At 35.1% G+C, this 461373-nt stretch carries 310 protein-coding genes and 2 pseudogenes (2 of these 312 only partly in view); 103 read left to right on the top strand and 209 right to left on the bottom strand.

Going from position 1 to position 461373, the window contains the following annotated elements; genetic code table 11:
* The 4 genes from P2W65_RS18990 to P2W65_RS19005 form a co-directional block, all read left to right on the top strand.
* Window positions 1-1350: the 3' portion of a M1 family metallopeptidase gene (locus tag P2W65_RS18990; protein ID WP_289660034.1), read on the top strand. It extends 321 nt beyond the left edge of the window; 1350 of the gene's 1671 nt are visible here — the last part of the coding sequence; its start codon lies off the left edge, out of view; it ends in the stop codon at window positions 1348-1350.
* A gap of 25 nt (window positions 1351-1375) precedes the next feature.
* Window positions 1376-3526: a S9 family peptidase gene (locus P2W65_RS18995; protein ID WP_289660036.1), complete on the top strand. Its 2151-nt coding sequence runs from the start codon at window positions 1376-1378 to the stop codon at window positions 3524-3526.
* A gap of 30 nt (window positions 3527-3556) precedes the next feature.
* Entirely contained in the window at window positions 3557-4945 is a 1389-nt protein-coding gene (locus P2W65_RS19000) for an aminopeptidase P family protein (RefSeq protein WP_289660037.1), read from the top strand.
* Between the two features lie 230 nt (window positions 4946-5175).
* The gene (locus tag P2W65_RS19005; RefSeq protein ID WP_289660039.1) at window positions 5176-7788 is read left to right on the top strand and encodes a T9SS type A sorting domain-containing protein; all 2613 of its coding nucleotides are present in this window, start codon (window positions 5176-5178) and stop codon (window positions 7786-7788) included.
* A gap of 431 nt (window positions 7789-8219) precedes the next feature.
* Here P2W65_RS19005 and P2W65_RS19010 read toward each other — a convergent pair whose 3' ends face one another.
* From P2W65_RS19010 to P2W65_RS19035, 6 genes are all read right to left on the bottom strand, one after another.
* Window positions 8220-9515 carry a DUF6055 domain-containing protein gene (locus P2W65_RS19010; protein WP_289660041.1) on the bottom strand — a complete coding sequence of 432 codons (1296 nt, stop codon included), beginning with the start codon at window positions 9513-9515 and terminating at the stop codon, window positions 8220-8222.
* Window positions 9516-9521: 6 nt separating this feature from the next.
* On the bottom strand, window positions 9522-11480 hold the full coding sequence (locus tag P2W65_RS19015) for a glycoside hydrolase family 97 protein (protein ID WP_289660042.1): 1959 nt from the start codon (window positions 11478-11480) through the stop codon (window positions 9522-9524).
* Between the two features lie 19 nt (window positions 11481-11499).
* Window positions 11500-13668 (bottom strand): family 43 glycosylhydrolase, encoded by a 2169-nt coding sequence (locus P2W65_RS19020; protein ID WP_289660044.1) that lies wholly within the window; start codon window positions 13666-13668, stop codon window positions 11500-11502.
* A gap of 37 nt (window positions 13669-13705) precedes the next feature.
* The gene (locus P2W65_RS19025; RefSeq protein WP_289660046.1) at window positions 13706-15808 is read right to left on the bottom strand and encodes a beta-galactosidase; all 2103 of its coding nucleotides are present in this window, start codon (window positions 15806-15808) and stop codon (window positions 13706-13708) included.
* 5 nt (window positions 15809-15813) lie between these two features.
* Complete coding sequence (locus tag P2W65_RS19030) at window positions 15814-18501, bottom strand: DUF5695 domain-containing protein (protein WP_289660048.1); 2688 nt, start codon at window positions 18499-18501, stop codon at window positions 15814-15816.
* A gap of 61 nt (window positions 18502-18562) precedes the next feature.
* The gene (locus tag P2W65_RS19035; protein ID WP_289660049.1) at window positions 18563-21616 is read right to left on the bottom strand and encodes a beta-L-arabinofuranosidase domain-containing protein; all 3054 of its coding nucleotides are present in this window, start codon (window positions 21614-21616) and stop codon (window positions 18563-18565) included.
* Window positions 21617-22087: 471 nt separating this feature from the next.
* Between P2W65_RS19035 and P2W65_RS19040 the strand changes: the two genes are divergently transcribed.
* On the top strand, window positions 22088-22546 hold the full coding sequence (locus tag P2W65_RS19040; RefSeq protein WP_179006082.1) for an RNA methyltransferase: 459 nt from the start codon (window positions 22088-22090) through the stop codon (window positions 22544-22546).
* A gap of 149 nt (window positions 22547-22695) precedes the next feature.
* Here the strand turns inward: P2W65_RS19040 and P2W65_RS19045 are convergent, their stop codons facing one another.
* Window positions 22696-23553, bottom strand: a complete 858-nt coding sequence (locus P2W65_RS19045) for an alpha/beta fold hydrolase (RefSeq protein WP_289660051.1) — start codon at window positions 23551-23553, stop codon at window positions 22696-22698.
* 409 nt (window positions 23554-23962) lie between these two features.
* On the opposite strand from P2W65_RS19045, the gene P2W65_RS19050 reads away from it, so the two are divergent.
* The 3 genes from P2W65_RS19050 to P2W65_RS19060 all read left to right on the top strand — a co-directional run bounded on the left by P2W65_RS19050 (window position 23963) and on the right by P2W65_RS19060 (window position 25956).
* Window positions 23963-24742 carry an alpha/beta hydrolase gene (locus P2W65_RS19050; protein ID WP_289660052.1) on the top strand — a complete coding sequence of 260 codons (780 nt, stop codon included), beginning with the start codon at window positions 23963-23965 and terminating at the stop codon, window positions 24740-24742.
* A 27-nt stretch (window positions 24743-24769) separates the two neighbouring features.
* Entirely contained in the window at window positions 24770-25459 is a 690-nt protein-coding gene (locus tag P2W65_RS19055) for a hydrolase (RefSeq protein ID WP_289660053.1), read from the top strand.
* A 77-nt stretch (window positions 25460-25536) separates the two neighbouring features.
* Entirely contained in the window at window positions 25537-25956 is a 420-nt protein-coding gene (locus tag P2W65_RS19060) for a DoxX family protein (protein ID WP_289660056.1), read from the top strand.
* Window positions 25957-26034: 78 nt separating this feature from the next.
* Here the strand turns inward: P2W65_RS19060 and P2W65_RS19065 are convergent, their stop codons facing one another.
* Window positions 26035-27987, bottom strand: coding sequence for a sigma 54-interacting transcriptional regulator (locus P2W65_RS19065; protein ID WP_289660059.1), 1953 nt, complete (start codon window positions 27985-27987; stop codon window positions 26035-26037).
* A gap of 297 nt (window positions 27988-28284) precedes the next feature.
* Between P2W65_RS19065 and P2W65_RS19070 the strand changes: the two genes are divergently transcribed.
* Window positions 28285-30732, top strand: coding sequence for a tetratricopeptide repeat-containing sensor histidine kinase (locus tag P2W65_RS19070; RefSeq protein ID WP_289660062.1), 2448 nt, complete (start codon window positions 28285-28287; stop codon window positions 30730-30732).
* A 22-nt stretch (window positions 30733-30754) separates the two neighbouring features.
* On the opposite strand, the gene P2W65_RS19075 is transcribed toward P2W65_RS19070, so the two are convergent.
* The 13 genes from P2W65_RS19075 to P2W65_RS19135 all read right to left on the bottom strand — a co-directional run bounded on the left by P2W65_RS19075 (window position 30755) and on the right by P2W65_RS19135 (window position 47433).
* Window positions 30755-31369, bottom strand: coding sequence for a pyridoxamine 5'-phosphate oxidase family protein (locus P2W65_RS19075; protein ID WP_289660065.1), 615 nt, complete (start codon window positions 31367-31369; stop codon window positions 30755-30757).
* 12 nt (window positions 31370-31381) lie between these two features.
* The gene (locus tag P2W65_RS19080; RefSeq protein ID WP_289660067.1) at window positions 31382-32140 is read right to left on the bottom strand and encodes a sulfite exporter TauE/SafE family protein; all 759 of its coding nucleotides are present in this window, start codon (window positions 32138-32140) and stop codon (window positions 31382-31384) included.
* A gap of 6 nt (window positions 32141-32146) precedes the next feature.
* Window positions 32147-33028 (bottom strand): alpha/beta fold hydrolase, encoded by an 882-nt coding sequence (locus tag P2W65_RS19085; protein WP_289660070.1) that lies wholly within the window; start codon window positions 33026-33028, stop codon window positions 32147-32149.
* A 37-nt stretch (window positions 33029-33065) separates the two neighbouring features.
* Window positions 33066-33479, bottom strand: coding sequence for a nuclear transport factor 2 family protein (locus P2W65_RS19090; RefSeq protein WP_289660073.1), 414 nt, complete (start codon window positions 33477-33479; stop codon window positions 33066-33068).
* A 30-nt stretch (window positions 33480-33509) separates the two neighbouring features.
* Window positions 33510-34376, bottom strand: a complete 867-nt coding sequence (locus tag P2W65_RS19095; protein ID WP_289660075.1) for an alpha/beta fold hydrolase — start codon at window positions 34374-34376, stop codon at window positions 33510-33512.
* Between the two features lie 147 nt (window positions 34377-34523).
* Window positions 34524-35321, bottom strand: a complete 798-nt coding sequence (locus tag P2W65_RS19100; RefSeq protein WP_289660077.1) for an AraC family transcriptional regulator — start codon at window positions 35319-35321, stop codon at window positions 34524-34526.
* A gap of 330 nt (window positions 35322-35651) precedes the next feature.
* Entirely contained in the window at window positions 35652-36656 is a 1005-nt protein-coding gene (locus P2W65_RS19105) for a glycoside hydrolase family 43 protein (RefSeq protein WP_289660079.1), read from the bottom strand.
* A gap of 40 nt (window positions 36657-36696) precedes the next feature.
* On the bottom strand, window positions 36697-38055 hold the full coding sequence (locus P2W65_RS19110; RefSeq protein ID WP_289660082.1) for a serine hydrolase: 1359 nt from the start codon (window positions 38053-38055) through the stop codon (window positions 36697-36699).
* A 63-nt stretch (window positions 38056-38118) separates the two neighbouring features.
* Window positions 38119-40131 (bottom strand): DUF2264 domain-containing protein, encoded by a 2013-nt coding sequence (locus P2W65_RS19115; protein WP_289660085.1) that lies wholly within the window; start codon window positions 40129-40131, stop codon window positions 38119-38121.
* A gap of 61 nt (window positions 40132-40192) precedes the next feature.
* Complete coding sequence (locus P2W65_RS19120; protein WP_289660088.1) at window positions 40193-41218, bottom strand: glycoside hydrolase family 43 protein; 1026 nt, start codon at window positions 41216-41218, stop codon at window positions 40193-40195.
* Window positions 41219-41256: 38 nt separating this feature from the next.
* Window positions 41257-42384 carry a glycoside hydrolase family 43 protein gene (locus P2W65_RS19125; protein ID WP_289660091.1) on the bottom strand — a complete coding sequence of 376 codons (1128 nt, stop codon included), beginning with the start codon at window positions 42382-42384 and terminating at the stop codon, window positions 41257-41259.
* 6 nt (window positions 42385-42390) lie between these two features.
* Window positions 42391-43242, bottom strand: a complete 852-nt coding sequence (locus tag P2W65_RS19130; protein WP_289660094.1) for a glycoside hydrolase family 16 protein — start codon at window positions 43240-43242, stop codon at window positions 42391-42393.
* Window positions 43243-43551: 309 nt separating this feature from the next.
* Window positions 43552-47433 (bottom strand): glycosyl hydrolase, encoded by a 3882-nt coding sequence (locus P2W65_RS19135; RefSeq protein ID WP_289660096.1) that lies wholly within the window; start codon window positions 47431-47433, stop codon window positions 43552-43554.
* 42 nt (window positions 47434-47475) lie between these two features.
* Here P2W65_RS19135 and P2W65_RS19140 point away from each other — a divergent pair, with 42 nt between their 5' ends.
* On the top strand, window positions 47476-47640 hold the full coding sequence (locus P2W65_RS19140; protein WP_289660098.1) for a hypothetical protein: 165 nt from the start codon (window positions 47476-47478) through the stop codon (window positions 47638-47640).
* A gap of 219 nt (window positions 47641-47859) precedes the next feature.
* Here the strand turns inward: P2W65_RS19140 and P2W65_RS19145 are convergent, their stop codons facing one another.
* The 6 genes from P2W65_RS19145 to P2W65_RS19170 all read right to left on the bottom strand — a co-directional run bounded on the left by P2W65_RS19145 (window position 47860) and on the right by P2W65_RS19170 (window position 64344).
* Entirely contained in the window at window positions 47860-49842 is a 1983-nt protein-coding gene (locus P2W65_RS19145; RefSeq protein ID WP_289660100.1) for a RagB/SusD family nutrient uptake outer membrane protein, read from the bottom strand.
* 13 nt (window positions 49843-49855) lie between these two features.
* Entirely contained in the window at window positions 49856-53188 is a 3333-nt protein-coding gene (locus P2W65_RS19150) for a SusC/RagA family TonB-linked outer membrane protein (RefSeq protein ID WP_289660102.1), read from the bottom strand.
* A gap of 713 nt (window positions 53189-53901) precedes the next feature.
* Complete coding sequence (locus P2W65_RS19155; RefSeq protein ID WP_289660104.1) at window positions 53902-55056, bottom strand: glycoside hydrolase family 88/105 protein; 1155 nt, start codon at window positions 55054-55056, stop codon at window positions 53902-53904.
* Window positions 55057-55357: 301 nt separating this feature from the next.
* The gene (locus P2W65_RS19160; RefSeq protein ID WP_289660106.1) at window positions 55358-59455 is read right to left on the bottom strand and encodes a hybrid sensor histidine kinase/response regulator transcription factor; all 4098 of its coding nucleotides are present in this window, start codon (window positions 59453-59455) and stop codon (window positions 55358-55360) included.
* A 185-nt stretch (window positions 59456-59640) separates the two neighbouring features.
* Window positions 59641-62754 carry a beta-galactosidase, LacZ type gene (lacZ, locus tag P2W65_RS19165; RefSeq protein ID WP_289660108.1) on the bottom strand — a complete coding sequence of 1038 codons (3114 nt, stop codon included), beginning with the start codon at window positions 62752-62754 and terminating at the stop codon, window positions 59641-59643.
* A gap of 255 nt (window positions 62755-63009) precedes the next feature.
* Window positions 63010-64344 (bottom strand): BNR repeat-containing protein, encoded by a 1335-nt coding sequence (locus tag P2W65_RS19170; RefSeq protein WP_289660111.1) that lies wholly within the window; start codon window positions 64342-64344, stop codon window positions 63010-63012.
* A gap of 763 nt (window positions 64345-65107) precedes the next feature.
* Between P2W65_RS19170 and P2W65_RS19175 the strand changes: the two genes are divergently transcribed.
* Window positions 65108-65935, top strand: a complete 828-nt coding sequence (locus P2W65_RS19175) for a DUF8693 domain-containing protein (protein WP_289660114.1) — start codon at window positions 65108-65110, stop codon at window positions 65933-65935.
* 160 nt (window positions 65936-66095) lie between these two features.
* Here the strand turns inward: P2W65_RS19175 and P2W65_RS19180 are convergent, their stop codons facing one another.
* The 6 genes from P2W65_RS19180 to P2W65_RS19205 form a co-directional block, all read right to left on the bottom strand.
* A complete protein-coding gene (locus P2W65_RS19180; RefSeq protein ID WP_434783344.1) occupies window positions 66096-68474 on the bottom strand; it encodes a DUF4982 domain-containing protein in 2379 nt (792 codons plus the stop codon).
* Window positions 68475-68826: 352 nt separating this feature from the next.
* On the bottom strand, window positions 68827-69858 hold the full coding sequence (locus tag P2W65_RS19185) for a glycoside hydrolase family 53 protein (RefSeq protein WP_289660117.1): 1032 nt from the start codon (window positions 69856-69858) through the stop codon (window positions 68827-68829).
* Window positions 69859-69861: 3 nt separating this feature from the next.
* The gene (locus tag P2W65_RS19190) at window positions 69862-70959 is read right to left on the bottom strand and encodes a glycoside hydrolase family 53 protein (protein WP_289660122.1); all 1098 of its coding nucleotides are present in this window, start codon (window positions 70957-70959) and stop codon (window positions 69862-69864) included.
* 101 nt (window positions 70960-71060) lie between these two features.
* Window positions 71061-72128, bottom strand: coding sequence for a SusE domain-containing protein (locus P2W65_RS19195; RefSeq protein WP_289660125.1), 1068 nt, complete (start codon window positions 72126-72128; stop codon window positions 71061-71063).
* Between the two features lie 28 nt (window positions 72129-72156).
* Entirely contained in the window at window positions 72157-73764 is a 1608-nt protein-coding gene (locus tag P2W65_RS19200) for a RagB/SusD family nutrient uptake outer membrane protein (RefSeq protein ID WP_289660129.1), read from the bottom strand.
* A gap of 10 nt (window positions 73765-73774) precedes the next feature.
* Window positions 73775-76717, bottom strand: coding sequence for a SusC/RagA family TonB-linked outer membrane protein (locus tag P2W65_RS19205; RefSeq protein WP_289660131.1), 2943 nt, complete (start codon window positions 76715-76717; stop codon window positions 73775-73777).
* 744 nt (window positions 76718-77461) lie between these two features.
* Here P2W65_RS19205 and P2W65_RS19210 point away from each other — a divergent pair.
* A complete protein-coding gene (locus P2W65_RS19210) occupies window positions 77462-81532 on the top strand; it encodes a hybrid sensor histidine kinase/response regulator transcription factor (protein ID WP_289660134.1) in 4071 nt (1356 codons plus the stop codon).
* 52 nt (window positions 81533-81584) lie between these two features.
* Here the strand turns inward: P2W65_RS19210 and P2W65_RS19215 are convergent, their stop codons facing one another.
* From P2W65_RS19215 to P2W65_RS19235, 5 genes are all read right to left on the bottom strand, one after another.
* A complete protein-coding gene (locus tag P2W65_RS19215) occupies window positions 81585-83171 on the bottom strand; it encodes a family 43 glycosylhydrolase (protein WP_289660136.1) in 1587 nt (528 codons plus the stop codon).
* Window positions 83172-83187: 16 nt separating this feature from the next.
* Window positions 83188-84558, bottom strand: a complete 1371-nt coding sequence (locus P2W65_RS19220) for a glycoside hydrolase family 28 protein (protein WP_289660138.1) — start codon at window positions 84556-84558, stop codon at window positions 83188-83190.
* A 56-nt stretch (window positions 84559-84614) separates the two neighbouring features.
* Complete coding sequence (locus tag P2W65_RS19225) at window positions 84615-86402, bottom strand: rhamnogalacturonan lyase (RefSeq protein ID WP_434783345.1); 1788 nt, start codon at window positions 86400-86402, stop codon at window positions 84615-84617.
* A gap of 232 nt (window positions 86403-86634) precedes the next feature.
* Entirely contained in the window at window positions 86635-88758 is a 2124-nt protein-coding gene (locus P2W65_RS19230) for a hypothetical protein (protein ID WP_289660142.1), read from the bottom strand.
* A gap of 203 nt (window positions 88759-88961) precedes the next feature.
* Entirely contained in the window at window positions 88962-92579 is a 3618-nt protein-coding gene (locus P2W65_RS19235; RefSeq protein ID WP_289660144.1) for a DUF4450 domain-containing protein, read from the bottom strand.
* 345 nt (window positions 92580-92924) lie between these two features.
* Here P2W65_RS19235 and P2W65_RS19240 point away from each other — a divergent pair, with 345 nt between their 5' ends.
* From P2W65_RS19240 to P2W65_RS19250, 3 genes are all read left to right on the top strand, one after another.
* On the top strand, window positions 92925-94193 hold the full coding sequence (locus P2W65_RS19240; protein ID WP_289660147.1) for a rhamnogalacturonan acetylesterase: 1269 nt from the start codon (window positions 92925-92927) through the stop codon (window positions 94191-94193).
* Between the two features lie 17 nt (window positions 94194-94210).
* Window positions 94211-97078 (top strand): glycoside hydrolase family 2 protein, encoded by a 2868-nt coding sequence (locus P2W65_RS19245; RefSeq protein ID WP_289660149.1) that lies wholly within the window; start codon window positions 94211-94213, stop codon window positions 97076-97078.
* Window positions 97079-97241: 163 nt separating this feature from the next.
* Window positions 97242-98750 carry a rhamnogalacturonan acetylesterase gene (locus P2W65_RS19250; protein ID WP_289660151.1) on the top strand — a complete coding sequence of 503 codons (1509 nt, stop codon included), beginning with the start codon at window positions 97242-97244 and terminating at the stop codon, window positions 98748-98750.
* A 177-nt stretch (window positions 98751-98927) separates the two neighbouring features.
* Here the strand turns inward: P2W65_RS19250 and P2W65_RS19255 are convergent, their stop codons facing one another.
* The 10 genes from P2W65_RS19255 to P2W65_RS19300 form a co-directional block, all read right to left on the bottom strand.
* The gene (locus P2W65_RS19255; RefSeq protein ID WP_289660153.1) at window positions 98928-101372 is read right to left on the bottom strand and encodes a glycosyl hydrolase 115 family protein; all 2445 of its coding nucleotides are present in this window, start codon (window positions 101370-101372) and stop codon (window positions 98928-98930) included.
* Between the two features lie 240 nt (window positions 101373-101612).
* On the bottom strand, window positions 101613-102941 hold the full coding sequence (locus tag P2W65_RS19260) for a rhamnogalacturonidase (RefSeq protein WP_289660156.1): 1329 nt from the start codon (window positions 102939-102941) through the stop codon (window positions 101613-101615).
* Between the two features lie 27 nt (window positions 102942-102968).
* Window positions 102969-104372: a family 43 glycosylhydrolase gene (locus P2W65_RS19265; RefSeq protein WP_289660159.1), complete on the bottom strand. Its 1404-nt coding sequence runs from the start codon at window positions 104370-104372 to the stop codon at window positions 102969-102971.
* A gap of 47 nt (window positions 104373-104419) precedes the next feature.
* The gene (locus P2W65_RS19270; protein WP_289660161.1) at window positions 104420-105760 is read right to left on the bottom strand and encodes a hypothetical protein; all 1341 of its coding nucleotides are present in this window, start codon (window positions 105758-105760) and stop codon (window positions 104420-104422) included.
* A 114-nt stretch (window positions 105761-105874) separates the two neighbouring features.
* Window positions 105875-107209, bottom strand: a complete 1335-nt coding sequence (locus tag P2W65_RS19275) for a glycoside hydrolase family 88/105 protein (RefSeq protein ID WP_289660164.1) — start codon at window positions 107207-107209, stop codon at window positions 105875-105877.
* A 108-nt stretch (window positions 107210-107317) separates the two neighbouring features.
* Window positions 107318-107647 carry an L-rhamnose mutarotase gene (gene rhaM, locus P2W65_RS19280; RefSeq protein WP_289660167.1) on the bottom strand — a complete coding sequence of 110 codons (330 nt, stop codon included), beginning with the start codon at window positions 107645-107647 and terminating at the stop codon, window positions 107318-107320.
* Between the two features lie 3 nt (window positions 107648-107650).
* On the bottom strand, window positions 107651-108670 hold the full coding sequence (locus P2W65_RS19285) for a family 43 glycosylhydrolase (protein ID WP_289660170.1): 1020 nt from the start codon (window positions 108668-108670) through the stop codon (window positions 107651-107653).
* Between the two features lie 48 nt (window positions 108671-108718).
* Window positions 108719-110257, bottom strand: a complete 1539-nt coding sequence (locus tag P2W65_RS19290; protein WP_289660172.1) for a sialate O-acetylesterase — start codon at window positions 110255-110257, stop codon at window positions 108719-108721.
* A gap of 180 nt (window positions 110258-110437) precedes the next feature.
* Entirely contained in the window at window positions 110438-112540 is a 2103-nt protein-coding gene (locus P2W65_RS19295) for a RagB/SusD family nutrient uptake outer membrane protein (RefSeq protein ID WP_289660175.1), read from the bottom strand.
* Window positions 112541-112581: 41 nt separating this feature from the next.
* A complete protein-coding gene (locus P2W65_RS19300) occupies window positions 112582-115737 on the bottom strand; it encodes a SusC/RagA family TonB-linked outer membrane protein (RefSeq protein WP_289660177.1) in 3156 nt (1051 codons plus the stop codon).
* A gap of 442 nt (window positions 115738-116179) precedes the next feature.
* Here P2W65_RS19300 and P2W65_RS19305 point away from each other — a divergent pair, with 442 nt between their 5' ends.
* Genes P2W65_RS19305 through P2W65_RS19325 form a run of 5 tightly spaced genes read left to right on the top strand, consistent with a single transcriptional unit; the run spans window position 116180 to window position 125967 of the window.
* A complete protein-coding gene (locus tag P2W65_RS19305) occupies window positions 116180-118978 on the top strand; it encodes a glycosyl hydrolase (RefSeq protein ID WP_289660180.1) in 2799 nt (932 codons plus the stop codon).
* Window positions 118979-118989: 11 nt separating this feature from the next.
* The gene (locus tag P2W65_RS19310; protein WP_289660183.1) at window positions 118990-120105 is read left to right on the top strand and encodes a glycoside hydrolase family 88/105 protein; all 1116 of its coding nucleotides are present in this window, start codon (window positions 118990-118992) and stop codon (window positions 120103-120105) included.
* Window positions 120105-123071 (top strand): glycoside hydrolase family 2 protein, encoded by a 2967-nt coding sequence (locus P2W65_RS19315; RefSeq protein WP_289660185.1) that lies wholly within the window; start codon window positions 120105-120107, stop codon window positions 123069-123071. Before P2W65_RS19310 ends, P2W65_RS19315 begins: the two co-directional genes overlap by 1 nt.
* On the top strand, window positions 123055-124875 hold the full coding sequence (locus P2W65_RS19320) for an alpha/beta hydrolase fold domain-containing protein (RefSeq protein WP_289660187.1): 1821 nt from the start codon (window positions 123055-123057) through the stop codon (window positions 124873-124875). Before P2W65_RS19315 ends, P2W65_RS19320 begins: the two co-directional genes overlap by 17 nt.
* Window positions 124876-124914: 39 nt before the next feature.
* On the top strand, window positions 124915-125967 hold the full coding sequence (locus P2W65_RS19325) for a GntR family transcriptional regulator (RefSeq protein WP_289660189.1): 1053 nt from the start codon (window positions 124915-124917) through the stop codon (window positions 125965-125967).
* Between the two features lie 112 nt (window positions 125968-126079).
* Here the strand turns inward: P2W65_RS19325 and P2W65_RS19330 are convergent, their stop codons facing one another.
* Both P2W65_RS19330 and P2W65_RS19335 read right to left on the bottom strand, forming a co-directional pair.
* A complete protein-coding gene (locus P2W65_RS19330; protein ID WP_289660191.1) occupies window positions 126080-127189 on the bottom strand; it encodes a PepSY-associated TM helix domain-containing protein in 1110 nt (369 codons plus the stop codon).
* Between the two features lie 63 nt (window positions 127190-127252).
* On the bottom strand, window positions 127253-129568 hold the full coding sequence (locus tag P2W65_RS19335; protein ID WP_289660193.1) for a TonB-dependent receptor: 2316 nt from the start codon (window positions 129566-129568) through the stop codon (window positions 127253-127255).
* A gap of 323 nt (window positions 129569-129891) precedes the next feature.
* On the opposite strand from P2W65_RS19335, the gene P2W65_RS19340 reads away from it, so the two are divergent.
* From P2W65_RS19340 to P2W65_RS19350, 3 genes are all read left to right on the top strand, one after another.
* Window positions 129892-132261, top strand: a complete 2370-nt coding sequence (locus P2W65_RS19340; RefSeq protein WP_289660196.1) for a TonB-dependent receptor — start codon at window positions 129892-129894, stop codon at window positions 132259-132261.
* 21 nt (window positions 132262-132282) lie between these two features.
* Window positions 132283-133497: a DUF4374 domain-containing protein gene (locus P2W65_RS19345; protein WP_289660198.1), complete on the top strand. Its 1215-nt coding sequence runs from the start codon at window positions 132283-132285 to the stop codon at window positions 133495-133497.
* Window positions 133498-134063: 566 nt separating this feature from the next.
* The gene (locus tag P2W65_RS19350) at window positions 134064-138452 is read left to right on the top strand and encodes a hybrid sensor histidine kinase/response regulator transcription factor (protein ID WP_289660201.1); all 4389 of its coding nucleotides are present in this window, start codon (window positions 134064-134066) and stop codon (window positions 138450-138452) included.
* A gap of 285 nt (window positions 138453-138737) precedes the next feature.
* Here P2W65_RS19350 and P2W65_RS19355 read toward each other — a convergent pair whose 3' ends face one another.
* The 12 genes from P2W65_RS19355 to P2W65_RS19410 form a co-directional block, all read right to left on the bottom strand.
* Window positions 138738-140375, bottom strand: coding sequence for a glycoside hydrolase family 43 protein (locus P2W65_RS19355; RefSeq protein WP_289660204.1), 1638 nt, complete (start codon window positions 140373-140375; stop codon window positions 138738-138740).
* 27 nt (window positions 140376-140402) lie between these two features.
* Window positions 140403-141638 carry a glycoside hydrolase family 88/105 protein gene (locus tag P2W65_RS19360; protein WP_289660206.1) on the bottom strand — a complete coding sequence of 412 codons (1236 nt, stop codon included), beginning with the start codon at window positions 141636-141638 and terminating at the stop codon, window positions 140403-140405.
* A gap of 214 nt (window positions 141639-141852) precedes the next feature.
* Window positions 141853-144321 carry a glycoside hydrolase family 95 protein gene (locus P2W65_RS19365; protein WP_289660208.1) on the bottom strand — a complete coding sequence of 823 codons (2469 nt, stop codon included), beginning with the start codon at window positions 144319-144321 and terminating at the stop codon, window positions 141853-141855.
* Window positions 144322-144437: 116 nt separating this feature from the next.
* Window positions 144438-145937 carry a pectate lyase gene (locus P2W65_RS19370; RefSeq protein WP_289660210.1) on the bottom strand — a complete coding sequence of 500 codons (1500 nt, stop codon included), beginning with the start codon at window positions 145935-145937 and terminating at the stop codon, window positions 144438-144440.
* Window positions 145938-146133: 196 nt separating this feature from the next.
* Window positions 146134-147723 (bottom strand): hypothetical protein, encoded by a 1590-nt coding sequence (locus tag P2W65_RS19375; RefSeq protein WP_289660212.1) that lies wholly within the window; start codon window positions 147721-147723, stop codon window positions 146134-146136.
* A gap of 25 nt (window positions 147724-147748) precedes the next feature.
* On the bottom strand, window positions 147749-149770 hold the full coding sequence (locus P2W65_RS19380) for a RagB/SusD family nutrient uptake outer membrane protein (RefSeq protein WP_289660214.1): 2022 nt from the start codon (window positions 149768-149770) through the stop codon (window positions 147749-147751).
* A 12-nt stretch (window positions 149771-149782) separates the two neighbouring features.
* On the bottom strand, window positions 149783-153151 hold the full coding sequence (locus P2W65_RS19385; protein ID WP_289660216.1) for a SusC/RagA family TonB-linked outer membrane protein: 3369 nt from the start codon (window positions 153149-153151) through the stop codon (window positions 149783-149785).
* 411 nt (window positions 153152-153562) lie between these two features.
* Window positions 153563-156109, bottom strand: coding sequence for a glycoside hydrolase family 95 protein (locus P2W65_RS19390; RefSeq protein WP_289660218.1), 2547 nt, complete (start codon window positions 156107-156109; stop codon window positions 153563-153565).
* Window positions 156110-156115: 6 nt separating this feature from the next.
* Window positions 156116-157165: a pectinesterase family protein gene (locus P2W65_RS19395; protein ID WP_289660220.1), complete on the bottom strand. Its 1050-nt coding sequence runs from the start codon at window positions 157163-157165 to the stop codon at window positions 156116-156118.
* Between the two features lie 63 nt (window positions 157166-157228).
* Window positions 157229-158149 (bottom strand): alpha/beta hydrolase, encoded by a 921-nt coding sequence (locus P2W65_RS19400; RefSeq protein ID WP_289660223.1) that lies wholly within the window; start codon window positions 158147-158149, stop codon window positions 157229-157231.
* A gap of 2 nt (window positions 158150-158151) precedes the next feature.
* Window positions 158152-159657, bottom strand: coding sequence for a glycoside hydrolase family 28 protein (locus P2W65_RS19405; RefSeq protein ID WP_289660226.1), 1506 nt, complete (start codon window positions 159655-159657; stop codon window positions 158152-158154).
* Between the two features lie 103 nt (window positions 159658-159760).
* On the bottom strand, window positions 159761-160732 hold the full coding sequence (locus tag P2W65_RS19410) for a pectinesterase family protein (RefSeq protein ID WP_289660228.1): 972 nt from the start codon (window positions 160730-160732) through the stop codon (window positions 159761-159763).
* A 380-nt stretch (window positions 160733-161112) separates the two neighbouring features.
* Here P2W65_RS19410 and P2W65_RS19415 point away from each other — a divergent pair, with 380 nt between their 5' ends.
* Complete coding sequence (locus P2W65_RS19415) at window positions 161113-161445, top strand: hypothetical protein (RefSeq protein WP_289660230.1); 333 nt, start codon at window positions 161113-161115, stop codon at window positions 161443-161445.
* 56 nt (window positions 161446-161501) lie between these two features.
* On the opposite strand, the gene P2W65_RS19420 is transcribed toward P2W65_RS19415, so the two are convergent.
* From P2W65_RS19420 to P2W65_RS19450, 7 genes are all read right to left on the bottom strand, one after another.
* Window positions 161502-162932 (bottom strand): AcvB/VirJ family lysyl-phosphatidylglycerol hydrolase, encoded by a 1431-nt coding sequence (locus P2W65_RS19420; protein ID WP_289660233.1) that lies wholly within the window; start codon window positions 162930-162932, stop codon window positions 161502-161504.
* A 26-nt stretch (window positions 162933-162958) separates the two neighbouring features.
* Window positions 162959-163612, bottom strand: a complete 654-nt coding sequence (locus P2W65_RS19425) for a DUF998 domain-containing protein (RefSeq protein ID WP_289660235.1) — start codon at window positions 163610-163612, stop codon at window positions 162959-162961.
* 17 nt (window positions 163613-163629) lie between these two features.
* Window positions 163630-166257, bottom strand: a complete 2628-nt coding sequence (gene mprF / locus P2W65_RS19430) for a bifunctional lysylphosphatidylglycerol flippase/synthetase MprF (protein WP_289660237.1) — start codon at window positions 166255-166257, stop codon at window positions 163630-163632.
* Window positions 166258-166411: 154 nt separating this feature from the next.
* A complete protein-coding gene (locus tag P2W65_RS19435) occupies window positions 166412-169528 on the bottom strand; it encodes an efflux RND transporter permease subunit (protein ID WP_289660240.1) in 3117 nt (1038 codons plus the stop codon).
* A gap of 4 nt (window positions 169529-169532) precedes the next feature.
* Window positions 169533-169832, bottom strand: coding sequence for a DUF190 domain-containing protein (locus tag P2W65_RS19440; RefSeq protein ID WP_179003728.1), 300 nt, complete (start codon window positions 169830-169832; stop codon window positions 169533-169535).
* 67 nt (window positions 169833-169899) lie between these two features.
* On the bottom strand, window positions 169900-170910 hold the full coding sequence (locus P2W65_RS19445) for an efflux RND transporter periplasmic adaptor subunit (protein WP_289660243.1): 1011 nt from the start codon (window positions 170908-170910) through the stop codon (window positions 169900-169902).
* A gap of 49 nt (window positions 170911-170959) precedes the next feature.
* Window positions 170960-172213 (bottom strand): TolC family protein, encoded by a 1254-nt coding sequence (locus P2W65_RS19450; RefSeq protein ID WP_289660245.1) that lies wholly within the window; start codon window positions 172211-172213, stop codon window positions 170960-170962.
* A gap of 349 nt (window positions 172214-172562) precedes the next feature.
* On the opposite strand from P2W65_RS19450, the gene P2W65_RS19455 reads away from it, so the two are divergent.
* The gene (locus P2W65_RS19455; RefSeq protein WP_289660247.1) at window positions 172563-173081 is read left to right on the top strand and encodes a hypothetical protein; all 519 of its coding nucleotides are present in this window, start codon (window positions 172563-172565) and stop codon (window positions 173079-173081) included.
* 125 nt (window positions 173082-173206) lie between these two features.
* On the opposite strand, the gene P2W65_RS19460 is transcribed toward P2W65_RS19455, so the two are convergent.
* Window positions 173207-174025 (bottom strand): formate/nitrite transporter family protein, encoded by an 819-nt coding sequence (locus tag P2W65_RS19460; protein ID WP_289660249.1) that lies wholly within the window; start codon window positions 174023-174025, stop codon window positions 173207-173209.
* 988 nt (window positions 174026-175013) lie between these two features.
* On the opposite strand from P2W65_RS19460, the gene P2W65_RS19465 reads away from it, so the two are divergent.
* The 4 genes from P2W65_RS19465 to P2W65_RS19480 all read left to right on the top strand — a co-directional run bounded on the left by P2W65_RS19465 (window position 175014) and on the right by P2W65_RS19480 (window position 177780).
* Window positions 175014-175214, top strand: a complete 201-nt coding sequence (locus tag P2W65_RS19465) for a hypothetical protein (RefSeq protein ID WP_289660251.1) — start codon at window positions 175014-175016, stop codon at window positions 175212-175214.
* A 673-nt stretch (window positions 175215-175887) separates the two neighbouring features.
* Window positions 175888-176592, top strand: coding sequence for an SDR family oxidoreductase (locus tag P2W65_RS19470; protein ID WP_289660252.1), 705 nt, complete (start codon window positions 175888-175890; stop codon window positions 176590-176592).
* Window positions 176593-176797: 205 nt separating this feature from the next.
* Window positions 176798-177082 carry a hypothetical protein gene (locus P2W65_RS19475; protein ID WP_289660253.1) on the top strand — a complete coding sequence of 95 codons (285 nt, stop codon included), beginning with the start codon at window positions 176798-176800 and terminating at the stop codon, window positions 177080-177082.
* A gap of 404 nt (window positions 177083-177486) precedes the next feature.
* Window positions 177487-177780, top strand: coding sequence for a DUF6965 family protein (locus P2W65_RS19480; protein WP_289660255.1), 294 nt, complete (start codon window positions 177487-177489; stop codon window positions 177778-177780).
* A gap of 9 nt (window positions 177781-177789) precedes the next feature.
* Here P2W65_RS19480 and P2W65_RS19485 read toward each other — a convergent pair whose 3' ends face one another.
* The 14 genes from P2W65_RS19485 to P2W65_RS19550 form a co-directional block, all read right to left on the bottom strand.
* Window positions 177790-178035: a hypothetical protein gene (locus P2W65_RS19485; RefSeq protein ID WP_289660257.1), complete on the bottom strand. Its 246-nt coding sequence runs from the start codon at window positions 178033-178035 to the stop codon at window positions 177790-177792.
* Window positions 178036-178492: 457 nt separating this feature from the next.
* Complete coding sequence (locus tag P2W65_RS19490) at window positions 178493-180154, bottom strand: trypsin-like peptidase domain-containing protein (RefSeq protein WP_289660259.1); 1662 nt, start codon at window positions 180152-180154, stop codon at window positions 178493-178495.
* A complete protein-coding gene (locus tag P2W65_RS19495) occupies window positions 180144-181331 on the bottom strand; it encodes a TlpA family protein disulfide reductase (RefSeq protein WP_289660262.1) in 1188 nt (395 codons plus the stop codon). The genes P2W65_RS19490 and P2W65_RS19495 overlap by 11 nt, the downstream gene beginning before the upstream one ends.
* Before the next feature lie 6 nt (window positions 181332-181337).
* Window positions 181338-182492 (bottom strand): peroxiredoxin family protein, encoded by a 1155-nt coding sequence (locus P2W65_RS19500; RefSeq protein ID WP_179003302.1) that lies wholly within the window; start codon window positions 182490-182492, stop codon window positions 181338-181340.
* Window positions 182493-182573: 81 nt separating this feature from the next.
* A complete protein-coding gene (locus tag P2W65_RS19505) occupies window positions 182574-184139 on the bottom strand; it encodes a PKD-like family lipoprotein (RefSeq protein ID WP_289660267.1) in 1566 nt (521 codons plus the stop codon).
* Between the two features lie 32 nt (window positions 184140-184171).
* Window positions 184172-184927 carry a DUF4843 domain-containing protein gene (locus P2W65_RS19510; RefSeq protein WP_289660269.1) on the bottom strand — a complete coding sequence of 252 codons (756 nt, stop codon included), beginning with the start codon at window positions 184925-184927 and terminating at the stop codon, window positions 184172-184174.
* A 22-nt stretch (window positions 184928-184949) separates the two neighbouring features.
* On the bottom strand, window positions 184950-186389 hold the full coding sequence (locus P2W65_RS19515; RefSeq protein WP_289660272.1) for a RagB/SusD family nutrient uptake outer membrane protein: 1440 nt from the start codon (window positions 186387-186389) through the stop codon (window positions 184950-184952).
* Between the two features lie 33 nt (window positions 186390-186422).
* The gene (locus P2W65_RS19520) at window positions 186423-189695 is read right to left on the bottom strand and encodes a SusC/RagA family TonB-linked outer membrane protein (protein ID WP_289660274.1); all 3273 of its coding nucleotides are present in this window, start codon (window positions 189693-189695) and stop codon (window positions 186423-186425) included.
* Window positions 189696-189903: 208 nt separating this feature from the next.
* A complete protein-coding gene (locus P2W65_RS19525) occupies window positions 189904-191052 on the bottom strand; it encodes a FecR family protein (protein WP_289660277.1) in 1149 nt (382 codons plus the stop codon).
* Between the two features lie 131 nt (window positions 191053-191183).
* The gene (locus P2W65_RS19530) at window positions 191184-191726 is read right to left on the bottom strand and encodes an RNA polymerase sigma-70 factor (protein ID WP_289660280.1); all 543 of its coding nucleotides are present in this window, start codon (window positions 191724-191726) and stop codon (window positions 191184-191186) included.
* 633 nt (window positions 191727-192359) lie between these two features.
* Window positions 192360-193190: an alpha/beta hydrolase family protein gene (locus tag P2W65_RS19535; protein ID WP_289660285.1), complete on the bottom strand. Its 831-nt coding sequence runs from the start codon at window positions 193188-193190 to the stop codon at window positions 192360-192362.
* A 39-nt stretch (window positions 193191-193229) separates the two neighbouring features.
* Window positions 193230-193895, bottom strand: coding sequence for an IS6 family transposase (locus P2W65_RS19540; protein WP_278021729.1), 666 nt, complete (start codon window positions 193893-193895; stop codon window positions 193230-193232).
* A 206-nt stretch (window positions 193896-194101) separates the two neighbouring features.
* Complete coding sequence (locus P2W65_RS19545; RefSeq protein WP_289660290.1) at window positions 194102-195514, bottom strand: SDR family oxidoreductase; 1413 nt, start codon at window positions 195512-195514, stop codon at window positions 194102-194104.
* A gap of 12 nt (window positions 195515-195526) precedes the next feature.
* Entirely contained in the window at window positions 195527-196210 is a 684-nt protein-coding gene (locus tag P2W65_RS19550; RefSeq protein WP_111291226.1) for an SDR family NAD(P)-dependent oxidoreductase, read from the bottom strand.
* A gap of 267 nt (window positions 196211-196477) precedes the next feature.
* Here P2W65_RS19550 and P2W65_RS19555 point away from each other — a divergent pair, with 267 nt between their 5' ends.
* A complete protein-coding gene (locus tag P2W65_RS19555) occupies window positions 196478-196768 on the top strand; it encodes a TIGR03643 family protein (protein ID WP_109193311.1) in 291 nt (96 codons plus the stop codon).
* A gap of 124 nt (window positions 196769-196892) precedes the next feature.
* Window positions 196893-198401: a sensor histidine kinase gene (locus tag P2W65_RS19560; RefSeq protein WP_289660297.1), complete on the top strand. Its 1509-nt coding sequence runs from the start codon at window positions 196893-196895 to the stop codon at window positions 198399-198401.
* 101 nt (window positions 198402-198502) lie between these two features.
* Here the strand turns inward: P2W65_RS19560 and P2W65_RS19565 are convergent, their stop codons facing one another.
* On the bottom strand, window positions 198503-198931 hold the full coding sequence (locus tag P2W65_RS19565; protein ID WP_289660299.1) for a hypothetical protein: 429 nt from the start codon (window positions 198929-198931) through the stop codon (window positions 198503-198505).
* Window positions 198932-199183: 252 nt separating this feature from the next.
* On the opposite strand from P2W65_RS19565, the gene P2W65_RS19570 reads away from it, so the two are divergent.
* The 7 genes from P2W65_RS19570 (at window position 199184) to P2W65_RS19600 (ending at window position 203753) form a co-directional block, all read left to right on the top strand.
* On the top strand, window positions 199184-199603 hold the full coding sequence (locus tag P2W65_RS19570) for a hypothetical protein (protein WP_240622578.1): 420 nt from the start codon (window positions 199184-199186) through the stop codon (window positions 199601-199603).
* The gene (locus P2W65_RS19575; protein ID WP_289660304.1) at window positions 199593-200282 is read left to right on the top strand and encodes a VIT1/CCC1 transporter family protein; all 690 of its coding nucleotides are present in this window, start codon (window positions 199593-199595) and stop codon (window positions 200280-200282) included. Before P2W65_RS19570 ends, P2W65_RS19575 begins: the two co-directional genes overlap by 11 nt.
* A gap of 110 nt (window positions 200283-200392) precedes the next feature.
* Window positions 200393-200827 carry a thioredoxin family protein gene (locus P2W65_RS19580; RefSeq protein WP_109193307.1) on the top strand — a complete coding sequence of 145 codons (435 nt, stop codon included), beginning with the start codon at window positions 200393-200395 and terminating at the stop codon, window positions 200825-200827.
* A 40-nt stretch (window positions 200828-200867) separates the two neighbouring features.
* Window positions 200868-201761 carry an FAD:protein FMN transferase gene (locus tag P2W65_RS19585; protein WP_317047875.1) on the top strand — a complete coding sequence of 298 codons (894 nt, stop codon included), beginning with the start codon at window positions 200868-200870 and terminating at the stop codon, window positions 201759-201761.
* A complete protein-coding gene (locus tag P2W65_RS19590) occupies window positions 201758-201991 on the top strand; it encodes a DUF4266 domain-containing protein (RefSeq protein WP_109193305.1) in 234 nt (77 codons plus the stop codon). The genes P2W65_RS19585 and P2W65_RS19590 overlap by 4 nt, the downstream gene beginning before the upstream one ends.
* Before the next feature lie 18 nt (window positions 201992-202009).
* Window positions 202010-203194 (top strand): DUF3570 domain-containing protein, encoded by a 1185-nt coding sequence (locus tag P2W65_RS19595; RefSeq protein ID WP_109193304.1) that lies wholly within the window; start codon window positions 202010-202012, stop codon window positions 203192-203194.
* Between the two features lie 88 nt (window positions 203195-203282).
* A complete protein-coding gene (locus P2W65_RS19600; RefSeq protein ID WP_289660310.1) occupies window positions 203283-203753 on the top strand; it encodes a hypothetical protein in 471 nt (156 codons plus the stop codon).
* A 456-nt stretch (window positions 203754-204209) separates the two neighbouring features.
* Here P2W65_RS19600 and P2W65_RS19605 read toward each other — a convergent pair whose 3' ends face one another.
* The gene (locus P2W65_RS19605; protein ID WP_111290896.1) at window positions 204210-204440 is read right to left on the bottom strand and encodes a hypothetical protein; all 231 of its coding nucleotides are present in this window, start codon (window positions 204438-204440) and stop codon (window positions 204210-204212) included.
* A 446-nt stretch (window positions 204441-204886) separates the two neighbouring features.
* On the opposite strand from P2W65_RS19605, the gene P2W65_RS19610 reads away from it, so the two are divergent.
* The 3 genes from P2W65_RS19610 to P2W65_RS19620 are packed head-to-tail and all read left to right on the top strand — an operon-like array spanning window position 204887 to window position 208286.
* Window positions 204887-206557, top strand: coding sequence for a PAS domain-containing sensor histidine kinase (locus P2W65_RS19610; RefSeq protein ID WP_289660313.1), 1671 nt, complete (start codon window positions 204887-204889; stop codon window positions 206555-206557).
* Window positions 206558-206569: 12 nt separating this feature from the next.
* Window positions 206570-207010, top strand: coding sequence for a response regulator (locus P2W65_RS19615; protein WP_109194853.1), 441 nt, complete (start codon window positions 206570-206572; stop codon window positions 207008-207010).
* Between the two features lie 40 nt (window positions 207011-207050).
* Complete coding sequence (locus tag P2W65_RS19620; protein WP_289660317.1) at window positions 207051-208286, top strand: sensor histidine kinase; 1236 nt, start codon at window positions 207051-207053, stop codon at window positions 208284-208286.
* 170 nt (window positions 208287-208456) lie between these two features.
* On the opposite strand, the gene P2W65_RS19625 is transcribed toward P2W65_RS19620, so the two are convergent.
* The 3 genes from P2W65_RS19625 to P2W65_RS19635 form a co-directional block, all read right to left on the bottom strand.
* Window positions 208457-209563 (bottom strand): PepSY-associated TM helix domain-containing protein, encoded by a 1107-nt coding sequence (locus P2W65_RS19625; protein ID WP_111290890.1) that lies wholly within the window; start codon window positions 209561-209563, stop codon window positions 208457-208459.
* A gap of 21 nt (window positions 209564-209584) precedes the next feature.
* A complete protein-coding gene (locus P2W65_RS19630) occupies window positions 209585-211717 on the bottom strand; it encodes a TonB-dependent siderophore receptor (RefSeq protein ID WP_278021739.1) in 2133 nt (710 codons plus the stop codon).
* Between the two features lie 106 nt (window positions 211718-211823).
* Window positions 211824-212201, bottom strand: coding sequence for a hypothetical protein (locus P2W65_RS19635; protein ID WP_236673041.1), 378 nt, complete (start codon window positions 212199-212201; stop codon window positions 211824-211826).
* Between the two features lie 665 nt (window positions 212202-212866).
* Here P2W65_RS19635 and P2W65_RS19640 point away from each other — a divergent pair.
* On the top strand, window positions 212867-213397 hold the full coding sequence (locus P2W65_RS19640; RefSeq protein ID WP_109193296.1) for an RNA polymerase sigma factor: 531 nt from the start codon (window positions 212867-212869) through the stop codon (window positions 213395-213397).
* Window positions 213397-214185: an anti-sigma factor gene (locus tag P2W65_RS19645; RefSeq protein WP_289660324.1), complete on the top strand. Its 789-nt coding sequence runs from the start codon at window positions 213397-213399 to the stop codon at window positions 214183-214185. The genes P2W65_RS19640 and P2W65_RS19645 overlap by 1 nt, the downstream gene beginning before the upstream one ends.
* Window positions 214186-214849: 664 nt before the next feature.
* On the opposite strand, the gene hemA is transcribed toward P2W65_RS19645, so the two are convergent.
* The 5 genes from hemA to P2W65_RS19670 all read right to left on the bottom strand — a co-directional run bounded on the left by hemA (window position 214850) and on the right by P2W65_RS19670 (window position 218842).
* Window positions 214850-216154, bottom strand: coding sequence for a glutamyl-tRNA reductase (gene hemA, locus P2W65_RS19650; protein ID WP_289660326.1), 1305 nt, complete (start codon window positions 216152-216154; stop codon window positions 214850-214852).
* Between the two features lie 255 nt (window positions 216155-216409).
* Entirely contained in the window at window positions 216410-217000 is a 591-nt protein-coding gene (locus tag P2W65_RS19655) for a globin family protein (protein WP_281865497.1), read from the bottom strand.
* A 20-nt stretch (window positions 217001-217020) separates the two neighbouring features.
* Window positions 217021-217455 carry a hypothetical protein gene (locus tag P2W65_RS19660; RefSeq protein ID WP_109193293.1) on the bottom strand — a complete coding sequence of 145 codons (435 nt, stop codon included), beginning with the start codon at window positions 217453-217455 and terminating at the stop codon, window positions 217021-217023.
* A gap of 130 nt (window positions 217456-217585) precedes the next feature.
* A complete protein-coding gene (locus P2W65_RS19665; RefSeq protein ID WP_281865496.1) occupies window positions 217586-218425 on the bottom strand; it encodes a DUF5777 family beta-barrel protein in 840 nt (279 codons plus the stop codon).
* Window positions 218426-218452: 27 nt separating this feature from the next.
* Window positions 218453-218842: an OB-fold protein gene (locus tag P2W65_RS19670; protein ID WP_202002382.1), complete on the bottom strand. Its 390-nt coding sequence runs from the start codon at window positions 218840-218842 to the stop codon at window positions 218453-218455.
* Between the two features lie 168 nt (window positions 218843-219010).
* Here P2W65_RS19670 and P2W65_RS19675 point away from each other — a divergent pair, with 168 nt between their 5' ends.
* The 6 genes from P2W65_RS19675 to P2W65_RS19700 all read left to right on the top strand — a co-directional run bounded on the left by P2W65_RS19675 (window position 219011) and on the right by P2W65_RS19700 (window position 223282).
* Window positions 219011-219379, top strand: coding sequence for a hypothetical protein (locus P2W65_RS19675; RefSeq protein WP_289660335.1), 369 nt, complete (start codon window positions 219011-219013; stop codon window positions 219377-219379).
* A 14-nt stretch (window positions 219380-219393) separates the two neighbouring features.
* Complete coding sequence (locus tag P2W65_RS19680) at window positions 219394-219933, top strand: YceI family protein (RefSeq protein ID WP_281865493.1); 540 nt, start codon at window positions 219394-219396, stop codon at window positions 219931-219933.
* Between the two features lie 48 nt (window positions 219934-219981).
* A complete protein-coding gene (locus P2W65_RS19685) occupies window positions 219982-220533 on the top strand; it encodes a YceI family protein (RefSeq protein ID WP_289660337.1) in 552 nt (183 codons plus the stop codon).
* Window positions 220534-220581: 48 nt separating this feature from the next.
* Window positions 220582-221472, top strand: coding sequence for a helix-turn-helix transcriptional regulator (locus P2W65_RS19690; RefSeq protein WP_202002370.1), 891 nt, complete (start codon window positions 220582-220584; stop codon window positions 221470-221472).
* Window positions 221473-221563: 91 nt separating this feature from the next.
* Complete coding sequence (hemH, locus tag P2W65_RS19695) at window positions 221564-222577, top strand: ferrochelatase (RefSeq protein ID WP_289660341.1); 1014 nt, start codon at window positions 221564-221566, stop codon at window positions 222575-222577.
* 150 nt (window positions 222578-222727) lie between these two features.
* Window positions 222728-223282, top strand: coding sequence for a fasciclin domain-containing protein (locus P2W65_RS19700; protein WP_289660343.1), 555 nt, complete (start codon window positions 222728-222730; stop codon window positions 223280-223282).
* Between the two features lie 678 nt (window positions 223283-223960).
* On the opposite strand, the gene P2W65_RS19705 is transcribed toward P2W65_RS19700, so the two are convergent.
* The 7 genes from P2W65_RS19705 to P2W65_RS19735 form a co-directional block, all read right to left on the bottom strand.
* A complete protein-coding gene (locus P2W65_RS19705; protein ID WP_289666208.1) occupies window positions 223961-224797 on the bottom strand; it encodes an IS3 family transposase in 837 nt (278 codons plus the stop codon).
* Window positions 224794-225312 (bottom strand): helix-turn-helix domain-containing protein, encoded by a 519-nt coding sequence (locus P2W65_RS19710; protein ID WP_289660345.1) that lies wholly within the window; start codon window positions 225310-225312, stop codon window positions 224794-224796. The genes P2W65_RS19705 and P2W65_RS19710 overlap by 4 nt, the downstream gene beginning before the upstream one ends.
* 99 nt (window positions 225313-225411) lie before the next feature.
* Window positions 225412-228462, bottom strand: a complete 3051-nt coding sequence (locus P2W65_RS19715; RefSeq protein ID WP_281233742.1) for an efflux RND transporter permease subunit — start codon at window positions 228460-228462, stop codon at window positions 225412-225414.
* A gap of 8 nt (window positions 228463-228470) precedes the next feature.
* Complete coding sequence (locus tag P2W65_RS19720) at window positions 228471-229556, bottom strand: efflux RND transporter periplasmic adaptor subunit (RefSeq protein ID WP_289660348.1); 1086 nt, start codon at window positions 229554-229556, stop codon at window positions 228471-228473.
* Window positions 229557-229567: 11 nt separating this feature from the next.
* The gene (locus P2W65_RS19725; protein ID WP_289660351.1) at window positions 229568-230899 is read right to left on the bottom strand and encodes a TolC family protein; all 1332 of its coding nucleotides are present in this window, start codon (window positions 230897-230899) and stop codon (window positions 229568-229570) included.
* Between the two features lie 56 nt (window positions 230900-230955).
* Window positions 230956-231573 (bottom strand): TetR/AcrR family transcriptional regulator, encoded by a 618-nt coding sequence (locus P2W65_RS19730; RefSeq protein ID WP_229350995.1) that lies wholly within the window; start codon window positions 231571-231573, stop codon window positions 230956-230958.
* Between the two features lie 83 nt (window positions 231574-231656).
* Window positions 231657-232424: an SDR family oxidoreductase gene (locus P2W65_RS19735; protein WP_281233745.1), complete on the bottom strand. Its 768-nt coding sequence runs from the start codon at window positions 232422-232424 to the stop codon at window positions 231657-231659.
* Between the two features lie 102 nt (window positions 232425-232526).
* Between P2W65_RS19735 and P2W65_RS19740 the strand changes: the two genes are divergently transcribed.
* Window positions 232527-232940, top strand: a complete 414-nt coding sequence (locus P2W65_RS19740) for a winged helix-turn-helix transcriptional regulator (protein ID WP_281233746.1) — start codon at window positions 232527-232529, stop codon at window positions 232938-232940.
* 609 nt (window positions 232941-233549) lie between these two features.
* Here P2W65_RS19740 and P2W65_RS19745 read toward each other — a convergent pair.
* From P2W65_RS19745 to P2W65_RS19755, 3 genes are all read right to left on the bottom strand, one after another.
* A complete protein-coding gene (locus P2W65_RS19745; RefSeq protein WP_289660360.1) occupies window positions 233550-234704 on the bottom strand; it encodes a cation:proton antiporter in 1155 nt (384 codons plus the stop codon).
* Between the two features lie 67 nt (window positions 234705-234771).
* Window positions 234772-235224 carry an Hsp20/alpha crystallin family protein gene (locus tag P2W65_RS19750; RefSeq protein ID WP_281233748.1) on the bottom strand — a complete coding sequence of 151 codons (453 nt, stop codon included), beginning with the start codon at window positions 235222-235224 and terminating at the stop codon, window positions 234772-234774.
* Between the two features lie 592 nt (window positions 235225-235816).
* The gene (locus P2W65_RS19755) at window positions 235817-236320 is read right to left on the bottom strand and encodes a response regulator (RefSeq protein ID WP_281233749.1); all 504 of its coding nucleotides are present in this window, start codon (window positions 236318-236320) and stop codon (window positions 235817-235819) included.
* A gap of 865 nt (window positions 236321-237185) precedes the next feature.
* Here P2W65_RS19755 and P2W65_RS19760 point away from each other — a divergent pair.
* Window positions 237186-238181: an SDR family NAD(P)-dependent oxidoreductase gene (locus P2W65_RS19760; RefSeq protein WP_281233750.1), complete on the top strand. Its 996-nt coding sequence runs from the start codon at window positions 237186-237188 to the stop codon at window positions 238179-238181.
* Between the two features lie 30 nt (window positions 238182-238211).
* On the top strand, window positions 238212-239033 hold the full coding sequence (locus tag P2W65_RS19765) for a helix-turn-helix domain-containing protein (RefSeq protein ID WP_289660365.1): 822 nt from the start codon (window positions 238212-238214) through the stop codon (window positions 239031-239033).
* A 319-nt stretch (window positions 239034-239352) separates the two neighbouring features.
* Here the strand turns inward: P2W65_RS19765 and P2W65_RS19770 are convergent, their stop codons facing one another.
* Window positions 239353-239793, bottom strand: coding sequence for a nuclear transport factor 2 family protein (locus P2W65_RS19770; protein WP_289660368.1), 441 nt, complete (start codon window positions 239791-239793; stop codon window positions 239353-239355).
* 29 nt (window positions 239794-239822) lie between these two features.
* Window positions 239823-240827, bottom strand: coding sequence for a saccharopine dehydrogenase NADP-binding domain-containing protein (locus P2W65_RS19775; RefSeq protein WP_289660371.1), 1005 nt, complete (start codon window positions 240825-240827; stop codon window positions 239823-239825).
* Between the two features lie 108 nt (window positions 240828-240935).
* On the opposite strand from P2W65_RS19775, the gene P2W65_RS19780 reads away from it, so the two are divergent.
* A complete protein-coding gene (locus P2W65_RS19780; RefSeq protein ID WP_289660373.1) occupies window positions 240936-241502 on the top strand; it encodes a TetR/AcrR family transcriptional regulator in 567 nt (188 codons plus the stop codon).
* Window positions 241503-242076: 574 nt separating this feature from the next.
* Here the strand turns inward: P2W65_RS19780 and P2W65_RS19785 are convergent.
* The 3 genes from P2W65_RS19785 to P2W65_RS19795 all read right to left on the bottom strand — a co-directional run bounded on the left by P2W65_RS19785 (window position 242077) and on the right by P2W65_RS19795 (window position 244352).
* A complete protein-coding gene (locus tag P2W65_RS19785) occupies window positions 242077-242988 on the bottom strand; it encodes a helix-turn-helix domain-containing protein (protein WP_289660374.1) in 912 nt (303 codons plus the stop codon).
* A 97-nt stretch (window positions 242989-243085) separates the two neighbouring features.
* Window positions 243086-243520, bottom strand: a complete 435-nt coding sequence (locus P2W65_RS19790) for an ester cyclase (RefSeq protein WP_289660377.1) — start codon at window positions 243518-243520, stop codon at window positions 243086-243088.
* A gap of 67 nt (window positions 243521-243587) precedes the next feature.
* Window positions 243588-244352: an SDR family NAD(P)-dependent oxidoreductase gene (locus tag P2W65_RS19795; protein ID WP_289660379.1), complete on the bottom strand. Its 765-nt coding sequence runs from the start codon at window positions 244350-244352 to the stop codon at window positions 243588-243590.
* Between the two features lie 95 nt (window positions 244353-244447).
* Here P2W65_RS19795 and P2W65_RS19800 point away from each other — a divergent pair, with 95 nt between their 5' ends.
* A complete protein-coding gene (locus tag P2W65_RS19800) occupies window positions 244448-244582 on the top strand; it encodes a hypothetical protein (RefSeq protein WP_289660381.1) in 135 nt (44 codons plus the stop codon).
* Window positions 244583-245082: 500 nt separating this feature from the next.
* Window positions 245083-246279, top strand: a complete 1197-nt coding sequence (locus P2W65_RS19805; protein ID WP_289660383.1) for a hypothetical protein — start codon at window positions 245083-245085, stop codon at window positions 246277-246279.
* Between the two features lie 97 nt (window positions 246280-246376).
* On the opposite strand, the gene rpiA is transcribed toward P2W65_RS19805, so the two are convergent.
* Complete coding sequence (gene rpiA, locus P2W65_RS19810; protein ID WP_289660385.1) at window positions 246377-247048, bottom strand: ribose-5-phosphate isomerase RpiA; 672 nt, start codon at window positions 247046-247048, stop codon at window positions 246377-246379.
* Between the two features lie 293 nt (window positions 247049-247341).
* Between rpiA and P2W65_RS19815 the strand changes: the two genes are divergently transcribed.
* From P2W65_RS19815 to P2W65_RS19880, 14 genes are all read left to right on the top strand, one after another.
* A complete protein-coding gene (locus P2W65_RS19815; protein WP_035644102.1) occupies window positions 247342-247815 on the top strand; it encodes a Dps family protein in 474 nt (157 codons plus the stop codon).
* 46 nt (window positions 247816-247861) lie between these two features.
* On the top strand, window positions 247862-248557 hold the full coding sequence (locus P2W65_RS19820) for a LytR/AlgR family response regulator transcription factor (protein ID WP_289660389.1): 696 nt from the start codon (window positions 247862-247864) through the stop codon (window positions 248555-248557).
* 84 nt (window positions 248558-248641) lie between these two features.
* Window positions 248642-250849, top strand: a complete 2208-nt coding sequence (locus P2W65_RS19825; protein ID WP_289660391.1) for an ATP-binding protein — start codon at window positions 248642-248644, stop codon at window positions 250847-250849.
* Window positions 250850-251179: 330 nt separating this feature from the next.
* Window positions 251180-251737, top strand: coding sequence for a hypothetical protein (locus P2W65_RS19830; RefSeq protein WP_289660394.1), 558 nt, complete (start codon window positions 251180-251182; stop codon window positions 251735-251737).
* A gap of 52 nt (window positions 251738-251789) precedes the next feature.
* Window positions 251790-252221, top strand: a complete 432-nt coding sequence (locus P2W65_RS19835) for a lipocalin-like domain-containing protein (protein ID WP_289660396.1) — start codon at window positions 251790-251792, stop codon at window positions 252219-252221.
* An 11-nt stretch (window positions 252222-252232) separates the two neighbouring features.
* Window positions 252233-253201 (top strand): NAD(P)H-quinone oxidoreductase, encoded by a 969-nt coding sequence (locus P2W65_RS19840; protein ID WP_289660398.1) that lies wholly within the window; start codon window positions 252233-252235, stop codon window positions 253199-253201.
* A gap of 35 nt (window positions 253202-253236) precedes the next feature.
* Window positions 253237-253788 (top strand): putative antibiotic biosynthesis monooxygenase, encoded by a 552-nt coding sequence (locus tag P2W65_RS19845; protein ID WP_289660400.1) that lies wholly within the window; start codon window positions 253237-253239, stop codon window positions 253786-253788.
* Window positions 253789-254033: 245 nt separating this feature from the next.
* The gene (locus P2W65_RS19850) at window positions 254034-255074 is read left to right on the top strand and encodes a cupin domain-containing protein (protein ID WP_289660401.1); all 1041 of its coding nucleotides are present in this window, start codon (window positions 254034-254036) and stop codon (window positions 255072-255074) included.
* 11 nt (window positions 255075-255085) lie between these two features.
* Window positions 255086-255805: a YoaK family protein gene (locus P2W65_RS19855; protein ID WP_289660402.1), complete on the top strand. Its 720-nt coding sequence runs from the start codon at window positions 255086-255088 to the stop codon at window positions 255803-255805.
* Window positions 255789-256241, top strand: a complete 453-nt coding sequence (locus tag P2W65_RS19860) for a redoxin domain-containing protein (protein ID WP_289660403.1) — start codon at window positions 255789-255791, stop codon at window positions 256239-256241. Before P2W65_RS19855 ends, P2W65_RS19860 begins: the two co-directional genes overlap by 17 nt.
* Window positions 256242-256253: 12 nt before the next feature.
* Window positions 256254-256769 (top strand): DsbA family protein, encoded by a 516-nt coding sequence (locus P2W65_RS19865; RefSeq protein ID WP_289660405.1) that lies wholly within the window; start codon window positions 256254-256256, stop codon window positions 256767-256769.
* Window positions 256770-256884: 115 nt separating this feature from the next.
* A complete protein-coding gene (fdhD, locus tag P2W65_RS19870) occupies window positions 256885-257757 on the top strand; it encodes a formate dehydrogenase accessory sulfurtransferase FdhD (RefSeq protein WP_289660406.1) in 873 nt (290 codons plus the stop codon).
* 18 nt (window positions 257758-257775) lie between these two features.
* Entirely contained in the window at window positions 257776-260142 is a 2367-nt protein-coding gene (locus tag P2W65_RS19875; RefSeq protein WP_289660407.1) for an FdhF/YdeP family oxidoreductase, read from the top strand.
* Between the two features lie 224 nt (window positions 260143-260366).
* Window positions 260367-261185 carry an alpha/beta fold hydrolase gene (locus P2W65_RS19880; protein WP_289660408.1) on the top strand — a complete coding sequence of 273 codons (819 nt, stop codon included), beginning with the start codon at window positions 260367-260369 and terminating at the stop codon, window positions 261183-261185.
* 579 nt (window positions 261186-261764) lie between these two features.
* Here the strand turns inward: P2W65_RS19880 and P2W65_RS19885 are convergent.
* From P2W65_RS19885 to P2W65_RS19905, 5 genes are all read right to left on the bottom strand, one after another.
* Window positions 261765-262532, bottom strand: coding sequence for an SDR family NAD(P)-dependent oxidoreductase (locus tag P2W65_RS19885; protein WP_289660409.1), 768 nt, complete (start codon window positions 262530-262532; stop codon window positions 261765-261767).
* An 83-nt stretch (window positions 262533-262615) separates the two neighbouring features.
* Entirely contained in the window at window positions 262616-263512 is an 897-nt protein-coding gene (locus P2W65_RS19890; protein ID WP_289660410.1) for a helix-turn-helix domain-containing protein, read from the bottom strand.
* A 58-nt stretch (window positions 263513-263570) separates the two neighbouring features.
* Complete coding sequence (locus tag P2W65_RS19895; RefSeq protein WP_289660412.1) at window positions 263571-264389, bottom strand: SDR family NAD(P)-dependent oxidoreductase; 819 nt, start codon at window positions 264387-264389, stop codon at window positions 263571-263573.
* A 197-nt stretch (window positions 264390-264586) separates the two neighbouring features.
* The gene (locus P2W65_RS19900) at window positions 264587-265342 is read right to left on the bottom strand and encodes an NADPH-dependent F420 reductase (protein WP_289660414.1); all 756 of its coding nucleotides are present in this window, start codon (window positions 265340-265342) and stop codon (window positions 264587-264589) included.
* A gap of 33 nt (window positions 265343-265375) precedes the next feature.
* Window positions 265376-266701, bottom strand: a complete 1326-nt coding sequence (locus P2W65_RS19905; protein WP_289660416.1) for an NtaA/DmoA family FMN-dependent monooxygenase — start codon at window positions 266699-266701, stop codon at window positions 265376-265378.
* Between the two features lie 97 nt (window positions 266702-266798).
* On the opposite strand from P2W65_RS19905, the gene P2W65_RS19910 reads away from it, so the two are divergent.
* Window positions 266799-267149, top strand: a complete 351-nt coding sequence (locus P2W65_RS19910; protein ID WP_089051453.1) for a winged helix-turn-helix transcriptional regulator — start codon at window positions 266799-266801, stop codon at window positions 267147-267149.
* 475 nt (window positions 267150-267624) lie between these two features.
* Here the strand turns inward: P2W65_RS19910 and P2W65_RS19915 are convergent, their stop codons facing one another.
* A complete protein-coding gene (locus P2W65_RS19915; RefSeq protein WP_353511559.1) occupies window positions 267625-268329 on the bottom strand; it encodes a DUF1214 domain-containing protein in 705 nt (234 codons plus the stop codon).
* A 150-nt stretch (window positions 268330-268479) separates the two neighbouring features.
* Window positions 268480-269042: pseudogene (locus P2W65_RS19920) on the bottom strand (DUF1254 domain-containing protein); the annotation flags it as partial.
* Between the two features lie 1619 nt (window positions 269043-270661).
* Here P2W65_RS19920 and P2W65_RS19925 point away from each other — a divergent pair.
* Window positions 270662-270913 carry a DUF6965 family protein gene (locus P2W65_RS19925; RefSeq protein WP_289660420.1) on the top strand — a complete coding sequence of 84 codons (252 nt, stop codon included), beginning with the start codon at window positions 270662-270664 and terminating at the stop codon, window positions 270911-270913.
* A 340-nt stretch (window positions 270914-271253) separates the two neighbouring features.
* Window positions 271254-271472, top strand: coding sequence for a hypothetical protein (locus tag P2W65_RS19930; RefSeq protein ID WP_289660421.1), 219 nt, complete (start codon window positions 271254-271256; stop codon window positions 271470-271472).
* Between the two features lie 15 nt (window positions 271473-271487).
* Here P2W65_RS19930 and P2W65_RS19935 read toward each other — a convergent pair whose 3' ends face one another.
* From P2W65_RS19935 to P2W65_RS19955, 5 genes are all read right to left on the bottom strand, one after another.
* Window positions 271488-272000, bottom strand: a complete 513-nt coding sequence (locus tag P2W65_RS19935; protein WP_289660422.1) for a response regulator — start codon at window positions 271998-272000, stop codon at window positions 271488-271490.
* Between the two features lie 238 nt (window positions 272001-272238).
* Window positions 272239-272484 (bottom strand): hypothetical protein, encoded by a 246-nt coding sequence (locus tag P2W65_RS19940; protein ID WP_289660423.1) that lies wholly within the window; start codon window positions 272482-272484, stop codon window positions 272239-272241.
* Window positions 272485-272586: 102 nt separating this feature from the next.
* Window positions 272587-274095 (bottom strand): PAS domain-containing sensor histidine kinase, encoded by a 1509-nt coding sequence (locus P2W65_RS19945; RefSeq protein WP_289660424.1) that lies wholly within the window; start codon window positions 274093-274095, stop codon window positions 272587-272589.
* A gap of 287 nt (window positions 274096-274382) precedes the next feature.
* A complete protein-coding gene (locus P2W65_RS19950; RefSeq protein WP_289660425.1) occupies window positions 274383-274808 on the bottom strand; it encodes a response regulator in 426 nt (141 codons plus the stop codon).
* Window positions 274809-275059: 251 nt separating this feature from the next.
* The gene (locus P2W65_RS19955; RefSeq protein WP_289660426.1) at window positions 275060-275422 is read right to left on the bottom strand and encodes a helix-turn-helix transcriptional regulator; all 363 of its coding nucleotides are present in this window, start codon (window positions 275420-275422) and stop codon (window positions 275060-275062) included.
* 575 nt (window positions 275423-275997) lie between these two features.
* Here P2W65_RS19955 and P2W65_RS19960 point away from each other — a divergent pair.
* Window positions 275998-276189 (top strand): cold-shock protein, encoded by a 192-nt coding sequence (locus P2W65_RS19960; RefSeq protein WP_281865516.1) that lies wholly within the window; start codon window positions 275998-276000, stop codon window positions 276187-276189.
* A gap of 88 nt (window positions 276190-276277) precedes the next feature.
* Here P2W65_RS19960 and P2W65_RS19965 read toward each other — a convergent pair.
* A pseudogene (locus P2W65_RS19965) lies at window positions 276278-276598 on the bottom strand (DUF2867 domain-containing protein); the annotation flags it as partial.
* Window positions 276599-276856: 258 nt separating this feature from the next.
* Between P2W65_RS19965 and P2W65_RS19970 the strand changes: the two are divergent.
* Together P2W65_RS19970 and P2W65_RS19975 are read left to right on the top strand one after the other, a co-directional pair.
* Window positions 276857-277120 carry a hypothetical protein gene (locus tag P2W65_RS19970; RefSeq protein WP_289660427.1) on the top strand — a complete coding sequence of 88 codons (264 nt, stop codon included), beginning with the start codon at window positions 276857-276859 and terminating at the stop codon, window positions 277118-277120.
* 267 nt (window positions 277121-277387) lie between these two features.
* Window positions 277388-278053: an IS6 family transposase gene (locus P2W65_RS19975; RefSeq protein WP_289660428.1), complete on the top strand. Its 666-nt coding sequence runs from the start codon at window positions 277388-277390 to the stop codon at window positions 278051-278053.
* A gap of 557 nt (window positions 278054-278610) precedes the next feature.
* On the opposite strand, the gene P2W65_RS19980 is transcribed toward P2W65_RS19975, so the two are convergent.
* From P2W65_RS19980 to P2W65_RS20000, 5 genes are all read right to left on the bottom strand, one after another.
* On the bottom strand, window positions 278611-279522 hold the full coding sequence (locus tag P2W65_RS19980) for an AraC family transcriptional regulator (RefSeq protein ID WP_289660429.1): 912 nt from the start codon (window positions 279520-279522) through the stop codon (window positions 278611-278613).
* A 77-nt stretch (window positions 279523-279599) separates the two neighbouring features.
* Entirely contained in the window at window positions 279600-280607 is a 1008-nt protein-coding gene (locus tag P2W65_RS19985; protein ID WP_289660430.1) for an NADP-dependent oxidoreductase, read from the bottom strand.
* Between the two features lies 1 nt (window position 280608).
* On the bottom strand, window positions 280609-281376 hold the full coding sequence (locus P2W65_RS19990; RefSeq protein WP_289660431.1) for an SDR family oxidoreductase: 768 nt from the start codon (window positions 281374-281376) through the stop codon (window positions 280609-280611).
* Window positions 281377-281382: 6 nt separating this feature from the next.
* Window positions 281383-282075, bottom strand: coding sequence for an SDR family oxidoreductase (locus P2W65_RS19995; protein WP_289660432.1), 693 nt, complete (start codon window positions 282073-282075; stop codon window positions 281383-281385).
* A gap of 118 nt (window positions 282076-282193) precedes the next feature.
* The gene (locus tag P2W65_RS20000) at window positions 282194-282784 is read right to left on the bottom strand and encodes a TetR/AcrR family transcriptional regulator (RefSeq protein ID WP_289660433.1); all 591 of its coding nucleotides are present in this window, start codon (window positions 282782-282784) and stop codon (window positions 282194-282196) included.
* A gap of 290 nt (window positions 282785-283074) precedes the next feature.
* On the opposite strand from P2W65_RS20000, the gene P2W65_RS20005 reads away from it, so the two are divergent.
* Window positions 283075-284322 (top strand): cystathionine gamma-synthase family protein, encoded by a 1248-nt coding sequence (locus tag P2W65_RS20005; RefSeq protein WP_289660434.1) that lies wholly within the window; start codon window positions 283075-283077, stop codon window positions 284320-284322.
* Between the two features lie 144 nt (window positions 284323-284466).
* Here the strand turns inward: P2W65_RS20005 and P2W65_RS20010 are convergent, their stop codons facing one another.
* The 5 genes from P2W65_RS20010 to P2W65_RS20030 form a co-directional block, all read right to left on the bottom strand.
* A complete protein-coding gene (locus tag P2W65_RS20010) occupies window positions 284467-284808 on the bottom strand; it encodes a winged helix-turn-helix transcriptional regulator (RefSeq protein ID WP_289660435.1) in 342 nt (113 codons plus the stop codon).
* Between the two features lie 879 nt (window positions 284809-285687).
* The gene (locus P2W65_RS20015) at window positions 285688-285975 is read right to left on the bottom strand and encodes a hypothetical protein (protein WP_289660436.1); all 288 of its coding nucleotides are present in this window, start codon (window positions 285973-285975) and stop codon (window positions 285688-285690) included.
* A gap of 12 nt (window positions 285976-285987) precedes the next feature.
* On the bottom strand, window positions 285988-286290 hold the full coding sequence (locus P2W65_RS20020; protein ID WP_289660437.1) for a hypothetical protein: 303 nt from the start codon (window positions 286288-286290) through the stop codon (window positions 285988-285990).
* A gap of 441 nt (window positions 286291-286731) precedes the next feature.
* Complete coding sequence (locus P2W65_RS20025) at window positions 286732-288453, bottom strand: FAD/NAD(P)-binding protein (protein ID WP_289660438.1); 1722 nt, start codon at window positions 288451-288453, stop codon at window positions 286732-286734.
* 550 nt (window positions 288454-289003) lie between these two features.
* Complete coding sequence (locus tag P2W65_RS20030) at window positions 289004-289270, bottom strand: hypothetical protein (protein ID WP_289660439.1); 267 nt, start codon at window positions 289268-289270, stop codon at window positions 289004-289006.
* A 134-nt stretch (window positions 289271-289404) separates the two neighbouring features.
* Between P2W65_RS20030 and P2W65_RS20035 the strand changes: the two genes are divergently transcribed.
* From P2W65_RS20035 to P2W65_RS20060, 6 genes are all read left to right on the top strand, one after another.
* Complete coding sequence (locus tag P2W65_RS20035) at window positions 289405-292653, top strand: CheR family methyltransferase (RefSeq protein ID WP_289660441.1); 3249 nt, start codon at window positions 289405-289407, stop codon at window positions 292651-292653.
* A gap of 216 nt (window positions 292654-292869) precedes the next feature.
* A complete protein-coding gene (locus P2W65_RS20040; protein WP_289660443.1) occupies window positions 292870-295014 on the top strand; it encodes a catalase in 2145 nt (714 codons plus the stop codon).
* A gap of 17 nt (window positions 295015-295031) precedes the next feature.
* Complete coding sequence (locus P2W65_RS20045; protein WP_289660444.1) at window positions 295032-295628, top strand: YciE/YciF ferroxidase family protein; 597 nt, start codon at window positions 295032-295034, stop codon at window positions 295626-295628.
* A gap of 179 nt (window positions 295629-295807) precedes the next feature.
* Window positions 295808-295948: a hypothetical protein gene (locus P2W65_RS20050; protein ID WP_289660445.1), complete on the top strand. Its 141-nt coding sequence runs from the start codon at window positions 295808-295810 to the stop codon at window positions 295946-295948.
* Between the two features lie 17 nt (window positions 295949-295965).
* Window positions 295966-296316, top strand: coding sequence for a hypothetical protein (locus P2W65_RS20055; protein WP_289660446.1), 351 nt, complete (start codon window positions 295966-295968; stop codon window positions 296314-296316).
* A 476-nt stretch (window positions 296317-296792) separates the two neighbouring features.
* Complete coding sequence (locus P2W65_RS20060; RefSeq protein ID WP_289660447.1) at window positions 296793-296993, top strand: hypothetical protein; 201 nt, start codon at window positions 296793-296795, stop codon at window positions 296991-296993.
* 272 nt (window positions 296994-297265) lie between these two features.
* Here P2W65_RS20060 and P2W65_RS20065 read toward each other — a convergent pair whose 3' ends face one another.
* Window positions 297266-298834, bottom strand: a complete 1569-nt coding sequence (locus tag P2W65_RS20065) for a recombinase family protein (protein WP_289660448.1) — start codon at window positions 298832-298834, stop codon at window positions 297266-297268.
* A 598-nt stretch (window positions 298835-299432) separates the two neighbouring features.
* Between P2W65_RS20065 and P2W65_RS20070 the strand changes: the two genes are divergently transcribed.
* Window positions 299433-299660: a hypothetical protein gene (locus P2W65_RS20070; protein WP_289660449.1), complete on the top strand. Its 228-nt coding sequence runs from the start codon at window positions 299433-299435 to the stop codon at window positions 299658-299660.
* Window positions 299661-299813: 153 nt separating this feature from the next.
* Here the strand turns inward: P2W65_RS20070 and P2W65_RS20075 are convergent, their stop codons facing one another.
* From P2W65_RS20075 to mnmE, 3 genes are all read right to left on the bottom strand, one after another.
* Window positions 299814-300956 (bottom strand): site-specific integrase, encoded by a 1143-nt coding sequence (locus tag P2W65_RS20075; protein ID WP_289660450.1) that lies wholly within the window; start codon window positions 300954-300956, stop codon window positions 299814-299816.
* The gene (locus tag P2W65_RS20080; RefSeq protein WP_289660451.1) at window positions 300949-301518 is read right to left on the bottom strand and encodes a helix-turn-helix domain-containing protein; all 570 of its coding nucleotides are present in this window, start codon (window positions 301516-301518) and stop codon (window positions 300949-300951) included. Before P2W65_RS20080 ends, P2W65_RS20075 begins: the two co-directional genes overlap by 8 nt.
* Window positions 301519-301904: 386 nt before the next feature.
* Complete coding sequence (gene mnmE / locus P2W65_RS20085; protein ID WP_289660452.1) at window positions 301905-303305, bottom strand: tRNA uridine-5-carboxymethylaminomethyl(34) synthesis GTPase MnmE; 1401 nt, start codon at window positions 303303-303305, stop codon at window positions 301905-301907.
* 182 nt (window positions 303306-303487) lie between these two features.
* Here mnmE and P2W65_RS20090 point away from each other — a divergent pair, with 182 nt between their 5' ends.
* Together P2W65_RS20090 and P2W65_RS20095 are read left to right on the top strand one after the other, a co-directional pair.
* Window positions 303488-304321: a universal stress protein gene (locus P2W65_RS20090; RefSeq protein ID WP_289660453.1), complete on the top strand. Its 834-nt coding sequence runs from the start codon at window positions 303488-303490 to the stop codon at window positions 304319-304321.
* A 62-nt stretch (window positions 304322-304383) separates the two neighbouring features.
* The gene (locus P2W65_RS20095; protein WP_289660455.1) at window positions 304384-306156 is read left to right on the top strand and encodes a MutS-related protein; all 1773 of its coding nucleotides are present in this window, start codon (window positions 304384-304386) and stop codon (window positions 306154-306156) included.
* A gap of 175 nt (window positions 306157-306331) precedes the next feature.
* On the opposite strand, the gene P2W65_RS20100 is transcribed toward P2W65_RS20095, so the two are convergent.
* Window positions 306332-306748 carry a winged helix-turn-helix transcriptional regulator gene (locus tag P2W65_RS20100; protein ID WP_289660457.1) on the bottom strand — a complete coding sequence of 139 codons (417 nt, stop codon included), beginning with the start codon at window positions 306746-306748 and terminating at the stop codon, window positions 306332-306334.
* Window positions 306749-306872: 124 nt separating this feature from the next.
* Between P2W65_RS20100 and P2W65_RS20105 the strand changes: the two genes are divergently transcribed.
* Window positions 306873-307640, top strand: coding sequence for an SDR family oxidoreductase (locus P2W65_RS20105; protein ID WP_289660459.1), 768 nt, complete (start codon window positions 306873-306875; stop codon window positions 307638-307640).
* 12 nt (window positions 307641-307652) lie between these two features.
* Window positions 307653-308096, top strand: a complete 444-nt coding sequence (locus tag P2W65_RS20110; protein ID WP_289660460.1) for a PaaI family thioesterase — start codon at window positions 307653-307655, stop codon at window positions 308094-308096.
* Between the two features lie 88 nt (window positions 308097-308184).
* On the opposite strand, the gene P2W65_RS20115 is transcribed toward P2W65_RS20110, so the two are convergent.
* Window positions 308185-309786 (bottom strand): Na+/H+ antiporter, encoded by a 1602-nt coding sequence (locus P2W65_RS20115; protein ID WP_289660462.1) that lies wholly within the window; start codon window positions 309784-309786, stop codon window positions 308185-308187.
* 187 nt (window positions 309787-309973) lie between these two features.
* On the opposite strand from P2W65_RS20115, the gene ribB reads away from it, so the two are divergent.
* The 3 genes from ribB to P2W65_RS20130 all read left to right on the top strand — a co-directional run bounded on the left by ribB (window position 309974) and on the right by P2W65_RS20130 (window position 312352).
* The gene (ribB, locus tag P2W65_RS20120) at window positions 309974-310636 is read left to right on the top strand and encodes a 3,4-dihydroxy-2-butanone-4-phosphate synthase (protein ID WP_289666209.1); all 663 of its coding nucleotides are present in this window, start codon (window positions 309974-309976) and stop codon (window positions 310634-310636) included.
* A gap of 1 nt (window position 310637) precedes the next feature.
* Window positions 310638-311210: a Crp/Fnr family transcriptional regulator gene (locus P2W65_RS20125; RefSeq protein ID WP_289660465.1), complete on the top strand. Its 573-nt coding sequence runs from the start codon at window positions 310638-310640 to the stop codon at window positions 311208-311210.
* Window positions 311211-311497: 287 nt separating this feature from the next.
* Complete coding sequence (locus tag P2W65_RS20130) at window positions 311498-312352, top strand: fatty acid desaturase family protein (protein WP_289660467.1); 855 nt, start codon at window positions 311498-311500, stop codon at window positions 312350-312352.
* Window positions 312353-312474: 122 nt separating this feature from the next.
* Here the strand turns inward: P2W65_RS20130 and P2W65_RS20135 are convergent, their stop codons facing one another.
* The gene (locus P2W65_RS20135; protein ID WP_289660470.1) at window positions 312475-314169 is read right to left on the bottom strand and encodes a ribonucleoside-diphosphate reductase subunit alpha; all 1695 of its coding nucleotides are present in this window, start codon (window positions 314167-314169) and stop codon (window positions 312475-312477) included.
* 18 nt (window positions 314170-314187) lie between these two features.
* Window positions 314188-315162, bottom strand: a complete 975-nt coding sequence (locus P2W65_RS20140) for a ribonucleotide-diphosphate reductase subunit beta (protein WP_289660473.1) — start codon at window positions 315160-315162, stop codon at window positions 314188-314190.
* Window positions 315163-316525: 1363 nt separating this feature from the next.
* Between P2W65_RS20140 and P2W65_RS20145 the strand changes: the two genes are divergently transcribed.
* The 7 genes from P2W65_RS20145 (at window position 316526) to P2W65_RS20175 (ending at window position 328020) form a co-directional block, all read left to right on the top strand.
* A complete protein-coding gene (locus P2W65_RS20145) occupies window positions 316526-318238 on the top strand; it encodes a tetratricopeptide repeat protein (RefSeq protein ID WP_289660475.1) in 1713 nt (570 codons plus the stop codon).
* A 247-nt stretch (window positions 318239-318485) separates the two neighbouring features.
* Window positions 318486-319982: an ankyrin repeat domain-containing protein gene (locus tag P2W65_RS20150; protein ID WP_289660477.1), complete on the top strand. Its 1497-nt coding sequence runs from the start codon at window positions 318486-318488 to the stop codon at window positions 319980-319982.
* Window positions 319983-320082: 100 nt separating this feature from the next.
* Window positions 320083-320565 (top strand): DUF2271 domain-containing protein, encoded by a 483-nt coding sequence (locus P2W65_RS20155; RefSeq protein ID WP_289660479.1) that lies wholly within the window; start codon window positions 320083-320085, stop codon window positions 320563-320565.
* Window positions 320566-320702: 137 nt separating this feature from the next.
* Entirely contained in the window at window positions 320703-322886 is a 2184-nt protein-coding gene (locus P2W65_RS20160; protein ID WP_289660481.1) for a PepSY domain-containing protein, read from the top strand.
* Between the two features lie 99 nt (window positions 322887-322985).
* Window positions 322986-323978: an FAD:protein FMN transferase gene (locus tag P2W65_RS20165; RefSeq protein ID WP_289660484.1), complete on the top strand. Its 993-nt coding sequence runs from the start codon at window positions 322986-322988 to the stop codon at window positions 323976-323978.
* A gap of 282 nt (window positions 323979-324260) precedes the next feature.
* Window positions 324261-326654: a TonB-dependent receptor gene (locus tag P2W65_RS20170; RefSeq protein ID WP_289660486.1), complete on the top strand. Its 2394-nt coding sequence runs from the start codon at window positions 324261-324263 to the stop codon at window positions 326652-326654.
* Window positions 326655-326691: 37 nt separating this feature from the next.
* Window positions 326692-328020 (top strand): DUF4374 domain-containing protein, encoded by a 1329-nt coding sequence (locus P2W65_RS20175; RefSeq protein WP_289660488.1) that lies wholly within the window; start codon window positions 326692-326694, stop codon window positions 328018-328020.
* A gap of 100 nt (window positions 328021-328120) precedes the next feature.
* On the opposite strand, the gene P2W65_RS20180 is transcribed toward P2W65_RS20175, so the two are convergent.
* Window positions 328121-328996: an NmrA family NAD(P)-binding protein gene (locus P2W65_RS20180; protein WP_289660491.1), complete on the bottom strand. Its 876-nt coding sequence runs from the start codon at window positions 328994-328996 to the stop codon at window positions 328121-328123.
* Window positions 328997-329077: 81 nt separating this feature from the next.
* Here P2W65_RS20180 and P2W65_RS20185 point away from each other — a divergent pair, with 81 nt between their 5' ends.
* Window positions 329078-329443, top strand: coding sequence for a winged helix-turn-helix transcriptional regulator (locus P2W65_RS20185; RefSeq protein ID WP_289660493.1), 366 nt, complete (start codon window positions 329078-329080; stop codon window positions 329441-329443).
* Window positions 329444-329507: 64 nt separating this feature from the next.
* Here the strand turns inward: P2W65_RS20185 and P2W65_RS20190 are convergent, their stop codons facing one another.
* The 16 genes from P2W65_RS20190 to P2W65_RS20265 form a co-directional block, all read right to left on the bottom strand.
* A complete protein-coding gene (locus tag P2W65_RS20190) occupies window positions 329508-330476 on the bottom strand; it encodes a M20/M25/M40 family metallo-hydrolase (RefSeq protein ID WP_289660495.1) in 969 nt (322 codons plus the stop codon).
* A gap of 11 nt (window positions 330477-330487) precedes the next feature.
* Window positions 330488-331537: a sialidase family protein gene (locus P2W65_RS20195; RefSeq protein ID WP_289660497.1), complete on the bottom strand. Its 1050-nt coding sequence runs from the start codon at window positions 331535-331537 to the stop codon at window positions 330488-330490.
* Between the two features lie 74 nt (window positions 331538-331611).
* Complete coding sequence (locus P2W65_RS20200) at window positions 331612-332949, bottom strand: sugar MFS transporter (protein ID WP_289660499.1); 1338 nt, start codon at window positions 332947-332949, stop codon at window positions 331612-331614.
* A gap of 165 nt (window positions 332950-333114) precedes the next feature.
* On the bottom strand, window positions 333115-334719 hold the full coding sequence (locus P2W65_RS20205) for a SusD/RagB family nutrient-binding outer membrane lipoprotein (protein ID WP_289660502.1): 1605 nt from the start codon (window positions 334717-334719) through the stop codon (window positions 333115-333117).
* A gap of 16 nt (window positions 334720-334735) precedes the next feature.
* Window positions 334736-337828 (bottom strand): SusC/RagA family TonB-linked outer membrane protein, encoded by a 3093-nt coding sequence (locus P2W65_RS20210; protein WP_289660505.1) that lies wholly within the window; start codon window positions 337826-337828, stop codon window positions 334736-334738.
* A gap of 262 nt (window positions 337829-338090) precedes the next feature.
* Complete coding sequence (locus P2W65_RS20215) at window positions 338091-340751, bottom strand: glycoside hydrolase family 3 protein (protein WP_289660508.1); 2661 nt, start codon at window positions 340749-340751, stop codon at window positions 338091-338093.
* A 12-nt stretch (window positions 340752-340763) separates the two neighbouring features.
* Window positions 340764-342983 (bottom strand): GH92 family glycosyl hydrolase, encoded by a 2220-nt coding sequence (locus tag P2W65_RS20220; RefSeq protein WP_434783346.1) that lies wholly within the window; start codon window positions 342981-342983, stop codon window positions 340764-340766.
* A 35-nt stretch (window positions 342984-343018) separates the two neighbouring features.
* Entirely contained in the window at window positions 343019-344503 is a 1485-nt protein-coding gene (locus P2W65_RS20225; protein ID WP_289660513.1) for an alpha-L-fucosidase, read from the bottom strand.
* Window positions 344504-344539: 36 nt separating this feature from the next.
* Window positions 344540-346393, bottom strand: a complete 1854-nt coding sequence (locus tag P2W65_RS20230; protein WP_289660515.1) for a glycoside hydrolase family 35 protein — start codon at window positions 346391-346393, stop codon at window positions 344540-344542.
* Window positions 346394-346669: 276 nt separating this feature from the next.
* On the bottom strand, window positions 346670-348982 hold the full coding sequence (locus P2W65_RS20235; RefSeq protein ID WP_289660518.1) for a glycoside hydrolase family 20 protein: 2313 nt from the start codon (window positions 348980-348982) through the stop codon (window positions 346670-346672).
* Window positions 348983-349297: 315 nt separating this feature from the next.
* Window positions 349298-350323: an isoaspartyl peptidase/L-asparaginase family protein gene (locus P2W65_RS20240; RefSeq protein WP_289660520.1), complete on the bottom strand. Its 1026-nt coding sequence runs from the start codon at window positions 350321-350323 to the stop codon at window positions 349298-349300.
* Between the two features lie 90 nt (window positions 350324-350413).
* Window positions 350414-351532 (bottom strand): putative glycoside hydrolase, encoded by a 1119-nt coding sequence (locus tag P2W65_RS20245; protein ID WP_289660522.1) that lies wholly within the window; start codon window positions 351530-351532, stop codon window positions 350414-350416.
* A complete protein-coding gene (locus tag P2W65_RS20250; RefSeq protein WP_289666210.1) occupies window positions 351507-352580 on the bottom strand; it encodes a carbohydrate-binding family 9-like protein in 1074 nt (357 codons plus the stop codon). The genes P2W65_RS20245 and P2W65_RS20250 overlap by 26 nt, the downstream gene beginning before the upstream one ends.
* Before the next feature lie 7 nt (window positions 352581-352587).
* Window positions 352588-353553, bottom strand: coding sequence for a glycoside hydrolase family 130 protein (locus tag P2W65_RS20255; protein WP_289660525.1), 966 nt, complete (start codon window positions 353551-353553; stop codon window positions 352588-352590).
* 290 nt (window positions 353554-353843) lie between these two features.
* The gene (locus tag P2W65_RS20260) at window positions 353844-355721 is read right to left on the bottom strand and encodes a sodium:solute symporter family protein (protein WP_289660527.1); all 1878 of its coding nucleotides are present in this window, start codon (window positions 355719-355721) and stop codon (window positions 353844-353846) included.
* A gap of 22 nt (window positions 355722-355743) precedes the next feature.
* On the bottom strand, window positions 355744-357981 hold the full coding sequence (locus P2W65_RS20265) for a GH92 family glycosyl hydrolase (RefSeq protein WP_289660529.1): 2238 nt from the start codon (window positions 357979-357981) through the stop codon (window positions 355744-355746).
* A gap of 130 nt (window positions 357982-358111) precedes the next feature.
* Here P2W65_RS20265 and P2W65_RS20270 point away from each other — a divergent pair, with 130 nt between their 5' ends.
* Entirely contained in the window at window positions 358112-359170 is a 1059-nt protein-coding gene (locus tag P2W65_RS20270; protein ID WP_289660531.1) for a sensor histidine kinase, read from the top strand.
* Window positions 359171-359241: 71 nt separating this feature from the next.
* Window positions 359242-359958 carry a LytR/AlgR family response regulator transcription factor gene (locus P2W65_RS20275; RefSeq protein WP_289660533.1) on the top strand — a complete coding sequence of 239 codons (717 nt, stop codon included), beginning with the start codon at window positions 359242-359244 and terminating at the stop codon, window positions 359956-359958.
* A gap of 290 nt (window positions 359959-360248) precedes the next feature.
* Here P2W65_RS20275 and nagB read toward each other — a convergent pair whose 3' ends face one another.
* From nagB to P2W65_RS20290, 3 genes are all read right to left on the bottom strand, one after another.
* A complete protein-coding gene (gene nagB, locus P2W65_RS20280) occupies window positions 360249-362162 on the bottom strand; it encodes a glucosamine-6-phosphate deaminase (RefSeq protein WP_289660535.1) in 1914 nt (637 codons plus the stop codon).
* A gap of 344 nt (window positions 362163-362506) precedes the next feature.
* The gene (locus P2W65_RS20285) at window positions 362507-364600 is read right to left on the bottom strand and encodes an alpha-L-fucosidase (RefSeq protein ID WP_289660538.1); all 2094 of its coding nucleotides are present in this window, start codon (window positions 364598-364600) and stop codon (window positions 362507-362509) included.
* 402 nt (window positions 364601-365002) lie between these two features.
* Window positions 365003-366409: a glycine-rich domain-containing protein gene (locus tag P2W65_RS20290; RefSeq protein WP_289660541.1), complete on the bottom strand. Its 1407-nt coding sequence runs from the start codon at window positions 366407-366409 to the stop codon at window positions 365003-365005.
* A gap of 194 nt (window positions 366410-366603) precedes the next feature.
* On the opposite strand from P2W65_RS20290, the gene P2W65_RS20295 reads away from it, so the two are divergent.
* Window positions 366604-367530, top strand: coding sequence for a hypothetical protein (locus P2W65_RS20295; protein ID WP_289660543.1), 927 nt, complete (start codon window positions 366604-366606; stop codon window positions 367528-367530).
* Between the two features lie 111 nt (window positions 367531-367641).
* On the opposite strand, the gene P2W65_RS20300 is transcribed toward P2W65_RS20295, so the two are convergent.
* The 46 genes from P2W65_RS20300 to P2W65_RS20525 all read right to left on the bottom strand — a co-directional run bounded on the left by P2W65_RS20300 (window position 367642) and on the right by P2W65_RS20525 (window position 456877).
* On the bottom strand, window positions 367642-370464 hold the full coding sequence (locus P2W65_RS20300) for a M16 family metallopeptidase (protein WP_289660547.1): 2823 nt from the start codon (window positions 370462-370464) through the stop codon (window positions 367642-367644).
* A 248-nt stretch (window positions 370465-370712) separates the two neighbouring features.
* Window positions 370713-372782 (bottom strand): protein-disulfide reductase DsbD family protein, encoded by a 2070-nt coding sequence (locus P2W65_RS20305; protein WP_289660549.1) that lies wholly within the window; start codon window positions 372780-372782, stop codon window positions 370713-370715.
* A gap of 268 nt (window positions 372783-373050) precedes the next feature.
* Window positions 373051-374442 (bottom strand): alpha/beta hydrolase family protein, encoded by a 1392-nt coding sequence (locus tag P2W65_RS20310; RefSeq protein ID WP_289660552.1) that lies wholly within the window; start codon window positions 374440-374442, stop codon window positions 373051-373053.
* 17 nt (window positions 374443-374459) lie between these two features.
* Window positions 374460-376451, bottom strand: coding sequence for a redoxin domain-containing protein (locus P2W65_RS20315; protein WP_289660556.1), 1992 nt, complete (start codon window positions 376449-376451; stop codon window positions 374460-374462).
* Between the two features lie 64 nt (window positions 376452-376515).
* Complete coding sequence (locus P2W65_RS20320) at window positions 376516-377913, bottom strand: RagB/SusD family nutrient uptake outer membrane protein (RefSeq protein WP_289660559.1); 1398 nt, start codon at window positions 377911-377913, stop codon at window positions 376516-376518.
* Window positions 377914-377923: 10 nt separating this feature from the next.
* A complete protein-coding gene (locus tag P2W65_RS20325; RefSeq protein WP_289660562.1) occupies window positions 377924-381514 on the bottom strand; it encodes a SusC/RagA family TonB-linked outer membrane protein in 3591 nt (1196 codons plus the stop codon).
* A gap of 100 nt (window positions 381515-381614) precedes the next feature.
* The gene (locus P2W65_RS20330; protein WP_289660565.1) at window positions 381615-382817 is read right to left on the bottom strand and encodes a FecR family protein; all 1203 of its coding nucleotides are present in this window, start codon (window positions 382815-382817) and stop codon (window positions 381615-381617) included.
* Between the two features lie 100 nt (window positions 382818-382917).
* Window positions 382918-383484 (bottom strand): RNA polymerase sigma-70 factor, encoded by a 567-nt coding sequence (locus P2W65_RS20335; protein WP_289660568.1) that lies wholly within the window; start codon window positions 383482-383484, stop codon window positions 382918-382920.
* 214 nt (window positions 383485-383698) lie between these two features.
* Window positions 383699-384346, bottom strand: coding sequence for a Pr6Pr family membrane protein (locus P2W65_RS20340; protein ID WP_289660571.1), 648 nt, complete (start codon window positions 384344-384346; stop codon window positions 383699-383701).
* A gap of 48 nt (window positions 384347-384394) precedes the next feature.
* On the bottom strand, window positions 384395-384952 hold the full coding sequence (locus tag P2W65_RS20345; RefSeq protein ID WP_289660573.1) for a YdeI/OmpD-associated family protein: 558 nt from the start codon (window positions 384950-384952) through the stop codon (window positions 384395-384397).
* 28 nt (window positions 384953-384980) lie between these two features.
* Complete coding sequence (locus tag P2W65_RS20350; protein WP_289660574.1) at window positions 384981-385298, bottom strand: nucleoside triphosphate pyrophosphohydrolase family protein; 318 nt, start codon at window positions 385296-385298, stop codon at window positions 384981-384983.
* 3 nt (window positions 385299-385301) lie between these two features.
* Entirely contained in the window at window positions 385302-386216 is a 915-nt protein-coding gene (locus P2W65_RS20355) for a helix-turn-helix domain-containing protein (RefSeq protein ID WP_289660576.1), read from the bottom strand.
* Window positions 386217-386255: 39 nt separating this feature from the next.
* Window positions 386256-386561, bottom strand: a complete 306-nt coding sequence (locus tag P2W65_RS20360; protein WP_289660578.1) for a hypothetical protein — start codon at window positions 386559-386561, stop codon at window positions 386256-386258.
* 12 nt (window positions 386562-386573) lie between these two features.
* Window positions 386574-387380, bottom strand: coding sequence for an SDR family oxidoreductase (locus P2W65_RS20365; protein WP_289660580.1), 807 nt, complete (start codon window positions 387378-387380; stop codon window positions 386574-386576).
* A gap of 104 nt (window positions 387381-387484) precedes the next feature.
* Window positions 387485-388267, bottom strand: a complete 783-nt coding sequence (locus P2W65_RS20370; protein WP_289660582.1) for a hypothetical protein — start codon at window positions 388265-388267, stop codon at window positions 387485-387487.
* 116 nt (window positions 388268-388383) lie between these two features.
* Window positions 388384-390804: a glycoside hydrolase family 2 TIM barrel-domain containing protein gene (locus P2W65_RS20375; protein WP_289660585.1), complete on the bottom strand. Its 2421-nt coding sequence runs from the start codon at window positions 390802-390804 to the stop codon at window positions 388384-388386.
* A gap of 191 nt (window positions 390805-390995) precedes the next feature.
* Window positions 390996-394397 (bottom strand): malectin domain-containing carbohydrate-binding protein, encoded by a 3402-nt coding sequence (locus P2W65_RS20380; protein WP_289660588.1) that lies wholly within the window; start codon window positions 394395-394397, stop codon window positions 390996-390998.
* Between the two features lie 445 nt (window positions 394398-394842).
* The gene (locus P2W65_RS20385; protein WP_289660591.1) at window positions 394843-397572 is read right to left on the bottom strand and encodes an alpha-d-galacturonidase; all 2730 of its coding nucleotides are present in this window, start codon (window positions 397570-397572) and stop codon (window positions 394843-394845) included.
* A 118-nt stretch (window positions 397573-397690) separates the two neighbouring features.
* Window positions 397691-398575, bottom strand: a complete 885-nt coding sequence (locus P2W65_RS20390; protein WP_289660594.1) for a sugar phosphate isomerase/epimerase family protein — start codon at window positions 398573-398575, stop codon at window positions 397691-397693.
* A gap of 231 nt (window positions 398576-398806) precedes the next feature.
* Window positions 398807-399952: a sialidase family protein gene (locus P2W65_RS20395; RefSeq protein WP_289660597.1), complete on the bottom strand. Its 1146-nt coding sequence runs from the start codon at window positions 399950-399952 to the stop codon at window positions 398807-398809.
* A 143-nt stretch (window positions 399953-400095) separates the two neighbouring features.
* The gene (locus P2W65_RS20400; protein WP_289660600.1) at window positions 400096-402846 is read right to left on the bottom strand and encodes a glycoside hydrolase family 78 protein; all 2751 of its coding nucleotides are present in this window, start codon (window positions 402844-402846) and stop codon (window positions 400096-400098) included.
* Between the two features lie 149 nt (window positions 402847-402995).
* The gene (locus tag P2W65_RS20405; protein WP_289660603.1) at window positions 402996-404084 is read right to left on the bottom strand and encodes a HEAT repeat domain-containing protein; all 1089 of its coding nucleotides are present in this window, start codon (window positions 404082-404084) and stop codon (window positions 402996-402998) included.
* Window positions 404085-404122: 38 nt separating this feature from the next.
* Window positions 404123-405691: an MGH1-like glycoside hydrolase domain-containing protein gene (locus tag P2W65_RS20410; protein ID WP_289660606.1), complete on the bottom strand. Its 1569-nt coding sequence runs from the start codon at window positions 405689-405691 to the stop codon at window positions 404123-404125.
* 289 nt (window positions 405692-405980) lie between these two features.
* Window positions 405981-408437, bottom strand: coding sequence for a glycoside hydrolase family 95 protein (locus P2W65_RS20415; protein WP_289660609.1), 2457 nt, complete (start codon window positions 408435-408437; stop codon window positions 405981-405983).
* 451 nt (window positions 408438-408888) lie between these two features.
* The gene (locus P2W65_RS20420; protein WP_289660612.1) at window positions 408889-410307 is read right to left on the bottom strand and encodes an acetylxylan esterase; all 1419 of its coding nucleotides are present in this window, start codon (window positions 410305-410307) and stop codon (window positions 408889-408891) included.
* Window positions 410308-410610: 303 nt separating this feature from the next.
* Entirely contained in the window at window positions 410611-413322 is a 2712-nt protein-coding gene (locus tag P2W65_RS20425; RefSeq protein WP_289660615.1) for a glycoside hydrolase family 78 protein, read from the bottom strand.
* Window positions 413323-413547: 225 nt separating this feature from the next.
* Complete coding sequence (locus tag P2W65_RS20430; protein ID WP_289660618.1) at window positions 413548-415410, bottom strand: sialidase/neuraminidase family protein; 1863 nt, start codon at window positions 415408-415410, stop codon at window positions 413548-413550.
* A 203-nt stretch (window positions 415411-415613) separates the two neighbouring features.
* Window positions 415614-416531, bottom strand: coding sequence for a glycoside hydrolase family 43 protein (locus P2W65_RS20435; protein ID WP_289660622.1), 918 nt, complete (start codon window positions 416529-416531; stop codon window positions 415614-415616).
* Between the two features lie 274 nt (window positions 416532-416805).
* A complete protein-coding gene (locus P2W65_RS20440; RefSeq protein ID WP_289660625.1) occupies window positions 416806-418374 on the bottom strand; it encodes a glycoside hydrolase family 28 protein in 1569 nt (522 codons plus the stop codon).
* Between the two features lie 280 nt (window positions 418375-418654).
* On the bottom strand, window positions 418655-420058 hold the full coding sequence (locus P2W65_RS20445; protein WP_289660627.1) for a glycoside hydrolase family 140 protein: 1404 nt from the start codon (window positions 420056-420058) through the stop codon (window positions 418655-418657).
* A 164-nt stretch (window positions 420059-420222) separates the two neighbouring features.
* On the bottom strand, window positions 420223-423375 hold the full coding sequence (locus P2W65_RS20450; protein ID WP_289660630.1) for a DUF6298 domain-containing protein: 3153 nt from the start codon (window positions 423373-423375) through the stop codon (window positions 420223-420225).
* Between the two features lie 121 nt (window positions 423376-423496).
* A complete protein-coding gene (locus P2W65_RS20455; protein ID WP_434783347.1) occupies window positions 423497-425161 on the bottom strand; it encodes a polysaccharide lyase in 1665 nt (554 codons plus the stop codon).
* A 90-nt stretch (window positions 425162-425251) separates the two neighbouring features.
* On the bottom strand, window positions 425252-425941 hold the full coding sequence (locus P2W65_RS20460; protein ID WP_289660636.1) for a DUF3826 domain-containing protein: 690 nt from the start codon (window positions 425939-425941) through the stop codon (window positions 425252-425254).
* A gap of 232 nt (window positions 425942-426173) precedes the next feature.
* Window positions 426174-427886, bottom strand: coding sequence for a polysaccharide lyase (locus P2W65_RS20465; protein ID WP_289660639.1), 1713 nt, complete (start codon window positions 427884-427886; stop codon window positions 426174-426176).
* Between the two features lie 99 nt (window positions 427887-427985).
* Window positions 427986-429962, bottom strand: coding sequence for a RagB/SusD family nutrient uptake outer membrane protein (locus tag P2W65_RS20470; protein WP_289660642.1), 1977 nt, complete (start codon window positions 429960-429962; stop codon window positions 427986-427988).
* 19 nt (window positions 429963-429981) lie between these two features.
* Window positions 429982-433383, bottom strand: coding sequence for a SusC/RagA family TonB-linked outer membrane protein (locus P2W65_RS20475; protein ID WP_289660644.1), 3402 nt, complete (start codon window positions 433381-433383; stop codon window positions 429982-429984).
* 676 nt (window positions 433384-434059) lie between these two features.
* Window positions 434060-435046 (bottom strand): pectinesterase family protein, encoded by a 987-nt coding sequence (locus P2W65_RS20480; protein ID WP_289660647.1) that lies wholly within the window; start codon window positions 435044-435046, stop codon window positions 434060-434062.
* Window positions 435047-435328: 282 nt separating this feature from the next.
* Window positions 435329-437347, bottom strand: a complete 2019-nt coding sequence (locus P2W65_RS20485; protein WP_289660650.1) for an aceric acid hydrolase — start codon at window positions 437345-437347, stop codon at window positions 435329-435331.
* Window positions 437348-437584: 237 nt separating this feature from the next.
* Complete coding sequence (locus P2W65_RS20490; protein WP_289660653.1) at window positions 437585-440044, bottom strand: pectate lyase family protein; 2460 nt, start codon at window positions 440042-440044, stop codon at window positions 437585-437587.
* A 6-nt stretch (window positions 440045-440050) separates the two neighbouring features.
* Complete coding sequence (locus P2W65_RS20495; protein ID WP_289660656.1) at window positions 440051-442381, bottom strand: DUF5703 domain-containing protein; 2331 nt, start codon at window positions 442379-442381, stop codon at window positions 440051-440053.
* Between the two features lie 267 nt (window positions 442382-442648).
* A complete protein-coding gene (locus P2W65_RS20500; RefSeq protein ID WP_289660659.1) occupies window positions 442649-444073 on the bottom strand; it encodes a sialate O-acetylesterase in 1425 nt (474 codons plus the stop codon).
* Between the two features lie 272 nt (window positions 444074-444345).
* On the bottom strand, window positions 444346-447732 hold the full coding sequence (locus tag P2W65_RS20505; protein ID WP_289660662.1) for a glycosyl hydrolase: 3387 nt from the start codon (window positions 447730-447732) through the stop codon (window positions 444346-444348).
* Window positions 447733-448015: 283 nt separating this feature from the next.
* Window positions 448016-451360, bottom strand: a complete 3345-nt coding sequence (locus tag P2W65_RS20510) for a glycoside hydrolase family 2 TIM barrel-domain containing protein (RefSeq protein WP_289660665.1) — start codon at window positions 451358-451360, stop codon at window positions 448016-448018.
* Between the two features lie 131 nt (window positions 451361-451491).
* Window positions 451492-452616 (bottom strand): glycoside hydrolase family protein, encoded by a 1125-nt coding sequence (locus tag P2W65_RS20515; RefSeq protein WP_289660668.1) that lies wholly within the window; start codon window positions 452614-452616, stop codon window positions 451492-451494.
* Between the two features lie 143 nt (window positions 452617-452759).
* Window positions 452760-454439, bottom strand: coding sequence for a glycoside hydrolase family protein (locus tag P2W65_RS20520; protein ID WP_289660671.1), 1680 nt, complete (start codon window positions 454437-454439; stop codon window positions 452760-452762).
* Window positions 454440-454690: 251 nt separating this feature from the next.
* Window positions 454691-456877: an alpha-L-rhamnosidase-related protein gene (locus tag P2W65_RS20525; protein WP_289660679.1), complete on the bottom strand. Its 2187-nt coding sequence runs from the start codon at window positions 456875-456877 to the stop codon at window positions 454691-454693.
* Window positions 456878-457263: 386 nt separating this feature from the next.
* On the opposite strand from P2W65_RS20525, the gene P2W65_RS20530 reads away from it, so the two are divergent.
* Window positions 457264-458238, top strand: coding sequence for an integrase core domain-containing protein (locus tag P2W65_RS20530; RefSeq protein ID WP_289660681.1), 975 nt, complete (start codon window positions 457264-457266; stop codon window positions 458236-458238).
* Window positions 458239-458362: 124 nt separating this feature from the next.
* Here the strand turns inward: P2W65_RS20530 and P2W65_RS20535 are convergent, their stop codons facing one another.
* Complete coding sequence (locus tag P2W65_RS20535) at window positions 458363-459181, bottom strand: AraC family transcriptional regulator (RefSeq protein WP_289660683.1); 819 nt, start codon at window positions 459179-459181, stop codon at window positions 458363-458365.
* A 101-nt stretch (window positions 459182-459282) separates the two neighbouring features.
* Here P2W65_RS20535 and P2W65_RS20540 point away from each other — a divergent pair, with 101 nt between their 5' ends.
* Window positions 459283-460494: an MFS transporter gene (locus P2W65_RS20540; RefSeq protein WP_289660685.1), complete on the top strand. Its 1212-nt coding sequence runs from the start codon at window positions 459283-459285 to the stop codon at window positions 460492-460494.
* Between the two features lie 334 nt (window positions 460495-460828).
* On the opposite strand, the gene P2W65_RS20545 is transcribed toward P2W65_RS20540, so the two are convergent.
* Window positions 460829-461373, bottom strand: the end of a protein-coding gene (locus tag P2W65_RS20545; RefSeq protein ID WP_289660687.1) for a sodium:solute symporter. 1036 nt of this gene lie beyond the right edge of the window; 545 of the gene's 1581 nt are visible here — the last part of the coding sequence; its start codon lies off the right edge, out of view — the gene reads right to left on this strand; the stop codon is at window positions 460829-460831.

The raw sequence follows: 461373 nt of genomic DNA on the forward strand, positions 1-461373 counted from the left end.
TGGTATATTAAAACGCCTAAATCTAAAATTAAATCCACCAGCAAAGTGGCTATTTTCTTTAGCGGAAAAGTTCACGAAGCCATAAAAGCGCCTTGGGATGGCGGATGGATCTGGACAAAAGATTCCTTAGGCCGTCCGTGGATGACGGTTGCCTGTCAAGGTCTTGGTGCCTCTGTATGGTATCCGTGCAAAGATCATCAAAGTGACGAACCGAATAATGGTGCAAGTTTAACGATGATTGTTCCTGATTCTTTAACCGCAATTGCCAACGGAAGACTAGAGTTTAAGAGAAGTAATAATGACGGAACAACTTCTTATAAATGGGCTGTAGTAAATCCGATTAGTAATTATTGCATCATTCCGTACATTGGAAAATATGTCAATTTTAAAGAAACTTATAAAGGCGAAAAAGGCAATTTAGATTTGAATTATTGGGTTTTGGATTATAATTTAGAAAAAGCTCAAAAATATATGCCGAAAGAGGTTCACAATATGTTAGATGCATTTGAGTATTGGATGGGCCCTTATCCATTTTATGAAGATGGTTATCAGTTAATCGAAACCTCACATACCGGAATGGAACATCAAAGTGCCGTTTCTTATGGTAATCATTATAAACCTGGCTATCGTGGCAACGATGGCTCCGGAACGGGCTGGGGAATGAAATGGGATTTTATTATTATTCATGAAAGCGGACACGAATGGTTTGGAAACAACATTACCACAAATGATCTGGCTGATATGTGGGTACATGAAGGATTTACCAATTACAGCGAAACCCTCTTTGTCGATTATATTTTTGGAAAACAAGCCGGAGATGAATACAACGCCGGAACTCGCAAAGGAATACGAAACGATCGTCCTATTATTCCCGATTATAATGTAAATGCACAAGGAAGCGGCGATATGTATCCAAAAGCAGGAAATATGCTTCACGCCATTCGTCATGGAGTCGATAACGATGCCTTGTTTCGAGAAGTTATTCGAGGATTAGGAAAAGAATTTTATCATCAGACGGTAGATTCGAAACAGATTGAAAATTATATTTCGAAAAAGCTTAATTTTGATTACAGTAAAGTTTATGAGCAATATCTTACCACAACACAGATTCCAAACTTTGAATTTTATTTTAATGAAGATAAGACCAAGGTTTTCTATCGTTACAGCAATTGTGTAAACGGTTTTAATTTACCGCTGACCTTAAAAAATGATACGGATAAAATCAAAATAATACCATCAGATCAATGGCAGAGTATTGCCTTAGCAAAAAATCAAAAGTCTTTATTTGACGTAGCGTCTATTACTAAAATGTATTATGTAAATCCTGTTTTGGAAACCAATATAAAATAAAAAATCAATCATTAATCAAAATACGATGAAGAAAACAATCTCTCTTTTTTTCTGTTTTATCCTGTCACTTTTTTTCCTGACTGCAAATGCTCAAAAACCAAAATGGGCCAATAATAACAGTAGTTATTATACCACAGAAAAAGGAGAAATAATACAGTACGAATTACCAAACTTTACCAGAAACCTAATTGTTGATGCCAAACAGCTTACACCAAAAGGAAGCGCAAAAGCTTTAGAAGTTAAAGATTTTGAATTCAGTAAAAATGAAAAATTAGTTTTGATTTATACCAATTCAAAAAAGGTGTGGAGGCTGGAAACGCGTGGCGATTACTGGCTTTTTAATAAAGAAACAAATGAATTGCGACAGATTGGAAAAAACAGGCCAGAATCTTCTTTGATGTTTGCCAAACTAGCTCCGGACAACAATTCAATTGCTTATGTAAGCAAGCATAATTTATATGTTGAAGACCTTAATTCCGGAAAAGAAACAGCTTTAACAACTGATGGAACAGATCGTTTAATTAATGGAACTTTTGACTGGGCTTATGAAGAAGAGTTCAATTGCAGAGACGGCTTCCGTTGGAGTCCAGACGGAAAAAGTATTGCTTTTTGGCAGATTGATGCTACCAAAATCAAAAACTTCTTAATGATTAATAACACCGATTCGATATATTCTTATACGGTTCCGGTTGAATATCCAAAAGTTGGACAAGATCCTTCGGCATGCAAAATTGGAGTTGTCAATATTGCTTCACAACAAACAACATGGATGAAAGTTCCAGGGGATTCAAAACAACATTATATTCCGTTAATGCAATGGATTCCTGATGGTTCTTCGATATTAGTTGAACAACTAAATCGCAAACAAAATGAAGCCAAACTCTTTTTATGTGACCCTAAAAGTGGCGATGCAAGTCCAATTTATTCTGAAAAGAATACTTCGTGGATCGATATATTACCAACTGAAAATGAAGGCTTGAAATGGATTAACAACGGAAAAGAATTTCTTTGGTTAACGGAAAAAGATGGCTGGAAGCATTTATATAAAATCACCAAAAACGGAAAAACAGAAACATTGATTACCAATGGAAAATATGATGTGATCGATATTAAAGCCGTAGACGAAAAAAATGGTTTTGTTTACTTTTTAGCTTCGCCAGACAATGCAACACAGCAATATTTATATAAAACAGCATTAAACGGAAAAGGCAAACTAATAAAAGTATCTCCTGCTAACGAAATCGGTACGCACACTTATCGTTTATCTCCTGATGCAAAATATGCTGAACATCGTTTTTCGAATCATAAAAACCAAAAGATCTCAGAATGGGTTAATCTTTCTACTCAAAAGACCATCAAAGAAACCGATCGTAATATGACTGCCAGCGGTAATGTAGAAATGATTCAGATTACAACAGCAGACAATATTACCCTTGACGGCTGGATGATCAAACCAACTCCGTTTGATCCTGCTAAAAAATATCCTGTTTTATTTTATGTTTATACAGAACCTGCTGGTGCAACTGTAAAAGATGCTGCGGGTTATGCCAGTACTTTTTTATACGATGGAGATATTGCTGCCGATGGATATATTCAAATTAGCTTAGATGGTAGAGGAACTCCAGTTCCAAAAGGTGCTGAATGGCGCAAATCGATTTACCAAAACATAGGGATTCTGAACACCCGAGATCAGGCAATGGCTGCTAAAGAAATACTAAAATGGCCTTTTGTAGACAAAGACCGAATCGCAGTCTGGGGATGGAGCGGTGGCGGTTCCACTACACTGAATCTTTTATTTCAATATCCTGAAATTTATAAAACAGGAATCGCTATTGCCGCTGTACCCAACCAATTGTTGTATGATAATATTTATCAGGAACGTTATATGGGATTGCCTCAGGAAAATAAAGAACCTTTTATAAAAGGCTCTCCTATTACTTATGCCAATAAACTTGAAGGAAATCTATTGCTTATTCACGGCACTGGCGATGATAATGTGCATTATCAGGGAGCAGAAATGCTGGTAAACGAATTAGTAAAAAACGGCAAGCAATTCCAAATGATGAGTTATCCAAATCGTACGCACAGCATCAATGAAGGCGAAGGAACTACGGAACATTTATCGAAATTATTCACACAATACTTAAAAGAACACTGCCCAGGCGGAGGCAGATAATATCATTTTTAATACCATTTTGAAAAAAATATGTTTAGCAGAGAAACTTATATAAACAGAAGGCAAGTCTTAAAAAAAGCAATGGGTTCAGGCCTTATTATTCTTCCTGGAAATGAAGAAGTCGGAATGAACTACCGGGATAATATTTATCATTTTAGACAAGACAGTAGTTTTTTATATTATGCTGGAATAGATCGTCCTTCTTTATTTTTAATAATAGATATTGATGCTGATCTGGAAATTCTATTCGGTGATAACCTGACAATCGAACAAACTGTTTGGGTTGGCCCACAAGATTCATTAAATAGTGATGCAGAAAAAACAGGAATCACAACTGTACAGCCTTTCTCGTTTGTAGAAGCTGTTCTTAAAAATGCTGTACAACAGAAACGTGCGATTCACTTTCTGTCTCCTTATCGCGCGGCTATTACTTTAAAATTAAGTTCATGGCTGGATATTCATCCTAATGAAATAGCTAAAAAATCATCCATTCCATTATCTAAAGCAATAATTGCACAACGTTCCTATAAAACCAATGAAGAACTGATTGAAATTGAAAAAGCGGTAGATATAACGGCAGCAATGCACTTAAAAGCAATACAAAGCGCAAGACCTGGAATGACCGAATATGAAATTGCAGGACAAGTCGAAGGCACAGCAATCAGTCTTGGCGGTCATCTTGCTTTTCCGACAATACTAACAGTCAACGGACAATACCTGCACAATCATGCTGGCAGTAATGTCTTAAAGGAAGGGCAATTGGTTTTATGTGACTGTGGAGCCGAAAACAATATGCGTTATGCCGGAGATATGACCAGAACTTTTCCCGTTTCGAAAACCTTTACAACACAGCAGAAAGAAATTTATAATATTGTTTTAAAAGCTGAAGAAGCCGCTATAGCCACTCTTAAACCCGGAACTTTCTTCAAAGATTCACATCTTACGGCGTGTAAGGAGATTTTAACGGGGTTGAAATCTCTTGGTTTAGTAAAAGGCGATTTAGATGAAGCCGTAGCAGCAGGCGCTCATACCTTATTCTTTCAATGCGGTTTAGGTCACATGATGGGAATGGACGTTCATGACATGGAAAATATAGGCGAAGAATATGTTGGCTACACAGAAACCCTAAAGAAGAGCACCGAATTTGGATTAAAATCACTGCGTCTGGCCAAAGAACTTGAAGAAGGTTTTGTTTTAACTGTTGAACCTGGAATCTATTTTATTCCAGAATTAATTGATCAATGGCAGGCAGAAAATAAATACAGTGAATTTATTAATTATGATAAAGTTCAGGCGTACAGAAATTTTGGAGGTATCCGTATAGAAGAAGATTTTCTAATTACCAAAGAGTCTTATAAATTGTTAGGGAAACCTCTTGCCAAAACAGCTGAGGATATTGAAGCACTTCGAAACTATTAAATTTGTAAAATAGTTTTTCCTGGCTGATTACCTAAAAATCAATGAAGCCGTCTCAGATTATGAGACGGCTTTTTTTATCGAAAGTAAATACTGATTAACTTTTACTAATTATCAGATAATTAAGTACATATATTTTCATAAGGACTAGTTTAACTTAGTATATAAGGAATAAGATTACATTTTAACCATTCAAACTTATTTTAAAACAATTAACAACCAAAACAAACCTTATGAAAGAAAAAAAACTACCCCGATTTTTATCTTTTCTTCTTCTTACGCTTTTTGTGTTAGCAGCTGAAAATTTAAATGCTCAAACGAATTTAGCCAGGCTGAGTTCCACAAAAGTCAGTACTTCTCATGTATCTCCGTGGGAAAGTTTAGCGGCTGTAAACGATGGTTTTACGCCTATTAGTTCTGATGACAGAACAAATCCTGTTTATGGAAACTGGGATGGCGATGCCAATTACAATACCTATAACTGGATACAATATGACTGGGATTTTGCTCATCAAATCAATTCTGTGGCACTTTACTGGTTTACCGATTTTGGAGGAATCTCTCAACCTACGGATGCCTATGTCAGTTACTGGGATGGACTTGAATGGATTAATGGTGGTTCTGTAGGATTGGCTTTAAACCAATTTAATACTCTTGGAAATTTAAATTTTAAGACCAAAAAACTGAGGGTTTATTTTAAAAGTAATACCGCAACCGGCGTGGTTGAATTTCAGGCTTTTGGTACAGAAACCACTCAATGTGATCCTACCGCATTAACAGCTTCTCTTAAAGTGAATAACGGAACCGAAAAAAGCCTTAATTATGCCGTTGTTTCTCCAACAGATAATGTACAGTTTTTAGTTTCTATTGCCAATAATCCGACTGGCGGTAAAATGAAATGGACTGGCCCAAATAACTTTACATCGACTAGTCAAAACATTACACTTTCAAATCTACAAGTGGAGAATTCCGGAACGTATCGTTTTTTATACATTAATGAATGCGGGACAGAAAGTGCTTTATCTTTTTACTTAACCGTAAAAGAAAGCAACAGCGATTTCACGACTTGGCCGGGTTATGGCACAACACTTCATTATGATTTTAAAAGCGACTATCCCAATTTTCCAAAACCAACAAAAAACTTAGAAGAAGATTATCCCAATTACAACGGTTGCAATGGCGTTAAATCGACTAATGTGGGTTCATGGACTTTTGTACAAGGGCCAAATGCGAACTCTTTAGTAACAGATGCCGCTGTCGACTTAATGTTAAAACGTTTAGACAGTGATTTTACTTTTTTAAGAGATAATATGGGCTGGCCGCCAGATAAATTATACAGAGCAGGTTATCGCAGTTCAGTATATTTATTTGGTTCTGGTTTGTGTACCGATACCGCTTCAAATACCGATTTAGGAGGATGGCAGAGCGGTGTTGGAACTCCCGATGGAGAAAGCTGGCCAATGGTTCTTCTGTCCTATTATCCGGTTGCAAGTTTTGATCCAAATACCACTTTTCCAGATGCACAGTATCAAACTGGAGCCTGTGTTCATGAAGGTATTCATGCCATTTATGCTTCTTTGCCGGGTTGTAGAAAATCGGCTTGGTTTCATGAAGGTTCAAATGTTTGGTTGCAGACTGTCTTAGACATCAAAAAAACAGGAAGTACAGACTATACCAATGTCGATTTAGGATGGTTGAGTGCGGGTTCTGTCATTGCACCTTTTATTCCGATAGAATGTTACAGTGGCTGGCTTCAAGATGGCACATTTGGAGGGCCTTCTGCCGAAGGCGTAGATTCTGGAGTAAAAAATTCTGAAGGAGTTACGTTGAGATTAACCAGAGATATTATTGGAGGTGTTCAGTACAGCTCTGTATTTCCAACCTTTTTAGGCGAAGTTGTAGGCGAAAAAAGTTTGCCTTGGGTATGGAATTATTGTGAAGGACGTGTATTAGAAGGTATTGCAAATGGTAATGGCACTGTTAATGGTTTAGGAGAAGACAAAACACGAAAAATGGTTCAGGAATACCGAGCCAGATTAGCTTTATCTGATTTCGGAAAATTTGAACAGCCTATTTTAAATTTGTATCGTAATAATATGGGACGCGAATTAGGGCCTGAACAACCTGCTCTTATCAATGTAGAAAAATGGAAAGCAACACCTTATGCCACAACGACTGAAGATGAAAACGGCTATTTGATTCCGCAGGAAAAAACACTTCCTGGCTGGTCTGGAGCTAATTTTATTCCGATTCATGTACAGGGAAATCAGGCTACCGTGTTTTTTGAGCCTTTAGGAGAAAATATGTCGATTCAATTGTGTTATCGTACCAAAGAAGGAAAAACGGTTTATACACAACCTGTTTATGCAGGCGACTGTACTATTTCTTTTTCTCAGGGCGTTCCTGCCAATGGTGTGATATTCGCCGTAATTTGTAATTCTGACTATGTTTTTGAAAATAATGACACTCGCAAAAAGAAGTTTAACTATAAAATTAAACTGGAAGATGGAGCCGTTAGAACTGCCAGCGTAGATAAAAATTGGTGGGACTGGAAAGCCACAATAAGCGATCATCTTTCTGTAGCCGATTTCTCCAATTCATCTTCTCACTTTTTGATTTATCCAAATCCTACCGATAATGCCTCTATGGTTAACATTAAAGTTTCAAATGAAAATGCTGGAACTTATAATTTAAAAATAACCAACAGTACCGGGCAATTAGTTTTTGAAAATAAAAACCACAATCTGGAAGAACAATATTATACTGGTAATCTATCAAAAGGAATCTATTTTGTAACGATTCAATCAAAGAATTTCAAACAGACTAAAAAGATTATTATAAAATAATACCATTTCATTACTAATTACAGACTACATCTTTCGTTTGGAAGATGTAGTTTTTTTTTGCCACTGATTGCACAGATTAAAAAAGATTAAATACTTTGTTTATAAATTTTACCACAAATTTCACAAATTGCTTTTTTTAAACTCAATGATTTGTGAAAATTGGTGTAATTCGTGGCGGAAAAAAAATAAACCATTGACGCTAAGGTCTGCCACCAATTACACGAATTTTTAATTTTTTAAATGCAACGATTTGTATTTATTCGTGAATTCGTGGCGGAAAAAATAATTCGTTGCCACTAAGGTTTGCCACAAATTCCACGAATTTCCACAAATTGTTTTTTTTAAAGCTCAATGATTTGTGAAAATTGGTGTGATTCGTGGCAACAAAAAAGGCATTTACTCTAATAAAAGATTATGAGTAAAAAATATAATTAAAGTGGTTTTGTGTTTTTGAATTGTACTTTATATGGAAAACTTCTGTAAGTTTCTTTCTCATTTTCCCAAGAATGCTTTTCATGCACTTTTGGAGCAGCGCTTACAACCAACCATAAATACTCCGTGTTGGTTGGAATTTTAAATTCGATTTCTTTTTCATTGTCTTTAAAAGCATTGCTGTACACTCTGTCGCCATCTTTTAACGATGCAACAAATCCGTAGCGCCAGCCTGCGTTTTCCTTAAAATCGGCTAAACCTTTAAATTTTAATTTAACTTTTGTTCCAGCTTGCGGGACGTTTAATTTAATTCCGTTATAACCATAATCCTGAAGACAATTTGTTGAATCTATTTGATACCAGCCTCCTTCTATTGCATTCAATTTTGAAAAATGTAAATTTCGATAAGGTTTTGCTGCTTCTTCAACCCTTTTTAAATCCCAGGTTATAAACTTTCGGCTTGCATCAAATATTTCGTCATTAAACTGTTCTTGAGAAATAGTATTAATTCTTTTATAAGTCATTACAACATCTTCGCCTTCTTTAGTTGATCTGCTGAGTCTTCCCCAAAAATCAATACCATGTTTCTCAGACCAATATTCCAAGACATAAGGAGAATGATACATATTGGCAGGATGAAGAAAAGCGTAATGCGTTCCTTTTAAAAAATCTTTAAGATGATAGTTTTCAAAAGTCATCCATTCCGGATAAACCTGCCAGAGCATATATTGAGCAGACATTTCCATTACAGGTCCAGATGGCCCAGTCTTGCTATCGGCATGACTCATGTATTGGAATGAATGGCCAATTTCGTGCGCCAATGCTCCGTAGGGAACTGCATTTATTCGGACAGCTGGAGTCCATAAAATGCCCACTTTATCCTCTTCTCCACCTCCAAAAGCTGTGTTTTCACTTCCTCCAAAAACAAATATTAGTAATTTGTATTGATCACTTACGGAATGTCCCTTTTGCACCAATTTCAAATCATTTACATAAAACTGATAAAATCGTTCACATTCTTCGATTGCTTTTTTGGGATCGAAACGTTTTTTAAGATCTGCATTTAATGTTGGATCATTTCCATATTCTTTATGCCAGAACATCACAATATTATCCGATTCTATCATTCGGCTGTAACTGTAATCACTATCAAGAAAATCATAATTATTATGTTCTGGAACCATCCAAATTTTCGCAGGAATATATCTTTCCTTAGCCAAAACTTTTTCTTGCGCATTCATTATACCAACAAATGATAAAAAGAGAAAAGCAGGAATTTTGATTGCCTTATTCATTGGTTATTACTTTTTTGTAATAATTGCCGACCAGCCTCCTCCGGAAGCCATTTTAGCTGTTACTTTAGTATTCTTATTAACCGCTATAATTTCTTTTTTATAATCTTGAGCGAATGCTTCAGCATTGATTCCATCTGAAAAAACTTCCATCGAAAAATTTCCTTCTCCCAGGAAAGAAAGATCTATTGGCAATGCTCTGGCATCTGCATCCGTCATTCCGCCTATAAACCATTTATCCCCTTTTTTTCTTGCCACCACAATATAATTCCCAACAGAACCATGAAGTACAACTGTTTTATCCCAAACTGTTGGAATTTGAGTGATAAAATCAACTGTTTCTTGTTCTTTGTAATACGTTGATGGCGATTCGCACATCATCTGCAAAGGCGCTTCATAAACCACATACATCGCTACCTGATGCGCACGAGTTCCCATCGTCATTGGATTATTAAAACTAATGGCAAAATTCTTAGGCTGTTTATTAATCATCGAACCCGGTGTAAAATCCATTGGGCCTGCTGCCATTCTGATAAACGGAATCGTTACTGTATGTTCTGGTGTGATATCTTCGCTCCATTTATTGTTTTCGTTCCCTCTTACTCCTTCATAATTTAAAACATTTGGATACATTCGGTGTAAACCTGCGGGTTTAAATGCTCCGTGAAAATCTACTAACAATTCTAGTTTGGCACATTCTCTGGCAATCTGCTCATACGAATTGACCATATATTGGTCGTTACGCTGCATATAATCAATTTTAATTCCTTTTGCTCCCCAGCTTTTATACGTTTCCAAAATTTGTAATAAATTTTGGTCTAATGGTTTCCAAAGTACCCAAAGAATAATCCCTACTTCTTTTTCTTTTCCATATCGAATCAACTCTTTAATATCCATTGCAGGATTAAAATCAAGAATGTTGGTAGTCGATTTTGTCCAGCCTTCATCAAGAATTACATATTCTACTTTATTCGCTGCAGCGAAATCTATAAAATATTTATAAGTTTCGGTATTTAAACCCGCTTTGAAATCAACACCGTAAATATTATTATCGTTGTACCAATCCCAAGCTACTTTTCCCGGTTTGATCCAATCAGTATTTTTAAGTACATTTGGTGCGGCAAGCTGGTAAGACAAATTGCTTGATACCAAAGTACGATCATCATCACTTATAATAAATACACGCCAGGGAAAAGCTCTGTTTCCGTTTGTTTTGGCAATATAATCAGCTTCTTTTGTAATGGTCTGCACACGATCGGATTTTCCATCCTTATCCACTGCTTCTAAAACGTATTTTGGAAAAATAGCATTTAAAGTGGTGTTTCCATTTCCTTTTAAAAATAATCCCGGATAATCATGAAGTGCCGTTTCCGTAAACAAAACCTTGGCTTTTGGAGTCGTAAACAAAACAGGAAGACTGCAAAAATCCTTTGACGCAATCTCATTTAAAGATTTATCCAAATACAAACGTTCGTTATGAGAATACATCGATTCTTCTTGCGGAAATAAAGAACGTGAACCGTTAGGAAATGATAACGAAACTTTCTCTGAAACTACATTTCGTTTTTCTTTGGCCTCATCTACAAACTGATAAGCCACTCCGTCATTATAGGCACGGAAATTAAGTTTATAATTTCCCTGATAAGTAATCGAAAGTTCTGTGTATTCATCTTTAATTTCAGACTCTTTAATTGGCACTATGGCATGTATGTTTTGAGATACACTTTTAACCGTTTGCTTTTTAACCTTCGGATTTAATCCAAAATTGGTTTTAGACGAAAAATCCATTCCTGCTTCAGCATTCTCAATAATTAAATTTCCATTTAATGATGCCGACCAGGAAATTTTATTAGAATTGTTCACTTTTATCTGAATACGTCCATCAGGAGATTTAACCTCATAAGTTTGAGCAGAAACTTGGTAAGCGGATAGTAACAAACCGCATAAAATCAGTAATCCATTTTTCATTTTGAGTGGTATTTTTTAACTATTTATTTGAAGGGCCTTTTGTTGCTTTAGGAGTAGTTTGTTTCATTAGATTTAGTATTTCATCTTTAGTCAAACCATAATCATACATTTTTAAAGAAGCCATAAAACCGGAGTAATTCTCTCCAATATCTGAAGCGCCAATTATAATTTTAGCCTTTTTGATAGCCGATGATAACATCATATTTTGAGAGTTATCAAGTACACCGTCGACATAAATTTTCTCTACCACACCATCAAAAGTCAAAACAATATGATGCCATTTATTTTGTTCTGGAACTTTGTTGTATTTCATATCAAAATGACCGTCTAAATGTGGCGCCGCACCATAATGTCCGCTATTGTAAGCCAATGCATTAAACGAATTTGCCAGATTATATTCAGAACGATCACACCATGAGGCCAGGACTTCTCCCTCTTTGGCTACTTCGGGATTTTTCACCCAGACTGTCACAGAATACGAACCATTCCAAGCCAAAGTTTTAGGAACGGGTTTATCTAATATTAAAGCGCCGTTTACAAAATCAAGTGCCTTAATTTTATCTTTTTTATCCCAAGAAATCTTTACGTCTCCTGTTTTTGTAAACACACCTCCTAAAGAACCTTTATTGGGCAGACTTTTAAATGAACTGCCATATTTTTCATTAGTTACATCAATATCGATCAACATTTTGTGTGAACTTACAGCTGCTGGTTCTGTGTTTGATTTTTTATTTTCTAATAATAAAGGGAGCTCAAACAATTCGCTGTACACTTTTACATTCCAAACTGCCGCATAAAGTCCTGTTTTTTCTGTACCTAAAACTTTTAGTTTTAAGAAACGTGCTGTAACATTTTGATCATCAATCATTGGACTTCCAGAAGTACGGTTTTTTGATTTATCAGCATACAACTGCCAATTTTTTCCATCTGTCGAATATTCTAAAGTGTATTGATAATAATAACTGGCAAACTCAAATTGGGTCATAACCCTTTTTATTGGTTTTACACTTCCTAAATCTACAGTTAAATCCTGTGGAAGTGCATTACTTCCAGCTTTCCACATAGTCGCATTATTATCATCTGTAGCAAAATCAGGCCTATATTCGTAATCGTGTTCTAATGATTGCAAATGATAATAAGATGATGCTGTAGCGCGAGCGTTTAAAGCTATATTCTCGGGTACATTTGATTTGACAATTTCTCTAATACCTTTTGAAGTCGGAATTACTTTTTTGATTGTAGAATCATTTTCGAAAATCATTTTATCGATACAGACTTGTCTTGCCAAACCACCACGTGTCATTGGATAATCATGTTTATGATACACAATATAATAATCGTTTCCGTCTTCTAACACAGAATGATGTCCCGGGCCATGAGTCGTTTTATCTTCGTTAGTACTCAAAATCGGATTATTAAGTCCTTCTTTAAAAGGCCCATAAGGAGAATCTGAATAAGAGTAACGTACATTATAAGTTTCATCATGACAAGAAGCTCCGGAATACATCAAAATATATTTATTTCCTTTTTTCATCATGTAAGCCGCTTCGAAAGGTTCAGGTGTTTGGCTTAACGGAATATTTTTAGAATTCATCATATTCTTCATCGTAGCACTATTCAATTCTCCAACGGCATATCCGCCATTATAATGCACCCACGTTCCCCAATAACTGTATATTTTACCGTCGGTATCTCTAAAAAATTGTGCGTCAAGGGAAGGAAAACCTTCTCTTGGATATCCATTTGAAATAACGGGTTCGTCATTTTTATTGAGTTTTTTCCAAGGCCCGACTGGCGTATCCGAAACATAACCATAAATATTACAACCAATTTCACAGTTTCCGAAATACAAATAATACTTACCATCATTTCCAACCACAATATCCGGCGCCCAAAAATTCGTAATGGGTTTTGCCGTAAAAGACGGAATTTCCATGGTATAATTGTACCAGTTTTTTAAATCTTTACTGTACCAAACCGTTGGAGCTCCAGAAGCCAGCATTTCATTATCGGTCGTGGCATAGATATAATAAATGTCTCCAAATTTTTTAATAGTTGGATCTGCGTAATATCCAGGTAATATTGGATTTCCAGTTGATAAATTACTCGCTTCAACTTTTTTTTGAGCAATGACTTGTAAGGTAAAAACGAGTAGTATAAGGTTGTAAAATATATTTTTGTTTGACATTGCTAATAAAATTAAGTTGAAGCGTTTTTAAATGATATTAATATTTCCAAACTAATACATCAGAAGTTTTTACAGCGTTGTTTCCGAAAATTGCCTTGGCATTTTTTGGTAAATTGATTTCGTAGATTTTATCAGAATAATTGACTGCAATGCCAAAACCGTCACGATATTCTACCATTACACCTTCAGGATAATCTTCTATTGCTACATTCTGCTTTTGATATAGTTTTCGCAATACTTGTTTTTCTAGTTCTCCATTTTTAGAATCTACGCCAATGTAAGTTACCGTTCCTTTACCTAAACTTCTAGAAATAACAGCTGGTTTTCCAGCATAAAACTCACTTCCATAAGTTGCCCAAACCTCCGTTTCTTTATTCGGTTTTAATAAATCGCCCCAGCTAGTCCATGCAAATTCCTGATTATTGAACTTTATTACTCCCGGAGATTGTGGCATTAATAAATCATACGATTCTATTTCAGAACCTATTAAGCTCCACATCGGTTCGTAAAACTTAGCTTCCCAAAGATGTCCCAAACGATTTTGTATTCCAGATCGGCAGCTCAACACCAAGTTTCCACCATTTTTAGCGTACAAAGTCAATTTGTCAATCATTTTTTGGTCAATCATCTGATAAGCAGGAACAATCAAGAAAGGATACTTAGAAAAATCCGTCAAATCCCTCACAAAATCAACGGGTGCACCAAAAGATTTAGTGGCTTTATAATATTTCAGAAAATGTCCAATGGTGTTCCATTCCTTGGTTTGTTTGTTTAAGTCGATTCCCATCACATTATCCCCATTAAACAAAATTCCCGTTTTGCGTTTCAAATAATAATCTGGCAATGCTGCTTTAGCATCATACATTTTGCGCAGCGTATTTATCTCTTTAATAAATTGATTGAACTCTAAACCACCAGGAGTTGGTGTTACTCCGTCTGTACCAACAATCCCGTAATGATATTGCTCATAACCGTACAATGGCGCGCGAAAACGATACGTACAGGCAAATTTACTGCCACCTGCAAAAACATGCCACAGCCACATACGTACAGTTCCCGGCATTGGCTGCGGATTTATACTTCCCCAGTTGACTTGTCCCGGCTGTAATTCCATACAACCGTACATTCCTTTTAAAGGACGAAAAAAATCATTTGACATTCCGATACTGGAATAATCTCCCAAACGATACCCTTGCGAACCGATTCCTAAACTTCCCCCGTAAACCAAATAACGCGTGTAACAATCAAAATCCAGCTCTTTACTCATTCCTACAAAACTTTCATTGTAATTGGATCTGTAGTTAGAAGTGATCCATTGGTCTTTGCTTACATATTTTCGAATTGTAATGGCCTGCGAATCCAGAAAAGTGGCTGTTTCTTCATCTGCAAATCGATAATGATCCAATTGCGAATGTAAATTCATTCCCCATTCTTTATGAAGCGGAATGTTAATTTGTTCAAAATCAGTGTAAGTGCCACTCCAAAAATTATTTCCCCAAGCAACATTTAAGGCGTCAATCGATTTGTATTTGTTTTTTAGCCAATTTCGATAACGATGCTGTGCATCGGCTCCATAATCCAGAAAACGGGCAGGTTCATTATCGACCTGCCAGCCCATAATATTTTTATTATTTCCATATCTTTTTGCCAATTCTTCAATCATTTTTAAAGAATAGCTTCTGTAATAATTACTTGAAAATGAAGCATGTTGTCTCGAACCATGATCTGTTTTAGTGCCATCTTCATAAGTTGCCAATATATCCGGATGTTTTCTAACCAGCCACACAGGCGGTGTAGCGGTCGAGGTGCACATTACAATTTTGAGTTTATATTTAGCTGCAATTTCTACCGCTTTATCCAACCATTTAAAATCATAAACGCCTTCCTGAGGTTCTAACTGCGCCCAGGCAAATTCTCCAAAATGAGTAAATTCAAAACCCATTTCTGAAATCTTTTTCAAATCACGATCCCATTGGCTTTGATCCCAATGTTCAGGATAATAATAGACTCCAACAGTGGTTAAATCTTTCTTTGGGAAAAATTTGTCAAATTTCTGAGCTGCAACATTTAAACTGATCCCTATTCCAAATAGTCCCAGTAAAAATCCTTTGAGAAAGTGTTTTTTTGATTTTAAATGCATTTATATTATAATTTAATTTTAGTCGCTTTATTGGTCAACGGTATTTCATACGCCCCTCTCACTTTTGGATAAGAAAGCTTTATATCTTTATCGATTCTTAAATAAGCATTTGGAGTGAATTCGTTTTTACTGCTCAAAGTAATTTCAACTTCCTCTGTTTTTGTATTATAAGTAATGGTATCAAAAGTTCCTGCATCTAATGTTAACCACAATTGTTTTGGTGCAAAGAATACTTTAGATTTTGCAGCTGTAGTTAATTTTACGCTTACTAAATCGCCTTTTACAGTAACATTACCACCAAAAGCCAGCCAGCCTAAATCAGCATCTTTTGTAATGTAAGTTGCTGTATTTACTGCATAACCATAAAAACCGGAACCGTAATCTCCTGACAAATAATCAATTCTTAACTCTGTTGGATAAGAGTGAAAAGCGGCAGAACCAAATCCGTCTTCGGTAATATTTGAAATTCCGCCTAGAAGACCGCCGTAACCTACTTTCAATAAATACAAATCATCCGATTTTTTTCTGTATTGTCTCAAAACTGGAATTGCATTTAAAGAAGATCCATAATGATGAATCTGGCGTTCTACTCTAGATAATTTTCCTCCGTATAAGAAATCCCAATATCTACGTGCATTACCATTATACGCCCAGTGAGGCATTGTTGGCATGTAAGCTAAAATTGCGTTTAAAGTTACATCAGCTTTTTCATCATAACCAAAATAATCCGACCAGATATATACTTCTTCCTGACCAGTAGAATCCCAAGGCATTTCGCTTCCAAAAGGATAATCCAATGCTTTCCAATGATTGGCTCTTTCTTTCATTTTTGCTTCCAAATCAGTGGCCATTTCGGTCATATTTTCATTTTTCAAGTCTTCCAAAATCAACAGGAATACAGAACCTTCCATTTGACCAAACTGAGCATAATAAGGTGCCAGTTGTGTCATTGCAATTGAAGTATGGTAAGCTTGTTTTAAATACCAATCCCAAGTTCTGGTTTCCACCAAATCTTTATTGTATCTCGCTAATCGATACAATGTCCAATAAGCAGCCGCGACGTGAGGATAGTTATAAGATCTTCCCGGATCGTTTGCCTCTTTATGTTTCCAGGCCGCCCAAGTTTTATAATCTACATCTGAGCTATAAGTACCTTTTGGTAGAGAGTCTGGTTCATAATAAAAAACACTTTTTTTAACCCCATATTTATTTTTTCCTTCGCTATACTGAATATTGCCCCAAAGTGTTTTATCAACAAATTGCTCTAATTTTTTGATTTCTTCTTTATCAGGCTGAATATGCTGTTTCATAATTGCTGCAAGCCATCCTCCTGCTCCGCCTTCGTCACTTAAACCAGCCACCCAAGCCCTGCTGTCTTGAGTCAGTTGTTTTTTGGTTTCATAATCGTAACTAATTACCGAAGGATTTCTTTTGAAAATTGGATCCGGCTGATCGAACCATTGTTCTGTGGTTAAGAAATGACCGAAATCTTTAATCACTTCATTTTCAGGTTTGATAATTTTATAATTGATGGTTTGTTTTATACCATTTTTATAATTGATTGTCAATACGGCGCGTCCCCATTTTACACCATGAACACTATATTTTTTTAAACCTTTTGACGTTTTTCCTTCTTCTTTGATTTGCAATGCTCCTTTAGGTTCAATTTCAAATGAGCTTACCTCGCTTTTATAATTCAAAAACAATTGTGATTTAATATCCTGAGGCAATACATATCCCGGAATACTGGTTGCAACAGGAAGTTCTTCTTTTACAAGCGTATTTTGGATGTCTTCTATTCCTTCAGAAAGTACGAGTTTTAGAGAGAAGTTTTTAGACTCTTTCGGTTTCAATACTAATGAAGTCGGTGTATTCCATTGCTGTGCATTTTTCCACTCATTTTCTGCGTAAGCTTTACTGTAGACCATCCATTCGTGAAAACCTTCAAAAACAATACTTCTCGGCGTCGGATCATCCAATAACGGACGATACGCTTCAAAAGGCATATTTTCTTTTGGAAGCACTACTAATGCAGGCCCTTCTCCGCTTAATCTTTTTACTTCCAAATACCCAGCATCTCTTCCGATATAGGGATCAAAAAATACATTTTGAGCGTGGGTTTCATTCAGTGATTTTCCTTCTAAAATATTATTAAAAACCATTGGAATACCCAATGCGCCAATCTCAATAGGATTATCTGATTTATTTGTAATCTCAAATCGCATTACCAATTGATTACCATCAAGTTCATAAAAACGTTTGATTGTTACCGGAATATTAGCCGGTAAAGTATTTGCTAAATCGGCCGCCGCTAAGATTTTTGATGAAGTTTCCAAAGGAGTAACCGCTGCTCGTTTTGCTGCTGTAGAATAACTCTGCCAATCGCCGTTGCCTTCTTTAATTCTTAAATTAATATCTCCAAGATGATACAATCCATCTTTATCTCTAATTTCAAGTCGGTCACTAGGCGTAAAATCAAAGTTTAAGTTTTTAATGGGTCTTAAACCTGCAACTGTCTGCGATGCTTTTACCAGTTTTAATTGAAAAGCAGGTGTATTTATTTTTTGATAAACTTCTGCAATACCCAAAGAAGGTGTTTTTTGTTCAATTCTACTCCAATAATCCTGAGCCTGAATACTTAGTGTACAGCCCAAAAATAATAATAAACCAAGTCTGTATTTTTTGTTTCCCATCTTTGTTTATGCTTGTTTAGTTTGTTTTTTGTTTGGTTTTGGTCTTGTTTTTTATTTCAATCTATTTTAAAGTAACATCCAGATAAACCGAATGACGTCCGTATGTATTGTAAAATGGTTTAAATTGAATTCCGTCAACAACAAATTCTAATTTCTCCGGATCCCCTTTTATTGATTTACTTAAATCTTTGGCATCTAAAGTTATTTTTCGCCATTCTTTAAGCGGTTCTGTTTCCTGAGCCGCCAATAAAACCGGCCCATAAAATAAACTGGCAATATTCTGCTGATCCATTACAGGATCTAAATGAAATTGAAAAGGCATACGTAATTCAATTTTATCTCCGTCTTTCCACTTACGGTTTAAAGTAAGATAGCTTCCAGGAACCGCTTTTACTTTGACCTCTTTTCCATTTATTTTTACAAAAAATCCTTTCGTTGCCCAATGTGGTACACGTACATTTAAATCAAATTTTCCTTCTCCTTTTATCGTTAATTGTGTATGATCTTCATTTGGAAAAGAAGTCGTCTGTTCTATCGTTACATTTTTTTCTTTCCATTTTACTGTTGATGGAACATATAAATTAACATATAACGACTGATTGTCAATGCTTTTAAAATAAATTGAATTCTGCAATTTGGTGCTGCTTTCCAAAGCTGTTCCGTTACAACACGTAAAACCATCCATTTTTGGATTGCCAAATTGTTTTATTGAACCTGGTCGCAAAGGAACATGGTAAGTATTGGCAGGTGTATTCTCTGCTACCGAAGCCAAAATATGATTGTATAAGCCTCTTTCATAATAATCCATATACTCCGCACGCTGATCGTAAAGGAATAAACCGCTGGTCAATTTCAGCATATTGTAAGTCGCACAAGTTTCGTTTTGTCCGCCTGCAGAAAATCCGTTCTCGTAAATTGTTGACGGCTGACTGATAAAACATTCTGCATTGGCAGGATTACTAGCTCCAGCAACTCCTCCAATACTGTACATATAATCGTTTGTAGTTTTATACCAAAAATTGTCAGCAATGTGATAATATTCAGGTGTTTTAGAATCGTGATACATTTCAAGCGCACCCACAATCTGTGGAATATGCTGATTGGCATGCAACCCACGGAAAGTATCTACATTTTTAGCCAATCCGTTTGAGTGTTTTGCATCGCCGTAAAATACTTTGATGTTGTCAAATAGCTGCGCTACTTCCAAATATTGTTTCTCATTGGTGATTCGGTAAAGGCGTGCCATCACTTCATTCATTCCTCCAAATTCTCCAGCAATATATCTGTTCCACATGCTGATTAGCGTTTCATTAGGTAATTTTTTCATTCTAGCATACACCCAATCCCCCATTCCTTTGGATATTTCGAGCGCTTTCTCATTACCGCTTACTTCGTAAACATCTAATAAACCAGCCAAAATTTTGTGCAAAGTATAATAGGGAGCCCAAATCTGCGTTTTCTGTCCTCCGTAATTAGCGCCTTTTTCCAACATTATAAATTGATCTGGTGGATAAGCGCTGATAAAACCTTTTCCCCAATTCCAATAATCGGTGCGAATTCCTTCGGTACTTAAATCAGAATCATAGGCTGTTTTACCTGGGCCGAAAGGAACCGCTGTAGGATCTGATACTGAAACTCCTCCAGCTGTTTGAGGTTTTCCAGATAGTTGAGCCAAATCATAAAGCGTATCGACCAGATAATTCATTTTTTTTGCGAAATCTTCGTGTAACGCATTGTCATATCCTGTACTTGCATACGCCTGCGCAATTGCCGTCAAATAATGTCCTGTTGCATGACCTCGCAGTTTGGTATCCTGTGTATCCCAAACGCCTAAAGCTTCTGCATTTTCGGGTTGTTTTTGTCCGAAAGCATTGCGAAACATATACAAGAACGAATCTGGATTTGTTACTGCAAGTGTTTTGATGAACTTCTCTCTATTCTCAATAAATTTTGTATCATGTCCATGAGAATCTGAGCTTAATGTTACTTCATCTAATTCAAAAGCTTTTAGCTTAAGTTCTGGTGGTGCAGCTGCTTTTGTCGCTTGTACTTTGACAACTGCTTTAGGTTTTAAATCTGTTCCCGAAACTATTCCAGTGACAGTATATTGTCCTGCTTTTAACACAGAAATATTATCCGTCGGTTCAGGCCAAATTACTTTAACTTCAGGGCCTTCAATTCCGTTAGCATATATTCCTTTTAAAGTTCCGGGTAATCTAGGAAGATCACCAACTACAGTCTGTACTTTGATATCTGAAATACCGGTTAAATATTGATTATACAATTGAGGTGTTCCCGTTGGATATTTTGGCAGATCGCCTGTCGGCTGTTCTGGTTCCTCTTCTTCAGCTTCACTTTTTAAAGAATTATGGTAAATTTTTCCAATCTGTTTTTCTGTTAACGGAACTCTATAGATTCTAAAATCATGTAATTTTGCTTTTAAATACGGATCTTCAGGCGAAATTGATTTACCAATATTTAACACATTATTTTTTGCTGTATTAGAATCAAATAATTGATCTAGTTTTAATTTTGCAATTTTAGTTGTTCTCGTTAAAACACCATTTACATAAGTATTCAAAGACTTTGATGGAATATCAATTACAACTACCAAGTGAACCCATTTATTAGTTTCTAAAACGGGGCCATCAGTCTTATACTTTTCTCCTATTGTCGTAATTTCTGTTTGCAGATTAGATTTTTCTTTACTTCCAGTTGGAGCAACAAAAAAATGGGTTTTAGTATTCTTTCCAAAATCAAAAAAATGCTGATTTCGCTGATCAGAAAGCAAATAAATCCATCCTGAAATACTTAACGATTCTTCATTTGCAAATACACTTCCTGGAATCGTAACATAAGCATTACTGCCTGCTGTCAAAGAAAGTACTTTTCCAAATTGAGCATCATTCTCAAATTTCACTTTTGACTCTACTGTTGTACCATGCAGATTATTTCGAGACCAATCCTTTACATCGCCATCAAACACATAACGAGCAATCAATCCTGTTTCGCCAATGCCATCCAGAATCTGATCTCCACCTTGTGCCCACAAAGCAGTTGTTGGTATGGAGCCAAAACTCAACAATGTAAATAGTAATAGTCTAGATAATTTCATATTCAAAAAAATTTAATATTTGGTTTTACTTTAAGCCAGAAGAGTTTAAAACATATCTAATTGTGTAAAATTCACATTTATCAAAAATAGCCAATAATTCTTAGCTTATTGAATGTTTTAACAATTGTAAAATTAGAAGCAATTAGCAAAATAATCCAACCATATTTTATCCTAAGCCAATACTATATTATCTTAAATTAAACATTTTAACAGTTTTATAGAATAATTCAGATATTTATTTAACTAAAAAAATCACTGTAGACCATTCACATTTTTATTGGAAATAACATATTTATATAAATAATCTTTTTTTGATACAATTTATTCTAATTGTAAAACCTTCATTATAAAATGGTTATTTCACTATTCTTTTGAACTTTAGCATTTCTTAGATTATAAAATAAAAAAACACGGCCTCTTCCTCTTGATAAAATATTGATTTATGTAATTGCAGTTTGTACTTTTGCCTCTATGAATGATAATTTTATAAATGAATATTTCGGCATAGGAATACAAAATGGAAAAACGCCTGAGAATTTAGGCGTTTTATGGCGATCAGCTCAAAACTTAGGCGCTACTTTTATATTTACCATAGGAAATCGATATGCAAAACAAGCTTGTGATACTCATGATGCCGTGAAAGCAATTCCTTATTTCCATTATGATACTTTTGAAGCTTTTTTCGAAAATTTACCTAAAGGAGCACGATTGGTTGGTGTTGAGTTAACGGATAAAGCTGTTGACTTAGAAACATTCGAACATCCAAGGCGATGTGTTTATCTACTTGGAGCTGAGGATCATGGTTTATCTAAAAAATCAATGGAAAAATGCCATCATCTGGTAAAATTTAAATCTGAAAAAAGTTTAAATGTCGCTGTGGCAGGGACGATCATCATGTACGATAGAAATTTACCTAAGCCAAGATCTTAAAAATAAGAAAGAGCTGAAACGTTGCTTATGTTTCAGCTCTTTTATGCATTATTACATTCTTTACTTTCCAATACTGAAACCAACAAGGATTAAACAATGTTAAAATCGAATTTTGGTATTTAAAAATCTGATTTCATTAGTACAAAACATTATTTGTTATAGAAATCTTTAATCAAGTCAGCCATCTTTAAATGGTATTCTTCCAGTAAAAAATGACCGCCATCTAATTGATGAATTTCAGCATTTGGTAAATTATTTCGATATGCCCATCCACCAGCTTCTATAAACATCTTGTCATTTTTCCCCCATATAATTAACATCTTAGGCTGCATTTTTTTAAAGTAATCCTGCCATTCCTTATATAAAGCGATATTAGTTCCATAATTTTTAAACAAAGCCAGCTGGATCAAATCATTTCCCAGCCGATTTAAGTAATATTGGTCTAAAGAATAACTGTCCGGACTGATTTTTTCGGGTTCAGAAGCACCGTCTAAATACGTCCATCTGGTAGCTTCAAATTCAAGGAACTTTCTAGCGCCTCGTTCTGCTTCGTCCGTATCATTTTCAATATAAGCTGCAAGCGGAGCAAGTGCTTCTCCTAAGCCTTCTATATAAGCATTTGCATTCTGTACAATAAAAGACTGAACCAGTTCCGGTCTGCGTGAGGCAATTCTATATCCTATTGGACCTCCATAATCCTGCACATAAAAATTGATATTCTTAAGCTTAAGCGCATCAATAAAAGCTTCAATTACAATTGATAAATTATCAAATGTGTATTGAAATTCTTTTACATCTGGAGCATCACTCTGTCCAAATCCTGGATAATCAGGTGCTATTAAATAAAATGAATCAGAAAGCTCATTCATGAGATCTCTGAACATGTGTGATGATGAAGGAAAACCGTGCAATAATAACAATACTGGTTTTTCTGGATTTCCTACCTGACGGTAAAAAATAGTAACTCCGTTAATTTCTACATTCTTGTAATAAACTTGATTTTTCATACTAAATATGGCTTTATCAGTACTAAACTGCTGTGTCTAATAGTTAATCAAACACATTGTACTGAAATTAAACTTTCAAATTTCTCCTTTCTAAAAATGCATTTAGTAGTCATATTTTCCCTAATAGATAGCAATTTTTCCTTTTAAACATTCTTCTAAGAATTCGACGAAAGAAGTACACAAATCTCATAATCAAACCATTGTAAAGAACAGGATTGCGATTTACGTTATATCGGCGAAATCTTTCTATAAGTCTTTCTATTTCGTCAAAAAAAAAACCTCAGAAAACTAGCGAACCTACAGTTTACAGTAGTTGACAACAAAAGGATCAAAAATTGGCTATTGAATCCTGAGTATCTGTAATGATATTCTTAACATAACTGAAATAATAATTCAAAAACTTAAATTCATGAAAGATGTCGTACAATTAAAAAAGAGCTTAGGAATAATACTGTTTATTCTTTTACTATCACTATCAGTAAATACTGTATCTGCTCAAAAGCAGGTGAAAAATATTGTATTGGTACACGGTGCATTTGCTGACGGTTCTGGCTGGGAAGAAGTCTATAAAATCTTAAAAAAGAAAGGTTTTAATGTCAGCATTACGGCTAATCCTAATACTTCATTTACTGAAGATGTGGCCGCCGCAAAACGATCCATTGACCGTATAGAAGGACAAATTATACTTGTTGGCCATTCTTATGGCGGTGCTATTATTACAGAAGCTGGAGACTCTGATAAAGTTGCGGGTCTGGTTTACATTGCTGCTTTTGTACCAGACGCAGGGGAAACATTATTACAACTGGTGAAAAGTGGTCCTCCAACACCAAACTCTGGAATTGAAGCGCCAACCGCTGACGGTTTTATATGGTATGGAAAAGCAAAATTTCATTCTGGATTCTGTGCTGATTTAAGTAAAGAAAAAGCTGATTTTCTCTATGATTCACAAGTTCCAATCGCTGCGTCAGCATTTGTAGCGCCCATCACCAAAGCTTCCTGGAAAAATAAACCTTCTTGGTATATCGTTGCAACAGATGATCAAACCGTTCCTATTGAAGGAGCACGATTCATGGCAAAAAGAGCCCATTCTAAAGTGACTGAAATAAAAGCAAGTCACGCTGTTTATGTTTCACAAGCTAAAGCCGTAGCTGATGTTATAGTGCGTGCAGCCAATGAAAGTTTAAAATAATCGTAACTAATTATAATAAATTAAATCATGAAAAAAATTCTATCAACAGTACTTTTAGTAGTAGGAACAACGGCTCTATTAGCACAAAAACCTAGTCCAAGTTTATTAAACCCAACCAATCATGCCTTGATTCTAATTGACTATCAAAGTCAAATGGCGTTTGCAACAAAAAATATAGATTCTGAATTATTAAGAAACAATGCGGCATTAGTAGCAGGTACATCAAAAATATTTAATATTCCAACTGTAGTTACTACAGTAGCCGAAACAACTTTCAGCGGACCTGTATTTCCAGAGATACAAGAATTCTATCCTAAAGCCTCCTCAAATTATATCGACCGTACAACTATGAATTGCTGGGAAGATGTCAACGCTCAAAAAGCGGCGACAAGCAAAGGTAAAAAGACATTAGTTATGGGAGGTTTATGGACCAGTGTCTGCATTGTTGGTCCAGTATTGTCTGCCATTAACGAAGGCTACACTGTTTATGTTATCACAGATGCCAGCGGAGATGTCTCAAAAGAAGCACACGAAATGGCCGTTACAAGAATGGTACAAGCGGGTGCCCGACCAATTACTTCATTGCAATATATTTTGGAATTACAGCGTGACTGGGCTAGAAGTGAAACTTACAAACCAGTAACCGATTTAATCGTGAAATATGGAGGTGCGTATGGAATTGGAATTCAGTATGCCCGTACAGTTATAAAACACTAAAATCTAAATTACAATAGTCAGAGACTGATTAAATCGTCTCTGACTTTAATTTTAATTACAACTGATATCCAAAAACTATGAAAAAAAGATTTTTCGCATTTATGTGCAAAAATGGCGTTTTGAGCCATTTTGGTTTACTTTTCTTTAGAGTAGCCATAGCTTTAGAACTATTAATAGCGCACGGTTTAAAAAAAATCGGCATAGGTGTGACAATGGCTGAAATAGTGCCGAATCCCTTAGGATTGCCAGATTTCTTCAATCAGGCTTTTGCTATTGTCGCTAATGTCATTATGCCTTTATTTATCGCTGTAGGATTATTTACAAAAGTGGCCACACTCCCTATTTTAGCAATAACTTTAAGCGGGTATTTTATGGTTCATTTCAACGATCCAATAGCCGTGAAAGATGTTCCTTTTATTTATAGCATCTGTTTCTTGTTTATAACAATTGTAGGGCCAGGGAAATATTCTCTTGATTACTATTTTTTAAACAAATAGAGTTTCACTTACTTTATCATTAAACCAATTTTTGTCTGCTTTTCTGAATTCCCTTTAGTGGAAAAAAAATTCCCCTTTTTATTGATTCAAGCTGTTTACACCTAATTTTTTCATTTTAGAGTATAAAGTCGAAGCTGGAATATTCAAGATCTCAGCTGCACCGCCTTTTCCTGAAATTTTCCCTTTGCATCTTTTTAAAATATACGTGATATAATCCCGTTCATTGTCATGAATGCTTTGAACTAAGAATTCCTGTGTCTTTTCTTCACTTGAACTTTTAGAAGCATTTGGCAGCGGAATTTCTTTAATTACTGAATCAGCATTTAGTAAAATAGCACGCTGCACAATATGTTCCAACTCTCTTATATTTCCAGGCCAGTCATAAGTTATCAACTGCTGTAAAGCCTGATCTGTAATCTGAGGTATTTTTATGGCTGAAGATTTACTAAATGAATCCATAAAATGGGATACCAATGCTGGAATATCATCCCTTCTTTCTCTAAGTGCAGGAACAGTAATAGGGAAAACATGAAGTCTGTAATACAAATCAAGTCTGAAACGGCCTGCTGCTATTTCCTCTTCCAAATTACGGTTGGTTGCTGCGATAATCCTAACATTAACTTTAATAGGCAGATTGCTTCCTACTCTCTCAATTTCTTTTTCCTGCAGTACTCTCAGGAGTTTTATCTGCATCAGCATTGGCATTTCTCCAATTTCATCTAGAAATATGGTACCGCCTTCTGCTGCTTCAAATTTTCCAATTCTTCTTTCCAGTGCTCCAGTAAAAGCTCCTTTTTCATGACCAAAAAAAAGTGATTCTGCCAAGTTATCAGGAACCGCTCCACAATTTATCACAACAAACGGTTTATTTTTCCTAGGCGATAACTGATGAATACTTTGCGCTACTTTTTCTTTTCCTGTACCACTTTCTCCCAGTATTAAAACCGAAGTATCAGAATGTGCTACTTTTTGAATGTGGTCAAAAACAGTAAGTATTTTTTCACTGCTCCCAATCATAGAACAAAATTCAGGAGAATTTATTTCTGTCTTAACTGGTATTTTTTTCTTTATAGTGCTAACAGGTTTGTCACTTTTTAAATCATTCCTTTTAACCACAAACTTCGCTAATATGGTTTCCAATTTGGTTAAAATTGACAAATGATCATTGGTATAAACAGCTGGATTTCTGCTAAAAAAGAAAAAGTTAAAAACACCTCTATTTTCGATACGTACGGGAAGAGCTAGAAATGATTTAAGTCCAAAGGATTGTATAACCATCCTCTTAATTGGAGAATTTTGAAATACATGATTAAAAACATCTCCTTCGTAAATTTTCGGGAATTCAAGCTTAGGAGAATTTTCTTTTAGATCCAATAATTCCTGTTTGCTTTTACCTGTTATCTTAGAGAATTTTTCATGATCAATAACTTCATAATTATCAAAATTCTTTCGCATCAAACCTAGAGGATTTGGATCATCTTTCACATAACCAGCTCGAATGTAATCGAATGGTACATAAGTCTGCAGCTCCTTAGCAAGCTCCACTAATGCATGTTCCCATTTTAAAGTGGAACAAGTAATGGTTTCAATACTTTCTTTCAAGATATTTTCCTGCTGTGATTGGGATTCGATCGAATGTCTATGACGATAGGAAGCTATTTCTAAAGTAATCAAGACATCTTTAGGCCTAAAAGGTTTCACTATAAAACCGTAAGGATGTGTCTTTTTTGCTTCCTCCAATATTGATTTATTAGAATTTGCAGATAAATATATAAAACCTATATGGTTCTTATTTAGTTCTCTAGCCAGATCAATACCTGTTTCCTTTCCTCTCAAACGGATGTCTAAGAAAACCAGATCTGGCCTTTCCTGTTCGATCAATTCTAAAGCTTGAGATACTGATTTAGCAACACCTATCACTTGGTAATCTGCTTTCTGAAGTATATATCGTAAATCATTTGCCTCAATAAACTGATCTTCAACAATAAGTATTTTCATCTGATCATTTGCAGCATTTTTTTGAAATTCCATACGCTATATTTTAGGGGGAACAGAGGCACTTTCCATTAATGAATTAAGGAAATAAAGATAATAAGCATTTTATTAATAAAATAGAAAACGAGTAAAAAAAGGTTCTTTTATTGTAATGCTAAATTATTCCTTGAATTTTATCAAAATAATAAAAATCAAACTGACAATCAATAATTTACAAAAACAAAACTCTTATAAATAAATTTTATTTAATCTTAAAGCCATACTTTTGATTGTGCCCTTTTTAGTTTAATTTTAACAGTTCCTTAAAACAAGAATTAATCCTCTTTTATAAACATGAAGGCATTCCATTTTTTGATTTTTTTTATAGTTATCTCTTTTCAAGGTCAGAGTCAGGGTAAATTAAATAAAGTCTCTTACAATATCGACAAACAGAGACTTCTTATAAAATCAACTGCCATGTATTTGTCTTCGGTAAGTCAGGGAACTATTGATATTGACAGCGCCATGGTCTTAGCGTGTACTGCAAACAAACTTCCTGTTTCATTTTCATTTGATGAAAATTATAATGATGATGAAGGAGAATCGCAGCGCGCTATCAAAATGGTGGATCAAAATAATATACCTGCTGCCCTTAAACTACTTCCTAAATTAGAAAAAACAGAACAAATAAAGCTGTTTTTGCATTTGGGAAGTTACTATCTTTTTATGCCGGGCGAAAAAAAGCACGATCTTAAAATATCACTTTCTTACATCAAACAAGCTATTGATTTGAGTAACAGCCTTGGTATTTTAAAATGGAAACTTCAAAGCAATACATTATTAGCGAAATATTATACTCAGGCAGATAATGCGTCTGAAAGTAAAAGACTCTTTTCTAAAGTTGTAAACGAAAATAGAATATTAAAAGATCCAAAATCTTTAGCAGATATTTTAAATAATCAAGGAACTTATCTTGCAATAAATGATCCCGATAAAGAAAAAATCTTGACAGAAGCAATGTCTATTTATAAATCTTTACATCAGAAAGAATTAGAGATTGAAGTGCTCATGAAGATTCTTACCATTCATTTTTGGGCAGGTAATATCGATCTTGCTGAAAAAGAGCTTTTAAAAGCCTTGGAACTCCAAAAACAAATAGGATTTCTACATACACATTATACCACAGCTCCACTAGCCTATATATACACCATCAAAAATGATTTGAAAAAAGCACTTGTTTATGCCATTGAAGGCACAAAAACAATGGAAGGGACTAATGACCTGATTTGCGCCGACAATTTTTATCTTCGTTTGGGAAGCGTCTATAGTGCATTAGAGCATAATGAAGAAGCTATAAATTTATTTAAAAAAAGTTTTAATAAACGTACAAAAGGAATCAACAGTGGCAGCTGGTATAAAAGTTTATATCTAATAATTCAAACACTCTGTCTGGAAAAAAAATACAAAGAAGCCCTTCATTATATTGCTTTAACAGATAATTATCCTCCAACCAATACTTTAGATTCTTATTATCTTTCTTATGCTAAAGCAACTTCATATGAAGAAATGAAAAATTATGCAAAAGCAGAGAAATTCTATATCGAAATGGATAAATATGCCCAAATGATAATTACACCTAAAACAGTAATTTCTATATTATTTGGTTATACAAAAATGTCTTTGTTTTATGCTAAAAAAGGAAATGCTCTCAAAGCAGCAATCTACGCTGATAAAGTCGCCAGTTTAGCAGAAAAAATGAATCATACCGTAAAGTTTCAAGAACTAGAACTTGCCTTATTCAAAATAGACTCAATAAATGGAAATTATGCTTCTTCAATGAAACATTACCAGAATTTTACCAAAATTCATGATTCTCTCTATGATATAGCAAAGAACCGAAAAATTGAAGAGCTTAAAATTCAATACGAAACTTTGAAAAAGGAAGAAAGCATTAATACTTTAGAAGTTAAAAGTAAATTACAGGAAACCGAATTAGATAAATCAAAACTGCTGATTAACTTTTCTATTGGAATCATTTTACTGCTTTTCATTATAATTGGTTTGTTTTATAACCATTATCAATTGAAACAAAAAAACAATAAAAAATTAGAGCTTAAAGAAAAGGAAATCAGTCTTAAGAATAAAAGTCTTCAAAATTTAGTACTGGAAAAAGAATGGCTAATAAAAGAAATTCATCATCGAGTAAAAAACAATCTTCAGACCGTAATGAGTCTTCTCAATTCTCAGACCGAATTTATTGAAGACGACCTTGCACTTTCTACCATTAAGAGCAGTCAGCTTAGAATTCATGCGATGTCACTAATTCATCAAAAGCTTTATATGTCTGAAAATATCGCTTCTATCAATATGCCGATTTACATCAATGAATTAGTAGAATATTTAAGAGATTCTTTTCATTCTAATCAGCACATTCGTTTTGTGATTGATATAGAGGAACTGGAACTTGAAGTAACACAAGCTATTCCAGTGGGTTTAATTATAAACGAAGCGGTAACGAACGCCCTAAAATATGCTTTTCCCGACAACCGTGACGGAATCATTTCACTTTCATTAATTTCAACCGAGTCTGATCAGTATACTTTAACCGTAAAAGACAATGGAATAGGAATTCCGATAAATGACAATAAGGTAAAAACTTCTTTTGGCATGAGCCTTATAAAGGGTTTATGCGAAGATCTAGATGCTGTTTTTTCTATTGAAAATAATAATGGAACGGTAATTCAATTGACTTTTGAAAAAAATATTTTAGATGTGCAGGAAATAAGCTCTGACGAATTATAATAATCCAGAAAACATTAGAATATTATTTTTTAGAAAGAAGCGCTTCCAAATCTTTAATCTGCTGTTCAAGATCTGTAATATGTTTTTTCTGAAGATCAAATACTTCTTTAATTTCTGCAACAGTATAACGTTGTGTAATATGTTGTGGACAGTTCCAGTCGTAAGCTTTGATTTTAAAAATCATTATTTGTTCCGGACGAAACTTATAATCTTCTGGTTTTAGTTTTTCGAATAAATCCGGATTATCTTCAACGGATAAAATTTGTGCTTCTGCATACATCTTTAAACGGGCTCTGTGCGGATACGAAACCATAATAATAGCTACTTTTGGATTTTTGGAAATATTTCCGGCAGAAATATACTGTCTGTTGCCAACAAAATCAATAATTCCGATTGTATCAGCATCGATTACTTTTACAAATCCCTGCGGACCTCCTCGGTGCTGTATGTACGGATATTCATTTTCTCCATAAGAAGCCATATAAAAACTATCCTGACTTTCTATAAATGCCTTTTCAGAATCTGTCAATCCATCAGTATAAGACATCTTTTGCATTCGGTCGTAACTGCTTCTGCTTCCCTTTTTTTCCTGAATTTCTTTTATGGCATCGCTAAACGCTAATTCTTGATAATTCATAATGTTTTAAATTTAAACTAAAAAATAAAGTGTAACTGTTGCTCCAATTATTACTGCATTTCTTTTGATTAGTAGAATATTGACTTTTCCTTTACATGCGTTTCCTATAAAACCTCCTAAAATTGAACCCGCTATCATTACAAGAGCAAAAGGCCAGAAAATTAATCCTGATAAAACAAAAATAAGAATTGCAATTCCGTTATTAGCTCCAACTAATACCAATGCCAATCTTTCTAAAGTGTCGTTATTTTTGATTCCATAAAAACGATATAAAAGAAAAATAATCATTCCCATTCCTGCACCAAAATAACCACCGTAAACACCTAATATAAAAAGGGCTAACAATTTATAATTAGAATAATTGAACTCTTTCTGAACTGCAAAATTCTTATCAAAATACTCTTGTATGCGATTATAAAATGTAAAAAGAATCCAAGAACACAGCAACAAAAAAGGTGCTATAGTTTCAAAGACTTTATGCGAAAATGCGATTAAAAGAAAAGCTCCAGTTAAACCTCCAACTGTACAGGCAAAAAGCATATAACGAAAATGCTTGTTAGAGATTTCTGCTGTTTTCTTTGTTGGTTTTGCCGAAGCTAAAAAACCAGACCAAAGAATAATTGTCGTTGTTGCAGTCCCTGTAACCGGCTGAATTCCTCTAAAAATTAAGCTTGGAAAAATAATAAACCAGCCACCTCCAATAGAAACATTCACTGCTCCTCCAATAACGGCCATTAAAAATAAAAAGAAAAGTTCAGTATAGAGATTCATAACGACTTAAAATTTTAAATACCAGTACTTTATTATTTCATCTGCAATATCTTCTGCAAATTCTTCAAGTGCAAAATGGCCTGTTGGATAGAATACCAACTTGGAATAAATTAGATCTTCATGAAGCATTTGTGCTCCCTCTTTTTTGAATACCTCATCATTTTCTCCCCACACAATCAATGTTCTCGGCTGAAGCAGTTTTAAAAAATCCTGCCAGATGTCATAAAGAGCAACATTGGTTTTATAATCGCCTTTCAATTCCATTTGAATCGCTTTCACTCCTTCCCGATCCATTAAAAACTGATCCAAATTATAAGCCTCTGGAGAAATATTAGAAACATCCTGAACTCCGTTTAGATATTCCCATTTTGTATAATCATATTCAAAGAATCTTTTTAGTTTGATGAAACTTTCAAAATTAACTTCTCTATACAATCTGCTGACTTCTTTTAAAACATCTCCGACACCTTCATTGTAAATATTTCCATTCTGAAAAATAAGCATCTCAATCATTTCGGGACGCTTCATGAATACCCGCATTAAGATAGGAGCTCCATAATCGAAAAGATAAAAACTGGCTTTGTTTATCTTTAACTTTTCCAGAAAACGAGAAACAAGATTAGAATAGTTTTCAAAACTATATTTGAATACTTCCGGATTTGGAATATCGCTAAAACCAAACGCAGGCAAATCAGGAGCTATTACATAAAAATGTTTTGACAGCAACGGTATTACATTGCGAAACATGTGCGAAGAAGAAGGAAATCCGTGTAATAACAGCAAAACAGGATTTCCAATTTCTCCAGCTTCACGATAGGCAATTTTTATCGAGTCAATGCTGCTAGTTTTATGACTGACTTTAGTAGACTGCATACTATCTGAATTCATCACAGTATTAAATTTGGTTTATAAAAACTATACGAAGTTATTGAAACTCTCTATCCTCTTCTTTGATTTCCAGATCATTTATGCTCGCAAATCGTCTCTGCATTAAACCATTTTCATCAAATTCCCAATTTTCATTACCATACGCTCTAAACCATTTACCTTGTTCGTTTTGATATTCATAAACAAAACGAACTGCAATTCGGTTATCGGTATGTGCCCAATATTCTTTTTTGAGTTTGTAGTTTAACTCTTTCTGCCATTTTCCAGTTAGAAACGCTACAATCTCATCTCGTCCGTTAATGAATTGCGATCTGTTGCGCCATTCACTATTTATGGTATATGCTTTAGAAACACGCTCTGGATCTTGACTATTCCAAGCGTCTTCTGCTAATTGTATTTTTTCCAGAGCCGTTTCTAAAGTAAATGGCGGTAACGGATATTTCTTTTCCATTTTAGCTGTTTTTAATTAAAAACGATATTCTTATTTAGAAACTTTTCTGTCCAAGAAATCTTCAATTAATGCTCCTATTTCTTCTCCAAAACTTTCCAAAGCAAAATGTCCTGTAGCAAAAAGATGAAACTCAAGATTTTTCAAATCCTTTTTAAATGCTTCTGCTCCTACACCCGGGAAAATGTAATCGTCCTTTCCGTATACAATAAGTGTTTCGGGCTGGTATTTTCTGAAATATTCCTGAAACTGTGGATATAATTTTACGTTCGTTTGATAGTCATAAAACATGGCTAATTGAATTTCATTATTTTCTGGTCGTTCCAAGTGTCTTAAATCTATTTCCCAGTTATCAGGAGAAATTACACTTGGATCTGGCACATGGTGCGTGTACTGCCATTTTAACCCATCTGGTTTGTGAAAGCCACTCAAAGTATTCTCTGCTTCTTTGTTGTTGATGTCCTTCCAATATACTTTAAAAGGATCCCAAAACGTTTCTAAACCTTCTTCGTAAGCACATCCGTTTTGGATAATTAAGCTGTCAATTTTCTCAGGATTAGCAGTTGCAATCCTAAAACCAATTGGTGCACCATAATCCATTAAATACAGACTGTATTTTTGAATATCTAATTCTTTTAAAAGTGAAGTTACGATAGAAGCGATATTTTCAAAAGTGTATTTAAAATCAGCTATTGGAGGTTGTTCGCTTCTTCCGTAACCTGGATAATCAGGCGCTATTAAATGATATTTATCTGATAAGTCATTTATCAAATTCCTAAACATGTGAGAAGAAGTTGGGTAACCATGCAATAATACTAAAGTTGGATTTTTTTTGTCTCCTGCTTCTCTGTAAAAAATTTCAACTCCGTTGATTTTTTTTGTGTGGTAAGTTGTTTTCATAGGGTTAATTTTGATTGTTAATCTAAAAGTGTAAATGTTACATTACAAAGATGCACTACCTGAAAAACAATCTATTAAACTAATTTTCCCGATGAATTAACTATTTTTCCCTGATGTAATTTTAGCATCTAAAGGTCTAAAAAAATACTAACTTGACGATAGTCTTGTTCTTTCCCTGTACTGCATTGGAGATAACCCTTCTTTATTTTTAAAAAACCTGCTGAAGGTTTGAATGTCTTCATAACCCAAATCGTAGGCAATCTCTTTAATCGATTTTGTTGTATAAAAAATCTGTTTGCGCGCGTGAACCATAATCCTTTCGTGAATGATATCTATTGGAGTACGATCTGATAAGGAAGAAAACAAATTGGATAATGTTTTGGGAGATTTGTTCAGTTTTGAAGCATAAAAAGCCACATCGTGATGTTTTACAAAATAATTTTCGACCAAAAATCGAAACTCTCTCAAAATATCGGCTTCCGGCTGAGTCTTTATAAAAATCTTTTCTTTTTTTAATTTCCTAGCACATAGAATTATAAGCTGCTTTAAAATAGACTGCAGCATATCGTATTGCAGATTGTCTTTAGATTTCATCTCTTTGCAAAAAACATCCCAGTAATTTTCGAAAGCATGAAGTTCGCTCTCTTCAATGGATAATATTGGTACACTCGTTACATTAAAAAACAATGTCCCTTTTAAACTGTTTTCAACTTCACTGCCAATATCATTTATAAAAGGAAGATTGAATTTTATTAACCTAGCCGATTCAAAACCTATGTTTTCAATCTGATGATGGCTGGTTAGGATAATAATATCGTTTTCCAGTAGCTCGTAAACGATCTGATTCACCATAATTGTCATTGATAAGCCCCTATTCCAAACAAAAGTCAGATCCGTCGAAGTGGTATCAAAAGAAACTTGGCCAGTTACTTTTCTAATCTCCATGATTTTTAATAACTCGAGAGTATTGTTTTCATAAACCATAATTTACGCTATTTTGGAGGTGGTATTTTTAATTGGGTATGAGAAAAAAAAATTGTCCGCTAACCTTGTTACTATATAAAAGCCAAAACACATACCAAAAAAGAAAACAACATCATAATCAACGTTTTAAGCTATAAACAGCCTTTTCAGCTCTCGAAATAAGAGAAATGAAAATAATGGCGTCGAAATATCGAGACCTTACTTTTTTAGAAAATAAACCATTAAAAAAACGCCTCATTTTTTAATTGAGGCGTTTTTTTTTAGAGTTCTTTATCAAGCAACTATAAAATATTAATCTTTTTTGTTTTGCATAAAATCAGGAAAACCGCTTTCTGTCCATTCTACAGCACGGGCTCGGGTTGCACGATTTACATCCGACAATTCATCTCCTTGAATTTCCTTGTAATCTCTTGCATGGTAAATCATTATAGTCGCTTTTCCATCTTCAGAAGTTGTAAATGAATTGTGGCCTGGACCATATCGCTTTAAATCTGGATTCGTATAAAAAACAGGAGCTGGAGATTTATTCCAATTAGCCGCATTTAGCAAATCGGTATTTTCATTAATCCAAAGTAATCCCATGCAATAATTATGATTTGTAGCACTAGCAGAATAACTAACAAATATTTTTCCGTTTTTTTGAATGACTGCTGGTCCTTCATTTACATTATATTTTTCTCTTTCCCAGCCAAATTCAGGTTCTGTAATAACGATTTCTGGACCTGTAAGCGTTGTCGGATTTTTCATTTCTGATAAAACCAAAGCTGTTCCATGCTTTCCTCCCCTTACATTCTGCGCCCAGATTAAATATCTCTTACCATTGTGTACAAATGTTGTAGCATCTAAAGAAAAGGAATCTATCTTAGTTTTAATCTGGCCTTCTTCTGTCCATTTGCCTTGCATTGGATCGGCTGATGAATTGGATAATACCCAAATTCTTATATTCCATTTATTTTCAGCCTCTCCAGCTGCAAAATAAATATACCACTTGCCATCAATCCAGTGCAACTCAGGAGCCCATATATGATTTGCCATCACTCCTGTTTTATGTTTATGCCAGATTTCTTTTTCTTTAGCTTCTTTTAGTCCGTTAATACTATTCGCTTTTCTTAGTACAATGCGATCGTATTCGGGAACTGTAGCTATCAAGTAGTATTCACCCGAAGCTGTTTTATGCACCCAAGGATCTGCACGTTTTTCTGCTATTGGATTATTGAATTCCATTGATTGTGAATAGCTTTGGGATGAATACATTGTTGCCATTATGGCTAAAATAGATACTCTAATAAATTTCATTTTAGGCTTTTAATTTTATCTTTTGTTAATATATAGGTTTCTATTGATTTTTTTTCCATTCAAAATTCCCGTTCTGACTTATGTTAAGTTTTGTCACCTTTCCATTTTCCTTCACAAACTCACATTCTGCGCCCAGAACATTCTTAAACTGGAATTTTGTATCCGATTGAAAAATTAATGGAATTGTTCCCTGTCCAGAAATCTTAGCCCATAATTGTCCATTTTCATTTGTGATTGTGATTGTTCTTTTTGTGTCTGTTGATAAGGTATAAATACCAGTATATTCATTTAATAAAGCATTATCCATTTTTATTTCCTGCTGAAATGTTTTCCCTAATACAAGACTGGCAATATCAACCGATAATTCATCTTTTGGAGCACATTCACAATTAAATAATGCAGCAACAAATACTTTTTCTTCGGGATAATAAATTTCATTAGTTAAAAATCCTGTAATAGCTCCACCATGTTCAATTGATTTTATCCCATTTACATTTTTTAATATCCAGCCGTAACCATATTCTACAACGCTTCCATCTTTTAATTTAAAGGGCACAAATGCTTTTTCTAAAGTTTCTTTTTTTAGAATTTTATACGAATATAATCCTTCGTTCCATTTTAATAAATCTTCCGTATTTGAAATCAATTCACCTGCAGCATACGCAATAGTCATACTCCAATAATCAGTATTTTTAAATACTTTACCGTCTTTTCGATATCCATTTACTCGGTTAGGAATAATGTTGTTGGAATTGTCAAAATACGTGTGATTTAAAGCCAAAGGTTTCAGAATGTTTTCCTGCAAATAAGCACTATAACTTTTACCGCTTACTTTTTCGATAATATATCCCAACAAATAATAGCCTGAATTACTGTATTTATATTTAGTGCCCGGGTCAAATTCTAATGGAACGTTTTTAAAAAGGTCAATAAGTTCCTTTGGTTTAAAGTCTCTTCTTTCTAAATAAGGTTCCTGATAATCAATCTGCATATAATCCTTTATTCCTGAAGTATGAGTCAATAGATTCTCAATAGTTATGTTTTGAGAATAGGATGGATAATCAGGTATAAATTTTTGCAGATTATCTTTTAGAGAGATTTTACCTTGCTCTACTAATTGCAAAATCGCCACAGCTGTAAATTGTTTCGTTATAGAACCCAGCTTAAAAACCATATCAGGTTTAATAGGTACATTTAATTCTAGATTTGCACTACCAAAAGCTTTATTATAAACGATTTCTCCTTTTTTTGCCACCAAAACTTCAATGCCAGGTTCCGATAGACTAAATTTAGAAGAAAGCAGTTCATCCAGCTTTTTTTCTAATTGTTTGTCTTGTTTAGATTGTCCATAAGTACAAGCTAACCATAAAAGACAAAAAAGAAAATATAATTTATTCATCTTTAAATTAATTAGATATTACTAAACTATCATATAGAATGCAATTGTAAAAAATATCAAAAACTATTTATCCTTAAAATCGACCAACTTTTTTGTTCCATTATTAAATTCTACGCTAATAGTCCCATTTTTCTGCTCTTGAATTTTTAGAGGAATAAACTCTTTATTCTTCCATTTTTCGCCTGACTTTTTCCAAAGCATTAAAGTTGCATAAATGGATGTTTTTTGGGATTTGGAATCACTACTAACATTAACCACGGTACTTTCTTTGTTTTCTGGATGTAATCCATTTGCATTGACAACTTCTGATTTATCCCATCCTGAAAGCGCAACCATTGCTAATTGATATTTTCCGTTATCGATAATGGTAACCTCATGTCCTTCTACGATTTTTTTAGTCGCAATTATTTCTTTATTCAATTTTGGTAAAGCATAATGACCTAAACGCATCGAAATTGGCTTATCACTATTATTTTTATCGACTCTTAAAATTCCATTAACCAAAGGAATATCTGCTAAATTGAACTGAATTTTTTCATCAGTTTCCAAAACTACATCTCTATAATAGATACCATTTTCAAATTTTTTAAAGGTGTACAATCTAAAAGGTTCCCACTGATTATTTTTATTTTTAATTACGTAATTCATGGCAACTTCGCCATTTTCGCCATCAGCCTGCCAAAGGAAAGCACTATTATAAGAAAGTCGGTTATAATTTTCTGTCGATCTGAATCCCTGCCAGTCGTCTTTCTTTTTCTCATGACACCATGCTCTAATTTCTGATGCTCCAATATTCGGATAATCTGTAATTAAAATCTTGGAACCGTTTAAAAAATTACTGTAAACATTCTCTTTTTTGAATTTAGTTTCCCAGTCTCCATCATTTTCTTTTGCAGTCCAAAACGGATTATCATCTGGCAGTAAAAGTCCCATGAAAGCTTTTCCCATCCAATACACGCTTCCTCTACAGCTATACACTTGAACGGCGGGTTCAAATGCACCATAAAATCCAAGTGTTGGCACATTGTCTTTCATAAAATCAGGATTTTCTAAAAACTGTTTTAAAACTCCTGACGAAATTCTACGCAACCATCCATTATTAGCAGCTGGATCATTTTCTAATCCCATAAACGGAAAAGCGGCAATTGATGCAATTCTATAACTAATGCTTCGTCCAAACATAATCATTTCCCCATTTTGGCTGAACATTGCAGGATAATTAGAATTTAGATCTCTAAAATTACTTTTGAACTTGGCAGCATATTCAGGATAATATTTGTTTCCAAAATATTCAGACCAAAGCGCTCCGTACAATTGAAATCCCCACATACTGTAGTAATCGTAAGCCGGACTGTCGTTGTACCAGCCATCGCCTCTATAATCATTTAAACATTTCTGTAGATATTCTTCCAGCAGTTTTTCATTCACAGCATAACCTTGTTCTTTGAAAAAGCTTAATACAAAAATGTTGAAAAATTTCCAGTTTGAAGATACCGTTGGCCCATCGCCATAACTAAGCATTGATTTTGCTAATGCATCTTTTTGATCTTGTGGCAGCGGTTTCCAAAGCACTTCAGGATTGGTAAGTAAAGACATAGCAATTGCTCCATACTCAACCAAATTCTGGCTTGGCCCACCATTTTTAGATCTTGGCGTAATATAAGAAGGGCTCTTTGGATCGACTAACTTGCTAAACTGATGTCTGTAATAATCGGCAACTTTGATGTTATTGATGACTAAATTCGGATTTTCTTTAAGAAGCGGAGAAGCGATAAACAGCGTTCTACTCAATCCTTCCAATTTCTCTGTTGGCACTCTGCCTTCATCCTGCGGATAACTTTTTCCAGGTTGCTTTGGAAACTTCATCGGATCATCGAGATTATGAATGTAACTAAAAGCGCCTTCCAATAAATAAAGTCCAGCGTCTTTCCAATGTTGTTTTGTCATTCCTGTATAAGGACTCAGCTTATAATCTGGATTAACAATTTTAAAAACGTTATCCGTATTTTGTTTTTGCTGTGAATATAAAGAGAGACTAAACATTGTGGCTAAAAACCACATTTTCAAATTATTCATGCTTATTTTTTTTCTAATTTTTAATTCCAATCTATTTATCCGCTTACTCCAAAAAATAGTTCTAAGGGATATAAGGTTTTACTACCACTAATTGATCTCCAGACAAATCGACTTCAAATAATTTTGGAATTCGAACTGTTTTACCTTCAACTTTTTTATGGCTATGAACTGACATCAACCATTTGCCTTCAAAAGTTTGGAATAACATGCCGTGACCAAAATTTGGAGGTGTAATAGGATCTTTCTCTTGAATCCATGGTCCGTCTAAAGTGCCACTTTTAGAATAGGCAACTCCCTGCGTATAAACATCATAAATCCAGCTCGTCCAAATCATTCCCAAACGTCCAGTCCCTGTCTTAAACAAATAAGGACCGTCTGTAACTTTGTTGGGTTTGTCATTTCCATTCGCATCTTTTTCCCTGCTCCAAGGAGAATCACTTGCTTTAAAAAGTAATTTTCCCTCTCCTACCGATCCGCTTAAATCTGGTTTAAGTTCTATTTTTTCGATTGTTCCATTGCCATTTTGGAGCCATTCGTAACAATAAATCATATACGGTTTTCCATCTTTGTCAATCCAAAATGTACCATCTAACGTTGGTTTATTGGCTGGTAAATAGGTATCGTCTTTCATTGGCACATAAGGTCCTTCCGCTTTATCACTGACCAAAACATGGCTTGCACGGCGTTCAATACTAATATCGTCAACTTTATCTATTATTTTGTCTCTATTGGTAAAAGTCGCAAAATCGTAATATTTATTTTTATAAAAATGAAGTTCTGCAGCCCAAATCATAGGGTTTGGTCCCATCCATGAATTGGGATTAGTTTTGACAACTTCATACGGACCACTCCATGATTTTAAATCTTTGCTTTTCCAAAGTAATCCTCCTGTACCCGTCATGTAATACATCTTGGTTTTCTTATCAGCTAAAATAGCTGGATCACTCAATCTAATGGAATCTAAAGGAATTGCTTCTTTTATTGCTCTTTTTTTTTGAGCCTGCATCATCGAAAAAAATAAAAAACATAGAAGCACAGAAAAAACAAAATGTAATTTCTGTCTACAATAATTTTGGTGTGTTTTCATTTTCATAATTTATAAATTTACAGATTTACAATTGTTTTTTATTGATTTTCTGTAAAAGCATTTAAATTCCATTTCTCCAACCATTTCAAAATTGGTTTTCCGTTTTCAAATTGTATCGGAAGCCAAACATAAGTGCCATCAATTGGATTTTTAGGATTCCATCGATCAGCCATAAAAATAAACTGATCTTTTTTTCCTTCTACAGGAAGAATATAAGTGCTTTGCGAATGAAAAGTCAATTCAGCATCTTTACCCACACATGGATTTCCTAAAGTTTCCCAAGGCCCCCAAATGGATTTTGATTTAAAAGATCTTGCTGCATTTGGATCCCAACCCGTACAACCTGATGTTATCATATAATAAATTCCGTCTTTTTTTAAAACAGCTGGAGCTTCATTATGTCCTGCCGGTGCTACTCTTGACCATTTATCTGTAAAATCTAAATAATCGTCTGTAAGTTCTGAAATATGAAGCGTCAGATTTTCTTCTGAAGAATGAATTAAATACGCCTTTTCATTATCATCCACATAAACGGTCATATCTCTTGACATTTGTCCTTTTTCAAAATCCCTGCGAACCAGCATTCCGTTTTTTATTGCTGTCAGCCATTCGGGACTCCAAGATTTTAAAGAAGCTTCATTATTGGACGCTACTTTAAACTCCTCTTTAAAATCAATTGGCCAAACTCCTTTATTCGGACGATATGATTTTTTGAATTGAAAAGGCCCTTTTGGAGAATCGCTTATCGCAACAGCGGCTTTGGCAGCATCATAGCCCTGCCCTTTCAGTTCCAAATGAAACCACATTACATATTTCCCTGTTTTTTTATTAAAAATAACTTTTGGACGCTCCATAACACATCCTTTTGTAATTTCAGATTTAGGATTTTGTTCGACTCGCAGCACAATGCCTTCGTTATGCCAATTGTATAAATCTTTTGAGGAATAACAGCTGATTCCTTCTAATGAGGTGTTTCCTGAACGGCCAGAAGTTTTATATTCGCCGTACCAATAATAGGTGTCATCAACAAAAACAATTCCGCCGCCATGGGCATTAATATGCACTCCATCTGTATCTTTCCACTGTTTTCCCGGAACAAAATAATTGTTTTGCGAAAAAACAAAAGAACACACAAAACTGATAATCATCGAAAATTTTAATTTCATTTTTACTTATTTTTTTTGATAAACCCTTATATAATCTATACTGTATTTCGAAGGAAGATCTGCTTTCGAAAATGCTCCACCATTTATTCCTCCAACGGCAAGGTTCACTAACAAATAGTGAGGCTGTTGAAATGGACTTATTTTTTGATCTCCGGATGGTATTGTTGCATCAACATTAATTTCATTTAATAATTGGTCATCAACATATAATTTAATTGAATACGCATCCCAATCCATTTTCCAAATGTGAAATTTGTCTGCCCATGATTTGTCTTTAAAATCACTCAGTTTAAATGTTTCACTATCCCAAGCTGTATTCGGCTCGTTTGATTTCCATGCGGCATTCGCCAGTATTTTTCCGGTGTAATATTCCATAATGTCAATTTCGCCGTTTGCTGGCCAGTTTCCTTTTATTCCTAAACTCCAAAAGGCCGGCCACATTCCTTTACCAACTGGAATTTTAGCGCGCATTTCAAAGCGTCCGTATTGCCAGGAATGTTTTCCTCGGGTAATTAAACACGAAGAAGTCACTTTTATGGAATCTCTATTTTTAGCAAAATCTTTATGCGTTTTAGATACAAAATCTGGATTGACTTTGTTTTCGTTTCTAGCTTCGATAATCAAATAACCATCTTTGCAAAATGCATTTTCTTTTTGATACCATTGGTTTTCTTGATTTCTCACAAAACCTGTTTCGTAACTCCAATTCTTTTCATCTGGACGGCCATCTGTATTAAACTCATCTGCCCAGACCAGCTTATAATCTTCAGAAATTAAAACTTTTTCTTTGTACCTGACGAAACTAAAAAGCAGCATCAGGGAAATTCCCAACGCCAAAAACCTACCGATAAATCTCATTTTATATCTATTTTTTAATCCTAAATAATCTCTGTTAATTCTGAGATCTTTCTATTATAACAAGGGATCCCGAAAGATCCCTCGTCAACTCTGCATTAATTAAAACCAAACTTTACTTAACTCTTAAATTAAACACATAGAAACATAGTTGTTCTTTATCTAAAAAAGAAAACAGAAAGAAACCAGTTTCTAACACATAGGTAGCTATGTGTATTGATGCTAATGAAATGCCTTTACGCAGTTGCTAAAACTATGTTCCTATGTGTTTAAAAATAATTTCACTACGCTTTACTTATTTACTCTCATATCTTATTTTTTAATAATTCGGACTGTAGCATCAGGATGTGACGGAATCTTAACCAAATAAATTCCCGAAGGCTGATTTTCTATATTCAAATGAATTGCACCATTTATATTTCCATAATGTGCTGTTGAAATTAATTTGCCATCCAGCGTATAAATTGCAACTGTGGTATTGTCCTCATTTGATGGCAAGAAAAGATCAAACTGCCCCGTTGTTGGATTTGGAGACGCGCTGATTATTCTAACGCCTTCTCCTAGTGTATTTATGTCTGCTATATTTGCGTTTTTAGCACTCAAAGAACCAGACGTTGTTAATGTTTTCACTTGTATAGCAGCAGAATATTGGCTTTCTCCTCCCGCATTTTCTGATGCAATCTTGTAGAAATAATCTTTGTTGGCTTCTAAATTGATGTTGGCAAAAATGCTGTCTTTTACGTAAGCGTTTATAATATCATAAGTGCCATTAAGTGTTGTCGCTCTTTTGATTTTATACGATTCCGCTCCTGTTACAAGAGACCATTTCAAATTGATTGCTGATGATGAGACTGCTTCTCCTGTAAAATTGGTTGGAATTGCCGGAATCGCAGGCTGATCGTAAACCAATATCGCCGAATAAGCCGACTCCACATTGTCTTTACCAACCACTTTAATTCTGTATTCGGCATGAGTGTGAACCTGATCTATTTTTGAAATAACATTATAATCTGTTGATTCATAGAAAACAGAAAATGCATTTTCGCCTGTTAGTTTTCTTTCCAGAACATATTTGTTTACTAACTCCTGATTGGTTCCTATCCATTTTATGGTAATATTTTTATAATCAGATGAAAGTGTGTAACTCAGCGTTTCGACTTTTGTTTTCCATAATGGAATATATTCTCTAGTTGAGCTATAGGCTTTCGCCGATGCATTTTTAGCATAATATTGACCCGCAGGAGTTAAAACTGTATAATCGGTCGCTGTACTAGAAATTACTGGTGCATTCTGAAGCCAAACATAATTTTGCCAATTTGGATTTCTAGTTTTAAAAGCGTCGTTAATCGTCACATACATTGCTCGCGCATCTTGCACCCAATTGTATATGGAATAACGTTCTACATAATCGGCACTTTCTAAAACAGCCAAAATCGATGCTAAATCATTTTTGTGTTTTGTTGCATTGGCATCTGTAAGCGTATTCACATCATCAGGGAAATTGTTGGCCGTCCAGTTTGCCCCAATATTCCATTCTGTAATCCAGATTGGTCTTTTGTATTTGTCATAAATGTATTGTAAATCACTTTTCCATTGTGCAGCGGTTTTATACCAATAACAGTGTAATGCAACGTAATCTACGCGGTAATTATTAGCCTCAGCCTGAGTCATGAAATTTGCCATCCAAGGATTATAAGGATCTGAAGTCGCTGGAGAACCTACTCGTAATCCTGATTTCAAAAGAGCTGGCCAATTGCTTATGGCTGCTTCAACAGTCATATTGGCTTGATCTGGACGATCTGGTTCGTTAAATCCTAACAAATGAGTATATCCTTCTTTAGTATAAGCTGGCGTAAAGGAAGGCCACCATTGGGTTTGACGAATTGGAACATATTCTACATTTGGCGTAGTATCCATTCCTGTGTTCCAATTGTAATACCAAGTAATATTGGTTGAATTAATAGCTTCTGTACTGCCGCCTGCAAGTCCTTTTTTGTTAACCTGATGCCATCTCATGGTTCGGACAAACGAAATGGTTCCTTTTAAATTAATAGGTAAAACAGGCACTTCCAAATCTTCATTTTCTGCAATGTAAACTCGGCTGTAGCCTGATCCATCTGCACTGGTAGCGAAAGTCGCCATGTACCCTTTCTTTAATTTGAATGATTTAATAGCATTGTCAAAAGCTCCTAAATTATCAAATGGAGTTACGGTAACATACTGCTGTGATGATCCTGCAAAATTTTCTTCTGTAAAAACTTGTAACGGCTGATAGTCTGCAACGTATGGCGAAACAACTGTTCCTCCGCCATAATTGGTAACATTTACATTTGTACCATTGACTGCCAAAACACCGTTTACCGAAACATATTGCAACTGTGAACTAATTACGTCACTCGGTTTGACATTTTCAAAATATAAACTGTTATCTGTTGATGTTAAGTTGACTGTCGAATTAATTAATGGATTGTTTCCATTTTTAAGATACAAAGAAGCTGTTCCGCTTAAAACTACTTTTGATTTTGCAAAAGCTCCTGTAGTCGTATTGCTTGAAATATTTATGGTTTGCAGTGACGGGCTAATTACTTTATCAGGAGCATAAGCTACATTTTCAAATGTAACCGAAGTAATCGCCATATCTACAGCACCAGTAGCATAATTTTTACCAATTACAATATTGGCGGTCTCTTGTCCCTGAACTTTTAAATCTCCAATTCCGAAAAATGCTTTGGCTCCAGTTATATTGATATAATAAGTTCCTGCACTTTGCGATTGAAATGCCAAATCTCCTTTTCTTAGTTTATTAACAGCTCCTGTTGTAAAGTTTTTAGTTGCCAAAACTGTTCCTCCTCCATTTGCAGCTGTAGAAACCGAAACCGTCATTTGAGAACCTGGACTTAAATTCGAAATGTATTCGTATAGCCACGAAAACTGATAGCCTTTTGAGGCTTCTAATTGTACTGGAAATGAATAAACGGAGTTTTCAAGTGCAGTACTGTCCCATCTGATGTACATTAATCTGCCACTGTAAACTGAATTATCGGATTCAAAAGTATGCCCAGAAGTTACATCCATAAAACGTGCTCCGCTTGTACTGTTGGCTGTATTAAAGATAGATGGAGAAGCAACATTCGTCCATCCATAAGCAGCGGGAGTTCCGGCATTATCATTGTAATAACCATCCCAAGTATTAATTAAATTGGAAGATTTCAATTTTAAGTCGGCAATAGCAAAAAGTGCGTAATCTCCTGTGATGGTTAGGTAATAATTCCCATCAACATTCGAAACAAAAGATAAATCTCCCTTTCGTAATTTATTGGCACTTCCTGTTGTAAATGTTTTAGAAGCAATAACTCCAGATCCGTCAGCACCTGATGATATTGCCACGTTTAATTTGACACCTGCCGTCGCATTGGAAATATATTCATAAAGCCATGAAAATTCATACCTCAAACCTTGCTCCAGCTTGACAGGATAGCTATAGGTCGCAGCCGAATAACTGGCATTGTCCCAACGAATGTACATGATTCTGCCACTGTAAACTGAATTATCGGATTCAAATGTATGCCCAGAAGTTACATCCAAGTATCGAACACCGGAGGTTGAATTAGCAGTATTCCAAGGTAAACTTGTTGAAGTACTTGCCCAGCCGTAATCATTAGGTTTTCCGGAATTACTTCCTGTAATACCTGCCCATCTTCCTAATAAATTATCAGCACCATAGGCAATTGTTGATCCTGAAGTATTATTTAAAAAATCTAATGTTTTAGAAGTTAAATAATGTCCGTCTTGATAAATATTGGCAACACCGTCTTTTATGGCATATCGATACGTTTGTTCCTGAGCATTGTCTACAGAAGTGCTTAAATTTTCGGGCGTTGATAAGATTGTAGTACTATTAAAAGTGGTTTTATCCAAAGAAGTTCTAAATCCAAGGCCGATTATGTTTTTAACTTCAACATCAAATCCTCTTCCAACAGCCGAATTGACTTTGGCTTTTACTTCTAAAGTAAATTCGCTTTGATTGGATAAGGGAAATGATAGAATATCTGGAGCTGTAGCATTTGTAAAAGTCTTAGAACCATTTAATGTTGTCGCTAAATTTGCCTTTACAGGTAAATTAGGAGCTTGTGCCTGTATATTGAATACAAAAACCGATAACCAGAATAATATAAATATGTATAGTTTTTTCATAATGAAATATTTGTTTAAAAATTATTTTAAAATTTTTGTTGAATGCTTTCATTGGTAACCGATAAAATTATTGGTGCAAGAAATTCCCAAACCAGTAATTTTAAAACTAAAAACTGGGCAAGAAAATTCCTTCCGCTTTTATTAACGGGCAAAATTGTACTGAAATTTATTGTGGTATTTTATATTGCTAAACACATGATCTTTTGAATCATACTGCACAATATAGTATTCATGCGGCTTATAATGACTGTCTGTATTATCCTCTTTTATAATCGAGGATAATACTTAAACAGTCCGTAATCATAAAAATTAGTATTAAAAAAATGGATATTTAAAATACTCAAAGTATGTATCTTAAACTGCAGCAAAATAATAACCATCCCAATTAAACTACTGCAGTTCAGATACTTTTTATCATAAAGCTAATTAAAGCTGGCTTTCATCTGCGACAGCATCCTCCCATTTATCCCACACCTTAACGCTCGGATCATAACCATCATAACCAAAGTTCTGACTTAATTTTCCTTTGATATTAGCCGTTATAGCACTATTTGGAATTGGCCAGTAATTGTTACGTTTGTCCATGGTGTAGAACTTAGTTCCGTTAGGAACCACAATTCCACTAGGGTATTTGTTGTAAAGGGTATAATGTACAATACGTTGGTACCAATAACTGCCACCTGCGTTATCTGTTCCAGACTGTTTGTCCCAGTTGGTCTTACTGTAGGTTTGTCCCCATTCATCAGCCTGTCCGCTGAGTGCGAGACAATGCGAAATACGTTTTAACTCCACATTTCTCCATTCTTCCAGATAAAGTTCTCTTCCTCTTTCAGCACAAATATCACCGATAGTTACTGTTCCATACATTTGCGATGCACCAGCTCTCGCTCTGACAACATTTACATCCTGAGCTGCACCACCAACATTGCCTTGATAAAAACGGGCTTCTGCTCTCAACAAATAAGTTTCAGCCAAACGATATAAGTACCAATGTGCTTTACTTCCTGTACTAGCTCCTTGAAAATCATTTGCATTTGGATTCGTTTCATTTACAACATCATGCAGATAGATTTTATACAAAGGAAAATCAAACCATTCACGAAGCGTATCTTTTGCCAACAAAGTAGTACCATTTTTTAATCTGAAGTTTTGTCCATAATACGCCGAAGTCTTGTCGCTATACTTAAGATTTTCCATGTTAACCCAATTACCAACAGTACTGTTATGTCTAAGATCTTGTTTGTCTTCCACACCATTAACCACCCACATAGGATGCTGTGAATAATACGAAGCGCTGATCGTAGCAATACCACGTCCTAAAGCTCTTGCATAATCATAGTTAGCCTGATAATTGGCATTGTTTGAAGCAAAACGATTTGCTGCTTGCTTCCCATCAGGAGTAGTAACTGTACCAGAATTCCAGTTTGGGCCAAAAATTCTCATAGAAGCAAATGGCAAAAAGGATTGTACACCACCATTTGGCATTACCAAAATAGCTTCTCTGTTAGCAGCAATAACCTTATTTTCAGGTCGATGTAAATCCCAAATTACATTTCTAGTAATGGTCCATGTTGCTGGATTTCCTCCTGTATCAAAAGTTCCGAATGAACCCTGCATTAAAGAGTAACCAGAAGAATTAATCAATAAATCGGCCTGATTTTCGGCATCTTTAAATCTTCCAGATGCCAAGTAACATTTAATCAATAATTGACGACATGCCCCTTTGTTTACTACGCCTAGATAAGGTAGTTTTGATTGTTCTGGCACCCATTCTACAGCCTTTTCCATATCTGCTGTAATCATTTCGATAATGGCTTCTTTTTTAGTTGAATAATAACTTTGCTTAGGAACTTCCAAAATCTTTGTAATCAACGGAATATCTCCAAATTGATAAACTAAGTTAAGATAACGATATGCTCTGTGAAAATAAGCCTGACCAATATATTTACGTTTTACTTCTTCTGTTAAACTTGTTACCTTATCAATATAAGTTAAAACAGTATTGGCATGTTTAATTCCAGTATAAGCTTCTGTCCAGTAAAATCCGAAATAAAAATCATCATTTGTTGCCGTTTTATAACTCATGGTAGGCACCATAGTATTAGCAAAATCAGAAATGGTACTGGTATTATCTGTTTTTCCATATTTTGACATATCAGAGAAAACATATTCAGTACCAATAGGTACACTATTACCCGCATTATTGTAATGAATATAGTTATTACGAAGCTGTTTATCTGCACTTGCCAAAACAGCCTGTAATCCAGTTTCTGTAGTAAATGTAGCTTCTGGTTCGTAAAACGAAAGCGGATCTGGCTCCAGAAAATCTTCTGAACAGGAAACAAAAAGAGCAGCAACCGCAACTAGAGGCACTATTCTTGAAATTTTATTTTGTATATATCTTTTCATTATTGACTAATTTTTAAAGTGAAACGTTAAATCCTAAATTAAACATACGGGTTGCAAGTCCGCCTGTCTCCGGATCACCATAATATTTCCATTGTTTAGAAGCCGACCAAGTTGCCACATTCTGAACAGAAGTATAGATTTTAAAATTTCTCACATGTAAACGGTTTATAAGATCTTTAGGAAGTGAGTACGCCAGAGAAATATTGTCTAAACGAATAAAACTGCGATCGTATAATTTTGCTGTTCCAGCTCCTGCAGGTCCTCTAGCATCAAGACGCGCCCAATCATTTGTTGGATTGTCAATTGTCCAATACGGATTTACAAACGGATTGTAGTTATTCGTGTATAAACTACCATCATTATACGTATTCATATAACGTCCATCCATTGATTTGTGTCCCATGTATGAATACATATTGATCGCCAAATTCCAATTTTTATAAAATGTAAATTCATTACGCAGCGACCAGTTAATTGGCGGTGTTGTCTGTCCTAAAAATTGTCTGTCTTTTTCGTTATAAGTTGGTTTTCCGTTAACATCATCAGCAGTATAGCTATTTTCTACTTTTGGATCACCTGGACGCTGTCCGTATTTTGCAGCTTCAACGGCTTCATCTTTCTGCCAAATTCCGATTACTTTATAATCCCAAATTTGAGAAATAGGTTTTCCAATAAACCATCCATTGGTTTTATCATCTGCTTCTTTTCTTCCAATAACATTTCCATTGGCATCTTTAATATCTTCCATATTGCCATACAATTTGTTAATGGTATTCTTGTTGTATGAAAAAGCGACCATAGTCGTCCATTCAAAGTTTGGCTTTTTCATATTCAAAGAAGTAAGACTGATCTCAATACCTTTGTTTTCAACTTCTCCAAGATTGGTTGCAATAGATGAGAATCCAGTAAACTCAGGTAAACGCTGGCTCATGATCATATCATTAGTAACAGATCTGTAAACATCAATTGTAGTTGTAATTCTATCATTTAAGAACCCAAGATCAAGACCAATATTCGTTGCTGTTGTTTTTTCCCACTGCAAATTTGGATTTGCCATACGATCTATTCCAAGATATTTCATATCCACGATGTTTCCTGAAGCATCAATATATCCCATAGTTGCTCCTGTACCTGAACTTAAATTGGCTAAAGCCAAATAGGGATCAGCAAGCGATCTGTTTCCATTTTTACCCCACGATAAACGTAATTTACCTGTGCTTAAAGGCTGCCATTTAAACCAACTTTCTTTATTAAAGTTCCATCCCAATGCTACAGAAGGGAAAGTGGCATAAGGATAAGAAGCTCCAAATGCTGAATATCCATCACGACGTACTGTCCCTGTAATCATATAACGATCGTCAAACGAATAGAAAAGTCTTGCCATTAAGGCATCACCTGTCTGATGTGTGTCTGTTGCTGTAAAAGTACTATTGGCAAGTGTCGCATTGGCAATATTGTGGTATCCTAAAGCATCCGAAGGCTGAATATTACGTGCATAAACAACATCTGACCATGTTTTAAGATCTTCAGCTTCCTGAACAAAAGTGGCTATAATATGGTGTTTTTCATTAAATGTATGATCCCATGTTATGGTGTTGTTTATATTCCATGTAAATTTTTTACCATTACCTCTATCCACTCCTATGTTAACTGGATTCCAGTTTTTATTACCTGCTGACTGGAAATAACGATTGTAAAAGAATTCATATCGAGGTGCAGCATTAAACGAGTATGTAATACCTAAAGGTAAAGTTACTTTTGTATTAAATATTGTATTCAATACTGTATATCCTTTATCTAGATCCATATATTGGCGATCATAGTAGTAGTTATATCCTCCAATTGTTGGTCCCATTGGCTGTCTTGCGTAATCGCCATTTGTTTCTTTAAAGTTAGCAAACGGGCTGTTTCTTAACATATTGGCATCCCAATAATTCGTTCCTGTTCCTACAGATATATCTCCATCTGAACGATCTTGAAAATTAACGTTTGCTCCAAATTCAAGCCAATCTGTAATTTTAGCATCAACCTTCATATTCGCACGAACGGCAGTATAATCATTACCCTGAATAGCTCCTTCAGATGTTAAGTATCCCATAGACATATAATAATTTACTTTATCACTTGCTCCAGAAACACTTAAATTATTGTCGCGATTGATTCCTGTTCTAAAAGTACTATTGTACCAATCGTGTGTTTTTCCTTCTGTAAAATTCTTCAAAAGCGTTGCGTCAGTAATTCCCAAACGCAGTCCCCAAACTTCATTTAAACTTTTTCCTTGTATTTGTGAAGCTGGCTGATAGGCTAACCACTGCGCCTCAGTAATACCGTACTGGCTTAATTGGCTTGGACTTGAATAATAACCTGGTTTACCTGCTGCTGTTCCTGTTACCCATGCTTCGTAATTTCCAGTTGGAGTATTGGTGCCATACGTTTTAGCAGTTTCCCAATCTTGACGGTATTTTATATATCCATCCGCAGAATATACATTTCTGTAAGCACTTTCATTGACAATCGTCATGTTGCTAGTAACATTAATAATAGGCTTACCTGTTTTTCCTTTTTTTGTCGAAATAACAATAACCCCAGCTGCCGCTTTAGAACCATATACCGCTGTCGCAGATGCATCTTTTAAGATATCAATCTGGCCAACATCATCAGGGTTAATTTCTGAAAGTTCTCCGTAGAACTGCATCCCATCCAAAATAATAAGTGGTGAATTATGATTGGCTCCATCGGGATTGTAAACAGAAGTCTGCCCTCGAATCTGCAAAGATCCTCCTCCTTTTGCAGAAGGGTCATATCCCACTTTTAGACCTGGAACACCTCTTAATAAATCCTGAACAGTCTGCGGGTTTTGATTGGCTAAAGCTTCGGCTTTAACCTGAACAATTGATCCGGTTAAATCTTTTTTCTTCATTTTACCATATCCCACTACTACTACTTCATCCAAAGAAGCAGCATTTTCTTCTAGTTTTATATTAATATTAGTTCTGCCGTTTACTGCTACTTCCTGAGTTACAAAACCAACAAACGAAACTACTAATACAGAATTCCCATCACCTGCGATAGTGAATTTTCCGTCAAAATCTGTTATCGTACCATTTTTTGTTCCTTTAATTAAAACTGATGCTCCTGGAAGCGGAACACCTTTACTGTCTTTTACTTGTCCACTAATACTGTTTTGTGGCTGTACTTTTTCTGCTCCTATTTTACTACTCGGTTCAGTAGAAAATGCATGTACTTGAGACAATGAAACTAATACACAAAGCAGTGTGAGTTTCTTTTTCAAATCAAATCCAGATCCATAATCAGGAGCCTTAATCTTCCTAATAAAGTTTGTCATTTTTGGTTGTCGTTTTGGTTAAAAGTTTAGTTAATAAGTCTGCAAAATATAGAAAGCAACATTGATAAGTGTGTTTTTTACAATTTTCTTTTTCAAAATTTTTTAAGTAAACATTATCATGTAATTATCAATAGTTTGCATTACAAATCTATAGCAAGAAGCGTGAGTGAAAGGGGGTAATTACAACATTAAAAAAGGGGCAAATCCGTATATTTAAGTAGAAAATGCTGGTTTTTTAAATGAATGGCAAAAAAAGCATATTCAAAATGAACTATACATAATTATTTAAAAACTAGAAATAAACAAGCAAGCATTATAATCTCTTAGTATTTATCTTAAATAACTCTAGAAAAACGAAAAGAGGCGAAGCAACATACAGCATTAATTGTAAAAAAATATAATTATAAAATTAACAGACAACTCATTCAATAAAGCACATTGAGTGAACGCAGATAAAACGGATTTACTTCGTAAAGACGCGGATTTAAACAGATTACTGTTTTTTTTTTTAGAAAGATTAATAAAAAATCCGTTTTAATCCGCGTCTTCGCGGTAGCGAATCTGTATAATCCGCGTCTAATGGGACTAATTATCACTAATAGCTATATTAAAAACCTTTACATCTGCGATATATCTTATTTGACATAAGTAAACCATAACAAAAAAAGCTGTCTTTTTGAGACAGCCTTCTTCAAATAATAAAATGTAATCAATTATTTCACATAACGATAAACCTCTGATGCTGCTAACAAAAAGGCTCCTACTCCAAAATCAGCAGTTGAATTTTTATCGACTACTTGTCCCGGAATTGCTTTTTCGCCAATAGGCTGGACATATCCCAAAGTCCCATCTGGCTGAAGTGCAAAAGTGGTTAAGTAATTCCATGATTTTTGCACTATTGGCAGATATTCTTTTTTATCCAAAAAGCCGTTGTTAATTCCCCACATAAAACCATAAGTAAAAAAGGCTGTACCGCTGGTTTCTGGCCCAGGTGCATGTTCAGCATCTAGAATACTTCTTGTCCAATAGCCGTCTTTTTGCTGTGTGGCAGCAAGAGCTTTGGCCATATCTTTAAAACGGCTGATATACTCCTCTCTATGTTTAACTGATTTTGGTAAATCCTGAATAATTTTGGCATAACCTGCAAAGATCCAACCATCTCCTCTAGCCCAAAAATCTTTTTTTCCATTAGCACTTTTGTGTTTTGGATACACATATTTAGCATCACGGAAATATAGCTTTGCTTCTTCATCATACATAATGCTGTCCGCATATTGTAAATAAGAATGGAGTTTTTCTAAATACATTTCATTTCCTGTAACGTTGTACAGCTTTGTCATTACCGGCATTACCATATACAAGCCGTCAACCCACCACCAATAATCGTTTTGTGGCGTACTCATTTCATATTCCATCACTTCTTTTGCTCTTGCAATTTTTTGAGGATCTTTTTTTCCTGTGAAATTGTACAAATCGATATAGGTTTGAAAACAAATCTGCCAGTCTCCAAACAATACATATTGATCTGTTTCGCCATAATTGTATTTCCATTCTGATTTATCAGTTGATTTCGCACCCATCCATTGATTCTTCTCCGCCCAAGCCATCGAATAATCTAAATATTTTTTGTTTTGGGTTACTTTGTAAGCTTCCATATTTCCGGTATGGTAAGCGGAAACATGCCAAAAAGCATTTCCTGGTTCCGGATGTGTTACCTGCCAATGGTTATTTACTTTGTCGATAATAGCGATTACCTCTTTTTTAGATTCTTTTATCCCGTTTTCCTGTTTTACATTTCCTGTTTTACAGCCAATTGCCCCAAATGAAAGAGAAGCTATTGCCATAAAAATTGATTTTCTAAACTTCATTATTATATTTTTTTAGTTAAATGTTTAATAGTAGTTCTGCTCAAATTTGTTCAAATCTGCAGAAATCTGCGTGAAATTAATCGTAGCGCTCTTTTTGTGCTTATTGAGTTTAAAAATTTTGCGATGCCGCATTTTTTTTCGCCACAAATTCCACAAATTTTCACCAATACATACAGGTAAATTGTTAGTGCAATTAATTTCACTAATTAAATTTCGTGTTAATTCGTGCAATTCGTGTTTTATTTTAAATTGTGTCCATTTTAATGTCTTATTAATTGTTTTTTCAAATCTATTTTAACTATCAAGCTGATTTCCAAAAGCTTTCATTCAGTATATATTTATTATCCTTCACATTTTGATACTTCTTCTTAAACTCGGAAGGATTTATATTATAAAACTGCTGAAAGTGTTTTCTGAAATACTTAATATCTCCAAAACCAGCTATCGAAGCGGCCTGACTAATCTGTAAATCGGTTGTAATTAATAAGGTCGCTACTTTTCGCAAACGCACATTTCTAGTAAATTCTGAAACCGATTTACCAGTAATCTTTTTAATTTTTTTATATACCAAAGAATAACTCATTCCTAAATGAAACGCCAGATCATGTACATTGAAATTCTCTACATCTAAATTGGCGTCAATTATCTCCACAATCCTTTCGATCAGTTTTTTATCTTCATCTGATAATTTTAGATTGGCTTCTTTTTTGGTCACTGAATTAAGTAAATAATGCTGTTCGCTGTCACGTCTCGCTAATATGCCACTGATTCTAGCCAGTAAATAATCATTATCAAAAGGTTTTGTAATATAATCATCGGCACCGACTTCGGCTCCTTTAAGTTTCACTTCTTCCGAAGTTCCTCCGGTAAGCAATATTACAGGAATATGTTTTAACTCTTCGTCTGATTTGATGTGTTTACAAAAAGCAACTCCATTCATTTCTCCCATTACAACATCAGAAATAATTAAATCGGGTTGTACTTTTCTAATTAGAGTTAAAGCCATTTCAGCATTTTCGGCTAGTGTAATATGGTATTTTGAGGATAATATTCGTTTCAAATAATTTCTTATTTGGGCATTATCATCTACAACCAAAATACTTTTGGCGTCTTTAATCAAATCACTGACTGTTTCAGGTTCTTCAATAGTCTGCAATACATTTTCCTGTATCACGGTATCTTCCATAGCTTCCTCTAAAAATAAGGTTCTGTCACTTAAATCTTCCCTGATTTCAATATCTCCAAAATGTTCTTTTCCAAGTGGTAACTTGATTTCAAAAATAGATCCGCCATTTTCATTATCATAACAACTAACAGCACCATGATGCTGATTCACAAATTGTTTCACCAAATAAAGTCCGATTCCAAATCCCTTGCGGTTGTTTTTTATGTTATTATTGGATTGATAAAATAAATTAAATATTTTCTCTTTATCAGCATCTGAAACTCCTTCGCCATTATCAATCACTTTTATAATAACTTCATTATCTGTACAGCGCAAATTAACCGCAACACTTCCGTTCTCCTTTTCTGTAAATTTTAATGCATTCGAAATCAAATTAAACAGAGCCATTTCAATCTTTTCCCGGTCTACATAGACCAATACCCTTTCTTCAGAAATACTAAAACTGTAATCTATTTTTTTGACTTTGGCGTGATGCACAAAACAGCTGAAAACCTCTTTGGCCAATTCAACAATATCAATTTGACCAATTTTAAGTTTTCCTGTTTCTGTTTCTGTTTTTCTAAACAAAAGAAGCTGATCGACCAAACTCAACAATCGTCTTGAATTGCTGTAAACCATTTCAATAGCACCGGGATCAATCTGTTGGTCGGTTCCATAAATGATATCTTTTAAAGGATTAATAATCATGGTTAAAGGTGACCTGAATTCATGAGAAATATTGGTGAAAAAGGTTATTTTTTTCTCATTCAGTTCTTTTTCCTGTTTTGCCAAATCCTGCGAAAGTTTTACTTCGTATTTAAGTTTGGCCTGCTGACGCTGATATTTGTCAACTACATAAATACCTAGGCAAACAATCAGGAAATAGATAAAATAGGCAAAACCGCTTCTGTACCACGGAGGCAATATGGTAATTGGAAGTGAAATAGTGCTTTTACTCCAAATTCCTTCAGCATTAGTAGATTTGATTTTCAACACATAATCTCCTTCTGTGATTTTGGAATAATTGGCACTTCGAATATTATCGACATAATGCCATTGCGAATCCCATCCTTCTAAAAAATAAGCATAAGAAATTTTTTCAGGAAGACTGTATTCTAAAGCCGCAAAATCAATATTAAGCATTGATTCATCATAAGGCAATTTCAGTTTATCAATTCCAAAAGAAGTTAAATTGGATTGATCATAAACCTTATTGTTTACTTTTATTGTAGTGATAACCAGCTTTGGAAAATCATGAATCTGGGTATTGATTTTTGTGTTTATGATATTAAAACCTTTGATTCCGCCAAAAAGGATTTCGCCTGTTGAAAGTTTAACCGCCGCGTTATAATTAAACTGATTGCTCTGAAGACCATCAGCATCATGATAACTTGTAATATGTCCCGTTTGAGCATTGTAAACAAATATTCCATTATAAGTACTACACCAATAATCTCCTTCATTATCCTTTACAATATTTAGTACCGAATTATTTGGAATTCCATCTTTTTGGGTTAGGAATTTCTTTTGCAGCGTCTGCGGATTAAAAATCAAAAGCCCTCCTCCTTCTGTTCCCACAAGCATTTTTTCAGGCGAAACAGCAATAACAGATCGTACGGGATATTTAAGATCGATCACTTTGCGTTGCATTGTTTTTGGATTAAATTCTACTAAATCCGTAAAATTTCCTATCCAAAGATTGGCATTATGATCTTCTGCAATAGAAATAATTCCTCTAATTTTTGCATCAACAAAATCAAATTTATCCTGTGTTTCATTATAACGATACAAGCCTTCGTCATCTGGAGAAGCCGCCCACAGAACATTATTCTTAGCACGAAAGAGCACCCAGAAATTCTTTTGATTTGCTCCCACTTTTGGATTAAAAAAGGTGTACTTTTTGAAATTATGCGTCTGTGAATTAAACAAACAGACACCTCCGCCATAAGTCGCAAACCAAGTTCCTCTGCTGTCAGTTACGATTGAAGAAACAAAATTATTAGATATCGAATTGGTATTATTGGAACTGTGAGAATAATTTGTAAACGTATTAGTCTTTCTATTCCATAAACTTGCGCCCGCTCCATCTGTTCCTATCCATAAATGTTCACTATCTTGTTCTGACAAGGAAAGAATAAAATCACTTGAAATCGTATTTTTTATCTTTTCATTTTTAGAAATGGTCGTAAAAGGACTTTTTCTTTCCTCAATTTTATTAACGCCTCCTCTTAAAGTTCCAACCCAAACTCTATTTTCATTGTCCGAAAAAAGCGAGGAAATAGCGTTACTATTCAATTTTTCCTCATCTGAATTGGCATTAAACAAAGAAAAACTATCCGATGCATAACTGTATTTTACTATTCCATTCCCATTGGTCGCAATCCAAAGTTCTTTTTTGTCTGGTTTGCACATCAAATCGGAAATAGGATTTTGCAATTCCTGATTTGCATAAATGCGATGTGTTTTATTTAGGGAATTGTACTTTAATAAACCACCATCAACTCCTACCCAAATATTGGAAGATTTGTCACACAACACACAATTTCCTTGTTGATAATCGGACAAAACCACAACCAGTTTTTTTGCTGTTGCATCCATAGTCACAAGTCCAACTCCCTGAACAAAACACCAAAACTTACCCGATTTATCAAAATCCATTCCCTGAACATGATAATCCCATTGCAGTTTTCCGTTTACATAAAGCGGAATCTGAATAATTCTTTTTTGTTTGGCTCCACAATAAAGCAGTCCTCGACCAGCAGTGCCAATATACATCACCGATTTATAATCCATGATCTTATTGACCACAAAATCTATAGGCTCTGTCTTAGATGTTTTTGCATTTAAATAATATTTACGGCTAAAGTGATTGTTGAGATAATTGTAAACACTGATACCGCCTTTTGTACCAATCCAGATTTCATCTTTGGTTCCGCAAATGCTTACAACTCTATTATTATTTAATGAACTATAATCGTTTGGTTCATTTCTAAAATTTAAAAAATTATAACCATCATATCGGCTGATTCCATCATAAGTACCAAACCACATCAGGCCTCTTTTGTCCTTATAAACCGAAGTAACAGCGTTATTGGCCAGTCCGTTTTTTATCCCGATGTAGCCAATAGTATATTTTTCCTGTCCAAATTTAGAAGCAGATAATTCCCCAGCTGACTGTGGTTGAGCCGGACAGCAAACTAAAAGAATTAAAAATAATAGAATTCTATTTTTCAAAATGTGCGGTGGTTAGGTTAGTTTAAGTTTTTGATGAATCTATAAATAGATGTCTGTTATTTTAAAAAAGCATATGTTGTAAAATTTTATTCCTAAAAAAGGTAATTATTCTTAAATATTTTAAAATCAGAAAAACCTATGATGTTTACTCATAGGTTTTTCTTTCCAAAAAGACGAACTACTAACTAATTAATCAATGATATGGTATAGGAATAGCTGTATTTTTTGCCCAACAAACGATATTGCTCATGTGGCAGACTTCCCCAGCTGTCATCGCCTCCAAGACCTCTTTGTTTGTAATCTAAATGCAGGTAAACTGCTTCTTTAGAATCTAAGTTTAAATCAGTCGGATGACGCTGTTCCTTATTTTTTCCTGGATCCAAATCTTCTGTCGAAATATTCAGTGCGCTAAAACCAATTGGCTGTGCGCCATCAATTCTTAAACCTTGTCCAGCATTGTTTTTTAAAGTCAGCCAACGGACATCTGTTTTATATCCCGATTCCTGCGGACGAATAAAATTTCTTGCATATTGATTGCTCACCTTATCTGAATATTCTCCGATAAACGCGGCCGAATTTCTATCTGAATAGTTTTCCCAAGGGCCTCTTCCGTAATAACTTAAATTATCAAATGATCCGTTTAGTTTCATACGCATTCCAAAACGAGGCATTTCAGGTAAATCTTTTCCTGTCATGTCAATTGAAGACGTGATTTTAATTTCACCATTATTCTGAATCAAATAATCTACTGTATATGGAACATCAGCTTGCGCTAATTTATAAGCTACTTTTATTCCTAATCCTGCTGTATTTTTTTCGTCTAAAACAACACTTACAACTGTCGGATTTTTTGAGGCTTCTTTCCAGATTCCTAATTTATTTGGCATCCCGCTTCCAAAATCATTATCTGTTGGAGCGCGCCAGAAATAAGGTGTTGGAAAATTCGTAATCACATTTTTTCCGTTTTTCGATTCGTATTTTGAGATTTCTCCTTTTTTCAAGTCAAATTCTCCTTTACTATTTTCTGTTTCAAAAGAAAGAATAGTATTTGCTTTTGAATATTTTAATTTAGAAGCGCTATTTGTTTTCGTATTAGCCGCAAAATAATTTCCTTTTGCTATTTCAAATTGTGCTCTAGCAAATTCAAATCCTTTTGCTACTAAAGGATCATCGTATTTTGAAAGGGCAAAAACATTTAAAAAATATTCTGAATTTTCATCGATATCGCCTAAATAGATCGCTACTTTTTTACTTTGTTCTGGTTCTAAGTCTAAACTAAATTCGCCAGTTTTTACTTTTGCTCCGTTTTTAATCAGTTCATATTTAAAGTTATAATTGGACAGATTAGTATAATTAAAATGATTTCTGATTATTAATTCGGTTCTGCTGTTTAAAAGAATTTCAATGTTTTGATATACTTTTTTTACTTCTTCTAAAGCTGGTTTTGGAGTTCTGTTAGAAAAGATAAGGCCATCGGCACAACCATTTTCGTCATTTTGCAAAGCAGCGCCTCCCAAATCTCCTCCGTAAGCCCAGAAAATTTGTCCTTTATCATTTTTAGTTTTGATTCCCTGATCTACCCAATCCCAGATAAAACCGCCCTGCATACGTTTGCTATTATTGATAATGTCCCAATATTCCTGAAAATTACCACTGCTTTGTCCCATTGCATGTGCATATTCACACATAATATACGGACGTGTTTTATCAGAATTCGCATAATTTTTCATGCTTTTAATGCTTGGATACATTGGCGCTACGATATCTGTATTTCTATTTTCTCCCGCCTGTTCAAACTGAACCGGACGTGTTGTATCGACTTTTTTTAACCAATCGTAAGCATCATAAAAAACAGGGCCGTTACCGCATTCATTTCCTAAAGACCAGATAATAATCGAAGGATGATTTTTGTCGATCGCAAACATTCTTTCGATACGATCTAAATGTGCCGGCGCCCATTCCGGTAGATAAGCTGGATGTTTTTTCTGATCAAACCAATTCTGCCATTCTGCTCCCATTGCATGACTTTCAATATTGGCTTCGTCCACTACATAAAAACCATATTGATCGCACAATTCATAAATATGAGGATCATGCGGATAATGACTCATTCTGATAACGTTAATGTTGTGTTCCCTCATTAACTGAAGATCTTTCAGTGTTAGTTTTTCATTCGGAACGTGACCGTTTACATCATCATGTTCATGGATATTAACTCCTTTTACCATAATGACTTTACCATTTACCAATAAACGAGCGTTCTTAATTTCTACTTTTCTAAAACCTGTTTTTTTAGAAATAATTTCTAAAGTTTTTCCTTTATCATCTAATAATGTAATGGTGTATCGATATAAATTTGGCGTTTCGTTACTCCATAGTTTTACATTTTCAATTGTTTTTTCGAAGCTTATATTTTGCGCTTTATCATTTACTTTTTTGCTTTCAGAATAAATCACTTTGTTCTGATCGTCAAACAATTCAACCTTTACAGATGGATTTTTTACTTTACTTTTTTCAAAATATTTTAGTGTTACATCCAGATTGAAAAGTCCGTTTTTGTATGGATTGTCTAAGTCACTTTTTACAAAATAATCCCAAATCGTTGTTTTAGGCATTGCCTGCAGGTAAACGTCTCTTTCGATACCGCTTAATCTCCAAAAATCCTGATCTTCTAAGTAACTTCCATCGTGCCAACGGAATACCTGAACAGCAAGCAGATTTTCTCCTTTCTTTAAAAAAGAAGTAATATTAAATTCAGCCGGAGTTTTGGATGCTTTGGTCATACCCACTTCTTTTCCGTTCAGGAATACTCTCGCATAGCCTGAAATAGAAGCAAAATGAAGAATGATTTCTTTGTCTTTCCATGATTCAGAAACCTGGAAAGTACGTCTGTAACTTCCAACCGGATTATAATCTTCCGCTATAAAAGGCGGATTTTTTGGAAACGGATACGTAATATTGGTATAAATAGGAATATCAAAACCTTGCAGTTCCCAGTTAGATGGCACTTGAATGTTTTTCCAATTGGCATCATTCAATGTCGTGGTGTAAAAATCCAAAGGTCGTTCGGATGGTTTTTTAACAATATTGAACTTCCAATTTCCATTCAAACTTTGATACAACTCTGATTTTTGAGGATTGTTTCCTTTCAGTTCCGTTTCATTACTGAATAACAAGAAAGAGCTTCTGCCTTTTTCTTTTCCTCTGTCCAGAATCTGAGGATTCTCCCATTCATTATTCTGGGCAAAATTATTTTGCAGACTCCAAAACAAAGCAAGTGCTAATACAATTTTTTTCATTTAACTACACAATGGTTTTTAATTTAATACTTCAAAATTTATTTCAAACCAGCCTGTCAATGCTTGATTCCGAAATAAAAATCAACTTCACAAATTTAGATAACGACCTATAAGATAAGAGGGACGTTACAGTAAATTAGAAGGGGTATATTAGCATAAACGGCCAAAAAACGAGTAATTGAGACGATATTTCACATTATTCATAATTATTGAATTAAAAAATATTGAAAGGAAAAATTGTATTATATCAAAAAATTAAGGCTTTAGAACAGGAAGTTGTTTTACCTCTAAAATTTGTACAGGTTCCGGGTTTACTTTTACCAATCCTTCTCCATCGGCCTGACTTACGTTTTGAGAAAAAATATGCAATTGCTTTTTGTTTTTCCAAAGTTCTTTATCCAAATTCGGTTCCCATTGTCCTACCCTAAAACGGCTTAGATCTGTTAACTCCCATTTTTTATTTTCTAAATTGGCATAAGCCAATGTTATTTTATTATCACGTTCTTCATCTCTAAAAAGCAGATACAACATCGATTTATTAACCAAAATTTCAGGACGAGAAATCGGAATTCTTTTCGTACCGCCTCCGCCTAAATTAAATGGTTTGGTATGAAAATCGGTATTGATTAAATTCCATTTTCTGTTAGAAAAATATACCACTTTGTATTGCGGAATACCATTATTGTCCCAATACGTAGTAATGTATGGATTTCCTTTTTCGTCAACAGTCATTGCGGTTTGGTTAATTAAACTGCTGTTTTGTGGTACTTCCCAGGCATGTTCAGCCGTGGCTTTTGTAATTGGTAAACTGTATTTTTCTCCTGTGGATTTTTGCCATGTTTTACCACCATCAGCTGAAAAAGCATAACAAATATCATGGTTTGTGGAAACATCCCAACTTTCTCTCCAAACCCATGAAATGTAAATTCCTTTTTCGCCTATACACATTTGCCAATAGGCACTGCGCTGGTTTTCGCCATCAATTAAATTATTTTGTAAGGATGTCCATTGCTGTTTTTTAACATCATAAGATTTAATAACCAAATTTCCTCTTCCCGAAGCTCCAGAACGGTAACAAAACAACAAATTTCCATTAGGAAGATTATGAAATTCAGGGTACGTTACTTTATTCTCGTCCACACCAGTCATAGCTATTTCTTCGCCTAATTCTAAAGTAAACGGCTTTTTACTTCTGGCATAACGCAAACGCGTATCATGATGATCCCAGCTCACATGAAGATAACCATCGCTGTCTATTGCAATGCTGATATCGTTGTGAGCATCTTTTACATTGCCGCTGTAAGGTGTAATTACTTTATCCCAATTGTTTGAATTTAGTTTTCGTTTTGCCAAAACCATTCTGCCTTCCGGATCGTAGTAAGCTGTATATTGATTTCCTTTAAACGATGTCAGTGCACTATTTCTAAAAATAACCGTATTAACAGAATTGTTACTCCAGCCTAAGCCTACTTCACTTTCTGTAGTTTTCAACTGAGCATTTACGCTGAATGATGAAAATAGCAGCGCTAAAAATAAACTTGTGCCAGTAAATGTTTTAGTATTCAATTGATTTTTTAAATCGGTTTTCATTTTCTTTTTATAAAAAAATTAATTCTATGCAGTAAAGATTTTTTTAATGTAATTCAGGGCTGAATCCCATTAAACGCAGAAGAGTTTCGCAAAAGTTATTGCATATCACTTTATTCTGCTTACACATTGTTTTTATCTTAATAAGTGTAATCGCAACACTTCAAATATAGTAAACTTTTTTAAATTATATAATTTCAATTAAAAAACACAAAAAAATATATTTTATAAAAAATTACAACAATTATATTACGATAAAATAAAAATTAATACCAAAAATAGAAGATTCTAATCTATGAAGTTTTTTTCTCATTCCTAACTTTATAGTTTTTCTCTTTACTTCTATCGAAACAACTAAAAAACACTCTTTGAAGAGCATACTATAAAGCTTTTAAGACTTAAATATAACAATAAGGTAAATATATTCCCAATAAGACTATTTTTAGCAGTAGAGCAGTCTCCTTCCCTTTTTCCTCTGCATTTAGATTTGTAATTTAACATCTTATTTCATCGATAAAAAGCAAAAAACATCGATGTAATACATTATAAAATAAAAGAAAGCCTTAAAATCTTACATTAAAAATCAAATGACTTTTACCTTAGAAAAACTGGAAAGCATCAGTTTAAAAATAAGTCCATAGAAAAAACGCCAGTCATTTTATAATTTCCGTATCATCATATTACTGTCTTTTCTTTTAATCACTCCTAAATCCAAAAAAGTCCAAAAACGGCACAATATTATTTATAAATTTTAAATCAGCTAAACATGAAAAAACTTTACTTATCCTCTCTTTTATTCTCTACAATGCAGTCCTTGTTTTTACTGCACCCAATCGCAACTCACTGCGGTACTCTTCCCGTTGAAAGCAATAAAAAATTATTCATGAGTAAATATGAAGATACACAAGTTCAGAACAGACATCGTGTATGGCTAAATCTAACGAGCAAAGAAGGAATTTTTAAACAGCTTTTAATTGGATATACCGCAGGAGCCACCAATGGCTGGGATTATGCATATGATGCTGTTTCAATGGACGCTTATAAACCTGCAGATTTTTACAGCATCAATGAAGGAAAAAAACTGACTATTCAAGGACGTGCACTACCTTTTGAGCTCTCAGACATTATTCAACTGGGATACCGTTCGGCAGTTACGGGCGATCTTACCATCTCCATTGATCATGCTGACGGCGATTTGACTAATCAGGCTATTTATCTTCTAGACAAACAGACTGGAAAAATGCACAACCTTAGAAACGGCGGTTATACATTCTCCACTGTGATAGGAATTTTTAACAATCGTTTTGAAATCCGATATACTGAAGAAACCCAGAAATTAGGAACTCCAGAATTTACTTCTCTATCTCCTGAGCTTACAGTGGCTTCAAAAAATAAAATCATCAGCTTGAAATCTCAAAACCAACAATTGAAGGAAGTATCCATTTTTGATATCACGGGAAAAATGCTTTATAGCAATCATCCAACAGGAACATCTGATTTGGAAATCAATACAATTCAAGGCAGTGTACAAATCTTACTCGTCAAAACAATATTGGAGAATGGCAATACCATAACCAAAAAAGTGTTTTTCTAGCCTTTTTTTAAATAAAAAAACTACGCTAGTACACAAGGAAGATATTGAAGAATATGGCAAAGCCTTACTGTTATACATACTAAAATTACCAGTAAAAATAGCAACTAATTAATTGTATTTAAAAAATCCTCAATCAACAGGTTTGATTGAGGATTTTGTTTTATTTTATTGTTTTAATATTAATTCTTGCCTTTTCAAGATTATCCCCTTTAACTTCAAGCTGCATAGTACCACTTTGTTTAGTTGATTTTACAAGTACAACCAGTTTACCGCTAAAAAGCTTCATTTTATTATCATGAAATATTTCCAATGATGTAGCATCTCCGTTACAGGCTGCTCTATAAGTTCCAGCTCCGGTAACTTTAAACTCCAGTTCATTGACTGCTGTAGGACATGGAATGCCATTTTTATCTACGACCGAAACTGTTACAAAAGAAATATCATCTCCATCAGCTTTGATCGTTTTGCGATCTGCTTCAAGCACAATTTTATAAGGATCTCCAGCCGTTTTAATTTCATTTTCTGCCACCACTTTTCCATTAGAATCAAATGCTACGACTTTTACCGTTCCTGGTTCGTATTTAACATCATTCCACATCAATCTATAACGGGTCTGTGGCGTTGAATTGTTCTTTTTCTGAACGCCCATACTTTTTCCATTTACAAAAAGCTCGGCGCTGTCGTAATTGGTGTAAACGAAAACAGGAGTAACTTCGCTTTCTCTTCCTTTCCAGTTCCAATGTGGCAGAATATGAAGCGTTTTATCTTTTGTATTCCATCTGCTTCTGTAAAGATAAAAACGGTCTTTAGGAAGTCCCGCCAAATCTGAAATCCCAAAATATGAACTTCTTGACGGCCATTTTTCATCATAAGGTGTTGGCTCTCCTAAATAATCAAAACCTGTCCAGACAAATTCTCCAATAACCCACGGTTTGTCATCCTGAAGCACAAAATCTTCATCAGGGACATTGGACCAGCTGCAAGCTTCTAAATCATACGAAGAACTTTGAAAATCATCATATTCTTTATTCTTTGCCTGCGCAACAGGAAACTTATAAATTCCTCTTGAACTCACTGTCGAAGCTGTTTCTGAACCTAAAATAAGTCCTTGCGGAAATGTTTTATATGCTTCTTCGTAAAGATGCACTCTATAATTTAATCCCGGAATATCGAGCAAAGCTCCAAAGCCAGATTCCATAGTTGCTTTTACCTGATCCATACCAACAGTAACGGGTCTTGTAGGATCTTCACGGTGAAAAATGTCCTGCAGCCATTTGGCACGTTTTACCCCTTCAGCGCCCCATTGATCGGGAACCTCATTTCCAGAACTCCACATTACAATGCAAGGATGATTACGTGTAGCTCTCACTAAATTGACAATATCTTTTTCTGCATATTGGTCAAAAAAGCGATGATAACCGTTTTGTACTTTGGGTTTTGCCCATTCATCAAAACTTTCTGCCAGAAACATAAATCCCATTTCGTCAGCCAGTTCCAACTGCTCAAACGAAGGCATATTATGAGAACTTCTAATTGCGTTGCATCCCATATCTTTTAGAATCGTCAATTGTCTTCGAAGTGCGGCTTTATTTATAGCCGCACCAAGAGGCCCTAAATCGTGATGAAGACAAACCCCTTTAAATTTCATCACTTTACCATTAAGGCTGAATCCTTTATTAGCTTCATATTTAATAAATCGGATACCGAATTTTATATTTTGCTCGTCTTTTAATGTTCCGTCTGCAGCATATAATTTGGTTACTGCAGTATACAAATAAGGTGTCTCAGGACTCCATAAATGAGGCTTGGCCACTTCAATTATTTGATGGAATTTTCCATCTTTTATTTCTGAAGCTTTTTGCGTTGCCACTACTTTATTAGCTGCATCTTTTATCTCTGTAACCATTGACATAGTACTGCCATGAACTTCTGCTTTAATATCAACAACTGCATTATCGTCTTTCATTTCAGGCGTCGTAATAAAAGTCCCCCACTGTTCAAAACTTTCTTCTTCTTTTATTACAATACTAACATTTCTGTAAAGTCCGGCACCAGGATACCATCTTGAAGAAAATGGCATATTAGTCAATTTAACAGCCAATAGATTTTCTGAACCTACTTTTAGATCTTTACTAATGTCAATATAAAAATAGCTGTAGCCATAACCCCATTCCCCTATCTTTTTTCCATTTAAGTAAACTTGAGGTTCACTCATTGCGCCTTCAAAAATAAGAAGTGCTTTTTTTCCTTTTTTAAACTGCGGAATAGAGAATGAATTACGGTACCAGCCCGTTCCAATATGTGGTAATGATCCTGTACGACCCGTTTTTTCTGTTGGAATTTTTTCGCCGTTTTGCTCAATTGCCGAAACCTGTTTGTCCCATTCTTTATCAAAAGGTCCATAAATAGCCCAATCGTGCGGGACACTTACTTTTTCCCATTTAGAAGTATTGAAATTTACAGAAAAGGCATCTTCTTTTACATCTTTAGAAAAACGCCAGTTATCTTTTAAAATAATTGTGGTAGATTGTGATATCATTTTTACAGATGAAAAAAACAGCAAACTGGAGAATAATATTGACCTGATAATTAATTTCATTTTCTTTTTTATTTTTTTATCATAAAGATATTAATACAACTCGTTGCGCATAATTATTTTAACACATAGAAATATAGTCCCGATAGCTATTGGAATGAACTCAAAAAAGGCGTTTCACTTGCATCAACAAACATAGCTATGTGTGAGAAACGAGTTTCTTTCTAATTTACTTTTCCAAGAACATAAAATCTATGTTTCTATGTGTTTAATATTTTTTTCATTACACTCAACTGGTTAAGTTCATTTAGTTTTATGAAACTTAATTTCTGAATGGTAAATTTTAATTGTTTTTTTAATTCTTGAAAGCATCCAATGCAGGCGAAGGTTTTCCGTCAGGAAGCCAAGCATTAAGCTGATAACCGCTCCAGCTTTTTTCACCTTGCGGCTCCCAATAGATAACACCTAGACCTTTATTATTTGGTACACTTTTTACGGCTTTAATGGTGGCTTCGAGCATTTCTTTGGTATTTTGTACTGCTTCAAAATCGCCGCCAACTTCCACAACCATAACTTCTTTTTTGTAACGCGAAGCCATATCTTTTAGATTATTTTCTAAATCTAAAATAGTGCTTTGATAATCGGTTTTGATCCAATATGGATAATACGATAAACCAATTACGTCATATTTTACTTTGTTTTCAGTTGCTTTATCGAAAAACCATCTAAATTTTTCACTCTTATTTCCTTCATCCAAATGAACAATTACTTTAATTTTTGGATCAATCGCTTTTGTGGCTTCATATCCTTTATCAAGTAATTGTGCCAATTGCTTAAAATTATCTGTACTGCCTTCCGGCCAAAGCATACCGCCTGGAATTTCATTTCCTACCTGAACCCATTCTGGAGTTACTCCGGCTTTTTTCAACAGTTTTAAAACGTCATAAGTATGCTGATACACATCGGTTAACAATTCTGGAAAAGAATGTTTCGCCCACGCTGCCGGTTTGTTTTGTTTGCCCGGATCTGCCCACGAATCACTGTAATGGAAATTGATCATAATACGCACTCCCATTTTTTGTGCACGAACCGCCATCACAACGGTTTCTTCGGGACTACAATGTCCGCTGGCTTTATCATCATTCGGATTTACCCAAACGCGCAATCTGATGGTATTGATACCACGGTCTTTTAATAATTGCAGACAGTCTTTTTGAGAACCGTCTGCATCATAGAATTTATAGCCCGTTGCTTCCATCTGCGGTAACCAGCCTATATCTGCTCCTTTAGAAAAGGAATTCTTTTCGCTAATCATTTTTGGTTTACACGAAGTAAAGGCAATACCAATTAGCATTAAAAAAGAGATCGTTTTTAGCGTTTTTTTCATGATTTAGTCTTTACTGAAAGCTTGCATTACGGATAAGGCATTGTTATCAAAACTATATAAAGCTTGATTTTCGAATGTAGAACCAGTTGTTGATTGTGGCCCTTTAAAAGCAACCCATTCACCTCCCCAATAGGCAAAACCTTGTCCATACTGCGATGTTTTTACTATGTTTTTTATATCCATAACAAAAGTTCTTTGTCCAGCAGGAGTTGCAGGATATCCAGGTACCAGCTGATCACTTGTTCCTACGATATTATTAGTCTGGTCATTGTGTAATAAGGTAAAAGGATAAGCAGTTTCTGCAATCAAGACTTTTTTACTGAATTTCTTTCCTAAAGCATCAATAGTATTTTTTACTTCATTTAAATCCTTACCGTGCCAAACAGGATAATAAGATAATCCGATATAGTCATAATCAATACTTTTCATTTTAGTAAAAAACCAATCTGTACCGCCTCCGCTAACACCAGCATAATGAATCATTATTTTGGTGTTGGGTGCTTTGCTGCGAACTACTGCACTTGCTGCACTCAATATTTCAATACATTGTTTTTCGTTACTGATTAAGTTTCCTTGCGGCCATAATAACCCGCTGTTGATTTCATTTCCAATCTGAATAATATCTGGGTTGATTTCTGAAATTATTGTTGACGTGTAAGAAGTAACAGCCGATTTCAAATCAGCAAAATTTAGATTTTTCCATTCTTCTGGAGTGGTTTGAACTCCTGGATCTGCCCAATCATCAGAATAATGAACCGTAAGCCATACTCTTAAACCCGCTTGTCTTGCTTTTTGAGCCAATTGTTTTACTTCACTTAAACCTGAGCGTCCATTTACAGGTTTTTTCCATAAACGAATTCGGACAGTATTACAACCTGCATTTCTTAGCGTTGTAAACATTCCTTCGGCTTTTCCATTGCTATAGAATTTAGTTCCCAGAGATTCCATTTGCGGAAGAAAAGAAACATCTGAAGCTCTGATAAAAGTATCACTTACATCTGGCGGATTAACCGGTTCTGTGTCTGCATTATCATTACTTGAGCACGAAAATTGAATTGCAGTTATAGCAATTACCCCAAGAATCTTTATATATTTTTTCATGATAGAAGTTATAAGTAGTGAAATTTTGAATTTAAAATAAGCTCTTTTACTGTAAAGATGAAGCCTCAGCTTATTGAGGCTTCTCTTATTTTTTGATTCAGTTATGGCGTTGGTATAAACATATAACGACCATCTAAGTCATTAAACCAGATTTCGTATTTCCCTGCCTCGACAAGTATATCTCCACCATTATCTCCCCAACTTACGGTCCAGCTGTTATCAGCTCTGAATTTCATTTTTCCTGCTTTTAAGGTTTGGGTAACTTTCCAGATATGACCGTCAAATGCCGATTTTACTAAAGGAACATCTTGAGCCCAACCTGTATCATCACCTGTTAATACAGATCCAGTCATACTAATAGTTGCATACGTTGTCATTGGTCCTGTATAAGGTGTAATTTTGTATGTTAAATCTTCAAGATTAAGTTCAAAACTATAATAACCTGAAGCTGTCGTTGGGAAAACACTTGGGTCAGTATCTGCTTCTGTTGCTCTGTATTGTACTTTAGCACCATTTGTTCCATAAGCTGGTGCCCAGAATCCAATTTGTTCTATTAATTTAAAACCATCTTTATTAAAGTAACCTGTATAATAATGTTTTGCATTTTCTTTTGGATCTCTATAAATCGGCATATTATTGCTCGTTACACTCCAACCTGCAGCAGTACCAGGTCCCACTAAAAACAAATCTTTTTTAGGCAATTCTCCTCTGTAAGGAGTTACATTGATTGTAATTGGCGTAGAAAGTTTTGGTTCTGAAAGTGTAGTTCCAACAGTAGATTTAATTCTAACATCAATTGTACCTTGCTCATCAGGAACCAATCCAAGTTCCAGCGCTTTTGCATTAAGTTCTGCGACTGTGATAGAAGCGTGTGTAGAAGTTGAAGAGGTAATATCTACCGGTGCTGCAAACTCCGTATTACTTGCTGCAAACTGTACCGTATAAGTAATAATTGTAGGTGTTCCGTAACTTACTTTTTCCCAAGTAAAGGTAATAGCAGTATTATTTGGAGTTGCTTTATTTAGAATTGTAGAAGAACCGCCTTCCGGAGTTATGATAGCAAAAGCAGCTTCCTGAGGCTCTAAAATCATTAAATTTTCTTCGTTTTCACAAGACCAAAATCCTGTAAGTACAACAACAGCTATAAAAATTTTATATATAAGTTTCATTTTGTATATCGTTTAAGTTAAAAAAGTTTTAGTAACCTGTGTTTTGAGTTAAATTTCTATTGGCTCCCAACGAACCTTCTGGAATAGGAAAAACACTCATATAAGAAGGGATAGCAATTCCTTTAGAGGAATTTCCTTTCCATGCCCAATTGTAAGAACCACCAGTATATTTTCCAAAACGAATTAAATCTTGTCTTCTGTGCGCTTCCCAATGCAATTCTCGAGCTCTTTCATCAATAAGAAAATCAAGCGTCAACTCACTTAAAGTAATATTTCCAACTGTTGAATTATTATTAGCTCTTTGTCTTAAAGCATTCACATAATTTAATGCTTGAGTAGTTGTTCCGTTTCCACCTCTCAAAGTAGCTTCAGCATACATTAAATACACATCGGCCAATCTGAATAATGGAAAATCGGTATCCGCATAAGTAGAACTGATTCCGTTAACTCCAGTAGACGTTTTATTGGAAAACTTTGATAAAATGTAACCTTGTGTTTTTACGCCAATATCATCAATATCAATCGATCTTTGTTTTGCTGGATCACCTTGCACACCTTTTCCGATTGTGTTTCTAGTATCCTGGCTAAATTTAACACCATCAAATTTTTGAGCAAACTCTTTTCTGATTCTCAGCGCTCCTGTCCAGCCTCCAATTCCAAAATCGGCACCATTGTTTTCCCAAGCGCCAATTTGTCCATTTGTCAATACAGTTGTTGCTCCCCAGTTTTGTGAAACTGCTCCGTCTGACTGGATTCCGAATATGATTTCTTCAGAAGTATTATTATCAGCTTTGAAATTGTCTAAATATTTCGGTTTCAAAGTATAACCACCAGCAATGATATCGTTACACATTGCAACACAGTCATTAAAACGATTTTCTTGAATATATACTTGAGCATTCAAATACATTTTAGCCAAAATCATGCGCGCCATAGATTGGTCTACTCTTCCGTATTCATTTGTTCTTGCTGCTTTTAAATCTGGTAAAACCGTTTTTAATTCAGTTTCGACATATTCAAACAATTGTTTTCTGTTTACCTCAGGCCCCGTAAAATTTACAGGATCATTTTCAGTATACATTGGCGCTTTCCCAAATAAATCCATCATAGTATAATAAGCATACGCTCTTAAAACACGAACCTCTTGACGGTAAAGTGCTATATCAGCCACTGTTGTCGCATTTGTAATACCTCTTGAACTTAATTTTTCTGGAGTACTCTGGCGTAAAAACTCATTTGCATAAGCCACAGAAACCATAGTTCTACTAAACATTCCTAAAATTACAGGATTTGCAGGTGTCCAAATGTTACGTTGTAATTCTGCCGTTCCACCATCATTTTCATAACTCCAAACCAATTCATCTGTAGTTAATTCCTGCATGTATAATAAACATCTTGTAAACTGGCTCGTTCCCGCATCTACACCTTCAAGCGAAGAGTTGTCAGGCCCCAAAACACCTGTTAAAGTTAAATTTCCATATACTCCTGCGAATGCTTTTTTGTATCCGTCAGGCGTAGAAAATAATACATCAGAAGAAAGAACATCGTCATCTTTTGAGACAACATTTAAATCATCTGTACAGGACTGAAACATCAGAGTCAATGCAGCTATTGTTATTACTATATATTTTTTCATGTTTGCTGTATTAAAATTTAAGATTAAGACCAAATAGTACTGATCGCTGTCTTGGATAAATCGTTTTGTCTACACCATTATTTGTGATTTCAGGATCCAAACCACTGTATTTGGTAAGTACAAAAACGTTCTGAACTCCCGTTGATACTCTTAACGAAGCTTTGCTGTTTAGCCAGTTCGATAAAGTATAGCCCAACGTAATGTTATCTAATTTTAAAAATGAAGCATTTTCAATATAAAGATCTGATAATACTACATTTGAAGTAGTCTGAAAATTGGTTTCCAATACCTGAGATGGAATATTACTTAAAACACCCCCATTTTCCATAGCATCATATTGTGCTCTGCTGGCATCAACCGCATTAAAAATTCGGTTCCCAATACTTGCACGTAAATTGAATGAAAAGTCAAACTTTTTGTAATTCATATTCGATGCAAATCCTAATGTGAAATCTGGATCTGGATTATTGTAAATGTATTTATCTGAATCATTTTTGATATTATCGCCATTTAAATCAGCAAATGCACCATCAATTGGTTTTCCTTCGTTGTTGTATAATTGTTTGTATACATAGAAAGAATATGGCGTGTAGCCTTCTCTAAAAATTTGCCCTGGAGTTCCTGTTCCTGCAATATTGTCTCCTAAAAAGATATCGGTTCCATTAACTAGATTTTTGATTCTTCTTTCGAATTTGGCAATATTAAAGTTCATATTCCAGTTAAAATTTTCTGTTCTAACTGCATTCGCGTTAAGCGTAAACTCTACTCCTTTTGTGGTAAAACTTCCAACATTTTGATAAACACGGTTAGAAAAGTTACTACCATCCGATATTGCTGCGTTTACTAATAAATCTTTAGATTCTTTATAATAAACATCAAGTCCAGCAGCCAAGCGATTGTCTAAAAATCCAAAATCAAGACCTGCGTTGTATGAAGTGGTTTCTTCCCATTTCAAATTGTTTGTTCTTTTTGAAGGAAGTGCAACAGCTACAGGACTTGCTCCAAAATAATATTCGGAATTTCCACTTCCAACTTGGTATTTCTGCAAGTATCCATTTGGTTCAGGAATATCCTGCTGTCCTGTAATACCATAACTTAATCTTAATTTTAAGTCAGATAACACGGTGCTTTCTTTAAAGAAATCTTCTTTAATTTTCCATGCAAAAGCTACAGAAGGGAAATTTCCCCAACGGTTTGCTTCTTCAAATCTTGAAGAACCATCTCTTCTGTAAGACAGCGTTAATAAATATTTATCTCTAAAATTCAAGTTTGTTCTGGCAAAAAATCCTAACAAAACAACATCTGTATCCAAAGTAGTTTCAGGAAATGTCGATGGCAAATCGGGATTTAAGATATTACCTGTTTCAAATTTTGAGCTTTGAAATTTTTGATACGAATAACCACCCGTCATTTCAAAATTCAATGATTTAAACGTTTTGTTATAAACCAAATAAGTGTCTAATAATTTATTTCTTCTAGTTTGTTCCGTATATTCATTTGTACCATACGGAATATTGTTGTTGGATGGAGCAGAACCTGCATCAGCTCCTACTAATCTTCTTCTGTCTCCATTCGATTCATCAAAACCAACATTTACAACCGCTCTTAAAGCAGGCAAAAAGTGGAATTTATAATCGATTTCAAAATTTCCAAAAATTCTGTCGTTCGTTCCTCTATCATTTGTATTCAACAATTGCGCAACAGGATTTCTTGCTGCAGTTGAAACTAGCGGATAATTACCGTTTGAATCTACTCCTGTCGTATATTCAAAATAACCTCCGTAAGGCGCTCCTTCCACTTTTATTGGCTGTGTTGGGTCAAAACCGATAGCAGCTCCTTCAACAGCATCCGTAAATCGGTTAATCTCGTTTGTGTAATTAGCCGAAAGCCTCATTTTTAAATGATTGTCCAAGAACGTTGGGTTCATTACTAAACCAACGGTGTTTCTTTTAAAATTATTCGTCAAGCGTAATCCTTGCTGATCTGTATTTCCAAGTGTTAAACTGGTTGGAATAATATTGAACAAGCTTCCTCTAACGGCTAAACTTTGATCTACTGTTCCAGTATTTCTATAAATTGCTTTTTGCCAGTCTGTATTTGCTGTTCCTAGTTTATCCAAATCATCGCTTCTTCTGTCTGCAATTACACTTCTAAATTCGTCAGCACTGAAAACATCAACGGTTTTAGTCAGCGAACCTGCAGCATATTGCACATTGTAATCTACAGACAATGTTTTACTTCCTTTTTTAGTCGTAATAATAATTACACCATTTGAAGCACGAGAACCATAAATTGCCGAAGCCGATGCGTCTTTTAAAACTGTGATCGATTCAACCGTTGCTGGGTTCAATGAGGCTAAAAACGAAGAAGAACCTGTATTGGTCGCATTATCAAGAGGCAATCCGTCAATTACAATAAGTGGGTCATTACTAGCAAAAAGCGAACTTCCTCCTCGAATTCTAATTTGAGAGCTGGAACCTGGAGCACCAGTTGAATTTACTGTTAGACCTGCCACTCTTCCGTTAAGCAGATTTTCTGTTGTAATATTATTTCCTTTGTTAAAGTCTTTTGTAGTAAGTGCTGTAACAGATCCTGTAGCGTCTTTCTTTTTAACGCTTCCATATCCTACCTGTACAACCACTTCTTTCAGCTGATTTGTATCTTCTTCAAGATATACGGTTACATTTTTCTGCCCGCCAACTGCAATAGTTTGATTGACATAACCAGTAAAGGAAACGGCAATTTGACTATCTGATTTTACTCCAGATAATTGAAATTTCCCATCAAAGTCAGTAGAGGTGCTGCTATTGACACCTAATACTTTTATGTTCGCTCCCGGTATGGGCTGTTTGGAACCCTTTTCCAAGACGACACCGCTGATTGTGTTCTGAGCGAAAACACAAAAAGGAAGCAAGAGTAATAAAAGTAAAAATTTAGTTTTAATCCTTTTCATACTTTTTTTAATTGGTTTGGTTTAAGTTAGTTTTTGTTCATTCAGTTTAAGTCGAAAAAAGATAGCAGGAAATAAACCTAAAGAAATAATGTTTAGTTTTTATACTAATTATTTCTTTGAATTATAAACTGTTTTCTTTTTAAAATAAGCGTAATCTTTTCTTTAGAATGAGGATAGGTTTCCTCTGTAAAGTTTAATTGGAGTGCTGGTCATTTTTAAATTGTTTTTGGTTAAGATAATTAGTTAGATGTTTTGTTGACTTGCTTTAAACAAAAAATAAAACACAATTATTCAATCGTTATAGCTTGTCAACTCACATTGCAAATTAAGGATACAGCGCGTTTTAAATACAGGGAAAAATTCATTTATAAAAGGGGACAATTTCGTAAAAGGATAAATAGAATGCCTTATAAAAACAGATTCTTCATTTTTTTGGTCTAAAAAAAATAACAAAGCAAAAAATTAATCATTAAAAAAACATATTTAATAATACATTAGATTGTCGTTTTAGAACTTTATTATTTCAGAAAAAAGTTGGCTCTTAGGCTGAAAAAAGAACCTAGAAATTTCCGCCAATAATTAATCTAAAAAACAAATGTTACTTTTACACCTTATGCAATAAATTATTATTTTCGCAAAGCATACCGATTTAAGCTATATTCATCTAAAAAGTTGATTCTGCTTTCAGATCACATTCCTTCTATTTTTCGTATATATAAAGAGCAGTAAGCTTAAAAAAAATCTATGAATAAGTTAGTTTTTCTTGTTATCAGTTTTCTTTCAATAAATGCTTTTGGACAGAATTACCCAATAAGACATCTTGACATTTCATCAGGACTTTCAAACAATTCTGTTGCCACCATATATCAAGATCAAAATGGATACATGTGGTTTGGAACTTTTGACGGACTTAACAGATATGATGGAAACGATTTTAAAATTTACCGCCATATCCATACTGATCCTAATTCTATTCAAGGAAATGCAATAAGCTGTATCGAAGGCGATTATCAAAATAATTTGTGGATAGGAACAACAGCTGGGCCTGTTATTTTTAATGCAGAACGCTCTTCGTTTAGTCCATTGAAATATATTGGAATTGATAAAAAAGTCAAACCTTTACAAATTACTGCTTACGAAATCATTGCCGTACATTCTGAAAATATCATTCTTGTTGCAACAAAGGAAGCAATTGTACTTTATAAAGAAGACCAGAAAACTGGAACAGCAATACCCTTTAACGGAAAATTAAATTATATAGCCCGTTCTATAGCTTACAATGCCAAGAAAAAAATCTTCTTTGTTTTTATAACTGGAAAAGGTCTTTGCCAATATGATATTAAATCAAAAAGACTAACACTTCTAAACAATAGCATTACAGGTGCAAATTGTATCAAACTGACAAATGAAGGACTTTGGATTGGCTCAGATGAAGGTGCCTATTTGTATAATGCAAGTCTCAATAGCTATTCTAAAAACTACTTTCAGGAAAAAACAGTAGTTCGTGATTTTTTCCAGCAGGACAACAGACTTTGGATTGCTACCGACGGTGCGGGACTGTATACCATTACAAAAAATCAATCTACTCCTATTTCATATCAGGCAAATGGCCCTATTTCCTTATTGAAAAGTAAATCGCTGTATGATATTTTTGAAAGCAAAAACGGAGAAATGTGGTTTGGAACACTGCGTGGCGGTGTTAGCATGATGGGAAAAAAGCCACTCTATTTTAATCATTACAAAAGCAAAAATCCTCAAACGAATAAAGAAGACGAAGATCCCGCAGCAAACTTCATGCTTTCTTTTTGTGAAGATGAAAAGAAAAACATTTGGATTGGTACAGATGGTGCAGGAATGCGATACTGGAACAGAAAACAAAACACCTATGATGTTTACTCTACCACATCATCAGCTGGGAGAAAACTTCAAAGTAATTTTGTTACCAGTATCGTTAAAGATTCTGATAATGCTATTTGGGTAGCTATGTGGAAAGGCGGTGTATGTCGTATCGATCCAAAATCAAAAGCAATTCAGAATTATTCCATTTATAATCAATACACTAAAAAAGCGGAACAAGAATCATGGCTGCTTTTTTTAGATTCAAAAAAAATACTTTGGCTTGCCGTAACTAATGCAGGCGCATTTTATCAATTTGACAGAAAACAGAATAAATTTATCTGTTATAGTAATACTTTACGCGATGTAACTTGTCTTTACGAAACCAAAGACGGCAAAATATGGGGCGGAACATTCAATTCTTTTTTTGAGATAGATGCCAAAACAAAAAAAATTAAAAACTACCATTCTGATTATAACATTAGATGTATAACTGAGGATCAAAATAACAATCTTTGGATTGGCACCGTAGAAGGCGGTCTGCTTTTATTCGATAGAAAAACAGGAAAGACTAAAAAATACACCACTCAAAACGGCCTTCCTAGTAATACCATATTACGCCTTTTAGAAGACAATGAAGGGAATTTATGGATGAGTACGTACCATGGAATCTCAAGATTTAATCCAAAGAATAATACTTTCAGAAATTTTGGAACCACTGATGGACTGCAGGGCAATCAATTTAGTTGGAATGCAGGAACAAAACTTTCTACGGGAGAATTCATTTTTGGAGGTATAAATGGATTTAATGTTTTTCATCCGGACAGCATAAAAGATAAAAAAAATACAGGCCGATTTTTATTAAATGATTTGCTGGTAAACAATGAATCTTTACCATTGAACAGTCCTTATATAACTGAAAAAAATCTGGAAATGATCAGCAGTGTCGAGCTTCCTTATGAAAAATCGGCGTTAAGTTTTGATTTTGTTTATCTAGATTATGTTAATTCTGAAAAAATCAATACCGCTTATTTTCTCGACGGCTGGGATAAAACCTGGAATTATACTTCAAAAAATAACCGAGCAAATTATTCCCGACTAACTGAAGGAACTTATGTTTTTAAAGTGAAAACAACCGATGTTTTTGGAAATTGGACAAATGAAGTAATATTGGCAACGGTAACAATTCTTCCGCCTTGGTACAGAACTTGGTGGGCTTATACCTTTTATTTAATTGGTATAATTGGCGCTATCTACGCTTACGTTGGTTATCACAAAAACAAGGAAAGACTTCGTTATGAAATAAAACTGGCTCGAATGGAGCATAAAAAAGACAAGGAACATGCAGAGAAACAGTTTTCTATGTTTACTTATATGGCTCATGAATTGCGAACTCCGTTGTCTTTAATTATAAATCCGCTTAAAAGTGCAATGGAAAGAAAAAACCGCACTGAAGATGATTTAGATTTAAATCTTGCTTATAAAAATGCGAAGCGATTATTGAGTCTTACAGATCAATTGCTGCTGTTTAGAAAAGCAGAAACCGATCTTGACGAACTCAAAATTTCCAAGATTAATCTGAATCTGCTTTGTAAAGAAATTTACGAGAGCTTTACACAAATGGCGGCGGTTAAAAATCTAAACTACCAATTTATTGAAAATGAAACAGCAGTTGAAATATATGGAGATTATGAAAAAATAGAAATTACGCTGTTCAATTTAATCTCTAATGCTTTTAAATTTACTCCTAATAAAGGATCAATTACTATTGAAGTAATCGAGAATAGTGCTGATGTTTCTATAATTATATCAGATACTGGAAGTGGTATTCACGAAAATGACATTGACACTATTTTTGAAAAATTCAAGCAAATTCAGTCTAAATCTACCAATGGTTTTGGAATCGGACTTTATATTGCTAAATATTTTGTAAACAAACATCATGGCGAAATCATTTGCAAAAGTAAACTTGGAGAAGGCACATCATTCCTAATTACGCTTCCAAAAGGAAACAGCCATTTCGCGGCAATGAACATCAACGAAAATCATCCGCACATGTCACTGCTTGTGGGAGAACTTCTTGAAGGAATGCCTGTCGCTCATCAAAATACATACGAAAAAACAATCGAGTCCTCCTATCCAGAAAATCTTCAGTCAGCAATAATCAGCACTAAAAAAACACTGCTGATTGTGGAAGACAATCCTGAAATGAATCATTATCTGGTACAGCTTTTCTCTAAAAACTATGTTGTTTATGCTGCCGCTAATGGAATTGAGGGATTAAAACTGGTAGAAAAACATACGCCGGATATTGTACTGAGCGACATTTCTATGGAAGGCATGAACGGATTAGATTTGTGCAAAAAAATCAAGCAAAATGACGATTTTGGCCATATTCCTGTAATACTTCTTACAGCTACAACGAGTAACGATATTCATTTGCAGAGTATTACAGAAGGCGCTGATGACTATGTTACTAAACCATTTGACAGTGACATCCTTCTGGCAAGAGTAGATTCGGTTCTTCGAAACAGAGGGCAATTGCGCAAATACTTCTTAGACAGCATTACACTTCGTGAAAACGGAAATAAAGTTCCAACTGAATACAAAGAATTCCTGGATAAATGTATCGAAATTGTTGAAGCCAATCTTGAAAACAGCGAATTCAATTTAAAGAGTTTCTCTACCGAAATGGGAATGAGCCATTCCAGTCTTTATAAGAAGATTAAAGCAATTTCGGGACAAACCGTAAATGTTTTTATCCGATCTATCAGAATACGCAGAGCCGCTGTAATTATGCTTACTGAAAATATTAATATAGCTCAAGTTGGCCCTCAGGTTGGTATCGAAGACCAACGTTATTTCCGTCAGCAGTTCATAAAATTGTTTGGAATGAAACCTTCAGAGTATATCAAAAAATACCGAAATTCTTTTAACAAAGATTTAAACATCATTCAGAAAAGAGATACAGACAATTAGTAAAAAACATCATTTTACCTCTGTTAAAAATCAGATAATTAAGTTTATAATACTAATTCATAAAAGATAAATCATCTACATAACAAAAAGCTCCAGCTTTTCCGTCAGCAAAAAAACCAATCTCCACCTTTCCTCCTTTTACAACGATGTTTGAAATGGTAATGGTTTTCCACGCTGCATTTTGTTCTTTAATAACATAGGAAAATCTCTTGTTACCGCTGACTGCATACATTTCTAAATTCTTAAAATCGGCGCTGTTTTTTATTTTGGCAGAAAGCGTATAAACACCATCTTTTAGTTTAACGAATGGCGAAGAAGCAATAGTTTGAAAAGTCTTTCTTTTGAAATCTATTTTATCACTGATTTCAAGACTTTTCTCTCCAATTACCGTTTTTCGTTCTTCTTCGGTATTAAAGTGATTTAAAACAGGAGAAATTGAATCCAACGAAATCTTATTTCCCTGAATAACTTCAGAAAACCAGCCCGTCAGCTGAATCTGGACAGGTTTTACAGGACTCGGAATGTGTCTGCGGTCGGCTTCAAAACTAGCATTTTTAATATAATTATTATCTTTTGCTACTTCCCATTTTCCTGTTTTTTCTTCCAGATTCCATGAGTTTAAAGAATTAAAATAAGGTGTTGTACCTTCAAACGAAATGGGACACCATTGGTTATATCCCAATCCGTTTCCAGCAAAATTGGCCCAGCGGTCTCCGCAATAGACTATGGTTTCTTGTTTGCTTCCTTTTACAGAAAAGAAAAATCCAGTTTGTGAGATGTGTGCAAAATCATCTTCAGTGCCTTTCATTATCTGCATGTCATTTACAGGGAGATAAGGCCCGCGAATATTGTCTGACACCAAATAATAAGCAAAAGAAGCATCCCAGCCATAAATATTGGACGCAAACATATAATACTTATTCTTGTATTTAAACATACAGTTTCCTTCACGGCTTTCGCCTTTAAAAACCTCCGTACAATCCAAAAGATTTATTTTTTCGTCTTTGATACCAATTTCAGAAACATAAATTTTATTTCGTCCTCTTCCGTAAGAATAGATTAAATAAGATTTTCCGGTATCTTCATCTGTAAAAACAGTCTGGTCGCCAGTGTTGCTCGTTCCAATCATTTTTTCCATATTGATTTTCTGATGCCATTCAAACTGACTTGTCGGCGAGTCCGAAAGTGTAATCAATACTTCTGAGTCGTGCTGTACGAACATCGCATATTTTTTCCATTCCTTGATATAAGCAACTCCCAAACGTCCAACCCATGTTTTGCCGTTTTTATTTACTTTTTCTTTGGTCAAAACATCCCCTTCAAAAGTCCAGTTGACCAAATCTGTAGAGCTGTAACAGGTAACCGACTTGAAAGTTGATGTTGGCAGTGTAACCGCAGGATTATAGCGATAAACATCTGCTTCTTCATATTGTACGCCATACCAATAATATTTCTGGACACCGCTCATCGGGTCTGTAAATTTAAAAATACCGCCTCCCTGACTGTAAATAGGTTTTTCATCTTTGGTTTTCCAAAAAGAATCATTTTTAATATTCAATAATTGCGCTTCAACAACAGAACCGTTAAAACAGCATATAAAAACTAAAAGTATTTTGAACAGAAGGGTATTGATATTCATCTTTCTAAAATTTAAATCAGTTTTGAATACTAAAGTTTTTTACATTTTCATGAATGGATTTTTCTCCCTGAACATTCTGAGCCGTTACATTTTTAAGAAAAATATTTTCGACTGGAAGTTCTTTCTGCGCCAAAATTCTTGAAATAAATTTGACGTTTGTAGCTTTTATATTTTCAAGATACACGTTCTGAATCGGTGTAAGTCTTTTTTCGATTGTTGGAACTAAATTTCGCCATTGGTACAAAACATCGGTTTCAATTCCGAGAATCCCCTCGTCAATTTTTCCTGAAGTTATGTTGGTCATGTGAATGTTCTTTACATAACCGCCTCTTCGTTCATTGGTTTTAATAAATAAAAGATGATTAAGTTTGGCTCCATCTACCACCGTACAATTATCAATAAAAACATTTTCGATACCTCCTGATAGTTCACTTCCAATAGCAACTAATTGATGACCGTTTTTGACAGTACAGTTTCGCATTACAATATTTTTTGAAGGCGTATTCAATCTCCAAGCATCCTGATTACTTCCAGATTTAATCGCAATCGCATCGTCTCCCTGGTCAAAAACACAATTTTCTATCAAAACATTCTGACTCATTTCAGGATCTACACCATCGTTATTATGTCCGTGAGCGTAAACATTCAAATTTCGAAGCACCACATCTTTAGACAAAAAAGGATGAATCGTCCAAAACGGACTGTTCGTAATTTTCACACCTTCCATCAAAATATTTTCGCATCTATTAAACTGAATAAACTGTGGACGGAAATTGGCAGTATCATTTACCATCTGTCTTTCTTTCATGGGTTTATTATAAGAAGCCAGATAATATAATCTCTTCAGGCTTTCCATGTGCGCTTTGGGTCTTGCAAACCATTGTTTCCAAACATCCATTTTTGCTTTTAATTCGCCTTCTCCTGTAATAGCTATATTTTTACATTGATACGCATAAATCAAAGGCGAATAATTATAACATTCATAGCCTTCCCAAGTAGAGCGTACCGCTGGCAGGTAATCTTTTGGATTTTCTGAAAAAAGCAAAACCGCGCCTTTTTTCAAATGCAGATTTACATTGCTTTTAAAATGAATTTTCTTTGTTAACCATTCTCCTTCTGGAATAACTACTGTTCCACCTCCCAATTTGCTGGCCTTAGCAATAGCTTTACTGATGGCATCAGAAGTTTTATTCAAATCTCCTGCAACAGCACCAAAATCTGTAATCGAAAATTCTTTACAGTTGCTGAAATCAGGAATTTTTATCGCTGGCATTTCAAAAGGAGCTTTTACAGTCACTTCCTTTAAGGTTACTCCTGAATCATTTTTCTTGAACGATACAAAAACAAACGAAATCACTAAAGCCGTACAAAATATTATTTTTTTCATGATGAAATTGATTTTAATCTTATGAATTTCTATTCTTTCTAAAATTAACTTTCAAATTATTTTTTTGCCGATACCAGCACAATATTTGGCTTTGGAGCAGGTTTCATGTCTGTCCCCATATAAAAACTAGTATGTGGAGGCTGATTATAACCAACATTCTGCCATGCAATACTCAATCTGTATTGCGGATCGTGCATGAGCGTATACTGTCTGATTTGGGTCGGAATAGTGCTAGAATAAATTCGGAGTTCTTTATTGTCTTCCGACCTCAAAATTAATTCCTCACGCCAGTCGCCTAAAATATCTGCCGAAAGTGCCGGTGTCGATTTTGTACCATTATTAGAAACCGCACCATTTGCAGTAAACAAACGGCCTTTTTCATATTTATCGATATAATTCGAATTGAGAATTTCACGCGATGTATCTCCATCCCAATAAATTAAGAAATTAACTGAACTTGGTGCTTTCCCAACAACGTTGCCTTTCATATCATACAAATTTGGAGAACCTGACCACCAGAATTGTGCGCCTTTTCGGGTTGGATCAATATTATCTGCAACACCTCTGCCGACATCTTCATTTAGAGAATCCGTAAATAAAACTTTTCCATCGGCAGCGGCAAAAATAGTAACCCCAGGCCCTCTTGTACCATTTTCAATTTCATGAATTCCAAAAACTTCTAGACCTGGACGATCAGGATCTAAATCTGAAACATGAATGGCATCTCCATGTCTAAAACCCGTTGTGTACAAACCTTTTCCGTTGTCATCAACACACATCGAACCGTAAATAATTTCATCTTTGCCATCATTATCCACATCAGTAACGGTAAGATTATGATTTCCCATTCCCGAATAAGGATTTTCAGAATCTTTACTATCAAAAACCCATCTTGAAGTTAGTTTTTGATCTTTAAAATCCCATGCTGCCAAAACTGTCCTTCCATAATAACCACGACACATTACAACGCTTGGATGAATTCCGTCAAGATAAGCAACACAAGCCAAAAAACGATCCATACGGTTCCCTTTAGTATCATTTCCACCGCTTCCGCCATGTCCTCCCCAGCCCGCCAAATCGCCTCTTTCAGCAATATAATCGACTGTTGTAATTAATTTTCCTGTTTTTCCGTTAAAGACAGAAAGATATTCAGGGCCTTTTAAAATTTTTCCAAAAGTTGCTGAATTTGGATCTCGATCAACCCAGTCTTTCGATGCATCTCCTACCACATTATTTTGACTGTCTCTAGTGCCATCTGCTGTTTTACAAACAAACTCTGAAATTCCGTCGCCATCCAAATCGTACACCATAAACTGCGTGTAATGTGCGCCTTCGCGAATGTTCTTTCCTAAATTGATTTCCCATAAAAATTTACCTTCCAAAGTATAGGCCTGAAAAATAGGAGGATCTGTAATTCCTGTATGTGAATTGTCATGACCTTTTCCTGTCATGTGCACCACAAGATCATACTTTCCGTCTCCGTCTAAATCGCCAACCGAAAGATCATTTGCTGTATAACCTTCAATTGGTTTTAATACAATTGATAAATAATCTTTATCAGGACTTGAAGCCAGAATCGTAAAACTTCCTTTTGCATCAGATTCTTTTCCTTTTAAAACCGTTTTTACAAACCAGGTATTTTCTTCTTGCACATTCGCTTTTGTATCTACATAGTTTGTTGCGCCAGTAATGGGTTTATCATTTAATTTGACTGCTTTTTTAGTACCGCTTTTACGATATAAATTAAAAGCCAGATCATCTGGATCAGTTCCTAAAACACGCCATCCAATAAAAAACTGACCCTTGTTTTTTACAGCAATAACGCCTCGATCGAGGTTTTCCATTTGCCTTTGCGCAAAAACATTTAGACCCAAAAAAAGCATTATTATTATAAAGTATCTACTATTTTTCATACTGTATTAAATATGTGAGTTTGTTGTTTTTAATCTCGCAAAGTCGCAAAGACGCAAAGAAAATTAAAAGCTAAACTTAGCGTCTTTGCGACTTTGCGAGATTATCTACTTTTTAACTTAAAAAAAAACTTAGAGTCTAAGAATCTCAGCCACTCAGAATCTCTCAAAAAAACTTCTTAAATCCTTCGCTTTTTACTTTCCATGTTCCATCTTTAGGGAAACCCGGATTTTCTTCATTTGTTCCGTCCCAGCCTGCGCACATCATGGCTACTGCTGTCAGTAATCCGCCATTTCCTGGAAGATAAAGTGTTAAGCGTTCTGCTTGATAATTATGTCCATTTTTTAAATAGGTATTCGTAGTCACATTCATAAACAAGGCATCAATTGCTTTTTCCGGCATCTGCAGACGTGCAGCAGACATAGCCGTCATTGGGAAATCCCAACCCCAGGTTTTATCCCATGACCAAGTATTCCAAACCAAATCAAAAGTATTTTTCATGATTTTCTTATCCAACAAAGAAGTTTCTGGAAGCATTCCGAAAGTTCCCAAAACCGAAGGATGATCGGTTTTAAATTCTGGATTGGTATAAGAATCTGTTGCACTTTCTGTCGCCAGATAAACCTGATCTGAAATTGGCAATGGAGACAATTTAGCTAAAACCGTTTCCCATTTCTCAGGTACTTTTTGGTTCAATTTTTTCTTCCATGCAATAGCTGTTTTCAAAGCCCAATTCCAATACGCCAACTCATAAGTTGGATTAAACGTTTCCATAGCTTTAAAACGTTCCTGCGCTGGAATAACGCCCGGCCCTAAAACATAACGGTCTTTTTTAGCATCATAATTAGCAAACGAAGCCATAAAATCTGCGGTTGCAAAAACTCTTTCGCTGTATAAATCTAAAGTTGCTTTTTCAGGTTTATTGCGATATATTAATTCAGCATAGGTAATAAAATGAGGTTGCTGCCAAATCAGAAACGAACCTACAGATGACGGACTTTCGTTACCATCAGGATCGGTCATTTTTTGCCATCTTGCTCCTTCAAAACCTTGTCTTTTGGCAATATTTTTTGCTTTATCAAAAACTTTCTGATACCACGGAAGACTTTTTTCTAATAAATCTGCCCTGTTCCAAAGCGCAAAATGAACTCCGTGCCACCAATGCATTTCTAAATGCGGTTTTCCATACCAACTGTTATACGTTAAACCCGTTTCTTGCGGAGGCACTTTTCCTGTACATTGCACTTTGGTTAGATACTGCGACAAAATTACTCTGCGTTCCAATTCCTTGGCACGCGGATCTGTGCTTCCAGAAAAATCAACTGCGGCACCACTTTTCCAAAACTGTTCCCAGCCTTTGATACTGCTATTTTCGATAACCAAAAAAGAAGAATTTGAAACTGGTTTTTCCGCTAAAGCGAAAAGACAGCTTAATTCTAATACATCTGTATTTGAGGGTTCTAAAACAAAATAATGTTCTCCTGTTTTCTTAATCTGCGCGTTTCCTTTCCAGTTTAAACTCACATTATACGAAATGCTGTCCATCACATGTTTTACAACAGCCTGTGTTTTAGATTTTTCTGTCAGAGTGGTTTTATAATCCTGTCTTCCTTCCCATTTTGTTCCCATATCAGCCCAATCTCCTGTTGGAAAAGGAATTCTTAAACTGATTTTCAGTCGTTTTTCTTTCAATAAAGCGGACTTAACTTTTACACCAATTTCATCTTTGTCTTGATGCGAAGCAGTATAAACGGTCACCGGAGTTCCTTCAACTTCAAAATAACTTTCAATTTCGCCCGTCCATAAATTCAATTTCTGAGAAATCGCCTTAAGATCAGTTGGCTTCACAAGACTTCCATCTTTTTTAGTGATTTCAAAACCTAAATTTCCTAATTGCAATAAATGCGGATTCTGCCTGAACCAGTTTACCGCCTCAACTCTTCTCGGTGGTTCCTTAATTTGAACAGTATATGAAATGTCTCTTCCATACTGTTTGTAATCTCTTAAAGTCTCTGAAAACTTATAACTGTTCACATTTTTATAACTGTCCCAACCCCATTCTGACTGTGTTCCTAACGGAATTCCGTTTTGATACGTTTTTGGAAAAGTCTGAAGTCCTGTTGCATCCACCGTAAAGGCAAAAGCGCCATTCCCGACTGTTAAAGAAGCCAGCGTATCGATTGCCGTAATTTGAACATTATGTCGTGTTACCAAGGCTTTTCGGTCTATTTTTTGAGCAAAAAGCGATGCCGAAAATAGGATGGCAATAATTGAAAATTGTTTTTTCATTAGGTTATTTTTTTGGTTTCTGATTGAAATGAAATTTTTACCGCAAAGCACGCAAGTTTTTTTTACTAAGCACTACGTTGTAAAACGCAAAGTTCGCAAAGCTTTATCTACACAAAGCTTTGAGAACTTTGCGTTTTTTTAGAATTCCAAAAGCAAAAAAAACTTGCGTGCTTTGCGGTTAAATCTCAAGCTGTTTCATATTATTATCTAATTAAAGTCAAACTCATCAAACCAATCACCACATCATTAGCAATGGTTTTCAAAGTCAAACTTTTTAATGTTTTATTTTTATCCAATGGCAAATCCAGAATCGTTCCCGCACCGCCTTCGACTCCATAATTGGTAAGTCCTTTTATGGGTTTAAAATCTTTAAAATCTCTCGAAATTTTTCCTGATTTCAGATAAACTCTTGGTGGTTTTGGAGCATCGGTGGTAAATGCTAATCCGTCAATAAAATAATCCTGCTCAATCGGCCACCAGTTTTCTGGATTTTTAAGTGCTAAAACTTCCGAAGTTCCATCTGTGTAATTTACTGTGATTTCGCCATTTGTCATTCGGCTCTGCATTGGATTTGTTGTTCCTGCTACCATAAAATAAACATGTGAAGCTTTTCCAGATAACGGAATCGTAACACTTTCCGGATAATTATCCCACATGGAAGTGAAAACAATATTTTTTTTGTCTGCTGATGAAGGTGTTTTAAATACAATTCCTTCAGGAGAAGTAATTTGTTCTTTGTTCTTGGCTCTTTCACGAAGTCCACTGTCGTCAATTATAACTTCTAAATTGGGATAACACCAATTCCCGATTCCCTGTTTCGGAAGCTGTAATGTCGTAGTTTTAGGTCTTGGCGAAAGATATTCATTGGTAAAAACATCGGTAACTTTAGCATTAAAATAAGACGAAAGAGCAATCGATTCCTGTTTATGGGAAGCCGAAAACGGAATATCCCAATTGATTATTTCCATGTTTTGAATGGATGAATTGCCATTCTTAATCTCAATTTTGTTAGTTCCTGGCATTAAATCTTGAATCGGAATTTGAACTGTTTTCTGTTCTAATACATTAAAATTAATTGGCTGACTCGCTTTTTCATTTGTATTTAAAACCAAAGAACCTTCCATCTTTTTTACAGTATTGTTTTTAATGGAAACTTCTAAAGTATTGGCTTCTGTAAGTTTTGCTGCAGCTTCTAATTTTGGTTTAAAATTAACTTCAACAGGATGCCACCAAGACAATTCGCCTTGTTTCAGTTTTATAAAAAACACACTGTTTCCTTCCCCATTAAACTTGGCATGAAGCTCATTTTGAGTTTTCGAAATAGCACTTAAAACCGATTGCGGATCGTAAACCGAAAGAATTTCAGCTTTAAAAGTCATTATATGTAAATCTTGACCACTGGTGTAAAATGGGGTCTGCTTTTTTGTTTCTAATGGAAAACCTTTCCAGTTTACAACAACATCATAAACAGCATTGTAAGGCACTTCAATACAAATTTTCGGTTTTCCGATACTTTCCGAAATTGCTTTATATGAAGCAATTTTACCGTTTATCATAATGTTTTGAATTTTATCAAAAGGTGCATCCAATAAAAGTTTTAAACTCATTTTGGACTGAAAACGATTTTCGATTTTGTAACTGTCTTTTTTATCTTCTCTTTTAAAAGAAAATGAAATATCTGGAATTTCGATTGAAGCTTCATTCCATTGAGAAGGAAAACCCGGACTGATAGTCAAAGTTCCTGCTAAAGCATCGGGTTGAATTCCGTAAAGACCTTCAACCAAAGTCCTTGAAGCCATTCCGATTGGGTCGGCAAAATCACGATATAACTCCCCACGCATTGCATCTTGGTACAAAAGCTGTTCAAAAGCACCCGGCGATGCTCCTAGATACATACTTTCTATCAAAGCGCTTTCCCATAAATGATACGCTTTTTCGGCTTGTCCACCCTGCCAAAAGGCCAAAGCGGTGTGTAATTGTTCTGCTAATGCCACATTATTAACCGACCAAGTATAAGGCTGCCAATTGGTGGTACTAATGGTAAATAAATCAGTTCTATCTAATCCTTCCGCTTTAATTGGTATGCGAGGAATCTGTTTATCCACATAATGCAGCATTTGAAAACTCTCAAACGGAGTAGCCATTTCTGAATCAATCGTATGGTAAATGCTCCAAACTCCAGGAGTTTCATGCAATAATCTATTTCCTAAAGCGTCTTTATATTCTGCAAAAATTCCTTTTTTAGGAAGCCATAAAATCTGATTGGAAGCTTTTAAAATTTTATCAGCTTCTTTTGAAAACGGAAGCGCATCCACCTTTAATTCTTGAGCTACAGCTGCAATGGTTTTATTGGCATAATAATTATAAGCCGAAGAATGAATTACACCGCCTCCGCTGTATTGAAGCGCATCGCTCGCCCAAATTGAGGCATAAGCATCATATAGACCATCGCGGTCTGAATCGAAATTTCGTTTTTCCCAGTCAATATGTCTTTGAAGTACAGGCCACATTTCCTTCATAAAATCGGTATTTCCAGTCCATTTAAAATGACGCAGCATTTGGTCGATAAAAACCAGATTCATATCATAATGATGAGCAACAGTATTCTTGTTCGGATTTCTGCTGATGTAGCCGCTGCTGAACATTGATGTTCCCATTTCTTCTTTCTGTCTCGCAAGATTTTTTTCAGCATCAAACACAACTGGGCCACTCTCAGGAGTTGTAACTTGTGAGTTGCTATAACTCTTAAAATGAGATTTTGCACGGTCATGCCAGCCTAAAGGGTCGGCTGTGTATGCACCACGCCACGCATTGAGGTACATTCTCCATGCCACCGCGCCATGCAAGTAAGCTGGGCTTTCCCATATTCCGTCAGAAGCAATTGCAAGTGCTCCACCCAATGTATTGATATAAGGGTCTGGCGTAACTACCTTTACTCTATTCGCCAAAACCGCTGTTTGCTGAACAGCTTCTTTATACATTGACTCAATATTTTTCTGTGTAAGATTTTGCACTTTTTCAGGAGTCAGAAACCAATAATTTTCATTTTGAAAGTTCTTGACTTTTCCCGCAACCACCATTAGTGATTCTGAATTGGAATTGTATAATTCTAAAGGGGAGTTTTGTTTTTCGGCATTAGCCAAATGAACAGCTGAATCCGGAAAATAACCTGTTAACCTCTTATTGTTTCCGTCTTTTTGTTTGTTGCTTTCTGAACCATATTCCAACAGAAAAGACTGTTTTTCTAAAGTATACTTATTATTGATGCAATATTCAGGTTTCAAATAAAAGACCGATTCGGGGTCGGCTCCGATATCTCCGTCACGACTGAACTTTTTCCCTGTCGCACCACCGTAAACCCAAACAAGACTACAATCTTTTGGCACATTGCTACCTGATACTTTAATAATAAAACCTTCTTTTTCTCTTAAAGCGACTACATCAACAATCAGTCTTCCACTTCCCAAAATAGCATCTTGAATTTCGTAATGCATGGTTCCTTGAACATAACTGGTATGAATTTTTGATGCTTCGGTAATCCATTTGCTGTTTTTACCACTTATTAAAGCCAATTTAAAATTGCCTCCCATTCCTGGCATATAGAGCGCAAATTCTGGTAAATCTCCCGCCTCTACCCTAAATCCGGTATTGGAACCATAAAGTGCTCTATTAAATTTTCGGTTGCCATTTTTAAGTACAAAATTATTTCCTTCAGGTATATAATGAATCTTACGGGTTGTTTTTTCCTGTCCGTTTATTACTAACGAGCTCAAGAAAAAAATGCCAATAAATACTGCAATAAGGGATGTTTTAGATTTCATAAAATGGCAAAAAAATTATGTTTTTAAAATAAATACATAACGAAATTATTTAGTGATTTTTTTATTAATTCAATATTATTTTTATGCAATTTCTTTGTTTTTTCATTACATCGTATCCTGTACATACCTGACTTATAAGATTATTTTTTATTGAAACTTTATTTTTTTAATCGTTTTTTAACATCATAGTACAGGATACTATATAAAATCATAAGGATTAGATTTGAAAAACAAATAAATTAAAATCTCAAAAATTTGACTATTTTTTTTAAATATTCGTATTTATTCTTGCTTTCTGTTTTGATCTCGTTTTCAGCATTTTCAAATAATTCCACGAAAAATGTATTGGACAACAAAACAGTTTCTGAAGACAGTTTAAAAAAGACAATGCTCTTTCAGTTTGGCACTGATTTAAAAATCAAAAAAGGGATTTCGGTAACAAAATCTTTAGAATACAAATCTGATTTAGGATATGGATTTGACTTTAATACCGAATCCAACCTAAAATTAAACTCCAATTCTTTTTCTATTGAAAAGCCTGTCTACTTTTCTGTAAAACTTCCTGAAGGAAATTATCAAGTTGAAGTAGTTTTAGGAAGTCCTCAAAAAGACCTTAAAACAACCATAAAAGCAGAATCTCGCCGATTAATGGTTAATGAGTTTATTGTAGCAAAAGGAAAATCAGCTGTACAGATTTTTAATATAAATGTTCGAAATCCTAGAATTGATGATAATTTGAATGTTACTCTTAAAGACCGTGAAAAAGACATCTTAGATTGGGATGATAAATTGACCCTTGAATTTCTAGGCGAAACAGCCGTTCAGAGTATTAAAATCACAAAAAAAGACAATTTAACGGTTCTCTATCTAGCCGGAGATTCTACTGTTACCGACCAAGATGTAGAGCCTTGGGCATCGTGGGGACAATTTATCACTGCTTATTTTAATGAAAATGTTGTTGTAGCAAATTATGCGTATTCGGGTTCTTCATTGAGTTCTTTTAAAGCCAGCAACCGCTTGAAAAAAATACTTTCCCAAATCAAAAAAGGAGATTACCTTTTTGTGGAATTTGGTCATAATGACGAAAAAATCAAAGGTGCCGGCAATGGCCCGTGGGAATCGTATTCAGATTTATTGGCAGAATTTACTCAGGCAGCTAAAGATAAAGGCGCAATTCCGATTTTAGTTACCCCAACACAACGCCGTTTTTTTAATGAAAACGGCACTCTAAAAGATACGCATGGCGATTTTCCTCCAGCGATGCGTGCCGTGGCTCAAAAAAACAATACAGCTCTTATTGATATTACAAAAATGACAACCGAGCTTTACGAAACCTGGGGCGATGAAGTATCCAGAAAAGCTTTTGTACAATATCCTGCCAACACCTTTCCCGGTCAGGAAAAAGCATTGGACGACAATACGCATTTTAATAGCTTTGGGGCTAACGAAATTGCACTTTGTGTAATTAGAGGAATTCGTCAGCTTGACGTTCCTTTGAAAAAACAAATCAAAAAAGATATTCCGGAATATAATCCGAACAAACCTAACTATATTTCAAGCTGGACGCTGCCTATGAGCGCCCGATTTGAAATTTCAAAACCAGATGGAAACTAACCAAAGAACCAACTTTTATGCAACTAAAAAAACTTAAAATTCAGTGGATTACAGCCCTGACCATTTTTATTTCACTAAACAGTACAGCGCAGCAGACTGACAAAATTTATCTTTCAGGAAAAGATTTTGAACATCCTGTACAATGGGATTTTTACTGCACCGATGGCAATAACAGCAAAAAATGGTCAAAAATAAATGTTCCTTCTCAGTGGGAATTAGAAGGTTTTGGGGAATATACCTACGGTCGCTGGTATAAAGAACTAAATCAAAAAGAACCAAGCAAAGAAGAAGGTTTATACAAATACGAATTTGAAGTTCCAGCGTCTTATAAGGACAAGGAAGTGAAGATTGTTTTTGGCGGTGCAATGACTGACACTGAGGTAAAAGTAAACGGAAAGCTAGCAGGCGCTATTCATCAAGGCGGTTTTTATGAGTTTAAATATGATATTTCATCGTTAGTAACTTATGGTGCTAAAAATATTCTGGAAGTCCATGTCTGGAAACACTCTGCTAACAAATCGGTTAATGCAGCTGAAAGAAGAGCCGACTGGTGGTTGTTTGGAGGTATTTATCGTCCCGTTTGGCTGGAAGTTTCTCCAAAAACAAATATTCAGCATATAGCCGTAAATCCAAAAATGGATGGGAGTATCACAGTTGATTTGGATTTAAAAAATATTGCAAAAAATACCACTTTAGAAGTCTCGCTAAAAGGTTTAAACGGAGAAAGTCTGGAAGCTTTTTCTTTTCCGCTTAAAGCGAAAACTACTAAAGAAAGGATTTCGGCACAATGGAAAAATATCAAACCTTGGAATCCAGAAAGTCCTAATTTGTACGAGTTGCAATTGGTTTTAAAACAAAACGGAAATAGTATTCATGAATACAATAAAAAAATAGGCTTCAGAACTCTGGAGTTTAAAAAACAGGACGGGATTTATGTAAACGGAACTAAAATTGTCATGAAGGGAATTAACCGTCATTCTTTTTGGCCAGAAGGAGGACGAAGCACCAGCAAAAGAATCAGCGAACTGGACGGAAAAATAATCAAAGACATGAACATGAATGCTGTACGAGGGCATTATCCTCCAGACGAACACTTTCTGGAAGTTTGTGATTCTCTTGGAATTTTTGTTTTAAATGAACTGGCAGGCTGGCAAAACTCATACGATACTGAAACGGGAACGAAATTGGTCGGCGAAATGGTAACACGTGACGTCAATCATCCATCTGTAATTATCTGGGACAATGGAAATGAAGGAGGATGGAATTATGAAGTTGATAAGGTTTTTGCTGAAAAAGACCCGCAGAAACGAATTGTGATTCATCCCTGGGCTGATTTTAATGGCTGGGATACGCATCATTATCCAACTTACTTAACCGGAATGCATCGTTTTAATGCGGGCGAAAATGTGTTTTTCCCAACCGAATTCATGCACGGAACTTATGATAACGGTCACGGCGCCGCATTGGAAGATTTCTGGAACCGCTATAAAGAAAGTCCGCTTTTTGCTGGAGGCTTTATGTGGGCAATGCTAGACGAAGCCGTAAAACGCTCAGATTGGACTGGAGATGTAAAATTTGATTCGAAAGGTTCTTTAGCTGCCGATGGAATTTTAGGGCCTCATCGCGAAAAAGAAGGTAGTTATTATACTGTAAAGGAAGTTTGGGCACCCATCCAGTTTCAGCCAAAACAAGTTACTCCGAACTTTGACGGGTCTTTTCTGATTACAAATGATTATTTATTCAGTAATCTGAACTCGTGCAGAATGGAATTTAAAGTACTAAAATCTGATGCAGACGTTTTATACAGCAACAAAAATGCACAAGTAATAAGTTCTGGCAAAATTCAAATTCCAAAAATAAATCCGGGAGAAACACGTAAAATTCAGTTTGCGGTTCCAAACAATTTTGCTGAGGGAGATGTACTTTCTATTACCGCTTATGACCAGTTCAATAAAGAAATTTACACTTGGACATGGCCAATTCATAAAGCACTTTTTTATGCAAATAAGTTTTTAGCCGTTCAAAATACAAAAGCAAAAGCATCGGCAATTAAAACGGCAACCGAAGTTACTTTAAAAGGAAATAATGTTACCGTTGTTCTCAATGCTGCTAATGGAGAAATTACTTCTGTTAAAAATGGAATTTCAACTATTCCATTAACAAATGGCCCGCGTCCTATCGGAATGAAAGCGAAACTAAAAGACATTCAAGTTTCACAAGAGGGCGATAAAGCAGTTTGTTTGGTTTCCTATGTTGGTGGAATTTCAAGTATAAAATGGACAATGGAAGCTGACGGAAGATTTAAAATGGAAATGATTGTCCTAAAAAACGAAAAAGCACCAAGCGGTTTTGATGGTTTTGACGGAGCGTTTTTTGAAGATAAAATCAATTCTTTCGGAATCACTTTCAGTTTTCCTGAAAAGGATGTCACGGGTATGAAATGGTTTGGAAGGGGGCCATACCGTGTTTGGAAAAATAGAATAAAAGGCACTGCCTACGGAATTTGGGAGAAAGATTATAATACTACAATAACAGGAGAAAGTTTTGAAAATCTGGTATATCCTGAATTTAAGGGCTATCATGCTAATGTTATTGGAGCAAATTTAAAAGCGGGAACTTCTTCTTTTAAAGTTTTCAGTGAATCTGATAATCTATTTCTGAGATTATTTACTCCAGATTTGCCTAAAAATGGTTTCCCTGGCAGTTATCCGCAGCCGGCTTTTCCGGAAGGAGATATTTCGTTTATGTATGAAATTCCAGCCATGAGAGATTTTAAACCTCTTGAACAGCAAGGGCCTCAAAGTCAGCCTACCAATATCCGCATCAAAAGCGGAGACGAAGGAATCAAAATGAACCTATGGTTTGATTTTAGAGATAAAATATAGTTTTAAGTTTAAATACTAAAATCTTTTAACCGCAAAGAACGCTAAGATTTTTGTCTGTTTATATTGAAAGAAAATAAGTTCGCAAAGCTTTGCGCGTAAACCCTTGCGAACTTTGCGGTTAAGTAAATATGCATAACATTATTCAAAATTTATAATTCAAAACATGAAATTATTTAAAATACTTACTGCATTACTTTTGGCTGTATTATTTTTCAATTTTACATCAAAACAAGACAACAGACCTACTCTTTTTATGGTTGGAGATTCGACTGTAAAAAATGGAAAAGGAGATGGAGCCGGAGGTCTTTGGGGTTGGGGAGATTTCATTGGGCAATATCTCGATACGACAAAAATCAAGATTGAAAACCATGCTTTGGGAGGCACCAGCAGCCGTACGTTTCAGGATAAAGGATTGTGGACAGCGGTTTTAAATAAACTAAAAAAAGGAGATTATGTTCTGATTCAGTTTGGACACAATGACAATGGCCCTGTAAATGACAGTCTCCGCGCAAGAGGCACCATTAAAGGAATTGGTTCTGAAACCCAAGAAATCGACAATATCTTAACCAAAAAACACGAAATTGTACATACTTACGGCTGGTATATTCAGAAGGTAGTTCGTGAAGCGAAATCAAAAGGTGCCATTCCGATTATTTGCTCTCCAATTCCGCGCAATGACTGGCAGAATGGAAAAGTACCTCGAAATGACACATCATACGGATTATGGGCCAAACAGATTGCGGAAAAGGAAAAGGTAACTTTTATCAACCTGAACGAAAAAATGGCTCTTGAAATGGAAAAATTTGGCGAAACAAAAGTTACCGGCACTTATTTCTATAAAAAAGACCATACACATACCTCGGCAAAAGGAGCTGTGTTTTCGGCTTCTGTTATTATTGATGAATTGAAAAACAGTAAAAATTCTCTAAAAAAATACATTTTAGACCATCCAAAAATTGTACTTCCTGCCAAGAAAAAAGTCTTTCTGATAGGCGATTCTACTATGGCAAATAACAACAATAATCCTGATGCCGTTGGCTGGGGAGTTCCATTTCCTCAATATTGCGATACGACCAGAATTGAAGTTATCAACAAAGCACGTGGCGGCAGAAGCACCAGAACTTTTGATTATGAAGGTTTATGGAATGAAGTCAAAAACCAGCTGAAATCTGGAAATTTCATCCTGATTCAGTTTGGACATAATGATGCTGGCGATATTGATAAAGAAAAATTCAGAGGTTCTTTGAAAGGAAACGGCGAAGAAACACAGGAAGTTACCCGTCCAGACGGAACTAAAGAGATTGTTCATACTTTTGGCTGGTATATGGAGAAATTCATTCGCGAAGCCAAAGAAAAAGGTGCAATTCCGATAGTCTTGAGCCAGACTCCACGTAATGAATGGCCAAATGATAAAGTAGAGCGAAGAACTGATACTTATGGCAATTGGTCGAAAATTGCGGCAGAAAAACAAGATGTTCTTTATATTGATTTAAATGAAATTGTGGCGCAAAAATATGAGTTACTCGGAAAAGAAAAAGTAAAAGCTTTTTTCCCAAAAGACCATACGCATACCGGTTTGGAAGGTGCACAGTTTAATGCACTTACTGTGGCTGAAAGCATTCAAAAATTAAAAAACTGTAATTTGAGGGATTATATTGAAATTACTAAATAAAGCAGTTATGGACTTGAATACTCAAGATTAGAAAACTTATTTTTAGCCACAAATTGCACAAATTTCCGCAAATTAATTTGCGAAAATTTGTGTAATTTGTGGTTATATTTTTTTTTATAAGCTAAAGCGAAACATAAAAAACAAGTAGTTTCAAACTACTTTTTAGGCCAATCAATTTTATCTCAACGGAATTTCATAAGTTCCTCCTTCGGCAGCTAAGTAAACTGCTAATTGGTCGAGTACAATTCCAGTTTGATTGACTTCAATCATAACGATATGCTTTCCTTTTGAAAGATTTGAGGCTGGAATTTTTACAATTGCACTGTTTCTAAGCACATTTTCTTTCCAGGTTTTATCCCGGTCTTTGGTATTTATTTTAAAGAATTCCGTGCCTTTTCCGTCTACTTGAATTCCGATTTCATGGTCAAAATTATTGGAATGTGTTGGAAGCAGACGTACTTCAATTTCATAATCGCCTGATTTTCCAATTTCAAATTCATAAGAAACAGACGGTTTTTCATTTTTAAAATAACGCTGCGTAAACGGAAATAAAGTCACTGCATTATTACTATATCCTAAACCTTGAATTGTTTTCCATTGATAATTTTCTGTGTCATTTTTAGAAATAAATTGATTTGCTTGAATGTAAATTCTATCTGTTGTTTTTACTGACTTTTCCATAGGATTTTCAGTCTTTTTAACTGCTTCAAAAACGGGCAGTTTTCTTGGTTGCATTGACATCATATAATTCCACTTACCATTGCTTACTTTTTCATTATAAAAACTGGTCAATTCCTGAATTTTCTCAAAAGCCTGAGTGGCCAAAGTATTATACTTTTCTTTTTGAGTTACATCTGAAACCGTAGCTGCTAAATTCCAATACAAAAATTTGTAATTCATATAAGCAGCACCTTTAACAGGATAAACCATCAATTGAAACCATGCGTCTTTTCTTTCTTCGGGAATAAGCTTTTCCAGTTCGTCTATTTTTTGGACTAGATTTTCATAAGCTTTTATTCGGTTTAAGGATTCTTCTTCAGAAAAATCAGAAAATTTAACAGGAGTTGTTGGCTCCGTCTGGCTCCATCCCATATATTCAGGCTTTCTGAGCATTGCCAAACGGTAATATTCTTTCATAATCAATGCCGACTCTTGACTTACTGCAGCAGAAAATTCTCTTGCCGTCCAGTTTTTCAGATATTCATCAATTCCATCCGATTTGATGCTATTGATATTCCATGCCAAATCTAGAAAAAATTCGGTATCGTATTCTGCTGGCTTGATGTCTCCAACATTGACTATCCACATTTTTTTTGCTCCATTTTGATAGGCTTTTGTCATTTCGTACCAAATCAAACCCGGCTGTGTGGTGCTCAGCCAAAGATAATCATGAGGACGTCCCCAATAACTAATGTGATAATACACGCCACTTCCTCCTGTTCGCTTTTGTTCTTCTAGACTGCTCAAACGACGAATGTAACCATAATTATCATCGGGCCAAACAAGCGTTATATCGTCTGGAACTTTGAGTCCGTTATCATATAATTCCAGTACTTCCTTATATGGAACAAAAGCCTGTGGAATGGCTGAAAGCGGTTTTTTAAAAGTGTTTGAAAGCATCTCACGCTGGTTTAAAATAATCTTTTCCACCATTGCAATCGATTCCTTTAAATCTTTTGCGCCTTCCATTTTACTGTCATGAACACCACGCATTCCTAAGGTCATAATTGTTTCATTTTGAGCCGATTTTAATTCATCCAATCGCTCCTGCCAATATTTATCGACCTGAGATTTATTCGTAAAATAGTTGTAATCGCCATAAATTTTCGGTTTCCATTCGTCAACATTGTTTCTCAGCATCGGTTCGGCATGAGAAGAACCAATCACAATTCGATATTGCTGTGCCATTTCCTTATTCCCTGAAAGGGTAAAAAAACCTCTTGTAGACGGATGCATAGCAGGCCAAATTGTATTCGCTTTTAGACGCAGGAGTAACTGAAAAATTTTCTCATAGGTTTTAGGGCCGATATCTCCTGTTTCTGGCTCAAAAGTTTTAGCTGCCCAAGGTTGTAATCCCCAGTCTTCGTCATTTAGAAAAATACCTCGATATTGTACAGATGGAGCTTCAACAATTCCTTTTGATGGAAGATACAACGAAAGATTTTCTTTTTTTAACGGATGAACATCTGCCCACCATTTCCACGGAGAAATTCCGAGACGTTCGGCAATTTCAAAAACTGCATAAACAGTTCCTCTAACATCTGAACCAACAATCAGAAGATTATCTTTTTCTTTTTTAATTGAAAATTTTTCCCACTGATTTCCTAATTCTTTTTGATTGTTTTTGGATTGAAATAATTTCGAAGAAACCTGACCAACATAAATTCCTTTTTTTGAAATAGCATTTACAGTAACAATTTCGGGACGTTTTCCTGTTATTTCCTTAATATCATCTGCCAGTTCATTAACTGCCCAAACAATTAGTGAATCGGTATTTTTATCAATGAAAATATTTATCGCATGATTGGAATTTGCAATTAAAAACTCAGTCGCATTTTTATTTTGAGAAAAGACATTTATAGATAAAATTGAGAAAATTAATAGCAGTATTTTTTTCATCATTATTGTTGTTGTTTTTGCCACGAAGGTACTAAGGCGCAAAGTTATTTTTTAGGAAACTCATTATTTGGCTAAAGCCATTCTGGCATTGCATGTTCAATACCTCCAGCTAAAGCTGGAGGCAACTCAATTTAATTTTTAAAGATTTAGGTTTAAATCTTGTAAAATCGAACCTTATCTCTCACACTTTAGATTTCTTCAATTTTAAACCTTAGTATCTTAGAGGCTTAGCATCTTAAAACCTTAATTCACAAGTTCCTTATTCAAATAAACATTTTTGAAAGTCACACCATTTATCAAACTCTTATCAATATTTGTTTTTACTGATTCTATATTCAGATTTTCGAAAGTAAAATTAGACAAGCGAACATTTGGATCATTTTCTACTCCGTAAAAAGTATCGCATTTCAATTCGATGTTTTTCATAGTTACATTATCGCCGTACGAAAGCGGAATATCTGGGCGTCCTTTCAAATCAAAGAATTGTTTCCAGGCAAAAACTGCCAATCCCGTTTTTGCTTCTCCTTTAATATCTTCAACTCTGATATATTCGTAACGTTGCGGTGTGTCAGGTCTCATTTTCAGCCACAATAATCTTGAAGCGCCGTCAATTTTACAATTTCGCATAACTATATTTCTATTGTGTATCGCTTCACTTCCGTTGGTCAAAGCGGAATGGCAGAAACCGAAATTACAGTCTTCAATAATAATATTCTTGTTTGCTCCATTGTTTGGATCTTGGTCTGCATAAGGGCCTTTTCCGCCTTTAAGCGCAACAGCATCATCATTAACCGACATATAACAACCTTTTACTAAAACATTGGTGCAGATATCTACATCAATTGCATCGGTACTTGGTGCCTTGTCTTTAAGATGCGGAGAAAAAATATACAAATCGAGCAGTTTAACACTATTACATTTGTAAAAGTGATTCGTCCAAAAACCAGAATTAATTAATTTCACATCCTGAAACTGCACATTATTTGAATTCCATACAAATACTAATCTAGGTCTCGAAACTTCCAGATTGGTGCATTTTGGATTTTCTTTACGACGCGCCCAAAAAGCATCCCAGTATTTTTTGCCATTTCCGTTAATCGTTCCTTTTCCAGAAATTGAAAAATTATCTACTCCGTAAGCATTGACTACAGCCGGGAAATAATCTAGATTCTGTCCTTCCATTCTGGAAGCCATAATCGGAAAATCAGCTATATTATCAGAGCCTTTCAATACACCGCCTTCGCTAACATACAGCTTAGTTTTAGGTTTAAAAAACAAAGCGCCACTCAAGAAAACACCTTTTGGAATTACAATTACACCACCACCGTTTGCTGCTGCTTTGTCAATTACCTTCTGAATGGCAACTGTTTGTATTTTAGTGCTGTCAGTTCCCACTCCATGGTCTGTAATTTTATATTGCTTACCTAGACTTTTAAGCTCCAGTTTGGTATAATCCTTAAACCATGGCGTGATTTCGCTTCCATCGGGAAATTTATCATTGCTGTATTTTTGTGAAGATGCATTTTGAACAATCCCTAAAATGCAAAAAACTAAAGTGAAAAACTTTTTCATTATGCTTTATTTTATTTTTTTGTTTTATTATCTAATGGCAATTTGTGTTACAGAAATATAATTTCCTGTACTACCGTAATTTGATTTTCTTTTGTCTGACCAATTTGGTCTTTCTCCAGTTCCATAAACAGTTAAGACATAATTGCCTTTTTTTAAGACTGGAGATTTGTAAACTGTTGTTTCAATTGCACTTTTGCTATACATATCAACAATTGCGCTAGTAACGTTTTTTCCTTCTTTATCTGTCAAAACAACTTTGGCATAACCATTTTCACTGCCAACAAAACTCGAAAAGCCAATTTGCTGTCCTTTAAATTGTATTGAAAATGAAGCATTTTTATCATCTGATTTGCTTTCTGAAATCCTATTCTCTTTAACAGCATGATTCCAATTGCCAGAAAATTTAATTTTTAAATCTGTGTTTTTTAAGATTTTGTCTGCATTTTTGGGTACAGACACAATTCCAGTCTGTAAATCAATCTGCCAACTTTCCTGATACTCTGGAATTTTTAAAGAAGTTCCAGAAATAGTAAGCGGCTGCCAAACATAAGTTGCCGAAGAGGCTTGTTTTGGAAAAGACCAGCGGTCTCCCATAAATATATAACTTGTTGTTTTTGTTCCCTTAACAGGCAAAACAAAAGTTGATTGGGAATTCCATGTCAATGTTCCTTCGGGAGCAATTAAACCACGAGATTCCCATGGGCCTTTAATTGAATTTGAAGTGTAATAATAATTGTCATTTCGTTCCCAGCTGGTTAGATGCGAGCCAATAAAATAATACAGATTGTCTTTTTTAAGCATGGTTGGCGATTCAAAACCTGTTGTTATGTTTTCGTTTACTTTTTCTGTAACCGACTTATAATCATCACTCAATTTGTAAATTTCGCCTCCATGAATTAAAACATATCCCGAACCATCATCGTCCTGAAAAGTTCCCATATCCCATTTTTTGATCGGTTTTCCTTCAAACAAAAGTGATCCTTTAAATGTATACGGTCCTTCTATATTTTTTGAAACTGCGTAACCTACAAACTGATCTTTATAGGTTAAAGAATCGGCATGCATATACATTACATACTCAGCTGTCTTCGGACATTTCATCACTTTTACTCTTTCTCCGACACGATTAGGACCTAATTTTCCTTCTTTCTGCAACGGCAAAGCCACACTTTCAAACTTCCAATTATAAAGATCTTTAGACGAATAACAATTAAATCCTGCAAATGCATTACTGTCATCAGAATGAGCTTCTCCAAAAAGATAAAACGTCTCTTTTTCTTTTACAATACAAGCGCCGTGTGCACTAACGATATTTCCGTTTTGATCAAACCATGGTACTCCAGAATAAACAGCATCCATTCTCTCCAACTTTTGAGCAGAAGAAATAATGATGTTGCTAAAGAAAATAATCCAGAATACTGTTTTTTTCATTGTTTATATATTTTGAGTTGGATTTAAAATTTGGAATTTTTATAAGTTTATTTCCTCTTCAGCCATTCTTTAGGCACATTTACGATACAGATATTCAAAGTTCTGTTATCCTCAGAAAGCATAGCCGACTGGATTTGAATTTTAGTTCCATCTCTGTTAAAAGTCGGATGCACATGATCTGCAGCAGTTTGTTTATGACCTGTCGTCAGCATTATCATTTCGTTGGTTTTACGATCAATCAGATATAAACTTCTCGAGAAATCATCTCCAACAGCCCATCTTCCGTCAGCAGAACCGTGTACATGCCATAACCCGCTGCCACTTTTGGTTTGTCCAGCAATAATCATTTCTCGGGTTCTCAAATTTACAATCGCTAGACCTGTTGGTTTTTCTCGAGTTCCCGAATTTCCCCAATTGCTTTCCTGTCCGGGATTCTCGGGATTTCTGATTTCCGAACTTTCAGTAACTTCAACTGGAGTTTCTTTTTGAATATCAATTTTTCGGTGTCCCATAATGGCCATTGCCACCTCATCTTTAGAAATTACCGCTTCGTGAGTTACCCATTCATAATCTGATTCAGGATACAAAGGCCTTAAGCCTGTTCCATCTGCCATAACCGTCCAAGTGCGCTGAGGCGATTTACCGCCAGTTTCCCAGCAGAAAACAAGTTCTCCCGGATTCCAGATATTCGATTGAATATGCCCCACCTGAAACGGCACCGAAACTACATGTTTCAACTCTCCCGTTTTTATATTCATACTGCCAATACCTCCAGGACCGGCACCCATATTTCTAGGACCGTAGTTTTTTTCAAGTTTAACATTCGGATCTAAATGTTTAGCTGCTTCTTCTCTTCCAATTCTAAAATACACACGATCTTCATCAGCATCCAAAGCCATATCGCCAGAAGCACCCATTTCTGAAGGTGTTATCCCGCAGATACGTTCATAAGCCTCAACAGCTTTCATTTTTCCTGTTTGACTATCCTTAAAAACGTTTTCCAGATTTACTTCTACAATTTGCATTGTATTTTCTTCGCCTTTGCGCATATAATACAATTTCATCGATTTTTGCGCCATACACAAAGTACCGCTGTAACCGCCTTCTGTAACCTGAACCATCACACCTGACTTTTCGTTTACTGCAACTGCATCGCCATTAGCCCTTTTTGTTCTAAAAATAAGCCATTCGCCATCTGCTGTCCATTGTGGATGAGTTGGATATGTTTTCGAATCACCTGCCGATTTCGTAGTTAAAAAGATTAAATCAACACCCGTTACAGGATCTTTGATTATCTTTCTCTCAGATGGGAAGCGTTTTCCAATCTGACTAAAAGCTGTCATCGAGAAAAAAAGTAAAAATATAATTGAGATTGATTTGAATTTCATCCGTTTGCTTTTGATTAACTTTCCCATAATTGAAACTATAGTTATGTTTTAAAAATCAGAACGATAAACTGCGAAAGACATACCGCATAACCTTTAACTATAACTTATAACTCTCTATCCCTTAATTTTCAACTGAATAGAACTGTCATTCATTTCAAATTGATTATTTTTTAAAAGTGTTATTATTTCGGCTCCAGCCAATAAAATCGGCCCATAACCGTGTGCCGCAAATAAGTTTATAGGACGATAATAATAAAAAGCGGGATCAAATGCCATTCCAGTTCCTACGCAGGTTCCTTCTACCTGACCTTTTTCATTTACTTTGGAAGCTACAGCATTCCATGCTAATAAAACTGCAGGTGCATAGGCCAATTTATCTACATATCCTCGGTTGATTGCTCTTGCAATAGAATACGTATAAATGGCAGTTGCCGAAGTTTCAAGATAAGAATCGTTTCGATCCAGCAATTGATGCCAGAAACCTGTTCCGTCTTGATACTGCATAAGTCCGGCAATATGCTTTTGAAGCTGCGCTAGAACCTGAGGATATCCAGGATGATTTTTTGGAAGTACTTCCAATAATTCTACCATGGTCATCACTGCCCATCCATTTGCTCTCGCCCAATGAAACTCGGGGTGTGTTTGCATTGACTCTACCCAGCCGTGCATATAAATTCCCTTCTGGCTATTAAACATTCTTTCTGAAAACTGATTGACTTGTTTTACAGCATCATCAAAATATTTTTTTTCTCCTGTATAACTCCCCATTTGTGCTAAAGCTGGAACACTCATAAACATATCGTCCAGCCAAAGTGTATTATTTTGCGGTCTGTTTCTAGCCAGAGTTCCATCTTTTAGACGATATTCTTTTTCGCTTATGTATTTAATGAAGTTATTTATTACCGGATCAACATTTGCATTTAGTCCTGCTTTTTTTGCTTTGATGAAAGCAGCACAAAGCGCTCCAGCATCGTCTAATGCATGTGGCTTTAAAACGGTTCGAATTGGCGAATCTTGTACATTTTCGCTTTTAAAATTTTCAACAAGATCTGCTATTAATTTAATTCTCTTATTGGCATAATCTGCATATTCTTTTTTTCCTGTTGCTTCAGCTGCCAAAAGCATTCCGGCATAAGTAACGCCCCATTCGTAACTTGTAAGCCTGAAAGAGCCTGGAGAAAAAACAAGTTTTCCTTTTGCTTTTTTGAAATCTTTTACTTCTGAATTATCACTTGCATTGAGAACTTTTGAAGCGGTATTTTCTTCAAGGAAATTATATACCCCATTTAAAACCGCCTCAATATTATTTTTTTCTGGAACAACATAAGGCGTTACATAATCCGGCTGCATGGCATGCAAAGGTGTGGTTACATCATTTGTCTGCGCATTCGCGGAAGCAAAAAAACCAAATGCGATTAAGGCAAGTATTTTTACAGATGAATGGTTCATAGTTAGTATTTTTTGGTTAATAAGATTCAATTTAACGCTGCAATAACAATTTTGGTTTCCCAAAGTGGTCTATTGTCATTGAAAGCGAAGAAGTTATAAAATTATTTTTTAATCTAAATGAAAAACTTCTTTTAACGGAATGGCAATCGGAGAATTATCTGGATTGGTATCCATTATATCAGCCATATAAGCCCACCATTTTTTTACTAATGGATGGTTCGGCAGATGCTTTTCATCAAAATCGGGACTGATTTTTTGAACTGCAAATAAAATCAGTGTTTCTTCATCTAAAAAAATACTGTAATCCTGTATTCCCGTTTCAGACAATAAAATCTGTAATTCTGGCCAGATTTCGTCATGTCTTTTTTTATATTCTGCTTCAAAACCTGGTTTTAATTTCATTTTGAAAGCATTCCGAATGGTACTTTTATTTTCCATTTTCTAATGTTTTAAATTGATTTGAACTGATTTGTCACGATTACAGTTGATTTCTCCGTTATGATATTCAAGCTCTGCCACTTGTATAGAGCTTCTTTTGGTTTCATAGTTGTCAACTCCTTTGTTTTCGGGAGTTCTTCCTGGATGAGTGAAATAAAAAACATACGCTTTTCCATCATTTACCACAACATCTGCATGCCCTCCAATTACTTTATCATCTTGGCCACTTCCAGGAAGCTGCAGTATATTTTTATCCTGACGGTTCCAGTTTAAAAAATCTTCTGAAGAATACACATTCAGTCCTCTCCAAGAATCAGAAATCATCCAGTTTTTTCCCTTCCATACAAAAACTTTTGGCCCTTCGCCACGGTCTTTTATAATTTTTGTACCGCTGTCTTTCCAATTGTACAAATCATTACTGTCTGCATAATAAATTGATTTTCCATCATTTTCATTATTATAGAACATTCTCCATGTTCCGTTTGGCAATCTAAAAACTGAAGCATCAATGCATCGGTCAGAAGCCAGTTTTAGTTCTGATTCAAATTTCCAATCCATCAAATTACTGCTAGTAAGATGAATTATTGAACGTGGATGATACCAATCATTAAATATTCCTGGAACAATCGTTAAATACATATGGTATTTATTTTTGTATTCAATTACATCTGGAGCCCAGTACGTTATATCTTTAAGTTTATAATTGATGCTGCAAGTGTCTTTGTAGCTCCATTTTGCACCATCTTTTGATACTGCAATTCCAATTTTAGTGCCATGAACCCATGTTATTCCCTTAGCTGCAGCATCATTTGCTCTTCTGTTGGTATAAAACATAAACCAAAGTTTTTCTTTTTTGTTCCAGATAATAGTAGGATCGGCAGCACCGTCAAAAATGGGATCTCGGTAAAGTGGTTTTGGCGCAATATGTTTCAAATCTTTTTTTGCTTCTTCTTGCGCATTCAATGTCATGCTGAAAAATACAACAACAAGGTTTAAGAAAAGATATTTTGAGTTTAATTTCATTCCATTTTGTTTAAAAATTTCTCTCGCAGATTCCGCAGATTTTGCAGATTATTTACTTTGATTATTGTTTAGTTTACTTTTCCAATCATCAGTCCTAAAAGGAGATGCTGGAAGATTTTCGGCATTAAATAAATTTGGATTCGGAACAGCTTTCCATGCAAAACGTACCGCTTCCGGATTTTTTACTTTTGATGAAGAAACGATAATGGTCTTGCCTTCAATTTTTGCATCAGCGGGATAAAAAATCTGATCACTTCCTGCAACTTCAAATTCTCTTAAATCATCTGTCTTTTTAAATCCGTTTTCCACCTCATCAAAAAACAACTGAATTTTCTGTTTTTTGATTTTCATATGATTGTAAACTGGTCCCGAATAAACCAATTTCTTTTCATTATATGTTTTAGATCTTGCCAGTAAAGCCAAACGATAACCAACGGTTTGCTTGTCAATAGGATGAATGTTGTTTTCATCTCCGACATCTGTAGTCACAACCATTCCGGTATTTGCTACCGATTTTGAAACCAATAATTGTGCTTCTCTTATATCAGGATTCTGACCTTTGTGTGGCGCGATCTGAACAAAATAAAATGGAAAATCTCCCTGATTCCAATCGCTTCTCCAGTTTTTTATCATAGCTGGAAAAAGACTTCTGTACAAAAATGCTTTTTCAGCATTACTTTCGCCCTGATACCAGATTACCCCTTTTATCGTATAATTTATTAAAGGATGCAGCATGGCATTGTACAATACATAAGAAGTTTTGTTCTCCTCTTTTTTCGGTTTTTTTAGCTCCGTCTTGGTTAAATCGTTATTGGTTGAAATTCTTTCCGTTTTTAAATCTGCGTAATACTTTTCTAGTTTCTCTTGAAATGATTTTTCGTTTTTAGCATCATTTTCTAATATTCCCAAAAATTCTGGATTTTCTTCCAAAACCTTTTGCGAAGTCCAAGATTCAGCTTTTGTTCCTCCCCATGAAGAAGAAATTAATCCTATTGGGACTTTCAAATTTTGGTACAAATCACGTCCAAAAAAATAAGCCACAGCAGAAAATGTTTTGATTGATAGAGGAGAACATTCTTTCCAGTTTGCGCTAACATCATCTAAAGGTTTTTGAGAAGCTTTGGTTGGAACAGTAAATAATCTAATGGATGGAAAATTGGCCTTTTGAACTTCTTCTTCATAGTTTTTGACACCTGTTTTCCAAGTGCCTTCTTCTTTTCCAACAGGAAAGTACATATTTGATTGTCCTGAACAAACCCAGACTTCTCCAATCAATATGTTTTTTAAAGTGATTTTATTTGAAGCTTCAATTGTGATTTCATAACTTTTTTCACTTCCCTGAGGCGTTTCAACAGCTGCTTTCCATCTGCCATCAGCATTAGTTGTAACTTCTATTGCATTCTGCTGCCACCCTAGGGTAATATTTATTTTTTCGTTTGGAGAAGCCCATCCCCATAAATTAACTTTTGAATTTTGCTGTAAGACCATATTATCCCCTACCAAATCTGGCAGTTTCACTTGTGCTCTCAAAGTAACTCCCAGTCCAAAAAAAATAAATAATAGAAAATTTTTTACCGAATAAATCATTAGTTATATAATTTTAATCCTAAAATAATAAAAATATGACATCAAATTGTCATTAGCATCCTGTAGTGCCCTGTGTGATAAATGTGCTTAAATAATGCTATTTACTTACCACAAAAAATTCAAAAAAAATCGTCTCAAATGAGACGATTTCTTTCTTCAAAAACAAAAAGTAAAAAGGTATTAATATCCTGGGTTCTGCCACGCTGCTTTTTGTGCACTCGACAGGTTTGAACCATCGTCATTTAACAATCCATCAATAAACGTTTGAGGAATTGGACGAAGTTCATGTTTGTTAACTGTAATATTAGGTGCAGCCTCAGCATTAAATGCTTTCGCACGTTTGATCAACATTCCTGTACGAGAAAGGGTTTCCCAACGCTGCCATTCTCCTAAAAGCTCACGAGTAGACTCATTAAGAATAAAGTTTATAGCGCGTTCTTTATCAGTTGCAGCTCCTACTTTAACCATAACTGCCTCGTCTTCAGCCGGCAAATTACCCGGAAATGATGTTAATCTTAGATCTGAAGCGGCAGTTGTAACCGCAAGTGTTGGATTAGATAAATAGTACGTATTCATATCCAAATTCGAAGCAGTAAAGTTTGTAGCTGAACTTCCCGTATTTAAAGGATTTACTTTAAATGCTTGAGAACCGTCATTATAATAAGATCTATTTTCTCCTGCTTTCCATTGGGCTCTCACTCTCACTACGTTGATATCCTGCATCGCATTTCCATACTGGCCAAGACGGGCATAACATTCTGCACGTACTAAATAAGTTTCTGCAAGACGAGCCATAATTACATCACGGTGTGAATCACCTCTTTCAGCAGTACGAGATCCACATTCTGTTTTATTAATACCTGCAAAGAAGTTACAAATTGGCTGGTTTTTAAATGTAGGTGCTACATAAACTCCATTTTGGTATAATACTGAAGAGTTAGGTACAAATTGTCCCTTTTTAACTGCTAAAGTCCCAGAAGTAGCAGTTTGTCTCGCCCCAGTATTCCATTCTGGAAGACGACCATTAACATCTGTCCAAGTTGGCGCTTGTACACTAGCACCAAATTTAGCACTATTATAAGTATTGTCATTTTTAGTATTCAAGATCATTACAATACCAGGATCTCCAACTTTTACTCCTGATGGATTAGGAGCCACTACAGTATTAGCACCATACACAGTTCTAAAAGTTTTCCACATGCGCGCATCATTTACGTGATCAAAAATTCCGTATGTATATTCTGTTGGACGACAACGCTGAAAGTCCATGCTTCCAATCCAAACACCACGTCTCACCCATCCTCCAGAAAAACTTGAAAATTGAGGAGCAAAATAGCTATAAGTACGGTTTCCGAAACGGCCAACTGTTGCCGCATCTCCATTGTGACCTGCGGCCATCAGAATTTCATTTAACTGCTCATTCGGACAGTCAATTCCCGTCCAGTTTGCATATAAATCACTATAATTAGGCGTTAGTGGTCCACGTGCTGTAATTGCATAAGAACAAGCATCGATTGCTTCTTTAAGATCGGCATCTTTGTAAGCACCATTCCAAAGATCGTTACGTTCAGACGAACGGAACAGCAAAGCTTTTGCAAGGAAATGTGCAGCAGTTGCTTTTGTCCATGTAATCCCCTTTCCATAAGTAAAAACTTCACCTTCAAAAAGAGTGTAAGCATTACGAAAATCAGAAATTACCTGTTCCCAGCATTTCTCTTCTGTAGCACGCTCGTAGTTACGGACAACTCCTTCAATAGGTTTTGTCTGTAGTACAACACCTCCATATTGCGCAACAAGTCTGTAATAATTATATCCTCTTAAAAAATAAGCATGAGCTAAGCAGCGGTTTCTGATTTTTAAGTCCGAAATTACAGTTTCTGCTTTAGCTATGATTGTATTACAAGATGCAATACCATAATACATTTCATCCCAAAGTGCATTTGGATTCGTCGCATTTCCATTGGCTGCTCCCGTTGCAGTTGATGCTCCTACTGGTCCAAAACGATTATCATAGGTATTCCACATTTCGTTGGTAAGGTCATTTGCATTGGTAAACTCATCAGTACCGTACAATGTATTTCCATAAGACCATTCAAAACCAAAATGCCAGCGAATATTTCCATAAAGCGACACCGTTAACGCTTGAAGACCTTCAGGTGTATCAAAATAAGCTGTTGAATATGCATTTGTTTGTTCTTCGTCAAGAAAGTCTTCCGAACAAGAAGCAAAAAACATCCCTGTCATTAATAAAAGACCGATTCCTATATTTTTTAAATTATTCATTTTTTCACATTTAATGTTATACTTCAATTTGCCACAATTCATTAAAACCCAACTTCAACGCCCATAACAAAACTGCGATTGAAATACGTTCTATTAGTGTCAAAATCATACCAATCTAATGACTGGTAAATACTTCCTGGATTAACTGCCTGAACATAAAACTTCATATTTGCCAACCCAATTTTATTTGCAAAATCTTTAGATAGATTATAACCCAAAGAAATATTACGAATTTTTACGAATGCTGCTTTTTGAAAACCAAGAAGTCCAGAAAAAGCATCTGCAGAACCTGAAGTTGCCTGACCCAAAATTGGTTTTTGAAATTCAGCATTTGGATTATCAGGAGTCCAGTAATCGGTTTCACGTTGATTAGCATGAGCAGTTAAAGCTTCACCTCCTAAAGAAGCTGTGTATCCCATACGTCCATAAAGATTTATTCCTAAATCAAATCCTTTATAAGTAAAGTTATTATTCCATCCCATTGTCCAGTTAGGATTACTGTTCCCTACAACTACGCGGTCAGTACCATCCATTTTATAATCACCATTCTGATCTTTAGGTCTTACGTTTCCTGGCGTAAATTTGTAACCATTAGCATTCCATTTCGCCATTTCAGCTAGGTCTTCGGGCGTATTCTGCCAGATTCCTTGATTATCATATCCATAACGAACCGCAATAGACTGACCAATAAACCATGAGTTGCTTACCATGTCTTGTGCGCCATTTGCCAAACTAACAATTTGGTCTTTTTGCCACGCACCGTTTAAATTCGTTTCCCATGTAAATCCGCTTGCCGTTTGTACTGGGATAAGATTAAGCGTTACTTCAACTCCATGATTTTTTGTCTGACCAATATTAGAAACAATGTATGGATAACCTGATACTGGCGGGATATCAACTTGTAACAATAAATCTTTAGTATCCGATTTATAAACATCAACAGTTCCGCTGATTCTGTTTTTTAAGAAGCTAAAATCAAGACCAAGATTGTACTGTGTTGTTTTTTCCCAACCTAGGTTTTTATTAGGCATTCCTGTTTGAGTAGAAGTATAATAAGGTTCATTTGTTGTAAAACCTATTGCATTGCTCTGACCATTAAAAGGAAGGAATATTTGACTGATGTTTCCTAAAGTTCCATAAGGATCAACAGAAGAGTTACCAGAAGTACCAACACCTAAACGAAGTTTTAGGTTTTCAATCCATGCCACATCTTTTAAGAATTTTTCATTATTGATACGCCATGCTAATGCAGCTGAAGGGAAAAAATCCCATTTATGTCCTTCAGATAACTGCGTAACACCATCCCAACGTCCCGAAACTGTCAATAAATAGCGATTATCGTAACCATAATTGGTACGAATCATATAAGAGCTAATACCACGTTCAGTAAGTCCTGAACTCATACGAGCATTGTTAGCTGCATTTGTAGCATCTACTGATCCCATTGCATTCCATAAAAATGAAGGTTTAGGAATATTATTAGCACTCATTGAAGAGTTTTCTATATTCCAAGATGATGCTGTTTGTAATAAAGTTAGACCAACTTTATGTTTAGCGGCAAATGTGCGGTCATAGTTAATGATATTGTCTACTGTCCATGATAAATCACGACGGTTTTGAAGGCGGGCATAATTAACACCAGCGCTACCATTTGAATTCACTTTTAATGATGATGTGCCGTCAATGTAAGCTCCTTCTCTCCAGTGACGAAAATCAGGCCCAAAATTTATTTTATAAGTAAGTCCCTCTAACGATTTTGTCATTTTACCGAAGTCTAAACTAGCAGAAAAATTAGCCAAAATACGCATAGTCTGAGATTGCTGTGTGCTTTTATTCCACTCATCCATAACAGTATAAACTCCTGATTCTCCACCTGGGTTAATGATCAAATTACCATTTGCATCATAAGGAACAGCAATATTGTAAATTTGTTTCGCTGCACCATAAATGGCATCTGGAGCAGTACCGCTTCTTGCGCTTAAAGTTGACATTCCATAATCCTGTTCACTCCACGAAACGTTAAAAGAAGCATTCATTTTAAACCAATCCACTGGAGTAATATTTGAGGTCAGTTTCGCAGTATAACGTTTGTACCATTGCCCTTTTTGAGTACCTTGATTATCTAAATAACCAACAGAACCATAAGTATTAACTTTTTCAGAACCACCACTGGCACTAATAACATGCTCTGTGCTAACTCCTCCCTGAGTTACATAATCTGTCCAGTCTGTATTGGTTACTTTTGAAGCATCCCAAGAACCGCTTGCCCATCCTTTTAGTACATTATCTCTAGAGGTTTGACCATCTAATGCACTGTCAAAAATTAGTTTATCATTATCATAAGTAGGCGTTGCTGGATTAGCATATTTAGTTGGATCAAGATTGTATGCAGCCCAACGTCTGAAAGTAATAAAGTCAGACGCACTCATTGATGGCGACCTGTCAACAATTTCAGAAGTGGTTACTGTACCAGCATAATTTAAAGTAAACCTGCCTGCTTTTCCTTGTTTAGTAGTTACAATGATAACTCCATTTGCACCACGAGATCCATAAATAGCAGTTGCCGAAGCATCTTTAAGAATGTCCATCGATTCAATATCTCTTGGATTTAAAGTTTCAATGGCAGAGGCAGACATTAATGGCACACCATCAACAACGTACAAAGGATCGTTACTTGCAGTTAAAGATCGAGTACCACGAATACGAACGGTACCAAGACTACCTGGGCGCTCATTTGTTGTAATATCAACCCCAGCAATCTTCCCTTGTAAAGCTTCAGTCGCATTTGAAACAGGTCGATTCATTAATTGTTCTGCATTTATAGTGGAAACAGATCCTGTGACATCAGATTTCTTCTGAGTTCCATATCCAACGACAACAATCTCACTAAGTTGAGATATTTCGTCAGTAAGTAACACATTAATTTCTGAATTAGTTCCTACAGTTTTTTCAACTGTTTTTGAACCTGTAGAAGAAAAAACTAAAACCTGCCCCGCAGAAGCACTAATCGAATATTTCCCGTCAAAGTCAGTGCTAGTTCCCTGCTTTGTTCCTTTGATAATAACGTTGGCTCCCGGAATAGGCAGCCCAGATACGTCGGTAATTGTACCTTTGACCGTTTTGTTCTGTGCGTAACCCAATGTATGCATAAATATACACATACAGAAGACCACAAATAGACTCCATTTGTTTTTCATAAAAAGTTAAATTTGGTTAGTAATTAGTTAAATCAAATTTATCTAGAAGCATCCTGCACCGTATCCTGTAGTATCCTGCTAACTCTCAATACATTATACTATTTTTGTGTTTTTTTTAATAAGATAAATGGCGTCAAGGCACTGATTTCCAAGCAAAGGACCAATTCCAGAAGCAAAATTTCCATATTCAAAATTTATTAAAAATATTTTTGAAATATTATTTATACATAGAACTAAAATAAATATATTCTATAAAAATAATAAGCTATAATTGTAAATAATACATTTATTAAATTCTCAAAAAACAGGATGCTACAGGATAGCATTTTAATTCACAAAAAATATTTTTACTTTATTGTTACAGGTAGTTAGAACGGATCAAAACGTTTTAAAGAGCTAAAAACAAACATCAACCCACTATAACCGACCAACCACAAAAAAAATGAGAATACCAAAATCATATATCGTATTTTTCCTCTTTATAACTCTAATTTCTTTTAGCCAGAAAAATGATAAATCTCCTTGGCCTCAATCTTCCAACATAAACCAGCCATGGACAAGATGGTGGTGGATGGGAAGCGCAGTGGACAAACCTAATTTAAAGAGAAGCTTAATCGATTTTCATAAAGCGGGAATTGGGGGCGTTGAAATTACTCCGATTTATGGAGTTAAAGGAGAGGAAAAAAACTTCATCGATTATCTTTCTCCAAAATGGCTGGATATGCTCGATTATACCATTCACGTTGCAGACAGTCTTCATATGCAGGTCGATATGGTACTTGGTACAGGATGGCCATATGGTGGCTCTCATGTTACACCTGAATATGCAGCCACAAAACTTATCGTCGAAAAATATCCTCTAAAAAAGAACGAAACAATCGACAGGATTATCAAACTAGAAAACAGTAAAGAAAAAAATCCAGCTACGCTTTTATATGTTGTAGCTTATGGAAGTGACGGATCTTATATTAATCTCACAGATCAGCTTGCTGGAAGTAAATCAAAATCAAAAGATAAAGGCTTAGACGGCAGTTCAGTTTCGCTTCCAAATCCCGAACCTAATAAACTAAAATGGACTGCAAAAAAAACAGATTATACGTTATATGCTGTTTTTACAGGTAAAACAGGACAGCAGGTAAAAAGAGCCGCTCCGGGTGGAGCTGGTTTTACTTTAGACCATTATTCCGAAGAAGCGCTGAATGCTTATGTTGTTCCATTTAATAATGCTTTTAAAGGCCGAGAAGGCAAAATCAGGGCTATATTTAATGACAGTTATGAAGTATATGGCACTGATTTCACTCCTGCTTTTTTTGATGAATTCTTAAAACTCAGAGGTTATGATCTTAAAAAACAACTTCCTTTGCTTCTTAATGAAACCGACGATGAAATAAGCAACAGAATTCGAAGCGATTACCGACAGACTATTGGTGATTTATTACTGAATAAATTTGACAAACCTTGGACTAAATGGGCCAATTCTAAAAATTTTAAAACCAAACTGCAGGCACATGGTTCTCCTGGAAATTTAATTGATTTGTATGCTTCTGCTGATATTCCAGAATGCGAAACTTTTGGTTCGATGCCTTTTGATATTCCAGGCTTTAGACGTGAAAAAGAAGATATTCGTCCCGGAGATGCAGATCCTGTAATGTTGAAATTTTCTTCATCGGCTGCTCATATCTCGGGAAAAAATCTCGTTTCTTCTGAAACATTTACTTGGCTTCGCGAGCATTTTAAAGCGGCATTGTCACAATGCAAACCAGAAGCTGAAGATTTGATGCTGAACGGAATCAATCATATTTTCCTGCACGGTTCTACTTACTCTCCGGATAGAGCAGCTTGGCCGGGCTGGCAGTTTTATGCTTCTGTAAATTTTAATGCCAATAACAGCATTTGGGAGGATGCTCCTGCCCTATTCTCCTATATCTCCAATTGCCAATCATTGCTGCAACAGGGAAAATCAGACAATGAAATCTTATTGTATTTTCCAATTTTTGATACTTGGAACGAATACAAAAAAGGTACTTTGTTTTTTGAATTCAAAATTCATTCTCTTTCAGAATGGCTGCACGGAACCTCATTTTACGATATGACCAGCAAGCTGATGAAAAAAGGGTATGGCGTTGATTTTATTTCAGATAATTTCATAGCTGATGCCAAAGTGATTGATGGAAAAATTGTCCTGCCGGGAGGAACTTTTAAATCTTTAATTATTCCTTCTTGCAAGAAAATGCCTTTGGCAACACTTCAAAAATTAATCGAATTGAAAAAAGCGGGTGCTGCTATTATTTTTGAAAATCTGCCAGAATCTGTTCCTGGATTTTATGATTATAAAAAACAAGAAGAAAAATTACAATCGCTTTTAGCTGAAAACAACGAAATAAAACCTGTTTCGGATATTTTTACAGCATTGGAAAGTATACAGATTTATCCAGAAACACTCGTAAATACAGGTTTAAAATATACTCGAAGAACTATTGATGGAGAAAAAATATACTATTTGGTCAATCATACCACCAAAACAATTGATGATTTTATTCCGCTGCAAATCAGCAATAAAGAAGTTATTATTCTTGATCCTTTAAATAGGGAATTTGGCAATGCCATCGTCAAAAAAACAGGTGATAAAACATTTGTCAAAATCAGAATAGAACCGGGCAAATCTTATTTTCTAAAAACAGAAAACACAGCGTCACAAAAAAAATGGAGTTATTTTGAACCGACTGCCGAAGCTGTTCCTCTAAATGGAAAATGGAAAATTACTTTTGATAAAGGAGGCCCTAAACTGCCAAGCCCAGCCACAATTTCAAATTTGGAATCATGGACAAAATTAAGTCCTGAAGCCGAAGCCTTTTCAGGCTCTGCAACCTATACTTTGGAATTTGATAACCCGAATGCCAAAACAGAATCTTGGAATCTAAATCTGGGCGATGCCCGCGAAAGCGCACAAATCTGGCTGAATGATCAATACATTGGCACAGCTTGGTCTGTTCCATATCAATTAAATATTGGAAAATTAAAATCAGGCAAAAACATTCTTAAGATTCAAGTTACCAATCTTTCTGCCAACAGAATTCGTGACAAAGAATTAAAAGGGGAAGAATGGAAGATTTTTTATGAAATCAATATGGTCGATAAAGATTATAAAAAATTTGACGCAACAAAATGGAGCCCAATGCCTTCTGGATTATTAGGCCCCGTAACCATCACGCCTTTAACATCTAAACTAACTATTAAATAATACTATCTAAAATGAGAAAATTACTTTTAATCTTCGCTATTGGAGCTTTCTATACCGCCACCGCACAGCAGTTTGATAAAAAAATAGTACTCAAACAAATGATTTTGGCTAACGATTATTTTATGCAGAAATGGCCTGAAACAGGAAAAACAATTATTACGAATAAAGAGCGCCCAAGTAATATTTGGACAAGGGGAGTTTATTATGAAGGATTAATGGCACTGCATGAAATTTTCCCAAAAGAGGCTTATTACGATTATGCTATGTCGTGGTCTGAATTTCACAAATGGGGATTCAACGGCGGCAACACTACGCGAAATGCAGATAATTACTGCGCAGCCCAAACGTATATTGATTTGTACAATCTGGAACCGGATCCTAAAAAACTAAAAAATACAAAAGCTAATCTGAACATGCTTTTAAACACGCCTCAGCTTGATGATTGGTCGTGGATTGATGCTATCCAGATGGGAATGCCTGTTTTTGCGAAAATGGGGGTTTTAGAAAAAGACAATCGTTATTTCGAAAAAATGTATCAAATGTATATGTATTCGAGAAACAAACACGGCGACCACGGGCTTTTTAATCCAAAAGACGGTTTGTGGTGGCGTGATGCCGATTTTGACCCTCCGTACAAAGAACCAAACGGAGAAGACTGTTATTGGAGCCGTGGTAATGGCTGGGTAATTGCGGCTTTAGCAAAAGTATTGACCATTATTCCTCAAAACGCGCCACACAGAGAGCAATATGTGAAAGATTTGAAAGCAATGGCAACAGCGCTTGTTCCTATTCAAAGACCTGACGGTTTCTGGAATGTAAGTTTGCACGACCCAACTAATTTTGGAGGAAAAGAAGCTTCTGGAACTGCATTATTTGTTTATGGAATGGCTTACGGCGTAAACAAAGGCATTTTGAAAAAAGAAACATATCTTCCTGTAATTGAAAAAGCTTGGAATGCCCTTACAAAAGAAAGTCTTCACGAAAACGGATTTTTAGGTTTTTTACAGTCAACTGGAAAAGAGCCTAAAGACGGACAGCCATTATCTTATGACAAAATTCCTGATTTTGAAGATTACGGATTGGGATGTTTTTTACTGGCTGGTTCAGAAATTTATAAAATGAAATAATGAAAAAAGCTCTCTTATATACTGCGTTAATTCTATTCAATACCGCTTTATTTTCTCAGGAATTTAAGAGAGAAAAATACAATTTCAATTCTGATTGGAAACTGAAAGCAGGTGATTCTAAAAATGCAGAATTACCTGCTTTTAATGATAACTCTTGGAAAAATATCACGCTTCCCCATGCCTACAACCAGGAAGAAGCATTTGAAAAAGATATTGAACATCTTACTACAGGAATTGTCTGGTACCGCAAAAAATTTAAACTTCCAAAGGGAATTAAAAACAATAAAGTTTTTATAGAATTTGAAGGCATTCGTCAGGCAGGCGTGATTTATATAAACGGACAAAAAATCGGGCTTCATGAAAATGGCGTAATGGCATTTGGATTTGATATTTCAAACCTGCTTAAACCTTACCCACAGGAAAACTGCATCGCGCTCCGAATTGATAATGACTGGAAATACAAAGAACAAGCTACCGGAGCACCTTATCAATGGAATAATATCAATTTTAATGCAAACTATGGCGGAATTCCTAAAAACGTATTTCTTCATATTACTGGAAAACTATATCAGACATTACCGCTTTATTCTCATCTAAAAACAACTGGAGTATATATTTATCCTTCTCAAATAAACACACAAGCCGAAAGTGCCGTCGTAAACGTTGAATCCCAAATTAAAAATGAATTTGATACTCCTAAAACAGCAACATTTGAAGTTGTAATAGAAGATTTAGAAGGACATCAAAAAGCGTTATTTTCAGGAGACAAAATCCTTATTCAACCTAATGAAACCCAAACAATCAAAGTGCATCAGTTAGTTGATAAACTAAATTTCTGGAGCTGGGGATATGGCTATTTATATAATGTAAAAACGATTTTAAAAATTGACGGGAAAACGGCTGATGAAGTAGTGACCAGAACAGGTTTCAGAAAAACTGATTTTAAAGACGGTCAATTTTGGCTAAACGATCGTGTATTGCAGTTAAAAGGTTATGCACAAAGAACAAGCAATGAATGGCCTGCAATCGGAATGTCTGTTCCGGCGTGGGTCAGTGATTTCAGTAATAAAATGATTGTGGAAGGAAACGGAAATTTGGTTCGATGGATGCATGTAACACCTTGGAAACAAGATATCGAATCCTGTGACAGAGTTGGGCTCTTGCAAGCAATGCCGGCAGGAGATGCAGAAAAAGACGCCCAAGGTGATACTTGGAAACAAAGAGTAAACCTGATGCGGGATGCTATCATTTACAACAGAAATAATCCGAGTATTATTTTTTATGAAAGCGGTAACGAAGCCATCAGCGAAGCCCATATGCACGAAATGAAAAGCCTTCGCAATACCCATGACCCTTTTGGAGGACGCGCCATTGGTTCCCGCGAAATGCTTGATAGCCGTGAAGCAGAATATGGAGGCGAAATGCTCTACATAAACAAAAGTTCAGGAAAGCCTCTTTGGGCAACCGAATATTCAAGAGACGAAGGACTTCGTAAATATTGGGATGAGTTTTCTCCTCCCTATCATAAAGAAGGCGATGGGCCTTTATACCGCGGTAATCCTGCCGAAGCTTACAATCATAATCAGGACAAACATGCCATTGAAAATATTGTGCGATGGTACGATTATTATCGAGAAAGACCGGGAACTGGAAAGAGAGTCAGTTCAGGTGGCGTCAATATTATTTTCTCCGATTCCAATACCCATCATCGCGGTGAGGTAAATTACAGAACCAGCGGTGAAGTCGATGCCATGCGGATTCCGAAAGACGGTTTCTGGGCACATCAAGTAATGTGGGACGGCTGGGTGGATATTGAAAAACACCGCACCCATATTATGGGACACTGGAATTATTCTGATTCCGTAACCAAAACTATTTATGTAGTTTCAACTGCTTCCAAAGTTGAGCTATTTTTAAATGGTTCTTCACTGGGTTTTGGAAATAGAAGCAGTGAATTCCTATTTACTTTTGAAAATATAAAATGGAAATCAGGAACCTTAAAGGCGATCGGTTATGATGAAAACGGAACAATTCTGAGTGAGGATTCTAAAAGTACTTCTGGCGAGCCTTACGCCATTAAATTAAAACTAAACACCAATCCCAATGGCTTAACTGCCGACGGTGCTGACACAGCATTGATTGATGTTGAAACAGTTGATAAAGAAGGTAATCGCTGTCCAATCAGCAGCAATATTATTTCTTTTAGTTTGGAAGGACCTGCCAAATGGCTTGGAGGTATTGCTCTTGGCCCTAAAAATTATATTCTTTCTAAAGATATTCCAGTTGAAAATGGTATCAATAGAGTTATGATTCAATCGATGATACAATCAGGCAAAATTAAGATTAAAGCCGTTTCTGAAGGATTACAGCCTGATGAATTGATTTTTAAAAGTAAGCCAGCAGAAACTTCAAACGGACTTTCAAAACAGCTTCCGGGAACTGATATTCCTTTGTATTTAGAGCGCGGTCCAACTCCCAAAACATCCTCTTATACTATAAAAAGAAAAAACGTTGATATCTTAAATGCTGTCTCTCCTTCAAACAATAATGATACTTATAAAAGTTATGATGACAATGAGCTGACAGAATGGAGAAACGATGGAAACATCAATACCGGAACTATTACTTATACTTTGGCAAAAGCCTACATTGTAAACGAAATAGTCGTAAAACTTACAGGCTGGAGATCTAAAATTTACCCAATCAGGATTTTGGCAGATGGAAAGGAAGTTTTTAAAGGAAATACAACTCAAAGTTTGGGTTATATCACAATTCCGTTAAAACCTATCTTAGCTGAAAAAATTACAATTGAATTGATTGGCATTAACACCGTAAAAGACAATTTCTCAAAGATTACTGAAGTAGATCCTACAAAAGAACTTGATTTATTTAAAGATAAAACGTCCGTTGATGCGTCGGGACAGTTACGCATTGTAGAAATAGAATTTTATGAAAAAATCGATTAACATCCAAAAACTAAAAGCAACCGCATTTTTAGCTTCTTTTTTGATCAGTTTTGCTGCTTCGGCACAAAAGAAAGAAATACCATTATGGGATAAAATTCCTGATGAAATTCAGTCAAAAGAATACATAGAAAAAGTTGATTATAATAAAGACGGAATTGCCGAAGGAGTGAGAAAAGTAAGTGTACCTACTTTAACTCCTTATTTTGCAGACCCCGAAAAATCAAATGGAAGTGCCGTTATTATCTGTCCGGGCGGAGCTTACGGAATGCTAGCTATTAACAAAGAAGGTTTTAAAGTTGCGGAATGGCTTAACAGTATCGGAATCCATGCTTTTGTGCTAAAATACCGTCTCCCAAGTGATTTGATAATGAAAAACAAAACTGTCGGTCCATTGCAGGACGCACAGGAAGCGTTACGCATGGTAAGACGCAATGCCATAAAATGGAAAATCAATCCGAATAAAATTGGTATTATGGGATTTTCTGCAGGAGGACATTTGGCCTCTACTTTAAGCACTCATTATAACGACAAAGTATATATTCCGTCTGATACAATCAGCGCAAAACCTAATTTTTCTATTCTGATTTATCCTGTTATTTCAACTCAGGAAGGTATTACGCATCAGGGATCAAAAGATAATCTGCTGGGAAAAAATCCTGATCCTGCGCTAGTTGACTTCTATTCTAATGAAAAACAGGTAAATGCTGCAACACCAAAAGCTTTTTTGGTACATGCAACAGATGATAAAGCTGTTCTTGTAGAAAACAGTATTAATTATTATTTGGCTTTAAAAAAGGAAAAAGTTTCAGCCGAAATGCATTTGTATGAAAACGGCGGTCACGGTTTTGGTTTAGGTGTAAAAGGAACTAACACTTTCTGGCCAAAAACTTGCGAAAAATGGCTTACTGCGAATAATTATACTCTTCAGCCCGATGCTTATGTATTTACTTATTTTAAAGGAAACGGCGAAGACGGACTGCATCTGGCATACAGCGAAGATGGTTATAAATGGAATAGTCTTAAAAATGACACTTCCTTCTTGACTCCTGAAGTTGGAAAAGATAAATTAATGCGTGATCCTTGCGTAATTAAAGGCGGAGACGGATTATACCACATGGTTTGGACGGTAAGCTGGACAGACAAAGGTATTGGATATGCTTCGTCCAAAGATTTAATTCATTGGTCGAAACAGGAGTTTATTCCGGTTATGATACATGAAGAAAAAAACCGCAATACTTGGGCTCCAGAAATTACTTATGACGAAAAAAGCAAAGATTATATGATTTACTGGGCTTCTACTATTGATGGAAAATTTCCTGAGACAAAATCAGAAGAAGAAAAAGGCTATAATCATCGAATTTATTATACTACAACTAAAGATTTTAAAAAATTCAGCAAAACCAAATTGCTTTATGATCCTGGTTTTAATGTAATTGATGCTTCCATTGTAAAACAAGATGGACAATATGTAATGTATCTAAAAGATGAAACCCGAAATCCCGTACAGAAGAATCTTAAAGTTGCTTACAGTAAAAATCTTACGGGGCCTTACAGTAAAGCCAGTGAACCCATAACAGGAAAGTATTGGGCAGAAGGACCAACTGCTGTAAAAATAGACAACAGCTGGATTGTTTATTTTGATAAATATACGGAGAAGAAATATGGCGCGGTTAAAGAAACTGCAAAAGGCTGGGAAGATATTTCGGAACAGATCAGCTTTCCGACTGGAACACGCCATGGTACTGTTATTAAGGTTTCTGCGGCAGAATTAAATGCTTTGAAAAAAGAATCTGGCAGTAACTAACCAATTAATGCGGTACCTATAATTAAAACCATACCAATCATGATACCACCGACAGAACATTCAGAAATAAAAATAGAATCCAATTCCAGTATTCCTAAATATATTCAGGTTGCCAATGGTCTTGCTGACGAAATTTTGTCTGGAAAAATAGAAAAAGGACATAGACTTCCGTCTATTAATGAACTCAGCAAGGCAAAATCTATTTCACGTGATACTGCTGAAAAAGCTTATAAGGAATTAAGAGACCGAAATCTGGCTTTTTCTGTAATGGGCGTTGGCAATTTCGTCATTATGGATGATGAAAAATCCAAAAATATTCTGTTTTTAATCAACAAGCCCTGCACCTACAAGATGGAAGTTTATGATTCCTTTGTGACTACAATGGGAAATGATGTTCATGTTGATATGCATCTTTATTATAATGATGAACAGCTTTTTATTGAGTTCATGAAAAAAAACATTCATAATTACAACTATTTTGTCATTATGCCTCATTTTCGAAATGCCCAAGAAGGTCATGTGAATTATACTCCGAATGTCATCAATTTTATTGAAAATATTCCGAAAGAAAAACTGGTGATATTAGACAATTCCTGTGAAGAGATCACTGGTGATTTTACAGCCGTTTATCAGGATTTTAAATCGGATATATTTAATGCATTGAAGGAAGGAATTAAAAAATTAAAGAAATACAAAAAAATAATTTTCGTTCATCCCGAAAAAGCGGCTTTTCCAGCTCCTGGATCTTTGGTTGATGGTTTTTTAGAATTCTGCAACTCTTATAACTTTGAATACGAAATTACCGAAAAAGTCTATGACGGATTAGAGTTTAAAACTAAAGAGGCTTATATTACAATTGAAGATCATGACTTGGTTAACCTAATTCAGCAGATTAAAGAGAAAAAACTTAAAATAGGAAAAGATGTAGGCGTTATTTCATACAATGAAACACCGCTAAAAGCACTTCTGGATATTACCGTTATGAGTACCGATTTTAAAGCAATGGGACAAAAAGCAGGAAATTTGATCCTTAGCAGAAAGCAGGAAATTTCAAAAAACCCATTTCGTTATATTGAACGCTCTTCGCTTTAATGCAGAATTTATAAATAGAAAACAGTTAAAAAAACACTTAAAATACGCGGGTTTCAAACTTAAAGTTCAAATCCCGCGTACAGTATAAATAATTTTAACTTCCTAAAGAAGATTACTTTTTCTTTTTTTTCCTTCCAAGCCATATTAAAAGCCCTGTAATTGGAAGCGTAACTGCAAAAACACAAACCAAAAATGCCAATATTTTTGTTGGATATCCATAAATGCTTCCTGTATGGATTGGGTATATCAAACGTCTTACTTTATCACCATTACTAAATGATTCAAAAGGTTTTGTCTGTACAATTTCGCCCGTATATTTATCAAAATAAGCTAAACTAGCAATATTCGGTATTTCTTTTTCAAGATTCATTTTGATAACCATTATACTATTTATAGTGTCGGATGGTATTCTGATTTGAGTATCTCCTTTATATTTATAAATACTATCTGTTTTTGAAAATATATTTTGATAGAAAAACGTTTTATCTCCATCAAGATCAATTTTAGTTGGGTTTTCAACTTTAGCTGACGGTTTTTTGGTAGTTCCATCAGCCAACAAATAAATGCCGCTTTCAAACCAATCATACGACCAAGTCAAACCTGTAAGCGAAATAATCAGCAACACTAAAAAAGTATAAAAACCAAAAGTTGAATGAAAATCCCAGTTCACTCTTTTAAATGAGGCGCCCCATTTTACCGTTAATCTTTGCTTGAGGTTTTTAATTTTATTTGGCCACCATAAAACAAGTCCAGACAAAAGCATAAACACAAAGATGAGACAGCTAATTCCTGTAACAGCTTGTCCAAAATCACCCAAAACCAAATGACGGTGTAAATCAAGTACAACCGAAAAGAAACGTTTTTTAGCAGGTACCGATCCTAAAACTTTACCACTGTAAGTATCAACAGAAAAAATCATTTTTTTCTTGTCTGAATCAGTTCCTGTAATTATTAAGCTTCTTTCTGGATCAGCAAAAGAGTGAATACGATCAATTTTTTTGAGGTGAAATTCTTTTTGCACTTCAGAAATAATAACATCCACTGGAAGCTTTTCCTTCCCTATACTGGCTACTTTATAAAATTCAGGATTAAAGAACTCATCCATTTCCTCTTCAAATACTAATATACTTCCTGTAAGGGCAACTATAAAAACAATTAACCCGGAAGCAAGTCCGAGCCAAAGGTGCAATAAGCCAATATTTTTTTTAAGTGTTTTATTCATTTACTATATCGTTCCTAAGTAGTTTTCAAATATAACCAAAGCGTGCAAAAAATGATTTATTTTTTAAAATTTATAACGCAGATTTAAACTAGTTGTCATACCGCTGCCCATCACATAATCTGCATTTACAGCACGATACTGGCTTAAAGTTGAATAATAACTGTTGTTTAATAAATTCTCAACTCCTAAGTTTAGTGACCAGTTTTTATTAAAGGCATAACTTCCTGCAAAATTAATTAGGTTCACTGTCGAAATTGGTCCTTCACTATTATTATATCTTCCATTCGTATTAGGTTCAAAACGATTACGACAACCAGTATTAACCCAAGATAATTGCAAAAACCAGTCAGATGTAGGTTTGTAATTAATGAATCCAGTTGCTTTAGGAGGAGCAATACGTGATCCATTTAAATAAACAGTACTTCCATCATCAAATTCAGCTTTTCCATCAACATACGAATAACTTCCGCCTAGATTTAATTTATTAGAAACTCTATAATCTAAAGTTATTTCATATCCTTTAATTTTTTCAGGCTCACGCTGTGCAACCAAACGACCATCAACTTCGATTAAATTAGCTCCTAATTTTGATGTACTGATATAATACGCTGCTGTTACATTAAAATTGTAAAACTTACTAGAAAAACCAGCTTCATAATTATTGGTAATAATTGGGTCAGTTGCTAAACTCGCTATAGTACTTTCTTCTGCACTTCTCAAAATTCTTCCTAATTCATTTATAGCAAACGCCTGAGAAAAACTCACAAATGGATTAAAGATTTCATATTTGTTAAAACGAAGACCAGCATTGAACATCGTTGCATTATATGGAATTTTACCTCCTTCTACAAAAATACTTCCTTGATTTCCTGGCCCTGAAGCAATTGTATTATAATCATCAACACGCACTGTAGCATTCTCATAACGTAATCCTCCTTTAAAAATTAAGTTTTCTAAAACATCTACTTTTAATTGTGCGTAAGGAGCAATATTCAACATGTCCATTTTAGGAATGTAAACACGTCCATCAACTAAATCCTGAAAAGTAACATCATTTAAGACATCAATACCATACGTAATTTCAGAAGCAACTGAACCAATTTTAAAAGGCGTATTCAAGTTAATACGTGTTCCGTTTTTATTAGAATTAATCATTGTCTGTCCAGGCCCGTACCAAGCTGTTGCAGACGCGACATAACGATTCATTGATTGAAAAGAATTCAAGTAAGCCGAAATATCCAGTTGTGTCGTATTAAATAAATTGTTTTTCGAAAAGGTAAACATAAAATTATGGTTGAACGGCGTTCCTGCATTTTTACCAGGTTCTGTGCCTCTCACACCAATTGTAGGAGTCTGACCATATATTCCTGCTTGGCTAATATATTTAGCATTCTGAGTACTACTATAAAAATTGTAGACCACATTAAAACTAGTATGCTCGTCCATATCATATCCTAATTTCACAAAAGCATTTGATTGAGAAGAATTAGAAAGCCCATCTGTCTGTCCTAGAGGTTTGCCATCGGCATCTCTTTGAAGTCCAGTGTAGTCAAAAGCTCCACCAATCACATAACTAAATCTGTTTTTTCTTCCGTTAAAAAACTGTGAAACACGATAACCAAAAGTTTCTTTACTATGCAGCGGATTAAAAGTAGTCCCAACGGTAGTTATTCCCTGAAAACTATCAACCAACGGACTTTTTTTAGTAATATAATTGATAATTCCACCTCCAGAACCGTTTCCATAAATAGAAGTAGCTCCCTTAATCACCTCAATACGCTCAATTGCATTGGCATCGACCACACGAATATCACGAGCCCCATTCATTAAAGGTGTTGACTGCGGAATTCCATCAATCAAAACTAAAACCTGACGTCCTCTTAAAGTCTGTCCTGAGTTAGTGGCTTTATTTGTCGATGTGCCAAGCCCTGGAATAACATTTCCTAAAATAGATGATAAATTAGTATTGATACTGCTTTGAACTTGTATTTCTTTTTGGCTCATTATGGTTATCGAAGAAGGAACTGTAGCAATATTTTCTTGCTTTCTACCGGCCGTAATTACAACTTCCTGCAATTTATTCTCGCTGATTAAAACAATTGAAACTATATTTTTTTCTTGCAGATTCGAAAAAACATGCGCAAATGGCTCATATTCCGAAGCTGTAATTGAAACAGTATTGTTTTGTATTTCACTGCTTAAAACTGAAACTTCACCTGACTTATTTGTTGTACCAATAATTTTATTGCCAGAAGAAACTGAAGCATTTGAAATAGGGTTTTTCGATTCATTTTCAACCTTTAAGCGAAGTGATTGTGCATTTAAACTAACGGTTAAAAAAAGTAGAATAATTAGAAAAATAGGGCGTTTAAAATTCATTTTTAAGGTATTCAAAAAAAACATTACTACGTTATTTTTATTTAGATTGATTCTTTGCAAAAGTAGGCATTCTAAATTATTCCACAAATAGTCAAGATTTTTAAGTGATCATCTTACGACTTAAGCAACTATCATTAATAGTTCTTTTTGGTACAAACTGATCAATTTAAAGGGCTATTTTTTTCAAATAAGATGTAGAAATATATTACCATTTATGGAAAATATTTTCATATACCCTTAGTATATTATTAATAAATAATTTCATACTTTTGAACTCTTTTTATTCATTCTAAATAAAAACAAATACATTCTAACCTTATTTCATGAAACTCAAAATAGTACTGCTCTTAATTTTTTCGTCGACATTTTTAATAGCGCAAAATACCTTATCAGGTAAAATAAGTAATGAATCTGGAAGTCCTTTGGCAGGAGTTAGTATCCAGCTTTTAGGTACAGCAATTAGTGTAAAAACAAATACTAGCGGATTTTATCTGATAGAAAATCTGGCAAATGGCCAATACACAATCGAAGTAAATTCAGATGGATATATTTCAAAAAAGCATCCCATTATTTTAGAAAATTCTCAAAATATTTCCGTTGACATTATTTTAGAAAAGACAGCTCAAACATCGAGCGATGCAGAGAAATTAAATGATGTCGTAGTAAAGAGTATATCTGAAAAGAGAAAAAAAGAAGAAACGGCACAAGCCGTTTCTGTAATAGAAATGAGGGAAGTGAAGTTTAAAACTACAGACTTAGGCGAAGTACTTTCACAAACACAGGGTATAAATGTTAGACGTACCGGTGGTTTAGGTTCAAGAACAAACTTTTCAATGAATGGATTAACAGGCAATCAAATCCGTTTCTTCTTAGACGGCATTCCATTGGAATATCATGGTTATACTTTCGGGATTTCGACAGTTCCTGTTAATTTGATTGATCGTGTAGAAGTGTATAAGGGAGTAGTTCCAATTGAATTTGGAGCGGATGCTCTTGGTGGTGCTGTCAATTTAATCACCCCAAAAATCAAATCTGGTTTTAGTGGTTCTTTTTCAGCTCAGGCAGGATCTTTTGGAACCTACCGAACCTCTTTAATACTTAATAATTACAATGAAAAGACTGGATTTTTTATAAAGGGAAGCGGCTTTTATGATACCTCCAAAAACAATTATAAAGTAGATGTTGATGTTGCTGATGATGCCGGTAAGATAAAAAAGGTAACTGTACCAAGATTTCATGATGCATACGATGGCTTTGGAGTACAATTAATAACGGGTATCAAAGACAGAAACTGGGCAAAGCAATTGAGCATAGAAGGATTTTACACCGATTATACAAAAGAAATCCAGCACAATCAATTAATGGTTGGAGTTCCTTACGGAGAGGTAATGACTTATCGAAAATCGGCGGGAACCGTCCTCACCTACCGCAATGACTTTAGTGAAAGTTTTGCGTTAGATTTTATCTCAGGATATAATTATAGAGAACGACAGTTTACAGATGTATCCGACTATGTCTACAATTGGTATGGTGAACGCATTGAAGGCTCTGCAGGAAATGTCAGCGGAGAGATTTCAGAATCTACTGGCCCAAGTGATACTTATACTTGGAATAATGATGTTTTTTCACGTCTAAAAGCTTCATGGAAAATCAATAACCAATATGCCTTAAGTTTTACTTCTGCTCCCACCTATTCTAAACAAACCGGAGACGACAGACTTATTACGGGCTATGATCCTGCCACTGCCGTAAGAGAATTGCTCACATGGGTTAATGGTGCTGACTTTAAAATAAATGCATTTCATGAAAAATTAGAGAATCTATTGTTTATTAAAAATTACCTGCAAAAAGTAAATTCTGAAGAGAAAATACCGTCTAACAACTCCATAATCAAAGAAAACAGAAGTGTGAACTATTTTGGTTTTGGAAATGGATTTCGATTTAAATTTAATGAACAATTTTCTACCAGACTAACGTATGAATATGCCACCCGTCTGCCTCAAACAGATGAATTGTTTGGAGATGGACAATTTATACAAGGTAATATGAACTTAAAACCGGAGCGCAGTCATAATGTCAATTTTGAGCTTTTTTTCAAATCTAAAACTAATTATGAAGCAAGCAACTGGCAGGTTCAGACTAATCTCTTTTTGAGAAAGATAGACAATCAAATCTTATTTGTGCCCAGCTTAGACCGTAACAATACTTTTCAGAATGTATTTGCAGCAACCTCTAAGGGAATTGAAGTTTCAGGAAGCTGGACTTCTAAAAATGATAAACTTTCATTTCACGCTAATAGTACATACCAGCACTTTTACAATGATTCAAATGAAGGAATATTTGCCGCTTACAAAGGAGATAGAGTACCTAATCAACCCTACTTTTTTGCTAACGGAGGGGCTAATTATTCTTTTCACAACATAATAGGCAAATCAGATAAATTATCATTTTTTCTTGATGCCAGATACGTGTATGAATTTTTTAGAAGCTGGGAAAGCGCTTCTGTAAATCCATTTGTTATTCCGAGTCAGCAGACTTTTGATTTGGGTACTACTTATCATAACAGCCTTGGTGGTGTTAAATATGCCATAACTGCAGAGATTCAAAACTTAACCAATGAAAAAAATTATGACTTTTTTGGTGTACAAAAGCCGGGAAGATCATTTAACATCAAATTAGTAACTCAATTTTAATTAATTATACAACCAATAAGTATGAAAACAAATCGATTTTTTACAAAGTATACCGTTGCGGCAATAATGTGTTCGGTATTCGCTTTAACATCATGTAGTTCAGATGATAACAAAACCGATGAAGGCCAGGGTGATAATCCAGCTGTTATTGCATCAGTTCGTGTAAATACTCCTTCAGGCAGAGTTTTTTATTTAGGAGCATACGATAAATTTCCTTCGACCCTTGATTATAAAACAATGACAGAGATTGGTCCAGGCGCAACAATATATTCTTATGGCGAACACCCTTATGTTTGGAATGGTACAGCATCAACCTTGACCAAATACAATGTAAGCAACGATATGAAAATTTCGAGTGCAGATGCTTTAAGCCTTACTGGTACAGGTGTAAGCGGTACTTTTGGTCCTCCTGCTTTTGTATCTGAAACAGAAGCTTATTTTTTCGCTTTAAATGATGGAAAAATTATTAAGTTCAATCCAGCGACTATGTCTATAACAGAAACTATAACTGTTACCCCATTACCATTAAGCAACGACGCGGCTATTAAAACATCTACTTATATGAGTTATGTTACTTCGGCAAAAAAAATCATTTTACCTGTAGCAGCAACGCCAACTGATTTTAATAAATTTCCGCAATATGCTCAAATTGCTGTTTTTGATATTGCGTCAAAAGTGGTTACTTATGTTAAAGATACTCGCATGTCAATGGGCTATGATACGTTTGCAAAAGGAAACGATGGCACTTTATACTACAGACCTTCACGTGCTACATCTCTGTCATTAGATTATAGCACAGTAACGGGCGCACCTCCTGCTGGCGGACTATTAAAAGTAAATCCTAACGGAACATTTGATCCTAACTTTTTCGTAGACTTAAAAGCGCCGTTAAATGCGCATTCAGTAAATGTCGTAGCATATGTTCATGGAGATAAAGCTCTTGCTCAATATCTTGACAATACCTTTACGCCACCAGCAAAACCAGCTGATTGGTATAATGCACCTACAAAATTTGCTCTTGTAGATTTAAAAACGCTAAAAGTTGAACCTTTTACTTCTTTTGAAAAATACGGTACTGTTTATACAGTTGGTACGATTGATGGCGTAGAATATTATGGAAATATCACTGCTCCTGATGGAAAATTCAGTCTTTTGAAACAAAAAGGAGCTGCTGAATTCGAAGCTGTTTCTGAAGCTATCGGCGGTAGTTTAATATTTGTTGGAAGATTAAGATAACACATATATTGAATAGCATAAACTTAAAAGAATCTGTCTAAAAGGGCAGATTCTTTTTTATATACCATCTGTCTTTCCTTGTGCCTCTACTTCCCAGATACAGAAATTAAATTCTACAAGCATTGAGTAATACAAGCTACAAACTTTATACCTAAAAAATATAATAAAATCATCTCCAACAATATAAAAGCTCTTTTTTAGTGATAAAAAGAGTCTAATACAAAAACTATAAAGTCTATTCATTAGAAATATACCTGATTATTTAATCGCTCTGTTAAAAGCCTGTTTAGGAGTTTTTTTTAGCATCGAAAATTCTAAAAGCAAAGCAAATGATTCTTAAAACACAAATATTGTTATTTATCCCCTTAATATTTGTGAAATGCCTACTAATTAAAACTCTCAGAAAAGATAAGTTTGCTAATTATAAAATAAATTATTCTTTATAATTCCAGTAATTTATAAACGAATTTTTATTATTTCGCTTCAATGATTTTAGGTCATAATTATGACAAACAATTTCCTATTTTAGTGCATTTTATCTTAAAAACAGTATCCGTTGAATTTCTATGAGATTTTTAAAAAAAAAATACCATTATGCTTTAGTGCTTTTATTGCTTTGCAGGTCAATCTGTTATTGCCAAGAAAGCTACACTTTTAACCATTATCTGGTAGAGGATGGACTACCGCACAATATTATCAATAATATTATTCAGGATAAAAAAGGATTTATGTGGTTTGCCACCACTAACGGCTTAAGCAAGTACAATGGATATAGATTCAAAAACTACAAAACAGAAGCTACGGATAAAGTTTTGATGAAAAACAACCGTATCGATTGGATTACCGAAGATGCTTTCGGAAAAATATGGATGCGTACATTGTCCAACAAAAATAAAGTCTATTGCTTTGATCCTACGATAAATGAATTCTGGGGAGCCGAATTAATACCGGAAGTAGTAAAAAACAATATAGAAATTACTCAGATACTTCCTCAAAAATCAGGTTTAGTATGGCTTATCACAAAAAATAACGGCTGTATTGCCATTACAAACAACAGCTATTCTTATCAAATTTTCAGTAAAGATAATGGACGCTTAAATAGCAATAAAGTCATAACCATTTTTGAAGATCATTCTAAAAACAGCTGGATTTTAACGGAGCGCGGCATTATGCTACTAAAAGCAAATCAACTTCAGACCAATCCAAAATCACTATTAGGAGTAAATGAACAATCTAAAACATTTTACAGCGCACTGGAACTTGAAGATGAAATCTGGTTTGGAGGCGCTGACAGCAATTTACTTCAATATACGAAAGGAACACAAAACTACAGGACTCATCAATTAGGTTTAAATGGTGAGATAATTATTCTAAAAAAAGTAGACAGTTCGACAGTTATCGCTATAACCGAGCAGGCTGATTTTTGTCTACTAAACATTCATACTGGACAAACAAGTAAGTTTAAAACTTCTGATATAACAAATCTCGAACAAAAGAAAATAAACGTTATAAGGCTGACACAAGATCTATTATGGTTTACCAATAATGATGAAGCCGGCATTTATGCTGTGAATATAAAAACTAAAAAAGTAAGTTATTTTCCAGCTGGCGCTGATGAAACTGGACTAACTCAGTTTTCTGTAAAAGCGACTGTATTGACTAATACAAAAGGAGAAATCTGGGTGCAACCCAATAATGGCAGTTTTTCAAAATACGATGCTACTACCAACCGTTTAATTCCTTTTGAAACTACAGCTTATTTTCCGAAAGGAAACTTCAGCAATAAATTTCATATTGCTTACTTTGACCGACAAGGCAATTTATGGTACAATACACAGACCGCAGGAATTATAAAAGTTACTTTCAGTCAAAATAATTTTAAAGCTTTAAAGATTGAAAATCCTCAAATAAAATTAGGCATTAAAGATGTTCGTGCCGTATTTCAGGATAAAAACGAAAACATTTGGGTGGCGAATAAACAAAATCAGCTCATTCTTTTTGATAAAAACTTTAAAAAACTTGGATGTATTTCGCCTGACGGACAATTAGTTCCTCAGGCTGTCTGGAAAAAACCAATTTATAGCATTATTCAAGACAAAGAATCTGTAATATGGATTGGCACACGTGGAGACGGACTCTTTAAATTTAATCAAAAAGATCAAAACTACAGCTATCAGGTTCAACGCTTTAAGAATATAGAAAATAATCCGAACAGCTTAAGCAATGATAATATTTACACTATTTTTGAAGATCAGTCTAAACGTTTATGGGTTGGTACTTTAACTGGATTAAACTTAATTCGAAAACGAGGAAATACTTTAGATTTCATTAATCAGAATGGACGATTAAAGAATACGCTGCTTGAGAAGCATTTGCATATTCGCTGTATCAAACAGGACAAACAAGGCATATTATATATCGGATCTACAACTGGACTATTGGTAGTAGATGGCAAAAAAAGATTTCCAGAGCTGGTTTCTTCGATTAAAGTTTATGAAAAAACACAGCAAGAAACAGCTTGTCCAAAGAGTAACGATATTATTGATTTCTGTATGACTAAAAGCGGTCAGGCATTTATCGCAACGGCTGATGGCGGTATTAGTAAAGTCACAACCAGAGATGCATCAGGATATCCGAAAGAATTCAAACATTATACGCAAAAAGAGGGACTTCCATCCAATAATATTTTATCATTATTGGAGGACAATGATCAAAATTTATGGATCACAACCGATTATATCTTGACGCGCTTTAATCCTAGAGCAGAGCTCTTCGAAGTATATTCGGAAGTAAAACCAATTATGACCTTTAATAATTTTACCGAAGCGACAAGGATTAAATTACAAAGCGGCGAATTGCTATTTGGTTATGCCGAAGGATTACTGCATTTTTTTCCAAACCAGATAAAATCAAATAATACTATTCCAACATTAGCCTTAACAGATTTTCAGGTTTACAATCAAAATAGTAATAATGCCCCTTTTAATTTATCATACTCGATAGACAGTAACCCCGTAATAGAATTAAAACACAATCAGAATTTTTTTAATATAGAATTTGCTGCATTAGATTATATCAATCCTGAAAATATCAAATATGCTTATAAATTGGAAGGTTTTGATGAAAATTGGAATTATACCAATGATCAGCATGCTGCGTTTTATACCAATGTTCCAAAAGGAAATTATATTTTCAAGGTAAAATCGACCAACAGTCAAGGAAACTGGGTAACCAATGAACGTCAGATCAACATCACGGTACAGCCAGCGATTTGGAATACCTGGATTGCCTACATTATTTACAGCATGCTTGTACTGGGGATTATTTGGGGAATCAATCATGTAGTTTTGACCATGTATAGACTCAAAACCAATACGCAAATGGAGAAAGATATGTTTGAAATGAAACATAAATTTTTCATTGATATTTCACACGAACTACGAACTCCTCTTACTTTAATTACAGGCCCTGTTGATTATCTAATTAATGATTCTGGTACTTCGGAAGTCGTAAAAAAACAATTGACCTATGTATCTCAAAATACCAATCGATTGCAACGCTTGGTAAATCAGATCCTGGATTTTAGAAAAATACAGGATCAAAAACTACAGATTTCAGAAATCAATCTGACGGTGTTTGCCAACGATATATTCAATAATTTTTTAGAGACTGCACAAGAACGAAATATAACCTATTTGTTTGAAGTTGAAGGAGAAGATTTTCGTTTATGGGCTGATAAAAATGCCTTAGAAAAGATTTTAATGAATTTGTTGTCCAATGCTTTTAAATATACACCAAACGGAAAGTCGATTACATTAAAAATTACAAAAACGTCAAACCAATTGCAATTGCAGGTTATCGATTCGGGATTAGGCATACAAGAGGATTTTCAGAGCCGAATTTTCAATCGATTTTCATCTTATAATACCAATGCCAATAATCCGAGTACTGGAATCGGACTTTCAATGGTTAAGGAATTGGTGGAACAGCACCATGCAGAAATTACTTTCAGCAGTAAAACCAATGAAGGAAGCACTTTTACTTTACACTTTAAAATTGGCTATGATCATTTTAATGATGATGTAGAAATTCTTAATGAAGAACCTACAGCAATAATTGAGATTGCAAAAGAAGAAAATACGATACAAAAGACAAATGAAAAAGTCAAAGTATTAGTTGTTGAAGATGATTTGAATTTACGCACTTTTATAAAAAATGTATTGGAAGAAGATTATGAAGTAATCGAAGCCGAAGATGGCGAAGATGGATACCAAAAAATAGTCGAAAACACTCCAGATTTTGTAATTAGTGATATCATGATGCCGAAACTTAACGGAGTAGATTTGTTGAAGAAAATTAGAAATAACATAGAAACCAGTCACGTCCCTGTTGTGTTATTAACAGCAAAAACAACAATAGAAAGTCAGTTGGAAGGAATGAACTATGGTGCCGACGATTATATTACCAAACCTTTCAGTGTAAGTTATTTACGAGCCCGTATTGTGAATTTACTAGAACAGCGCAAACGCTTACAAAGTATTTTTGAAAACTATGATAAGAATACATTAAAAAGCGAACCTAATCCTAAAGAAGATTATGAACCAAAACCTCATTTAGTAAGCGACAAGGACGAAGAAATGATGCGAAAAATCATGGATTGCATCGAAGAAAATATTGACAATAATGAATTTTCAGTTGAAATTTTAGGAAGTACTGTTGGCTTAAACCGAACGACTTTATATTATAAAATAAAAAGTTTAACAGGTTATTCTCCTGTTGAATTTATCCGTGATATTAGAATAAAACGTGCTGCTCAATTATTATCTGACAGTCAGTTATTGATCAAAGAGATTGCAGATATGACTGGTTTTTCGGATATGAAGTATTTTACAAAATCCTTTAAAAACAAATACGGAGATACTCCAACTGAATACCGACATAAGCATAAAGCGTAAAAGTTAAAAAGATTACGTAATCAGTAAAAATCTAAAAATAGGATTCTAAATTTTAATTCAACCACAAATTGCGCAAATTCACACAAATTAATTTGCGAAAATTTGTGCAATTTGTGGTTATATAAAAAAAAAAACAGAATCCTTTACGCATAAAAAAAGAAGTCAGAAGACTTCTTTTATCCTAGTGCCAGTGAAAGTAACTAATTACAATTAACCACAAAAATACTTAATGACTTAAACCATAACCACCAGATCGAAAAAAAAATTAAACTTAAACTTAAAACCTTATTTTTCAATTTTAGAGACTCTAAACCAGTCCACATCGGCATAACCAGCATTATTTATTGTTCCTTCTCTTAGAGCTACAAAACCAACTTTTGAACCTATCCAAGTTCCTTCTGAAGCAATAAATTCAGAACCCGCTTTTATATACTTTTTATCATCTAAACTGTAATAAAACTGGCACTTGCCTCCTTTTTGAACCGTCACTCTGAAATAAAAAGTATTATTAGAAAGTGCTGCAATTTCAGTTGCAGTTTCTACAGCTCCTTTATCGGCTTTAGAGGCAGATAACTGCATTAATTTTAATTGACCATTAATTTGTTTAACGGTTAAACTGCTATAACTTCTTCCCATCACAACCAATCCAAATTGTTCATTGTCAAAATTGGGCGTAAATGTTATTTTAGAAGTTGCCATAAACTCTTCAGCAGGAAATTTTTGCGCCAATATGTTAGGCACCTGCCACAAACTTTTAAAATCCGCTGGCTTTGGAATACAATTCAAACGGAAATAGCCCATACCAGCTGAAGGATAACCCCAAACCAACTGTTTATTTGCATGCCACTGCCACTGAAATCCTTGCACAGGTTCATTAAATTCATCTGAATCTGGAGGTGTTGCTAAAGGATATTGTCCATTTACGTTAGGTTTTTTAAAAGTCAATACAGGTTCTCCAATACCATTTTTATCATTATCTACTCCCATAACCGGCCAGTCATTTTTCCAAGACATTGGATTTAAATGTACCACACGGCCATAAGCACCCTGATCCTGGAAATGTATAAACCAGTCTTCTCCTGTTACTGTATCAACCCAGGCTCCCTGATGCGGACCATTTACAACTGTTTTTCCTTGCTCCAAAACAACCTTTTCTTCATAAGGCCCATATATAGATTTTGATCTCAGGATTAACTGCCAGCCTGTTGCCACACCACCTGCCGGAGCAAAAACATAATAATAACCATTGCGTTTATAAAACTTAGGTCCTTCAACAGTCGTATGATTTTTATGACCATCAAACAAAAGCACCTCATCATCATTAGCCATACAGCTTAAAGGATCTATGGTACAAAGCATTAAAACACTTTTAGTTCCAGCACGGCTTCCCGCCAACGCATATCCTAGATAAGCCTTCCCATCTTCATCCCAAAAAGGAGCGGGATCTATAATACCTTTCGCTGCTTTAATCAAAACAGGTTCTGACCATTTACCATAGGGATTTTTGGTTTTCGTCATATAGATTCCGAAATCTGGATCTGGATAAAAAATATAATATTCCTCCTTATGAAAACGAATGCAAGGCGCCCAGACCCCATTTCCATGCTGTATTTTATCATAGGTTTCTACAGGAGGCTGTTTTGACAACGCATAATTCACTAATTTCCAATTGACCAAATCATTAGAATGCAGAATTGGAAGTCCTGGAATACAATTAAATGACGAAGCTGTCATAAAATAATCTTTTCCAACACGGCAAACATCGGGATCGGAATAATCGGCGTAGATAATTGGATTTTTATAATTTCCGTTTCCTAAGTCGGATACCCAAACCTTAGAAAGCGTTTCTGTATTTTTTTGTGCATAAACACTACCCATTTTTGTTAGGACTAAACAAGCAAATGCCACATATTTTATTTTCATTTGAATATATTTAAATTCGATTTAAGATTAAAGAATCGCCCATTGAGGATGCTTTTCCAGTATTAAACAAGCCATTATAAAAGGACCAATCGCCTTACCGTCATTAGATCTAACCGCTTCATGAATATAATAATCATAAGTCCCGTTTCGAACCAGATTGTCTGCCGGACCTAAACCAGCTCCCGCGCAGCACGAGGTAATTTCTATTTGCTTATTGGCATCTATTTTAATGAACTCTTTCCTAAAACCGGAATAGGCTTTTTTCAGTTGTTTAAGGTATTTTTTATTTAAGACTTCTAATTGAATTCCTTTGGCTAAGCCATAAACAAACATGGCTGACGCTGTCGCTTCTCGATAATTCCCTTCTCGTTTTGGATAATTAAGCACTTGAAACCATACGCCTGTAACAGGATCTTGAACTTTTAACAGAGAATCGGTCAGATCTTGAAACATGATTTGTAATGCTTTACGATCTTTATGCTTGGCTGGAAGATATTCTAAAACATCTATCAATGCCATATATAGCCATCCTACGCCACGTCCCCAATAGTTTTGGGATAGTCCGGTTTTAGGATCAGCCCAGTAAACTGTTTTACTGGCATCCCATCCGTGATAATACAATCCTGTTTTGGAATCTTTTAAATGCTTTTGTACAGTTAACAATTGCTTCGTAATATCATCGAAAGCCTGAGCGTCTCCAAATGTTACAGCATATTCTGCATAAAACGGAAGTCCCATATATAAACCGTCTAACCAAACCTGATTGGTATAAATTTTCTTATGCCAAAATGCTCCTTGATCGATTCTGGGCTGTTTTTTTAATTGTTCATGAAGTGCTTCAATTGCTATGCGATAGCGTTCGTCTTTTGTTTTTTCATATAAAGAAAATAATATCTTACCCGAATTAACATCGTCGAGTTTAAAAGACTCTAAACGATAACCGTCAATAATTCCTTTCTTGTTAATCAATACATCAGCATACGTGTTTTTAGCATAGTCAAAAAATTTTGGTTCGTTTTTTTCTTTGCTTACTTCTTGTAATGAAAGAGCAACTAAACCTTGTACATAACCCCATGAAGGCTTTTTCTGAAAATCGGTCATCCAAGCATCTGGATTATTATATAGTACAGATTCGGCTAGCTGTATTGAAAACGGCTTTTTTTGATTCTGTGCAAAAACGATTACGGAACTGCACAAAAGAGCCAAAATACTCACTCGCCTCAACATTTGTCTTTTTAATTTTTCTTTTTTAAACTTAAACATAACAATCTTAAATTAATCAAATAGTATTCATTCATGACCGATATTCTGGAAAGAATGATTTAAAAATTTATAATCACAAAACTACTTGCTGGCAAGGAACAAAGAGAGGTCAATATGCAAAATGTAAGGGGTCATTTGACAAAAAATTGCCTTCTCAGCAATATCAAGTTAAAAAACGAAGTAAATCATTATAAAAAGATGTCCTCTTTTTAAATTATTCTTCGGCATAAAAAGCATAACTACCTCCTTTTTCTGTTTTGATATCATATTCAAAAACTTTCGGACTTTTTATACCAATTAGTTTCGCTTTCGCCGAAATAATTGGATTCTGTATGTCTGGAATTTTGAAAAAGGAATTAGGATTTTCTCCTTTAGCAATTATCAAACCATTACCTTTTAGTTTTGAGTGGCTTCTCAAACGAAGATTTCCTCCAAGATTTGATTTTATGGTTACTACTGTAATTTTTCCTTTATCCCATTTCATTTCTACAATTTCAAAACCTCCCTGAGCTTTCAATCCTGTAACATTTCCTTTTTCCCATTCATCGGGTAAAGCTGGTAATAAATGAACTACGCCATCATAACTTTGTAAGAGCATTTCGGATATACCAGCGGTACAGCCAAAATTACCATCAATCTGAAATGGAGGATGTGCATCAAAAAGATTCGGATAGGTTCCGCCCGATTCACCTTTACTTTCCATTGGCGCAGGACGAAGCTGATCTTTAATCAATTTGAAAGCTTTATTACCATCTAATAATCGAGCCCACCAATTTACTTTCCAGCCCATTGACCAGCCAGTAGAAACATCTCCTCTGGATATTAATGTATTCTTTGCTGCTTCAACCAGTTCGGGCGTTCTTAAAGGAGATAACTGACCTGAAGGAAACAATCCGTACAAATGCGAAATATGTCTGTGTTTATCATTTGGTTTATCCCAATCGTGCAGCCATTCCTGCAATTGCGAATATTGTCCTATCTGCATAGGCGGTAATCGTTTTAAAGCTACAGCAACAGAATCAGCAAAATTCTTATCCGTTTCCAGCACTTTAGAAGCATTGATTATATTATTAAAAACATCAAAAACCAATTGATTATCCATCGTAGTTCCTGCTGAAACCCCAACACCGCCTTGATACGTATTTTCAGGAGAAATGGATGGAGATACTACTAACCATTTTTTCTCTGATTCTTCCTGAAGTACATCAAGGTAAAACTGCGCCGCTCCTTTCATAACTGGGTAATACTCTTTTAAAAATGCTGTATCGCCTGTATAAAGATAATGCTGCCATAAATGCTGGGTCAACCAAGCACCTCCCATTGGCCACATTCCATAAAAGCCACCGTCTACTATACCTGTTATACGCCACAAATCGGTATTATGATGCAGGTTCCAGCCTCTCGCATGATACATTTCTTTTGCACTTTCCTGTCCCGTTACTGCTAAATCTTTCAACATACTGAAAAGTGGCTGATGCATCTCACTCAGATTTGTGGTTTCTGCCGGCCAATAATTCATTTCAGTATTAATATTTACGGTGTACTTGCTATCCCAAGGCGGACTCAATTTATGATTCCAAATTCCCTGCAAATTTGCTGGCTGGTTTCCCGGCTGCGAACTGGAAATGAGCAGATATCTTCCAAACTGAAAATAAAGAGCCACCAGCTGCGGATCATAACTTGTATTGAATTCTTTTATTCTTATATCAGTTGTATTTTTTGACTGAGGAGAATCGCCAAGATTCAACGAAACTCTATTAAAATATTTCTGATAAGCCGAAATATGATTTTGATAAGCAGTCTCATAGTTTTTCTGAGAAGCTTTTTCTAAAATAGTTTTAGATTTCTGAAACGGATTTTCTGAAAGTTCTTTATAATTTTTAAAGTTTGTTGCTAAAGAAATTCGGACTATAACCTCATCTGCTTTATCAATCCAAAGTTTGTTTTCTTTTGAAGTTAAAGTTCCTCCTTTTAAAGTACAGCTGACTTGACCAACATAGTTTATTTTTCCAACTTTATTATCAACACTACCAGAAGTACCTTCGAAAATTAATCTGTTTTCTTCTGTTGTAGCCGAATTCAATACTTGTGGGCTTGTAGAAGTTATAGAAAAACTAATACTCTTTTTCTTGTCTGCGGTTAATTTTACAATAACGACATCATCCGAAAAAGAAGCCAAAATTTCTCTTTTGTATGATATGCCGTTTACTTTATAACTAACGGAAGTCACTGCTTTTTCAATATCCAAATCTCGTTTGTAATTGGAAAACTTTTCGTGTTCAGGAAAATCCAACCATAAACTTCCTGCAGTTTGATAAGGCATTCCATAATTTAAATCTTTTGGTGCTTGTCTTGGGAAGGTTTCATTAGAAAGGTCTTGAGCTTCCTTATATTTTTTATCGAAAATCAGCTTTCGGATAGCTTCAATACTAGTGTAGGTATTTTTAGGAACATTATTTCCCGGTTCGCCTGCCCAAATGGTTTCTTCATTCAGCTGTAATTCTTCTTTTTGCGGATTTCCAAAAATCATGGCTCCTAAACGACCATTTCCAATAGGAAGCGCTTCGTTCCAATTGGATGCAGGTTTGTCGTATTGCAACACTAACTTCTGAGCATTTAACTGTACTGTAACCAGCATGAAACAAAGGAATCCGACTATTCTTTGATATTTTACTATTTTCATTTTGTACTAAAGATAAAACACTTCTGCAATAGTCGGCTTACCTGCAAAAAACAAACTGTTCTCTGCAGGGGGAGCTGACTAAAAAACAAAAACGAATTGAATAATTCTAAAAAGGATTATAATTTTAACTGCTCTTCGGTCTGTTTAGCGACTATGCTATTCATGTAGACCTCGATATTATCGTAAGCTGTGCTGAGATTGTGACCATTTGCATCATATTTTACAGGATCAAGACCATTCTTTTTTTCCCATTCATCAGGTATTCCGTCGTTATCAGTATCCTTTAAAGGAATAGCTGAGGCTAAATTTGGCCATCCCCCTACAGCATTCTGACTGTCTATGATGCCATTTTTACTGCCATTTCCTCCATCTTTAATCGTTACTTTACCACTTTTGACATCATTAATAATGCGAATATCAACGGCATCACGAATCAACGATGCTCCTGCATATTGTAGTACTAAATCATGCCCTTTTTGAGCGGTGTGTGTCGTAACAGGCAAAGCGTTATGAGGTGTATTTTGTTTGATTGCCTTTTTATCAGCATCGGAAACTACACCGTAGCCCGGAGAAAACTGATTGAAAACGCCATAAGTCCAATTGTCTTTTGTGGCTTGTGGAGACCCTTCGATTACATTTCCATTGATATAATATTTTCCCCAAATATTGTATACTGGATTAGGAGAAATGTTCTCTTTAGTATTTTTATCAATAGAAATAATGCGATCCATTTTTACAGTTGCTGGCCCTGGTTGGTAATAACAGTTTACAATATTGACATTCATGGCTTCTCCTCCGTAACAGCTATTGCCTCCCCAATTGTAAATGACGTTATTTCGCAGATCCACTAAATCGGTAAGCGCAAAAGCATGATTGGCATATTCGCCCAAACGAGGGTTACGACTGTCATTACTGGCTACTAAATTATGATGGAAAGTGGCATTTTTACCGCCCCAAATTCCGCCATATCCATGAGATCCTTTAGCATGAAAAGAGTTTTTTAAAGCTTCAGAAATTATACACCATTGCAGTGTAAAATTTTCATTCTGATAAAAAGAAACACATTCATCTGTGGACCAGCTTACGGAACAATGATCGATAATAACATTCTTTTGAAAACGTCCGCCAAGTGCATCGGCTTCGATTTTGTTTACATCTCCCATTCGGAAACGAAGGTATCGCAATATTACATTATCAGCGCTGACACTTACATCGTAGTGCGCCACACAAATACCGTCCCCAGGTGCCGTCTGACCTGCGATTGTAATATCCTTGTTTCTAATATGCAGTGGTGACTTTAAATAAATCGTCCCGCTGATATCAAAAACAACAATCCTTGGCCCTTTTTGATTGATGGCATTTCGCAAAGTACCCGGTGTATCAGTATCTTCTAAAGAAGTTACTTTGATTACTTTTCCGCCTCTTCCTCCTGATGCTTTAGAACCTCCGCCTTCTGCTCCAGGAAAAGCAAAAGCTTCCTCTATTATAGGCTCTTTATTTATGATTTTATCTTTTAAAGCATCTGAAGTATGACTCCATTTTTCAGCGGGTATAAAAGATAATATACTGTAAGTACAAAATATTCCTAATACAGTACCAGTTAGTTTTTTATGCATAATAAGTATAGTTATTTAGTCTCTGTTTGCAGTCTCGGTCTCAGTTTGCTGTCTCAGTTTGCTGTCTCAGTTTTCAGTTTTAGTCTCCAGTTTAAAAAACTTTGCATCTTTGTAACTTTGTAACTAATTGATAATTTCAATGACAACAAAGGGAATATGATTGTCATAACTCCCTTTGTTTAAAATTAGTTAAAAATCAAAACCATCTTTTATCTCCTGCTACGCCTGTACCAGCGAAACCTGTTCCTTCTTTTATATGGAAATCGCCAAGAGCAGGATTTACAAATAAACCGTAGATATCTAACGGAACTGCTGTAATTCCTGTAAATGGTCTTGCATCCACAATTAAATCTTTGGTCATATAACTTCCTGTGTATGAAATTGGAATACTTGCATAAGTACCATTGGTACTATTGATTTTAGCTCCTCCGTTTGGCCCTCCAATAATCATATTCTGAATCGTAAGCTGTACTGGTTTTGCATTATCAAAAAGCCATAAATGTCCCATTGCAGTAGTAATATTGACGCAGGTAATGTTTGAAAAATTAATTTTTGTTGCCACACGAACATCCGCAAAACGAGTACTGATTTCTGTTAAAGTACAATTTTGAGCCGTAATCGAATTGATAACCTGTCCAGCTGCTACGTTAAAGACACCATAACCTCCTGTTCTGGAAATCTTGCTATTTACGACATTCACATCATTTACTACAGAAGTACCGCTTAAACGTACTATAGAGTTAATGTTATCTATTTCACAGCCGTCAATATTAATGTTGTGTACATTTTTGGTTCCCAAATCAATAAAAAATGCGGCAGCAGAAGTGGTGTTTAGATATTGAATAATTAAATCATTAATCTGTGTTTGTACTCTAAAACGTGCATTTAGTAATTTAGGCAATACACCATTAGAATCGGCAACACCCACAAAAGCAATATCATTAACTCCTGTCGGAATAGTGATATCTCCACCAATGTTATAAGTTGTATTTTTATCGAAAACAATGGTAAAGTTTTTAGAACCTGCAGCTACTAGGTCGCTAATAGCGGTTGCAATTGTAGTTGCATTATCAGTAGGAAGTACATTGTAAATCGTACTGTCGAATATACCTGTAGTTCTCACATTCAACGAACCTCTTACATTTGAATCATTAAGAATTTTTACTGTATAACTAGTTCCAATAGCCAAATTATCTATAACCAAAGTCCCTGTTATTTTCTGCTGTTCTGTTAGAGCGATTTCTTTAATACTTACTCCAGCTTGGTCATATAAAACCACTTTAGTAACCCTTGGAGAAATAGTCCAGTCAATAGTTAAACTATTTGCCGCTGGAGTATAACTTTTAAATAACTGCTCGGCAGGTGTTCTGAAAAAGATTTGGCTTAGTTTAGATTCAAGCCCGGTAGCTTCACTTACACTTTTCATACGAACCGAATAACCAGAATCACCATCCAGCTCACTAAATAGTTCACGGTATTCTACTTTGGTCTGATTGGTAGAAGTTGCAAAAGGAATCAAACTAGCACTTGATAATTCAACCGTTTTTACAATTTGATTGAATTGCAAACTGTCTTTACTAAACTCAAATATATATTTAGTAGCGTCAATGGATTTTGTAAATTTTAATTCTACCTGAGTAGATTCAACTTTAGAGACTTCAAAAATCAAAGATTTAAAAAGGCGTTCGTGCCCCTCTTCTACATCCCAATCGTTATAATCTTTTTCACAGCTTACAAATACTAAAGCAAGCAGAGAAAATAATCCGAATATTATATTTTTTTTCATTTCTTCCAATTTTACAGGTTAAGGTTTAATATCCGAAGGAGTTTGTTAAATTACCTTTAGACTCAAATAAATCTTCATAATAAATACAGAAATAATGTCTGTAATTACAGCTTTTATTTCCCATAGTGTATTGTACCAAATTGGATTGAATTTCTCCTCCATTAGTCATAGAACTTAAGAAGCTAGAATAATCATACGATTTATTAATACCTGTAGCTGCCAATAAAACACGTACTGGCCAATCGATATAATTTTTATTGGTTCCGCTGGTTGGTTTCTGCGCATTTTTCGTAAACCAAGATGCTGATAAATATTCTGGTCCAGGGCTGGCTCCTAAATTTCTATAATAATTAATCGAACTCTTATCGATATATTCTGCATTCTTGAACTTGTAATAAATTGTCTGTGGAAAGTCAGATACTTGATACGTTTTGTCAAAAATGGTAACCGCTTGTTTATTGTCCAGCATTAAACACAATGTTTTTTTCATGGTTTCAATTTTATCGTATAAAAGTCCCCATCTTACCAAATCATGTTTACGGATAGCTTCACAGCCAAATTCCCATGCACGCTCATTTACAATGGCATTGAAGAAATCAGCATCATATTGTTTTACTTTTGATGAATTGCTTCCAAAAGCACGGGCTCTAACGGTTTCTAATGCCTGACGCGGTGACATTTTTGCTATAGCATTAACATTATCTGGATTAGACAACTGGCTTTCTGCTTCGGCAAACATCAAATAAATATCAGAATAGCGCATTAAAATCCAGTTTACTCCAGTGGCAATTCGGGAATTCGCTGTTTTATGCAAAGTCAAATAAGACGGATTCATCCAGTCAAGACGCCATTTTGCAAAACTAACACTAAGAGCGTCTGTTTTCATTGTCTCTTTGTTTTCGCTTCCATAGCTCGTCCAAGACAAGGTAGTATCCCTGCGCAAATCATCTGGGTCAAAAGAATAAAAATAATAGGCCTGTGAACTCACATAACTTCCTCCAAAACCTCTTGAACCATATTTGGTATTAGAAGCTACTTCATAGCCCATTAATGAACCAATATCTCCATTATTCCCCAGACCAAAAGCCACTTCAAATAAATTTTCATTTGAAGCATTCTGTCCTAGATTACAAACTGTTTTCCAGATATTCTCGTAATTAGGATCTAAAGAATGCTGATGTTCTGAACTTCCTAAAATTTCTGCAGTTTGCTGTGCAGCGATCTGATAATAATCACGCCAGTTTTTAACACGTCCCACATAATATCCATTTTCAGCCTGCATTGTTGGATGATGCTCTACATTTTCATCTGAAAAAAGATTACCATCATGCAGTGACCATCCTCCTGCAAATAATGCTACTCTCGCTAACAATCCTTTGGCGAAAGCCTTAGAAATACGTTCTGCTGTAGTATATTCTGGTGCCGTTTTAAGATATGGCAGATATCCTACAGCTTCAGTCAAATCTTTTACCAGTTCTGCATAAACGACATCTCTATCTGTTTTTCCGATATAGACATTAGAAAGATCCGATTTTGATGGTTCGCCTTTATAAGGGATATCACCCCAAAATCTAACCAATTCAAAATAAGCAAGAGCTTTAAGGGTTAAAGCTTCACCTAAAAGCGGTTTCATTTCGTTTGCTTTGGATTCGTAAATAGGAGAATTGCGAATACCGTCTACGGCAGTGGAAGCCAATTCAGCAAACTGAAACAAACTCTCCCATTTGGTTGTAGTGTTATAAGGATCGTCATAAAAATTACCTGCTCCAGAATCAGAACTTGTCGAGTTGTATCCTGTTGTTGTAAATCCTGAATTGGTTTCAATATCACTGACTCCCTGCCAGTTTACAGACAATTTCTGTCCATAAATGTAGGTATCTGTCATTTTTCCATACACTCCCATCACGGCAGCTTTAGCCATTGAAGTCGTATTAAAAACCGTTTGTGAACTTAATTTTGAAGGCGAAGTGGTTTCTAAAAAGTCCTCATTGCAGGAAACGGTTCCTAAAGCAATGAGTATAAATGTAGTATAAATATATTTTTTCATGATAATAGACAATTAAAAAGTTATGTTGGCTCCAAATAATAGGGTTCTGGCTTTTGGATAAGCCGACCAGTCAAGTCCAGGTGTTAAAGGAGAGCTATTGGTGCTTACCTCTGGATCTTGTCCTGAGTAACGAGTCCAAACTTTTAGGTTATTACCCGACACATAACATCTTACTTTTTGAATAAATTTTCCTTTGGCAATAGTTTCAGGAAGTGTATAACCAATAGTAAGATTTCCTAAACGCAGAAATGAACCGTCCTCAATAGCCCAATCTGTAATAATAGTAGAGTTAGACAATGGATGCCAGATGCTAGCGCCTTGGTTTATTTCCTGCAATAATTGCGGATTGGCATCGTTACCAAACATGATGTTATTTCCAGTAACTGGATCGATGGTTGTAAAACGATTATCCAGACTCATCAATGCATTAGCGTTATTGTAACGTTTAGAACCACTGAAAGTTGAGTTATCTATTTTATTGGCATTATAAATATCATTCCCATAAGACCAGTTGAAAAGTGCTGAAAAATCTAAACCTTTAAAAGCACCGCTAAGAGCAAAACCTCCCGTATGTTTAGGCTGTGCGCGTCCAATAACTTTTCGGTCTTCATCAGGATTAATTACGTTGCCTGTACCGCTTAGTTTTTTTAGTTTCATGTGCCCTGGTCCAAAATAATTACCAGAAGTCGTAATTACTTTTGATGCATCGGCAACACCTTCTTTTAGAATCCATTTTTTCTGTACAGTATCGAAATTAAAATCATCGAATGTGTACATTCCGTCAGATACATAACCATACATCAAACCAACTGGCTGTCCTACACGAACTCTATAATCGTCACGTCCAACATTAGGCGCCCAGTTCGATGCTGCTATCATTTCGTTAGAACCGTCTAAACTTTTTACAACATTTTTGTTAAAGGCAATATTAAAGTTAGCGGATAATCTAAATTGAGAAGTTTCAACAATATTTCCGTTTACTGTAAATTCAATTCCTTTATTAGAAGTGCTTCCGATATTTTGGTATTGTGAAACATAACCTGAGTTGGAAGGCAATGCTACCGCTAATATTAAGTCATTAGTGTCAATTTTATAAGCATCAATATTAATGGTCAGTCTTTGATTAAAGAATCCTAGATCCAATCCTAAGTTGGTAGAGACTGTAGTTTCCCAAGTAAGATTTTCGTTCTTTAAAGTGTTCGAAGGTTTTAAAGAACTCTGTCCCACTTCACTTACATAAATAAGACGATTCGCTGCTGTTTCAAAACTATAATCCTGTCGCCAGTAGGAACCTACACGAGCATTTCCTACTTCTCCGTAGCTTAAACGAAATTTAGCATCGGATAACCAACTCTTGGTCTTTTCCATAAATTTCTCATCCGACATACGCCAAGCGAATGCTGCTCCTGGAAAATAACCCCAGCGGTTGTCTGGAGCAAAAACGTTTTTACCATCAAAACGGGAAGTAAAACTAAAAATGTATTTATCACGAAGCGTATAATTAATACGTCCGAAATAAGAAGAAGTTCTCGTTGGTTCTCCAATTGTAGTATAAGTAGGCAGAGGTGTACCATAATTCCACATTGCCAAAACATCATTGGCACCAAAATCTGAAGGGAAAAATTTAGATTGTATCAATGTTTCATTAACCTGAGAGCTTCTTGCTTCCTGTCCTAACAAAACATTGAACCTGTGTACTGTTTTGTTAAATGATCTATCATAACTTAAAGTATTTTGGATAGACCAATCTGCTCCTTTCACATCCTGACGTTTTGCTACTGGCTGACCTCCATTTGCACTCGCTTCTCCTGTATTTCGAAGCCAGATATTATCTGTATAATTTCTATTTACTCCATAACTCCCCTGAGTAACTATAGAAAGTCCTTTTATGGGTTTCCAAGTCAAACCTCCATTCATCGTCAGATTAAGATTGTTCTGCTCTTTATATTCGTTGGTAATATTGTAAATAGGATCATTTAAGCTACTCAAAGCTTCAGCTGAACTTATATTGTCCGTACCTCCTAAAGCCAATGCAGGATCCAGATAAGTCAAACTTCTTACAGGAGCATATTTAATACCATCTTTCAGTTTTCCTCCGTTGGAAACACTTGGCCCTGTAATTATGGTATTAGAAAAACGAGAGTTGAAATCAAAACGGAATTTAGAACTCAATTCTTTGTTCAGTTTAAAACTTACATAATCTCTTTTATAAGCAGAATTAACCATGATAAAATCTTCCTGATCATGTGTATAATTTACTTTGTACTGCAGTTTTGCATCTCCACCTGTTAACCCCATATCAGTATGCGTCTGCACGCCTGTGTTTCCGTAAAGCTGTTCCTGCCAGTCAAAACCTTTTTTAGATTTGTAAATATCCCTGTCTTCCCATAAACCATAGGCCGAATAAAAACTAGTACCCGCTACATTAGATCCCGGATCAAGTTCTTTCTGAAAGTATACATACTCATAAGGAGATAAAACATCGGTAAGATTGTAGGTCTTTTTTAAACCAGTATAGGCATTTACCGTAATTTCGGTCTTTCCTTTTTTCCCTGATTTTGTCGTAATCAACACTACTCCATTTGCTCCTTGAGAACCATAAATCGCTGTCGATGAAGCATCTTTTAATACATCAATAGTCTCAATATCGCCAGGCGGAATATCATTAATAGAATTGACCTGAAAACCGTCTACAATATAAAGCGGTGAATTGTCCTGAGTAATAGAACTTCCTCCACGTACTCTTACGTTAATCTGTGCATCAGGAGAACCTTCTGTAATTGTTACATTTACACCCGCTAAACGTCCGGCGATAGCCTGTAAAGCTGAGGTTGCCGGAATATCTTTTAAATCCTTCATATTTACAGAAGCGACAGAACCTGTTAAATCTTTACGTTTAGCAGTTCCATATCCAATTACGACTACTTCATCAAGGTTGGTCGAGGAATCTTTCATTGTAACATTAAAACTGCTTCTCCCTCCAACAGCAATATGCTGGGTTTCCATACCTATAAAAGAGAAAGTCAGTGTACCTTCTGATGGAACTTTTTCAAAAACAAAACTTCCGTCAATATCGGTCATTGTTGCTTTTTTAGTGCCTTTTAATACAATTGACACACCTGGAATTCCCAGTCCTTTTTCATCTACAACTTTCCCTTTTACCGTTATTTCATTTTGAAAAGATGGCAATAAATCAAAGGAAAAATGGTTATGGTTCTTACTGTTTCGGGAAAAATCGAAACGGGTTAGTGTGCTTGAATTTGAGTTCGTATTGGCATTGGCAGAAAAATCGAAGAGTAAAACTACTGCTGAAAGCAAAGCGGCTTTATTCCTAACTTTCTTTACCATGCCAAAGTGATTCTTTGACAAATTCTTTTTCATACAATAATGGTTTAAATTGGTTAGTTAGTATAGTTAAATAGTGAAATATTTATTCTAAAAATGATCTCGTCTTAGACCTAGTTTTGAAGCCGAATTGAGACCTTATTTAAACAATGCTTAAATAAGCGGTATTAAAAAAACACATTCCGAAAAAACGGATTTGTTTTTATGATTTATTGTTAAAACAAAACTAGATTTTAATCCTAATTTGAAGGAGGTCTAAACACAATATGATAGGGGGCATTTCACAGAATCCCTTTATTTTCAAGACTTTCAGGAATTACATCAGAAAAAACATCTGTTTTTTATCATTACAATTCCTAAAAAAACATCCAATGCTACCGTATAAAAAAAGAGCTGTGATTTTAAGAATATCACAGCTGCTTTTTATCTTTAGGAAACAATCAAAAATTAATTGGCATACTGAAAAGTATAACTTTTTCCTTTTTCTGTTTTAACATCAAATTCGAATGTTTTTGCTACTGCTGTTCCTTTAAATTCGGCACTGGAAGAAACCACTGGTTTTTCGACCGGCTGGTATTTATAAAAAGTGTTCGGATTAATTCCTTTGGCTGTACTTAATCCTGAACCTTTTAATGGAACATAGCTTCTCATACGAAGATTTCCGCCCAGATTCGATTTAATTGTTACAGAAACTAATTTGCCGTTTTTCCACTCCATATTTTCGATTTCAAAACCACCTCGAGCTTTTAATCCTTTAATTGAACCATTCTGCCAAACATCTGGTAAAGCTGGTAATAAACTCAGAGCGCCGTCATGACTTTGCAGTAACATTTCGGCTATACCAGCCGTACAACCAAAATTTCCGTCTATTTGAAATGGAGGATGGGCGTCAAACATATTGGTATAGGTACCGCCATCCGGATCTTTAATAGTGGCGTTGGCAGGTTTCAAATTAAGCTGATTCGTAATCAGTTTATAAGCATGATTTCCATCTAAATATCTGGCCCACAAACACACTTTCCATCCCATTGACCAGCCACGGCTTGCATCTCCTTTTCCAATAAGCGAGTTTCTGGAAGCTTCAAAAAGTTCGGGAGTTTTAAAAGGTGAAACTTCTCGTCCCGGAAACACTCCCCATAAATGAGATACATGTCGATGTGCATCATTTTTACGATCCCAATCTTCCAGCCATTCCTGCAATTGTGTGTATTTCCCGATATGCATTGGCGGTAGTTGCTGACGGATTTTTTTCAATTCAGTAATCCATTGCTGATCTACTTTCAAAATTTCAGCTGCATCAATAGTATTCGAAAGCAAATCAAATACCATCTGATTATCCATCGTAACGCCAGCAAAAACAATACAACGTTCTGTACCTATACTTCCATCGGGTTTTGTATATTCATACGATTGCAAGCCAGGAGTATGTTCTGGAGAAATAGATGGAGAAACTACCAGATATCCTGTTTTCTTATCTTTAATTAAAAAATCCTGATAAAATTCGGATGCACTTTTAAGTATTGGATACACTTCTTTTAAATACGATTGGTCTCCAGAAAAAAGAAATTTTTCCCATAAATGTGAAGCAAACCAAGCATTACAAGTCGGCCAGATTCCTGCCGTCGCATCAACAGCACCAGTAGAACGCCATAAATCGGTATTATGATGCAGCGTCCAGCCTCGGGCGTCATACATTTCTGAGGCCGATTGTTTTCCTGTTTCACTAACTTCTTTAATTAATTGGATAAAAGGTTCATGACATTCTGAAAGATTAGTTACTTCGGCAGGCCAATAATTCATTTCAACATTTATATTGGTTGTATATTTGCTGTCCCACGCTGGATACTGTCCGGCATTTGGATTCCAAATTCCTTGTAAATTAGCTGGCTGAGTTCCAGGCTGAGAAGAAGCAATAAGCAAATAACGTCCAAACTGGAAATAGGTAGAAACCAAATCGGGATCATCTGTTTTTGAAAATGCAGCAATACGTTGGTCTGTAGGTTTATTTATCTGTGGAGAACTGCCTAAATCCAACTGAACTCTATTGAATTGTTTTTGATAAAAGGCAATATGATCTTCTTTCGCTTTTTGATACGATTTAGAAAAAGCTTTCAGATACTCTTTCGCTCGTTTCTCGGCATCGACAGTAATATCTTTATAATTCTTAAAATTGGTCGCTACTGATATATAAATAAAAGCTTCATCTGCATTTTTTACATTGATGGATTCTCCTTCTTTGGATTGAGTTCCACCTTTTGCTTCAACTTTTATCTGTGTATTAAAATGCAGTAAGTTGGTTATATTTTCTTCCTTCTCACGAGCACATTGACCATTGACCACAAGCAATTGATTCTGATTGGCAGGTACTGAAGCTGTCACTTTTACCATATTGGTTTTAAGAGGGCCTGCAAACGAAGCATTAAAATTAACAGCGCCTTTTTTATCCGCAGAAAGGCGAATAATAATTAGCTGGTCTGCAAAAGAAGTAAAAACTTCGCGCTGAAAGTTTACACCGTCTATAGTATATTTAGTCGTTGCAATAGCCGTTTTTAAATCCAGATCTCTGTAAAAATTAGTATACTTTTCATGGTTTGGAACTGATAAAACCAAATTTCCAATAGATTGATACACTTGCCCATGCGAAGTTGTTTTACGATCTGCAATAATATCACCTAAAGCCAGTTTCTGCGCTTCGATAAAATTTTCATCCTGAAGATAATTCTGAATCTGCTTCAGACTTTTTTTAGCATTTGGATTGATGTTCTGATAAGGACTTCCCGACCAAAAAGTATCTTCATTAATTTGAATTGTATCTGACTGAGGCACTCCGTAAACCATGGCACCCAATCTACCGTTGCCAAGAGGAACTGCATCTGTCCATGCTTTTGAAGGCTTATCGTACCATAAGACCAATTTTTTCTGAGCAAAAGAATTGAACAAAAAAGAGAAAAAAAAGAAAAACGATAAAACCGATTTATTTAAAAGAATTTTCATACACTATTATTTTACGGAAGGCTTCCAATTATCAGATCCGTTTAATACATTTTCCATCGAATACAATTTGGCTTCAGCAGCAGAAATTGCTTTTAAACCTTCCCATTTCGCACGACCCGTCATATTCGCGCCTTCTCCTTTATTGTTGTATTCATATAGATGTAAATCAGCACTCGTGGAAGCATAATCCATACGCCAAGTTGTAGGCCATCCCAGCGGATTTAGTTCTTTTGACATTTCACAATTCAGCCATGCTACCTTTGGATAATTATGCCAAGGTCGACCAAGACTGAAAGGCTGATTGTCATCTTTATCACGAGGGCTGTTTCCGACAAAAGTTAATTTGCATTTGTTGAACACAAAACCATATTTTTGATCTTTTGGCGTACTTGGAGCCGTTATCCATCCACCGCCATAACTTCTGATTTCACAACTGTCAAAATAACCTATTCCGCCGCCGTAGATATAGTCAGTTCTGCCTAAAATCATACAGTTTTTAAAGTAGCTTCGAGTGCCATCTTTTCCAAGAAGCATGGTATCCTGATAGCCTAAAAAATTACAATTGATAAAAGTATTTTTATCTGAGGTTATAAAAACAGCTAAAGCCTGTCCAACAGGGCCAGCGGTATTTTGAAAAGTTATATTCTCTGCTCTAAACTCATCTCCCTGTATTGTTACCGAAGCTGAAGTTCTAATATTCTGACCTTCCCATTTCGCTGCATCTTCGGCTGGACATTTATTGTTTAAACCGCCAGTACAGTCAAAAATATGATAACTCAGTATTGTTTTTTCGCGGTTTTCTCCTTTAAAAGTGATTCTCTTTTTATCAGCAGGAACAATGATTTTTTCGGTATTGTATAATCCGTTTTTTATAAAAATCATCGTGCGTGCTGCTTTCTCGGCTGAAACTGCATTAACTGCCTCCTGAATTTTTACATAATCACCGCTTCCATCTAGGGCTACTGTGATTTTATCTTTAGTCTGGGCTGATAAATAGTTAGGTACAATTATCATACAGGCTATAAAAACAGCCCATTGGTAAAAGGAATTTTTCATAATTTAAGTCTTGGAAAGTTATTAATTTGGTTTTGTAAGCCAATTGCTTACGGATAGTTAGTTTTATTTCTGTGGTTTAGCAAGGAAGCCCATTTCGGTTAACCAAGCTTCGCATAAAGCCGGCCACAATTGTGTAGACCCTGGATTATTGCGAAGGGCGATGTTATGATCTCCCTGCGGGAAAATATGTAAAGCCGCTTTCACATTGGCTTTTAAAAGTGCTTGATAATATTGAATGCTATTGAGTGGATTTACCACGTGATCGTCGGCTGCACAAATAACAAATGCAGGTGGTGTAGCGGTAGTAACATTTAATTCACCCGAAAAAAGCTGTTCGTTTTTGGGATCTGGATTTGTTCCCAATAAAGCTTCATAACTTCCTTTATGCGCATTCTGCTTCATGCTGATAGCTCCAGAAATAAGAATTTGAAAATTCGGCTGTATGCTTACCGAATCCAAATCGTCTTTAATCTGAGCATAATCAGTAGTAATGGTGGCAAGATTGGATGTTAAACCTCCACCTGCAGAAGCTCCCATCACTCCAATTCTAGAAGGATCTATTCCCCATTGAGAAGCTCGGCTTCGGATCATTTTAATAGCTCGCTGACCATCTATAATTGGCCCAAAAGCAGGATTTACCAAATCAGGCGAAGTTGGAAGCCGATACATGACTACAAAGGCATTCACTCCAAAAGTATTGAACCATTTAGCCAATTGAAATCCTGCAATATTATAAGTCAGTTTTTTATAACCACCGGGAGGAAAAATTAAAACTGCTGCTCCAGTGTTTTCTTCTTTCGAAGTAAAAAAAGCATATATCGACGGATTATCAACCTGAGTTATGCGTTCACGATCTTCTATTCTTTTTAATTTCATTCCTTTGGAATTAGGCATCTTTCCCTTTTCCCAAAGTGGCATAATTTCTTGTCCTAAAGCTGTATTTATAGAAATAATGGATAAAAAAAGCAATACAATATTTTTCATTTTTATTTGTCTTTTTTAATGAAAGGTGTTTTTACAAGAGATAAGAAATTATTACCCTGAATTACATCTGAATTAACGGCTTCAACAAAAATGGAAGCAGGTACTTTCTGGAAACAGTTGTTGACCAATATCGTTTTACAGTTTTCTAATTTAATTATTGGCTGATCTGCAGTCGGTTTTTTAGATTTCACATCATTAAACAGTAATTTTTCACAATTTGTAAACTCGAAAGCAGCTCCCTTTTCTGTTGTTATATCAACATTAGAAAAGGTTAGATTGGTTGCCAAATTTCCTGTAAAACCTTCTTTGGCTTCCATATTAATATTCGTAAAAGTAAGTTCATCAATAGGCATTTCTTCGATTCCATAAATCACTCCCACTTTATTGATACTTCTGCCCGTTACGTTGCTGATGGCTATATTTCTAAAGATTGGAGTACGCTCAGAAACAGGTTCTACTTTGGATGATCTATCATAAAAGAGATCAAACGTAAAGGCGTTACGGCCTATATTTCGCATCACAATATTGGAGATCATAATATTTTCCACTACACCACCACGGCCTCTGGAAGCTTTCATTCGGATTCCTGCATCTGTACCGTCAAAAACACAATTTGTAATGACTACATTTTTTACGCCACCAGACATTTCACTTCCAATTACAACACCTCCGTGACCTGCCAGCATCACACAATTGGTAATGGTAATGTTTTCGCATGCTTTTCCATATTCGCGTCCGTGAAAGTCTCTACCTGATTTTATAGTAATACAATCATCTCCTACACTGATAAAACAATCGGATATTCTAACATTGGAACAAGAAGAAGGATTAATACCATCTGTATTTGGGCCGTGTGGTTCTTTATCCGGATTCAGGATTGTTACTCCATGTATTCGTACATCATTGCAACCTACTGGATTAATAGTCCAAAATGGAGAATTCAAAATGCGAATCCCTTCGATATTGATTTTATTACATTCCAAAAACTGAATAAAAGGAGGTCTAAAAAACTGTGTTTTTAATGTATTTTCATAATACGGTTCTACTTTTAATTCTTTGTTCTGTTCTGCCCAAAGTTTTTGTAATTCAGTTGGTTCTTTAAGTGTACCATTCGATTTTAATGCTGCATTGATTCGTTTGGTTTCTTCCCACCAAGCAAAACCATTTCCGTCTATAGTGCCTTCTCCTTTAATGGTAATATTTTCAGCATTTTGAGCATTAAACAAAGGAGCAAATGTTTTCATAAACACACCTTCATAACGTACTTTTTGAAAAGGCAAATAATCTTTAAAATCAGATGAAAATTTTAAAGTGGCACCAGCTTCTAAATAGATGGTAATATTGCTTTTTAAAGTGATAGCGCCTGTTAGATAATTACCAGCTGGAAAATACAAAGTCCCTCCTCCGTCTTTTGAAGCCAGATCAATGGTTTTATGAATGAGCGCTGTACAGGATTTTTTACCCGAATTATCTGCTCCTAATGCCTTAAGATCAAAGCTTTTTGCCAAAACGCTTAGGGAATTTAGAAAAAAGATAAAACAAAATAGTTTGTAATAAAATTTATGGTTCATGGTTTAGTGAGTATGATAGTAAATAAGAATAGTAAAGATTTTATGGTGTAGCCGAACTGAGATTCCATTGGTTCTCTACTTTGAAAATAACATCAAAAGTGAGCTTACGATTTTGTTCAACAGATAGTAGATGCGACCATTTGACTCGCTTATTTGTCAAAGCTCCCGGACCGTAATTTTTAAACTCAGCATAATAAGCCGTTTTTTCACTTTCAGGTTTTCCCCAATTATGCCAACCTTCTGGATTGATATGGGAATCCATAAAACAACTGGAAAAAATTACATTCGCATATTCACGCCACGGACGTCCCAGATACACTTTACGAACATTTGGCGCTGATAAAAGTTTGCAGTTCAAAAAGACAAAACCATATTTGCTGTTTTTAGAAGTATTTGCCGCTGTGATATACGAATTGGCTTTACTATACAAAGTACAATTATCAAAAACAGCAGTAGCCGAACCAAAAATATAATCAGTAGTGCCTTCTATGTAACAATTATTAAAATAGTGCCGTCTATTTTCTCCTGCTGTATATAAAGTATCCTGATTGCCTAAAAACTTACAATTGGATGCTTTAAAATAATCTCCTTCGACATGCAGCGCCACAGCCTGTCCCACAGCACCTGCCGTATTTTCTATTGTTATATTTTGAAGACTAATATTGTCGGCTAGTATTTTTAAAGTATAACTTGTAAAAGTGCCAATATCAGGCTGGCCATTATAATTATTAAATGAAATTATGGTCTGATCTTTATTTTCTCCAATAAGGGAGATATTACTGTTAAAAGAATCGATTATGATTTTTTCCTTATAAATCCCTTTTTTAATAAAAATAGTTTTCGGGTTAGATGGAAAAGCGCCACAAGCGGTAATAGCTTCCTGAATCGAAATAAAATCGGCTGAACCATCTAATGAAACTGTAATAGTATCTTGAACAATTGCACTCCATCCTTTTGGGAAAACAGTAAAAAATAGAAAAAAGCAGAATAGTAAAGTGATATTTTTTTTCATAATAGTATCTAGTGCAGTTTAAATTTCAAACTGCCAACAGATGCAAACATAGAGTGTTTCCTATTAAAGAATATGGGACATTTTACAATTACTATAGGGGGAAATCACAAAAAAGACTATAAAATATGTAAAACAATTATCCTCAAAACCAAACTAAAAAATTACGATCATTTACTACCCTGTTTTTTAATGCAGTATTCGAAAATTTGAAATGTGATCTAAAAGCGTGGAATCACGGTTTTGTACGATTTTCTTTTACTGCGATTAAAATAATCACAAATTAAAATACCTGTTATAACACAAGTTCCAACCGCGTCATATTATATATAAAAGCGAAAATATATACTAAATTTCACCACCTGCAAATACCATTAAAATCAATGAATTTAAAAGATAGTCATAATAGGAGTTTAGGAACTTTCTTTTTTAGAGAAATTAAGCGAATTCCTGATTTTAAAATAAACAAACTCAAATGCCTGAAAAAATTCGTTAGAACTTCTGAGTTCTATGATAAAAAAGAAAAGCTGCATGATCGTGATATTGCCGCTTTGTTTAATCAGTTCTCTGCCTTTCTGGTTCGTAAAACGAAAAAAAAACAGAATATATTCAAGTACAGGGCGGTTTTGAAATTGAATAAAGTTTCTATTAGCAAAGAAAAAGAATCCAAAAATTTTTCTTCGGGAGATTCAAATCCAATGCTGATAATAATTTAAAATCAATAGATTAGATACAGTATAATCTATCTGTCTGCATGAGTTTTTTTTAAAAATTATTTAATTTCTTTAAGGATACTCTCTGTTATCTTATTATAATCATTATTAAAATGATGCGAACCCGGTATTTCAATAGTTTTAATACCGGACTCTGAAAATCTATTACGGATTTGTGAATCTTCTTCACTGCCAAAAAAACAAACCGGATTATAAGATTTGATTTTTTTTATTTCTGAAATTACATCATAATTATCACTGGAACTTTCTAAGCTCAGCATATCAGCAATATGAATTTCAAAATCAGCTTTTACATCAGGAGACAAGGCATAAACGCCTTTTAATTTTTCTTTTAATGATTCCGGAAAATTAGCAGCAGCAAAAGGAACAATCGAAGCTCCAAATGAATAACCAACAAGTACAAATGTTTTTTTATTCCACTGCTGCATATAATGTTCTGTTGCTTTTGCCATTGCATTGGCGGTTTCTAATGGCGTTTTGGCGTTCCAAAAATATTTTTGTGCATCGAGCGCTATTACAGGAATTCCCTTTTCTGCCAGAGCTTCCCCAAAAGACTGATCAAAGCTTGTCCATCCTCCGTCTCCTGAAATCAAAAACGCTACAGGCAAATCTTCATTCTTGTTTTTAGTCGGAATTAAAGTTAAAGGCATTTCAAATGGAAGTGGTGTAAGATGCTGTTCTTTTAATAAAGAATTTTGTTCTGATTGTTGTTTAGCATAATTAGGCGTACTTAAAACTTCCTTGTAAGCTTCAATGAACTGAGGCAGCCAATTTTTGGTAACTGAGAATCCATGTCCCACTTTGGATAAGGATATAAGTTTTCCTTGTTTTAGTCCATCCATATATTTTTTTGTATCTGCATAATTACAAACTTGGTCTGTAGTTCCCTGCAATACAATAAAAGGAGCTGTTAATTTATCTGTTTTCTCCAAATAATAGGCCTTCCCTTCTTTTAAAACATGAGAAGTTAATCCAGTTCCATCACACAATGTTTTGTCGGTTTCTATATCCGGACAAAATCCTAAAGCAATAGCTCCGCTGAAAGTGTTTGCGGGAGCCTGAGCCAGCATTCCGTATACCAGAGTTGCGCCTGAAGAATAACCGACCAATATAGGTTTTAAATACTGGTTCATTTTTAGCTTCTTCTGCAAAATCATACTCAGCTCTTCAAAATCTCCAGCTGGATAATAACATTTGACTTTTTGTTTTTTGATGGCCTTAAAATAATGCTGAATATCAATTCCTGCTACTAATGCACCCTGATCGACAATATTTTTTGCCATGTCTACAACGCCGCTGTTCCAGCCTCCGTCACCCGAAACAAACAATACAACAGCATTAGGAGCAGTCTTAGGTTTATAGATAGCAACTTTACCAAATGCTCCAACTGTGATAGTATCGGCTGCTGATGCAAATGCCTCGAAACAACAAATAAAAATAGAAAGCGTGAGAATTACAATTTTATTCATCTTAATTACTTTTTAGCATTATGAAATTAAACTATACTTTTCTTATGATACATTATTATGGAAATTACAATAAAATAAACATAGAGATTCAACAGAAACAAGCGCTGCCACAATCCTTTATAGTGTATGATAACATTGGTTTCACCTGAAGAAAAACGAATAGTAAACAACAGCATGGTTATGATTCCTGTAATAAAAACAATCCATGACAATCTATAAAAAAACGGATTCTCTTTCTTTAAAATCACTTTGTGCATAAACAAGGGCAGTAACAATGCAGCTAAAAGACCAATTCCGCCAGCTATATCATGCATTATAAAGGAACTGGTCATTTTACCTCGTATTCTATCGGCTTTAAAAACACCAGAGCCTATTCCTTCACCTAATCCGTACAATATAATTAACCCTGAAGCAATTTTTACATTTTTAGCATTACTGTCAAAGGCTTTTCTAAACTGAAATCCGAAAAAAACAAATACAATTCCAATACCTATCCACCATGTAGAAAGCATAGCTGATACAGGACTTGCAGAAGCTCCCAAAGAACTCATTGTATTTCTTAAATGACTGTATCCTGGATAGTAATTTCCTAATATAAACAATACGATAAAATCAGCAATGCAAACTATAATACAAAGTAAAGCTGCTATTTTAAACCAATTTGACTGCTTTGTATTCATATCTCTGTAGTTTGTAATTATGGTTTAACTAATTTATTTAAAACTAATGGAGCCTGAAGCAGATCATAATCATGAGAATACACTAGATATTTATTGTACCATACTGGAGAAAATTTTTCCTTAAAATCGCGAAGGCCTTTATAACGTGAAAAGAATTTAATTCGTTCGTAAGCAAACTTCATTGATTTCTCTGGAAAAGTTTCTGCCTCTTCTAATCCGCTCATCGCCGCCAGTCCTAAATTTACTGAGGTACAGCCCTGAGATTTCAAATACGTAAAAAGTTCTAAAAGAATAAAATCCATAATACCATTGGGCGCATCATTTGTTTTTCTGATCAAATCGTAAGTTCCTTCACCATTGGCATAATCCGGAATTACATTTATAAAAGCGACAATCTTTTCTTCGGCACTTTCGACTGTGATAATGGTCTGCTGTTTGAGTTCTTCCCAATCAAATCTTCCCTGCGAAAAAATGATTTCACTTCTTCCTGTACTAACAAGCCATTCATCGCTTACTGCTTTTATTTTCTGCAGCAATCCATCCTTAACAGGCGCATTATGAATTGTCGCTGTAAATCCTTTTTCTTTTACTTTGCTTATGGCATTACGAAGTGATTTTTTAGCTCCGCCTTCTAAACTAAATGTATTAAGGTCTACTACTCCTTCCTGACCTATAAATAAACTCTTTTTATGCAGTGAATGAAACAAAGGCAGACTTTCTTCCGGAACTCGATAATAGATGCTTCTTAATCCGTTTTCGTAACAATAAACATCAAATTCTATGATGCATTGTTTCATCTCAGCATCAGATACAGCGACAGGATTCTCTAAAACAACAGCAAAATTATCGGTTACGCGATAGGCCAAAAAAGATTTCTTATCTGCAGTAATAAAAATGACTTTATCATCATAGGTTTTAAAATAGTCCAAAGCAGAATTACCATGCTTTTTTACAAGTTCATCAGCCGTTACAAAATCATCTTCTACCACTTGTTTTTTGACTGTATAAGGTCGTATTAAAGCAAAAATCAGAAATCCTAATGACAGAAATCCGCAGATATTTATAGAAAGTAAAAAGCGTCTCGCAAAACGATCTAAAGGCACTAAATCAGAACTTCCGATTAAAAAATAATTCTGCAGTCCGTATCGAATCGATTCAAGCCAGTTAAAATCGATATTAAAATGTTTTTTATCCAGAAAGTAAAACCCTAAAATACTGTATACCAACACCGCCGCAATGCTGATTAAAACCGTTTTTAAGCCAATATTCTGCAAATGTGAATTACTCTTTATGTAATATTCTTTTCGTGTAAAAATCAAAGTAAGAAGAACTAACAAGGCAATTGAAGCTTCTTCATAATCAATTGCTTTAGTAAGATTTCCAATAATAGAAATTCCAGTCAAGAAAACTGCAAACCACCACGCAGTACGCAATCCTTTGAGCATAAAAGCGGCATTTACGAGCATAAATAAACCAGCGGTTATCACAAAATAATTTGACACTTTAATAGCAGAAATAGGAATAACATTTTCTAAGACATGCAGACGTTCTGAAATTGCCGGAGTTAAAACCGACACTATATTGATTAATCCTAAAATGAAAAGCAGAAAAGAAGGCACAACACGCATCAATAGTTTGTTTGCACTGAATAGAAAAAGTGATGCCCCTGCCAATAACGGAATCCAAAACTCAAAAAAACGATACAAAAAAGTAATCGCTATAGCGTTGACATTTTCGAATCCATATTGAATAAGTATAAAACTCATTGAAATTTCGATGGCTCCAAGTCCTCGAAGAAAAGGAGAAACAATCAAAAATATAACTGAAATAATATATCCCATTGCTGCTGCCGCTAATGAAGGAGTAAATCCCAGTGCAATCATTGCCACATATAAATGCGCAATTCCAACAAACTCAATAAGCACAGAATAAAAAACAACCTGTAAGAACTTCCTTTTAATTATTTTGTTGTTTCTGAAATCATCAATAAATATTTCTGTTGAAGGAGAAAACTTTAATATCAAACGATAAATAGCTCCTTTCTTGATAATCGAATTGTAAATAAAAAAAACAAGAATGCTTAATCCCACAACTGCTGCAAAAGCGTACCATTCTCCAGATCCAACAGTTCCCTGAAATAAAGAATAAATCAAAGCCGGTATGGCTACAATAATCACCGAAAGAATCCCTACAAAACCATATATCAGAGAAGCAAAATGAATTTGAGTAGGTTTAACACCGCTCTTTTCAATAGGTTTGGTAAAAAATGCTAAAGAAGAAATGCCGCCTGCGGGCAGAAAAACACTAACGAAATTTCGCTTAAGAAACAGAATAACGGCCTGTTTAAAGGAAATTTCGCTCTGAACTGCTTTAAAAGAAGCAAAATACATTAATGCCTGAAGCACAATATAAAAGGCTGCAAGTGCAATACCGCATACAACCCAGAAACTTTTGGCATCTGCCAATACATTATTTACCTCTTTTAATTCTGAATTTTCATGTTTGATAAACCAGATTCCAACTCCTATAAAAAAAATGGTAAGTATAAATTGTCTGATAATTTTATCATTTTCACGTAAAAAAGAAATTCCTTTTTTTTCTTTAAAAGAACTCAAAAACCTTTTGGAAACGGCTACTATTTTCATACTTATGCTACAGATAGAATAATTTATTTATGAAAAAAAACACAATAGAACTTATATAAATGTACAACAACTTTGCAAAATGGATTGCCTTAGAGTATTATCCGAAAAATAATTTTGAAGAAGTTTCATTTTTTTCATATTAGATTTATAACACTCATTTTAATTTCCTCTCATTCAGCCAAAAATATAAAGGCGGAATTAGTATTGGAGCGAAAAGTAAGGTGCTCGTTAATCCGCCTATGATTACTGTTGCCAACGGACGCTGTACATCTGAACCAATTCCCGAAGATGTGGCAGCCGGAATAAGTCCCACGATTGCCACAACTAGAATCGATAATAAGGCTCTTAACTGCTCCTTTGAAGCTGTTAATACGTTTTCCTGCAAATTATCCTTCTTAAACAATGTTTTTCTGTTTAGAGCCGATACAAGAAGTACACCCGACATTACCGAAATTCCAAAAATGCTGACAAATCCAACACCTGCAGAAACATTAAAATAATAACCTCTAAGAAGTAAAGCCATAATACCGCCTCCTAAAGCAAACAAAATACAGCTCATGGTAATCATGGTGTGCTGAAAATTTTTATAAAGCATAAACAGAAATAAGAAAACCATAATAATGGTTAGCGGAATAGTGAATGCCAATTGTTTTCCTGCTCGCTCCAAATTTTCGTATTGACCTCCATAAATGATACTATATCCTTTAGGCACAGTTACGTTTTTCCCAACTTTTGCTTGTAATTCTTTCACAAAACTTCCCTGATCTCTTCCCCTAATATTCGTTCTAACCGTAATCATTCGTTTACTTCCATAACGATAAATATTCGTCTGTCCTTCAACAAAATGTATATCTGCCAATTGATTCATTGGTATTAAAGCACCATTAGAAGAAGGTACTAAAATTTCTTTTATTGCATCAATAGAATTTCTGTATTCTGGTAAAAAACGAACCACAATATCATAACGTTTTGCTCCATCATATAAAGTCGAAACTGTTTTGCCGCCAATTGCCACTTCGATCATATTTTGAATATCGGCCACATTAATTCCGAATCTCGCCGCTTGTTCTCTATTAATATCAATTGCCAATTGCTCTTGCTCTCCTTCCTGTTCAATATTAACATTCTCAGCACCTGGAGTATTTTTAGCAATTTGTGCAATGGTTTCTGCCTTTTTTCTCATCATTTCCAAATCGTCGCCTACGACGGAAACTGCAAGATCTGCAGCACTTCCATTTACAATTTCCATAACCTGATCAATAATAGGCTGTCCTGAAGAAAATTGTACTGATGGAATTTGCTGTTGCAGATCTTTTTTAATTATTTCGACCAAATCTTTTTTAGCAATAGTATCGCTCCAGAGTTTGTAATCTTTTAATCCCACTAAAATTTCATTTCTATTAGCAGGAAACGGGTCTGTACCATCATCATTACGTCCGGTCTGAGTTATTACGTAAGATATTTGAGGATACTTAGCGATAATTTTTCTGATTTTAGGAGCATACTTTGCATTTTCCTGTATTGAAATTCCGGCTGGAAAATTTCCTCTTAAAAAGATCGATCCTTCATCTAATGTTGGTAAAAATTCAGTTCCTAATTTTAAACCACATAAAATGAATATTGCCACAATCGAGAAACCAATTATTGTCGTTTTTTTATAACTATTTAAAAATCGGGATAATGTCTTTTCGTATGATTTAGTCAAATAATCCAACACCACATTTTTGTGTTCTTTTATGGGTTTATCTACATCGAGCATTGCCTTTCTGTAAACAAACGAAATTAACACAGGAATAAAGGTAAGCGCTCCCAGCATTGAACCAATAACGGCAAAAGCCAAAGTTAAAGCCATCGGAGAAAACAATTTACCTTCTACTCTAGTCATTAAAAGTATTGGCATATAAGCCAATATAATAATAGTTACAGAGAAGAAAATCTCTCTTCCAACTTCCTGAGCAGCCTGAAGGGTAATTTGAACAATACCCTCTTGTCTTTCTTCTGGTGTCGCTGTTCTGTATTTCCTTATAAGATGTTCTGCCATTAAACAAGCACCATCTACAATAATTCCGAAATCTATCGCACCAAGCGAAAGCAGATTGGCAGGAATACCCGTAAGTCTCATTAAAATAAAGGCAAATAGTAATGCAAATGGAATAGTCAAAGCTACTACTAATGCACTTCTGAAACTTCCAAGAAACAGAATCAACAGTATAATTACGATAGAAATTCCTTCAAATAAGGTATGCGCAACAGTTTCAAGCGAATGATCAATTAAGAACGTTCTGTCATACATAGGACGCAGTTTTACGCCTTGAGGCAGATCATTTTCTTGTAGCTCGGCCATTCTTTCTTTTAACAATTTTAAAACCTCGCTTGGATTTTCATATCGCCTTAAAAGAATAATACCTTCAACACCGCTGCTTACATCTTTTTTGTCTTGGGTAACCGTATATCCCATAACTCCACTTGGCGGTGGAGGCGTGATCTCGACAGTTGCTACATCACGAACAAAAACCGGCACTCCGTTTTCAGACTTAAGAACAATGTTTTCAATATCCTGCTCTGTTTTAATCGCACCTAAACCACGCACTGCAAAACCTTGTCCGCCTCTTTCAATTATATTTCCCCCTGTGTTTAGATTATTTGCATCTACTGCATCCATTACATTTTGCAGTGTAAGATTGTATTTTCTTAACTTTTCCGGCGAAGTAATAATATGAAACTGCTTTAATGGCCCTCCAAAAGTAGTTACATCAGCAATTCCTGGAACTTGAAGCAAAGCAGGTTTTATAACCCAGTCCTGCAAATCTCTAAGCTCGGCCTGACTATAGTTTGAAGGCGCTTCTACAACATATCTGAAAATCTCGCCAACAGCAGTAGAAAGCGGTGCTAATGAAGGCGCAACACCATCTGGTAATTCAGCCTCTGAAAGTCGTTCTGTTACTTGTTGACGTGCAAAATAATCATCGGTACCATCTTTAAAAGTAAGCTGGACTACTGACAAACCAAAAATAGTTCTGCTTCGGCGGTCTAAAACATTTGGCGTATTCTGCAAAGCTCTTTCAATGGGAATGGTAACCTGCTGTTCTACTTCTTCTGCAGCTCTCCCATCATATTGTGCTACTATAATGACATTGGTGTCTGCAATATCCGGATAAGCTTCTATTTTTAAATTGGTAAAACACCAAAAACCTATTGCCATTAAAACAACACTGATTGCAATTATAACCCAGCGGTTACGAAGACTGAATATGAGTAAATTTTTAATCATCTGTTTACCATTTTTCTACTTGATTCGTAACTATAAAACCTCCTTTATATACTTTTCGCAAAGCTGTTAAAACAGATTTTACTTTTTCATCTTCATCTATAAAATTGATCAGTAAAGGTATTTTATCAAAACTGAACAAATCATGAGGCCTGTTAAGATACCGACTGGCTCCATATCCTAATTTACCATGAAATACAGTTGCTCCCATAATTTTGTGTTCAATCAAAAACCTTAAAATATATTCATACAAAGGCTGGGTTCCTTTTAATTCATCTTTATCGATATATACTTGTGCTTGTGTCATTGTTTTTTCTTTAAAGTGTTAGTAAATACTGTTTTTCACTCTCATCTTTTAAACAGAATCTTTGTTTTCAATATCCAAAACTGAGTCCTTTCAGCTGCATGACACCTTTAACGGCTATAGCATCACCACTCATTAAACCATTATACACAACGACTCTATCTCCTATCTGATTTCCGATCGTCACTTCTGTGCGTTCAAATTCTTTACTGCCTTTTTTTACAAAAACATAGTTTTTTGCCTGAACCGTAACCAATGAATTTTTATCAATACTGATATTGTCCCCTTCGCTTACGCCAAAAGAAACTGTCGCAAACATACCAGCCTTAAATTTTCCGCTTGCATTATTCAGGCTTATTCGCAGTTTCACCATTCTGGTTGACTGATCAATCATATCGGCAATGTCATCAATTTTTCCAGAGAATTTTTCGTTAGGAAAAGCTGTAAACTGTACGATACAATTATCACCGTTTTTTATTCTGCTGATCTGATTTTCCGGAATATCGCAAATAATAAATGATGTGCCTGCTCTTGCTTTTTTGAGTGCTTGAGGTTCAAAACCGCCAGCTTTCAGGTCTGTTTCGTATTCAATCAAAGCCGCTTTCTCATTGGCCAAATTGGTCTGTTCTACAGATAATGCTGTCTGCGCTTCCAGTAAGTCTTTGCCTGTTGCCGCGCCATGAGCCAGCAAGTCCTTAGCACGATCTACTTCTATTTGTTTTTGTTTTATGTTTTTATTCTGAATTTGATTAACATTAGCCAAGTGCTGAATAAGCTGGGTATAACTGGCTGCCAAATCTGGATTCTCAAATAAAATAATATTCTGCGATGCACCTTCTTGAGATTTCATAACTGTTGCAGAAACTTTTGCAGGTGCCATAATTTGATTATTAAGAACCGAATTTCCTATGGATTCTGTTTCGAAGAAAACAGCACTGCTGTCAGTAGGAAATACAATGGTTTTTCCATTATTTGTTACCTGTGGTAAGTTGTTTACTACCTGAACTGGTTTCTTTTCTTTTCCGCTACAGGCGTAAAGAAATAGAACTATAATACTGCTATACTTTATTAAATGTTTCATATGTAGATAGTATTTATTTTGTATGGATTCTGATGGTTGACACCAATCATTATTGCGCGATTTGATTAATAAATCCCGAAGCGTAAAGTAATGTGATATAACTTCTTCTGTATTCCTGCATAGAATCGTAATACTGCTGCTGTATGTCGAGCCAGCTGCGCTGTGCTTCCAGAAAATCAATAATGGTAGTACCGCCTCTTAAATAAGAATATTTTACACTCTTTAAAATATTTTCTGATCTTGTCAATAGTCCGCTAAAATTCTCCAGATTACTTTTTTGAATTTGATAAGAATTATAGGCATTTGTTATTTCTGTTCGAATTACCCCTTGTGTTGCTACCAGATTTTGCTCTGCCTGTTCTTTTAGATAATTTGATTTTTTTATTTCACCCTGATTTCTTGAAAAAAAAGGAAGTTCAATTGTACCATATAAACCGATATAAGGAATCATGTTTTGCGGATTGTAAATTAATCCCATCTCAGGCTGGGGATAAGCTAATGATTTTTGGAGATTAATATTTGTATTGGCAACATCTAAAATTGATTTAGAAGCCAAAACATCAGTTCGTTTATCTAAAGCTTCGTTCAACAAATCTTCTAAATTAGAAGGAAGTACAAATACAAAATCATCAGCCGAATCAATATTAATTTCTTCCTGAACACCTAGTAAGTATTTAAGGCTGAGTAATTCGTTTTTTAAGTTTTGTTCCGATTTTTTTATTTCTAATGCATATTGATTCGCCAGCAACGAGGTACGATTAAAATCTGTCTCGGTTATTACCTCATTTTTTAAACGTACTTTATTTATAATAACCAGACTATCTAAGTTACTGCTGGCTTTTTTAACTATCTCTAATTGTTTTTGTGCTGCCCAGACATCAACCCATTTCAAACCTACATCCTGAAAAAGATTGCGTTCTATTTCATTATAGTTTTTTTGTGTTAAAACAGAGTTTTGATTGGCAAAATCAATTTTATTCTTACGTGTTCCGGCCAACTGAAAGACTTTGCCTAGTTGTAAATTCGTCTGCGTATTAGCGTTATTAAAAAAACCGGTATTGGACGCATAATTTTTTTCTGAGGCAATCCCAATATAATTAAAACCAAAAATTAAATTTGGTCTTAATTTCGCCGTCACAATATCACTTTGAGCAATATCTACATCGTAATACTGACCTTTTAGAACGGGATTATTTTTTTTTGCTGTTTGAAGGGATTTTTGAAGGCTGTAGTTGGTTTGTGAAATACCATTGACTAAAGGTAAAGTCAACAAAACAAATAAAAGAAAGTAATGTTTTCGCATAGTTTATTCTTTATTTATTATATTATAAATATACGAAAAAGCTTAATTATTAAATAATTATATATTAAAAAAGCAAGAAAAGAGAAAACACATAACTAACCAATATCACTGGTCTGAAAAAATAAAAGTTAAGATTGATTAAATGTGCACTCAAATTTTTAGCTCCCATACTCAGGATTCATCGAAGGTTGCCCATTAGAGTGCGTTTAAAATGTTACTTTGTATAATGATTCTATAATTGCGATTTATACAGTTTTATAAGAACTTTATAATGCATAACTTAGTATATAAATCGTTTTTAAATGCACGAATAATTTTATATTGTCTAATCCATAAAATCACATATAAAATGAAGTTAACTATTTGTCTGGCTGCATTTCTATTTCTAACATTGAGTGCATGCAAATCATCAGATGCGGCCGATTTTAAGAAGTCGCTCGATCGGTCGGAACGAAGAGCTTTTGAGATTGTCATTGGAAAAGAAGGTCCAGGTGAAAAAAAGCTGCAATCTCTAGAGAAAGAAGATTATAAAGGCGCTTTAACGGCTGTGAAACAGCAGACCTTAGAGTTTGATATGCTCATTTCTGATATCAAAAAGCTTTCTGCTGACGGAATTCCGAAAGGGGAATCGCTTAAAACCGCCTACCTTGAATATTACGAGTCCCTTAAAGAACTTCATGCATTCGACAGCAAAGAAATAGAGCAGCAGGCGGTTCTGCGAACATTAAAAGACAACGAACTGAAAAATGGACATCATGCCCTTATTGCTCTGGCGCGGGAGAAAAAAAAACTCTATGCCGCGGTGTATGAAAAGGAAGCCCTTCTTCATACTGCCGTCGAAAGCTTCAAAACTTCAAATGGTTTTTGATGCAGCTTTTCCTCCGCGTTTGATCCGGCTTTTGGCTCCCAGCCTGCTGATGAAATTGATACAGAAAAGCTAAAAAAGATAAAGCATTTTATGCTGGTAAACCTGAAATTCATTAAAAAATCAAATCACAGTTTATCGTCGGTAACCGTTTTTGTCTTATCTACATGCGTATAATAAACAGCCATACCTGTAAAAAGCAGTCCGCCTATTATATTGCCGGCAGTAACGATGAACTGGTTGTACAGCCACCAGTCAGAAATGCTAACTTTAGCTCCAAACATCATGCCTGCAGGAATCACAAACATATTGACAACCGCATGTTCGTAACCCAATGCAAAAAAAATAAAAATAGGAATGCCCGCTGCCAGTATTTTCCCTAATGTTGACTTTGAAGTCATTGACATAATTACCCCCATGCAGACCATCCAATTGCAGAGAACAGCCTTCACGAAAGCAGAAAACAATCCCGGCATTCCATGGCCGGCATAGCCAATAGTTTTTTTCTCACTGATTTTTATTATCGCCTGTTCAATTAAACCCAAATCTTTTATCTGCCCGGTCTCTGTACTTGCCGCCCAGAATAAAACTGCAAACAGCAGGCTCCCAAGCAAATTACCTATAAATACCCAGCTCAGATTTTTAATCATTCTAAAACCTGAAATTTTACCCTCAAGCCAGGCTAATGGTACTAGTGAAAAACTCCCTGTTACTAATTCAAGCCCAAGGATAACAATTATTACAAATCCCACAGGAAATACAAAAGCTCCTATGAGACTTAATGAAGTCTGGGCGGTTGCCATCAGGGCAAGAGCCACTGAAATTGCCAGCAGAGCTCCCGACAGAGCTCCTCTTATCAGTAAATCTTTTATACTCAATTGGGATTTGCTCACTGCAGCGGCCATCATGTTTTCTGCAACCTCATGGGGTCTGATATAGTCCATCATAATTTAAAGATTTAGATTAGATTAATGCTTTCAAAAAATACATATACGTACAAATATAAGTATAAATACTTAACAGATACGTATTTTTTAAATTATTTTAAAATAGAGAGCACAAAAATGCAATGGATCGTATTTAAGTTGTAGTGAGGAACTATCTCAAATTAAAATACAATACTAGATTATTAGGACTTTGAATGGGATCTCTGTCGTAAAAAACTATGACAGAATAGATGACCAATCCACTTCAAGGTGTAGTCTGCTCATTCAAATAATAGCTGCTGAAAAGAAAAGATAAAACAATAAGCTTCCTATCTACCCGAAACTTTTGCTGGATAATTTTAACATGACTCTTACCAGTCAAAATAATTTAACAACGAATAATATTAAATCTTAATGAAAAAAGATATTGAATAATTCTCCCATTCAAATTAACTCTCACTCCAGCCAAAATCTCCTTTCACTGGCCAAAACCACAATTAAAAAATCTGGAACAATTAAAACCAATCTAAACAAAAACTAACTAAATAAATAACTGGCATTCAAATAAACAAAACACTCCTATGATCTCTCCTCCACCAGCCATTAAAAAACTAATAAATCTAGAAAAGACCTGTCTTTGTATTACTACATAAAGATTTTTAAATCTGGTTTTCCGTATTTTCTAAAAAAATACCTTTGATTTCCAGACTTTGTCTTTTCCTTACTTTATCATGTTTCGAATATCACAAGCACATGTGTAACGCCTATTCTGTTCATGTAAGGTCTGACTCCATGAACTTCCCCTTAATAATTAACTTATTCATAAAGGCAGATTTTTAGATTTAAAAATTAATCTTTTTTATAAAGAAAATAAAATGATAAAACACGCATAATTTTATAAGCAACCGCTGTAATTCTATAACAATAATTATTATAAAAGTTCTTAATTTTCCAAAAGTCAAGAAATTAAGTAACTCTATTATTAACATGCTCTATAAATATAAAAAAAATGGAAACTTTAGGAATAAAACAAAGCAAAAGTTACTGTGAAATATCTCACACGATAATTTACTCAGGCGAGAATGACGAACTAATATGCAGAAAAGTATATAGGGGAGACTGGGGCGACTGGGATGAGAAACCTCAGAACATCCCTTCCTGCAGTCCAGAGATTGAAACTAAATACAATTTATTTGATTCCGAAGCATAAATTTCAGAATTATGTTAATGATACAGTCAGGCTTTTAATCTTATAATATCCCTGAACAATCTTTAATTAATTTAGAAGCATAAAAAAATGCAATTATTGTTTATATCCTAATATAGTTAATATTGGTTTTCATAGGCGCAACAACAATAATAACGTGGTTCAGCTATACAATGTCAGAAAGTTTCAAGGAATTATATAAAAAACCTGTTCTTCTGGCTTATGTTATAAAAAAAATGAAAATAAAGCTGGCTGCGCCTGTTCAAATGACCTGGGGATAGCTGCTTCACTGTATTATAGGTCTCCCCTTTGTTTTGTAATCGTGTACTATTGTGCATGGACAAACATTCCTATATCAATACTTGGAACTTTCGCATTTAGGAATTATCAGCGGTATAATCGGCGCAATCAGCTAGATTATTATTTTCAGAATAACACGCCATAAGCCGCGGCGCGAATATAAAAAATAAAACCTATTTAATCCTTAGAGAACCGCCTGCTGCCACACTGAACCCGCTCCGCCAGATACAGAAAAAGGGATATCCTATGCCGGCAGATTATGCCGTGCATTACTGGAATTTTATTCGTATTTTTAGAACCCTGTTACTTAAAAACAAATGATGACCAAAACTTCGTGCTCATCAGAAAATACAAAACTTAAACAAATCTTACAAAAATGCAGCACATAGAAAACAAAACGGCTTATATAACCGGCGCCTCAAAAGGTATCGGTCTGGGCATTGCAGAAGCTTTAGTAAAAAATGGAGTAAAAGTAGCCATCTCCGCAAGAAATCCACAGGCTCTTGAAAAAGCAAAGCAGGCATTAGGAAAATACAATGTGCTTGTCCTGCAGTCTGATGTCAGAAATTTTGATGACGAGCTTAAAGCTGTTGAAAAGATTATTTCTGAATTCGGAAAGCTCGATATTGTCATTGCCAATGCAGGGGTCGGTAAATTTGCATCCATAGATGAAATGTCCTTGGAAGACTGGAACTCCATGATTGATACTAATCTAACGGGAGCTTTCCATACCCTTAAAGCGACCTGCGAACAGCTGAAACAGAACAAAGGCTACTACATTTCGATCGCATCTCTGGCGGGTGCGAACTTCTTTGCCAAAGGTTCGGCTTACAATGCCTCAAAATTCGGGCTTGTGGGCTTTACTCAGGCTGCCATGCTGGATCTTCGCGAATATGACGTAAAGTGCACCACCATCATGCCCGGCTCGGTCAGCACAAACTTTAACGGCCATACGCCAGGTGAAAATGATCAGTGGAAAATCCAGCCTTCCGATATCGGGCAGATGGTCGTAGATCTGTTAAAAATGAACCCTAATGTGCTGCCTAGCAAAATAGAAGTGCGTCCGGCAAAAACTAAGTAACCGCAAATTTATTTTTATTTAAAAAAAACACAAAGCAGCCTTGAAGGCTGCTTTACTGTATAAAGCATACCTTATAAAAGACATTCATCCTGCCGGCCATAACCATGACTGGAATAATCTGCCTGAAGAGTATCAGAAAGAAAGAACAGCTAAACAAAAACTACAGGTTGACATTTCCCGTATATAAAGCAAAGTCTTTATAATCATGGAAACCTCGCCCATCACGCTAAAAATTCTTGAGATTCTTTCTGCCAGATATGGCATGAGCTGTCCTCTGGAAGAGCTCTCGGAGTTAATCGGCCCGGCCACCAACAGTTCCAGTGCGTCCCAAAGCAGTACAGCATCCGAAAAGGAAAAGCAGGCGGTTGTATTAGAAAATCTCCTACTGCTTCATGACCAGGGTTTTATCTTTTTAGATTCCGGTACAGACACAAGTGTTATCACAATTAAAGGACTGCTAAAAATGCATAACAGAATTTTATGCAATTAATTTCAGCGAACGGCAATTTCCCATGCTAAAATGAATCGGTAATCCCTTCATTTTCTCTCCACCAGATGCTTCAGCACCGGGTCATTAAGCAGCTGTCTATCTCAACATGGATAATCTCCTGAACATCAAGAGCGTTCTAACTGCTCCATGGCATCGTTAAGATAAGCAAGGAATTAAACGGAATTTACATGCCCTGAATCTTAATCTGAAAAAGGCACGGAACAATTAGTGAAGAGCACAGAAAGCACCGGCAAGACGGACTTAAAAAAAAGTACTTCGCTGCCTTTGCGCAAGCATCTGAGTGTCAAAACAGTGATGCAACCTAAGATAAAAACCAGCCACAAATACACCTCATTACCTTTCCCAACCTTGCCTTATATCCTCTTTTGAATTATTTTTGCGGCATGAATCATGAAGAAATAAAACGCTATTTTGAAAACAGTCCCCCGCCCAGGGAAGTAAGATTGACTGAATGGGCAAACATTACCGATACACAGGTTTTCCTGAGAAGCTGCTACAGCACCATCAAAAACTTTAATGGACCGACAGACCGATGCCCTGCCTGGTGGCACCTGAGGGATTTCTATCTCCTTATAAAACGCACAGCTCCCCAGGAGAACGCTCCGTCTGAACAGTCTATTGAAGGTGAAGAAGCTGTTTCAACAGAAGATACTGCTCAAAAAGAAATAAAGACCTAGAACAATACTTCACTTGATAGTAATAGTATCGAAAAGATTTTCCTGATTTATAAAAGCGGTAATATAGTCCTGCACTTCGTTTCGCTTGTCGGAAGAAGTTTCAAAAGTATTGATGTGAAACTCCTCATCCTGGTCGAGGATATGTATAATCTCGGTATATCCTTTTGAAATCAGGCTTCCTTTAAGTTTTATAACAGTGAGCTGCTGGCGTGGGTCCAAATCTTTTCTCACTCTAAGTTGTATTGCTTTATCCATTGCGAAAGATTTGTTTAGGATGGTATGAAAATTTAAAATCAAATATAATAATTTTGGACTAAACCCGCCTTTCCTAAAATGTTAAAAACATATTATTTAAAGTTAATGGTTCATTTAGAAACAATAGACTAACCATTATATATTTAACTTATAATCAAACAAAAACACCTCCTTAAATGAGGTGTTTTTTACTTTTAAATTCTAAAAATAAAAAGGCATGATTTATTTACAGCAGAGAAATTCTGCTGGTGGGATACCTTTTCTTCTGAACCAATTCATTTATTTTAATTTTACAGTTGACGATTTTCCAGCTAACCTTTTGATTATTTACTATCATAAATTACGTCATTCATTTAATAAATAGAAATTCACTCCGGGATAGAAATATAATTTATACCTGCAATCTAAGTCATATCATTCTTTTGAAATTGATAGAGCCTTTATTTTTAATGAAAAATTAAGTTTTGTTACTTAAAGAAGATTCAACAAAATTAAAAATTACATCAGCGGGCACCGCCAGAGAGCAAGTACGGCTGAACCGGGCTATATTAATTCCCATAAAAGTTCCGTTGTCTTTAAAAACAGGACCTCCACACTGGAAAGGCAGTAATTTTGCATCATGAGCAAAAACAGACTCAAAATTATCAAACCGTTCACTCCTTCCTCCTTTAAATTTATTGGAAGGATGATCGCTTAAGGGAAATTTTTCCAGCACTGCGGAACAAATAAACTCTTCTCCGTTTCTTAATCCCTTTATCGAAATAGTATCGCCGACCATATACTGCATTAATTCTTTGCCATAATCTTCGGGTTTTACAACAGCAATGCCATTAATAAATTTCACCTGATCCTTTACCTGCAGACCTGCTTTTACAGCTGGACTATCGGGGCCTAAACTGGTAATCGTTATATTACCGCTAATAAAATTGGCGCCTGCACCTAGATAGCCTTTAGCTGGTCTAGCAGTAAATTTAAAAACATTCGATCCTAAAGAACTTAATTCACTTTTATTATCACTTAAAAAACTGACAAGGGGCGTTCCAAGATTATCAAATGAGTCAGCAGCTTTAGTTTTAGAAATAGCTTCTTTATCAATTTTATTGATTTTTAGAAGTGCTAAATCATTTGGCCGACTAGTGACAAAAACTTTTGCATCATATAATTTACCATCAATTTTAACTAAAAAATCGTTTGTCAGTAGACTGCTTTTAGTAACAATCCATGTAGAATTTCTTAATTTATTCTCGGGTTTAATAAGTGTGCCAAAAGCTATTACTTTTGCCTTATCGGCCTTACTTACTATTTCAACAATTCCTTTTGCCACTAAATTATGCGGTGTAACGTTTGGATTACTGATAATTTTATCCTTTAAAGTGTCAGATGTAAACTGTTGTTTATCTGAAGGTAATTCTGCATAATTTATTGGTTGCAGCAAATTTTCCCAATATTCTCTAAAAAGGTTGATTGGTGACTCGTAATTAACATCTTCATCTATAGCAATACGGCTATGAATTGCAATAACCCTTCCCAAGTTATCAAAAAGCGGACCTCCAGAATCTCCCGGTTCCATTTTGCAAGTTGAAACCATAAATCCCCATGGATCCTGCACTGTTGCTATTTTGCCTACACGTATTGTTGGAACATCTTGATCGAGTGTTGTTGGATAAGCTATACTGACACACAAATTATCAGTGCTCATACTGTCAGACCAGCCCATTTCTGCAAAAGGATAAGTTCCCGGATCTATTATCCTAAGCATTCCTATATCTGGTCTTCCCTGCATAGATTTAATTCCCATTCTTCCCATAGCTTTAGCTCTCGCTGTTTTTCCATCAGGAAATTGCAACTTATAAAAGTTACCTGGGTGAATTGCATGCGCTGCGGTTAAAATAATTCCTTCTTGTTTCACAACAACACCTGAAAACTGCGGGCTGTTTTGTTTTGCACTTAGACTATCAATACCCCACAGCTTTACAGCTGCAGGATACGATTTTTCTAAAACTTTTTTGACGATTTTATCCTGACTTTCTGTATTCTGTGCTGTTAAAACGCTGTGAGTTAACAGCAGCAATACAAATATTTTTTTCAGTAGAAAAAATGCTGTTTTTTTACTTTTCACTTTCAATTGCTTTAGCTAACTGGTCTTTTAAGGATTCGCTGAAACCAGTAAATTTCTGAATTATTTTACCTTCTCTGTCAATTAAAAATAAGGTTGGTATGCCCACAATCATAAATTCTTTTAGTGTCTTTTCTTTATCAGGACTTAACACCTGTGGCCAAGGCATATTTTCTTGTGCCATAGCTTTGCGCCATGCTTCTTCATTAGAATCCACAGAAACACTCAACACGTCAAATCCTTTGTCTTTATATTTAGCGTAAAGTTCTTTTACTGCAGGAATGGCTTTTCTGCAGGGACCGCACCAGCTTGCCCAAAAGTCAATGAGGACATATTTACCTTTAAAAGACTCTATGCCGATTACATCTCCATTAGGAGAAGGATAAGCAAATGCAGGTATCTGGCTTTTATTTTTTAATGAATTTCTAATATTCTTTTTGGTTTGGTACTCCTTATCCAGATATTTAAGATTTTCGGACTGCGGATATTTTTTAAGTGCCTGCTGTATGTTTGATTCTAAAAACGCACTGTCACTATCAGTAGGGTACAAACTCAGTAAATAAGCGATGGCTGGACTATCGGAGTTAACTTCAATAAATTTCTCCAAACGAAGTCTATTAAATTCCCCTGATTTTTTGATAAACCCATCACTCTTTATGTATTTTCTCCAAGTTGAATCTTGCTGTGCAGTACGATTTGCTACAAGCCATTCATCATTCAAAATTTTCATTTCTTCAGAAGCAAGATATTGATTGTAATCCGCTGTATTAATAATCTTAGTTGCTTTAGAACCACTTTGCAGCTCAACAAAACCGGAATTTTTCATTTTAAATTTAGACGTATCATAACCACGAGCCGAAACTTTTACATCTGCATCGGCCCAAAAAGATGCGGTCTGCCATTTTAAAATATCTAAGGAATACAACGTTTGTTTTTTATTCGTTTTTAGTTTGAAATCTCCCTGCTCATTTATTTCTGTTGAATCGATAAGTTTTCTTTGATTTCCAATTCCTTCATATAACCAGATCTTATTGTATTTTTTAAAAATCTCCGGGTTTAGATTTTGAACGTGTCCATGAATAAGAATTGATTTCTCTGATTGTGCTTGTAAGAAAAATGATGCAAAAAAGAAAAAAATGAAACTTAGACAAAAAGGGGATAATTTTTTTAATTGTATCATAATAACTTATTGTTTAAATATTTCTTTTAATGTTTGATCTAGTTCTTCGTGTCCTGCGCCTTTCCAACGTTTAACTAATCGTCCTTCTTTATCTAATAAAATTTGTGTAGGATATGCTTCTATACTATACATTTCAACAACATCCTGTTTTAGATTAATTTCGTTGTTAATAACATTTGTCCAGGTTAAGCCATCTTTTTCAATAGCTCCTTTCCAATTTTTTTCAGCTATAGTCTGACTTTGAACTTTTTCACTTGCAACACCTAAAATTTCAAAACCTAACGATTTGTATTTAGCATACAATTCTTTTAAATGAGGATTAGCGGCACGACACGGGCCACACCAGCTGCCCCAAAAATCTAACAGTACATATTTTCCTTTAAAATCGGAAAGTTTAACCAGCTTACCATTTACATCAGGTTTGGTAAAATCAGGCATCGCACCACCATCGCTTATTATTTTATTGGCCTCAATTTTAGATTTTATCCCCAGACCATATCTGGTATTTTTGTATGTTGGAGACAAGGCATTGAATGCCTGTTCCAACTCGCTTTCAGAATAACTTTTGGATGTTTGATTTAAGTAATAAATGCTGGCAAGTAAATCGGGATTTTCTTTAATAAAAGCATTTTTACCATCTTCAATAGCCTTTCGGTTGGCCATCATCTTTTTTACATGCTTCTCGGTCTCTTCTTTAATACCCATCATGCGTATTTCCGTGAATTGTTGTTGAAGCGCCATCATTTCTTTTATGTTTTTGGCTTGTATTTTTCTTAGTTTTGTAAAACCGTCATTATGGATATCGCCTGTTACTTCAGCCAGATGCAGTTCCTCTACATTACCATTGACAGTAATATTTGCTCCTTTACTAAGGACAATTTCTAAACCTGGAGCTGGCATATACATCCCTGTTTTACCTCCACCTAAATAGATGTTGCGATCGTAACTTGTTCTTAATTGAGTAACGATAGGCTCATCTGTGGCTTTACCGCTCAATTCAAATACATCATTTTTTGCTTGTACTTTAATATCTCCTTCAGGCCCAGGAACAATTATTTGCTCGTTACCTTGTCCTTTAATTTTTCCTTTAATGGTAAAATCTTGTGCACTAACTGCAATTGCAGCAGAACACATTATCACTGAAATTATAAACTTTTTCATTTATTTAGTTTTATTGTTTTTTGTTATTAATTACTTATTATTTTATCCCGATACATTTGTGGCGTATCGGGATAAAATCGATTACCTGACAATAAATGGTTTCCATGCCATGGCTTTAATTTTACCAAACCCTGTGTACTTTTTTTCTGTACCAGTTATTATTGCCCCATTGGTTTCATTCACCCCCATTTGATAAACCGATCCTATTTTTGTACTTTCATTATAAGTGGCTATGTATAAAATTTTACAAAAATTCTTAGGATCGTATATAACACCAGTAGCTCTATTCTGATTGTAATATTTTTGCAAAGAAATTGTAGTTATGGTTTCGCCAGCTGGCGGAGTCCAAAGTTTATCTGTAGTACCAGGCGTGTATTTAAATTGATATAAATTATTAGGAGAACTATAGTAAAACACTTCGCCATATGCCCCTGCGGTAATAGCATTAACACTAGCAATTTCGGGGCACAAACTCATGTTATATTTACCTCGTCCAATTGTAGTGGTCTCTCCGCCAATAAAATTTGCGGTTAGTAAAAAATAACTGCCACCTGCATCTTTCATAAGCATATGTTCGAAATTGCTGAATCCTAAATCAGAATCGATTAATTCTAAACCGACATTATTGACATCAAATGCTGCCGTTGCAACCTGTGCAGTTGCAATAGGAATAATTTCTGCGCCTCTGGAAACCACTTTTACAAACTTCTTTTTGGTTTGGTCATATAAAATTGCATCAAAAGCTGCACTCGTCGCAGTTGCCATCCAAGGTGCTAATTTTCCATAGCTGCCTGCTAATGCATCATTAAATGCTCTGTCTCCAGGTGCAATAATGGTATAATCAACCACATGCAACTGATTGTTATTTATTAGAAATTCCTTTCTGGCTATAGTTGCATTGACAAATTCAGGAGTTTTTACTGCTGGAGGCGTCCAAAATAATTTATCATTAAAAACAGCAGTACTTCTAAATGTTGTGGGATCAACGCGAACGGCATCATTAGTGCTTTGTATATATAAAGCATGAGCTCCGGTTAAGTTAGCAAGTGAATAAATCAGTGAACCTGGTTTACCCGATATCGGAGCTCCATTAGCATTTGCATATAAGTCATAATACACCCGTTCATTAGTAGCGGTTTTAGAAATTTCATTATTAGTTATCAAACCAACATCTGTATTGCCATCTTTTTCGTAGAGCACCATCCAGCCTTCGGCTAAAGAAGGAGTGACAGCCACAGGAAATTTTGCAAATGTTTTTACTCCTGTATTTGTATTCGTTACTGTAAACAGTACTTCCCAAACTAATTCATTGGCCGTAATCTCTTTATGAAGGTGTAAAGTAGTTGCTAAATCGTGTCTTTCCTGGACATCTCTATTGATCTGGGCGGGATACATTTCCCAACTGAAACTTAACTCTTTAAATTGAGGGTTTTCCGGATTTACTTGTGTACCCTTATAGATTACTTTAGGTTTTAACGTTAAGGTATCATAACGCAAAATAGAATAAGAGGTTTCCATTTCAGAAACATCAATAGTTACTTCATCTAACTTTTGATACTCATAATTCCCTTTATCATCATAACAGGAAACCATGGTAATCATAAGAAACAAGAAGCTGTACAACTTAAATATATTTGCTTTTCTCATTTTTATTTTTTTTAATTAGTCCTATCCAAAGATTATGGAAAAACAACTAATACATTATTTTCATCTCTCAAAGGCTGACTGTGCTCTTGATTGTACTTTATCAATTCGCTTTTGCAGCGATTTTGATAATACTGGGCACGCGTATAACTAATTTCATTAGGAGGAACCGGTGTGCCTGTGTAACGAACTTTGAATACTGGCGCTTCACCGATTATGGTTGTAATAAATTGAAATTTAACATCCGAGTAAACACCAAAAAAGGTAGACAACCTGTAATAAGGAAGCGGGTCTACATCCCAATGAGCCGGTTTACTAAATTTGTCCTTGAAAACAATTTTTAGATCAGAACGTTCTGTAATTCCCTTTTTAAAGTTTTCATTTTCTTTAAGTCCAAAAACAATCTTAGCAGACTTATTCTTAAAATCAGAAGAACGGTAGATATAAACAGGAAAAACATCTTGATAGGTATTTGCTTTCAATACATAGTCCTTTAACTTATAATGAACTCCTTCTAAAATTGCAGTGGTATCTCCAGCTATTGGCTTTAACCTGAAAGTTCTGTCTTGAGCATTAGAAAATCCAGTTAATCTAACAGAAAACATTATGCTGTCGACACTATTAAGTGATTTAAAAGCATAGTTGTACTCCAAACTATCTGGTTTTGTAGTGTTAGTGCCTAACCATAAATTCAGTCCGCTGAAATCTTCAGGAAATACTGATTTGGGTTCCTCTTCACATCCTATAAATAGCAAGGAGCAGATTAGTATTGCAAATGTTATATTTTTCATAGTGATGAAATGTGTTTTTTAATTATTGATTATCTACTCTGCCAGGTGCGTTATTAAGCTCACTTATTGGAATTGGTAATTTGTAACCTTTTACCGCTATTATATCATTAATTGGCGAACGAGGAATACGGCTTGAGTTTAATCTTTTATGAAAAAAGAACAGTTGTCCTTCGCCTACAACATCCTTTCTAAATTCTTGTAATAAAACAGCATCAAATACAGCACGATCAATATTCATTGTGGTTAACCCTCTATGTATTCGTACTTCATTAATCATTGCTGAAGCTTTTGTAATATCTGTGTCTTTGAGAGCTTCCGCAGCAATAAAGTACATTTCAGACAATTTGATAATTGGCATTTTATTTCTATAAGCAGTCGGCCAGCTTGTACTTTCTAACTGCTCGTACTTTCTTAAAAAATAATTCCCTTCATTGTTTGCTCTGTACCAGTATAGATATCTGTAATCATCTGAATTACTATCGTAATATTCGGTTCTGGTTGCAGGAAACATATAAAAAACATTACTACCACCTGTTGTGGTAAACGAGTTTTGATATATAGTATTCATTCGAACAATATTTAAAGCAAATAAATGTTCCGTAGAAAATATAAGGTTTGCATTATTTGCATCTACCAAACTATTTTGAGTAATCCAAGGGAATTTCGCTGAATTTATTACCTCCATAGCATTCGAGACTGCTTGAGCGTGATCATGTTTATAGAGATAAGCTCTTGCCAAGAGTCCTTTGACCGCATAATAATTTAAATGCACCTGACGATTCATTAAATATCCATTATCATCTGCAATAGTAATTTGCTGGCCTGTTACTATAGGATCGTTTTTCAATAACTCTGCTGCTTGGTTCAAATCATTAATAACATTAGTAATTACGGCATCTACTGAAAGCTGCGGTGCAATTTCCTTACTCGCTTTTGTGAAATACGGAATAGACAATTTGTTTGGGTTTTCCTTATAGCTTGCCCCAAATACACGAAGAAGGTCAAAATGAATCCATGCTCTTAATGCTAAAGCCTCTCCTTTTATAATGTTAAAATTATTATCTATAAAGGCTCCTTTTTTAGCATCAATTTCTTCTAATAATTTATTATCATTAGCTATTGCGTTATACATCTGATTCCAAATAGCATCAATTCTGTTTAAGGAAGTAGTGCTGTTTTTATAATCATAGGTTTTATCAAAGTCATAAGAAATACTTTGAAAATCCCACTCAGCCCCTAAAACTCCCATTAATCCGAAGGTCATTTCTCTTCCATATAATGGTTCGTAGGCCAAAGTCGTGTAAACGCCTGCCAATGCCTCTTTGAAGCCACTTTCGGATGAAAATAAATTACTATCGCGAACTTGGGACTTGGGTTCAACATCGAGCCAGTCTGTACAAGAACTCAAAACTAACGATAGAGTTAAGACAATTATTTGGGGAAATATTTTATATACTTTCATGATTTAAAACTTTATACGTTAATATTGCATCACTTAAAATGATGCTTGGACAGAAAAAGAAAACGTTCTTGCAAAAGGAAAATCTAATCCTCTTTCGGCTCTAATAGTTGAGATTCTTGCTAAATCATTACCGAATAGTGTCAATCTTAATCTGCTTAAATGCGATTTTTCTAAAAAGTTCTTATTTCTAAAATCATAAGAAACATTCACAGAATTCAATAGTAATTCATCAAGATCTTGAACAAATCGGGAACTTGGGTTGGTTCGGGTTGGAGTACGGCCAATTGCTTTAAAGAAGACATTATCTCCTGGATTTTTCCATGTATCAGTAAATACACGTTCATCGACATTATATTGAATATCCACATTTTCTACTCTATCCACTAAAGTTTGATTGTAATATTGGGCTCCTAGACGATACGAAAATGCGCAGTTGATACCAAAACCTTTGTACTGTGCATTAAATCCAAAACTTCCTCGCACTTTAGGAGTAGATTCTCCTACAGCTACCTGATCATTTGGATCCCAGACATAAGTTAGCTCTCCGTTCTTTTTTACAAAAATTTCACTCCCTGTAGCAGGATCAATTCCCATAGATCGAACAGCCCAGATAGCAGTAGTCGATTTTCCTTCCTGATATCTTACAAAGGGTTTTGTAGATGTGCCTCTATCTGCTTCTAATTCATCATTAACTGAGTTCAGTGCATCCGAAATTTTAACTAATTTGTTTTTATTAGATCCAACGTTTAAAAATAAATTAACAAAACTATTGCTGGAAGGATTACTCCATACTTTATAGTTTAAAGTGGCATCGACACCATTATTTCTTATTTCGCCTAAATTTTCTGAAATAGTGCTAAACCCTACTGATCCGGGCATTGAAACAGGTGTAAGCAGGTTATTAGTGAGACTTATGTAATAATCAAATCGTAAAGATAATTTGCTCCATAACCCTAAATCTAGACCAAAGTTATAATCTTGCGTCTGCTGCCACTTCAACTGATCATTTGCCAAACCTATTAATTTTGCTCCCACTATATTATCATAATAACTATCTGTAAAATAGTTGTAAGTAGCCATGGCCTGATAAGGATTAAAATTCTGGCTTCCTGTATATCCTGTCGAAGTGCGTAATTTTAACTGCGTTATCCAATCTTGTTTGAAGAATTTTTCTTTGTGAATATTCCATCCTAAACCAACCGACCAGAAATTCCCCCAGCGGTTATCGGCACCAAATATGCTGGATCCTTGCAAACGATAGGTAAGATCTGCTAAATAGCGGTCATCATATGAATAGTTTAATGCAGAAAGTAATCCCGTTTCACGAGTAAGAGCATCAGAACCTGATGGTCGTCCATCTTGAGCATATTGTCTTGCAAAATTTATATAATCAACTCTGTCATTTAAAAATCCTTGAGCATGTACACCATGGCTTTCGCTTCCCACTTCATATAAATTCCATCCGGCATTTAGATAAAAAAGGTGTTTATTGATCGTTTTGGAATAATTTAGCGTAAGATCTGTTTTAATAGAATGGCTTATACCATCGGTTATGGTATAATCCCCTCTTCTATAGAAATCTTCTTCCGAATATTCAGCATAGCGGGTATGATTGGCAGGATAAAAATCTTCTCTGGTTTCATGAATCTGCGTATAGCCGATACGACCAACAATTTTAAGTGCCTTGGAAACAGTCCACTCTGCTTGAAAATTATTGGTAATATCAATGTAATCACTAAAATTTTTAGTTCCTAACGTGGCATTAAATAATGGATTATAATAGTTTACAGGAGTTCCAGATCCGGAATTAAACTGTCCTAATAATTTTTTAATATTGCCATTATCATCATATGGTGTCCAATACGGATTTAATCTTGTGTATTCCGAAAATGAACCATAAGGAGAATCGTAAGCATGATTGCCGGTAACCGTCAAAATATTTCTAAAAATGAAATCACTCACACGATACGATAAAAATATATTGCCCGAAGTCGTTCTGCGCCCTGATTCTTTCATAACTCCTGGTATGGAGTTATATGTTAAATCTGCTCCGTAAGTAAAATTATCATCTCCTCCTTCTAAAGACAATGTACTTTTATGCCCCACAGCTGTTGTTAAGGGCTGCGAAAGCCAATAGGTATTAACTCCTCTTGCTACCTCAGCATAGGTTCGATTATATTGCTCTTTGAGTAATTGTTCACTATAATAAAAATTAGAACTGTACCTCCCAGCATTTAATTCTACCTGAAGTTTTTGCTCCGCATTGGTTAAATGATAACTGCTCAAATCCGGAGCGGTTACATTTAGATCTCCCGTGTAGCTTACTCTCAGTTTCCCTTTTTGAGGTCTTTTAGTTTCAACTACAACAACTCCGTTTGCCGCTCTGGAACCATAAATAGCTTTTGCCGCGGCATCTTTAAGGATGGTTACAGCAGCTACCCTGTTCATATCCAGGTCGTAGATTTTCTGCAGAGTAGTCTCAAACCCATCCAAGATAAACAATGGGGAATTGGGGTTATTTGCATATTCGCCACTTAAACCTGGTAAGCTGTTAGCTCCTCTGATTTGTACATCTGGTAAAATATTAGGATTCGATCCTGCAGCTATATTATCAATCTGAACAAATGAGGGGTCTAGTACTTTTAAACTTTGAATTAAGTTCTGATTTCCTATAGTTCTCAACTCAGCGGCTGTGAATGTAGATGCCGCGCCGGTAAAACTTTCCTTATTTCTGGTATAGATTCCAGTAGATACAATTTTTACTGCCTGAAGTTCTGTAACGTCTTCTTCTAAAACTACTTTAATCTGCCTACTATTACTAATTGGAACTTCTTTAGTTTTATAACCTATATATGAAAATTGAAGAATATCATTTTCAGCAACTTGTATAGTAAATTGTCCATTCAAGTCTGTAACTTCAGTATTTTTTGTCTTTTTTGAAGTTACACTTACTCCCGGTATAGCTAAACCCTTAGCATCTGTTACAATACCAGATATCTGAATTTCTATTTGCTGATTAGAATTACGCGGAATTGCTACAAGAGAAGGTTTGATTACAATAGTGTTATTTCCAGCTAATGAAAACTCAAGCTTATTAGCTGTAACACACTTTTCAAGTAAATCTGAAATTTTAACTGTTCCCTTTTTTAAATTTACCTTGGGTGCATTTAAAAACAAATCTTGAGAATAGATAAAATTGTAATTGGTTTGCTGGATAATTAAGTCAAATATTTCATTAACACTAATTGTCACGTCTTTCTTTATCACAATTTTTTCATTCTGAGAAAAAGCTATTGTTGGCGACATACTAAAAGCAGTGAGGCAGCTAAATAACAATATGGTTCGAATCATAAAAATAAAATATCGATCCCGATAAGAGGGACGAAAAATGGTTTGGTTAATTTTCATAAATTTGTAATGGTGATTGGTTATTAAAAATAATTGGTCATTGGGAATCAAAAAGGGGGATTGTTATACACCGGCCAAAGTTTATATGCTTTCCCTCTTTTTATATTTATCTAAAAATCACAGTCTTTTCTTTTATTTCATAGGATTTAATTTGGTTAGTAGTTTTAATTAATTCTAGTATCACTTCAAGGTTTTGGTTTTTGCTAAATTGTCCTTTAAACTTCTCATTTTTAATCGTTTCATCTTTGATAATAAATTCCACATCATACCATCGGGATAAAACTTTTACAATATCCTTTAAAGTCAAATTATCAAAAACAAATTGACCATTCAACCAGGATAATTCCCTATCTAGATTGGCAGGAGTTATTCTTAAAGAAGAAGTGGCAGAATGTAAAACAGATTGCTCTCCGGGACTTAATTCTTCTTTTTTAGCAGCGTAATCAATAACAACCTTCCCCTCTTTTAAGGTGGTTATTAGATTTTCTTCGTCTTTATAGGCTTTGATATTGAATTGGGTACCGAGTACTTCAACATTTTGTCCTTTGGTTTTTACGTTGAAGTGTGCCCCTTTGTGAGCTGTACTTGGAGATACTTCAAAATAGGCTTCACCATATACCAGCTCTACAAAACGAGGTTTACCGTCGATAAAACGATTAGGAAATTTTAGCTGAGTTTCAGAGTTAAGTCTAACCTTTGTTCCATCGGCTAATAATAAAGAGAATTGTCCTGCACGCGGAATGGTTAGATAATTGAACTCTATAGCGACATTATTATCTGAATAGGTTACTGATTTATCATTTGTAGTTACTCCTTTGCCTTTGTAACTATTTCCGTTTCCTAAAACGATAGTCTTTCCATTTCCTAAAACTAAGATCGCTTTATCTGTACCGGGTGCAATAGCTGGTTTATCGGATGCAAGGGAAGTTTCAATTTTGTTTATAGAATCGTGTTGGGTAAAATAGAAAAGAGTTCCTAATACAATCACTGCAGCGGCAGCATATTTCCATAAATATGATTTACTATCTGCGCCAATGGTTTTTTCTATATTTTTCCAAGCTCTTTTTTTATTTATTTGTTGTGCTAATAACTGTCGCTGTCTTCTTTTTTCAGGACTGTTTACGTTTTCAAAAATGTAGTCTTTATATTTTTGCTCAAAAAGATCCGTCTCTTTTAATTCTTTTGGGTCTTCTTCTTTGACCAGCGATAGAGCAATCTGTCTTGAAAGTTTATAAAGTTTGTTTAAAGTCGTCATTTTAGTTTCTTTTTTATACTAAGACGACTGAAAAGATAAAGTGGGTATAGAAAAAAATATTTTTTTTAATGTTTTTTGAAAAACACCTAAATATCTACAACAAAATTAAGAAAATACCGCATAATATGTAGCTAATTTTTTAATTCGGCCATAATAGCGAATAAAAAGAAATAATCTTTTAATAAAGGACGTAAACGCTTGTAGGCAATCTTTTTTTGCAGTTTAATGGTATTTATAGAAATTTGAAGTTCCTCAGCAATTTCTGGATTACTCATCCCTTTCATACTCAATCTTATAATTTGAGCACATTTTTCAGGTAACGATGTTATCGCTTTTTCTAATATATGAATTGTGTCAGAGATAACCACTTCACTATGAAAAAACTGATCCGTCTCCCATTTGGATATATCTTCTGCATCTAAAGAGTGAGTTGTTCTTACATAAGCACTCTTCAAATAATCGAGAGACTGATTTTTAACAGCTATATATAAATATGATTTAATAGCTTGCTCATTCTTAAAGGCAATTTTTTCTTCCCATATCTTGATAAAAACATCTTGGACTAAATCTTGCGAGGTTTCAAGATTTTCAACATACTTATTGGCAAAAAGGCATAAACTAGTATACAAACTGTCAAATGTATACTTATATTCTTTCAATGTTAATGTTTTCATTTCGGCTGCTGAAAAATATTAAAAATTCAAAATAGTTAAAAATACCAAATGTAAGATTATACTGCTTATTAGCAGGTCAAGATAAACATTTAAAAATTAATTAAAAATTCTAAATTCAAAGCACGTAAATATATATAAATTCTATAAAGTTACTAGATTTTAATATCTTAGTTATTCTCATTTTTTTATCAAAGAGACATAAATATAATTTAAATACCTAATTTAGAATAGCTTACAAAACTTAAAATATTATAATAACATTTTGATTCCAATCTGTATGTCTCAGAAATTTCTTAATATGAAAATGGAACAGCCTCAGTTTTTGCTACAGAAAGCTAAATCGACTTTGCGAAAGAGAAGTGAACTGTTTGTTTAAGGAATCTTTGAAGCTTACCTTCTAATTTGTCATAGAAACTTAAGAAGATTTTATAAAATATTGAAAAACGTTTTTAAATTAATAATTGTCTAAGTCATTGCATTTAAGACTGTTTCTATCTCCCCCTTTTTTTAATCCATAATTATACTTCACTTATTTATAAAAACAGGTGTTCATTTCTTGAACACCTATTCTCTAATTTACAGTCTTTATTTATCGATTCAAAAATGAAAAATACATAGAGCATTTTGCCTGTATTATTGCTTTTGATTAAATCGTTCAAAGAATTCATAAGTTCTTAAAAGCTGATCAATCCTCTGGCGGTTATCCCCGCTTCTGGTAATTTCATGGCTTGCTCCCGGCTGTCTGACATATTCTACGGGTTTTCCTAAAACTTTTAAGGTCTTGTATAACATCTGGCTCTGCGTAACACCTGTTCTATAGTCATTATCTCCATGAATAATCAAAAATGGCGTATTAATATTTTCTGCATAATTCAATGGCGATTCTCGTTCTAAAATCGCTTTTGTTTCTTCTTCCCAGGGATAACCGCCCCAATATCTTGGAACCATCCTCCAAACATTACCTTCTCCGAAAAAAGTACTCAGATCATAAACCCCTCGCTGGCTGGAAGCAGCCCTAAAACGCTGGTCATGACTGATAATCCAGGTCGTCAAATACCCTGCATAAGAACCTCCTGTAATAAATAATCTGCTGGTATCGACCCAGCCTTGTGCGATGCTTTTGTCCAAAGCTGTTAAGACATCGCTTGATGGTCCTGGTCCCCAGTCTTTAATATTTGATCTCAGGAATTTTTCGCCATATCCCGAAGACCCTCTTGGATTACTGTATAAAACACCATACCCCTGCGCTGCAAAAAACTGGTACTCCAGCCACATGCTCGCATCACCGGGTCCAAACATTGAAGCAGGCCCACCGTGGATTTCTGTTAATAATGGGTATTTTTTACCCTGCTCGAAACGAGCCGGTTTTATAAACCAATATTCAACTTCCAATCCTTTATCGTTTATAAAAGTCCCTTTTTCAGGAAAACTTATCTCTTTATTCTGAAGCCGGTTCTGTCGCATCTGTCAGAATCAAATATAAAAATTGAAGTAATTTAAAAGTTAGCCCGCCAATTTACAGAATGATTTAAACATAGTTATCCCTGGTCTAACCATTTGATTCTTTCTCAGCATATGCACAACTTCAATTCCGCTCAATGTTCGTCTTGCCGATTCAAAACTTTTAAAGCCTAACCCATTTTGTATCCTCCATTTTATAAATCGATGGTCCTGTTCGACAATATTGTTGAGATATTTACACTGCCGGATTTTAATCTTTGTGAATGAACGTTTGTTATAGACTTTGATAGCGGCAGTATTAGAACCGCTTTTATCAATGTTTACTACTCTTGGTCTGTAGTTATTACTAATTGCTTTAATTAGAAATGACTGCGCACTCATTCTTTGTCTTTTTCTGGTCAAAAGAAAATCAACCGTATTGCCTAATTTATCTACTGCCCTATATAAATAACACCAAATACCTTTTACTTTGATGTAGGTCTCATCCAATCTCCAACTCTCCCCCACTCTGCCTTTTCTCTTCTTCATTTCTGCCTCAAGCAAAGGTGCAAACTTGTAAACCCAACGCTGAATCGTCGCATGATCCACAATGACTCCTCTAATCTTCATTAGTTCTTCAACATCACGGTAACTAAGTGTAAATCTTAGCTTGAAATATACTGCCTGAAGAATTATGTATTTTGGATAACAATGACCTTTAGTATTCATCTTTTGATCGGTTTAAAATTCTAAAGATAAAAGTTATTCCCAGATGCGACAGAACCAATGAAATTATGGCGTACAAAATTAATGCTCACAGGATCTCATTTTACAAACCTTTTTAAACTGCAAGATATTGAAAACAGCATTATATCAGTACAATACCCCCAGCTGTAAAATAGTCCGCAGGCCAAGCTCACATTATCCACAAACCCTTAAATGAGTTTTTTAAGCATGCCGTCAAATATAAAACCATGAAACGGCAGCACGGCATACCAGTATAGTCTTCCCATAAGACCGTGGGGTTTAAAAGTGGCCGCCTGATATAAGGTATTGTTGATTATTTTAAATTCCAGCCAGGCTTCGCCCGGAAGTTTCATCTCGGCATACAAAACCAGTTTGCCCTTCTTCTTATCGGCATATACAACCCTCCAGAAATCCAGTGCATCCCCTGCATGTATCTGCGTTTTATGCGTCCTTCCCCTTCTGGTGCCCACACCGCCAAAAACCTTATCGATGAATCCGCGCAGCTCCCAGAGCCAGTCGGCGTAATACCACCCGGTCTCTCCTCCTATGGACCAGATCCGAGCAATTGTATATTCCCTGTTTATGACTGCTCTTTTTCTTCTGTCAATGTAACAGCCCTTTTTTGGGACCTTCAGGTATTGGGAAACATTTCCTTTGAACTGTCCGCTGACACGGGAGTCTTTCCAGCTCGAGATGATATCATCATCACTGATTTTTTTCAAAGCCCTCTCTAATGCCTGCCGGTAAGTAATAGGTGTAACGCCCAGCAGGCTGTTAATCCTGTTATCTCGGCAGATGACTTCCACTTTCATGCTGCTGACCAGCGCCGAGGCCAGCTTAAAGGAAGTTGAAGTCACAAAATACAGCCAGTAGGACGATAATTTCGGGGTCATCACCGGTACGGTGTAAATGTATCTCCGTAGTTTTTTTGCTCTGGCAAACTCCAGCAGCATTTCCTTGTAGGTCAAAATATCAGGTCCCCCGATATCAAAACTTTCACCATAAACTGCCGGATTTAACAGCGAGCGGATTAAAAACTCCAAAACATCGCTGATGGCAATCGGCTGGCATTTGGTATTGAGCCATTTTGGGGTAATCATAAGGGGCAGTTTATCCACCAGATCACGTATTATTTCAAAAGAGGCGCTTCCCGATCCTACTATTATTCCGGCCCGAAGCACCGTTAAGGGCAATGCTGCAGTCTTTAAAATATCTTCCACCGCCTTCCTTGATGACAAATGTTTGGATAATGACTTATCATTTACAATTCCGCTGAGGTAAATAATCTGTTTTGCATTTGTCTGGTTTATTTTTTCTATAAAATAATGTGCCGAAATGCTTTCCAGCTGATCATAATTGGAAGCGCCGGACATGGAATGGATCAGGTAATAGGCCGCGTCTATATCATCGGGAATACTCTTCAGGCTTTCCGGATCCAGAAAATCAGCTTCAATGACCTGTATTTTATTTTCAAATTGTTCAGGAAAGTAAAACCTGTTTTTATCCCGAACGCAGCAGATTACTTCATTTCCGTGATCCAGCAGCAAGGGCAGCAGCCTCTTGCCGATATAACCTGTAGCGCCTGTTAAAAGAATTTTCATCTCTGAGCTGTTTTACAATTTAAAGCTTACCAAACCATAATCCATCGCGAAAACCTGGCCTGAAATTGATGCTGCATCTTCAGAGATAAGATAGCCAGCCATACGTCCAACCTCCTCGGGTTTTAGATAATTTTTCAAGGGGTGTCGTTCCTTCATATTTTCCTTCATCCTGTCGTTTCTTAAAATAGATGCTGATAAAGAAGTCTCTGTAATAGTCGGGGCAATAGCATTGATACGGATTAACGGGGCAAGCTCGGCGCCGAGCGATTTAACCAGACCCTCTACTGCTGCTTTCGAGGCCGCAATACTGGCATGAAAAGGCATTCCGAGTTTTGCCGCAACACTGCTGAATAAAACAATAGAAGGTTTTTCCCCTTTCTTTAACGCAGGCAGATAATGCTGAATCACTTTGACTGCTCCCACCACATTAATTTCAAAATCATTTCTGAAATCATCCAGGCTTAAGCCCAGAATGGGTTTCAGGTTTATAGATCCCGGACAATAAACCAGGGCATCCATACTTTCAAATTCAGGCAAAGGATCCCCGAGCACATCGATTGCAAAATGAATTAAATTCGGATGGGTAATATCAGGAGCTGTCCTGCTGATATTGATAATCCGGCAGTTTTCCAGATTCTGCATTACAACAGCATTCCCTATTCCTTTACTGCCGCCAACAATTACAATAGTTTTCATTTTTTTAAGATTAAATTTAAGAGCTGGGAGGACTGTTTGTGCTATGATTTTCAATAAAATAAGATATTCTTTATTAATAAAATAAGATATTCTTTATTAATTATCAAAAAAGCTAAACTGTGTTTTAGCATAAAGTTATCTTAGTATCTTAAAGATAACAATTGTTTGACAATTTTAAATAAATATTAAACAAAATAAAAATTATTTTATCTAAATTAGCTATGCTCTTCTCAATTCTTCAAGGAGAATCCCTCAAAAAATACAATCATGAAAAAATTAAAACAGCAGTTTGCTGATCGTGACCTGGACCGCATTATTGAAATGGCATGGGAAGACAGAACCCCTTTTGAGGCTATTGAACACCAGTTTGCGCTTAAGGAAGCTGATGTAAAAACTTTAATGAAGAAGGAACTCAAAACCGGCAGTTATATACTTTGGCGTAAAAGGGTAGAAAATTGTAAAACAAAGCATCTGCAGAAACGCTGTGAGCAGATCAGCCGCTTTAAGTGCAGAGAGCAGCGGGGCATTTCCAATAACAAAATAGCAAAGAAGAAATAATAAAAATGATTACCTGCCAATTATTGGAATTATGATAAAAAATATGGAATCCCTGTAACAGGAAACTTTTTAAAAACCAGTATATTCGCCATTAAAGACCAAAACACCAATCAAACCTAACGCTATGTACCGAAATCCAGGGCTTCTACAAAATATAATTGATGCTATCCCTCTTCCCGTCGGGGTGTATGTGGGAGATAATTTAGAAATTGCACTGGCCAATGATGCCATGATCAAAACATGGGGCAAAGGAAATGATGTGCTTGGAAAAACCTATCTCAGCGTGGTTCCTGAAATTGAAAACCAGCAGATTCTCGATGAGGCCCTTGGCGTTCTTAAAACCGGAACTGCCTTTCATGCTGTGGGCAGAAAAGTAGATCTGGTCATGCAGGGAATTATGACCGAATATTACTTTAATTATAGTTTTATTCCGCTTTTTGACGAGCATGGAAAAGTCTATGGCGTGCTTAATACCGGCGCTGATATCACAGATCTGCACAAAGCAAAAGAAGAAACCCTGAAAGCAAATGAAAAATTAACCATAGCCATAGAAAGTTCCGGGATAGGAAGCTACGAAATAGACCTTGAGACCAAAAAAATCAAGACTTCAGCAAATTTCAATACGATCTGCTCGATTGGAAGCGAAACAACAAATGACGATTTAATTGCAAAGCTGCACCCAGAGGACCTTCATGCGCGCGAAAAAGCGCACCAGCAGTCCGAGGAAACGGGAAAAATATGCTATGAAGCGCGGATTTTAAATGATGACGGCGCCTACCGCTGGGCTAAAATCAATGGAAAGATTATCAAGGACAAGGACGGGTCTGCAAAGACCATCATTGGTATTGTTCAGGATATACACGAGCATAAGGAATTTCAGGAGGAATTAAAAAAACAGGTGGCTGCCCGCACAAATGAACTCACGCGTTCCAATCGTGATCTGATGCATTTTGCCAGCGTAGTGAGCCACGATCTTCGAGAGCCGCTGCGAAAAATTAAAATTTTCAATACCCTTTTACGAAATGACATAGAAGAAAATGTTAATGAAAAATCTAAAAAATACCTTCATAAAGTAAGCCAGTCCGCCCAGAGAATGGAAAATATCATAGAGGGAATTTTGACCTATTCCACCCTTGACAAAACTTCACAGGTTATAGAAACAATTAATCTTAATAAGGTTATTGAAGACATAAAAATAGACCTTGAGCTCATAATAAGGGAAAAAGGTGCTATTTTAGTTACTTCTGATCTTCCACAGATTCAGGGAGCCCCGATTTTAATTAACCAGCTTTTCTATAACCTCCTGCAAAATGCCTTAAAATTTTCCAAAGCGGACCAGCCTCCAAGGATTATCATAACAAGCAGCATCATCAATAGTGACGGCCAGGATTTTGTACAGATAAAAATAAAGGATAATGGTATTGGAATTGAGGCTGAATTTGCAGAAAAGATTTTTACGGCATTTGAAAGACTGCATTCCAAAGACCAGTACGAGGGAAATGGCCTTGGGCTTGCCCTGTGCAGAAAGATTGCCGAAAGGCATAATGGTAAAATAACTGCAGCCGGGGAAAAGGACAACGGCGCTGAATTTACGGTGACCCTTCCTTTACAACAAAAAGCCGATACGCTGTAGAAATTGAAATTTACAACTTCCCGCCGTTAGAGCAATTTTACAAATAACAGCAATCTGTCTGATAAAATAATATTAGACAGCTTCATAAACACATATTTTTTTTATTTTGCATTCCTGTAAATTTCAATCTTGCCAATCACATCAAAATCCAATGTGTAATGGGCAGCAGGCTGATAATTTTCATCGGTGAGGACAATTTTCATGACCTGATGAATTGAAGGATGAGTGTCTGTATCTGCATTTTTTGAAAGAACAGGGTAAAATGACAATATTCCCTGCGGAACATTACCGTTTATAAAAAAAACAAATTCTTCTATTTTAGTGGGCTCCACAAAAGACTGACCTGGAAAGTTAAGTGGATTTTGCCTTATAAAAGCCTGAAACTGCTCAAGCTCAGTACTATTAAAGCACAGTGCGTTTAAACTGCAACTATCGGCCTTGTCAAGTCTGAACCATTTGAGATTTAGAATTAACCTTTTAGAATTAAAACTGCAGTTAAAATATGCCAGCTGTGTATTTATGGTATACATGAAGACTTTCCTTTGTTAAATTTAATTCTCCTATTCAATTTTAAAAAGTTACCCTGATTTCATTATGTTTCATTACTGATTCCATGACCAGGAGCCGCATCATTTTAAAAAGCCGATACTGTTATTGTACTGCTAACTTACTGCAATTTAATCCTGCAATAAAAGCCTGAATAAAATTTAGAATCATTCTAACGGCAGCAGCCTGATAACCAAAGGTATTTTGAAGTAATTTTATTTGGAAATTATAGACCTATGAAAATGGATGTTATGGATAGAGAGATTCTCTCGGACACTCTTAAAAACATAGATAAAAAAATTGAAGGGTTAAATAATCAAAAAATTAAAGCCTTCTTTGAGTCTCTGGGACTGGAGCAAAGAGATGACATTGCTAAAGATTATCTGAACTGGGAAAACATACTTATTGTGGTTCCCAGCCGCAGTACTTTAAATGAACTGAAGAAATATAAGTATTCCATATCCCGAATCTCTTTTATTGCAAATCCTAATGCAGAGCAGATTCATATTTACGATTTTAATGAATGGAAAAACAGCACCCGGAACAAGACACAATTTCAGATCAGGGAACTGCTGAAAACCAATTTTGGAGGCAGTCCAAAAATATCTGAAAATCGGGACTGGGTTAAATTAATGCAAAAAAATCATGGAAGCTGAAAATCATTACATCACCAGAAGCGGGTGGCTGAGGGCAGCAGTTCTGGGCGCCAATGACGGAATTTTATCCACCACCAGCCTGGCTATTGGCGTGGCAGCTGCAAGCGTGAGCAGAGAACCTATTCTGCTGGCGGCAACAGCCGGTTTAGTGGCAGGTGCATTGTCCATGGCCGCAGGCGAATACGTATCGGTAAGCTCTCAGGCTGATGTTGAAACTGCTGATCTTACCCGCGAGAAAGAGGAACTTAAAAATATGCCTGAATCAGAGCTTGAGGAACTGACCCATATTTATATGAAGCGCGGGCTGAACAGTGAACTGGCAAAACAGGTTGCAGTCGAATTGACAGCCCATAATGCACTTCAAACACATGCGAGAGATGAGCTCGGAATCAATGAAATTACCCAGGCTAATCCCTTAATGGCCGCTTTCGCATCAGCTGTATCTTTTGTCATAGGGGGCTTGCTGCCGCTGCTGGTGGCTATTTTAGCTCCCATAAAAGAAATGGTATTGTACCAGTATGGTTTTTCAATACTCTTTTTGGCATTATCGGGAATGCTGGCCGCTAAGGCCGGGGGATCCCATACGCTGAAAGCTGTAATGCGTATCTGCATCTGGGGAACTTTTGCAATGGCAGCCTCAGCCTTGGTCGGTTATATTTTCGGGGTTCATACGGCTTAAGAAAAACAGTCCTGAAGCCGGAGTAAAAATTAATTGAATCTTAAGCAATTAAAAAAAATAAGAATCGCAGCAATGCGTTATTTCGTATATACCTAAAAACAGACTGCAAAATGAAACTAATTACATTATTGCTTTTAATGACCGTGCTTCCCATTAACTGGGAACCTGATTTTAATAATGCAAAAAAAACAGCAAAAGAAAAACATGAATTAATACTGCTCAACTTCTCGGGTTCAGACTGGTGCGGACCCTGCATTGTGACGCGCAGAGATTATCTTGAAAGCCAGGTATTCTCAGAGATGGCAAATGAAAATCTGGTACTTGTTAATGCTGATTTTCCAAGGAAAAAGAAAAATATCGGAACACCGCAGCAGGTTAAACGAAATGAAGATTTAGCCGAAATATACAACAAGGAAGGAAATTTTCCCCTGACGCTTCTTTTGGATGCCGATGGAAAAGTGCTTAAAACCTGGCATGGAAAACCCGAATCTACTCCTGAACAGTGGACTGCCGAAATAAAAGCGATCTGTGAGAGCCGAAAATAACATGCTTAAAAACCAAAAATATTCCGAGTCCCTAAAACTCATGGGGAACAGCTTTACCATAACAGTTGTTGCTGAAAATGAAAAAACAGGAAATGAGAATATTGCACTTGCCACCCAGGAAATCAAACGGATTGAAAAACTTTTGACTACCTATAAACAGGACAGCCAGACCAATCTGATCAATGATAACGCAGGAATAGCACCCGTTAAAGTAGATTTGGAGGTTTTTAATCTTATTGAAAGATCTATCGGAATTTCGAGAATCACACAAGGTGCATTTGATATTTCTTATGGAAGTATCGACAAAAGTCTGTGGAATTTTGACAAATCCATGACCAGTCTTCCTGATGCCCAGACCGCTCTCAAAATGGTACACCTTATTGATTACCGAAATATTATACTTGACAGGGAAAATACAACAGTATTTCTAAAAGAAAAAGGAATGCGGATTGGTTTTGGAGGTATCGGAAAAGGATATGCTGCCGAGATGGCAAAACAAATTCTTATAAAACATAATGTACAGAGCGGCATAATTAATGCCAGCGGAGATCTTTCGGCATGGGGACTGCAGCCCAACGGCAAAAAATGGACCATCGGTGTGGCTGATCCTGACTCGCCAAATGCGGCATTCTCCTATATGGAAATCTCAAATAAGGCGGTGGCAACCTCGGGCAATTATGAAAAATTCGTGACCATTAACGGAAAAAAATATTCGCATACCATTGACCCAAAAACAGGACTTCCGATATCGGGAATAAAAAGCGTGACCATTATCGCCTCAAATGCAGAATTTGCAGATGCTATGGCAACTCCTATAGCGGTAATGGGGATTAAAGCAGGCTTGTTTTTAATAGATCAGATACCGGATCTATTTTGTATTATAATTGACGACAACAACAAAATTTACACTTCTAAAAACATTAACCTGAAATGAAAAAGCCAAGGCAAAAAAATCTCGTGCTTTTATGCAGTATTGCTTTAACAGGCATTCTTCTCACATCCTGCACCTCTGTAAAGGAATACCAGAAAGGAAAAATCAACGATTCTGAAATGGTACTTTCCAACAGGAAAATAGAAAAGACAGAACTTAGTTTTCAATCCTACCGTGAGGGAGCTTCCGGGGCCAATTCAGGAAAAAGCGGCGGCGGCTGCGGCTGTAACTAATTTTCATACGATCAAAAAATGAAAAGAATATTCATTACAGGATTTGCATTATTGGCATTATTTCAGGCAAGGGCGCAGAATGTCCCGGCCGATTCTACCAGTTATAAAAGCAATAAATTAAAATTGGAAGAAGTTAATCTGGTTTCGAGCTATTATAAACAAGACGGAAACAATTCAGCCGTTACGGGTGGAATCGGTTCTGAGCATCTAACTGATATTGCCAATACCATTGATGTTAAGCTGGTAAAATACGGCCAGACCGGAATCAAGCATACCTTTGATATTGAAGCCGGTATTGACCATTATACCTCTGCTTCATCAGATATGATTGACCTGAGCGCTAATTCATCTGCATCGTCTTCAGACAACCGCTTCTACCCTTCTTTGACCTACCTTAGGGAAAATGAAGAAAAAGGAAGAACGCTTGGAATCGGCGTTTCATCATCAACGGAATTTGATTACCAGTCTTTTGGAGGAAATATTGCCTTCTCGCAGAAAACAAAAGACAGAAACGGGGAATTCACGGCCAAATTCCAGACCTTTATAGATCAGCTCAAATTAATTGAGCCCGTTGAACTTCGTGCTCCGGGAAGTGAAGGTTATGAAAGTGCTAACAGAAATACTTTTGCAGGGACTTTGAGCTACTCCCAGGTTGTAAACAAAAACCTGCAGCTAATGCTTGTAGGGGACGTCATCAGCCAGAATGGCTATTTAAGTCTTCCTTTTCACAGGGTTTATTTTGCTGACGGCTCTGTCCATCAGGAAAAAATGCCCGATACAAGACTTAAAATCCCATTGGGAATAAGGGCCAGTTATTTCTTGGGAGATAACGTAATTATTCGCGCTTATTACAGATATTATACCGATGACTGGAGCCTGAAAGCACATACGGCTGACCTTGAAATTCCTGTAAAATTAACACAGGCGTTTTCTGTGAGTCCGTTCTACAGGTATTATACACAGACAGGAACGAAATATTTTAAACCGTACGGCGAACACACCGCTTCTGATGAATATTATACCAGCAACTATGATTTGTCTAAGTTTGACAGCAGTTTCTTTGGGATGGGAATGAAATTCACACCTCTTAATGGAATTTTTGGGCTCAAGCATTGGAATACGCTGGAGATTCGTTATGGGCATTATACCAGAACTACCAATATGACTTCTGATATTATCAGCATCAACATAAAATATAAATAACACATAATCAAACAAGTGTAATGGATATGAATTTACGGCATGTTTATTGTTTTTATCCAAATATAATAATGAATTTAAAAGTAAAATCATGAAAACTTTAAAATATTTTTTGATCGGGGTATTATTCCTTTCATTTGGTTACGCTCAGGCTCAGGTATCAGTAAATGTAAACATAGGAACACCTCCTGCCTGGGGACCTGCCGCTTATGCGGATGCCCGTTATTATTATCTGCCGGATCTTGAAACCTATTACGATGTAAGCACGTCCAATTATGTTTATCTCAGTAACGGAAAATGGGTGCGAACCAGATCACTTCCCTCTGCCTATCGAAACTATGATCTTTATAATGAATATAAAGTAGTACTGACTGATTACAGAGGAGACAGGCCTTACGACAGCTTTAAATCCCATAAAGTAAAATATGCAAAGGGCTATAAAGGAAAACCTCAAAAAACAATAGGACAAAAGCCAGGAAAAGGAAACAATAAAGATAAAAGCCACCATGATAATGGAAACCATAATGGAAATGGCAAGGGAAAAGGAAATGGTAAACATTAATTTAAAAGAGGCTTTGGGGAGCCTCTTTTTTTATCTTCAAAGAGCAGCCAATACCTCATATTTTAAAATATAATCCATAAAAGCTATTCAATCAGTCTATTTTACAGATCAGTTTTAAAACGGCTGCAATGATTTAGATTCATAAAAAAAGGGTTCATGACTTAATTTAAGTACAATGAACCCTTTCCATGAAACAGATGTTAATTTACAAATAAATCAGAAAGGAATTGATATTTATAACTGACTTTTATTCAAAAATAATAAGCACTATTACAATAGAATTAAGGTCCTTTGTAACTAACTTAAATTTACACGTATTTTATACAATTTTTATGGACAGCTCGAATTTAATTTGTTAGATCTAAACTTGCGAAAGTACCATTGATTTCTTTCATTACTTCAGTGAAAGCTGAGTGAACTTAATTCTGTCTTTAAAATTAAAAATAGTTGAAACACTTATGCTTTCATTGATTTTATTGTGCTTAAGGAAAGATAAAAGTCATTTTTTTTTACAGTATTCTTAGGGCCAACAAATGAAAATTTAAGTTTCTGTTGCACATCTGGATCTTTAGAAATTTCCCTCATTTCATCATCCATCCCTGAAGTTAAAGGCACTATGCCAGTTTTGCCATTCACCATATTTTTAATCATCAGGATCGGTGAGAACAGCAAGAGTTCAGCTTCCATACTTTTCGAAAAGAAAAATCCAAATCAAATGACTTTGCACATTACTATTATATGTTCATCAATGTTTAGAAAGCATTTTACATCAATCCCCAATAGTCTTAATGTAGCTTTATTAAAGATTTAATCTAAGCTGATCTATGATTCGAAGTCACTCTAAGTTTATAGGTATTTTTCTCTCTTGATTTATGGTAATTTTTTGACATTAATTCCAGTTCAGATTTATAGCTGTAATTACCATTAATCTAATTATAATAAATATCTAAATTATATGCATTATAGCCGCTGCCTAAGATATTAACTTGTATAACCATTTTATTTACCTATATTCGCTTAGTATAAAAATTACCTCATTTACCATCAAGGTATACGTTCTAAATAATTATTAAAATATAGGTGCTTTTCCAGCAAATTACTGCCGTTATTTTTCAAATAAAACATCGCTTACTATGAGCATTAAAGAAAAAAATGGTATTAAGGAAGTAGTGCTTTCTGATGAAAATAATTCAGAGAATAAGGTACATCCCACAGGAGAAAAGTTACCACTTCAGAAAATCAAAATATCAAAAAAAGCAGTTCAGCCTTTTAGCAACAGCATTAAAGCCGAATTTCACAATAAGCAAATAGAACCTGAAATTTTAGCACTTAAAGAACAACTTGATGCAAATGAACAGTATTTGTTAAATCTAACAAATGCTATAAACACCACAAACGCATCTGTTGAGTTCGATATGGATGGCAATATTTTAAATGCCAATAAAAATTTCCTCAAAATTATGGGCTACACTGCAAAAGATTTGCTGGGAAAGCATCATAGTCTTTTAGTTGATCCCTCCTATTCAAAATCAAATGCGTATCAGTTTTTTTGGAACAGCCTGAAAAAAGGTATTCATCAAAGGGACGAATTTATCCTGACGGAGAAAAACGGCAAATTAATATGGTTTTCGGGCAGTTATAATCCTATTTTCAATACTCAAGGGAAACCTTATAAGGTCTTAAAAATAGCAACAGACATAACACTTTCCAAAACACAATTTTTACAGCTGGCTGTCCAAGCTCAGGAAAAGGAAAAAAGATCATCTGAGTTAGTTATTGCAAATAAAGAACTTGCTTTTCAAAATAAGGAAAAGGAAGACCGTGCTGCAGAATTAATCATTGCAAATAAAGAATTAAAATTTCAGAATGAACAAAAAGAAAAACGAGCAGAAGAATTAATTAACGCCAATAAAGAACTGGCTATTCAGAGTATTGAAAAAGAAAAACGTGCTGCTGAACTTATAATAGCCAACAAAAAACTTGCTTCAGAAAAGATTTTGAAAGAGAAAAGAAAAGTGGAAAAGCTAAAAAGGGCTGCAGAATTAATAGTTAAAAACAGAGAACTTGCCTATCAGGAAAAGCGAAGCAGTGAACTGACCCTGGCTAATGATGAACTAAAAAAAGCGCAGGAAGAACTGGGATCATTTTCTTACTCAGTTTCACATGATCTGCGTGCACCTATTCGGGCGATTAACGGTTATACACAAATACTGATAGAGGATCATGCAGATTCAATAGATGATGATGGAAAAAAAATCATCCAAGCCATAGTCAACAACTCCAATAAAATGGGAATATTGATCGATGACCTGCTTGCTTTCAGCAAATTAGGACGCAAAGAGGTCTCATCTAGCAATATAAATATGACCTCACTAGTAAATGGAGTCATAAATGATATAACATTTGAAAAAGGTGAAAATACACCCATTTTTGAAATTGAAGAACTTGCCCCAGCAAATGGAGATTCCTCACTGATCAAACAGGTTTGGATCAATCTAATCTCTAATGCTATAAAATATTCAAAATACAAGCCAGAGATAAAAATCAAAATAGCATCAACGTTGCAAGACCACAAAATCATCTACAGTATAAAAGATTGGGGTGCAGGATTCGATATGGCTTATTATGATAAATTGTTTGGCGTTTTCCAGCGTCTGCACTCGCAGGAAGAATTTACAGGAACAGGCATTGGACTGGCGATTGTGCAAAAAATTGTCAGCCGGCATTCGGGAGCAGTTTGGGCAGAATCAAAACTAGATGAAGGTGCTGAATTTTACTTCAGCCTGCCGAATATTAAACATTAAAAAAACAAAAAAATGGATTACGAAGATATTGAAATTTTATTTGCCGAAGACAGCATGGAAGATGCTATGCTGACCGTGCGCGCTCTTAATAAAAGCGGCTTTACAAACAAACTCCTGCATGTCAAGGATGGCGCCGAAGCGCTTGATTTTCTGTACTGCAGGGGAATCTATTCAAAGAGAAATCCAAAATTACATCCCAAACTTCTTCTCTTGGATTTAAAAATGCCCAAGATGTCAGGAATGCAGGTATTGGAAAAAGTCAAAAGCGATGATGCGCTTAAATCTATTCCAATAGTCATTCTTACCTCTTCCCAGGAAGATCCGGACATTGCAGAATGTTATAGTCTTGGTGCTAACAGTTACATTGTAAAACCTGTAGACAGCAACAACTTTTTTAATGCAATAAAAGAACTTGGGATGTATTGGATGATCCTGAGCCAGCCTGCTAATTAAGGATTTAACTTATATTCCTAAAACTATGATTCTATAGTAAATGAAAAAAGATATTAGAGCATTGATATTAGAAGACAATACTTCTGATGCAGATTTATTAATCCGTCACTTGAGAAAATCAGGGGTGTCGTTTGTAACAAAAATAGTCGATTCAAGAAATGTTTTTGAAGAATCTCTTGATACATTTTTGCCCGATATTATCCTATCAGATTATACGCTGCCTTCATTTGATGCTGTTTCTGCGTTTAAAATAGTAAAAGACAGGAGCCTTAATATACCCTTTGTCATAATTTCAGGTACTATTGGGGAAGAAAATGCTGTCATGCTTATAAAAGAAGGTGTTACGGATTATGTTTCCAAAAATAATTTCTCATCCCTGATCCAAAAAATAAATCGTGCCCTGAAAGAAGCAGAAGAATTAGTTCAGAAAGAAGAGCTTATTGAAAAACTAAAAATACAGACTGCAGCACTGCTTAAGGCAAATCAGGAACTCGAACTCCAAAATGCGGAGAAGGAAAAAAGAGCAATTGAGCTATTGAATGCAAATAAAGAACTGCTTGCTTTTAATTTTATCTCAAGCCATGACCTGCAGGAACCGCTGCGAAAAATTCAGACTTTCATTTCCATTATAATGGAAAAAGAGATCAACACGATGACTGAGGCGGGAAAAAACAATTTGAAACGCATACATGTCTCGGCAACAAGAATGAGACAGCTTATTGAAGATTTACTGGAATTTTCAAAAGTGAGTGTACTGGAACATCCCTATGAAGTGAGTGATTTGAGTGCTGTAATCGAAGATATTAAATCAGAATTTTCAGATGCAATTGATCAAAAAAAAGCTGTTTTTAAAATAAACGGATTAGTGCCTGCCTATATAAGGCCATTCCAATTTCGCCAGCTTATCTATAACCTGATATCAAACTCCTTAAAGTTCTCTATACCTGATATTGAACTTCATATTACCATACAATCTACTATACTTAAGTACAGTGAATTCAAGCTGCTTAATCTGCCAGGTAGTACGCAGGTTTGTGACTATTGGAATCTTACTTTTAAAGATAATGGAATTGGCTTTGAAGCTCAATACAACGAGACTGTCTTTATCATATTTCAAAGACTCCATCACATTGAGGAATATCCCGGAACGGGAATTGGTCTGGCTATTGTAAAGAAAATTGTAGAAAATCATAATGGAATTATAACCGCTGATGGTAATTTAAACAAGGGCGTTTTATTCAACATTTATATCCCAGTAATTAAACAAAAATTTTAAATTTATATTTAATTTTAGCCTTAGAAATCTATTAGATAATAAGGAAAATGGCATTGCACGCTATTTGTTCAATTATCGTATTAGTGCATGTAAGAGCATTAAAAACATTTTTAAACTCATAGCAGGAGCCCCATTTAAACGAGTTTTAAAATCACAAAACAGGCATTTTATTATTTGTGTTTTTTAGATATTTCTTTTCTGCCTTTTCTTTTCCAAAGAATAAATCCCGTAATAGAAAGTATTGCAGGACTGAATCCGGCAATTACATACAAAATTTTTATCCAAAAACTGTCATAATCCCCCCTGTGAAGCTGTTTCATGATCCAATAAAACCGGTCGGAAAATGATTTTTCTTCAATGCGTATGGTTTTGATCCAAGTTCCGTTATCACTGTCATAATAAACGTCGCTGCCTTTACCAAAATACAGCGGGTTTTGTGTATCAGAAAACTCACCGCTTACTATAATATCCGTTTTTTTATCAGCAGCTATTTTTACGGCAATTGGATTGAAATTTGGAATTTCCCGGGCATGTTTTATCACCTGGTCAATATTTGCCCTTGTCCGATAATTCTGTTCTTTCTTAGAAATTAATTCCCATTCAGAAGGTAAAAAAAGACTTTTATTCATCCAGAAACCTGTAAAAAAAAGAATAAAATTAAGCAACAGGGTCCAGACACCAATAATCCTGTGCAGCGAAGAATAAAGGGTTCTGGAAGATTTACGATTTAACTTCTCTTTAAAAACAAGTACAGCAAATATCTTTTTGCGATAAATGATCACACCTGTAATTAAGTTTAAAATTAATGCAATGGCCGCAATGGCCGTTATAAGCCTGCCTGGTTTATCAATTAAAAGGGAATAATGCGCAGCATACAGCCAGCGGAAAAAAGGCGATTGTAAAGAGCTAAAACTGCCTTCTGCTACAATTTTTCCAGAATAAGGGTCTACCATACAGCAATAGAGATAATTATCGCTGACATTATCCTGATAATTAAAAATCATAAATTCATAGGTGTCGCAGCTATTTCTGGGAAAAGTCTGCAGCATGATCTGCCGCGCCTGGGGATACCTCTCAGAGACTTTATGATACATCTGGTTTAATGAAATGGTTTTACTGCCCTTTACACAGCAATGCATTGGCGGATTATTGAAATACTCAATCTCTTTTTTAAAAACCAATAAAGCGCCCGAAATTCCAAAAAACAGATACAGTACCCCGAAAAACAATCCGAGGCAGCTGTGCAGTTTAAATGAGGTCTTTGTAATTTTTTTCAATGGAAGTTCTGAATTACAGCATTACAATTTTAATTTCAAAGATAAAATCACCTGGCGAAGGGTTCCCGGAGTAACCATACCACGGCCGCCATACCAATAATGTTCGTTGAGCAGGTTATTGGCAGAAAGTGAAAATACATAACGGGTTTTCTCAAAACTCAGCACCGAGTTGATTACCGTATAAGGATTCGTATAAAAAGAGCCATTGATATTATTGATCATCAGATCTTTACCATAATGACTGCCGCCTATACCTAATGAAAAGCCATTTAAAGCTTTTGACTGCGGAGCGTAATTCACGTACCAGGTTCCGGAAAGTTTGGGACCGGCATCTACAGGCCTTAGCCCTTGAGTAAGTGCATCGGAAACAATAAGTTTACTGTCATTATAAGCAAAACCAGCATGCAAAAACAGTCCTTTCATCGGATTTGATTCTAAATCTGCTTCAAAACCTTTACTGCGCTGCTCGCCATCCTGCAGATAGGAAGCCGTATCATTTGGATTTTGTCTTACCGCATTGGTTAGATCAATATTATAATAGCTCAAAACGGCATCCAACAGGTTCTTTTTCAGGGAAACTTTAACTCCCGATTCCCACTGGTTTCCATAAACGGGCTGGAAATTGGTCATCTGCCCGTTTACCGACTGCGGTGCCTGCGGCTGAAAACCATTCATATAATTAGCAAATAATGCTATTCTTTCAGGGATAATCTGGTAATTGATTCCCAATTTCGGAGAAACAGCCGTTTGTGTGTAATCCCCGGTAGTTGTCGCTGTTAATAAATCCTCAGTCCCTTTGTTATTGATGTAATTGATTCGGGCACTAAGCATTACACTTAAATTCTCCAAAGGGTTGATAACGTCTGAAATATATAGGGAATAATGATCCTGAATTGCCTTATAATTCTCTCCATAGGGTTTTAAGGCCAATTGACCGGAAATGTATTCATTATTAAAATTAGCATTCTCAGGATCTGTCCCAGCAGCTGAAACTTTAGTAAAATTCATAGATTTACTGGCAATCCCATAGAGATAATGATAGTATTCAACCCCCGCAATCAGCCGGTTTTTCACACTGCCAATTTTGAAATTCCCCACAAAATCCTGCTGGATCTGCTGGCTGGTAATGTTTTCCGGATACATTCTGTACACTCTTCGCGTCACATTCTGGCTGTTATCATCTAATCTTAATCGGATGTAATCGCCCGGAGTTTTATTATTGACTGAAATTAAATTGGTTTCCGATTTCCAATTCTCTGAAAGCCTGTAAATGACTTTTCCGTAAATATTTACTGCCTTATTATTGAGTGTAAGTGAGTTGTCATTGAAAGAACGGTAATAATCCAAATGGAGTTCATCTGCTGATTTAGCAGTCCCCAAAGCCACCTGGTAAAGCGGATTGTTGGTAGCGGTTTTGTTTAAAATTTCGGCATCAAGCTGAATATTTAAATCATCGCTGATTTTATAAGAAATACTTGGAGCTAAAAAAAATGTTTTTGAAAAACCCTGGTCCTGAAAAGTATCATTGTAGTTATAAGCGCCGGTTAAACGGGCAAGAACCTTTCCATCTTTGTCAAGAGGTGTATTGATATCAAGAGTTGCACGTTGCAGATTGTAAGATCCGCCCATTACAGTAATGTCAGCAAAAGTGGTCTGTTGTGGTTTTAGGGTAACCCGATTAATTAGTCCTCCAAAAGTAATCATAGTTGCGCCGCCTCCGCCAAAAATTACAGCGCTTGGTCCTTTAATTACTTCTAACTGGGCGATGTTTGCCGGATCCATATCAGAGGCCACATAACCGTTTACGCCATTTCTGAAGCTTGATCGGGTACGAAATCCCCGGATGGAATAATAAGGTGAAATTCCTGCCCAGCTGGGCGCAACACCTGTGGCATTTTTGAGCATTTCGCCTTGAGTGAAAAAATTTCTGTTTTTAATAAGCTGCGGTGAGACCGAAGCGGTCACCTGAGGATTTTCCAGGTTCTTGAGTGGCAATTTAGAAGCCAGTTCACTGGAAACATCTTTGGACTTTCTGACTCCTTCAATAATCACCTCGTCCATTAAGGTATATTTGCCCGATATGCTGTCTTTTTTTTGCGCATAGATTTGTAGTGAAGCCGTCAAAGCTGCCGCAAAAAATAGTACTTTTTTCATTTTGTAATTTTTATATAATTTTAATTTTATTAAAGTGCAAGCAATCTTTCATTGTTATACAACAATGAAAAATTATTCCAATAGGAATTGCAATGGAAATTATAATTTATATAAAAAGAGAAGGGGGACGGAAAGTCTCTGTTAAAACAGAAACAGGCTTATTGTCGAATCTAGCCGAAAAGCCAGCTTTGATTTCAATAGGTTCTAATAATTTGAAAGTCTTATTTGAAGTGTTTAAAATGTAAACCAACTCTGTTTTTTCTTTAAGGTTGTTCTGCATTTTCTTTTCGTTGTCGTCGTATTTCTTTAGACTTTTTTGAAGTTCACAGCGTCCGTTACAGGTATTAAAAACCATTTTTCGCTGTACGCAGATTGTTTTTACAATTTCTTGCTGCTCTAGTTTAAAAGATACATAAACAAAAACACTGCCAAATGATGGCACTAAAATAATGCAGCCAAGCAATACGATTAGATACTTTTTCAAAGTTATTGTTTTGTTTATGGAGCGCAAAAGTACTCTTTTTTGTTTTTATCTTAAATAAAGTTCTTGTTTTCTTTACCAAAAAACACCACTTTGTCTATTTATAATACTTGGGATTAAAACGGTTCTCTCATACCTGTTTTTTTTAACATAATTCAAGGTGTTAACATTAAAAAGTTAATCTAATAAAGAACAATTGCATAACCATAATAATGCGACCGTCAAGACATAATTGAAGATCAATTGTCGTGGCAATGTCACGACAATCTTACCCAATAAATAGGTTGTTTTTTTCATTTTACATCAATCCTTAACAGGATAACTAAACCAAATTTGTAAAGCCACTGAATTTCCCGCTCTCGTTTTTTCAAATATAACTGTTGCTTCACTAAAGCAAAAAATTGGTTTGTTTCCGAATTGTCTTTTTAACTTTTTAGCCCCGATAGCAGTGGAAATCCTTTTTCGGCGGGGTTCGGCGCAAAAGATTGGAACGTATAGCGGGAAGAGCTCCTAAAAATTCTTCAGTATAACCCCACGAAAATTGGCATTTTGAAAGTGATATCCTTTATTTCTGCTTTTGGGCCAGTTACGTAAAAAATAAATTACCTTTATCCGGCATTACCACTTTCTAAGAAATCAAAATTTATTTAAGCTTTAAATCCAATCCTATGAGCCAAGAAGAATTATTGGTATTAATCCGCAAAAAAGATGAAAGGGCTTTCACCCATCTCTATGATATGTATTCAAAAAGCTTGTTTTCGGTCATAAATGTTCTGGTAAAAAACCGCGAAGAAGCCGAAGATGTCCTGCAGGAAGTCTTTGTAAAAATCTGGAAAAACATCGATAGCTACAGCGAAAGCAAGGGCCGGTTCTACACTTGGATCCTTAATATTGCAAGGAATACATCTATTGACAAGCTGCGATCCAAAAATTTCAACAACACCCAAAAAAACCTTTCTTCGGATAATTTCGTAAATCTGTTAGATGACAGTAATAAATTAGCTAATAAACTAGATGCAATTGGCATTCAGGAGTTCGTTAAAAAACTGAAACCAAAATGTATCGAGATTATTGATCTGCTATTCTTTAAGGGATATACCCAGCAGGAAGCTTCAGAAGAATTAGCTATACCTTTGGGAACTGTAAAGACACAAAACAGAAACTGTATCAACGATTTAAGAAATTATTTAAAGATATAATGGAAGATAAGCAATATATTGAATCAGGCATTTTAGAACTTTACGTTTACGGCCTGCTGACAGAAAAAGAGAACCTGGAAATTGCCGAACTGGCCAGAGAAAACCCTGAGATTGAAAGTGAAATCATTTCTATAGAAAAAGCTGTTTCAGCCTTATCATCAAGCTTCTCACCTTTCCATTCGGCTGCCAATTTCGAGAAAACAAAAGCGCGTTTAGAGCTTAAACATACTAAAGTTGTCGATATAAAACCAGCATCAAAACGTCCGCAGTACCTGGGCTGGGCGGCTGCAGTATTATTATTGTTAGGTTTTGGATATCAGACTTTAGAACTGGCAAAATCCAAACAGGCAGTCTCTGAGGCTGGAGGGGAAAAAAATAAAATTGAAAGAGAATATGCTATTTTAGACCAGCAGAATAAACAGACTGAGAAAAATCTGAGCATTGTGAGAGACATTAAAAATACAAGCGTTACTCTGGGCGGACAATCAGTATCTCCGGCATCATTTGCAAAAGTGTACTGGAACAAAGAAACAAAAACGACTTATATCGACGCGGCAGGTCTGCCAAACCCTCCAAAAGGAATGGTTTACCAGGTTTGGTCTTTAAAACTAAGTCCGGTGCTTACCCCGACAAGTATTGGTCTGCTGGATAATTTTGAAGAAAACTCTCAAAAAATCTTCGCTGTAAGCCAAACCGATTCAGCTGAAGCTTTTGGCATCACGCTGGAACCTGCAGGGGGAAGCCTCACACCTACAATGGAACAGCTTTATACTTTAGGAAAAGTCTAATTCCATAAAAAGACCTAAATAAAAAGCGCATATTGATCCTGTTCAATATGCGCTTTTTGGGATTCAATACTGCACTCTGGCGGAACTTTACACAACCCCCTTAGCCATAGTAAAAAAGCTAAAATCATCTTCCAAATTCACTTTAAAAATAAGATAAACTGAAGCGCAGGCTAAGTTAAAAGCCAACAGGATTCGAACACCAAAAATGGAATAGCCCCATACTCCTTTTATTTAGATTTCTATTTAATTGAAATAATGAAAATCCATTATAAATGGTTAACTATTTATAATTTATTGAATTTTCCGCTCTCACTCTCCGATTATCAATTATTGCTCAGCTGAGACAAAAAATTAGTTTTCTCCTCAAGCGTTTGGTGCGACGGCCCGCCTCTTTTATAACATGAATCAATGATGTGTAGTAATTTATAGTAGAAAAGCTAATTATAAAATTAATTAATAATTATGTAATTATCACCAAATCAATTAGTCTAACTTTACAAAATGAGGAATTGATTACTCCCATGCAGAATTAAGTAAACATTTTTTGGAAGATTATGTTTATGGACAAGCCCGTCGCAGCGTGCACCGCAGCTGACGGGTTCTATTTTTGTATCACTTGCTTCAGAACTTTGCTGTAAGTTTGAAACTGAAGCTGATTAAGCATTTATGACAGATTGATTTTGTATTTTTCTTCTATTGGCGAAGAAGCCTTATTCGGTGCAAGCTGTCCTATCTGGAATACTTTTTCAATAAATTCAATGCTTTGATCCACTGAAGTGTTTTCATTTTTTAAATGGCTGGCAAAATGGTTTGTTAATTTTTGAATAATTCTTGAACTGATTAAATCCATCTGTGCATCATCAAAATGGGTTGTTTTCTTTTTTTGAAAAGCAAATTCTGCTGATACAATATCATTTAGCTTGGATTTTAAGGCATGGATAGTCGGAGCACATTTTCGGCCGTTCACCCAGGTATTCAGTTCTAATTTCAGATCATCAATAATGGCTTCCGCCGCAGGAATATGCTGTTTTCTTTTTTCCAGCGTGTCATCCGTAATTTGAGACAGATCATCCAGATGTATTAAAGTTACACCGGGGATTTCTTCTACATTGGCATCTACATTGCGCGGGATGGATAAATCCAGAATCAATAAGGGTTTCTGTACAGCAAGCGATGTTTTGTCAATAGTGGGATTTTGTGCTCCTGTAGCTACAACCAGCACATCGGCCTGCTGCAGTTCCTGTTTTAAATCAGCATAATCTTTTACAATAACATTCAGCTTGCCAGCCAGTAATTCGGCTTTGTTTTTTGTTCTGTTTATAAGGGCAATATGGCTGTTTTTAGTATGTTTTACTAAGTTTTCGCACGTATTTCTTCCTATTTTCCCCGTTCCGAATAACAAAATATTTTTATTCCCAATATCCGCCACATTTCGGATAATATACTGCACTGATGCAAAAGAAACGGATGTTGCACCAGAAGAAATTTTAGTCTCTGTTTTAACTTTTTTGCTCGCTTGAATAACCATATTTACTAAACGGTCCAGAAAAGTATTTACCAAACCTTCCCGTTTACTATGATTAAAAGCGATTTTAATTTGGCTGATGATTTCAAAATCGCCCAGAATCTGACTGTCTAAACCTGTTCCTACCCGGAATATATGGCTGACAGCTTCTTCATTCTTATATATATAAGCAGCCTGCTGAAATTCTTCTACAGAACCATTGCTGTTTTCGCAAAGCAACTTGATGAGTTCATAAGGATGATGGGCAAATCCATAAATTTCAGTTCTGTTACAAGTAGAAGTAACAATCAATGATTCTATACCTTCTGCTTTGGCCTGCATCAATAAATCAGATTGTGCTTTAGTATCTAAACTAAATTTTCCTCTTATAACTGCATCTGCTTTCTTATAGCTTAACCCTAATGCGTAAAAAGTGGTAGATCTGGACATATTAAAATTTTCCATATTTATGCTTTCCTTAAAAAGTTCAAAAAATTATTACTAAGTAATTTATATAACAAGGCTATAAGAACTTACTATATCGCTTTACAATACATCGATTCAAATTGGCGATTTTATATAATTTCCTGCCATTATACATGATATTAGACTTTCAAAATATTTATATACTGATTCTAAAATATTGCTAAGAGTCCAGCACTTCAAATAGTATTGAAATATAAAACGCTGCCTTTTTCAGGCAGCGTTTTGAGAAGAAAATTATTTTTGAACTATAGGAGTTCTCAATGATTCCAAAACAGCAACAATATCCGTATAAAGCTCTGTATTTGAAGCAACTCCATTTGCATTAGCGGCTGCCCCTACATAACCTTCGAATTTTGTATAATCTGCACTGCTTGATTTTGTTCCCATACGAGGATTTTTCGCAGGATCATGCGCTGCAACCATATTCAAACCAGAATATGTATTTACAGCATTGGTACCTCCGGTATTAAATGAAAAGAAATCAGTCAGATTATCTGATAATTTAGCAATATTAGTAGACTGGGTAGTTCCGGTTTCTGCCAATAAAGGTGCAAAATGTGCCTGCAAATTACCTGCCGCATTGGATTGAATATCAGCAACAATTAATCCAATAGTTGAATTTACGACTTTACGGAAACTCAAACGACCCTGTTCAATCATCTGCCCTGAATTATCCGGATCGGAAACCATTTTAGTTCCGCCTAATCGTTCGTAGATAGAAGCCTTAACCGGTGCTGGGGTTTCGTCGTCATTACTGCTGCAGGAAATCATAGCTGCCGATGCAGCAATTAGTACACTAAGTGTAAGTTTTGAATAAACTTTCATAAATTTAAAGTATTAAAGGGTTAATTAAAAAAACGATTTATCTTTTGAGACAGTTTATAGCTCAAACTATTTTGATTCATTGGGCAGACTTCTTTGTCTGCTAAATTTGCCGGTAAAATATAGCGCTGCGCATCGTAACGTCCTTTAGCCATCAACTCGTTGAAAACTTTCTCCGAGTTTGTAATTTTATTATTGTGGAAATACACCACAACATTTCTTTTAACGATGATAGAGTCTGATGTCAGGCCTTTTATGCTTCTAAGGTCGGCACAAATTTTTCTGGCCTGCAGAGAATCAATATCTGATTTAAAATCGATTCTGCTTACTTGGAGATTTGGGGTGTCATAAACGGGCGGTTTGGCCGTTATAATGTGAAAAAGCAAAATCGCGGCAAACAGTACAAATATGCCGCTCAGAATTAAAAGTCCTTTTTTGATTATTTTATTAGTCTTCATAATTTTTTTATGGTTTTAAAATTATCTACGTGTACTTTAGAGCTGCGGTTTTAGAAATAATAGAAAATCGATTAATTTAGAATCATTTTAAATACAGAAATTACCTAATAATTTAATTATAAAGTAGATACTAAAAAACCCTGGCAAGATTAAATCCAAAAAATATATCTCCTTTTGTCCAGTCGCCAGTGGTTCTTCCTAGATATCCAGCCTCATCAATTGCCTGTGAACTGGTAAAATGCATCTGGAAAACATGTCCGCCGGTTTCCAGATCAAAACCAATAGACAGCGGATTTTTATAAAGTGAATTTGGCGCTCTGTTTAAATGCGCCGCATAATCCATATTTAAGGACCAGCGCTTAGCGAATTTATATCTTCCTCCAAATCCTATGGCATATTGGGAATTGCTTTGGTCTACATCATCAACAAAGTTTTGATGAAAGAATGACGGCACAATTTCTAAAGACAGCTTTTCAGAAAATTTTCTGGAAATCAGCAGCTGCGCAACATAAGTCAGCCTGTCTTTAAATTGAAGTTTCGGATACAGACTTTCTTTTAATGTGTTATTAATAGATAAACTATTAAAACCAGCAATAGTAACAGGAAAGCCGTCTTTTATTTGAGGAAACAGCATATATTTTGTTGCAAAGTCATAAGCAAATTCACTTCTGGCGGCACTTACGTTGAGTCCATTTGTTAGACCGTAAATAAATTTAATCTGCGTATTGGCATTATCCAGTCCATAGAAACCTTCAAAGCCATCTTTAATAGAGCCGAATCGGTGTGCAACAACAAAATACAAATCGCCTTTTGCTGCCAATTTTGTAGATTCGAGATTAACGATTTTTAAGGCTTTGAATGCAGATGTCACTTTTTCTTTTGCAGAAGGAGTTTCTACCCCGGACAATAAATCGGTTTGGGAGAAGGTTAACAGCGGAAATAAAAAAAATAATAGGATAAAGTTTTTCATGAGGTTAGTTTTAAATTGTTATTTGTATTAGTGTACAACTGAAGATTGGTCTATTTTAAATTCCTGGAGCAGTTCGTCATATCCTAAAAAACGCCCTTTAATTTTTAGGGTTTTCCCGGATATAATATTTTGCGGCAAACGGTTTTTGAATGTCACAAATACTTTTTCGCTCATAACAATTCCATTGCCGGCTTTATCAATACTTGTTACCCGTGCAGATAGTTCAATTGTTTTGTCCTGATATTTGATGTAAGCCAGACTGTCGTTTGAAGTAAACTCTCTTTCTAGTTCATTAACGGTTACAACATAATCGGCAGTTTCTGATTCTATATTTCTATGCCCTTTGTAGATGTAGAGGTACGCTGAAATTCCGATTATTATAAAAAGGAAAATTGTAATTAGTATTTTTTTTCTCATAACTGGTTTTTAGTATTTCAAATTATCTACGTTAAAAAATACCTATTGGATTTAAATCATTAAATATGCCTCCTTCGAAATCTGGATTATTCATTTCATCGTATATGATTTTGAAATGCCTGGTAATTCTTAAAGTCATGTATTTATTTATAACTAAAAACCAATCTTATGAATCTAAAAACCCTTCTGGCCATCTCATCATTAGCTTCAATTTTTGTAAGCTGTGCCAATGACGACCCAAGCACCCTAAGCGACACTGCACCAATTAATGGTTTGGCAACATACAACCAAAATGTAAAATCTATTATTGATAATAACTGTGTTGTATGCCATGCAGCAGTTCCTAAAAATGGCGCGCCAATGTCTTTAGTTACTTATGAACAGGTGAAAAATGCAGTTTTAAACCGAGGACTCCTTACACGAATTTCTTTAGAAAATGGAGATAGTTCCTTAATGCCGCAAGGTGGACCAAGATTGTCTCAAGCTACTATCGACATTATAAAAAAATGGAATCAGGATGGATTATTAGAAAAATAATCTATAACAGCAACATGAAGAAAATCATAATAATGCCAATGCTATTGGCTTCTTTTATTGTTTTTTCACAGGAAAAAATAGTAACTAAATCTGCAACAATAACTCTGGAAGCTTCAGTACCTTCTTTTCAGCCGGTTGCAGGAACTAACAGCAATGTAACTTTTGTTTTGAATCCCGCAACTGGAGAAGTGGCAAGTCTGGCTTTAATGAAAGGATTCCAGTTTGAAATGGCATTAATGGAAGAACATTTTAATGAAAATTACATGGAAACCGATAAATATCCAAAAGCTATTTTTAGAGGGCAAATAGAAGGATTCGACATTAAAAATCTAACTGAAGATTATAAAGATTACACGATAAAAGGAAAATTAGAAATGCATGGAAAATCCAAGGATATAAGTGCCGATGCAAAAATTACAAGATCGGGTTCCAGAGTCACCTTTATATCTGATTTTGAAGTAAATGCAAGTGATTTTAACATTCCGATTCCAGCGCTTATTAAATATAAACTGGATAATAAAGTCAAAATTCAAATTATTGCAGTTTTAAAATAAGAGCTGCACAAAATAGATAATGATCTAAAAAAAATAAAGGCGAAATAAATGAAAAAAACAATACTTATTGCAATGCTGAGCGTTTACGCTATTGGCGTATCACAAGAAAAAATGGTCAGTAAATCGGCAAAAGTCATTTTTGAAGCTTCCGTTCCTTCTTTTGAAGAAGTTAAGGCAGTAAATCGGAATGTTACTTTTGTTTTGAATCCAGCAACAGGAGAGATTGCAAGTTTAGCCCTGATGAAAGGTTTCCAGTTTAAGGTTGCCTTAATGGAAGAACACTTCAATGAAAATTATATTGAAAGTGACCAATATCCAAAAGCCGTATTTAAAGGAAAGATAGAAGGATTTGATCTTCAAAGCCTAAGCGCAGATGCTAAGGATTTTATCATTAAAGGCAAATTACAACTCCACGGTAAATCCAGGGATATAAATACTGCTGCAAAGATAAGCAGATCACTATCAGGGGTCAGCATTTCATGTAATTTCAGCGTAAATGCCAGTGATTTTAATATTGAAATCCCAAATTTGGTTAAAAGCAAGCTTTCCAATAAAATAAATATCCAGTTTGCCGCAGTTTTAGAAGCCAATAGACAATAACCAGCTGGAAACTATCTCGAAAAGTCAATAATTTTTTATATCAAAAAAATGGAGGAAGAAATACAAATTGAGGACGGCCTTACCCTTATCCGTTTCCAGAACGACAGCTCAGAATCTTTTTCTGCACAGCACGAAATAGGTGCCGGCCTGATACAGTTTCATTTCGCACTAAAAGGTAATGCATTTTTTTTGTCCAGTCAGGATCATTGCACATTAGAATTGAAAGAGGAAAAATCACTGATTTTGTGCAATCTGCAACATCAGTCATTGCTTAAGTTAGAACTTTCTCCAAATTCATGGATGATTTCTGTTATTGTTTCGATTAATAAATTTCACTCGTTATTTTCCGTTCAAGCAGATTATATTTCTATTTTAAGCCCCGATAAGAAGAAAAAAAAGTATTATGCCGAAGCGTACATCAGTCCTGCTATGGCTGTTGTTTTGAGCCAGCTGTTTCATTACAGCCTTCATCCTTCCCTAAAGAACCTTTATTATAAAGGAAAAGCATATGAATTATTGAGTCTGTATTTCAATAAAATGGAAGATCCAAACGCAGTGCAATGTCCATTTTTGACTGATGAAGATAACGTGCTGAAAATCAAAAAAGCCAGAGAAATACTTATCGCCAATATGGCCGAACCGCCAGGACTGCAGCAGCTGGCAGATGAAATTGGGCTGAATATGAAAAAATTAAAAACAGGCTTCAAACAAATTTATGGTGATACGGTATACGGTTTTCTGTTTGACTACAAAATGGATTTCGCCTTAAAACTATTGGACAGCGGTTCTTACAATGTAAATGAAGTCGGCCTGAAAATAGGATACAGCACCGGAAGCCACTTTATTGCGGGATTCAAGAAAAAATTTTCCACAACCCCAAAAAGATATCTAATGTCCATTAATACCAATCATAAAAACAGTTTCGCTTTTATAGATTAAGGCATAAATAAAAATATATTTGATTAATTTTAAGAAGCAACAAGTAATGAGTTTGAGGAAAATTAAAACAAAGCTTAAAACAAAAACGATAATGAAAGGCGTATTATTAGTAAATTTGGGATCTCCCGAAAGTCCCGCACCAAAAGATGTAAAACCGTATTTAGATGAATTTCTAATGGATAAATACGTGATCGACGTTCCGTATTTATTGAGAGCATTATTAGTTCGCGGTATTATTTTAAGAAAAAGACCAGAAGAATCAGCGCACGCTTATGCGAAAATCTGGTGGGAAGAAGGTTCTCCATTAGTTGTTCTTTCAGAAAGAATGCAGAAAAAAGTACAGACTTTAGTAAATGTACCGGTTGAACTTGCAATGCGTTACGGAAGCATGACAATCGAGAAAGGACTCCAGCAATTGCATGATAAAGGCGTTACTGAAGTACTGCTTTTTCCGCTGTATCCGCAATATGCAATGGCTTCAACTTTGACTATTTTAGTAAAAGCAGAAGAAATTCGCAAGAAGAAGTTTCCACACATGACTTTTACAGATGTTCCGGCATTTTACAATAAACCGGATTACATCAAGAATTTGGCAGATTCGATTCAAAAACATTTAGTTGGTTTTGAATATGATCATTTGTTGTTTTCTTATCACGGAATTCCAGAGCGTCACATTCGCAAAACCGACGTTACAAAATCACATTGTAAAATTGACGGTTCTTGCTGCAGCACGCCATCTCCGGCACACGATTTCTGTTATCGTCACCAATGTTACGAAACAACAAGGCAAGTTGTAAAATTATTAGGGCTTCCCGAAGATAAATACAGTCTGACATTTCAATCGCGTTTGGCGGGAGATAAATGGTTAGAGCCTTATACTGATATTGAAATTGACAAAATGCCGGCAAAAGGAATTAAAAATCTGGCTGTTGTAACACCTGCTTTCGTTTCGGATTGTTTAGAAACGCTCGAAGAAATCGCCATGCGCGCCAAAGAAGATTTTGAGAAAAATGGAGGGGAAAATTTCCTGGCTATTCCCTGTTTGAATGACGACCAGAAGTGGTGCCAGACTGTTAGCAGCTGGATTAATGAGTGGGCTGAATAATGCTACAATAGCAATTGGGAATATTGGAGCTTTCATTATTAATATATCAATTCGCCCATTTATATTTCATTTTAATTTATTTTTTTACCTCTTTTAAAACCAAAAAGAATATTAAAGCGTAAATGACTTTATAACTTAAAAAAAGTAATTATGAAAACTAGAAAATTTTTAGCAGCCGCAATCCTGGCATTAGGATTTGGATTGACATCATTTGCACAAAAAACAGTAATGGTTGGTGGAGCAGCTATGTATCCTAATAAAAATATTATAGAAAATGCGGTAAACTCAAAGGATCATACCACCTTGGTAGCAGCAGTAAAAGCAGCAGGATTAGTTGAAACTTTACAAGGTAAAGGGCCATTTACTGTTTTTGCACCAACAAATGAAGCATTTAGTAAATTGCCCGCTGGAACTGTTGAAACATTATTGAAACCTGAGAATATTAAATCATTACAAACTATATTGACATATCATGTAGTGGCTGGTAGAATGAATAGTTCTGATATTGCAAAAGCAATAAAAGCTGGTAAAGGAAAAGCTTCTTTAAAAACAGTTAGCGGCGGAACTCTAACTACCTGGATGGATGGAAAAGATTTGTACATTAGTGACGAAAGTGGCAATAAAGCTAAAGTTACAATTTCAGATGTAAATCAATCTAATGGTGTCATACATGTAGTGGACGCAGTACTGCTTCCAAAAATGTAGTTTGCTGAGAATAAATTACAATTAAGCCCTGAAATTTCAGGGCTTTTTATATAATTACTATGCGACAAAATAGTAATAGTCAATTGTATTAGAGATTTTGATTACCATTTTATTGCCAGCTCAAAACTTTAAATATAAGGAATTGATATCTTTTTTTTACAAAAGATTAAGGCTGTCTCTTTTTATTTTTGGTAAAATAATACATAAAACTAAATATATTTTTGCTTCAATCCCCAACAGGACATCTAAACCAAAACTATAAAGCCAATGAAAGACAAACATTACATGTAGTAAGCCAATTTCTTCAAATCATCTAAAAATGATGTTGTAATTTGTCCCATCGAGGTCACAAAGCCAAATGGCGCCAATTGTCTTCAATTGGCGCCATTCTTTTATTTAACCCTTATCAATAAATGAGTTTGACTCGTTTTTGCTTTATTTTCTTCATAAAGAAACAAACTTCAGAAAAACATTATTTATATGAAAAACAAGATAAATTTAAATTTTAGCGTTCGATAACTTAACAGGATTCGAACACCAAGAACAGAGCTGAAATTAAGTTTTACATTTTCAAAATTTGATAATTTCCTGTCTTCCCTTATCAATCTTTTTTAAGAAAAAAAGCCAGCAGTCTAAAAAAAAACTAGACTGCACCCAAAAGTTTAGACAAATTTATAATTAAGTTTGATAATAATGAGCTCGATATTGTATCGGGCTCATTTTGTTTAAATTTGATTTAATTCTTTCTTTATTGTAATAGATTATATATCTGTTAATTTCTTTTTTTAATTGTTCTATTGATTTGAATTTTTGGATATAAAACATTTCAGATTTTAATATTCCAAAGAAGTTTTCAATAATTGCATTATCCAGACAGTTTCCTTTTCTTGACATGCTTTGTTTAATTCCTTTTTGTTCTAATAAACGCTGGTAATCTTTCATTTGGTATTGCCAGCCTTGGTCAGAATGGAGTATCAAATTTGTATTGTCTGGGATTTTCCTAAATGCTTTTTTCAGCATCGTAACCACTTGATTGAACACTGGCCTCTCTGTGAGTTCATAGCTGATTATTTCCCCGTTAAACAAGTCAATTATTGGTGATAAATATAATTTGTTACCCCCTACTTTGAACTCTGTTATATCGGTTGCCCGTTTTTGATTTGGAGCTTGTGCTTTAAAATTTCGCTCCAGTATATTTGGAGCTATTTTGCCATTTTCACCTTTATAAGATTTATACTTTTTTACTCTAATAACACTTTTTAGTCCTAATAGATTCATTAATCTGAGAACTGTCTTATGATTGATAAGCAGTCCTCTGTTTTGCAGCTCATCGGTTATCCGTCTATAGCCATAACGCCCTTTATGCTTTTGATAAATGGCTTTAATCAGCTCTTTAGTTTCTCTATATTTATCAGGTGATTTACTTTGTTTTTGATGATAATAAAAACTGCTGCGTGCCATATCTGCTAGGTTCAGAAGTAATTCCAAACCATATTTATGCCTTAACTCGTTTATGGCTTTGGATTTTTCCTGGCTTGAATTAAGGCTTGAAGCTTTTTTAGCAGTTCATTCTCACAGCGAAGCCTTTCGTTTTCTTTCAGCAGTTCCTGCTCTCTTGTAAGAGGTTTGTCTGATTTGCGCTTTTTGCCTTTATGGTCATTCATCGATACGGGTCTGCCTTTTTGTTTGGGTTTCAATCCTGCTAGTCCAAAGTTAGCAAAATCTTTTTTCCATTTTAAAATTATTGACATATTGGGAATATTAAACCGGATGCCAGCCTGCATCAGGGTAAGAGATTCCTTTTCTATGCTTCTTAACACTTTTAGCTTGAATTCGGCTGAATAGCTTTGGTTCATTCGCGGCAATAAACCAATTTTACCATATGCCTTATAAAAACTGACCCACTTGCGAATATTCCATCTTGCAATCTGCTTCAATTTTGAAACATGTTCAGCTGAATAATGCTTCTTTAAAACCAATTCTACACATTCTAATTTAAATGCATAGTCATACTTTGTTTTTCTTTCCATAAAAAATGCCCCAAATAGTGTCTAACTTTTTGGGGCATGTTCAAACACACTGCCGGCTTTAAAAATTATCTTAATTTCAAAAAAATCTTTTCTCTCTTCTTACATCTTTTCAATACTAGGAGGGATCAATTTATACATCACGGGCGTTACAATCCGTGATAATATTGTAGAACTGATTAAACCGCCAATTAACACAATTGCCAATGGTGCGATCAAAGGATTTGAGTTTAATGCAATCGGAATCAAACCGCAAATTGCAGTAATTGAAGTCAGCACTACAGGCAGAAAACGTGTTTCTCCTGCAATTGAAATAGCTTCATCGATCGAATGTCCTTCCTGCCTTAACTGATTGGTGAAATCTACCAGCAGCAAAGAGTTCTTTACCTGAATTCCCGAGAGACCTATAAAACCGATTATAGCAACCAAAGACATCGGACTTCCATTGAGAAGCAATAATAGCACGCCACCTAAAATCCCCAGCGGAATAATAGATAATACAATAATAATTCCTTTAAAAGTTTTAAACTGCAGCAGTAAAACCGCCACAAACAAAAAGGTACTCAAAATAATTACGGCCAAAAAATTACCGCCCAGCGCATCGCCTTCGGATTCTTTTTCACCTGATAATTTATAGTAATATCCTTTTGGCATTTTCAATTGATCCAGTTTTGGAACAATGTGCGTCAATAAATCATTGGCATAATACCCTTTTGCCGATAAAGCGGTTACTTTTGAAAAGCGTGATTTATTAAAATGGTTAATCGCCGTTGGAGAAGTTTCAAACGAAATTTCAGCAATCTGGTTTAGGGCAATCGGAGTTCCCTGAAGGTTATTTACGTACAAGTTTTTCAAAGCGTCAAGGTTCGAAAATTTATCTCGGGGCAATGTCAGCGTAACATTTCTGGCATCTCCCCTATCATCTATATAATCACCGACTGTTAATCCTGCTACCGAAAGACGGATTACCTTATCTACATCGCTGGTCAATACGCCCAATGTTCTGGCTTTTTCTTTATTGATTTTAACTTTAACATCAGTTTTATACGTATTCAGTTCATTGTTGATATACACGGTTCCTTCCTGATTTCTAAGAATAGTCTCTACCTGTGAAGAAAGCTTACGTAACACTTCCTGATCTTCACCAAATAATCTTACGACAATATTAGCTTCTAATGGTGTTCCCTGTTCAAAATCTTTTACCTCCACTTTTGCGTAAGGCATCGTTTTAAATTTATTTCGAAGTTCTTCAATCAAAGCTGTTTTCTCTGATGGTTTAGCTTCATCTTCGAGCTGGACAAAAATCTGCGCAAAATCGGGTTTTCTGTCCTGGGGATGCACATTGTAATAAATCTGCGGATTTCCTTTACCAACGTTCGAAGTGTAATACACAATTTCCTTATGATTTTTAAGCTCTGCTTCTACAATTTTGGTCACACGGTCACTTTCTGAAATATTGGCCTGAAGGGGCATTTTTATATTGATAAGAAACATCGGTTTTTCTGAAGTTGGAAATAATTTAAAACCCGTTACTTTAAACAATCCAAAAGCAGTGATGCTTAAAACTATAGAAATAGCAATAGTTGTTCTAGGATATTTTAATGCTTTGGGCATAATATCACGATACGCTCTGGTCAGGAATTTTTGCAGATACTGAAGAAAAATATTTCCTCCCGCATGATCGTGCGTTTTTAAAAATCGGCTTCCTAAAAACGGCACCAATGTTAAAGCTACAATCATCGATGCCAGTACACTGGTAATAACTGCCATTGGAAGACTTCTGATAAATTCTCCCGAAACATCCGGCAGGAAAGCCAGCGGTAAAAATGCAATTATAAGTGTTGCAGTACAGCCTACAACGGCAATTCCGATTTGTTTGGTACCTTTAAGGACTGCATCCATTTTAGAATGTCCTTCCCGCAGCCATCGCTCTATGTTTTCGACTACCACAATACTGTCATCCACCAACAATCCTAAAGCTACCACAAGACCAACAATACTTAACTGATTTAAAGAAAAGCCAAAAGCATTCATTGCAATTAATCCCAATGCGAGGGATAACGGAATGGAAATCATCACAATTCCCGAAGCTCTTAAACCTAATGGAAGTAATGTCACAATTACCAAAACAATTGCCAGCGTAAAATCAAAACCTAAATGTCCCAAACGCTGCGATACCATATTCGCCTGATCGAAGTTTTTTACTAATTTGATGTTTGAGGGTAATTCTTTAGAAAATTCATCTACAATTGGCAGGAATTCTTTCTGCACATCTGTAATGTTTACATTGTCTTTCATTCCGGCTGTCACTAGCACACAACGGTGTCCGTTGATGCGGGTAATATGATCGACGACCTGTGACTTGTAGCCTACTTCGGCTACATCTTTCATATAGATTATTTTACCGTTAGCATTGTAAATTACTGTATTGGATACATCGTCCGCATTTTTAAATTTACCGCTAGTTTTTACATTAAATACTTTACTGCCTAAATCAATGCTTCCTCCTGGAATATCGGCCGCTTCGCTCTGCAGGCTTGCCATGACTACATTTAACGGAATTTTTAATTGGGCCAACTTTTCAAGCTGTAAATCAATACGAATTTCCTGCTCGGGAAATCCAGCATATTTTACATCTTTCAGATTGGTAATTTTCTCAATTTTAGATTTAAGTTTATCCGCTTCATCGCGAAGTTTTTTGTCTGATGCATTTTCTGAAACCAACGCTATCTGAAGGATTTTCACATCAGAAGAAGCAATTTTTTCGGTTTTTATCTGATAAATATCTTTTGGAAGTTCGCTGTTTTTAAGAGCATTCATTTCCGTAGAAATCTCCTGATATTTATTATCAACATCTACTCCGTATTTAAATTTTACCTGAAAAGCTGCAACACCGTCTTCTACTGTGGTTAATATTTTTTCGATGTTTTCGAGTCCGTAAATTTTATTCTCGATTGGTTTTACAACCTGCTCCTCCATATCCTTTGGACTTGTCCCGGGATAGATTACCGTAATTAAATATTGCGGCGGATGTGTTGAAGGATCTTCCGCCCTAGGCATGGTAAACAACGTAAGATACCCTACCACAGCAACCAGCAGAAATATAATCAGTGTAAACTGATAATTTTTAACAGCAAAGTTTGTTATTTTCATAATACTGATTATTTAATGATCTTGATAGTTGATTGTTCGTTGAGATAAGCACTGTTTGAGATCACAATCTGATCTGTTTTCTGAAGACCTTCTTTTATGAATACTTTATTGTTCTCAAATTTATTAATGGTCACCGGCTGTCGTTTTACTTTGTTGTTTTCCACAATAAAAACAAACGCTTTGTTTCCGTCAGCTTCAATAAGCGAATTGTACGGAATGATGATGAAATCTTCTGAGTGCTCTGCCTTTATTTCGGCTTTTCCAAACATCCCCACCGCTGGTTTGCTTTTTTTAAGGCTCAGTTTTAATTCGACCTGAAAAGAACCTAGTGCTGCATCTGCCGCCTGCGATTTTCTAAAAATAAAGGCATCGAATTTTTCATCAGGATAACCGTCAAGCGTCACAGTGGCTTTCTGCCCTACTTTTACCGCGGCCCATTCTTTGTCTGTCAATCCTACTTTTAGCAGATAATTATTGTTTTGGGTGGTTTCATTTATAGCCAGAATTGGCGATCCTGCGCCAACTACTTCTCCTTCGCTGGCTATTTTTTTCGAAACAAAACCATTCGCAGCAGCATAAATTTTAGAATAACGCGCATTAAAAGCAACCGCATCTTTCTGTTTTTTAGCAATGTCAAGGCCCGTTTTGGTATTCTGAAGCTGTTCTAATGTATAAACACTGTCTTTGTACAAATTGCTTGCTCGTTTATAATCACGCTCGTACTTTTTGAGATTCAAATCGGTTTGGTTCAATCCTGCATTAATCTCTGTTTCGTCTAATGATGCCAGAAGCTGGCCTTTCTTAAAAAACTGGCCTTCTTCAACATAAATACGACTGATGACCCCTCCTATTTTAAATCCATAATTGGCCTGATTTTCTGTTGTTACTAAACCTGATGCGCTTATGGTATTGTTAAGAGCAAAAGATTCGACCGGAGCTGTTTTAATCGGGATGACATCCGCGCTTTCAAAGGGCGAATTTTCCTTTTTTTCTTCTTTACAGGCGTAAAAAAGCGTTAAAGCAAGCAATATAATCAACCCTTTTTTGGAGGCTGCGATATGTTTTTTTAGATAATTGTGAATCGTTAATTTCATGTTTTTTATTTTTAGTTAAAAGTAAAAGTGGCGTTGGCTCTTTCTAATTCTGCAAAAGCAATCCAGGAGTTATAAAGCGAAATATTAGTGTTAAGCTGCGCATTCACCCATTGGTTCTGTGCATCAAGCAGTTCTATATATATTGCCTGGCCTTCCTTGTACAATTTGGTAATGTCATCATTGTACTTTTTGGCCGACTGCTTTTGATTTTTATCAGCATTGAACTGCTCTAAGGCCGATTTTAGATTGTTCTGTGAAACCTGAAGCTGAAGCAGCAGCTGCTGTTTTACATTATCAGTTTGCGAGATGATTTTTTTACTGTCTTCTTCAACTTGCTTCAGCTTCCATTTGTTTTTGTTTCCCGAAAAGATATTCCACTCCAGCCCCACTCCGGCAAAATAGTAGCGTGAGTTTTTATCCGCCTGAAAATCAAAATCCTGAATTCCGAAATCGGCAAAGCCGTTTACTTTTGGCAGCCAGTACGATTTGGTCAGTCTGCTTACATTTTCGTTTATTTCTTTTGCCTGAGTGAGCTTTTGCAGCTCTTCTCTATTTTGGGTATTTTCTGAAAGTACTTCTATTGGCAGTGCTTCACTCTGATCAGTTTCTATTGCGGCATCAAGTTTTTGATTCAATAAAAAATTAAAATAGGATCTGGCATTATTACTGGTTTGTCGGGCGGTTTCTAAATTGGCCTGAATGCGGATTACCTCATTATCGCTTCGTAAAACGGCAGTCCGGTTTATTTTTTCATTTTTAAATAAAGCCTGATTTACCCTTTGGTTTTCTTTTACCAAAGCCAGGGCATCTTCATAAATCTTAATACCTTCAACCGATTGCAGGTATTTGTAATAAGCAATTTTAATTTCCTTTACTAACTCTCTTTGATAGATTTCGAGTTCTATTTTTTGAAGCGTCGTCTGCTGGGCTTTTATTCTTTTATTATAAATAATTTCAAAATTCAGCAATGGCATCGTGGTATGAATTTTAGCATCATAAAAATTATCCGGATTTATCAAGACCGACTGATTTTCTAACATCGGAAAAGCGTTAGAATTGGTAATTTGATTTAAAGTATTATACACCGGATTCAGCATATCTCCAATTGGAATATCGATTGTCCTTCCGCCTTCTGCTTTGGTGTAACTTCCATTTAGGGAAACTGTTGGATAAAATAAAGCTCGTGCTTCTTTTAAGGCATACATGCTTTTATTAATATCAAAATTATGCTGCCTGATTACTTCGTTATTTTTTAAGCCGGTCTTTATATAAGTTTCCAGCTTGTTCTGTGCATACCCTAAATATCCTAGACAGAGTATTGCAAAAGTTAGTTTAATTTTCATTTATTGTACATTGTTTATTATTTGAACATTGTTCATTTTTTTGGGCAAAAAAATTTTTAAAGCTTTTCTATCATTTTTAGATATTCATTGTATCCGTCATACAAAATGGTATCGGGATTCGTAAAATTTACATTTTTAATTCTCTGGTGAATTTCCAGACAGCACATGCCATGTACCAAACTCCAAACCATAAATGCCAGCGGCTCTACATTATGGCCTTTAAAATAACCTTTGTTAATACATTCTTCAATAGTTTTTTTAACTAATCCAAATGCTGTGCATCCTTCATCCCAATCTTCATTCTCGGAGTCTTTCAGGAATTCTATTGGAGCTTTTAGATTAAACATCAAATCGTACATTTCAGAATTTTCGATGGCAAATTTGATATAGGCAAATCCCATTTTCTTTAATCTTTCCTTCGGATCTTCTATAGTATATAACTCCATAAAATAACTATCTAATTCCTGAAAACCTATTGTATGAAGATCATGGAGAATATCATTTTTATCTTTAAAATAAACATAAACAGTGCCTACACTGTAGTTAATTTCTTCAGCAATGTTTCTTATGGTGGTATGTTCAATTCCTTTTTCAACAAAAAGCTTTTTAGCACCTTTTAATATCAGGGCTTTTAAAGCTTCTTTTTCTTTTGCTTTTCTATCAATTGTACTCATACTTATTTTTATTACTGCAGACAAAGATATAAAATAAAATGAACGCTGTTCATTTTTTATTCAGTTAAATATTTTTATACAAATTAAGATTGCAATCTGGCCGTAATACCTTTATGATTCAATAACTTGTAAGCTAACTTTGGTAAAAATCTATTTAACAGATAAATCGCTTTTGTATCGCCAACACGAATAGTGTACGTATTGTTTTTTAATCCTTTTATTAAAGCATCAATTAGCACATCTGGTGTTATCGATTTACCTTCCATTCCCTCAGACATATTTGTTTTTACCAACGGCGGCAATAATTCAAATATTTTTATTCTGCTTCCAATTATCTGTAAATGATCTCGTAATGCTTCTGTATAAAAACGTACCGCAGCTTTTGATGCTGAATAAGTTGGTACAAGATTAGACGGCGTGTAACTCAATATCGATGATGTATTGATAATAGCTGCTTCTTTTCTGCTTTTAAGCATATCCAGAAAAAGATCATTTAAGAGAATAACTCCTAAGTAGTTAGTATTAATTTCCATGGCAGCTTTTTCAAAATGTTTTGAATTACTGAAACCTAAATTATCCTGACCATTCATAATTCCGGCATTGTTATAAAGTATATCGATACCACCCATTTCATTAATTTGGTTGTACAAAGCAACCGCGGCTTCCTGGCTGGACGCATCACTTTTAATGGTCGTAATGGATGGATACATTTTTTTGGCAAGATCCAATTTTTTCTGATCTCTTCCTGTAATAATTACTTTAGCACCTTCTGTAATGAACTGTTTTGCAGCCTCTAATCCGATTCCGGCAGATCCACCTGTAATCAAAATTATCTTACCTTTTAATTCCATAATTTTTCTATTTAGTTTATTATTTCTATATTTGCTTGCGAAATGCAAGTGTAAATATAAATACATTTACTTGCAAAAAGCAAGTGATTTTAATTTTATTTTATGAAAACTCAAAAAAAGAGATCAGACTGCCCGGTAAGTTTTTCACTTGAAGCCTTTGGTGACAAGTGGTCGCTGTTGATTGTTAGAGATTTAATGCTTAAAAAAAAATGTACCTATGGCGAATTGGCAAAATCCGATGAGAAGATCGCAACTAACATTTTAGCCGCTCGACTGCTCTCGTTAGAAGAAAACGGAATTATTCAGAAAATGGAGCATCCCGACAGTAAAGCCAAAGTATTGTATCAATTGACACAGAAAGGAATGGATTTAATTCCAATAATTGTTGAAATTAATCTTTGGGCAGAAAAGTATACCAACATTCCTGAAGAAAGAAAGGAATTGCTGGCACAAATGAATGCTGATAAGGAAGGATTTATTAAAAATGCTTTAAAAGAACTTGAATTAAATCTATAGTATAGATTACATAGCTACTACTTTTTTTGCCACGATAAATTTGGACTGGAATGTGCATGACAAAACACGCCCCCGCAGGTGCAGAACTGCCTCCAATTTTGTCACACAAGCTAAGGCGGTTTTAATAAAAGAGGTTAGCGATTTGTTCAAACCAAATTACCAAAGCCACTGGAAGACAAACAACTACATATAATAAGCCAATTTCTTCAAATCATCCAAAAAAAATGTTGAAATTTGTCCCGTCGGGGTCACAAACAAGCCAAATGTCACCAATTGAAGACAATTGGTGACATTTTTTTATAACCTTACTTATTTTTATTAGTCAAAAGTGCCGGGCTCCTCAGCAGCCCTAGCCCCGATAGCAGTTAAAATCCTTTTGCGCCGGGGTTCGGCGTAAAAGATTGGAACGGATAGCGAGAAGAGCTCCTAAAAAAACACTGTCAATCACAGTATATTTTATCATGCTAATAGCAATTCATATTATCTTAGACAGGCCGCTTGCAATCAATTCATCACTGGCATATTTTTTCTTAGGATGTTTTAAAAAACCTATTCTAAGAAAAAAAAATTACGGACCTGCAGGTCAAAAGAAAAAATAATCTTTCGCTTCTATTTCAGCCTGAAAATCAGCCGCTGAATAATCATAAGCCAGATTGCAGTCAGCATCATCGTTGAAGTAATTACAGCCAATGTTATTTGATACGTATAATTTTCTACTAATTTTAAAGAAGCTGCCATGGTCATTAAAATAAAACTGAATTCCCCTATCTGCGATAAGAGTGCCCCTGCATATAAACTGTCTCGCCAGGAGTTCTTAGTCAGTTTAAAAAGAATGGTATTAATCAGGCTGTTTATAAAGAGTACTGAAAATGAAATCAATATAATTGTACCTGTATTTTGAATAAAAAAATTAATATCTAACTGCAGTCCTACAGCTAAGAAAAAGAAAGCCATAAAAAATACCCTAAAAGGAATAAGGGAACTACCCAGCCAGCGGGTTGCCTTATCATGCCCGATTAATATTCCTGAAGCAAAAGCACCAAAGGCAGTAGACAAGCCAAACCATCCGCTGATCCAAGCCATTGTGAAACAGATACTAAAGCCGATAAAAACCTGCAGTTCATGGTCAACAGTAATCTCTTTGCGCATCGGAATTTTAAAAAGTTTTTTAGTCAGAGCCCCTTTCAAAAAAAGAATCATCAATACGCCTCCTGCGCATACTTTTATCAATTGAACTGCTGATACAGCGGTACCTGACATAAAATTCAAAGCCAGCATCATAGGTATAACCAATATATCCTGCATTAATAATACACCGCAGGTAATCATGCCGAGCTGACTTTTAATTTGGCCTGTTCTGGCCAGATACTGAAATACAATGGCCGAACTGCTGATGCTGATTGTAAAGGCAGTCAGTACAATTATTGTCATTTCCCATCCTGCATATGATCCAACAAAATACATGCAGATAAAACTAAGCACAATCTGAACAACTGAAATCAACAGCGGCTTGTAAAAATTACGCGTGAGATATTGAAGGTCAATCTCGCTTCCTATGGAAAACATCATAATAATGATCCCTATCTCACCAAGCTCTGATATCACATCAGGTTTGTGGATAATATTAAATACCTGAGGACCTAAAAGCACACCGGCCGCTATGTAGGCGATAAAATAAGGCTGCTTTAACCGCCGAAGCAATAAAATCAACAATAAGACAATAAGGGAAAGCACAGCAATCCCCGAGAATAATTGTGAGAGCATATTTTAAATTATTATCAAGAAAGCTGCCTTTATGGGGCAGCTTTCAATAAAAAATTCATAAAAGTTTTTAAGAAATCTCTATCATCCTTGGAGACTTTTGTCTGGCCTGTTCCAGTTTTGGAATAGACAGCAGTAAAATTCCATTTTCGTATCGGGCACGAATTCTATCTTCGTCCACTACATTTTTGGGAAGCACAAAACTTCTCTGGAAAGATTGGTAGCTGAACTCTCTGCGGGTGTAATTTTCTTGCTCTTTATTAACGTGTTCCTGCTTAAAGGAAGAAATAAGCAGCTGTCCATTATCAAGGGTAACCTTAAAGTCATCCCTGCTCATGCCGGGAGCTGCAACCTCTACTTCATAATTCTCGTCAGTTTCCTTAATATTCACTGATGGCAGTGTGGTGCTTGTGGTTGAAAAATTGTTGTTTTCCCAATTGAAAAGATCGCGGCCAAAAACATCATCAAAAAACAAGCGTTGGAAAGCCGGCACATGGCTTCCGTTTCTTTTAATAAGATTCATAACAGTAATTTTTAAAATTGTTATACAATAAATTTTTGAACTTGCACAAAGGTGTGCACAAGGAAAAAAAACAAAAAATATGCCAGGGATTAATTCTGACATTTTTTCATAGTAGAAAAATGAAAAAATGTCATTTTAATCTACGATGAAGACCTTTTTTCGCACTGCTTATTTTCAGTATTGAGAGAATCTGCCGTCCTTACTTTTTACGATCCAAATTTAGAAGTTTCAGGAAAAAATGTCACTTCACCTGTAGAAATGTCGTGTGATCCTCCAACAATTCCAATTTCTCCATTTTCAATCATTTCTTTCAATATCGGACTGCGCTGCATTATCGATGAAACGGTACGCTTAACAATCTCTTCAAATCTACTCGTGGTTTCTAATTCAATAAAGAGGTTCTAATACGCAGCTTTCCTTAGCCCCGATAAAAGTGAAATCCTTTGCGGCGGAACTTGACGCAAAGATTGCTTCGACAGTTCGCTTGCGCTCGGGTGGAACGTATAGCGCGGAAAAGCTCCTAAAAAGACAATTAAATAGAATAAAGGGCATAATTGTAGAAAAAAAGCCAACTTCGGGTATAAATTCCTTATTAGTCCCGCTGCGATATATTCTTTTCAGAAACAAAAAATAAACTTATAACGGGTCTCAATAAAGCTTTGGCCCAGTGCAGAAGAAAGACTTTCTTTAGCAGCAGCACAAAGCCGGCAAAAGAATTTGGCTTCTGGACATAAAGGTCCGCCCCCTTTTCAAAGGTATCTTCAATATCCGAAGGATGGTTCCAGGTGGAGAGCATGACCGCAGGAATGTCGCGAAGCTCTTTATCGCCCTTTATTTCTTTCAGCGCCTGTTTGCCCCCTTTAACAGGCATATTGACATCTATAAAAATAATATCGGGATCGGGCTGGGATTTATCCCTGAGTGTATTCACGAGCTGCTGCCCGTTTTCAACCGCAGTTACCTCAGAGGGAATATCAGCTTCATCAAGGGCATCAATGAATAATTCCTGATCGTCCTTATCATCCTCGGCCAGTATAATTTTTACCGGCTCCTTTTCATTTAAGTTTTCACCAGAGGGGGTTTCAGAGCTTGTCATCTTTAGGCAGTTTTACAATTCTCAAAAGTACGGAAAATACATAAATGAAATGATAACCTGCAAAATTTAAAACATCGAGTTTAAGGGATTCTGTCTGAAATGATCTTTGGTCATCTATAGATGCTGGCAGTTTTTACTACTGATATTGAAACTGAAAATGACAGGCAGGCAAAAAATACTAGATACGTTAATATATTTGGATGATAAGGAATATATTTTTTAAACTCATTACTCATTACTGACAGAAGTTACATTACTATAAAAAAGGGCCTTATTAAATTACAGAATAAAGTTCTTTTGCAATTAACTGAATTAGCATTTAACCGTTTTTTAGCGCCCTAGTTAATCACTGAATTACGTTTAAGGAACAAAGGATTATACCAAATTCCGGGCAGTTAAGAATAAATCCATATCATTGGTTCAAATCGTACCAATAATTATAGGTAGTGTTAAATACTAAAGACAAATAGTGAAACCTCCTTTAAAAATGGTTTACTATATCATCATCTCTTGAATTTTCATCTCTTATAACTTGATTACTAGTTGTTGCTCGACTGAGGCAAAATATGGTTGGTTCCTCCAGCACTTGTATATTGGGTTGATTTTGCTTTTCTCATTGTCTGTAAACATCATTAAACTGATATAGCATCAGCTTGAATAGTAATGCTATAAATGTAGTACTATTAAAAACATTACTGGAAATAAACCCCTGGTTTGATTGGCTTTAGAATTATTATTTTAAGTTTAATATGACTCGCCGATTTTTAATTCGGACGTTTAAACAATGTATATTGAGACGTTTAAACAAAGTCATGTGTTCGTGTATCCTCTAATTTTGTCCTGTTAAATAACTTAAATTAAAAAAATGGAACAGAATAATTATCAGGGAAAATTGCAGAAAGCTACAGGTTCCGGATTTGATGCCAAATCCACCTCAAACAAGGTTATAAAAGGAATTGATCTTAAGGGAAAAATTGCCATTGTTACGGGCGGAAATACAGGTATTGGTCTGGAAACGGTGAAAACACTTGCCAGAGCCGGCGCAACAGTGATCGTACCTGCCAGAGATGTCGAAAAAGCCAAAAGAAATCTGGAAGGAATTGCAAATGTGCAAATAGAAAAAATGGATTTAATGAATCCCGATTCTATAGATGCTTTTGCTGAAAAGTTTTTGCTTTCAGGACAACCGCTTCATCTGCTCATTAACAATGCAGGAATTATGTGGGTGCCGCTCCGCAGGGATAAGCGAGGATATGAATCGCAGCTGGCAACCAATTATCTGGCGCTGTTTCAGATCACAGCAAGATTATGGCCTGCATTAAAAAAAGCAGATGGCGCAAGGGTGGTTAATGTTTCTTCAGGAGGACACCAATTTTCAGATTTTGATTTTGAAGATCCTAATTTTCTAAATCGGGAGTATGAAACTTTACAGGGATATGGACAGTCAAAAACAGCAGTTAATCTTTTTTCGGTTGAATTAGATACACTTGCAAAAGCCTATAATGTGCGCAGTTATTCTTTATGTCCGGGCGCTGTTGGAGAAACAGAATTAGCAAGGGAAGCACCAGTTGATTTGTTTCAAAAACTGGGTTACAGTGATGCTGAAGGAAATATACTGCCGGAAGTTGCAGCGTCATTAAAAACAATTCCGCAAGGTGCATCTACAACCCTTTGGGCAGCCACGAGCAAATTGCTGAATGATATTGGCGGGGTTTATTGTGAAAATACAGATATAGCAGCATTGAGTTCAAATGATGCAATTATTGGCGGTATTAAATCGTATTCATTAGATCAAAAAAATGCAAAACGTTTGTGGAAATTAAGCGAGGAGATGACTGGAATAAAATTCGATCTTCATTAATATTTGTATCTTTATACCACACAAGCAATTATGGATTATCAGGTAAATTACATAAACCCAGAGATTAAACTTTCTAGTTATACCGGCAAGCTGTTTAAAACGGAAGCCGCGTTTAATGATCATTTGCTTGTGTGGTTAATTTCGGGGGAAACGAAAATTATTCAGGCAGATGAAACTTTTGTATTTGGTGCTGGAAATACTTTTTTAATTCCCCGAAATCAATTGGCTGCCATCATTAATATTCCAAAAGATGGTTTGCCGCACAAAGCAGTTGCCATGCATTTATCGGCAAAAAGACTTCGGGAATTTTATGATCACGAAAATGCAAAGCTAAAAAAAACGGCGACACCAAAAATTTTCAGTTTCCATAAACATCCTTTATTGGAAAGCTGCTTGGCTTCGCTGATTCCTTATTTTGAAATGCAGGAAAATTTTCCCGAAAATATCGCTTCCTTAAAAATTACTGAGGCAATTTCGATACTTAGAACTATTGACCCGCATATAGATGCTGTACTGGCAAACTTTGATGAACCTTACAAGATTGATTTAATTGCTTTTATGGAGAAGAACTTTATGTTTAATATGCCATTGGAAAAGTTTGGCTATTTAACAGGCCGGAGTCTGACCACTTTTAAGCGTGATTTTCATAAGGCTTTCAACATTACACCGCAACGCTGGCTAACCAAAAAAAGATTAGAACTAGCCCATTATCAGCTTAGTGAAAAAAACAAAAAACCTGTTGACATTTATTATGAAACAGGTTTTGAAAATTTATCGCATTTTTCATTTGCATTCAAAAAACAGTTTGGTTATTCGCCAACTGAATTGCAAAGAATGAATAAAAATTTTTAAAGGATTGTTTGGTTAATGGCCTCTCTAAAAACGAGTGCTGTTTCTTTCAAATTTGCTGTAATAAGCTATGCAAGTTTATCTACTTTAAATAAATTATTACGTAATTCATCAATCCCCACCGGGTCATCCAAATCAAATTCATAAATCCAATGAAATACAGATAATTACATATTAATAAGCCATTTTCTTCAAATCATCCAAAAACAATGTTGAAATTTGTCCATTCGAGGTCATAAAAGCCGAATGGCACCAATTGTCTTCAAATGGTGCCATTTTTGTTTTACAACTGATAAGGTTTTTTACTCAAAGTATCTTCTAATTAAGGCTTTTTTTCGATGACAAATGCTTTGAGCTCTGCTATCTTCCCATATTCGAACCGCCAGATATCACAATAATCAAAATGTTCATATTTTCCGGCCTTATTTTTTAATCGGATTTCCCCCGTCACCATAACAAAATTGTCTTCTTCGATTGCCTTTTCCACACTGAACACCGGTGGCTCCAAGTAGAATTCTTTCATATAAGCACGCACTTCTTCTTTTCCATTAAGAATACGCTCACCAATGAAAACCCATTTGGTATTTGCGGTACAGTAAGCTAAAAAACTTTCGTAATCGCCATTTTTCACAAATTCATTGGCTTTGTGTAAGATTGTTGTATTTGTCATTTTTGTCTGTTTTTTTAAATGATTATTTTTTGTTTGGGCACTAACATTGGATTTGACAATAAATAGTGTGATAATGATTAATGATTTTTTCATTTTAAATTGTAGTAAAACGTTAAGGAACATTAGATATTCTCTTCAATAGTTTGAATTCCAAATTCTGCCAGACGTCTTATAATATTATCCGATGAAACTATGGTTTCAGGAAGGTATAGACCTCCTGTTTTATGCGCAGTCTGTCCATTCAGGCCAAGAACCCTCTCTGCGATCATATAGACGCCTACCGCAGTTAGATGAGAATTCCCTTTAGGACCGGAAACAATGGTTCTGATTTTCTTCGGTTCTCCGGATGATGAGATCCCTTCTATCTCAATATACAAATCGTGTGATGCTGTCAAACCATTACTGCTGCCTATTGATTCCCCAATAATGAAATCAAACCGAATATTGCGGGCACTCGTAAAAGCTGCGATACTCGGAACGTCAAGGGTACTCATTGGATGTCCAATAGCCGATGATCCACCATACAGGTTAATCGGTCTTGCATTATTTTTTGAATCCACATACTGCCAATTTCCATCCTGACGGATCAGTGCCTTACCTACAAAACCACTAACTTCTTCTGCAACCAATGGTCCTACCGGATCTTTTTCATCGTATAGTCCGGCAGTTGTGATATGCGAGATGCTGCTGAACCCAGAAGCCATCTGCTTTACAACTAATGTCAAGAGTCCGGCCTGCCAATGCCCCGCGAAAACTATAGGAGCAGAAATTGTTTTATGAAGGCTGAGAAATGCTGTAGTAGAAATCTGATCAGCCAATTCGCTTACCGTAATACAGGCAATACCATTTAAAATAGCCGTTTCCCTTAAAATATTGCTATGGTCATCCAAAGCTGATATTATAAGGTCAGTTTCTCGAAATTGAGCTAAATTGAAACCTTCTTCCAAATCGATATAGGCTGTTTCAGCATGGGTTAATTCTTTAGCCAGCAGTTCTCCTTTTTGGGGATTTCTCCCTGCAAGAATAAGTTCGATAGCACTGTCTGATTTTCTTATTAAATGTGCTATGTTGCTCCCTACCTGCCCGTAACCTCCAACAATCAGAATTCTTTTTTCGTGTAATCTCATATTATAATATTTTACAAGTTAAATATAGGTCACTTGACCTACTACAAATATAGGTCAAGCGACCTAGGTAAAAAAATGTTTTTAATATTTTTTATTTAATTTTACAGAATGGACAAAAAAGAAGAGCGATTAAATCAGATCTTATCGACAACAATAGAGGTGCTAATAAAGGAAGGTGCAGAAAATCTCTCTATGAGAAAAGTAGCAAAAAATGCGAATTTGTCTTTAAGTAATCTGCAATACTATTATAAAGATAAAAATCTTCTCTTGATTGCCACAGTGGAGTTTTACTTTGAAAGCTGCAAGAAAGAGCTGACTCAGGCTATCAAACTTTTGGCAGCTGACAGCACACCTGATAAAAATGTTTTTCTGGAAAAGGTTTTGAGTATGTTATTAATTGATGGAAGATCCAGTCATCAAACCTTAATGTTTCAGGAAATATGGACTTTAGCATCAAGGAACAAGGAATTACAAAACGCTGTGGAAACCTACTATAAAACCTATTGCTTATGGATGATCGATTTGGTCTCTGCATTTTGCAGTAAGCCTGAGGAAATAGTAAGTTTTCTTATTCCTTTTGTAGAAGGATACACCATTGTTAATAATGTCATTCCTCTGACTAAGGAAAAAGTAATCGAGATGATGGTAAAACTGATCACAATTTTGGAAAAGTAAATTGTAAAGATTATTTATAATTCTATTATCAATTATAGAGAATTTTTTAATAGACATTGCTTTTTATTTCGGTTCGTATTATTTTTTTACACGAAATTTAATAAACTGCCTCCTTTACACTTTGGTCTATCAATGAATTACTTTGCTTATCGAAGAAGTGAAAGCATTATTTGATTTGGTGATTGATAAATCTTACCATATCCCTGAGCAGGAAGTCCGATTATGGCACATCGCTAAAACTTTGACAGATACCATTGCCGATTAGGGACTTCTACATCGTAAAAGAATTTTAGAAGACTTTAAAATAAATCGTTTCTAGTTTATTGGATGGCTATCAAAGTTTTTGCTAGTTGCGCTAATAAGCTTTCTCTCATTCAACGTTCCCGCTTGGGTCACAAAAGCCAAATGGCGCCAATTAAAGACAATTGGCGCCATTTTTTATTTAGACCTATTAACAAGGTAATTTTGAATCATTTTTTCTTTTATTTTGTTTTTTATTTTCCGATTCTTCAAGACTGCTTTGTTTTTTTTCAATTTAAATAAAGAATTTTAAAAACACTTAAAAATAAAAGGATTAATTAAACTTAGTTCTGAACTTTAAAGGTGTTTCATTTGTTTTGTTTTTGAACAATTTACTAAAGCTCTGAAGGTGTTCGAATCCCAGCTCATACGCAATTTCACTAATTGATAAACTGGTAGTAGAAAGTTTTTCTTTCGCTTTTTCTATGAGTTTATTGTGAATATGCTGCTGTGTATTCTGACCAGTATGAAGCTTCAGTAAATTGCTTAAATAGTCTGAAGAAACATTCATATTATCAGCAACGGTCTGGACAGAAAGAAGACTTCTTTCGTCACGGTTTTTATCATCAAAATAATTATTCAAAAATTCTTCAACTTTTGATAGTATTTGATGACTGCTGATTTTTCTTGTAAGAAATTGACGATTGTAATATCTGTCGCAATATTTGAGCAATAATTCTATCTGCGCAATTATTAAATCCTGCGTAAATCTATCAATGTTGATGTGGTATTCTTCTCTTATATTTTCAAAAATATTTACAATGATATTTTCCTCTTTTTCAGAAAGAAATAGTGCTTCATTAATTGAATAATCAAAAAACGTGTAGCTCTTAACATTTTTTGCTAATGGTGAATTCCATAAAAAGTCTGGGTGAATTTGCAATAAATAGCCCGTGCCTTTATGTAATGAATCAGGATCCTGCTCGAGTCGCAAAACCTGCCCCGGTGCTATAAATGACATTATACCTTCGTCAAAATCGTAAACCTGCTGGCCATAATAGAGTTTGGCTCCAATATCACGTTTTAAAGCAATAGAATAAAAATCCATCACAATTTTTGTCGTTTTTTCATCACTAGGGAATTTTACCTGTGCATAATCGACCAGACTTATTAAAGGATGTTCCGGCTTAGGAAGCCCTCTAAAGCGATGATACTCTGTGATGCTTTTTATTCTAATTACTTCCATAGATACAAATTTACAGTTTTTTGACACTCTCAATTCTCATGAATTTCTTTTAAAAGTATATTTAATAAATTATTGTACAAATATGCTATTCGATTTTTTATTGTTTGCTCTGCATTAAAAGACCAAACCAGTCTTCTAAATGCCAAGTATGGGTAAGTTTGCCATTTTTCAAATAATGAAATTCATGCAGCGCTATTGTTACTTTCTTATTGGTTGGAGCAATTCCCATAATTTCATTTACATGCGTAAACTGCATTGAAGCTCTTACAGCTGCACGCTCATGGCTGCCAAATATCTCATGAATTACAATTTCTATATCAGGAAACAATTCAAACAAAAATTTCATAATTGCCTGCAGTCCTTTAGGATTATCTTCCTGCTGCGGCGCCAGCGGAATATCTTTCCAGTCGGGCATGCAGATTTCGTCTAATACTTCTGGCTTTTTAAGTTTCCATGCTGCATAAAACCTTTCAATAGTATCTATTTCCTGTTTCGAAAGAGCTTTGACTACTCCTTTATCTTCTTTTTCCATTTTATATTCTTCTAATTGTATATAACATTCAGCTTATCAACTATGATCTAACTATTTTTAAGTCTAATTATAGATTTGAACCTCCTGAAATTTCTATTCGCTGCGCATTAATCCAGCCGCCGGCATCACTGCATAAAAATGCCACCACTCCCCCAATATCCTCGGGCAGTCCAACTCTTCCAAGAGCAGTCTGCGAAGCCAGGTATTGGTTCATTTCTGCATTGTCACGTACCGCACCGCCCATAATATCTGTTTCGACAGCACCTGGAGCAATAACATTTACTCTTATATTTCTTGCACCAAGTTCTTTTGCCTGATATTTTGTCAATGTCTCCATTGCTCCTTTTAGTGCTGCATAAGCTGCAAATCCCGGCGTGACAAAACGAGTTAATCCTGAAGAAACATTTACAATTCCTCCGTAAGATCTTAATAATGGCAATAATTTTTGAGTAAGGAAAAATGGACCTTTAAGATGTACATTTTCCATTTCTGTAAATTGAGTTTCAGTGATAGCATCAAAATTTGCATAGTGAATAAAACCTGCATTATTGATCAGATAATCAATACCATCTGAGTTGAAATAATTAGTTAAATGGTCTTTAAGATTCTTTTCAAACAAATCAAAACTGAAAGAATCTGAGACGTCTAGTTTTATAGCGGCCGACTTTTGTCCGATATCATGAATCTGTTTTACAACATTTTCTGCTGCTTCTTTTTGACTGTTATAGGTTAAAACTATATCCAATCCGTATTTAGCAAGATTTATAGCCATATCTTTTCCAAGACCGCGGCTCCCTCCTGTTACTACTGCAATTTTACTTTGCGATGACATAATGATTATTTTAGTGTTATTATGCTGCAAATTTCACAAGATACAGGAAAGATAATTTAGCCAAAACCATAATTTAAGTATCCAAAACTGGTAAAATGGAATGGTCACCAGCTTTAGTGATTAAAAACGACATTCCAAATAATAATGTTGAGCTTTATCCCTTTCATAATGCTGCTAAAAAAAATACCTTAGCAAATGGAGTTGTCTTCAAAAGTGACACAAAAAGCTAAGGTGATTGCTGCTTAAACTAGTTTTAAATCAAAATAGATTTTTAAAGCAATCCCCAACAGGACATCTAAACCATATTTACATAGCCAATGAAAGGCAGAGGCTAGATACCTCCTGCACCAGCTACCACTATTAAAGATTTATCGCTCATAATTGTATAATTTAATTTTTTGTGAAATTACGATGTAAATGGTTTACAAATGATACCGGTTACCTAAAGGATGCCAGATACACAATAGCTATTTACTTAAAATACAACTCAAAAAGTTGTATTTTTTTTATTATTTATTTAACAAAACGGATTGTAAACGAGTTTTATCAAACTTAATTACACTATTGTAAATATGTATACAATTGTTACTTTTACACACTAATTCTATAGGATATAAGAAGTATGATAATTAAAACACTTGCAAATAAAAAAATCTTATTACTTTTTATTATTTTATCTGTATTTCAATTATGTGCACAGCAAAAAGATAGTTTATCCAAGCAGTTCCTAATGAATATTGAAATAAGACCTAGAGGGGAATTTACTTCAAATTATATCCTTCCTCCTAACGATTCAATAGATCCTTACTTTTATATCACCCAGAGAAACAGAATTTCTATGAAGTATGCTAGAGAAAAATGGCTTATGAAATCCGATTTACAGGAAATTCATCTTTGGGATAAAAACAACAAAGCTTCTAAAGTTGGAAGCATTAATTTTTATCAATTGTATTTTGAGACTAAGTTTAAATCAATAAATATACGTTTGGGAAGACAAAGTGTTTTATTAGATAATGGCAGATTATTCTCTGATGCTCCCTGGGCACAACAAGGAAGAGCTCATGAAGGAATAAGGCTAATGAAATCTTCAAAATATTTCTCTAATGATTTTTTCTTTCTATTTACCAGAAATTACAATTCTGAATTTGAGCCGACCTACTCGCCCGTTGCATCGAATAAATATAAATATCTGTTGGTAAATAATTTCAGCTTCAATAACAATAATGGATTTTTATTTAATTCATTGAATGCTATTGATTTTTTAGAAACTACAAATTCAGGGAAATTGTACACTCGTGCAACAGCAGGCGGAAGAATAGAATTTAAAACGAAAGAATGGTATTATACTTTAAATTCATATTTGCAGTTTGGACGTAATTCAAAAGGTCAAAAATTATTTGCTTACTATTTTCAACCTGAAGTTAAATTGTCCTTATTAAAATCTACTTGGCGATTAGGCACTGAAATAATAAGTGGCAGCAGACCTAATATATCAGATGGCAGTTCCGGCGATTTTGATGTTTTATACGGTGTAACATGGAAGTTCAATGGAAATATGAATGTCTTTACCCGTTTTCCAACTGATGTTAACGGAAAAGGTTTAATAAATCCTTATCTATTCACCGTAATTCCCTTAAATAATAAAATATCACTTCGTTCTGATTTTCACCTTTTTTATACTCAATATCCTGTTCTAAATAATTTTGGCCAGAAAACGACAAAATTTCTTGGATATGAAACTGACCTTTCTTTGAAATACTTGCCAGTCAAAGAATTGGAAATTAATTATGCCTTTTCTTTTTATAAATCAACAGACGCCATGGAATATCTGCCAAAAATTCAAGATGAAAATAAACTTGCTTTTTGGAGTTACTTGATGATTTCATATTCTTTTAACGCTGTCAATTTAAAGCATTATAAAAATTAAATAGAACTGGATTCCCTCCAAAAGTGCCACAGAAATCTAAGGCGGTTTTGTAAAAAAGAAGCTCACATAAAAAACTATTAAATTGAATAATTCCGCTTTAATCAAAAATTATGGTTGAATCTCCTTTTCCCATGATAACTTTACTTGTCAGACCGATAAATATTCCATGTCCAACAATTCCATTAATATCATTTAACTTTTTAGATAAAGAAGCAGGATCAGAAATGATGCCAAAATCAGCATCTATAATATTGTTTGCCTGATCTGTTTTAAATGGTCTATCTCCTTCCATCCTAATTTTTCCAATTCCATTTAATACTTTAATTTGACTTAAAATATAATTTGAAGCAAATGGAATTACTTCAATTGGGACTTTGAATTTCCCTATTTGTTTTACTTCTTTTGATGAATCCGCTATTATAATTTCTTGTTTTGTTAATGAGGCTACAATTTTTTCTCTAAGCAATGCACCCCCACCTCCTTTGATTAAAATTAAGTCAGAGGTAAATTCATCTGCTCCATCAATTGTGATATCTATTGAATTTATCAAATTAATATCAATCAAAGGAATATTTAAAGCCTCAGCAAGTTCTTTAGTTTTATTAGAAGTTGGTACCGCTTTTATTTTTAGGCCATTGCTGACAAGTTTTGCAATTTCTCTTATTGCATAAACAGAGCTTGAACCTGTACCTAATCCCACAATCATATTATCTCCTAGTAATTTAACCGCTTCTTTTGCCGCTAGCTCTTTTTCTTGTTCTAAATTCATGGTTTATTAAATTTGTGAATCTTCAATTAAAAGTAGTAGTAAATTCTATTACAAATTTATTTTTTTAATAAATGGTGTTCTTATCCAATACACTAATATTAATTTATGCTTTTTATTTGTCATTAAAAAACACTGTAGTTTTTTAAGCTAAAAACTACTTAAAAGGACACCTTCTCCATTTCAACGATTCATTTTGCCTGTTTACCTAAAATCATACCTTTTAAAGAAGTTTTCTAAAGACCTTTACATAAGAAAACAAAGCATTACTGCTTATAACTTAAAAACTTGAAATTATGAAAGCAACCATTGGCCTTACAGAAAAAAATACTGACGCTGTTTCTAATGAATTAGCAAAACTGCTCGCAGACGAATTTGTACTTTATACTAAAACCAGAAATGCACACTGGAATGTTACAGGCGATAATTTTCATGCCAATCACATTTTCTTCGAAAATCAATACAAACAGTTGGATGAAATCATTGACAGCGTTGCAGAACGTATGCGTAAAATTGGCCACTACGCACCAGCAACCTTAAAATCATATCTTGAACTTACGCATCTTACAGAATATAGCGAAAGAACAAACGATGGTTTAGGTTTTATGAAAGATCTATTAAAAGACCATGAAAGTATTATTGAATTTATCCGTGGCAACATCACTCCTTTTGCTGATGATTACAAAGATTACGGATCAAGCGATTTTATTACCGGCTTAATAGAAATTCATGAAGAAATGGCATGGATGATACGCTCTTACTTTAGATAAAATAACAAGGAATAAGTATATTTGTCTAAACCAAAAACCAAATACCATGAAAGCGTTAATTGTTGATGACAATGATATTGCAAGAACTACTTTATCTCATTTGGCAAAACAAATTCCGAATCTTACTGTTGTAAATGAATATTCGAATGCTATTGAAGCCTATCATCATTTACAGGAAAATCAGGTAGATTTGATTTTTTTGGATATCGAAATGCCTGAGATGACGGGAATTGAATTGACAAAAAATATCGCAGGGAAAGATATCATCATCATTTTTACCTCTTCTAAAAAAGAATATGCGCTGGAGGCATTTGAATTGAATATCGCAGATTATATTCTAAAACCAGTTACTCCTGCCCGATTTTTACAGGCAGTGAGTAAAGCACAGTCTATCATTGAGAGCAGAAAAGAGAATATACAATTTGGTAAAGAAGAATTTTTATTCGTTAGAGATTCTAATATTACCAGACGACTAAAACTAGATGATATTTTTTATGCTGAAGCAATGGGAGATTATGTAAAGTTTTACACCAAAGAAAAAATGTTTGCCATTCACGGCAAAATGAAAACTGCCGAAGAACGTCTGCCAAAAGATGATTTCATTAGAGTACATCGTTCTTATATTGTTTCTATTGGTAAAATTGACACTTTACAAGAAGGAGGTATTATGATTAACAAAAAATTTATTCCTGTTGCAGATGCTTACAGAAAAGCACTTAACACTAGGATGAATGTTTTCTAAATGTCATTTTATTTTTTCTGCTGCGTAAACTAGAATGCTATCTTATTGAATTAAGATCATACAATTTCATTTACACTTATTTATATGATAAATACGTCTACCGTAATGGGTAACAAACGCTTTAGTTATTTTATCATTAGCAGTTTTATTTTATGCAGTATATTATTGATTGCTGTACAAATTAATTCGGCTCAAAATACTAAAGAACTCATACGAAATAATAATACCCTTTTAAACGAATTGCGTTCCAGTAATCATTTAAGAGAAATTGACCGCGATATTCTGGGTGTCGAAAGCAGAATTCGAGCTTCGATCGCTACTAATGACACTACACATTTAGAAGGAATCGATCAAAAGATCAGGCAGATTAGAAATTTTCTCGATTCCCTTTCTGTGGATAATGCCGATCCTGAAGAGGAAAAGTTAATACAAAGACTCGGAGTTTTGGCTCAGGATAAAATGGTCACAAAAGGAAAACTCCTGCATCGTTTTGATTCTTTAGGAAATATGGATGATGATAGCTCCATTGCCAATCCTAAAGCCAGAATAATTTCTAATGAGATTACTGATATTACAGCAAAGATTTACCGTAAGCGCCAATTGCGCATGGTGGAGTTGCGAAATCTAAGTCTGGAAATGGGTCGAAGAGCAAAACTTTACGACATTTCCTTATTAGTTTTACTAGTTTTGAGTGGTGCCGTTATAGGATATCATATTATGCGCCAATTTAGAAGACAACATTTTCTGATCAAAGAATTGGATATTGCAGAAAAAAAAGCATCGATCGCTGCTCAGACTAAAGAAAATTTTCTGGCTAATATGAGTCATGAAATCAGAACGCCGCTCAGTGGTATTTTAGGCTTCACCAATTTATTACAAAAAAGGCCTTTGGATGAAACTTCCGCAGAATTTGTAAATTCTATTCAGCGTTCGGGCGAAAATTTAATGACCATTATTAATGACATACTCGATTTATCTAAAATTGAGGCTGGAATGATGCGTATTACGCCCGGAATATTCAGCATCAACGGATTATTGGATTCGGTTGAAACCCTTTTTTCAGAACGTGTAAAAGAAAAAAAAATAACCATCTCCAGTAAAGTCGATACTTCGATCCCTGATACTTTAATTGGTGATGCCACGAGATTAACTCAAATATTGGTAAACCTCATTGGAAATGCCATAAAATTTACCCATCAGGGATCTGTAAGCATTGAGGTCTATAACAAACTACAACATGAAGACAAGGTCATTGTAGGCTTTAAAATTACGGACACGGGAATTGGAATTGATAAAGAAAAACTAAATGAAGTCTTTGAAAGATTCAATCAAGGTGAAGACTCTACCACTCGAAATTACGGTGGGACTGGCCTCGGATTATCAATAGTAAAAAAGCTGATTTTATTGCAAAACGGTGATATTGAAGTAAAAAGTGAACAAGGAAAAGGAACAGCCTTTAGCTTTTATATTCCGTATGATATTGCTAAAGAACAGCTCAATTCTAAACCTATTGCCAATATTAACCACTTTAAAGATATATCAAATACCGCTTTGAGAGTTTTAGTTGTAGATGACAACGCGATCAATCAAAGTTTAATGAAACATTTGCTTTCACAATGGAATGTTGATTTTGAAATGGCTTCTAACGGTTTGGAAGCAGTCGAATATCTAAGGAAAAAAGATTGTGATCTTGTATTAATGGATTTACAGATGCCTCAAATGGATGGATATACGGCTGTTCAGCAAATTAGAGAAATCTTAAAACTAGATATTCCCATAATTGCCATGACGGCACATGCCCTGCCTGGCGAAAGAGAAAGATGTTTGAGCCGAGGAATGAACGAATACATTTCAAAACCTATAAAAGAGGAAGAACTTTTTAAACTGATTGCTGCTTTTGGACTGAAAGAATCAAATTCGGAAGAAACAAACATTATACAATCTGATCCTGTTTTTCAACATATTGATCTTTCGTATATGCAATCTGTAAGCGCTGGCAATAAAGCGTTTGAACAAACTGTCACCAAACAGTTTATTGACAATGTGCCACTACATTTGGAACAGCTTATGACGGCTTATCAAAATCAAGATTTTAAAATGGTGAAACTTAGAGCACATGACTTGCAATCAAGTGCTGCTATAATGGGACTATTGCCTCTTTTAGAAGAAAAACTTGATATTCTTGAATTGGCTACAGAACAAAATGCAACTTTACAGCAAATTTTAAATGATGTCGAAAAGATTTTGAACTCGTCTCTCTTAGAAGCTAAAGTTTTTTTAGAATCACTGTGAAATAAATAAGACAAGAGCTCGTTTTAAATTCAAGAAAAACCATCTTACTATATATTATTCGATTGAAAGACTGTCTGTAAAAGGCGGTCTTTTTTATTTTATTCTAATTTAGTAATAACCCTGATTCTCTTTGCGTCCCAGTGGTTGAAACCACTGGTTATGTTTTCTCAGATTGAAATATTTTTATTGTCTTCATTCCAAACTTCAGAACAACAAACGATTGATTTCGCTATTTAAACGAGTGTTTTTGCCCATTCGATGAATAGTGGAATGCTACACGAATGTAAGGCAGTAAATTTACTTCAGTTAAACATTTAAAACCAAGAAATCATGGAAATCATCCAAACCAAAGAAAACGCATTATCACATTCAGCAGTAACTACAGTTATTAATGCTCCTATTGAAAAAGTAAATATTGCAGACTGGCTTTTAAACCTTCCTGATGCAGAATACCAACGTTGCTCAACTCAGCATATTGGTGCAGGAATTACCAGCACCTATGAAGGCGAACCTATGTCTATTAATGTAGAAACAATTGGCGACGCTTTAATGGTGCAGCATTATGTGGCAACAGTTCACCGTCCCGATTATTGCCGTATGTTATCAATTTCAGATTCTATTACTCAAAACGGACGCACTAAAGTTCAGGTTTTATGGGAACTTAAAGTAACCAAAATAGATGAGAATACCTGTCTTTACACCAACGAAATTCACGCAACAGCAACACCAGAAATGTTCGAATATCTAAAAGAACATAACATAAATCTTGCAGGTGCAGCAGCTTCAAGACAAGCAGCTTCTGATGCTCACAATCATGAAGAAACTCCTAACTTTGCTAAAAGCATCGAAAACAAAGCATTAACTGGCAAATACAATCAGCCTTTTTAATAATATAAAAATCGAGCGTGCTAATGTACGCTCCTTTTATTTTTTGAGTATTATGAAAGAAAATTTATTTAAAAAACTGATTGGTTCCTGGATTTTGGTTGAATTGATTGAAGTACCTTTAGATGGCAGAGAAATTACACATCCGATGGGAATCAAACCAAAAGGTCTTATTATTTACAATAATGACGGTTATATGTCGGCACAAATAATGAAAACTGATTCTGAAAATTCCGACGCAAAAGATAATGAGAGTTATCTCGCCTATTCAGGACCTTTCAAAACAGACGATGAAAAACAAATAGTCAGTCATACGATGTACGTTTCGCTTTTGGAAAGTTGGCGAAACCAGACACAAAACAGAAAAGTTCTTTTTAAAGATAATTTATTGCATTTAGAGACCGAAAAACCTTTTATAAGTAATTCGCGTTTGGTAATTCATAAACTCACTTGGAAAAGAATCGAACAATCTAATAAAAATCATTAATCCTAAACCAAATGAAAGCAATAGTTATAAACCAATCTGGAACTCCAGATGTACTCCAGTTAAAGGAATATCCAACTCCAGAAATAAGCGGAGATAAAGTTTTAATAGAAGTAAAAGCAGCAGGTTTAAACCGTTCTGATATCTTCCAGCGTGAAGGGAATTATCCTGCACCACCGGGTGTTTCATCTGAAATTCTTGGTTTAGAAGTTTCTGGAATTGTTGTAAAATGCGGACCAGATGTTACTGATTTTAAAATCGGTGATAAAGTTTGTGCCATTCTTGCTGGCGGTGGTTATGCAGAATACGTGAGCGTGCGTGAAGGCCAATGTCTTCCTATTCCTTCAGGTTTGTCTTTTGCAGAAGCGGCAAGTCTTCCCGAAACAGTTTTTACAGTTTGGTCAAACGTTTTTCAGAGAGGTGCACTTAAATCTGGAGAAACCCTTTTAATTCACGGCGGAAATAGCGGTATCGGCATTACGGGAATTCAAATTGCGCATGCTTTAGGACTGCGCGTAATTGTAACGGTAGGATCCAAAGAGAAAGGTCTAAATTGTCTGGAATTAGGCGCTGATTCTTATATCAATTACAAAACACAAGACTTCGAAAATGTTTTACAGGAAGAAGGTGTTGATGTTATTTTAGATATGATTGCCGGTGATTATCTCAGTAAAAATGTCAACATCCTAAAACCTGAAGGCAGATTAGTTCATATTAATGCTGTAACTGGCAGTCATGTAGATCTTGATCTTTGGAAAGTAATGACAAAACGTTTAACGATTACCGGAAGTACATTAAGAAGCAGAGATTATGATTTTAAAAGGCAATTAGCCAAAGAAGTACAAAAAAATGTCTGGCCATTGATTGAATCAAAACAATTTAAGCCGATTATTTTTAAAACCTTTCCTTTTACAGAAGCTCCTGCAGCACATCGATTATTAGAAGAAAGCAATCATACCGGTAAAATTATCCTTGTTCGATAATATTCAAAAAACAAACCTCAATCAAAAACAGTAATATGGAAAATCAAGGCGCATCTGTTGTTATTACGCATCATATTTTGAATGGAAAAGAACTTCAATACGAAAAATGGCTAGATGAAATTGTTCCCATTACCAAACACTCCAATGGTTTTATCGATTTGCAGATCGTACGGCCAATTCCGCATTTAACGTTTGTTTACACGGTTATCATCCGATTTGACACCATTGAAAACCTTAAATACTGGATGGAATCGGAAGATCGAAAAATGCTCATTAAAAAAGCAAATCCATTATTCAGAAAAAATGACAACTACCAGATAAAATCAGGTTTGGATTTTCTTTTTAATGCAGAAAACGAAGGAAACAAAGTTCCTGTTCGCTGGAAACAATTTCTTGTAACATGGTCTGCTATTTATCCATTGTCACTTTTAATTCCTTTATTGGCACTCCCCTTTTTGAGATTTTTGAAAGTACCGTCAAATCATTATTTTGATGGATTAATAATTTCGGGCATCATAGTCTTTTTAATGGTATTTGTTGTAATGCCCAATTATACCAAACTGATCAAAAAATGGCTTTATAAATAATTAAAACTTCCCTCATTATAAAATCAAAAATCACTGTAGTTTGCAGTGATTTTTTTTGGTTTAAACTCTAAAGAAACAAATCCTCTATAATCAGAAAGCTTCAACTTATTCCTAAAGTTTCTCTTACTAAATTCATCGACTCATTTTGCCCATTTAACGAATTCAAACTATACTCAGCATATATCTTCAATAGCTTTACAATAGAATTAAAAACCAATACAATTAATCATCAAAAAGCTATTATTATGACTACCGAATTATTAAGCTTCAAATACGAACTAGAAAAAAAAGAACCACGCACTAATGACGGCGGTACAACAAGAGGAGCTTCTGTTAAAGATTTTCCAGCTTCTATTGGTATTGCAGGAGTTTCCATGCGACTACAGCCAGGAAGCATGCGCGAATTACACTGGCACGCAAATGCAGCAGAATGGGCTTATGTTATTTCAGGAACGGTTCGCACCACGATTATTCATCCAAATGGCAAAAGCTACACTGATAATTTTGAACCGGGCGATGTTTGGTATTTTCCAAAAGGATATGGGCATTCAATCCAAGCAACAGGAACAGAAGAGTGCCATTTTATTTTAATCTTTGATAATGGTAATTTTTCCGAAGATCATACTTTCAGCGTTACCGATTTTGTATCCTGCATGCCTCCAGAAATTGTTGCTCAAAACTTGGGAATTACTTTGGAAGAAGTGGCCGTATTACCTCAAAAAGAAGCCTATTTTGCAGCCGGGATTGTTCCTGACGAATTATCATTTACTGCCGCTTCCCGACCTGAAGAATCAGATATTGAATTGACCAATTTGCACCGTTATCCTTTGCATGCTCAACAACCAAGAATAATTCCGGGCGGAGGCTTGCAAAGATTGGTTACAAGCAAAGAATTTCCTATCAGTACAACAATGGCAGGATCTATTATAGAATTACAGCCAGGCGCTTTAAGAGAAATGCATTGGCATCCGAACGCTGATGAGTGGCAGTATTATATTTCCGGTCAAGCCGAAATGTCTGTTTTTCTGGCAGAAAGTACCGTGGTCACCGAACAATTCAATGCAGGAGATGTTGGTTATGTGCCAATGGGTGCTGGACATTATATAAAAAATACTGGAAGTACAGTTTGTAAAATCTTAATTGGGTTTAACAGTGGCACTTATCAATCTATTGATTTAAGCGAATGGCTTGCAGGAAATCCGAAAGATGTGGTGGTAACCAATTTTGGTTTGGAAGAAGGCGAAATTGAAAAATTTCCTAAAAGCAAACTGTTTATTCAACCTTAATCACAAATATTGTGGATGCCAAAACACAGTTCATAGATTCGTCTAAACAAACTAGATCGCAGGAGAAACTAGCCATATTTTTAGCCTTTATTGCAGGCTTTCTTGATGCTGCTGGTTTTCTTAAATGGAAAATATATGTCTCTTTTATTAGCGGCAATAGTACACAATTGGGAATCGCTTTTTCAAGTGGTAAATCTGCTATCATTATTTCATCATTAGCAATAATCGTTTGTTTTGTTTTTGGAATATATGCAGGTACTTGTCTTTCGTTGTGGAGAGAATCTAAAATTGAGTCCTTACCGTTTTATATTGTTTCGGGAATATTGATTGTCTATACAATAGCATCTCGTTATTACTATATAAACAGCGGACTTTCTATACCTATTATTGTTTTTTCAACAGGCATTATGAATACGATTGTAACGTCAGTTGGAAATCAAAAAATAAACACCGATTTCGTTACAGGAACTTTAAATAGTCTGGCAAGAAATGCAGCAATGCTGAGTATGAGTAATAATAAAGTTAGTAGAAAACAGTACAAACTCAACGCTATTCGGTTGTTCCTCTTATGGATTGGCTTTTTATTAGGAGCATCTATTGTACCTCTGGCACTTCCGTTATTAAAAAACTGGACACTCGCCTTTCCTTCACTGTTATTAATTATTTGCGCATTGCTAATATCAAATACTGATTTTAACCTAAAAACTAAATCTTATGCTACAGAAAAATGACGTTGCGCCAGATTTTACCTTATTTGCAACACCCGATCAAAAAATCACTTTATCAGAATTTAAAGGAAAAAACGTGATTTTAGCTTTTTATCCTGCCGACTGGAGTCCAGTTTGTAGCGACCAAATGGCACTTTACAACGAAATGCAGAAATACTTCAAGAAATATGATGCTACAATTTTCGGTATTTCTGTAGATAGTAAATGGTGTCACATGGCCTTTTCTCAATCAAGAAATCTGCATTTTCCTTTACTGGCTGATTTCGAACCAAAAGGAGACACTTCAAAAAAATATGGCGTATACAATGAGAAAGAAGGCGAATGCAATCGTGCCCTCTTTGTAATTGACAAAGAAGGAATTATACAATGGAGTTATCTCTCGCCAATGGCTATAAACCCAGGAGCAGATGGAATTCTTGAAGCTTTAGAAAAACTATAAAACCAATTAATTATGTCACTAAAACCAGCGGTCAGTAAAACTGATCATATACAAGGAAAAAAAGATGCTGATATACTAATCGTCGAATACGGAGATTATCAATGTCCCTATTGCGGTGCAGCTTATCCTATTCTTAAAGAAATAATGAAGAAATACGGCAAACAGATAAAATTTGTTTTTAGAAATTTTCCGTTATCAGAAATGCATCAATACGCCCGTCCTGCAGCAATTGTGGCAGAAGCCGCGGCATTGCAGGGAAAGTTCTGGGAAATGCATGATGCTATCTACGAAAATCAGAGAATTCTAAGTGAACCTTTTTTATTAGAATTAGTAGAGAAATTGGAGCTAGACCCGCATCAATTCAATGTCGATATTAAAAAACCTGAACTTGCCGCAAAAGTAGATTCCGATTTTGAAAGTGGCATTTTAAGCGGTGTAAATGGCACACCTTCTTTTTTTGTCAATGGTAGAAAATTTAACGCAGGCGCAGAAGATCTCTTGCAACTGATGAGTGAAATCGTGAAATAAATAGTTCGAAAATTAAATATAAAAATCGAATAGTATGCTCTCAATTAATGAATGAAAGTATATTTTTTGAACCAATTTTTAATTAAATTTACGTAACAACTTCAATTACAACATCATGGAAATAAATTATACGGAATTAGTTTCCATCAAACACGTAAGTGTTCAAAGAATAGAAAACAACGAAACCTCATCGTTCTTAGATACGCTATCTGTTGAAGAACCTCTTGAAATCAGGCTTTCTTACGGTTCTAATTCAGACAGAATACAAAAGAATATTTCGGTTACCATGCGAACTCCGGGCAATGATATTGATCTTGCGATTGGTTTTCTGTTTACAGAAGGAATTATTGCTTCTTTTGAAGATATTCAAAATGCTTTTTCATTAAAAATGAATTGCTTGTCACAAAAACAAAACATTGTTCAGGTCGATCTTAAAGAAGGTTTTACTCCAAATTTGATGCAGACAGATCGAAATTTCTACACGACTTCAAGTTGTGGCGTATGCGGAAAAAGTTCGATTCAATCTATAAAAACGGTAAGCCCATTTGGAAATTTGATGAGACCGCAGATCCAAATTCATACATCTGTTTTTTATCAATTACCTGAAAAATTAAGAATTGCTCAAAGCGATTTTGAATCCACTGGCGGTCTTCATGCCTCAGGGCTTTTTAATACTCAAGGCGATTTGATTCTTTTAACTGAAGATGTTGGAAGGCATAACGCATTAGACAAATTGATTGGAAGATCTCTTGCAAATCAATCGCTGCCATTAAATGAACATATTTTGCTTCTAAGCGGAAGAGCCAGTTTTGAGTTAATCCAAAAAGCGGCAATGGCGGGAATTTCTATTATTGCTTCTATTGGCGCTCCATCCAGTTTGGCCGTAGAACTAGCGACAGAGTTTAATATTACACTTTTAGGATTTCTAAAAGAAGACCGATTGAATATATACAACTCATCGGAACAAACCGTAATCCTAACACAATAGCCATTAAACCATAATACAATGAAGAAAGATCTACAACAAAAAACAGATGATTTAAGCCATAAATTACCTGAAGCGGAAAATCCGTACCAGCTTTCGAAACTTAAATTAACAAAAGTAGAAAAATGGGCTGCTGGCGTTCCTGCGGTTATGGCTGCGGTAAGCGATCTTATAGAAGATAAAACCATTCTAAGAGGCGGAAAAGCTTTGTTCAAGATGAATCAAATGGGCGGTTTTGACTGTTCCAGCTGCGCATGGCCAGATCCTGATGATGATCGATCTCCTTTGGGCGAATATTGTGAAAATGGAGCAAAAGCTTTGGCTGAAGAAGCTACAACCAAAAAAGTTGATGCTGCTTTCTTTAAAGAAAACTCTGTTTACAGCCTTTCAAAATTGGACGATTACCAAATTGGAAAAATGGGAAGATTGACCGAGCCGATGTATTTGCCTGTTGGCGGTACACATTATCAGCCCATAAGTTGGAATGAGGCTTTTACAAAAATTGCTTCCCATTTAAATGCGCTTGAATCTCCAAATGAAGCGGCCTTTTATACTTCGGGAAGAACCAGTAATGAAGCTTCCTTTCTTTATCAGCTTTTTGCAAAAGAATTTGGAACCAATAATATGCCAGATTGTTCCAATATGTGCCACGAAACCTCTGGAACAGCTTTGAAAACTACAATCGGAATTGGAAAAGGAACGGTTACTTTAGAAGATTTTTATGATACCGATGTGATTGTGATAATCGGACAGAATCCAGGAACAAATGCTCCAAGAATGCTGAGTGCTTTAGAAAAGGGCAAAAAAAATGGTGCAAAAATTATTGCCGTTAATCCGTTACCCGAAGCTGGCTTAATGGGATTCCATAATCCGCAAGCTATAAAAGGGATAATTGGATCAGGCGGAAAACTTACCGATCTTTTTCTTCCAATAAAAATTAACGGCGATATGGCACTTTTAAAAGCTATTGAACTTTTGCTAATTGAATTGGAAAAGAAAAACCCAGGTGAAGTTTTTGATCATGAATTTATCAAAGACAAAACAACTGGTTTTGAAAATTTTGAGAAACAGTTTGAAAATTTAGACTTGGATCATCTTGCCTTTCTATCTGGAGTTCCAAAAGATTTAATTATCGAAGCTGCAGAAATACTGGCTTTCAAAAAAAGAATTATCATTTGCTGGGGAATGGGACTTACCCAGCAGCCAAATGGTGTCGATATGATCCGAGAGATTGTTAATATTTTATTGATTAAAGGAAGTATTGGTAAACCCGGCGCAGGAGTCTGTCCCGTTCGCGGACACAGTAATGTTCAAGGAAACAGAACCATGCTTATTGATGAAAAACCTACAAATGAACAATTAGATCGTCTTCAAACTTACTTTGGATTTAATCCGCCGAGAAATCATGGTTATGATGTGGTTGGAACGATAAAAGCGATTCATGACGAGAAAGTAAAATTTATGTTCTGCATGGGCGGTAATTTTCTATCGGCGGCACCAGATACGACTTATACCGCAGAAGCATTTCGAAAACTGAAACTGCTGGTATGCGTCTCAACAAAACTCAACAGAGGCCATCTGGTACATGGAAAAGAATCACTTATCCTTCCTACGCTTTCCCGAAGTGATATGGATATCGTTAACGGAGAAGTGCAGATTATCAGTACAGAAAATTCTATGGGCGTGGTGCAGTCTTCAAAAGGCGTGCTTAAACCTATCTCGGATCAGTTGATAAACGAAACTCAAATTGTCTGCCGAATGGCAATGGCGGTTCTTGGAGATAAATCAGTTATCGACTGGAAGCGATACCACAACAGTTATAATGATGTGAGAGAAGCTATTGAAAATTGCATTCCAGGTTTTGAAAATTACAATAGTAGAGTTCGCGAAAAAGGCGGTTTTTATTTGCCTAATGCTCCTCGTCATGGTCAATTTACTGCTAAAGAATCAGCTGATCGTGCGGCATTTACTTTAACAGAAATTCCAGATAATGAATTGGAACCAGATGAATATATGATGGCCACAACTCGTACGCATGACCAGTTTAATACTACTATTTATGGTATGGATGACCGCTATAGGGGAATAAAAAATGAACGCCGTGTTATTTTCATGAATCAAAATGATATTGATAAAGCAGGATTTAAAGCGGGAGACAAAGTAGATCTCTTTAATTATAATGATGGCATAGAAAGAATTGCACCTTTATTCCTTATTGTTTCTTATCAAATTCCAGAGCGAAATACGGTCACTTATTTTCCTGAAACCAATGTTTTGGTTTCTGTAAATAATGTAGTGAAAGAAAGCAATATGCCAGCTTCTAAATACGTAAAAATAAAAGTAAAAAAACACGATCCTGCCATTTACGAAAAGATAAAACACATGTAATTCTTTTCAATACGATATGTTTAGCGGAAGACTTTTAGTAGCGTTTCTCTTAAATTAAGAAAACAAAAAATCATTACTTAATCTAGGTTAATCGACTGCTCTACTCTTCCTATATAAATTTGTCAAAGAAATCTAAGTCAAATAAAAAATGATAAAAACTTAGAATTTAACGACAATACCAAAATTAGGATACTCTTAATTTTATTAATCTTAAAACAAAAAAAATGAGCACAATTACAGTAAAAGACGGAACAGAAATTTATTATAAAGATTGGGGAACAGGACAACCTATCGTTTTTCACCACGGATGGCCTTTATCAGCAGACGACTGGGATGCGCAAATGATGTTTTTCTTAAAACAAGGATATAGAGTTATTGCTCATGACAGACGCGGACACGGTCGTTCTGGTCAAAGTTCTGAAGGCAACAATATGGAAACCTATGCTGCAGACGTAGCAGAATTGACCGCAGCACTAGACTTAAAAGATGCGATTCATATTGGCCACTCAACTGGCGGAGGGGAAGTAATTCGTTACGCAGCAAAATATGGAAAAGGACGTGTTTCTAAAGCCATTATTATTAGTGCTGTTACGCCAATCATGATCAAAAATGAGGCAAATCCTGATGGTGTCCCATTGTCTGTTTTTGACGAAATTAGAGAAGGAACGGGATTTAGCAGAGCACAATATTTTTATGATTTCCCAATCGCTTTCTACGGATGGAACCGCGAAGGAAAAACAATTCAAGAAGGTATCAAACACAATTGGTGGCGTCAAGGAATGATGGGTTCTGTACTGGCTCACTATGAAGGTATTAAAGCTTTCTCTGAATCCGATTTCACAGAAGATTTGAAAAGTTTAGACATACCTGTATTGGTTCTTCACGGAGAAGATGATCAGATCGTACCATATAATCAGGCTCCTAAAGCTGCAGCTCTTTTGAAAAATGGAAAATTAATTTCTTATCCTGGATTTCCTCATGGTATGCCTACAACAGAGGCAGAAACTATTAATAAAGATATTTTAGAATTTATCAAATCTTAAATATATCCTGATTTTTTAAATAAAAGCCTCCAGTCTACATTTTGATTCTGGAGGTTTTTATTTTTGATTTCTTTGATGATCTGTTGTCTAAAAATTAAATTGTTTTCGTGTTTAAACATTTGATATCATAATCGAATAACAAAATAGATAAAACTTTACTCATAACAAATATGTAAAGCAGTAAATCAAATTTTGTGGCAAATTCGTAGCATATGAGATTTGGAGTGGATATCTTTTTTGACGCAAAAATTTAAGGAAGTTTTTAATAAAAGAATTTAACTATCTGCTTTTTGATACTACATTTTTCACTCAATCCCCAACAGGACATCCAAACCAAATTCTTTAAGCTAATGCAAGACAGCCTTTACCAGTAGTAAGCCAATCTCTTCAAATCTTCCATAAAATTTATAGAAATTTGTCCTGTCCCCGTCACAAAGCCAAATGGCGCCAATTGAAGACAATTGGCGCCATTTTTTATTACTCTATAAATAACTTAACTCGTTTTTGTTGATCAAAACAAAAGCCTTTGGATTGATAGAACTAACGCATTAAAAACCAGCTTTTCTATATGCTGGTCCATTATATTCTATATCCGCCCGAAACTTCTATTCGCTGCGCATTAATCCATTTGGAATCATCAGAACAAAGAAAGGCTACTACACTTCCAATATCATCGGGCAAGCCGACTCTTGCTAAAGCAGTTTCAGAAGCCAGATGTTTATTCAAATCTGAAATATCACGTACAACACCCCCGCCAAAATCAGTTTCAATAGCCCCTGGAGCTACGGAATTGACTCTTATTTTTCTGCTTCCCAATTCCAATGCCTGGTATCTTGATAATGAATCGACTGCAGCTTTCATCGCGCCATAAACGGAATATCCAGCAAAAGAAAATCTTGCCAGACCGGAAGACGTATTTACGATGCTGCTGCCGTCATTCAGTAATGGTAATAGTTTTTGAGTTAAGAAATATGGGCCTTTGAAATGGATATTTGTCATTGCATCCAAAATTTCTTCTGTTGTTGTTTCAAAACTTTGGTTAATTCCGATACCCGCATTGTTTACTAGCGCATCTAATTTTGCAGAAGAAAATTGAGCATCTAAAACATCTTTTACTTCAGTTACAAATTGGTCAAAACCGGCAGTTGAAGAAATGTCCAAAGGCAATGAAAACGCTTTTTGTCCAATAGTTTCAATTTCTTTTACCACCTGGTCCGCAAATTCTTTTTTGGTCTGATAGGTAAGGATGATATGAAATCCTTTTTTCGCCAGCTGTAAAGCCGAATCTTTTCCAAGTCCGCGACTTGCGCCTGTTACTAATGCTATTTTATTTTGATTGTTTGACATTTTTTATTGTTTTTAACTTTGTGTATTTTTAAATAATTCTTTATTCAGTATATCTCTTACTTTTTTTATGATATTTACCACTTTTAATTTAATATGTTTGCCCTGAATTCATTTGGCGCGCTCCCTACTTCTTTTTTAAAAAGGCGTGAAAAATAAGTCGTATTTTCGAAACCAAGCAGATGAGAAATTTCAGTTATATTCAGTTCGCCTTCGGTCAGTAAGTTTTTTGCCTCGCCGATTAGAAAAAGATGAATAAGCTCCAGGGCAGTCTTTCCTGTTTCCTGTTTGAGCAAATCAGTTAAATAACGGGAAGATATATTCAACTTTTCTGCCATGAGAGATACCGTTGGTAATCCAATATTTTTTGTTTTTCTTTCTTCAAAATTAGCAGCAAGCAAAGCGTTAAACTTCGTAACTGTAGAACCGGTGAGCTCTGTACGGTTTATAAACTGCCTTTTATAAAAGCGCTGTGAATATTTAAGCATGGAATCCAGATGACTTACGATAATAGCTTTGCTGAGTTCATCAGTATTGTTGTTGTACTCTTTTTCAATATTGAAATACAGATTCCAAATGATATCCTCCTCGGCAGGTGAAAGATGTAAAGCCTCATTAACCTCGTAATCAAAATAACTATATTTCCTGATTTCGTTGTAAAGGACTGTTCCCGGTAAAAAGTCTTCATGAATCATAATTAGAAATCCCTTTTCCTCTAGTTCCACATTTTTAAAGACTACTTTCTGCTGGGGCTTTGTAAAGGACATGGAGCCGCGGTCATGGTCATATTTTGTTTTGCCATACTGCATGCTTCCAGATTTCAATTTTTTAAATCCTATAATATAAAATTCAGATGAAAACTCTAGAATACTATTACCGCTGCAACTGTCCCGTTCACCATATACGGCACTAAAGAGCGGGTGCTGGGGAGGTTTGATATCGAGCGCTTCATGCAGATCGCTGATTTTTTTGAAATGTATCATTGTTCTTAATTGTAAAAACAGATCCGGTAAATTTAGATTCTGCTAATTTAAACTTCCATTAACCATGTGCCGCCACCGACACATCCTGCCATGATTCCCATGTTTTCAGTCTTTCTGAGTAAGTGTGCTGCACCCAGGGAAAAGCAGTTTTTCCCAGCAGTAATCTGAGTGGCGGATTTTCAGAATAAACAAGCTTGACAAGAGCTTTGGCAGTGGCTGCAGGGTTACCTGAATCCTGCTCGCCAGCATGCTGATAAAAATCTTTTCGTACACCGTCGTAAACTGGTATTGATTCGCTGAGTGCAAGAGAAGTGGTCCCGAAGAAATCTGTAGAAAAACCACCTGGTTCTACTATGGTAACTTTAATGCCAAATCCGCTTACTTCACCCGCGAGTGTTTCAGTAAGGCCTTCAACAGCGAATTTTGTTGCACTATACAGCCCCATTAATGATACCGTATTCAAACCCAGCGCACTTGAAAGCTGAATGATATGTCCTGATTTTTGCTGGCGCATGATAGGCAGAACTGCCTGAATAGTCCATAATGATCCCAGTACATTAGTTTCAAACTGAGTTCTTACGTCCTGCTCTTTTAATTCCTCTACTGCCCCTATGTGTCCAAAACCGGCATTGTTTATTAACACGTCGATACTGCCAAAGTGCTTTTTTGCAGTTTCAATTGCCTCAAAACTTTCGTTTCGATCAGTAACATCAAGTTTTAGCACTAAAAGAGATGATGAAAATTCTTTATTAAGCTTGGTTAGTGTTTCAGGATTGCGAACAGCCGCAACTACATTATCGCCGCGTTTTAAAAATGCCTCTGCCCAAATTCTTCCGAATCCACGGGAGGCACCTGTTATAAAAATTGTTTTTGCCATGATATTAATTCTTAATATTTTGATATGGACAAAGTTCGCACAGATAGTACAGACGGTTATGATACAAAAGTAGGCAATAATGAAACATTTTAACGGAATTGTAATGGCTCTGGTTCACTGTTTCAAAGATGAATCTAAAAAAAAACAAAATCCCATCTCATTTAGTGAGAGGGATTTTGCAGTTCAGTAATTATAATTTATTTTAACTTAGGATTTTTTTGAAACAATCCTCTATTGTATTGTACTACATCTGGATGTGATGGATAGTAAGGCAGGGCAGAAAGATCAGCTATGGCCTTATCTCTTAATGACGGTGCTGCTTCTTTTACACCATCAGATAATGCCTGTTTTAATTCTTCTTCATTAAGTTCAGTGCAGTAAGCAGGAGTTCCAGGCTGATGTCTCCAAGATTCAGAAAGTCTGCCCGAGTCAACTGCATCGTAACCGGCATCATTAACTAATGCGGCAATTACTTTTTTAGCCTGCGGATCATCACCCGCTACAGCCATTGCTATTCTGTCTTCAGCACCGCTGTTTTTTCCGCCGTTTGCCAGCGTCTCTGCCAGCAAATTATTGAAAGCTTTTACAACAGGCCTTCCCAATTGCTCGGATACCCAGATACTTTCTACTTTTCCGTTTTTAATGTCTTCAATATCGGCATCACGGAACGGATAATAATTGGATGTGTCTACCACAATTACATTTTCCGGAACGCCTGCCAGCAAATCTTTAGGCAAAGTTGGTATTGCTATAGTAGGCAGTGATAAAATAATGACATCTACATCTTTTACAACATTCTTTAGTGTTGCAGCTTCAACACCTAACTCCTCAGCACGGGTCTGTAATTTATCAGCCTGATCTGTATTATTCACTTTCACTTCATGACCGGCTTGTGCCATTTTTTTTGCGATCGTACCGCCTATTGCTCCGGTACCTATTATTCCTATTTTCATATTATATAAGTTTCATTTGTTATAATTTTCAATTTAAACCCTTGGATCAATTCCATACTGATCCGGAACTCCAAGGTGTCCGCGCAAAGTTTTGCTTTCATACTCTTTGTGGAAAAGCCCTCGCTCCTGCAGCAGCGGAACAACCTGATCAACAAAGGCATCAATTCCATCCGAATTAACATCAGGTGAAATCCAAAACCCATCCGCAGCACCGGCTTCATACCAAGCCTGCATATGATCTGCCGCTTCTACGCCCGGCCCTGCAATTACAGGATGGTAATCTATCACGCCGTGAGCAAGAATATCAAGAACGGACCAGCCTTGCCTAGCAATTTTCAATGCATTGGAAGAACGAGGATCATAAGGAGATGGACGGGCATTTTCCAGCTGTGATTCTGAAATTGGTTCATTTATCAAGGAAAGATCAAGTGGAATACCTAGCATTTTTTGCAGGTACTCAAATTTTTGTATAAGTGAACTGCCTCCTAATTGTATTCGGCGATCGAGCGCCGTGCGTCTGTCCTTCGCAATGGTGGTCATCAGTCCGGCAATGTATTTGATTTCATCCGGATCACGACCGTAACTTTTTGCTGCCGCTCTAAATGCATTACGTTGCGCTCTTGCATCTTCAATTGTAAATGCTGCACCTATTACCACATTAGCAAAGCGTCCTGCCAACTGATGTGCATTGGGGCTGCCGCCTGCGTGAAAGATAATTGGCTGTCCCTGCTCTGACGGCGGAATGTATAAAGGTCCTCTTGAACCGACGTATTTACCTTGTAAATTGATTGGAAGAATCTGATCTTTCTTTGCAAACTGCCCACTGTTTTGGTTGTGTATCCAGGCATCTTTTCCCCAGCTCCCCCAAAGTGATTGAATGAGTTGGACAGCCTCATGGGCACGTCCATAACGATCTTGGCTCGACGGAATTCTTTTTCCGTAATTGGCTGCAACATCTTCCCCGCTTGATGTAATTGCATTCCATCCGGCCCTGCCATGACTCATAATGTCCAAGGCCTTAAATTGTCTGGCTAGATTAAAGGGTTCATTAAAAGTGGTTGATCCGGTAGCGACCAATCCAATATATTGAGTTTCTCTGGCAACAGCGGCGAGGGTCATCATCACATCAAGATTGAAAACGGGAGATTCAGTTTCAATATCTGTCATAACTGCACCGGGACCATCCGGCAAAAATATAAATTGAAATTTTCCACGCTCTGCAGCCTGAGCCTGCTTTACACGGATATCAAAACTCGTGTAGCTTTCGGGATCAACTCCCGGCATACGCCAAGCCCCTGATTGAGATCCGTATCCATTTCCAAGATGAAGTCCAATAAGCATTTTTCCTACAGCATTCATAAATTGAATATTTTGATTAATTATATTGCAAAATTAAACAAAATCACTTTCCTTTGTATAGCTATTTCCTAAAGGAAAGCGAAATAAATAATTTATCATGCCGAAAAAGAAACCTTATTGTGAGTGCCTAAATACCGTTAAGCCAGTACGGGACACACTTGAAGTAATTAATGGAAAATGGAAATTATCCATCATTATTTCTGTAGGTGTAGGAAACAGCCGATTTACTGAAATTCAAGAGAGCATTCCAGGATTAACTCCCAAAGTACTTTCAAAAGAACTTAAGGAACTTGAACAGCACCAGCTGATCAAACGGATTATAACGAACGATTATCCTGTCAAAATATCATATTGCTTAGAACCCTATGCAGATACCTTGACCCCTATTATCTACGCTATGAAAGATTGGGGATTAAACCATAAGAAGAAAATTTTTCAAGAAAGATAATATTGCAGAAATTTAATTACTTAGCTAATGCTTATGTTTACAAAATGTAGCTACATTTATTTTTGGCCTTTAGGTGAATATAAAATTATCTGAATAAATTTTATGCTAAAATCATGTATAAGCTGCGTAAACTCTACTTCAATCCCCAAAAGGACATCTAAACCAAATTACCAAAGCCACTGGAAGACAGATAACTACATATAATAAGCCACTTTTTCAAATCCTCCAAAAAAGATGTTGTAATTTGTCCCGTTCTTCACTTAAGGAGATAACTATTAAATAGTTGTCTCTTTTTTTATATACAAACATATAGATTTTTCAAGCCTTTACGACCTAATATTTTATGGTTCGAATTTTTCACAAGGAATCCTTAGTCTGTTCTAAATAAACAGTCTAAAGTGGCTTTATCTGAGATTTAATCGGAGCTGAACTATGGTTAGAAGTCCCGATAGGGATAAATTGAATAAGATATCTTTTATTGTTTTTTTACTGCTGGCACATTCCACTTTCCATTTATCATTTCTTCCTTTGGCCAATAAACGCGAAGCATAAAATTAAAAGGTGCTTTTGGTGCGGGCAGCCAATTATTCATTTTTTCTTTTTCAGGTGTTTCATTTTGAATATAAATATCTACAGAACCATCTTTATTTATCTTTAATGGATTTCTATCTCCAATTGAATAACGATTCAATGCATTATCATAGAAAAACCCCTTGGAATCATAAAGTGTTAAACTCCAGAACGCATTAGAAGGTGGAGTTTGCCCTTTATCAAAATGCAGAACATATTTGTGTTTTGACCCATCGTACGGGTCGCCATCTGCGTCTATTGAAGAAGAAGGATACATAGCATCCTTGTCAAGATTTGCTCCCCAGCCGGTGTATGCAATACCTGCACGAAACTTATACTTAGTACCATAATCGCCTAGCCCATGTTCCAATGACCATCCATTTATGAGCTTGCTGGAATTAAATCCATTTTTTCCCATTTCAACTTTAGCCCAATTAGGAATTACTGCTATTGAATCTTGTACAGCTTTTGAAAATTTAGAAATATCAAATTTTAATCCAGGCGCGATTCCGATTGAAGCTAATTTTTTCATTATAATAGAATCTTTACTTTGAGCAGGATTAATAACCAATAGCTTATTAAAAGTATTAAAGAAATCTACTGTTGACATTTCTATAACAACATCTCCGGGAGCCTTGCGAGGAACAGAAGGATCAACCTTTCCTTTTGGAGCTAAATACGATTTTCCGTATGAACTTAAAGGGATTATTTTATAGCCCTCTTGAATTTTTCGCACTGTAGTTGCACCATCTTCCTTACTGTTAACTTGCGTACGGCCAAGAAGTACGATCATATTAGTAGGTGCTTTTACTTGTTTAATACCTGAAGGAACATTTCCTTTCCATTCTGGTCCTGTAAGCAAATAAGTTTGTTCTTGAGGCCTGTATTTCTTTTACCTGGACAAAAAAACACGTTAGACCACGCGTCCAGCAATGGCATAAGATAGTATCTGCCATTAGTATTTGGAATTTGAAATACAAGCGGTTCTTTTTCTAAATTCATCCAACACGATGTATAATACGTGTCGACATTCATTCTGATAACAGTATGATCTTTAGCGTCAGGAAAATGACTCGCACTTACTATTTGATTAATGGGAGCCATCATTGGTCCATTATTACGAACAATTGTTTCTGTATTAACCATTAACTGCTGAGTCGAATTAAAAAGGATCATAGGATAAGCAAATTCATACGCCTCTTTAAAAGTTTGAATAATTTCCTTATCACTTAAAGTTCCTTGATTATTTTGTAAAGAACCTTTCTTATTGTTACAAGAAAAGATTACGGCAGTAAAAACAACGAAAATGACTTTTCTATTCATAAAAACATTTTTTAAATTAGTGAACTTAGCAAATCATATTATCCCTTTCAACAAATGCACGCTATTTTTGTTTATTAAAAATAACACAACACTATGATCGCTTTCCTTTTCATAATTTGGATTTACAATATAAATACTAAAATATATAGGAACGAAAATTGAAACCAATTAAAGGTAGAAAATTGTAATAATTTTACCGATAAATTATAACATTAGTATGTTGCAAATTATAATTTGCAACAAGAAAGAATTGATTTCTTATTCAACCTGTATATAAAAAGAATAAAGAGAATTATATATTATCCAATAGTATTGAAATCGAAGAGCTTTCAAAAATTAAAAATTAGAAAAATTTTACATTAATCCCCAACAGGACATCCAAACCAAATTACCAAAGCCACTGGAAGACAGATAACTACATATAATAAGCCAATTTCTTCAAATCATCCAAAAAAAATGTTGAAATTTGTCCTGTCGGGGTCACAAAGCCAAATGGCGCCAATTAAAGACAATTGGCGCCATTTTTTTATTAAACATAATTGCTGATGGACTACAGCTGAAAATTGATTTATTCCTATAGCCTTTAGCATTTTTTTTAGCCCCGATAGCAGTGGAAATCCTTCTGCGCCGGGGTTCGGCGCTAAAGATTGAAACGCATAGCGGGAACAGCTCCCAAAAAATAATATTATATACAATCTAAAAAGCCAAACAACAACAACAACAACAACAACAACAACAACAACAACAACAACAACAACAACAACAACAACAACAGTGAATAGAACAATAAAAAACCTTACAGGCTATCTGGCAGAAAACCCAAAAAAACTTTTCCTTATTGACTCTGCAGGAGCGGCCCTGACGGCATTTTTAATGTTTATAATACTGCGGCACTTTGACGCATATTTTGGAATGCCCAAAACCGTACTGGCCTGCCTCTTGGCCACGGCAGTCTGTTTTTGTATTTATTCGGCCGCGTGCTTTTTATTTTTAAAAAAGACCCCGGATACTGTTCATAAGGATTATAGGCCTTGCAAACCTGCTTTACTGCGCGGCTGTAATCGGACTTGTGATTCAATACCGCCATGTACTGACCATAATCGGGATGGGATATTTTCTGGCTGAAGCAGCAGTTATCTGCACGCTGGGCTGTATCGAGCTCAGTACGGCAAAGGAAATAAAAAAAAGAGCGGCCCGCAGCTAAACGACCAGCAGAAAAACACTGTAAATATATTGCCAGGGATAATGACGGCGGGAAATCTGTATAACATCCCCTGAAAAACACCGCAGTTATTTAAATTCTGGATGAGCCATACGGTTCGCTTTAAATTACAGGACAAGACAATAATATCCTTATTCTGCAGTTTAATACCTATGCCGTGCAGATGCGGCCAATAAACCGATAAGAAGATTCATAAAACAGCTAATCTGCTGTATTTCACAATACCGGCAGTGCCCTGCTGATAATTTAAATAAACATTTTTTGGAAGATTATGTTTATGGACAGGCCCGTCTTTATAGATCTATACTGACGGGTTTTATTTTTGCGTCCCGCAGGCCGGCCGGGGCGATATGCCCCCGCCCTTGACAGGACAGGGATTTTTATTTATTTTTGCCCTGTGAATCCTGAAGAAATCAAACGCTATTTTGAGCATAATCCACCGCCCAAGGAAGTAAGACTGGCTCCGTGGGCCAATATCACCGATACGCAGGTTTTTCTGAGTAGCTGCTACAGCACCATCAAAAACTTTAACGGTCCCGTGGACAGATGTCCGGCATGGTGGCATCTGAGGGATTTCTACCTGCTGGTAAAGAAAACCCAGAAGCCAGACGCGTCAGATCCGCAGCCTGAAGAGCTGGCTGCGGACTAAAGCCGAATGAAACAGCCCCGCACTTTTCTGCAGGGTTCTTTTATATATTAAAAGACTAGTTAAGAATGGAATAGATTTTATTTTTAGGCTATCTAATAAAATTATAAGTTATAGAATGTAACATTGTGCGATACTCCCTCAGCCCCGATTGCTCCGCCATTTCGCTTCGCTTGTGTGCATCGGATAGCGGGAAAAGCTCCTGAAAAAATTAAACTTAAAAAATTATACCCCACATACCTGCAATAATCCTCTACTTTTGCAGTTCAAAACTTATTACTCACAAACGGCGCAAAACATCAATTCTGCCAGACTAAACACAGCTGTAGGGAGATCACGAAAAATGAAGAAGTTTACAATTAAGAAACAACAAGGCGATAACTGGCTGGTATCCCACAACGAGTTCCCGAAATTCAACTGTCTCTTTGAAGATAAAAAATTCAACTACCAGAGAACCATCACAGGATTGTCTGACCCCACGGGAAATCCAGAGGAAATCCAGCTGCTTGAGAAAATGGAAAAATGGCTCTCGCTGCACCACAGCGAAAAAATAAACGGCTGACACTTCTAAACCCCCTTAGGAGTCCCCTTGTGATATGTTCTTTTCTGAAACAAAAAATAATTTTCTGACCGGCCCCAATAAAGTTTTGGCCCAGTGAAGAAAAAAAACTTTCTTGAGCACCAGCACAAAGCCGGCAAAAGAACTCGGTTTCTGCACATAAAGGTCCGCCCCCTTCCCAAAGGCATCTTCAATATCCAAGGGATGGTCCCAGGTGGAGAGCATAACGGCCGGGATGTCCCGAAGCTCATCGTCTTTCTTTATTTCTTCCAGCGCCTGTTTCCCCTCCTTAACGGGCATATTGACATCAATAAAAATAATATCCGGATTGGGCTGGGAATCATCTCTCAAGCTATCCAGGAGCTGCTGCCCGTTCTCAACTGTAGTAACCTCAGAAGGGACATCGGTTTCCCCAATGGCATCAATAAACAATTCCTGGTCCTCGGTGTCATCCTCGGCCAGCAGGATCTTTACAGGCTCTTTTTCATTTTGCCCCTCAGGGGCCGTGCTGGAATTATCGGAACTTATCATATTGGAGCGGTTTTTACCTGTCAAATGTAGCGCAAAAATGCTTAAAAGATTCCCATTGGCCGATAATATTGAAAGCGGCGGGATATCCGGCGCATAAGGGCTCCTCAGATCATCATTCCCTGTTGTGCATTATAAGGAAAAACGGTTTTCGGTTCTTTGGCGCCAAAACAAAAAAATGCCCGCCTGGGTACAGCAGGCGGGCATGGGTAATAATCCTGGTCAAATTGAGTTAAGCCGGTTAATCTATTGTTATGGTCTCAGAGAGGTTCTCACTGCTGATAAAGGCCGCTATATATTGCCGCACTTCATTTTGTTTATCTGGCGGGGTCTCAAAAGTGTTGAGATGATACTGCTGGTCCTGGTCCATGATGTGGATAATCTCGGTATAGCCTTTTGAAATGAGGCTTCCTTTTAATTTAATTACCCTGAGCTGCTGGCGGGGTTCCAGATCCTTTTTCACCCTGAATCGTACTTGTTTGTGCATTGTAAAAAATTCCGTTTATAAACCGCTGTGATTATAAATCAAATATAGTGATTAAAAAGGCTGCCCGGTCATGCCTGAATGTTAAAAAATATCCCGCACGGCCTAAAGCGCAGTGCTTTGCTGCTTTAAGGGCAGGCGGACCGTAAAGACGGCCCCCTTGTCCTTTTCCCCTGATGCTGTGATGGTCCCCCCGTGGCGCTCCACAATCTTTCTGCAGAGTGACAGCCCAAGACCGCTGCCTTCGTACTGGTCCTTGGAATGAAGGCGCTCAAAGGCCGTGAAGATCCGCTCGCTGTATGCCTTATCAATGCCGATTCCGTTGTCCTCAATGCAGACCTGCACCAGATCCCCGCCGCTGCCCTGAACCAGACTGCTGCTGATAATGACCTTTGGAGGAATTTCCGCCCTTGAAAACTTAAGGGCATTGTGCACCAGGTTGTAGAAAAGCTGCTGGATCAGGATCCTTGCCCCTTGAATCTCAGGGAGCTCAGAGCTGATAAGGACCGCATTTTTCTCCTGTATGACCAGCTCAAGGTCGGTCTTGATCCCTTCCAGGATCCTGTTAAGGTCAATGCGCTCAACGGGCTGTTTTTTCTTGTCTGCGGCGGAATACGCCAGTATGCCTTCAATGACATTCTGCATCCTGTGGACGGAATGTTCGATCTTTCCCATATACCATTCCAGCCTCTGGCTAAACTCAGACTGCATTTCATCGCGCATCCGGCTGATAAAGGTTTTGACCTTGCGCACCGGCTCCCTGAGGTCATGGCTGACCAGATTGGCAAAATGCTGCAGATCGTCATTGGAACGCTGAAGCTCCTGGGTAGTTTCGCGGGCCTCTTTTCGAAGCTGCTCCTCCAGGGTCTTCCGGCGGTCTATATCCTCGATAATGCCGGTGATTTTAACCGGCTTCCCGTTCTCATCTCTGATTATTTTACCGGTGATATTGGTCCATCGCAGCGATTTGTCCTCATTTATGATCCTGGCCTGATAGGAAATCACCCCGCTCTGCTGGGCATCAAGGTGGGCTTTCTCACGCACTGCTATATCATCGGGATGAAGCTTTGATATGATCTTTTCATTTGTAATGGTATCTTTTATATCCCAGATAGAACTGAAGTTGCCCGAAGTCGCTATGGACTGGGACAGCAGGTCTATTTCGTAGGTGCCCATCCCCGATGCCTCAACGGCCATGCGAAGCTGCTCTTCGGAACTCTGCACTTTTTCCTTTGCCAGATGAAGATCGGTGATATCCATCCCAGTGTTCATCACCCCATAGACAAGTTCCTGCTGATCGAAAAGGGGCATAAAGCAGTAATTGAAATAAAAAGTCTTCTGCTGCCCGTCAATTACAATATCCACCCTTTTATCCTTGGCATGAAATGCGCTGCCGGTTCTATAAACCTCAAGGGCCTGTTCAAAAATGCGCTGCTTCCCAAGCTCGGGAAGCACCTCAATATAGCTTCGTCCAAGCACCTTATCGCCTTTGCCCCAGGTTTTTATCATCGCCAGATTGGCCAGTTCTATCTTTAATTCACTGCCGGTATACACCCCTATGGGCAGCGGGGCATTATCCACTATATCTCTTAAAAGCTGTAAAGTTCTTTCCATGGCTGCAGTCTATTTTTAAAACGAATATACAGGTTTTTAATGCCCAGGATGTTACATGCAGCTTTAATATTATTCCACAATTTCCACCGCAGAGGCCTGCCTTTGTCTTTACTGCAGGCTTTAGGGGGAAGAAAACAGATAAAAAAAAACAGCCCAGGAAAAATGCACGGCGGCAAAATGCGGCACGGCGGCCTAAAAACGTAATCTTCCATTTTACACTTCCATCTGTTTTTTTTAAATGCAGTGCGGGCTGCTTTAAACCGCCGCCCGGATCAATTCAGGCCGCATCAGCGCAAAAGCAGACCTCGGTCCGCCTGGGGATCTTCCCAGTCCATTTCCATTATCCTGCGTATCAGGGATTTCAAATCCCCGTACAAGACGGGCTTGACGGCATAAGAATCTGCCCCCATACCAAGGGCACGCTCCACCTGGCGGGGATTTGCCGAGGTGGAAAAAATGATAACCCTGATGTCTTTTATATCTTCTCTGCCGCCGCGTATTTCTTTAAGGCATTCAAAACCATCTTTTAAAGGCATCTGCAGATCAATAAGGATAAGGTCCGGGAGCGAGCCGGCCGGCGCAGAGAGGGCATCGGTCAGCGCTTTGCCGCTTTCAAAAAGCCTCAGGCCCTCCACAGGGAACATCTCATAGAAAAGCTCGGCAAAAATTTCCCTGTCATCGGGATCATCATCGGCAAAATAGATATTTTTCATAGTTTCTGGCACAATACGCCCCATTTTATCGGTAGGGCAGTTAAGCAATGTTCGAATTTAAAAAGTCATATCTAAAATCTATATTGACTTAAAACTTTAAAAATATCTGATTATGCAAAAGATTATTAACAGCTCAATATACGCAATTTTCCCGGCCTGTGAAGAAAAACAGGCCCCTAACTGCAGCCAATACTGTTTCCCGCAGGGTTTTTAAGCCCCTGCTGCCTGCTGCCAGCCTGCGAAGAACCGTATTAGAGGCCCCCGAATTTATTTTTATAGACATTGAGCTCCCTGTCGGTTTTTTCCAGCAGTTTCTCCAGAAGGGCAATTTTGTCCGTGTAGAGCGTGTTTAAAGCGCTGTGCTGCCCTGCAGCTGCCCTGCTTTTAAATCTGGGGTCCAGGTACCCGCTGATGTCAAAGCTTATGATGTTTCTCACATCCATTTCAAAGACTGCCGCAATTTCTTCCAGCTTTTCAAAACTCACACTGCTTGCGCCTTTTTCAATTTTGCTGTAGCCCGCCTGGGTCATATCAAGCCTTAAGGCCATATACTGCTGGGTGTAATTTTTAAGCTCTCTCAGCGTTTTTATATTCTCATTTATTCTGCTGTACATAAATTTGGATTTTACTGTGTTAGATTCACACCTCCGGTCGGGCATGCCGGATCAGAGATGACTGCAGAAAAATAATTCACGAATCTCTCCTGCAATAACAAATGTCGACCCTTTGGGCTGTTTTGCCATGTACATGCCCCAAAGGGTTTTAGCTGTCCCGAAAACAGACCCGCAGGCTCCAGAGCCAAAAACACTGCACCGGCGGCAGTGCGCTAAAAACAGCTATACGGGCCGGCTGCCAAAAACAGCTGTCTTTTTTTATTGAAAAATAAACAAAAAAATAGAATTTTCAGGATTATGAGCAGTCCATTATTTATAATCGATGCTCTGCTGTTGGAAAAATTACGAAAATTATTAAAGGCAATTGATAGAAAAGCTGCACTATTTTATGCGTTCAGCGGGCAGAAAACAAATGTATAGTAAAAATATTATATTTAATTAAATGCAATATGGGCCGCAGAAGACCAATTATGCCTTTAAACCTGCTTGCAAAAGTTAATAAAAGCATAATTTATTTATTTTTTCCCCTTTACCGCGTTTCAATAGACTACATTTGGATAAATTAAACAATTAAGATGCAGGAAGGTACAGTAAAATTCTTCAATGAAGAAAAAGGTTTCGGATTTATAACGCCAAATAACGGAGGAAACGAAATTTTTGTCCATGTTTCAGGCCTATCGGAAAATATCCGTGAGAATGACCCGGTGAGGTACGAGGTAAAAGAAGGCCAAAAAGGGCCGAACGCAGTAAATGTAGTGAAAGCCTAATATACTATAAAAACCACTTTGAAAAAGCATCTGTACATCACAGGTGCTTTTTTTTATAAACCAATGCAGCAGCCATTTTCGATACTTGCTAGATTAATTTTTTAAGCATTCCCCCGAATATAAAACCATGAAAGGGAAGCACGCAATACCAGTAGAGCCTGCCTATGAGCCCTCTGGGCTTAAAGGTTGCAGCCTGATATAAATCATTATTGACGATCTTAAATTCCAGCCAGGCCTCACCGGGCAGTTTCATTTCGGCGTATAAAATAAGTTTTCCCTCCGCTTTGTCCGCATACACCACACGCCAGAAATCCAGCGCATCCCCGGGATGAAGCTCATTTTTATGGGTCCTTCCCCTTCTAAGGCCCACACCTCCAAAAACCTTGTCGATAAATCCCCGCAGATCCCAGTGAACCAGGTACATCATTCCCTCCACTAATACCATTGAAAGGGATTACCTTTCTATGCAAAACGCAAACAAGTTTTTTCTAATAATTTAACGCGGCTATTGAGATTAAATTTGCCCTAATAATCCTCTACTTTAAAATAGATCTTTATCCTCCAGAAAAAAAGCCATATTTTGATTAACTTTTAGGCAAAATTTACTTTCAACTAGTTTTTTAAAACTGATTACCGGCAGATTACGTATATATCTTAAAAGTAAAACATGACTGCAAATTCATATCGTCTGCCATCGATCATATATAAATATCTTTTTATCAATGATGACCGCCCCATACCTTTTCAGGAGTTGTGCCTCTTTCTTTATAACCTGGGAAGCGACGCAGCTTTTTCCTTCGAAGCATTTTCTTCCGAAAAAGCCTACCAGACCCGCGTAATGGAAATTTTAATATTTCTTTCTGATATCAACCTGATTACTCTGGAACCGGAAACAGACGAAAGTTTTATTAACAAGATTTGCATGAACTAATTTTCCCCATATAAAAATGTAGTTAATCTCTTTACGACAGATAGCTTTAGGCATCTATTTCGAATATTAAAATCACCATTTAACAAATATTAAATCTGTATACTTCAGTTTGACATTCTCATTATCTGCTAAAGCTCACTGTTTTTATTTAATTTTACTTTCAACTGGTCCTACATTAAACATTATTCAATATGATGAAGAAAAAGTATAAAGGTTCTGTCGCATTTGGGACTAACTTTATCTTTATAATTTTAAACCGATCGAAAAATGAATACTAAAGGTCATTGTTATCCAAAGTCTATTATTCTGCAGGCAGTATATTTTAAGCTTAGGTTTACTTTAAGTTATCGGGATGTTGAAGAGATCATGAAAATGCGAGGAGTTTCTGTTGATCATGCTACTATTCAGCGCTGGGTTTATAAGTTTGCACCTTTGCTTGAGTCGGAGATGAAGAATAGAAAAGGAAGAGTGGGGACAAGCTGGAGATTAGATGAAACCTATATAAAAGTAAAAGGTATTTGGTGTTATTTATATAGAGCAGTAGATAAATTGGGCAATACAGTAGACTTTCTTTTGACAAGAAAAAGACAGAGAATGAGCGCTCAGTCTTTTCTCATTAAAGCAATTAGTAATAACTGCCGGCCAAAAGTTATAAACATTGATAAAAGCGGTTCTAATACTGCAGCTGTCAAAGTCTATAACAAACGTTCGTTCTCAAAGATAAAAATCCGGCAGTGTAAATATCTCAACAATATTGTAGAACAGGATCATCGTTTTATCAAGTGGCGCATAAAAAACGGATTAGGCTTTAAAAGTTTTGAATCGGCTCGACGAACATTGAGCGGAATTGAAGTTGTGCATATGTTGAGAAAGAATCAGATGGTTAGTCCAGGGACAACTATGTTTAAATCATTCTGTAAATTGGCAGTTTAATTTTAAAATTGGTTAAATTTTTATATTTGATTCTGGCAGATGCGACAGAACCGGTATAAAACTACGTCAAAAATATTTGAATTATAAAAAGTATTTAAGTTGGTTAAGATTTAAAATTTGAATGATTTTATTTGTGTGGCAGAATCGTAACACATGGCTATTGGAGTTACCTTCTTGTTTGCCGCAAAACTTAGGCGGTCTTATTAAAAGAGATATAATGACTTTCTTGGAGCTATACATTCAGCAAGATGGCGCCAAGTATCTTCAATTGGTGCCATTTTTTTATTTATACGAACTAACTACGCTGAATTTTAATCATTTTTGCAATTATTTAATTTCTTTAAAATAATACTCAAATTAAGTAGCAACTGCAGCGGAGTACTACTCAACTGCAGCCAAAAATTGATATATTCCTCAAAGTTTAATATCTACATTAAGGTCCTATTGAGATAAATAAATAAGACATTATTGAATTAACTTTTCAGAAGTACACAATTATCTTTTTTCTGAACTAAGTAAATCGAGGATATGCTAAGCGAAATTAGTATCACTTAGAATTAAGATATTTTTAAGCTGGACCTCCTGAAATCCAAAGGTGAGATACTGGTGTGTTTTTTAAAATATTTTACAAAATAAGAATCATCACCAAAACCCAGACAATGTCCAATCTTACTGATAGTCCAATTAGTATCAAGGAGCATTCTTTTTGCTTCTGTTATAATCCTTTCGCAGATAATCTCAGAAGGACTTTTATCTAATAATTGATTGGTAAGACCGGATAATGTTCTAGATGATATTTGCATAAATTCTGCATAATGGGAGACTTTAAGTTCTTTTTTATAATTTTCTTCTACTAGATTGATAAATTTTATTAATTGCAGCTGCTTTTTATCCTTAGGAGAAATCTGGTGCCCATTAAATGTACTTGCATTTTGCCATCTGTACTGAAGCTGAATAAGAAATGCTTTGAAGTAAGACCTTAAAAGCTCTTCATGGCTGGTTTGATTTTTATCTTCTAATTCATTTTTGATCAGCTGTAAATATTCTTCTAAAATAAAGGCATCATCTCCGGTAAGTGAACAAGCAGGCTGACTGTGACTATCCGGCAGGACGTGTTTCGAAAAAAAAGCAATATCCTTATTGTCCTGAATTAGAAATTCTTCATTAAACTGAATTAAAACTCCGCTGTAATTGGTATTTCTATCGAAATAATGAACATCATCATTAGTCAGAAAGAAAAGAGTATTCTGGTCAATATCCCAGGCTTTAAAATTAACAAAATAGCAGCCATTTCCCTTTTTAAACCAAATGATCTGATAGTGATTCGCGGCATGAGCTTTCCTTCTTTTTTTATCATATTTTTTTAAATAATTATCAATTTCGTACACAGAAAACCTTGGCACATTATGCTGATATTGATTTAGATGATATTCAGCAGTATTATTGTCACTGTCGCTAATTCTTTGCATTCGGATTGATTAAAAAATTTATGATTGCCTGAGAGTAAAACCTGCATTAATCAATGAGATTTTACTCTCTGCATTTACTATTTTATACTCTTTATTTGTATTACAACTTTACCTTTCGCGCGGCCGCTTGCTACATATTGCAAGGCCTCATTAGTCTGCTCAAAAGCAAATACTTTATCTACTACTGGCTTAATAATTTCATTTTCAATAAGTTTTGTAATTTCCTGCAGCTGGCTTCCTTCGGCTCTCATAAATAGGAAACTAAAGTTCACATGCTTCTTTTTAGCCTTATTTCTTACACCAAAACTGAGCAGAGACATAATTATTTTGAAATACCACGGCAATCCTATTTCTTTTGCAAATTCAGGTGTTGGCGGTCCTGAAATAGAGATTATCTTTCCGTGAGGTTTTAAAACGTTTAATGATTTTTCAAGTGTTTTTTGATCCTGGCTGTTTATCACCACATCACAATCTTTAAGTATGTGCTCAAAATCATTCGTTTTGTAATCGATAAGTATATCAGCTCCAAGGTTTTTCAGCAGTTCAAAACTTTTTGTACTGGCTGTAGTGGCAACAACTGCGCCTAAGTATTTTGCCAGTTGTATCGCTATAGTTCCAACACCTCCTGAACCTGCCTGTATAAATACTTTCTGACCCTTTTTCAAACCCGAAAGCTCTACCAATGCCTGCCATGCTGTTAATGCAACCAATGGAATAGAAGCTGCCTGGTTCATAGAAATGTTTTTGGGTTTAAATGCCACATCTTTTTCATTTACGGCAATATACTCAGCAAAGGTTCCTATATGGTAATCCGCAGGGCGGGAATATACCTGGTCTCCCACTTTAAATTTCCTGACGTTTTTACCTACTTGGGTAATAATTCCTGCCACATCATGCCCCAGAATCATAGGCAGTTTATAAGGAAGCATCAATTTAAACTCTCCTGTTTTAATTTTCGAATCCAAAAGATTAACACCTGCCGCATAGACTTCAATTAAAACATCATTATTACCCACAACTGGATTTGCAACATCTGCAAGCTGAAGACCTCCTTTAGTATATTTATTTATGATAAATGCTTTCATATTAATTTTTTAAAAGTTGATAGCTCTTTTTCGGGTTAATTAATTTATAGGCAGTTTTTGGGAAAAATCTGTTAATTAGATTAAACAGTTTCGCATCCCCTACGCGTATGGTATAATTTTCCTTTTGCAGTCCGTCTACAAGTCCTTTTACCATTTCTTGAACCGATATTTTTTTATCTTTCCGATCTGCGGTCATTTCTGTAGCAACAAGCGGCGGGATCAGTTCAAATATTTTTACATTACTTCCAATTATCTTCAAGTGCTCACGAAGTGACACCGTATAGAAAGCCAGTGCTGTTTTAGAAGAAGAATATGTAGCTTCAATTAATGACGGAGCCTGACTCAATATTGATGTTGTGTTTATTATCGCTGAATCTTTTCTTGATTGCAGCATGTCCATAAACAGGTTGTTAAGTCTTATAACCCCAATATAATTAACTTCCATTTCGTAAGCTGCACCATCAATATGTTTGTCATTTGGGATACCTAAATTAGATGGCGGTACAAGTACGGCGGCATTATTATATAGAATATCAATACCGCCCAATTCTTTTACTTTATTAAAAAGAAATTTTGCATCTTCTTTATTTGCCGCATCGCTTTGTATTGCTGTGATCGCAGGATATGCTTTTTTAGCGGCATCCAATTTGGCTTGATTTCTTCCCGTAATGATTACTTTAGCACCAATTGCCAAAAACTGTTTTGCCGCTTCAAACCCAATACCAGAAGCTCCTCCGGTAATCAATATCGTTTTGCCTTTTATGTTCATAATGCTTTATTTAAAGAATTGTTTAGAATCACCTACCAGAACATCAATCTGATTTTTTTCAAGAGCTAAAAACAATTCATCTGCAACTTCATCTGGCGAAATACCGTTTGCTCCTCCTATCTCAGCTGAAAATTCAGTATTTACTAATGGCGGATAGACTTCATAGATTTGAAGATTTTTCTCTTCTTCATAAGTAGATCGCAGTGCGACAGTATAACTGTGCAATGCCGCTTTGGTTGCTCCATAAGTTGGAAGTAATTTATGGCTTCCAAATACGGCAATAGAAGAAATGTTAACAACCGCAGATTCTGTTTTTTGCAATAAGTGCGGTAATAAAAGCTCAGTGAAATGAATTACACTAAAATAATTGGTATTCATTTCTATAGCAGCTTTTTCGTGAGCATTTAAAGTTTCATTCAAAAGATAACTAAACGCTGCCCCAGCATTGTTAATGATTAAATTTAATTCTGGGTAATCTTCTTTTAATTGTTTTGCAATTCGAATTCTATCGGCTTCTAGAGATAAATCGCCTTGTATAGCCGCTGCATTATCCAATTGTTTTAAAGCATTTTGCAGACGTTCTTCACTGCGTCCATTAATTATTATTTTATTGCCTGACTTGCTTAATTTTTTGGCAATTGCCAATCCTATTCCGGCACTTCCGCCGCTTATGAATATTGTATTCCCTGTTGTTTTCATTTTTATTTCTATTTAAATTATTTTTTATTCTTTAGTTATCAAATTAATAAATTCTATTTTTAGACTTTTTAGTATATTTTAAAATAAACTTTTTGGTATATTTTTAATCAAAAAAAAATTATAAGACGTATTGTTCTAATTCAGATTTTAGGCTTTTCACAAGTCCCTGCATTGGTTTTGCTGTCCCCATAACTCTGCACATTACAATACCGCCTTCAACTGAAGCCGTGAATTTAAATGCAAAGACCGCAGGATCAAGTTTACTTGAAAATTCACCCGTATTGATTCCTTCCTGCAGCAGAGCCGTTAATTCCTGCTGGCCGCTCTTAAATACTTTGGCTACTTTTTCTTTTATAAGAGGATAATTGTCATCTGCTTCTACTGCTGTATTAAATATAGGGCAACCTCCAGAAATATAAGTATCAATTGGGTTCTTGTAGAAATCTAAAAATGCAAACACTTTACCTTTTATTGTTTTGGCTTGATAGACTGCCGCTCTGATTCTGTCCGAAACCATTTTTAAAGATAAATCTATAACCTGCTCAGATAAATCTTCTTTATTTTCAAAATGACCGTAAAGACATCCTTTTGTTAGTTTTGTAGCTTCGAGAACATCATCAATATTCACTCCCGATATCCCCTTTTCATTATAAAGCGGTACCGCAGTTTCAAGTATAAATTGTTTAGTTCTTTCAGCTTTACTAAGCATTGTAAATTAATTAGGGTACAAATATACTAAAAAGTATATTTTAAAAATTAAAATTAACACTAATTTAATTTTTATAAAATGTCAGCATAAGAAAATAAACGATTCAATTATGGGGAAATTAATTCAGCCGTTTCCAACTGTCAGAAAATAATAATTTTTCAGCCAGTATGGTTTCTCTTCTTTGATTGACCATTTTTATCCGCTATTTTAGCAATGTATTAGCTGATGAATATTCCAGCTATATACCAATTTTTAAAATAATTAATGACATTAAGACAATGCTCTATAGCATGGATAAGAAAATGGATACTAAAAAAGGATTTACTACCACAATATTACACTCAGACCGGCTATTAAAACCGGAATTTGGCGCATTACACCAACCTGTACATACTGCTGTGACCTGGGGTTATGAAGATGTGAATGGACTAATTGATGTTTTTCAGAATAAAACAAAAGGATATGCTTATTCAAGACAGGGCAATCCAACAGTAGCTGCTTTAGAGCACAAATTAACACAAATGGAAAATGGAATGTCTACTGTAGCCTTCTCTACTGGTATGGCTGCCATCACAGCCACAATTGTATCACTTTTAAAAAAGGATGATCATATCATTGCAAGTTCTTACTTATTTGGGAATTCACGAAGTATTATGCAGACTCTTAGTGAAATTGGCGTTCAAATATCTTATGTAGATGCTACCAGTGTAGAGAACATCCAAAAAGAGCATACATCAAATACAAAAATGGTATTTGTGGAAACGATTGCAAATCCTGCTACCCAGATAGCCCAGCTCGATGAAATTGGTAATTTCTGTTCCGAAAATAAAATCATTTACGTTGTAGATAACACGATGACTTCGCCTTATCTTTTTAAACCCATTAATGTTAAAGCGAGTCTTGTTATTAACTCTTTAACTAAATACATAGGCGGTCATGGCAATGCACTCGGCGGCAGTGTTACAGATACAGGTTTGTATGATTGGGCTGGTTTCCCAAACATTGCAGCAATTTTACGCGGCCAGATTAAACCTGAGATGCTTGGTATTACCCAGATCAGAAAAAGAGGATTACGTGATGGCGGAGGTACTTTATCTCCTGAAGCAGCACACAGCATTTCAGTAGGAGCCGAAACTTTAGCTTTAAGGCTGGAAAGAACTAGCAGCAATGCCTTACTGCTGGCAAATTTTCTTAATGAACATTTACTGGTAAAAAAAGTTAATTATCCTGGTTTAGCTGATCATCCGCAGCATAAAATCGCTTCGGAGCTTTTTAATGGATATGGCGGATTAATGAGTTTTGAATTAGATGATAAAATTGATGCCGTTACATTTCTAAATCGATTAAAAGTTGTTATTAAATCAAGTAACTTAGGCGATACCAGAAGTCTTGCCATTCCTGTAGCCAAGACTATTTTTCATGAACTTGGTGCTGATCGCAGAAAAGAAATGGGTATTGAAGATTCGTTAATTCGATTGTCGGTTGGAATTGAAGACATCAACGATCTATTAGAAGACTTTACTCATGCATTTAACTGATAATAAACCTTATAATATTTTAAATTTGATCAGTAAAAAATCATAAGCCCTCTCTAAGATTGAAAAGCTTAATTAATTTTATTCATTAAAAACTTCAAAGGGAAAGAGCGTTCAATTGAATTCTCGTTCCCTTTTTCATTGCATCTATTTGGATTTACTTTCATTTCGTATTTTTTCTCTATGCTGTATCCCCCATTTTGTCATGGCTCCTACAACTTCTTCTAAAGTCTGGCTGTAAGGAAGAAGTTCATATTCGATACTTACAGGATACCCCACTGCTACTTTTTTAAGCAGGAAACCGTTTTGCTCTAATTCTTTAAGCTCACTCGAAAGAACCCTTGCAGAAATACCTGTAACCTGTCTTTGAATTTCTGTAAATCTTTTATTTCCTCTGGCCATTGCAATAATAATCATCAATTTCCATTTTCCTCCAATTGCATACAATGCATCAGAAACTGCCATAAGTACAGTATGGAAATAAATCAATTTTTAGCTTCTGTGGAAGAACAATTATTAAGAGGAAGATATATTTTTATTTTCATCAAAATCAGCAGAAATAAGTATCAAATTTTGACATTAATAATCTCAAAACTATTATTTAATTTTGCTAAAAACTTACTTAAATTATCCATTTAAATACTAAGTTATGTAGTCTCATTTACAATTATATTAGTAGCTTCATTTATTGAATTAACGAAATCACATTTTTTAACGTTTTTTAACATTAAACCTTTACGATACATACAAACCTCTTCAAAATAAAAAACTAAACCAATTATCTTACAAATCAATCGAAAAATAAGCCAATTTCTTCAAATCATCCAAAAATGATGTTGTAATTTGTCCTGTCCCCGTCACTCAGCCAGATGGCGCCAATTGAAGACAATTGGCGCCATTTTTTATTTAAGCTCAATAAATACGCTGTCTTGGAATCATTTATGCATTTATTTTTATTCTTTAAAATAATAGTAAATTGCATCAGCGTATATATTTATATAAAAAATTGCGCAAATAGTTGATTTACCCTTCGATAACTTAACAGGATTCGAACATCAAAAAATATAGTAGAAATTAAGTATTCGTTAAATAGAAAATTAGCAAAATATTCAACATACGAATTTTAGACTCAAAGCTTTATTAATCAAAAAAATGCTATGTGGGTAACTAAAGATACCATCGTCTTCGTACTCAACTATTGTAAACTTGTTCATAAAAATCTAAAAAAGAGAATGTTCTTGATTGTTGACAGAGGATTGGAATGATGAAATTTTCAGTCACGTAATATGCAGGAGAGATTTAATTAAAGTTACGCGATGAAACCCTCATTCAAATTCGACATCTTTACGCTGTCAAATGAGCAAGGTTTCATATTAGTCCCTGGTAATACTTCCTGTAGATTTCCTCTGCAGCCGGCGTGATATAATGCATAAAATCTTGATACTGCTTTTCGCTTCGAAGGACTAGCTCATGTACGGTTATAATTTCATTAAGCCGCCTGTTTGCCAGTATAACAAATTCATCTATCTCAATCAGATGCTTATAAGTAGCCTGTTGCTTTTCAAAACCAGTTAGTCTGTCGAGTTTTATTCTCTTTTCATTGATTAGGTTTTCAAGTTCTTGGGTATATTCTTTTTTTATCAGCTCTTCTTTCATGAATGCAATTTTTTAAAACTTCACATTTATATCATTACTGTCTGTGCTTATTTCTGGATTTTCCTTTTTGAGAAGCTCCGACAGCAGGTGGTTAATTTCAGATTCCTGCATGCTGTAATCCAGTTCCTGTTCTGTATTAAAATGGAATACCAGAAGCGAAGCTTGTTCAGCATTTTTATTATCCACAGCGGCCGCAGCACCTATATAGTTGAGTTCTAGCTGGCCAATGTGAAGCAGATCCATAACAAAATGGAGGTCTGTTTTCTCGGGAAGTATTAACTGCCCTGTTTTGAATATAATGGTGTGTTTATACATTATTTCTTATTTAAATTTCAGTATTCTTCTGAATACTCTCTTACTAATTTAAGACAATTAATCCATTAAAAATCTCCCAGCCTTAATTCTTTAATTCAAACTGTGAAAATTTGTAATTTGTGACGTGCCAGGAGAACTGATTCTATTTGGATCTGTTGGCGCTTTACATTATCATCTTACTTAAATAAAAACGGGCATTCGAAGGCAGGTTCTATATTGGAAAGTTTAGCCGTCACTATTATTGGCATTGGACTTGCTAAATATAAGGACGTTATAAAATCTCAAATCGAAAGCGCCGCAGGGACTGAACAAGAACCAGTCGTATCTCAGTCCGACACATACTAACTACATTGATGAAGCAGCCAAGCTGGTTATTAAAAGTATTGCGAGCTTATAAAAAACAAATTATCCCTTGATACTCGAGGGAAAAAAATGAGCAAGTTAATTTTGCAAAATATCTTTTACTATTCGCAGAGAAGCTGCTTCACAAAAATCCAGTCCGGAATAATCCGGATTTAAACCACCAATATAAGGCACGGCCATGATGTATACATTTTTATTATAAGCGCCGTATTGGTCTATAATTTGAAAATTATCATTTATGGCTATTCCTGATACTTTAAGAAAAAAGTCTCCGTATTCATCTTGATCTACCTTATCTGGATCTGCTGTAAATGCGGTATGACCTGCCTCAGATGATTTAAATTTTAAACGTGCTGGACTAATAGCTTTCTGCTCCAGCAGAGTATTGAACGGAAAATCTTCATAGGATAAATGCGGCTGTCCGACACAATCTATAAATGTTTTGTAAAATACTGAACGATCATTACTGCCACTATCTTTAAAATTGTAAAATACTCCTCCTCCATTCTGCGGTTCAACTGTGCTGTCATCTCCGACAGAAACCAGATCTAATATTCCAGCTTGATGAAGAGCCAATAATTCTTCACATGATTTTTGGGGAACAAATGCAATTACTATGGAAATAAGAGGCATCAGCACTTTTTGAAGCCGCAGCATATCTTCTGCCGAAAAATATTTGGCAGGATGATTCATTGCAAAACTCAAAACAGCCAGCATTTCTTTCCAATAAATAGATTCCTGCCTTTTAATAGATTTCTCAGCCTGCACATATTCGGCTTTTAGAAGCTGAAAAGGATCAAGACGTTCCCGCAGTTCCATCATATCAGCTACAAAATCTTCAATTGAAAAATCCTTGATCCGCTGATAAAATTCAGGATCTTTTGCGCGGAATATATCTTTGAAATCCTTTTCAAAAATAAAATCAAGCGATAAAAAACCATTATTACCTTTTCTGTGCTGCTCTATTTCTTCCTTAGTTAACAAAGAGTCATTCGAAAGATGTGAATCTTCTAAATGAAAACGAACCGCAGGAAGCATACCACTTCTGGAGTGCATCATTATTCTAAAATCAGCACTTTCAGGATTTAATTTGAAATAAAGAGCATCGTCAGATCCTTTTTCAAATGAACCGTTATTTCTTGCCAGAGTTCTTATGGCATCAATAGCAGTTAAAGAAGAACCTTTTATTGCAATAGGATGATTAAAATGCTTTGCCAGTTTTACAGGTGGATATGGAGCATCATAATAGCCTGCAACTTTACCTTCATACCGAATTGGCCACTTGTGTCCAGTGCAGATAACAGCGTAGTCAAATTCATAAATACTTTCATTACTAGTTTCAACTTTTACCACTTCATTTTTTACGTCATAATTCACGTCAGTAACTGTACTTTCAAAATGTACGGTAGTGCTAATCCCAGCTTCCGTTCCAGCTTTGCATAAAATGTCGAACTGTGCAGAAAGATAGCTCCCAAATAGCAGTCTCGGCACGACTTTGTATTCGTTAAATTGATCTGGTTTAATATTAAATGTTTTCAGTAAGTCCGCAGGTGCGTTATAGATCCACTCCGACATGGTAGATACAATGTGCGGTACTTCATTATCGGATACATTAGTGATATGCTCCATACTGGAACCTTCGGTACTGTAAGGCATCCCTGAACCAAGCTCTTTTTTTCGCTCAAAAATTGTAATCTCAAAATCATTAGAGCCAGATTCTACCAATCGCTTATAAATAAAAAGCCCGCTCGGACCTCCTCCCAAAATTGCTATGCGTTTTTTAGTATTTTTAATATCCATTTCATTTTTGATTTTATATTTACTCTTAGGAATTCTGAAACATCCAAACTATTACCGAATAAAATGTTGTGAGAATGATAACTGCTATTAATTACAAATATCAATAACGATTTGTCTTGTAGCTTATATGATTCAAATAGTAAATTATATAATTAAGGTTATGACTGCAATAAAATGACAAACATCATAGAGTTAAATTCTTATTTATGAGAGCTTTTTAACCTTAAACCCTAACGATAAATACAAACCGTTGCGAAATGAATATTAATATAATTATCTTACAATTAACTTCATGGGAATTATGAAAGTCGTTTTTGTAATTATACAAAATTAAACCAGTAAACTGCTCTATTTTTACAGCTAATGAAATTGAATTATTTTATTATTAAGCTTTTACTTTCTTATAGTAATGCCTTAATCGCCTGATAAATTAGTCCAGAGTGTGTATTACAGCAAACTATAACAGCAGTTAGATTAAATACAATAAAGTAAAGAGATTTAAAGTCTACTTAAATTGATAAAATAGACTTTAAATTAAAATAATTATACTTTAGGATCTTTTGCCAGTAATTGAATCTTTACTTTGCGGAGTCGAATTTCCTTTCGGCTTTACCGTTTTCCCTTTTTTTTGCTCAGAACGCTGTTTGTAAACTGTGTCGCCTTTTCTTGTATTAGAGCTTTTTTGAGTAGATGTATGTTTACTTTTCTTGGCTTGAATAGTATCAGTACTCTGTTTTTTCTTAGCAGGAGTTTCCTGCGCTGATGCAAATCCAAAAAAGAAGATCATACAAAAGCTGATAATTAAATTTCTCATCATTTTCTATTTTTAATTAATAATTTGATTTTCAAAACAATACAATTTGTTTCATTGCAAATTTTACTATTTTGTTTATCTGTTATTTACACTAACAAACATTTAAATTATAGGATTACCATAAACCCTCATAAAAAATGAATACAAATGAATCAATACTAAAAACAGCTTTAAATTATCAATTTCCCGTCGTAGCAATTGGAACTGCTGCAAAAGAAATTGATTTATTAAAAAATATAATTTCTGATTTTCCAGCAGATAGAGGAATGGCTTATATTATTTTTGAAGATTTGTCTTCCTCACAATCCAGTAATCTTGCAGAAATACTTTTGTCAAATGCAAAAATACCCGTGATTGAAATTGTTCACGACATCAATATAAAGCCCAACAATATTTATATTGTTCCTGAAAATAATCTTTTGGTCTTAGAAAACGGATTACTGCAGCTAAAACCCACCATTAGAAGCAGTAAAGTAAATAATTGTCTGGATACGTTTTTTGAGTCTATCGGTCATGCCTATCAAAGTTATTCTGTAGGTTTAATGCTTACTTGGACACCTTCTGATGGATCTACAGGACTTAAAAAACTTAAAGAAGCAGGCGGTTCGACAATTGCTGTGCTTACCAAAGGAGGTTTTACACAAAATGCAGTTACATCAGAATACATCGATTATTTTGTATCTGCGTCTGATGTTAGTGAAAAGTTACTTCAAATCCACGAAAGTAAATTAGTTACTCATTCTTACGAGGACAAAGAAAACACTTCAGATGAACAGGAATTATTTGAAGAAATTATTTCGATATTACTGCAAAAAACAGGTACCGGTTTTCAGCATTATAAACATACAACCCTGCGAAGAAGAATTGCCAAAAGAATGGTGGTAACCAAACAAGAAACCACTGAAAAATATTTGAGTTTATTGAAAACCAATAGTAATGAACAGGATTTTTTATTTAATGATATACTCATACCTGTAACTTACTTTTTTAGAGATCAGCAGGCTTTTGATAATTTATGCGAAAATACATTTCCTTCGCTGATTGAAAACTTAACAATTCCTGTGCTTAGAATCTGGTCTGCGGGATGCTCAACTGGCGAAGAAGTCTATTCAATCGCTATCTGCATTCACGATTATTTGGAGAAAATAAACAGACTAGAAATAAAAGTGCAGATCATTGCCTCCGATTTATCTGAAAAATGCATTTCTAAAGCGCGTGCAGGAATTTATACACAGCAAGACGTAAAAAATATCAGCGAAAACAGATTAGAAAAATACTTTATAAAAAGAAACAACAGTTTTCATGTCAATAAAGTAATTCGGGATATGTGCGTTTTTGCGGTTCATGATTTAACAAAAGATGCTCCTTTTGCAAAAATTGATTTTATTTCCTGCCGAAATGTACTGATCTACTTCGATAACGATTTGCAAAATCAGGTTTTAGGAACATTTCATTACGCACTTCGCGATAAAGGAATTTTATTTCTGGGTAAATCAGAATGGGCGCATCACGTGCCGCACTTATTTACTGCGATTGATAAAGCCGAAAAAATATATACCCGTAAAACAGTTTTGCAACTTGACCATAATCAAGTCTTCCGTTCTGATTTCATTACAAATCCCTTTACAAAAGAGATTCAGGAAAATGTTCCTAACGAAAAAGACTACAGAAAAATTGCTTCAGATATTCTACTAGAACAATTTTCTCCTGCTGCAGTAATAATTAATGAAGAGCTTGAAATTGTCCATTTTCATGGCGATACAAGCCCGTTCTTGCAGCCCGCATCAGGAAAACCGAGTTTTAACATTCTCAATATGGTACGAAATGAGGTCGAATTTGAACTTCGAAATTATATTCTAAAAGCCCGTAATGAGAAAAAGAATTTTTCAGGAGAATTTACCGAAGTTAAAAAACAGCCTTCTTTAGCTTCATTTGAAGTAATTTATCTTCCAAACCACACTGAACTGCTGCTGATTATATTCTGCAAAAGAACTAATAATCATAAGAATGAACAAACTGGAAAATTAAATCCAGAACATACGTCACAGCTCGAAAAAGAATTGACACAGCTTAGAGGCGATTTTAAAAAAGTAACCGAAGAACAGCAGATTTATTTTGAAGAACTCCAGACTTCCAACGAAGAACTATTGAGCAGCACCGAGGAATTACAAATCATGAATTATCAGCTTGAAAGCTCGACTATTGAACTTCAATCTAATAATCAGGAATTATCTTGTATTAATGATGAATTGAAAGACCGCAGAGAAGAACTCGCCACTATGCGCAACTTTTATGAATCGATTGTAAAAACGATTAGAGAACCTTTAATCATTATTGATAAAAATTTTACCATCAAAAGTGCCAATCCTTCTTTTTATGCCTATTTCAAAACTACAGAAGAACAAATCGAAGGTTTATCTATTTTGGAGATTGGAAATTCGCATTGGAATATTCCTGCCTTTAAAGAATCTGTATTAAAAAAAACAAGTCAAAAGGATATGGTAGAAAATTTCAAAATACAATTTGATTTTGATGGTATTGGAAAAAAAACAATATTGATCAACGCCTCTCCGATCGTCAATTCAAATCCAGACGGAATGATCTTATTAGCGCTTGAAGATATTACGGATTTAGAACAAAGCCATGAATCTTTAAAAATGAAAAATTCTGAACTTCAAGCCTATAATAAACAATTAGAATCGTTTACTGCCGCAGCAAGCGAAAGTTTACTGGAACCGATTCGTAAAATGTATATGTTTGGCAAAAAAGTACTGGACGGCGAAAAAGCGTTAACCGAAAACGGCAGACATAATTTAAGTCGCTTACTAAGTTCAGCTGTAAATATGAATAAGCTTATTGAAGATGTAATTGATTATTCTAAAATAAATTTTGTGCAGAAAGAATTCAAAAAAACAGATTTAAATCTGCTTTTAAAAAAAACAATTAATGATATAAAGACCCTAAAAAGCGAACAGAAAGCTGTAATCAACATAACAACTTTGCCAACTCTACGCATTATTCCTTTACAATTGCAGCAACTTTTTACTCATTTGATATCCAACTCTATCAAATACTCCAAACAAACCAGTGTGCCAGAAATTACAATTGGAGTCGAAAATGTTTCTGCCGAAGAAATAATTGATTTTGGGGCAAATCCTGATATCAATTACATAAAACTCTTTATTAGTGATAACGGAATTGGTTTTAGCAAGAATTTTGAAACACTCATTTTTGATCCATTTTACAAACTTCAGAATGATGATCAATATGGAAGCGGACTTGGATTAACGCTTGTTCAGAAAATTGTTTATAATCATAAAGGATTTATCAAAATTTCAAGCGAGCCCAACAAAGGAACTATTGTATATATTTATCTTCCCTCGTAAAAAAAATCAAAGTTCAAAATATCAAATCTCCAGAAATGGAGATTTTTTTTGAGGCATTTTGTGGCAATTGTAGAATAATGAGAGATAATCTTATAAAAAACGCATCTGTTAAAAATTTAAATTTGGATCACTTGATAAATTACGGTCAGCAACTACTTATAAATCTGAAAGATAGACTGTAATTATTTTTAAGTTTTAACTAATTTAAGAAACACCATGAAAAATTTTCAAGACGAAAAACAACGCGATTTATCCATCAACACCTCCGATGGAACAAACAAATTTTTAACAACAGATCAGGGCGTTCGAATTAATGACGATAACAATTCACTTAAAGCCGGTGATCGCGGTCCCTCATTATTAGAAGATTTTATTTTAAGGGAAAAAATTACGCATTTTGATCACGAAAGAATTCCAGAAAGAATTGTTCACGCACGTGGTTCTGGCGCACATGGTTTCTTTGAAGTTACGAACCCAATTCCTGAATTAACCAAAGCTGGTTTCTTACAGGAAAAAGGATTAATTACACCTGTATTTACCAGGTTTTCTACCGTTGCCGGATCAAGAGGTTCTACAGACCTTGCAAGAGATGCCAGAGGATTTGCCGTAAAATTTTATACGCAGGAAGGAATTTATGATTTAGTAGCGAATAACATTCCCGTATTTTTTATTCAGGATGCTTCAAAATTTCCGGATCTTATTCATGCTGTAAAACCAGAACCGCATAACGAAATGCCTCAGGCAGCATCGGCTCACGATACTTTTTGGGATTTTATTTCGTTGATGCCAGAATCTATGCACATGATAATGTGGGTAATGTCTGATCGTGCAATTCCGAGAAGTTATAGAATGATGGAAGGTTTTGGCGTTCATACTTTCAGACTGGTAAATGCTCAAGAAGAATCAGTATTTGTAAAATTTCACTTTAAACCCAAATTAGGAACACATGCCGTTGCTTGGGATGAAGCACAGAAAATTTCAGGAAAAAATCCTGATTTTCACAGACAAGATTTATGGGAAGCTATTGAATCAGGAAATTTTCCAGAATGGGAATTAGGCGTTCAAATAATTCCAGCTGAAGACGAACATAAATATGATTTTGATCTTTTGGACCCAACGAAAATTGTTCCCGAAGAATTAGTTCCTGTAACCATTGTGGGAAGAATGGTTTTGAACAAAAACCCTGAAAATTTCTTTGCAGAGACAGAACAAATTGCTTTTCATCCAGGTCATGTGGTTCCAGGAATTGATTTTTCTAATGATCCGCTTTTACAAGGAAGATTATTCTCTTATACCGATACACAATTATCAAGATTAGGTAGTCCGAATTTTCATGAAATTCCAATTAACAGAAGCGTTGCTCCCGTTCACAACAATCAGCGCGACGGACATATGCGTCAGGAAATTAATAAAGGTCGCGTAAGTTATTCTCCAAACTCACTTGGCGGCGGATGTCCTTATCAAGCAAAAATTGCTGAAGGCGGATTTTCAAGTTTTAACGAACGTGTTGATTCTCATAAAGTAAGAGCCAGAAGCGAAAGTTTTAATGATCATTTCGGCCAGGCAAAACTATTTTTTAACAGCCAGACACCCGAAGAAAAAAGTCATATCGTAAAAGCATTACGATTTGAACTCGGGAAAGTAGAAACCACCGCTATTAGAGTTAGAATGATCGGCTTATTATCTCAGGTGGATACAGAACTTGCCCAAAAAGTAGCACAAGGTCTTGGTGCAACTGTACCATCCACTTTAGAAACTCCTATTAATAAAGGCGTATCACCAGAAACGGAAGAAGCAGGAACACAGGAACCACAAACCGTTCCGTCTTCGGTACAATCTTCTCAAGCTCTAAGTATGGTGAATAATCCAACCAATTCGCCAACTATCGAATCTAGAAAAGTGGCGATTCTAGTTTCTGACGGTGTTTCTGAAGCTTCGGTGATGAACATCAAAAATGCATTGAAAAAAGCGGGCGCCAAAGGCTGTGTTATTGCACCACATTTAGGTACTGTTGCTACAGATACTGAAGGAGCGATTTCGGCTGAATTTAGTTTCCTTACCGCTTCATCTGTATTGTTTGATGCTGTTTATATTCCTCATGGTTTAGGATTGAATGCTTTGGCAGAAAATGATGATGCTCTTGAATACTTAAACGATGCTTATAAGCATTGTAAAGTGATAGGTGCCGACGGCGAGGCTTCAGAAATAATAAGCGCCGCCCCATTTGCTGGAAAAATTACAAATGACGATGAAGGCGTTATTGTAACCCGCGAAATTGCCAGAGAATCATTTGCTCAGGAATTTATTACTGCAATGACTAAACACCGTTTTTGGCAGCGCGAACCAAACTTATACAATTAATTTCAAAAAAATAAAAAATGAAAAATTCAGAAAAACAAGGTCAGACTAACGCTGCACAACCAAAAGAGAGTCAGTCTAAAGATATAAAAAACAATTCAAAAAATATTGTAGCACCGGCACCAGATGCTGCTACAGATTTGAAAGGTTTATTTATTGACAGTTTAAAAGATATTTACTGGGCAGAAAATGCTTTGGTGAGTGCTTTACCAAAAATGGCTGATAATGCTTCAGCTGCGGGGCTTTCGGGAGCTATTTTAGAACATCTTTCTATAACTAAAAACCAAGTAGCAAGACTGGAACAGGTTTTTGATTTATTAGGAGAAAAAGCAGAAGGCAAAAAATGCGAAGCTATGGCAGGATTATTAAAAGAAGGAGACAGTATTCTTTTAGAAACAACTCCTGGAGCTGTTAGAGATGCCGGAATTATAGCCGCTTCTCAAAAAATCGAACATTATGAAATTGCTACTTACGGAACTTTGGTGGCTTTTGCAAAAGCAATTGGCGAAAATGATGCTGCAAAATTATTAACACAGACTCTTGCGGAGGAGAAAGAAGCTGATTGTCTGCTAAATGACGTTGCACTCAATTTAGTAAACATTGTTGCAGCAGAATAAAAAATATACTATTTCTCGTTTATTATTTTTTACTTGAAAACACCTGTATAAATACAGGTGTTTTTTTTATTTAAAAAAGTAATCAGCTGTTAATTATACAATTAGAAGTACCATTATATGTAAAATTATGAATTGTAGTCCATGTACATTTGGCTTATTAACAAATTAAAAAATATATCATGGCAACTTCAAACACTAAAAAAAGCACTGATAGTGCTAAGACATCAGATAAACAAACTGATAAAAAAGAAACTCCTTCAAAAGGCGGTTCAAAATCTGCTTCGGATTCGAAAAAGGAATCAGGTTCAACTAAAAAATAACTTTTAAAAATTGTATTATGAATTTAGAAGAAACAGAAAATTACAATCTGGAAGATCAGAATTTTCAAAATAACGAACGATATCAAGATCCAGATATTGATACACCACCAGATCATACTATATCAGATAATGCTGAACCAGATTATGGCAACGATTTGGAGAGTCAGGAATTTGGAAAAGAAAATTTCGATAATGAAAACCTGGGAAATGAACAAACAGACTCGGACGAGTTTAGCAAAGAAGATTCAGAAACTGATGAGCTAGACGACGAATTTGATAATGAAGACCTTGGAGAGGAAGAATTAGATAATGAAGATCTAGGAAATTTAGATGATGAAGAAGGTATAATACCTGATCGTAATCTTTAAATAAAGTAAAATAAAACCCGTCTGTAAATAGACGGGTTTGTATTATAAGTTTTATTTCTGCTTCATTTCTTTTCCTACTATTGATTTCTGTGTTTTCTTTTCAGTCCAAAATTCTATTACGGAACTTAGAACGGAGAATCCTATTAATATCATAAGAATAAAATTTTCAATTTACATAACTTCAAGCCAAATGTTTTATAATTACCATGTTTGATTTTAAGATGTAATAGAAAATAGGTTTTTAAAAAGAAAGTTACATTATTTCAATAGATAAAATGCTTGCGCTTATGGGAATTATATAAATCCAAACTAAAATTATATAAACGAATGCTTAATGCTGTTTTAACTTTGTGCTCTTTACAATTCTCATAAACTAAACAAAACCAACATGTTAAAACCTTACTTATCAATTAAAATCTAAAACCAATTATTCTTCGGAATTAAAATCTGAAGAATTAATTCTAAAAATTAGTATAATGGAAAATTCAAAAAAAGATTATGGCAAAAGCTATTGCCGTATTTCGAATACGATAATTTACTCAGATGATAATAATGACTTAGTATGTGTTAAAATGTACAAAGGAGACTGGGGTGATTGGGATGAAAAACCTGAAATGACAGAATCGAATTCAAAGGATTGTGAAGAGCGTATACTTAAAAATTCGAGTCATATGTAATTGAAAATTAAATTTTTTGAACATAAACATATAGTTTTCTCTCATAATGCAAATAAACCGTTTTTGAATAAAAATTAAAAATAACGATCTAGCAAATTAACTCTAAATATCTCATTTTTTTTTAATCTAACAGTAAAATTTGTATTGTATAAGTTACACAACAAATGGCGTCAATTGAATTCAATTGGCGTTATTTGTTTGATTAAATTTTGAGTTCGATACTTAACATTATTAGACACCAATAATAGAATAGATACAAAAGTTCTACATTCTTAAATTGTTTTCAACTCCTGTTCAAAAGCTATTAATGCAATCTCACTAAAAAAATGGTTTATCAACTCATCATCAGTTAAATCTTTCTCATTTTTTGAGTTATTTTTAATTAATTTCATCCCAAATATTTCTTTTATATATTCTGGTAGCATATTCAGAATATTTTCATGCACTATTACTTTCTCAGTAAAAAACAATCTAGCAATTCTTTGTTTCATTAATACATCTGACAGTTCATAAACCTCTGCTAAACGACAGAATATATTATCCTCTGCATTCTTTAAATAAATCCCTGCCCCTGCTTTTAAAGCCAGCTCGCGTAATTCCGAAGCATATTTTTTCAAATAAGCTTTACAGTTTTCCTTGATCAGAAAATAATCATCATAATCAATTTTTCCTTCTGAAAAAAGCTTATGTGCATTTAAGCTTCTGTCAATTGATTTGTCCATTGCTTTTCCAATCTCATGCTTTTTAATTTGATAGTCCTGCTGTCTTCCCTTATCAATCTTTTTCATTAAATCATTGGCTCTTTTAGAGAAAGAGACATCAATCTTGATATCTTTAAGAAACAGCTGGAAACCTGCATTAATATAGTCAGCTCTGATTCTATATTTACATTTTCCGGTACAATGATAGTAATAGTATTTCCTGCTCCTTCCCTGTGAAGAACTTCCTGTTAGTGTTTTTCCGCAATCAGGGCACAGCAGAATTCCCCTTAATAAATAGTTTTCATTAAGAACTCTTTTCTTTTTAACAAGTCTTGAGTTTCTCATATTTCCCAAATTTTTTTGTACTTGTTCAAAAAGTGCCACAGATACAATTCCTGTATGCAGTCCGTCAATAATCCTGCTCTTTTCATTTCCGGTTTCAGGGATTTTGATCTGACCGCAATAAATAGGATTTCGCACTAAAATGTAAAAGGCACTTCTGCTGCATTTTAAGCCTTTAGCCAAAGCTTCTTTATATATTTCTGACAGTGTAACTCTTTTTGCCTTAATTATTTCTTCAAATACTTCCCTAATTATAAAAGCTTCAGGAGCATATGCAGCAATATACTTTTTACCATCTGCTGTTATTTTATTCCTATATCCTAAAGGAGCCTTATTAATCCAGCGGCCTTCCAGCCTAGCTTTCTGAAGACCTAAACTTACGTTCCGGCTTTTTTTATCATTTTCAACTTCAGATGTTGCCAGATATACGGCAAGTATTATCTTGCTTTCAGGTATGGAAAAATCAATCGGCTGATCTATGGCTTGGAGCGATACTCCTAATTTTTGAAGTTTCTCAAGCATTATGTAGGCATCTGTGATATTACGGCTAAATCTGTCCCAGTATGTAAAAAGAATAGTTGCAGGAGAATTTTTAAGATATTTGATCTTAGTCATTAATTTATTCCAAGCCGGACGGTTAAATGTTTTAGCCGAAAAATCCTCAAGAATCGTTTCAGTAATAACGAGACTGTTATATTTACAGTAATGCACAAGCCGTTCTAACTGGCTGCGCTGGGAATATCCTTTTACAGCCTGCTCATCGGTACTAACTCGTATGTACAGATAAACTACAGGCATAAGCAGGTAGATTTTACGGGGAAATCATTATTATTTAAAACGTAAAATTTAGGAAATTATTAGATACGCAACATGCTAAATGTAAACTACATATACTTACAAGTTTATCAGTAAATTGTATTTTAAACAATAAAAATCTACCAGCCAGCATTAAAATAATCTTATATTTTAATCTGTGATTCTTGAAAAACTGCTAAATATACTACGTAGCATTGAGAAATAAACCAATTTTTAACTCCAATAGAACAACAAATCAATTAATTCATAGAGCCAAAGAAAGACAATTCCGTCTTAACTTAAAACATTCTTTTCAAATCCTCGATGATAGTTGTAGAATTGTATATTAGTTTATTGCTATAAGCCACTTTAGTTTTTATAATTTTTGCATCAATCCCCAACAGGACATCTAAACCAAATTTACAAAGCCAATGGAAGACAGACCATTACATATAGAAAGCCAATCTCTTCAAATCATCTAAAAATGATGTTGTAATTTGTCCTGTCGAGGTCCCCCAACAGGACAAAATAAACCACTCCCTTAAATCACATAAACAATTGATTATATTTACATTAACTATAAAATATAAAAAAGTAAAAAATGGAATTTAATCAAAATCATACTGGAAAAATCACACCTGAAAAAGCACTAAAAATGTTAACTGACGAAGGAATGGATGTTACTCTAGCACAAGCAACCGAAATATTGTCATTTCTTAGGTTAATAGCTGGAATTAGCGTTAAAAAAATCTTAGAAAATCCGAAAACTAATAAAATTACAAAAGAAGAAGCTTTAATGGAAATCTCGAAATTAAAAACAAGAAAATAAAGCCAAAGAGTCCAACTAAAAATATAACCTATTGTAAAACCTGCAATTTTTTGAATAATAATTTCTAAAAAATCTAAAAATCATTTAATATATAAAAAAAACGCCTTACCTCTATTTGGGTAAAGCGTTAAAAAAATTGCTAAAGAAAAAACTTTATTCTAAAGAAATTCTGCCTGCTGCGTCCCTTTTCTTCTGATCGATTACCTTTGCATATATCTGCGTTGTCTTAACACTCTTATGACCAAGCATTTTAGATATGGTAAAAATATCAGTTCCAGCCGTCAGCTGTAATGTAGCATAAGTATGCCTGAAACAGTGAAAGGTAATATGCTTATTGATACCTGACAATGCCACCCAAACAGGAAGCGTACGGTCAACATCCCACTTATTTAAATCTTTAAATACCTTCTCGTTTTCTCCCCGTCTCTTGCCAAGCAGTTCGAAAGCTTCATCGGAGATCGGTATGGATGCCGTACCTTCTGTTTTCTTCTGCCTGAAAATGATATAGTGGCCATCCCCGTTAATATAGTGCAGTTCTGACCAGGTCAGCTTGGCAATATCGGAATACCTTACGCCCGTAAGTACCGAAAACATCGAAATCCTTCGGACAATCAGCTTCGGGCACGGTGTTGCAAACAGCCTACGGGTTTCTTCCATAGTCATAAAATTCCGCTGTGATTCCATTTCCTTTATCGATCCTATCTTTGCATTAATATCTGTTTTCAGCTTATCATCTTTATAGGCTGCTTTTAAAGTAGTTTTAATCTTATTATAATAAGACAACGCAGTATTGCGTGAGAGCTGCTTCTTATTCTTTCTTAAACTTTTGGCTTTTAAAAGATAATCCCTGTAATCTTCAATTAAAGAAACCGTCACCTCTTTAAATGTTAAATCCCTGCCCTTTAAAAAGGCCTCAAAATGGATAATAGCACAAGACCAAATTGATAAATTGTTGCCTATCTTTTTCTCTCCCAAATTTTTATAGTATTGGAGAAAAGATTCTCTTCCCACTGCAAGAACCTTCAACTGCTCTTTTTCAAATGAAGAATAAATTTCAGTCTTATTGATTTCATTCTGCCTTCTTGCACGTATTAGTTCTGCAGTATGCAGATTTTCGGTATTGGCCATTTTTTGGAACTGATCGACTGGTTTTTGATATACGTAGATTTTTAAAAACTCGCGTCTGGTATAATCGTTAGTTACCAAATTCCATACAGGAGGATAAAAATCTAAATAAAGAGACATCCTACCTTGAGAAATAGTTTTTTTTCTAAGTGTTACGATACTTTTACTCATGGCGCTCAATGTTAAATAATTCATCTAAATCTCTCTTGGCAGCATACACAAACTTGCCTTCATTGTATTTCAAGATTCCTTTTCTCTTCAGTATGCCATACAAAGCCGAAGGGGAAACCTTAAATTTTATCTGCGCTTCGTACATGCTATAGCAGTTTTCAATTCCAGGAAATATCCTTTCGGATCCTTCGGATGTGCAGGTTTGATGCATATTTTCTACAAACTGACCGATATCTGACCGCTCGATAAAAGTTCTTGAACCAAACTTACCTGCTTTAAGTTCTTTTCTAGATATGGCTCTGTAAAGGGTTCTTCTGCTTATTCCTATAAAAATACTGGCTTCATCAATGCTGAGAAAGTCAAGTTCTCCAATCCTTTGAATCTCAGCATTATTAATCGATTCCCTTTGCAGTCTTGCTGCCTCTTTTTTATTTTCCCTGCTCCTTTTTTTGTAGCTCCTACTCCCGCAGGCGAGGGAGCAGAATTTTGTTTTGATTGTTTTTGCCGTAAATTCACTATTACAGAACTGGCAGATTTTGGTAATCCTAATGTTTGAACTCATAATTTTAAAATTTAGGTTTCCTACATTACCTAAAAGCTCTTTCAACTGCCGCAATCATCTCCAAAATATTTTTTTTCTCTAATATATACAATAGAAATATCTGTGGACACATAACAAACGATGTGGTTGCTTTAAATGTTTTTGCTAACTTCTTTAACAGAAATCCGTATTTCGCCAATCCCACATAATTGCAGGTCTGTGTCATAATTCATCCCTTTTTGTCACAAAGTTTGTACCTCGAAACCCGAGGTACAAATGAGGTACAAATTTTAGCAAAACAAAACCTAAATATTCCAAAAAACATTTTAATAAAAAAAGAGCCAAGATGTTAATTACCAACATTTTAGCTCTTTTTCTTGTTTTTACTTTGTGTTTCTTTGCGCCCTCTATTTGCCGATGCAGAAATTAGCAAAAATATTCCCCAGCAATTCGTCGTTTGAGACCTGACCAGTAATAAGTCCAAATTGATATAAAGCTTCGCGAATATCTAACGCCATAAGATCACTTGAAAGACCTGATTCTAAACCGAATTTTACTTTCTGAATTTCATCTAAAGCTTTTAATAAAGAATCATAATGTCTTGTATTAGTTACAATTGTTTCATTGTTTCTAAGTGCTCCAGTATTGACAAAAGATAACAATTCATTCTTTAAATCCTCCACTCCTACTTTTTCTTTTGCAGAAATCAATAATAGTTTTGCATTTAAATTTTCCAGTTTACTTGTGATATTCTGTACTTCATCAGGAGATAAAATATCTTTTTTATTGACTACAATCAAAAGAGGTTTTAATGGATATTTATTCTTGATTTGTTCAATTTCTGAAACAAAATCAGAACTTGATGTCTGGAATTTCAATCCGTCGAATAAATAAATCACAACCTGCGCTTGGTCTATTTTTTCGAAAGTTTTTTTGATTCCTATGCTTTCTACAACATCTTTTGTATCTCGTATTCCGGCAGTATCAATAAATCTAAAACCGATGCCGCCAATGACCAACTCATCTTCGATGGTGTCACGAGTTGTTCCTGCAATATCCGAAACAATGGCTCTTTCTTCATTTAATAAGGCATTCAGCAAAGTCGACTTTCCAACATTAGGTTCTCCAACAATGGCAACTGGAATTCCGTTTTTAATCACATTTCCAACGGCGAACGAATCAATCAAGCGTTTTAAAACGAATTCAATTCTATTCAATAATTCATGAAACTGAGTTCGATCAGCAAATTCTACATCTTCTTCTGCAAAATCCAATTCTAATTCGATTAAAGAAGCAAAATTCAAGAGTTCTTCACGAAGTTTAGCAATTTCATTACTAAATCCGCCTCGCATTTGCTGCATTGCAATTTGGTGGGAAGCTTCATTATCAGACGAAATCAAATCGGCAACAGCTTCTGCCTGCGATAGATCTAACTTTCCATTTAAGAAAGCACGAAGTGTAAATTCTCCTGCATCAGCCATTCTACAGCCTTTTCTCAATAACAACTGAATAATCTGCTGCTGAATGTAAGTTGATCCGTGACAAGAGATCTCAATAGTATCTTCTCCTGTATAGGAGTTTGGCCCTTTAAATACCGAAACCAAAACCTCATCAAGCGTTTTCTTTCCGTCAATAATATGTCCCAGATGAAGTGTATGTGTTTTCTGTTTCGTTAAATCTTTGTTTTTAATAGATTTAAAAACCGAATTTCCAATGGAAATGGCCTCGGCTCCAGAAATTCGAATTATGGCAATAGCTCCAGCTCCAGAAGGCGTAGCTAAAGCAACTATAGAATCTTGATTTATCATGCTGCAAAAATACAAAAAAATGCCCTAATTTCTTAAGAACAAACTTTCCTTCAAATTAGTTTCAAAAACCTTTAAATTAAAGAATATTAACAAATTATTAAGTGTTAAAATACTGATAATTATCAGGTTGTTTTATTGCGAGAATGAGTAAATTTGAGAGACAAACCTTAATCCTCAATAAAATGAAAAAGATATTATTCCCTACCGATTTCTCTGATGCTGCTACAAATGCATTTGTTCATGCTTTAGAATTTGCTAAAGTTGTAAAAGCCGAATTGATCTTGCTTCATACATTTGAGATTCCTGTTTACGACAGCCAGTTCTTTCCAGAGAATTATGCTTCTATATACAGTTCAATTGAATTAGCAAAATTTGAAATGTTCAAAGATGAAATTCCAAAATTGCGTGCTATTGCCACTGAGCGAAAATTAGACGATATTGTAATTAAACACCGTTTGATGGATGGTGATCTGATCTATAATCTTAAAAATGCAGTCGAAGAAGATCAAGTCGATTTTGTAATCATGGGAACCACTGGTGTTTCTGACTGGACAAAATTCTTCACAGGCTCTAATACCAGTTCTGTAATTTCTGGTGTTGAAGTTCCGGTTCTATGCGTACCAGTTGACGCTAAATACAAAAAAGTAAAAACAATTGGCTTTACTACCCGTTACCGCGAAAAAGACAAAAAAGAACTGAAAAAAATCTTGAAAATCGCTAAAAAAACAGATGCTAAAGTCAAAAGTTTATATGTAAAAACATCTAATTCTGATGTTTCTGATACCACCATTAAAGAATGGGAAAAAGAATTTGCCAACGAAAATGTCGAGTTTTTAGTTTTGCCAAGTGATGATGTAAAAGAGACCATTACCGATTTTATTCTTTACAAAGACATTGACATCCTAACTACAATTACTCATAAAAGATCATTCTTTGAGAGTCTTTTCGATTCAAGTTTCAGTAAAAAAATATCTAAGGAAGTTTCCATTCCTGTATTGATTATGCATGAAGATTAAACAAGAATAGCTGCCGATTTTCTCTCTTAAAAGTTATATTTGTATTTCAGTAAAATAATACAATGAAAGCATATCAGGACAAAATCGAAATTTATTCAGAACTATATCATAAAACCAACAAAAAATATAACAGCATAAGCCTTTTGAGGCTGTTAAGTATTTTTCTTTTATTGTTTTTTATGTTCCATTACATTAAAACAGACGAAATACTTTATGTTATTCTAGCTGTTTTATCTTTTGCTGGTTTTATTTTTTTAATGAAAATACATTCGCGATTATCATTTCAGAAACTGTTTGCCGATACGCTTCTAAAAATTAATCAAAACGAAATTACTTTCTTAAAAAGAGAAAAAACGCCTTTTGAAAATGGAGTGGAATTTATCGATTTTCATCATCCTTACGCTTATGATTTAGATATTTTTGGAGAACATTCTTTATTTCAAAATCTAAATAGAACATCGACATTTATTGGAAAAAAAACACTTGCCAATCTCTTGTTGCATACACTTTCTGAAACTGAAATTTTAGAAAATCAAGAAGCTGTAAAGGAATTAAAAGATAAACTGGACTGGCGACAAGAATTTCAAGCTTTAGGTATCATCAGTCAAGATTCTAAAACATCTTATGAAGCTATAAACTATTGGGCTTCTTTTAAAAACAATTCTTTACCTAAAGTATTAAATGCACTTTCATTTATTCTGCCAGCCTTGTTTTTTGGAACTTTGGCTGCTTATTTTATTACTTCAAAAGCTATTATTCTTTCGTATTTAACCTATATTTTTATCGCCAATCTAATTGTTTTAGGAAGAGCAGTAAAAAGAATCCAATCGGAAATTGCAAAAGCAGATAATGTCGATAAAATTATAAAACAATACAGTTTACTGATTGAAAAAATTGAAAATGAATCTTTCCAATCTAAAAAGTTAATTGATCTACAAAAAAAACTTGTTTTTAAGAATACCAAAGCAAGCCAGCATTTGAAACAGCTTTCAGAGTTATTTTCCAGAATGGATACCATCAATAATTTTGTAACCGCAACTTTATTCAACGGAACGTTTTTATTTAACCTACATGTTTTAAAAGCGCTTTTAAAATGGAAAGAAAATTATTCTTCTGAAATTAAACATTGGATTTCTATTATTGGCGAAGTTGAAGCTTTAAACAGTCTTGCCAATTTAGCTTACAATAATACTGATTTTGTTTTCCCGGAAATCAATTCTGAATATAAAATTGAATTCAAAAACCTAAGTCATCCATTATTAAATCCTGCGACGAGAATTGGAAATGATACTAATTTTCATCCGCTTTCTTTCGTAATTCTGACGGGTTCTAATATGTCGGGGAAAAGTACCTTTTTAAGAAGTTTAGGAATCAATATGGTGCTTGGTGGAATTGGCTCAGTTGTTTGTGCTTCAGAAGCTAAAATACATCCACTTCCAGTATTAGTTTCAATGCGATTATCTGATTCTCTTTCTGATAGTGAGTCTTACTTTTTTGCTGAAATTAAACGTTTAAAACAGATCATGGATGCACTTGAAAATCAGCCTGCTTTTGTTTTATTAGATGAGATTTTGAGAGGAACAAATTCTGACGATAAAAGAAACGGAACGATTGAAGTTGTCAAAAAGATAATTTCTAAAAAAGCCATCGGAGCAATCGCCACACATGATATTGAAGTATGCTTGACAACAAACGAATATCCTGATATTTTAACCAATCAATGTTTTGAAGTTGAAATTCAAAACAACGATTTACACTTTGATTACAAACTAAGAAATGGTATTTGTAAAAATAAAAGTGCTACATTTTTGATGCAGAAAATGGGCGTTATTTAAGGGGAAAAAGTTATGAGTTATAGTTATGCTCAAAAGATTTTATTTCACGCAGATTACGCAGATTTTAGCAGATTAATTTCGATTAAAAATCTGCGGAATCTGCTTAAATCATTTTAAATCTGCGTGAAACCCAACTTTAAGCCATGCTAGATTAAAATAAATCTATTGACAACTTTTAATTCAAGCCTTCCTTCATTTTCTGTATTCCCTTTGCTATAAACTCAGTCTTATTGTTTTTGGCTTTAGCAATAATACTTTCTCTTTCTTTAGGAATATCGTAATATTTCTCTGCCCACAAACTGATTTCTACCAAAATAGGAAACAGCTCAATTCCTTTTTCTGTTAATTGATACAGCACCTTTGCTTTGCTTTCTGGATGTTCCAGTTTAACGATTATATTGTTTTCTTCTAAGACCAAAAGTCTGCTGGCCAGAATATTGGTTGCTATTTTCTCTTCCGATTTTAAAAAATCTCCGTAGGTACATTGCTGTTTAAACATCAAATCTCTGATAATCAACAGCGACCATTTATCTCCCCATATCTCTAAAGACGTGCTTATTGGGCATTCTGATCTTTTTTTTGAACTCGCCATAAAAATAATTTTAAAAACTACTTGCATTTTGCAAGTAATTAATATCTTTGTACTTGCAAAATGCAAGCAAATTTATTTAATATTATCAAACGAACCAAATTATACAATTCTAAAATCAGAAAAAATGAACTTAAAAGGAAAAACAATCTTAATCACTGGCGGTGCTTCAGGAATAGGTTTAGAATCTGCTAAGCAATTTTTAGCTCTTGGCGCTAATGTCATCATTACGGGAAGAAATAAAGAAAAATTAGATCAAGCTAAAAAACTTTACCCTCAATTAACAGCCATTCAAAATGATGTTTCAAATCCAGACGATGCATTAAAACTTTACCATATAGCAGAATCTCTAGGCGGAATCGACATTCTTTACAATAATGCTGGAGTTTCGAATCCGACAAATAATTTGGCTAAAGCCAATGATAAAATAACAGAAATGGCCGCTTATGAAATGGATATTAATTACATCTCGGTTGTAAGACTAAACAATTTGTTTTTAAAAATGCTTCAAAACCGACCAGAAGCAGCAATTATTAATACCACTTCCATCTTAAGTTATGTCCCTTCCAATCTTGCTCCAACTTATTCAGCAACAAAAGCGGCACTTCGTTTTTATACCGCTTCATTACGAAATCATTTGGAAGTAGCGAAAAGCAATATAAAGGTTTTTGAACTTTTGCCCCCATTAGTAGCGACGGAAATGGCCAAAGGAATAGATGCTAAAACTATTACACCCGAAACTCTTGTAAAAGCTCTACTAGATGGAATACAAAAAAACAAGTTTACTATTCGTGTAGGCGATACCAAAGTGGTCTATTTCTTAAGCCGCTTTTTTCCAAAAACTGCTTATAAACTAATTAATCCAGTAAAAAACAGCATCAAATTATCAGCTTAAATTAATATTTAAATGGACAATAAAAGACTAGATTTTCTGCAGAGTTATATCGGTAAACATTTTACGGGAAGCCCTTCTCCTTTTGCACATTGGTTAAACGGAAAAGTGATTGCCGTTGAAAAAGAAAATGTCGAATTTGAATTTGAAGTCAGAAAAGAAATGACGAATCCAGTTGGTATGCTTCACGGTGGCGTTACAGCGGGAATGATTGATGATTGCATTGGTGTAAATTTCATGGTTTTAGGCCTCGAAAAGTTTTATCCGACAATCAACTTATACATTGATTATTTTAATCCTGCATTCGAATTACAAACCGTAATTGTAAAAACTACTTTGGCGAAATTGGGAAAAACGATTATCAATATTAAAGCAGAAGTAATCAATAAAAATACTGCTAAAATTATGGCTCAAGCAAGTGCAAACTTAGCGTTAAGCGAGGTTAAGATTCCTGTTTAATTAAAAAGAAAAAGCTTTGTCAAAGTTTAAAACTTTGACAAAGCCCTATTTTGGAATTTGAATTTTAAGATTTGGAATTTCAAAAACTTTATTCTTCGTACATTTCCATCCACAAGCGGGTTTCTTCTAAATCCAGTTCTTTTTCGATTTTTCTAAAAATTTCTTCGTTTACAGAACCTTTTTTATGCATGGTTTCCAGTTTATTTCGCTCCACATTCAAAAGATCAATTTGTACTCTGGTAAACTCATTAAAAATCTGTCCGCCTAATACTTTTCCATTTCCAAAAAAGTTAGCAGGAAGTTCCGTTTTTTGCAGTCGGTTAAATTTTACTTCATACTTACTTTTAATGTTGTGCAATAATTCATCATCCAATAAAGAAAAATTATCTTCGATATGAGTTATCGTTTCAGAAACAATTTTATTTCGAATATCATATTCTTCTGCTAAAATAGAATAACGTTCAATTTTTAGTTTTTTAATCAGCCAAGGAAGCGTAAGTCCTTGAATAACTAAAGTAGACAATATCACACAAAAAACAAGGTAAATAATCAGATTACGAAGGGGGAATTCTTCTGTTTTATTCAACATTAGCGGAAGCGCCAAAGCAGCTGCCATAGAAACCACACCACGCATTCCCGACCAACCAAAAACAATCATGTTTCGGTAATCAAATTCTTCTTTGGCTCGTATTCGTTTGCTGAGCATTCTTGGCAAAATCGTAGCGGGAACAACCCACAAAAAACGCACAACAATGACGACAACGCTAATAACAGCTCCCCAAATAAATAATGAAGTTCCAGAATAACTGCTGATTCCTTCCATAATCTGTCTTAACTGCAATCCAATTAAAATAAAGATCAAACCGTTTAGAATATTATTTAAAACATCCCATATCGTATTGGTCATAATCCGGCTTTCGTGAGAAAAAATAGTCCCTGATCTCGCTGCTAGAAAAAGTCCAGTAGTTACGACTGCCAAAACTCCTGATCCATGAAAATGTTCCGCAAGCAAATAAGATGAAAATGGCGTTAGCAGTGTAAGTGTTACCTCAATAATGTCATCGCAAACAAATCTTTTATGAATATAGTACATTACAAATCCAATCGCTAATCCAATTCCAATACCCAAAATTGACATTAGAACAAAGTTTAATCCTGCTTGCCATAAGATAAAATTTCCAGCTGTAATAGCGGTTAAAGCATATTTATAAGCTACAAGCCCGCTGGCATCGTTAACCAGACTTTCTCCTTCCAAAATGGCAATTAATCTTGGATTTAATCCTAATCCTTTTGTAATCGCAGTTGCTGAAACTGCATCTGGAGGCGAAACAATAGCACCAAGTAAAAAGGCTAACGGCCAAGAAATATCATCTATAAGCCAATGCGCCACAACAGCAACTAATCCAGTAGTAAAAAACACCAAACCAACAGCTGCTAAAGTTATCGGACGGATAGATTGTTTAAAATCAGACCAGCTGGTATGCCAAGCAGCGTGATACAAAAGTGGCGGCAGAAAAATAATAAAAACAATTTCAGGGCTTAGCGCAACAACCGGAAGTCCTGGCACGACACTAATAATTACACCGCAAAGCACTAAAACAATAGGTATTGGAAAATTATATCTTTTACTAACTAGACTTAAAAATGCTACACCAAAAAGCAGCATTATAATAACGGTAATATTCTCCATTTAAAGGGTGGTGTTTATCGATTTTGGAATTGAAATTTCGAGCACTAAATTAAGATTTTTGCGAAGTAAATTAAAATATCATTAAAAAAAAGAAAAACTCAATTTATTGACTTACATCAAACTTTTACATGCTGTACAACTGTACATTTGAAATCCTTTTTTTTAATAAGTTTCAAAATACATTATGATGATAAGTACAGAAATAAGTCCGTTAATTCAATTTGGGATCACGAGCCAAAAACGTGTTGAAAATACTTTAGAACAACTTAAAAGCGGAAAAGGAATTCTGCTGATTGATGACGAAAATCGGGAAAACGAAGGCGATTTGATTTTTTCTGCCGAACATATGAACGTTTCCGTTATGGCTCTTATGATACGCGAATGCAGTGGTATTGTCTGTTTGTGTTTAACCAATGAAAAAGCCGATCAACTGGAACTTCCCTATATGGTAAAAGACAATACCAGCAGTTTTCAAACTCCTTTTACTATTACAATTGAAGCTAAAAATGGCGTAACCACAGGAGTTTCTGCTGCCGACCGAATCACTACAATCAAAACTGCAATTGCTTCGAATGCTAAAGCCGACGATTTAGCAAGACCTGGACATATTTTTCCTTTAAGAGCAAAAAATAATGGCGTTTTAGAACGAAACGGTCATACCGAAGGAAGTGTCGATTTAATGAAACTCGCTAATCTAAAACCCGAAGCCGTTCTTTGTGAATTAATGAATGAAGATGGAACAATGGCAAAATTAAACGAAATTGTTAGTTTTGCTCAACGACACGATTTACTAGTTTTATCAATTGAAGATATTATCTATTACCGTAAATTCGTGCGAGATTATAACTAAAATGATATACGAACAGCTAAGTAATTACATCAAAAAAAACATTCAAGTTTCTGATGAAGATTTAAATACGATTCTTTCCTATTTTAAACCTCTGAAGAAAACAAAAAATGAGTTATTGCTTGCACAGGGACAAATCAGTCAGCAGACTTTTTTTGTTGGAAAAGGCTGTGTTCGTATCTTTTTTATTAATGAAGAAGGAAAAGATGTTACCCGATATATTGCTTTCGAAAATCAGTTTGCGACTGCTTTGGTCAGTTTTATAACTAAAAATCCTTCGCAGGAAAATATTCAAGTAATTGAGAAATCTGAATTACTTACTATTACACATGAAGATTTTAATTATTTGATGAAAATTATTCCGCAATGGCGTGAATTTTACAGCAATTATTTAGAAAAAGCGTATGTAAATAATGCCAACAGATTAATGTCATTTACAACGATGGATGCTTTGGAAAGATACCATCAGCTTTTGAAAATTAATCCTGCTATTGTAAAAAGGCTTCCTAATAAAATTGTAGCTTCTTATATAAATATTTCGCAGGAAACTTTGAGTCGATTGAAATCTAGGGTTTGATAGTTCTTCCATATCAAATCCTAAATTTCAAATTGATAATAAATAATAAACCCTGTAAATCTAATTCATTTACAGGGTTTCTCTTTTGTAGTTTAGCTCACTATACAGGTTTACTTTTTTAGATAATTTTATTTATCCGAAAAGAAAAATGAGCAAATGTCTTATTTCTACATTTTTAAAACTTATAGTACCCGCTGTTAGACAAATGGAAATCTAAGTTTGTATTACTGCTTAATACCATAAAAATTTTAAGCTAAAAAAATTTAGATGATCTTATTTGAACAAAAATGAAAATTCAAAAACACTTAATAGAAGAAATTTCTATCGAAAAAAAACTTAGAAAAAATCCTTTGCTAATACCCTTAACCACTTTTTTGTTTGCTTTCATTTTGCTTTCTTTAATTGGGTATTGTATGTACTTATATGAAGCCGGATTTTATTGGACATTTTTACCAGCTGGTCTTCTCGTACATTCTTTTCTAATACTTACGGTTCATGAGGGATCTCATAAAGCAATAACCAAAACTAAATTTGACCGTTTTATTTTAAATTTATGTTCAGCTTTAGTCTTTTTGCCTTTTTATGGAGAACACTATAGAAAATACCACTTAATTCATCACGGATATACCAACACAGATTTAGATCCACTTGCTTCTCCGATGTCCCAAAAAATATATCAAAAATATAGATATTTATATATTCTGCTGGAATCAATTCCTGCTTTATATACTTTCTATTTAATTTTTGACTTTAATAAAAGAGAAGATTCTAAAAAATTCAACAACATATTAAAAATCAACAGACTCTATTTTACAATTTCAATATGTGTTAGTGTTGTTTGGTTTTTTATTATAAAACCTCCTATCTATTTTGTGCTGCTTACCCTTTTTGTCTTAAATATTATCTCGGCAATAAGAAGCTGGTGTGAACACATGGGCACTTCTTTAGAGCATAAAACAAATACGTACTGGTTTCCTTTAGGATTTGGCATTGGAAATCACGACGTGCATCACGAACATCCTAATCTTTCGTGGCTTACCTTAACAATTGGCTTATTTAAACGAGAGAAAAATTCTAATCCGATAAAAACTATAAGAGGGATTTTATTTGATAAGTCCTTTACTTTTTATAAAGTAAAATAGAAAAATAAGATGACAAACACTACGCAAACACTTTTGGTTAAAAATCTGCTCAAATCTGTTTAAATCTCCGTAAAACTTTAAACCAATAAAAAAGCCGAATCTTAAGATTCGGCTTTTGTTTTTTATGATTCACAACTGCTGCAAGAAACGAGACTAGTTACTAATTCTTTAGAAACACTTTGGCTTCTTTGGTAATACAAACTTTTAACACCTTGTTGCCAAGCTTCTATCATTAAACGGTTTACATCTTTAATCGCTAATTCTGCTGGAATATTAAGATTTAAACTTTGTCCTTGATCGACAAATTTCTGGCGAATTCCTGCCTGCTGCACAATTTCTAACTGACTGATTTCTTTAAATGTCTTAAAAACATCTTTTTCTTCTTGTGTTAGTTCTGACATGTGCTGCACGCTGCCTCCATTCAACATAATTCCTCTCCAAACCTCTTCGTTATCTAAGCCTTTTTCTTCCAGTAATTTTTTAAGGTATTTATTTTTACGCATAAAATTACCTTTACTCAATCCAGCTTTGTAATAATTACTGCTGAAAGGCTCAATTCCTGGTGAAGTTTGTCCTAAAATTGCAGAAGATGAAGTTGTTGGTGCAATTGCCATTGTGGTTGTATTACGTCTTCCGTACCCTTTTAACAATTCTGGTTCACCGTAAATTCTAGCCAATTCCTGACTTGCTTTATCCGCTTTATCACTAATATGTTTGAAAATCTCAGTCGTTTTCATTTTAGCTTCCATTCCTTCAAACGGAATCATATTTTTCTGTAAGTAAGAATGCCATCCTAAAACACCTAAACCTAATGCGCGGTGTCTTTTTGCAAATTTATTAGCGGCAGAAAGATAATAGTTCCCTTCTGTTTTTTCGATGAATTCCTGCAGCACTGCATCTAAGAAAAAGATAGCCAATTTTACGGCTTCAGTATCTTTCCATTCTTCATATAACTCTAAATTCATAGAAGAAAGGCAACAGATAAATGATTCGTCATGAGTTGACGGAAGCATAATCTCGCTGCATAAGTTACTAGCGTTGATTCTTAAATTCTGGTCTTTATAAACTTGCGGTTTGTTTTTATTTACATTGTCACTAAAAAAGATATAAGGCAATCCTTTTTGCTGACGGCTCTCTAAAACTTTTGCCCAAACTTGTCTTTTTTCTGCATCACCATCAATCATTTCCTGCATCCAATAATCTGGCACGCAAATTCCTGTAAACAAGTTCTGAATTGGGTTTCCAATACTTTTAATTTTCAAAAACTCTTCAATATCTGGATGATCGACATCTAAATAAGCTGCGAATGCACCACGACGAACTCCTCCTTGTGAAATCGTATCCATAGCCGTATCAAAAAGTTTCATAAAACTTACTGCACCGCTACTCTTTCCGTTGTCTGTTACAGCACTTCCGCGTTCGCGTAATTCACCAAAATAACCAGAAGTTCCACCACCAATTTTAGTCTGCATGATTACTTCACCCAATTTATGCGTGATTCCCTCAATTTTATCTGGAACGTGCACGTTAAAGCAAGAAATTGGCAGACCTCTTTCTGTTCCCATATTTGCCCAAACTGGAGAACTTATACTCATCCACCCTCTTTCGATCATTTCAACAAAAGATTCTTTTAATTCTGGTTTGTATAATCTTTTGGCTGCTGCGGTACAGATTCTGTCAATTGCACCTTCAACTGTTTCACCTTTTAAAAGATAACCACGATTTAAAATTTGTTCGCTTTCTGAATTTTTCCACCACATTTTACTACCGTTCTGTGGCTCAAAATTATTTACTGGGTTTGTGTCTATTGTATTCATAAGTATTATGGGCTTGTATTAGAAAAGATCGTTTGCTGTAATGCTTTTATCGTGTTTCGTATATTCTACTGGACGTTTTGCAAAGAAATCGTCTAAACTGTTTGCAAAAACCTCTTCTTCAAACCAAGCCATCGCTGCGTAATCTTGCGGCGATACATTAAAAATTGTTTCTATATTGATTTGTCTTAAACTTTCGTCTACTCTAAATTTCATGAAGTTTACCAACTCTTCTTTATTGATGGTTTCGATTGCTCCATCTTCAAAAATCCAATCCAGAATAGCCGCTTCAACATCAATTGATTCTCTAACCGTTTCACGGATTAACTCTAAAGTTTCTGCATCAAAATATTCTGGGAATTCTTCACGGATTTTGTTAATGATATAAATTCCGCCATTTGCATGAATCTGTTCATCGATAGATGTCCATGCAATAATATTGCTCACATTTTTCATGTATCCTTTAAATCTTGTAAAAGACAATAGAATTGCAAACTGGCTGAACAATGAAACATTTTCGATTAGAATACTGAATAAAATCAGCGAGACCATATATTTTCTGTTGTCCTGAGATTTAGTGTCTTTCAATACATTCGAAAGATAATCTACACGTCTGCGAACTACAGGAACATCCAATAACTTTTCGAATTCATCATTATAACCTAAAACTTCCAGCAAACGAGAATAAGCTTCAGAGTGTCTAAATTCGCATTCTGCAAAAGTTGTTCCTAATCCGTTGAATTCTGGCTTTGGAAAATGCTCATATATATTACCCCAAAAACTTTTTACGGCTACCTCAATCTGTGCGATTGCTAATAAACTGTTTTTGATTGCGGTTTTTTCAGCTTCATTTAAATGAGCATGAAAATCTTGTGTATCGGCTGTAAAGTCTACTTCGGTGTGTACCCAGTAAGCCTTATTAATTGCTTCAGTAAATTGCAGAACCTCAGGATATTCGAAAGGTTTATAGTTAATTCTTTTATCGAAAATTGACATATATATAGAGTTTTAAGTGACAAAATGATGATAGAAAATCGTGCGCTATGATTTGGGGAGTGGTATTAGCGTGCTTTCTATATTACAAATTTAGCCCACAGTTCTTCTCTTGTCTACTTTTTGATGTTAAAAATCCGATCAATTATCAACAGTTTTGAAACGGCAAAAAATCGTGATTTTATAAATTTTATCAACAGGAAAACAATCTTGTGTAATTATCAATGAGCTAGCTGTTTCCCTAAAATCGATGTTAAGTTATCAACATTAAAAAGTCATTTTTCGGGGTGTAAAATCAAAAACAGTTATCAACAGGTTAAATAAAAAAACAGAAAATCGACGAGCTGTTTTGAAATAAAAAAACGCTGTCTATTAATAATTATTCTAAATAACAAGGCTATGAAATTTTCTATAACATTTTTTAATACAGCTCATTACGTAATGAGCTTTTTATAAATAGAACTAAAAATTATAATTAATAACTTTAAAAGAATCTTTTTTAACTATAAGAAACAGTAAAAGTTATTTTTCGTCTGAAAACGTCTCAAAACAGAAAAATTTGCTGTTGAAATTGTAAGTAAGAAAATGCAAAATACAAAGCCAAAAAAGTCTGCTTTAAAAGCAGACTTTTAACATTGGGGGCAGTTAATTAGTTTTGGGAAACTAAAATTTTTAATTGTTTTATTTTCTTTAAAAATTTTAAGAAAATAAAACACATCTGAAAACAACTTAAAAAAAACTCTATTAAGATTTTCCGGAGCTTTTAGGCTTAGAAAATTTGTGGCTGGATTGAGGTAAACTACAAATTATTAGTCAATTTCTGGACGATCTATCCCTAAATCGATATTAATAACAAAAGACTGCTGTATGCCTCTATACAAACTGCCTGTGTTATTTTGTGCTGTAATGTAGAATATCTCTCCAACAGTAAAACTTACAGATCCAGACGCTCCGGAAGAATTTCCTCCAACTACAACAGCCGATTGCTAGGCGCTTGCATCGAACAGATTAACAAAAAAACAATTAATAAAAAAAAGGTGCTTTTATACTTTAATGAGTAGTTTTTTATCATAATTATATTTATTTGAGAGAAAAAGTTTCCGATTATTTTTTATGAAAAACTTTTATAGAAATAGGGTATTAATACCTGAAAAACTCCCTGATGAATAATTTAACTTGCTTGTAAAAAATTTCGAATCAAAATTACAGTTTAACGATCAAAATACACGCTTTAACGAGGGGACAAATCGGGGACATTTTATTAACTAAAGTCAATAAAATAAGCACCTTAGCAATCTTACTTCAAAAAAAGTATTGTTTTTTCAGTAATTTTACTGTTATCAAATCATCTGCCAAAACAAATTTAATGTCTGCCAAAAAAATATATTTTATTGTTTTACTCCTTCAAGCATTACTTATAAATGCTCAAAAACTGCAAATCAATTCCTCTAAAAATTATCTTCGAAATATTGAATCTATTCTGCAGCAAGAAAAGAATTTCGAAACTGATACAATTGCTTTAAAAAATTATCTTAAGCCTTTAAATCAAATTCCAAAATACCAGGTTGTTTATCAAGGTTTATTAGCAAACGGGTTTAGCAACGCTTATAATTCGGTTAATAAAACTTCGGATTCATATTATCTAAATTCTATTCAGAAAGCCAAGGTATCGAAAAATGTTTCTTTAGAAATCTGGTCAAGACTCAATTACATTAATTACTTATATTATTATAGAGATTATATCAAGCTCACTCCTTTTCTACTAGAATTAATGGAGAAAATAGAGTCTTTGTCTGCACATCAAATTATAACTGCCGACGAAACTTATAAAAGAATTGGATGGATCTTGTACACTTTTGGGGATTATCATAAATCATTGCATTATTTAAAACTTGCAGAAAAAACAGCTGTAAAAAACACCTCCGTATATGCTTCGATTATGAACTCGATTGGAATGAACTATTTTAATATTGGAGATTATAAAACGGCTAATTTCTATTTAAATGAAACAGCAAAGCTTTCCAAAAAAATTCAAGACGATGTGAGATATGCCAAAGTACTTGGCGATTTAGCTTTGATTAATCAGAAAAAAGGTGATTATAAAAAAGCTATTACCTTATTAAAAGAAGATATTCAGATTTCAGAACATTATAAAAGTGATCAAAATACCATGTATGCTTCTATTTTATTAGCCGAAGTTTTGATAAAAGACAAACAGCTGGAAGAAGCTTTTACATTTTTAAATAAAGCAGAAAATATTGCTGTTTCTAAATCGTATTTTAAAAAATCTGAATTACAAATTATCAAATTGAAACTACAAATTCTAAAATTACAAGATTCAACAAAAAATGAACTGAATTTAAGAAGAAGAATGATCGTTATTGAAGATTTACTGCAAAATGAAGATGGTGATATTGCCATAAACAAAGCCAACTGGCTTATTGAAAAAGCAAAATACCAACAGAATATCGATACAGCAGAAAAAGCAATTAAATACGAAACAACTTTAAGATACTTTTATATCATCATCTTTACAATGCTATTTTCTGCAGTTCTTGTTGTATTTATTTATTTTAGAAAACAATATACAAGCAGGCATTTAAGTTACGAACAGAAAGTAAAATCTTTAGAATTAGAAAAGCTAAAGACAGAACAAAAATTATCCCAAGTTCATGAAGATCTAAAATCTCAAATTAACTATCTAAAAGAGAAAAACATTCAGATCAAAAACCTTAAGCTAGCTATTGAAAATATCAAAAACTCTTCTTCGTCTTATATAGAAAAAAGAGAAAAAAAACTTAGTGCTTTATTGGAATCACATTTGATGACCGATAATAATTGGAACGCGTTTAGAAGAGAATTTCAGAAAGAATATCCTGAATTTTATGCACTTCTTCAAAAAGATTTTCCAGAGATAACAGATTCTAATAAACGAATTTTACTGCTTCAAAAACTCGATTTCAGCAATAACGAAATTGCAGAACTATTGGGTATTACAAACGATGCGGTAAAAAAATCTAAGCAACGTCTGAAGAAAAAACTGGGAGACAAATATGATTCACTTTTTAATCATATTTAGTTTCAGTTCAATGAATGTAAATTACCCTCATAAAAATTCTAACATTAAAGAAAAATTAAAATCTGCTTAAGTGATTCTTAATTTTTAGAAAATCTGCATCAAAAAACTCTTTTAGCATCAATTTATTCTTGGTTTAAGAATTTAAATCTATACATTTGCTTTATTTTTAATTATTCTAAATAGATGATTAAAATTTTCAAAAAGTAAATTAACTTTTGTACAATTCAATAACCATAAATAGCATATTATGAAAAAGAATTTTTTCGTTTCTTTTGCCCTTGCTGTAACTCTTTTTGCGAGCGCACAGCAAAAAAACAGTCTTTTAGAACAATCTTTTTGGAAGACTTCTCCAAACGTAGAAACAGTTAAAGCTGAAATTGCAAAAGGAAATAATCCTGCTGAAGCCAATATAAATGCTTTTGATGTTACAACTTTAGCCATCAATAATGATGCTCCTATTGAAACTATCAAATTCTTAGTAGAACAGCCAGGAAATTCAATTACAAAACCAACTCATGATAATCGTATTTATTTACACTGGGCCGCTTACAGAGGGAACACCGAATTGGTAGAATACCTAATTAAAAAAGGTTCTGATGTAAATTTCGAAGACAGCCACGGTACTGCTCCAGCAGATTTCGCAGCTTCAAACGGACAGTCCAATCCAGCAATGTATGATGCTTTCTTCAAAGCCGGTGTAAATCCAACAAAAAAATATGCAAATGGCGCTAATCTCTTGCTTTTAGCCATTGCATCTGATAAAGATTTAAAAGCTGCAGAATATTTTGCTACTAAAGGAATGTCATTAAAAGATGTAGATAGTGAAGGAAATACGGCTTTTACATATGCCGCAAGATCTGGAAATATTCCGCTTTTGAAAAAACTTTTAGAAAAAGGAATTAAGCCAACTGATACTGCTCTTTTAATCGCTGCTCAAGGAAGCCGTAGAGAAACTAATCCAATTGAAACATATAAATATTTGGTTGAAGAAGTAAAAATCAAACCAACTGCTCAAAACAAAGCAGGACAAAATGTATTGCATATTTTAGCTGGGAAACCAAATCAGACGGAAATCATCAATTACTTTTTAGACAAAGGTGTTGATGTAAATAAAGCAGATAAAGAAGGAAATACGCCAGTTATGGCGGCTGCTTCGGCAAGAGAAACGGCTGTTTTAGAACTTTTTCTTTCAAAAGCTAAAAACATAAATGCACAAAACTTAAAAGGAGAATCTGCTCTAACTTACGCTGTAAGAAATGGTTCGCCAGAAGCGGTAAGTTTACTTTTAGCTAAAGGCGCAGATGTAAATGTAAAAGATAAAGACGGAAATAATTTAGGTGTTTATTTAGTGCAGTCTTATCGTCCAGCTGGAAGAGAAAGAGAAACTCCAAAAGAAGATCCATTTGACGCAAAAGCGAAATTACTTCAGGCTAAAGGATTGAACTTAGCAACTGCTCAAAAAGACGGAAACACTTTATATCATTTAGCAATTACCAAAAATGATGTATCTCTTTTGAAAAAAATAACTGATTTAAAAGTAGATGTTAATGCTAAAAACAAAGACGGTTTAACGGCGCTTCATAGAGCAGCCATGACTTCTAAAGATGATGCTATTTTGAAATACCTTGTTGAAGCTGGTGCAAAAAAAGACATCAGTACAGAGTTTGATGAAACGGCTTATGCTCTAGCAAAAGAAAATGATCTGCTTACCAAAAATAATATCTCTATCGAATTTTTAAAATAATCCTTAAAAGTTAAGAGTTTGGGATTATGAGTTATAAGTTTAACTTTATCCTTAACGCATAACTCTTAACCTTTAACATATAACATATAATCCAAATTTCATGAAATCTATATTCAAAATTGCCCTAACAAGTGCTTTTATCCTTTTAGTTTCTTTTCAATCAAATGCGCAGTCTAGCAAATACAAATGCATGCTGCAGATGAACAACTATATGGGAGAAGGTGCTTATATCGTAGTTTCTTTAGTTAACGCAAACGGAGAATACGAAAAAACACTTTATGTAATGGGCGATGACAAAAAATGGTACAAATCATTAAAAGAATGGAATAAATTCCACACTCAGAAAAATGATGATATCAGTGCTAAAACAGGTGCTTCGGTTACTGGCGGAGACCGCAGTGTTACGACAATCGAAATCGAAAATTCTAAAATCAATAAAGGATACAAACTGCGTTTTGAATCGGCTGTAGAAGATCAGAAATACTATGTGAGCGATCTTGAAATTCCACTTACTACAGAAGGTATCGCTGAAAAAACAGACGGTAAAGGATACATTAAATACGTAAGATTAAACAAAATATAAAACTTTAGTATTTTACTTTTAACCTCTTGTTAAAGTATAAAGGCTACTTTTATACTTTAAGTAAAAATCCAAGCTTTGTCAAAGTTTCTAATTTTGACAAAGCTTTAAACATTTAATTACATTCTAGAATACACGCAATGACTCTTTCTTTCTGGCGTTACGCACATTTGGCTTTAGCCTTATTTTCTTCTATTTTTTTGCTTTTGGCTTCGGTAACAGGTATTATTTTGGCTGTTGATGCAGTACAGGAAAAAACACTTCCGTACAAAGCCGAAAATTTTAATAAAATAACATTGGAAGAAACGCTTCCAATTCTAAAAAAAGCCTATCCAGAAATTACAGAATTAAGTGTTGATTATAATCAATTTGTAACGCTTCAGGCTATTGATGAAAATGGAAACGATGTTAACGCCTATATTGATCCCAAAACAGGTAAAGTTTTAGGAACTCCAGTAAAGAAAAGCGAATTCATTAAATGGATTACCAGTTTTCACCGTTCGTTGTTTCTTCATGAAGCAGGAAGGTTTTTTGTTGGTGTAATCTCATTTTGCTTACTGATGATTTCCCTTTCAGGATTTGTATTGGTATTGAAAAGACAACGCGGTATTCGCAACTTCTTTTCTAAAGTAGTTAAAGAATATTTTGCTCAATATTATCATGTTGTTTTAGGACGTTTGGCTCTAATCCCGATTTTGATTATTGCTTTAACGGGAACTTATTTGTCACTGGAAAGATTCAACTTTTTTATGGGTGAAGAAAAAGCAAAACCCGTTAAGACTGAACTTTCGGCGAAAGCCAAAACCACTTCGATCTTTAAAACCACTTTATTAGCTGACGTAAAGAAAATCGAATTTCCTTTTACAGATGATCCAGAAGAATATTATATCATTGAATTAAAAGACCGCGAAGTTGAAGTAAATCAGGTTACAGGTGCTATAATTAGTGAGAAGCTTTCGCCAATGACTGCTCAATATGCTGCATTAAGCCTCGATTTACATACTGGAAGAATTAATGGAATTTGGGCTGTAATTTTAGCGATTGCCTGCATCAATATTTTGTTCTTTATTTATTCTGGTTTTGCGATTACTTTGAAAAGAAGGTCAAGCCGAATTAAAAATAAATTTAAAGCACACGAAAGCACTTTTATTCTTTTAGTTGGATCTGAAAACGGAAGTTCTTTTAGATTTGCCAATGCCATTTCGAAGCAATTAATTAGTCATGGACATAAAGTTTTTATAACCGAATTAAATCGTTTTGCCGCTTATCCAAAGGCAGAACATATTATTGTTTTTTCTTCGACTCATGGTTTGGGAGATGCGCCTTCTAACGGAAATAAATTCAAAGCATTACTGGAAAAGCAAAATCAGGAACAGCAAATCAATTTTTCTGTGGTTGGTTTTGGCTCTAAATCGTATCCAGATTTCTGCGGATTTGCTGTTGAAATTGACCAGCTTTTAGCCAAACAAAACTGGGCAGAACGTTATTTAGACTTGCAGACTGTAAACGACAAATCGGCTGTGGAGTTTGTAGAATGGGTAAAATTATGGAGCGCTAAAACTGGAATTCCGTTAGCGACAACTCCATCATTATACAATCATGTTCCAAAAGGATTAGACAAATTAATGGTTTTGGATAAAACACCAATTTCTGATACAGAACATACTTTTATATTGACATTGCGTGCCAATTCAAGAACCAAATTTGCTTCTGGGGATTTATTAGCAATTTATCCTGCCAATGATTCTAGAGAACGCCTCTACTCTATTGGAAATCATTCCGGCAACATTCAATTGGTTGTGAAATTGCATCCAAACGGGTTCGGTTCTGGATATTTGAATAATCTAGAGCCTGGAAATGTTATAAAAGCTAAAATTTTAAAAAACCCTGCATTCCATCTTCCTAAAAAAGCACAAAAAGTAGCTTTAATCTCAAACGGAACTGGAATTGCTCCATTTTTAGGAATGATAGAACAGAATAAAGCAAAGAAAGAAATTCATTTATACAGTGGCTTCAGAATGATTACTCCTACTTTGATGGCGTATAAAAAATTTGCTGGAATCATGATTCAGAAAGAGCACTTGGAGCATTTTCATGTTGCTTTATCTCGAGAAGCAGAACATATTTATGTAATGGATTTGATTAAAAATGATGCTGTCTTTTTTATGAATTTATTAAAAAATGGCGGTGTTATTATGATCTGTGGTTCACTTGCCATGCAGAAAGATGTTGAAGTTATTTTGGATGAATTATGTTTGTCTAATGGAACAAAAACGCTTTTGGAATACAAAGAAAATGGTCAATTATTAACGGATTGTTATTAAGAAATTTTAAATTTCTGATTTTAGATTGCATGATGGAATTTAATTTTAGATTTAAATATTTTGCTTCATCAGAACGTTATTCAATTAAAAAATGATTTTATGCAAAAATCAATTATATATAAACTTCTAATTTTTTTTGTAACACTTCAAAGTTTCTCATGCTATTCGCAAGTTTTACGAAAAAGAACAACACTTTTAATGGGCGGACGATTTGATATTAGTATCGTCGCAAAAGACTCGTTATCTGCTGAGCAAAATATCAATGAAGTCATTGCTGAAATTACTCGAATTGAAAATCTCATTTCAGATTGGAAACCTGATTCTCAAGTTTCCGAAGTGAATCAAAATGCTGGTGTAAAACCAATAAAAGTAGATCGCGAAGTTTTTGAATTAGCCCAAAGAGCCATAAAACTATCTAAAATTACCAATGGTGGATTTGATGTCAGCTTTGCCGCAATGGATAGAATCTGGAAATTTGACGGTTCAATGACCGAAATGCCTTCGGCGGAAGCCATAAAAAAGTCAGTGGAAAAAGTGGGTTACAAAAACATCATTTTAGACAGTACAGCATCGACTATTTTCTTAAAACTTAAAGGAATGAAAATTGGTTTCGGCGCTTTAGGCGAAGGTTATGCAACTGATAAATGCCGCGCCATGATGATTCAAAAAGGAATTGAAGCTGGAATTATTAATGGTTCTGGCGATATGAGTACTTGGGGAAAACAGCCCAACGGAAACGATTGGAAAATCGGAATTACCAATCCGTTTAAACCTGAGAAAATTTTAGCGGCAATTCCATTAAAGGATGGCGCTATTACTACTTCTGGCAGTTATGAAAAGTTTGTTGTTTTTAATGGCAAACGTTATTCTCATATTATAAATCCCGCGACTGGATATCCTGCAACAGGTTTATGCAGTGTAACTGTTGTAGGCCCAAACGCCGAAACTGCCAACGGATTAAGTACTTCGATGATGGTTTTAGGGCAAACCGAAGGATTATTATTACTTCAAAAATTCCCGCAATACAGCTGTGTTATGATTACAGATAAAGGAAAAGTAGTTAAGTCTAAAAACTTTGCTTATAAGTTGTAATCTAAACAATATTTTTGCTGTCAAAGGCGTAAAGTTTTAAACCATATAAGTTATATAAGTAATTTAAGTTTTTCTTAATTGTTTTTATATAATTTGTATGGTTTTATACTTTATCAAATACATATTTCAAACCACTAATAATCAAACACATAATCAATATTTCTTCAATATTAAAATAACATTAGAAACATCTTCACAATTCTAATAATCTTCTAATTGCTTTATTTAGATTAAATTTAAATTATCATATAAGTTTGCAGCACTTTATACGCAATACTCAATATGAGAACAACTTTACTACTATTTTTATTTACCATTTCAGCTTGGTCACAAACCGGAAATCTAACAGGAAAAGTGACATTTGGAACCAATGAATTAGCTTATGGTTCTTCAGTTATTATAAAAGGAACTCAGAAATATGCTATTGTAAATGATTTTGGTCGTTATGAATTTAAAGACTTAAAATATGGGGAGTATATCTTGGAGACTTCTTCTATGGAAGGCCAGACAAGAACTACAAAAGTAAACATCAACAAAGCGAATACAGAACTTAATATTTCTTTGGATCGAAATGGCCCTAAAGATTTAGAGGAAGTTGTAATCAAAAAATCTTCTATTAGAAAAGAAATAATGGAGAAAGGTTTTGCTGTGAATGTAATTGAAACACAGGAAGCAGCAAAAAGAAATCTTCAGACCAACGATTTATTAGATCGTTCAGGTGGTGTTAGAATCAGACAAAACGGAGGATTAGGTTCTGCTGTAACTTACAATATTAATGGAATGTCTGGAAATGCGATTAGAATTTTCATTGATGGAATTCCGATTCAAACTTACGGAGCTTCATTCAGTTTAAATAGTATTCCGCCAGCTTTAATTGAAAGAATAGAAGTTTATAAGGGCGTTGTTCCAGCTTATCTGGCAGATGATTCATTGGGAGGAGCGATCAATGTGATTCTAAAAAAGGGATCTAAAAATATGATCGCTGCTTCGGTTTCTTACGGATCTTTTAATACTATTCAGTCTAATTTCAGTACAACTTATAGAGATAAATCTGGTTTTACTGTTAAAGCAAACGGATTCCAAAATTATTCTGATAATGATTATGAAGTTTGGGGGCGATTTGTCTATAATATTGCACCAAACGGTCGTTACGAATACATCCGAGCAAAAAGATTTGAAAGCATGTACCGTTCTTACGGAGGCAGACTTGAAGCAGGTTTTACTGATGTAAAATGGGCAGATAATTTCTCTATCAGTTATAATGGTTCTGAAGACTTCAATCAGATTCAGCACGGTCAGTATATGACAAAACCATATAAAGGACGTTTTAGCGAATCTGCAGCCAATGTGTTTAGCTTAAATTATAACAAAAAAGATTTCTTAATAAAGAAACTTGACTTCTCTATAATTTCTGTTTACAGTCATAGAAACGATGTTGTAAACGATACAGTTAAATGGAATTACAATTGGAATGGAGAAAGAGCATTAGGCTTGTACGGTCAGCCTATTTTATCGGTAACCGGTGCTCAGCAGGGAGCTCCAACAATCAATCATCAAAAATCGGATATTTTTAATACAAGAGCCGGATTTACTTATAACATTACCGAAAACCATAAAATCATTGCGAATGGAATGTTTTATACTGTAGATCGAAATGAATTTGACGAAATGCAGCCAGAACTGGTTCGTAATTTTATGGCGACGCGTGATTTAAGTAAAACGGTATCTTCACTTGCTTATGAAATGCAGGCTTTTCAATCTCGTTTAAAAGGTAACTTTTTCCTTAAAAATTATAATTTAAAAACCGAGCAAATTACGCCAAGATTAGCTAATCAAAATGGTCAAAGCACATTGGTAGTTGAAACAACATCTAAAAATACCAATTTTACGGGTTATGGTTTTGCTGGTTCTTATGCCATTGTGCCAAAAGTACTACTAATGCTTTCTGCTGAAAAAGCAATTCGACTGCCTTCTGAAAATGAAATATTTGGACTTCCAGGTGAAAACATTCTGAGTAATGCTAATTTAGGACCAGAGCAAAGTAACAATATCAATGCTGGCGTTAGACTTGGGCCTTACTTGATTAACAATCATAAATTCAATCTATATGGAAATGCTTTCTGGAGAAATACAGAAGATAAAATTGTTCGCCAAATAAGTGACCGTCTGAATGAAGCTGTTCAAGCTTCTCCATTTGTCAATTTAGGAAAAGCACAATCAGTAGGTTTTGAGGCTTCGGTTCAATATTCGTTTAAAGAAAAATTATTTGCTGGCGTCAACCTTTCTAAATTCAATTCACTTTACAAGGATAAATACGATAAAAACGGAAATATTCTTCCTTTATACAATAAACAATTACCAAATGAGCCTTATTTCACTGTAAACGGTAATCTGCAGTACAATTTTAAAAATGTAATTCAAAGCAAATCAGAATTGAATCTATATTACTATTGCGGTTATGTGGCTCCATTTTATACTTCTTGGCTTGAAATTGACAGAACGACAGCTCAGTTTCCACAGGATTTAGGTCTAAGCTATGCTTTTCCTAATAAACAATTTGTAGTAAGCTTTGATGCTAAAAATATTTTTGACGAGCAGGTTTACGACAATTTCGCTGCCCAAAAACCAGGAAGAGCATTTTTCATCAAACTGAACTATGCTATAAATAAATTCTAATCACATTTTAAATAACTAATTTTTTAAATCGACTAATATGAAAAAGAACACATTTAAACTATTTACATCTGGTCTACTGCTAGGTGCATTAGCGTTAACTGCTTCTTGCAGCAGTGACGATAACAAAAACTCAGAACCTGTGAATCCAATAACTGATGGCCGTTGGATTACTGTAGCAGGAGCTTTAATGCAGACAGATCCAGGTGATGGAAATGGCGGAACAAGAGTTTATGCAATCAGTAAAGAAAATGCAATAGATCCTAATTTTTCTGTAGATGTTTATGCAAATGGTACAGCTGTACAATCTAGCAGAACTGCTCGTTTACAATCTTCAGTTGATGGAAGCACTCTTTTTAACATTACTTATACAGGTGCAAACGGCGGTGAGTTTATGACTTACAAAGTAAACGGAGGAAGTAATTTTGCAGAATCTACAGCAAAAGTTAATATTTCCCAGTATGCTGGAACTTCGCCAAGATGGGTAAAACTTTTTGATGGTGATAAAACAGGTGTTGCTGTAAATATTACTGCTCCAGTAGTAAATACAAATGAAGACAAATCATATAAATATACAAGAGGAGTTGCTACTGTATTAGCTTTAGATATGCAGCAAACTTTAATTTCAGGTTACAAACAATACGAAATTCCACTAACTGCTGAAGAAGAAGCTCAAGGACACCACTTTTTCCGTCTAGATGCTCCAACATTAAACAAAGCTGGAAACAAATTAATCATTGGTACTTGGATGCGTAAAACTGATCCAGCAACGGGACAAAATGCACCATCTTTTACACGTTTAGGATCAAAATCTGTTGTGGTTGACTATCCATCATTAGAAAACCCAAAAGTAATTACTTCAACTGTTGGATTTGGTGATACAAGCGGATACAGAAGTTTCAACAGCTTTGTAGCTACTGACGGAAACATTTACCAAGCTACTCAAAGAGATACTCAAAAAGGATCTTACATCTTAAAAATCAACCAAAACAATGAATATGATAATTCTTATGTATTTAGCTTAGATACTGCTTTAGGAATTAAAGGTTCTTATATCGATGCGTGGAGATATGTTGGAAACGGAATTGCTTATGCGGTTTACGCTCAAGAAGGAACTGAACAAGGTTTCTTAGCTAGATTAGACTTAAACGCTAGAACAGCTACAAAAGTAGAAGGAATTGCTTATGATGCTGACTTAAACTTCGGTCAATACCAAGGTTTTGTTGTGGACGGAAACAACTTCTATATTGCTGTTACTCCAGTAGGAAAAGATGGAAACATTTATGTTATTGACATCCCAACTGGTGCTGTAACTAAAGGTGCAAAATTAGTAAACAAGCCAGGAAACCACTACATTGGGGTATTCTAAAAATTTACAGTTGCGATAACTGTATATAATTCATCACTTGAGTTTTTTTTTAATTAGACATTCCGCTTCTATTTATAGTAAGCGGAATGTTTTTTTATAATTAGAATTTTGAAGCAAATTCTTTGGCAAAATCTTCTAGTTTAATTTTTCCATCAGCTTTTCCATCATTTTTAAGAAAATCGGATGCAATGGTTTCATTTCTTAGTCCGCTTCCCATTTCGGTGTATAAACTAGCCATTTCTTCTGGAACTCCAGCTTGTGTCATTCCTCCAAAATATTGTTCGTCTGTAAATTCAACCCAAGGCAATTCTGGTTTTCCAATAGCATTTCCAAAAGCTTTTACAATGTCTGAAGGTGTTTTAACATCACTAACAATATAACGGACATTTTTACCTTCTTGTGTTTTTTGTAATTCTTCGGCTGCTGCCCAAGCAATATCTTCTGGATGTACTAGCGGAATTTGATTTGATACTGGAAAATTAGCTCCCATTATCCCTGCTCCTTTTATCATCGGAATATCGTTGAAGAAATTGATATAGAAATAACCTGCTCTCAAAAAAGTAATAGAAGTATCTAATTTTTCGTAGATTTTCTCAATGTTATGCAAACCGGCAATTGGCCCGTTTCCAGTTGGTAAATCAGCTCCAATACTGCTTAACATTATTACTCTTTTTATATTGGCTTGCTGTATTGCTTTCGCGAAAGCGTCACCTGCTTCAGTTGTATTTTTGATAATATTTACTCCTCCCATATTTGGCGGTGTCATGGCAAAAAGGGCATCAGCTCCAGCAAATGTTTCAGCAAGGAAATCAGCATCGCTAACCGATCCAATTGCTGCTTTTGAACCCAATGCTTCAATTGCTGCTTTTCTATCTGCATTACTGCTAATAACCGTTACATCATGACCTGATTGTACTAATTGAGCCGTTAATGGCTTTCCGATATTTCCTAATGAACCTGAAATTATAATTTTCATCTTTAAATGTTTTTTTATTTAACAATACAAAGGTATATTTGTACTTACTTTTATACAAGTACTTACCCTAAAGTATGTATCATGACAGCAATTAAAGAATCATCTACAATTCAGGAAAACAAGCAGTATGCCTTGGAAAAATGTCCCGTGACTTTTGTTATGGAAAAAATTGGAGGGTATTGGAAACCTATTATTTTATATCATTTATCGACTGGAGACAAACGGTACAGCGAATTAAAAAGAGCTATTCCAGCTATAACCGAAAAGATGCTCATTCAGCATCTGAAACAATTAGAGACAGATGGTTTGATTATTCGAGAAGCTAAACCTGTGGTGCCACCTTTTGTTACTTATAGTCTTAGTGAAGCAGGGAAAGGTCTTTTACCTGTAATCGATGCAATGGCTGCTTGGGCCTTTAAAGTAAAAGACGGCGTCTATAGCGTTTAATAGACACCGCCTTTTCAAACAACAAAAACTAACTTAACTAATTCAAAATGAAACTCATTTTACTTTAATTCTGTTTAATAAATAGTAAATCTTCCTGATAATTGGCTATTGCTGTTAAGGCATTATAAATATATTTTGCCACTAAAGCACCGCCGTCTGAATTAATCAGATCAATATCGTCTTCAGGTGTATGATATTGTGGATGTCCTCCCGTGTGGAAACCAACCGCCGAAATCGATTCTTTATAAAAAGTGACGTGATCAGATCCGCCTACATCACCTGCATGAATAACTGGATTTAATCCTGAGTTTTCCTGCAGTTTTTTCATTAGCTCTACTCCATTTGGAAAAGTTCCGGCACCTCCCATATAGAGTTCTTTTTTATCATTTAATCTTCCAACCATATCCATATTCAGCATGACTTTTACAGCTTCTTTTGGAACCGGCAGATGATTTACAAAATATTTAGAACCTAACAATCCTTCTTCTTCTCCACTGAAAGAGATAAAAATGATACTTCGTTTAGGCTTAACTTTTTGCTTTGAAATTTCTTCTAAAATGCACAGCAAAGCCGAAACTCCCGAAGCATTATCGTCTGCACCGTTATGAATGGCAAATGCTTCTTTCTTTTTACTTCCAGAACCTTGTCCGCCCCAGCCCCAATGATCGTAATGTGCTCCAACTACGATGTATTCATTTCTACGTTTTGGGTCAGATCCTTCAATATAACCTAAAACATTCTGCGTCAAAACACTATCCGATTTCATCTTATTGATTCCTTCTTTTACAAAAAGTTTGAAAGGCTGATAATACGAACCATTGAATTCTTTTAAACCATATTTTTTGAAGTACTTTTTAATATAAGCAGCAGCTTCATTATTTTCTTTTGTTCCAGGAAAACGACCTTCTAATTTATCAGAAGACAAATATTTATCGTGCTGATAAAAGGTTTTGGCATTCTGAGCATTAAGATGAAAACAGAAGGTTAAAACTCCTATTTTTAGTACATTATTTAAAAGTCTAAAAGATTTCATATCGTTTATAATTAGTTCAAATCAAATGCGGTGTGTTTGATATACTTTCTATCGTAAGTGTACAAAACATGAACTTTTTTATCAGTAGTCTGAATGATTGCCGGATAACTGAACTCGCCTTTTTCTTGTTTTTCTAAATCAAATAGTTTTCTCCAGCTCAAACCGTCTTTTGAATATTCTACATCCAGAATATTACGTCCGTTAAACCAGTCCTTTCCTTGCGGTAATGGATTATTAACCAATAAGAAAAAGTTTTTATTTACCGTTAAAGCATCAATTCCTGAATTAGAATTGATCACATTTATGGTATTCGTTCTAATCCAGCTTTTTCCGTTATCTCCTGACCAACTTGAAACTATTCTATTGTGTTTGCTTCGAGATAACATTTGAATATCAGTCGTGCCATGAATTAAAAACGTTGGCTGAATGACATTATAATTTTGATTGTTTTCTACTCCAATTTTCTGCCAAGAATCAGTTGCTTCTGTATATTCTTCTACGTGAATTCTCCATTCATCAGTGTTTACACTTTCAGTGCTGCTTCCGCATAAAATTACACCTGGAGTAGTCTCAATTGGTTTGTTACGAATTGGGCCGTAAATTCCGTCCGGAAGGTATTTTGGTTCTCCCCAAGTTGTTCCGTTATCTTTTGAAACAATCATAGCGCCAAACCATTCTCTTGGATTCTTTCCTACTTTGTAAAACAAATATAAATTTTGGCTTTTAGTTTTAAAAAGAACTGGATTCCAGCAAGGAAGCGTATCTCCATTCTTAATTAAAGGCTGAATCAATTCTTTTGGCGTTGACCATTTTTTATCTTTATAATCCGAAATGTAAATTCCAACATCTTTTGCTCCTTCATATTTTCCTCCAAACCAAGCCGCTAAAATCTCATTTGGCTTGTGTTCTACCAAAGTTGATGCATGACTATTTGTAGTCACAGGTGGATCTGCAATATAACTGCTTTCAATATTAATTGCTTTTGTTTGTGCCTTCAATCCGTTAGAAACAAGAAAGATTGCCAATAAAGCCGTTACAGTATATTTTGTTTTTGATATCATTTTATTCTTTTTTTGCGAAATGTGATAAATGAAGTAAATCTCCAATACTTCAATCCGCTTTTAAATCTTAATTTCTAACTTTTAACGCTGCCTAATCCTACTTTATGTCCTGAAATAGCATAATAAAGGATAATAATATAACAAGGCAGTAAAATCCAGTATCCTTTTGTTGAAGCTGATGCTGTTGCAGTTACTTCATTTATACCTTGAGCGATAAGATCTGCTTTTGTACCGTCAACGAATTTTCCATACAAAGGCGGAATCACTGCTCCTCCAGAAATTGCCATTACTAATAAGGCGGCTCCAGTTTTTGTAAATTTCCCTAAACCGTTTAATGTTAAAGGCCAAACTGCAGGCCAAACTAAAGCATTTGCAATTCCTAATCCTGCCACAAATAAAACAGAAGTAAATCCAGTAGAAAATACGATACAGAAAGACAATATAATTCCTAAAACTGCACTTACTTTTAAAGCTAAAGCCTGTGTAATATATTTTGGAATCAAAAAGGCTCCTAAAGCATAAGTGGCTACCATTGCCAATAAAGTAAATGTGGTAAAGAATTTAGCATCTGCTGCGGGAAATCCTAAAGCGATTCCGTAGGCAATAATGGTATCACCAGCAATTACTTCTACTCCCACATACATAAACAAGGTAAGTACACCTAGCCAAAGGTGCGGAAATTGGAAAATACTTGTTTTAGCCGTTTTTCCTTCCTCAGCTTCTTCAATTGGTGCCGCTTCAACATTTGGCAATGGTGCTTTCAGAATTAATAATCCTAAAACAAATAAAACAACCGCCATTGAAATATAAGGAACTACAACACTGTCGGCCATATTATCTAGTAATGCATTCTTCTCTGAAACACTAACCAGACTTAATTTTTCCTGAATTTCATCTATTCCAGATAACAAAATCGAACCAAAAATAAGCGATCCTAATGCTCCTGCAATTTTATTACAAATTCCCATAATCGAAATTCGTTTTGCCGCACTTTCAATTGGGCCTAAAATCGTGATATACGGATTGGAAGCCGTTTGCAGTAAAGTCATTCCCGCTCCTTGAATAAAGATTCCGGTCAAAAACATCCAATACGTTCTGGCTTCAGCTGCTGGAATAAAGATCAAAGCTCCAAATCCCATGATAAACAATCCCAATGACATTCCTTTTTTATAACCAATTTTAGCTAAAATAAAAGAAGCCGGAAGCGCCATCACAACAAATGAAATATAAGAAGCAGAAGCGACCAGTAAAGATTGCGCTGACGTTAATTCATTAATCGTCTTCATAAACGGAATCAATGCGCCATTGATCCAGGTTACAAATCCGAAAATAAAAAATAGACTTGCAATAATTAATATTGGTATTAAGGTTGGTTTGGTTTGTGAGGAGTTAGTGGTGTTTGCGTTAACCATTTTTATTTTGTTTTTTTTGGTTTGATGATGTATTGAATTGGAGTTCATCATCATTTAGTTAATAGAATTTTACGCCGTTACTGACATAGGTATAAAACAAAAGGAGAGTTACCTCTCCTTTTGCTTTTAAGTAAGGACTGTGTCGATCTTTACTCACCAAATTAATTATTTTGTGTCCCACCAAAGTCTAGTTCCGCCTGTGTCTGGGCCTCCTAATTTTACAATTCCATCTTCAACAGCAGCTCTGTTTGCAGAATATTCGTTTGTAACATAGATAACTCTTTTCATCAAACTTTTCCCAACTCCTGCATCATTATTCTCTGTGTTAAGCGGCTGATAAATAATTTTAGCATCCGTTCTTCTTAAGTCAGCATAAGCCTCCCAAGATTCAGGGAAAATAGCTAAATATTTTTGAACAGCAATTTGTGTACGCTGATCAGCAGTAGAAGCTGACCAAGCTACTGGTAATTTCACAGGAATACTTTCTGTTACTAAACCAGGACGCATCGTATTCACATTTGGAGCAGTCGGTAATGAAGTTCCTGCAATATAACTATTAACCGCAGCAGCATCTGTAATTCCCCATTGCGCCATAGACAATCTAATACCTTGCTCGTATAAAGATTGAGCGCTTCCACCCATATTCCATCCGTTTAAAGCACCTTCAGCTCTTGAGAAATAATTTTCTGAAGCCATGAAGATTTCGATGTTTTTAGTGTTGCTTAAAGGAGCTGAACCTGGTTCTGGTCCTAATCCTAAAATATCATCATTAAACGAAGAGAAATACTCATTATCTTGATCACTAAAATATCCTCTTAAATAGCCAGTAGGTCTTCCAATATAGTTACCACCTATTCCTGGCGAAAACCATTTCTGTAACCTTGGATCACTATATCCTAGTAAAAGACTTTCCATAGAAGCTGTCATTTTGTAACCCCATGCGTTTGCAACAATATTAAAGTTGTTTGGTGCGGCAGCATTTACTTGGAAAAAGGCACTTTGATCATTAGTCTGCATAACTCCTGCAGCAACAGCTGCTTCTGCTTGAGTTTTTGCTTTTGCTGGTTCAACATCAGAAATCCTTAATGCTAAACGCAATCTTAAACTGTTACCAAAAATTCTCCATTTCTCAACACTTCCTTGGTAAACTCTGTCACTTGTTTGTAGTGGCCCAACTGTACTTGTAGAAGCAGAACCTAAAACTGTATTTGCTTCATCCAACAATTTAAAAAAGTCTTCATAGATAGATTCAACGCTATCATAAGGAACACTTCCTAAATTATTCCCTGCTTGAGAATAAGGAATTGGTCCATATAAATCTACCATTTGATTATACATAAATACCTTCCAGATTTTTAGAACTGCAGTAGTTTCAGCATTTCCATCGGCAGCTTTAAAAGCATTATTTAAACTTGGAACAGCGTAAGTATAAAACCTTGACCACCCTCTTGCTTCATATCCACCAAAACTATTTCTTTCCGTACCAAAATTTGATGATAGATATTGGATAAAAGTAGAAGATAAAATACCAGTTGCGATACCCCAAGTTCCTTGATCATCTGCCCATCCAGTAGTATCAGCAGCTCCGTTATGAATACCAGCATACAGAGCATATGCAAATGCTGGGCCAGCCATTGAAGCATCTAACTGATCCTCTGTCAGCGAATTAGGATCTTTATTTATTTCATCAAAGTCGCCCGTACAGCTTGATAAAATAGAACCTGCTAATAAAGCAACTCCTAATGTTTTTATTTTAAAACTATATTTCATGATATATTTTTTTTAATTAAAATCCAAATTTAACATTTAGTCCATATTCTCTTGTTGTTGGAATATTGAAAGACTCAACACCTTGCAAGTTTCCTGTACCAGCTCCATTTTCCGGATCAAAATGTTTAGCTTCATTTAAGAAGAAGAATAAATTTCTTCCTACTAATGAGAAATCGATGCTTTTAAAACCTGAATCTCCTAAAAGACGTTTTGGTAATGAATATCCAAAAACAGCTTCTCTTAATCTAATGTTTGTAGCGTCATAAATAAAAGGCTCTGCTAAAGGATCTCTTTGTCCAATTGATACCCAATATTCCTCAGCTGTAACACTTGTTGTATTTGGAGTGTAAGTTCCGTTACCGTTATCTACTACACCAGGGACAACAAATCCATCTCTTCCAGCAAGCGTAATATCACTTACCCCTAAACCTGCCATTCTAGCTTGCGTATAAGAAACAACTTCACCACCAATTCTAAAATCAACAAGGAAACTTAAAGAGAAATCTTTGTATTTGAAACTATTTCTGAAACCTGCTGTCCAGTCTGGATTAAAGTTACCCGCCCTAACATCAAATGAGTTTGTTGCTACTGGTAAACCTGCATCATTTACGATAACATTTCCGTTTGGATCTCTTTTGAAACCTTTCACATATAAGTCTCCGTATTCACCTCCTAATACTACTTTACTTCTAACCAATCTTCCATCACCTAAAACTAACTCGTCTCTTCCTTCATAGATAGAAACTACTTTAGATTTGTAAGTTGCAAAGTTTGTTGTAACATCCCATGTAAAGTTGTTTGTTTGAATTGGAGTTGCTGTAAGCACCGCTTCAAAACCTTTATTTTGGATTTCTCCACCATTAACGATCGCTCTTGATTTTGAAGAAGATTCTGGTGTGTTGATATAAAATATCTGATCTTTTGTATTCGTTTCGAAATAAGTAACATCTAATCCTAAACGATTGTTGAAAAATCTAACATCAGCACCAAATTCAACTGAACTTGACATCTCTGGTCTTAAATTTGGATTTCCAGCTGTTGATTGTGGAAATAAAATACCACCATTTGCTCCAACATATGTTAATCTTGAACTAGTTTGGTAAGGATCTGTATCGTTACCCACTTTTGCATAAGACGCTCTTAATTTAAGAAAACTAATCGTTTCAGGCAAATCAACCATATCAGAGATAACTCCAGATAAACCTACAGAAGGATAAAAGAATGATCTATTATTTGCTGGTAAAGCAGATGACCAGTCGTTTCTAGCAGTTAAGTCTAAGAATAAATAATTTCTAAACCCAATTTGAGAAAAACCATAAACAGAATTGATTTCTTTATCAAAATTCGATGTAGTTGTAGTTGGATCAGGTACATTTCTCATTGTGAAATAATTTCTTTTACCTAAACCTCCACCTGCATTTAATGAAGAATTATTTTGTTTCAAAATGTTAGCTCCTGCATTAATTCCTACAGAAAAATCTCCAAACTTCTCATTGTATGAAAGTAAAGCATCTGTATTGAATTCTGTCGCAGTTTCATAAAATTCGCTATAACTACCTACGTTTTTGTTAAACTCTTCAGTAGCGTATCTTTTTGTAACAATTTTATTTGTAGTCTGATCTAAACCAGCTCTAACTTGTAAGCTTAAAGTACTCGTAAAATCATATTTAAGAGAGGCAAGACCTATAAATCTATTTCTTTTATCCTTACGATCATTATCACGTAATGCAGTCCAGAACGGATTTCCTCCAGGAGTTCCCGAACGATCTACAAAATAATTTTTCTGTAATTCACCTGCAGCATCTACATATTCAAAATCTTTGTAGTCATCATATTTAATACTACGAGGCAATAAGTAAGCAGAAGTACCAACAGACTCTTCTCCTGTTTTTATTAGATTATCAATTTCCTGAACGATGTAGTTTGTTTTTGCATCTAATGTAAATTTATCTGAAAGCTTACTTGTAAATCTTAAATTAAGATTGTGTCTGTCCAATTGATTTCCTCCAACAATACCTTCAGCACGTGTGTTAGTATAGGAGAAATAACCTTGTGCTTTTTCGTTTCCAGATGTAATCGATAATGTATTGGCTAAGTTATAACCTGTTTTGTAGAAATCCTGCACGTTGTTTGGCTGAGCTGTGTAAGATGTAGTAGCAGATCCTGTATAATTAGGGTTACGAACAAGCTGCCATGCTGGAACTTGTCTTCCATCAAATCTTGGTCCCCAGCTTGAAGCTGAAGAAGAAATGTAGTTTCCTCCATCTCCTTGTCCATATTCATTTTGGAAATTTATTAAGTTGTACGCAGAAGAAGCCATAAAGTTTGATGACAATGTTACCGAAGTTTTTCCTGCTTTACCAGATTTAGTAGTAATAACGATAACACCGTTACTTGCTCTAGTACCATAAAGTGCCGCCGCAGATGGTCCTTTTAAAACAGTCATAGAAGCAATGTCTTCAGGGTTGATGTTCGAAATACCATCTGGCTGTGTAATACCACCAGTATCAACATTTTGATTATCAGCACCTGTACCATTACTAATTGGCACACCATCCACTACATATAATGGCTGGTTGTTACCTGTAAGAGATCTGTTACCTCTTAAAGTAATTCTAGAAGAAGAACCAACACCATTTGAAGTAGTAGAGAAGTTAAGACCTGCAACTTTACCAGAAAGTGAGTTGGCAACGTTTAATGATCTTGCTTCAGAAATTTCATCTACTGCGATGTTTTGTGCAGAATAAGTAATGGCTTTTTTCTCTCTCTTAATACCAAGAGCTGTTACCACAACTTCTCCTAACTGGTGCGTGTCTGCACCTAAAGCTACATTAATAGTAGTTTGAGTTCCTACTGCAACTTCTTTTGTAGCAGACCCTACATAAGTAATTACTAAAACTGATGATTGATTTGGAACACTAATGCTGTATTTTCCATCAAAATCTGATGAAGCACTTGTTTTAGTTCCTTTAACAATAATATTTGCCCCAGGAATCGGAATTCCACTAGTAGCATCTGTTATCGTTCCTTTTACTGTGGTCTGTGCTTCTAGGCTTTGGAACCCAAAAAGGCATATGACGAACAGTAATTTTAGTACGTTTTTAATCATATTAGTTGTTTTTTTAGAGTTAATAACATGTTAAATTTAGGAATACGTTTTGTTAACAATACATAATTTCGACAAATGACCATTTTACAAAGGTGTTGGTGAAAGTTTGCCTGAAAATTGAAAGAAAACGTTTTCATTTGTAATCCAACTCTTCCTTATTTTAAAGGCCAAAACTCTATTTATCTCATAGATTTTGGCCTTTTTTAGAATATTCATTTTTTTAGTAAAGAAACGCCTAAATATTAGCTGCGTTTTATCGATTTTAGTTCAAAACCTTGAATTTAGTTTTAAGTAAATCGGTCGAATTTCCGCCCACCATAACTTCGAAATCTCCAGGCTCTACAACGCGCTTCATTTCTCTGTTCCAAAGAGATAGCTCTTCTGGTGTAAGTGTAAATTCAACATTTTTTATTTCTCCTTTTTTAATATTTAATCTTTCGAATCCTTTTAACGTTTTTTCAGGTGTAGTGGTGCTGCTGTAAACGTCATTAATATACAATTGCACTACTTCATCTCCATCTCTGTCTCCAACGTTTTTAACATCAACAGAAACTTTTACTTCTCCGTTTGGCTTAATTTCAGTAGTATTCAGTTTTAAATTAGAATATTCAAACTTCGTATAGCTTAATCCATAACCGAAAGAATATAACGGATGCTCGCTTTCTGCTACATATTTATGGATCGCAGATGGTTTTTGGTTATAATATATAGGTAGTTGTCCTACTGACTTTGGTACTGTAATTGGCAATCTTCCTCCTGGATTGTAATCTCCAAATAAAACATCAGCAACTGCTCTACCTCCTAATTCACCTGGGAACCATCCTTCTAAAACGGCAGGAATGTTTTCAGCAATCCAGTTTGTAGAAAGCGGACGACCATTTAATAACACACAAACTACTGGAGTTCCTGTTTTGTGAATCTCTTCAATTAATTGCTGCTGAATTCCGAATAAGTCTAAAGAAGCTACATCTCTGTTTTCTTCAACTAATTCATTAGATTCTCCTAAAACTACAATCGCAACATCTGCTTTTTTAGCTGCTTCGATTGCTGGTTGTAAGTTTACTTTTTCTAAATTCCAACGGAAATGAGCTCTGGCTCCCCAGCCTCCTTCCCACATTTCAATGCGGACTTTGTATTTTTTTCCTTTTTCGATGTTTTTTGGAACCGTCACCATGCTTGTTGCTCCTTTTGTCCAGTTGTCGATTACCAATTGATCATCGATATACATTCTAATTCCGTCATCAGAACTTAAACCTAACCAACCGTCTAATGCTTGATCTGATTTTAAGAATCCGGTCCATCTGATAGAAAAATCATCTACATTAACACCATCTCCAGGAGCCCAAGGCCAGTCAAACTCTAACTGACTGTCGATACGAGTCAATGCTGGAGTTCCTTCTAGATTTCTGTTGTTGAAATATTCTCCTTTTAATCCGTTTTGAGATTCGTCTGGAGTAAATAAATATTTAGATGGAATAATCTGTCCTTTTACGATTAACGGAACACCTTCTTCATAAACTACATTAGCCGTTTTTCCAACCAATTCTTTAACTCCCTCGTAAACCGTCATTCCAACGCTGTTTTTCGGAGCATAACCTCCCAATCTTGAAGCATTTGCATTTGGCCCGATAACCGCAATATTTTTCAAGCTTTTGCTTAAAGGCAAAGTATTGTTTTCATTTTTCAATAAAACCATAGATTTCTGAGCCGCTTCTAAAGCAACTTTCTGGTTTTCTGGTGTATGAAAACGTTCTTTAATCAGATTTTTTTCTGTGTATGGATTTTCAAATAATCCTAATAAGAATTTCAAACGTAAAACTCCTCCCGCCGCACGGTCGATATTTTCTGTTGTCAATTTCTTTTCATTTACCAATTCAATAATGGTGTTCTGCCAAAATTCATTACTAAAATCATAAAATTGCATATCAACACCAGAAGAAACCGCTTCTCTAATAGCATCCTTTGGAGAATCAGCCACTTTATGAGTAGTTTGAATATATTTAATAGCTCCTAAATCTGAAACCACAATTCCTTTAAAGCCCCATTCTTTTCTTAAAACATCTGTCAATAACCAATGATTGGCTGCACAAGGAATTCCGTCTAACTCAGAATATGCACACATCGTTCCTAAAGCACCTCCTTTTCTAAATGCTTTTTCGAAAGATGGCAAATGGTCTTCTCTAGCAGAACGTTCTCCAACCAAAATAGGAGAAGAATTTCCTCCCGCTTGTGGAATACCGTGAACTGCGAAGTGTTTTGGTTCTGCAATAATAGAACGATCCGATTTTAAATCATCTCCCTGCAATCCTTTAATGAAAGCCAAACCTATTTCGCTGTTCAAGAAAGCATCTTCGCCAAATGTTTCAGCAACACGTCCCCATCTTGGTTCGCGTCCTAAATCTAAGTTTGGCCCAAAACCAAAATGAACACCATGTGCTCTAGCTTCCATACCAATAACTTTTCCAACTTTGTCCATCGTCGCAACATCCCAAGTTGCTCCAAGACCAATATTCATTGGGAAAGCGGTACTTCCTTCGTCTAAATATCCGTGAAGCATTTCACACATAATCAGCGCCGGAATTCCCCAACGGTTTCCTTTGATTACATTGGTTTGTAAATCATTGATCATTTTCGCCGAACGCGGATAAAGGTCATGAATCGCTCCTATTCCTAATTTTCCAATTTTTTCTGCCGATTTAGATTTTGCAAAATCTTCTTTATCTTTAAAAAAATCTCCTCTGTACATATCCATCTGACGCACTTTTTCTTCAAGCGTCATACGGCTTAACAAATCTTGAACCCTTTCTTCTACTGGTAACTTGGCATCCTGATAGGGATACTTTTTCTGGGCATTGGTTTGGTTTAAAAAACCAACAGCCATTACAAAAATAATGGCCGTTTTTCTCATTCTTAATTGTAACATAGTTGTGTGTGTTTAGTTTTGAATCACTTTAAGTTTTGTTCCATTCACAAAATCATCATGCGAAATAAAAAAGCTATTAAGTGATTTTCCATTTAGCTCAATCGAATTGATTTTTCCATCATTATTGATTTGTCTTTCAATTACAATGCTTTCTTTTTTATAATATCTTGGATCTAATTTTATCGTCACTCTATGAAACATTGGTGCTGTAATAGTGTAGATTGGATCTCCCGGCGATATTGGATAAATTCCCATCATCGAATACACTAACCAAGCAGACATTGTTCCAGTGTCGTCATTTCCTGGTAATCCTTTTGGTTCATTTTTGAAATATTCGTGAACCAATTTTTTTACCATTTCCTGAGCTTTATATTCTTCACCTTTCACATAATTGAATAAATACGGATTAGCAATATCTGGTTCGTTTGCCATATCAAACTGTTTGCTATCAAAGATTTTCTGCAATTGTGCCGAAAATGGTATATCACCGCCCATTAATTTCTTTAATCCAATAATGTCGTGCGGAACCATAAAAGCATATTGCCAGGCATTTCCTTCGATAAAACCAACATTTTCTTCAAAATTGGCTCCTGAATTTGGATCAAATGGCTCGTACCATTTTCCGTCAGGAGTTCTTGGACGAAGCAGATTTAAGTTTTTATCAAATAATTTTCTGTAAGATAAAGAACGTTCTTTAAAACGTTTAACATTGTCTTTATCACCGAATTCGTTGGCCATAAGTGAAATCGAATAATCTGAAATATTATATTCCTGAGTCGTCGAAACTGGCCCTTTATTGTCAGTTGTTAAATATCCTTTTTTGATATAATCTTTCAATCCCGGACGAAGCGGATTATTCTCAATATTATCTGCGCCTTTCAACATCGCATAATAGGCTTTATTAACATCGTAATCACGAACTCCTCTCATATAAGTATCTGTAATTACAATACTTGCAGGGTCTCCAACCATGGTAAAAGTTTCAGTCGAATTCAATTCCCATTTTGGTAACCAGCCGTTTTCATCGAACATATCCAACATACTTTTTACCATATCCGATTGCTGTTTTGGATAAACCAAAGACATTAACGGATGGACATTTCTATACGTGTCCCACAAAGAAAATACGGTATAACGAGTATCTTTGGTTTTAGCAATTTTACTTCTTTTAATTACTGGATATTCTCCGTTAATATCATTTAAAGTATTTGGGTGAATTAAAGTATGATACAAAGCCGTGTAGAAAATCGTATTGTCATCTTTTGAACCACCTTCAACCAAAATTTTAGACAATTCTTCGTTCCATTCGTTGTAGGTTTCTTTGTAAATGGCATCAAAAGTTCTGTTACCCACTTCTTTTGCTAAGTTTTCACGGGCATTTTCAATACTTACGTACGAAATTCCGATCTTCACTTCAACCGTTTCTTGTTTATCGAATTTATAGGTAAAATAACTTCCAATACTATCCCCTACAACGGTTTTTATTGTATTATCCATCATTCTGGCTTTTCCGTTGTAGCCCATCCATTGTGCTTCTACACCATTATATTTAGGAGTTTTTTTCCAAACTCCGAATTTATCGGCAGGTTTAGAAAATTGAGCCACAAAATAAACCGGATAAGCATCTTCTGGACTGTTGTAACAAAATGAACCAACTGAACGCATTCCTTCAATTTCTGTAGAAGAAACGACTTTTACCATTGCACCTTCTTCGTTTGTTAAACCTAAACCAAGATTTAGTAAAATATTAGATTGCCCTTTCGGGAAAGTGAATCTGCTAATCCCAACTCGTTTTGAAGCTGTAAATTCGCCTTTCACTTTGTACTTATCGATGTTTACGCTATAATAAGCAGCTTTCGCCACTTCATTAGAATAAGTCGAACCGTATTTTAAGTGATCGATTTCTACTGCTCCAGTGGTTGGCATCAATAAAATAACACCTAATTCCGGACAGCCAACTCCGCTTAAATTCACCTGACTAAAACCTGTCAAAAAAGTATTTTCATTCACATACGGATTCGAAAGCCACTGACTGTCTTTTTCCATAGGCGTATTTTTTACTCCAGCCACATTAAACGGACTGATACTTGCCATTCCGCGTGGAGCAATTGGACCCGGATATGCCGCGCCATAATTGGAAGTCCCAATAAACGGATTGACGAAATCGGCAGGTTCCTGCGCAAAAATCGTAATGCTAAAAAACAGCATGTATAGAATACATGCTGTTTTCATTTTATTTTTAATATTTAAAACCATAGGCTTCATTTTTATCTGTTGATCGCTTCGATTTTTAAAGTCCATGCTTCTTTTGCAGGAAGATTATTTCTTAAACTTTCTGGAATAATTACTTTAAATCCGTTTCCTTCTTTTGTCCATTTTAAAGACGTTTTAGAACCTAACATCGTAATTTTTGTTCCTTTTTTAGGACTGATAGCTTTTACAGTAACTTCAGCAGGAATTTTGTCTTCTCCTTCTTTAGCTAAATAAAATGCAAATACATTTCCTGCTTTATTTTGTGTAAAACAAATATTTTCTTCTTTATAAGGCTCGATTGGTTTTGTATTGTAAATTGCTGTGCTGTTTACTTTCATCCAGTCACCGTAAGCTTGTAATAAATCGTAAGCTCCCTTATCCCATTCTCCTTCTGGACTTGGGGCAACGTTTAATAATAAGTTACCACCTTTTGCTACAATATCAATTAACAAATGAATTCCTTGACGTCCAGTCATGTAAGTAGCTCCTGGAGAATAAGACCATCCACCACCAGCTGGAATACAAGATTCCCAAGGATAAGGCAATGTTTTAGCAGGAACACGTCCTTCTGGAGTTAAGTAGTTTTGGTTTTTACCATGAACCGCTCTATCAACCACAATTAAACCTGGTTGTTTTTGACGCGCTTTGATCACTAACTCATCCATTTTTGGATCTTGGTCAACAACTCTATGTTTAATGAAACCGTTTTTAGATTCGTTTTCTGTAAATTTCTCGTCATAGTTTTCTTTGATGTTCACTTGGTCTCTTTTTCTAACCCATCCTCCATCTAACCATAAAATATCTACTTTACCGTAGTTCGTTAAGATTTCTAAGATTTGGTTGTGGGTGAAATCAACATATTTCTGCCATTTTTCAGGATATAAAGACGGATCGTAGTTTACGTTTCTGTCGAAAGGAGGGAAATACGGATCCCAATAGTTTTCGTTATGCCAGTCTGGTTTAGAAAAATACGCTCCAGTTGAAATCCCTTCACCTCTAAAAGAGTTGAAAATTTCTTTTAAAACATCTGCTTTTGGGTTGGTATGAAAAGGAACATCTTTACTCGTAATCTTGTAATCAGAATATTTAGTGTCATACATATTGAAACCGTCATGGTGTTTGGTGGTAAAAACCATGTATTTCATTCCTGCATATTTAGCCGCTTTAGCCCATTTTGCAGGATCAAATTTTACTGGATTAAATGTTTTTCTTAATCCTTCGTAGTCTTTGATATAATCATTATAATTAGATGGATTGCTTCCTTTTTTACGTTCACACCATCCGTAATCTTCAGGGCAGATAGACCAGGATTCTACAATTCCCCATTGGCTGTAAGTTCCCCAGTGCATTAGCAGACCAAATTTTTTGCCTTGCCATTCGTCTAAGTTTTTTAATACTGCCGGATCTGTTTCTGGTACGTATCTTTCATCTTCATAAATGGCCTGAGAGAACATTTGTACTGAAAATAAAAGGGCGATCATGAATATTCCTTTTTTCATTTTACTCTAATTTATAATTTATTTATTCTTTGTTTTTTAGTTTAATTTATCCAATATCGGTTGATCTGTAAAAATTAATTCTGTTTGAGCATTTTCATTAAGCTGCTCCAATACAACAAATTTGTTTACACCTTTGTTCAACCAACAGCCTGGTACATAAAGCGTTTGCTGCGGTCCTACTTTCCAATAGCGGCCAAGATTGTGTCCGTTAACAAATACAATTCCTTTTCCCCAATTGGTCATATCAAGAAAAGTATCAGCTGGTTTCTCTATGTTTACTGTAGCTTCATATAAAACTGGTCGTCCAGGTTTTATCGTTTCATTTTTAACTGCTGGCACTTCATTCATCGGCATTTTATACATTTCCCATCCACCACTAATTTCATATTCATTAATGAATACTGGAGAAATAATACCTTTAGTATTATGTACAATTTCAGCTCCGTAGTTAATACGTCCCATATTTTCAACCAGAATTTCTAAAATACCGTTAAAAGGAATAGAAAGGGTTAGCTCGTAATTTTTAAAAACTCTATTCAATTCACCCACCTTAACTCCATTTACATAAACGGTAGCAAAGTCTCTCAATCCCTCAATTTTCAATTTGCCAGAAGAAATTGGCTGCGTAAATCTTTTTCGATACAAAACATATCCATTTCCCTGACCTAACTTTTCAAATGTTAAGGGCTGGTCATTTACAACCGCTTTTTCTTTTTTGATCCAGCTTAAAACATCCATACTTGATTTGACAGGCTGATTAGGATATTTTGTTACTGGTATTTTCTCAGGTATCGGCGCTAATTTTGTTTTAGAGTACTTTTGCATTACTTCACGAATAGCCATGAATTTTGGTGTTGCCCAACCTGCTTCACTAATAGGCGCATCATAATCATAACTTGTAATATCCGGCTGAATATCACTTTCTTCATTATAATTTGCTCCAGAGGTAAATCCGAAATTAGTACCGCCGTGTACCATGTAATAATTAAAAGAAACACCTGCATCAAGGTACTTTTTGGTTTGGCTTGCAATCTCCTCAGATCCAATTTTAATAAATGGTTCTGCCCAATGATCCAACCAACCAGAATAAAACTCAGCTACCATATAAGGTCCTTTTCCTTTATGGAATTTATCAACCTGTTTTTTTAAATTTTCTATATTTGATTCTCCATTTGCAGTTGGTAACACACCTTCAATAGCACCGCCTTCAAATAACCAAGTACCATCAGAAGTAAAAAAAGGCTCTGGAAAACCCGTTTCTTTAAGCATATTATAAATTGCAATTTTGTATGCTTTATGATCTTCAGCTTTAATATCCGTTCTTTGAGAAACATAAGAACCAAATTCATTTTCAGCCTGAACCATAATAATTGGTCCTCCCTGGTTTGCAAAATTTCCTTTTACCACTGCATACAATTGTTCCAGATACGTTTTGCATGCTTCTAAAAATGCTTTGTTATTGGTACGGATTACTAAATCTGGATTATTTTGCAACCACCAAGGATATCCTCCAAATTCCCATTCACCACATGCATACGGCCCTGGTCTAAGAATTACATATAATCCTTCACTTTTAGCAATACGTAAAAACTCTGCTAAATCTCTATTTCCTGTTTTAAAATCCCATACACCTGGCTCAATTTCATGATAATTCCAAAAGACGTAGGTTGCCACGGTATTCAATCCCATAGCTTTAATCATCTGTAATCGATGTCTCCAATACTCTTTAGGAATACGCTCATAGTGCATTTCTCCTGAATGTATTTTTATAATTTTCCCATCTTTTTGAAATTCTCCATTAGATATAGAAAATCCTTTTGTTTGAGCACTAGTAAAAAAAGGCATCAAACAAATCAATAATACTCCAAGCTTAAATAATATCTTTTTCATTTTTTTTTCAGATTATACATTCATAAACTTAAAAAATTGCAATCTTAAAGTAGTAAACGACCTAGAAAATCAAATACTACAGAGAGTTATTCTTTAATAATTCTTCTTTATCGAAGTGAAAAACATGATTTTAAAGCTTTTTCAAAGTTTGAAACTTTGAAAAAGCTGTCACAAGCATTTCACGTTAAGCTATGTGTTAGAAACTAGTTTCTTTCTAAACTCTTTTACCGAGTTTTTCTTTTTTAAAAATCTATGTTTCTATGTGTTTAAAAATATTTAATTCACCAAAATCTCATCCACAAATAACCATGAACTTTCTCCTTTCGGGCTTTTCTTCAGATTACCGCCGATTACTTTTACAAAACGTGCATTTTGTTTTTGGAAATTAATTTTGAAATCTTTCAATTCTGGAACAGGGTTTACCGCATAAGGGCGAACTACTTTTCCAACTTGTGTGTATTTAACTCCATCATTAGAAATCAATACTTTTACCTGAATAGGGAAATTAACACCTGCACCCTGGCTTTCTAAAGCTCCAACAATTACTTGTTCAATGCTTTCTACTTTTCCAAGATCAATTACCAATTCCATATCATTGACCAGCCAAGCCTGCCATTGTCCATCGTGAAAATTTTTGCTTCCTCTAATGGAATTAACCATTGTATTGGCATCTCCTTTATAATTACTATTAAACGGAGTCAAATATTTTACTTTTTGTGCAAATGCTTTATGGAAAATAATGGTATCTGTATATACTTTTCCAACAGGTTTATCATCCTGAAACAAAGAAGCTTTTAAAACTGTTGTTTCTTTGATTTCAATTGGAGTAGTATATTTTATCGCATGATGTTCAATGTTTTGATTTCCTAAAACATATCTAATGTCTGGATTTGGAAACTCATTTTTCAACTCTACTTTGATTTGTTTATTCCCTAAATCAGCTGTTGAAGAAGCGGTTACCAAATAAGCGCTTTTCGCATAATTTAATCCTTGATAATCGTAACGTTTAAACATTGCAAACAATCTCGATGTAAAATCATTCCAATTGCGTTTCTCTTTTGGACTCCACAACGTTTCTGATAAAGCGGCTAGTCTTGGGAAAATCATATATTCAGAATCTTTTGGCCCAGCAATATGTTCTGCCCATAAATTGGCCTGACCGCCTAAAACATGTGCAGCTTCCTGAGGTGTCATTGTTGCCACTACAGGATCAAATTTGTACACTTCACTTAACGGATTATAAGCATCAAACGCTAATGGCTCCTCATTTTGTGGCCCTTGATAAAAGTTGAAATAGCAAGGAGTTTCTGGAGTCATAATAACATCATGGCCTTGATCTGCAGCTTCGATACCGCCTTTCATTCCTCTCCAGCTCATTACTGTTGCATCTGGAGCTAAACCACCTTCTAAAATCTCATCCCAACCGATAACTTTTTTACCTTTTGAATTGATGTATTTTTCCATACGTTTTACAAAATAACTTTGTAACTCGTCAACACTTTTTAAACGTTCATCTTTGATTCTTTTCTGACAATGCGGACATTTTGCCCAATTCGTTTTCGTCGCTTCATCACCACCAATATGAATATATTTTGAAGGAAAAATAGAGATTACTTCATCAATTACATTTTGCAAAAACTCAAACGTAGTTTCTTTTCCAGCGCAATAAATGTCAGTCAATGGCCAAACTCCGCCTGACGGAACACCAATTCTCTGATTGAAACAAGCCAATTCAGGATAAGAGGCAATGGCACTGGTTACGTGAGCCGGCATTTCGATTTCCGGAATTACTTCAATTCCTTTTGTTGCAGCATATTTTACAATTTCTTTTAATTCATCTTGTGTAAAAAACCCGCCGTAAGTTCCTTTTTCATCAGGATTTGTAGTCAATCTGGCATTCCAGCTTCTGTTTTCCTGGTCTACTCTCCATGCACCAACTTCTGTTAGTTTTGGATATTTTTTGATTTCAATTCTCCAGCCTTGATCGTCCACTAAGTGCATGTGCAAAACGTTCATTTTATGCGCTGCCAAACGATCTATCGTAGCTAAAACATAATTTTTATCAAAGAAATGACGTGAAAAATCCAACATTAAACCTCTCCATTTAAAACGAGGTTCATCATTAATTGTCAAACTTGGAATCTGCCATTTTGCAGAAGTAATGGCGAACTGACTTTCGATTGCTTCAGGAAGTAATTGTCTGATGCTTTCTAAAGCGTACAGAAAACCGTTATTTCCTTTCGCAGAAATAGTAATATTAGTCGGATTTACATCTAAAACGTAAGCTTCATTCTTTAAGTTCGGATCTGTTTTCAATAAAACATAATTACTTGCAGGAGCTTTTGTAGTCACTTCTGGTTTCCATCCTGCTGCAGTTCCAAATTTAGAAGCCAAAGCATTGGCAGCATCTTTTTGGAAATCACCGTTTACTACAAACTTTGTATCTTTTGTAAATTCAAAAACACCCGTTTTGATAAAAGTCTGAGTCGGTTTTGGAATGATACGAATATCACTTTCCGTATAAACTTTCTGTGCGTTAGCCGAGAAAATTGAAGAGATTAGGGTTAATAGGAATAGTAATTTTTTCATTCTTTGTTTTTTGGTTTCTCTAAAAGTTGCTTATTTAAGAGCTTTTAAAGATTTAGTTTTTAGGTTTAGTTTGTCATTTCGACTGAAAGGAGAAATCGCAATAGAAATTCCTCGCAGAATGTCGCCAATCTTTGTCGAATCCCGAGTGTGATTCCTCGTTCCTCGGAATGACAAAACTGTTTCGAAAAACTTTGTCAAAGTTTGAAACTTTGACAAAGTTCTCATCAAACTCTATGTTATTTATTAAAAGTGAAACGCCTCTAAACACAATAAAAATCTATGTTTCTATGTGTTTAAAAACATTTACGCCCTGTTTTATTTATCCCAAGACATTTTAAATTTCGCGTCTTCCATTCTGTGACCTTTTACGTCGTCAGAAACGGCGTAATTAAATCCTGATCTTAGACTGTAACCTGCGTATTCGCCATTTTTATTCAAAGCAATAAAACCAACCTGCAGATATTCCATGTCTTTGTGGTTTTTATGTTTGTTGTAAATACGTTCTGTGATTTCTTTACAAGCATCATAAGGCGATTTTCCCTGACGCATTAATTCGACCACCATGGCACTTCCAGCAGTTCTAATAACCGCTTCGCCTAAACCTGTTGCCGCTGCAGCACCAACTTCATTATCAAGAAAAAGACCCGCGCCGATTATTGGGGAGTCACCGACGCGGCCGTGCATCTTCCAGGCAGCACCACTAGTAGTACACCCTCCCGAAAGATTACCGTCTTGATCTAACATTAGCATACTTATGGTATCGTGGTTTTCTATATTAATAACTGGTTTGTATTTAGAATCTTCCAGCCACTTTTTCCAGTCTTTTTCAGATTCTGGAGTCAATAAATTTTCTTCTTTAAAACCTTCAGATAAGGCAAATTGCAATGCACCCTGTCCTGCTAACATGACATGCGGTGTATTTTGCAGGACTCTTTTTGCCACAGAAATTGGGTGTTTGATTCCTTGTAAAAAACAAACAGAACCGCAATTACTGTTGTGATCCATGATACAGGCATCAAGAGTCACTTTTCCCTCGCGATCCGGATATCCTCCATAACCAACACTGCGGACAGTTGGATCGGCCTCCGGTATTTTCATTCCAGCTTCGATAGCATCTAAAGCCGATTTTCCTTCTTTTAAATTCTTCCAAGATTCTTTATTTGCAGGCAGACCGTGATTCCATGTCGAAATAATAATTGGTTTCTGCTGTTTTTTTTCTTTTGGTTCTGCCACAGTTTCTTCTTTTTCAGAAGTAGCTGCAAATCCGCTTACGCCCAAAACAGAACTTATGGCTAAGGTGCCTAAAGTGGTTTTCTTAATAAAATCTCTTCTATTTGACATGTCTTTTCGTTTTAATTCAACTTTCAGAAACAAAATGTTCTTAATGTTGCTAAATTAATCAGTAATACTTTTTAATCCCAGTAAAATCGACTACAAAGCCGATTTTACCTCTCTAATCGTTTTTAAATTACTATCTGATAAGGCATTTCCGTCAAAAAAAGAAACTCCTGTTGCGCCATTTTTCTTAGCCTGTAAAATCGCTTCTTTCAATTCTGCATCTGATTTTAACCCCGGAATATAAATTCCAGTATTTACTTTCGTCGGTTTTCCTTCTAAATCGGCTACACCTTGTTTGGTTGCGTAACCTACCCAGTCAATTTCTTCATCATAAAAACTATGATAAATCATTGGATATACTTCGTCTATATTCCATTTATCCCAACGCTGGCGCACCATGTGGTCTGCCATTTCTGGGTAAGGAAATACTGCTGCCGTTAATTTTTTATTGTGTTTATGAGCAATTTTATAGGCATCGTCAACAACCGCTTTTACTGCATTTAATCTGAAGTTTTTCCACTCCATATCAATCGAAGTATTATGGCTCTCTTTTGGATTTTTATGATGTTCTTTTTCGAATTTACTTACGCACGCATCACAATAACAGAAGTCAAATTGTGGTAATTCTGTATCCTGAACTAAATTGTATTTTGGTAATAAACTGATTGGCAAGAAAATATCTGGGAAACGAATGTAATCTAAATGCACACTTTCGATTCCTTCAACTTTTGCTAATCCTTCAACTAAACCTAAAACGTGGTTTCTAGATTCTTCTTTAGTAGGGCAAAGCCATTGGTAATAATCTACATAAGGGCGGTTATCAAAACAAGATTTTCCTTCTTTGCTTACTTGATACCAATCTGGATGCTGTAGAGCGATTGAATCATTTGGACGGTTCATTGCCATAATCCAAGCGTGAACTTTTAAGCCTTCTTTTGCTGCAAGAGGCACTAATCTTGCCAAAAGTTTTGGGTCAGTATTGGTATTAATTAAAACTTCGTCAATACCACCATCTTTGTATTTTTTGAATTCTTTCGAATAATCTGAATCCGATTTTTTAGCGTCGGCAGTGGTCCAAACTCCAAAAATGAATTTTCCGTTTTCTTCTGCTTTAGTTTCTTTTTGTCCGCAAGAGAATAAACTCAGCGAAAGCGCTAATACTAAAACTTTTGATAGTTTTTGCAACTTACTCGTTCGTAATAATTTTACCATCTTCTTTTATTATTAAGGTTTTGTTTGAAAAAGGACTTTTTACTGAAATATTAAATCCTGTTAAATGATTCTCTACTATCGGTTTTAAAGTCTTACCATCAACAATTATATTTTTTGAACTGATACTTTGTAACGATTTTGCCCAAGATTTATTTTTTTCGAAATACCTTTTCTGAGCTCTAAACAATGTATACAGTTCCCATTTTACCTTTTCCTCCTGCGGAAGTGTAAAGGAATCTTGTCCTCCTACTTCTTTTGAGGAAAAATATACATAAGCCCATTTTTCGGGCTCATGCATATTGATGACTCCCATAGGCGACCAAACCCAATTGTATTCCGGGAGAAACTTTCCTTCTGAATCTTTTTTACGTTCGTATTTTCCATCGATAACTGAATGCTGCCAGTTTACTCGTGAGAAATTAACTCTCCAAAACTTATCTTTTGGTACAATATTATCGAAATAGGATGCTTTATAAACCGACCATGGAATTGCAATTTCTAATGTCCAGCCTTTATCTGTATCTGAAGCATTATTTAACGTTCCATCCACCTTTACTGCCGATTTTAAACCTGTTATATTCCAGTCGTTTAAAACGGTGTTTTTTTCTCGGTATGGTTTATTGATGAATAAATCCCAAGCCGTATTCAGCGCATTAATTTCTAATTCATAATAATTGTGAGTATCATTATCAGGATCGATAAAAACTTCAAAATCATTATTGTAGAAAATAATAGTGTCACGCTGTCTTAGGTTTGCCCAAACATGAGGCTCCTCCATTTTGGCTAGGATATAGTAGTAATTATCGTCCCAAAGCATCTTAACCTGAGTATTGTATTTTGGCTTTTCAACACCTTCTATGTCGACAAAAGGAATTGTCCAAGATGCTTTTTCCCAAGCTTTGTCAGCTCCATCGCCGTCGATAACAATCTCTTGAGAAGTTTTATACGCAATATAACTTTTCGGTGTAACCGGTTTTTCAGATTGCGCATAACCCAGCAGCGAAAAAAAAGTTACGGCTAGGGACAATAATTTACCTCTACTATGCATCATTATATTATAAACTATTTTCTTTTGTAAATTGAATTACTTCACTCAGTTTTCCGAAAGCGATCGCTACATGAGTATCTGCCGCACCATAATAAACTGCTAATTTATCTTCTTCAATATTATGTAAAGCCGCACATGGGAAAACTACGTTTGGCACATCACCAACCATTTCATACGTTTCTGCTGGTCCTAATAAATAAGGCTGAGTTCTATATTTTACCTGATCTGGTGAATCAACATCTAAAAGAGCAGATCCCATTGCATAACGGAAACCGTTACAAGTATTAATAACTCCATGGTAGATCATTAACCAGCCTTCATCAGTTAAAATCGGAATTGGTCCCGCACCTACTTTTGTACATTGCCAAGCACTTTGCTCAAATGGACTTGGTTTCATTACCAATCTGTGTTCTCCCCAATATTTCATGTCTGGACTGTAGCTGATCCAAATATCTCCAAAAGGCGTATGTCCGTTATCACTTGGACGGCTTAACATCGCATATTTTCCATTGATTTTCTGTGGGAATAAAACTCCGTTTCTATTGAATGGTAAAAAGGCATTTTCGCATTGAAAAAATTCTTTAAAATCGAAAGTATAACCAATACCAATTGTTGGTCCATTGTAACCGTTACACCAAGTAATCCAGTAACGATCTTCGATCCAAACCACACGTGGATCATATTTATAAGCAGATTCGATCATTTCTGTATTTCCAGACTGCATCACAATTGGTTCGTGGTTGATGTCCCAATTGATACCATCTTTACTGAAACCAGCAAAAATGTTCATCTGAACTGCTTTATTATCACATCTGAAAACCCCAGCATAACCATCTCCAAAAGGTACAACTGCACTATTGAATATACTGTTTGATGAAGGAATCGAATATCTGTCGATAATTGGATTCTCAGAATATCTCCACATTACATCTTTACTGTTTTCGGGTCTGTCTTGCCAAGGAATAGTACTCATTTTTTGTTTTTTTTATTTATTAGTTTTTTTATTCTTTATTTTTTTGAAACACATAGGGACATAGTTATTTGGAACACTTAAAAGGTGTTTCACTTTTAAATAAATAACATAGCTTGATGTCCAATCTTACGTTCCCGCAGTTGAAACTACAGGCTATGTTCAAAGCTATGTGTTAGAAACTAGTTTCTTTCTCTTTCCTTTTTCAAAGTCAAGAAAAATCTATGTTTCTATGTGTTTAAAATTTATCTAGAACCAAAATAATTTCCTCTAAAATCTTAATTCTATATTCTTTACTCTTCAATCTTTCTAACTCTATCCAGCCAAGTAAATTTCAATATCGTAGTTGTCACTACGAAAACTACCAACGCCACTCCTGCTTTTGGATAATCCCTGATGATAAAATAAATCGGAAGTAGAATCATACTTGACTGCCAAACAATACCGATAATACAGTTCATCATATCTAGGTAGAAATCATTATTTTTTTGGAAAGACTGATCTTCTGCTTTTAATTGTTTGTAAACTGGACTCCAGAATCCCCACGGTCTAACGTTTGAATAAAAAGATTTTAAAACCTCCATATCGGTTGGCTTACTTAGGTATGTTCCTAAAAGACAGCCTAAAATGGAGAATCCAAAAATTAATGGGAATAAGTAAATTGAAGGCACTTCTGAAAGCTGATGTAAAAATGTTCCAGGAGCTAAATTTCCTTTATTTTGATCCAACACGAATTGAAGCGAAGCAGCCACTAATCCGCCGACCATTCCCCAGAAATAACCCCATCCGTTAAAACGCCACCAAATCCATTTCAAGAAGTTGGCTGCCACATATCCTCCATATAATGCACTTGTAATCCAAAGTGTTAATGAGTTGATAGAATCTGCGAAGAATCCCATGAAAACTCCTAAACCAACCACTAAGAAAGAAGAGATCTGACTTACTTTGATATAGTGTTTGTTTGAAGCAACTGGTTTAAAATATTTTTTATAAATATCGTTTACAATATAAGCTGGTCCTGCATTTACGAAAGCCGAGAATCCAGACATAAACGCCGCTAATAATCCCGCTAAAAGAATTCCTTTAATTCCAACCGGGATATAAAGATTGACCACTTTTGGCATCAATAATTCTAAATCTGCTCCTGTTAGATTTACGTTTGCATTTAATTCTGGTGCTAAATTTACTAAAGCGATAACTACAATTCCTGTAATTAATAAATATCTTGGAATAAATAAAATCAAATTGGTAAAACCACTCATATAAGCCGCTTCTTTTACCGATTTTGTAGAAAGAACACGCTGTAAATCGTAACTTGGAGTTGGTCCTGCAACGCTGGCAAAGAATCCTTTAAACAAAGTCATTCCAATGAAAGCGCCAAACATTTTATAACCTTCTGTATCAATCAATCTGTTGAATGTTTCGAATTTATCACTCCATTGTGTTTCAAATTCCCATCCGAAGAAAACATTTTTCCATTCTGGCGTAATAACCGAATTGATTTGAATATCTGTATAATTAATGAAAGCATAACCAGCGATTAAAACTCCGGCAACAATCATAATGATATATTGTACAACTTCTGTAGCTACAACAGAGAACATGCCGCCTTTAACCGTATAAATTGTAGTTAAGAAAATGATTAACAAAGCATAAGCCTGTTCAGACGTTAAAAAAACAGAACCATTTAGGTGAACTGTTAAATCCCAAGGAAGAATAATCGTTACAAATTTTCCGATTCCGACAAAGAAATAAGCAATAAAACCAATTGTAGAAATGATCGCAAAAATCGCTACAATAATATGTGATGCTTTTCCTGCTTTGTCACTTCCGAAACGAGTTAAAATCCACTCAGAACCTGTCATTACTTTTGATCTTCTAATCCAGACTGCGAGGAACATCATGACGAAAATCTGATTCCAAATTGGCCAAAGCCACATAAACATGAAACTTTTTACACCATATAGAAATAAAACGCCAATCATCCAGGAAGTTCCTGAAACATCAAACATTCCAGAGCCGTTACTCAATCCTAAAAAATACCATTTGATTGATTTTCCTCCAAGGAAATAATCATCAAGTCCTTTTGATGCTTTTCTTGAAATCCAGATTCCTATACCGACCGACATTACGATATAGATTAAAATGATTGATACGTCTATAATGTTCATTAAATTATTTATTTTGAATTAGTTAGTTTAGACCCCAGTTTTTGTTTGGCTGTGCTCCCATTACAAAATGAAGCACACCACCTTTTAGCATTTCTTGGTGAGAGATAGCTGTTTTATTAAATGCTTTTCCGTTTAAAGTAGCCGATTGGATATAGAATTTTTTGTCTGAAACATTTTCTGCCTCAATTACAAAAGTTTTTCCATTTGGAAGATTTAAAGTTGATTTCTCGAAAATCGGACTTCCAATTTCATATTCGCCTGAAGCCGGATTCATTGGATATAATCCCATTGAACTGAATACATACCAAGCCGACATTTGACCACAGTCTTCGTTACCGCTCAAACCGTTTGCTGTCGTATTATATTGCGTGTCTAAAATATGACGTACCCAATATTGTGTTCTCCAAGGCTGACCTGCATGATTAAACATATAAGCAATATGGTGGCTTGGCTCGTTTCCGTGCGCGTATTGTCCGATCAAACCAGAAATATCTGCTGAAACATTGTTTCCAGTAATTTCAGAACTCTCCGTAAATAACTGTTCTAAACGTTTAGTAAAAGTGTCGTTTCCTCCGTGAAGTTTTACAAAATCGTCTACATTATGAGGAACGAACCAGCTGTGCTGCCAAGCATTTCCTTCTGTGTAATCGGTATGTTCTCTGTGATTAGAGTGTTTTGGGTCGAAAGGCTCATTCCAAGATTTTCCATCTTCCGATTTTCCTCTCATGAAACCTGATTTTGCATCAAATAAATATTCGTATGCTTTGGAACGTTTTGAGAAAAACTCGTAATCTGCTTGTTTTCCTAATGCTTTTGCCATTTGAGCTACACACCAGTCATCATAAGCATATTCTAAAGTAATCGTAACTGATTCATCTAATAAGTTATATGGAATATAACCGTATTTTTTGTAGAAATTTAATCCGCGTTCGTCCTGCATCATGGTTGCTTTCATGGCTTCAAAAGCTTTTTCGGCGTCAAAACCTTTAATACCTTTCATATAAGCATCAACAATAACTGGAATCGAATGATATCCTGTCATAGTATTGGTTTCATTGGCATATAATGTCCAAACCGGAAGTATTTTTTTTGTTTCATAATACGCCAACATCGAGTTCACTAAATCGGAAACTTTTGTTGGTTCTAAGATGGTTAACAATGGATTCTCTGCTCTAAACGTATCCCAAAGTGATAATGTAGAATATGCTGTATAATCTTTAGCGGTAATAATTTTATCATCTTCTCTTCGAAATTGACCATTTTTATCGCTGTACGTTACAGGTGCCACTTGTGCATGATATAAAGCGGTATAGAAAATTGTTTTAAGAGAATCAACTGGAGTTTCAACTGTAATTTTACTCAAAGCTTTGTTCCAATCAGAAGAAGCTGCAGCTTTTACTTTTTCAAATTCCTGATCTTTATCTAAATTACCTTTTGCGTTTTCAATACTTACAGAAGAAAGTGCCACTTTTATGCCTAATTCTGTAGAATTTTTAGAATCGAAAAACAATTGTAAAGCGGTGTTTTCCCCTTCAGCGTTTTGACCAGAAACTACTTTTTTATCAGCTGTAATAATAGATTCTGTAATAGGTTTAGAAAACTTAGCTACAAAAAACACTTTTTGATTTTTTGCCCAGCCTGTACTATAACGGTAACCACTAATAGTATTAGCGTCTTCAATTTTGATAGACGTTTTTATCGCTTTGTCCCAGTTAATAGCAAAACCTAAATCGACAATAACAGATTGCGTGTCGTTATTATTATAGGTATATTTATGGTATGCGGTTCTTTGTGTAGAAGTTAATTCTACATTGATTTTAGGATCTTCAAGAAAAACTTGGTAATAACCCGGTACTGCTTTTTCGTTAACATGATTGTATTTTGATTTATACGGAAGGAAATCGCGTGAAGCGGCTTTGGCGGTTAAATCTAATTTTTTGTTTGTCGGCATAAATAAAATATCTGCCAAATCACCGATTCCTGTTCCGCTTAAGTGTAAATGACTAAATCCAGAAACTATAGAGTCAGAATAATGATAGCCTGAGCACCAGTCCCAGCTAGAAATTCCATTATCCGGACTTACTTGTAACATCCCAAACGGAACTGTTGCACCCGGATACGTATGTCCGTGACCACCAGTACCTATAAAAGGATCCACATAATTTGTAGCAAAACTTTTGTGATCTTTGTTTTTATCAACTTTTATTTTGCAACTTGCAATAAAAATTACCGTTAAAGAGAGCAGAGTAATTTTCCTCATATCAAAACAATATTAATTTAACTTTAAATTTAGATAAATTCAACTTTTACCAAAATAATTTTAGACGGACGACATTTAAACAGCTCTAAACATCAAAAAAAAGTAATAAACGACATTTTATAATACCATTATGATTTTCAACTCTAGCAAATCTTATAAACTGCCTGTACGCTATCATGCTTACTTTTGGTTATCCTATTTTATGCTCAATACACTACGTTGGGGAAGCTATTTTAATGATTACATTTACTCATTAAAAACAACATTGCTTGGTTTTCCAATTCACATGGCATTATGTTATCTTAACATTTTAATTTTGATGCCACATTTAGTTTACCGCAAGAAATACTTCCTATATATAGTAACCGTTTTGTCTGCCATTTTTATAATGGTTGTATTGAAATTTAATCTTACCTATTTATTAATTACACACGATGTTTGGCCCGAAGGACCGGAAACTATTAACAAACTTACTTTAAATTATACAATAGACATGATGATGGGTGAATTGTATGTTATGACTTTTGTAACTGCAATTAAAATCACTCTCGATTTATTACAAGAACAAAGACGTGTTACCGATTTGGAGAAGTCACAATTAGAAACAGAATTATTGTTTTTAAAATCACAGATTTCACCGCACTTTTTCTTTAACACTTTAAATAATATCTATTCATTATCTGTTGAAAAATCCAACAAGACCCCTAAAATAGTTCTGAAGCTTTCTGAATTAATGCGTTACATGCTTTATGAAACAAAAGAAAAAAAACAGTCTTTAGAAAACGAGATCATGTGTATCCAGAATTATCTTGATTTGGAAAGAATACGAAACGGAGAACGTTTAGAAGTAAACATGTACATTTCTGGAGATATTCATGACAAAGAAATTTCTCCTGTGTTATTATTGACTTTTGTAGAAAATGCATTTAAGCACGGTGTCAATAAAAACACAGGAAATGTGATAATTGACATCAGCTTTAAAGTCAAGGGAGATTTTTTATATTTCGTAATTTCAAACCCAATGCCCGAATTTACCGTACATAAAGATAATTTTAACAAGTCAAGTGGTATAGGTATTGAAAATGTCAAAAAAAGACTTGAACTAGCATATAATAAAAGTGACTATAAGCTTTCATTTAAAAATAAAAAGAATATTTTTGTCGTTAAGCTAGCTATAAAGGTCACATAGTCTCGCTTTTAGCAATTTCCAAAACTATACCTACAAAAAACCAACTATCGGCCTAAATAATATATTTACAAATGAAAATAAAGTGTTTAATTATCGATGATGAGCCATTGGCAATAAACGTTATTAAAAATTATATTGAACAGATTGAGGAGTTAGAATTAGTAAACACCTTTAGTAATTCTATTGAGGGATTGAATTTCTTGAAAAACAATACTATTGATGTAATTTTTCTAGACATCAACATGCCTGTTTTAGACGGTATTAATTTTATTAAAAGTTTAGAAAATCCGCCGTTGCTTATTATTACAAGCGCTTATGATCAGTTTGCAATTGAGACTTACGAATTGGATGTTTTAGATTATTTAGTAAAACCAATTGAGTTTCCGCGCTTGATGAAAGCTGTAAACAAAATCAACAAACGTCTTAATAATACAACGAGCAAATTACCACAGGAAAACAGCAAAGAAAATCCTTTTATCTTCGTTAAAATCGACAAGAAAAAAATGAAGAAGATTTTCTTAAACGAAATTCTGGTTATCGAAAGTTTAAAGGATTATTTAAAAATCAGCACTACTTCTGGAAAGTTCATCATTCACAGCACTTTATCAGATTTTACAGGATTACTACCAGAAAGAGATTTTATAAGAATCCACAGATCCTACACCATTGCCATTGATAAAATTGACGCCGTAGAAGGAAACAGCATTGAAATTGAAGGACTTCGATACGTTATAGGAAGATCTTATATTGACGAAGTAAAACAAAAAATCCTGAATTCTTCTATTTAATGATTTAACCGCAAAGAGCGCTAAGGTTTACGCAAGGTTCGCAAAGTTTATTCACAAAGCTTTGTGAACTTTTTTTTTTGCTCTACATCAGAATAATCAAAAAGAATCTTAGCGACCTTTGCGTAAACCTTAGCGTTCTTTGCGGTTAAAAAAAACTCTATAATTATAAAATACAAAAACCATATAAAAACGAAAATGCGGCCAACCACGACCGCATTTTCTCTCAATTATAGGTAACTAACCAAAATAAACCATGAAATAGTCTATTATCTTTATTGCCGCAAAAACACTTAGAAATGATAACGTTTAAACGCCTCGATAGCCGAATAATCTGCTAATCCTAAGTTATGATATTTTTCCGCAGTCAATCTGTTTCTGTCTTCAACTCGCACCCAAAACTCTCTGCTGTCATCACCTTGGAACATTACGCCGTCTTTTTGAGACTGGTGATAAAAAATAGCATGCCGTTTCTTTAAAACCTGATCAGGACTCATTGGTACTGCCATGTCAATTTGGTACGATTCCCATTCATGCCAAGCGCCTCTGTAAAGCCAAACCCAACAATCGTTCATAAAGCTTTTTTGTTTTAATCTTTTTAAAGCTTCAAACAAACTGTCTAAACACACTTTATGAGTTCCGTGCGGATCTGCTAAATCTCCAGCAGCATAAATTTGATGCGGTTTTATTCTTTCAATAATGTCGCACATAATATCAACATCTGCATCCGAAAGATTATTCTTTTTGACTGTTCCTGTTTCGTAAAACGGAAGATCTAAAAAATGTACATTAGAATCTGGCAAACCTAAATAACGTGTTGCTCCAAAAGATTCACTTCTTCTAATTAATCCTTTTAATTTTCTAACTTCTAATGAGTCAATCTCATTCCCTGTTCTGTTCTGAAGAAATTCAATTATTTTATCAGACATTTTAGAATCAGGATTCAATGCTTTTGAAATTTCTGCAAACTTCAAAGCTTCTTCATTTGAAACTGCAATATTTCCAGATGTTTGATATACTACATGAACTTCATGTCCTTGCTCAATCAAACGATCAAAAGTTCCTCCCATTGAAATCACATCATCATCTGGGTGCGGACTAAAAATGATTACTCTTTTCTTTTCCGGCATAGAACGTTCCGGTCTGTAGGTATCATCAGCATTGGGTTTTCCTCCCGGCCAGCCTGTAATCGTCTGCTGCATTTTATTAAACATCTTAATGTTTAAATCGTATGCAGTTCCTTCTTCTGTCAAAAGACTTGACATTCCGTTGTCGTTATAATCTTTATCAGTCAACTTTAAAAACGGCTTTTTAGTCAACTCACTCAACCAAGCCACCGCTTTCAATTTTAGTTCATCTGTCCAAACACAAGACTTAACCAGCCAAGGCGTTTTAACTCTCGTCAATTCAGACGAAGCTTCGGTATCCAGAACAAATGTTGTGTTGTCATGCTCTTGTAAATACGTCGCTGGCACTTGCGAAGAAACTTTTCCTTCGATTGTCTTTTTTATAATTCCTGCCTTACTGATTCCCCATCCTAGTAAAACAATTCTTTTTGCATTTCTAACAGTACCAATTCCCATCGTAATGGCTTTTCTCGGAACATTATCTATTCCTAAAAAAGAAGAAGCTGCGTCAACTCTGGTAATATGATCCAAAGTAATACTTCTTGTACCTGAATTTACATGTGAGCCAGGTTCATTAAAACCAATATGTCCCGTTCTTCCGATTCCTAAAAGCTGAAAATCCAAACCTCCATAAGAGATAATTTTCATCTCGTAATCGATACAATACTGTTGTAATTCCTCGGCACTCACCTGCCCGTCTGGAATATTGATGTTTTCTGAAGGAATATCTACATGATGAAACAAATGCTCATGCATAAAATGATAATAACTCTGCATATCATTTTTATCCATAGGATAATATTCGTCCAAATTGAAGGTAACGACATTAGCAAAACTAAGCCCTTCCTCTTTGTGCATTCTAACTAGTTCTTCGTAAACTTTGATAGGAGAAGATCCTGTAGCCAAACCTAAAACACAAGGTTCGTTCAGTTCGTTTTTTCTCTGAATTAAATTAGCGATTTCTCGAGCGACCAATACAGAAGCTTCTTGCGACGATTCGAAAATAACATTGTGAATTTTCTCAAAACGAGTTTCTTCAAATTTCCCTGCTTCCCTAAAACCTATATCTTCTTTAATCATACCGCTCTGCTGATTTAATTAATGCAAGATAAAAGTAGAATTATATTATCCGTTATTACCAAAAATTCGACTAATAACGGCTGTCGTTCGGCAGAAAACAAAATAAGGCAGTCTCAAAAAAACAGCCCCTTTTTAAAGCTTCGGAGAAGCGCAATATTTATAGAAAATAATCAACGCTTACAAAATCAAAGCTCCAGCGGAGCGACATATTTTTCTACAATCTTATTATATGTCGCTCCGCTGGAGCTTTTTTTCATTTGTTTTATAGCAATTCTATAAATATTTCACCCCGCTGGGGTTTTAATGGATAAAATAATTTTTATTAATATTCCAATATCTGCCTTTTATTCAACAACTCCAATTTCAGCAATCGAAACAGTTTGCGTTTTTCCTACAGCACCTGTAGCGACAAATTTCAAAAATCTTGCTTTAACCGCAGAAAAACTCTTAATTTGTTCAATTGGGTTGTTTTTAATATTAGAGAATTCTCCTTCTGATTGTTTATCCCAGTAAAAATTGTCAACACTTGTATACAATTCATAATTTGAAATCAAATTTAAATTGTTGCCAACCTGTTGTGGCGTATAGGTAAAACCTTTAATACTGACCAATTCTCCCATATCTATAACAACAGTTTGCGGCAGTTTGTTCTCATCATTTCCAAAATTCCAATCGGTATTGGCATCGCCGTCAATAATTCTTTCTGCTGATTTATCATCTCCGCTTGAAACTGAAACAATTTTCCATTTTTCTTTAGAAACACCATATTTTGCTGATTTAACCGCGCTGTTGATTTTCTCTTTCGTATTTCTTGCAATAGCTTTTATTTCTACCGCTTTATTATAAGTAAATGGTGCTTTATACAAAGTGCTTTTTTCTGAAGGTGTTTTTCCATCCAAAGTATAATAAATCGAAGTTCCTTCTTCCGATTTAATCGTAACCAAACCGTTTTTATCTCTGCTAATCTGTGGTTCTTTTACAAAAGTCGGTGCATTATAAGCTTCGATTGTACTGATTACAAATCCCGCTTTTGCATCCAGAATATTAACTCTAAGTGCTGTTGCAGTAACACGATCTAAACGCAGGATTCTTTTGTAGCCAATTGTAGTTTCATTGGCAATTGTTTTCCATTGTCCGTCAATTTTTGCTTCGATAGAAAATGCTTTAACACGCTGTCCTAATTTAATATATTCCTGAAGCAAAACCCTGTTGATTGCCGTTGGTTTTTTAAACGTAAATTCAACTGTAGCCTGTTTTACTTTATCGTCTGTTGCCCAATAAGTATTTTTATTTCCGTCGATTACATTTTGAGGGCCAAAATTAGTATCGTTTGCACGAATGTTCGAAGCCTGAGCCTGAGCGTCTGCTAAAAGTTCTTTTTTGAAATCGGCTTTAATTGTTGCAACGAGTTCTTTCAATCTTGCTTCGTCATTTTCATGAACCAAACCTCTTCTATCAACAGGAAGATTTAATAATAAAGTAGCATTTCGTCCAATTGACTCATAATAAATATCCACCATTTCGTCAAGCGAACGCACTTTATCATCTTCAACTGAATGATAAAACCATCCTGGTCTGATGGAAACATCAGCTTCTCCTGGAACCCATTTTTCTCCGTCTTCATGTCCAGACATAAATTCGCTGTAATGTACTTTTCCCGCTAATTCATCTTTTTGGCGTAATAATGACCAATTGGTTTTTCCAGCACGTCCTTCTTCATTTCCAATCCATCTTGCTTCTGAAGGGCCAACACCCCAAACCAAAGTTTTTGGTGCGATACTGTAAATTAACTTATAAGTCTCGTCCCAATTATAATAAGTTAACGTATTGATTTTTCTGGTTTCGTTTGCACCTCCGTAATAGCCATCGCCGCCGTTTGCACCATCAAACCACATTTCGAAAACATCACCGTAGTTGGTCAATAATTCTTTTAACTGATTTCTGAAATACGTAATATATTCTGGTTTGCCATATTGCGGATGATTTCTGTCCCAAGGAGAAAGGTATAATCCTAATTTTAAATCGTATTCTTTACAGGCTGCAGCCAATTCTTTTACCAAATCTCCTTTTCCATTTTCCCAAGGAGAATTCTTTACAGAACGTTCCGTATAAGCCGAAGGCCAAAGACAAAAACCATCATGATGTTTCGCAACCAGAATAATTCCTTTCATTCCGGCTTCTTTTACCACACGCGCCCACTGACGAACATCTAATTGCGACGGATTAAAAAGTTCCGGCGATTCGTCTCCGAAACCCCATTCTTTATTGGTAAATGTATTTAATGAAAAATGTACAAAAGCATAGAATTCCATTTCCTGCCAATCGATTTGTTTTTGCGTTGGAAATGGCCCAAAAGGTTTTGGCGCATTAGCAAATTCCTGTCCAAAACTGCTAAAAATTACACCAAAAAGACATAAAGAAAGGTAAATGTTTTTCATTGCTGATCTGCTTTAAAAGAGTCTATAAAAGATAAATGTACTATAAATTGATGTTTGATGGTACAGAATTTCGACCAATAACAGGTTTAAAAGCATTTATGCTTTTTAAATGTTCCGTAGGAACATCTCATCGGTAGAAAAATGATTATCCCATTTATTTACGTTCCGTAGGAACGTTTGTGTTTTGCCATCTTTTAATAATACGACGCATCAAACGTTCCTAAGGAACGTGAAATATCGGTAACGTTATAATTTTTTCTACCAACGAAACATTCCTACGGAATGATAACTGATGTAAAAAAAGCTGTTTCTAAAAACAGCTCGCTATAGGTTTTTCTAGTTAGCTGCGTACGCTTACTAATTCAAAATACTTCTGAAAAAATTAATGCAAAATGTACTTTATTAATCACCACCTCCACAGCCACCGCATGAACTGCCACAAGAGCTTCCGCATGAGCTGGAGGAACTGGAGCACGAAGAACCGCAGGATGAGGATGAACTTGAAGTCCCCGAATCTGTGCTGAAAAAGTTATTAGAACTAGAATTTGTACTATTAGCTATTGGAATAAAAAAACTGGAGAGTACTACACTTCCATACAAAAAATAATTCCACTCCCAATTATTATGTACTTCGGTGTTATGCCTTATTTCTTTTTTTAATGCAGATGAAATGACCTTTGAAAACATAAAAGTCGTAAGTCTATTGATATAGCCAATCGAAATTAAAACTAAAGGAACAATTGCAAATAATAAGAATGTTATAGGTTTACCTCTCCAAATTCCTGTAATAAATCGGCTGAAGATAATACTGAGCAATACTCCTAAAACAACCATCACAGAAGTGGTAATAAATGCAAATTCTTTTGACGTAATAACTCTGTTTCTAATTCTATAAGTTGCTTTTTGTAATTGGTCAAAAATGGGTTTCTGTTTGACAGTGTGACATAAATCTTTATAAGAAACAGATTCGGAATCTCTCATAAATTCAATTACACAGTTTTCATATTTATTATCTCCAAAACTTTTATCAAGTAATTCCAATCTGTCGTTTGTCAGAATCCTGATTTTCTTGTTCTGAATCAAATTATTGACAACGCCATGAATCACTTTTTCCAGTTTACCTTCTTTAAAGAAAACCAGCTCCAAAGCAGACAGATTTTGAACAATTGGATTGGATTTAATTCTATTATATAAGGAAAGAAAACTTCTTCTTATATAAAACTCCAGCAACAGAATAACAGTAAAAAACAATATAAAATAACCAATTAAAAAATCTGGATTTTTAATTTTTATTAAAACAGGAAAAATCAGCAGACAAACTGGGATTGAAGCAATTATCGCGTATTTTAAAAAGTTTTTTCGAAGTGTAGCAACGTTAAAACTGCTATATTCAAGTTCTAAAGAATCTAGTTCATTTGTATAATGCCAAACTTCTAAAGGTTGTTTTCCAAAATTGATTTCGTACAACTCTTTAGTGCGTTCTTTTGCTTTATGAAACATTTCAAACTCAGCTCTATTATGAGTTGACGGAATATGTTCGATTCTCTTACCTAAAAGATTGCAAAAATCGGTATAAGAATTGGTGAAAATCAAATGCTGATGCCAGACAATATCAACTATTTCCGAAGGTGAAACCATTTCATTCTGCGTCGCCGCCAGAAACATAAACTTTTTATACTCCAACAAAGCAACTTGGGTAAAATATAACGTCCAATGATTTTCAAGCGCTAATCTTGTAGAAAAACCATACTGATCTTGTAAATTATCAAACTCAAAAGCTTGAACTTTTTCCCAAAGAATTTTATCCATAAAGAAATCTTTAATCATTGAAATTACGTCAAATATAACAGGTAATTTTTGTCTGACAAATTAAGTTGAGAAAATAAATTCAATTACTTAAATGAACAAAATAATAGTATAAAGATCTTTTATATCACAAATCATTGGTTAAGATTTTATTTACAAATAAAATTTATATTTGCATTCAATCAAACAAAACAAAAATGGGATTCTTAGATATCTTCAAAAAGAAAACTGGTTATAATTTACCAGATATGTACAAAGGAATTGTAACAAAAGAAGAATATAATTTTGTAATGAATACTGCTATTCAATACCACGAAGAAAACGGATTTGTAATTAGCAAAATAGATGAAGGAGAAATTGTTACTGAAGTTGGTGGTGAAGTTCAACATCGCTATTTTGATAATTTAGTTAGAACACTTTCCGGCAATAAAGATGGCAATTGGAGAAACATCATTTATGAGCATTTCAATAAATTGAAGTACAATCCATCCGCTTTTGACTATTTATATAAAGATTTTAGTTATGCCTCTCAATTTTTAAGAGTATTAATTAAAGGAGAAAGCTTCATTATACCGAATGGAATTGAAAATTACATTTCAAGAGTTGATTTTCCAGAAACCAACACCTTCTTAATATTAGAATTTGAAGGGCAATTTCATTATGTAAGAAGAGATGAATCTTTAGAATGGGAACAAACTGAAGAAGAACTTTTCGAAATTGCTATAAATAATATTCCAACAGATGAAATTGAAACAAAAGTTTATGATTTACATGAAAATTTTAAAATCTATACTTTCTTTAGTGGCGACTATAGTGCTTCATACATGTTAAATTTAAAAAATGAATCAGAATATCTCAAAGGAAAATTTGGAACATTAATTTCAATTCCAACTAAAGGAACAGCCTTAGCTTGTCCTATTGAAAACGGAAATATTTTAGAACTAATTGAAATTATAAATCCTGACAATGAAAAATTTTATCACGAAGATCCTGGAAATATTACATTAAATTATTATTGGTTGCATAACAATAAATTCTATCTTTTTCCAAGTGAAAAAGTTGCTGACAACAAAACAATTAAACTTCCTAAAGATTTACTTGATCTTCTTGAGAGAAATAGTTAAACATAAAAAGAGCTGTCAATAATGACAGCTCTCCATAGGTTTTTCAAGTTAGTTGTATAAGCTTACTAATTCAAAATACTTCTAGAAAAATCAATGAAAAACCAATGTATTCTAATATTCTGGTCCAGCAACTTGCGGTTTCGATTTCATGATTACTTCAACTGTACTTGGTTTTGCAAAGAATTCTTTAGCGAAAGCTTTTAAATCGGCTGCTGTGATTTCGTTTAAGGTTTTCTTGTAGACAACGTCATCTTTGAAGGTCTCATTATTCAGGATCATATTATTTAAACTGCTCAGCCAGAATCCGTTTGTCAGCACTTTTTCTGCTCTGGTTTTTAAAACCGTATTTTTAACCGATTGAATGTCTTCTTCTTTCACTTCATTTTGTTGCATTAACGCAATTTGCTCGTAAACAATCTTCGTTAGTTTTTCTTCTTTTGCAGGATCACTGTCAAAATTAATCGTCATTGAATATTCATCAGACGGCAGACGGCTTACTGAATTGGAAACGTGAACACCATAACTTCCGCCCTCTTCTTCTCTAATTAAATCCAAATACTTTTTAGACAGCAATTCAGACAAAATATGCATTATAAATACATTCTTGTAGTTATAAGGAAACTGTTTTACAAATTGGATGTAAACACTCGCTTTTGGGACATTCATTTCGCGAACCAATAATTGTTTGGCAATTCCAGATGCTGGATCTAAATGATTGTCTACAAAATCTTCTTTTTTGTTTGCATCTGACGTTATACTTCCAATATATTTTTCCAATAATGTAATAGCATTTTCTGGAAGATTTCCTGTAAATACAAAAGTAAAATCGGCTGCATTTTGAATTCTCTCTTTATAGATTTCCGAAGCTTTTTCGAAACTTAATCTTTTCAAAAATTCCTCATTTACCAAAGGAACTCTTTTGTTATGGTTGTAATTTAACTGCGAAATAGTATCCTGAAAAACCTTCGGATTGGTATTGGCAGCGTTTTCTAATGAATTACTAAAACCGGTCAGCATTCTTGCATACGAATCTTTATCAAATCTTGGCTGTTCAAAATACAGATATATCAATTGCAATAAAGTCTCAAAATCTTTTTGGTTACTGGAACCTTGAAAACCTTCTGTTAATTCTGAGATATAGGGTTTAACATTGGCAATTTTTCCATTTAATTTATCTTTCAAATCGGTGCTTTTGAATGTGCCTAAGCCCGAACTTTCTACCAAACTCACCGCAATCTGAGAAGACGGGATATCTTCTGTTTTAATTAATGAGCTTCCACCTAAACTATAAGCAGAAAATAAAACTTCATCTTTTGCCAATGTTGTTGGATATAAAACGATCTTGGCTCCATTTCCTAAAACATAACTTTTCGCTCCTTTTATTCCTTCAATCGGCGTTTCTTTTGTCACTTTAGAACCTTTCAATTCTGCTGTAATCAAAGGCTGATCTGTATCGGTTTCTTTGTATTTCTCAAGAGGCATTTTCTTAACTTCTGCCATGATTTTCAGATAATCTTCTTTTGAAGGATATACTACATCGCTTTTATCCGGACCTGTAACCGTCATCACAATATTATCGGTTGTCTGAAGCTTTTTAACCGCCTGATTGATCTCTGAAAGCGTAATCGAAGCCAATCTTTTTTTTATGTTTTCATACTCCGCTTCAATGCTTTCAAACGGAACCGCTTTCAGAAAATATTCCACTAATTGTTCAGAGAAAGTATCATTATCAATTTTGTCTTTATTCTGAAGCAGATTTTCATAATAACTCAAAACACTTTCTTTGTTTCGGTCTAATTCTTTCTGCGTGAATCCGTAACGAATCGCTCTTTCGGTTTCAATCATCATTTCTTTGAAACCTTCCAGTGTTTTATTGTTTTTTGGAACCACATATAAACTGTGCGAATTGGTTAGTCTTGAAACTTCAGACGGACCTGTTGCCATTTTTAGTACAGCGGTTTCATTGTTTTGAATGAATTCCTGATAACGTCTGTTCATCATATCGGTTGCCAGATTATTGACCAAATCTCTTCTGATTGTTTCGTTATTCTTTACTTTATCATAGTCTTTTTTGTAGTAAAGAATAATTGAAGTTTCCTGCGATTCTTTGTCTTTTGCCAAAACATATTCCATTCCTTTATTTTTCGGAATTGAAACATAATAACGTTCTGCTGGATTCTTAGGTATTTCTATAGAAGAAAAAGTTTCAATGATCTTCTTTTCAATTTCTTTTACATCAATGTCTCCAACTACAATAACAGCTTGTAAATCTGGGCGGTACCATTTTTTATAATAATCTCTAAGAACCTGATAATCAAAATTATTAATAATATTCAAGTCGCCAATTACGTCTCGTTTTGCATATTTAGAACCTTTATATAATGTTTTATCGGTTTCTAAACGAAGTCTGAAATCAGAATCACGTCTGGTACGCCATTCTTCTCTAATTACACCTCTTTCTGCATCAATTTCTGAATCTTTTAAAGAAAGAAAACCAGACCAATCGTGTAATGCTAAAAGACAAGAATCAATTAATTTTGAATCTGTTGCAGGAACATTACTTAAATTGTAAACGGTTTGATCTTGTGCCGTATAAGCATTAATATCGGCACCAAAACGAACGCCTTTTTTCTCCAGCATATCAATAATGCCTTTTCCTTCAAAGTTTTGTGTTCCGTTAAAAGCCATGTGTTCCAAGAAATGCGCTAATCCGTTTTGATCGTCATTTTCTAAAATTGCACCGACATTTTGAGCGAAATAAAAACAGACACGGTCTTTTGGAAATTCATTATGCAGGATATAATATTTCATTCCGTTCTTTAATTTGCCCGAAACGACATCTTTGCTCAACGGAACTGTAGTCGAAAATTGAGCGGCGCTTTTAAATCCAATTAAAAGGACAAAAAGCCAATATTTTGATTGAAAGATTTTCATTTTGTTAGATTTTGTTGTTGGGTTTAATTTTTTAAACACATAGAATCATAGGATTTTGATTGTCTACAAAAGGCATTTCATTTGTTTAAATAAACATAGATGTAGAGTCTTTAAACTTCATCAAAGTTATCTGTAACACTTCCACAAAGCTATGTGTTGAGAAACGAGTTTCTCTTTTTACTATCTCTTAACAAGAAATAAAATCTATGTTTCTATGTGTTTAAAAACAATAACCGCAACGTTATATGTTACTTTTTAAAATTCCGGACTCCTTCCTGAAGCCACTCATAATATGCCTTTATATCTGGATTATAAGCCGATGGTTTACTCAAATCATTTTCCTGATGATCCATTAAAACGTAATATGGCTGGGCATTGGTTTTGTATTTTAGAATCTGAAGTTCACTCCATTTTTGTCCTGTGTATTTTAAGACTTTACCTGTAATTTTAGAAACAACCTGTTCTTCTTTTGCAAGTGGTCTTTTATCATCAACATATAAAGAAATCAGAACCACATCATTATTTAGAACATTCAAAACTTTTGGATCCGGCCAGACACGTTCTTCCATTTTACGGCAGTTTACACAGGCATATCCTGTAAAATCTATCATTATGGGTTTGTTTACTTTTTTCGCGTAAGCTAAACCTTCCTCATAATCGTGAAAAGTCGGAATTCCGTTTGGACCGCTTTCTGCGCCTTCTGGCAATGCTGTTTTTTCATTGTTTTGAGTTACAACATTTCCGAAGCCATTTGGTGATTCGCTGTATTGTTTTGCCGGCGGAAAACCACTGATATACTGTAACGGAGCACCCCAAAGTCCCGGAATCATATACACCACAAATGCCAGAACGATAATTCCTAAACTCAGTCTTCCAACAGAAATATGAGTTACAGGCGAATCATGTGACAATTGTATTTTTCCAAATAAATAAAAAGCTAATACCGTGAAAATGGCAATCCAAATGGCCAGAAATACTTCTCTTTCTAATAAATGTAATTGTAAAACTAAATCGGCGTTGCTTAAGAATTTAAAGGCTAAAGCCAATTCCAAAAAGCCCAAAACCACTTTAACGGAGTTTAACCAGCCTCCTGATTTTGGAAGTGAATTCATCCAACCTGGAAAAGCGGCAAACAAGGCAAACGGCAATGCAATCGCTAATGAAAAACCAAGCATTCCGACAATGGGAGCAATTCCTGCCTGACTTGCCGCCTGAACTAATAAAGTCCCGACAATTGGCCCTGTACAAGAAAACGAAACAACAGCCAATGCCAATGCCATAAAGAAAATACCAAAAGCACCACCCATTTCTGATTTCTGATCAATTTTAGTCAGCCATGAACTTGGCAATACAATTTCGAAAGCGCCTAAAAAGGACAAGGCAAAAACTAATAAAAGCAGGAAAAATACAATATTGAAAACGACATTGGTTGCTAAAGCATTTAGTGCATCGGCTCCAAAAATCGCTGTAACCAAACTTCCTAAAATCACATAAATTACGATAATAAAAATGCCGTACATGATAGCATTTCTAATTCCGGCCGCTTTGGTTTTACTTTGTTTGGTAAAGAAACTTACCGTCATTGGAATCATCGGGAATACACAAGGGGTAAACAAAGCCGCAAGACCTCCTAAAAAACTGAAGAAAAATAGCGTCCATAAACTTTCTTCAGGGACTGTTTTTCCTGTCGAAGTTTTTGCTGCATTATTTATAGTCTCAGGAGTGTCTTTGCCAGCAATGCTAACAGAATTTGTTGTGTTGTTTGTGGTATCCTGTTTAGTAATTGATTCGTCTTTTGCAGGCAAATCAGCATTTTTTGCTTCTGCAGCTGTACTGGCTAATTCTTCGCTTTTAACCGGTACATCCGATTTTTTAAATGTAAATTTTACTTCTTTTTCTCCTGGAGGCAGACAGCTGTTATCGTTGCAGACCATAAAAAATATTACGGCATCAACAGTAAAAGCATCGTTTGTTTTTCTTTCGATATTTTGTGTAAAAATGGCTTTATCTGCAAAGTATTTAATTCGCATATTAAAAACAGGATCGTCTACTTCATGTCCTGCAGGCTCGACTACAGAACCTATTGTCTTGTAGTTTTTAGACTTTGGAAAAGTAAAACTTGTCGGAGCTGGTCCTCCAGAAGGAACGTTCTGAGAATAAATATGCCAGCCTTTATCAATTTTAGCAATTATACTCAAAGTATATTTGTTTTCTCCTATTTCTTTTACTGAAGTGGTAAATGAAACGGGATCGTAAATTTGGGCAGTAAGATTGCTTATCGCAAAGAATATTGCGATAAAAAGGAATATTTTTTTCATGATGTTAGAGAAATATACTTATTGTATTTTTTTATCTAAATGTTGTTTTTAAACACATAGAATCATAGGACTTAGATTGTCTATAAAAGGCATTTCATTTGTTTAAATAAACATAGAAAAAGGATTTTCAAACTTTCTCAAAGTTTTGAACTTTAACAAAGGTCTCACAATACTTACACAAAGCTATTTGTTGAGAAACGAGTTTCTCTTTTATACTCTTTTCAAAAGAAATAAAATCTATGTTTCTATGTGTTTTAAGAATTTACAATCACTTTTTATATCGAGCCAAAATCCACTTTGCAATATCATCTAAAACTTCAGGGGCAAAAACTTCATCAAGTTCTTTGGATTCGCCTTGCGTACAAGTTTTACAATGCTGATACATATGATTTAAACCTGGATAAATCTTTGTAGTTAGATCTTTAGTTCCAAGATATTTTTTGAAAGATTCGATATTCTCTACAGCAGGAACTTGAATGTCTTTGTCTCCATTTGCTATAAATACTGGAACAGTAATCTTTGGCAGAAAGTTTTCTGGTTTGTAATGAATCGTGTAACGATACCATTTTCTATCGGCATCTTTTCCATAACGGTATAAGAAAGTCTGGTCACGTCCATCCCACATTTGTACTTCTTTTAAAGTTGTGGTGTCTTGTTGCTGCATCCATTCTTTTAACTTTACTTCCATTGCAGGCTGTGCAGATTCATTGTCTTTGGTATCATAAACCACTTTAAACATAATGTTGTACATTTCCATCTGTTTGGCTACAACTTTATCTGAGAATTTATAGCTTTTTAAAATGGCTGTGTTTTGAAGATTCAGCATTTCTAATCCGCTGACGCCAACACCTGAAAGACTTATCATGAATTTTACATCTTTGTTTCTGGAGCTTACAATTGAGGCTATCATACCACCTTCGCTGTGTCCGATTACTCCAATAAAAGAGGGGTCTATGTTTTTATCACTTTTTAAATAGGCGATTTGTTCTTCAACATCATTAGCAAAATCTCCTGTTGTGGCATTTTCAAAATCTCCAGTAGTTTTTCCATATCCACGGTCGTCTACACGTAAAGAAGCGATTCCGTTTTTTGCCAGATAATCAGCCAAAACCGTGAAAGATTCTCTTCCCATAAAAGTATAATTTCGATCGTGCTGTCCCGTTCCTGAAATTAAGATTGCTAAAGGATATTTCTTTTTGTTGTTAGGAATTGTCAAGGTTGCTCCGTAAGTCAGCTTAGTATTTTTTCCGAGAAAAGTCATATCGATTACCTGATACGGATAAGGTTTCTGCGGATGCTGTGCAAAAAACAAAGGCGTTATTTCGCTCTGTTTTTTCAAAACAACCACTGCATTTGGAATTGAATAATGATTAAAAACTCCTTCAACTGCAGTTTTATCGGCATTGTACTTTCCTTTAAAAGAGAAATTATACATTTCATTTTTAAAGGAAATACTGTCCTTATTTTTACGAACTCCAACCTTTATCGATTCGTACTGCTGTTCTGGGATACTTAACAAAAGGGAATCTTTTGCGTTATCAAAATCTCCTTTAACCACAATTCGGTACGAATGGTACTGTCCCTGCCAGATGGTTTGTGAAAAACCAATCTGACAGCACAATACTGCTATACTGAGATATAAAAAATTAACAATTTTCATTTTATAACTTAACTAAATTATTTTTTCTCAGCTTTTAAATAATCAACGATAATCGAAATTTCGTCAACCAATTCGCTTGGGCTTCCAAAATAACCATTAGACATCCATCTTAAATTTCCATTTTGGTCGATAATCATTTTTTCAGGAATTCCTGAGAAGTGAAATGCTTTTGAATACTTGTCATAAACCGCATCGAATTTTCCTGTTTTTGGATTTTTACTATCATACAGAATTGTAAAATCAAAACCTTTTTCTTTAATGAAAGCCTGAGTCTGCGTTTTAAAATCTTTAATGTATTCCATTGTATCAACAAAATAGAATTTCACATTATCATCGTCTTTGTATTTGTTTACGGCCATATTCATTCCTGGCATTGCATTTTTACAAGGCCCGCACCACATCGCCCAGAAATCTAAAACTACAATTTTACCTTTTTGATCGGCTAATTTTACTTTTCCGCCACGGCTACTTTCCATTTCAAATCCATCAATTGGAAGATTGATTAATTCTGAGATTAATTTCTTTTTATGTTCTTCATTTTTATCTGCTTTTAAAGAATTTAAGTAAGCATCAAAATCAGCTTCTTTTTTACCTTCTTTTAAATACAAATCTTTTAAAGTTGTAATTATTACAGGCGTAACTTGATTCTGTTTTGCCGCTTCTAAAATATAAGCTTTAGCTTCTTCGGTCTTTCCTTCTCTTAAAAGCATTCTGGAGTATACTTCGTTATAAGAAGCATTTTTAAACTGCATTACAGGTTTTATTTTGTCCAGATATTTTCTTTCTAAATCGTAATTTTTGAAAATTTCCTGAAGTTTTGCGTATGTAAAAAATTCTCTAGCTCCAAAGTTCAAACATTGCTCCTGCCATTCTTTCAATGATAATTTCTGAGCATATTCCTTTGGAACAACTGCTTCTCTGCTTTCTAATTCAGGATAAATTACATCTGCATATTTTTTTAATGTTTCTAAAGAGGCTTTTTCGCTTCCTTCCTGATCTCTGTCAAAAGGAATAGATACTAAATGCCAAGCATAATCTAATACAATTCCGTATGACGCTTTCTTGACATTGTTGATTGCATAATTGTAATCTTTGTTTTTTACGATATAATTGTAAGCAATGGCTTTGTACATTTTATCGTAAAAAAGTGCTTCTGTATCAGTAACTACATCTTGAAAGTTATTTTGCGGAAAGTTTTTCTCAAAGGCATTGTATAAAGCTACTTTTTTATTGAAATCAGCCTCATTGAATATTTTTTTAATCTCTAAATCACGAGCCCAAACGCCATTTGGATATTTAGTCACTAAAACCTTTTGAACAGAATCTGTGAAGGCTTTATTGGCTGGTTGCGGCATTAAACCTAATGTTTTCTGAATTTGATACTGTGTAACGTTGCTTAAGTTATTTTCACTCAAAATAAAACGAAGTTCTTTCTTAAAAATCGGTGACACATCTCCTTCAGTTGAAAGCTGTTTGAATTTTAGCCCATAAGAAAAAACATTTTTACGAGTTTCAGGATGGTATTGCAATTCGTATTTAATCCACATCAAACCTACTTCATCTCTTATATAAGCACTATCGTGCACGACATTTGGAACTTCATCCATGAATGCTCTGCTTCGTAAAAGTCCCCAGCCAGTATAAGCTCCCGGAACCTGTGCAAACATGTAAGCATGAGGCATTTTTTCTCCTCTGTCTACGATGGTATCCGATTTAAAAACACAGTTGATAAAAGAAGCGTGATCTGAAAGCTTCATCTTTGTAGTCCATTTTTTATCTCCGTCTGCTTTTAAAGTGATATCGTTTATAAGCCATTTAAAGTTATCATAAGTATATACGACTCCGTTTACATATTTCGCATTGGCAAGTGGTCCATTAGACGCATCATACGTTAATGTAACCTCGTCTCCTGGATTTGGATGTTCTGGCGAAAGCTTAATCGCCATTTCTTGAGCAAATAAAGTGGTAGTGATACTAAAAAGTAATAGTATCAGTTTGATATTTTTCATGTCTGTTATTTTTTGATTTTAGTGCACTCAAAGAATGATGAGTGCACTTTTATGATTAATCTAATTATGGATTCTTTTGTAAGTTTGGAGCGTAATCGTAATAAATTGGAGCATACGGCATTTGGTAACGATCGCTGTTTGGTGCTAATGTAAATGTTTGTCCAGCAAAAGTATGCGTGATCGTTTTTGCAAATTCTGATTCTTTGTTTAATCGTTTTAAATCAAACCATCTAAAACCACCTTGTCCCATTAATTCTCTTCTTCTTTCTGCTAGAACTTTGATTAAAGCATCTTTACTGTCTGAAGCTGTCATAGCCACATATTGTGTAGCCCTGAATCTCTTTTGTCTTAATTTATTTATTTCTGCCATCGCAGCTTCTCCAGAGCCAGCTCTTGCAAGACATTCAGCTTTTATCAACATCATTTCTGCAACTGTTGGCCCGCCGTTTCGGCTTTCTCCTGTCAAGCCTTCTTTAGCATAAGTTCTTCCAATTGTATAATTAGAATTAAAACTACTTGTTGGTTGAGTAAACAAGACATAACGCAAATCGTTTGTATCAAATGAACTTACTAATTCATTACTTAATGATAGAATTTGTGGCGCGTAACTCAGAGAACTATAACCGTTCCACTTTGATAAAATCAATTCTTTATCAAATCTTCTGGTTGGAAAAGCGTTAAATTCATAATCTTCGTAATTGTTTAATGTACTTTGAATAGCTAGTGCTTTTTCTGCATTTTCTAAAGCCATTGGATAGTTGCGCATATACAAGTACGTTCTTGCTAAAAGTGCATATGCCGAAGCTCTTGAAGGAAACGCAACATTGGTACCCGAATTAATTGGTTTTAAACCTGAATTTACTGCATCGTTTAAATCACTTAAAATGATATCATAGGCATTTTGAACCGAAGTTCTTTTGATATCGTCAGATACTGTTGGAGTTGTAAAAAGTACAATTCCCAGATCTGATGAAGCAGTTGCAGGATCATAAGCTTTTCCAAAAGTATTTACTAAGGTTAAAAAGATATATGCACGATGTACTTGTGCTTCTCCTTTGATGGCTAATTTTTCAGCTTCAGTTCCATTTTTACTTTTCATTACCTCATTAATCACAATATTACTATTGTACAAGGCACTGTACATACTATTCATATTATAATCAACTTCACCATCAAAATAGATTTGGTCTGCCCATTTATAAAAATTTGTAAAAGGACGATAATAGTCAGAAGCTCCTAACTCTGTCGCTTGTGCTTCATTTTGAAAACTTATATCATCTGATGCTACATCTACGGCGCCATACGTGATATCGTACACATATGAATTTTGCAAAAGATATCTGTAGTTTTCTGTTTCTTCTGGTATTAATCGACCTTCTGTCTTGATATCAACGTAATTATCGCAGCTCAAAACAATTGCTCCTAAAGCTATTATTGTGATGTATTTTAAATATTTTTTCATCTTTAAAAAATTAAAAATTAACATTAAAACCAATTGAATACATAGCCATTGCTGGCAATTTCATGTTAGTTCCTGTGTAAGGCAAAAAGTCAGGATCTAAACCATCTTTGTTTTTTCTCCAAAAGAAACCAAGATTTCTAGCTGTAAAAGTTACCGAAGCACCTTGCACGACACCACTATTAATCAAGTCTCTTAAATCATATTTTAGTGAAAGCTCTCTAAAACGAATATGATCTCCTTCTATAACTCTATTATCTGAATTCAAATATCTCACATAACTTATGCCGCTTGAACCTAAAATTCCAGGCACCGATGTTGTAGCTTCATCTCCAGGATTTCTCCACCTTTGGTCGATATCACTATTTAAATCGTATTGGTTAAATCTACCTGTTCTACTTACATAACCACCATAAGTTGGTTTAAACAATACATAATCAAATTTATAGGTTGCCAAAATAAACAAAGACAATTTTTTATAAGTAAACGTATGATTGAAACTTCCGTAATAAGCAGGAATGTTAGTTCCCATATATTTCATATCATCGATTTCTTTTAATGAAGTAAAAGAGTTTACAATATTGCCTGATTTATCATACACCTGAGTTCTACCTGTTGCATCTAATCCGGCAGATCTAAACGCAAATACACTGCCTAAAGGATAACCTTCAACTGGAGGATTTCCTCCTGAACCATTTAGATACTGACTGAAATTTGTAAAACGAGAATCGGTTACTTCTGTAGTATTATAAGTCACAACAAGAGCCGAATTCCAAGAAAAATTGTTTGTCTTAAGAATAGTTCCATTTAAACTTATATCTACTCCTTTTCCTGCTAAAGTCGCCGCATTTTGTCTTAAACTGTTATTCTGAACACCGTAAAATGGTGAAATAGGGAAATCGACAATCAAATCTTTACTGTTCTTTTTATAATATTCTACCGAACCGTTTAACCTACTGTTTAAGATTGAGAAATCTACTCCCAAGTTCAGGATGGCTGTTTTCTCCCAACGTAAATTAGGATTGGCTGGTTGCGAGATAAAGGCGTATGGTAGTTGTGAAAATGTATCTGCATTACTTAAGCTTATGTTTGTAAAAGGAAACACTTCCAGATTAATATTTCCATTATAACCATAACTAGCTCTTAAACTTAAACTGTTAATTAAATCAGCGTTTTTAAGAAACGATTCGTCTTTAATATTCCATTTTGCTCCTGTAGACCACAATGGTGTTCTTCGTAATCTTTTATCTACACCAAAATTGTTATAGTCATCTAAACGGGCACTTCCAGTAAGCGTATATCTATTCTTAAAGGTATAACCAGCATTTGTATAGTACGATAAAAATCTTCTGCGTACATCTTTATGATCGTTACCATAAGTCAGGGTATAATTATATCCATTTACATCAATATAATTTTGTGATGGCAAATCTATAGAAGTTTGCGTTTTCGGATTATATCCAAACAACGTTCTACTGTCTTGACTTTCTCTTGTTTGTCTGGCCTCAATACCTCCCATTACATTAATTAAATGATCCTGACCAATAATACCATCATAATTTAATTGCCCTCTTACAGTATAACTGTTTGTTCCGAATTCGTTGTTCTGATAAATTCCTCCTTTAGGAATTCCATATACTAAATCACCACTACTGTTTATAGAGGTTGCTGAGTTAATTCTATCACGTGTGTAAAATGTATTTTCATTAAACATATTATCATTTGATGAACGTCCATTTTCTACAGAGTAAGTCCCCACCGCATCTAAACCTTTTAATAAAGGAATTGTACCCGAAATAGTTGCGCCAAAATTTAGTTCTTCTGCTGTTCTGTCAGAGTTGTTTAATTCATCAATATAATTATAAGTCCATGGCAAATATCCGGCTTGCTCCAACGGAATAGTTTGTCCACTGTAATAACGATGGTAGTAATCTACTGAATTCCCGTCATCTCCAACAATCTGATCATAAGGCAATAATGTATTTAAGGAAATTCCTAATGGAGAAAGTCCTAAACCATTTTTATTGTATTTGAAAAGCGAACCTCTTAAGCTTGTTGTCATTTTTACATAATTGAAAAGCTTGAAATCCTGATTCGATAATAAAGTTAAACGTTGTCCATCAGTTCCTCTCGCCTGAGTTTCTTCTTTAGAATAAGAGCCCGACATGAAATACGAATAATCGTTTTCTGCCCCGCTAAATGACAAATCATAGTTTTGAGTAGATGAAGCCTGAAGCAAATATTGTTCTGCCTGTCCGTAAGTATTACGATTACGTAAAACATCTAAACTAGCATTTTTCTGAGCTTCAGATATTTCGCCTCGTTTGTACTTAAACATAACATCCATTCCCTGACTAACAGGAGTAGTCAACATGTATGTTACACTTGCTGGATCTGTAACCAGATTCTTATCTACAAATTCTTGCTCTAAATTTAAGACCTGAGATGAATTCATCAATGGTAATTTTGATAAAGAAGGTTTGTTTGAAAAACCATAATTTTGAGAAAAATTGATTCTTGTTTTACCTTGTTTTCCTTTTTTAGTATCAATTACAATAACTCCGTTTGCCGCTCTTGCACCATAGATAGAAGCCGAAGCAGCATCTTTTAGAAAAGTAATTTTCTCAATATCATTTGGATTTATAGTTCTAATGTCTAATTCCGTAGGCGTGCCATCAAGTACAATTAATGGCATTGTATTAGAGTCAGCAGAAGCAAAAGTAGAGGTTCCTCTAATGGCAACATTATAACTAAATTTCCCCTCATTTTTTCCAAAGGTATTACTATACACAAAAGAGTTATCAGAGTCCTGAACGTCCAATTGTAAACCCGCTACCTGCCCTTCTAATCTGTGAAGCACGTTATTTACAGGAACTTTTTCTAAATCTTTAGCTGTAATAGTTACAAAAGATCCTGTAGAGCGTTCTTTATCAATTTTTTGGTATCCTGTAGAAACTATTTTTACTTCATCCAGTTTGCTTACATCTTCTAATAATATTGGATTTATGATTAGACTGTCCGAAACGGTAACCTCTGTTTTTTTGTATCCCAAATACTCAAAAACAAGAACATCTCCTTTTTTAGCCATGATTTCGTAAGAACCATCAAAATTGGTAATAGCACCGTCTTTAGTTCCCTTTATCCAGACAGTTGCTCCAATTAAAAATTCTTTTTTAGAATTGGTAACAACTCCTTTAATCTTTATTTTTTCTTCTAATACAGAAGTTTGGTTTGTTTTTACTTTTGGATTTAATGCAATAACAATCAATTTGTTATTTACAAATTCTGCTTTATAATCGTTACCAATTAATTCTTTGATAACAGCCATGACGTCGGCTTTATTTGCAGAAATATTTACTCTTCTCTGGGCGTCAAAAACATCATCGCTGTAGAAAAATTCAACATTGGTTTTGCGAGTAATCGTTTTTAAAACGGCAGATACAGATTGGTTTCTTGCATTTATAGTTACTTTTTGCGCATAGGCAAAAGCGACTATATTAAAAAGAAATATCGATAATATTAGGGATTTCTTCATTAGGTCAAGAAATTTATCCCAAAGCGCGGATTTTACCCCACAATCTTTTGCGGATAGGTTTTTTTTCATACTTTTAAATGTTTTGGTTGGTTAATGGATTTCGAACTCTTTTTTTCGACTGAACAAATACTTGCCGGGAAATGCTGCAACATTTTCCGGTTTTCTTTTTTTACTTACTTACGGTTACTTCATACGTTTGGTTTACTTTGGTTATTTTATATTTAACATTGGATGATTTACTAATTACGTCGAGAAAGTTATCTATCGGTTCATCTTTTAAAACAATTCCCGTAAACTTAATCTGCTCTAATGCTTTTTGCTCGAACTTCACATTAAAGTTGTACCATCTTGCCATTTTGGTCAAAATGTTTTTCAGGTTTTCATTTTCAAAATAAAACTTACCGTCTTTCCATGCTGTATAAGCTGACGGATCAACTTCAACAACTCTCAAAGCTTCGTTTTTAACTCTTGCCTGCTGTCCTGGTTGTAAAATAGTTTCTTCTGCTGGCTTAGATTTACTGATATCCGAGACTTTTACTTTTCCTTCTGCAAGCGTTGTTTCAAAGTTTTTGTCTTCTTCATAAGCGCTAACGTTGAAATGCGTTCCTAAAACAGTAACATTTCCAGATTTGGTTTTTACTGTAAATGGACTATGCGGATCTTTACTTACTTCAAAGTAAGCTTCTCCTTCAAGGGTTACCGTTCTTTTGTTTCCGCTAAATTCTACAGGATATTTTAAAGAAGATTTGGAGTTCAACCAAACTTTTGTTCCGTCTGAAAGACTTACAGCATAAATACCTCCCACAGGAACAATCAAGGTATTGTCTCCAGTTGAAATAACTCCTTTTAAATCTTTAGCATCATAAACCAAAACCTTGTTCACATTGGAAATAACTCCATTTTTAGAAACGATTTTCTCTTTTTTTGGTTCTAAAGAAACTACTGTACCATCAGCCAAAACTAATGTTGGATTGTTGTATTTTGGTTCAATACTTTTTACAACCACTTCTTGATTCTTTGAAGCTGCATCATTATTCATATAAAAGAAAATAGAAGTGATTCCTGCAAGAAACACCAAAACAGCGGCATATTGCCATATTCTTTTATAATTGAAAAGAGAGATTACAGGCGTATCTTCAAAACCAAGTTTTCCTTTAATTCTTTCGAATGCTGCATCAGTATCAATCGCATTATATAATCTCTCTTTTGATTTTAAAGTTTCTAAATCAATAACTTTCTGATAATATTCTTGATTTTCGGGTACAGAAAGCCACTCTTGCAAAAGAGCATTTTCTTCAATCGATAATTCTCCCGTAAGCAGTTCTTTTCTTATGAGAGTAGCGATTATGATTTCTTTCTTTCCTTGGGACATATGTTTTGATATTAAGTGTCGGTTATTAACAGTTTAAGTAAATGTTATATAATTAAGAGTACGAAATATCAAAAATGGGTGGAAAGATTTTTGATTTTTTTTAAAGAAAAAGCAAAATAAATAAAAGTTCGGAGTGATTTTTAAGTTTTTCCTTCAATAATTCTATGGCACGGGCGCGTTGCGACTTCACTGTATTCACAGAAATATTAAGCTGATCAGCGATATCTTTATACTTCATTCCTTCTAAACAAGAAAGTTCAAAAACTTCTTTGCATTTTTCTGGCAACGAATTTAAAGCGTCTATTAAAGTGGAGTATAATTCTTCTTCGAGAATATTGAAATCAAACTCGACAGTTTCATCTGAAAGTTTATGATCTAATTCGACTACTTTTTGTTCTTTTTTTAAAGCCAATAAAGAACCATTGCGAACCATTGTATAGAGATACGATTTGACATCGACTATTTTTTCGAATTTGATTCGGTTTTCCCAAAGCTGCAACATGACGTTTTCTACCACTTCTTCGGCGAGAAAATTGTCTTTTACAAAAGTGAAACTATAGTTCACAAGACGTGGATACAAAGAATAAAATAGTTCTTTGTAATATGTTTCATCAATTCTGATATTTTCTTGTTCTGAGCTGATTTTCGTCTTCCTTTCTTTGCGCAAATATAAATTTTATATCAACAAATCATCATTTTTACCAAATAATTATCATCAAATTCCTTAAACTACTGCAAAAAAGTAAGAATAAAATGCTGATTTGTATTTTTCAACATTTGCTGTTTTCTACTAATTTTCTTCTAAAAAATATCTTCTTTCTATTTACGTAAAAATATGATTCTTTAGTTTTTAGAAAAAAGACAATCTTATAATCAAGGATTTATCTAATGAGGATATTTTTCAGTTTGGAGACAAAAATTAAAACATAGGATAAAATTACAAATGAAAATAAAACAAATAATCCGTTGGTTATGGCTGTTGGAAAACCGAGCTTTACAGCATCAATAAAAGGGTAAGGATAAAAATCGGTGTAGACACCATGAAATAGGGTATAAACGACATAAATTATTGGGTAAATCAGCCAAAGCATAATAGTTTTAAAAGAAATCTTTTCTAAATCAACATAAAAAAGCCAGTAAAAGAAAAACAAAATAGGCACAACGGTATGAAAAATTTCGCTAACAATTCTGTGAAGTCCTTTTAAATCGACAACTTGACGAAGTAATAAATTAAAAACTAGTCCCACAATTACAATATAAACGGTTATAGCTGTTACTGTTGCATTCTTTCTGAAAAAAGCGCTTATCTTAAATCTTCTTCCAAACAAATTAAAGGTACTGCAGATCAAAACAACAGAATTGGTCAGAATCGTAAAAAAACTGAAAAAGCGGACTAACGCACCGAAAAGTGTAAATTCAGATTGTTCTATTAACAAATAAAACTGCGTTGGAAGTGCGTAAAGTTCCAGAGCTAAAATAATTCCTAAAAGAACCTCATTCCCAATTTTTGTGGTATTTTGCTTTTCCATAATTTACTTTATGTCAGGACACTAAAATAGGAATTTCAATCGAAACTTTTACAGAACTCTCTTTTGATTTTCGCTTTCCTTTATTGTTTTTTCGAGACGCGATTGTCTGGTCTTTTCCTGCTTGGCACTCATAATCCAATGAATCATTACTTTTTTGTATGAAGGTGCTTGTTTTTGGAAAAATTCCCAACCAATTGCGTTACTTTTAAATTGATTTTCATATTCCAAATCAAGTGGAACAGGTTCTTTTTCGTGCGAATAAATTTTGGACTTACTTTCGGTTCTAAAGCTAAAGGCTTTTAAACCGGCATCTGTCATCAACCCGGCTTTAGTCAAGTCTTCCATTTTTTGAATATTAATGGCGCTCCAAATACTGGAAGGTTTTCTTGGAGTAAAACGAATCGTATAACTATCCTTGTCAATAGATTTTCTGACACCATCTATCCAGCCAAAACAAAGCGCCTGATCTACAGATTCCGACCAGGTTATAGAAGGCTTTCCGCTTGTAACTTTATAAAAACCTACCAAAAGTTCTTTTTCGTCTTTGTGGTTTTTCTCAAGCCATTTTCTAAATTCTGATGGGTCTGCGAAGAAAGTTGGTGTCATCTATATCTATTTTATTTTTAATAAACTCTTATAATAATTTTTCTGTTTTAGCTAAGAAATCTTCTGTAACGGTTTCAATATTAATATTCATTCTTTCAGCTAAAACCGTCAGCCACCAAATTGATTCTCCTATTTTATGTTTTAATTCTTCTTCTGTATTTGCTTTTGGCCATCTCCCTTGTTGCGACATTACGTGACGGCCAACCAAACCTGCATCGGTTAGAAAAGCCAAGGTATCTTCTTCAATCGTCCATTCGCTTCCGTGATGCGCTACTTCTAGTTCATGATAATGCTTTCTTATCTCTGCAGAACGTTGTTTTAATTCTTCAAAATTTAATGATGCCATAATTTAGTTTTTAGTAAATAATTCTTTAAATGCAATCGGACTTACATTTGTTTTCTTTTTAAAAAGTTTATTGAACGACTGCGGATGCTCAAAACCTAATTTACAGGCAATCTCCGAAACTGAAAGAGTTCCTTTTGCAATATATTCTTTAGCCTTTTCGATTAATTTGTCATGAATAAACTGCTGGGTATTTTGTCCTGAAATACTACGAAGTAAATCACTCAAATAGCGCGGTGACAACTGCATTTCATTGGCTACAAATTGTACGGTTGGCAAACCATTTTCTTCTGGTTTTTCGCAATTAAAATAATCTTCTAATAGTTTTTCCAGTTTAGAAAGCACATCATTATTAACCGCTTTTCTGGTTATAAACTGACGGTTGTAAAAACGATTGCTGTAATTAAGCAAAAGTTCTATCTGCGAAATAATAACATCCTGACTGAAATGGTCTATACGTTGATTCAATTCGTCCTGAATATTATTAAAAACGCCCAAAATGGTCTCTTTTTCTTTCTCAGAAAGATATAAAGCTTCGGCAGCAGAATAAGAGAAAAACCCATATTTTTTGATAGTAGCATTCAAGGAATAAGGGCGAAAAAAATCGGGGTGAATATTTAATGACATTCCGCTGTAATCCGCTTCTTCGTCCTGCATTTTCAGAACTTGTCCCGGAGATATAAACGACATTCCGCCTTCTTCAAAATCATAGAATCCATATCCGTATCTCAGTTTTCCCGTGAAATTTGTTTTGAAAGATATTTTATAAAAATCCAAAACAATTCCGTTTTCAAAATCTTTGGGATCAAATACAGCTTCTCCATAATTCAGAATACTAATCAGCGGATGCATTGGTTTAGGCTGTCCCATAGCTTTATGCAACTCTGAAACAGACTGGAATATTCTGGGTTGATTTTTCATTTTTTATGAATTAAATTTTGACTTAAAATGCTCCGCTTTTTACAAATTTACAAAATGTTCAACTGGTGCAATATTCCAGCTCACAGTACTTTGATCAATCATATCGTGTACAGGAGAATCACTAAGTTCTGTCATTAATTTATGCATCGCTTCAGTTCCTTCTTCTACACTGTCCCAAACGAGCATATCATAAACAACGTCTTTTTTCAATTCAAAAATTGTTCGGGAACGAAATCCTTTTTGGCGTTTCAAAAAAGCATCAATTTCAGTATTTGCTTCAATAAATTGTTTGGTTGTAAAACCTTTGAGTTTAAAGGTAGTCAATTCTATAGCTTGGTTTTTCATCTGATTTGTAAATTAAAAAGTAAACATTGATTTGATGTTCTGAATTTGAGTTTCAGCTCCCAAACTTAATCGTTCGCTATACAATACATTCGCATCTTTTCCTGCTACATATCGAAGTTGACTTTTATTATCCGTTGCTGCTTCATAAATGATTTGGGCAACATCTTCAGCATTTGTATAATTGTCCATTTGTTCTGCGCTGTAACCTTTGCTTACTTCCATAGTTAATTTCTCATACGCTTCATGCTGAGCAACTTCCATAGATCGTATGGCAAAATCTGTTTTCATTCCGCCTGGCGCAACCACTTTTACTTGTATGCCAAACTGAACTAATTCGGATGCCAGACTTTCCGAAAATCCATCAACAGCAAATTTTGTGGCACTGTAAATTGAACAGGTTGGAAATCCCATTAATCCAAAAGTAGAAGTTATATTAATGAAAGTACCACTTTTCTTCTCACGGAAATGAGATACAAATGCCTTTGAAACCCTAATTACACCAAATAAATTAGTCACGATCTGACGTTCAATTTGATGATTTTCCAGAGATTCCAAAGCGCCAATTAAACCATAACCAGCGTTATTCAAAACCACATCGACAGAATATTTCTCCAAAACATTTTTAATCGTTGAATCAATCTGTTCTGGATTTGTAACATCTAATGGGAGTATAATGACGTTTTCCAGCTGGTTTAATTCTGTTTCTTTTTCCGGATTTCGCATTGTGGCAATGACGTGCCATCCTTTACTTTGAAATAATTTTGCTGTAGATTTTCCCAATCCCGTTGAAGCTCCTGTAATAAAAATTGTCTTTTGCATTTTTAATTGTTTTAAAATTATAATGCAAAGATCAGCTCATAGATAGAACTGTTTGTAGTCGTTTTGGTTAATGTATTAGCTAAAATGACGTTTAATCCAACTCATCACATCATAACCAATTTTCGTTCTTTTTCCAATACCCGTCCATCATTCAATTCTACAATAATTTTGATCCAATTATAATTTTTTAAAGTATTGAAAAAATGATCTGGAAACCAAAATGGAAAATTAGTATAAACAAAATTTCCTCCTGAAGTTATATTTTTATAAGAAAAACCAACTTTAAATTCATCATTATCAATGTTATTAAACCAAGGAATAAAATCATTTGGATTTTTTAAAATAGGAACTCTTCTTGGATCTACTTTTCGGTAAACTCTTCCTCCTAAATAATTTTTATTTAAGTATTCAACATATTGCTTGCTTTTTTTATCTAAACAAACACAACTAAAATCATTTTTATCAAATCCTATTTTATCAAAATTTTCCATGGGATTATATAAAACAGATTCTTCCACATTACCAAGTATTTTAGTAACATCGATTTCCTTTTTATTATTTTTCAATAAAATTTTAAGGCTTTTTATTTTGTCGGCAGAGCCTCCAAGTCCTGGCTCAATAGCACAACCGCAACCAGGAGAATTTGGAGATTTAGGCAAATAATTAATTTTTGTATCAAACGTAAATACAACTCCAAGTTTTTCTTGATTTTTGATGGTATCTGTTACGTTGTATAATAGACAACGAATGTTATCTATTTTTTTTGAATAAATAAGGGCTACATCAACCTCTTTAAGGCTGAATGAATTATTTATTATTTGATTATCCGTTTTGTTTGTGCATGAAATGCAAAGTGCAAGAAATACAAAATATATAATTTTTCTCATTTATAATCTTTTCTTATGAATGTGAAAGTTAGAAAAAAGAACATATTAAAAGCTTCATAATGAAATAAAAAAACTCCATTATTTCTAATGGAGTTTTCTAAATTTTTACGTCTTCTTTAATTCACTTTAATTTCAACTGAAGAAACCGGAATTCCATTTCCTGCCGTCGCCTTCAACTGAATATTTTCTTTCTTCCCATTCGACTGAATAATCGCAATGCATTTTCCATTAAACAATTTACAGGAATTGGCTTTAAACGATTCCAAATTGGCCTGATAACCATTATCAACACCAACTAATTTTCCACCGCCAGAAACTTCAAAATTGATTAAATCCATTGCGTTTGGCACTAAATTTCCATCTTTATCAGTCATAGAAACTGTTACGTAAACTAAATCGTAAGTATCGTTTTTAATTGCAGTTTTATCAGCTTGCAAGTCTAGTTTTGAAGCTTCTCCTGCAGTTTTGATTTCCTTTTCTAAAACTACTTTTCCTGCTTTTCTTGAAACCGCTTTTAAAGTTCCTGGCTCAAATTTTACACGCCAAGAAATATGCAAATCATCATTTTGTTTTGCTTTTTTTCCGAGAGATTTTCCGTTTAAGAATAATTCTACTTCATCGGCATTGTTGTAATATGCCCAAACTTCTACTTCCTGATCTTTTTTCCAGTTCCAATGTGGCAAAATATGCAGAACCGTTTTATTCGACCATTCGCTTTGGTACATATAATAAACATCTTTTGGAAGTCCCGCTAAATCAACAATTCCGAAATACGAACTTCTTGCAGGAAACGGATACGGATCAGGTTCTCCAATATAATCAAATCCTGTCCAGATAAAAGTTCCTGCCATGAAATCCTGACTTTTAATTGTTTTCCAATTTTCTTCGTGCGTAGCTCCCCAATACGATTTTACCTGATCGTATGCCGAAACAGTCCAATCGGCATTTCCGTCAAACGCAGCGCCGTGTTTTGTTGGCCACGCTTTAATTCCGTCTGGAAAATCATAATGACCGCGTGTTTCTAAAGCCGAAACACTTTCTGAAGCCAATATTTTTTGTCCTTTAAATTTCGTTGGAAAATCTTTATAATCTTCGTGTTTATAATTAAATCCCAAAAGATCTAACGCACCAGATTGGTAAATAAAGTTTTTCTCAATTACATTTTCGGTCAAAGCCGAAGTTACGGGACGAGTTGTATCTAGTGATTTTACAATTTTAGCTAATTCTCTTGTAATCGCAATTCCTGTCGAATCAAACTGTTCTCTAATTTCGTTCCCAATACTCCACATCATAACGGACGGATGATTACGATCTCTTTTGATAAAATCTTCTAAATCCTGTTTGTGCCAGGCATCCCAGTCTTTGTGGTAATCGTTGGTTACTTTTTTCTTCTTCCAAACATCAAAAGCTTCATCCTGAACGATAAATCCCATTTCGTCGCACAATTGCATCATTTCCAACGAATGTGGATTATGAGACATTCTGATAGCGTTGGCTCCCATTTCTTTCATCAAAGTCAGTTTTCTTCTAACCGCATGAATATTTTCAACCGCCCCCAAAGCACCATTATCGTGATGCAGACAAACTCCATAAATTTTTGTTGGAACTCCATTTAATGAAAATCCTTTTTCTGAATCGAAATTAAAGAATCTAAATCCAAGCGGAGTTTCATAATTGTCAACCAATTTCGATTTCTCGTAAACTTTAGTAATAACTTTATACAAGTACGGATTCTCTGTACTCCATAATTTCGGCTGATTCAAAACCAAATCATGAATCTTTTTTTCTGATGTTTTAGCACCGATTTTTTCTGTTGAAGTAAAATTGACAACTTCTTTATTCTCAGAATTTACAATCGAAGTAACCAATTTAAATTCTTTTGAAGATGTATTATCATTATCAATGGTAACTTCTAAGTGTATTTTTGATTTTTCTGCTGAAACTTCAGACGTTGTTACAAAAGTTCCCCATTTCCCTACATGCAGTTTTTCACTGGCAACCAAACGTATATTTCTATAAATCCCAGAACCAGTATACCATCTTGAATTGGGCTGAGAATCGTTATCAACTTTTACGGCAATCGTATTCGATTTCCCGAAGTTTAAATATTGCGTCAAGTCATATCCAAAAGAAATATAACCATTTGGACGAACTCCTAATGATTTTCCATTTATGAAAACTTCACTGTTTTTAAAAACACCGTCAAATTCAATCGAAACCGTTTTGTTTTTCCAATTTACAGGAATTGTAAACGCTTTGCGATACCAGCCTTTTCCAGCGGGTAAAAATCCTTGTGCTTGCTTGGTTTTGCTGTCTTTGTCAAAAGCGCCTTCAATACTCCAATCGTGTGGTAATTGAAGCGTTCTCCAATCAGAAGTATTGAAATTGGCATTTATTGCTTCGGGATAATCTCCTAATTTGAAGTTCCAGTTTTTGTTGAAGTCTTCTACAATTCTGGCTTGTTTTTGTGCAAAAACTGATACTGAAAACAATAAGGCAATTGTAATTTTTTGAAATATGTTTTTATGTTTAATCATGAATATGTTTTTTATTCTAATCTTGTTTTATACAAAAGTATCCACAACGTATTTGAAGAGACGCACTGCAGTGCGTCTAACACAAAGTATGGACATTTGGAGCGTAGACGCACTGCGGTGCGTCTCTACAATGCAATCCTAATTAAACCTCTGTCCCTTTGTCTCTCTGCATCTTTGAACCTCAAAAAAACCTATTGAAACTCGAAATTATCCAACATTAATCCTTTCAAATCATCACCTTCAAGTGTTATTTTATACGTTCCTGCATTAATATATCCTCCTGATGTTGTATTCAAAATCTTCCATTTTTCAGGCGAAGGGAAAAATTCAATTGTATCATTTCGCATCAAAATTCCGTAGGCATCTTCCATTTTAAATTTGACTTTTAATGGCGTTTCATTTCGATTCATAAAACGGAAACGCATTAAATAAATTCCGGCAACTCCGGGTTTTACTTCAAACTCGATGCTGTTATTGGTCTTTTTAGTGAATTCAATATAATCGGCTTTTTTGAAATTTCCTTTTTCGATTCCTGTTCCCGTTGTTTTTGTTTTTTCAGCTTCAATAATTACGACTGGTCTCGAATCGTCTTTTTCCCCCATATCGTAAGTTGGAACGACTGCAATTGTAGAAATTGTTTCCGAATTATCAAAAAGAACCTTCTCGCCTTTCTTTACTTTTTTAGTGAAAACTACAAATTCAATTTGACTGCTATTTTTAGCTTTTTCTTCTAACTTTTTATATTCAGAAAATCGCTCTAAATTCAAATTTTTATTATCTATAAAAAGGTATAATTCCGAATCTTCTTTAGCTGTAAATGATCCTTTATTTTTAGAATTAGATGAAAACTGTAAATAATCAGCACCAAAAACCTCAGAAGGCAATTCGGTAAAAACAACATCAGAATCTGAATATTGTTTTGAATTAATATCCAGCCATGAAGCTATTCTGTTGTTTTTATCATAAGAATCAAAAACCAAATTCTGAATGTTTTTTGAAGATTCTGAAGCTGGTCTTGCATGAATATCTTTTGTCGCAATCGCAATCGCAGAAATAATCGCCTGTGAAGCTTTTACATTTGGAAACGAAATCACAATTTTTCCGTTTGTGCTTTTTACTTTGAATGTTTTCTTCAAAGCGTTATCATGTCCAGCTTCTGCCCAAATATCAAAATCTTTTAAAACTACATTTTCATTGATAGCAACATCAAACAAGCGCCAGCCTTTGCAGTCTAAGCCTCCGCCAGTTCCGTACCAAGGTTCTGTGAAATATAATTCGACTAAATATTCGCCGTCTGGTGCAGGAAATTCGTAACGCAGTTTATCAACTCCGTATCTAAAACTTTTAAACAATTCTTGATCTTTTGTTCCATTTATTGGATCGAAAGTTGTTCTTTGACTGGCAAAAAAGTCAGGTAGTTTTTCAAAATTATCTGTCCAAGATAAAGAACCCCAAGTATTTTGTCCGTTTTTATGTGTATCGGTAAGCCAAGTATTTCCAGCAGAATCTGTAAATTCTGAACCTCCGCAATTTACTCTGTAAATATAATTGTAACCAGTTTTGGCTTTTGTAATATCTGCTTTATTAGTGGTTAAAATATCTAAATTAGGTGCTTTTGGAAAATTATTCAAAACAATATAATCTTTCGCAACCGCTTTTCCATTTACATAGCCCACGGCATATAAAACATTGTATTGAACATTAACATTATTAAACTGAAAATGCTGTCCGATTCCTGGATTTTTTAGTTTTCCTAAAGAAGATTTATTGACATCGTTGAACAATTCTACTTCATCACAATTCGAATAAATATCGATTCCACTTTTGATTCCCGGTTTTTCCCAACGGCTTGGCCAAGTATGCGAAACGATATACACCATTGGATTGGTTTTATTTGAAACATAATTCGCACGATACATATAAAATGCATCCAGAGGTTCTCCCCAAATCGTAAAAAGTCCTTTGTAATTGACTGGGCCTACTTTGTCAATATCTCTGAAGCCTTCTCCGTTTTGCACACGTCCCGGATTTTCATGCGAAGCAAAAAGCCAGTTGAATTGTCCCGCAATTTTATCTCTTACCGATTCCGCTTCTCTAACTTTAATTTCCATCAACTGAGAAAAACGGTTTTCGCTTAAAGTTCCTTTTTGGTCAAATTCGCCTTCGGTATGTAAATCGGCAGAACGCCATGCGCCGTATTCTCCGTTTAATAACTGAGTAGTCATTTCCAGGTGGTATTTTAACGGATCTCCACCATATGTTCCTGACCAGTTTTGAACGACATTCCAATCTGTTCCTTCTCCACCGTTACAAGTTGTTACGATTCTTTGCGATGCCGATAACGGATCCATTTCACGGATAATTTGTGTGCATTCTTCGGCAAATTCTTTTGGAATAGTACTTTCATTCTGCAATCCCCACATTACTACAGATGGGCTGTTTCTACGTTCTTTAATCCATTCTCGTAATAAGGTTTTGAAGTTTTCTTTAAATTCTGGCGTATCGTACCAAATATGTGCTGAAAACTGACTCCAAAATAAAATTCCGTTTTCGTCTAATTCTTTTTGATATAATAAATTATGAGGCTGATGTGCTTCTCTAAAAGCATTAAATCCGCCTGCTTTGATCTGTTCTATTCGGGAATGAATCATTTCATCTGAAAACGAATGACTTTTTCCGATTAAATGTTCGTACTCGCAGACACCATTTATAAAAACAGGTTCATCATTGATGAAAAAACGATTGTCTTTTCCGTCACGACTTACCGGCCAGCTTACCCAGCGAATTCCATATGGTGTTGTTAACTGATCAATTATTTTTCCGTTTTCATAAATTGAAGTAACCAATTTATACAAATACGGATTGGATGGCGACCATAATTTCGGATTCTGAATCTCAGGAAGTGTCAATGCTATTTCCTTTGTTTCTCCCGAATTGATTTTGCTATCGCTTTTAATAATAACAACTTTCTTTCCTGAAGCATCAAGAAGGATATTTTCGACTGTGAAGTTTCGTTGTGAAGTGCTGTAATTTTTGATCTCAGTTGTAGTATGAAGAATCGCTTTTTGTTTAGAAACCGATTTGTCATTCCAAATATGAACACCAAACGGCTGAATTCTCACATCGTTTGTAATTACCAAAGAAACCGGCCTAAAAATTCCCATTGGTTGAGAACCTTCTGAAAATCCCCATTCTCCTGAACAGCCTCCACAAACCCATGGTAAATCGGCAATAAAAGAAGGATGTGATGCTTTTACTAAAATGATATTTTCTTTATCGAAAGAAACCGCTTTGGAAATGTCTAAAGTGAAAGTAGTTCTTCCGCCTTTGTGTTCGCCTACTTTTTTACCATTTACCCAAACAGTCGCATACGAACTTACGCCTTCGAAATAAAGAAAATGCTGTTTTGAACTGTCTTTTTTATCGAGTTTCAGCGCTTTTTTGTACCAAGCAGTACCATGCAAATTTCCATGTTTTGTTCTTCTAAAACCATAATACTGATCCCAATTGTGAGGCACACTAACCTTCTGCCAATTGGAATCAGTTTCTGGATGGTCTACAAACCTCTCTTCCTGTGCGGGAAGATTTTCCATGATTACGGTTTCCCAAGACGAATTCAGCGAAATTTCTTTACGAAACTTCCCTGAATCTTTGCTCTGACTCCAAACAAAGCAAAGACTTGAGAAAAAACAAAAAATAAAAAAAACTATTCTATTCATATTTTCTATTTCCTGCAAGGTTTTCAAAACCTTGTAGGTTTAACTTTTTAACGTTCATTTTAGATACCTACAAGGTTTTGAAAACCTTGCAGGAAACGTATATGTTTCTTTAACACAGACCTAACAAGTTTTAAAAAGCTGTTAGGTCTAAATTAATTACGAGTTCGCGTGAGGGATTGAGGCGGTATCCTTTTATGTAGCGGAGCGGAATAAAAGATATAGCCGAAAGCCCGACCCGGAGGGACACGCCCAAATTATTTTTTTTAATTCTAAACTTTATTATACCTACAAGGTTTTGAAAACCTTGCAGGAACGCATATTAATAAAACAACCAGTCAATAGCTGCTTTTTCTCCTGCATCGATATATCCTACATCACGTGGTGTTATGGTTTGATCTGCGTCGATAAAACCTAAAATCAATACTTTTCCTTTTCCTAAATCTAATTTATTCTCGCCCGGCTGGAAAGTATAGGTATGAATGTTTACACGAGGCAAATCTTTTAAATTCATCGCACTTGCTAGAATTACTTCGGCTTGACCGTGCGCATTTCCTGCCGCATCTGTTTCTAAACTTGGCGGTAATAAAAATCTCTTTTGATCTGAATTGAAATAACCAACTACCAATTTAACCGCTTTTGTGTTTCTAAACTTCAAATGGGTTCCTTTTTCGTTTTGATCGTTTTCTACAAATGAGAATCCTCTTAGGTTTTGAAGTTCAGGAGCAACTTTAGTCAACTCAGAAATATCTGTTCCATACACTTTTGTTCCAGTTTTTACTAAATAAGTTCCCGGTTTTTCATCGATGAAAGTTACTTCTGCCGTTTTCCAAGGTTTTCCTTCTTTGGTTTCTATTTTACCATCTTTTGATGCTTTTAGCTTTTCTAGATTTCTTTTAAAATTCGCTAATTCACGCTCGTAATGCGGTAACAATTCTGCCCAAGTTTTGTTGTTTCCGTCGTCACCTCCAATTGGGATTCGGCGTTGCGCTGTTTGCATACTGTTGGCATAGTAATAGGTATCTTTTGTTAGTTTTACCAACAATTCGTAATACTCAATACTTTTCTCTAAATGAGGCATTGCCTTGTCTAAATCAGCAATATCATTGGAATAACTGTATCTTAAAACCAATAAAGCGGCTTTTACTTTTTCTGAGAAGAAATCGGCGAAAGCCTTATACGCATGCATATCATTTTTAAGACGTGCAAATTCTTCTTTATCTTTGGTTACGCTGGCTTCGGCTTTGTCGATGGCTTCAACCGCTAATCTTCCGTGTTCTGTAATTTCAGCAATAATCTGAGTTGGAAGTTCGCCCGAATGCGGTTCTTTGTTCCATTCTTTTTTAGCATATTCTAAAAGTAATTCACCTGCAGGCCCGCAAGATTCGTGGAATCCCGGATATACTCTCCATTTGGACGGATTGACCAACTGACTTTCAAACATTCCCAACAATAAAGTCTGACGGTTTCCTTCTGTGATTCCAAAACGTCTTAATGTTTTTGGTGCAATTTCTCCCGTTTCTTCGTAAGCTTTTAAAATATTGTTGGCTGCCTCTTGACTCGTTCCATATTTCGCCGCTAAATCATTATCCCAAAATTTAACTTCTTCGTTACGGTCTCTTTTGCTATCCCAAGCATATCTTGCCCAAGCTTTATACCAAATCCAGTCACGATCCATTTCTAATAAACGCTCGCCACTTTTTGTTTTATCTGCTGAATAGGGCCAATCCCAATATGATGCTTGCGGATATAAGTGTAAAGCATTTGCGCCGTGAACGCTGTGCATCGCTTTTACCGTTTTCTGAATAAAATCTGGCGAACCATATCTGAAAGGTTCTAGATTTGCCAAAATATGAACGTTCTCAATATGAATTGATTTTAAAGCACTTAATTGTTTATGCGTTTCTCCCCAAGGACCGCCCGGCGTATAAGTCGTTAACGATTCTCCTGTATATTTACTTTCTGTATATAAGTTTTTATATAATGGAAGTGATTTTTCCATTACCAAAGGCCCGTCTGTATCGTGAGAACGTAAAATAATCGGTGGTTCTTCTGTTTTTCCTAGTGCCTGTAAACCATCACGAACACCTGGGATAATCGTTTTGGTAAACCATTCTACATCATCATCAACGGTATTGATTGCTTCTCCCAAGCAAACCATTAAGCCAACGTTTGGATATTTTTCGATAAAAGCGGCAATAGATTTTCTGGTATAATCTGACAATAAAGGTGTAATTGGTCTTGAACGATCCTGAGTTTTGATATTAAAATGCTCTGCAAAAGGCTTAGAAACAATAATATTGTAAAACATCTGAATTACCCAGATTCCTCTTTTATTCGCTTCAACGGTTAAGAATTTATAAATTTCTTCGTTCTTTTTGAAATCTTCGTCGCTGACTTCAACCGCAAAAGGATATTCTTTTAATTTTACTAAAGAAGCAAAAGGATGACCGTTCCATAAATACAAAGAATTCATACGGTTTTCTACCAGCATATCTAAGTATTTTATCCATAAAGCTTTATCATAAAACCACGGAAAAGTTTCTGGTGTATATGGATATTCGTAAACGTCACGTCCTGGAAGATAAACTGGTTTCTGCATTCCGATGCAGGCTCCTCTTAAAACCATTTCCGGGCTATCATCAATATTAATTTCTGAAGGAAGCTGACCTGAATTTTTAATACGATCTGCTAATTCTAATGCGCCGTACAAAGTTCCCGAAGCATCTGTTCCTTCAATATAAATTACATTATTTTGAGTACGAATCTGAAAGCCTTCTTTTTTCGATAATTTGCTGTCGTCGATTTTAGCGCTTTTGGCATTCTGTTTCCAGAAATCAGTTCCTTTTTCTCCAATTACAATTACTTTATCTTTTGATTTTTTGAATTTAGCTGAAGATGTTACGCTGAATCCTTTTACTGAAAGAGTTTCTGATAATTTATCTGCTCCAAATTTTGCTCTTGGCGAACTTGGATCATTAACAACAGTAATGTTCTGCGCTGTCGCGAAAGAGATGTTAAGACATAAAAAAAGTAATTGTAAATATTTCATGGTATGCTGTTTTTGTATCTGATGAACATCCTGCAAGGTTTACGAAACCTTGAAGGTTTATTCATGAATTTTATAAAATACCTACAAGGTTTCGTAAACCTTGCAGGAAAACGTAAAATTAATCTTGAAAAATCTTCTTCAAATAAGCCACATTTGCTCCGTAATTGGCTTTTACATTATGCACTTGTGTTACGTCACGAGAACGTTCTACAATAAGCCATCCGCTCCATTTCATTTCATCTAATGTCTCTTTGATTTTTGGCATATCAATCGCTTTGTCATTTTCCAACCAGAACTGATCGGTATTCGAAGCATGAATCTGAGCTAAATAATTCTTTCCTAAGATTTTCAATTCTGATGAAATGTCTCTGCCATTATCAACTGCATTGGCAAAATTGAAAGAACTTTTAATGTATTTTGAACCGACTTCATCCAAAAGTTTTTTCTCTTCTGTGGCACTTAAGGAAGTTTCGATTGCGATAACTCCTCCTATTTTCCTCACTTCTTTTCCTGCCCATTGAAGTCTTTTAATTACTTCTGGACGTAACTCCGGATTTTTAACTAAATCGGTTTGCGTTCCTAATGGAAGATAAGCCACTTTTACTTTCATGTTTTTCATGGCCTGAATGCAATCCGTAATCATGGGTGTGATTTCTCTTGTAGCAAAAGACTGGGCATAAAATCCAGACATCGCAATCGAACTTATTCCGACACCAGTTTCTTTCGATTTATCAAGGAATTTTTGTCTTTCTACAGGATCACCTAGTTTGCTGTCGAAAGTTGGGCGGTTTCCTAAACCTCCCATATCCAGTTCGATTCCATCCGCTTTTATTTCCGCTGCTAAAGCAAAAGAACCTAATTTCTGTCTTTTTAAAATCATCCAATCGCAAACCGCAACTTTATATTTTTGCTTTTTGTTGGATGACTGAGCCGTTGCACAGCTGTTGAATGTTGTGGACATCACAACAAGCATTGCAATAAATAAATTTCTTTTAGATTTCATGCTTATATATTTTTTGCCACAGATTATAAAGATTAAATGGATTAAAAAAAATCTGCGCTATCTGCTAAATCTGCGGGAAATTTTTTTACTCTCGCAGATTTTGGAGATTAATTAGAAAAAATCATTTTAATCTGTGGCTTTATATTTTTTTGCCACTAATTGCACCAATTTTCACGAATTATTATTTTAAAAAATTTGTGGAAATTAGTGAAATTCGTGGCGAACTTTATTTTACTCTTCTTCCGCTTTTACTGCTGTAACTACTTTTCCTTCGTCACCCGGCCAGATTCCTTTTTTGATTGGAAGTGCCACCAACTTACTTGGATCAACTTTTACATATTTCAGTTTTTCTCTTCTCCAGGTGTACACGATATGCACCATTCCGTCTGAACTTTGAATCATTGAAGGATAAGAATACTGGCTGATTTTTGAATCTTCTAAAACCAAAGCAGCGTTCCAGTGAATACCGTCTTTAGAAACCGAAACGTTTAAAGGTGTTCTTGGTCCTTTTGCTTCTTTTCCAGGAGGCAAAACGTGATTATAAACCAGTAAATGTCTGCCGTCTTTAAGAGTTACAGCATCTGTTCCTGAATTGTTATTTGGAAGTCCGATTAACTCTACATCCGACCAAGTTTTTCCGTTATCTTTTGAGAATGTGCTAAAAATTGCTCTATTTCTAGTTCTTCCAATAGCCTGAATACTTCCATCTTTGTGAAATAAAATACTTGGCTGAATTGCATTGATTTTTTGTTTTCCTCTTGGAAGTGTGTCGCCCATTACCCAAGTTTTTCCGAAATCTGGGGTAGATTCCATACGAAGTCTCCAGCCGTCGCCTTCGATACTTGACGGACATAATAAAGTTCCGTTGCTTAATAAAACTGGTTTATTTTTGATTGGCCCTAAGAAACCGTCTGGCATTTTTTGAGCCTCAGACCAAGTTTTTCCGCCATCAGATGAAGTTCTGATTACGCCCCACCATTCAGATGGTTTTGGTCCTATTTTGTAGAATAACATTAAATCGCCTCCTGGAATTTGATATAAAACTGGGTTCCAAGTCGGTAATCTCGGCCCTTCTTTCATAACACCGTCGGCAACTTTTACGCCTTCGTTCCAAGTGTCGCTTCCTTTTGGTTTAGTGGCTACGTAGATACAAACATCAGGATTTCTTTCGTGCGTTCCGCCGAACCAAGAAGCAACTAAATCACCATTTGTAGCTTCGACAATTGTAACGGCGTGGCAAGACGGATAAGGCGCTTTATCATAAATAAACTGATCTACTAAAATTCCTTCTTTCCATGTCTTTTTCTCTAAAGCCGATTTACAGCTTCCTAAAAGGAAAAGTCCAAACAAGACAAATGCTAATTTTGTTATCTTCATTCTTAATTAAATTATGAATTATTTTTTCTGACTATAAATACATACCCAACATTTTTTTAGGTAAAAATATTTAATAAGTGTAAAAATAACACCAAAAAATTAACAATGCATCCTGTACTGTCCCGAATTATTAAAAATGCAGATTATTTAACGTTTATCGTAAAATTTCCTGACGAAAGTGTCACAACTGTTTGATTTTTTTCTACTGAATGAACATAAGAAGTCTTATCTAACTTTTGTTTATTGATTAAAACAGCTGAAGCATCACTTACAGGAAGATACACAATTGCAGAAGTATTTGCTGGAATGGCAATATTCCAAACCAACCCTTTTTTATCTTTTTTCCAGTCACTTTTAATTGTTCCGTAAACCGATTCGTAAGAAGCATTTACATAAGTCAATCCAGCATTAAAATCAGGTTTCATGATAATTTGTTTGAAACCCGGAGTTTCAGGATTGCTCTTGATTCCAGCCATATTTTCGTAATACCAAATCAGTAAATCGCCTAATAGCATCACGTGGTTCTGCGAATTCATTGCAGGATCCGCCGTGTTTCCGTTCCAAAGTTCCCAGATTGTTGTAGCGCCATTTTCGACCATATAACCCCAGCTTGGATAGGTTTTATTTGATGCCAGTTTGAAAGCCAAATCACCACGACCAAAATTGGTTAATGTTCGCATTAAAAATTGTGTTCCGATAACTCCAGTGCTTACGTGACTGTTTTTTGTCACTTCCACTTCATGTACCAGATTTTCAAATACTTTTTGCTGTAATTCTTCCTGAACCATTCCGAAAGTTAAAGGCAGTAAATTAGCTGTTACCGTATTGTTGGCGTAATTATTTTTTGATACATTAAAATATTTAGCATTGAATGCTTTTTTGATTCTTGAAGCCACATCATCATAATGTTTAATATCATTTTGAGCATTGGCAATCACAGCAAACTTTTTCATGATGTTTAAAAGCTGATAATAAAACGCACTCGAAATCAATTCCCCATCTGTTAAACGAGAAGGATCTTTGGAACGGATTAATTCTAACGATTCTGGCGGAACACACCAATCGCCGTATTTATCTTTAGTCATAATATTATCAACCAAATAGTTTTCTTCCATATAATCCATCCACTTTTTCATGTATGGATATTGTTTTTCGACCACTTTTGCATCTCCAAATTGCTGATACAGCATATCGGCAACCGTGATATAAGTTCCAGGCCAGGTCACATTATCTCCGTAATAACGCCAGAAAGCTGGTGCTACATCCGGAATTCCACCATCGATAGTCTGTGAGTTTTTAATATCATCTAACCATTTTGCGTACAAAGTTTGATTGTCGAATAAAAAGCTTTCTCCGTAAGCTCCAGTAGTTCTGTCTCCCAACCAAGGCTGGCGCTCGTTTCTTTGCGGACAATCAATCGGCATTCCTTTATAATTACCGCTGATTCCCCACCAGGCATTCTTAAAAATCTGATTCATAATTGGGTTCGAAGAATCGAAAGTTCCCGTAGTCTGAATATCATCATAAACCACTTTTCCAACAAAATTTTCTAAAGCTGGCTTGGTTTTAAATCCAGAAATCTCTACAAATCGAAATCCGTGATAAACAAAACGTGGCTCCCAAACTTCTTCGCCCTCGCCTTTCAATGTATAAACATCAGTCGTTTTCGCATCACGGAGATTCGCAATGTATAAAGAACCATCTGATTGTAATGATTCGGCAAACTTCATCGTGATTTTATCGCCTGCATTTCCTTTCACTTTCAGTTGAAGCCAGCCCACCATATTTTGTCCCATATCCAAGATATAAGTTCCTTTTGATGTTTGTTTGATTGAAATTGGTTTTACTTCACGTTTTACCTTCATATTCGCCGACATCTGACCTTCGTAGAATCCGCCTGGTTCCTGAACGTATCTGGTATTTATCCAGTTTTTATCGTCAAAATTAACCGTGTTCCAGCCTTTCATTTCTTTGCGGGCATCGTATTCTTCGCCGTCGTATTCATTGTTAGCCAAAATCGGGCCGTCGGTTGTGATTTTCCATGTATCATCTGTTCTGATAACGTCTTTGCTTCCATCGGTATATTCTACAAATAATTGCAGAGCCATTTTCGGCAAACCAAATGACTTGATTTTATAAGGTTTATAATCTTGACGCATGGCAAAAAAACGTCCGTTCCCTAAAATTGTTCCCAGCATATTTTTACCTTCTTTCAATTGCGAAGTCACATCAAAAACATTGTATTTTATATTTTTGGTATAGTCCGTAGGAACGGGTGCCAAAACCTGGTCACCAATTTTATTCCCATTAATGTACAACTCGTACAAGCCCATTCCCATGATATAGACTTTTGCGCTTTTGACTTGTTTTTTCAGGTTGATTTCTTTTCGCAGATAACGCGCTGACAATTTTGAATACTGCGAAATGCTGTCATCTTTCGACAATTTTTCATAACCAATCCAGCGTGTCGATTTCCAATCTGCATAAGTTAAAATTCCGATACTGAAATGTGCGGTTTCTTTTGATTGAACTTCGCCTTTATTGGTAAAAACCGTTACTTTCCAATAAACGTCTTGTCGGTCTTTTAGTTTTTTTCCGTTATAAATCACGTTCACAGAAGCGTCGCTTTGTACTTTCCCGCTATCCCATAAATCTCCGTTTCCTGCATTTAATTTCTCTAAACTTGAGGAAGCTGTAATTTGATAGGCCGTTTGTTTTACATCATTTATGTCTGCTTTTATTTTCCAGCTTAATCTTGGCTGTAAAACATCAATTCCTTCTGGATTCGTTAGCATTTCGCATTTTAAATCACTTACACTGATTTTGGTTTGGGCTTTCGCCGAAAATGTAAAAAGTGAAATGATTAAGGTAAGATGTAAAAAAAAGTTTTTCATGATTTTATTTTAAGCTTTTGGCTTTATTTTTTTGTTTCTCGCAGATTTGGCAGATTGAGGAGATTACTTTTCTCTATTTAAAATCTCCTAAATCTGCGAGAAGAAATTATGCTACTTTTTGTCATTTATGATAAACTAAAACTTATTAATTATGGATTTATAAATCGTCTTAATTTATCAAGTGTACTTAAGCTTTCAAAAGTAATTTTATATTGTTCTAACAATTTACTTGCTTTCCAGCGCATTTTCCATTCTGGATCTTTCAGCTTTTGTCGTAGCTTCGAAACTATAGTCAAATTACTTTTTAAAACTTCTTCATCAATCCAATCTTGAAGAAATTCCAAAGCCTTTAAACGGGTTTCTAAATCCTTATGATCTAATCCTTTTAGCAATGTCTGTCTAACTTGTCCCGCATTATACGAACTTATATCTTCTACTAAAATCTCATATAAAACTGGAGTTAGTTCTTTTATTTTATTCTGATTTAACGCAATCTGAAAAACTCTGCTAAACTCATCAGAAAGAAAATCTGCCCACTTATCAATATCTTCATCTTCACTCAGCGAATAATAAACAAAACTGACCTTATCAGGCTGTGTAAAGAGTTGATTTTCACAAAAACGTTTTATTCCATCTAAATCTTTCACAGCTAATTTCTGAACATCTTGTATTGCTTCTTCAGAATCCTCATGTTCAAGGTCATAATATTGTTCTAAAGTGATGATTTGGTCAAAATCATGTATAGGTTCGTAAACAATTTTATTCTCGCTCATAGTGCTTGGTGTAAACTTTGGAGTATATTTTTTTATAAGTTCCTTAATTTCATTTTCAGACACATCATAATCATCTATTTTTATTTCTATCGTTTTCTGCTTATAAACAAAAGTGAGGTAAAACTCTTTATAGGACAAATTGTACTTTGCCGTGTGTTCTGTTTTGGCAATAACTCTTGGAAATATAATATCTTTCCATTCATAAAAAATCTCATTAAGTTCTAATCCTTCCTGTGAGAATATTATTTTTTTATGAAAATTAAAAAGAGTCATTACCGCCTTTTTTCCATAAACGATGATAAACAAAACAGCAACAATTGGTAAAACCAAATCACCAAATTTAAATCTAATCTTTTCAATATTTATGAGTGATAAAAAGTAAATCCCTAAAACCACAAATACCATATTCCATGCAATATGAAATACACCGCCTTTGATTGAATAATTTAATACTGTTTTCTCCAAATTTTATTCTAAACTAAATCAACTTTATCGGTTTAAAATTATTCAGAAACTAACTTCTCCAATTTCTCAGAAACCGCAATTTCCTTCCCGTTTTTAAAGATTCTAAACCCTTTTCCTTTATTATATTTTTCTCCTGTTTTATCCCAAAGAATGGTAATAATATTTCCATGATATAAAACATTGTCCAGACAAAACCAATCCCATTTTTCTTGTGGAATCAACGGATTTACTTCAATCTTTTCATCTGCTCTCGGACGTAAACCTACCAATCCCGTAATCACTAAATCATTGAAAGTCGAATGATTATAATAACGGCTTCTTTCTCTATCGCCCATTAACCAATAACCCGTTGTTTCGTCTAAATACTCACCAAGATAAGGTTTTCCTCTGTAATACTGCGACTGAACGTACAATTCCATCTGTTTGAAATAATCAGGTTTTGCTACAAAATTCTGATTGTAATTATTCAAAACATTCGCCAAGGCCGTTAAAGTCTGCGAACTTGCAAATGGCCAAATAGCACCGTCCCATTCGCAGGTTCCTGTTCCGTGCGTTCTAAATCTCGGACTTCTTCTTTCTGCCGTTGTTAAACCAAACGGAGCCGAAAATCCTTTTTCGTCTTTAATCTGTTCCCAAGCTTTTTCAAAACCTTTATTTTGCTCAGGCAGATTAAAATACCACGGAATAAATCCGATTGCTTCTCGAACTTGCGCTAAAGTATCTTTTTCTGTTAAAGTTTCAAAGAACTCACTTTTCTGATTCCATAATTTCGTTTCTACTAATTTTTGCAGAACATCCGCTTTTGCTTTGAATTTTGCTTCTGCTTCTTTATCGCCTTTCATTTCAGCCATTTTAGAAATCGCTACAGCATTTCCGTACATATAACTGTTAATCGTTGGTCTTGCATTTTGCACTTTTCGTCCGCCACTTAAGGATTCTTCCATTCCGTCTTTTACATCATGTTGCCAAAATAAACCGTCTTTGCGCTGACGGTCTTTTTCCCAAACAGCATAATCGGTAACCATGTCCGGATACAAATCCAATAAGAATTTTTCATCCTTATTTACCAAATAACGATTGTACAAAGCATCGGCTGTCCAACTGCTGAATTTGTACAATTTGTTCATTGGCTTTCCATCATTTCCTCTATACCAAAGTTTCACATCCTGCTCAATGTATTTCGAATCATGAACCCATCTGAATTCGTTGATATGATGTCCTAAAGCACAGCTAATCATATTGTATTTATCAGCATACGACCGATCAACTAAAAACTCTGTGATCGCAAATCCTTGTGGTGTATTTTTGATATGTTTACGAACACTCCACCATCTGAAATAATAAATTTCCTCAAAATTCTGCTGTGGACATTCAAACAACGGAATATTCTTTTCCATCCAAGTCCAAGCACTATCATTCGGAATCGCAAATTTTAAATTTTCATCCTCCATCGTGTTGAAATAATCAACATAATGTTTGAAATTTTCTTCTTTTAAAATAACCGATTTTCCCTTTTGAGAATGCCCCGCACCCGATTTACAACCACTGTTTACACAAGCGATTACTATTGAAAGTGCTATTATTTTATGTTTGAAATGTTGTAACATATTCTAATTATTATTTTAAAACTAATTCTTTGGGCATTTTCGCCGCGGCGAATCGTGCTGTCCGTTCCCGCTTTTTTTGTTCGGCTGAAAAAGCCTTACAAAAAAGAGCTCCACTTCCATCACTCACGCAAGAGACCTTTACGTTTTACCACTCTTTCAAGGTTTACTACTCCTGCAAGGTTTTCAAAACCTTGTAGGCGTCACTCGCAAACTTTAATGATTTATACCTACAAGGTTTTGAAAACCTTGCAGGAAACGTATCGAGACCTGACAGGTTTAATTCATTATTTTAATTCCCTGTAAAAGTATAAGTCTGCCCTGCTTTCATATTCACATCGTAAATATTGTAATTTGGCAATTGTACTTTAGGCAATTTTGCTTCATTAGAAATAATCGGTTTCTTCACTTCCATATCATAAAACAACGGATTTGAATTTTTCCCTTTTGCTTTTTTGATTGAAGAACCTTTTAAAGTGTTCTCAACTTTCAATCGGCAGTTTCCTCCAATTTTCGAATAGATTTTCAACTCCGAAACTTTATTGTTCTTCCAGGTCATATCGATTACAAAACTACCTCTGGCAACCAAACCTTTAATGCTTCCGTCTTTCCAAACCGTTGGTAAAGCAGGGAGTAAATGAATAACATCTTCCTGACTCTGCATCAGCATTTCAGCAAAACCGGCTGTGCATCCAAAGTTACCATCAATTTGAAAAGGCTGATGTGCATCTAACATATTGGGATACGTTCCTCCGCCTTTTCTTTGATCTGCTGTTACCAAATGCAATTGATCCTGAATCAATTTATAAGCGTGATTTCCGTCTAATAATCTCGCCCACAAATTCACTTTCCATCCCATTGACCAGCCTGTAGATTCGTCTGTTCTGTAAATTAAGGATTGTTTTGCTGCTTCAAATAATTCAGGTGTTTTTATCGGCGAAATCTGATTGCTTGGATACAATCCGTACAAATGTGAAACGTGTCTGTGATTGTCTTTCGGATTGTCCCAATCGTCTTGCCATTCTTGCAGCTGACTGTGTTTTCCCACTTTCATTGGAGGCATTTTTGCTAAAGCATCACTTACTTTTTTCACATAAGCAGCATCCGGAGAAACCAAAGCAGAAGCTTCGATAACATGCGTAAACAAATCAAAAACCAGCTGATTATCCATTGTCGTTCCCGATGCAATTGTTGCTTTTCCTGTTCCGCCTGCATGTGTGTTTTCAGGCGAACTTGACGGCACCACTACTAAATATTTTGTATTAGGGTCAATAACCATAAAATCTAAAAAGAAATCGGCAGCGCCTTTCATGATTGGATAAATTTCTGCTAAATATTTTTTATCGCCTGTATATAAATATCTTTCCCATAAATCCTGACAAACCCAAGCACCGCCAGTCGGCCACATTCCCGAAGCAGCTGAATCTACCGGAGCGGTAACACGCCAAATATCTGTATTATGATGTAAAACCCAACCGCTGGCATTGTACATCGTTTTGGCTGTTTCTGCACCAGTTACAGCCAACTCTTTTGCCATTTGCACAAAAGGTTCGTGCATTTCCTGAAGATTGGTTACTTGTGCCGGCCAGTAATTCATTTCGGCATTGATGTTTGTCGTGTATTTACTGTCCCAAGGCGGCGTCACCATATCATTCCAAATTCCTTGTAGATTGGCTGGCTGTCCGCCTGGCTGTGAACTCGAAATTAAAAGATAACGTCCGAATTGGAAATACAAACTCGCTAATTGTGGGTCAAATTGTTTCGAGAAATCTCTGATTCTTTCGTTTGTTGGATTCTTAACCAAATCATTCGAACCTAAATTTAAAGAAACTCTGTTGAAGAATTTTTGGTAATAATCAACATGGGCTTTCTTTATGGTTTCAAAATCTTTGGTTTCCGCTTTCGCTAAATAGTCTTTGCCTTTTACAATTTCATCTCCCGAAATATCCTGATAGTTTTTGAAGTTGGTTGCAATCGAAATGTATAAAGTTACTTCATCGGCTTTATTAATACTTAAAACGCCATTGCTGGCATCGATTTGCCCGCCTTTGTTTTTAGCTGTTAATCTTCCCTGAAATTTTACTTTTCCTTTTACGCCTTCAAAGTTAGTTCCAACTCCCGAAAGTATAATCTGGTTTCCATCAGTCGAAGCAACCGTTTTATCAATCGGACTGTTCATGAAAACATTACACGTAATCTGCCCTGGCTGACTTGCAGAAAGTTTTACTACAATTACCTGATCTGAAAATGCGGTTAGAATTTCTCTTGTAAATTCAACACCGTTTACTTTGTATTTTACTTTTGCCGTAGCATTGCTGATATCTAAATCACGATAATAATCCGTATATTTTTGATGTCCTGCGAATGAAATATAAACACTGCCAAAAGTCTGATACGGCATTCCGTCATTGGTTTGCGACATAATATCCTGTGTCGCTAAATCCTGTGCTTCATCAAATTTTCCGTCAAAAATTAACTGACGGACAATCGGAAGTGCTTTTATAGATTTAGTATGTGCATTGCTGTTTGGAGAACCTGCCCAGATTGTTTCTTCGTTCAATTGTAAACGCTCGACTGCTGGGTCGCCAAAAACCATTGCACCTAAACGTCCGTTACCTAAAGGCAATGCTTCGTTCCAGATTGAGGCTGGTTTATCGTACCAAAGTTTTAGGTCGCTGTTGCTTTGCGCTGTTGTAGCGAAGGAAACAATTCCGAAACAGAGGACTGTAATTTTATTTCTTAAATTCATATTTTATACTTTTTAGGCAAAGCCCGAATTGTTTTTTTTAACCGCAAATTGCACAAATTATCACAAATTCATTTGTTTTGAAATTTTACGAATCCTGCAAGGTTTACAAAACCTTGTAGGTATTATTTCTAATCAAAACCCAAATGTTCTTGAGTTACAAGAGCGCGTGAGGGATAGAAGCTGGCTACCAAAGTAGCGCGGATAGCCCGACCCGATTTGGGAAAGGGGGCGAAATGAGCGGTTACAAAATTGCCCCCTTTTTCAAATTGGGGCACGCCCAAATATCATTTATTAACTTCATATTTTTTTTTCAGCCACGAATTCACGAATTTACTCTAACTATTCTTTGCACTTTATTTCTCTAATTTCTATCGAAAAAGTTAATCCGATTAATTTTTAAAGTAAAAATTGCGCGTCGTTTATAAAAAATAAATTCGTGAATTCGTGGCTATCACTTTTTAACCTCGTAAACTTTCAGATTTTTTTCTCCGAACATTTCATATAATTTGTTGATGTCTTTCAATGCATTTTTCGGTAGTTTTTCTCCTTTATCTCCAAAAACTAACAACTTTTCTTTTGGTTCAATTACACACGTCGATTCGTCGATTTCTCCCTTTTCGTTTTTTACTTTATTCAAATCTAAATTTAAATATTTCGCCATAAACGGGTACAAAGCCATACGTTTTGAGATTCCGAAATCGTGACCTTCTTTTGCAAAATGGGCATTCTCTACTAAATCTTTCTTTCCGTACAATTCATATGTTCTTTGAATAAAAGGGAATTCCAATTCTGGAACTGCCAATGTCCAGTCTTTTCCGTCAGAGACAATCAATTGCGGTTTTGGAGCCATCATCGCTGAGATTTCGGCGTTGTTTGTTCCATTTCCACATAAATGAATACCACGTCCGCTTTCGCATGGACAACCGCCTGAAAAGTGAGACGAAACCATTACAACCGGAGCTGAAACTTTCACTCTGTCATCAATCGCCGACAAAAACATGGTGTGAGATCCTCCGCCAGAACCTCCAGTAACACCAACTCTAGACATATCAGCATTTTTTACGGTTGCCAAATAATCCAATAAACGAATTCCTGTCAACAATTGGACTGTCGATGCAATACTGTTTCTATGTATTTCTTCTGGAAACTGTAATAACGATTCTCCCCACGCAAATAAATCGTAACCCACTACAATTGCACCCATTTTAGCCATCATGGCGCAACGGTACTGTTCGTCTTTTCTGTATCTTCCGTCTCCGAAATGCCCGTCAGGCGTAATAATTACAGCCGACTTTTTATTGAACGGATAGGGTTTATAAATCGATCCTGTGGCATAAACTCCGGGCATGATTTCTAAAGCAATATTTTCGACACTGTAATCTTTGTAGATTCTTTTTGGAGTTAAAAGTGGTTTAGACTTGGGCATTGGGGGTGCCTTTTCTAATCCAAATGATGCAATCATACAAGCTTTTAACTCCGCTTTGCGTTTCTCCCATTGTTCTTTCGTTGAATAAAGGCTTTCTAAATAAAACAAACGCTCTTTTCCTTTATCTACCGAAACTTTATGGTTTTCATACTTGCGAATGATGTAGGTTCCATCGGGTTGTTTAAAATACATCAATTCAAACGGCGCTAAAATATTGGTTAGCGAAAGAGGCAGATTTCCCGGTTCAATTCTCCAGTCGGCATAGTCTAGTTCTTTTCCTTTTAATAAACCTCTATCATCGTTGATTGTGACATTAAAAAGAGTTTCTATTTTCTTTAGAGTCTCTGAAACTGGTTTTCTAAAATTAGTGTCAGAAGTACTTTGTGCATTGGCAAATGTCAAAGCAAAAATGGAAACTAAGAAGATGTATTTTAAATTTTTCATTTTAATATTGTTGTGATTGGCCCACGGATGACACGGATTTACTTCGTAAAAACACGAATCAAAGCGGATCTTTTTTTATTTTTTTTGAATTGCCTCCTGCTTTAGCTGGAGGAAAATATTTTTGATTTCTACATTGGCTTTAGCCTAACTTTTTCATTTGGCTAAAGCCCTGTGACTTGTCTTGTTTTCTTAAACCTCCAGTTAAAACTGGAGGCAATTCAATTTTTGCATTTTAAAATAGAACAAAAAAATCCGTGTAAATCCGTGTTTTCGCGATAGCGAATCCGCGTCATCCGCGTTCCATTATATTGTGCATTCTATTGTATAAATTCCTGATCCTAATTCCAAAACACGCTTTTGTACTTTTTCATCAAAACCTGCTCTAACTCTTTTACCATCCATTTTTATTTCTGAATTTTTAGCAACCGGCAATTTTATTGTTGATGTTGTATTCACTGGAATCTGAACAATTAGAATAAACTTGCCGTCTTTCTTTTCCCAAGAGGAAGCGATTTTTCCGTAAACTGATTGATAATCCGCTTTCGCGAAAGTCATATCGCCAACCACTTCTGGCTGAATAAAAAAATGTTTGAAACCCGGCTTTTCAGGATCCGATTTGATTCCCGCTAAACTTTGATAAAACCATTCTTCGATTTGCCCTAGCATAAAGTGATTCCACGAATTTCCTTTTCTCGGATCCCATTGTTCTGTTAAAGTAGTCAGGCCAAATTTAATCTGAAAACCATAACCCGGCGCATCGTAATGATTGTGCATTCTGTACATGGTTTCGTTTTCGCCATTTCTTGCCAAAGTCTGAAATAAATAACGATTTCCAACATCTCCCGTTGTCAAACGATCACCTTTTTCTTTGATATCAGCTAAGAGATTTTGCATTACAGCCTCTTTGTGCTGCGGCTCTACGATATCCATAAAAATAGGAACGGCATTGCTAAACTGGCTGTTTGTTCCGTATTGTTTGGTTTCTTCGTTAAAAAATGCCGCATTGAAAGCCGATTTAATCTCAGAAGCCAAAGCATTATATTTCTCAAAATCTTCAGTTTTTCCTAATAATTTTGATGCTTTTGCCACTAAATAAGCGCCATAATAATAGTGTGAAGTCGCAGAAAGTGCAATTGGACTATTTTTAGAATATCCAGCTGGATGTATTCCATAATCGTACCAATCGCCTAATCCGTGCGAAACGATATGGTTGGTTGCTTTCGTTCCTAAATAATCAACATACTTTTTCATTAGTGGATAATATTTCTCTAATAATGAAGTATCTCCGTAATATTCATAATACATCCAAGGTAGGATTACGCCTGTTACTCCCCATTCTGGAGAATCGGTAAAATCACCACCAAAGATTACATATTCAGGAACTATTGTTGGAATTAATCCGTTATCACGCTGTGAATCAGAAATATTCTGCATCGTTGCCGGAAGAAAAGTCTGAAGATTATAATTGAACATTAAACCCGGCCCATTCAACTGAATTTCTTCCAGCCAGCCTAATTTCTCACGTTGCGGACAATCAGTAAAAACACTTTGGAAATTACTTTTTATGGAATTATTTATCAGTTCATGTGTTTTGTTGAAAATCTCATTCGAACATTCAAAACTTCCTGCTTCTCCTGCAGAATTGTAAATGAAATTCGATTTTAACTCCACTAAAGTTGGAAACTCATCATTTTTTGCTTTTTTATAATTGATGTTTTCAATTTGAACATATTGGTAACCGTAGAAACTGAATTTTGGTGTCCATTCTTCTACACCCTTGCCTTTTAAAGTGTAATCGTAATAATATGGCTTTCCAGATCTTCCTTGTGCAATTGTGCCTTCTTCATTTAACCCTTCTGCCACCCAAACACGAATCGTCTGCCCTTTTTTTCCTTTTACTTTGATGGTTGGAAATCCAGACAGATTTTGTCCCATATCAAAAACATAGAAATTCGGTTTCAGTTCTTTTTCAGTTTTAACTTCGTATTGTTTCTGAATCATAATCGGTGGCGCTGTCTGTGGTCTTAAAACTCCTTTTGGGGCTTCCTGAACCACAACTTTTTTCCAATCTCTATCTTTGAAACCTTTACGATTCCAGCCTTTTTGCTCTAAATTGGAATTGTAATCTTCTCCTCCAAAAATACTATTATAAGTAATCGGACTTTTGCTGTATTTCCAAGATCCATCAGACTTTATAATTTCTTCTGAACCATCATTATACTTTATTTTCATTTTAAAAAATAAAGTCGGCGGGCCAAAACTTACAAAGAATTTGGTATATCTTTCAGCCAATGTATTGTACATTCCGTTTCCTAACAAAACTCCAATTACATTATCTCCTTTTTCAAATTCTTTTGCACTTAGTTCGTAAACATTGTAATTAACCGTCTTATCATAATCTGTCCACAAAGGTGCAAATTGGCTGTTACCCACTTTTTTTCCGTTGATAGTCAATTCGTAATGTCCTAGACCTGAAATGTAAACTACGGCTTCTTTGACTGCTTTTTCTATTTCAAAAGGTTTACGCAACATAATACTTCTGCGTGCCAAAGAATCGGAAGCATTGATAAACGAATTCTTTTTCTCTCTGTTGAAAGTCGCTGTATGATAATTTCTTCCTTCCGGCAAATGACTGTCGGCTTTTGTAATGGCACCAATCCAAGTCGGATTTAAATCTGATTCTAATGAAGCTGTTCTGAAAGTAGCCGTTTTGCTCCATTTCGAAACTTGACCTGATTGGTTCCATACTTTTACTTTCCAGAAATATTTGGTTTCATTTTTTAATGGTTTTCCACCATAAACGATATGAAGGTTTTTATCTGAATTTACTCTTCCAGTATTCCAGATATCTCCATCGTCATTATTTAATTTTTCTTCTGATGAAGCTACCAAAATCAAATAAGCGACTTGTGAGGCATCGGATTCTTTTGAAACCAACTGCCAGCTCAATCTTGGCTGATTCTGAAATACGGCTAATGGGTTTTCTGCCATTTCTGTTGTTAGGCGTACAGGCAAAATTTGTCCTTTAGAAACTAAAGTTAATAGAAGACAAACGGCTAATAATATGCTTTTAAAAAACTTCACTTTGTATATTTTTTTTCGCCACGAATTCACGAATTTTCTCTAATTATTCTTTGTGTTTTATTTCTCTAATTTATACCGAAAGCATAATTCGATTAATTTATGACAAAAACTACGTATCGATTATAAAAATAATTCGTGAATCGTGGCTATTTTTTTTTACAACTTTTTAGTAATCAACGATTCGATATTAAATACTGCTTCTTGGATTAATTTTCCGGTTTGAGGCAGATCGTCGTAATCGTCTGTATCTGGCGCTGTGTCAGGATCTGGTGAATGTCTCTGTTCTCCCGTTCTAAACATGATTCGCTCAAAACCATCTGTTGGCGCATAAAATATCTTTGTTGATTCTTTTCCATCGTTTACTTTTATAGTGTACTGACGGTTTTTAGCATCTAATTTAACTGTGATTGTATATGCTTTGTTTGCTTCGTATTTTGTAACCGAACTCAAACGCGCACCATTTTTCACCTTTAATTCTCCATCCGAATCAAAAATCAATCTTACAGAAGGCAAACCTTGTTTATTTTGGAATTCAATCTGTAATAAACCGTGATTATTTTGCTCTGGTTTTACGGTGAAAACGGCTTCCATTTTTGAGGCAAATGGAATCACTCTTTCCGCACGGGAATAATCAAAATAATCCTGATCTCTTAATGTCAGCCATTTTTTACCATCCGCTTTCTTTTCGATTTTGGTTGATGCCCATGAAAGATCGTAGGTATTCCATAACTTTAACTCTTGTCCGTCAGGAAGATTATTAAAAACATCATTCACATTTTCGGTTACCACCGAAGTTACTGGAACAGGAATCGATGCCACCCAAATATCCTCTTTATTCATACTGTAACCTACCCAGATTTTTCCGTCTGGCGGAGTTCCGTTTTTTTCTGTAATTCCGCGAACGTATTGAGGGCCTGCTGATTTGTAGTTTCCGCCATAACGCATCGGACTTACTTCTCCGTGAACCAATAACAAATCTTTATAATTCAATCCATCATCACTTGTAGAAATCGCCAAAGGCCAACGGTATTCTGACGGATTATAAAGCGTCGCATAACGATTGTCTGATGTTTTTTGTCCCCAGATTTTAGCATTGCTGTTTACAAATCCCGGTGCTCTTAACGGCATATAATCCCAAGATTTTCCGCCGTCTCTGCTGATAGAAGTCAAAGCATGTTTCCATAAACCAACCACGTTTCCGTTTGGTAAATGATAATAACTAAACGCTTTATACGGTTTCTGTAACGGAATCAATTCATCGTCACGATCGGCTTCTTCAACCCATTGCTGTAAAACCAAAGGTTCTGATAAAATTTCTTCGCAGGCTTTTTTCAAACCTTTGTCTTTTGACGCTGTGTAAAATGGAAATTTCGACTTTGATTTGTCCCAGCTTTTATTATATCTGATGAAATAGATTTCGCCAAAACTACCGTCTTTTTTGATTTCACGGATTACACGTCCAATTCCTTTTCCATCATTTGGGTCGTCTTTTTCATCCATAGCGATTCCGTAATACGCTAAAGCAAAAAGTCTATTGTCTTTTGAGGTATAAAAGCCCATTCTTTGGTGCATAATTGCATCCAGATTTTTGGCAACGCCTTCAACGCCTTCTTTTTTCCATCCGTCTGGAATTCTATAAATAGGAAAAATTACTTCTGGTTTTGTCCATGTTACGCCGTCTTTAGAAGTCATTAATAAAGTCTGGCTTGGTGGAATATGTTCGCCCGAGGGATCGCTTAAATAATGCAGATAAAAAGTATTGTTCCAATACGCCATCATCGGCTGGTGATTGTATGTCCATCCAAAACCATCTGCTTTTTCTGGATGTTCACGGCTTGCACGCATGATTTGTGTGGCGTGAACTCCAACCGCTGGACTCAACTGTCCGTGATGGTAATCGATGTTTGAAAGTGTTTTACCAACATACCGCACAGTATCGTTCTGCGCATTTACAGCCGTGCAAGCCAAAAGAATTGTAGCTGTAATGATGTTGGTTTTTATGTTTTGGAAAGTAATCATTTTATATTTTTTTGTTTCACGCAGATTCCGCAGATTTTAGCTGATTTTTTTATTTTATTTTCTCTAAAATAAAATCTGCTTGATCTGCTTAAATCATTTTAAATCTGCGTGAAATTTTTCTAACCATTTCTTTTATCTGCTTGATCTGCAAAATCTGCGGGAAAAAATTTTACTCTCGCAGATTTGGCAGATTTAGCTGATTTTTATTTTCTATCAATTAATCCTTTTAAAACGTCTGCAGAGATTGTTGTAATTGTTCCGTGTTTGTGTCCTTCTGGAAGGCTTATTTTGGAAGATACATCTTCAAAATGAACAAAATCTGGTGTGCTTAACGCTTTATAATTTTTTGAACCGTAATTATCATAATACAACAACCAATTTTTACCGACTTTCACTACTGTTGGTCCTTCCGATAGATATTCGGTTAAAGGTTTTGAAGGTTTTTCAAACGGCCCTAAAGGCGATTTTCCGAAAGCTACTTTTATGTTTCGCATGGGTCTTGTATTGTCTTTTAAAACCAAAACATAATCTTTTTTGCTTTTTTTGACAATCACGCAGTCAATTACACTGAAACCTGGATCGTAATATAATTTTGTATCTGAAAACGTTTTGAAATCCTTAGTCGTTACGTAATACATTCTGTGGTTGTTTTTCTCTTCTTCCACTCCTTTTGGAAATCGGAACGGAATTGTCGATGCCCAAATAACAATGTATTCTTTTTTTACATCGTCATAAAAGATTTCTGGAGCCCAGACGTTTACAACATCCGGTTCGTTTTTCATTACCGGAATGTATTGCTGTTCTGACCAATGAATCAAGTCTTTTGAACTTGCGTAGCCGAAACCGTTTCCGCCTTTCCAATCGGTTGTCCAGACCATGTGATAGGTTCCGTCTGCTCCTTTTGTGATGGACGGATCACGCATGATTTTGCTGGCTCCGATTTCTGGCTTTAAAAATGAGCCTTCTAAACCTTTCCAATTGTAACCGTCTTCGCTGTAAGCTAAATACAAACCTTCTGTTGCGGGTTCTCTAAACGATGTAAAAAGATATAAATCTTTCTTTTTCTGCGAATAACTCACAGCAAAAAGCGAAAGGGTTAGTATGATGAATATTTTTTTCATGTCTTGTTTTTTCTCCTGCAAGGTTTCCAAAACCTTGTAGGTATATTTTATGTTTAATCCAGAATCCTACTGATTGCAAAAAAGCCAGATCTTTCTCTCTAGCCCCGATCGAAGTGGAAATCCTTGTAAACTGGGGTTCAGTTTACAAGATTGCAACGAAGAGCGGGACGATGTTTCCAAAAATGCCTATTGTCTCTGCTTCTAATTCAACACCTGTTGCCAAATTATTAATACCTAACAGGTTTTAAAAACCTGTTAGGATACGACTAAAGAATTATTCTGTAATTGCTTTTTTATCTAAAGAAGCTCCTTTTTTTATTTTCGTTGTTACGTTATTTAAAACATTGTTTTTTAAGAAAATGTTTTTGGTGTCTTTTCCATCGGCTTCGATAAAAATATCGGTTGGATTGAATGGAAAATTATTGTTGATCAACGCATTTGAAACGTTATCTAATTTGATAACTGGAACTCCTTTTATGGCTGTTGAAGATCCTACGTTGTCTAAAATCACATTTTTTGAATCTGATATTTTGAAAGACGAACCAACAGTTGCATTTACTTTTACATCATGAAATTCAACATCTGTGGCTGTACTTAGGGTAAACCCTTCTTTCCCATCCATGTTGATGTTCGAGAAAGTGATGTTTTGAATGGGCATTTCAGTAATTCCAAGAATCTGTCCGGCTTTGTTTACGTTTGAAGCCGTAATGTTACTCATGTGGATGTTTCTGAAAATCGGCGTTTTCTCGGTTACAGGTTCAACCTGCGTTCCTTTATCATAGAAAAGGCTCAAGACTATGGCTTCTTCTTTGATGTTTTTCATTACGATATTATCAACACGAATATCTTCTACTACACCACCTCTTCCACGAGCCGATTTGATACGGATTCCACGATCTGTTCCATCGAAAACACAATTTGAAATGGTAATTTTTTTGATTCCGCCTGACATCTCGCTTCCAATAACGACTCCGCCGTGACCGCTAAGCATTGTGCAGTTTGTAATGGTTACATTTTCTGTTGCTTTTCCGTATTTACGTCCGTCGCCGTCTCTTCCTGATTTGATGGTAATACAATCGTCTCCAACGCTGATATGGCAGTTTGAAATACGAACATTGGTGCAAGAAGAAGGATTGATTCCGTCTGTATTTGGCGAATGCGGATTAAAAATTGAGATTCCGGTAACGGTTACATTATCACAGAATTCTGGGTTGATTGTCCAGAAAGGCGAATTTTGAAACGTAACACCTTCAATTAGAATGTTTTTGCAGTTGTATGCCTGAAAGAAAGAAGGTCGGAAAAATTTCTTGTCAACTGTCCTTTTATAATAAGGCTCTGTGTAAAGGCCTTTATTTTGCTCTTCCCACATGGTTTGGTATTTTGTCGGAGGAAGTGGTTCTTTGGCCGTTTCAATTCGGTATACCTCATTCCACCACGCTTTTCCTTGTCCGTCGATTACACCTCTTCCTGTGATGGTGATGTTTTCAACGTCTTTTGCATAAAATAAAGGCTGGAAACTTTTCATTACAATTCCTTCGTAACGCATTTCTACGTAAGGAAGAAAATCATCGAAATTTTCAGAAAATTTTAAAAGTGCTCCAGAATCTAAGTGGATTGTAATGTTGCTTTTTAATGTTAAAGCTCCGGTTAAATATTCCCCAGCAGGAAAAAAGATGGTTCCGCCACCATTTTTAGATGCTTTTTCGATTGCATTCTGAATGGCTTGTGTGCACTTTATTCCTTTGTTGTTTCCGCCTTCTTTTAGAATGTTCAGCCAGCCGTCGTTTGCGAAAGCGGTATTTAATCCGGTTATGAAGCAGAGTATTATTAGTATGTTTTTCATAGTTGTATTTTTTTCTCTCGCAGATTTGGGAGATTGTACAGATTTTTTACAGCCACTCCCAATAGCTCTCGGGATCATAGATTAAAATGATTTTTTAACTGCTTGATCTGCAAAATCTGCGAGAGCTTTATATTCTCATATTTGCTAATCTTTCTCGATTCTCGAGTGTGATTGCTTCGCCAATTCGCTATAGCTCCTACCCTCGTTACTCGGAATGATAAGATTGTGGTTACTGTATTAGACCTAAAAGGTTTTAAAAACCTGTTGGGTCTCTTACTCCTTAATTAGAACGTAAAATCAAAACCCAGTCGTTACCGTCTTCTTTTTTACCTGATGGCTGGAATTCTTTAGCTCCTTTATTGTCAATAATTCCGATTTTTGTTTTTTGTCCGTTTCTTGGGTTAAACCAAGTTGCCGTAACTTTATCACCAGCAATTTTACCCAAGTTAACTTTGAATTTTCTTCCATTGTAAGTATAAATCAAAACGTACTTTTTACCTTTTATGGCTGGAATATAATCGTATTTCTGACCTTGGTTTGCAATTATCGATTGATCTGGAATTCCTTCTAAAAATGGTACTTCTTCCATTAATTTCTTAATATAAACCATTTGTTTTGCTCCAGGCGCATTAAGTGCTGATGTCCATAATTCTTTGTTTCCGTATGCTGGTTTATCTCCTTTTCTGAACATCTGCATTACAGCATTGTGTCCGTATGTATAACCTGCGGCTCCTGAAAGTACAGACCAATATCCATAACGACGTACATCATTAGCAGTCCATTTTGGCTGTAAAGTATCGTGTAAACCGTGTGGAATTCCTTCGTAAGATGGTTCACCGTCAAGCGTAGGTTTTGTAGGTTTTAATTCGAAATCTCTTAAAACGAATTTGTAATTGTCTTCTTTGAAATTCGTTTTTATAGAATCCTGATCATATCTTCTGTGTCCTGATTGGAACATGTTGAAATCTAACCATGGAGAATTATGGAAATTATCCGAAGAATCTGTTCTTCCAAAAGGATGAAAAGTAATTAACTGGTCTGGACAATTAATTTTTAAAGTACTACCAATAATATTCCAGATACTTGTGAACTCATTACCATGAGTATCTCCTCCATTTAGCCAAACTACATTGGTTCTATCTTTATATCTGTTAACCAAAAATCTCATATATTTTTGAGCCTGTTCTTTACTTACTTTATTTCCCTTTGAAACATTGGTTCCCCAAACTGGAACCATTGCCACATAAATTCCGTTTTTCTCGGCTACATCTAAAGTGTAATCTACGTGATCCCAATAATCATATTCGTCTTTATTGTTGACGTTATTTCCAGGAGTGGTCAGCGGTTTTGAAATATCTTCGTTTACCAAAGCTGGGGCACCATAAGCATTTACAGCATTAAGATTGTGTAAAACCATTACCTGAACAACGTTGAATCCTTTTTCTTTTCTGTCTTTAAAGTACTTCTCTATACCTTCTCTGTCTAATTTGCCAAATGCAAGCCAGCCTGTATCGCCAAGCCAGAAAAATGGCTTTTCATTTTCGGTAACAAAATAATGCTGGTTTTCAGATACTTTTATTGGAGGCAGAGAGGCTTTTGCTTCGGCAGATTGAGAAAATCCACTTTGTGCTATGAACATAAAGCTTATACAAAGAGCGAATAAAGATTTAATTTTCAGATTCATTTTTTGTTGTTTTTGAATTTATTTTTCTTGGTTTGTTAGCCTCTAATTCACGAATTATTCTTTCTATAATCTTTGTGTTTTATTTCACGGAGATTTAATTTGTGTAATTAATCAGATTTAATTCTTCTCAAAATTAATTCGTCAATTCGCGGCTATTAAAACTTTTATTTTTTCACTACAAAAAGCACTCTTTCTTTTATTTCAGCTTGTGGAATCGTAACCTGCTTTCCTCCGCTGATATTGGCTTTCTTGGTTATATTTCCTGTTGAAGCATTGATTTCAAATACTTCAAAAGTTCCTTTTTCATTTAATAAGTCAAGCATAATATCTTGATTATTTTTCAGGTAGTAAAGATAGCTTTTTCCTTTATTTTCCAACTTCCACAGATTGTCTGAAAACATATTTCCGTCAACTAATTTCATTTCGCTTAAAGCGGCATAAAACTGAGGTAATTCTATTTTCGGAATGTTTGGCAATGAAGCTCCCGCCATTAAAGCCGGCCACCCGAATCTTGAAGAACCGTCTGTTGAATACAATATCACTTTTTCTGGATATTTTTCTCGGTATTCACGAACAGCGCGATACACTTGATTGTCGGTTTCTTTTCCGGTTTTTAGTTTTCTGGCGTGCTGTCTCGGTGCTAAATTAACGCCTCCTTGCGGTGCGTAAGCTGAACCGTCTTCTTTGTAATACCAGTAACGTATGTCGATTACATCAACGGTTTTAACTCTTTTGGTATCATTTAAAATAGCATCCTGAACGTCTTTTGTAGCGCTCAAACCAATTAATCCTTTTTTGCCTGTTTCGTCTTTCCATTTTTGGGCTTGGTCTAACCAGAATTCCATAAAATGTAAAGGTCCTGTATATTCTGCACTTGTCAACTGGATTACGTTGCTGTTTTCCTGAAAATTCTCAAATGATTTTCTAATAAAGCCTTCGTGTAATTTTCTTCTCTGTGCATTCGTAATATCATAAAACTGCTCCGCCATAAAAATGCGTTTGTCTCCCGCATAAGGCGGTGGCTCCGGAAATCCTGTGCTATTAATATTGTTTGCTGAACGCCAAGGTGAACTTGCCCAGTGCGCTCCAGCTTCTAAAATGTTATGTTGGAAATATTGCTGATTGATTAACAATTGTCCGTTTGGTTCTGCTAATGTTGCAAACTGAGCTAAACGGCTCCAGTACCAATCGTTGAATTTTGTTAAATCGTATTTACTTAAATGATCCCAAGCAAAATCTTTACCGCTTCTTGCAAAAGGCTGTTCGTAAAACGGAGGCCAAACATCGTCATCGACACGGCGAACTCGTTCGTGATCGTCCATTCTTCTTTCGTACCATAAACCGTAATGATGCTCTAAGGCAACGATATTGTTTTTAGTTAAATAATCTACCGTTTCCTGCACTTGATCCGTCAATCCGTTTCCTGTTCTTCCTGGAACAAAACGCGTTATGTGAGGTAATGATTTGTTTACAAAACCATCTGTTAAATTTCCTCTCCACCAATCAACGTTAGTTTGTTTTCCTGCAATTACTTTTCCTTCAAAAGTTAACCAGCCATTTTCTGTTGTTACTTTTGAAGTTGATTTTTCTGTTTTATTTGGAACAACTTTTAAATCGTTAGCATTTTTTAAACCTTTACTATCTGTATTTATCGGATTTGCTTTTGAAGCTTCTGCAATCAATTCTTGTAAACTTTTTGCTGTCGTTGCTGAGTTTTTAGTCAATTCCTCAGCCACTTCTATACTCGGACTTGAAGAAGCTTCTGAACCTAAATCATAGATAAAAGGCTGAACTGGAAGTTTTCCTAATCTGGCTTCTAGTTGTGTGTAGAATAAACTTCTTGGACTGATATGTTCGTTTACGTTTTTCCAATGTCCGTTTCCTCCAAATTGTCCCCAAACTCCAAAAGCCCAGTTTTGTGCTGTTGGCGGACTATAACATTCTACTTTTGATGCCGATGATTCCCATATTACAGAATTGGCTGCTGTCCATCCTGCTCCTCTTCCGCCTTGTTCTCTATTATTATAACTTAAGGGCTTTCCATCGATGTTTGCAATGTCAAATAAAACTCCGGTTGCCCAGCTTCCGATTGCGCCGCTGTTTTCGAATGGCAAATGTGATTCGCATTGTACGAAAGCATTTGGACCAGTTGTTCCGAATCCGCCAACGGCGAAATCATGATATCCAAATTCTGAGTAACAGCGTTGGAATAAAGTCTGCTGCCCTTCAGTATAAAAAGTATGTCTTCTAAATGAAGCGATTTCAGAAATTGGTTCTGTCGCAATACAATCTTCAACCGTAATTTGCTGACTAGTTTTTAAAATCGTAACGGCTCCGCCTGCAAAATGTTTGAAATTAACTTGTTTTACCCAAGCATTTCTGGTATTTTCAATGCTGATAGCCTGCCATCTGTGTTCTTCATCTTTTAAGTTTGATGAATTATATGTTGATTTTATTAAAATATTTTCAATTCCAGTATTTTCAATTCTTCCCTCCCAAGAATAAACTGTTACTTTTGAAGCTCCGAAAACATCATCTAAAGACATTGTGATTGGAGCATTTACCGTTACTTCGTTTCCGTTTATTTTGGTCACGACACGATTCCAAGTTGTAGTCCAGTCGCCTTTTTTCCAGCCAATCCAAGAAGTTTCTCCGCCGAAATCCTGCATGTTTACTTCTTTAATGAAGTTATCCGTTAAAGGTTTGCTGATTTCGATTTCGTCGCCAACTTTTAATTTTGAAGTATTTTTTAATTGAATTTTCTGAGTTCCAAGTGGTGTGTAAGCATTCGCAAATTCAAATGAGTCTTTATACACTTTATCATTTTCACCCAAAATTCTAATTAAAGCTTCTCTTTCTAATCCGGTTCCTAAAAGTACGGTTCCATTTTCCGAATTGCCGCTTCCTCTTAAAACTACTCCTGATTTTCTGATATATAATGTTCCGCTGATTTTGAAAGTTCCTTTGTCCAACAAAACAGCTCCACGAAATCCAGATTTATCTGGTTTTAATGCACTGACATAATCAATTGCATTTTGGATTTTTTGTGTTGCATCTTCTTCTTGTTGAGAAACAAAAATTTTGTTGTCTAGATTTGGAATGGCAACTTCAGAGTTTCGATATCCTGCAAAAGAAAAATCAGGAATTTGGTTTCCTTGATTATCTGTTGTGAAAGAAAGTTTTCCTTCTTTGGTTTTAATGATATCTGGGAAATTGCTTTGGGCTGTGATGTTTATACTGAAAAGCATCGCCAAACCAGATAAAATTATTTTATCTTTTTGAAGGGAGATTGTATTTTTTAACTGGGTAAAATTCACCTTAATATTTTTTAGAAGTGTTTAGAATATAGAAAACAGAGTAAAGAATATAGATTTCTTCAAAGCTAAATCATTTTTTCTAATGTCTATTCTCTATATTCTTTACTCTATTTTCTAACTCTTATTGCAATAAAGACTTTAATTTCGCCAATGTATCCGTATTGTTTTCCGTTTTTGTCCAATCAATTTTACTGTTTGGATCAATTCCGTTAAAATATTTTTCAATGTTGGTATATCCGTCTCCGTTTGCATCTTTGTTTGCATCTGAAGCGTCATTTGGATTTAAACCGTATTTCTTTTCCCAAGCATCTGGAATTCCGTCATTATCAGAATCTTTATACGCTTTTCCTTTATAAGTTGGGTATCCGCCAACTTGGTCAGGATGCGTTATGATTCCTTTTTTATAAGAGTCAGCTGGTAATCTCCTTTTGATATATTCTTTTCCAATTGAATTTTCTAAACCGTCTTTAACTTCGATTTTTCCAGTCTTAACTTGCTTCAAAATTCTTTCGTCAACTGCATCTCTCTTCGGAATTGTTGCTCCAACATTCGTTAAAACAAAATCGTAAGCTTCTTCTGCCGACATGATATTAAATTTTGGCATCGAGAAAGGTTTTGGCTGTTTAATAGCAGCTAAAAATTCTTTTGTTTCAGCTTCTGGAAGGTTTTCCAATTGTACGCCACCATTCCAGTTGTCTGCTGTAACTTCTGGAGAACCAACAATAAAGTTTCCTGAAACATATGCTCTTCCGTATTGTTTTGGTTCAATATATCCAGATTCAGGTTTTACAATTCTATGCGAAATAGGCTCATTTACTGGAGTTATTGGCCCTGGTTTAAAATAATTGTTGATGATATTCAACATTGAACGATAATCACCTCCGTCAAGCGTACGATTCCACCAATTGAATACTACGTTATTCACAAAATTAAAGTCGCCATACATCCCGATAGAAGCATTTCTTGAAATGTTGTCGGCCCATAAGTTGCGCATAAAAGTACTATTTAATCCGCCGATTGTACTTCCAAAGGCATGATTGTAAGTATCTAAACCTTCTGATGAAATAGTGTTTTGAATTGTGATATTACAAGCCGGTAATTTTTCCAGTTTTGATTTTGCGTTAGGAGCAAACTGATGTCTGTACAAAGAAACATTTTCGTCTAATCCCCAACTCACAGAACAGTGATCAATAATTATATTTCCCATCGGATTTCCACCCAATGCATCATCTCTTCTGGTCACGTCAGTTGCACCACGTCTGAAACGCATATGTCTAATGATAACGTCGTGCGTATCGATTTCTAAAGTTTCTCCGGCAATACAAATTCCGTCACCCGGAGCGGTTTGTCCAGCAATGGTTACATAAGGCGCACGCATGCTGATTCGCTTTTTTAAACGGATAATTCCTGAAACGTTGAAAACAATTGTTCTCGCTCCAACGGCTTCGCAAGCTTCACGAAAAGTTCCTTTTCCGCTGTCTTCCAAACTAGTAACCACAAATATTTTTCCGCCACGTCCACCTTGTGTGTAAGCTCCTCCTCCTTCAGCACCAGGGAAAGCAGGAATTTCTGCAAAAACAAAATCTTTTGGATAAGAAGCCCAAGGCAAATAAGGTTTTCCTTGCTTTGCTTCTTCTTTAATAATGTGATAATTAGCATTCCAGATTTCACTTAGTCGTTTTTCTTCATCAGCTAAAATGGCATCAGCTTTTTCTTGAATATCTTTTGGAATTACAGGATATTGTGCATAAGCCGATGAAACCAGTGAACAAAATGAAAAAACCATTATTGTTCTTTTTAAAGTACGGTTTGGAAAAATATTTTGCATTGAATTGTGTGGTGTAGTTAATAGTTTTTGGTGTAAAGTTTTAAGAGATTATTCTTTTGTAGTAGAATCTTTTGGTTTATTCTTTTCTCTTTCTTCAATACGTTTATGCCAGTCAGCACTTTCTTTATTTAAATCGTAACCTTGTTTGGATAAATAGTTATTGATTCTCCCTTTGTATTTACCAAACCATCCGTGTTTTTCCTTAGAAGAACCAGCATCCATTGCATGTTCTCTGGCTTCGACTAAAGCTTTATAGATATAATCTTTTTGTTCTGCCGTTAAGTTTGGAAGCATGTCGTTGTAACCTGCAACCGTGATTGGAAGCACACCATAAGTCATTCCGTCTTTAACCTCAGTGATTTTATCTTCTGATAATTCTTTACTTAATTTTTTGATGTACGATTTGTGCAGTTTTGCAATTGATTCTTCTGCTTTTGCTTTCAGTTTATCAATCTTTTCGTTTTGCTTTTCCTTAGGTAAAGAAGTATCTTCTTTTACTTTTTTGATTTCAGCATCTCTTCCGTCCTGAATTTCAGTTAAATCTCTAAACTGTTGAGCGATGATATTTGAAACCGATTTTTCTTTTGCTTCGTTTTTCAAATCTAATTTGGTAACGATTTTTGCCGCTCTTTCGTTAGTAACTTTTACATATTCAGGATCCAAATGCTGTTGTGCACTTAAAGTTGAAAATGCAAAAACCAGCGATAATAAACCAGCATTTATTTTATTTAGTATCATGATTTTATTTCTTATTTTGATTTTAAAACATATTTTGCCTGACTTCAAAAAAAGTTAAATAGATCTTTAGCTACTTTACTTTTTAATCTCGAAAAGTCGCTAAGACGTAAAGCTTTATCTGCTTTTCTTTTTCAATAAACTTTTCGTCTTAGCAAATTTCCGAGCAATTCTAAAGAAGTCAATAATAAGCTCAACTTTTAATTAATGCGTCTATGTTTTCAAAAACTGTTCCTTATTTTAAATCTAATAAAGGTCTTACTAATGTTTCTTTATTATTAGCCAAATCTTTCCAATCTACTTTTATTGCAGGATTTACACCGTTAATGTAATCTTCAATATTAGTATATCCATCTCCATTTAAATCTCCTTGCGCATCAGATGGATCGTTTGGATTTAAACCGTATTTTTTCTCCCATGCATCCGGCATTCCATCTTTGTCTGTATCAACATAAGGTTTTCCTTTGTATTCTGGATATCCGCCCACTTGAGAAATATCAGTAATGATTCCTTTTTTATAAGAATCCATCGGTAAACGTCTGTGTTCGAATTGGTAGAAAGTCTTTTTTTCTAGTCCTTTAGCATATTCCGGAACTCCTGTCTTCACAGTTCTTACAATTCTTTCGTCGACTTTATCTCTGATTGGCAAAGTAGCTCCAACATTTTTAAGTACGAATTCATAAGATTCTTCAGCAGTCATAAACTTGTTGAACCATGGCATTGGAAAAGGTTTTTCTGCTTTCATTTTAGCAAAGTAATCCTTTGCTTCTTCATAAGGCATTAACTCTCCTTTTTTGTTTTCTATTTGAATACCTCCGTCCCAATTATCTTTAGTCACTTTTTCATTTCCATTAACAACGTTTCCATTTACATAAGCTCTACCAAAAACCATATATGGTAATTTACTTCTTCCAGATTCTGGTTTTAAGATTCTATAACTGATTGGCTGTGTTAAATCGGTTACTGGGCCTGGTTTGTAGAAGTTATTGATAATGTTGTAGTTTGCAGTATAATCTCCACCATCTGTTGATCTGTTGTACCAGTTGAAAACTACGTTATTGACGAAATTAAAGATTCCGTTCCAGCCAATAGAAGGGTTTCTTCCTGCATTATTAGCCCACATATTTCTCATGAAAGAACAGTTTTCTCCACCTAAAGTACTTCCAAAAGCATGATTATAAGTATCTAAAGCTTCTCCAAATAAACTGTTTTGGATGGTAATATTTACAGTTCCCACTTTAATATCTGGGTAACCTGGCCCTGGATTATACATATGTCTATAAATTGACATATTTTCGTCTAATCCCCAAGTTGCAGAAACGTGATCGATCATGATATTTCCAACAGGATTTCCTCCTATAGCATCATCACGACGGCCTACGAAAGTTTCTCCGCGACGAAAACGCACGTGTCTGATAATTACATCATGTGTATCAATCCAAGTTGATTCTCCTGCAATACAAATACCATCACCCGGAGCAGTTTGTCCTGCAATGGTAATATACGGTGCACGAATAATTAATGGACTTTTAAGTCTAATAATTCCGGCAACATTAAATACCACAATTCTAGCTCCTCCTTGTTCACATGCTTCACGTAATGTACCTGGTCCACGATCTTCTAAACTTGTTACCGTATAAACTTTTCCACCACGACCTCCAAACGTGAACATTCCACCACCTTCGGCACCTGGAAAAGCAGGAATATCTGCTTGAGGTAAATCTGTTGGCCTAGCAGCCCAAGGAATATATGGTTTTCCGTGCCTTGCTTCTTCTTCAATAACTACCAAAGCTTTTTCCCAAGCTTCGTCAGAAAGTCTTTGAGCTTCTTCTTTAATTGCTTTTTCCTGTGCCTGAACTTCAGGGCTTATCTTCGGATATTGAGCAAAACACTTTGCACTTCCTAAAAAAAGCAGAGATGATGCGATAAATAATGCGGAGTTTTTCATGTTAATTTCTAATTGTGGTAATTCTTTTTAAACAAATCACCTGTATCTTTTGACGAATACAGGTGAAAAGTTATATAATTCTTCTTGATATTAATAGATTTATTCTTGGTAGTTGAACGTTCCTGCTCCACCAAAATTATCATTCCAGCCTATTGTCTGTAATAACCATGGATTTGCTGTTAAGGCAGTTGTATTCAGACCATTAATATAGTAATTCGGATTGAATTTAATATTAACACCTACACCGCTAAAGTTATCCATAGGCACAAGTAAAGGTGTACGGATAAAGTTTGTGTTATAGAATGTTGCTAAAGTTGCTAATTGAGCATTGAAATTTGCTGCATCAGGATCAGCTACTATACTTGCACGTGCAGCCGCCAAAGGATCTGTTGTTGCAGATGTTGTTGCAACTCTGTATTGTAGGAAGTTACCAGTACGTTTTGTTCCGTTAATTGGAGTTAAACCTAATTTACTTACAGTACCTCCAGTAACTCCAGGTAAAACTTCATTATCATATAACATCCATCTTTGCACATCCCAAAAACGTTTTCCTTCATAAGCTAATTCTACTCTACGCTCATATAAAACAGCTTCAATAGCTTTATATTTATCTGTTAAAGTACCTATTCCGTAATTGTTTGCAGCAGGAATACCAACACGGTTTCTAATTCTTCCTAAATAAGCCAAAGTATTGTTTGTCTGACCTAAAGCAGCATAACATTCAGCGATATTCAATAGTAATTCAGCATAACGATATTCATAAATATCAGTTCCTGAGTATTGGAAGTTAGTTTCTTTACTAGCATTAAGATTAGTCATTTTTCTAACAAAAGCAGGGCTGGATATTGCAGTATTTCCATCTGAAAAACCTGCTTTATTAGTACCATCAACCCAACGGTAAGCCCAAAGAACTGAATTAGGAGTTTCTTTTGAACCCCATTTAGCGCCAGAGAAAGCAAATGTTCTGTAAAATCTAGGATCTCTATTAACAAAGAAAGTAAAATCATTGTAACCATTTGCTGCAGTTGGTCTGCTACCATCTGCCATTGGGAACAAATCAATCATTTCCTTAGGAGCGGCAACTCCTCCTCCTGTTCCACCTAAACTTAATAAGCGAATTCCTTTTTCCCATGAATTATTAATTGCCTGAGAAAGATTACCAGTTCCACAAAGTTGTACTGTGATTGCTTCTGAACAAAAAGCATTATCTATCAAAAACATTTGTTCCCATTGTTTTGCAGTACTTCCATATAATCCATAACCATCAGCTGTCAATTGAGCTTCTGCTTCTAATCCAGCCTTTAAGGCAGCTTCCCAACGCTCATTTGAACCATCCCAGTTTTTATTAAATAACGGACTAGCAAATGTCAATAATACTCTAGATTTTTGCGCCATCGCAGCTCCTTTAGTAAAACGACCATAAGCAGCCGCTCCCCAGTTTGGAGGTAATAAACTTGCCGCCATATCTAAATCTTTAACAATCTGTTCCACAACTTCAGAAACTTTTGCTCTTGGAAGCTGAATTGAAGGATCCGTAGCAGATGCATTCTGAACAGTTGTTACAATAGGAACCCCTCCATAAACACGCATCAAATCAAAATATTGCATGGCACGCATATAGTACATTTGTCCTTTTGCCTGATCACGAAATGTTTTATCCAGATTTGAACCTTTTACGTCAATATCTTCCAAGAAAGCGTTACATTCCCTAATTCTATTATAAGGATGATTGTTAATACTAGTTGTTAATTTTGCACCATAATAACCACTTGCATCTTGTGAATTAATAAGCGTTTTATTTGGGTTTATAAAATCCTGTGTTCCTCCTAATTCTTCTGTCAATCTTGAATTGGCATCTGTATAAGAACCAATAACTGAAGAAGTAGGTGATTTATATGCGTTATAAAAATCATAATATTGATTGTCAACATAGGCTTGTGCACGCTCTTGAGTCTGATAGAACGTATCATCATAAAAGCCATAACCTTTCTTATCTTTTAGAAAATCATCACTACAAGAAGCAGCACCTGCAGCAAGTAATAGTGATAGTGTTATATATTTCAATGGTGTTTTCATAATTTCTTTTTGATTTTGATTAGAATGATACGTTAAAATTAAGCGACCAAGTTCTAAGAGTAGGATAATTTACTGAAGAATTATCATACATGTTTCTGTAATGATCTGGATAAGGATTATATAAATCCCAAAGATTATTACCTGTTACGCCCAGTGTTATAGCAGAAATTTTAGTGTCTGCAAAAACTTTTTTAGGGATATCATAATTAAGACTTAAGTTTCTAACAAAACAACGGAAAGTACTTACCTGCCAGAAATCTGAATCTGTAGACATATATGCCCATTGTCCTACATTTGGATATTTACCCATTGGATTATCCTCAGAATACATATCTCTCCAAAAACTTTCGCGAGACCACATATTGCTCGCAGATGACGTACCTTGATTTACTCTATCGATAAAAGTAGCTCCTCCCCAAGAAGTTGAAATCTGAGTTCTTAAAGAAAATGCATCAATTTTAAAACCTAAATTAGTAACTATACTATAAGTTCTATTACTATTTGCTAATTTAACATAATCATTATCTTTCATGATTTGTCCGTCTGCAGGTGCTAAAGTACCGTCAGGGTTAAGCTGACCAGCAACGTCTTGATAAGCTAAAGATCCTTTTCTCATTCCTGAAATAGAATTAATATCTAAATATCTTGGCACACCGCCAACTGCAGTTGCTCGTTCTGTCAAATAGGCCCAGTAATTTGCGATATCTGCATCTGTACGCAAGATACCGTCCCCTGTAGATGTTCCTTTCCAAACTGCAAATCCCCACACTGGATTAAATGTTGAGTAACCTACTCTCTTATTATTATTAGATGGAACAACATTTCCTTGATCAGGATATTTTTTGATTTCATTATCACCATAACTAAAGTTAACTCCAACATTATAACTCATATTACTTTTTATTTTATCATTCCAAGTAATACTAATTTCATGACCCCATGCATCAATTTGACCATAGTTTTGTTCAGCATATGCTCCACCAACAGAAATTGGCACACCTACAGCACTGCTCATATCTGTTAACATTTCTTTATTTTTATCATAGTAATAATCATAAGTTAAGCTTAATCTGTTTTTCAACAAAGTAATATCAAATCCTAAGTTATTTTTTATCGTAGTATCCCATGTTACACTTCTATTTGGATTTACTCTAGGCGTTAAACCATTTCCATTGTATCCACCTCCGCTAGTAGCTGTACCAGGGCCAAACTGAAACCCTTTATCCACAATAAGATCATAATATTGCTCCCATCTCCAAGGATTGATATTATCTTTACCTGTTTTACCAATCGAGTAACGAACTTTAAAGAAATCAACCCAAGGCAATCCTTTTTCGAACCAATTTTCTTTAGACATTACCCAACCCACTTGAGCAGATGGGAAAGTACCCCAATAATTTTCAGGTGCAAATTTTGTAGAAGCATCACTACGAAGAATAAACTGGAACAAATACTTTTGTTTAAAGCTATAATTTAAACGTCCAAAGTAAGACAATGTACCTCCTTCAACTTTAGTTGCCTGGCTATTAGAAGTACTTAACGTACCAGCTGTACGATAATCTCCTAAGTAATCTTTTCCTGTATTCTCATAAGCTAAACGAGTAAAAGTATTATAGGTTTCTGAAGCCTCTCCTCCTACCATAGCACCCACTTGGTGATCTCCAAATGTTCTATCGTAATTAATCATAAAATCACCTTGGCTACTTTTACTATCTGTATTATTATAGTAAACTCTTGAATTTCTTACATTAGTCTCAAGGATGTAACTACCCGCAGGATTTGTTGTTGCATTATAAAAACTAGGATTAGCTGCACTTGCTAAGTGTCTATCTTGAAGTTGATAATCTCTAATTCTAACTAAATCATATGGTAATTGAATTTGTTCAGTGTAAGCTGAACTTTGATTTCTTGAATAACTTACTTTGAAAGATAATCCCTTAACTGCAGCAAGCTTATAATTTAACGACGTATTTACATTGAATGTATTGTCATCGGTAATTTGGTGAGACCCGTTGTTCAAGTTAGCAAAATAGTTCCAACCTGCAATATTACTGTTGGCATTTGCACTTCCAAAATTTTTATTTGAATTAGGAAATGGAGATACATAGTACTGCTTTCCGTCATTTAAGTTAACCTGCCATGGCACATGTTGTGGCATATGCAGTAAAAATCCATAATCCGCTTGTTCTCCACCAGTATTAGAAGCATAACTTCCATCACTAATATTTGATGATGCTTTAGTAAATGTTTTATCAATTACACCAACATTCCCAGAGATAGAAGCAGAAAAATCTAAATTCTTAGCAATTTTTGCATTGATCCCTGTACGGAAATTCCATTTATCAAATTTTTGATATCCTAAATTAGCATCTTGTGTCAGATAAGTTGCACCAGCAAAATACGTAATATCTTCCGTACCTCCACTCACATTAAAAGAGTGTTTTTGCTGAATAGCTGGTTTCCAAGCTTCATCTAACCAATTATAATTTAAGCTTTTCATTTGCTCTAATTCTGAAGGCGAATAGATAGTTGCTTGATCAAGCACTGCTGGCGGAACCACTCTTGAAGCAAAAAATCGGTTGCTGAATACTCCAAATTCATAAGCATCTAAAACTTTACTATGGCTAACTGCATCATTTATTGCAAACTGACTATTGTATGTGAATTTTGCCTTACCTGCTTTACCACGTTTAGTTTTTACAAGAATTGCCCCTTGTGAAGCACGTGAACCGTAAATTGCTGCTGATCCATCTTTTAAAACAGTAATACTTTCAATCTCTGAAGGATCTAATCTATTAAACTGCTCCAATGTAGGTTTACCATTTGTTGGATCTACTTGAATCATATCATCAATGATTACTAAAGGAATATCAAAACCTCCATCTTTAGATAAACTAAAAGTTTGACGAATTTGAATAGTCCCAGCTTCACCAGGACGCCCAGTTCCACTAGTAACATTAACACCAGGAACCAATCCTTTTAAAGCATCTGATAAATTAGTTACTGGCAAATCCATTAAATCGTCTGCCTTAATGGTAGCAATCGCTCCTGTCAGTTCTTTTTTCTTCTGAGTACCATAACCAACTACAACAATATTTTCTAATTGATTAAAATCGTCTTCCATTTTTACATTAACGATAGAACGATTGTTAAGAGGTATTTCTTGTTTTTTCATTCCAATGAAAGAAAAAACCAATGTTCCTCCACTTTTTACTTTAATCTGGTATTTTCCATTGTAATCTGTTGTGACTGAATTTTTAGTAGATTTTTCAGTTACGTTAACTCCCGGTAACAGTCCTCCTAAATTGTCGGTAATAGTTCCTGTAACAGTAACTTGATTACTTGAGTTTTGAGCATAACTCAGCACACTTATCAGTGTAAACAAAAGAAAACTACATCTTTTTATAAGTGCTTGTTTCATAAATGTTTTTTTTGGTTAGGTTATTAATTGTTAGTTAGTCATGTTAAATATGTCGCAACTAATAATAAAATTTAACTTAAAGAAATCTTAAAGAATCTTATTAAATGTTTAAAACACATTTATTTTTTTGTATTCCAAAAATATAACGATACTATATCAGAACCGTCCTGCTCTATCCTGTTTTAATCGTATAATCTCAAAAAAAATGACATAAAAAAAACAATATTAATAAAAATTGGATCGAAAAAATAAATGGAATAGAATATTTAAGACAAATGTTTGCTTAAAACAAAAATTAATATCCTATTTTGACTAAAAAATAATAAGATTTTTATCAAAAATAAAGATCTACTATTTATTCTGCAAAACTAAATACATCACAACTGATTCCTAAGTTCTTACAAAAATGCTCTTTTTTACGAAAACGATAGAGTTAATTATTAAAAACAAATACATTTCACAATAAAAAGCCTACAAAAATTGAATCAGGTCAGTGCTTAAATCATGAAAATAAATTTCATCAGATCAGAATATTTTTAAAAGTAATTTCTGATTAACAAAAATTAAACTGGCACTTTTTGTAGTTTCTTTATAAAATACAATAAAAAAAAAACTGCTATTCAAAGATAATTTGTCTTCGAATAGCAGTATATTATTTTTAAAAGTAGCTTTTTAATTATTTACCTGGATTCCATCCATTAAAAACTAAATCTACCTTATATTTCTGTACCTCTTCTTTTTTTAGCTGATGTGACCAAGATACTCGCTGTGAAATTTTTTTTGCACTTGCTCCTTTACTTCCGAATTCAGCATAATAAGCCGTCTTATCTTTATCAGGAAATCGAGTATCAATCCAGGCATTCCAGCCTTCGGGAATAATATGTGAACCTAAATCTGTATTGATAAAAACGGTTTGCGCATAAGGTCTCCAAGGTCTTCCTAGAAAAACTTTATCAACCGATTTGTCTTTTGCCGTAAGCTTACAATCAATAAAAACAAAACCATAAGCCTGCCCTTGTGGAGTCGAAGCAGCGGTTATATAAGAGTTGACCAAACTTTCAATAGTACATTTATAAAAATAAGCAGTTGCAGCTCCAAAAATAAAATCGGTTGTACCATTGATCAGACAGTTTTCAAAATAGATGCGAGTTTTTTCTTCAGATAAATAAAGTGTATCCTGGTTTCCTAAAAGATTACAATTTTTTACTATAACTCTATCGCTTTTAATATGTAAAGCTACTGCCTGTCCTACTCTTCCTGCAGTATTTTCAACAGTAAGATTTTCCAATGTACAGTCATTTCCTCTAATTACAAAGGAATAAGAAGTTCCTGTTCCGAAAGTAGTTTTTCCCGATGGATCTGGTTCACGAAGCAGCTTTCCAGAATAATCATCAAATGAAATAATAGTTTTATTTCGATCTGTTCCTTTCAAAGTAATAAAGGATTTTGAAGCGGGAATTTCTAATTTCTCTACATACTTTCCTGGCTTTATAGTGATAACAACTCGCTTTTCTGAATTGTCTTTCACATTACTTATCGCTTCTTGAATAGTTTTGAAATCTCCTGAACCATCTTGCGCAACGGTTAATGCTAACTTATTATCAAGCGTCTGGGCTGATAGAGAAAGTGTTGTCATTAAAAGTAAGCTTAAAATATATTTCATATGTTTTTTGTTTTTTTGTCATTTGAACCGAAGGAAGACCCGAGCGATAGCGAACACGAGAAGCAAATCATACTAGAAACTCCGCAATCTAAATCATCTATCTTTGTCGAGTCACGTGTGTGATTTCTCCCTTCGGTCGAAATGACAAACTTTGTGGCTACTGTAAAAAATCTTTGTCAAAGTTTAAAACTTTTACAAAGATGATCTAGCTTCAAGAAAATAAAAAATCCGTTTTTAATCCACGTCTTTACGAAGTAAATCTGTTTCATCAGCGTACCATATCTAATGCGACATCCAAACCGTCATTTCTCCTTTTCCTTTATTTCCCCATGCAAAATACGGAATCAATTTTACTTGTACAGTATTTTCATTTTTAGAAGAAAGCGGTTTGTATAAGATTTTCTCCCATGAATTATTAGAATTTATTACAGCTTCAGCATCGATGCTGACTAAATTTCTATTATTTAAAGTAAAATGGTTTGTTGTAAATTTCGATTTTACATTTAAAGCCACATCATTCACACTAATTTTGGCAGGTAGTTGATCAGATTCTAAACAATATACCAAAGGGCCTCTTTTTACAGCAACCTGATTTTTAACTTCTTCCACTAACGGATTGGCTTCCATTAATTCAACTGGCATTGGCAAGTTCAATTCGATAACATCTCCTTTTTTCCATTTTTGATTCAACTCGAAATAAGTGCCCGAAAAGATTTTACCAATAATCTGTGAGTTGTTTACAAAAACTTTTGCGCCTGAACCCCATCCTGGAATTCTCAAAAGAAAAGCATAATCCTCTTTTGGAGCTTTTACAATTTTCAAGGTTATTTTTCCATCCCAAGGATAATTCGTCTGCTGTTCAATTTGCAACGCTTCTCCATTAATTGTTTTAGTATTCAAAGAATTACTTCCGTATAAATTAACAAACAAACCTTCTTTGGAAAGACTGTAAGCATAATTTCCAACTTCAGCAATAGTTCTGGTTACGTTTGGCGCACAACAGTTGGATAATGCAATATAACCTTCACGCTCATTTCCCCATCTTTGATGAAATGGTAAATCATTTGAAACGTTCAGAGGATTATTATACAAGAATTTTTCTCCTTCCAAATCCATCCCTGAAAGTACGCTATTATAAAGTGCCAGCTCTACAACATCAGCATATTTGGCATCTCCCGTAATTTGAAGCATTCTCCAGTTCCATAAAACATTTCCAATATTGGCACAGGTTTCGGTATGAGCCGTTGCATTTGGTAATTGAAAAGGTCTTCCATACGCTTGATGGATTTTCTGAACCACCGTTGGGTCATAAGAAGTTCCATCTGGCGAAACTCCATCATACAAAGAACCACAACCTCCTGTAATGTACATTTTACTATAGGTTACGTCATCCCAAATCGATTCTAGATTATCTAGTAATTTCTTTTCTCCAGTTTCAGCATATAAATCAGCTATTCCAGCGTATAAATAATTCGCTCTTACGGCATGTCCCATTGCAGTAGTCTGCTGTCTAAAAGGAATTCGATCCTGATTATCATCAGTTCCATCATTTGTAGTTCCTCTGATATCGATTAGATTATTGGCTAATTCTAAATATTTCGGGTCTTTTACAGTTCTATACATTTCGACAATTCCCATATAATGTGATGGACAAATTGCATTTCTGGCCAATTCTGGCGATGCTTTTTTGTAGAAATCATACAAGAAATCGGCAACACCTTTTGCTATATTTAAGAAATTTGTTTTTCCCGTGGCACGATAATGAATACAGGCTGCAGTCATTAAATGCCCCATATTATATTTTTCGAAACCCAACTGTTTTTTAACTTCCTCTGGGCCTAAAGTTCCCCAGCGTTCGTCAATTAAAACTGGCGTATGAATATAACCATCTTTGCGCTGTACTTTAGCGAAAAGCGCAATGGCCTTATCCATTTCTGCATCGAGTTTTTTATCTTTTGTAACGGCATATGTTGCCGCCATTCCTTCAAAAATCTTGTAGAAATCACCATCATGAAATGAAGGTCCTTTAAAAGCTCCTTTGCTTAATCCTGCAGCTATTTCGAAGTTTTTGTAAGCATGCGAAATCTCATCGTTATGATACAAATCCCACATGTACGGCAAGGTATTATTGGTTTCTACATCAAATTGTTCTTTCCAAAAACCATTTGTCCATTTTACGTCTTGTAAACCTACGCTTTGTAATTTGGAATACGGACTTTCTGAATTCGCAACCAAACCTTTGTTCTGGGCAAAGATTACGGTTGAAAGAAATAAGGATGATATGATGATATTCTTTTTCATTTTGAATTAATTTTATCTGATTGATCTGCTAAATCTGCGAGAGTTTAAATTTTTCTCGCAGATTTAGCAGATTGCGCTGATTATTTTTTTTTTAAAATCCATTTTAATCTCCTAATCTGTATCCTATTTTTTTCACGCAGATTCATCAGATTTTAGCAGATATTTATGTTTTATTTTTAATAATAAAATCTGTGCAGATCTGCCTAAATCAGCCAAAATCTGCGTGAAAACTTTTTTTTATTTTACAAAGAAATTAATGGTTCTACTCATTGAATCTCCATCCGCATCTTTTACAGTAACGATGAAAGAAGCGAAACCTTTATCTGAAGCCGTAAACTGAATTTCTTTCCCTTTTAAATTGGCTTTTCCATTTTTTACTTCGGAGAAAGTATAAACCGGTTTATTTTCAAAACCTTTGAAATAATCCGCTACATTTAAAACTTTTTTATCTTTTAAATTGATAAAATAATGAGGCTGAGCCAACCAGTCTAAATAATTGTCTAACTGCGTAAATCCGTCTTTATCAGTATCTGAATTCGCATCTGAGAAATCTCCAGAAGCGGAGTTTTCATTTAAACCAAAAGCTTTTTCCCACCAGTTTGGCAAACCATCATGATCGGTGTCCCAATCTGCTGGACGAGTTTCTGAAGCAAAATTTGGCCATCCTCCAGCATCTTGTTCATTATCAATCATGCCGCCTAAACCACTTTTGCTTCCTTTGTAAGTAAAAGTTCCTTTTAAAGTTTCATTGATAATTCGGTTATCGTGTTTATCAAAAAACGGCTGATTTGCTCCTACATCCGAAAGTACATTTTTATACGCTCCTTTCGCTGATTGCGTGTTTACATAAGAAGGAAAAAATGGTTTATCTACAAAAGTTTCATATTCCACTTTTTCTCTATTGGTTACAGTCGATTTTCTGCCTTTATCTTGAGATTTCTCATCGAAATAACCCGGCATAACATTTCCATCAAAATAATAACGTTGCATTCCTTTTCCAACGCCTTCATGCTGTGCATTTAAGGCTACAAAAATTCCAGTTGAAGCACCCGGTTTATAATAATTATTGACAAAATTTACCTCGTTTGCACCACCATCAGTTGTTCTTTTCCCCCAGTTGTAAACCACATTATTAGTAATATCCAATCTTCCTGTATAAAATCCATCTCCGCTTAGACCTCCGCCAATACTCCAGTTTCTTCCGTAATTATGAGATAATAAGTTATGATGAAAACTACCTATATCGCCGCCAATTGTAGCTGCATAACCATGCATTTTACCTGCTTCATATTTATCATGTCCTGCCACATTTAACGCTTCCGAAATTAAAGTTCTCTGTAAAGTAATATGATGTGCACCACGTGAACTAAACGATTCATCGATCGTCCAGCTTATTGAACAATGATCAATTATACTATAATCTGCACCTGTTAATCCCATTCCGTCAAAAGTAGTTCCGCCTCCGATTCTCACTTTTAGAAAACGAATTACTCCATCATTTCCTGTCAATCCAATTGGCGCTCTGCTAATCGTAATTCCTTCGCCTGGTGCTGTTTGTCCCGCAATAGTAATATATGGCTGATTTGCTACTAATCTTGATGCCAGTTTTATATTTCCTGAGACATTGAAAACAATGGTTCTTGGTCCAATTTCCTGATTGATCGCATCACGTAAACTTCCTGGTCCGTCATCATTTAAATTGGTTACTTCAATTACTTTTCCGCCACGTCCACCAACAGCATAACGACCGTAGCCTTCTGCACCTGGAAAAGCCAATTGTGCAGGTTTAAACGACCAAACGTTTCCTAAAGTCACTTCGCCATTATTATCCACTTCATCGACTCTCCAATAGTAAGTTGTTCCACTGTATAAATCAGAAACTGTAAAAGATTTCTCCGTTAGTTTTCCTTTAAATTCTTTTGAAGCTTCTGTTGCATTTTCTACCGCATTTTTATCTTCTCCAAAATATATTTTATGAGAAGCCACATTTTTTACAGCGTCCCATTTTAAAGTTAAAGTTTTCCCCACTTCAACATGTTCATCTCTATTTTTTGGTTGTGGAGTACGAGCCTGATTCATCAAATTTGGCGTATCAATTTCAAAACCGTTGATTACAATTTGTTTTACAATTTCAGGAGTGGAAGTCGGATCAATATCAAAACGAACAATTACATCTTTTCCTTTTTCTGCATTAAAGGAAATATACGCCATCGAAGCATCAACTTTAGCATTGGCTCTTTGGCTTGCATTTACCGTTTCTTGAAGTTTTCCGTTTACATATATTTTTATTGGAGAAAAAGTTTTTCCCGTAATTACATCAAAAGCATTATGAAAAGTCAAAAGTGTATGTTTTCCAGCTTTCAGTCCGCTGATTTTTAGTTCTAGATTTTCAGCCGTAACCAAACCGTCGCTTCCTAATTTGTTATAATGTGGAGCACTCATTCCTACTTTATACCATTTTGAAGTAAAGTTTCCTTTTAATTTAAAACTTACTCCATTAAAAGTTTTCTGGTCTTCTTTTCCTTCATTAATTACCCACGAATCATAACTCGGATCATGAACTTCTTCCAACCTTCTTTGAAAAAAATCAAAGTCAACTTTTACAATTTGTTTATCAGTATTTTGAACTGATTGTGCTTGTCCGTTTGCTGTCAAAAGCATTGCCAATGCAAAAGAACACACTAATTTCTTTATCATTTTTGTTTAATTTAATTTCTTTTTTTCTGCCTCAGATTTCCCTAACAGATTTATAATGTCTTTTTTTCGTTCTTCCGGAATTACTTTTAAAACCTTCAATTCTCCATTTAAGAGTTCGGCTTCAATTGTAGTATTTTGTTTGGCATGTAATTTAAAATGAACGTTCCATTCTTTTGGCCAGGCTGGAAAAAGATAAATCTTTCCGTCTGTTTCCTGCAAAAGCATTTCCTGCATGCCAATCATCCCCGATCCGCCCCAATTATGATCTGGCACCCAGTCAAATCCTGGTCCCCAGAAAGCTGGAAAACGTCTATCCGAATTCGCCATTTTTAGTGTATTGTATTTCATCGCTTCTTCCGTCAAACCCAAACACGCCGAGAAAATATTATCTTGCTTCCATCCTACGTGGCTTCTGAATTTTAAAGCATCTAAATCGTATTTCCATGTATTTAAAGCGGTTTCTAAATCAGGTTTTCCAATGCCGTAAATTCCCCACGGATAAACAGGATACAATTGCGGAACTTCCGAATTATTAACCCTTTCCCAAGTTTTAGCAGGAAGCAACACTTTATGATTTTCAATCTGTCCAAAATTCAAAGGCGGAATTCTAGTTTGGAAAGTTTTTAAATATTCTGAATCTTCTTTGGACAATTGATTTCCCGAAAGGTTTAAAAGACTTTCTGTAATTACCTGTAAAGCCGAAATTGTACTATTGGCATTATTTGCCATTTTATAAGTTTCTGCTCCTGAACCCGGAAAAAGAATTAATTTTCCGTTTCCATCCAAAGCTTTTCTGCCTCTTTGTTTGGCTAAATATTGATAATGTTCATCAAAAAACCGAAGACAGCTTATAATAAATTGATTGTATTTCTGAATGTCTTTTCCCGCATATTCCTTTTGCTGCAACATCATTTGGCAGAATTCAAAAACCGTATCCCATTCGTATTCCAGCCATGCATTGTATTCCATTCCTGGATCGTAGTCTGCGGGACGTTTCCATTCGTATTCTGCTGGATTTGGAAGTCCAAAATTTTCTAATTGTTCGGTGAATGATGCTCCGTTGTGATTCCAATACACTTTTGAACGCAATTCAGCATTTTTTTGAAGACTGATGTAATAATCCAATTGTGATTTCATCATATCAAAATCACCGCTTTTTACCATCGGAAAATAAACCAATCGTTGGTTTTGAGCTGTCATTGTTCCGCCACCCCAATTTCTGAAATCGGGTGTAAAATCCAGATCTTTATTGGTGTGAACAGGATCAACTGTAAAAAGTCCGCCGTTGAATTTCGTTGGATATTTTCCATACGCATTGCAACCCAGCATATATCGAAACAACTGATAATTCTGTCCAATTTGATAGACTGAATCTTTCTCAATCGATTGATTTTTTTGTGTAAAAATAAAACTGCGGTTCCAGAAAGTATTCCACCATTTTTGAGTGTTTTTTTCGGCTTGTTTAGCTGTACTTTTATTTGCAGAAACCAAACTTTTCAATCCGTTATCCCAAGTAGAAAAATCAGATTGATTGGTGTTTAAATAAATTTCTAAAGACCATTTTTTGGAAGGTTTTATACTTGATAAATTAAAGCCTTTAAAATCGGTAGATTGGTATTTTCCAAGATATGTTCCGTCTGGTTTTAAGTTATCACCTTTCATGAATCCACCGAAAGTCAAATTCGCAATCGGGTTCAACATTTGATCTTTTACCGATTCCATTTTTTGTTGTTTTACCGCTACGTCAAAAACAGTATTTTCTCTGTTTCTATGATAAAATTTGATTCCGTTATTTTCAAAAGAAATAGAATCTTTATACGTAATAAGTTCTCCCTGAGGAGCCCATTTATAAGAATTGGCATTATTTTCTTTTCCTTTTGGATAACGATTTTGATAACGCCAGCTTTCGTAAGAAGCTGTCATTTTTAATGGGTTCTTACTTTCTAAATCAACATGAATAATCGGTTTAAAAACATCTACCCAAAGTTTGATTTTAGTTTCATTCTGCCCAACTAAAACATATCCATCTTTTAGTTTTAATTCCTGATGAAAACCTTCTTTTCCTACGAATGGATTAGGAGTTAAAGTCACTTTTACACGACCTAATTTCAATAAAGTATTATGCTCATCAAAAGTGCCGCTTCGTGAAAAATAGAAATACAAATCGCCTTTCTCTACCCAAACATTCATACCAATATCACCGCCACCCAAAGGCATAGACTCTGATGAATTATTGCTTTGCGTTGTCCAGATTTGATTATAATTATGGAGCGCAGGTATTTGCGCTTTAAGGCAAAGCGTGGTAAGGAAAAGTATTATCAGTAATTTATTTCTCATCGTTTTCTTTCCTGCAAGGTTTTGAAAACCTTGTAGGTATATTTTTTTATTTTCTCTCGCAGATTTAGCAGATCTTGGAGATTTATTCTCATTTTTTGTTATTTCGACTGAAAGGAGAAATCACACTAGAAACTCCGCAACGATAGTCACCAATCTTTGTCGAGTTACTTGCGGAGATCCCTCGTTCCTCGGGATGACAAACTAGACGTTAAACTCATAATTCAAACACCTACAAGGTTCTGAAAACCTTACAGGAGCGTCCGTATATTACCATTCGTCTGTTCTAAACGAAGAAACTGGCAAACCTCCGCCACTAAACAATTCCGCTTTAGCGAAATCTTTCCATAAATAACGAACTGCCACTGGATTTTTTACTTTATCAGAAGTCAAAACCACTGATTTTCTTCTTACAGCCGTTTTCGCTGGATAAAAAACTTTGTCTTCTCCTGCTATTTCAAAACCAGTTACTTCTTTATCATAAGATGTAATTCCGTTATTAACATCATCAAAAGAAACGGTTACCGCGCCATCTTTTATTTCCATCGATTTATATTTCGGACTTTCGTATTCAAAACCTTCAATTCCATAAGTTCTTGCCAAAGCCTGAAAAGCCAGACGATTCCCGCCTTTTTCTTTATCCATTGGGTGAATACTGTTCTCTTCCCCAACATCCATTAAAACCGCCATTGCTGAATTAGGAATTTCCTTTGAAGCCTTAAACTGTGCCTCTCTCAAATAAGCCGAATTATATTTTTCCTGATAATCTTTTGGATGAAATGAAGCATAATTAAACGGTGCAATCTGAGCGAAGTAAAAAGGAAAATCTCCCTGATTCCACAACGTTCTCCAACTGCTGACCATTTTCTTCATTAAAGCAGTATATTCAGAAGCTCTTTCGTAATTCGATTCCCCTTGATACCAGATACAGCCTTTAATTCCGTAACCAATTACAGGCGATAGCATTCCGTTAAATAAAGTTGTTGGCACACGATTTGGATCTTTTGCCAATTCTTCTTTCGTCGTCGGAATTTTAGCGCTGGCAAAATCTTTCAGCATTTCTTTGTTCATCCAAGCTTCCATGCTCGAACCCCCATACGATACATGAATTAATCCCACAGGAACGTTTAAAACTTCTTGCAAAAGCGATCCAAAATACCAAGCTGTTGCACTAAATTTGGATGTTGATTTTGGAGAAGCTTCTTCCCATTTCCCTTCGAAATCTTGCAAAGGTTCTAAAACCGTTGCTCTTGGAATCGTAATTAAACGAATATTTTTATTGGTCGATCTTACAATAATTTCATTTCCGTTTTTTACTGGCTGTCCTTGAAATCCTTTCAAAGGCATTTCCATATTTGACTGTCCTGAACAAAGCCAAACTTCTCCCAATAAAACATTTTTGATGGTTACTTTTTCGTTTCCTTCTGAAACTTCAATTGTGTATGGTCCACCAAAGGAAACCGTTTTTAATTCTGTTTTCCATTTACCTGAAGCGTCTGCTTTTACTTTATAAGTTTTAGAATCCCACGAAGTTTTGATTACAATGTTGGCGTTCTTTTCTGCCCAGCCCCAAATTGGTGCGTTTGATTTTTGCTGTAACATCATGTTATCAGTAAACAATGCTGGGAGCTTGATTTTTGCATTGATTTGAAAACTAACTAAAATCGCTACTAGTACAATAATTGATCTTTTCATTTTTTTTATTTTTTTGCCACAGATTAAAGAATTAAAAAGGATTATTAATCTCTTGAAATTCTTTAATCTATTGATGTTTTTCTTTTCAATTGCCTCCAGCTTTAGCTGGAGGTGTATTAAATATTTATTTTCAATGGGCTTTAGCCAAACTAACTTTTTGGCTAAAGCCCTGTTGTGTATTCTTCTTAACCTCCAGCTAAAGCTGGAGGCAACTAACTTCTTTCTTTGTTAAAAAAATAATCCTTTTTAATCCTTTAATCTGTGGCTAACTTTTATTTTTCTTTTACAATACTAACTGGCCCAAATAATCCCGCTTTTAACAAAGGTTCTCCTTCTAATCTAAATGGTGCTGTTGTCCATGTTAATCTTTCTTCTTTTGGCAATTTTTGATCGCCAATTAATCTATTTGCCCAAGTATTTGTGATTTTTATTTCTATTGAATTTTTTCCTTTTTGTAAAGCTTTTGAAATATCTGTTTTGAAAGGGAAAGTCCAGAGTGTTCCGCAATCTTTTCCGTTGATTTTGATTTCAGCAATATTTGAGATTTCACCTAAATCCAGCCAGATTTTATTGGAATCTTTTCCTTTCCAGACAAACTCTTTTTTATAAACTACAGTTCCCGAATAATACTTAATTTGGTCATTTTCAGAAGTACTCCAATCAAAAAGTTTGTTTGTTTTTACAACCTCTTTTGGGCCTTTAAATTCAGGATCAAACTGCAATTCCCAGTTTTCATCTAAAGTCTGAACTTTCTCCAATTCAGAAGATTTTCCGTGTGCTACAACTTCTTTCGTTCCTCCTTTAAAAATCACAAAACCAGATTCGTTGGCGTCTAAAGCTATCGAAACAATTGTTCTTCCATTTTCTATTTTCCAATTGGCTAAAGCAGAAGTTTGATTTGTTACTGGATTGTACCATTCTGCTACTTTTCCTGAAATTCTAAAGGACGCCTCGAAAGAACGTTTTTCTGCTTTTTGATTGGAAATGAAATAAATATCTTCCGTCTCCGATTTACGATGCGCCCAAGCCAATGTTTCGGCTTCAGAACGCTTTAAATTAGGAAAATAAATATCCTGAGTAATTCCGATGGAAGCAAAATCATTTCCTAAATACGGCAATTTAACAACCGTTCCTTTTCCTATTTTCCATGTTGATGAATTGGCATTATTCCAAATTTCATCAATTATATCCTGCCATTTCTTTTGATCGGCTTCTGATTGAATTCCCGGCTGAAAGTTAGGTTTTTCATCCACAAAAATGGTTGCTCCGTCTTTTAGCAATTTCAGTATTTTTTCGGCAGAAGCCAAAGATAAAATCTTATTTGGTGCCATTTTATGACTTCCCGGAAAGAATAAAGCGCCATATTCTATTCCGCCTTCAAATGAAATTTTTCCGTTTACCACTTTCGCACGATTGATTAAAACATCGGCATTGAAAGAATCATATTGATAGCCATTTAGCGGGTTAATCCATTGTGATAAATCGGTTATGTTTTTAGAATAGGTGACTTCTTTTGGCATTTTTGCCGTTGGCTGACCTTCATTTTCTAAACGGATTTTCTCGCTTTCCAATCTTTCTTTTCCGAAAACATTCGGAATAAAAGGAACCAAACGATCTGGAACAAAAGAACGGGAAGGAAAATCTTCGCCAATAAAAACTGCCAGATCAATTACAGGTTTTCCTTTTTGCAATTGAAACTGTACTCTTTGACAATAATCAAACCACGCTTTTCCGGGTTTCCACCAAGTTTGGTCTCTTTGAAAAAAAGTTCCGATATCGTCTAAAGTCATTCCGGGTTTTCTATCCGTCCACGGATTATGGACAAAAACGTGATAGAATAAACGGTTAATTCCTAAAGCATAATTCCGGTCTGCCGTTGTTTTTAGATTTCCGGGATGTTCGTCCCAATCCATTCGCAGAGCTGTAAAAGATTCTGCCTGAATAATATCTTTTCCGTAAATATGCCCGCCCGAAATGGCATCAACCATGTCAAAAGGTTTATCGTGGGTTGGGCTTTTCAGCCAAAATTCTCCACTTGGATAATCGACAAATTTATAGTGAAGCAAGGCATCGCTGGTTACAACTGGCGCTACATTTTCTGCACTTAATTTTATATTGTTTTCTTTGGCGATTTGCGCTACAGTTCCGTAGAAATTATCGGCAACTAAATCGGCAATAGTTTTGCGGACATCGTATAAAAATTTCTCTGAAAAATCCGTACTTTCTACTGGAATTCCAGCCATAACAGGCAGATATTCTATAATATCGTAACCACGTCTCTTTTTAAATTCAACTTGAAAAACCGAAGACCAGTTTTGGCTTCCGCACTCCCAGCTGTCAAAATGAAGGATTTCCAGCACTTTCGAAGCCAATTCTGGCCCAGCAGAACGAACGGCTTCTCCGAACCAATGATCTAACTGAAAACGAATTAATTCTGGGTTAAATTTGTCTACTTCCAACCCTTTTCCTGCTCCACCAGTTGCATTTTCATGTCCAGTCGAAGTATGTCCCATTCGGATGATTTTCCATTTTCCTTTTGGTGCTTTCCAGTTCAGATTTCCTCCCGCATCAACAAAATTGGAAATATTGATGATTTCTGATTTTTTGAATGCATCAGAATTTGGAATCTCTTTTTCTGTAGTCTGCGGAGTCAAACGCCATATTGCTCCCGATTTTCCTTCGTAATTATTAATCAGTGATTGATTCGAAAGGGTAATTTTACTCACTTTCAAATTCTGTTTCCACTTAGCAAAATCCAAATCTTCAGCCCCCGGTTCTGTTCCTTTTGGATCATACACAAATCTGAAATATTTTGCTGTAATTGGTGTAATCGTATGTGTATTGGGGAAATCCATATCCTGCCAACCGTGACGCGGTACAATCATTCTTTCGTGAAATCTAAAATTGACTCCATCATCACTCACTTCTACAATCAGACGCTGTGCCTGAAAATCTCTTCCTTTTGTTTCAATAACAATAGATTTACAGGTAAAAGGCTGTGCAAATTCGTACTGAATCCAACCTGCATCGGCAAACTTGAAATTCTCGTCTTTCTTAGGATCAGCCAAAAACGATGCATCGGTATTGTTTGATGTGGTAACTTTTGGCAGTTGCATCTGCGAAGTAATTTGGTATTCTTTTATCGGAATAGCAAAAGTGGCAATGTCTTTATAATATTCTTTGTAATGTGCTGAAACTGGTAGTTTTAAACCCACTTTTTTTCCACCTAAAATTTCAGTTGTTGACCAGACTACTTTTTGCATCGACATTTCTGGCGTAATCCACGGCCCGCCTGCAACGGCAAATCCATCGGCTCCGTGAAAAGCCAGTTTCAAACCTAAACGATCAGCTTCTTTAAAAGCCCACTGAATCATATCCCAAAATTCAGGCGTCAACTGTAAAACTGGCGGATCTATCAAAGGTGGGTTTGCTGGGCCTTTAATGGTCATTAAATAAGCTCCCGCAATTCCTGCTTGTTTCATCGCTTCTAAATCGGCTGTAATTCCGGGTTTAGAATACGCCGATTTCATCCAATACCAATACACCCAAGGTCTTGAGGATTCTAATGTTGGCTGAAAAGATTCTTTTTTATGGATTTCCTGTGCAGAGACGAAACTTGCTAAAAGGAGGATAAAAAAGAGGTATTTTTTTTTAAACATTATTCTTTGTTTTTTTTGATAATCTGTTTTATCTGTCAAATCTGCGGGAAAAATTTACTCTCGCAGATTTGACTGATTTGGCAGATTTTTTACTTTTTTTTCGTCTTTTTTGTCATTTCGACGTAAGGAGAAATCTTCGTGAGTAGCTCCTCATGGTGGATCACCTTTGTAGAGTTTCTTGCGAAGATTTCTCGTCCCTCGAAATGACAAACTGTACCTTAAACTTTTAGTTCTTAATTTTAAAATTATCAATTATCAATTATCAATTATCAATTATCAATTACTAATATTTAAATTTCTTCAAACTATTTTCCAATTCATTTTTTGAACCACTGAAAGGCGTCAAATAAAAACTGTACTCATAATTTCCAGACTTAATCTGATATTGTTCCAATGGCTGAGCTACAATCGTCCAGCTATCATTTCCTCCTACTCCCATTTGGATTAAATCGATGTTTAAAGTCAGGAATCCTGGATCTTTCAAATCGTATGTATGACCAGATGAACTCAAGTTTTCTTGTGTATATGGCCAGGCGCTCATGCTTAAGACTTTAGTATCATTTACTACTAAAAATCCGTTGTTTTTCTGCAGAGTGCTTAATGCCATCCATCTTACATCACATCGGTTTCCGTTTTCCTGTGGTTTTGGATAATGTTCGATAAAATCATTTATTGGAAGCGAATATTTCCCAACAAACGAACCGAAACTTCTGTCGCTGTAGTTTTCCAGTTCCCCTTTTCCATACCACGAAATCTGATCGAATTTTCTCTGAACTCCCATCTGCATTCCGATTTTTGGAATGTTTGGCAGTTTGTTTGAAGCTTTTAAACTGTAATCAACTTTTATTAATCCGTTTGGTAAAATGCTGTAGATTACTTTTACACTTGCGCTGTCTTTTATGACTTCGTAATCGCTTGTAATTTTGATTTCTGAAGCTGATTTATCAATTGAAATGTTGACCAATTTTGGTTTTGCTTTATACCATTGTTTCAACAACTTTTGCGATTTCCATCCGCGTTTGTCGTTGTCTGTAAGCGGTCTTACGAAATTTGGTAAAAGCGATGCAAAAACTTGTTCTTCTCCGTTAAAAATATAAGAACTTAAAGCTCCGTTTGTTTTTCCAATTGTAATATCAAAAGCTTTTCCTTTGATTTTGAAATCTGAATCTGATTCAGAAACGTTCAGCGTTTCTTTTTTAGATTCTGGAGAAACAGCTTCTTTCTTTTTTAATATGAACTGATCTTCCGCTACAGCGTAACCTTTTGAAGCCCATAATTCATCTTTTGAAAGCTGGAATTCTATATTTAAAATATATTCGGCATCGGCTTTCATTTTTGGAAGATACGGACTCACATCTAAAGTTGTTGATTGTCCTGCTTCTACTTTAAATGGTTTTAAAATCTGAGTTTTGATTACGTTTCCATTTTCCAACACTTTTAAAACCGGAATATAAACTTCTAAAGATTTAACGGCCTGACGATTTTTGATTTCTAACTGATTTCCGTTTAAAGTCGAAATCGCTGGCTGATACACCCATTTATTCTCAAAAATAGAACCTTTTGGTTTTCCGTTAGAATCTACAATTCCTTTGGTATTGAAGTTACCGTCGTGGTATTTTTCGCCAAAATCTCCTCCGTGAGCAAAATAATTCTGACCTGATCTGGAATCAAATTTTACGATTCCCTGATCCTTAAATTCCCATATACAACCTCCAATAACTCGTGGAAGTGAACGAAATTCATCCCATAATTCTTTTAAATTTCCAACTGAATTTCCCATAGCATGAGAATATTCAACGAAAATAATTGGACGAGTATCTTTCTTTTGATCTACTAAAAATTTAGGTGTGAAAACGCCCGGATAAAAACGGCTTACCATATCGACATACGAATCATCCTGCGGGTTTTCGAAACGATAAGCATGATCGATTGTTTTTGGATATCCTGGATCAAGCGGATCAATATATCCGTCTAATTTGGCATTTCCCTGCGCTGGTTCGTAATGAACTGGACGTGTAATATCGAAATCGTGAACCCAGCCCGACATTGCAGCATGATTTGGGCCTTTTCCGCCTTCGTTTCCTAAACTCCACATTACAACCGATGGATGGTTTTTATCTCTTTCGACCATTCGAATCATTCTTTCCATATAAGCATTTGTCCAAAGTGGATCATTGCTTAATTTCCCTCCAATTCCGTGTGTTTCCTGATTGGCTTCATCCATAACCATGATTCCGTATTGATCGCATAATTCGTAGAAATATGGATCGTTTGGATAATGGCTTGTACGTATAAAGTTGAAATTGAACTTTTTAATAGTAGTAATATCTTGCTTGATATCTTCTCTAGTAACCGCTTTTCCTCTTGTCGGATGATGATCGTGACGGTTTACGCCATACACATAGGTTTCTTTTCCGTTAATGAGCATTTTGCCATTCTCTTTCGAAAATTCAATCGAACGGAAACCTATTTTACAGCTTTTCGCTTCCGTAACATTGCCGTTTTTATCTTTTATGGAAATGACCATCGTATATAAATTCGGCTCTTCTGAACTCCATTTTTTTGGATTTTTTATGGTTTCTTGAAAGAATCCAAAGCGGACATTATCCAAACGAGGATAACTTTCGTTTATTAAATCAATTACAGGTCTTTGAAGCGGTTCTTTGAACATTGCCGTATTATTGGCATCGTACAACTGAACATTCATGATATAATCTTTGATTTTTGCTCCTGTCAAATTCTCCACTTTCGGACGAAGTTTAAAAATCGCGTCTGTATATTGTTTATCTAATTTGGTTTGAACAAAGAAATCCTGAATACGCAATTTTGGCTCGGCCATAATGAAAACTTCACGCTGGATTCCGCTCATACGCCAGTGATCCTGATCTTCTAAATAAGAACCATCTGTCCAACGAATTACACGAACCGAAACTACATTTTCTCCTGCTTTTAAATAAGGTGTAATATCAAATTCTGATGGTGAAAAACTGTCTTCGCCATACCCTAAAAATTCTCCGTTTAACCAAACTTCAAAACCTGAACTTACGGCTCCAAAATGTAAAGTCACAGTCATATCTTTCCAATTTTCCGGAACAGTAAAACTGCGTTGGTAAGAACCAACTCCATTATAATCTTTAGGAATATAAGGCGGATTTATTGGTCGAAATGGATAAACTGCACTTTTGTAAATTGGATTATCGTACCCTTTCATTTCCCAGTTTGAAGGCACTTCGATTTTATCCCAGCCTGAAACAGTATTTTTATAGAAATCTTTTGATGCTTCTTTTAGATTTACTGCATATTTAAAATCCCAATCGCCGTTTAGCATTTGGATTCGGCTTTTAGTTCTGTCGCCTTTTAGTGCGTCTTCAACAGAAGTGTATGAATATGAAGTTGCTCTTGATGGCTGTCTGTTGATGCTTGTAATTGTTGGATCTTCCCACGGAGCAAATTCGTATTTTTTGTGAAGTTCTGGAATTCCCGCTGGTTCTCCCGTTACGGATTGGGCGTTTATTCCGTAAGATGTGAATAGTAAAATGTAAAATGTATACGTCAAAAATCGTAATCTGGAAAATGGATTATTGTATTTTGATTTTGATGTAAACATTGGTTTTATATTATTGTTCATTATTATTTTGATTCAATTGTCCCTATGGGACAAAATTTTCTATGCGCTATTTTTTTTCTACCGACGAGAGCCTCCTAACGGAGTCATTTCAGTTGGGAGTATTAAGGTATTTCATAACTCATAACTCATAACTATTTCTTCTTCTTTTTCTCCGGCGGAGCTACAAAATTCAATTTGCTTTTTCCTAAATCTTTAGATGTTGCGATTGCAATTCCTCTTTGTTCTGCTTTGTTAACGGCACAATAAAAATGATAAACAACGCCATCATGTTTTACAACAAATGACTTATGCGCAAACATATCATCATAAGGTTCAGAAGATTTAACTAAATCGTCTCCTTTCCAGTCGGTCCAGTTTACTAAATCATTCGAAACGGCAAAACGGTTAAATGCACCTTGATCCCAGCCTGTCCAAAAGGCTCCAAAATAAAACATTACCCAAGTATCATTAATACGCTGAATATAAGCATCTCCCGAAATTCCTTTATGATGATTGATTAAAGGTTTATCGCCATAACGTTTCCAAGTTTTCATATCATTTGATACTGCCATAGCAATACGCTCAGCACCTTTAGCAGGATTGATACTATCGCCTCTGGCATTGTAATACATGATAAAATTGTGTCCTGTCACTTTATCTTTATCCCGAATCACACTGTTTTTGTACATCGTACTATTATCCCACCATCTGGCGTCTTTGTCTTTTGGTGTTAAAACCGGATTTTCTAATCTTTGGAATTCGTGTGGTTTTGTTGGTGCTTCTTTAGTGTAGGCCATTCCGATTGATAAAACGCCTGCTTCGTAACCTTTACTGTCACCGCCAAAATAACTCATCCAATATTTGTCATCATATTTTTGCCATTCGTAGCTTCCGCCCCAAGTTAGATCTTGCAACGAAATATATCCTGCTTTTTGGTTGACATCCCAATGTTTTTCATTTTCTGAGAATGACATTACTTTTCCTAAATATTGCCAATCTAATAGATTGTCGCTTTCTGCTAACCAAGTTTCATAACCTCTTCCGTCGTAAATTAAATACGTCATATACCATTTTCCATCTTTTCTAAATACACTCGGACAATCCATTTTGTATGAGTTGTCGGTAGGAACCATTACCAAACCGTATTTGTAAGGCGTTTTGATTTCTTCGTAAATCTCCTGCATTACGCTTTCGGTAATTTCTCTTTTCTTGTATTTGGTTGCACAACTGGTTATAGCAAGCGCTGAAATGGTTAAGATTAGGTATTTAATTTTCATTTTTATGTTTTTTTTTGCCACGAAGGCGCAAAGGCTCTAAGTTTTTTGTTTTGGAATGATTTAATCTCGCAAAGTCGCAGAGTCGCAAAGTTTCTATACTCTATTTTCTATATTCTAAAATCTTGCTTCTTGCATCTTTCTTCTTATTTCTTCAACTCTTTTAATTTAGAATCCATGACGTCTTTGTTCAGTTTTACTTTTACCATTCCTGTTGGATGAAATCTTCTTTTCAAATCGATTGCATTATATACTATGGTATAAACGTCATTTCCTTCTGGAATTAAACAAAGTGGCGTTCTCATAATATCCCACCATTTATCTACTTTAGTTTCTATTGGTAAATAATGTGCTTCTGCCCAATTAACGCCGTCTGCTGATAATGAATAGGCAATCATGTTTGGTAAATGATGTCCCCAGCCGTCTGGACCTCCGTCGAAAATCGCGATGTACAGACCGTTTGGTAATTGACTTACAATTGGGTTTTCTACGAATAACGGATGCATGGTTTTAATTGGTTCCAAACCTTTGTTCATTCTCAACCAAGGGCCTTCTAAACTTTTGGATTCGGCTAGAGCCACAAACCAGCCTTTTCCTGATTTTTTCGGATAATCTGCCCATGAATTGAACGGATACGCACCGCTATAAAATCCGAAATATTTATCGCCTACTTTATACGGAAAAAATGAAGCAACTCCTTGACGTCCTTCCCAAGGCTGAGAATCTAATCCTGGTTCCATAATGATTCCCATATCTTTATACGGTCCGCCAATTCCATTGATTCCATCTACTGTCGATTCGCAACGCCAGATTCTTCCGAAAGAATGATTTGGTTCTATTTCTTTACTAACAGTATAAGCCAAGTAATAGCCGTACCATTTGTTTGCTTTTTCATTAAAAACAGGCATATACGACCAAATCGCAGCACGACGGTCATTCATTGGGTTATCATCTTCGGTAACCGCATAAACACCACTTGCTTGGTAAATTGTAGATTCTCTTTTCCAATGGATTGCATCTTTACTTGTCCAATGTCCAATTTTGGTTTTTACACGATCATAATAATAATCTACACCTTTTTCTCCTGCTCTTTCAGTTGGAAACATATGATAGGTATCACCCACTTTTACCACACGTCCACCTTCAAAACCGCCTTGGATTTCTTCTGTTCCAGACATTCCTTCATCAATAACTGGCTTGTTTTCTCCGCCTATGATTTCAAAAAGTGGTTTTTCATCTGAGAATCCTTCAACGATAAAAGTTGGATTCCAAAGTTTTCCGTCTGGTAATTTGGCATCTCTTGCATTCAATTGCTGATTGATTTTCAAAACTCCCAAAACAGCAAATAATCCTTTTTGATTTGGTAAAATGCTATGAGTTCCTTTTCCGTAAGGAATTGCATAAACACTTACTGGTGGTAAACCTGTAATTGTAACACCATTTTCTAGAATTTCATTATTGTTCCCAATTTGATTCGCTTGAAGGTATTCAGCATTTTTATCCTGAAAAACACCAATTAAAACAGTTACTGGTTCTTTAAATTTTAATTGTAATGGAGCATTGGTTCCGTTTTTATATTTATCTAAAGGAAGTTCCACGCCTGTTAAACCTTGTAATTCCGGAGCTAAATGAACAATATTGTGTTTGCTTCCTGAAAAAACATGAGCGAATTGTCTAGTTTTGAACGTTTTGTAATTGGATTTTACAATTTCAAATGATGCTGGTTTCCATGAGGTGTTTTGTGCTGTGGCTTGGATGCAGACAGCGAACAGCATTAGGAAAGCAGTTTTTAATTTGAAGTTGTAATTTGTATTTTTTGAAAACATTGGTATTATTTTTTTGCTTATATTTTTCTGATACATTTCTTCAATCTTGTCATTTCGACGAAGGAGAAATCTTCGTTTGCTGAGCACGCTTTGCAGATCAATCTTTGCGGAGATTTCTCCTTCGTCGAAATGACAAAACTGACGTGACAATCTTTGTGTTTACGAGTGTGATTCCTCGTTCCTCAGAATGACAAACTCGACGTTATAAACTATACACTAAGTACTAATTACTAAGGACTAATCACTAAGAACTATAGAGCCTTATAACTCACTTTATACTCCACATTTGGTTTTACAATCAATTGATATTTATTCTTTGCTAATTCTGTAATTGTTCCAGAGTTTGTTTTAGGTTTGCTGGCACTTTCAATAATCAATTTTCCTTCTCCTTCTCCTGCTTTTACTTTGATTTCTTTGGTACTGCAAAACACCGCAACTTCTCCATTCGGTGTTGGCACTTTTCCTTCCATCCATTTTAAACCTCCTAAATTTGGTTTAATTTCATATTGGGAATAACCTGGAGCAGTTGGTTTTACACCCAAATAATATTTTCCTAATAAGTAAATCGGACTTGCTCCCCAAGCGTGGCAAAGGCTTTTTCCGTAAGGGCGACCGTACATCGTTAAATGCTCCGTTCCTTTTTTGTTCGGATTGTATTCTTCCCAGAAAGAGGTTGCGCCTTCCTTCAACATTCCGCCCCAATAATCTTTCATTTCTTTTAAAACGTAGTTTTGTTCTCCCATTGCGCATAAGGCTTCCAATTCGTAGAAACGCATATATGGCGTTGTAATTTGAAGAACATCTTTATTGAGCAACACTTTATTTTTTACACTTTGTTTTTGTTCTTCAGTAAAATAATTGAAGAAAATACCAAACATATTAGCGTATCTGGTTACAATATCCTGCATTTTACCATCGATACGCTGGTGTTTCATGACGTTTTCTTTTTTATCCCAAAAGACATCAAATAATTTTGTCTTTAAATCATTTCCTAATTTTTGATATTGTTTTTGGTCTTCAGTTTTGCCTGCAATTTCAGCACTTACAGCCATAGCTTCTAAACTTCTTGCTAAAAGCATTTGCTCAAAACTAACTTCGCCTGTTTTTGGCAATCCGTCTGCCCAGTCGATGAAAACCCAATCACCTTCTAATGGCTCAAGGAATCCGTTTTTGTTTCTTCTTTCCAAACAGAAATCCATAAGTGATTTCATTCTTGGATAAAAAGTTTTGATGAATTTCGTATCGCCTGTATGTAAGTAGTAATCATAAACACCTACAAACCAATACAATGAATAATCCATAATGATATTTACGTGAGCTGTTACAGGATCTTTTCCACGAAGTGCTAACAATGTACGTTCTACAGAAGCCGAATCAAAGAATAAATAATAATTCATTAAATAACTCTGATAAGCATCACCCGACCAAACCCAGCGGTCACGTTTAATTCCGTCTATAAAAAATTCACGGGAGGTTAAATGCATTGTGTAAGCCGACACATCCCAAATTTTATTCAATTGGCCATCCGAAGATTTGAATGCGCCACGATAATCTAATGGCAAATATTCATAAAGCATCGAAATCGAATCGTATTTTATTCCTGCATCTGCTTGTACCTGAACATAGCGGAATGCTTTCGAGCCATCATGTGTGTAAGTTTCAGATTGTTTTCCATCAAAAAATAAATGATCTAACGTTTCGCATTTGGCAGAATCCAAAGCTTCTTCACGAGATTCTCCATAATACAATGCTAGTTTTCCTTTCCCTTTTAAACCATGAATCTTTATATAACCAAAAGTCTCTTTTCCAAAATCTACTAATTGACCAGCTCCTATTTTTTCTGTTTTCTTAGCGCTTAAAGGTTTCGTTGTTAGTTTAAATTCAGAAGGTTTATTTTCTGGCGAATTAAAATTCCAAGAACCAACTGGAACCCATGGCGTACCAGATTGTTGTGCTTTTCCGGTTTCATCAATCCAAAGTTTATCTTCATTAGTTACTTTCCATGAAGCATCAGATTTCACATATTGACCAGAAATATAAATAGCCGGCAACACTTCCTGATTGTAAACTTTAAAGGAAATTTTATGTTTTCCAGCAGGAACTGTAATCGATTTTGGCTGTCCGTAAATTTGAACGCCATCTAAAAGCAATTGAAAAGGGCCTTCTGAGAATATTTTCACTTCGTCTGGTTTTGGAATATCTACTTCTGTTTGAAAAGTAACCAAAGCATACGGACTGTAATATTGCCAAAGTGGAGGAAATACGGCTTCACGTTCTGTACGTCTAACCTGCATTTTATTGCTTAACCAAACTTCGAAATCTCCTGGATACCAGATCCATGTCGCTTCTTTTGGTTTTTCTTGTGCAAATGACAGCGAACAAGAAAAAAGGGCAACAAAAAGAAGTAAAGTCTTAAAAATAGAAAAGCGGTTTAGCATAGTAAGTTTATTTTGGGACTAAAGATAAGTGTTATCTTTACATTTCACAACCTGCACTATCCTGCTATCTCATAAAAAATAATACTTTTTGATAATTTTTTAAGGGAAAAATTATGGGGTATCACTTTTTTAGTATTAAAAAAAATGATGTTAGAATTTTATGGTACACGGATGAGACGGATTTACTTCGTAAAGACGCGGATGAAAACGGATTTTAATTTTTTACTCTTTTTCTGTCATTTCGACGAAGGAGAAATCACACGCGGGATTCCGCAACTTATGTCGCCAATCTTTGTAGAATTACTAGTGTGATTTCTCCTTTCAGTCGAAATTGTAAAGGTTAGATATTTCGGTAACAAAATTTAAATTTAATAAATTTTGTTACGATGAGAAATAATAGTCAAGATTGTACATTAGAGAGGAACTATTTAGAGAAATATCGTTTCTTAATAAAAGAATATGAGCAGGTAAAAAATAAAACTCATCCGCTTTATAAAAAGGCGATGGATTTTTACACAGCAAATGACACCTGCCGAAAAAGTTTCTTAAAGTATTATAATCGCTATAAACAGAGTGGAAAATCTCTGGATCTACTGCCTCAGAAGCGGGGGCCAAAATACAAAACCAGACGTCCTTTACCTTTTATAGAACAAAAAGTAATCGAATTAAGAGAAAAAGGAAACAACAAATATGAAATTGGTAGTATCTTAAATCCCAAATTAGGAAAACACACACCATCATATTCTGGAGTTTATAATATTTTAAAACGGCATAAAATAAATAGATTAACTCCGACGCTTAAAAAGAATCATCAGAAAATAATCAAGGAAAGAATGGGACAGCTGGGTCATATCGATTGTCATTATTTAAGTAAAAGCATAATTCGTGGAGAAAACAAAAAGCTCTATTTAGTCTGTGTAATTGATGATTACACCCGGATTGCCTGGGCTGAATTAGTTCCAGATATAACGAGCTTAACAGTAATGTTTGCTTCACTGAAATGCTTAAACATCTTAAGCAGCCATTATGACATAAAATTTGAAGAGATATTATCCGACAATGGTGCTGAATTTGGAATCAAAACAAGCAAAGTAAAAAGCCACCATCCTTTTGAAAGAATGCTTATTGAACTTGGGATCGTACATAGATATACAAGACCTTACCGTCCGCAGACAAACGGAAAAGTAGAGAGGTTCTGGCGCACTCTGGAAGAGGATTTATTAAGAGATACCGATTTTGATTCTCAAGATGAACTAAAAGAAGAATTATTACAATATTTATATTACTATAATCACGAAAGACCGCATCAAGGAATTGATGGAAAAAAGCCAATCGAAATGATAAATCCGTTACCGAAATAAGTAACTTTTACAGAAATGACAAAGATTGTGTTATTTTGGATAAACTAAAAGAAAAAATCCGCATCAATCCGCGTCTTTTCGAAGTCAATCCGTCTCATCCGCGTTCTATTTTTAGTTTCATGAATTAAGCAGATAATTTATCGTTCTCATTTTCATCTTCTAAAATATAGTTAGAAGGCGTTTTGCCCAAATGCTTTTTAAACATATAAATAAAAGCACTTGTAGTTTCGTAACCCAAGTTGAAAGCAATTTCCTTGATGGATTGTTTTTCGCCCAAACGTTTTATGGCTTCTAGAAGTTTTAAACGAGTTCGCCAGTCGCTGAAATTCATTCCCAGTTCTTTGATGAATAAACGTGATAAAGTTCTACTACTCATAAACGAAAGTTCGGCGTAATAATCGATTGTGTTTTTGCTAGCAACATCATCCATTAAAAGTTCGACTACTTTTTGTAATCTTTCGTGATTGGTTGTTGGAAGGAAAGTGGCGCTTGGTTCTATTAAAGCCAGTTCATCCAAAAAAACCGATATAATTCTATGTTGCAGAGGCGTCAAATTTCCATCTATTCCAAAAGAAATAATTTTGAAAACCAATTGTTTTAAAAACATCGGAATATCAAATGAAAAACTTTTCTCTGGTAATCCTGCCATCGCGGAGGCATCAATAAAAACACTATAGTAGTTAACATCCTTCTGAAAAGTAACCTGATGTTCTACTCCGCCGGGAAGCCACAAACCTTGCAAAGGATTCACCACCCAAATATGATTGCCCACAACCACGTTCATTACACCACGGGTTGCATAAATTAATTGTCCTCTCGGATGCGAATGCGAAATACACATTTCATTGGTTACCATTTCGGTATAACCAATAACAGGTATTGATGGATCAACTCTGTATCCATGTTCCTGCGCCATTCGATATGTCCGAATCTGGTTATTCATTGTCCAAATATAGCAATTCTGACATTAGTATTCTTTTAATCTTTGCAAAAAATAATACAGCTGTTGTTTTTTAACCTAATTTAAAAATCAAAAAATATCTCATGGACACTATCAAAGCAAATCCTGACATAGTTAAAAAAACCACTTATTCGATCTTATTCATCATCAGTTTTTCTCATTTAATTAATGATCTTTTACAGGCTGTAGTGCCGTCAATTTATCCACTGTTGAAAGAAAACTTTAACCTAAGTTTCTCTCAAATCGGAATCATCACTTTTACCTACCAAATCGTAGCTTCTATCCTTCAGCCTTTTGTGGGAATGTATACTGATAAAAAATCTAAACCATATTCTCTTATCATAGGAATGTGTTTTACGATGGTTGGCCTTTTTATGGTTTCAATTGCTTCCAACTTTATTAATTTATTATTATCGGTTAGTTTAATCGGAATCGGATCTTCCATTTTTCATCCTGAATCTTCACGTGTAGCGCATTTGGCTTCGGGCGGAAAAAGAGGTTTGGCGCAATCTATTTTTCAATTGGGCGGAAATGCCGGGAGTGCTATTGGGCCTTTGTTAGCAGCGTTTATTGTAATTCCGCATGGACAATCTTATATCGCTTGGTTTTGTATTATTGCCTTAGTAGGTGTTTTTGCCTTGTATAAAATTGCAATTTGGTACACGGCACACTTATCTGAAAGAAATGCTAATAAATCGGCTCATAAAATTGAAACGCATCATTTGTCTAAAAACCGAGTAATTGCTTCGTTGATTATTTTATTGGTTTTGATTTTTTCTAAATACTTCTACATGAGTAGTATTACAAGTTATTATACTTTCTTCCTTATTGATAAATTCCACATTACGATTCAACAATCGCAAGTCTATTTATTCTTGTTTTCGGGTGCTGTTGCGGCAGGAACTTTAATTGGAGGCCCAATTGGAGATCGATACGGTAGAAAATACGTAATCTGGGTTTCTATCTTAGGTGTTGCTCCGTTTACTTTAATGTTACCTTACGTTTCTTTATTCTGGGTTGGAACTTTATCTGTAATTATCGGATTGATTCTTTCTTCCGCATTCTCAGCGATTCTAGTTTATGCAACTGAATTAATGCCTGGAAAAGTCGGACTTGTAGCGGGTCTTTTCTTCGGATTTGCTTTCGGAATGGGCGGATTAGGTTCTGCTGTTTTAGGAAAAATTGCTGATACTACAAGCATTGAATATGTATTTAAGATTTGTGCGTTCCTGCCGTTAATTGGGGTTATTACTGGGTTCTTGCCTAATTTGGAGAAGAAAAAGAAGGTTGAGTAATTTTTTTATGCCACAAAGTCGCAAAGACACAAGGTTTTATTTTAAAAATTAAGTTTTAATTTCGTCCCGATAAATCGGGACGAGAAAAAATATAAAGCTCAAAAGGCTTTAGCCAAAATATGTACAATTTGGCTAAAGCCTTTTTTCTATTCTTAATTACATACACCTCTAGTTAAAACCGGAAGCAACTCATAAAATAACCTTGCCTTATTTACATTTTTCAAAACATAGCCTGTGGTTTCAACCACGGGAGACCTATTTTGGTAAACGGAATGTTATATTTTGCGTTCCCGTGGTTGAAACCACGGGCTATATTTGAAATTCTTTGAATTTATTAATGTCCATTAAAAACAAAATACAAAAACAAAATCGTCAATCCCAATAAACCAAACAAAAGTTTTACTTTTTTACTGGTTTTAGGAATATCCGTTTCATTTGAAACATTCACTTCAGGATTTTTATCGGTTAAAGAAATAATAACGGCTGTAATTAAAAGTACCGTAAAAATGTAAAAGGAAATCAATAAAAAGTGAGGCCAAACTGGATATTTATCTGCAGGGAAAATCCATAAATATAAAACCCCAACAAACAAACTAAAAGCCGAACCCCAAGAAAGTGTTGCATTTACCGCTTTTTTGGTTGTGCGTTTCCAGAAAACACTCAAAAGAAAAACAACAGATAACGAAGGAGCCAAGAAACCTAAAACCGCCTGAAAGATGTTGAATAAATTCTGTCCTTTGATATTGTCAATCGCAACAGCAATCAGAATCGCAAAAACACATCCAGCAGCAATTGTGAAACGACCTATTTTAATCTGATCTTGAATCGTCGCCGTTGGGTTGATTTTTTTCACGTAAATATCATTGGTAAAAACGGTAC

It is taken from the genome of Flavobacterium panacagri, from assembly GCF_030378165.1.
In the GTDB taxonomy this organism is placed as follows: Bacteria; Bacteroidota; Bacteroidia; order Flavobacteriales; family Flavobacteriaceae; genus Flavobacterium; species Flavobacterium panacagri.

Bases quoted from the DNA above. Each gene is read 5' to 3' on its own strand.
- P2W65_RS19030 (WP_289660048.1), bottom strand. From the start codon at position 18,501: ATGGGAAACAAAAAATACAGACTTGGTTTATTATTATTTTTGGGCTGT.
- P2W65_RS20005 (WP_289660434.1), top strand. From the start codon at position 283,075: ATGGATAAGAAAATGGATACTAAAAAAGGATTTACTACCACAATATTA.
- P2W65_RS20090 (WP_289660453.1), top strand. From the start codon at position 303,488: ATGAAAAAGATATTATTCCCTACCGATTTCTCTGATGCTGCTACAAAT.
- P2W65_RS19125 (WP_289660091.1), bottom strand. From the start codon at position 42,384: ATGAAATTAAAATTTTCGATGATTATCAGTTTTGTGTGTTCTTTTGTT.
- P2W65_RS20270 (WP_289660531.1), top strand. From the start codon at position 358,112: ATGATTTTCAACTCTAGCAAATCTTATAAACTGCCTGTACGCTATCAT.
- P2W65_RS19685 (WP_289660337.1), top strand. From the start codon at position 219,982: ATGAAAAAAACAATACTTATTGCAATGCTGAGCGTTTACGCTATTGGC.
- P2W65_RS20415 (WP_289660609.1), bottom strand. From the start codon at position 408,437: ATGAATTTAAGAAATAAAATTACAGTCCTCTGTTTCGGAATTGTTTCC.
- P2W65_RS19945 (WP_289660424.1), bottom strand. From the start codon at position 274,095: ATGGAAAGAACTTTACAGCTTTTAAGAGATATAGTGGATAATGCCCCG.
- P2W65_RS19525 (WP_289660277.1), bottom strand. From the start codon at position 191,052: ATGACGACTTTAAACAAACTTTATAAACTTTCAAGACAGATTGCTCTA.
- P2W65_RS19615 (WP_109194853.1), top strand. From the start codon at position 206,570: ATGGATTACGAAGATATTGAAATTTTATTTGCCGAAGACAGCATGGAA.
- P2W65_RS19440 (WP_179003728.1), bottom strand. From the start codon at position 169,832: ATGACACAAGCACAAGTATATATCGATAAAGATGAATTAAAAGGAACC.
- P2W65_RS20520 (WP_289660671.1), bottom strand. From the start codon at position 454,439: ATGTTTTCAAAAAATACAAATTACAACTTCAAATTAAAAACTGCTTTC.
- P2W65_RS19540 (WP_278021729.1), bottom strand. From the start codon at position 193,895: ATGAATACTAAAGGTCATTGTTATCCAAAATACATAATTCTTCAGGCA.
- P2W65_RS19395 (WP_289660220.1), bottom strand. From the start codon at position 157,165: ATGAAAAATTCCTTTTACCAATGGGCTGTTTTTATAGCCTGTATGATA.
- P2W65_RS20235 (WP_289660518.1), bottom strand. From the start codon at position 348,982: ATGAAAAAATTACTATTCCTATTAACCCTAATCTCTTCAATTTTCTCG.
- P2W65_RS19090 (WP_289660073.1), bottom strand. From the start codon at position 33,479: ATGGAAAAGAAATATCCGTTACCGCCATTTACTTTAGAAACGGCTCTG.
- P2W65_RS20460 (WP_289660636.1), bottom strand. From the start codon at position 425,941: ATGATACTAAATAAAATAAATGCTGGTTTATTATCGCTGGTTTTTGCA.
- P2W65_RS19770 (WP_289660368.1), bottom strand. From the start codon at position 239,793: ATGAAAAAATCATTAATCATTATCACACTATTTATTGTCAAATCCAAT.
- P2W65_RS20245 (WP_289660522.1), bottom strand. From the start codon at position 351,532: ATGGTAAAATTATTACGAACGAGTAAGTTGCAAAAACTATCAAAAGTT.
- P2W65_RS20480 (WP_289660647.1), bottom strand. From the start codon at position 435,046: ATGAAATATATTTTAAGCTTACTTTTAATGACAACACTTTCTCTATCA.
- P2W65_RS20130 (WP_289660467.1), top strand. From the start codon at position 311,498: ATGAAAATTCAAAAACACTTAATAGAAGAAATTTCTATCGAAAAAAAA.
- P2W65_RS20285 (WP_289660538.1), bottom strand. From the start codon at position 364,600: ATGAAAAACATTTACCTTTCTTTATGTCTTTTTGGTGTAATTTTTAGC.
- P2W65_RS20220 (WP_434783346.1), bottom strand. From the start codon at position 342,983: ATGAAAACAGCATGTATTCTATACATGCTGTTTTTTAGCATTACGATT.
- P2W65_RS19235 (WP_289660144.1), bottom strand. From the start codon at position 92,579: ATGAAATCTAAAACATCCCTTATTGCAGTATTTATTGGCATTTTTTTC.
- P2W65_RS19115 (WP_289660085.1), bottom strand. From the start codon at position 40,131: ATGAATAATTTGAAAATGTGGTTTTTAGCCACAATGTTTAGTCTCTCT.
- P2W65_RS19415 (WP_289660230.1), top strand. From the start codon at position 161,113: ATGAATTTAAAAGATAGTCATAATAGGAGTTTAGGAACTTTCTTTTTT.
- P2W65_RS20365 (WP_289660580.1), bottom strand. From the start codon at position 387,380: ATGCAAAAGACAATTTTTATTACAGGAGCTTCAACGGGATTGGGAAAA.
- P2W65_RS19435 (WP_289660240.1), bottom strand. From the start codon at position 169,528: ATGATTAAAAATTTACTCATATTCAGTCTTCGTAACCGCTGGGTTATA.
- P2W65_RS19665 (WP_281865496.1), bottom strand. From the start codon at position 218,425: ATGAAAAACTTTATCCTATTATTTTTTTTATTTCCGCTGTTAACCTTC.
- P2W65_RS19450 (WP_289660245.1), bottom strand. From the start codon at position 172,213: ATGCGAAAACATTACTTTCTTTTATTTGTTTTGTTGACTTTACCTTTA.
- P2W65_RS19840 (WP_289660398.1), top strand. From the start codon at position 252,233: ATGAAAGCAATAGTTATAAACCAATCTGGAACTCCAGATGTACTCCAG.
- P2W65_RS20515 (WP_289660668.1), bottom strand. From the start codon at position 452,616: ATGAAAATTAAATACCTAATCTTAACCATTTCAGCGCTTGCTATAACC.
- P2W65_RS20475 (WP_289660644.1), bottom strand. From the start codon at position 433,383: ATGAAACAAGCACTTATAAAAAGATGTAGTTTTCTTTTGTTTACACTG.
- P2W65_RS19830 (WP_289660394.1), top strand. From the start codon at position 251,180: ATGGAAATCATCCAAACCAAAGAAAACGCATTATCACATTCAGCAGTA.
- P2W65_RS20115 (WP_289660462.1), bottom strand. From the start codon at position 309,786: ATGGAGAATATTACCGTTATTATAATGCTGCTTTTTGGTGTAGCATTT.
- P2W65_RS20100 (WP_289660457.1), bottom strand. From the start codon at position 306,748: ATGGCGAGTTCAAAAAAAAGATCAGAATGCCCAATAAGCACGTCTTTA.
- P2W65_RS19350 (WP_289660201.1), top strand. From the start codon at position 134,064: ATGAGATTTTTAAAAAAAAAATACCATTATGCTTTAGTGCTTTTATTG.
- P2W65_RS19475 (WP_289660253.1), top strand. From the start codon at position 176,798: ATGGAAACCTCGCCCATCACGCTAAAAATTCTTGAGATTCTTTCTGCC.
- P2W65_RS20055 (WP_289660446.1), top strand. From the start codon at position 295,966: ATGAATTTAGAAGAAACAGAAAATTACAATCTGGAAGATCAGAATTTT.
- P2W65_RS19370 (WP_289660210.1), bottom strand. From the start codon at position 145,937: ATGCATAAAAAACTAACTGGTACTGTATTAGGAATATTTTGTACTTAC.
- P2W65_RS19170 (WP_289660111.1), bottom strand. From the start codon at position 64,344: ATGAAAACCGATTTAAAAAATCAATTGAATACTAAAACATTTACTGGC.
- P2W65_RS19305 (WP_289660180.1), top strand. From the start codon at position 116,180: ATGAGAATACCAAAATCATATATCGTATTTTTCCTCTTTATAACTCTA.
- P2W65_RS19860 (WP_289660403.1), top strand. From the start codon at position 255,789: ATGCTACAGAAAAATGACGTTGCGCCAGATTTTACCTTATTTGCAACA.
- P2W65_RS19660 (WP_109193293.1), bottom strand. From the start codon at position 217,455: ATGAAGACTAATAAAATAATCAAAAAAGGACTTTTAATTCTGAGCGGC.
- P2W65_RS19070 (WP_289660062.1), top strand. From the start codon at position 28,285: ATGAAGGCATTCCATTTTTTGATTTTTTTTATAGTTATCTCTTTTCAA.
- P2W65_RS19375 (WP_289660212.1), bottom strand. From the start codon at position 147,723: ATGAAAAAAAATATAATATTCGGATTATTTTCTCTGCTTGCTTTAGTA.
- hemA (WP_289660326.1), bottom strand. From the start codon at position 216,154: ATGGAAAATTTTAATATGTCCAGATCTACCACTTTTTACGCATTAGGG.
- P2W65_RS19400 (WP_289660223.1), bottom strand. From the start codon at position 158,149: ATGAAAAATATTGTATTGCTTTTTTTATCCATTATTTCTATAAATACA.
- P2W65_RS19390 (WP_289660218.1), bottom strand. From the start codon at position 156,109: ATGAAAATTCTTTTAAATAAATCGGTTTTATCGTTTTTCTTTTTTTTC.
- P2W65_RS20330 (WP_289660565.1), bottom strand. From the start codon at position 382,817: ATGTCCCAAGGAAAGAAAGAAATCATAATCGCTACTCTCATAAGAAAA.
- P2W65_RS19970 (WP_289660427.1), top strand. From the start codon at position 276,857: ATGACTGCAAATTCATATCGTCTGCCATCGATCATATATAAATATCTT.
- P2W65_RS19505 (WP_289660267.1), bottom strand. From the start codon at position 184,139: ATGAGAAAAGCAAATATATTTAAGTTGTACAGCTTCTTGTTTCTTATG.
- P2W65_RS19675 (WP_289660335.1), top strand. From the start codon at position 219,011: ATGAATCTAAAAACCCTTCTGGCCATCTCATCATTAGCTTCAATTTTT.
- P2W65_RS19610 (WP_289660313.1), top strand. From the start codon at position 204,887: ATGAGCATTAAAGAAAAAAATGGTATTAAGGAAGTAGTGCTTTCTGAT.
- P2W65_RS19605 (WP_111290896.1), bottom strand. From the start codon at position 204,440: ATGGAAGCTGAACTCTTGCTGTTCTCACCGATCCTGATGATTAAAAAT.
- P2W65_RS20495 (WP_289660656.1), bottom strand. From the start codon at position 442,381: ATGAGAAATAAATTACTGATAATACTTTTCCTTACCACGCTTTGCCTT.
- P2W65_RS19465 (WP_289660251.1), top strand. From the start codon at position 175,014: ATGGAAACTTTAGGAATAAAACAAAGCAAAAGTTACTGTGAAATATCT.
- P2W65_RS19220 (WP_289660138.1), bottom strand. From the start codon at position 84,558: ATGAAAAAAATAATATTTTGTACGGCTTTAGTGATTTCGTTTGTTTTT.
- P2W65_RS19480 (WP_289660255.1), top strand. From the start codon at position 177,487: ATGAATCATGAAGAAATAAAACGCTATTTTGAAAACAGTCCCCCGCCC.
- P2W65_RS19910 (WP_089051453.1), top strand. From the start codon at position 266,799: ATGCCGAAAAAGAAACCTTATTGTGAGTGCCTAAATACCGTTAAGCCA.
- P2W65_RS19200 (WP_289660129.1), bottom strand. From the start codon at position 73,764: ATGAAAAAATATATAGTAATAACAATAGCTGCATTGACTCTGATGTTT.
- P2W65_RS20065 (WP_289660448.1), bottom strand. From the start codon at position 298,834: ATGCCTGTAGTTTATCTGTACATACGAGTTAGTACCGATGAGCAGGCT.
- P2W65_RS20410 (WP_289660606.1), bottom strand. From the start codon at position 405,691: ATGTTACAACATTTCAAACATAAAATAATAGCACTTTCAATAGTAATC.
- P2W65_RS19500 (WP_179003302.1), bottom strand. From the start codon at position 182,492: ATGAAAAAGTTTATAATTTCAGTGATAATGTGTTCTGCTGCAATTGCA.
- P2W65_RS20025 (WP_289660438.1), bottom strand. From the start codon at position 288,453: ATGGATATTAAAAATACTAAAAAACGCATAGCAATTTTGGGAGGAGGT.
- P2W65_RS20390 (WP_289660594.1), bottom strand. From the start codon at position 398,575: ATGAAATCTAAAAGAAATTTATTTATTGCAATGCTTGTTGTGATGTCC.
- ribB (WP_289666209.1), top strand. From the start codon at position 309,974: ATGATAAGTACAGAAATAAGTCCGTTAATTCAATTTGGGATCACGAGC.
- P2W65_RS20240 (WP_289660520.1), bottom strand. From the start codon at position 350,323: ATGTCAAATAGAAGAGATTTTATTAAGAAAACCACTTTAGGCACCTTA.
- P2W65_RS19345 (WP_289660198.1), top strand. From the start codon at position 132,283: ATGAAAACAAATCGATTTTTTACAAAGTATACCGTTGCGGCAATAATG.
- P2W65_RS19600 (WP_289660310.1), top strand. From the start codon at position 203,283: ATGAAAACTTTAAAATATTTTTTGATCGGGGTATTATTCCTTTCATTT.
- P2W65_RS20110 (WP_289660460.1), top strand. From the start codon at position 307,653: ATGGACAATAAAAGACTAGATTTTCTGCAGAGTTATATCGGTAAACAT.
- P2W65_RS19680 (WP_281865493.1), top strand. From the start codon at position 219,394: ATGAAGAAAATCATAATAATGCCAATGCTATTGGCTTCTTTTATTGTT.
- P2W65_RS20305 (WP_289660549.1), bottom strand. From the start codon at position 372,782: ATGAAAAAAATATTCCTTTTTATCGCAATATTCTTTGCGATAAGCAAT.
- P2W65_RS19175 (WP_289660114.1), top strand. From the start codon at position 65,108: ATGAAAAAACTTTACTTATCCTCTCTTTTATTCTCTACAATGCAGTCC.
- P2W65_RS19980 (WP_289660429.1), bottom strand. From the start codon at position 279,522: ATGCAAAGAATTAGCGACAGTGACAATAATACTGCTGAATATCATCTA.
- P2W65_RS19470 (WP_289660252.1), top strand. From the start codon at position 175,888: ATGCAGCACATAGAAAACAAAACGGCTTATATAACCGGCGCCTCAAAA.
- P2W65_RS20295 (WP_289660543.1), top strand. From the start codon at position 366,604: ATGGGATTCTTAGATATCTTCAAAAAGAAAACTGGTTATAATTTACCA.
- P2W65_RS19265 (WP_289660159.1), bottom strand. From the start codon at position 104,372: ATGAAAAAAACAGTATTCTGGATTATTTTCTTTAGCAACATCATTATT.
- P2W65_RS20015 (WP_289660436.1), bottom strand. From the start codon at position 285,975: ATGAAAGAAGAGCTGATAAAAAAAGAATATACCCAAGAACTTGAAAAC.
- P2W65_RS19575 (WP_289660304.1), top strand. From the start codon at position 199,593: ATGGAAGCTGAAAATCATTACATCACCAGAAGCGGGTGGCTGAGGGCA.
- P2W65_RS19185 (WP_289660117.1), bottom strand. From the start codon at position 69,858: ATGAAAAAAACGCTAAAAACGATCTCTTTTTTAATGCTAATTGGTATT.
- P2W65_RS19795 (WP_289660379.1), bottom strand. From the start codon at position 244,352: ATGTCATCGCAAAGTAAAATTGCAGTAGTAACAGGAGGGAGCCGCGGT.
- P2W65_RS20490 (WP_289660653.1), bottom strand. From the start codon at position 440,044: ATGATAAAGAAATTAGTGTGTTCTTTTGCATTGGCAATGCTTTTGACA.
- P2W65_RS19780 (WP_289660373.1), top strand. From the start codon at position 240,936: ATGGACAAAAAAGAAGAGCGATTAAATCAGATCTTATCGACAACAATA.
- P2W65_RS20345 (WP_289660573.1), bottom strand. From the start codon at position 384,952: ATGACACCAACTTTCTTCGCAGACCCATCAGAATTTAGAAAATGGCTT.
- P2W65_RS19585 (WP_317047875.1), top strand. From the start codon at position 200,868: ATGGGGAACAGCTTTACCATAACAGTTGTTGCTGAAAATGAAAAAACA.
- P2W65_RS19890 (WP_289660410.1), bottom strand. From the start codon at position 263,512: ATGATACATTTCAAAAAAATCAGCGATCTGCATGAAGCGCTCGATATC.
- P2W65_RS19310 (WP_289660183.1), top strand. From the start codon at position 118,990: ATGAGAAAATTACTTTTAATCTTCGCTATTGGAGCTTTCTATACCGCC.
- P2W65_RS19995 (WP_289660432.1), bottom strand. From the start codon at position 282,075: ATGAAAACAACAGGGAATACAATATTCATAAGCGGCGGAAGTGCCGGA.
- P2W65_RS19750 (WP_281233748.1), bottom strand. From the start codon at position 235,224: ATGAATCTTATTAAAAGAAACGGAAGCCATGTGCCGGCTTTCCAACGC.
- P2W65_RS19740 (WP_281233746.1), top strand. From the start codon at position 232,527: ATGAAAACTCAAAAAAAGAGATCAGACTGCCCGGTAAGTTTTTCACTT.
- P2W65_RS19845 (WP_289660400.1), top strand. From the start codon at position 253,237: ATGGAAAATCAAGGCGCATCTGTTGTTATTACGCATCATATTTTGAAT.
- P2W65_RS19510 (WP_289660269.1), bottom strand. From the start codon at position 184,927: ATGAAAAATATAACATTTGCAATACTAATCTGCTCCTTGCTATTTATA.
- P2W65_RS20180 (WP_289660491.1), bottom strand. From the start codon at position 328,996: ATGAAAATTATAATTTCAGGTTCATTAGGAAATATCGGAAAGCCATTA.
- P2W65_RS19690 (WP_202002370.1), top strand. From the start codon at position 220,582: ATGGAGGAAGAAATACAAATTGAGGACGGCCTTACCCTTATCCGTTTC.
- P2W65_RS19225 (WP_434783345.1), bottom strand. From the start codon at position 86,402: ATGGAAAACCTCGATCGAGGCGTTATTGCTGTAAAAAACAAGGGTCAG.
- P2W65_RS20250 (WP_289666210.1), bottom strand. From the start codon at position 352,580: ATGCATAGTAGAGGTAAATTATTGTCCCTAGCCGTAACTTTTTTTTCG.
- P2W65_RS19545 (WP_289660290.1), bottom strand. From the start codon at position 195,514: ATGAAAATTCTTTTAACAGGCGCTACAGGTTATATCGGCAAGAGGCTG.
- P2W65_RS20465 (WP_289660639.1), bottom strand. From the start codon at position 427,886: ATGAAAAACTCCGCATTATTTATCGCATCATCTCTGCTTTTTTTAGGA.
- P2W65_RS20420 (WP_289660612.1), bottom strand. From the start codon at position 410,307: ATGAAAAATTTAAAATACATCTTCTTAGTTTCCATTTTTGCTTTGACA.
- P2W65_RS19850 (WP_289660401.1), top strand. From the start codon at position 254,034: ATGACTACCGAATTATTAAGCTTCAAATACGAACTAGAAAAAAAAGAA.
- P2W65_RS19000 (WP_289660037.1), top strand. From the start codon at position 3,557: ATGTTTAGCAGAGAAACTTATATAAACAGAAGGCAAGTCTTAAAAAAA.
- P2W65_RS20230 (WP_289660515.1), bottom strand. From the start codon at position 346,393: ATGAAAAAGATATTATTTAAGCTTGGAGTATTATTGATTTGTTTGATG.
- P2W65_RS20205 (WP_289660502.1), bottom strand. From the start codon at position 334,719: ATGAAATATAGTTTTAAAATAAAAACATTAGGAGTTGCTTTATTAGCA.
- P2W65_RS20150 (WP_289660477.1), top strand. From the start codon at position 318,486: ATGAAAAAGAATTTTTTCGTTTCTTTTGCCCTTGCTGTAACTCTTTTT.
- P2W65_RS19950 (WP_289660425.1), bottom strand. From the start codon at position 274,808: ATGAAAAATATCTATTTTGCCGATGATGATCCCGATGACAGGGAAATT.
- P2W65_RS19105 (WP_289660079.1), bottom strand. From the start codon at position 36,656: ATGAAATTTATTAGAGTATCTATTTTAGCCATAATGGCAACAATGTAT.
- P2W65_RS20135 (WP_289660470.1), bottom strand. From the start codon at position 314,169: ATGAATACAATAGACACAAACCCAGTAAATAATTTTGAGCCACAGAAC.
- P2W65_RS20075 (WP_289660450.1), bottom strand. From the start codon at position 300,956: ATGAGTAAAAGTATCGTAACACTTAGAAAAAAAACTATTTCTCAAGGT.
- P2W65_RS20505 (WP_289660662.1), bottom strand. From the start codon at position 447,732: ATGTTTAAAAAAAAATACCTCTTTTTTATCCTCCTTTTAGCAAGTTTC.
- P2W65_RS19815 (WP_035644102.1), top strand. From the start codon at position 247,342: ATGAAAGCAACCATTGGCCTTACAGAAAAAAATACTGACGCTGTTTCT.
- P2W65_RS19145 (WP_289660100.1), bottom strand. From the start codon at position 49,842: ATGAAAAGATATATACAAAATAAAATTTCAAGAATAGTGCCTCTAGTT.
- P2W65_RS19520 (WP_289660274.1), bottom strand. From the start codon at position 189,695: ATGTCGCCAACAATAGCTTTTTCTCAGAATGAAAAAATTGTGATAAAG.
- P2W65_RS19325 (WP_289660189.1), top strand. From the start codon at position 124,915: ATGATACCACCGACAGAACATTCAGAAATAAAAATAGAATCCAATTCC.
- P2W65_RS19120 (WP_289660088.1), bottom strand. From the start codon at position 41,218: ATGAAAACACACCAAAATTATTGTAGACAGAAATTACATTTTGTTTTT.
- P2W65_RS20320 (WP_289660559.1), bottom strand. From the start codon at position 377,913: ATGAAAAAATATTTAAAATACATCACAATAATAGCTTTAGGAGCAATT.
- P2W65_RS20470 (WP_289660642.1), bottom strand. From the start codon at position 429,962: ATGAAAACACCATTGAAATATATAACACTATCACTATTACTTGCTGCA.
- P2W65_RS19555 (WP_109193311.1), top strand. From the start codon at position 196,478: ATGAAAAAATTAAAACAGCAGTTTGCTGATCGTGACCTGGACCGCATT.
- P2W65_RS19015 (WP_289660042.1), bottom strand. From the start codon at position 11,480: ATGAAAAATGGATTACTGATTTTATGCGGTTTGTTACTATCCGCTTAC.
- P2W65_RS19715 (WP_281233742.1), bottom strand. From the start codon at position 228,462: ATGAAAATAACAAACTTTGCTGTTAAAAATTATCAGTTTACACTGATT.
- P2W65_RS19565 (WP_289660299.1), bottom strand. From the start codon at position 198,931: ATGTATACCATAAATACACAGCTGGCATATTTTAACTGCAGTTTTAAT.
- P2W65_RS19205 (WP_289660131.1), bottom strand. From the start codon at position 76,717: ATGAAAAGGATTAAAACTAAATTTTTACTTTTATTACTCTTGCTTCCT.
- P2W65_RS19210 (WP_289660134.1), top strand. From the start codon at position 77,462: ATGAATAAGTTAGTTTTTCTTGTTATCAGTTTTCTTTCAATAAATGCT.
- P2W65_RS20500 (WP_289660659.1), bottom strand. From the start codon at position 444,073: ATGAAAAGATCAATTATTGTACTAGTAGCGATTTTAGTTAGTTTTCAA.
- P2W65_RS19135 (WP_289660096.1), bottom strand. From the start codon at position 47,433: ATGAAAAAACTATACATATTTATATTATTCTGGTTATCGGTTTTTGTA.
- P2W65_RS20040 (WP_289660443.1), top strand. From the start codon at position 292,870: ATGAAAAATTTTCAAGACGAAAAACAACGCGATTTATCCATCAACACC.
- P2W65_RS20310 (WP_289660552.1), bottom strand. From the start codon at position 374,442: ATGAAAATTGTTAATTTTTTATATCTCAGTATAGCAGTATTGTGCTGT.
- P2W65_RS19805 (WP_289660383.1), top strand. From the start codon at position 245,083: ATGAATATTGAAATAAGACCTAGAGGGGAATTTACTTCAAATTATATC.
- P2W65_RS19875 (WP_289660407.1), top strand. From the start codon at position 257,776: ATGAAGAAAGATCTACAACAAAAAACAGATGATTTAAGCCATAAATTA.
- P2W65_RS20325 (WP_289660562.1), bottom strand. From the start codon at position 381,514: ATGAAAAAAAACCTATCCGCAAAAGATTGTGGGGTAAAATCCGCGCTT.
- P2W65_RS19530 (WP_289660280.1), bottom strand. From the start codon at position 191,726: ATGAAAACATTAACATTGAAAGAATATAAGTATACATTTGACAGTTTG.
- P2W65_RS20195 (WP_289660497.1), bottom strand. From the start codon at position 331,537: ATGATATCAAAAACAAAATATACTGTAACGGCTTTATTGGCAATCTTT.
- P2W65_RS20255 (WP_289660525.1), bottom strand. From the start codon at position 353,553: ATGAGTACTATTCCTTGGCAAGACAGACCCGAAAACAGTAAAGATGTA.
- P2W65_RS19110 (WP_289660082.1), bottom strand. From the start codon at position 38,055: ATGAATAAATTATATTTTCTTTTTTGTCTTTTATGGTTAGCTTGTACT.
- P2W65_RS20435 (WP_289660622.1), bottom strand. From the start codon at position 416,531: ATGAAAAAAATATTCATCATACTAACCCTTTCGCTTTTTGCTGTGAGT.
- P2W65_RS20440 (WP_289660625.1), bottom strand. From the start codon at position 418,374: ATGAAAAACATACTAATAATACTCTGCTTCATAACCGGATTAAATACC.
- P2W65_RS20385 (WP_289660591.1), bottom strand. From the start codon at position 397,572: ATGAAATATTTACAATTACTTTTTTTATGTCTTAACATCTCTTTCGCG.
- P2W65_RS19580 (WP_109193307.1), top strand. From the start codon at position 200,393: ATGAAACTAATTACATTATTGCTTTTAATGACCGTGCTTCCCATTAAC.
- P2W65_RS19035 (WP_289660049.1), bottom strand. From the start codon at position 21,616: ATGAAATTATCTAGACTATTACTATTTACATTGTTGAGTTTTGGCTCC.
- P2W65_RS19570 (WP_240622578.1), top strand. From the start codon at position 199,184: ATGAAAATGGATGTTATGGATAGAGAGATTCTCTCGGACACTCTTAAA.
- P2W65_RS19460 (WP_289660249.1), bottom strand. From the start codon at position 174,025: ATGATGGACTATATCAGACCCCATGAGGTTGCAGAAAACATGATGGCC.
- P2W65_RS20455 (WP_434783347.1), bottom strand. From the start codon at position 425,161: ATGGTTTTTTCATTTTGTTCACTGGTTTCATCGGCTTATGCACAATAT.
- P2W65_RS19730 (WP_229350995.1), bottom strand. From the start codon at position 231,573: ATGAGTACAATTGATAGAAAAGCAAAAGAAAAAGAAGCTTTAAAAGCC.
- P2W65_RS19905 (WP_289660416.1), bottom strand. From the start codon at position 266,701: ATGAATGCTGTAGGAAAAATGCTTATTGGACTTCATCTTGGAAATGGA.
- P2W65_RS20340 (WP_289660571.1), bottom strand. From the start codon at position 384,346: ATGGAAAAGCAAAATACCACAAAAATTGGGAATGAGGTTCTTTTAGGA.
- rhaM (WP_289660167.1), bottom strand. From the start codon at position 107,647: ATGGAAAATAAAAGTACCATTCGGAATGCTTTCAAAATGAAATTAAAA.
- hemH (WP_289660341.1), top strand. From the start codon at position 221,564: ATGAAAGGCGTATTATTAGTAAATTTGGGATCTCCCGAAAGTCCCGCA.
- P2W65_RS20355 (WP_289660576.1), bottom strand. From the start codon at position 386,216: ATGAAAAATCAACCCAGAATATTCCAGTCTGTTTCAGAGTTGCATAAA.
- P2W65_RS20170 (WP_289660486.1), top strand. From the start codon at position 324,261: ATGAGAACAACTTTACTACTATTTTTATTTACCATTTCAGCTTGGTCA.
- P2W65_RS19295 (WP_289660175.1), bottom strand. From the start codon at position 112,540: ATGAATAATTTAAAAAATATAGGAATCGGTCTTTTATTAATGACAGGG.
- P2W65_RS19045 (WP_289660051.1), bottom strand. From the start codon at position 23,553: ATGAAAAATCAAGTTTATTACAAGAATGTAGAAATTAACGGAGTTACT.
- P2W65_RS19285 (WP_289660170.1), bottom strand. From the start codon at position 108,670: ATGAAATTAAACTCAAAATATCTTTTCTTAAACCTTGTTGTTGTATTT.
- P2W65_RS20160 (WP_289660481.1), top strand. From the start codon at position 320,703: ATGACTCTTTCTTTCTGGCGTTACGCACATTTGGCTTTAGCCTTATTT.
- P2W65_RS19760 (WP_281233750.1), top strand. From the start codon at position 237,186: ATGGAACAGAATAATTATCAGGGAAAATTGCAGAAAGCTACAGGTTCC.
- P2W65_RS20540 (WP_289660685.1), top strand. From the start codon at position 459,283: ATGGACACTATCAAAGCAAATCCTGACATAGTTAAAAAAACCACTTAT.
- P2W65_RS19055 (WP_289660053.1), top strand. From the start codon at position 24,770: ATGAAAAAAATTCTATCAACAGTACTTTTAGTAGTAGGAACAACGGCT.
- P2W65_RS19915 (WP_353511559.1), bottom strand. From the start codon at position 268,329: ATGTCAACAGTAGATTTCTTTAATACTTTTAATAAGCTATTGGTTATT.
- P2W65_RS19005 (WP_289660039.1), top strand. From the start codon at position 5,176: ATGAAAGAAAAAAAACTACCCCGATTTTTATCTTTTCTTCTTCTTACG.
- P2W65_RS19075 (WP_289660065.1), bottom strand. From the start codon at position 31,369: ATGAATTATCAAGAATTAGCGTTTAGCGATGCCATAAAAGAAATTCAG.
- P2W65_RS19820 (WP_289660389.1), top strand. From the start codon at position 247,862: ATGAAAGCGTTAATTGTTGATGACAATGATATTGCAAGAACTACTTTA.
- P2W65_RS19215 (WP_289660136.1), bottom strand. From the start codon at position 83,171: ATGAATATCAATACCCTTCTGTTCAAAATACTTTTAGTTTTTATATGC.
- P2W65_RS19360 (WP_289660206.1), bottom strand. From the start codon at position 141,638: ATGTTTAAGTTTAAAAAAGAAAAATTAAAAAGACAAATGTTGAGGCGA.
- P2W65_RS19180 (WP_434783344.1), bottom strand. From the start codon at position 68,474: ATGATATCACAATCTACCACAATTATTTTAAAAGATAACTGGCGTTTT.
- P2W65_RS19230 (WP_289660142.1), bottom strand. From the start codon at position 88,758: ATGAAAAAACAATTTTCAATTATTGCCATCCTATTTTCGGCATCGCTT.
- P2W65_RS19960 (WP_281865516.1), top strand. From the start codon at position 275,998: ATGCAGGAAGGTACAGTAAAATTCTTCAATGAAGAAAAAGGTTTCGGA.
- P2W65_RS19445 (WP_289660243.1), bottom strand. From the start codon at position 170,910: ATGAAACATTTAATAAAGTATAGCAGTATTATAGTTCTATTTCTTTAC.
- P2W65_RS19050 (WP_289660052.1), top strand. From the start codon at position 23,963: ATGAAAGATGTCGTACAATTAAAAAAGAGCTTAGGAATAATACTGTTT.
- P2W65_RS19245 (WP_289660149.1), top strand. From the start codon at position 94,211: ATGCAACTAAAAAAACTTAAAATTCAGTGGATTACAGCCCTGACCATT.
- P2W65_RS19260 (WP_289660156.1), bottom strand. From the start codon at position 102,941: ATGAAAAAGTTTTTCACTTTAGTTTTTTGCATTTTAGGGATTGTTCAA.
- P2W65_RS19655 (WP_281865497.1), bottom strand. From the start codon at position 217,000: ATGAAAGTTTATTCAAAACTTACACTTAGTGTACTAATTGCTGCATCG.
- P2W65_RS19865 (WP_289660405.1), top strand. From the start codon at position 256,254: ATGTCACTAAAACCAGCGGTCAGTAAAACTGATCATATACAAGGAAAA.
- P2W65_RS19785 (WP_289660374.1), bottom strand. From the start codon at position 242,988: ATGGAAGTAATTAGAATAAAAAGCATCACAGAGTATCATCGCTTTAGA.
- P2W65_RS19060 (WP_289660056.1), top strand. From the start codon at position 25,537: ATGAAAAAAAGATTTTTCGCATTTATGTGCAAAAATGGCGTTTTGAGC.
- P2W65_RS20070 (WP_289660449.1), top strand. From the start codon at position 299,433: ATGGAATTTAATCAAAATCATACTGGAAAAATCACACCTGAAAAAGCA.
- P2W65_RS20375 (WP_289660585.1), bottom strand. From the start codon at position 390,804: ATGATTAAACATAAAAACATATTTCAAAAAATTACAATTGCCTTATTG.
- P2W65_RS20030 (WP_289660439.1), bottom strand. From the start codon at position 289,270: ATGATGAGAAATTTAATTATCAGCTTTTGTATGATCTTCTTTTTTGGA.
- P2W65_RS19355 (WP_289660204.1), bottom strand. From the start codon at position 140,375: ATGAAAATAAAATATGTGGCATTTGCTTGTTTAGTCCTAACAAAAATG.
- P2W65_RS20050 (WP_289660445.1), top strand. From the start codon at position 295,808: ATGGCAACTTCAAACACTAAAAAAAGCACTGATAGTGCTAAGACATCA.
- P2W65_RS20535 (WP_289660683.1), bottom strand. From the start codon at position 459,181: ATGAATAACCAGATTCGGACATATCGAATGGCGCAGGAACATGGATAC.
- P2W65_RS20000 (WP_289660433.1), bottom strand. From the start codon at position 282,784: ATGCTTAGTAAAGCTGAAAGAACTAAACAATTTATACTTGAAACTGCG.
- P2W65_RS20155 (WP_289660479.1), top strand. From the start codon at position 320,083: ATGAAATCTATATTCAAAATTGCCCTAACAAGTGCTTTTATCCTTTTA.
- P2W65_RS19025 (WP_289660046.1), bottom strand. From the start codon at position 15,808: ATGCATTTAAAATCAAAAAAACACTTTCTCAAAGGATTTTTACTGGGA.
- lacZ (WP_289660108.1), bottom strand. From the start codon at position 62,754: ATGAAAAAAATTGTATTAGCACTTGCTTTGTTTTGGAGTCTGCAAAAT.
- P2W65_RS19595 (WP_109193304.1), top strand. From the start codon at position 202,010: ATGAAAAGAATATTCATTACAGGATTTGCATTATTGGCATTATTTCAG.
- P2W65_RS19800 (WP_289660381.1), top strand. From the start codon at position 244,448: ATGGAATGGTCACCAGCTTTAGTGATTAAAAACGACATTCCAAATAAT.
- P2W65_RS20145 (WP_289660475.1), top strand. From the start codon at position 316,526: ATGTCTGCCAAAAAAATATATTTTATTGTTTTACTCCTTCAAGCATTA.
- P2W65_RS19425 (WP_289660235.1), bottom strand. From the start codon at position 163,612: ATGAATACAAAGCAGTCAAATTGGTTTAAAATAGCAGCTTTACTTTGT.
- P2W65_RS19900 (WP_289660414.1), bottom strand. From the start codon at position 265,342: ATGAAAATAGGAATAATAGGTACCGGAGCAATAGGCGGTACGATCGCA.
- P2W65_RS20530 (WP_289660681.1), top strand. From the start codon at position 457,264: ATGAGAAATAATAGTCAAGATTGTACATTAGAGAGGAACTATTTAGAG.
- P2W65_RS20360 (WP_289660578.1), bottom strand. From the start codon at position 386,561: ATGAAAAACCAAGCTATAGAATTGACTACCTTTAAACTCAAAGGTTTT.
- P2W65_RS19495 (WP_289660262.1), bottom strand. From the start codon at position 181,331: ATGATACAATTAAAAAAATTATCCCCTTTTTGTCTAAGTTTCATTTTT.
- P2W65_RS19955 (WP_289660426.1), bottom strand. From the start codon at position 275,422: ATGTACAGCAGAATAAATGAGAATATAAAAACGCTGAGAGAGCTTAAA.
- P2W65_RS19700 (WP_289660343.1), top strand. From the start codon at position 222,728: ATGAAAACTAGAAAATTTTTAGCAGCCGCAATCCTGGCATTAGGATTT.
- P2W65_RS20185 (WP_289660493.1), top strand. From the start codon at position 329,078: ATGACAGCAATTAAAGAATCATCTACAATTCAGGAAAACAAGCAGTAT.
- P2W65_RS19930 (WP_289660421.1), top strand. From the start codon at position 271,254: ATGAAGAAGTTTACAATTAAGAAACAACAAGGCGATAACTGGCTGGTA.
- P2W65_RS20140 (WP_289660473.1), bottom strand. From the start codon at position 315,162: ATGTCAATTTTCGATAAAAGAATTAACTATAAACCTTTCGAATATCCT.
- P2W65_RS20290 (WP_289660541.1), bottom strand. From the start codon at position 366,409: ATGGATAAAATTCTTTGGGAAAAAGTTCAAGCTTTTGAGTTTGATAAT.
- P2W65_RS19745 (WP_289660360.1), bottom strand. From the start codon at position 234,704: ATGCTCTCACAATTATTCTCGGGGATTGCTGTGCTTTCCCTTATTGTC.
- P2W65_RS19880 (WP_289660408.1), top strand. From the start codon at position 260,367: ATGAGCACAATTACAGTAAAAGACGGAACAGAAATTTATTATAAAGAT.
- P2W65_RS19825 (WP_289660391.1), top strand. From the start codon at position 248,642: ATGATAAATACGTCTACCGTAATGGGTAACAAACGCTTTAGTTATTTT.
- P2W65_RS19535 (WP_289660285.1), bottom strand. From the start codon at position 193,190: ATGCGACAGAACCGGCTTCAGAATAAAGAGATAAGTTTTCCTGAAAAA.
- P2W65_RS19290 (WP_289660172.1), bottom strand. From the start codon at position 110,257: ATGATTTATTCGGTAAAAAATTTTCTATTATTTATTTTTTTTGGACTG.
- P2W65_RS19710 (WP_289660345.1), bottom strand. From the start codon at position 225,312: ATGGAAAGAAAAACAAAGTATGACTATGCATTTAAATTAGAATGTGTA.
- P2W65_RS19195 (WP_289660125.1), bottom strand. From the start codon at position 72,128: ATGAAACTTATATATAAAATTTTTATAGCTGTTGTTGTACTTACAGGA.
- P2W65_RS19940 (WP_289660423.1), bottom strand. From the start codon at position 272,484: ATGCACAAACAAGTACGATTCAGGGTGAAAAAGGATCTGGAACCCCGC.
- P2W65_RS20525 (WP_289660679.1), bottom strand. From the start codon at position 456,877: ATGCTAAACCGCTTTTCTATTTTTAAGACTTTACTTCTTTTTGTTGCC.
- P2W65_RS20370 (WP_289660582.1), bottom strand. From the start codon at position 388,267: ATGAGAAAAATTATATATTTTGTATTTCTTGCACTTTGCATTTCATGC.
- P2W65_RS19790 (WP_289660377.1), bottom strand. From the start codon at position 243,520: ATGGAAAAAGAAGATAAAGGAGTAGTCAAAGCTCTTTCGAAACAGGAA.
- P2W65_RS19550 (WP_111291226.1), bottom strand. From the start codon at position 196,210: ATGAAAACTATTGTAATTGTTGGCGGCAGTAAAGGAATAGGGAATGCT.
- mprF (WP_289660237.1), bottom strand. From the start codon at position 166,257: ATGAAAATAGTAGCCGTTTCCAAAAGGTTTTTGAGTTCTTTTAAAGAA.
- P2W65_RS19365 (WP_289660208.1), bottom strand. From the start codon at position 144,321: ATGAAAATAGTAAAATATCAAAGAATAGTCGGATTCCTTTGTTTCATG.
- P2W65_RS19630 (WP_278021739.1), bottom strand. From the start codon at position 211,717: ATGAAAAAAGTACTATTTTTTGCGGCAGCTTTGACGGCTTCACTACAA.
- P2W65_RS19935 (WP_289660422.1), bottom strand. From the start codon at position 272,000: ATGATAAGTTCCGATAATTCCAGCACGGCCCCTGAGGGGCAAAATGAA.
- P2W65_RS19895 (WP_289660412.1), bottom strand. From the start codon at position 264,389: ATGGCAAAAACAATTTTTATAACAGGTGCCTCCCGTGGATTCGGAAGA.
- P2W65_RS20315 (WP_289660556.1), bottom strand. From the start codon at position 376,451: ATGAAAAATATCAAACTGATACTATTACTTTTTAGTATCACTACCACT.
- P2W65_RS19095 (WP_289660075.1), bottom strand. From the start codon at position 34,376: ATGAAAACAACTTACCACACAAAAAAAATCAACGGAGTTGAAATTTTT.
- P2W65_RS19410 (WP_289660228.1), bottom strand. From the start codon at position 160,732: ATGAAAAAAAATATCACTTTACTATTCTGCTTTTTTCTATTTTTTACT.
- P2W65_RS19735 (WP_281233745.1), bottom strand. From the start codon at position 232,424: ATGGAATTAAAAGGTAAGATAATTTTGATTACAGGTGGATCTGCCGGA.
- P2W65_RS19775 (WP_289660371.1), bottom strand. From the start codon at position 240,827: ATGAGATTACACGAAAAAAGAATTCTGATTGTTGGAGGTTACGGGCAG.
- P2W65_RS19270 (WP_289660161.1), bottom strand. From the start codon at position 105,760: ATGAAATTCAAATCAATCTCAATTATATTTTTACTTTTTTTCTCGATG.
- P2W65_RS19755 (WP_281233749.1), bottom strand. From the start codon at position 236,320: ATGACAAGCTCTGAAACCCCCTCTGGTGAAAACTTAAATGAAAAGGAG.
- P2W65_RS19455 (WP_289660247.1), top strand. From the start codon at position 172,563: ATGAAGTTAACTATTTGTCTGGCTGCATTTCTATTTCTAACATTGAGT.
- P2W65_RS20395 (WP_289660597.1), bottom strand. From the start codon at position 399,952: ATGAAGATAACAAAATTAGCATTTGTCTTGTTTGGACTTTTCCTTTTA.
- P2W65_RS19150 (WP_289660102.1), bottom strand. From the start codon at position 53,188: ATGACAAACTTTATTAGGAAGATTAAGGCTCCTGATTATGGATCTGGA.
- P2W65_RS18995 (WP_289660036.1), top strand. From the start codon at position 1,376: ATGAAGAAAACAATCTCTCTTTTTTTCTGTTTTATCCTGTCACTTTTT.
- P2W65_RS19010 (WP_289660041.1), bottom strand. From the start codon at position 9,515: ATGAATAAGGCAATCAAAATTCCTGCTTTTCTCTTTTTATCATTTGTT.
- P2W65_RS19140 (WP_289660098.1), top strand. From the start codon at position 47,476: ATGCTTTCATTGGTAACCGATAAAATTATTGGTGCAAGAAATTCCCAA.
- P2W65_RS19250 (WP_289660151.1), top strand. From the start codon at position 97,242: ATGAAATTATTTAAAATACTTACTGCATTACTTTTGGCTGTATTATTT.
- P2W65_RS20175 (WP_289660488.1), top strand. From the start codon at position 326,692: ATGAAAAAGAACACATTTAAACTATTTACATCTGGTCTACTGCTAGGT.
- rpiA (WP_289660385.1), bottom strand. From the start codon at position 247,048: ATGAATTTAGAACAAGAAAAAGAGCTAGCGGCAAAAGAAGCGGTTAAA.
- P2W65_RS19985 (WP_289660430.1), bottom strand. From the start codon at position 280,607: ATGAAAGCATTTATCATAAATAAATATACTAAAGGAGGTCTTCAGCTT.
- P2W65_RS20165 (WP_289660484.1), top strand. From the start codon at position 322,986: ATGCAAAAATCAATTATATATAAACTTCTAATTTTTTTTGTAACACTT.
- P2W65_RS19130 (WP_289660094.1), bottom strand. From the start codon at position 43,242: ATGAGATTTATCGGTAGGTTTTTGGCGTTGGGAATTTCCCTGATGCTG.
- P2W65_RS20080 (WP_289660451.1), bottom strand. From the start codon at position 301,518: ATGAGTTCAAACATTAGGATTACCAAAATCTGCCAGTTCTGTAATAGT.
- P2W65_RS19885 (WP_289660409.1), bottom strand. From the start codon at position 262,532: ATGTCAAACAATCAAAATAAAATAGCATTAGTAACAGGCGCAAGTCGC.
- P2W65_RS20105 (WP_289660459.1), top strand. From the start codon at position 306,873: ATGAACTTAAAAGGAAAAACAATCTTAATCACTGGCGGTGCTTCAGGA.
- P2W65_RS20225 (WP_289660513.1), bottom strand. From the start codon at position 344,503: ATGAAAAAAGGAATATTCATGATCGCCCTTTTATTTTCAGTACAAATG.
- P2W65_RS20400 (WP_289660600.1), bottom strand. From the start codon at position 402,846: ATGAAAAACTTTTTTTTACATCTTACCTTAATCATTTCACTTTTTACA.
- P2W65_RS19300 (WP_289660177.1), bottom strand. From the start codon at position 115,737: ATGAAAAACAAATGGAGTCTATTTGTGGTCTTCTGTATGTGTATATTT.
- P2W65_RS20510 (WP_289660665.1), bottom strand. From the start codon at position 451,360: ATGAACAATAATATAAAACCAATGTTTACATCAAAATCAAAATACAAT.
- P2W65_RS19315 (WP_289660185.1), top strand. From the start codon at position 120,105: ATGAAAAAAGCTCTCTTATATACTGCGTTAATTCTATTCAATACCGCT.
- P2W65_RS20200 (WP_289660499.1), bottom strand. From the start codon at position 332,949: ATGGTTAACGCAAACACCACTAACTCCTCACAAACCAAACCAACCTTA.
- P2W65_RS19335 (WP_289660193.1), bottom strand. From the start codon at position 129,568: ATGAATTTTAAACGCCCTATTTTTCTAATTATTCTACTTTTTTTAACC.
- fdhD (WP_289660406.1), top strand. From the start codon at position 256,885: ATGGAAATAAATTATACGGAATTAGTTTCCATCAAACACGTAAGTGTT.
- P2W65_RS19645 (WP_289660324.1), top strand. From the start codon at position 213,397: ATGGAAGATAAGCAATATATTGAATCAGGCATTTTAGAACTTTACGTT.
- P2W65_RS20060 (WP_289660447.1), top strand. From the start codon at position 296,793: ATGGAAAATTCAAAAAAAGATTATGGCAAAAGCTATTGCCGTATTTCG.
- P2W65_RS19065 (WP_289660059.1), bottom strand. From the start codon at position 27,987: ATGGAATTTCAAAAAAATGCTGCAAATGATCAGATGAAAATACTTATT.
- P2W65_RS19320 (WP_289660187.1), top strand. From the start codon at position 123,055: ATGAAAAAATCGATTAACATCCAAAAACTAAAAGCAACCGCATTTTTA.
- P2W65_RS20210 (WP_289660505.1), bottom strand. From the start codon at position 337,828: ATGATTAAAAACGTACTAAAATTACTGTTCGTCATATGCCTTTTTGGG.
- P2W65_RS20020 (WP_289660437.1), bottom strand. From the start codon at position 286,290: ATGTATAAACACACCATTATATTCAAAACAGGGCAGTTAATACTTCCC.
- P2W65_RS19590 (WP_109193305.1), top strand. From the start codon at position 201,758: ATGAAAAAGCCAAGGCAAAAAAATCTCGTGCTTTTATGCAGTATTGCT.
- P2W65_RS19515 (WP_289660272.1), bottom strand. From the start codon at position 186,389: ATGAAAGTATATAAAATATTTCCCCAAATAATTGTCTTAACTCTATCG.
- P2W65_RS19560 (WP_289660297.1), top strand. From the start codon at position 196,893: ATGTACCGAAATCCAGGGCTTCTACAAAATATAATTGATGCTATCCCT.
- P2W65_RS19720 (WP_289660348.1), bottom strand. From the start codon at position 229,556: ATGAAATTAACGATTCACAATTATCTAAAAAAACATATCGCAGCCTCC.
- P2W65_RS19330 (WP_289660191.1), bottom strand. From the start codon at position 127,189: ATGAATAAAACACTTAAAAAAAATATTGGCTTATTGCACCTTTGGCTC.
- P2W65_RS19620 (WP_289660317.1), top strand. From the start codon at position 207,051: ATGAAAAAAGATATTAGAGCATTGATATTAGAAGACAATACTTCTGAT.
- P2W65_RS20215 (WP_289660508.1), bottom strand. From the start codon at position 340,751: ATGTTACAATTAAGAATGAGAAAAACGGCCATTATTTTTGTAATGGCT.
- P2W65_RS19835 (WP_289660396.1), top strand. From the start codon at position 251,790: ATGAAAGAAAATTTATTTAAAAAACTGATTGGTTCCTGGATTTTGGTT.
- P2W65_RS19155 (WP_289660104.1), bottom strand. From the start codon at position 55,056: ATGAAGTTTAGAAAATCAATTTTTATGGCAATAGCTTCTCTTTCATTT.
- P2W65_RS20125 (WP_289660465.1), top strand. From the start codon at position 310,638: ATGATATACGAACAGCTAAGTAATTACATCAAAAAAAACATTCAAGTT.
- P2W65_RS19020 (WP_289660044.1), bottom strand. From the start codon at position 13,668: ATGTCAAACAAAAATATATTTTACAACCTTATACTACTCGTTTTTACC.
- P2W65_RS19485 (WP_289660257.1), bottom strand. From the start codon at position 178,035: ATGGATAAAGCAATACAACTTAGAGTGAGAAAAGATTTGGACCCACGC.
- nagB (WP_289660535.1), bottom strand. From the start codon at position 362,162: ATGATTAAAGAAGATATAGGTTTTAGGGAAGCAGGGAAATTTGAAGAA.
- P2W65_RS20380 (WP_289660588.1), bottom strand. From the start codon at position 394,397: ATGGAAAATCTTCCCGCACAGGAAGAGAGGTTTGTAGACCATCCAGAA.
- P2W65_RS19385 (WP_289660216.1), bottom strand. From the start codon at position 153,151: ATGAAAAAGAATTTGTCAAAGAATCACTTTGGCATGGTAAAGAAAGTT.
- P2W65_RS20430 (WP_289660618.1), bottom strand. From the start codon at position 415,410: ATGATTACTTTCCAAAACATAAAAACCAACATCATTACAGCTACAATT.
- P2W65_RS19640 (WP_109193296.1), top strand. From the start codon at position 212,867: ATGAGCCAAGAAGAATTATTGGTATTAATCCGCAAAAAAGATGAAAGG.
- P2W65_RS20300 (WP_289660547.1), bottom strand. From the start codon at position 370,464: ATGAAAATCTTTCAATCAAAATATTGGCTTTTTGTCCTTTTAATTGGA.
- P2W65_RS19380 (WP_289660214.1), bottom strand. From the start codon at position 149,770: ATGAAAAAATATATTTATACTACATTTATACTCATTGCTTTAGGAACC.
- P2W65_RS19190 (WP_289660122.1), bottom strand. From the start codon at position 70,959: ATGAAAAAATATATAAAGATTCTTGGGGTAATTGCTATAACTGCAATT.
- P2W65_RS19670 (WP_202002382.1), bottom strand. From the start codon at position 218,842: ATGAGAAAAAAAATACTAATTACAATTTTCCTTTTTATAATAATCGGA.
- P2W65_RS20095 (WP_289660455.1), top strand. From the start codon at position 304,384: ATGAAAGCATATCAGGACAAAATCGAAATTTATTCAGAACTATATCAT.
- P2W65_RS20445 (WP_289660627.1), bottom strand. From the start codon at position 420,058: ATGAATCTGAAAATTAAATCTTTATTCGCTCTTTGTATAAGCTTTATG.
- P2W65_RS20035 (WP_289660441.1), top strand. From the start codon at position 289,405: ATGAATACAAATGAATCAATACTAAAAACAGCTTTAAATTATCAATTT.
- P2W65_RS20190 (WP_289660495.1), bottom strand. From the start codon at position 330,476: ATGAAATCTTTTAGACTTTTAAATAATGTACTAAAAATAGGAGTTTTA.
- P2W65_RS20260 (WP_289660527.1), bottom strand. From the start codon at position 355,721: ATGAACATTATAGACGTATCAATCATTTTAATCTATATCGTAATGTCG.
- P2W65_RS19080 (WP_289660067.1), bottom strand. From the start codon at position 32,140: ATGAATCTCTATACTGAACTTTTCTTTTTATTTTTAATGGCCGTTATT.
- P2W65_RS20275 (WP_289660533.1), top strand. From the start codon at position 359,242: ATGAAAATAAAGTGTTTAATTATCGATGATGAGCCATTGGCAATAAAC.
- P2W65_RS19765 (WP_289660365.1), top strand. From the start codon at position 238,212: ATGGATTATCAGGTAAATTACATAAACCCAGAGATTAAACTTTCTAGT.
- P2W65_RS19990 (WP_289660431.1), bottom strand. From the start codon at position 281,376: ATGAACATAAAAGGCAAAACGATATTGATTACCGGAGGAGCTTCTGGT.
- P2W65_RS19040 (WP_179006082.1), top strand. From the start codon at position 22,088: ATGAATGATAATTTTATAAATGAATATTTCGGCATAGGAATACAAAAT.
- P2W65_RS19275 (WP_289660164.1), bottom strand. From the start codon at position 107,209: ATGAACCATTCATCTGTAAAAATACTTGCCTTAATCGCATTTGGTTTT.
- P2W65_RS19340 (WP_289660196.1), top strand. From the start codon at position 129,892: ATGAAACTCAAAATAGTACTGCTCTTAATTTTTTCGTCGACATTTTTA.
- P2W65_RS19085 (WP_289660070.1), bottom strand. From the start codon at position 33,028: ATGAATTCAGATAGTATGCAGTCTACTAAAGTCAGTCATAAAACTAGC.
- P2W65_RS20045 (WP_289660444.1), top strand. From the start codon at position 295,032: ATGAAAAATTCAGAAAAACAAGGTCAGACTAACGCTGCACAACCAAAA.
- P2W65_RS20350 (WP_289660574.1), bottom strand. From the start codon at position 385,298: ATGGCATCATTAAATTTTGAAGAATTAAAACAACGTTCTGCAGAGATA.
- P2W65_RS19975 (WP_289660428.1), top strand. From the start codon at position 277,388: ATGAATACTAAAGGTCATTGTTATCCAAAGTCTATTATTCTGCAGGCA.
- P2W65_RS19255 (WP_289660153.1), bottom strand. From the start codon at position 101,372: ATGATGAAAAAAATACTGCTATTAATTTTCTCAATTTTATCTATAAAT.
- P2W65_RS19100 (WP_289660077.1), bottom strand. From the start codon at position 35,321: ATGGAGATTAGAAAAGTAACTGGCCAAGTTTCTTTTGATACCACTTCG.
- mnmE (WP_289660452.1), bottom strand. From the start codon at position 303,305: ATGATAAATCAAGATTCTATAGTTGCTTTAGCTACGCCTTCTGGAGCT.
- P2W65_RS20485 (WP_289660650.1), bottom strand. From the start codon at position 437,347: ATGAAAAAGAATATCATCATATCATCCTTATTTCTTTCAACCGTAATC.
- P2W65_RS20265 (WP_289660529.1), bottom strand. From the start codon at position 357,981: ATGAGGAAAATTACTCTGCTCTCTTTAACGGTAATTTTTATTGCAAGT.
- P2W65_RS19420 (WP_289660233.1), bottom strand. From the start codon at position 162,932: ATGAATAAAATTGTAATTCTCACGCTTTCTATTTTTATTTGTTGTTTC.
- P2W65_RS19725 (WP_289660351.1), bottom strand. From the start codon at position 230,899: ATGAAAATTAAACTAACTTTTGCAATACTCTGTCTAGGATATTTAGGG.